The sequence below is a fragment of the Rothia sp. SCPM-O-B-18226 (M350) genome (assembly GCF_058213595.1).
Map to the genome: position 1 here is coordinate 575,487 of NZ_JBYQJS010000001.1, position 424,697 is coordinate 1,000,183.

Here is a 424,697-nt window from a genome sequence, read left to right on the forward strand (position 1 = left end):
AGGGGACACCCCCGGAGTCGGAAGGGCTGGAGAGGTAAGGCTGCTGCATTGCGTGCTCCCGGCGAGATCTTGAAGGGAACTAATCCTGCTGAGTTCGCTTCGTGAGGGTATGGACGGCAGACGAGTTCATACGGTAGGAAATGCAATCTCTGCGTATTTCTAGAGTAAATTTGATGTATAAAAAATACGAGGGTTTCGGCAAATATGATGCAATATGACGCGAAAATTTCGAAATGGCATCCCGTGAAATGCTCAACCTTAATCTGAATGTATAGGCGGGCGATATTAGACAGGCTCACATTCCCGAGAATATTCCTCGCCAACCCGTCCTCGGTGCCCGAACGTGAGACCATGGAAAAGGCGGCCTAGCGCAACGGCGCGGTGCGCATCCAAAATAAGGGCCAACGCGGTGACCGAAGGAGCGTCTTGTGGGAATCATCCTGCCCCTCATCTACCTGGTTGCAGGGCTGACGCTGGCCCTCACCCTGCCCGAGCACCGGGGCAGACAGCTCAAGGAATGGGCCTCGGCCCTGCTGACCCGCTGGATTATTCCCGCCGTCATCATCTACACGGTCGCCACCAGCCGCCCCGAGCTGTTCTTTGTTGCCGCGTCCACCATGGTTATGATGCTCCTCGGTGTGCTCGGTGCCGGGCGGATTACCCGAGATCCCGTGCAGAAGCTCGCCTTCGTGTACCTAAACGCCGGGCTCTTCGGCATCCCCGTGGTCGCGGGCATCTGGGGCGATGAGGCCGTGCGCGTCTACATCGGCGCGTATATCGGCAACTCCATCATGGGCAATATTCTGGGTACCTCGCTGCTACGGGGCGACTCGAGGGCCGAATCGGGTGAAGGTTCCCCACCCCGTACGGCCACCGCCGCGAGCCGCGGCGCAACCATCCGCAGGGTACTGCGAGGGCTGCGCACGAGCCCACCCGTTATCGCCGTGGTAATCGGCCTGCTCTGCCTGCCCGCAGGGCACTTCCTGAGCGTTCACGGGGCCGGGTTCTACCGGGTGCTCACCTGGGTCTTCAGCTTTATCGGGATGATCGTGCTGGGCATGTGGCTCGGCGCCGCCAAGCTGCACCGCGCAGACCTGACCCGGGCCGCCGGATGGGGGGTGCTCCGCACCGCGCTCGTGAGCGTCTACAGCCTCGGCGTGCTGGCGCTCGCCCGTTGGGCGCACGACGCGGCGGGCGTACACTTCGACCAGCTACTGGCCTACCCGCAGGTGCTCTTCATCCTGGGAGTCCTGCCGCCTGCCGCCAATATCGTGATCCTTGAGACCCACTACCGGCACGAGGGCACCGCAGCCCCCGTCATCGCCGCAGGGGCGGTCGTCAGCGTCGGTCTTATCGCGCTGGCGGTGCCGATTCTTCAGCTTGCGTTCTCCGGTTAGCCGGAGCCGAAACGAGCACACAACGAGTGGGTACAGCAAAAGGAGGGCGGGGATCGTACAATCCCCGCCCTCCCGCGGTTCTACGCCGACCTAGAGGTCAGCAGCCGTCAGACAGCTTTCGTCTATCGAACGATGTGGTAGACCTTCGCCTCGTAGGGGCGCAGGGTCGAACCCGCATCGTCCTTGTAGTTGGAGCTCACCAGCTCAACACGAGCACCAGCCTCGCGTGCCTCGTTCAGCACGGCGAAGTCGCGCTCCTGCTCCTCGGCGGTGAAGTTCGAAATCACCAGCAGAGACTCGTTCGCGGGGGAACCATCCGCGCCACCGGTACGGGTGTAGGCGTACACGGCCTCGTCCTCATCGTGCGGAACCTGAACCGAATCCACCGGAGCGAAGGAGGCGTAAACCATCAGATCCTTCAGCTCACCGCGGCGCAGAGCCACCAGCTGCTGGTAGTGGTAGAAGATCGAATCCTCATCCGCCAGAACAGCCTCGGCGTTGATTTCGGGGTAGTTCGGGTTCACGTTAATCCAGGTGGTCACGCCCTCGGGGCTGAAGCCGGCGTTTGCCGAAGCATCCCACTGAACCGGGGTACGAGCGTTATCGCGGCCCTTGATGTAGATCGCCTGCATTGCCTCTTCGTGGCTCAGACGCTTGTGGTCAACGTGCATGTCCTCGTAGAAACGGATCGAGTCACCATCGCGGTAATCCTCAATCGAATCGAACTTCACGTTGGTCATGCCAATTTCTTCACCCTGGTAAATGTACGGGGTGCCCTGCATGAAGTGCAGAGTGGTCGCCAGCTGCTTAGCGGACAGGGTGCGGAACTCATCCGAATCGTTACCGAAACGGGAGACCACACGCGGCTGGTCGTGGTTGTTCCAGTACAGCGAACCCCAGGCGTTACCCTCCAGGGTGGTCTGCCAGTCGTTCAGGATGCGCTTGAGCTCGGTCAGCTTGTACGGCGCGTAGGACCACTTGCCGCCCAGAGAGCCGTTCGGGTCGTTATCCACGCCCATGTGATCGAAGTGGAAGATCATGTTCAGCTCACCGGTGTGGTAGCCAGCCCACAGCTTAGCGTCCTCGGGGCTGGTTGCGCTGGTCTCGCCCACGGTCATCACGTCGTAGCGGCTGAAGGTCTCGCGGGTCAGTTCCTTCATCCACGGGTGCACCATGGTGCCGTTAGAGATGACGAACGGAATCGAGGAGGTGTGCTTCTCGAAGTCGGTGGAGGGGTCATCCGGGAAGCCCTCGGGCTTGGAGATGATGTTGATAGCGTCCAGACGGAAGCCGTCAACGCCCTTGTCCAGCCACCAGCGGACCATGGAGTATAGATTCTCGCGAACCTTCTCGTTCTCCCAGTTCAGGTCGGGCTGTTCCTTGAAGAAGATGTGCAGGTAGAACTGGCCAGTCGCCTCGTCCCACTCCCACGCCGGGCCACCAAACTCGGATGCCCAGTTGTTCGGAGGAATCGGGTTGCCATCCTCGTCGAAGCCCTTCGGATCCTTCCAAATGTAGTAGTCGCGGTAGGGGTTGTCCTTAGACGAGCGGGACTCCTTGAACCAGGGGTGCTCATCGGAGGTGTGGTTCGCGACCAGGTCCATCAGAATCTTGATGCCGTGCTTGTGGGCGGTTTCAAGCATCTCGTCAAAGTCTTCCATGGTGCCGAAGTCACTCATGATGGCGAAGTAGTCAGAGATGTCATAGCCGTTGTCCACGTTCGGCGAGTCGAACACGGGGGAGAGCCAAATGACGTTGATGCCCAGCTTAGCCAGGTAGGGCAGCTTCTCGGTGATGCCCTTCAGGTCGCCAATACCGTCGCCGTTTGCGTCGTTGAAGGAACGGGGGTACACCTGGTACACCACGGCTTCCTTCCACCACTGGCGGCCTTCGTAGGAGGGAACCTGGTATGCCTCGGAATTGCTCATAATTGCCTTTCTGTACCGGCGGGTTACGCCGAAGAGAAAAAAGGAGTCTGTGATTGAAGTATAGGGCGAGGGGGACCGGAACGTCCGCGTCTGGTCCCCCTCGCGCACCATTATTTTGGGGCGTGCCTACTCGGCGTTACCGAAGAGGTAGACCTTAGCCTCGTAGGGGCGCAGCAGGGTGCCCTCGTCGGTGAACTCGCGGTTCTCATCGCGGTAGTTCGAGCTAATCAGCTGCGGAACGTTCGAGATAGCCTTCAGCTCGGTCGGGGAGAGAGCCTGCGAGTTGGTCAGCACCACCGAGTCCAGGTTGCCGCCCGCGTAGTTCAGCTGAACGGTGTCGTCGGTGAAGTTGGCGACGACCAGCAGGGCGCGCTCGCCGGTTGCGGCTGCGTCCTCGTCGGAGTTCACGCGCAGGTAGGCGTAGACCTGGTCGTCCTCTTCATCCAGCAGGCGGTACTCGCCGGTCAGGACAATCGGGTGCTCGTGACGCAGCTTAATCAGGTCGCGGTAGTGGTAGAACACCGAATCCGGGTCTGCCAGCTCGGACTCCGCGTTAATCTCGGTGTAACGCGGGTTCAGCTTCAGCCACGGGGTGCCGGTGGTGAAGCCTGCGTTCTCGCCGGCGTTCCACTGCATGGGGGTGCGGGCGTTATCGCGGCCGGAGGCGCTGATGTAGCGCAGCATGTCCTCGGGGGAGACGCGGCCGGACTCCTCAACGTACTTGCGCCAGGAGTCGTGAATCTCCAGGTCGTTGTAGTCCTTGACGTCGTCGAAGAAGACGTTGGTCATGCCCAGCTCTTCGCCCTGGTAGATGTAGGGGGTGCCCTGCATCAGGTGCAACACGGTGCCGAGCATCTTGGCGCTGACGGTGCGGTACTCGGGGGAGTCGTTACCGAAGCGGGAGACGGTGCGCGGCTGGTCGTGGTTGTTCCAGTACAGGGAGTTCCAACCGCGGCCGTGCAGGCCCTCCTGCCAGTGGGTGAGAACCTTCTTGAGGTCCACCAGGTCGAAGCGGCGGTCGGACCACTTGCCGGTCACGCCACCCTCGGAGGCATCCACATCCATGTGCTCGAACTGGAACACCATTTGCAGCTCGTTGCGGTCGAAACCGGTGTAGAGTGCGGCGTCGTCCACGGTCACGCAGGGGGTTTCGCCCACGGTCATGACCGGGTACTTGCTCAAGACCTCGCGGTTCATTTCCTGCAGGAATTCGTGCACGCGCGGGCCGTTGGCTGCGACAGCCAGGGAGTTGTCGAGGCCGCCTGCGAGGACTGCCGGGTCCTCGGGGAAGGAGAGGTCCTTAGAAATCAGGTTGATGACGTCCATGCGGAAGCCGTCCACGCCCTTGTCCAGCCAGAAGCGCATGATGTCGTAGACCTCTTCGCGGACCTTCGGGTTCTCCCAGTTCAGGTCGGGCTGCTTGACGGAGAAGTAGTGCAGGTAGAACTGGCCGGTTGCCTCATCCCACTCCCACACGGAGGGGCTGAAGCAAGAAATCCAGTTGTTCGGCGGAATAGGCTTGCCGTCCTCGTCGAAGCCCTTGGGGTCGCGCCAGATGTAGTAGTCGCGGTAGGGGTTGTCCTTGGAGGAGCGTGCCTGCTTGAACCACTCGTGCTCGTCGGAGGTGTGGTTGACGACGAGGTCCATCATGAGCTTGATGCCGTGCTCGTGTGCGGTGGCGAGCAGCGTATCGAAGTCTTCCATGGTGCCGAACTCGGCCATGATGGCGCGGTAGTCGGAGATGTCGTAGCCGTTATCGTCGTTCGGGGAAGCGTAGATGGGGGAGAGCCACAGTACTTCGATGCCGAGGTCTGCCAGGTACGGAATCTTCTCGGTGATGCCGGGCAGGTCGCCGATGCCGTCGCCGTTGGAGTCGTTGAAGGAGCGGGGGTAAATCTGATAGACAACGGGTTCCTGCCACCACTGGGTCTGGGTCGTCATTGTTCTTCCTTCCCTTGGGGGTCTCGTAACTGAGTAGTTGGTATTTTCGCCGCCGGGGCGGTTAGGTTTTGGTCGTTTAGCGCAGCTAGTCGAGGGGCGTCAGGACGCTCTGCGGGGCCCAGCTTGCGGGGTCGATCTCCAGGAGCAGGCCGCTGTGATCGGAAATCGCCTCGGGGGAGTTATCCCGGAAGACCACCTCATGGGAGGCCACATCGACGAGGCGGTCGGTGAACACGAAATCGATGCGCTTGGCATCCGAGGAGCCCTCCCAACCGGCAATCTCGCGGTGCACGGTGTTCTCACCCTTGGTGTGCTTCGCGATGGTGCGGGTATCGATCAGGCCGGTAGAGGTCACGAAGGCGTAGCCCTCGTCGGGCAGGTGCGCGGCGGAGTTGAAGTCGCCGCCGAGCAGTACGGGGGCGGTTTCGGCACATTCGGCCAGGGCCTGCGAGAGGCGGGTGAATTCCTGAGCGAAGAGGGGCTCACCGTCGAAGTCCCACCAAGACATGTGGGTGGTGGCGCACCAGAAAGGACCAGAGGGGGTCTCGATGAGGGCGGCCTGCGCGGCGCGGCGCTGCACCTGGAAGTAGGTGTAGTCGGGGGACATGTCGATGGGCCTGATGCCGCGGATCGGCATGCGCGAGAGGACGGCCACGCACTCGTCGTAGCGCTCCCACCCGAGGTGGGTCTCGGTGAGGGTCCACTCGTAGCGGGCGCCGAGCGCCTCCAGCGCGCGCACGAGGAGCAGGGCGTAGTTGTCTTCACGGACCGGAATACCCGCGCCGCCGCGGAAGTGGAGGGGATGTTCCACCACGGGGGTGGAAGTCAGCTGGTTGATCTCCTGCAGGGCGATAACGTCCACCTGCTGATCAACGATGAACTGCGCGAGGGTGCGGATCTTGTCAATCTGATGGATTTCGCACCAGCTGTGGGTGTTGAGGGTGAGGAAACGCATATATATAAGTTCCGATTGGGTTTCGGGTAGGGGTACGGGGTGGGCGCGTCGGATGGCTCTCCCTGTGGAAGCTCTGAGTGGTGGAGGGCAGTCTCCGGCCGCGCAAGTATGTTCATGCTATCGAGTCTGGGCCCCGGCAGACAGGGGAAAAGCTTGATTATTCCCCAGTATTTTTACCCGGTGCCGGGATATGTTTCAGGTTGTGAAAAACTCTTTCAGAACTGTCCTTCGGGTGCATATGGGCCGGAATGAAGTGGCATTATTATTTCTGTCTAAAACACATTCGACACTTAGCGCGCGCAGATCGTGTGGTGTGCATCTCATACACTTTCAAGGGTGTTTATAAAGATGCGTTAGCCCAGGCGGGCAAAGACCGCCCGCCCCTTGCGCCCGCTCACTCGATACCCGAAAGGGCGTATAGCCTCATGATGGAAAAAGTACAGAGGTTCGGCTCTGCCATGCTGGCACCCGTTCTTCTCTTCGCATTCGCTGGCCTCGCGGTCGGTATTGCGATCATCGCGCAGAACGACCAGCTGATTGGCCTGGCCGCCGATAAGAACAACCTCTGGTCCCAGTTCTGGGCCGTATGGGAGTCCGGTGCGTGGACCGTCTTCAACCAGATGGAACTGCTCTTCGTGATCGGTCTGCCCATTGCACTGGCAAAGACCGCTAACGCACGTGCAGTGATGGAAGCTGCAATGGTCTACCTGACCTTCAACTACTTCGTCGGCACCATGCTCAAGGTATGGGGCAAGGGCGGCACCGGTTTCTTCGACCTGGACTACACCACCGACATCTCTGAGAGCGCGGCAGGTACCGGTCTGAAGATGATCGCCGGTATCAAGACCATGGACACCGGTATCTTCGGTGCCATCATCATCTCCGCAATCGTGGTGTGGGCACACAACCGCTGGTTCGATAAGAAGCTGCCCGACTTCCTCGGCATCTTCCAGGGTTCCCAGTACGTCTACGGCGTCTGCTTCTTCCTGATGATGCCCATCGCCTTCCTGTTCTCCTGGCTGTGGCCCTACGCTCAGCACGGCATCTCCTCCCTGCAGGGCTTCTTCATCGCATCCGGCGCACTCGGCGTGTGGGTTTACACCTTCCTCGAGCGCTTCCTGATTCCGACCGGTCTGCACCACTTCATCTACTCCCCGTTCGTCTTCGGTAACGTTGTTACCCCGAACGGTATCGCTAAGGACTGGCCGACCCACCTGACCGAGTTCGCAAAGAGCGACAAGCCCCTGAAGGAACTGTTCCCCGGCGGCGGCTTCGCACTGCACGGTAACTCCAAGGTCTTCGCACCCATCGGTATCGCAGCGGCGTTCTACACCACTGCTCGTCCCGAGAAGCGCAAGGAAGTTCTCGCTCTGATGATCCCCGTCTGCCTCACCGCGATCCTGATCGGTATCACCGAGCCCCTCGAGTTCACCTTCCTGTTCCTGGCACCCCCGCTGTTCCTGGTCCACGCAATCCTGGCAGCATCCATGGCAGCAATCATGTACCAGCTGGGTCTGGTTGGTTACATGGGTGGCGGTCTGCTCGACTTCCTGTTCCAGAACTGGATTCCGCTGTGGGCAAACCACTCCGGCACCTACCTCATGCAGATTGGTGTGGGCCTGTGCTTCACCGTCCTGTACTTCGTGATCTTCCGCTTCATGATTCTGAAGTTCGACTTCAAGACCCCCGGTCGTGAAGAAGACGGCGGCGAGACCAAGCTCTACAGCAAGGCAGAGTACAAGGCTGCTAAGGCTGCTGAGAAGGACGGCGGCGCAGCCGCTGCCGGTGACGCCGAAGGCGCCGACCTGTACGCACCCCGTGCGGCTGGCTTCCTCGAGCTGCTCGGCGGCGCAGACAACATCACCACCGTGAACAACTGCGCAACCCGCCTGCGTGTCTCCGTGGCCGATGAGTCCCTGGTCAGCACCTCGGATGCGGAGTTCAAGAGCGCTGGCGCCCTGGGTGTCGTCCGCAAGGGCAAGGCCTTCCAGGTGATTGTCGGTATGGACGTTCCCCAGGTCCGTGAACGCTTCGAGACCATGGTGAACAGCTCCAAGAGCAACGTCTAGAGCCATCGCATTTGCTCGCCGCGTAGTTCGCGCATCGGGCAGTGAATAATCCGCTTCGCCGGCGGTACCGGATACATCCGGTGCCGCCGGCGAAGCTGTATCTTGGGTATCCTTGGCCCCGGTTGTGGGCCTCTCTCGAAAGGTTCTGCGTGAGCGGGAACAATACGGCAGAACCGGGCTGTGGAATCCGAAGCGTGTAATATTTATATATTGCTCACCATCGGATTCAGGAGCTCTGAGTGGATTTACAAGACGTCGTGAATGCGAATCAGCACCGGTTCAGCGAAACTGAACGGGAAATTTTGGCCTTCATGCTGGAGAACGAGGAATTCGTCGCGGAGTCGACGATTAATTCTTTGGCGCACAAAACCTACACCTCGACCAGTTCGATTATTCGACTGACGAAGAAGCTGAACTTTTCAGGATTCGCTGAGCTGAAGTACTTCATCAAGTCTTCCCTTAGCCGTAGTGAGCCCTTCAACCCCCGCTTCATCGAGAGCGGCCGCGAGGATATTCAGCGCACCTACGACTACCTCGACCACATGGAGTTGAGCGGTCTGCTTAAACGCATCTACGAGGCGCGCACCGTCTACTGCTTTGGCACCGGTTACGCTCAGCGCAACGCGGTGCAGGAGTTCGCCAAGTCCATGCAGGCCTGCGGCAAATTCTGCCACGTTATTCCGGCTCGCAACGAGTTCGAGAGCGCCATGAACACCATGACCCAGGACGATGTGGTGATTATCGTGTCGTTCTCGGGCCAGACCGAGAACATGCGCGAGCACATCAAGATGCTGTCGCTGCGCCGTATTCCCATGGTTGCGGTGACCGCGATTGGCGTGAACTACATGTCCTCGCACGCCGAGTACTCCCTGCACTACCAGGCGACCCCCACCCACATCAGCACCCAGCGCAAGCCCTACCACTCGTTCGTGGCTCTCTGGGTGGTGCTGGACTACGTGGTGCGTCGCTATATTGAGTATTCGGAAACCGCGCGCCGAGAATCCCTCAGCAAGCAGGTTGAGGATGCCCTCGACGGAGGCACCGAAACCACCCCGTAGTTGCGGGCGCTCCTGCCCGGAGCCAATTTATTCCCGCTGCCCTGAATCTACCTCCTGAACAGAACCCGAAAGAGACACCTTCGTGACCGCAATCCTGGCGCTGATTGATAACTCCGAGAAGATGCGTAAGTACCTTTTCTGGTACCTCATGATTATTCCGGCCCTCCTCTTCTTGTGGATTGCCGTGGGTGCGGCAAACTCCCAGATGAGCTTCCAGGACGCCATGAAGATTCCCTTCTTTACGGTTGCTTTCATGAACGGATGCTTGAGCCTGCTGCTGGGCGGTACCCTTAAGCTTGCGGGAATCGAGAATGAGCGCACCGAACGAGCCTATGCTCTGTATTTGATTATCTTGCTGGCCGTCATCGGTAACCTGCCCGGCGCGCTCCTGTCCTTCTTCCTCTTCCGTTCCCTGCGCTTCGGTAACCTGGAGGGTGAACTGGCCCCCAGGTACCGCTGGGTCCTGCTGGCGGCCGTGGCGTTTTATGTCATGGTGGCTTTGGTGCTCACCATGGCTAATCTCTCGATGACGCTGGGCTAGGACGCTATCGTAGATCGAATAACATCTGAGCGCGAGGACCGCTCACGAAGCACCACCGGATTGCACGCCGTGCATCACACTGACATACAAGGATAGTCGAGACGTGAATCATACTCCTGATTCTGTTCACATGCAGAACACCGACGGAACCCCGAGCGATACCGCCGAGGTGCCCGTCGCATCGGCGACCCCCGAAGAACAGGCGCAGCTTGCCGAAACGACCGAACCCGAGATGAGCATCGCCGAGCTTCCCCCGCACCTGAACCCCGCCCACGAGGACTTCGACCCCTCGGCGGGGCTTGAGCGTTGGGCCGAACAGATGGACGTCTACACCGGCCCCGACGCGATGCTTGACTTCAACCAGGTCGACTACGTGCACATCGACCTGTCGGAGGCGAACCCCTCCGGCCTGGCTCAGCTACTTGCCGGACGTAAGACCCGCCTCTCCACCATCCTGCGCGAAAAGTCGCAGCTGGAGGCGGGCATGCGCTCCGCCCGCACCCTGCGCACCAAGATTTACGAGCTTGCCACCGACCACGGTCTGGACTCCGGCTACTTCGTGGCGGGCACCGCATCCTGGCTTTCGCACGACACCCGCGAGGCCGCCGCAGCCTACGAGAAGCGCTTCATCGCGCCGATCCTCATGGCGCCGCTGAGCATCACCCCGCACCCGAAGGATGACGACTTCGAGCTGCGCCTGGCCGGCTCCGCGCGCCTGAACCCCGCCATGGTCCGCCAGATCAAGCAGGAGTACGGCATCGACCTGGGCACCATGGACGTGGCCCAGCTGGCGAACTCCATGTCTCGTCTGGATCCGGAGCCGGTCATCGAGCGCATGCGCGCCTCGGCCGGCCGTATCCCGGGCATGACCATCGAGTCGAAGTACTTCATCTCGACCTTTGCCGACCTGAAGGAAAGCCTGGGCGAGCTGCCCCACACCGCCATCACCCCGCTCGTGCGTGACGTGGCGGCGCTGAAGGTGCCCGGCGTGAAGCCGCGCGAGCTGAACGCCCACAACCTGCAGCAGCCCCTGGACCAGCGCGACCCCGCCGAGGAGATGCTCCTGCTCGACGCGGACGCAAACGCCCAGGATATTATCGACACCGCGGTGAGCGGTTTCTCCTTCACCGTGACCGCGGCCCCCGGCACCGAGCCGCTGCGCACCGCCGTGAATATTGCCTCCGCCCTCATCGGCCGCGGCAAATCCGTGCTGGTTGTGGGCGAGAAGCGTTCGACGCTCGCCGAGTTCTCGGCCCTGCTCAAGCGCACCGGCATCGACAGCCTGCGCTACGACCTGCTGGCCGAACACGATTCGGAGGCGCAGCGAGCCGAATTTATCCGCGCCATCGTACGCAACGAAAGTGCCGAGGAGCCGAACTCCGAGGACCTCAACGAGGAACTGTGCGCCACCCGCCAGACCCTCATCGACCACACCCGCGCTCTGCTCACGAAGGACCCGCACTGGCAGATTTCGGTGTACGCCGCCCTGCAGCGTCTGGCCGAGCTGACCGCATCCGAGGACGGCCCGGCCACCCGCGTACGCTTCGACCGCCCCATGCTGGACTCCCTCCTGGAACGCGATCAGGTACGCGCCGAGCTCGTGCGCCTGGGCGAGATTGACGGATTCGCCGCGGCCTCGCGCACCTCGCCGTGGTACCGCGCCCGCCTGGTCAATGACGAGGAGGCAGCGGAGGCCTATGCCCTGGTCATTACCCTGAAGTCCTCCCTGCTGAATCTGCGCGAGGCCATGAACCGTATGGCCGCCATGCTGGGCCTGCGCCCGGGCCGCACGATTGCCGAGTGGGAGTCGCAGCTGGCGATCCTGATGCGCATTCGCGAGACGCTTAAGCGTTTCCGCGCCGATGTGTACGACCGCCCCGTGACCGATCTGATTGCCGCAACCGCCTCGGGCGCGTGGCGTCGCGAGAACGGCATCGAGATGAGCAGTATGCAGCGCTCCCGCCTGCGTCGCGCGGCGAAGGAGTACATCCTGCCCGGCGTGAACATCGGGGATTTGCACGAACAGCTCAAGATTGTGCAGACCGAACGTGCCGAGTGGATTCGCCATATCGAGGCACCCCGCACCCCGCAGATTCCGCAGAACCTGGATCAGCTGGCCGACGCCCTGAACTCCCTGGTGTCCGAGCTGGCGGGCCTGGGTATCGTGCTTGCCGATACGATCGACGGCACCGACTTTGTGCGCACCGACCTGGACGTTTTGGACGCCCGCCTGGACGCCCTCATGGACGACCGCGTCCTGCTCATGACCCTGCCCGAACGTGACGCGCTCCAGCAGAAGCTTCACGAACGCGGCCTGTCCGAGCTGCTGGATGACCTGTACGCCCGTCAGGTACCGACCGAAGTTGTCGCGGCCGAGCTGGAGCTCGCCTGGTGGCAGTCCGCGCTGGAATACCTGCTGGAACGCCACGAGGGTAAACTGCTGGACGGTGACCGCCTGCGAGACACCGAATCCCGCTTCCGTCGCGCCGACTACGCCCACATGACCAGCGCCCCGGCCCGCCTTCTGGCAAAGGTCGCGCGCGTGTGGACCGACCGCATCGAATCCGAGCACGACCAGGCGGCCTACCTGAAGAGCCAGCTGCGCGGCTACGAGTTCGTGCTGGAGGAGCTGCTGACACACGCGCCCGTCATGGCGCGCACCCTGCTGCCCCTGTGGACCGCCAGCCCCTTCGCCCTGGCCCGCAAGGTGCCGGCCTCGATGCGTTTTGACGCGGCCATCCTGCTGGACTCTGAATCCACCCCGCTGGCGGCCAACCTGCCGGCTATCACCCGCGCCGACCAGGTGATCGCCCTGGGCGACCCGCACTCGGGATACCCCTCGCCGTTCATCGTGTCCGCGCCGACCTTCGGCGCGCCGGACCCCGCCGATGAACAGCTGGACAGCACCTTCGACGTGCTCGCCACGGTACTGCCGAACCGCACCCTGGCCATGCTGCACCGCAGCATGGACCCGGTGATTCTCGACTACCTGAACCGCGAGTTCTACGATTCGCAGCTGCACGCCGCCCCGGTAAGCCGCGCCTCCTCACTGCCGGCTGCAACCTTGACCGTGGAGTACATTGACACTCGCGGCAAGGTGAGCGATAACGCGAACCTTGATTCGCCCGGCGTTGAGGTCGAGCGCGTCACAAACCTGGTGCTGGAGCACGCCTACCGCACCCCCGACCGCTCCCTCGCGGTCGTGACGGCCAGCCCCAAGCATGCTCAGCGCGTGGCCGAATCGGTGCGTCACGCCCTGAACCTGTACCCGCAGCTCGCCCCGTTCTTTGCCGCCGGCGAGGAGTCTTTCCGCGTGGTCGACCTGACACGCGCCGAGACCCTCGAACGCGACACCGTAATCTTCTCGCTGGGTGTGGGACGCGCCCGCCTGGGCCAGGCCTCCTATGACCTGGGTCAGCTCTCCACCGAGCACGGCCGTCAGGGCTTTGTCGTGGCGCTGACTCGCGCCCGCCGGGCCCTGCGCATCGTTTCGTGCATCGACCCGACCGAGCTGGACCCGCAGAAGCTACACCACGGCGCGGTCGACTTCTACCACCTGCTGCGTGAGCACGCGGAGCGCCAGGCCCGCGAAGAGGCCGAGGCGAAGGCACAGCGCGTGCCCGAGACTCTGCCGCGCAATGCCTTCTTGGCTACCGACGAGCAGGAAACCCCCGACCTGGGCGATTGGCTGCTCAACGATCTGGTGGCGCGTTTGCAGGCCCGCGGCGTACGCGTGACGCAGGGTGAGGGTGACATCGCGCTGATTGCGCACGCCCCCGAAAAGCTCGTGGCCGAGCCCGTGCCCGCCCTGGGCGTGGCTCCCGTGGTTTCCTCCGGCCCGAGCGCTCCCGCCGCGATGCCTCTGGTGGCTTGCTCCGACGGCGAGCAGAACTACGCGCGGGCCTCGGTGCGCGAGCGTACGCGCCTGCTACCCGAGCGCCTGAGTCGCACCGGCTGGAACTACATCACGCTGGGCACCCTGGAGGTCTTCTCCGACCCGGACGGCGTGGTGGCGCGCATCCTGCACTACCTGGACATGGACGAGGATGCTGAGGACCGTGGCTAACTATTCGCCCGTGCCCAAACCCCGACGCGGTAACCGCCGGGTGAGCGGGGGCGGAACCGTGGGAGGTGCCGAACCCCGTCTTGCGGGTCTGGACCCGTCGTCGGGGACCCCCGCTGCCGCGGTGCCCGGCGACCGGTCGGCCGCGCCAAAAACTGCCGATTCCGGCGGTGGCTCCGGCAGTAGCTCGCGGAAGAAGCGCACCGTCCACGGCGCCTCGAAGCCCCTCACCCCCGAGGAGAAGGAGCGCCTGGAGTGGATGCGCCAGCAGCGTCCCCCGCACTGGGGTAACAACATCGTCTAGGCTTCGGTGGCATGAGGCCGCGAGCCATCATCCAATACACGCTAGGGCGGCGGGTACCTGTTCGGTACCCGCCGCCCTAACGTGTTATCGAACGCCGAGCCGGTCGGCGCTATCCATCCGTCGCGTTCTGCGGCAGCTGGTTTGAATTCTTATTAGTTTGAGTTCTTATCGGTGCTGTAGAAGCCGGAGCCCTTGAAGGTAATGCCCACGGTGTTGTAGCGCTTGCGCAGGGTCTCCTGACCGCACTGGGGGCAGACGCGCAGGGCATCGTCGCTAAAGGACTGGCGCTGTTCAAATACGTGATTGCAATTCTTACACTGGTAAACGTAAACCGGCATAACTTCCTTCGCCCATTGATATTTCGTTGATTACGGTTAATTGCGTGGTTTGAGTGTACCGCTTTTGAATCGTGAGGGGTATTTTGTTTTCTTCCCAAGACTAAAAGTAACGCGGCGTATTCGTTATGAGAGGTTCTGCGCGGTGCGTTCTGCCGGGCGGTAGGTTCCTTCTTCGGTCAGAATAACCGGCAGGATGCTGTCCCAGCGGTCGTAGGGGACGGTTTCGTAGATTTCCTCGGCGAAGACGATGCCGAGGGTCTTCTCACGCAGTTGTTCCTCGCTCAGCAGGGGGATGATTCGGTCGTAGTAACCGCCTCCCTGGCCGAGGCGATGCCCGGCCGCATCGTAGGCGAGGGCGGGGATGAGACGCACATCGGCCTCGACGAATGCCTGTACGTCGCGTTCTTCGCCCTCGGGTTCGGGGATTCCCATGGGGCTGCGGGGGTGGTCAATGGTGGGATCCCACTCAACCCAGGCGAGGGTTCGACGGGGACGGACGACCGGCACGATGATGCGGTGTCCGGCCTCGTGCAGGCGGGTAAGCGCCTCGGTGATGGGAGGTTCCGAGGGGGTGGGCAGGTACGCGGCAACCGTACCGGGGGAGTGCAGACGCTCTCGCACCTCGCGCAGAATATTCTCGGTGAAGAGGTCCCGCACTCGCTGCTGTCCGGTGGGCCCGCGCTCGCTGCGAGCGATGAGGCGTCGGGGACGAATCTGCGAACGGAGGATGTTCTTATCCAGGGAGATATCCTCGGCGCTGGCGCCCGAATCGGAGGTGCTGGCGGCTACTGCGGTGTTGAAGTGCATGGGGGTCCCATCGTCGTTGCGGGGTGAGCGGTGTCTTGGACATGAGGTACAGACTCGCGGCGTAGGCCCCAAATCTCGCGAATGGTGGAGATTTGTGAAGGGGCACACTTCTCTCAGTATAGGACGATTTAAAGAAAGAGCGGCGTGCCGATCTTTTGATATTTTCGGTATCTGCACGAGCCTGTATGCAGTTAATCACGTTAGGGATTTTTCACGTCATAGTTTCACGATTCGACCTAAGTACTTTACAACTTAGGGTATTCTTGTGGCATGGCTACTGAAATTAAGTCTGTTACTAAGGCGGTTATTCCTGCCGCCGGTTTGGGCACCCGATTCCTGCCCGCCACGAAGGCCACCCCGAAGGAAATGCTCCCCGTCGTTGATCGCCCCGCGATTCAGTACGTGGTGGAGGAAGCTGTTCGTGCCGGCCTGCACGATGTTCTGATGATTACCGGTCGCAATAAGCGCGCTCTTGAGGATCACTTCGACCGTGTTCCCGTTCTGGAGCGTCAGCTCGCCGAGCAGGGTAAGGATGCTCTGCTGGCTTCGGTTCTTGAGACCAACGAGCTTGGCGGCGACCTGCACTACGTACGCCAGGGTGACCCGAAGGGTCTGGGTCACGCCGTGCTGCGCGCAAAGCGCCACGTGGGCGACGAGGCTTTCGCCGTTCTGCTCGGTGACGACCTGATTGATGAGAAGGAAGACCTGCTCTCCCGCATGGTGGAGGTCCAGGAGCGTACCGGCGGTTCCGTCGTTGCTCTGATGGAGGTTCCCCGCGAGGCAATCTCGGCTTATGGCGCTGCCGCTATCGAGACCGTTGAAGGCGAAGATGGCTTTGTTAAGATCACCGGGCTGGTAGAGAAGCCCGCCGCTGACGAGGCCCCCTCGAACTACGCGGTGATTGGCCGTTACGTTCTGAGCCCGAAGGTGTTCGAGGTTCTGGAGAATACCGCTCCGGGCCGCGGTAACGAGATTCAGCTGACCGATGCCCTGCAGACCCTGGCTCAGGGTGAGGGCGAAGGCGAAGGTGTCTACGGCGTGGTCTTCTCCGGCCGCCGTTTCGACACCGGTGACAAGCTGTCTTACCTGAAGGCAAACGTTATTCTTGCTGCTGAGCGCCCCGAGTTCGGCGACGACCTGCGCGCTTGGCTGAAGGACTTTGTCGCAGAGAACTGCTAAGGCCGTTCTTTCGTAACACCACCCCGGTTACGGGGTATCAATCACCTGATACGCTGAGGGAGGCGTTCCTTGTCGGCTTGCCGAGCGGGGGCGCCTTCCTCAATTTATTTGGTCGTTCCGTCTTTTGGGGAGACGGAGTGACTAATATGCGTGCAATATTGCGCATAACGTTGTGTATGCCGTCCGGGGTATATGCGCTCATCCATCCCATTTTTACCTTTTATGGAAAGAAATGGGAATATAAGGGTATGATTAAAGTCTAGGGATTTAGGGACGATAGAGGGCGACCTAACATGACGTTGTTGAACACCTCGGGTGTATTGGTAATTCTGACCGTGATTTTGCTGCTGTGGTTTGTACCCAGGAGCCTGCGTCGCGCGCCCGCCGGCCACACGGTTGAGCCCGAACGACCCCTGATTAGCGCCGAACGCACCGCTGAGGACATTCTTGCCTCCGCCGGCGTGTTGCTGAACGAATCGGAAGCCTACCAGTCTTCTGACCACGCCGTGGCGCCGGGCACCTCCCTGCCCTCTTCTGCTCTTCCGCGTTCCTCTTCCTCCTCGCACGCGGTGGGGGACGGCGCGGCACCGCAGACGGCGTCCATTTCGCAGATTCGCGATTCCTCCCCGATGGCCCCCTACACGGATGAGATTCCCGTGGTGGAAGAGCCCAAGCAGTCCCTGCTCTCCTCCCTCGATACTTCAACTCCCTCTGGTGTGGCCTACCTGGTCGCCGCCGGGGCTGGCGTTGCCGCAGTGCTGTGCCTGCTTCTGGCCCTCTTTGATCTGTTCTCCTGGGCATGGTTCGTGATTTTCGCCGTGCTGGGTGGTCTGGCCTGGGCCGCGGGCCGCTTTGGTCTGGCAGATACCTTGAGTCAGCGTCTCGCTCACCGCGAGGGCGACGATGACGAAGACGAGCGCTCCGAGGTCGACTTCGATGATGAGCAGCTTGACCGTGAAGCCGAAGAGTCTGCTTCGGCTGCTGAGGCTCACCCCGCGCCGGCTCCCGCCCCCAAGGCTCCCGTCGCACAGCCCGTTCGTCGTGAGGGTTCCTCTGAGGCTTCGTCCCCGAAGACTTCGGTGCCTGCAGCTGAGCATCGTGACGCTGAACCCCGCACACCCGAGCCCCGAGTGCATGAGTCCCATGCCGCTGAGAGTGTCGATTCTGCGCAGGATGCGCCGGCCCACCGCCGAGCAGAGGGCCGTCCCGCGGCTTCGCGCCACGCACAGCATCCGCAGCGCCGCCCCCAGCGCCCGAGCCGATTCCAGCCCATCCGCCGCGGTAGCGTGCTCTTCGACCAGGAGAGCGGTAGCGGGGCGACCTCTCAGCCCGCACCTCGAGCTGCTGAACCTCAGTCTTCGGCCGAGCGAGCAGTAGCGGCTCAGCCCACGCAGCCCGTGCAATCCGCTCAGCCCCGCCCCGCGCAGCAGGTTCCGCAGGCGGCGCCTCAGCAGACGGCCTCTCAGCAGGCCCCGCGCGTTGCTCCCCGGGCCGAAGCCACGGAGCAGCCGGCTGTGCACCAGGCTGCCCCCGCTCGCGAGCCCGCGCCGCGTGTGCCGACCGATTTCTCCGCCCCTCGCCCTGCCGGCACTTCGCAGGAGCGCCCAGTGGCTCAGCAGGCTCCGCAGGCGGCGCACCCGAACCAGTCGAATCAGGGTCAGCCGCGTCCGGCCCTGCGCGACGGTTCCCCGGTGCGTCAGGCGCCTCAGCAGGCCCCCGCACCGATTCCGGAGGAGATTCCCCTGCCGGACGTTCTGGACGATTCTGAGTTCGACGCCCTGGATATCGCCTCGTTGAACAACCCCGCAATCCAGCCTGGTTCGTCGCTCGGCGTATCCCGTCGCGCGGGAAGCCGTCATCCCGGTGGTGGTTCCTCATTTGAGGCGGTCAGCAACACCTGGAACCCCGTGCAGCTGCCCAAGCCTCTGAGCGCCCTGCACCGCGAGAACGACGAGAAGAACTCCAAGAAGTAGCTGGGCAGGCACCTGAGGGCTACCGCCGGTTGCGTGCATTGCCTAGAAACTCCCATGAACGAATGTCCCGAAGGATAGAGTCCTTCGGGACATTCTGCGTATTCGGTGGTGTATCACCGTGATTATTTGTCGGGGGAGTAGCAGAGACAAAAAGAAAGGGAGCCCCGTCAATGGGGCTCCCTTTCCAGCATCACACACAGGAAGAAAGTCTTCTAGACCGATCGGGGAGGCCTTCCCACAAGGCCAGCCCCATTCGGCAATAAAAATATAACCTAATTCGAGAGGGTGCACAAACTGAAAATAGCGACGGTCTGTCACTAAACTAAGGTTGCCCTAAATAAAATCCGCGCCATTGCTGGGAAGAGCGGATCATCGAGGGTGCATAAAAATCTTTTAAAAAATTTTCGGGAGGCCGCTCGAAGCTCGTTGGGCCATATCAGAAAGGTATACACCGTCGGAAAACGTTGCTCGCCGAATCGCCCTTGGGTACTCGTCTGAGCTTCGCGAGGCTCATCCCCGATGCGTGTCACGGAATAGGCATATTCGCGCTCGGGGAGGACTGGCGAATCTGTTCGTGAGAGAATAGCCGGGTGAAAGAATGGATTAACTCTCTACCGATTGAGGTTGCCCTACTCTTCATGTGGATTGTGGGAATCGTCCGCACCAGCCTGGTCTACTGGGTGGCGGCCCTGGCCGCGAAGGGGAGCGCGCGCCTCCACCGCATCCGCGAGGCAATGGAACGTCCCCTCTACCGCAAGGCCCGCGCCTTCATTAACCGATGGGGCGTTATCGCCGTGCCCCTGTGCTTTCTGACCGTGGGTTTTCAGACCGCAGTCATCGTCACCACCGGCTTTACCCGCATGCCCCTACGCCGCTGGATTCCCGCAATGCTGGTTGGCACCCTCATGTGGGCCGGCATCTACACCACGATTGGTTTTGCCATTCTCGCCGCCCTGGGCCTGGAACCCTGGATGTTCCCCGTGGCCCTGGCCTTTGTGGTGGCCGGGGCGGTCGTCATCTCCGTGGCGCGCGAGAAGCGCCTAGACCGCGAAGGTGCGGCCGAGGATCTCGACGACACCGATGCTCTGCCTCGGGCCCTCACCCAGCGCGACTAGTTTCGCCGGACGAATGTGTTAGCGTGGAGGGATGAGTTCAACCGACACCTCCACCGCAGGCACCCCCGAGCAGCCTCTCGCAACCCCCGCAGAGCACCGCGAGAATCATGCAGAGCAGACGGCACCCCTTGAGGCGGCCGTCGCCGAAGCGCCCTCCGAGGCTCCCACCCGCGTGTACCTGCACCCCGAGCAGCTGGCCACGATTCAGACTCCGGAGGCTCTACCCGTGCCGGTTCTGCAGCGCTCGGCCCTGCGCGTGAGCTACGTGCCCGGCATTATGCCCGGCAAGTGGTTCAACCGCTGGCACGAACGCTACGGCGACCGCGTGCCCCTGGCCGAGGTGCCCGTGCGCGAGGCGCGCGGACTGGACTCCCTTCACCAGAACCTACAGCTGATCGACCCGGAGTCTGCGGAAGGCTCCGAAACGGCAAGCCCCGCAGACAACGCAGAGCCCGCACCTATCGAGCGAGTGGAGGTTCCCGAGAACCCCTTCGCCCACATGAGCATCCTGCGCCCCTACCGCGAGCCGGCCAGCACCGACGGCGAGAAGTACCACAGCATCCGCCTTTACGAGGAGCTGCCCGTGGTCATCCTGCCGACGGACCACGTTCTCACCGTACTCGACGAAGTGCCCGTGGCCGAACTGGCCGAGGAGTTCCTGCTTCAGCCCGCCTCCGATATTCCCGCCTACGAGGAGGTTTCCCGCTCCTGGCGTGAAAGCTCCGGCCGCATTGTGCCCGAGGGGTTGAATGACCAGGAGACTATCGATTTGGTGGCCGCCGGCGTGGGCCTGTACATCGTGCCCATGTCCATCGCGCGTTTCTACCACCGCAAGGACCTCACCTACCGCCCTGTGCCCGATCTGGACACCTACCCGGTGCACCTGGTCTGGCCGCGCGCGCCCAAGGGGGAGCCGCGCCCCGAGGAGCTCGAGGCTCTCCTGCAGGACTTTATCGGCATCGTGCGCGGACGTACCGCCAGCAGCGATCGCGGCACCGAAACTCGCCAGGCACGCGCCGAACGCGTGGCCGCGGAAAAGGCCAAGGCTAAGGCGAAGGCCCGCGCCGCTAACGCACGCCGCGAGGCACGCGATAAGAAGCGCGCCAACGCCAAGAAAAACGGCAACGCCCGACAGCACGCCCGCCAGACCTCCAAGGCGGCCTCAGCGCGCCGGGGTAAGAAGCGCTAGGCGGTAAAATCGAACCATGGCATTATCAATGGAAACCCGACCCGCGGCCTACGCGGTCATCATCGAGCAGGGTAAGCTGCTCATGACCCACTGGGTGCCCGAAGACCGGAACCTCAGCCCCCTCTGGTCGCTGCCCGGTGGCGGCATGGAACCGGGCGAGCAGGCCGACGAAACGGCGCTGCGCGAGACCCTCGAAGAGACCGGATACAGCGTCGCTATTGAGGACATCCTGGGCGTGCATGCCGGTCACTTCCCCGTGCGCTCGGCTCAGGCTCAAAAAGACCCGGAGGCGCTACCCTTCTGCGCCCTGCGGGTGGTTTTCCGTGCCCACATCGTCACCGGCGAACTGCGCCACGAGGTGAACGGCTCCTCCGACACCGCGCGCTGGGTGCCCATCGCCGAGCTCGATACGATTCGCTACGGCACGCTCATCGACGAGGTGGCCTCCATGATGGGGTACACCAACGCCGCAAGCTGGGCCCGAGAATACCGCGAATTTCTCGCCGATGAGAACGCCAGGAAGCTCACCTCATGACCCGCCGCGCCCTAACCCGCCGCGCCCTGCTGGGCTCCGCGGCGCTCGCCCCGCTACTGGTCGCCTGCGCCACCCACGACGCGATGCCGCAGGTCGACCCCTCCGCCCCCACCTACGGCACCCTGCGCATCGGCTACGGTGCCCTGCGCGAAATGCACGCCGTGGCCCACGTGTATGCTCAGGCCCTGCGAAGGGTCGGCTACACCGTCGAATTGGTTGAAACGGGTCACAGCCGCAGCCTGGCCCTGCGCGCCCTTCTTGCGCCCTCGGGACGCCAGGAAAGCACCGGAACCGAATCGACCACCCCCGAGGTGAGCGAGGCCGAAGCCACCGCCGCCTACGAGGCGCTACCCGTGGACCGCGGGGCCGCCTCCGTCGAAGCCCAGGACGTTGACCCGCTGGATATCGTCATCGACTACAGCGGCGACCTGCTGCTCTACCTGACCGATGATGGCAAGCTCAGCCCCGCCGCCGTACAGAACGAGCGCGTGGCGGCCTCGGTGACCGCCTCCGCGGCCGCCGCCGGCGTGACCCTGCCCCCGGCTCCTACGCAGAGCCCCACCCCGAGCGATACGGCCTCCGGTAGCGGAGCGACCGGAGAGGCCTCCGGCACCGCAAGCCCTTCCGCGGATTCCTCGGCCGACCCGACGGCCAGCGCCTCCGCGACCCGTTCGGCAGATCCCATCAATCTGCGCGCCATGACCACCACCGACATGACCAACGCCATCTCGCGCATTCTACCCGAGGGGCTGAACCTGCTGAACGGCGCCAGCGCCACCAACAAGGATGTGCTGGTCACCACCCGCGCCGTCAGCGCCCGCTACAAGCTCACCTCGCTGGTCGGCCTGCGCGATGTGCAATCCACCCTGGGCTTCTCCATTCCCGATAGCTACTCGGTCGGGACCTACGGCATTGAGTCGTTGCGCAGCCTCTACCGCTTCACGGCCCGCGCCGTCACGCAGCAGAATGACCCCGCCGAGCGCGTGCGTGCCCTCACCGACGACAGCGTGCAGGTGACCCTGCTGCACAGCGTGAACCCGGCCATCGACGACAACCGCCTGGTCGTGCTGGAGGACCCCTCCAGTGCCATGTTGCAACAACAATTGGTGCCGATTATTCGTCGCACCCTGCCAGATAGCGCCCGCAACGCGGTTAACCGCGTATCATCTACATTAGACACGGGTAACCTCTCGTTCCTGCTGCAGCTCACCAGCGGATCCAACCCCATCGCCGATGACGACGCAGCGCAATTCATTTTGGATCACCCTAGAAAGTAAATCATCATGACGAAGTACCGCCAGTCCTCCCGACTGAACAACGTCCACTACGATATTCGCGGACCGATTCTGGATGAGGCGAACCGCATGGAAGCGATGGGCTACCGCATCCTTAAGCTGAACATCGGTAACCCCGCCCCCTTCGGTTTTGAGGCGCCGGACGCGATCATGATGGATATTATTCGTCACCTGCCCGAAACCCAGGGCTACTCCGATTCCCACGGCCTGTACTCCGCACGTACCGCCATTGTGCAGCACTACCAGAACCACGGCATCATGAACCTGGACACCGAGTCTATCTACTTGGGTAACGGTGTGTCTGAGCTGATCCCGATGACCCTGCAGGCACTATGCGAGACCGGCGACGAAATCCTGGTCCCCATGCCCGACTACCCGCTGTGGACCGCATCCACCGCGCTGGTGGGCGGCAAGCCCGTGCACTACCTCTGCGACGAGGAAAACAACTGGTACCCCGACATCGAAGACATTAAGTCGAAGATTACCGAGCGCACCAAGGGCATCGTGGTGATTAACCCGAATAACCCGACCGGTGCCGTCTACCCGCGCTCGATTCTGAAGCAGATTGTGGATGTGGCACGCGAGCACGGTCTGGTCGTGTTCTCCGACGAGATTTACGAAAAGATCACCTACGATGGTGCTGAAGCCATCAACATGGCAACCCTCACCGGCGACGACGTGCTCTGCCTGACCTTCTCCGGCCTGTCTAAGGCCTACCGCGTGTGCGGTTACCGTGCGGGTTGGGTCGCAATCACCGGCCCGAAGAAGGACGCCGCAAGCTACCTTGAGGGCATCCACCTGCTCGCCTCCATGCGCCTGTGCTCCAACGTCCCGGCACAGCACGCAATCCAGACAGCGCTTGGCGGCTACCAGTCCATCAACGAGCTGGTTGCTCCTGGCGGCCGCCTGTACGAGCAGCGCACCCTGGCCCACAAGATGCTCAACGAGATTGACGGCATCAGCTGCACCCCCGCCGACGGTGCGCTGTACCTGTTCCCGAAGATTGATATTGAGCGCTTCGACATTACCGATGACGAGCAGTTCGCTCTCGACCTGCTCAAGAGCCAGAAGATTCTCTTCAGCCACGGCCGCGCCTTCAACTGGAAGGACCCCGATCACTTCCGCCTGGTGTACCTGCCCGATACGCAGACCCTCACCAGCGCCCTGGAGCGTCTGGGTAACTTCATGGCCGACTACAAGCAGAAGCACTAGCGAGGGATATCTCGCCGGCCGCTTAGCGAACCCTACCGGAATATAAACGGCCTGCCCCGCAGCTCATCAGAGCTGCGGGGCAGGCCGTTTTATCGCTAGTCGGAGGAGCCGGGGAGGGGCACGCTAGTTGGCCGCGGGTTCCTGACCGCCCTGCTCACCGCGCACCGCGTTCAGGCGCTCCTGCGCGCCCTTCAGCCATGCCTCGCAGCGGGCGGCCAGGGCCTCGCCGCGTTCCCACAGGGCAATAGAGGTTTCCAGATCGCTGGTGCCGGACTCCAGCTGACGCACGACCTGCTCCAGCTCGGCGCGGGCCTGCTCGTAGCCGAGGGTTTCGACGGGTGCGCCCAGCTCGGCGCTGTTGAAGCTAATGTTCTCGCTCATTGAGGAACCTTTCAGGGGTAAAAACTGGGGGTGAAACTTAGGGGTATCGAGGTTTAGGAGATGTTCGAGGGATTCGTGGAGGTCACAGACGCCTGCGCCGAACCTGCCGCCGCGCGCACCGTGATTTGCTCGCCCTCGTGCAGCACCGAGGCGTCACGCACAATAGCGCCCGCAGAATTCTGAACGATGGAATAGCCGCGGCTGAGGGTCTGGGCGGGGGAGAGGGACCGCACGCGCGCAATCGTGTGTTCCAACGTTCCCGACTCTCGCTCGATGCGGTGCTCGGTGGCCCGCAGGGCGCGTTCGCGCAGGCGATTCACCTCGTCGGCACGCATGAGCAGCGCCGAATCGGGATGGGTGAACACCGGGCGGCTCCGCAGCTGCGCGATGTAGCTCATCTGCATGCCCACATAGCCGAGTACCGCGCGGTCCAGACGGGCTCGGGCCTCGGCGATGCGGGCCGCCTCCTCGGAGATATCGGGCACGATGCGCTTGCCCGCATCCGTGGGCGTGGAGGCGCGCAAATCGGCCACCGCATCGAGGATGGGGGAGTCCGCCTCGTGGCCAATCGCCGAGACCACCGGGGTGACGGCGGCCGCGACGGCTCGGATGAGGGATTCTTCGGAGAAGGGGAGCAGGTCCTCGAAGGAGCCGCCGCCTCGGGCGATGACGATGACGTCCACCTCGGGGTGGGCATCCAGCTCCGCGAGCGCGGCGATGACCTCCTGAGCCGCGCCCTCGCCCTGCACGCGGGTGTTGCGCACCTCGAAGGACACGCCGGGCCAGCGCAGGGAGGCGTTGCGGATAACGTCCTTCTCAGCATCGGAGTCGCGACCGGTAATCAGGCCCACGCGGTTGGGAAGCATGGGCAGCGGCTTCTTGCGGGCGTCGGCGAACAGCCCCTCGGCGGCGAGTTGCTCACGCAGACGCTGTAGCTGCTCGTGCAGGTTGCCGGTGCCGACCGCGTACACTTCCTTGCCGATGAGGGAGAGCTTGCCGTTCTTCCACAGGCTCGGCTTGGCGCGGGTAACGATGCGCGAGCCCACGGTCACGTCGGCGGCGAGGCCGCTACCGGCGCGGCCGAAGAGCGCGAGGGTGAAGGAAAAATCCTCCTGAACGTCCTTGAGCTCCATGAAGACGTTGCCTCCGCGGCCGTTGAGCGAGGCGACCTGCGCCTCAACCCACAGCTCGGGAACCTTGTCCACATAGTTTTTGAGGTTCTGCGCGAGCAAAGCCAGCGGCCAGGGGTTGGTGGCGGTGGTTTCCTGCGATTTCGCGGGAAGCTGCCGCTCGTGCACGGGCGGCACCACGAGCGTCGGCCGTGCTGCGGAGGGGTTGTAGAAGTTCATGTTCCTATTGTCGCCGATACGCCGAATTTCTGCCCGCCGAACGGTGACGGGGCTCCGGGCGAGCGGAATGGGGAGCCGGCGAATCCCTCAGCTGATGGCACATTCTCATCGAGTCGCCTCGTGACCTTAAGGTTGAGGCGGTACGCTAGGCTCATGCGTTCACCAGATCATCACAACGCCACCCGCAACCTGGACGAGGAAGAGACCTCGCTCCTGCAGCCCACGCGCGCGATGCCGGCATCGGGCTATCCGGCCGGCGGCTTACCGAGCCCCGCCGCACAGTCCGCGGCGGCCCCTCCCGCGCACGCACCCGTCGCGGCGGGTTTGCGTACGGTTATCGCCCTCGTGCTGAGCCTGCTCTCGGTGCTGTGCGCCCTGGGCGCCACGGGCGGCGCCTGGGTGAGGGCAAATATCGCCTCCGAGACCGGCTTTTCGGAGATTTCAGCGAACCTGGCCAGCGACCAGCAGCTGGCCACCCGCATCGCTGACGGCGCGGTCGAAGACCTCATGAAGAGCGAAGCTATGACAACCTTCCTCGACGGAACCAAAGCAAGCGGCCTATACTCCATTCTGGTGAAGCCCACCGAAGACGGGATCCGCTCCATGCTCAACCGCGCCGCCGGTGAGCTCTCAAAAACTGATGAATACCGAAGCCTCTGGCGCGATATCGCGGAAGAGACTCGGCGGTACAACCTGAGCCACGACGGGCCCGCCGTCATCGTGCTCACGCCCTTCTACCGGGCCCTGGACGAGAAGGTCGGCTCGATCGGTCCCTTCGACCCGGACCTGACGAAGCTCGGCCCCGAAACCCTGAACATTGACAGGGTCCGGGATGGCGCGGCCCAGGGGAGCGCAACGCAGGATAGCGATTGGGTGGTCCACTCGGCGATTAAACGCGTCGCCGCAATTGGGCAGGCCACCGGAACCCTGATTGTTCTGGCTGCAGTTCTGCTCTTCGTGGCCGTCCTGGTTGCGCCTCGCCGCCGCGTGCTGGTGCCGGTCGCCTCCGCCCTGCTGTACGCCCTGGCTTGCTGGGGCGCCGCCTCCTGGCTGGGCGCCCAGACCCCCGCCTCCCTGGGGATCACCAGCCGTAGCGCCGCCGGAACCGCGTTTATCGACGGGGCGTGGAACGTAACCCGACCCTTGGCAACATCCCACCTGGGAGCTGCGGCGAGCTACGGTCTCGCCGCGGCGGTCATCCTGCTGCTGGTGGGGATTCTCGTGCACCTGGTCCACCTGGGCCGCACCACTGCGAGCGATGCCACAGTCATCACACACTAGAAGTCCGAATAACCTAGGATAGTAACCATGTCCACTGAAACTATTGCCCTGGGCCTGCCGCCCGTTCCTCGCGAACGTCGCAGCCGCGCCGACATCGAAGCCGCCGCGCCCGTGAACGGCGAGAAGAAAGTCCTGCTGGCCACTCCCCGTGGTTACTGCGCCGGCGTCGACCGCGCCGTGATTGCCGTTGAGAAGGCGCTGGAGCACTACGGCGCGCCCGTGTACGTGCGCAAGCAGATTGTGCACAACCGCCACGTGGTGGAGACCCTCGAGAAGCAGGGCGCCATCTTCGTGGATGAGGTGGACGAGGTTCCCGAAGGTTCCGTGACCGTTTTCTCCGCCCACGGCGTGTCCCCCGCGGTGGTTTCTGCTGCCGGCGAGCGCTCGCTGAACACGATTGATGCGACCTGCCCGCTGGTGAACAAGGTGCACCGCGAGGCCGTGCGCTTCGCCAAGCAGGACTACGACATTCTGCTCATCGGCCACACCGGCCACGAAGAGGTCGAGGGTACCGCCGGCGAGGCGCCCGAGCACATCCAGATCGTGAACTCGCCCGATGAGGTGGATCAGGTGACCGTCCGAGACCCCGAGAAGGTCGTGTGGATTTCCCAGACCACCCTGTCTGTGGATGAGACCCTGGAGACCGTGGCGCGTCTGCGTGAGCGTTTCCCCTCCCTGCAGGATCCGCCCTCGGATGACATCTGCTACGCAACCTCCAACCGCCAGGGCGCCATCAAGGAAATCGCTCCGCGCGCAGACCTGGTCATCGTGGTGGGTTCGGCGAACTCCTCGAACTCCGTGCGCCTGAAGGAAGTAGCCCTCGAATACGGCGCTAAGCGTGCCGAGCGTGTGGACTTCGCACACCAGGTGGACGAGTCCTGGTTCGAGGGTGTGGCGACCGTGGGCCTGACCTCCGGCGCGTCGGTGCCCGAGGTGCTGGTTCAGGAGGTGTTGGCTCTGCTCGCCGAGTACGGCTACAGCACCATCGAAGAGGTCGAGACCGCGAAGGAAGATATTCTCTTCTCCCTGCCGAAGGAGCTGCGTTCCGCCCTGAAGAATGACGAGAACGTAGGCCGCCAGCTCGGTGGCCGCGGCGCTAAGCCCACTCGTTAAAGGCTTGCTCAAGAGCTTATAGATCCCCGTATCTTCTCCCGTTTGGGATTGGATACGGGGATTTTTGTATCTGATGCGCGGGTAGGGGTGCTTGCGCAGCTTCGCGTAACCGGTTGCCTCCGCAGCTTCGCGGTCTCGCTACGCGGGGGAGTGCCCCCTCTGCGGCGCTGGGGCGCCTTGAGGACGGAGCCCCCGCTTCGCGTGACCGCCTCCGCCGCTACGTGGTCTCGCTACGCGGGGTTTTTCGTGCATGAGGATGCATGAATAGAGACGCTTGCGTAGCTTCGCGTTCACGCTACGCGGGGGAGTGCCCCCTCTGCGGCGCTGGGGCGCCTTGAGGACGGAGCCTCCGCTCCGCGTAACCGGCACCTCCGCCGCAGGCAGTGCCCCCCTCTGCGGTGCCCCAACAATGATTGACACTGGCGCCTTGAGGACGGAGCCCCCGCTTCGCGCGACCGCCTCCGCTGCCGCCTCGTTGCCCAGGGCCTATTACCCCGGAAATTACCGCGTCATAACAGCCTCTCCGCGTACTCATGACATTTGTCATGTGCAGGTCATGACACTCTGTACCGCAGCGGTGCGAGAACCGGCGGTGTAATAGAAACATGAACACCGCAGCACTTCAGAACAGCAAGCACAACACCGCAGAAACCGTTATTTCTGCCCGCTCCCTCCGCCAGGTTTTCTCCACCCGCGCGGCAGGCACCGTGGTCGCCGTCGACTCGATTGACCTGACCGTCAAGCGCGGCGAAATCATCGCCCTGCTCGGCCCCAACGGCGCAGGTAAGACCACCCTCATCGACATGATTCTTGGTCTGACCCAGCCCAGCGGCGGCGAGTTGAGCGTCTTCGGTCGCAACGCCTCCGAGGCGGCACGCGCCGGTCTGCTCGGTGCGGTGCAACAGACCGGTGGCCTGCTCAAGGACCTGACGATCCGCGCCACGGTCGAGATGATTGCGGCGCTGTACCCCAAGCCCATCGACGTGGATGAGGTACTCGCCGGCGCCGACCTGACCGATATCGCTAAGCGTAAGGTCGGCAAGTGCTCGGGCGGTCAGCAGCAGCGTCTGCGTTACGCCCTGGCGACCATGCACTCGCCGGAACTGCTGATCCTGGACGAGCCGACCGCCGGCATGGACGTGAATGCGCGCCGCACCTTCTGGGAGCGTATGGAAGCCATCGCAGAACGTGGAACGACCATTCTTTTTGCGACGCACTACCTGGAAGAAGCACAGAACTTCGCCCAGCGCATCGTGCTCATGGAATCCGGCTCCATCATCGCTGACGGCTCCTCCGATGAGATTCGTGCCCTGACCGGTCACCGCCACCTCAGCTTCCTCGCACCCGCACCCATCACCGACCTGGATGTGCCGGTCGAGGTCACCGAAGAGTCCGGCGGATACCGCCACCGCATCTCCGTGCTGGAGATTGAGCAGGTACTGCGCACTCTGCTGAACAACTACAGCATCACCGACCTGGAGGTCACCAAGCCCTCCCTTGACGAGTCCTTCACCCTGCTGACCGAGCAGGCCGCCGCCTCCAAGTCCTTTGAAGCCTAATCACCACACCATCTAAACGCTACGCCGCCGCTACACACCTCAAGGAAAACATCATGCTCCGCTACGCACTCTACGACATCCGCGCTTCTATCCTCTCGACCGACCGTTTCTTCTTCGGCGTGGCACTGCCCATCGTCTTCTTCCTGCTCTTCGGCGCGATGCAGGACTACTCCTCCCAGCCGATGGGCGACGGCAACGTAGCAGCGTACGTCATGATTGGCATGGCGCTCTACGGTGCGGTTCAGAACACCGTGGCAATTAGCGGCAGCACCGTCGCCGAGCTCTCCAGCGGCTGGAACCGCCAGCTGGCACTGACCCCGCTGACTACCGGCAAGTACCTGGGCGCGAAGGCTCTGACCGCCCTGGTGATTTCTGCGGTGCCGGTGATTGCGGTGAACATTGTGGGCATGTTCACCGGTGTTGAGATCCCTGTGAACCAGCAGCTTGCAGCCGGCGCGCTGACGGTGCTGTGCGGTCTGGTGTTCGCCTTCTACGGCATCATGATGGGTCTGCTGATTCGTAACGAGAACGCCGTGTCCATTGCGAACGGTCTGCTGGTGATTATGAGCTTCTTCGGTACCGTGTTCTCCCCGCTGAGCACCGACCTGCTGAACTACGCACGCTTCACCCCGCTGTACGGTGCCGCCGAGATCGCTCGCTACCCCTTCACCGCAGGTCAGACCATTATTCTGGGTGGTGAGGACTGGTTCGTGACCGAGCCGCTCTGGTACGCAGTGGTGAGCCTGGTCGTGTGGGCGGCTATCTTCCTGGGTGTTTCTGCTCTGCTGATGCGCCGCGCAACCCGCCGCTAAATGATTCTTCCCGCCGCAGTCTCAAGGGTTCCGTAGTATCAGGGGCTCCCGAGGCTGCGGCGGAAACCGTATCCGCTCACACTGCATCTACTAACACTGCCGCTACTGACACCGCCGCGCCGGTGGCATCTGCACCCGTGGCACCTGGACCCCTGGCACCCGCACGTTAGGCTAGAACCATGACCGAAACCCACACCCATTCCTACGAGAACGAACACCCCCACACGGAGAACGAGGCGGCACCCTCCGCCGCGAAGCGCACCCTGGGCAAGCACCGCTTCCGCTTCCTCCACCGGGAACGCAGCGGCAACGTGAACTGGCTGGCACTGGGCTTTAGCGCCCCGTGGCTGGTGTTTCTGCTCATGCCGCTGGACAGCTTCCTCACCACCCCGGAGCTGGGGCCGGTGCGCTGGGCCGGTGTGGCGCTGGTGGCGCTGTTTGCGGTGGTGAACTGCTCGGCGTACGCGGTGCCGTGGCTGGTGCCGGTCGCCTCCACGGTGCGTCGAAGCGTCATCTGGACGCTACTGATGGCTCTACCTGTGGCTGGCCTGTCGGCGCTGCGGCTGGAATCGGCGTATATGGTGTTCTTGTCGTTCAGCATGTACTTTGTGGCGTTCTGGATTTTTGGCACAATCGCCCCGTACCGCCTGCGCTTGGGTGTAGCGGCGACGATTGCCCTGGCCTGCTGGCTAATTTTTATGGTGGGTACCAGCTTTGACGTCACCGCACACAGCGGTATTTCCCTCTTTATCGGTGCACCGATGGTGGGCATGCTGGGCTTCTCCTACCTGATTGAGCTGGGCGAACGCGCGGATGTAGCACGTGCCTCCCTGGCGCTCTCCGAGGAACGTGAAGAGATCGCCCGCGACGTGCACGACGTGCTGGGCCACTCCCTGACCGTCATCACCCTCAAGGCAGAGCTGGCGCAGCGCCTGCTGGAGATTGACCCCGCCCGCGCCGGTGCCGAGATGGAGGCGATCGCGCAGCTGTCCCGCGCATCCCTGGCGGAGGTCCGCTCGACCGTGACGCGCCTGCGAGTGCCCGACTTCTCGGGTGAGATTGAGGGTGCGGGCCGCGCCCTGCAGACCGCCGGTATTCGCGCCGAACTGCCGGAGGCTCAGAACGCGCTCGCGGTGGCTGGCGTGAACGCGAAGCTGTTCTCCTGGGTTCTGCGTGAGGCGGTCACGAACATGGTGCGCCACTCGGGCGCGAACACGGCGCGGGTGCGTCTGAGCGCAACCGGTCTGGACATCCTCGATAACGGCGTGGGTGTGGGCGATGCGCGCGGTAACGGTCTGACGGGTATGGCGCAGCGTGTGGCGGCGTCTGGCGGTAGCGTGGTGATTGAGGGGGCACCCGAGCAGTGGCTGGCGGAGAACCCTGGCGGTGGGGTGGGTACGCGCATCCGTGTGAGCATGGACGGCGATACCTCACTGCTGTAAATAGGTTCTGCAGATTGTGGAACTTAACGCCGCGCCCTGGACGGGGGAGCTACCCGCCCCTGTATGGTGGTGGTAGACAACCTCACGCGGTTGTTCCGCCCGCCGTTATCACCCCGTCTTCAGCCCTGGGAGGCTCCCATGATTCGTGTTCTGCTCGCTGACGATCAGCAGCTCATCCGTGAGGCTCTTGCCGCTCTGCTGGGTCTGGAGGTTGACCTGGAGATTGTGGGCCAGGTCGGTAGCGGCGACGAGGTGTTGGGCGCGGTCGCCTTGTTGAAGCCGGACGTGGTGCTGCTGGATGTGCAGATGCCCGGTACTTTGCTGGCTGATGGTATTGAGGCGGCTGCGGCGCTACGTGATGCGGGTGCTTTGAGTGAGTCGGGTGAGCCGGTGCGCACGCTGATTGTGACGACGTTTGGCCGCCCGGGCTATGTGCGCCGTGCCCTGGAGGCTGGTGCGAGTGGTTTTGTGGTGAAGGATACGGGTGCTCGCCAGTTGGCGGAGGCGATCCGTCGTGTGCATGCGGGGTTGCGTGTGGTGGATCCGTCGTTGGCGGCGGATTCTTTGGTGACGGGTGCTTCTCCGTTGACGGAGCGTGAGGCGCAGGTTCTTCGGCAGGCGGCCTCGGGCGGTACGGCTCAGCAGATTGCGTCGGCGTTGTTTTTGTCGGCGGGTACGGTGCGCAATTACCTGTCGGCGGCGATGGCGAAGACGGGCGCGTCGACTCGTCAGGACGCGGTGCGTATCGCCACGGAAAACGGCTGGCTCTAGCCCCCTGCTTCTCATCTCTTTCTCATTGACCCCGGCGGGGGAGCGGTGGCGCTTCCTCGCCTCATTTTTCGCCTCCACTTTCTCCTTTTCAGCGCCCCGGGCAGTGCCGCTCTTGTGCCTTCGGCGGTGTCTAGCATGCACTCAGGGCGGCTCCTGCCCGAACACGGTAGAATGATAGTGTCTATGCCCGCAGGCGCCCCGCACCCGTTTCTTCCCGAGACCGACGGTGTTGCGCTTGGAAGCGGGCACCATTTTCGCCCTGTGCCCGCCCGCACCCGCCGCATCACGTACGCGGCGCATCCTGAACGTATGGCGGCACATGATTCGAAGGAAAACTTGTGGCTCTAACTATCGGCATTGTTGGCCTGCCTAACGTGGGCAAGTCCACCCTGTTCAACGCTCTGACCGGCAACACTGTGCTGGCGGCTAACTACCCGTTCGCGACCATTGACCCGAACGTGGGCGTGGTGAACCTGCCGGATGCGCGCCTGAACCGTCTGGCTGAGATTTTTGGTTCGGAGCGTATTCTGCCTGCGACTGTTTCGTTCGTTGATATTGCGGGTATTGTGAAGGGCGCTTCTGAGGGTGAGGGCTTGGGTAACAAGTTCCTCGCGAACATTCGTGAGGCGCACGCTATCGCCCAGGTGGTGCGTGCGTTTGATGACCCGGACGTCATTCACGTGGACGGCAAGGTAGACCCCGCCTCCGATATGGAGACCATTAACACTGAGCTGATTCTGGCTGACCTGCAGACTCTGGAGAACGCTATTCCGCGTCTGGAGAAGGCTGTGAAGATTAAGAAGGGTGACGCCGCTCAGCTGGAGACCTACAAGACCGCGCAGAAGATCCTGGAGGATGGTGACACCATCATTTCTCGTGCGAAGGATGCGAAGCTGGAGCTGGCTCACCTGAAGGAGCTGAACCTGCTGACCGCTAAGCCGTTCATTTACGTGTTCAACGCGGATGAGGGCATTCTGGCGTCTGAGGAGAAGCAGCAGGAGCTGCGTGACATGGTTGCGCCGGCTGAGGCTGTGTTCTTGGATGCGAAGCTGGAGGCTGATTTGGTGGAGCTGTCTGAGGAGGAGGCTCGCGAGATGCTGGAGATGAACGGTCAGGATGAGTCCGGCCTGGACCAGCTGGCTCGTGTGGGCTTCTCGACCCTGGGCCTGCAGACTTACCTGACTGCTGGCCCGAAGGAGGCTCGCGCCTGGACTATTTACAAGGGTGATACTGCGCCGCAGGCTGCTGGCGTGATTCACTCTGATTTTGAGCGCGGCTTCATTAAGGCTGAGGTTGTGTCTTTCAAGGACCTGGATGAGGCTGGCTCCATGGCGGAGGCGAAGGCTCGCGGTAAGGTCCGTATGGAGGGCAAGGACTACATCATGCAGGACGGCGACGTGGTGGAGTTCCGCTTCAACGTCTAAATCTGATGGGTCGATAGGACTTTGAGAGTCCGGTGACGGAGGGATGACGAAATTCATCTCACTGTCACCGGATTTTTTGTACCCTGTAAGTGCAAGCTGAATTTGTAATAATTCTCAAATCAGGAGATATGGGAGGCGGATACGTCTGTAAATAAAGAAACAAATGAAGAGAATAACGAACCCATTGCACCGAAGACCTCCAGGCGCCCATGCTTGTGACAAGTCTTCTGGTCTACGTTGACGAGAATGAACGAAATTCTGATTTTTCAACGTCTAAGAATAAGAAAGGATAAGAAATGCCCGGATGGTGGGAATCTTTTTTAGCTAAATGGTCGTGGGATGACCCGACGCTTCTCTTGGGTTTTGCATCCTTTGTGGTCGCTGTAGCATCCTTTTTGGTCACTACAATCATCTCCATTGTGTTATGGAAGATGGGAGCTAAACAGGCAAAACGTGATAGCGAACAAGCAAAACGTGACAGCGAGTTGCAAGCCAAAATCCTCGAGAATCAAACGTTAATTTCTCAACGCCAGCGACGCGATGCGCTACCGGAGATTATTGAGCGAGCCTCATATCCCACGCATCTGGAGATGTTATGGAAGGAGGTTAGCGGGTATAAGAAAGAGGACCAGGATTTCCTTCTCACTCTTCTTCGCTCCAATCCTGCTCTTCCGCTTCCTGGAACGTCCACGAAGGTGCAAGATAAACTGACTGATGAAGTTGTGAGCCTTTATGTTAACGGGTTCGAGCGCCGTTATGCAGAAAGCGACGGGTGGTCACCCTATCCCGGATTGTTCGAATTCATCACGGAAGCAAAAGGAAAGGGAGCAAAGATTGAGGACTCACGTATCGTCGCACTTGTTACGGGACTGACTGCAGAAAAGCAACCCCAAAATCACCGCTTCTATGAGGAGCTGGTTCGTGCTCTTCCCCAAACAACGGTTCCTCTTCTTGAAGCGGTTGAGAGGATTGATTCTTGTGCTCCCAATGGGCTTAAACTGAATGTTCTGACCGGTGCCCTCCTGGCAGTCAAAGATTTGGAACTGGAATGCCGAGACGGGAGCTTGTCTGAGGAAGAGGTAAGGACGCGAAAATATGGAATTGCTAAAGCTCTCGCTTCTCTGCTATCTCAAGGTGCCCTACGCTCGTTTGATGGGTGGGAACTTGAAGGAACGCAAGACCGTGTGACTGCTGCAGCCGCCTGGCTCATCAGAGCGGTTGGCTGGGTTGCCGATGTTGATGAGCTTCAATCGACATGGATGATTGAGAATCTAGCTTCCGCGATTCAGTCAATACCTGAATCGGAAGGAAGATGGGGCTGGGGAATTGATAACGTCGATGTCCATCAGGGTTTCGAATGGATCAGCAAAAAGTGTCCTGAATTATGGAAAACCTACGGGGAAGAACTGGAAGCGGCTGCCACAAAGATTGGGCCGTGGAAGGAAGACCTCTCTTCGTAAAATATCGCTTGCCCCGAAATGCTGATTTACGCCGTGACATGGTGGAGTTCCGCTTCAACGTCTAAGCGATAAAAACATAACAGCGGAGCCCCGCACTACAGCTCGTAGTGCGGGGCTCCGCTCTATTAACCCTCGCGCGCCACAAAAGGTAGCCGCCCGAGTGTAAGTCTTATTGACCGGGATTAGTGGTCAGCACCAACCATCACGTTGGACGCCTTGATAACTGCGTACGCAGTCTCGCCAACCTTCAGGCCCAGTTCCTTAATGGACTCATTGGTGATGGAAGCGGAGATAACAACCTCGGGAGCGATCTCAATCTTAACGATGCCGTTGGTAGCACCCTCGGTAATCTCAACAACCTTGCCAGCGAACTGGTTACGTGCAGAAAGCTTCATGAAGCCGTGCCTTTCACTACTCAAAACGTACAAATACTCTAAGCACTCTACACGCCGCAGCCACCCAGAAGCACCTTCCAACCAAAATATTACGCACGAACCATGCAAATTTTATTTTCGGCTTCATCCACGCCCCGCACCCACCCCAAAAGACCGGCAAAAACCAGCCTCACACATGCGGTTCGCACCCGCCAAATGGTATAGTCAGCACGAACGCGAGAACCCTCGCACCCTCCACCGTCGCACCCCGCCCTCGCTGACGCGCGCCCACACGCCGCAGCACCACCGCCCAACGCCGCGGTAACTAGGTGCAGGGGAGCGGCGCATCCGCACAGACAGAAGAAGGAACCATGAGCGAAAACCTCAACGAAATCGAAGCACCCGCCTGCCCCGAATGCGGCGAAAACTACACCTACGAAATGGGCGAACTCTGGGCATGCCCCATGTGCGGCCACGAATGGGAACGCACCGCAGCAGGCGAAACCGAAGAAGAAGCAGGCTCCAAGGTTCTCGACTCCGTCGGTAACGAGCTCGTCGACGGCGACTCCGTCACCATCGTCAAGGGCCTGAAGGTCAAGGGCGGCGCAGACATCAAGGCAGGCACCAAGGTGCGCGGCATCCGCCTGCTCGAATCCCCCGTCAACGGCCACGACATTGAGGCGAAGGTCCCCGGCGCGGGCCAGATGTACCTGAAGTCCTCCGTGGTTAAGAAGGCATAAGCCAAGAAGGCGTAATGAAGAAGCTATAAAGCGCCTCGCACAAGACGTAGAAAGGCGGCACCTCCCAAGCTAGCTCACGCTAGGGGAGGTGCCGCCTTTGTTGATATAAAACTCAGGAGTCCGTCTGGTTTGGGGGTTATTTCTTGCCGGTCATGCCCAGGTATAGGGAGATGGTCAGCATCGCTGCGAAGACCGAAAGAATCCAGCGCATCCAGTCGATGCCTGCGGTGGCGGCGACGCCCAGTTGGGTTGCCGCCCAGTTGCCGACAGCCGCGCCGATAGCGCCGCAGACAATGGTCCAAAGAATCGAAATGTTCTGGTGGCCTCGCATGAAGAAGCGCGCAATCACACCGATAATTGCACCGGTAATAACCATAGTGATAAGAGCGTCCATCGTTGTCTCCAAGGGTCGTGCACCTGCCGCTGTGACAGGTGGGCTTTACCTCAAGTGTAGGCAATGCCGGTTACGGGAGGCTTAACAACAGGTATGTTAAGGTGAACGGCACCTCGGTGTTTTACGTGTAAAACACCGAGGTGCCGTTGTTCTACGGCGAAGGTGCTACTTCGACTTACGCCAAATCTTCAGAGCGCTACAAATCAGCGGCAACTGCAGGGGCAGGCGCGTATACGCGATAGCCTTACGCTGAGCGGACTGCTTGCGCGCATCCAGAGCCATCTGAATATTCGCGGGGAACACCGCAACGAACAGCAGTGCGGCCAACAGACCACCGGCACGGCGGGTCTTATCGCTCGACAACAGGGCAGCGGTACCCAGCTCAGCCACACCGGAACCGTGCGTGTACGCATGCGGAGGGCCCGGAAGGTACTTCGGAATAATCGAATCGAAGGGCTCGGGGATAATGAAGTGCAACGCGCCCATCACGGCAAGACCGCGTGCCATGCGAGTCGCCGAACGCTCGGCGCTGTACTCTTTTTTCTTAAAAATACTCATGCCCCCAGTATCCTCCCCGCCGCAGAGGAAGCCGCGAACCCGCGCGGCGAGTCCCGAAAATATCTGTCGCCAGCAGGGGAAGCACAGAAGCCACCGCAACCGGGCGAGGTCCAAATCCGACCGCTCAAGAGGAAAAGACCCGTCAAACAGGGTATGATGTGAAGCATGGCACCGCGTGCGGTACCGACCGACGAGCGGCTCCCCACGAGCCGACGCCGATCAGGACGGACCGGGTGCACCATACCAAAAATCAAAGGAGTAACCCCATGAAGAAGATTCTGTTCATCGCAGCACTCGCAGGCGCCGCATTCTTCATCTACAAGAGGAAGGCAGCCTAAGGTATCTCGCCCCGCAGGGCGTAATAATCCTAAGCATAAGAAGCCCGCCCCTCGAAACATTCGAGGGGCGGGCTTCGTCGTATCCGCAGAATTTACGGACGGAGCGGTGAACCTACTCGCCGCTGGGCGGAACCTCGCCGCTCATCACGACCTTATTCTGCGAAGAGCTCCACGTGAACGTAGCCGTCGTGCGGCCGCTCGCGTTGGCGGGGCTCTCATCGTCCTTCATATAGCGGTAGGTCACGCTAATCGAATTATCGGAGGTACGGGTAATGGAGGGCGAGAACGAGTAGGGCTCGTAGGTTGCCGTACCAATAAACTTGCCGTAGTGGAAGAGCAGGATGTGATGGGCCATCGAGGAGATGCAGCACTCGTCCGGGGAGGAGCCCGGAATCGCGTCAATCCAGGACAGCTCGGCGCAGGGATCAAAACCCTCGTACGTGCGGGAAACGTTCGTCCACTGGTTCCACTTGCTCTTGTTCTTCATATCGCTCAGAGCCTTCGAGACCGTGGACGAAGCCGATACGTTGGAACAGCTGGAGCTCTTCTTATCGCCCGAGGAGTCAGACTTCGCGGGAACGGTCGTAACGCTCGGCTCGGGGTTTACCGTAATCGTTACCACCGACGGAGCCGGGGCGGGCGAAGACGCAGAGGCAGAGGCAGAAGCGGAAGCGGAAGGGCTCGCCGAAGCCGTGGGGAAGATAGCCGAGGCGGCGCTCGAGGAGGAGCTCGGCGAAGCCGAAGCGGATGCGCTCGCCGAGGCGGACGAAGACACAACGGTACCGGAAAGCGCCGAATCGGTGCTTGCCGAGCAGGACGAGACGGCCAGGGCCACGGCCGCGCCCAGGGCGGGCAGGGATAGAGCGGAGCGGGTCAAACGCATGGGGACTCCTCGCGCGATGCGGCGGCGCATCGCAAGCTGATGTATGTGAACAGTGAACTCGTCCAGTATAGAGAAAAAGACGCATTGACGTGGTGCGGGGCGTCAGCACCGTTCATTACCGTAGCCTTTTTCCATTGCCGGTAGACGGCAGAAAACCGGTTAGCAGACCTTATCGTCGGTCAGGTAGTGCACCAGCCAGGCGCGCCTCGCCGTCGCAATACGCGCCGTAATCCGCGGAAAAACCCACAGGCTAATCGCGCCCTGCGCCCACAAAGTCAGCGAAAACAGCAGCGGCCGGAACGCAACATCGCGAGGATCCACGCCGGGGTTGAGAAGGCGCGCGAGCGCATCCGACAGGAAAATCGACGGGAACATCAGCGACATCAGCACCGTACCCAGCACCCAGCCCGGCCCGAAACAGAGCAGAACCCAGCGGGCACTCATCCGCAGGTTCTTGCGATGCGCCCAGCGGAACTGCCAGCCGCGCAGACGGTACGGATACATCACGCCCAGAATCGAGCCCAGGGACACCACAATAGCCGGCACCACAAAGAACGACAGGGACATCATGAGCGTGGGAGTCAGGTTCTCGTCCTGACTGTGCAGAATCAGCGCCAGCAGGGTACCGGAAACACCCGTGATCAGACCGATTGCAATAGCCTTCGTACGCACGAATAGGTGCAGGGCGTGCGGGTCGCTACTGCGCAACGCACGCAGTGCATGCTCCTCATCGTGGCCCATCAGGTTCGTTGAGGTGACGTCCGCAACCATCCAGCCGACCATCACCAGCGCAAAACCAGCCGGGCCCTTAAACTCGCTAAACAGCCACGAACGCCACGCTTCCGGGAGCAGATACCAGCAGATCGCCGCCAGCAGGGCGTTACACAGGAGCGTCTGCGTCTCCACAGGGAAAGGGCGAGTGAACATGCGGCGCAGCTCAGCGCGCACACTCGGACGGTACGTATTCTGCGGATCAACGAGGGCGCGACCCTCCACCCGCTGACGGCGCAGGTCCCGGCGGAGGGCCCTGAAATTCGTCACGGGGTGCGCCAGCGGCGCAAGGCGGGAAGATACGTGCCTCAAAATGCTCACCTGCCCATTGTAGAGGTGCCGCTGAGGCGAAGCGGCACCGCAGAAAATCAGCTATGCGGAAACTCCACCCACTAGAGCCCGCATCCCCTTGCACACCCGCCGCATCCAAGGGACAATGAAGGCATGGCTGAAGTAACTCTACAGAATGAACTCGTAATCCACACCAACGGCGACCTGCCCGCAGTCGGCGCAAAGCTGCCCGAATTCTCGGTTCTCGCGGCTGATCTCTCCGAGATTTCCTCCGCAGATTTCGCAGGTAAGAACCTGGTGCTGAACATCTTCCCCTCCGTCGACACCGGTGTTTGCGCAAACAGCGTCCGCACCTTCAACAAGCAGGCTGCAGGCCTGGAGAACACCGTCGTGCTGTGCGTCTCCAACGACCTGCCCTTCGCAATCGGCCGCTTCTGCGCAGCCGAGGGCATTGAGAACGTCGTGACCTCCTCCGCTTTCCGCTCCTCCTTCGGTGAGGACTTCGGCGTGAAGCTCGTGGACGGCCCCCTGGCTGGTCTGCTGGCACGCTCCGTGGTCGTCGTGAACCCCGACGGTAAGGTTGTCTACACCGAGCTGGTTCCCGAAACCACCAACGAGCCCAACTACGAGGCAGCACTCGCCGCCATCAAGTAGTTTCCGTCTCGTTCGCCTCGCGAATGAGCAATTGATTCTCAACGCCCCGGCGCGCATACCCCTGGTTTGCGCCCGGGGTGCTTTAAAATAGTGATAACCGCCGCGCGATTATTTCTCTCGCGCGGTGCACGACACAACAGATACGAACGCTACACCGCACGAGTACGGTCTCACCCCACACATGCGGCTGGCGACAGCATTACGCTCCGCCCACCCGATATCACGGGTGGGCGGAGCGTTTTAACGATGCATTAGGCAGAGTGCGAAGGGCCGGTATGCCCCCCCGGTACCTAGCGCGTCTGCTCGGAGCCGCCGTCGTGGTCGGCCACGAGCATATGCTCCGGCAGGGTACCGCGACGCTTTTGCACCGCGTAGCGAACCACCAGCAGGCTTAGGTAGACGACCATGGACACCACAAGCATGGACTGCGGGGCGATCAGCAGGCCCGCGGCCGCGGCCACCAGCGCGATGACGGCGGTCAGACGGTCCTTCGATTCGCGGTACGCATCCACGGTCAGGATCGCGAAGAGCGCAGTCATCACAAAACCCAGACCCTTCAGCTCGCTCAGGAAGCTGACGCCCAGCACGTAGCCCAGCAGAGTACCGCAGATGACGGACACCTGCATGCCAGCGTGAATCCACAGGATGCGGGAGCCGCGCAGCGTGTGGCGGTCGGGGCCGCTATTGAGGACGTACGCCTCGTCGGTGAGCGTGTACACGCTGTAGAACTTCGCGAGAGGATGGCGCACACGCTCAATCGGGTAGGAAAGGCCGTACATGAGGTGACGCGAATTCACGAGCAGAGTCATGAGCGCAATCGACACCAGCGAAGCGTGCAGAGACATCATGTCCAGCAGCACAAACTCCACAGAACCGGCGAAGACAATGCCCGGCAGGACGACCGCCAGCCACATCGGGAAGCCGTAGCTGTGAATCACCACGCCCAGGCCGATACCCACGAAGAACAGGCCCGCCATGACCACGCCGGCGGTGCGCATCGCCTCGGCAAAACCGCTCACGCGCGGCTGCTGGGAGTCCGAAGAGTCCTTGGGTGCCTCGACCACGGGAATAACGCCGGTCAGCGGAAGGGCGGAGGCGATCACCTGATCCACCTGCTCCGGGCTTGCCTGGCGGGGTTCCGCCCGCTGCTGGCTCGTCTGTTGCTGCGCGCTACGGTCGGGCGCGGTGCGGTGGACCGACTCGACGATGGGGGCGGAGGCATCCGCCGGGTGACGCTGAGAATCCTGAGATGAAGTCATGACGCCCCCTAGAAAACCCAGTTAGCCAGCACAACACAGGTGACGGTACCCGCCACCATGCTCAGCACCATATTCTTACGCCACAGGTGCACACCCACAGTCACAACCAGGCCCGCCAGGTACGGTGCCGCCGTGGTGAACGAGGAGTAATCAATCTTCGCCACCGCATAGATAGCAAGTAGCGCGACTGCGCCGAGCGGAATCCAATGGCTAAGTGCATCGAGCAGCTCGGAGCCGGCGAGCGCCTTCTTCAAACCGAAAGGTAGAAGACGCAGCATAAAAGTAATACCTGCAGCAACGAACACCGCAGTCAAAATATATCCGGCAGTAACTTCGCCGTTCATGATGATTGTCTCTTTCTGCACCACTCAGAAAACCCCGGAGGCGAAAGACACACGGTCGAACGGTTAAAGTCTTCAAAGCAACCGCCGAGAGCCGGGTCTGCCCGAGGAAACGGGGGAGTAGTGCGATAGGTACGTGAATAGATGAAAGCCGCGAACAACGAGGCGGAGGGACGTTCCTCCCGCATGAGACTAGTTTTCGGCGCGGGTAGTTGCGCGCGGCAGTAGTTCTCGTGCGTGACCTCGGGTGATGCCGCTCCCGGTGCGGTGTTACTCCGGGGCGGCACAGCGTTCTGCGTCGCTGGTTTCCTTAGCGGTATCTTTCATCTGCATGTGGTACCTCAAATCTGTGGGCGGCGGCTCACGAGATGGCGCCGGGAAGGGCGAATCGCGGCCGGTTCCGCGTGAAACAGGAAAGAGAAGGGCGGGCCGAATAGGCGGCTCGCACTTTTTATATTAACGGTTTTCTGAGCCGCCGCGTAACACCCCGGCGGAACCCCCATTATCCTCGGAAGCGGACCCCGTTACTTCGCTTGTCTTCTGCTCCGAGTGGGCAGGCAGGGTGCCGCGGCGCTTCGCCACCGGGAAGCGCGCCAACAGCAACACCACGTACGAACCCAATGCCACCACCAGGAACGACGAAGGCGCAAAAATCAGCGCAATCGCGGCCGAAATCGCAACGAAGAGCGCCGTCACGCGATCCGGGTTAGCGCGGTAGCCGTCCATGGCGAGAACCGTGAAGATAGCCACCATCACGAAATCCACGCCCTTCAGACTGCTGAGGAGGCTCGCGCCGAGTACGTATCCGAGCACCACGCTCAGAATCCACGACACGTAAATCAGCGTGTTAACCCACAGGATGCGGGCGCCGGAACGCTCATTGCGATCAGGACCGGAGTTGAGAGCAAACGCCTCATCGCAGAGAGTGTGGATGGCAAGGGCCTTGGCCCAGAAGCCCTTCACGCTGTGTAACGGGTAGGAAAGACCGTACACCAGGTGGCGAGCATTCACGAGGAACACGGTCAAAGCAATCGAGGCAACCGACGCGCCACCGCTGATCATGCCCACCATGAGGAACTCCACCGAACCGGCAAAAACCACCGCGGATAGCAGCGGCGCCGTCCAGATCGGCAGGCCGTGAGCGTTGAGGATAATGCCCAAACCCAAACCCAGCACAGCGATACCGAGCATCACCACGGAAGAATCCGCAACAGCCAAGCGGAAATCATGCTGCGAGCCTGCGCCCTTAAATCGAGTGCCCTGACGCTGAGCGCCCCGAAGCTTGGGAGTCTGTGCCATAAGTGGGTTCCTCGTATGCGTTACGTTCTACGAAATGCCTCGTCTGCCTGCAGACGGGCAAAGATAACGCCCGCCGCGGCTTTCCAGTGTATAGGAGCAAGCGGTTGACCGACGAGAAAAAGAGTCCGGGAATAAAATAATGAGAAACACGCTTATAGTGAATGACGCTAAACAACGCGGTGCTGAATAACCTAGCGCCCGCGCAGACAACCCGAAAGGAACCTCAATGACCGAGCAGAACAACGCTGAGCAGAGCAACACCGTGCAGACTGCAGAAGAGCAGAAGAAGGTGTACTCGCGCCAGCAGGAACGCCGCGAACTCGACAACTACCGCCAGACCAAGATCGAGCGCATCGACCGCCTGCGCTACCGTGCCCACGGTGCCAACGGCGCAACCCTCGACTTCGGTGTGGGCGAGGGCCTGCTGACTCCCGTCGAGCTGCTGCTCGCCGCGATCGCCGGCTGCTCCTCCGTGGATGTGGACGCCGGCACCTCCCGCCGCTCCACCCCCGAGGTATTCGAGGTGCTCGCCTCGGCGCTGAAGCAGACCGAGGACGGCGCGGTGCGCCTCGACGACGTTGAGGTGGACTTTGATGTGCGTTTCCCCGAGGATGAGCAGGGCGCTAAGGCGCAGAAGATGGTGGACCGCCTGATTCAGCTCAGCGAGCAGAAGGACTGCACCGTCTCCCGCACCGTGGAGCACCCCACGAAGGTTTCGTTCCACAATCTGGCGAACTAGAAAGGCTAGACGGACTAAACGCCCGGAGAGATAGCCTGACTTGAGGCCCTCCCGTGCCACTCGTGATGGAGCGGCTCGGGAGGGTTTTTCTGTGTTTTTGTGGGTTTGGGGTGGAAAAGAGCCCGGAAAGCGGGTAGGATTGACCCTCAGATTAGGAAAACTTACGGTACGTAAGAAATCCTTAAGATTGAAGAATTTCTTGACCCAGGCACAAACCTTCGGCAGCCGCATCGACGGCAGGGACAGACTGGACAGCACACAATCCCCCTAGCAAACGCACGAAGCAATAGCCTCAGAAAGAAGACCTGACATGGCACAGCCTACAGAGACTTCCGGCACTGCATCGGAAGCCACCCCCGCAGAGGGTGAACTGAAGCGAGGCCTCTCCGCCCGACACATGCAGATGATCGCAATCGGCGGCGCAATCGGCACCGGCCTCTTCGTCGCCTCCGGTAAGACCATCTCCACCGCGGGCCCCGGTGGCGCAATCCTCGCCTACGCCCTCATCGGCGTCATGGTGCTCTTCCTTATGCAGTCCCTCGGCGAGATGGCCGCGCACCTGCCCGTGCCCGGCGCCTTCCAGACCTACGCCGCGCGCTACGTGTCCCCGTCCTTCGGCTTCGCCATGGGCTGGAACTACTGGTTCAACTGGGCGATTACCGTGGCCGCCGAGCTCGTCGCGGTCGGTGAGGTGATGAGGTACTGGTTGCCGGACGTGCCCTCCTGGGTGTGGGCGGCAGGATTCCTCGTGCTACTGACCGGCATCAACGCCCTCTCGGCACGCTCCTACGGTGAGAGCGAGTTCTGGCTCGCCACCGTCAAGGTCGTCACCGTGGTCGTCTTCCTCATCGCCGGTATCGCCATGATCTTCGGCATCCTGGGCGGTAGCTCCCCGGGCGTTTCCAACTGGACCGTGGGCGAGGCACCCTTCGTGGGCGGTGCCCCCGCCGTCCTGGCCATCTTCATGGTGGCAGGCTTCTCCTTCCAGGGCACCGAGATGATCGGTGTGGCAGCGGGCGAGTCCAAGAACCCCCGCCGCGACGTGCCCCGCGCGCTCACCAGCGTGTTCTGGCGCATCATGCTCTTCTACATCGGTGCGATGGTCGTCATCGGCTTCCTGATTCCCTACACCGACCCGAACCTGCTAACCGCAGCGGACGGCAACGTGAACATCTCCCCGTTCACCCTCATCTTTGAGCGCGCAGGCATCGCCTTCGCGGCGGCCGTAATGAACGCCGTGATTCTCTCCGCCGTGCTTTCGGCGGGTAACTCTGGCCTGTACGTCTCGGCTCGTATGCTCTTTTCCCTGGCGCAGGAGGGCAAAGCACCGAAGATCTTCACCCGCATCAACTCCGGCGGCGTGCCCATGAACGCACTGCTGGCTACCGCAGCTATCGGCGCGGTCGGCTTCATCGCCGCGCTGCTCTCGCCGGATGGTGCGTACCTGTGGCTCGTGAACGTGTCGGGTCTGGCGGGCTTCATCACCTGGGTGGGCATCGCCGTGGCGCACTACCGCTTCCGCCGCGCCTACCTGAAGCAGGGCCACAGCCTCAAGGAGCTGCCGTACGTGGCGCCGTTCTTCCCCGTGGGCCCGATCATTGCGTTCCTCATGTGCCTGGTCGTGATTGGCGGCCAGAACTACGAGGCCATCATCAGTGGCGACTGGTTTGGCGTTCTGAGCTCTTACATTGGCCTGCCCGTCGTGGTGGCCGTGTGGCTGGGCCACCGCATCGTGACCCGTGACCGCCTGATTCCGCTGGAAGAAATGGACGTGAGCGGCCTCGAGGTTAAGGCTTCGAAGTAACGCGAACGATTGCGTCAGCTGATTGAATGAGCTGATACGTGAAGAGCCGCCGGTTCCCCCTGACCGAGGGGAGCCGGCGGCTCTTTGCTATCCGCAGTTTATTCCGCACGGGAGAGCTAGGCTGTAAGCCCTGCAGCTCTTAGGAGTGGCGGCGCGAGCGCAGAACGCTCAAACCCAGACCCGCACAAATCGCGACAACGCCAATGCCAACAATCACACCAACGCTGGATGCGCCGGTGTTCGCCAGGGTAGCCTTCTTGGGGCTGCTCTCCTGAGCCAGATGATCCTTAGCGGGGCTGTCCTTTGCCGGGCCGTCCTTAGCCGGAGTGTCCATAGCCGAGCGGGCGGCGGTCACCGGAGCCTCCTGAGCTGGCTTACTCTTGGGATGCGCCACGGTTGCGTCCTCCAGCTTGTCAGCGTTGGGGGTCTTATCGGCAACCGGTGCTTCCGGCAGTGCAGGAACCGTCGGTGCGTCAGTGGGGTTTACACCCACGGTTGCTTCCGGCAGGGGCGCCACGGTGGGCGCGTCCGTCGGGTTTACACCAATGGTTGCTTCCGGCAGGGGCGCTACGGTCGGCGCGTCGGTCGGGTTCACGCCGACGGTTGCTTCGGGCAGGGGTGCTACGGTGGGTGCGTCAGTGGGGTTTACACCGATGGTTGCCTCGGGCAGGGGCGCCACGGTCGGTGCGTCAGTGGGGTTCACGCCCACGGTTGCTTCCGGCAGGGGCGCCACGGTCGGTGCGTCGGTCGGGTTCACGCCGATGGTTGCCTCGGGCAGGGGTGCTACGGTGGGTGCGTCGGTCGGGTTCACGCCCACGGTTGCCTCGGGCAGGGGTGCTACGGTGGGTGCATCGGTCGGGTTTACACCGATGGTTGCCTCGGGCAGGGGTGCTACGGTGGGTGCATCGGTCGGGTTTACACCGATGGTTGCCTCGGGCAGGGGTGCTACGGTGGGTGCGTCAGTGGGGTTTACACCGATGGTTGCTTCCGGCAGGGGCGCCACCGTCGGAGCATAAGTCGGAACCGCAGACACCACAGGCTCCTGCGCGAAAAGCTCAAGAGGCTTCTGAGCATCAAACGAGCCGTACTCAGCACCCTGAACGCCAGCTGCCATAGTGCCCGCAATGTACTTGTGAGAGGTATTCAGCGTCGCCGCAACATCCGCCGGGACCTTCACCTCCGTCTCAAAAGCACCGTTGTGAATCTGCGAAGCAGGTACGGTCACCTCAGCCACGAAGCGCATACCCGTCTGAGGAAAACGACCGGGAACCCACACGCTCGTATCAGACACCACCACGCGCACACCGTGCGGGGTCGCCTCACCGGTGTAGCCGGTACCGCGCACCTTCAACACAGTCTCACCCTTGGTGTTCAGGCGCGGCGAATCCACGTGCAGAACCGGCGCGGCGCTATCCTTTACAACGTCCATGCGCAGAACCTGGCCGCCACCGTAACCATCAACGATGATATTAGCGACGAAGCTGTAGTTCTTCGCCGGGTCAATCAGGCTACCGGGAACGTAATGGGTCGCAGTCGCCGTACCGTCCTTGAACGGGCCCGCAACGTGCACCGTCTGAATCGGGTTCAGAAACGGGAAACCCCTATGGTTTGCCTCGTGCAATGCCGGGGCGAAAGCGGTAGTTTTCGCGGGCAGCTTCGTCGCTTTGAACGTAATCTTGTTCAGACGCAGGGCGGTCTTCAGCTGACGGGTATTGGTCTCAACCTTGTAGTTGTAGACCGTAATAACCGGCGGGTTATCCGGATTCGGGGTATTAGCTGCCGCAACAGAAGGCAGAGCGCCCAGGCTCAAGGATGCGGCAAGAAGAACAGAAGCGCCGGCGCTACCGTAGCGGCGGGCACGAGAAGAGTTAGCCATCATGAAGTTCCTTCTACATGGGTGATTGAGTGATCCGCACTCTTCCTGTATCGCGCCAAGTCGAGTGCGTATACGGTACCGCGACATCGCGGTTAATTACACCGTAACACGCATCTAAACGCATGAACCGGACATAAGATAACTCGCCGAAATATTACGTAAAACCAACGCCTGCAGGGCGCACAATAGGGCGGATGGATAAGACAAACACGCACAGTGCCGGGTGGAGGATACGGAAATGCTAGGGTAGAAAGATGCCTACGCAGATGAACCCGCAGAACCGAGTAGAAGCAGCCCAACCCACCGAGCACAGCGCTACTGAGCACAGCGCCATCGACAGCGTGCACCGCGTCGTGAACGTGTGCGCTGTAGCAATCCGCAACCGGGACGGGCTCGTACTCACCGTACGCAAGAAGAGTAGCGGCGGGTTTATGATGCCCGGGGGCAAACCCGAGCTGGGGGAGAGCCCCGTGCAGACCGCCTGCCGCGAGGTGAGCGAAGAAATCGGCCTGACCCCCGACCCCGTCCGGATGCGCTACCTCGGCACCCTGGAGGCCGCCGCGCTCAACGAGTCCGGCTTTACGGTGCGCGCCGAAACCTTCGAGTACGCCCCCACCGACGAGCAGTACGAGCAGCTGGCTACGCTGGTGCCGCAGGCCGAAATTACCGAGCTGCGCTGGGTCGATCCCGCCATGGCCCGCCCTTCAGATATCGCCGCGCAGGCACCGCTGAATACCGAGCAGATTTTCCCGCTGCTGGCGGCCACTCCGGTTCCGCGGGGCTAGCGTATCGGTGGACCCGGCGGCCTAGAGCCCCCGTTTTATCCACAGGGCTACCCTGCACACATGAGGTACACAGGTACGTCCGGTACCCTCAACAACAGACAACCCATAGAAGGCGGGGCGCAACGCCGCGCACCCGCTGCACAACCCAAGGAGAACCATGAAGAAGACTGACTACAACCTCGCCGTCTACTGCGGCGCACGCTCCGGCAACGACCCGCTCTTCACCGAGCGCGCCCGCGAGCTCGGAACCCTCTGCGCCCGGAACAATATTGGCGTGGTGTACGGAGGCGGCCGCACCGGCCTCATGGGCACCGTCGCGGGCGCAACCCTGGACGCCGGCGGCGTGGTTTACGGCGTGGTGACCCACAAGCTGGTCGGTCTGGAGGGCGTCTACCCCGGCCAGACCACCCTCGACATTGTGGACACCATGCACCAGCGCAAGATCGCCATGATTGAGAAGGCCGACGCTTTCGTCGCCATGCCCGGCGGCCCCGGCACCCTGGAAGAGTTCTTCGAGGTGTTCAGCTGGCAGTTCCTCGACATCCACTCCAAGCCGGTTGCGCTGCTGAACGTGAGCGGCTACTGGGATAAGCTCATCGACGCGATGCACTACATGGCCTCCACCGGCCTGCTGAACGAGCGCTACCTGGACGAACTCATTATCGCGACCACTCCCGAGGAGCTGCTGGATGCACTCGCCAAGGACCTAGAGCGCCGCGCCGCCACAAAGACCAACGCAGAAAGCTAAACTGCCATGGCCAATACCCTGCTACTGACCTACTTCGGACCGTTCCCCGGCGTGCCCGTGAACCCCACCGTAGCGCTCGCCGAAGGTGCTCAGTGTCTGCTGACCCGGATGCGCCCGGATTTGAACGTCATCACCCGCGAGCTGCCCGTCAGCTACGACGGATCCAGCGCCGCACTGCGCGCCGCCCTGCAGGAGGTGCAGCCCGATGCGCTCATCAGCCTGGGCGTAGCGGTCGGCCGCGATGTGGTGAGCCTCGAGCAGGTAGCTATCAATCTGGACTCCGCGGGCATTGAGGATAACGACGGCGACCGACGCTGCGACGAGCCGATTGTTCCGGACGGCCGGGAGGCGTACTTCTCCTCCCTGCCGGTGCGCGCCAGCTTTGAGCGTCTGCGTGCGGCGGGGGAGCCAGTCGAGATCTCGTACACCGCCGGAACCTACGTGTGCAACCACGTGTTCTACGAGGGCCAGCGCATCAGCCGCGAGTTGGGGCTGAGCATCCCCGCTGGATTTGTGCACGTGCCCGCAATCTGTGCTGATGGTGAAGAAACCACCGAAGACACCGGCATGACCGCCCACCGCGACGCCGGTGGCGTGGTTCGCGACGAGCAGGGCATCCCGCAGCTGCCCGAATCCACCGTGGTGCGCATTATTGCCGAGGTCGCCTCCGACACCCTGCCAGCCGTGAACTAGCAGCACGGTATATAGCAAAAACCCGTATAACAAAACCGCCGGATAGCCTCCCTAACTGGGAGCCTATCCGGCGGTTTGTGCATCCTATACCCGCGGGCCATAAAACCCTCGGGGCTATGTTTGAGCTACTACTTGGTGCGGTTCTTCAGGTAGTAGTCAATCAGCGAGGCGGTCGAAGAATCCTGACGCTCCAGAACCTCACGGTCACCCTCAATAGCGGGAACCAGGTCCAGGGCCAGCTTCTTGCCCAGCTCAACACCCCACTGGTCGAAGGAATCGATGCCCCAAACAACACCCTGAACGAAGGTGATGTGCTCGTACAGGGCAATCAGGGAGCCCAGAACGCGCGGGGTCAGGCGCGGTGCCATGATGGAGGTGGAGGGGCGGTTACCGCTGAAGATACGTGCGTTGACCACGTGCTCCGCGGTGCCCTCTGCGCGAACCTCTTCCTCGGTCTTGCCGAACGCCAGAGCCTGAGACTGTGCGAAGAAGTTAGCCAGGAACAGCTCGTGAACGTCCTGCTCGCCGTCCTTGGTCGGGTGAACCGGGTTAGCGAATGCCAGGAAGTCCGCGGGAATCAGGCGGGTGCCCTGGTGAATCAGCTGGTAGAAGGCGTGCTGGCCGTTGGTGCCGGGCTCGCCCCAGAACACTTCACCGGTTGCGTAGTTGACGAAGGAGCCGTCTGCGCGAACGGACTTGCCGTTGGACTCCATGGTCAGCTGCTGCAGGTATGCGGGGAAGCGGTGCAGGTACTGGTCGTAGGGCAGAACTGCGTGGGTCTCTGCACCCAGGAAGTTCACGTTCCAGATGTTCAGCAGACCCATCAGAACGGGGACGTTCTTCTCGAAGGGAGCGGTGCGGAAGTGCTCATCCATAGCGTGGAAGCCAGCGAGGAAGTCAGCGAAGACCTTCGGGCCCAGCACGATAGCCAGGGAGGTGCCGATGGCGGAGTCCACGGAGTAGCGGCCGCCAACCCAGTCCCAGAAGCCGAAAGCGTTCTCGGGGTCGATGCCGAAGGCTGCAACCTTGTCGAGTGCGGTGGAGACAGCCACGAAGTGCTTTGCCACGGCTTCGGATGCGTCCTTACCGTCCAGCGCGCCTGCCTCGCGCAGGGAGGAGATGAGCCACTCGCGGGCCACGCGTGCGTTGGTCAGGGTCTCCAGGGTGCCGAAGGTCTTGGATGCGACGATGAACAGGGTGGTCTCGGGGTCCAGGTCGGAGACCTTCTCGGCCACGTCGGTCGGGTCAATATTGGAGATGAAGCGGGCGGTGATGCCTGCATCGGCGTAGGGCTTGAGAGCCTCGTACACCATGACCGGGCCCAGGTCGGAGCCACCGATACCGATGTTCACGACGGTCTCGATGCGCTTGCCAGTCACGCCGGTCCACTCACCGTTGCGCACGCGATTGGCGAAGGCGTAAATCTTCTTCAGCACGGCGTGCACGTCTGCGTCTACGTCCTGGCCGTCGACGGTCAGGGCGGGGGAGTAGCCCTCGGGGCGGCGCAGGGCGGTGTGCAGCACGGCGCGGTCCTCGGTGACGTTAATGTGCTCACCGGAGAACATGGCCTCGCGGGCCTGCTCCAGCTTGACCTCTTCGGCGAGCTTGAGCAGCAGCTCAACGGTCTCGGAGGTAATCAGGTTCTTGGAGAGGTCAACGTGCAGCTCGTCAGCGGTGAAGCTGAACTTCTCGGCACGGGCGGGGTCGGCGGCAAACCACTCGCGCAGGTTGGGAGTGAGAGCCTTGTGGTGAGCGGACAGAGCCGACCAGGCAGAAGTGGTCGTGGGGTCAATAGAAGTAGTCATGCTTCCATTCTCTTATTTTCGGGAGCCGCTGTCACCTCTTTCGAGGGTGATGTGGGACGATACAGCGAAAAAATCGAAAACTGGTACCCGATCAGTTCGATTGTGAGCCCGGTTGATTTTCGATAAGTAATCTGTAGAGGTTGAAAAGAATGGTTTGGCTTGTCTGGGGCACAGAAACACCCCGAGGATGACACTCCCCTCGCCCTGCACCCAGATGCCCTTACGAGACTCTCCGCCCGGTACAACCTTTGGGGCCGAGACTGCTCTCAACTCTCAAACACAACACTCAGGACAATCAAACATGGCTTTTAACCTCTTCAAGGGGATTCGTGTGCCCAAAAACGGCCAGAACCCTCCTTACGAGTCTTTCCTGGAAAGCCGCGGTTTCCGCCCCGAAATCCAGGGTCTGCGTGCTTTTGCAGTGCTCCTCGTCGTGGTTTACCACGTCTGGGTGGGCAAGGTTTCCGGCGGTGTGGACTTCTTTCTCTTCATCTCCACATTCCTGCTTTCCCGCTCCTTCATGCGCAAGAGTAATGAAGGCAAGCCCCTCAATAACTACTGGACCCACGTGTTCACCCGCCGGCTGGAATCCCCAGGGTCGTAACGCCCAGTCGTAGTACCGGGTAGCGTACCGAGACGCGCGTTCCCCTAGAGAAAGCCCCCTCACCCCGCGTTGAACTGCCTCCCGTTTCTTGGACATCAAAAATAAAGTCCAAGAAACAGGAGGCTTTTCATGTCCGTGCATCTGAGATCAAGGCATGACCGTTTGCTTCGGGAGCAGGCAGCGCAAATGTTTGAGAAGGGACGTGGCTATCGTTTGACCGCCAGCAGGCTTGGTGTGTCCGCCGCGACTGTGAGAGAGTGGCAGAAAATGTACCGCGTCATCGGGAGGAGCGGGTTTCTTGCCATGGGAATAAAGCAGGCCAGATACGACTATGAGACCAAGGTTGCCGCAGCGAAGGCTGTGGTTGAAGGTGGGATGAGTAAGCCTGAAGCAATGATGCGCTTCGGTATTGCAAGCACGACACCGTTGAAGCAGTGGTGCAGGCTGTACCGCGAGGGCGGCGCGCAGGCACTCAAGCCCAAGCCCAAGGGCAGGCCGAAGGGGTCGGTGCGGGCGGTGCCACCAACGCGTGAGGAGGAACTCGCCGAGCGCGTGCGCAAGCTCGAGGCACAGGTGGCGTACCTAAAAAAATCGATTGCCCTGAAGGCGCAGAAGCGCTCCCAAACCGGGACAAAGCCCTAGTGGTCGCCGAGCTTTCAGGGCGCGGACATGCGGTGTGCGATCTCCTCAAGGCCGCCGGTCTTGCCAGGTCGAGCTACTACTACGCGCTGGCTCACCCCCAGCAGCCAACCAGAGCGTATCTGCGGCCCAAGGTCGCCCAGATCTTTTCACGAACCCCCAACGGGTGCGGTCACAGGCAGGTCGCCATGTGCCTGCGCGCTGAGGAAGGGGAGCGCATCGCTGATAAGACGGTTTTGAAGATGATGCGTCAGATGGGGCTGCGCTGCGGTATACGCCGTGAGAGGGCCTACCGCAGGTACAACTCCTACAAGGGGGACGTGGGGCAAAGTTTTGAGAACATCATCGGTCGCGACTTCACGGCCGATGGTCCTTGGCAGAAGTTGGGCACCGATGTTACCGAGTTTAAGCTCTCCTTCGGTAAGGCCTATCTCGCTCCGGTTTATGACTTTGCCAGCAAGGAGATTGTTGCCCACTCTATCTCGATGTGCCCTAATCTTGCCCAGCAGCAAGAGATGCTTCAGGTACTCATGGATGCCAAACCTGAAGGGGCCGAACCGATCTTGCACTCGGATATGGGGTGGCAGTATCAGCACGAGACCTATATCAGAACGCTTGCTGATAATGGTTTCATCCAGAGTATGTCACGTAAAGGCAACTGCATCGACAATGGTGCCACCGAGCAAGTCTTCGGACATCTCAAGGACGAGTTCTTCCGCGGGCAGGACTGGTCAACCTTTGAGAGATTCAAAGCTGACCTCGATGCCTATATCACGCACTGGAATACAACAAGGCGCCAGGTAAAGCTTAAGGGCCTGACCCCGGTAGAATACCGGGATCAGGCCCTGCTGGAAGCCGTATAGGGGCTACTATTTAAAGCGTCCAAGTTTCGGGGCGCAGTTCACGTGGTGGAGGGGGCTTTCTGCTGCAGGTCTCCCAGAGCGGGCGGGACGGCGGGGGAGCGCCGCGAGACGGAGTAGCATTGGGACTATGCATGAATCAGCTCAGACCGCATCCGACCAGTCCCTCTACCTCGTCGTCTCCCGGTCAGGTGAAACCCTGACCAACCCGGACGGCACCGTGCACTACGTGCGCGTCCTGCCCCGCACCCTGGCCGAAGAAGGTGCCGTGCTGGGCCGCACCGTACTCCGACCGAACCCCGTTCTAGAGCCCGACCTCATCCCCGGGTTCAACGCGAGGGAAGGCGCGCGCGATGAGCACGCACCCGCAACGGCTGCTCCGGCGGCGGGCACCCCGACGGCAGAGGTGCACGCCCTCTACTGCGAGGACGACGCGCTTCAGGCCGTCGCCGCAGAACTCAACGCCGCCGAACCGAACAGTCAGGAGGGACCCGTGCAGGCCTCCTCCAGCGGCTTCCGCTACTACCCGGTGCACCGCGACCCGCTCGGCCGCGCCCGCTACGCCGCTGCCCTGGCCCGCCGCGACTACCTCATCGAAATGCGGTACTCCGCCTACACCGGTGAAGAAGCCCCCATCGGCCGCAAGGGAATCCGCCGCACCGCATCCGGCGAAATGATCTTTCCCCGCATCGAACCGGCCGTCATGGGCCTGGTCATGAGCCGCGACGGCGAGCGCGTGCTCCTGGCCAATAACCGCCAGTGGCACCCCAACCGTTTCGCACTCATCGCCGGGTTCGTCGACCCGGGTGAAAACCTCGAGGAGGCCATCGCCCGCGAGGTCTACGAAGAGACCGGCCTGCGCGCGGAACGCAGCGAGTACCGCATGAGCGATGTGTGGCCCTTCCCGCGCTCGCTCATGATCTGCTACCGGGTGACCGTGGACGAGAACGAGCCCATCGTTCACCACGACGGTGAAATTCGAGCCGCCCGCTGGTTTACCGCCGAGCAGCTGCGCGAGGCGATCGCCATCTCGGAGGAACGCGGCAATAGCGGGCAGGGCGACCCCGCCAAGCTTGAGCTGCCCGGCACCAACGCCGTGGCCCGTCGTATGCTGGAGGACTGGCTCGCCGAAAAGCCCTAGTGCTACACTGGTAGCTAAGCCCAACGGAGGGGGGTCCCTTTTGCCGTGCCCGCATACAGCGGAGTTTCACACCCGAAGGTACAGTCGGCAGAAGCGAACAAGGCAGGTTTCTCCAGCTGAGGATTGCCTCCTGCACCCCCGCGCCCGGAGCGCATCAGCCGTTGGCAGGACTATCCCCTAGATTTAAGCGAGAAACTTTACGCATGTCTGAAAACACCGCTTCGCGCCCCGACCTTCGTAATGTGGCCATCGTGGCACACGTTGACCACGGTAAGACCACCATCGTCGACGCGATGCTGCAGCAGACCCACGCCTTCTCTGACCACGCAGATGTTGAAGACCGAGTCATGGACTCCGGCGACCTCGAACGCGAAAAGGGCATTACCATTCTGGCGAAGAACACCACTGTGTTCTACAACGGCCCCTCTGCTAACGGCGAGACCATCACCATCAACGTGGTCGACACCCCCGGCCACGCCGACTTCGGTGGCGAGGTGGAACGCGGCCTGTCCATGGTTGACGGCGTTGTGCTGCTTGTGGACGCCTCCGAGGGCCCGCTGCCCCAGACCCGCTTCGTGCTGCGTAAGGCACTGGCCGCCAAGCTTCCCGTGATCCTCGTGGTCAACAAGGTGGACCGCCCCGACTCCCGTATCGACGAGGTCGTGAGCGAGTCCATGGATCTGCTGCTGGGCCTGGCCTCCGACCTGGCCGAGGAGGTCCCCGACCTGGACCTGGACGCCGTGCTGAACGTTCCGGTCGTGTACGCCTCCGGTAAGGCCGGCGCCGCCTCCCTGAACCAGCCCGCCGACGGCCAGCTGCCCGACAACGACGACCTCGAGCCGCTGTTCAAGACCATCATCGAGCACGTGCCCGCCCCCACCTACGACCCCAACGAGGTTCTGCAGGCACACGTGACCAACCTGGACTCCTCCCCGTTCCTGGGCCGTCTGGCACTGGTCCGTATCTTCAACGGCACCCTGAAGAAGGGCCAGACCGTCGCCTGGGCACGCCACGACGGCGAGATCAAGAACGTCCGCATCTCCGAGCTGCTGGCCACCAAGGCGCTGGACCGCGTTCCCGCCGAGTCCGCCGGCCCCGGCGAGATTGTCGCGGTTGCGGGTATCGAGGACATCACCATCGGTGAGACCCTGACCGACGCCGAGAACCCCAAGCCCCTGCCGCTAATCAAGGTGGATGATCCCGCGATCTCCATGACCATCGGTATCAACACCTCCCCGCTGGCCGGCCGCGTCAAGGGCGCAAAGGTCACCGCGCGTCAGGTGAAGGACCGCCTGGACCGCGAGCTCATCGGTAACGTGTCCATCAAGGTTCTGCCCACCCAGCGTCCGGACGCCTGGGAGGTTCAGGGCCGTGGCGAGCTCGCCCTGGCAATCCTTGTGGAGCAGATGCGCCGCGAGGGCTTCGAGCTGACCGTGGGTAAGCCCCAGGTGGTCACCAAGACCATCGACGGCAAGGTGTACGAGCCCATGGAGCACATGATCATCGACGTGCCCGAGGAGTACCTGGGCGCCGTCACCCAGCTGATGGCATCTCGTAAGGGCCGCATGGAGAACATGGCAAACCACGGTACCGGTTGGGTCCGTATGGAGTTCGCCGTTCCCGCCCGTGGCCTGATTGGCTTCCGCACCCAGTTCCTGACCGAGACCCGCGGTGCCGGCATTTCCTCCTCGTACTCGATTGATCCCGAGCCCTGGGCCGGCGAGATTGAGTACCGCACCAACGGTTCGCTGATTGCTGACCGCGCCGGCGTGGTGACCCCCTACGCGATGATTAACCTGCAGGAGCGCGGCACCTTCTTCGTGGAGCCCACCTCCGAGGTGTACGAGGGTATGATCGTGGGTATGAACTCCCGTGCCGACGACATGGAAGTGAACATCACCAAGGAAAAGAAGCTGACCAACATGCGTTCTTCGACCGCGGACAACTTCGAAAACCTGACCCCGCCGAAGAAGCTGACCCTCGAGGAATCCCTCGAATTCGCCCGCGAGGACGAGTGCGTTGAGGTGACCCCCGAGGCCATCCGTATCCGCAAGGTCATCCTTGACTCCAACGAGCGTGTGCGCGAGTTCCGCCGCCGCGCCCGCGCCAACTAATTGCGCTGACGGTACGACCATCGGGCCGTAGCGTTTCGAAGAGCCGCCGCCACCTTCCGGAAGGAAGAGGGCGGCGGCTCGGCGTATTCGGGCAGGGCGGGGAGCGAAACCGGGACCGCTCAATACTGAGGTGAGCCTACCCCCGCCGCCGTGTAAGATAAGACCGTGTGCTGAGACAGCGTGCACCCCCGCAGACGCCCTGCGCGCGGGGTGAGGCGTGAGCCCCAGAGGCACATCCCAGTCCGTGCGTTATGAGAGGGAATTCCCGTGTCCGCATCCGACAACAGCCCGCAGGAAGCCGAGCAGCAGAAGCCGCAGGAAGCCGCGACCCCCAGCTACCCCACGCAGGGTGAGCGTATCGCATCCGGGGCCAAGCGCGACCTGCTGCCCACAAACTACGATTCGGAGCAGGCGCGCATCCTCTTCGTGCACGCGCACCCCGACGACGAGACCTCCTCGACCGGCGCGACGATGGCGTACTACGCGCAGAAGGGCGCCGAGGTGTACCTCATCACCGCAACCCGCGGTGAGCTGGGCGAGGTCATCCCGCCGCAGCTACAGCACCTGGAGGTCGGTAAGCCCGGATGCACCGACAACGGCGAGGCGCTGGGGGAGTACCGCGTGGGCGAGTTGAACGGTGCTCTCGAGGCTCTGGGCGTGCACCGCCACCTCTTCCTCGGTCAGGAGCCGGCCACCGCCGAGGGCGTGCCGGCCCTCTACCGCGACTCCGGCATGGCCTGGGGCCCGAACGGTAAGCCCATCGCCAACCCCGTCTCGAGCGATGCCTCGCTGACCGCCCAGCCCCTCGAACCGCAGGCGCAGGCCCTGGTCGCCGCAATTCACGAGATCCAGCCGGATGTGCTGGTCACCTACGACGCCGACGGCGGCTACGGTCATCCCGACCACGTGCGCGTGCACCAAATCGTGAAGCGTGCCCTGGAGATTCTGGGGGATGACGAGGACCGACCGCTGCTTACCTGGGGCATTGAGGGCGAGTACAACCCCGAGGACACCCGCGTGCAGGCCGCTATCTTTGGCGACGGCACCGCCAAGCGAAAGGCTATGGAGGCGCACCGCACCCAGATTACGGTGCTGGACGATAAGACCTTCGAGTACTCGAATAAGGTGCCGCAGAAGATTTCTGCCGTTGAGACCTACCGCGTGCTCGACGGCGACCCCACCCGTACCGTCACCCCGAAGCCGCAGGAGGCGGGACTCGTCTCCACGGTGCTGACCGGCGTGATTCTGGGCACCGTGGCGGCCGTCGCCGGTTCCATCTACCACGCTTGGGTTGTGTACGCAGGCGATGTTGCCCTGCCCGTGGGCTTGCTTATCGCGTACCTGACGATTTTCTTCGCCTCCCTGTGGAGCGCGCTCGCCCTGCGCCGCGGCATGACGGCGGCTATCGTGGGCGGCGTGGCCTTCGTGACCGTGTACTGGCTGGCCTACGGCCGCCCGGATTCGCCCTTCGTGCTCGTGAACCCGGGGCACTCGGCCATCGGCCTGTACGGTGCGCTGTGGTGGTTCGGCGCGCCGGTGGCGGCGATGCTGGGCATGTTCGCGTACACGCGCAACCGGGTGAAGGATGCGCGCTACTTCTCGGCCCGTTCGGCGCATCAGCGTGCGCGTGCCAAGGCCGAGGGTCGGGACAAATAGCGAAGAAAAAGTATGCGTTATTGCGTGTTTTTCCTCGGTGAGAAAAGGGTTGTGCCCACCCACAAATTAATGTGACGAAGATTTCATTTATATAATTTGGGTATTTTTATAATTCACTGACTAGGTGAAATAATGAACGGCGGCAGGGCAGGCTTGCCTAAAAAATAGGTCCCCGCCCGCCGCCGTTCGCTGTCTAATACACCACGAAAATACGATAAAACACCGAGCGCGCGATAGACTATACAAAGACTTCCCCGCCGAGCACCACACGCTCGGCGGTTTACTCTGCAGACCCTGCCCTGGAGAAGGCGACCCGCAGACCGGCGGGCACAGGGCGCACAGCATCGAGAAAGGCACCGACCCATGACCTACGTTATCGCGCTTCCCTGCGTGGACGTCAAAGACCGCGCCTGCGTTGAAGAATGCCCCGTGGACTGCATCTACGAAGGTGACCGCACCCTGTACATCCACCCCGACGAGTGCGTGGACTGCGGCGCCTGCGAGCCCGTCTGCCCCGTCGAGGCCATCTACTACGAAGACGACGTTCCCGAAGAGTGGAGCGAATACGTGAGCGCCAACGCCGACTTCTTCGACGACCTGGGTTCCCCCGGCGGCGCCGCAAAGCTCGGTCCCACCGGCAAGGACGTGCCTTTCATCGCGGCACTGCCCCCGCAGAGCAACTAACCCCATACCTGAAGCAGTCGCGCCCGCAGAGTAATTGCGCGAGTGACCGGATGCACGAGCCCCCACCCCGGCCGATGCGCACCGCACGCGGTGCGCCCCTGGACAAGCTGTCTATGCGCTGGGATGGGGGCTCTTCCTCTAGTCAGCCCCGAAGCCCGGGCGATAGACTGGAGTGACGAAAAATCCCCAAGCGACCAGGTGACACAATGACTTACGGCCTGAACCTGCCCGAATACCCCTGGGAGGCGCTCGCCCCCTACCGCGCCACCGCCGCGGCTCACCCCGACGGCCCGGTGGACCTGTCCATCGGCACCCCCGTGGACCCCACCCCCGAGCTCATCCGCAACGCGCTCGCCGAGGCATCCGACGCCCACGGCTACCCGACCACCCACGGCACCCCCGCCCTGCGCGAGGCCATCGCCGAATGGTTTGAGCGCCGCCGCGGCGTGAAGGGCCTGGACCCGCAGGCCATCATGCCCACGATCGGCTCGAAGGAGCTCGTAGCCTGGCTGCCCTTCCTGCTGGGCCTGGGCCCCGGCGACGTGGTCGTGTACCCGCGCATCGCCTACCCCACCTACGATATGGGTGCCCGCTTCGCCCGCGCCGAATCCGTGCCCGCCGACAGCCTGGACGAGCTGGACGCCGACACCCGCAGCCGCGTGAAGCTGATTTGGGTGAACTCCCCGGCCAACCCGAACGGCACGGTCCGCACCGTGGAGCAGCTGCGCGAAATCGTCGCGCAGGCCCGCGAAATCGGTGCCGTGGTGGCCTCTGACGAGTGCTACGCGGAGCTCGGCTGGGGCGCCTGGGACGAGGCCCGCGGCGGTAAGCCTGTGCCCTCCATCCTGGATCCGCGAGTGTGCGACGGCGACTTCACCGGCCTGCTGGCCGTCTACTCGCTGTCCAAGCAGTCGAACCTGGCCGGCTACCGCGCCGCCTTCGTGGCCGGCGCCCCCGAACTCATGCCGAACATTATCAACAGCCGCAAGCACGCCGGCATGATCGTGCCCGCGCCCGTGCAGGCCGCCATGATTGCCGCCCTGGGCGATGAGGCGCACGTTGCGGCGCAGAAGGACCGCTACCGTGCCCGCCGCGAGGTGCTGGAGGACGCCATCACCGCCGCCGGCGGACGCATCGAGGGCTCCGAGGCGGGCCTGTACCTGTGGACCACCTTCGGCGAGTCCACCTGGGACTCCATCGGCCGCCTGGCCGAGCTGGGCATCATTGCCGGACCCGGCGTGTTCTACGGCGAGGACGGCGAGGGCTACGTGCGCATCGCCCTGACCGCCTCCGACGAGGCCGTGGCCAAGGCCGCCGAGCGTCTGAAGGCCTCCGCGGCTAAGTAGACTGGCCGGCCCATCCGCGCGGCGTTACCGAGCCTCTCGCCGGGGACCTAACCTGCATAGCAGAGAAGCCCCCGCACCCTCCCGAAAGGGGAGTGCGGGGGCTTTGCTGTACCTCGGCCGTGCCTACTTGCGGTCGCCGGGGAGCACGAACATCTGAACGGTCGGCGGGTTCGGGTTATCCAGAGCGTCCGGAATCAGGTTTCGGGTCACCTTCGCGGAGGTGCGCGACGCCAGCTTGTCCGTAATGCCGGTTGCTACAGCCGTCAGCACGAAGTTCACCGTCACGAAGAGTGCCGCCGCCAGAATCAGGGTCTGCAGTACGTTGCCGTCACCGGAACCGATGCGGCGCGCCGAGGCGAGCAGCTCCGGGTAGGATATGATGTAACCCAGGGCGGTATCCTTCAGAATCACCACGAACTGGCTGAGCATCGAGGGCATCATTGCGGTGAACGCCTGCGGAAGCAGGATCCGAATCAGCGTTTGGGTCGGGGTCAGACCAATCGCAAGACCCGCCTCGCCCTGACCGCGAGGAAGCTGCTTCACGCCCGAACGCAGCAGCTCAGCAATCACCGAACCGTTGTACAGGGTCAGGCCCACCACCACGGCGATGAAGGGCAGCTGAGCAGGCGGAAGACCGCTGTACTTGCCCAAGAACAGCCAGAAGAAGATCATCATGATCAGCACGGGCACGGCGCGGAAGAACTCCACGACCACGGTGCCGAACCAGCGGATAACGCGGTACTGGGAGAGTCGAGCAATACCGAAGACCACACCGAACGCAACCGAGGTAACCACCGAAACCGCTGCCGCCGACAGGGTCGAGGCGAGGCCCGGCAGGTAGTAGGAGCTCCAGGCGCGGGCGGTGAACAGGTCGGTCCACTTCTCCGCCTCCAGCTGGCCCTTCTGGCCCATCACGGTCAGCACGTACACCGCGAAAATTGCGAAGACAACCAGGGCCGCAATGTTGAAGATGCGGGTGCGGCGCTGAGCCACGGGACCCGGCTCGTCAAAGAGAACCGACGAGGTCCCGCGGGTTTCGTTACTGATAAAGGGGTTTTTCATCGTTTCACCGCCAGCTTACGGGATGACCAGGTGGTCAACGCACCAATGGGAACAACAATGATGACGAAGCCCATCGCAAACATGATGAAGATAGCGAGCACCATGTTCGCGTCGAACTCAATCATGGATTTCATCAGCCCGGAGGCCTCAGCCACCGACGCGACCGAGGCGACAGTGCTGTTCTTCGTCAACGCAATCAGAGTATTGCCGAGCGGGGTAATGGCACCGCGTAGAGCCTGAGGGAAAATCACCAGGCGGGCGGTGTCGAAGAAACCCAGACCGATAGCGCGTGCCGCCTCAGCCTGACCCTTAGGCACGGTGTTCACACCCGAACGAATCGCCTCGCAGATAAACGCCGAATGGTAAATCGACAGGGCAATGACCGCGTACACGAAGAAGTTCGTGTCGAAATCGTGCGAGAAGGAGAGCTGGAACTGCGTCCACACACCCAAAATGGCGAAAGTCATCATGATGGTGAGCGGAGTATTACGGACAGTATGCACGTAGGCGGTGCCCACCCATCGCAGGGACGGGACGGGGCTGATGCGCATGAGCGCCAGCACGGTACCGAGAACGAACGAGCCAATGGCCGCCCAGAAGGTCAGCTCAATATTGGTCATGAAGGCGCCGACCACATCGTACTTGGACAGGAGGGTGCCGAGTTGGTCAAAGAATGACATTCGTGAACCTCTCTAGAGGCCTAGGCGCAGGAGGTGCCCAGGTGCGGCGGGTTGGTTTCGGTGTTGTAGTGGTAGCCTGTGCCTTCGGTGTACTTGGTGATGAGCTTCTCCCAGGTACCGTCGGCAACCATCTCGTTGATGGCGTTGTTCACGGCTTCGCACTTGTCGGTGCCCTTGGGCAGACCCACGCCGTAGCGTTCGGTGGTGAAGGGGGCACCAACCACCTTCAGCTTGCCCTTGTTCGCTTTGGTGGCTGCCAGACCGGCGAGGGTTATGTCGTCGGTGGTGACGGCGTCCACCACGCCGCCGTTGAGGGCGACCACGCAGTCGGAGTAGCTATTCTGCTTGACCAGGTTCACGTTCTTGGCGAACTTGTCCTGGACCTTCTTGGCGCTGGTGGAGCCGGTCACGGAGCAGAGGTTCTTGCCGTTGAGGTCGTCGGGGCCGTGAATATCGGTGTTATCGGCACGCACGAGCAGGTCCTGGCCCGCGGTGTAGTAGGGGCCGGCGAAGTCCACGGTCTTCTTACGGCTATCAGAGATGGAGTAGGTCGCAAAGATCATGTCTACCTGACCGGTATTGAGCATGTTTTCGCGGTTAGCGGCGGGGGATTCGACGAACTCAATCTGCTCTTCGGAGTAGCCGAGCTTACCGGCGACGTAGCGCGCCACCTCCACGTCGAAACCGGTGTAGGTGTTGCCGTCCTGGTAACCGAGGCCGGGCTGGTCTACTTTGATGCCGATGCGGATCTTGTGGTCGCTTTCTGCGCTGGAGCATCCTGCGAGAGTACCGGTGAGGGCGAGGGATGCTGCTGCGGCGAGTGCCGCCAGCTTGCGTGAATATTTTTGCATGTCGGTCCCTCTGCTTTAGTGGTTGATGATCTTGGAGAGGAAGTCCTTGGCGCGCTCGCTCTTCGGGTTTGTGAAGAACTCGTCCGGGTGCGCCTCTTCGACGATCTCGCCGTCGGCAAGGAAGACGATGCGGTCTGCTGCCTTGCGGGCGAAGCCCATCTCGTGGGTCACCACGATCATGGTCATGCCTTCCCGTGCGAGGGAGACCATGGTGTCGAGCACTTCGTTGACCATTTCGGGGTCGAGCGCGCTGGTGGGTTCGTCGAAGAGCATGACCTTAGGTCTCATGGCGAGTGCGCGGGCGATGGCGACGCGCTGCTGCTGACCGCCGGAAAGCTCTGCGGGCATCTTGTGCACCTGGGAATCCACGCCGACCTTTGCGAGTAGCTTCATGGCCTCCGCTTCTGCCTCCGACTTGGAGATCTTGCGGATTCGGCGGGGTCCAAGGGTTACGTTATCGAGGATGTTCTTGTGCGCGAAGAGGTTGTAGGACTGGAAGACCATGCCGACTTCCGCGCGGAGCTTGGCGAGGGCTCGGCCTTCTTCGGGTAGTTCTTGTCCGTCAATGGTGATGGATCCGCTGGTGATAGTTTCGAGGCGGTTGATGGTTCGGCAGAGGGTGGATTTGCCGGATCCGGAGGGGCCGAGGAGGACGACGACCTCACCTTTTCCCACGGAAAGATTGATGTTCTTCAGAACGTGGTTGGTGCCGTAGTACTTGTTGACGTTGGCGATTTCGATGAGGTTTTTCTGCGCTTCGGGAGCTGCCTGTGCGGACATGATGAACCCTTTCACGTGAGGTGCGTCTATGATGCGGGTTGTCTGTATGCTGAGTTTTCAGCTTACGCCTCATGCGGTTTCCTGTCTGCAAAATATTCACTTTACTGTGTAAGCAATGTGAATTTTTAAGCATGAATGCATAGTTATAGTATTTTTGACGTAAAAATATGGGTAAAAAACACCCCATCTTCACAAAAGGCTCTGACTAGGGAATATATTCTTCCCTATCTCTACTCACTCACGAGGTGTCAAACGCCTTTGGGGAGGTAGTCACGACTTGGTAAAAATTTCGAAAAAAGCGCAGAAAAGTGCCCGATAGGTGAGACAACACCTATCGGGCATCCTTCAACACCCCAGCAGGAGGGGCTAAAACTGTTTAGGCTTCGTAACCGTTGGGGTTATTCTTCTGCCAGTTCCAGTGGTCGCGAACCATGGTCTTGATATCACGGGTAGCGCTCCAACCCAGGTCAGCCAGGGCGGAGGAGGGGTCGGCGTAAGAGACCGCAACGTCACCGGGGCGACGATCCACAATCTTGTACGGCAGCTCCTTGCCGCATGCCTCCTCGAAGGCGTGCAGAACCTGCAGAACCGAGTAGCCGTTACCGGTACCCAGGTTCCAGGTGTGCAGGCCGCCGTGCTGGGTGATGTAATCCAGTGCCTTCAGGTGGCCGTCGGCCAGGTCGACCACGTGGATGTAGTCGCGCACGCCGGTACCGTCAACGGTCGGGTAGTCGTTGCCGAAGACGTTCAGGTGGTCGCGGCGGCCCACAGCAACCTGGGCGATGAAGGGCACCAGGTTGTTCGGGATACCCGCCGGGTCCTCGCCGATACGGCCGGACTCGTGTGCGCCCACCGGGTTGAAGTAGCGCAGCAGAGCAATGTTCCACTTGGAGTCGGAAGCGGCCAGGTCGACCAGCATGTCCTCGATGTGCTCCTTGGTGCGGCCGTAGCAGGACTGCGCATCCATGTTCATCTTCTCGATCAGAGGCATGGACTCGGGCTCACCGTACACGGTAGCGGAGGAGGAGAACACGATGGAGTGGCAGTCGGCCTCGTCCATGGCGTAGAGCAGGTTCAGGGTGCCGGCCACGTTGGTCTGGTAGTACCACAGCGGCTTCTCGGCGGACTCACCCACAGCCTTCAGACCCGCAAAGTGAATCACGGCGTCGGGGCGAACCTGCTTGAAGAGGGCCTTCATGCCCTCGAGGTCGAGCAAATCAACCTTGTGGAATTCGGGAGCGCGGCCGGCCAGCTCGGTGACGCGCTTGAGGGACTCTTCGGAGGAGTTGGCGAGGTTATCCATGACGACGACGTCGTGGCCTGCCTTGAGCAATTCAAGTACGGTGTGCGAGCCAATGTAGCCGGCACCGCCGGTAACGAGTACCTTCATGATGTCCTTTCGAGCAAAAATTCCGGTGTGAACCGGACGGAGCATGTGCTGTTGAGCTGTATCTAATGGTACAGGGGTCGGGGCAACAGAATGGTTTTATGCACTGTGCGCTTGTGCACTCCGGTGTGAGCACGTGGGAGGCACGTAAAGGGCTACGGACGGTGAAGTTATCGAGGATGGGATGCGAGCCCCACGCACAACGTAGAAAAAGGGTCGGGATGCTTCACACATCCCGACCCCTCAAGCCCGCAGGGGCGGCCGGCATTAGCCCAGGCCGGTCCAGACTAGTTCAGGTGCAGCGCCTCGTTCAGCTCCACGGTGTTCTTCGCACGCGGCAGAACCTCAATCGCGCCGCTGATTGAATTACGGCGGAACAGAAGGTTCGACACGCCGGACAGCTCCGCAGCCTTCACCACGCGCGCCTCCTGACCGGGCAGCAGAACGCTCACACGCGAACCGGCGGTCACGTACAGGCCAGCCTCAACCACGCAGTCATCACCCAGGGCAATACCGATACCGGACTCCGCGCCCAGCAGGGAACGCTCACCAATGGATACGCGCTTCTTGCCGCCGCCGGAGAGGGTGCCCATCGTGGAGGCGCCGCCACCCACATCCGAGCCGTCGCCCACCACAACGCCCTGCGAGATACGGCCCTCAACCATGGAGGTGCCCAGGGTACCAGCGTTGAAGTTCACGAAGCCCTCGTGCATCACGGTCGTTCCGGAGGCCAGGTGCGCACCCAGACGCAGGCGATCGCCGTCGCCAATACGCACGCCGGCGGGAACCACATAATCCACCAGGCGCGGGAACTTATCAATGTGGCTCACGCTCAGGTGACCCAGCTTACGCAGACCAATCGCCAGCTTCTGGAACTCGGCGGCAAGCACCGGGCCGTGGTTGGTCCACGCCACGTTCGCGAGGGTGCCGAACAGGCCGTCCAGGTTCAGCTCGTTGGGGCGAACCAGGGTGTGGGAGAGCAGGTGCAGACGCAGGTACGCGTCGACCGCGTCTTCGGGTGCCTCGTCCAGGTTGATGGAGGCGGTACGCACCTCGGTGCGGGCGTTGCGCGCCGGATGCTCAACGGTCAGGTCCTCCAGCTCGTCCGCGATGGACAGGTCGGGGGTCTGGGTCAGGGAGGGGGCGGGGAACCAGGCATCCAGGACGGTGCCGGCATGCTCGCCGGAAGCAACAACATTAACCAGTGCGACGCCGGAGGCGTAACGGGGAGTGTTTTCAGACATGCACACCATTATATGGGCTGTAGCACACCGAGCATCAGGGCCGTCGGCGTTCGTCTCACGAACAGAAGCGCGGGCCCCGGGATGCGGGGCGTCCCCAGCCTGTATCGTGGAGGGATGACTGTGAATCACCACGCACCCCTGGACCTGAACGTATCCATGCCCGAGCTGACCCGCGCCCTGCTCGACTACGAATCGGTATCCGACCACGAGAAGGACCTGGCCGATGCCGTGTACGCGGCGCTCGCGGCCTACCCGCACCTGCATCTGACCCGCGACGGGGACGCCATTATTGCCCGCACCGAATTCCCGCCGATGCCCGGTGAAGAGGGGGAACGCACCCGCATTATCCTGGCCGGTCACCTGGACACCGTGCCCCTACCCACCGTCGAGGGTTCCCTCGGCACCGTGCCGGCCACCGTTCGCGAGGAAGACGGCGAGTACGTGCTCTACGGACGCGGCGCGACCGATATGAAGGGCGGCGTGGCCGTCCAGCTGAAGCTGGCCGCCGAGCTGACCGCGCGGGACACCGACTACAACCTGACCTACATCTTCTACGACCACGAGGAGGTCGCGAGCGAGCTCTCCGGCCTGGCGCGCCTGATTCGCAACCACGGGGAGCTCATCACCGACGCCAACTTCGGCGTACTGCTCGAACCGACCAACGGCACGATTGAGGGCGGCTGCAACGGCACCATGCGTTTCTTCGTGCGCACCCGCGGCCTGGCCGCCCACTCGGGCCGGGCCTGGCGCGGCGAGAACGCGATCCACGCCCTGGCGCCCGCGCTGGCGGCGCTCGCCTCCTACAAGCCGAAGACCATTGCTGTGGAGGGCCTGGACTATCGTGAGGGCCTGAACGCGGTGCAGATCTCTGGCGGCGTGGCCGGCAACGTGATTCCCGACGCGGCGGCGATGCACGTGAATTATCGTTTCGCCCCCGATAAGACCCTGGACGAGGCTGTTGCCCACGTGCGTGAGGTTTTCGCCGGGTACGAGCTGGACTTCGTGGACCTCTCCCCGGCGGCCCGCCCCGGCCTGGACACCCCGCTGGCCGCCTCCCTGATTGAGGCGGTGGGGCAGGAGCCCCAGCCGAAGTACGGTTGGACGGACGTGGCGCGCCTGAGTGAAATCGGAATCCCGGCCGTGAACTTCGGCCCCGGTGACGCCCTGCTGGCCCATACCGACAACGAGCACGTGCGCTTCAGCCAGCTGACCCGCTGCCACGCGGACCTGCGCGCCTGGCTACTCAGCGACCGCGACGACGAGGACTAGGAGGCGCTTCCCGGCCCGGTTGCGTGCCGAACGGCGGCATGGGCCCCGGGCGCGAACCCCGTGCGCGAACCCCGTGCGCGAACCCGGGCCAAAGCCCTCCGCCTGCCGGCCACCGCGTTGTCGCCCCGGCCGGCCGGCATCTCACAGCGTCATAGAAGGGGAGACAACGCATCTCTCTTCTAAGATGGAGAGTATCCATACACGTTATTCGAGAGGACAGAGTTGAACATTCTTCTGATTCTGCTCGCCCTAATCCTGCTGGTCATCGCTTCGTTCACGGTGATTGCGCTCGGCGGCCACCGCGCCGTGCCCGGCGCAGCGTTCTTCAACGCCGTGGGCCGTGACGGCCTGGGAGTCTTCGACACGGTCGACGACCTGGACGTCATCGCCAAGCCCTTCGTGGCCCCCGCATCGCAGGCCGTGCCCGCCGAGGGCCCCCGGGCCGTGCAGGAAGAGCCGGAACCCCTTCCTCTGGCCGTGCCGCATACCGGTAACGTTGAGCGGACCCTGAGCGCCCACGACTTCGTGGATCACCACGTGGACAAGCCCTCGGGCGCCTCCGCGGTATCCTCCGCCGAGAAGCCGCAGAGCGGGGAGGCCCGATGAGCGCACGCGCCGGGCTCACCGAATCGAGCGAGCCGGCGGAGCATACCGCATCCCGCGTCGAGCAGAACCGGTCCGAGTCCTTCGACGAGGCCCTGACGTGGATGTACACCTCCTCCGCCGAGCGTCTGCGCCGCGTGGGGGAGCGTCTGCGCGCCCTGCCGGCCTGGCTTTCGGTGCTGCTCATCTACGGGATTTCGCGTGTGTGGGGCTTCGCGGTGTTCGCCGTGGTCGGCCAGCAGCAGCTGCGCGGCCCCTGGGGCGAGCACCTGAGCTACCTCTCTTTCATCAGCACCTGGGATGCCGGCTGGTACGAGCAGATTGCGCTCAACGGCTACCCGAGCGAGCTGCCGGTCAACGCGATGGGTGTCGTCCAGCAGAATCAGTGGGCGTTTTACCCCATCTTTCCGCTACTCTCGCAGGGAATCAGCCGCCTGACGGGCATCGCCTACTACCCGGTGGCCGCCACCGTCGCGTTGTTGGCCGGTTTCGCGGCGGCCTGGATCATCTACCTGCTCTTTGACGCCTCGGTGAAGGCGGCCCGCCTCGCGCGTTCCGGATCTGACTCCGCCGATGCTGAGCCCGCCTCCTCGTTGGCCCTGTGGGGCACGGCCCTGGTGTCGTTCCTGCCGGTGGCTCCCGTGCTTCAGGTGCCTTACGCCGAGTCACTGAACCTGGTGTTCCTGGCCGGTGCGCTACTGTGCCTCGTGAAGGGGCGTTACGGCTGGCTGGTGCCGGTTGCGGCCCTGGCCTGCCTTTCCCGCCCGGTGGGCGTTCCGCTGGGTGCAGCGGCGGGCCTGTGGTGGTTCGCCTGCTGGGTTCGGTCGAGTCGCGCTATGGGCATTGGCACGGCGTTTGTGCGCCGTGCGGGGCAGCTGGTGAGCGCCCTGCTGGTGTGCGCGTGCGCGCTGGTGTGGCCCGCGATTGCGTGGTCGGCTACGGGCCGTGTGGATGCGTACACGGCCACCGAGACGGCGTGGCGCGGTACCCATTTGGCACCGATTCAGCCGTGGCTGACACAGGGGTACATCTACTTTGGGTATGCGGCCCCGATCCTGCTGGTTCTGCTGATCCTGGGTTTCGCCGCGCTGTGCCTGAGCCCGGTGGCGCGAAGCGTTTTGGTGGCCCCGCTGAATCTGTGGTGCGTCTGCTACTTCGCCTACCTGATTCTGTTCCTCAACCCGCAGTCGTCGACGTTCCGTCTGCTGCTACCGCTGTTCCCGCTGGTCGTGGTGATTGCGGCGCTGAGCCGTTCGCGAGCTTACCGCTGGGCGTTGCTGGTTGCGGGCGCGTGCGCGCAGTGGGGCTGGGTGGGCTGGCTGTGGCATTGGAAGCAGCTCCCCGGCGGTGGGGATTATCCGCCGTAAACCGAATATTGTGTCAGGAGACCGCCGGGGTGCTGCCGGCGGTCTTTTGCGTTCGGGAGGCGCGCGTGTCTGCGGTAGGAGCCGCAGCGTTTTAACCCGGCGGTGGAGATTATCCGCCGTAAACCGCTGTTGTGGCGTTCTTAGCCGAGGGCGCAATACTTTCGGCGGGGCTTTAGCTCGCGCATCCCGCAGGTCCAGAGCTTAAAGACACGTTCGTATGGGCCCTTTTGGTCGGCGGCACCGGCCCGGAGCTGATAATCTATATTCTGTGTTTGGTATTAGTGGCACCGAGTTGATTATTCTGGCCATCATCACGTTTGTGGTGATTGGCCCCGAACGCATGCCCGAATACGCCCGTCAGATTCGCGAGTTCGTCAAGACCGTGCGCCGCATGGCCTTTGACGCTAAGGACGACTTCAAAGAGGCCCTGGGCGAGACGGGCCTGGAGGACATCAACTGGCGCCAGTACGACCCCCGCCAGTACGACCCCCGCGTGATTGTGCGTCAGGCATTCGCCGAGGATGACGCCGAGCGCGAGCGCGAGGCGAAGGCCCGCGAGGAGGCGCTGCTGAAGGAGCAGGAGAAGGCTGAGAGCCATTCCCTCCCGCGAGGCGCGTACGCCCCCTTTGACGTGGACGCCACCTAAGACTTTGAAACGAAAGAACCCCGCACCGGTCACGGCGCGGGGTTCTTTCTGTATCAGCTTTTGTAGAGGCTCTAGCCCTAGACGAAGAGCGGCAGGCTCTGCCCCGCCCTCGACTCGCCGGAGTGCAGAAGCTTCGAAGCGATGGACTGGATCTCTTCGGCGGTCGCGGAGTCGGGGCGACCCCACACGACGGGCATGCCCTCGTCACCGCCGGTGCGCAGGTTCACGTCCAGGGGGACCGAGCCGAGCAGCGGGACGGGGTAGGAGAGCGCCTCCGAGAGACGCTCAGCGAGCACCTGCCCGCCCCCGGAACCGAACATGTCGAGCACGGTGCCGTCGGGCAGGGTCATGGCGGCCATGTTCTCGACCACGCCCACGACCTTCTGGCCGGTCTGCAGGCTCAGGGTGCCGGCGCGTTCGGCCACATCCACGGCGGCGTGCTGCGGGGTGGAGATGAGCACAAGCTCCGCATTGGGCAGCAACTGAGCCATGGAGATGGCAATATCGCCGGTGCCGGGCGGCAAATCGAGTAGCAGCACATCCAAGGCACCGAAGTGCACGTCCATGATGAACTGCTCCAGCGCGCGGTGCAGCATGGGGCCGCGCCAGGCCACCGGCTCGTTGCCCTTGAGGAACATGCCGATAGAAATCACGCGAATAAAGCCGCCGCCGACCTGCGCATCGCCCCAGCGGCGGGCGGGGGTGGGAACATCCACGGTGGGGGGAAGAATCAGGTCATCCAGGCGTGTGGGGGCATCGGTGATGCCGAGCAGGCCCGGAATCGAGAAGCCGTGCACGTCCGCGTCGATAATGCCCACCGAGAGCCCGCGCGAGGCGAAGGCCGCCGCAAGGTTGGCCGTCATGGAGGACTTGCCCACGCCTCCCTTGCCGGACACCACGCCGAACACGCGGGTCAGCGAACCGGGGGCGGTGAACGGGTTGGTGCGTTCGGGCTTGAGCATCGAACGCAGGGCGGACCGCTGCTGCGGGTTCATCGCGCCCACCTGCAGCTGCACTCGCTCGATGCCCTCGACGGTGGCGGCGGCCTCGCGCACCTGCTGCTCGATGGTGTTCTTCAGCGGGCAGCCCTCGATGGTGAGCAGAACCTTCACCTCGGCCCAGTGGCGGCCGGGAATCGGCTTACCGCGCTCATCCAGCTCGGGATGCACGAGCGCGGTCTCGACCATGCCGAGCTCCGTGATGGGGCGGCGCAGCTCGGGGTCCTCCACGCGGGCAAGGGCCGCGTAGAGCGCGTCCTGCAGCGGGTTATCGGCGCTCACGGGCGCCTCCCTCCGGGGCATCGCCCGAGGTCTTGGCCGGGCTCTCTGCCTTCCGCTCGCCCGGGTCCTCAGCGTGCGCGGAGCCCTCGGTCTCCTCGTCCTCGGTTTCCTCACCCTCGATGCCGTCGGAGGCGTCGATATCGTCGATGGCCTCCTCCAGGTCCTCAATGTCCTCGCTGATGTCCTGCAGCTGCTCGGCGTGGCGCTCCTGCTCCTGCGCAATGTTCTGCAGCTCCTCAAGAATGTCGCGCAGCTCGCTACGGACGAAGTCTCGGGTCGCCACCTCGCGCAGAGCAATACGCAGCGAAGCAATCTCGCGGGTCAGATACTGGGTCTCCTCCAGGTTCTGCTGATCGCGCTTGCGGTCCTCGGAAGCCACCACGCGGTCACGGTCGTCCTGACGGTTCTGCGCGAGCAGCAGCAGGGGAGCGGCGTAGGAGGCCTGCAGGGACAGCATCAGGGTCAGCAGGGTGAAGTTCAGGCTACGCGGGTCGAACTGCATCTCCTCCGGCGCCAGGGAGTTCCAGGCCAGCCACACGCCACAGAAAATGGTCATCCACATCAAGAACTGCGGGGTACCCATGTAGCGCGCAAACGCCTCGGTCATGCGGCCGAAAGCATCCGGGTTGGGGCTCGAGAACAGCCTCGGCTTGCGGGTGCCGGGGGTGCTCAGCTGCGAGTCGCCGCGCTGCGGGCGGGAATCGCCGCGCTCGCGGTTGCGTTCAGCGTACTTCTTCTCCAGGCGGTCCTTGAGAAGACGCGCCTTATCGATGCGGGGGTTCTCTTCGGTACGGTTTGCGTCGCGGCGGTTCGAATCAGGCAAAGCGTCGTCCTACCTTTCGTACGGGAGTTCCATCATCGTAAGTTCGCCAGTCTTCGGGCAGGAGAGCATCGAGCACGTCGTCGATGGTCACCGCGCCTACCAGGCGGTGCGAATCGTTCACAATGGGAACGATGGTCAGGTCGTAGGTTGCCAGCACGCGAGCCAACTCTTCGAGGCTGGCCTGGTCAGAGACCGGCTCGGTGTCGGTGTCGAGGATGTGGCCGATGGGCTCGCTCGGCGGCACGCGCAGCAGCTTCTGCATGTGCACCAGGCCCAGGTACTTGCCGGTCGGCGTTTCCAGGGGCGGACGGGTCACCATGACGGCAGCCGCCATTGCCGGAGGAATTTCCTCGGCGCGGATGTGTGCAAGCGCCTCGGCAACGGTCGCCTCGGGGGAGAGGATAATCGGCACCGGGTTCATGAGCGAACCGGCGGTACCCTCATCGTATTCGAGCAGTCGACGCACGTCGTCCGCCTCGTCGGGCTCCATGAGTTCCAGCAGCTTCTCACGCTGGGCGTCGTCGAGCTCGATGAGAAGGTCGGCCGCGTCGTCCGGTTCCATCTCTTCGAGGACCTGCGCGGCACGCTCGTCGTCCAGGTGCGAAAGAATCTGCACCTGGTCCTCGGCGGGCAGCTCCTGCAGAACGTCCGCGAGGCGTTCGTCCTGCAGCTCGGCGGCGATTTCGACCATGCGCTTATCGCTCATCTCGTGGATGGCGTCCGCCAGGTCGGCGGGCTTGGAGTTTTCGTGGTTGGCCACGAACGCGGTTGCCGCCTGCGGCTCCACGTCGGTGGAGAGCAGAGCCTCGTCCCAGTCGACGATGAGGGTCTCCTTGGAACGGCGGCGCCACGTGCTGGAGCCGGAGCTGACGCGGGAGACGAACAGCTCGGTCACGCCCCAGTCGCCGTTGCGGCGCTGCTCAATCGCGACGTCTTCAATAACGGCGTCGCCGCTGCCGTCAAGCAGGCGTACGCGGCGGTCGAAGAGCTCACCGACGATGAGGGTCTCGGAGTTGCGCTGCTCGAAGCGGCGCAGGTTCACCAGGCCGGTCGAAATAATCTGGGAGGCGTCGATGCTGCGCACGCGGGTCATGGGCATGAATACGCGTTTCTTGCCGAGCACCTCAACGATGATGCCGACGACAATCGGTTCGGTGCCCTTGGCGGGGCGGGCGCCGGCAATGGAGGCACCCAGGCCGCGTTTGAGCACGACAACATCGCGGAGACGGCCGAGGCGGTCACCGAAGGGGTCAAAAACGTCGAGGCCCAGAAGGCGGGCAATGTAAATCTTGCTGGGGGCGCTGAACTTAGAATTGCTCACCCCTCTAGGGTACGCTCCGCCGCCTGGAATCGCACTTTGGGCGTTCTCGTTCTCAGCGGTGCCCGCAGGGAAGCCCCGCGGCCGGGTTCTGACAGGCCGGTACAATTAATGCCATGACTTCTCAGCTGCCGAATCTGCCCAATACCCCACCCTCCTCGTTTATGGCCTCGCGCCTGGCCCAGGCCAACGGCCACCCCCTGCCGAGTGGCGAGCCGGTCGCCTCCTTCGTGCGCCACGACGACGCGCTATCCGCTTTTGACGTGCTGAACGAGCAGCAGTTCCCGGTGACGGCCCTGTACCTGGTCAACGACGGTATCCGTCAGGTGGAGTACCCCGTGCAGACCGGCTACGGCCGCGCACTGCTGGTATCCGCCATCCAGGGTGTCATGATCGGTCTGCTGTACTCGATGTTTGTGGCGGCCGGCGGCACGAACTTTATGACCGCGCTGCTCTCAACGGTGCCGATTTCAGTGGCCATTTTTGTGCTGTGGCGCGTGTTTGACCTGCGCCGCGGCCGCGGGGTTCGCTACCCCATGCGCACCGAGGCGATTCCCTCGCGTACCGTGCTGTACGCTCTGCCGGAGTACGCCCAGGAGGCGCGCCGCGTGCTGGGCGGTCATTCCCGCTTCTCGGCCGCGGTTGCGGCCGCGCGTGCGGCGACCGCCCCGGAGGCTTCGCAGGCGCGTGCCGCTCAGAGCACCGTCTCGATGAACGGTGCGCCGGTTCCGACCGGTGCCCCGAAGGCACCCTCCTACCGTTCGCAGGCCGGTAGCCAACCCGCCCCGAACCAGAACCTGCCCGAGCGTGATACTACCGCGCAGAACGCGGTGGCTCAGAGCGCGGCCCAGAACATGCCCGCGCCCGTCCAGCCCGCGCAGAGCGTTCCGCCCGCCGCTCGGGAGGCAGCAACCGCCGAACAGGTAAACAGCGCGCAGGCTACCGAGCAGAATCCGGATGCGCAGAAGCGCCCGGCTCAGCGCTTCGGCCTGCGCGTGGACGACCCGGAGGAATACGCCAAGCTGATTCAGCCCAAGCCCGAGCGCCCCACCCCGCGCCCGCAGGGCCTACGCGATAAGTCCTCGAAGGACTCCGAATAGGCTCCAGCCGCAACGGCGGAAAACAGACGGAGAAGACGGCGACTGAGAAGAGACGCGAAAGCCCCTCACCGATTCACTCGGTGAGGGGCTTCTTACATTCTATTTAACCAGTTACGGGTGTAGTTTTGGGGGCTTCATCGTCTTCCTTCTCAGGAATAGAAATACCCACGGTGACGTACTTCTTCACCGACCACCCATTCATCGCCACCGAGGCAGCAAAGAACAGCGCAGGCAGCAACTCCTTGCGGACCAGCGAATAGCCCAGGTACCCGAGCGCAATACACCCAGCCAGGCCAGCCACGCCAATACACACGGCACGCAGGGTACGGTACCCCTCAGACCCCTCCTCAAAGCGGGTGCTCTGCAGGTAGAAGAGACCCTCGCGCACAACACGTAGGAACCCAGGGGCCAGGAAAAGCGCAACCGCCAGAGCCGCCGGATCGTAACCTGAGGTCATGAAACTGGTCAGGGGAACCACAAGGCACAGAACCGTGAAAATAGCCGCTGATATAACGCCCACTCGGGTTGAGTACCTATTCATCTGTTCCATGCGCTGCAGGTCAGGAATATCGTCATTAGGCTCGATTTGGTAGATAAGGCAAACGACGATGATTAGCCCGCTAACCATGTACCAGGAGGCGAAGTTCGTCTCTGGTGACCAGAATCCTTGAATCTCACTGTGGAGTACCCCGAAAGCGGTTAGAACCGTCAGAATAATCAAGCCTACCGCGCTGATGAACATAAGAAGGAGAAAGAAGAAGTTGAAAGAACCGCCGTTTGCTTTACCTCCCATGCTTTCGCTGTGAGCCATATCTATAACTGCGAGGAATACGGGACCTGCAACAAAGAACATTGCGCCCCAAGGCCATCCCCCAATAACGACCATCGCTAGAGATACAAGAGCTATGAAGCTAAAGCAGAACCACAGGAAGATTAGCCATAAAATCCTTAAAACCTCAGAAAAAGTACTCATCTTACTACCTCATCTATCTATTTCTTATGAATATTACGCCACACATCCTCAGCAGTATGCATCGTCGATGTTGCTACAGAAGACGCACCAGCAACAAGACCACCCACAGCATAATTAACTGCGAACTTAATAGGTTGCATAGTAGTCACCTGCGACACAGCTAGATTATGCCACCAGCCACGAGAGACAAACATTGTATGTTCGCCGGGAGCCATGAGTCGTGCAACCTGCTTCGACATAAACTCCTTAGCTTCTCGCGCTGGGGCCATCATAGCTACATCATCGGCCACCCCTGAGGTTCCCTTCAAACCTGCCAGAGGCTTGAAATCAACAGGCTTACGAATCAGGTTATTCGCCCACTTCCAATCAGTGCTTCTGGCAACGGGGCCAGTAATCCAATTAGGCTTCGTAACCACGCCAGCAGCCTGCTTAGCACCAGCTATAATACGACCACCAATACCGCCGGTAATGCCACCAACTACTGCGCCAATCGCAGCATCTTTCAGCATCTCCCCCGTGTCCACAGACCCCTTCTGTGCCTTTTGGGTAATCATAGACGTGCCAGCGCTAGAAATTGCCCCTCCAAGAGCACCAAATACCACCATGGTCAAAGGACCGCCTGCAACAGATAGAGCACTTATGCCTATTCCAAGTGCCACCAGCCCGGCGCCTGCAAGATACTCCCAGTTTTCCCCGACCCATTTCTTCGCGCCTTCCCATACATTCTTCGCTGCATGGCCCATTACCGTCCAAAGGTTCTTTGGATCGTGGACAGCCATCTCGTGAAGCTGGCGGACACCATTCCACGCAGATATCGCCCCCTTTGCGACACCTACAGCTGTCCTCTTGACCCATCCGGTAATACCAGAAGACGCTTTCTGCTCGCGATACTTCTCAAAATCCTCCACCGACACCGGCGACAAACCCCACGGATCCACCAACAAAACCGGATTACCACCCACCAGCGAGAACGGGTCAGCACCCCAACCAGCACCCACAGGCGCCGCCAAAGGATCAGGCGCGGTAAAACGGCCCACACGCGAATCCACCACGCGGGCCCCCAACACCTCAAAACCAGTAGAGCCCAGCACCAGGCCCGAAGCCGCAGAAACACCAACCAGCGAATCCGGCAACACAGGCGCACCACCAGTAGCAGAAGCACCCTGAGCAGACGGCACAGCAGGTGCAGCAACACCCAAAGACGCCCAACCATACGGATCCAGCAAACCGGCACCAGAACCAGCACCAGGCACCAGCGAACCCACAGAAGGCATCGACGAGCCGCCCACACCCAGCACACGCGGAACGAACGAGTTCTCATCCCACACCAGCGGGTGCATCACCGAAGCATCAAAACCAGCCACAGAACCAGCAGCGGCACCAGCACCGGTTGAGGGTACGCCAAACTCGGGTACACCGGCAGCAAGCACACGACCGTCGGTAGAGGCACACAACAGGGAGAAGGACACGGCAGAATCGTCGGCAGAGCTCCACGATGCCACCGAGTTCACAAACCCAGCCGCACCATAAGTCAACGACGAGCCAGAACCATCCGAAGAAACCTGCAGAAGACGCGAATCATTACCGTCATAGGAGAACACGCTCGTCGAGACCGGCACCAGGGTGACGCCTTCAAGTTCCACAGACTCCGGGCACTGCGGAAGCCACGCCTGAGCATCCTCAACAGCAGAGGCAAACTCAGCCGACTGGATGCTAGCCTTCGCCTCATCCTGCACACCGTAGACGCATACCGCGCGAACGCGGGCACCCTCATCAGTGACCAGCACCTTCACCCAAGCATTCTCAGGCTGGGCGCTATCAAAGTACTCAACACGCACCACCGGCAGGTGGCATACCTTCCCCAAGGATACTCTATGTGCTTGAAAGCTCTGATAAGCAGAAATATAGAGCAATATGATGCTCTATGGGCTAATCGGCCAGAAAGTTAACTAGGCGTAAGGCTCGGGTCAAGACTGGGCGGCCATTCACTAGCGGCTGGGATTGGGTCCGTATCCGCCCAAGTTTCTTGGCTGACCCTAGATATACAGAAGGCCCCTGGGCTGAGAGATAGTCTCTCGCCCAGGGGCTTTCCTCATGCATAGACAACCGGTACTAACCGGTACATCCGGCGGGGATGGGGTTACGCCTCCTTGGAGAGCTTAGCCATCCACTCCTCAATCTCCTCGACGGTGCGGGGCAGTGCAGCGGAGAGGTTCACGTTGCCGTCCTCGGTGCAGAGCACGTCGTCCTCCAGACGGATACCGATGCCGCGGTACTCCTCGGGAACCGACAGGTCCTCGTCCTTGAAGTACAGGGCCGGCTCGATGGTGAAGACCATGCCCGGCTCCAGCTCAGCCCACATGTACAGCTCAGCCTTAGCCTGCGCGCAGTCGTGCACGTCCAGGCCCAGGTGGTGGCTGGTGCCGTGCGGCATCCAGCGGCGGTGCTGACCGCCCTCAACGGTGAGCGAAACATCAGCGGAAACCGGCAGCAGGCCCCACTCTTCCAGGCGGTGCGCCAGAACGTTCATGGCGGCCTCGTGGATCTCGTAGAACTTGGTGCCCGGCTTAGCCACGGCGAATGCGGCGTCAGCAGCTTCCAGCACGGCGTTGTAGACCTTCGCCTGAACCTCGGTGAACTTGCCATTCACGGGGAAGGTGCGGGTCACGTCAGCAGTGTACAGGGTGTCGTCCTCAACACCGGCGTCCAGCAGTAGCAGCTTGCCCTCGTCCACGGTGCCGTTGTTACGAATCCAGTGCAGGATGGTCGCGTTGTTACCGCAGGCCGCGATGGTGTCGTAGCCCAGGTCGTTACCGTCGGTACGTGCCACGGAGAAGAACGCGGTCTCAACCACGCGCTCGCCGCGGTGATGCTTCACGGCCTTGGGCAGCTCGCGCACAACCTCCTCGAAGCCCTTGACGGTCATGTCAACGGAACGCTGCAGGTTCTCAACCTCGATAGCGTCCTTAATCAGGCGAGCCTCGGAAAGAGCCACGGCCAGCTCGGAGTCCAGCTTGTCGGCCTGCTCCAGCTCCACGCCGGTGTTGTAGCGGGAGGTGTCGACAAGAGCGTCAACAGCCGGGTCAACGTTGCGGACCAGGCGGATGTTCACGCCGCCCAGACCCTGGTTGCCGGCGTTCTTGGTGATAGCCACCTCAAGCTCGGACAGGTCACGGGTACGGATGCCGAAACGCTCCGAGAACTCCTTCAGGGTGGGTCGGGGGCCAACCCAGAACTCGCCGTAGCGTGCATCGGCGTAGAACTCGGTGGTGTCGCGGCCGGCCAGCGGGCGGAAGTACAGGGTCACCTCGTGGTTGGAACCGTTGTCGCCAGTACCCTCCTCGACGGGCTCAAAAATCAGCACGGCGTCCGGCTCGTGGTCAACGCCCAGACCGGTCTGGTGCGCAAACGCCGAGTGCGGACGGAAGCGGTAATCGCAGTCGTTCGAACGGACCTTCAGCGGGCCTGCGGGCAGAACCAGGCGCTCGCCGGGGAAAGCCTTGGAAATCTTGGCGCGGCGCTCAGCTGCGTAGTCTGCTACGGGCTCGCGGGTGTAGCCGCCGTCCTCGGCCTTGGCCCAGTCCTTAGCGATGAATTCGGTAAACGCAGACGCTTTGGGGGTGCTGCGGTGATCAGTCTTCTGAGCTTCGGTGCTCTTCTTATTGTTCTCAGTCATGCCTTAATCATATCGCCTTCGCCACAGATGGGCGCATATTCGGGTCCCCACGACCAAATAGCCGGTGGGCCGCCGCCAATGTTGGTAGGGTGGAAGAAGAGAAAGACACCGTAGACACCATTCAGACACAAATCCCCGAGAAACGGGCCCCGCCGAGTGAGGCGGCGCGGGCACCCGTACGGGGTGAGGAGACGGAGCGGCACATGAGCCAGGCAGAGACGAACCCGACGGCCCCGACGACCCCGGAACGTCGAGAGCACAACGGACGCTACGATCTGCACATCCACTCCGCCATCTCAGACGGCACCCAGAGCCTTGAAGAGCTGGTGCCGCTCATCGCCCAAACCGGGCTGGCCGGGTTCGCCCTGACCGACCACGACACCGCATCCGGCTGGGATAGGGCCTCCCGCCTGGCCGAGGAACACGGCCTGGACTTTCTGCCCGGCGCCGAGTTCTCCTGCCGCTACCACTACACCGAGGACCGCCCCCGCACGAAGACAATTCACCTGCTGGCCTATGGATTCGACCCGGTGCGCTCCGAGCTTGCACACCGCGTGGAGCAGATTCGCCTCAGCCGCGAGGGCCGCGCCCGCGCCATCCTCGAGCGCCTGGCCGCCGACTACCCGCTGACCTGGGACGACGTGCTCGCGCAGGTGGGGGAGGGCAACGCCGCCGTGGGCCGCCCGCACATCGCCGACGCGCTGGTCGCCGCCGGAATCGTGCGGGACCGCACCGAGGCCTTCAACCGCCTGCTCTACACGGGCAGCCCCTACTACGTGCCCCAGCAGGCCCTGGACCCGGTGGAGGCGGTGCGCCTGGTCCGCGAGGCCGGCGGCGTGCCGGTCATCGCGCACCCCATGAGCACGATGCGCGGGCCCGCCCTGAGCCTGGACTACCTGGGCAAGCTGGTGGACGCGGGCCTGGCCGGCGTGGAGGTGTACCACCGCGAGAACTCCGCGGAAGACCGCGCGCGCCTGCTGAAGTTTATTGAGGAGCGCCGCGCGGCGGGCACCGACCTGCTGGTGACCGGTTCGAGCGACTACCACGGCGCGGGCAAGCCGAACCTGCTGGGCGAAAACACGACGGACGCGGCCACGGTGGCGCGCATCCGCGAACAGATCGCGTAGGGCGGCTGACGGGCCGCACCTATTCACGCCTATTCAACGAACCCACGAAGGGGCGGGACGGAACCTCAGAAGATTCCGTCCCGCCCCTTTTCGCATACGGGTTGCGCCCCTGGCGGCGCGGCTAAACCGGCCTGAATTACCGGGCAGGTCGAACGAGCTGAGCCGGCCCGAAAAGCAGAACCGGCCGCGCGGTTACAGGCTCTCGCGGGAGGCCCGGTGCTGCAGCACCTCATCGGCCGTGGAGGCGGCCGCCTCCGCAGCCCGCGCCGCGCGAGCCTTCGCGCGCGCCTGGCGCTGGCGCTGGCGGCGCAGTTCGTTCCGCCCGTCGACGCGCATCTTCCGATCCACCGCATCCATCGACCAGTGACGCACGAACTTGCACGAGGCGCCCTCAACCGGGCGGGTCGTCTCGGTCAGCGTCTCCAGCACAGCCTTGAGCGCGTGGCGGCTCGCCGCCGTCAGCGCGTCTCGGCTCGTGCCGCCGCGCACGCCCACCGTGCGCTTGGGGGTGAACAGCACGCTCGCCCCGCGGGGCACGCCGCGGTACGCCTCGAAAGACACCGTATCCACGTTCAGGCGCTTCGCCATGACCTCAATCGCCGGGGGATTCTGGTCCACGCACACGAACTTGCGGCCCAGCTGAGCCGCCGCCGCGCCCGTCGACCCCGAACCCGCGAAGAAATCCAGCACCCAATCGCCCGGGCGGGAGCTGGCCGCAATCATGCGGCGCAGCAGGCCGGTGGGCTTCTGCGTGGGGTAGCCGGTCTTCTCCTTGCCGGTTGGCGAGACAATCGTGTGCCACCACACGTCCGTGGGGAGCTTGCCTCGCGAGGCCTTCTCCTCGGTCACCAGGCCTGGGGCCATGTACGGTTCGCGGTCTACCTCGGCGGTGTTGAAGTAGTAGCTGCGGTGGTCCTTCGCGTACACGAGGATGTTGTCGTGCTTGGTCGGCCAGCGGCGCGTGGACTTCGCGCCGTAGTCGTACGCCCAAATCAGCTCGTTAATGAAGTTCTCACGCCCAAAAATCATGTCGCACATGATCTTCACGTAGTGCACTTCGCGCCAATCCAGGTGCAGGTACAGGGTGCCGTCCTGCGCGAGCAGGCGGTGCGCCTGCTCAATGCGCGGGGCCAGGAACGCCCAGTAGTCCTCGAAGGAGTCGTTGTAGCTCGCCAGGGTTTGCAGGGTGCTCGAGTAGCTCTTGCCCTTGAACCCGGTGCGGTCGCCCTTCTCGGAGGCCTCCGAGCTCAGCGTGCGGCGCGTCTGCTTTTTGCCCGTGTTGAAGGGCGGGTCAATGTAGATGACCGTGAACGCGCCGTCGGGCAGCTCGCGCAGGTAGTGCAGGTTATCGGCCTGCACAATCAGGGAGGGGCCCTGCGGGTCGAACGTGCCCGAACGCAGGCCGGGCTGCGCGGAGGCGCCACCCGGCTCGGCGGGGGAGGGCACGGCGGGCGCCGAGGATGCTGAGATACCCAACCCTAGCCCTCAGCACCGGGGCGCTCGGCGCCGGAACGCTCGGAGGAACGGCGGCGGGTGCGGCGGCGCGGCTGACGCTCCGCGGACTTGCCCTCCACCGGCTGGCCCTCAACGCGGCGGGTGCGGCGACGCTGGCGGGGCGCGCGCTCGGCGCGGGGTGCCTCGGACTCAGAACCCGAACGCTCGGAGGAACGCTCAGCCGAGCGCTCAGAGCGGCGGCGGCCCTCGGAACGGCTGCCCTTCTCGCCATCGCGGGAACGGCCACCGCGGCGGCCGCCCTTCTCACCGTCGCGGGAACGGCCACCGCGTCCACGGGAATCGCGGCGGGAACCGCGACCGTCACGGCTTTCGCGCTCCTCGCGGGCGTTGGCGAAGAACTCGTCGCCCATGCCCTCGGCCACGCGCTCCTCGCGGGGCAGGCGGCCCTTCGTACCGAGCGGAATGTTCAGGTCATAGAAGAGGTGTTCCGAGGAGGAGTAGGTCTCCACGGGCTCGGGCACGCCCAGCTCGAGGGCGTCGTTGATGACCTTCCAGCGGGGCAGGTCGTCCCAGTCCACCAGGGTGATCGCGGTACCCTCGTTGCCCGCGCGGCCGGTGCGGCCGGTGCGGTGCAGGTAGGTCTTCTCGTCCTCGGGCACGCGGTGGTTAATCACGTGGGTCACGTCGTCGACGTCGATACCGCGGGCGGCCACGTCGGTGGCGACCAGGATGTCGACCTTGCCGGTGCGGAAAGCCTTCAGCGCCTGCTCGCGGGCCACCTGGTTCAGGTCGCCGTGCAGGGGAGCGGCCGCGAAGCCGCGGTTGACGAGCTCCTCGGCCACGCGGGCGGCATCGCGCTTGGTCTTGGTGAAGATGATGGTGCGGCCGCGGCCCGTGGCGCGCAGGATGCGGCCAATCATCTCGTCCTTGTCGAGGTGGTGGGCGCGGTAGACGACCTGGCGAATCGACGCCTTGGTCTTCGAAGCGTCCTCGGGGTCGGCGGCGCTAATGCGCATGGGCTTGGTCATGTACTGGCGCGCCATGGCAATCACGGGGCCGGGCATGGTGGCGGAGAACAGCATGCTCTGACGCTTCTCGGGCAGGTAGCTGAGAATCTTCTCCACCGAGGGCTGGAAACCCAGGTCCAGCATTTCGTCGGCCTCGTCGAGGACCACGATCTTGACCTGCTTGAGGTTCAGGAAGCCCTGCTTGTACAGGTCGATGATGCGGCCGGGGGTGCCCACGGCCACTTCCAGGCCGCGGCGCAGCAGCTCGGCCTGCGGCTCAATCGGCACGCCACCGTAGAGGGTTGCGACGCGGGCGTTGCGCAGCTTCGCGGCGATGGCCAGGTCGTCGCCCACCTGAATGGCGAGCTCGCGGGTGGGAACCAGAATCAGGGCCTGGGGTGCGCCGGGGTATTCCAGGTCGGCCCAACCCTCGTCGTCGCGGCCGACCACGCGCTGGATGGTGGGCAGACCGAAGCCGAGGGTCTTACCGGTACCGGTCTTGGCCTGGCCGATGATGTCCTGGCCGGACAGGGCCACGGGAAGGGTGAGCTCCTGAATGGGGAAGGGGGAGGTGATGCCAACCGCCGCGAGGGCGTCGCTAATGTCCTGGCGAACGCCGAAGTCGGCGAAGGACTTTGCAGTCTGAGTGGTTTCCTGCGTATTCGTTTCAGTCACTGGACCGTATCTTTCTACCCCTGGTCGGGGTGTGTCGTCTCCCCGAAGGGGTAGGGGCCAGTGCCAGCGGGGCTGTGCAATGGCCGGTCGATATCGAAAGCCGGCCGCGGGAAATTCTAGTGCGGGAAATTCTGTCGAGAACGCCGCGTTCGAGCCGGTCCGGCGGGTGGGCCGGTGCGGTGTTGCGGGCTCGCCGCCCGGCGTAGGGGGTGCCGGGGTGCGGTGCCGCGCTGCGGCGTGATACTCGGGGTACAGGGTGGGTACGACCGGTCATTCACTTAACCCCTCAATATTAACCCGGATCGCTCCGGAACGCACCATCGGGAGGCTGTGGTGTACGCCCCTCGCGGCCGTTGCGGAGGCGTGCGGGAGGAACGCGGAAAGGGGCGAGGAATACTGCGAGAGGCCCCGCGGATGCGCAACGCCCCGCCGCTCCGCGGGTGAATCGCGGGAGGGCGGGGCGTGCAGGGTACGATGCGGCGATTAGGCGCCGATGCCGAAGCCCACGTGGCGCTTGGCGTCGCTACCGAGTTCGACGTAGCTGATCTGGCCGCCGGGAATCAGGGTGGTGTTGCCCTTATCGTCCATGATTTCCAGGATCGAGCCGTCCTCGATGGCCTTGGTGACCTTCTCGGTGAGAATTTCCTTAGCCTCGCTGGTCTCGACAACGATTTCGCGGGTGTTGTGGCGAACGCCAATCTTGATTTCCATGGTTCTCCTTGCGGATGCTTTCGGGGCTCGCCGCCGGCCAACCGCGGTCGGGGCGCGCCTCTGCTTCGTTCTGTCTCTACCCTCTACTCTAGCGCGCGAGTGCCCCGCGGTACGGCCCGGCGCGGGCACTTCGCCCCGGGCTGAGAGCGAGCCGGGCTGAGCATATGCCGGGTACAGCGGGCACGGAAAGGGCCCGGCGCGCATGTTCGCCGGGCCCAATACACAAGCTCTATCGCCTAGTCGTCAGCAACCTGAATACCGTACAGAACCTCCAGTGCGTGCACGTACTCGTCCGTGCGGCCCTGGGCCGCCAGCATCTTCGCGCGCACCGTCGGGGTGTGCAACAGGGACTTCACGGTGCGGCGCATCGCAATTTCCAGCTGCTCGGCGGCGGCACCGCATCCGAACTGGTTGCGGGCCTTCTCCAGCTCGGAGTCGAGCACCGCCATCGTGTGCGAGCGCAGGGCCACAATGGCCGAGTCAATCGTGCGGGCGCGCTGGCGCGACAGGAAGGCGGCCAGCTCGGACTCCACGATGCGCAGCGCGGTGGCCACGGCCTCCTCGGTCTCTTCGGGGGCGGCCAGGCGCACCGACTCGAGCGTAATCAGCTCGACGTTCGGCAGGTCGGCCACAGAGGGATCGAAGTCGCGCGAGAGGGCCAGGTCGAGGATCGTGTGGTGACCGGCGGGAATCTGCTCGGGCTGAAGCGGCGCGGAGCCGCCCGAGCAACCGATAATCAGGTCGGCCTCGGCCATGGCCTGCTCCATGCCGCCCTCGGGCACCGCGAAAACATCGCGCTTGGCGGCGAACTCGGGGGCGCGTCCGGAACGGGAGTTCACCCAGATGTCGGTGCAGCCGCGGTCGCGCAGGGCCGCAATCGTGGCGCCCGCGTAGGCGCCAGTGCCGAACACCAGGGCGCGGCGGGTGGGCCAGTCCTTCTCGGTCACCTCGTCGGCCAAATCCAGGGCCACGGAGACGATGGAGCGTCCCTGCGAGCCCAGGAGGGTGTGCTGGCCGACCTGGCGGGCCGTGTGCGCGGCGTGTTCGAAGAGCTGAACCAGCTCGCCGGGCAGGGGGCGCTCATCCCGCTGTGCCTTCTCCTGGGCGGAGGCGAGGGCGCGGCGTACCTGGCCGGCGATCTCGCGCTCACCCACGACGGCGGACTCCAGGCCGGAGGCGACCGTCAGCAGGTGGCGGACGGCGTCCTCGCCCTCGTACAGGTCGAAGCTGCCGGAGACGAGCGCGGAATCCAGCCCGGACCGACCGGAGATGCTGGAGGTAATCATGTCGCGGATGGCGGGCAGGTGCGCGGCAATGGGGAGCTGGACGTACATCTCGAGGCGGTTGCAGGTGGCCAGGACCACCGAACCGGTCACGCCCAGCTGACGGGCGTCGTCGCTAGAGAGGACGTCGGGTATGCCAGAGGCACCGGCGCTCAGGGCAGCGACGGTGGTTAGATCTACTGTGTGGTGCGATGCCACAAATGCATAAGTACTCACTAGTGACTAATCATAACCGCCGGGGGTGACGGGCTGTAAAGCGCGCATAACCTAAGTGACTTCATGAAGTGTCATGTTGGCGGGGTGCGGATGAGGAATAACGGGGAGCAAGTACTTTCTAAAGGGCTCAAAAAATAGGCACGAGAGATAAGGAAAATAAACGCGGGCCGTCGCGGGTCATATGACCCAATGTATAAATAATCACTTCCGGGTGGCTTTCGGTGCACCAAACAGTGCCCTATAAGCCTCCCACTAGGGGTTTTATTCATGAGTGGCCGCGAATAGCCTCGCCCCGCTCCCGCTACATCGCGGACCAGATAAGGTAAGCCTGATACGTAACATAGTGAATCATGGGGGAACCTAAGCGTGACAAAGTGTCATAAAAACCCCTAACAAAACCTGTCACACTAGACACTATGAGCGAAAACCAGCAGCACACACTTCCGGCCGAAAGCTCTGCACCCTCGCAGACCCTGCCCACACACCCCACCGATGCACAGCGCCCCCTGCTTACCGACGAGCAGCTCGCGCACCTGCCCGCGCAGCACCCCCTGCGCGCCGGAACCGCCGCATCCTCGCCCATGCTCCAGGCCCTCACCGGCCGCCCCTCAAGCCACCGCCCCGTCTGGTTCATGCGCCAGGCCGGCCGCTCCCTGCCCGAATACCGCCGGGTACGCGAGGGTATCCCCATGCTGGACGCATGTCTCACCCCCGAGCTGGCCGCGGAAATCACCGTGCAGCCCGTCCGCCGCCACAAGGTCGACGCCGGCATCTTCTTCTCCGACATCGTCATCCCCATGAAGCTCGCGGGCGTCAACGTGGACATCGTGCCCGGTAAGGGCCCGGTCCTCGACCGCCCCGTGCGCACCCTCGAGGATGTGCGCGCCCTGCCCGAGCTGACCGAGAGCGCCCTGGATCCCATCCGTGAGGCCATCGCCGCAACCGTTGAAATGCTCGGCGATACCCCGCTCATCGGCTTCGCCGGCGCACCCTTCACCGTCGCCGCCTACATGGTTGAGGGCGGCCCCTCCCGCGACCACCTGCGCCCGCGCACCATGATGCACGCCGACCCCGCCGCCTGGCACGAACTGGCCTCCTGGGCCGCCCGCACCGCCGGCCAGTTCCTGCGCGCGCAGATTGAGGCGGGTGCCTCCGCCGTGCAGCTCTTCGACTCGTGGGCGGGCTCCCTCGGCGAGGGCGACTACCGCCGCTACGTGCAGCAGCACTCCGCCGAGACCCTGGACTCCGTGCGCGAGTACGGCGTGCCGCGCATCCACTTCGGCACCGGCACTGCCGCGCTGCTGCCCGCGATGCACGAGGCCGGCGCGGACGTCATCGGTGTGGACTACCGCCTGCCGCTCTCCGCCGCAAACACCCTGCTCAACGGCGCGGTGCCCCTGCAAGGCAACATCGACCCGGCCCTGCTCGCCGCGGGCCCCGAAAGCCTCTACGCGCACGTGGACGACGTGCTCGCCGAAGGCTCCGCCGCCCCCTCGCACGTGGTGAACCTCGGCCACGGCGTACCCCCGACCACCGACCCGCAGGTACTGACCGACCTGGTTCGCTACATTCACGAGAAGACGGCGAACTAGGGCGACGAACTCGCGGGGCCGGCGTAGAATCAGCACCGTGGGAACCCACGACCACCGGCCACCAGCTGACAGACAAAGGAGAAAACCATGGGGAATCACGATAACCAGGCGCACCGATACACCGCGCAGGGACAGTCCTCCACCGCACGTCTGGCGGCACGAGCGGCTCACCGCGCCAACGACAAGGCGCCCACCGCCATCGTCATCGGCGGCGGCCCCTCCGGCCTGATCGCGGCCCGCCGCCTCGCCGCGGCCGGCCTGCGCGTGACCCTGCTCGAGCAGCGTCCCCACCTCGGCGGTGCCGTGGGCGCGCACGAAGTCGGCGGCCTACTGCTGGACTCCGGCGCCGAATCCTTCGCAACCCGCAGCCCCATCGTGCGCGAACTCGTCGAGGAGCTCGGCCTGGGCGATCAGATCGTCACCCCCAATTCCTACGGTTCCTGGCTGTACCTGCCGCAGGGAGCCTGCCGCACCCCCAGCACCGGCATTATGGGTATTCCCGGCAACGTGAGCGATAAGTCGCTGATTCCCGTCATCGGTAAGAGCGGCCTGCGCCGCGCCCAGCTGGACCGCCTCCTGCCCGCCTCCGTGGGCGAGAAGGCGAAGACCCTGGGCGAGCTCGTGCGCCTGCGCATGGGCCAGAAGGTGCTCGATAACCTGGTCGCACCCGTGGTCTCGGGCGTGTACTCCACCCACCCCGACAAGCTCGACGTGGACGCCACCATCCCCGGCCTGCGCGCGGCCCTGCGCAAGCACGGCTCCCTCTCGGCAGCCGCGGCCGCCTTCCGTTCGGCGGCCCCCGCCGGCTCGCAGGTTGCGGGCATCGTAGGCGGCATGAACCAGCTCTCCGAGCGTCTCGTGGAGGAACTCTACGAGGCCGGCGTGCGCATCGTGACCAACTTTGACGTCATCGCCGTGGACCGCGACGAATCCACCGGCCAGTGGTTCATCATCCAGCGCCACACCACTGACGGCGAGAACACGCCCCTCTACGCCGACTACCTGGTGCTCGCCACCGACGGCCCGACCGTGGCCCGACTCATCGGCCCGCACGTCTCCACCGCGCTGCCCGCCGTGGAACCCGGCCCCGAGGTCGCTCTCGTGACCCTCGTCGTAGATGCGCCGGCCCTCAACCAGCACCCCCGCGGCACCGGCCTGCTCGTCTCGGAACAGGCCACCGCCGTGCGCGCCAAGGCCCTGACCCACGCGACCGCCAAGTGGCAGTGGGTGGCCGACGAGGCCGGCCCGGACCGCCACGTGGTGCGCCTGTCCTACGGCCGAGGCGGCGAGGACTCCCGCTTCTCCGAGGTCGCCCTGGCCGACGAGCAGCTCATCACCCTGGCCCTGCGTGACGCAACCCGCATGACGGACGTGCCGCTCACCCGCAACAATCTGGTGGATGCGGACGTCGTGCGCTGGCGCGGCGTTCTGCCCGCCTCCACGCCGGGTCACCGCAAGCGCGTGCAGGAGTTCCGCGAGCGCGCCAGCGAGCTGGGCACGCTCAGCACCGTCGGCTCCTGGGCCGCAGGCTCGGGCCTCGTGGCCACGGTGCGCGACACCTACGAGCAGATGGACTGCCTCATCACCCACGCCGCCCAGAACTGGGAGGGCGTAAAGGCCCCCGAACCCAAGCAGGATGCGGCGGGCACCCCCGGCGCCCCCGGCGCCAAGCCCAAGGGCGCGTAGCGTCCCCTCAAAGACTTCCCACGCCTGTGGGATGCCTCCTACCGCTTCGGGCGGGAAGAGCGCAGAATATTCACCAATCAAACGGTGCGCGGCTACGGAAGCCTCGCACCACGAACAGCGGGTTACCGCTGAGGAAAGGAAGAGAAGAACCATGTCTCACCCCCACGCAGCACAGGGCGGCCACGGCCACGGCGGTTACACCCACCCCGGCCAGGGTTACGGTGGCGCTCCCAAGGGCTACGCTGTTCAGCACTCCGCAGCCGACGAGAACCGTCGCGGTCGCGAAGAGGGCGAAACCCTGCACTACGCCCTGTACACCGTGTTCGCACGCTCCGGCGCACGCCCGGCAGAGGCTAACACCGACGAGGCCCGCGCCGAGTTCGAGAAGGTTGCCGAGCAGCTGGCCGCCGAGGGCGTGACCCTGCGCGGCATCTACGACGTTTCCGCAATGCGCGACAACGCCGACATCATGATTTGGACCCACGGCCAGAACCCCGAGAAGCTGCAGGCCGCCGTGCGCAAGATTCGCCGCACCGCGCTGTTCTCCGGCACCACCATCGTCTGGTCCACCATGGGTGTTCACCGCGAGGCCGAGTTCACCCGCAACCACGCGCCCGCCTACGCCCGCGGCAAGGCCCCCGAGGCTTGGGTCTGCGTGTACCCCTTCGTGCGCTCCTACGACTGGTACTACATGAACCCCGAGCGTCGCGCCGAGATGCTCAAGAACCACGGTATGAAGGCCATCGACTTCCCGCAGGTTCTGGCCAACACCGTCGCATCGTTCGGCCTGAACGACTACGAGTGGGTTCTGGCTCTCGAAGCACCTGTGCTGGTTGACCTGGTCGACCTGATGCGTCACTTCCGCAACACTGAAGCACGCCTGCACGTTCGCGAGGACACCCCCTTCTACACCGGTCGCCGCATCGGTGCCGACGAAGTAGCAGAGGTTCTGGCGTGAGCCAACAGCCTCACGGCGCTACCCGCGGATGCGGTTGCTCCCACCCCGGTTCGTCCAGCGCGGTAGAGGCCGCCGCCGAGAACACCTCGGTTGCGTCCTCCGCCGCCGGCGTGGCCGGGGTGGCGGCGCGTCCCGCGCGTTTCGCCCCCGCACACACAAACCCCTCGGGCGAGGGCACCCTGAACGGTTCCCTCCTGCCCGATGACGTCATCCCCAACCGCACCGACCCCGCCAACACGGCCTCCAACGGCCCGGCGCGGTTGACCGAGCAGACCCTGGGGGAGTACCGCAGCGAGCGGACCATCATCCGCGTTCGCGCCGAGGAACCCCGACCTTACGACCTGGTGATTCTCTCCTCCTTCGGTGGCCCCGAGGGTCAGGAGGACGTCATCCCCTTCCTGCGCAATGTGACCGCCGGCCGCGGCATCCCGGACGAGCGCCTCGAAGAGGTCGCCACCCACTACCGCGCCAACGGCGGTGTCTCGCCGATTAACGAGCAGAACCGCGCCCTGCTCGCCGCGCTGCAGCAGGCGCTGGCCGAGCGCGGCCCGCACATCCCGATTACCTGGGCGAACCGCAACTGGAAGCCCTACGTGAAGGACGTGCTCGCCGAGGCCTACGAGAACGGCCACCGCAACGTGCTGGTGCTGGCCACCAGCGCCTACCCGGGTTACTCGAGCTGCCGCCAGTACCGCGAGGACTACGGTATCGCGCTGCAGCAGCTCGGCCTGGAGGGCCGCATGCACGTGGGCAAGATTCGCCAGTTCTTCGACGTGCCCGGCTTCGCCCGCGCCTTCGCTGACGGGCTGAAGGACGGTCTGGCAACGGTGCGTGAGCAGCTTGCCGCACGCGATAGCGGTTCGCTGAACCCGCGCCTGCGCATCATGTTCTGCACCCACTCGGTGCCCACCTCTGCCGCGAACGAGGCTGGCCCGCGCGGGGTGAACTACGAGGGCGGCTCCGCCTACGTGGAGAAGCACCTGCAGGTCGCCCGCGCCGTGCTTTCGCTTGTGCGCGATGAGGCCCCGCAGCTTCTGCAGAACGTCGAGTGGGAGCTGGTGTACCAGTCCCGCTCCGGCCCGCCGTCCATGCCCTGGCTGGAACCGGACGTCAACGACGCGCTGGAGGCGCTGCCCACCCCCGCCAACCCCGGCGAGGACGGCGAGGCCCCCGTGGAGGGCGTCGTGCTGGTGCCCCTCGGCTTCGTCTCCGACCACATGGAGGTGAAGTGGGACCTCGACACCGAGGCTCTGGACACCTGTGAGCGCCTGGGCGTGGTGGCCGTGCGCACCCCGACCCCCGGTACGCATCCGGCGTACGTGGAGTCGCTGCGCCGCCTCATTGAGGAGCGCGTGGAGAACGGCGTTCCCGCCGACCTGCGCCTCGGCCGCGAGAGCGTGTGTGCCCCGAGTGCGAGCGGCCAGTACGGCTGGTTCGACGAGTGCGAACCCGGCTGCTGCAAGCCGGGCCGTGGCGCGGAGAAACCCGTCGTCGCCGAATATTGCACCGGATGCACCGACCGGTCCGAAGAGGACTAGAGCAGGAGAGAAATGAGCCACAGCGAGTACATTCTGGGCACCCGAGGCTCCGCGCTCGCGCTCACCCAGAGCCGTCTGGCGGCCGAATCCGTCACCGAGCTTTACGCCAAGCACCAGCCGGGCGGTGAGCCCGCCGAAAGCGTGAGCTTCGAGCTGCGCACCGTCAAGACCGAGGGCGACGTGCTCACCGGCCCGCTGGCCACCCTGGGCGGCACCGGTGTGTTCGCCGCCGCCCTGCGCCAGCGCCTGCTGGACGGTGCCGACGCCCCCGCCGAGCAGCGCGTGGACATGGCCGTTCATTCCCTGAAGGACCTGCCCTCCGCGCCCTGCCCCGGCCTGGTCGTCGCCGCAACCCTCAAGCGTGAGGACCCGCGCGACGCCCTCGTGGCCCGCGACGGCCTCACCGTCGACACCCTGCCGGAGGGCTCCCGCGTGGGCACCGGCTCGCCGCGCCGAGCCGCCCAGCTGCGGGCCCTGCGACCCGACCTCGAGATCGTGGATATCCGCGGTAACGTGGGCACCCGCATCGGCCGCGTGAAGGGCCTCGAGGAGCACTCCGGCAAGCAGGTCGTCCTTCGCCAGAATGCCGAGACCGACGAGCACGCCGACCGCGGCGTGGGCACCGAACGCCTTGGCGATTGCGACGCCGTGGTGCTGGCCGTCTCCGGCCTCAAGCGCCTGGGCAAGGAACACCTGATTACCGAGTACCTGGACCCCAGCCGCATGCTGCCGGCCCCCGGCCAGGGCGCCCTGGCCCTGGAGGTGCGCGAGAGCGAGTTCGGCAACCCCGATCCGGCCGTGCTCGACGACGCCGAGCTGGCCCGGCCGACCCGCTCCCTGGGCCGCGCGCTGATTGCCGCGAACCACTACGAGACGCGCCTGGCCGTCAGCGCCGAGCGCGCCCTGCTGCGCCGCCTGGAGGCCGGATGCGCCGCCCCCATCGGCGCTTTCGCCGAGATCGTTGAGGGCGACCTGGTGCTCAGCGCGGTGGTGGCCTCCCCGGACGGCACCGACCTGCTGCGTCACACCTCCGCGACCTCCGAGCTGGATGTGCCCGGCGCCGAGCGTCTGGGCGTGCGCGTGGCCGAGGACCTGCTGCAGATGGGTGCCGCCGCCCTGGCCGGTCTGGACGTCAAGTAGCCATGGACGAGGAGCAACGCCCCGCCGAACGGGGTGCCACGGTTCTGCTGACCCGCTCGGCGGCCCAGGGTGCGACCTTCGCGCGCGCCCTCGCCGAGGAGTGGGAGGCTGAGCGGGCCGCTAAACCGTCCGCTCGCGAAAGCACCAGCGAAGAGACCCGCGAAGGTGACAACGGGGAGGGCCCGCGGGACCCCTCGCAGGACCGCCTGCGGAAACCCGCGGCCCCTCGCGTGCTCTTCGCGCCCCTGCAGCAGGCACGCACCGTGCCCGCCACCGAGGAGTTGCGCGGTATTCCCGCGCTCCTGGAATCCGGGGTCTACGCCTGGGTGAGCTTCACGAGCGCACACACCGTGCGCGCCTGCGCCGAGCTCTGGGGTGAGGACTTCGCCCGCGCGGTTCACGCCGGGGGAGCGCGCATCGCCTGCGTGGGTGCGGCAACCGCCCGCGCCGTGCGCGCCCAGCTCGGGCTGGACGCGGACTTTCAGCCGAGCGTTCAGAGCGCCGCCGGCATGCTCGCGGAGCTCGAAGGGCCCGCGGCCGGGGCTGTCTCATCCGAGCCCGCTTCAACCGAACCCGCCACCGTGCTGGTTCTGGAGGGTTCCAACGCCCGCCCGACCCTGCGCGAGGGCCTCAAAAACCTGGGCTGGTCGGTGACCGCGCGCGTGCTCTACGACATGGTGCCGGCCGAGCGGGTGGAGCCCGGCGAGCTGAGCCTCAGTGCCGCCCGCGCCCTCCTGCGGGGCGCAGACGCCCCCAACCCGGACGTAATCGTGGCGACCGCCCCCTCCCGCCTGCACGCCCTACTCGACGGCGCGCCCGCACTAGGACCCGAATCCGTGCCGCCGGTGGTGGCGATTGGGGCGACCACCGCATCCGCCTGCCGCGCCCTCAACCTGCGCCACGTGCAGGCCGATTCACCCTCCCCGAGGGATTTGGCGCGCGCCGCAGTATCCCTCATCTAAGACTTCACATTATTTCGTAAGAATTTTCAGGAGAGATCATGAACCTCACCCGCCGTCCCCGCCGCCTGCGCACCACCGCAGCCATGCGCTCCCTCGTCGCCGAGACCACCCTGCGCCCCTCGCAGTTGATTCAGGTGTTCTTCGTGCGCGACGGCATTGACGAGAAGCAGCCGATTCGCTCCATGCCCGGCCAGTACCAGCACACCCTGGAGAGCATCATCCCCGCCGTGCGCGAGGCCTACGAGGCGGGTATCCGCTGCATTGACCTGTTCGGTATTCCCCGCGACGAGGATAAGGACGAGGTCGGCTCGACCGCCTGGGATCCGCAGGGCATTCTGAACCGCGCGATTGCCGTGTGCCGTGAGGAGTTCGGCGACGACCTGGTGGTCATGGCCGACACCTGCCTGGACGAGTTCACGAGCCACGGTCACTGCGGCGTGCTGGTCGATGACGGCCACGGCACCCTCGTGGTGGATAACGACGAGACCGTGGAGCTGTACTGCAAGATGGCGGTTTCGCAGGCCCGCGCGGGTGCGCACACCGTCTCGCCCTCGGGCATGATGGACGGCCAGATTGCGGCCATGCGCGCAGCCCTGGACGAGGCCGGTTTCGAGGACGTGTCGATTATGGCTTACTCGGCAAAGTACGCTTCGGCGTTCTTCGGCCCGTTCCGCGACGCGGTGGAGTCGACGTTCAAGGGTGACCGTAAGACCTACCAGCAGGACCCGGCCAACCGCCGCGAGTCGCTGCTGGAGGTGCGCGCTGACCTGGAGGAGGGCGCCGACATGGTCATGGTGAAGCCTGCCGGTAGCTACCTGGATATTGTGCGCGAGGTGGCGGAATTTTCGCCGGTGCCCGTGGCCGCTTACCAGGTGTCGGGCGAGTACGCGATGATTGAGGCGGCCGCCGCGAACGGCTGGATTAACCGTAAGGCCGTGGTGCTGGAGTCGCTGCGTTCGATTCACCGCGCCGGTGCGGACGTCATCCTGACCTACTACGGTACTGAGGCGGCCCGCTGGCTCCGCGAGCTGGACGCCTAAATCCCTCCCTCTTTGAACGCGGAGAAGCCACATGCTGTGTGAACAGCATGTGGCTTCTTTAGTGTTATACGGCTATCGGTTTACTTGTACTGCGCCTTCTGGAAGGATGCGCGGCGCGCCGCCTCCTCCGCGTGCTTACCCGCGGGGATGTGACCCAGGGTCGTGCAAATCGCGCGGCCGTCCAGGAAGTACCCGGCCAGCTTCTCGCGGTCGGCGGGGGAATCGAGCCGAGCCCAATCCCCCTGCTCCAGCTTGAACGCGAGCTGCGCAATCAGGCAGTCAATATTCGGGTCCTTCAGCGGGAAGGTGCGCTTGCTGCCGTTGGGGAGCATCACCTCCACCTTCCACTGCGCGGGATCCTTCGCGTCCGTCTTAATCGCGTCCGGGTTATTCGGGAGCACTCGGAACGCCCGGAGCGTCGAGTACTCGCGGGTCTTCGCCGGCAGCAGCACGCGGCCGGTCACGAAGGAATCGGGGTTGAACAGAATATAGCTGCGTACCTGCGCCCACGCCGTCAGGAGCGAGATTACCGCGCCGACTCCCAGGAGCATCGAGGTGTGGCCAACGTAGGGGAGGGCGATATCCTCCATCTCGAGCCCCGAGAGCGAGTACAGGAAGTACAGCAGGGCCTGAGCCGCCAGGAACTGCAGAATCCAGAACCCAACGCGGTCCAGACGAATCGGGCCGATGCCGGGAACCGCACCCTTCACGCGGAACGGCGCGCTCAGCCGACCCAGGGTCGCGGAGTAGATGCGGGGCATGCCCAGCGTGCGCTCATCGGCGCTGAAGCCGCGGGCCGTACGCCAGCTGCGGCGGCCCCAGCGGGCACCCGCGTACACCATGAGGAACGGCAGGATTAGCGCCGGTAGCAGGATGCCGTCGTAGGCGATGTCCCAGTACAGCGTAAAGATGGACACCATCACGACCCACGCCCACGCATACATCAGTACGTGCAACCAGCCGCCCACGATGCTACTGCCGGGGATGCTCTCCAGCTGCTTCTTTGCCCGCTTCGTCACCGAGCCCTTCTGGGCCGAAGAGAGCGGCAAACCGCTCGCGGCCATATCCTCGAGGCGGATTCTCGCGGCCTCAACGGGATCCCCCTTGACCGCCACGAAAAGCTCCCGCGCCTTGGCGGCGGGAATATTCACCGGGTAGGCGATATCCACCAGCAGGCAGGCGAAGGTGTACGCCATGAAGGCAATCAGCCAGACGTCACGCACCGGCTCCAGGGGAATTCCCAAGGCAGACAAATCCATGGGTTTCTCCTCTCTCTATTCGCTCGCGTCTAGGCGGATGCGGCAGCAGCTGCGGCAGCCGGAAGAGCCGAGATGATGCGGTCCATCGCCTCATCATTGTGGGCGGCAGAAACGAACCAGGCCTCGAACGCGCTCGGCGGCAGGTACACGCCGGACTCCAGCATCGAGTGGAAGAACGCGGTGTAACGGTCGGTGGCCGAGGCCTTGACATCCGCGTAGTTGTGCACGCCCTTCTTGGAGGTGCCAAACGCCACCGAGAAGAGGTTGCCGGCGTTCTGGATGGAGTGGTCCACACCGGCGGCGGTGAACGCCTCGGTCAGGGCTCGGCGCAGTTGGGCGCTGCGGGCGTCCAGGGTCTTGTAGACCTCTTCGTCGGCCCGGGTCAGGGTCTCAATGCCGGCGGCCACCGACAGCGGGTTACCCGAGAGGGTGCCGGCCTGGTAGACCGGGCCGACCGGGGCCAGGTACTCCATGATGCGGCGCTTACCGGCCAGGGCCGCGATGGGCATGCCGCCGCCGATGACCTTGCCGAAGGTGAAAATATCGGGAACCCAGCCGCCGTCCTCGGGGGCGGCGTAGCCCCAGTAACCGGCAGAGGAGACGCGGAAACCGGTCAGCACCTCGTCAAAGATGACGAGCGCGCCGTTGGCGTGGGCAATCTCGTGCAGGCCGCGGTTGAAGCCGGGTTCGGGGGCGACCACGCCCATGTTGCAGGGGGCCGCCTCGGTGATGACGGCGGCAATCTGACCCTCGTGGGTTTCGAAGGCCTCGCGCACGGCGTCCAGGTCGTTATAGGGCAGAACAATGGTCTCCGCGGCGGTCGCGGCAGTCACGCCAGCAGAACCCGGCAGCGCCAGGGTTGCCACGCCCGAACCGGCCTCGGAGAGCAGCGCATCCACGTGGCCGTGGTAGCAGCCGGCAAACTTAATAATCTTGTCGCGGCCGGTCACGCCGCGGGCCAGGCGAATCGCGGTCATGGTCGCCTCGGTACCCGTGGACACCATACGCACCTGCTCAATCGCGCCGGGAATCGCGGCGTTAATGCGGTTGATGACCAGCTCGGCCAGCTCCGCCTCGGGGGCGCTCGCCGCACCGAAGGACAGGCCGCGCGCGGCGGCCTGCTGAACGGCCTCCACGACCTGCGGGTGCGCGTGGCCCAGAATCGACGGGCCCCACGAGCAGACCAGGTCAACGTACTCGTTGCCGTCCGCGTCGTACAGGTAGGGGCCCTTAGCCTTCGCGGCGAAGGCGGGGGTGCCGCCCACGGAGTTGAAGGCGCGCACCGGGGAGTTCACGCCGCCGGGAATCACCGCGCGGGAACGCTCGAATAGCTTCTCGCTGGCTTCGTGGTGTAGCGGGTGGGTGGGGGAGAGAGTCATCGTATCGGTGCCTTTCAAACGAGACGGCGAATTCAAGAATTACAGGGGACGAGGCGTGCCGGGCGGCAGAGCCCTCGCGCCGCTAACGTCCCGTACCCTAACCATCATAGGTGCTTCAGGTAAACCGCAGGTGACGAGCGTCTGAACGTACCGAAAGGTGACGACAAAACACTCCGGACGGGCGGGGTAACGGGCTGGGAAACGCAGCTGGGTCGCGGGGGGGGGGGAAACGCGGCGGGTTAGCGCAGGTGGCGGTCGGTATCCAGGCGGTTCAGCACCTGCGTGTCCTGATCGAACAGCCAGTTCTTATCGAATAGCAGACGCACGAAGGCCAGGCCCATACCCAGCGCCATGAAGATGAGCAGGGACTGCACGAAACCGGTTGCCGCCGAGTACATGTCACCGCTGGCAAAATGCGACATGGAACGGTAGAACGGGACACCCGGAACCATCGTCACCACGGCCGGAACCGACAGGGAAATACGGGTGTACTTGCGCTGGTGCAGCGGGGCCACAACCTCGGCCAGGATGCCCACACCAAACACGGCAATCGTCGCGGCCATATGCGCGGGCATGCCCGCCTCCACCATATGAATACGGACGGGGTTCGCTACCGCAGCAATCACGCCACCCCACACGCAGGCCACCGGCGAGGCGGCGAAGAGCATCGCGAAGCCGGCCGCCGCAACACCCGAGGAGATAATCTGCAGGAGCAGATACAGGGTCGGGTCCAGATTCAGAGGAGCCGGGGAAGCCAACGGCAGGTGGAAGAGCGAACCCAAAACCCACACCGCAAAAGACGCGCTCAGCAGCAGCAAACCCACGTAGGTCAGACGCGAAATACCCGCGAGGAAGTCCATACGGGAAATGTCGAGCATGCCCGTCACCATGGGGAAGCCCGGCACCAGGAACAGCACCGAAGAAATGAAACCAATCATGTGGTTCGGGCTAACCAGACCCGCCGCAACCAGCACATTGACAACCGCAATGTACAGGCCGGCCGCCAGGAAGCCGCAGGCCATCCAGGTGGCCAGGTGGCTCACCCCGCGCTTGAGAAGGGTCGAACGCAAAAACTGACCGGCACCGGCGGCGAGGAACACGACCGAGCACTCCACCAGGCCGCCGCGGTTCAGGAACGCGAACCCGGCACAAGCCACCGCGGAGGCCAGCGCCAGCATCCAGCGGGTGTACAGCGGCTTAGCCGAATCGATGCGGTCCAGCTCGGCGTTCGCCTCCGCCGGGGTGATGCGTTCGGGCAGCTCGGAGATGAACTTGCCCAGCTGATCGATCTTGTGGGCGTTAATGCCCATGGTGCGCTGCTCGGCCACTTCGGTGCGGAAGTTACCCTCGGTGTACGAGGAGGTGGAAATCTCGGTGAAGGTCACCTGCGCGTGGTGCTCCTTCAGACCCACAGCCTTCGCCAGGCGCGCCATGGACGCCTTAATGCGGTACGCGCTCGCACCCGACTTCATCAGGATGCGTCCCAGCCGGAGCACCACCTGCGACTGCGCCACCAGGTGCTCGTGGGCGAGGCGGCTCGACCCTAGGTAGATGCTTCGGGTGTTCGTGTCGTAGTACTGTTCTGCGGATTCTGAGGGGTTGCTGGGCTGATGATCCATTAAAAACTCCGTGGCGCGCCGTCGTATGTGTAGTGGCTGGGGTTCGTGTACGTCCCTCACTAGGATAGGCGAGATGCCGCGGCGGCGGTAGCGGCGGGGCGCCCCTTACCGGCGGACGGGCCAGCGGCCGTCGATGACCTCGGATTCCTTGCCCGGCTGCGTGCGCAACCACGCCTGGAAGCTCGCCGCCTGCTCGGCCGCCCACTGAATCTGCTGCTCGTGCAGCTGGCGTGCATCCACGTTGAGGACCTCGGGGAACTGCTCGGTCAGCTTCACCAGCAGACGCTCCGCCGCCAGGGCGTCATCGGCGGAGGTGTGCGCGTTCTCGAGGGAGACGCCGTACTCGGCGGCCAGCACCTCGAGGGTGCGCTTGCCTCGCTTGCGGGGAATCACGTGCTTGTGCAGAACGTAGGGGTCGAGCACCGCGCCGGGCGGCAGCTCGCCGTTCGCGATGCCGTAGCGCAGCATCTCGTGGTGTAGCACCGAGAAGTCGTAGGCGGCGTTGAACGCGATGATGGGCACGCCGTCGAGGTTGAGCGCGCCGATTGCGCCGGCAAGCTCCCACACGACCTCGCGGGCGGGCCGGCCGTGCTCACGCGCGTACTCGGTGGTGATGCCGTGCACGGCGGCGGCACCGGCGGGAATTTCGACGCCGGGGTCGGCAAGCCACTCGCCACGGCGCACCACATTACCCTGAGGGTCCAGCAGGATCAGGGAGGCGGTCACGATGCGGGCGGTGGTGACGTCCACACCGGTGGTCTCAAGGTCAAAGGTGGCGCGCAGGCCGTTCATCCAGGTCATGGTTTAAGACTAACCCAGCGGCGAAGAAGGCGCGCGTCCGGTCGTCACGCGCGCACGCGGTATAGATACGGATGCGGGAGGGCGCGAGCCGCCGTGGGGTCTTAGCCGGGGAGCGGGGAGAGGGGAGTGCCCGAAGTCGGCCCCGAATGACGGGCGGCGGGGCGGACCCGCCGCCCACCCGATAGACTGAAGCCATGACAACTCAACTGCTCACCGGCATCCCCGGCACCGGCAAGACCCATCACCTCACCGAACGCGCCCTGCGCTACCTCTCCGACGGGAACGACCCCGCCCGCCTGCTCATCCTCGCACCCACCCGCACCGCCGCAACCCGCATGCGAGACACCATCGCCGCCGCCAGCGACCGCAGCCTCTCCGTAGCACCCACCCGAGCATGGGCCGCATACGCCTTCGACCTGCTCAAACGAGCCCAAACCCGCGGACTCCTCACCGGCGTCGAAGGCAACCTCAAGCTCCTCTCCGGCCCCGAGCAAGACGTCATCATCGGCGAACTGCTCGCCAACCACGCCGAAGGCATCGCACCCGGCCCCGCCTGGCCCGACTCCCTCCGCGAAGCCCTACCCACCCGCGGATTCCGCCACGAAATCCGCGACTTCTTCGACCGCATGGCCGAATACGACCTCACCGCCGAGGACGTCCAGGCCCTCGCCCGGGACTACAACCGACCCGTCTGGGCCGCCCTCGCCCAGCTCCACACCGAGTACCGCGCCGTGCGAGCCCTCCGCGCCAAAAACGCCTACGACCCGGCCGTGCTCATCAACGACGCCTGCCGGCTGCTACTGCGCAACCCCGAATTCCTCGCCGAAGAGCGCCGCCGCTACGACCTCATCCTCATCGACGACGTGCAGGAGCTCAGCCCCTCCACCTACCGCCTGCTGCGCCTCATCGCCGCCGAAGAGCCGCCCGCAGACGCCGCCGCGCTGGCCGCAGAATACCCGGACGTCTTCGCCGCCGCGCCCGAAGTCATCATGACCTACAGCGACGAAGCCGTCGTCCAGGGCTTCCGCGGCGCACGCCCCGACCTGGTGCGCACGCTACCCGAAAGCTTCCCGCACCTGGCCGAACGCACCCTAACCACCTCCTACCGCCTGCCGGCGCTCATGATGCCGCTCGTGGCGGATATTCGCCGCCGCCTGCCGCGCTACAGCCGCTACGTGCCCACCGCCGAGACAGACGGGCAGAACGGGCAGAAGACCCCCGCAACCTTCGGACGCATCAACACCACCCCCGCCGACGAGGCTCTCACCTGGGGCGCCGCCGACGAACCGCTGCTACACCTGGGGGCCGACGGCAAGATTCTCGACCCCGCGCACTACCGCACCGCACCCGCCGGAGTGTATAAGTATGCGCTCTCCAGCGCCCAGGATGAGGCAAACCTGCTCGCCCAGCTGCTGCTCGAAGACCGCATCTACGGCAACCGCCCCTACCGCGAGAGCGCCATCATCGTGCGCAACGGCGCGGACGTGGCGCGCATCCGCCGGGTGCTCTCGGCCAGCGGTATTCCCTCGCGCACCTCCGCCGCCCTCGTGCCCGTGCGCGACGAACCCGCCGTGCGCCCCTTCCTCGACGCGCTCAGCCTGCTCGTCTACGCCCGCAAACGCGGCGAGAAGGCCCTCAACCCCGCCGTCACCGGCGCGGGCTACGAGGCCCTGAGCCCCGACGAGGCCGAAGAGATCATGCGCAAGAGCCTCGACGACGTTATCGCCGAAGAAAACCGTTCCAACCCCCTCAACGGGGCGAACAGCGCCATCACCCTGCTCACCTCCCGGCTCGGCGGCGCATCCAGCATGGACGTGCGACGACTCCGCCAGCAGCTACGATCCGTCGAACTGCAGACCGGCGGCCACCGCCCCAGCGACGACCTGCTCCTGGGCGCACTGCTACATCCCGAAACCCTGCCCGCCGAGGGCGTAGGGCGCGCCGTGCACCGCATTGCCGCCGTGCTCTCCGCGGGCCGCAAGGCCCTCGCCCGACCCGACTCCACCAGCACCGAGGTGCTCTGGGCCCTCTGGGAAGCCAGCGGCCTCGAAAAAACCTGGGTCGCCCAGTCGCGCGGCGCGGGCCCCGAAGCCGACGCCGCCCACCGAAACCTCGACGCCATGATTGGTCTCTTCGAGGCCGCCAGCCGATTCGACGAGCAGATGCGTGGCGCCGGGGCCGAGCAGTTCCTCGACTTCATCGACGCGCAGGACCTACCCATGGACACCCTGGCCGCCCGCGGCGTACGCCAGGACGCGGTGGAAATCCTCACCCCCGCCCTGGCCGCAGGGCAGTCCTGGCGCACCGTATATGTATGCGGCCTGCAAGAAGGCAGCTGGCCCAACACCACCGTGCGCGGCTCCCTGCTGGGCACCGGCGACCTGGTCGACATCTGCGACGCCAGGATGCGCCGCCCCGCCCCCGCTAACCCGGCCACCCCGGCAGAGGGGGAGTCGGCGCCGCCCGCACGTATTCGCAGCTACCCCGAACGCGTGCGCGACACCCGCCACGACGAGCTGCGCATGTTCGCCGTCGCCGCCACTCGAGCCAGCACCCGCCTGGTGCTGACCGCCGTGCGCAACGAGGACGAGGCTCCCGGCGAGTTCTTCGACTTCGTGGTGCCCACCGACGCCGAGAACGACTCGCCCGAGGTTCCCATCACCCGCGTGCGCCGCCCCGCCACCCTGCGCTCGCTCGTGGCGGAGCTGCGCCGCACCCTCGTGGAGGATGCGCTCACCGCCATGAGCGCCGAGGACGCCGAGCTGAAGAACGCGGCCGGCTCGCCTGGCTCCGAAGCTCACGTGCCCGATGCTTCAGCCCCCGAGGCCCCCGACACCGCAGAGGACGCCCAGAACCCGGAAGCCGCCCTGAACCCGGAGGCCGCGGCCTTCCGCTTCGACGCCGCATCGCGCACCCTGGCCCGCCTGGCCCGCGTGCAGGCGCCCGGTGCATCCCCCGAGCAGTGGTGGGGCCTGCTGCCGCTGTCGAGCACCGAGCCGTTCTTCGCCCGCCCCGCCCAAGAATCGCCAGAAAATGGCGCCGACGAGGGGCGACGCACCATCGTGCTCTCGCCCTCGCGCCTGGAAACCATCCACAACTCCCCGCTGGACTGGCTGGTTTCCGCCGCCCGTGCCGAGGCCCAGACCGACCTCTCCCGCTCCCTGGGCACCCTCGTGCACGCCATCGCCGAGGAGTACCCGACCGGCACCCTCGAACAGCTCCAAACCGCACTGGAGGAGCGCATCGGCTCCCTGGGCGTGCCCGCCCGAAGGGAGGACGAGAGCGACGAAGAGTACCGAGAGCGCGTGCCCTGGGAGGCCTACGCCCTCTACGAGCGGGCCAAGCGCATGATTCTGCGCCTGAGCTACTACTACCGTCAGCACATGGGCGACGCCGGCTGGCAGAACCTCGGTGTTGAAGGATCCTTCGCGGTGCGCGTGCCCGTACCCTTCGACCCGCAGGGAGAAGTTGGCGAGCTGGATGCGCTCCTCACCGGCCGCGTGGACCGCCTCGAAGGTACCGCCCCGGCCGAAGACGGCACCCGCCGGTACGCCATTGTTGACCTGAAAACCGGTAAGTCTAAGCCGACCGGCTCGGAGATGGAGACGCATCCGCAGCTTGCCGCCTACCAGATTGCGGTGGAGGCCGGCGCGGGCGAGCAGCTGGCCGAGCGGTACCGCGCCGAGGCCGCCGCGGCGGAGTCCGGGGAACCCGCTCCGGATGCGCGTCCGCAGGAGCTGACCTACGAGTCTTCCTCGGGGCGTTCCGCCGGTGCCGCACTCATGCAGCTGGGCGTCTCGGACGTGAACGATGACAGCAAGGCCCGCCTGCAGGTTCAGCCCGCGCTGGAGGATGACGACGAATGGGCCGTGGACCTGGTGCAACGAGCCGCCGAGCTCATCGCCGGTGCGCAGGTGCAGACCCGCCACCGCGAGGGCACCCACGGGCACGGGTGCCGCCTGCCCGAGCTCTGCCCGATATGCACCCGCGGCCGCCAGGTGACTCAGCCCTAACGCGGCGCGGCCCTAGTGGATAAGGTCCCGAGCCGGGTGCGTGCGAACCATCCACCCGGCTGCGCGCCCGGCTGTCTACCCGGCTCGCGCTCCGCACCTGCGTCGTGCAACCGCGTCGTGCACCCGTACAATCCGAACCATTCACTCACCCTCAACGACGAAAGATGAGGACCCATGACCAACCCCGCCACCGCCTCCGGGCAGCCGCTCACCCCCGCCCAGTGGTGCGAGCGCAACACCTGGCAATTCGCCGACGGCACGCTCCTGGCCGACCTGCCCGCAGGAGCCACCCCCGCGGGCGGCTACCGTAGCGCCCTCGACATCGCCGCGATGCTCAACGGCCCCGAGGGCAAGAAGCCCACGCCCGAGCAGATCCGCATGATTGAGGCCGGCCCCGCCCCGACCCTCGTCATCGCCGGTGCCGGTTCGGGCAAGACCGCGACCATGGTCGACCGCGTGATCTGGCTGGTCGACAACGGCTTCGTGCGCCCCGAAGAGGTGCTCGGCGTGACCTTCACCCGCAAGGCCGCCACCGAGCTGCGCAACCGCATGCGCGCCGGCCTGAACACCCTGCGCCGCAGCCGCCGACTCGAACCGACCGAGGAGGAACTGCGCAACGGCATCGCGGACCCGACCGTGCTGACCTACCACTCCTACGCGAACAACCTCGTCAAGGAGTACGGCCTGCGCCTGGGCGTGGAGCAGGACGCGCAGATGCTCGGCGATGCGCAGAAGTGGCAGCTGGCCGCGCAGATCGTGCAGTACTGGGAGGGTGAGCTGCCACAGGATCAGGGTGATGTGCCCCTCTCGGCGGCCACCATGATTAACCAGCTGCTGCAGCTTTCCGACGAGTGCGCCGAGCACCTGCGCGAGCCGCGGGAGGTCATCGACTTCTGCACCGAGCAGCTGGCCGCCTACGCCGCGGTGCCCGATTCTCGCCGCCCCGTCAAGAAAGAACGGGACATTCAGAAGGTTCAGCGACTCCTGCGTAACCGCCGGGTGTACGCGCAGATGGCGCAGAGCTACGCCCGCGTGAAGGCGCGCATGCAGGTGCTGGACTTCGGTGACCTTATGCGCCTGGCCGCGCGCATCGCCGAGAGCGACCCGGCGATTCGCGAGGGGGAGCGCGCCCGCTTCAAGGTGGTTCTGCTGGACGAGTTCCAGGACACCTCCCACGCGCAGATGCGCCTGTTCTCCTCGATTTACGGAGCCGATGAGGCGGCCGGTATTCCCGCGCACCCCGTGATGGCGGTGGGTGACCCGAAGCAGTCGATTTACGGCTTCCGCGGCGCCTCCGACGGCCAGATGTTCAGCTTCTACCGTCACTTCCCGACCCCGCACGCGCAGCCGCTCTTCCTGTCCGTGGCGTGGCGTAACGATATCTCGATCCTGAACGCGGCGAACCACGTGGCCGAAAAGCTCAAGGACGTTCCCGAGTGGGTGCGTGCGGTGCGCGGCGATATCAGTGCCAATCAGGTGCCCGACCTGCGCCCGCGCTGCGTGCTGGTCGGGGAGGAAGGCACACCCGCCTTCGAGGAGGCCGCCTCCGGGATGACCGGTCGCGTGGAGATGACCTACTACGACTCCGACCGCGCGGAGGCCGCGGGCATCGCCGAGCGGATTGCCGGGATGCGCGCCGAGGCCGTGCGCGAGTACGAACGGGCCTACGCGGCGCACCGCGGCGGCGACGGTTCGGTGCGTCCGCGCCTGAAGATGCCCGAGGTCGCCGTGCTGGCCCGCTCCCACGGCCAGCTGGACACGATTCGCGAGGAGTGCGAGCGCCTGAACATTCCGGTGCAGCAGGTGGGCCTGGGCGGCCTGCTCTCTCAGCCGGAGGTCGTGGACCTGGTCTCGGCGCTGCGCGTGCTGGCCGACCCGAACCGTTCGGATGCGCTGGCCCGCCTGCTCACGGGTGCCCGCTGGCGCCTGGGCGGCGCCGACCTGCTGGCGCTGGGGGATTGGGCGCAGTCGCTGGTTCGCGAGCGTGAGCGGGCCCTGCGGGAGCAGATGGCCCTGCGCCTGCTCGAGCAGGCCGAAGAGGTCGAGGACGCAGAGGACGGCCCCTCCGAGGGTACCGGCCGGGGTACCCGCGGCCGCCTGACCGCCGAGCATCTGCGCGCTGCACAGGAGCAGCTGGACGAGGTGCTCAAGGGCGCGGTGGACGACTCCTCGGGGTACGTTTCGCTCATCGAGGCGGTCGAGAACCTGCCGCAGGACGGCCCGGACGGCGAACCCCTCTACGGCGAGCACTACCGTGGCCGCCGCTTCTCCGCGGCGGGCCTGGAGCGCCTGCGCGCCTTCGCCGAGCAGATGCGCGTGCTCCGCGCGGGCCTGAGCGACGACCTGGGCAATCTGCTCTACGAGATTGAACGCACCATGCTCCTGGACATTGAGCTGGCGGTCCGCCCGGGCACCGACCCGCTGGTGGCGCGCGTAAACCTGGACGCCTTCCACGAGGTGGCCGCCGCCTACGGAATGTCGGCCCCGCGCATCAACGCCATGATTTACGCGGGCGCCGACGGCGTGAGCGCGGAGGAGGGGGAGCCGGGCGCTCGCCGCTTTATGCTCTCCTCGGGCGGCGTGAGCTACGTGATGGGCTTCCTCGCCTGGCTGGAACGCGCGGACGACGAGGAGAAGGGCCTGGAGCTGGGCTCCATCGACCCCGATCCGAACGCCGTTCAGCTGATGACGATGCACGCCTCCAAGGGTCTGGAATGGGACCGCGTTTTCCTGCCGGGCCTGTGCGGCACCGTTGGCGGCGCGCAGACCCCGAACCTCTGGCAGATCACGGCCAACGTGGCCCTGCCCTGGCCCCTGCGCGGCGATAGCGAGTACCTGCCCTCAATCCTGGAACGCCCCGAAGAAATCGCGGAGTTCGAGGAGGCCAAGAAGCTCGAGGAATACCTGAAGGCTCACAAGGGGGACGCCGGCGAGCACGCGGGCATGGAGGACCGCCGCCTCATGTACGTGGCGATGACCCGCGCCCGCAACCTGCTGGCCGTGAGCGCCTTCCGCTGGAAGAGCACCGCGAAGACCCCGCAGCCGGTCCAGCCCTTCTGGATGGAGCTGCTGTGGACCCTGGCCGAGGCCTACCGGCGGCACGCCGAGGACACGGTGGAGTTCCCCTGGACCGCCCCGCAGCTGGTCGGCATGGGCCTGGTCTTCGTCGTGGCCGACCCCTCGGACGACGGCAAGAAGAAGCCGATCGATAACGTGACCCCCTGGGTTGAGTTCATCGCCGACACGGGGTACCGCCTCAAGGAGCCGGTGACCCTGGCGCAGGGCACGGTGCTGACTCCCGAGGGCCTGCCCGACCCCGACGAGGCGGGCGAGGTCCCTTACGCCTGGGCCCTGGCGGGGGCGATAATTCCCTCCCTGATGCGCGAGGTACAGCTCTCGCCGCTACCGATGCGCGTGCGCACGGTGCGGGAGAACTGCGAGCGCCTGGATCTGCCCGCGCCCGAGTGGCTGGACGAGCTGGCCGCCGAGGAGGCGGAGCGCGCCTCCCAGCCTCCGCGCCCCGGCTATTCCCCCGTGATGGCCGCGGCCCTGCCCGTCGTGGCGGGCGGCTGTTTCAGAGCCAAAACCTACGAGACGATAAACCCGCACCTGGGCGCGGTGCTAACCGCAATGTGGCCCTTCGACCCGCTGGAACGCCCCGTGATTTGGCGCTGGCGCTCCGAGGAGGACCTGAACGAGGGCACCGAGGCGATTCTGCGCCACGGACGTCACGAAGAGTTGAACCGCGAGATTGCCATTAACTCCACGAGCCGCCGCGAGGCGGTGGAACGGGCCGCCCTGGCCGTCGAAAACGCGGTCGCCGAGCTGGAGGCGCAGCTTGCTGCCGGTGCGGATTTCGCCGCCCCCGAGCCCTCCGGGGCCGTTCCCGAGGCCCTGCGCCGCCGCGCCCAGGATTGGGAGCGCGAGGCCGATTTGCTCATGCGGCTGGCCGAGCACACCGAGCCGGTGCTGGCCGAGCAGCTGCCCGGTCACCTCTCGGCCTCCACGTTCATTCGCCTGAGCGAGGATCCGCAGGGCACGGTGCACGAGCTGTTGCGCCCGGTGCCGCAGCGTCCCTCGCGTGCGGCGACCATCGGTACGGAGGTGCACGCCCTCATCGAGGAGCACTTCGGTGTGGTGCCGAGCGCCGATCCGCTTGAGGTCCCGGAGGCCGAGGACACGCTGGGTGTGACCCTGCCCGGCGCGGTCGAGCCGGCGGGAGGGACAGCGTCGGAGGAAGTAGCGGGGGAGGAACACCTCGAGTTCGCCGAGGATATTCCGCAAGACGCCCTCTTCGACGAGCTATCCCTCGCCGAGGAGAGCGAGCAGGATTCCTCCGTGCGCTCGCTCTGGGAGCGCTTCGCGGCGAGCGAGTGGGGTTCTCCCGAATGGAAGGAACGCATCTGGGCCGTGGAGTACCCGGTTGAGACCCACGTGGAGGGCGTGAGCCTGCGCGGCCGCATCGACGCCGTGTTCCGCACCGAGGACGGGGACGGCGAACGCTGGATTCTGGTGGATTGGAAGACCGGCCGCCGCCCGAAGGCCGCGGACATGCAAGCGCGCCGCTTCCAGCTGGGCCTGTACCGCATTGCGTTCTCCCGCATCATGGGGGTTGACCCGGAGCGCATTAGCACGGTGTTCGTCTACCTGGGGGGCAAGCGCGTGGAGGAGGTGTGGGACGAGCAGATTCGCGGTGGCCTGCCTTCGGAGGCGCAGCTGGCCGCGGTGATCCGCAAGGCCCGCGCGGGCGAGGGGTAGGCGCTCGCGCTTCCCGGCCCCTGCCGTCAATAGCCTAAGCGGATGCGCAAAAGCCCGGGCCGACCCCATCGCGGGGTCGGCCCGGGCTTTTCTCACTCTCGAAGTGAATAGCAGAAAACGCCTCTCGGCCCTACTGCATTAGGGCGGGGAGGCGTTCTCAGCCGCTGAAGAACTATAAAGGTACTTCGTGCCCTCGCACGCTCGGATCATCCGCAGACAACTGCCGCCGTGGCGGCCTCACTCACGCCGTCTGCGTGCCGTGGGGTTCGCGTGCGTCTTTACTCTCAAACACAACCTCGAAAGTACCTCTATAGAATTCTGCCATCGGTGATTGGTTGCGCGGTGCATGAATCCGGCTCGGGGCGTGACATGACCGGTCACGGTCCCCGTCCAATCGTTCCCCCTCGATACCGCTGCCACGGTATCGGCACTGGTCAGTGCGCTTTTGGGGGCTGTGCTCGTTCTCTGTGGAACGGCACAGGAAAAGTATTCCAGGACTTGACAAAAAAGTCTAAGCGTAAAATAATTGCCCCAAAATGCATGTTTTTGAGCATGTTTCAAGGTGAAATTGAAGCCTTGTGGAGTCCTATTCTGGGTGTTTGGGTTGTGTGGGATTTTATGAATAAACTCTGCGCGAAGAGGTGTGTTCTGTTTCTGAATCACACCTTCAACTCTCACCCTTAAATGCAATTTTTCGTGCACAAAAATGCAGAACCGGCGCTCAAAATGTGTTGGAAAATACATTGAAAAAATTCGGTGGGAACGCCCTAAATCCTCCGGAAAAGCGTTCCATTAGTACGTTTATGGCCCCCGGGGGTCTGCGCGAAGCAGGCTCCCGGGGGCCATAAATCTTAAAGAATAGGGGGGCTCGGCGGCTCGGCGGCGCTCACTGAGGGGCTCATGCGGCCGCCGTCCAATAACGGGCTGCCCAGTAACGAGCCCAGCTCTGCTAGTCTTGCGGTCCGCTCATGAGCGGGGGAGTGTCCTCCTGACCGAGTAGCTCGCCCGAGGAACGCAAATCGTCCTGAATATCCAGGAGCATCGACACCGCGTGGGTCGCGCCGTCCTTATCGTCGGTCTCGACCGTGTGGGTGAGCCACTGGGCCACCGCGAACTCGGCGTAGAAGTTCGCGCGCTGCGCCAGATAGGCGTCGGGTAGCTGCGGCATCTGCTGACGGTACACCTCTACGGCCTCGTCGGTGAAGTCGATATCCTCGCACGAGTACAGCCACGCGAAGTCCTGCGCGGGGTCGCCCACGTGCACGTCGGACCAGCCGGTCACCTCGACGATGCGCGCCTCGGAGGGGGTCACCTCCAGCACCAGGTTCTCGGCCCCCATATCGCCGTGCACCACGCGTGGGCGGAACTGCCACATGGGGCCGGGGGAGAGGACCGCCTGCCAGTGCGCGAGCAGGTCGGCGGGCACCTTGCCGGTAGCGGCGGCGCGCTCGAGCTCGGCAATCTTGCGGCGGCGAATCTGCTCCGAAGAGTAGGAGGGCAGGTCGGCTTCGTAGATGATGTCCTCGGGCATCACGTGCAGGGTGGCAATATCCTTGGCGATAATCGCGGCCAGGGAGGGGCGCCCCTGAGCAACCTCGCGGCGGCTCAGCTCGGCAAGCTGGTCCACGTCGTAGACGGAGCCGGGAATGTGCGTGTACACGAAAACATTGCCGCCGGCGTACGGCACGATGCCGGCGACCGTGGGCACGGCGAAGGGCAGGCGGGCGCGCAGGCCGGGGCTGAAGGACTGCAGGATGAGGTGCTCGGCCTCCAGACGCATGCTGGCATCGGGACGGCGCGGGGCGCGCACACGCCAGCGGCGACCGGCCGAGTCGGCGATGATGGCCGAGTCGAAGTCGCCGCTATCTTCGCGGACCGCCTCGGCGCCGACGGGGTAGATTCCGGGCACTCCGGCAGAGACGATGGCTGCAAGCTGAAGGGGAGATAAAGTCACGGGTTAAGGTTACCAAACCATGTGAGCACCCCGAGCCTTTCACCGTATGTTTATGCTGACTAGTGAAGAAAGTTTTGGGTGATGCGCGGCCAGCCGGAGGGTGGAATCCCGGGGGAACGCATCACCACGCATTTCGCCGTCCGCGCACGGCCGCCTGCAAGTAGCCGCCGCAGCCGGTTCCCTGCGGTTCCCGCGGGCAGGGGCGCAGCGAAGGGGCAGGTTCTCGGTGAACGGGCGCGCTTGCGGTGAACGGGCATCCGCCCGGGACGGCTGCGATGTTCGGCAGGGAATACAATGGAAGACCGGGCAATAGCGGCGCCGACCTTCCCGGTCCCGCCCTGTACATCCCGTACGCCCAGCCCGCAGAACCAGCACAGATTCAGCAGAATCCAGCAACCGCGCCGAGCCCCGATGGAGAACGATGACCGCACTACCCCCGCAGCCGCAGCACGCACTCTCCGCTGACGATATCCTCGCGGGCCTCGACCCCGACCAGCGCGCGGTCGCCACCGAGCTCGACGGGCCCATGCGCGTGCTCGCCGGTGCCGGCACCGGCAAGACCCGCGCGATTACGCACCGCATCGCCTACGGCATCGCGATCGGCCGCTACCAGGGCCCGCGCGTGCTCGCCCTGACCTTCACCCTGCGCGCGGCCGAAGAGATGCGCACCCGCCTTCAGCAGCTCGGCGCGTTCGGCGTGCAGGCGCGCACCTTCCACTCGGCGGCCCTGCGCCAGCTCACCTACTTCTGGCCGCAGGTCGTGGGCGGCACCTTCCCCTCCATCGTGCAGAACAAGGCGGCGCTCATCACCGAGGCCGCGAACCGTCTGCGCATCAGCACGGACCGTTCCCTGCTGCGCGATTTGGCGTCGCTGATTGAGTGGGCGAAGGTTCAGCTGCTCACCCCCGACACCCTCATGCAGCGCCTGAGCGAGAAGCAGCTGCCTTCGGCGATTACCCCGCAGAACATGCAGCGCATCTTCCAGGCCTACGAAGATCTCAAGGACGAGCGTAACCTCATCGACTTTGAGGACGTGCTGCTGCTGACCATCGCCATGCTCGAGGAGGACGAGAAGCTCGCTGCGACCGTGCGCCAGCAGTACCGCCACTTCGTGGTGGACGAGTACCAGGACGTCTCCCCGCTGCAGCAGCGCCTGCTGGACGTGTGGCTGGGCGGCCGCGACGACATCTGCGTGGTGGGCGACGCCTCCCAGACGATTTACTCCTTCACCGGCGCGACCAGCCGCTACCTGCTGGAGTTCCCGCGACGCTACCGCGGGGCGCACACGGTCAAGCTGACCCGCGACTACCGCTCCCACTCGCAGGTGGTGGAGCTCGCGAACCGCCTGCTGGCCGCCCGCCGCCCGCACCCCGATTCGAGCCCGCACTCTTGGGCACCGCCGCTGGAACTGATGTCTCAGCGCGGCCCCGGCGTGGACGTGGAGTGGTTCGGCTACGCGGATGACGAGCAGGAAGCCGCCGGCATCGCCGAGGATATCCGCGACCTCATCGACAAGGAGGGGGTGGCCCCCGCCGAGATCGCGGTGCTCTTCCGCACGAACGCCCAATCGGCGGCGATTGAGTCGGCACTGTCTGCCGCCCACATCCCGTACCAGCTGCGCGGTGCGGAGCGCTTCTTCGAACGCCCCGAGGTCAAGCAGGCCATGCTCGCCCTGCGCGGTTCGGCGAAGTCCACCGACGGCACCGAAGACGTCACCCGCTACACCCGCGACGTGCTCGGCGGCCTCGGCTACAAGGAGGAGGGCCCCCTCTCGGGAGGCGCCACCCGCCAGAAGTGGGAATCCCTCGCCGCACTCGTGCACATGGTCGACATGATGGCGCAGAACCGTCAGGAGCAGCTGAAAGAGCACCGCGCCAACCCGCGCCCTGGTGTGCCCGAGCCGCTGCCGCTGACCATGCACGAGGTCGTGGCGACCCTGAACCACCGTAGCGAGTTCAACGAGGCCCCGCAGATGAACGGCGTAACCCTCGCCTCCCTGCACGCGGCCAAGGGCCTGGAGTGGGATGCCGTGTTCCTGTGCGGCCTCAACGAGGGCCTGATGCCCATCACCTTCGCGACCACCCCGGATGAGGTGGACGAGGAGCGCCGCCTGCTGTACGTGGGCATCACGCGCGCCCGCAAGTACCTGTGGCTGACCTGGACCATGACCCGCACCGTGGGCGGCAGAGGTCAGCGGAAGCGCTCGCGTTTCCTGGACGACATTGACCCGGCCAAGCGCCGCCGCCCCGCCGCAAGCGGCTACTCGAGCGGCTACGGAGGAGCGGCCCGCGGCGCGCGCGGGAACCACTCGTACGGGAACCGCTCGCAGGGCCGTCACCAGAAGGGAGAGGACTATGGCTCAGCGTTTTAAACGAGAGATTCTGCCGGCCACGGCGGATTGCCCGCAGATTGAGCTGGTCCGCTCGGCCCGCCGCACCCGCACCATCAGCATGCAGCGCGACGGCGTGGACGAGCACGGCAACCCCGCGTACCGCCTGCTCATTCCCGCCGCGAGCACGAGCGAGGAGATAGACGAGCATATCGCCCGCCTGCTGCCGCGTATTCAGCGTCGCGCCGCCCGCCGTGAGCACGCTGCGCAGCTGAATGTCACCGACGAGTACCTGCACGAGCGGGCCAGCCTGCTGGTGCGCGCCTACCTGCCGGAGCTGGAGGGCACCGAGCAGTTCAAACGGCTCTCGATTCGCTGGGTGAGCAACCAGCGTCAGCGCTGGGGTTCGGCGACCTACGCGACCGCGCAGATTCGCATCTCCTCGGAGTTGCAGGGGGTTCCGGAGTACGCGCTGGATTCGGTGGTGCACCACGAGCTGTGCCATCTGCTGCAGCCGAATCATTCGCGCTCCTTCCGCACCCTGGAGGCCCGCTACCCGCAGCTGGAGCGTGCCCGCGCCTTCCTGGACGGGTACGCGATGGGGCGCTCGCGGGCCGAGAGTGAGCGTGGCGAACGCGGCGAGTACGGCGAAAACAGCGCCGACTAAGGCTCTTTCCGAAAACTAATTAGCAAAAACCAAACCGGCAGAACCAGCCGGAAATACTCGAGCGGGGGTGGCTTGTGCTTTCACAAGCCACCCCCGCTCGAGGTTTCAGTATTATTTTGCCGGTCTATCGGGTTAGCTCCGCGGTTACTTCTCTTCGGGAGCCTCGCCGAAGCCGCCGTCCAGCAGCTTCTGCAGCTCGGACTCGAAGTCCACGTCGTCCAGGCTGATTTCGTTCATGCGCGCGTCGTAGGCGGCGAAGTCCTCCAGCTCAGCGGGGGTGGGCAGGGTCTCCGGGGTGTCCCAGAGGCCGTCGCGCGCCTCGATGCCGTGGGAGCTTTCGTACCAGCGCCAGAACTGCTGGGCCTCGCGCACCAGGCGCGGGCGCAGCTGCAGGCCGACCAGGTTCTCGAAGACCTGCTCGCTGGGGCCGCCGTCGATGCGGCGGCGGGCCATGATTTCGGTCAGCTGCGGGGCCTTGGGCAGGTTGCGGGTGGCGTCCTCGGTCACGACGGACACCCAACCCTCGATGAGGGCCAGTAGACCCTCGAGACGCTGAACGGCAAGCTCCTGGTCCTCGGTGCGCTGGGGGCTGAACATGCCGCCCTCGAAGGCCTCCTGAACGGCCTCGGGGTCGTTCATGTCCACCTGGGAGACGGCGTCCTGCATGCGGTTCATGTCCACGCGGATACCGCGGGCGTAGCGCGCCACGAGCTGGACCAGGTCCTCACGCAGCCAGGGGTTGGCCTTGTGCAGGCGAATCAGCGCGGCCTCGCGAACGGCCAGGTAGAGCAGAACCTCCTGCGGCGGCACCTCGATGTCGTCCGCGAGCTGCTGGTAGCCGTTGGGCAGCAGTGCGGAGTGGCCGGGGGCGAGGGGGAAGCCCACATCGGTGGAGGAGTACACCTCACCGGCGAGCTTCGCGAGGGCCTGGGCCATCTGGGCGCCAAAGATCATGGCGCCAACGTTGTTCAGGAATCCGCTGTTGAAGATGGCGGCGATTTCTTCGGGCAGCTCGTCCGCGGGGCCGGGCATGACCATGGCCTGGGTGACCTCGGCGGCCACGGGCTCGACCATCTCGCGCCAGGAGTCGAAGGACTCCTCAACCCATTCGGCCTTGGACCAGGCCTGCACGGGCAGGTTGTGACGCTCGATGGAGGTGACCGCATCCAGCCACAGGTCGGCCAGGTTTGCGGCGTCCTCGACGGCGCGCTTGAGGTTTTCGGGAACCGCCGGGTCCTCGCCCATGGAGGCGAGCATCTGGCGGGTCTGATTCTTGACGTTGGTCCAGTTCACGCCGCTAGGGCTGGATTCGTCGGATGCGCCGGCAAACATGGCCTGCACCTGCGAGAACATGCCCTGCAGCATAGCGGGGTCGAAGCTCATGCCCATGTTCTTGAGGTCCTCGGGATCGATGTTAATGCCGAAGGGGTTCTGCCCGCCCTCACCGAAGAGCGCGCCGAAGGGGTTCTGTGCGTTGGAGGAGGCACCCTTACCGCCCTGGCCGGTTGCCCCTGCGGAGGGGTCGAAGCCCTGCTCCTGCATCTTCTTCAGGAATTCTTCGAGGGGGTCACGCTCGTTGGAGGCGTCGCCGTGGTGGTGATCAGACATCTGAAACCTTTCCTAATCCGAAGGTGGGCACAGCCGGCCCGCTCGCTGTCCAGCCTACCGATTTTTGCTGTGAATTTCCCGTGTCGGCGCCTCGGATGCGCCTTAATCAGCTGAGGGCTCACAAGCGGGTCTTCACCCGGTTTGACCCCGACCTTAGCTCTAGCCGAGGGACCGGCCAGAAAAGGTGTGTTGATGAGGGCATTCATCCGGTAGTCTAGAAAACATGACTAAGCCCACCTCACCGTTCGAATCCGAGAAGTCCTCATCGAAGGCTTCCGCCGAGTCCTCAGCTCATCGCCGTAAGCGCGGATCGCGTAGCCGCGAGCGCCGCTTCAACCTGCGTTCCGTGAGCGCCGTGGCGACCTGCGCGTTGCTGGCCGGTGCGTTTGTCCTGCCCAGCTCGTACGTGAAGGAAGGCCCCGGCCCGCTCTTTGACGTGCTCGGCACCTACCAGGATAAGGACGTCATCGAAGTTTCGGGCGCCCCCAGCTATAAGACCTACGGCAAGCTCAACATGACCACGGTGTCGGTGGCGGGCGGCCCGTACACTGAGCTGTCCGGCGCGGAGGCTTTCTACGGGTGGCTGGCTTTTGACGGCAACCGCAGCCTCGTGGTGCCCACCGACGCCCTGTACCCGCACGTGAGCCACGAGACGGCCACGGCCGAGACCGGCGCGCAGATGGCCGATTCGCAGACGCAGGCGAAGGTCGCGGCCATGCGTCACCTGAAGATGCAGGTGACCGAGAAAGTACTGGTGAACACGACCGTTGAGGGTTCTCCCGCGGCGGGCGTGCTGGAGAGCGGCGACCGCCTCCTGAAGGTGGGGGATAAGCAGATTACCACCCTCAAAGATGTATCGCAGGCGGTAAACGCCTCGAACGGCTCGCCGATTCAGGTGACGGTTGAGCGCGACGGCCAGCAGCGCACGGTGACGCTGAACCCGGTGCGTTCGGCCGAGGGCGACCGCTGGGTCGTGGGCATCAGCCTGAAGCAGAGCTATGACCTGCCGGCGCAGGTGCAGTACAACCTGGACGGCGTGGGCGGCCCGAGCGCGGGCCTGATGCTGGCCCTCGGCACGGTGGATAAGCTGAGTGAGGGCACCCTGCTGGCAGACGAAGACGCCGGCGGCGACCCCTACCGCAGCTACGTGTCGGGCACCGGCACGATTGATGCGAACGGTAATGTTGGCGCGATTGGCGGCATCAAGTACAAGATTTTGGCAACGGGCCGCTACGGTGCGCGCTACTTCCTGGCGCCCAAGGAGAATTGCGATTCGGTCCTGAAGATGCAGGAGCAGGACCCCTCGATGCTCAACTACTATCATGCCGGCCAGGTGCGCGGCACGATGGTGGTGGTCCCGGTTTCGACGCTGGACGAGGCGGTGCAGGTCGTGGGCGCCATTAAATCTGGCGCCCCCGATGATTCGCTGCCGCGCTGCGGATCCTAACGTGCAGCTCTAACGGGCAACCCCTGACGAACGCGGGCGCTTCCCCTCCGGGAAGCTTCGGGCCCCGGCTCACTCGAGCCGGGGCCTTCGTTATGCGCGGTGACCGCCTCGCGACCGGTGAGCGTGTGTGCGAATAGTGGGATAGCGGGCGAACGACCCCTCCTCTGACGTCATGTCAACGTTCGTTCCTCCAACCTCTGCGATACTTAAGGTAAAGAACATTTTGAAATGATGAGCGAGGAATTGTGTCTGAGTCGACCGATAAGACCCCACGCCCACAGAAGAAGGAACGAGCAAAGAAGCGTCGTAGCCCTCTACTGATGACGATTGTGGTTGTCGCGGTTCTGATTGCCGCATTTGTGGGACTATCCCAGGTGTACACGGACTGGCTGTGGTTTGACCAGCTGGGCTATAGCACCGTCTTCACCACCCAGATTCTTTTGAAGGCCGCGGTGTTCGTTGTGGCCGCCCTCGTGGTGGCCCTGCCGCTGTGGGCCTCCATGACCTACGCGGTCCGCCACGCGGATGTTCTGCCCGCCACCCGCGAGCAGAACGCGAAGGATGAGGCCGGCCCGAACCAGAGCGTCCCGACGAGCGCCTCGGATGCGACCGAGCAGATGCTCCGCGACGTGTTCGGCCAGCAGCGTGCCGAGGATAGCATGCGCCGCTACCACGAGAGCGTGGATAAGGCGCGTAAGCTTTTGCTGATTGCGGTTCCGCTGCTACTGGGCCTGTTTATTGCCTCGGCAACGATGTCGCAGTGGAGCACGGTCGCCCTTTTCTTCAACCAGCAGTCTTTCGGCAAGACCGACCCGGAATTCGGCCTGGACTACGGCTTCTTCGTGTTTGTGCTGCCCTTCCTGCGCGTGGTGGTGTCGCTGGTGACCTCCTCCGTGGCGCTCACCGCGGTGGCCGGCCTGTTCATGCACTACTTCTACGGCGGCATTAAGGTGCAGCCGGGCGGCGTGACCACGACTCACGCTTTCCGCCGCCACGCGGCCGTGCTTGCCGTCGTGTTTGTTCTGACCCGCGCGGTGAGCTTCTGGCTGGACCGTTACTCGTCCACCCAGCAGCAGGCCGGACGCTGGGCCGGCGCCATGTACACGGACGTGAACGCATCCATTCCCGTGAGCGCCATCTTGGCGGTTTCGGCGTTGCTGGTGTCGTTCATGTTCATTGCTGCCGCGGTGAAGAATCACTGGCGTCTGCCGCTGATTAGCACCGCAATGCTGGCGGTCGTATCGCTGGTGGCCGGTGGCCTGTACCCGTGGGTTGTGCAGCGTTTCCAGGTGGTTCCGAACGAGCAGGGCGCGCAGTCGCAGTTTATTCAGCGCAATATTGATGCGACCCGCTACGCCTACGGCCTGGACAAGATTGAGACCACCCCGTACGACGCGACCATCGACACTCGCGCCGGTGCCCTGAGCTCCTCGAGCGCAACCATCGCGAACATTCGTCTGCTGGATCCGAACGTGGTTTCCTCCGCGTTCGCGCAGATGCAACAGTTCCGCCCGTACTACCGCTTCGAGTCGCAGCTGGCGGTGGACCGTTACACCGTGGGTAACACCACTCAGGACACCGTGCTGGCGGCCCGCGAGCTGAACCCCACGCAGACCAACGGCGATTCCTGGTTCAACCGCCACGTGGTGTACACCCACGGCTACGGCGTGATTGCCGCGTACGGTAACCAGGTGGATTCGGCGGGTAACCCCAAGTTCCTGCAGTCCGGCATTAAGGCGACCGGTACCCTGAGCGAGGATTACGAGCCGCGCATCTACTTCGGTATGAGCTCGCCGGAGTACTCGATTGTGGGCGGTAGGGGCGACACCCTGGAGCTGGACCGCCCGCTCTCCGCGGAGGAGACGAACGCCTCCGACGCGAAGTACACCTTCTCGGGTAACGGCGGCCCCCGCGTCGATTCGCTGCTGGCCCGTCTGTCCTACGCGATTAAGTTCCAGTCTTCCGACATTCTGCTCTCGGATGCGGTGCGCGACGGCTCACAGATTCTGTACGAACGCAACCCGCTGGACCGCGTGCGCAAGGTGGCCCCGTACCTGACGGTGGATTCCAAGCCGTACCCGGCGATCGTGAATAACCGCGTGCAGTGGATCGTGGACGCCTACACGACGAGCGACCAGTTCCCCTACGCGCAGGGTAGCTCGCAGGATTCTGCCACCGCGGCGGGGGCTCAGCGGTCGAAGTCGGTGAACTACATCCGTAACTCGGTGAAGGCCACCGTGGACGCCTACGACGGCTCGGTGACCCTGTACGCCTGGGATGAGGAAGATCCGGTGCTCAAGGCTTGGCAGAGCGTCTTCCCCGGCACGGTGAAGAGCTATCACGAGATGAACGCTTCGCTCATGAGCCACGTGCGTTACCCGACCGACATGTTCAATATTCAGCGCACCATGCTGAATAAGTACCACGTGACGAACGCTCACAGCTTCTACGCGGGCGATGACGTGTGGTCGATTCCGAACGACCCGACCAACGATCGTAACCAGCCGATTTCGCCGTACTACCTGTCCCTGCAGATGCCCGGGGATTCGCGCGCGCACTTCTCGCTGACGACGACGTTCATTCCTCAGCAGAGCGATTCGAACTCTCGTAACGTGATGTACGGCTTCCTGGCCGCTAACGGCGACGCCGGTACCGGTAAGGATGGCGAGCGTAGCGCCGACTACGGCAAGCTGCGTCTGCTGGAGTTGCCGCGTTCTTCGGTGGTTCCCGGCCCGGGCCAGGCTCAGAATATCTTCAACTCTGATGCCGAGGTCTCGAACCAGCTGAACCTGCTGCGCCGCGGTTCCTCCGAGGTTATTAACGGCAATATGCTGACCCTGCCGGTGGGCGGCGGCATGCTGTACGTTCAGCCGGTGTACGTGCAGTCCAGCGGTGACGCGAAGTACCCGCGCCTGCAGCGCGTGCTGGTGAGCTTCGGCGATAAGGTCGGCTTCGCCCCGACCCTGGAGGAGGCCCTGAACCAGGTGTTCGGCGGCTCTTCGGGCGCTAAGCTGGACGGCTCGGCCACGGCTTCGCCGGCTCCTTCGGCTTCTGGTTCCTCTTCGGGTTCCTCGTCTTCGTCGGGCTCGAACGATTCCGAACTGAAGCAGGCTCTGAACGACGCTTCGAAGGCTATGAGCGATAGCGACGCCGCGATGAAGAAGGGCGACTGGGCCGCCTACGGTGAGGCCCAGAAGCGTCTGGAAGCGGCCGTGAAGAAGGCCCTGGCGGCCGAGGAAGCGCAGAACAAGGGCTCGGCAACTCCGAGCGCCTCTGCCTCCGCGGCGGCCAGCCCCTCGGCTAACGCTTCGCCGAACGCATCCGCAAGTGCTTCTGCAAGTGCTTCGGCTAGTGCCTCTCGCTAGGCCGGAGGCCTTGGCGAGCAGTTCCTCGGGCCGCTGAGCGTGCCCGGAGCCTTCATTGCGCATGAGGTGGGGCCTCTCCTCCACACGGGGGAGAGGCCTCGCCTTATGCGTCTCGTTCGTTCTCTGCAACCGTGACGTCTGCCTGTACCCGCCCATTTGGCTCGGAGCGCTCTGAGCGGCGATGCGGGACTTGCAGAGGGCGTCAGAGAACCCGTAATGTGCAATCCGCCACAAATTATGTTTTTAATTTGCGAAGGTTCCCCGAGGTCTGTATAGTTATATGAGTCGCCGCGGGGTGGAGCAGTTCGGTAGCTCGCCGGGCTCATAACCCGGAGGTCGCAGGTTCAAATCCTGTCCCCGCAACGGATAACTCCCGATAGCTTAGCTATCGGGAGTTTTTTTATGCCCGTTTTTTATGCCCGGAATCGGCTGTGCTGTCGATTCTAGCTATGACCGTACGGTTCTTTACCCCGGCCCTTTGAATGTTCGGGCACTGACCGGTTGGATGCCGGCTTATACGGCCCCGATTTGATTGAGCTCCGATATGGCAGAGCGTGACCTGGCTGAGCGGGGGAGAGGGCGTGTTGCACGCGATGGTTTGCACCCTGTATCGAACCCGGCTCGGCTAACCGGAGGGGTCTGCGCCGTGCGCAATGGTTTGCACCCCATGCCGTACTTGATGCGGCTGTCTCGGTATAGTCTCTTGGCACAATTCATCTTGACGCAATTCATCTTGACGTAAACCGCCTCGGCGCAGTTACCTCGACATAGGCGTCTAGCGGGAGCTCCCCACCTGTCTCTGGGGGCTCTGTCGTCTCTAACTTGTTCCGAAATCTCGTGGTCGCAGATGGGTGTCTTGCTGGCCCTTATCCCCGTGCTCGTTGGTCGGTCCAGAATGTCCCGCTCTTCTCCCTCCAGCTTCTCTTCTCCTCTTTCCAAATTCTCTGAGTTTGTCAGTCGGACCAGTAGTGATCGGATCGACGGTGGGGAAAAATTGGGGCTTCGGGACGGCTCCTCGAAGGAGTTCGAAGGAGTCAAAATGCTTCCTTGTCGAGGCACTCGGAATCGTGCGCATGGGGGGCGGTGAGCTGCTATGAACTCCCCGAAAGGACATTTTTACCTCATGCCAGAACCGGAATATGCGATATGTTCTCTATATTCCCGGTTGAGAAATCAGTCGATTTACCCCGGAATTCCGCGGATTTTGGTGCAAAAATGGCTAAAAACCGCAAAAATTAACTCGGAAAGTGATTGTCCTCACAATAAAACTCTAAAGCCTGGAGTGAATGTTTTTGAATAGAGCTCAAAAAACGCTCAAAAACCGCGAAAAATCAAGGCAAAACCCCTCATTCAACCATCGGTTGAACCCATGTCATTCTCAACTTAAACCTTAGAAAAAGTTTAGGCTTAGGGTTAGTATTTTGCGAGGGGGTAAAAATGCTCCAAAAAACCGTTAGAAAAGGCTTTTTGACCTGGTAGCTTTGAGTACATGGTTACCACGGTCCGCCGCGCAGGTCATCGGACTGACCCCGCACAAACCATCGCATGAGGACATCCCCGCCACGAGCACGGGATGGTGATGGACAAACCAAAGCGGTGCCAAAACCGCAGGCCGACCGCCTATAGGCTTCTCACCTATAGATCACCTATCACTCAACCACTCACGGGCGTTCACGCCCCAGAAACACCAACAACGAGGACACCCCATGGCACTTCGCCCCCGCACCGTTAAGGCAGGCTCTCTCGCGGCTATTGCCGTTCCCACCGTGCTCGGTAGCACCCTGCTGTCTCCCGCATCCGCGTTCGCTCCCGTCGTGCAGGACATCCCCGGCGGCGCACCCCAGGGCTCGCTCTTTACCGCGACCGCCCAGTCTACTCTTTCGCAGGTGGCTGTGCAGGTTCGCCAGCAGGCTGAGGCTCCCGCAACCAACCAGGTCCAGCCCATCCAGCAGACCTACACCGCGCAGGCAACTCAGGCAGCACAGACCGAGCAGGCTACTCCCGCAACCTTCCAGTCTGCGCAGACCACCCCCTCGGCACAGGCGACCCAGACCGCCCCCGTGGTCACCGAGCCCACTCTCTCGCAGGTTGCTAACGCCCAGACCGTTCAAGCGGCACAGTCCACCGTTGCCGGCAGCACCGTTCCCGCAACCCGCACCAACCAGACTTTCCTGTCCTACACCTCCCCGGCGGGCACCACCTCGCGGTACCACGTGTACGCTGAGGGCGTGGACTTCTCCAAGCCCGTTGGCGTGGTCTTCTACTTCGACGGCGACTACTGGCGCAACGACCAGTCCAAGGTCTACGACCCCTCCGGCGAGCTGGCTCAGATGGCTGCCTCCGCCGCTGCACAGAACATGCTGTTCGTGCCCGTCATCTCCCCGGACACCAACCGTTACGATGCTGGCGTGACCTGGTGGGAGGACATGGAGCGCAACGGCGAGTTCTTCCGCTCCTTCGCGTCTTCCTTCATCGCGGCTAACGGCGTGGACTCCTCCAACGTGTGGACCATGGGTTACTCCGGTGGTGCCGAGTTCATCACCTACGAGCTGAACACCAAGCCCCAGACCTGGCGCAATGGTGGCGGCTCCATCATGGTCGCCGGCGGTGGCCTGGATGAGGGCACCCCCTCCGCAGCGCTGAAGTCCCAGCCGATGTTCTGGTACGCAAACTCGAACGACGGCACCGGCGAGACCTACCCGCAGACCTGGAGCGCCCGCGGCGCCGTTGAGGGCGGCTACAACGCCTACCGCAACGCTGGCTACACCAACGCCTCCGCAACCGTTCTGAACGGCTCGGGCCACTTCGACTACAACTTCTCCCAGATCCTGAGCAACTCGCTCACCAAGGGTAAGGCAACCGCCGCCCCCAATGTCGAGCAGAAGGCTGAGCAGAAGACCGAACAGAAGCAGCAGAGCACCCAGCGTGCCCGCACCATGAGCTCCGCAACCTACCAGAGCTACACCTCCCCGGCCGGCACCACCTCGCAGTACCACGTGTACGCGAACAACCTGGACTACTCCAAGCCCGTTGGCGTGGTCTTCTACTTCGACGGTGACTACTGGCAGCGTGACGAGTCCAAGGTCTACACCCCCGACGAGGGCATGCTCGCGGCAATGGGCAAGATCGCGAACGCCCGCAACATGGTGTTTGTGCCGGTCATTTCCCCGGACACCAACGCATCCGGTGACGGCATCACCTGGTGGGAAGATATGGACGCCAATGGTGAGTTCTTCCGTTCCTTCGCGAAGTCCTTCGTGAGCGAGAACAACCTGGACGCATCCCAGGTGTGGACCATGGGTTACTCCGGTGGCGCCGAGTTCATCACCTACGAGCTGACCGATCACAACACCTCCTGGCGTAACGGCGGCGGCTCCATCATGGTTGCAGGCGGCGACTCGGACGGATCGGTGGACGCTGACGCAACCACCAAGGCATCCCCGATGTACTGGTGGGTTGGCGCGAATGACACCTCCGGTAACACCAACCCCGTTACCTGGAGCGCACGAGGCGCCGTCGAGTCCGGTTACAACGCATACTTGGGCGCAGGCTTCTCTGACGCCCGCGTGAAGCTGATTGACGGCTTCAGCCACCACGACTACGACCTGCCGCACATCCTGGCCTCCTCGCTGGACTTCGCGGGCAAGACCCCCGCGCTGGGCTACAGCGACCTGTCCGACTCGAACCCGAACTACAACGAGATCAGCTGGAACTCTGATCACCGCATCATGCTCGGTTTCGCGGACGGCACCTTCCGCCCGAACGCGTCGGTCAACCGTGCGCAGCTGGCAACCTACCTGTACCGCGTGGCTGGTCGCCCCGCCGTGAACGCACCGGCCGTTTCGCCGTTCAGCGACGTTCCGGTTAACCACCCCGCGTACAAGGAGATTTACTGGCTGAGCCAGCAGGGTATCACCGGTAGCGACTTCCGTCCCCTGGAGGCCGTCACCGAGTCCACCATGGCCGAGTTCATGTACCGTGCGGCCGGCTCCCCGGCACAGGCTCAGGGCGGCTACGCATCGCAGGCCCTGGCCTGGACCGCCTCGAATGGCATCGGCACCGGCTCAACCTCCTCGGCAGCCATCACCCGTGACGCTATGGCAGGCTACCTGTACATCTACGCTAACTAAGGCGTACGGCTCCTAAGGCATAAAGAACCGCCCCGCTCCTTTTCAGGAGCGGGGCGGTTCTTGTATGTGACCTACAGGGAGGCGCCTATCGGCGCGCTACCGGATTAGAGGGTCTGGGTGGGGGTGTCGCCACCGATAGCGGGGGTCTGCTTTGCCTTCAGCTCGGCCAGGCGGGTGTCGAGCTCGTTCTGGCGACCCATCTCCTCCAGGGTGTTGAACTGTGCGTCCAGCGAGGAGGATGCCAGCTCCTGCTGACCGATGACGCGTGCCTCTTCGCGGCGGACCTTCTCTTCGAAACGGTAGATTTCGCTGGTCGGGTCCATCACGTCGAAGGCCTTCAGAGCGTCGTTGACCTGGCTCTGAGCGGTGGCGGTCTTCTGACGCGAGGTCAGTTCGTCGCGCTTGTACTTCAGCTCGTCGAGCTTGGTACGCATCTTGTCCAGACCGTCCTTGAGCTGGTTCACGACCTGGGTCTGGGAAGCCAGCTGGGGCTCGAGGGCCTGTGCAGCCTTCTCAGCCTGCATCTGCTTGCCCAGGGCAACCTTGGCGAGGTTGTCGAACTTGTCAGCGTTAGCGGTATCGCCAGCGGTGCGAAGCTCATCTGCCTTGTTGGAGGCGGCCAGAGCCTTGGCGCCCCACTCCTGGGCTTCCTTGAGGTCCTCTGCGTGGTCCTTCTCCAGCAGGCGCAGGTTGCCGATGGTCTGGGCGACGGCGGCCTCTGCCTCACGGATGCTGTTGGTGTAGTCGCGAACCATCTGGTCCAGCATCTTCTGCGGGTCCTCGGCAGCGTCGAGCAGGGCGTTGATGTTTGCCTTCGCCAGCTGTGCGATTCGACCGAAGATAGTCTGCTTAGCCATGATTTCCTACTTTCTGTTCAACGGGCTGCGGGGGAGCGCCACGCTCCTCGTGAGCCGTGCCCGTACAACTTATTATGTGAGAGGTTTCTGGGCGCGGGCTGTGAAAACCATGCACACCCGATGACCTCAATCTGAACTTTGGGTGAATTGGGTGAACTAGAAGCTACCGCCGTCGCCACCGCCGCTACCCCAGTCGCCGCCTCCGCCGCCACTGAAGCCGCCGCCGCTCCAGCCTCCGCCGGAGGAGGAGCCGCCGGAGCTGCTGCCCCAGCTGTGGGTCGAGCCGGAGCCCAGGGTGTTCAGGATGGCACCCAGCAACAGGCCCTTCGCGAGGTCGCTACCCCAGCTATTACCGCCGCCACCGCTGGACCGTTCGGAGAACTGGCCCATCTCGCGGGCGGCGCGGTTCTGCGCGTCGTTGGCCTGCTGAAGGGCCATGTTGGCCTCGTTCAGAGCCTCCAACGGGTTGGAGTTACGCATCCGGTTGGCGTTCATGAGGTGACGTTCGGCTTCGGAGATCGCGGTCAGGGTCGTGGGGCCCACGGCGCCGCGACGATTATCGATGTACCCGCGGGCACCGGTCACCGCGGCGTGCGCGGAGCGGAGGGTGCGATCGAGGGTCTGGCTTGCCGCGCGGGAACGATCGCGGGTGGCGCGCATTTCCGTCATCGACTTGTCCAGCTCGCTCGAGAGCTGACGCAGCTGATTGGCCAGGGCCAGCGGGTCGTTCGGGCGGGCGGTGGAGCTCTGCGTCACCTGTCCGAGGACCGCTTCCATACCGGCAGCCACGGCGGCCAGGTCGGAACGGCCCTGGGACATGGCCAGGCTCTTGGCCTCGGCCACGTCGCGCTGAATACTCAGCAGGTCGGTACTCAAAGCCTCCTGAGCCGCGTTGAGCTCGTTGTTGCGGTTCGTCACCGCATTGGACAGCGCGAGAATTTGTGCCGAGGCTTCCTCGGCAGAGCGCAGGTGTGCAACGGCCTCGGCTCGGTTGGTATCCACCAGCTGCTGTGCTTTCTGAAGCTCATCGGTGCACAGAGCCAGGTTCGATTCCAGCAGAGCAGCGGTCTTCGAGATGGGCTCCAGAGCCGAGGGCAGGTAGCGTTCCTTCATCTGGGCGTATCGGGCGGAGCACTCCGCCACCGTGCTACGCACCTGCGGGAGGTGCTCGTTCAGCGCAGCGATGGCCTGGGGGGCCTGCTGCTCAAGGTCGCGCATCTGGGCCAGCTGAGCGTCCTGCTCCTGCGAGATGCGGGCCACGGCCTGGGAGTTATCGATAATCTCGCTCAACCAGGCGCGCTGCTCCGCCTCAGTATCGGGAATACTGTCGGTCAGCAGCTGCTGGCGCTGGAAGGAACGGCGCATCAGTTCTTCGGCGCGGGCGATTTCCTTCTCGAAGCGGGCGACCTGCTGATCGCCGTACTGGGCGCGCGCAAACTCCAGCTCCTGCTTGGCGCGACTCATCGTGGTGTCGGCCTGCAACAGGGCGCTACCGGCGCGGGTGCGTAGCTCTTCCAGGGGAATCTCCGGGACCTGCGGACGCGGAACCGGGCGGGGAGCGTTATAGGTGTTCTGCTGCGGGGCGTTTTTGCGACGCTTACGGCGACGAGCCGCGTACACGCCACCACCAACGGCAGCCACCGCACCGACTCCCAGCACACCGGTCACCACGCTCGAAGAGCTGCCGCCCTTCTGAGCCTCGATACCCTCGACCGCGGCCAACGCCGCGCCGGAGTAATCGCTGTTCTGCAGCTTCGGCTTGATGTAGTTCTGGTACACCTTCGTCTGCTGATCGCTCGACAGGGTCTTCGTGCTACCGGCCAAGAAATACGCCTGGCGGCTTTCGGTAGCAATCACCAGCACCACATCGGCCGAGCCCCAGTTGTTCTTCGCGGCCAGGGCCTTGGTCCACGCCTGGGAACCCGAGGGGTTCTCAAACTTATCGATGGTCACCACGTGCAGGTCCACGTTGTGCTTCTTCGACAGAGCCGAAATCTTGGAACTCAGCGTGGAGGTATTGCCCAGGGAATTCGTGGTGTCGTAGATGCGGGTACCGGTAATCTGCATGGGGTCAGCGGCCTGTGCGGCCGAGGGGCCGGCGGCGGTAAAGAACGCCGAACCGGCCGGGGCCACGACAGGGGCGAAGGACAGACCTGCTGCCAGCGCTGTGGCACCCACTACGGTGCGTAGGCGCGGGCGCTGACTGCGAGAGTAACGCGCGGGGGCGTGGTTGGTCATACTATTTCCTCCGTTATCGTGACGTATTTATGTGCTCGTTCGTGCAGGTAGCGGTCGTTGCGTACCCTCAACACCGGTCACACTATTAGTGTAACCGCGGCCCCGCGGTCAAGGCCCGATGATACGAAGCCTTCAGCGAATATGACCCGAATATTGGAACTCTGTTTACTGATCGTTTACTTTGACTGTTAGCGGTGAGAATCCCTTGCCTGCTTGCGATTCATAAGAAGGTAATGCGGGACGCCCCGAGCATCCGAGCCGTACACGGTACTCGTCTTTCCGTCGGAGACGCTCACCGTTGATACGAGCGCGCAGCCCCGCATCTTGGCGGTGCTCAGCCTTCTCTCACCATCACGGATGAGTTCCTGAGCCTGCTCCCACGCGTCGCGGAGCGAGGGGAAAGCACCCGCCGCAACGGGGCGGGAAGATTCGCGAGCCTCGATGAGGTCTTCCAACGCCTCAACGGTGTGAAGCACCCCAACGCTCCCGGTATCGTCTGCGCACGGGCCACAAGCGGTGCGTTCGATGAGAGAAAGAGGAAGGTACCCGTCGCACGTGACGAGCCAGGTCAGTTGCCTCTGCACGGTATGTAGACGTACCGTCTGGCGGAGTAGACGTACGTGAGCCCGCAGCAGGGGGAGGGGAATCTGCTCGGGACGAGCCGGGGACGCGGAGCCGGGATTCGCGAGCAAGAGCTCCCCCTCGTAGTGCAGGAAACGGATGATATCGGGGAACCCCGTTAGCGATTGGATGCGCTTCCCGATTGTGATAAGGGAATAGGGACCGGGATGATCCCAATCCTCTACATGGTTGGGAATCATGATTGGCTGTTCCGCGGTCTTTGGGTCGTGCTGAGCCAGCAGGCGAAGGTCGGCGGTCATCTCCTCGATGATTCCCTCACCCTCAAGCGCGAGGATAAGGTTCATCGCCTCGATGGTCTCGCGCACATGAATGTCTAGCACGGCCGCGAGGAACTCGGCGTCCTGCAACTGTTGGCGTGCCGCATCGAGACTCTCCTCGAGAGTGGCTTGCATACCCGTCAGCTCAAACTCGTTCAGATCTTCGACGCGCAAAAATTTGGTGATGCCGTCCCGACCGGTGCGGTAGAACGGATCGGTGAACTTCAATACGGACTGAACTAGCAGCAGGGCCTGCTCGCGCAGAGCAGGAAGAAGATTCGTAGCGTATTGAATCGTGGCATCCCAGAGCTTTCTGCTCTCATCCTTTTCACCCAGCCCACCGCCATTCGACGCCTTATACTGCTGAGCTCGGTTAGCCAGTACGGTCTGGGAGAGATCCACCGCGAGATCGTAATTTTTCCGCTCCGCGAAGGCTGCCAGCTTCTGCGCGCCCTCGCGCAGGTAACGCACCGCGTGGAGACGGTTGTTCACATCGGCGGGCGGGGTATCCTCCAGCAGACGCCAACGGAAGGTGCGCTCGAAGCACCGCTCCGTCTCCGTCACCACTGAGGACGCCAATGCGAGGGAACGGTCTCGGGCGTGGGCGAAGGAATCCGGCTTTCCTTCGAGGTTAGCGAGGGAAGCGTAGTACTTCAGGGCTTCGCTAAGCCGCATGCGGTTCTGCTCAATGGACTGCTCCAGCTCAGCTGAGAGAAGTTCCTTCGATGCGTTCGGCGTCTGCTTTAGGGAGTGCAGGGGAGAAACCTGCGCACGCTCAAGCGTCTGCAGGTTCAGCACAGCGCGTGTGAGGTAGCTTTCGAGGGTTTTGACCTGTTGCTGCCACGAATACTGGTCAAGGGGCATGATTGCTAACGGCTCCCACTAGCAGACGCTGCGAGAGTAACGCGCGGGGGCGTGGTTGGTCATGCTATTTCCTCCGTTATCGTGACGTATTTATGTGCTCGTTCGTGCAGGTAGCGGTCGTTGCGTACCCTCAACACCGGTCACACTATTAGTGTAACCGCGGCCCAGCAACCGACCCAGCTAACAGCCCGGCAGCCTGCCCCGCGGCCAATGCCTGATGATACGAAGCCTTCAGCGAATAAGACCACAATATTGTGCGGTTGTTTGCCACCCGCTTACCGTCTTCCCAGGGTTATACAGGAAAGCCGGCATACAGGTGGGCCGGCGTCTAGCCTTCCGCCAGACCCCGGCCCACCGGCTATTCAGCTAGTTAGCGCCGACGCGCAATCTTTAGATTGCGCATCAGGTGCTCCACTACCTCAGCGGCATCAACATCGTGGATGCTCTGTGCTATGCCGTTCACTACCTTAACCCGCGAAGACGAGGCGAACATCCAGCCTAAGAACTGCACGGTATTCAGCAACCTAGAACTGCAATCTGCCTGCTTCCGCATCTGCGACCACAAAAAGGGCGTAGTCGGCACGTCACGACCCCTATACTCCCTGGAGTTAGAACGGGCGTCCAGAAGCTCAGCGAGCGCCTCAATATTTTCGGTCAGCTCCTTCAGATCCTCATCCGCGGCAGAGGGACCAACGTAATACCGTTCAACCGGGCTCAAAGGCATGTAGCCGCTACAGCTACTCACCCATGCCAGCTTCAAACGCAGATTCTGCAGGCGAAGCACCTGCTGCAGAAGCCGCGAATGGGTGCGCAACACCGACAGCGGCATGGAAGATGACTTCATCTCCTCCGAAAGCAGACCCTCGAAGGAACCTTCCCCGGAAAACGCCTTATACGGATCCGAGACGCCCACCAGAAGCACCGGTCCCTCGTAGTGAACGAACGCCAGAACCTCGGGAACACTCGAAAGGCAACGGATGCGCTCGCCAATGGTCGGAAGATCCTCCCCATCCGGGGCGTACTGTTCGCGGCTGAACATCAACGTCTGGATAGGCCGCTCGGCAAGGTCGGGCGAGTCATGAGCAAGCGCCCGCAAATCGGTCACAACCTCGGTCAGAACGCCGTCCTGCTCAACCTGCAGAAGCTCCTCCAGAAGCTCAATGACAGCGTTCGTCTGCAGGCTCAAGACCGCGGCGCAGAACTCCGCATTCTGAAGCTCAAGACGCACCTTCTCCAGGCGCTCTTCCAGCGTGGACTGCACGCCCTTGAGCTCAAACTCGCTCAGCTGCTCTGGGCGGAGCATACGGTGCACACCGTCCTCGCCAGTGCGGTAGAAAAGTTCGCTAAACTCCAACGTAGACTGCACGCCCTTCAACGCCCGCTCTCGCAACTCGGGCAGAACGTCAAAGGCGACTTCGGTCATCTCATTCCAGACCTTGCCCTCATCGATCTTCGAATCCTTGCGGGCCGTCTTTTTCCAGGTCTCGGCAAGCTGCATAGCGCGGTCATATTCGCTCAGCTCCACAAAAGCCGCCAGCTTCTGGGCGCTCTCACGCAGATAACGCACCGCGTACAGGCGGTCGTTCAAAGAATCCGGGAGGGTATCCTCCAGCAGGCGCCAACGGAAGGTACGCTCAAAGCACCGCTCCGTCATTTCAATGACGGTGGCGCTCAGGGAGAGCGCGTGGTCGCGGGCAAAAGCGAAAGAGCCCGGGGCCTCCGCCAGACGGGGCAGGGACGTATAGAACTCCAAAGCCCCGCCCAGCTTCAGCCGAGACTTCCGGATGGTCTCTTCCAGCTCAGCGGCAAGTACCGCGCGGTCAGCCTGGGCAGTCTCCTTGAAACTGTGCAGCGGAGACACCTGCGCACGCTCGAGCGTCTGCAGGTTCATGACCGCACGCATGAGATAGTTCTCAAGAATATCGACCTGCTCCCAGCGCTGACGCTGGTTCAGCGGAACATGATTCTCCTGCGTGCCCACCAGCAGGTGCTGCGGCACACCGCTAATCGACGGCAACGCAAAGACCTCATCCTCAGATTTACTGACAGAAAGCACCATGGGGTAGCGGCTGCGCTGCGCGTTCTCTAGAGGGGGGATGAGCTTGAAGTTGGTGCTCAAAGAGAAAGGGTCGGAAGGCGCAGGCTTGGGCTGGTCAGCCTCGTCCTTCTGCGTAGTTTCTTCCTGCTGAGCCGTCCCGATTGGGGGAGTGGCCTCCTGCCGAACGGCGGCCTCCGGCCGGGATTCTTCGCGCACACCGGCCTCTCGAGCGCCAGCGGGGTTTTCCACCTGCAGGGGAGCGAGCGGGGAGGGCACCCCCTGCTTCGCTGCGGTGCTCTCAACACGGTTCTGCTGTGCATCGTTAGCCGGGGCGGTACCCTGCGGGTCACCCGAGGGCTGCGGATTCGGCAGGTACTGCTGCGGATAGCTGACGGCACCCCGGACGGGCTGACCCTGCTGGTTCTGCGCCTGCGGAGGCTGAACCTGCGGAGGGTACCCGTGCTGGGGTTGTCCCGAAGCATGGGGAGGCGCCTGCGGTGTGCTCGTCGGGTACGGGCTGTACGGAGGCGACACCCGCTGATTCTGCTGCGCGCCGTTTTTGCCCTGCCGTTTCTGGGCACGGAGGCTAACCAGCAGAACGACAAGGGTGATAGCGAGTACGCCCCCGAGGAGGGTGTACAGGGGTGCAGGGCCCGCCACCGATAGCGAAGGTAGCGTGGCGAGAAGAGCGAACGCGGCGCAGGAAGTACTCATGTCTTTACGATAGCCCAGCATGCCCCGCCGTGCTCGGGAGCGTGTGAATCCGCCGCATACTAAGAGTCGATACCCGAGCCATCCTGCGGAGCGGGTGAGCCCGGGACGCGGAGCTAACGCAGGTACGAGCCCAAACAAAGAAGCGGCCCCCACCCGTATTCGGGGTGGGGACCGCATCCTCATCACTCATCACTTAACACATATGTCCCGGCTCGGCCTCACCCGAGCCGAAGGACACTTTCGGGGATACACCCCCATCCGTTACGGGTCTCTCAACTCCCGTACCGGAAAACTCGTTCGACGGTAAAGTCCTATCCGTCGTCTTGGCCAACGCTATCTAGAGATGGCCGCGCTCTGGTGTCGCTCGTGGAGTTGTTCCTCCTGCTGGCGGCGGTACACCATGCCTGAGCAGCAGGCCACCACACCGGCACCGATGCCGATTGAGCAAACCAATATGGCGCAAAAGATTATGGTTGCAATCACTGGAGTTCCTCCTTCGTTTATCATCTGCCCTCCACGCTACGGGTCTTCTCTGTGCTTCAGCTGTGCGTAGAGGCGGGCACCGCTGTGTAGATTGCCGTTCGCTAGATTCTCATTTGCGGGCACTTCGCGGGTAGCGCGGGGAAAAGCCGACACTCAGAAAATTCCCAGGGAACTCTACGCTGAGCGACAGTGAAAAAGCATCGAACGGCACAAAAGACCCTCTACAGTAGATAGAGATAGTGCGCCCGAACGACGCACGGGTAGACTTCAAGGAGAACAAACCCATGACTCAGAACACCGGATGGTCTCAGGGCGGCAACGACGGCCTCTCCGACGCGACACGGCCCCTGCAGAGCGTAAACGGGCAGCCCAATTACCAGGGTTATCAGCAGGTCGGGTACCAGGCCTCCCAAAACGGCTACTCGCAGGCGTACCCTCAGAACGGCTACGGGTATCGTGCGACCGCTACGGTAGCTTCCCCCGCCCCGGAGAAGAGCAAGCGTTACGGCGGCGGAGTTGTTCTCACCGCGGCCGTGCTCGCAGCCCTCGTGGGTGGCGGCGTGGGCGCCGGCGTCGGGTCCTTCACCGCCTCGGCCGGTTCCTCCTCTTCGAGCTCCTCTCGTGGGTCGGTGAGCTCCAATATCAGCAACTCGTCGACTGTCACCGGCGTCGCCGAGACCGCGAAGAAGGTTCTTCCCTCGACCGTTAGCATCGTGGCATCTGACGGGTCGAGCACTGCCGGCGGCGGCAGCGGCGTCGTTCTGGACAAGGAAGGACACATCCTGACGAATAACCACGTGGTGGTTTTCTCTAACAGGGAAGCCTCCATCGTCGAGGTGCGTCTGAACGACGGTACGGTGCGCACCGCCAAGATTGTGGGGCGCGATGAAGCCTCCGATCTGGCTGTCCTGAAGATTAACTCTTCCGGACTTGACCTGCAGCCCATCACCTGGGGAGATTCTTCGAAGCTGGTCTCGGGCGAGGTCGTGGTGGCCCTCGGCGCGCCCTACAGCCGTACCGACACGGTCACCTCCGGCGTGGTGTCGAACGCGAACCGCGTGCAGCCTGCCGATGAGAAGGGCCAGAACTACATCCCCATGGTTCAGACTGACGCCCCCATCAACCACGGTAACTCCGGCGGCCCGCTCGTCAACCTCAAGGGAGAACTGGTCGGCATTAACGCGCAGGGCCAGGCCAGCCAGGACGGCGGTACCGCCGACGGTATGGCCTTCTCGATTACTTCGAACTACGCCAAGCGTATCTCCTCCGAAATCATCGCTAACGGCAAGGCCACCCACGGTTACCTGGGTGCGAACGTTAAGAACAGCCCCGCCGACACCGGTAGCGGCTCCTCGAAGCTGATTTCCGGCGGTGTGGAGATTAGCTCTGTGACCTCCGGCAGCCCCGCAGCCAAGGCAGATTTGCGTGCCGGCGACATCGTAGTGGAGGCGGACGGCCACCCCATCACGAAGAGCGACGAGCTCAACGGCACGGTGCGTGCGGCGGCGGCCGGCTCGAACATGACGCTCAAGGTTAAGCGCGGCGGGACGACCAAGGACATCACCGTGACCCTGGGCAGCGCCAGCTCGTAGCGCTAACCCGCCTCTTTGGCGCTCGCCTCTGCGACGGGGATGCGAGCCGACAAATACGGGCGGGTAGAAGAGCAAATAGAGACGAAGCTCCCGACCCTCGATGTGAGGGCCGGGAGCTTCGTCGTATTAGCGCTACGGGAACGGCCTTGCGGGAAGGCTAGGCGTTCTTGAGAATCTCTGCCACGCGCTTCTGCAGGGCAGGGATGACCTCCTGCTCGAACCAGGGGTTCTTCGCCTGCCACCTAAAGTTTAGGGGCGAAGGATGCACGAGCGGCAGGAACTTTGGAAGGTAGGACTCCCACGCGCGTACCGTCTCGGTCAGGTTACGTTCGGCCTTCGGACCGCGCTTACCGTTCAGATAGTACTTCTGGGAGTACGCGCCCACCAGCAGAATCAGCTGAACGTCCGGCATGAGACCCAGCAGCTGCGGATGCCACTTCGGCGCGAAATCCTTACGCGGTGGGTTATCGCCGTGCGCGCCCTTACCGGGGTAGTAGAAATCCATCGGCAGCAGCGAAATGAGCTCGGGGTTGTAGAACTGCTCGTCTGTCACGCCCATCCACTCGCGCAGCTTCTCACCGCTCGGGTCGTTCCACGGGATGCGGCTTTCCTGCGCGGCGCGCCCCGGTGCCTGACCAATCACCACGATGTGTGCCCTAGGTGACGCCGAATAGACCGGCTCCCAGCCCTGCTCGGTGTACTCCTTATTCTCAGGATCCCGGCGAATCTGCTCGGCCAGGGGAGGGGTAGAACTCAGAATCTGCTGAACCATGTGCTCGGGCAAATCGTGGTGTGCGGTAGCCATGCTAGATGGCGCCTCCTTCAAATCCGTTCTGGCGCCAGGCCTCAAACACGGCAATCGATGCGGAGTTAGCCAGATTGAGGGAACGACGGCCAGGCTTCATGGGAATCTTAACCCGTTCGGTAATGTGCTCGTCCCGCTGTACCTCGGCGGGCAGACCCACCGACTCGGGGCCGAACATGAGGACGTCTCCGGGACGGTACTCGATATCCGCGTAGGAGGTCGAGGCCGTGGTCGTGAACGCGAAGACGCGCTCCGGCTCGAGGGCTCGCCAGGCGTCCTCGAGGGTCTTGTGGACGGTCACCACGGCCAGGTCGTGGTAATCCAGGCCCGCGCGGCGCAGGTGGGCGTTATCGAAGTTGAAACCCAGCGGCTCCACCAGATGCAATTCGGCACCGGTAATCGCGGCCAGTCGGATGGCGTTACCGGTATTACCCGGAATCTCGGGGGTATAGAAAAGAATCTTGAACACGTTCCTAAGTGTACCGCGTAGCCTTTGAACAGCCCGGCTGAGTAGCGCTCACCGACTTACCCACAGGCAAATGCTGCTAGAAGAGGCCAGAGGCAGCGCGATAAAATAAGCGAGGCGAACAGCCACGCATCCAGCAGGAGGAACACATGAGCGCAGAAACCAACCGCCAGAACGGCCGCGTCTACCTTGACCACGCCGCAACCACCGAGGTGCTTCCCTCCGCCATCGACGCGATGGTCGAACAGATGCGCGCGGGCGGCAACCCCTCCTCACTGCACGCCCTGGGCCGAGACGCCCGAGCCACCGTCGAGTACGCCCGCGAACGCATAGCCCGCGCCATTGGCGCCGACCCCGCCGAGGTTATTTTCACCTCGGGCGGCACCGAGGCGGACAACCTCGCCGTCAAGGGCATCTACTGGAAGCGCCGCGAGGAAGACGCTCGGCGTACCCGAATTCTCGTCTCCTCCATCGAACACCACGCCGTGGAAGACACCTGCGAGTGGCTTGAAAAGGCCGAGGGCGCACGGATTGAATGGATTCCCGTGGACGAACGCGGCCGCGTGAACCCGCAGACGGTCCGCGAGCTCATCGAGAAGAACCCCGAGGACGTCGCGCTCGTGACCGTCATGTGGGCCAATAACGAGGTGGGCACCGTGCAGCCCATCCCCGAGATTGCCGCTATCGCCGCCGAGTACGGGATTCCCATGCACTCGGACGCCGTGCAGGCCTTTGGCGCTGTGCCGATTGACTTCCATGCCAGCGGCACGACCACCCTCGCCATTTCCGGCCATAAGATTGGCGGCCCCATGGGCATCGGTGCGCTGGTCGCCACCCGCGCCGTGCAGATGACCCCCGTGCTCCACGGCGGCGGTCAGGAACGCTCCGTGCGTTCCGGCACTATCGACGCACCCGCCATCGCGGGCTTTGCCGAAGCCGCCGTGCACGCGGTTGAGCACCTGCCCCAGGAATCGGCCCGCATCGCCGCGCTACGCAACGAACTCGTGGCCGCCGTGAGCGCGCTCATTCCGCAGGCGCACCTGAGCGGCGAGGACCCGCTCACCGAGGAGTACCCCGGCCAGAAGCGCCTGCCCGGCAACGCGCACTTCACCTTCGAGAACGCAGAGGGTGACACCCTGCTCTTCCTGCTGGACATGCAGGGCATCAGCAGCTCCACCGGCTCGGCCTGCAACGCCGGGGTAACCCGCCCCTCCCACGTGCTCATCGCCATGGGTATGGACGAGGACACCGCCCGCAGCGCCCAGCGCTTCACCCTCGGCCACTCGAGCACCGGCGCGGATATTGCGCGCCTCATCGCGGCCCTGCCCGCCGCCTACACCCAGGCCGCCAAGGCTGGGCTGTCGTCTCAGCTGCCGGACGCATCCCGCTGGCACTAAGCATCCCCGCATAGAACGCCCCGGAACCGCCTAAAACACCCCGAAGCCCCGAACCTCACCCCTGGACCGGAGGTTCGCTGAGGGTGCACTGCCCGGTACCGGGGCGTCGCCCTGCGTACAATAGGTAGCTACAGCCTCGGGCCCGTGCTTCTGCGCGCCCGCGCATCCGAGGCAGCCGATAGAGCATCGGTGTATGGACGACACCAACACAGGACCGGCCGAACACCCCGCCGCGCAACGCGCGGCAAGGTTCGGCCACGGAAACGAGGAATAGCGTAGTGAAGATTCTGGCAGCTATGAGCGGCGGCGTTGACTCCGCCGTGGCCGCAGCCCGCGCCGTCGATGCGGGTCACGAGGTCGTGGGCGTGCACCTGGCCCTCTCGCGCATGCCCGGAACCCTGCGCACCGGCTCCCGCGGATGCTGCACCCTCGAAGACTCCATGGACGCCCGCCGCGTCTGCTCCCAGCTGGGTATTCCCTTCTTCGTCTGGGACTTCTCGGAACGCTTCAAGGAAGACGTCGTGGACGACTTCATCGCCGAATATGAGGCCGGGCGAACCCCCAACCCCTGCATGCGCTGCAACGAGAAGATCAAGTTCGCGGCCCTGCTCGAACGCGCCGTCGCCCTCGGCTTCGACGCCGTGGTGACCGGCCATTACGCCCGCGTCATCACGAACGAGGACGGTAACCGTGAGCTGCATCGCGCCGCCGACTGGGCCAAGGACCAGTCCTACGTGCTCGGCGTGCTCACCCACGAGCAGCTCAAGCACGCCTGGTTCCCCCTGGCCGATACCCCCTCGAAGGCCCAGGTGCGTGCCGAGGCCGCCGAGCGCGGCTTCTCCGTGGCGAAGAAGCCTGACTCCTACGACATCTGCTTCATCCCCGAAGGCGACACCCGCGCGTGGCTCGGCGAGCACATCCAGATGCGCCCGGGCCTCATCAAGGACACGAGCGGCCAGGTGCTTGGCGAGCACCCCGGCGCTCAGGCCTACACCGTCGGTCAGCGTAAGGGCCTGGCGCTGGGCCGCCCCGCCCCCGACGGCAAGCCTCGCTTCGTGCTGGAGGTGCGCCCCAAAGAGAACGAGGTGATTGTCGGATCCCGCGAGCTTCTGGCCGTGGACGAGATTCGCGGCATCCGCGCCACCTGGGCGGGAGTCCCGGTGGATCAGGCAGCCCGCTTCCTGCAGGAACCGGAGCAGCCAGGCGCTCGCAGCGAAGAGTTTGAGGTGACCGCGCAGGTGCGCGCCCACGCCGACCCGGTGCGCGCCAAGGCGTACCTGACCTGGGCCCCTGACCCCGAAGCTGAAGAAGAGAACGCGCTGCGCCTGGAGACCGTGGTGCGCCTGCTGGACCCGATCTCGGGCGTCGCTCCCGGCCAGACCATGGTGCTCTACCAGGGCACCCGCGTGCTGGGCCAGTCCACGATTGCCCGCGCATACTCCCTGAACCGCGAGGATATTCAGGAAGCCCTGGGCGCATAAGGCACAGCAGTAAATACTCTCGCGGTTTGCCCCAACCACACTGCAGCAGCAACGCACAGAAGACCACAACCAATCTGAGGAGAAACCGATGACCGCCGAACACACGTCCTGCGAATTTGACCCTCACGCCACCTCCATGGGCGATGAGGTTGCGCCCGAGGTCTACGAGGAGCTTTTCGCGATGCGCCGCTCCATCGACAACTTCGATGCGGCTCTCGTGCACATTTTGGCGGAGCGCTTTCAGGCCACGAAGCGCGTGGGTCTGCTCAAGGCTAAGCACAATCTGCCGGCGGGCGACCCCAGCCGCGAGGAAGCTCAGATTGCCCGTCTGCGCGCTATGGCGAAGGAGTCCAGCCTGGACCCCGAGTTCGCCGAGAAGTTCCTGAACTTCATCATTTCTGAGGTGATTCGTCACCACATTCGTATCGCGGCTGAGCAGCAGGACTCCGAGCAGGGCGAGAACCCCGCCTCGGCCGATCATGCAGAGTAGCCCTCGCCGGGGCGGGCGAGGCCCCGCGCCGGAACCGATGCCTCAACATCTGCTGATGCCCGGCGAGTACCGTGCCCCCGAGGGCGACGAGCTGGACGAGCGGGAGCTCGCGGCCCTCGCCGCCGAGCGTCCTCTGGTGCGCGCCAGCGGCACCGGGACCTTCCCCGGAACCTCCCTGGCGGAGGCGATGGCCCGCATCGAGGGAGAACTGGGAGCGCCACATCTGCCCTATCTGCCGCAGCTGCCGGCCGCCGGCTGGAAGGGCACCGCGACCGCGCGCACCCTGGCAATCTGCGAGGGAATCGCCTTTGATGGTGCATCCTTCGGCTGGCGCATGGTGCACAGCACCGGACGCGGCGCACGCGAATCGGCCCTGGCCGAGGACCGGCTGCTCTCGGATATCAATCTTCTGGCTGACCGAGTGGGCTCACGCGCTTCGGGCCCCCGCACCTCAACGCAGACCGGGGGAGAGGGGACGACCCGCCCCGCCTACAAGATCCAGCTCACCGGCCCGCTGAGCCTTGCCGCGCAGGTGTACCTGCCCGGTGGCGAACGGGCGATGAGCGATGCCGGTGCAAGCCGCGATCTGCTGGATTCTTTCCTCGAGGGCATGGAACGCTGGTTTATTCTCCTGCGGGAAGCCCTGCAAGCCCCGACCGCGCCGCTGGCCGTGCAATTTGACGAACCAGAATTTCAACGCCTGCTGGAGGGCTCTATCCCCACCGTGAGCGGCTTCCGCACCCTGCCGGCAATTGAACCCCATGTCTATCGCGAGGCGTATCGGCGACTGACGGAGCGGTGCGCCGACCTGAACCTGCAGGTCATCCTGAATATCGACGGTACCGGGGTGAAGCCGTTGCGCGCGCCGAAGGTGAGCGTCAAACCCGCCCCGAGCCTGGACGCGCTCGAGATGTTCAAAACCATGCAGACCGCAGCCAACCCCGCCCTGCCCTGCGCCCTGATGCTGCACCCCGACCGCTCCCGTCCGCGCGGGGCGGGAACGCTGCACGTGCCGCCCTTGAACGATCCGCGCTCTTGGGAGCCTATCGCCCAGCTTGTGGATGCGGGGGCCCGCATCTGGCTGCCGGTCGTCACCGAGGAAATGGTGCCTCACCAGGCACGACGCCTTTTCAACCTGTGGCGCGAGGTGGGGTTGGAAGCCCGTCAGCTGAGTTCCGTGGGCCTCATGCCCGACGACGCTCGCCTGCCCGCAGGAGGCTACGCCTCGCTGAGCCTCACGGAGGCGACGGCTTCTCTGGCGCGAGTGGCAGAGTGTGCCCGAGCCCTGGGCGAGTGCGGGGTATGATTAGAGGAATGACATTTTAGTGTAAGTAATTTCGGCAATTCTTTAGGGAGGTACTGTGAGCGTAGGCGACGCACACACCATTCTGGTGGTTGATGATGATGACGCCCTGGCGGAGATGATTGGTCTTGTGCTCGCGCAGGAGGGGTTCAACGCCGTTTTTTGCGAGAATGGTGCACGCGCTTTTGAAACCTTTATGCGCTCCACTCCCGACCTGGTTCTTCTGGACCTCATGCTTCCCGGAATGAACGGTATTGAGGTGTGTCAGCAGATTCGCCGTTCCTCGAACGTGCCGATCATCATGCTGACCGCCAAGAGCGATACCGAAGACGTGGTGAAGGGCCTGGAGGCCGGCGCCGACGACTACATTGCCAAGCCGTTTAAGCACGCCGAGCTGTTGGCTCGCATCCGCACCCGTCTGCGCCCGCGTGAGAGCCGCCAGCTGGTCGTGTCGATTGGCGATATCGTCATGGATATGGACGGCCGCACGGTGAAGTACCACGACACCGAGGTCCCGATGACTCCGCTGGAGTTCGATCTTTTGGCGGCCCTGGTGCGCCACCCCGGCCAGGCCCTGAGCCGTCAGGAGCTGCTGGACATGGTCTGGGGATACACCGACGTGAGCGATTCTCTGGTGAACGTGCACGTCCAGCGCTTGCGTGCAAAGTTCGATGAGCTGGGCGCGGATCGCTTTATCCAGACAGTGCGCGGTGTCGGATACAAGATTCCGACCGAATTGGTTGGTTCCTCCGCAAACTAAGCGGGAACACACGACGACTCTCACCACAGTGGCGAAGGGATAACCTGATTGTCTGTTGCGAAGTCGCGCCGTAAGCACGGCGCTTTGGCGGCGGAGGCGGTTGCCTCCGCCTCTTCGCGTACCCGAACCTCTCGGGCGCGGGAGAATCGCAAGTCGCGCCGAAACATTCCGCACCGGATGCGCAGGCTCTGGCGTGAATCCCTTCAGTTCCGTGCGTTGGCAACCGCCGGCGTGCTCATGTTCCTGAGCTTCTTGGCGGTGGGCTGGTCCCTGTCGAGCCAGATCGCAACGAGCCTGTTCGAGAACCAGAAGTCGCAGGCACTTCAGGAGTCGATCAGCGGTTTCCGTAACGTGCAGAGCGTGCTGAAGTCCTCCGAGATGCGAAGCGACAGCGAGATTCGTCGTAACGTGAGCCGTACCCTGACGGTCTTGGACGCCGGCGCATCCGGCAAACGTAGCTGGATCCTTGTGCCGCTGGAGGGGCAAGGCAAGCAGGGTTTTATCCCCGAGCAGAGTAGCGATAAGTCCCTGAACTCGTCGAGCATCCCCACGGATTTCAAGAACACCGTTCGCGATAGGGACGGCGTGTATTGGCAGACCTCCACTATTACAACGTTTGAGAATAACCGCGAACGCACCTACCCCGTGCTTATCGTGGGTACGCACGTTTCTATCGCGCAGAATCCTAGCTACGGTCTGTTCACCGTGTACGACATGACCGATTCGTCCGAGACGATTGCGCACATTAACTTCGTGCTGTTCGGCGGTTTCTGCGCCCTGCTGACCGTGGTGCTGTCCGTGGTGTGGTTCGTGACCCGCTTCGTGGTGCGCCCGATTACGCAGACCGCCATCACGGCGGAGCGTCTGGCCGCCGGTGATTTGGACCAGCGCGTGTCGGTTAAGGGCGAGGACCAGGCCGCGCGTTTGGGTATTTCCTTCAACCGTATGGCCGATTCTCTGCAGGAGAAGATTGTTCAGCTGGAGCGCCTGTCGACCCTGCAGCAGCGCTTCGTCTCGGACGTGTCGCACGAGTTGCGCACCCCGCTGTCCACGGTGCGTCTGGGCACCGAGCTGCTTTACGACTCGCGTGAGAACATGACCCCGATGCAGGTGCGAAGCGTGGAGCTTCTACACGGTCAGGTGGACCGCTTCCAGTCGATGCTGGCCGACCTGCTCGAGATTTCGCGCTTCGACGCCGGTAGTGCAATGCTGACGATTGATACCGAGGACTTCATTCAGGTGCTGTCGAATATTCTGCAGGAGGCTCTGCCGCACCTGGAGCGGACGAACACGAAGTTGAATGTGCACACGAACCACGAGAGCATCATGGTCGATATGGACCGTGTGCGTATTGAGCGTGTGCTGCGCAACCTGCTGTATAACGCGATTGAGCACGGTGAATCCCGACCGATTGATGTGTATGTCGATGCGAACGCCACGAACCTGGGTATCGCCGTGCGCGACCACGGTATCGGCCTGTCCGAGGACGAAGCTGTTCAGGTCTTCAACCGTTTCTGGCGTGCCGATACCTCGCGTAAGCGCACCCTGGGCGGTACCGGCTTGGGCCTGTCGATTGCGGCTGAGGATGTGCGCCTGCACGGAGGCACGCTTGAGGCATGGGGCGAGAAGGGCCGCGGCGCCTGCTTTACGATGAACCTTCCGCTGGTTCACGGCGCTCCGCTCGGGGAGTCCCCGGTTCTGGCGACCGGCGAACCGGAAGCGTCGACTAACCGTCCCGCGATTGCGCAGGATACCCTGCCCTCGATCGATCCGCGGCAGAAGAAGGACATCGCGGAGGGTGAGGAAGGGTAGCTTCCTACCCTTACCCAAACCGTCAAGGGCTTGCCTTTTTCGGGGGAGTGTTCCCATCCCGACGAAGCACGATGTTTTTCTGGCGATCAAAGGGAATCCATGGATGATTCGCACGCGCAATGTGCCCCGTCACATTGCGTGCACAAGGTACCTAGCCAGTACAATCGAGGAACGTATATTTTCACTCCGCTGTTACTTCTACGGGAGCGACGGCCATAACGTCACTGTTCTAGAGGAAGGTCTGACCCCTATGTCCCAGGGCGCTGTTTTCTCTCGGCGCGTTGCGCTCTCTGCGGGCGTCGCCTCGCTGGCGGCGCTCCTCAGCTCCTGTGCCGGTCTTCCCTCGAATGACCACGTGACGCAGCACAGTAGCACTCTGGGAGCGAAGGATTCGAAGACCTCCCCGGCGCGTGCGCCCGGCCCGTTGGCCGGTGCTACCCCCGAGGCCATTATCGAAGGCTTTGTCCGTGCTGGAGTCGACAGCATCGAGAACTACGCTGTGGCCCGCCAGTACCTGAGCTCCTCGTATAACCAGCATTGGAATCCCCTCGGCACGACTCGCGTGTACCGCAACACGATTCAAGCCCAGGCCGACGAGGGAATCTCTTCTTCTAACTCGGCGGAGAGCACCTACCACGTGCGCTTCCAGCAGACCGCTACGGTGAACAGCCAGGGCCTGACGAGCACCTTCCCCGAGGCGCAGACCGAGACCCAGGACTTCAAGCTGGTCAAGGAAGACAACCAGTGGCGTATTAGCTCCTGCCCCGATGGGCTGTGGCTTGACGGCAGCGAATTTGAGCGGGTGTTTAGTCCCTACCGCCTGTATTTTTACGATCGAGCCTTCCGCTACGCCGTGCCCGATATCCGGTGGTTCCCGCACATCGAGAACTACTTTGAACTTTTGGTGCGCATGTTGATGTCCGGCCCTGCATCCTACCTGAAGGGTGTCGCTTTCTCCGCCCTGACCGACTCTATGACCTTGGACGAGGCACGCCTCGTCAATAACCAGGACGCCACGGTGCGCCTGACGGGTGAGCGTCTGGATGATTCTCGCCTGGCGCGTATCCGCGAGCAGATTGTTCACGGGCTCAGCAACTTCTCCGGTCTGGAGAAGACCGAGGTGTACTACAACGGCACCCTCATTCCCGAGCAGACTCCGAACGGGTACATGCCCGTACCGCTGACGCTTTCGGTCCCCGACCGTACCGTGGCCATCACCGCGAACGGGCAGATGGTGGCCCGAGATAACTACATGAGCGCCTCGGGCGAGCAGATGCTCCTGCGCGGTGTCAGCCAGCTGAGCGCCCCGGCGATGAGCTACTCGGGCGATATGTTTGCCTGCTTGGCGAACGATGCAGGCAGCCTGTACACGGTGTACCAGGGGACCGCCCGCCGAGTGTGGCAGGGCTCGAATCTGACCGCCCCGACCTTTGACGCGTACGGTTGGGTGTGGACCGCCGATGCCGAGGGCACGGTGCGCGCCTTCAAGCCGAGCTCCGAGGACGCTCAGGAACGCGAGCGCGGGGTCGATATCGGTATGTCGTGGCCGCGTAACCTGAGCTTTACCAGCATCAACGTGTCGCACGATAGTGCGCGCATTGCGATTGTCGCTTCCACGGAGGGTGCGTCGGCCGTGATTATTTCGGGTGTGGTGCGTGACGACGCCGGTAAGCCGCTCAACCTGACCGAGATGGTGCGTCTTAGCTCCTCGGTGGTGCCCCGTAGCGCGCGGTGGGCTGGCGATCAGAACGTCGTAGTGGTGAACGTGAAGAACGGTGAATCCGAGGTAATCTCGCTGAGCGGTGAGGAGACGAAGCTGGATCGTCTGGACGGCGTGATGAGCGTGTCGACGGCCGATAATACCTCCAACATCATTGCCCACCGCTCCGATGGTTCCTGCTATGTGCTGGAGGAGCGCGGCTGGACCCGCTTGGATACCCTTCTGCACGAGATTAGCTACGCCGGTTAGGGCGCTTGCATGAATTCCCAACAGCGTGGTTTGAATTCTGAGCGGGCCCCAGGCCGGAAGCACGTGCGTGGTTCGGAGCACCCCGTGCGCTGGGTGGAGAGCGCGTGGGGATCACTCGGTGAGTTGCTCCTGCCGCGGTCGTGTTCCTGCTGTTCCGCAGTGTTGCCGTACGGCTCGGGGCCCGCGCTCTGCGATGGGTGCCTGAACCGCTGGGAGCGCGCCTGCGTGAGGGTCGAGCGGGTGCATCCGGTGCAGGACGTTCCGGAAACCGTGGCGGCTTCGCGCTATGACGGGATTGTGCCCCGGGTTGTTCTGGGGATGAAGAACGCGGGGCGGACCGATCTTGTACCGTTGATGGGGGAGGCCCTGGCTCGTTGCGTGTACGAGTTGTTGCGCGCGCACCGAGGGGAGCTCGTTCGGAATCCCGCGTCCGGTGCCGCCAAAAGCGAGGTCCTGCTGATTCCTGCCCCATCCTCACCCGCGAGCGTGCGTCGACGAGGCTACGCCCCGGCCTCGCTCCTGGCCCGTGAGGCGTCCCAACGGTTGAAGGGGCGCCTTCCCGCCGGCATGAGGGTGATGCCCCTGGACATCATGGGGTACACCTCCAGCCCATCCGGGAGTGCCGGGGGAAGTCTCGGTAGCGTTGTGGGGGCCCTGACCGGGCGTCTGGGCGGCGCCTCCGGGGGAGAGGAACAGAAGACCCTGACCGCGGTGGCTCGTTCCGAGCGGATGCACGGGGCCCTGCGCGTTCTGGAGCCGGCCCTGGTTGAGGGGCGGCTGTGCATCGTCTGCGATGATGTGGTGACGACCGGCGCAACGGCCGCGGAGATGGTCCGTGCTCTGCGTGAGGCAGGTTCCGTGGTGCTGGGCGTGTGTGCCGTAGCCTCCGTACCGAAGAAGGCCTCGCTCTAGTACCTAATCCGTGAGATGCGCCTTTTCTGTGAATGGGCCTGCAGATTGTTCTGACTATTGATAAATAGAGAGTAATGTAGGCGAATATTTGTCACATATAGTGATGTATGGCATCCATTCGTATTAGAATATAGGCAAGGGAACGGCATCGAGGTCGAACCCCCGTACCGGGTCCAGCCGGACGCGGTATAAACCCCCAACCTGGAGGGAATGATCGTGGAAGTCAACATCTACGGCCGCAATATCAAGGTCACCGAACGCCTGGAAGAGTACGTGAGCGAGAAGGTTCAGAAGTTCGCCCAGCTCGGTGATAACGTGAAGGACATCGACGTCAAGTTCAGCAAGGACGGTCACCTCGGTGGCGAGTCCATCCGCGTTGAGATTACCGTGGTCGGTACCGGCCCGGTCCTTCGCTCTGAGGCTCAGGGCAACGATAAGTTCGCGGTCTTCGATGAAACCTACGGCAAGCTCCTGGAGCGTCTGCGCCGTGCACGCGACCGCCGCAAGCTGGCTAAGCGCGGTGGCAAGCACCCGGTATCTGTGGCTGACGCTACCGGCTCGATTCCCGTTGTGAGCGAGGCAATCACCGAGATTCTGCTGCCGGATATTCCGGTGGAAGAAGCCGCCTTCGACAACAGCGAGGTCACCCTGGCCGACGAAGCCGCATCTCCCATCGAGATTCGTCACAAGAGCTTCAAGGGCGAGCGCCTGACCGCTGCAGAGGCAGTTGACCGCATGGAGCTGGTGGGCCACGATTTCTACCTGTACATTGACAGCGAGACCGGTGCCCCGGCTGCGGCATACCGCCGTAAGGGCTGGAGCTACGGCATCATCACCCTGACCGACGAATAACGGACGGGCAGGGAGTAACGGTTCATACCCGTTGAGAAATCTTCTGTGAGGTGCTGGTGTAAGCCGCAACCTCTCACCCCGGGAAGGCCCGGGTCCCGAAGGACGCAAGGTAATACGCATTATTGCCGGGTCGTCCGCTACGGGGCCCGGGCTTTCGCGTGCCCCGCGCACGGGGCCGATGCCGCCAGGCTGATGGCTCACGGTCCGAGCGCAGAGCGTAAAAAAGAGCTCGGACGGGCGAATTAGGCGGCTCTGCCATACAATATGTAGGAAGGCCTCACCGCGCGCACTCTCGCGCGCCCTTGGTGAGGGTACCGAGACAATCAAGGAGTAGAAGCTCAGTGGCATCTTTCTTGGAGAAAATCCTCCGAACCGGCGATAAGAGGGTTCTGCGACAGCTCGAGGCGTACACGAAGGCGGTGAACTCGCTCGAGGACAGCTTCGCATCCATGACCGATGAGGAGCTGCGAGCGGAAACCGATAAGTTCCGTGAGCGCGTCAAGGACGGCGAGTCCCTCGACATCCTGCTGCCGGAGGCCTTCGCGGTGGTTCGCGAAGCATCCAAGCGTACCCTGGGCAAGCGTCACTACGACGTCCAGATTATGGGCGGCGCAGCACTGCACCTGGGTAACATTGCCGAAATGAAGACCGGTGAGGGCAAGACCCTCGTCGCGACCCTGCCCGCATACCTGAACGCTCTGAGCGGCAAGGGCGTGCACATCGTGACCGTGAACGACTACCTGGCCGAGTACCAGGCGAACCTCATGGGCCGCGTGTTCCGTTTCCTGGGTATGGAATGCGGCGTGATTCTCTCCTCGATGGAGCCCGACGAGCGCCGCAAGCAGTATGCCGCGGACATCACCTACGGTACGAACAACGAGTTTGGCTTCGACTACCTGCGCGACAACATGGCCTGGACCGTGGAGGAGCAGGTTCAGCGTGGCCACAACTTCGCCATTATCGATGAGGTCGACTCCATTCTGATTGATGAGGCGCGTACCCCTCTGATTATTTCCGGCCCCGCCGCTGGCGAGGCAAACCGCTGGTACGCAGAGTTTGCGCGCATCGCCGCAACGATGCTCAAGCGTGATGAAGACTACGAGGTGGACGAGAAGAAGCGCACCGTCGGTATCCTCGAGCCCGGTATCGATAAGGTGGAAGACCACCTGGGCGTGAAGAATCTCTACGAATCCAAGAACACTCCGCTGATTGGCTTCCTGAACAACGCCATTAAGGCGAAGGAGCTGTTCACCAACAACAAGGACTACGTGGTCATCGACGGCGAGGTTCTGATTGTGGACGAGCACACCGGCCGTATTCTGCCGGGCCGCCGCTACAACGACGGCATCCACCAGGCGATTGAGGCGAAGGAAGGCGTCGAGATCAAGCCTGAGAACCAGACCATGGCGACCGTGACCCTGCAGAACTACTTCCGCATGTACGACAAGCTTTCGGGCATGACGGGTACCGCAGAGACCGAAGCCGCCGAGTTCATGAACACCTACAACCTGGGTGTCGTGCCGATTCCCACCAACAAGGGCGTGCAGCGCGTCGATAACCCCGATAAGGTGTACCGCGACGAGATTGCCAAGTTCAAGGCCGTCGTCAAGGACATTAAGGAACGCCACGAGAAGGGCCAGCCGATTCTGGTCGGTACCGCCAGCGTGGAGAACTCCGAGTACCTGTCCCGCCAGTTGGCGAAGGCCGGCGTGCGTCACGAGGTGCTGAACGCGAAGAACAACGAGCGTGAGGCCGCGATTGTGGCTCAGGCGGGCCGTAAGGGCGCCGTCACCGTGGCAACCAACATGGCCGGTCGCGGTACCGACATCATGCTCGGCGGCAACCCCGAGTTCGAGGCCGTCGAGAAGATGCGTCAGCTGGGCCTGGACCCGAACACCAACTCCGAGGCGTATGAGGCCCGCTGGCCCGAAGTTCTCAAGGAGTGCGAGGAAGCCGCAGAAGCAGAGCACGAGGAGGTCACCGAGCTCGGTGGTCTGTACGTGCTTGGTACCGAGCGCCACGAGTCCCGCCGTATCGACAACCAGCTGCGCGGTCGTTCCGGTCGTCAGGGCGATCCGGGCGAGTCCCGCTTCTACCTGTCGCTGACCGATGAGCTCATGCGTCTGTTCAACACCGGCATGGCGACCCGCCTCATGGCGGCGGCCCCCGAGGACTCCGCACTGGACTCCAAGATTGTCAGCCGTGCCATTGCCACCGCGCAGGCCAACGTTGAGGGCCGTAACGCCGAGCAGCGTAAGAACGTGCTCAAGTATGACGATGTGCTCAACCGCCAGCGCGAGGCCATCTACAAGGATCGTAGCCGTATTCTGCACGGTGACGACCTGAAGGAACAGATTTCCGGTTTCGTGGACGAGGTGCTGACCTCCATCATCGACGCCCGCGTCTCCGAGGGGCATGCCGAGGACTGGGATTTCGAGGAGCTTTGGAATGCCCTCAAGCAGGTGTACCCCATCTCCATTACCGTGGATGACCTAGCTGAGGACGCAGGCGATCGCACCAAGATTACCCGCGACCAGATCGTGAAGGAAGTCCTTGCGGACGCTCACGTCGTGTACGACGAGCGTGAGGAGAGCGTCGGCGAAGAGAGCATGCGTGAGATTGAACGCCGCGTGATGCTCTCGGTCATCGGTCAGCGCTGGCCCGAGCACCTGTACGAGATGGAGTACCTCAAGGAAGGTATCGGTCTGCGTGCAATGGCCCAGCGTGACCCGCTGGTTGAATACCAGCGTGAGGGCTACGACATGTACCAGTCGATGCTCGACGCTGTTCGCGAGGAGACCGTGACCTACCTGTACAACCTGGACCTGTCCAAGCAGCGCACTCAGGCTTCCGCCGTGCGCCTGGCTGAGCCTTCGCGTCCGAAGTTCCTGCAGTACTCGGCCCCCGACGAGGACGGCCACACTCAGGTGCACGTGGAGCGTTCTCAGAAGAAGTAGTCGCGGTATAAACCCCGAAACGTACGGAGAGGGTGCGAATCCATCACTGGGTTCGCACCCTCTCCGCGCGTTTATAGGTTTATAGCAATCTGAGCTAACGGGGCTCGTCCTTCCTCGGGGCAGAGCCCGCTAATTTGCGCCCGGCCGATTCTGCGGCTGCTCGATGGAAGTGATAAGCCAGGTACCGTGCAGTTCCCGAACCTGCAGGGTAACCACCCTGATACCCTGACCGCATCGGAACAGAGCAACCGCCTCGTAGAGCTTGGGATTGACCCGCTGTGCGCGGACCCGAAGGAGCGCCGGAGGCATCGAGAGGGCCTGCCCTGCGGGAACTTGACGAGGATTCTTGGGAAAGCGCGGTAGCAGGCGGTGAAAGCAATCCGCCGAAACCCACTGAGCGAGCTGCTGGCGCGAGCGTCGGGCGGCCATGATTTCGAGATAGGCAATGGCCACGCCCGCGCAACGCCCCTCAATTTGGCGGGAGATGGCGTCCACGGGGCGAAGCGGGCGACCAGCCCGAGGAGGTGCTGTTCGGTGCGAGGAGCTCTGCTCATAGCGGGGGAGAGGAACAATCGATACTGGGGAATCGAAGCCTCGGGCCTGCACAAGGGCGAGGGTTCCGGGTGCCTGCGCAAGCTTTTGCGAAGGCTCCGGAACGGAATCTGGGGTCGGCGTGCTCACCTTCGGGGGAGGGAACGTGCGGAGCGCCGGAGTGCGGCGGGGGAGCGGGGGAAGAAGAGGCGTGAAGCCCATGACGGGTTCCTTTCTGAAATGATGTAGAGGAAGATAACCGGTTAGCGACGGAAAGTTTGTAGCGGCTGCTCGGGAATCTGGAGTACCTGCCCCTCGTACAGCAGATCGGCGTTCCGCCCCAGCGCCTCGCGGTTGGCGCTGTAGATATCGAGGGTGTAATCGTAAATAACGGAGGCATCGGTGCCTTCGCCCAGCTGTTCGGCGGCGATGGACCAGAGAGTATCTCCGGCGCGTACCGTGTAGGCATAGGTACCGCGAGTATCGTGCGAGGGCGCGAAGAATGGGCTGCGATCCTGGAGTGACCCGGTGGATTCGGTAGTGTTTGGGGCGAGGGGAATCTCTGCATTGGTGGTGTTTCCCGCATCGGTCGGTTCCGTCTGGTACGCGACCGATGAACCGTCGGTACTGTACCCGGCTGAGCACGCATCCGGGGCCATCAACGAGGTGGTCGGCGCGGTCAGCGCGGGGGTGTGACTCGCCTCGGCGGCGTGTGCCGGGGCGAAGACCGCCCCAAGCCCGATGGCCGTGCCGCCCAGCGTCAGAACGATGCGACGCATGAAGAGCGGGCGGAAAATGTGCGGCGTTCTCGGCAAACGAGGTTCCAGGGGGTTAGTGACCCTGTGGGCGGTTCGGGCCTCGTGAAGGGCGCAGACGAAGCTGACAATCCACCAGAGGGTGATGAGTACAGCTGATATCCCCGCGCAGAGGAGCACCGCATCGGTGAGCGGGTGGGCTGAAGGGATGCGCGGCAGGTGGACGCAGAGGGCAGCCAGCACAAGCGCAGAGAGTACCGGGGGAGCCGTGAACAGAAAGATGTCTTGGCGGCTGGCCCGCGCCTCGGGACGGAGCGCTTCGGAACGGGGCTCGTCGCTGCGTACACCGTGCGCGTATTGTGATGTTTGGTCCACGATGACCTCCAAAGAGTACGTTTGGTAACCCTGTTTGTATTCTATTTATACCCCATGCTCCTATCTAGATGTAGCAAAATGCATTAAAACACATGAAAATTTTAGTTTTTTTGCTTTATTGAGGGATATTGGGGGTAGTTTTTTGTCACATCGTGTCATTAGAGTCTGTTTTGACCCGAGAGTTCCGAGTATCCGGTAGGGTCAAATCATGAGCATGGAAAAATTCCTCCGAGATATAGAAGCCCGACTGGCCTCCGAGCGAGCCTGGGAGCTCGAACAGGACGCCCGCCAGGTTGCGCGCGTGCAATACTCCACCATCACCCTCGATGATCGCCTCCTGGCCCAAAAAGGTGGCCCCGTCCGGGTCTGCGCGACAGATATGCAGGTCTATGAGGGGAACCTCGATATGGTGGGGGAGGAATGGATTAACCTTGAATCCCACGGCGAGAGCATCCTCATTCCCCTGCGGGGCATGCTCTGGTGGGAGGGCGGTCGAGCGCCCGGCCGTGCAGAAATTCGCCCAGGAAGGTATCGCATGAAGCTGCGGCTCGCCCTGCGAGCGTTGGGCGTGGCGCGCGAACCGGTCCGCCTCTCCCTCGAGGGCGGAACCGTTAGCTACGACGGGGTTATCGAGCGAGTAGGGGCAGATTTTTTGGAGCTCCGTCTTCTCAACGGGGGACAGTATCCTCGCATCTACGAACGGGGATCCTATTCGCGCGGGCCCCGTGAGGTGCGGGCGCCCGGCGCGGGTGTCAGAATTATTCCGCTGGCGCGTATAAGCGCCGTTATTGCACGTATTTCACGGTAGCTTTGCGGCGACTCTGAATGATTCTGAAAGATAAAAATAGTCGTCCGGAGAATAGAACAAGGGCCCGTTCCCTCATGAAAGGGGACGGGCCCTTGCAGACACCTGGCAGAGCGTCTTGGGTAAAACTATGTTGTATTACTCGGCCTTCGCCTTGGCAGTCAGCTTACCGGAAGCAATAGCCTCCAGGGTCTGCTCGTGACGCTCGGTAATGTACTCCTCGAAACGAGAACGTTCGATGCGCCACTGATTGCGGCCGCCAATCTGGATTGCGGGCAACTCGCCGCTACGCACCAGAGCACGCACCTGCGAAAGCGAAACCTGCAGTTCCTCAGCGACATCGCTCAGGGTGAGGAAACGAGGTGCAGACATGAATCTATCCTTTCCATATGTGGAATCTTGGGCCCCAGTGTCACGGATTCGCGACACTACATTGAGAGTTCTCATCGAACATCTACTGAGTACCTTCAGTATATGACACTGGGGTAAAAATTGCTCGCAAAAGCCTTATACTGCCCGAAATATTATCGAATCGTGTCTGAAAATGAGGGTAGGTTTGCGAGCATTTCATAAAATGCGTTCTTGTTGAGTGAATACACTAAATGAAATATCCTGTTAGGGTTAGTCTCTATAGCGCTTATAGGAACATCTAACAACTCACTCGCTCATCGGTTAGTTGAATACAACGGCTCGGCAGCTCGCCGAACTTCCGTACCGAAAGGCACAACCCACATGCGTACACGACAGAACGCGACGAAGCGTTCTACCCTCACCGAACCGCACGCCAAACGCCTCAAAAGGCCCACCATTAAAGACTGGAGATTCATTCTGGGGATTCTCCTGGTCCTCGTCTCTATGACGGGCGTCCAGCTCTACGTGCAGGCGAACAACCACAAAACCGAGTACTACACCGCCAAGACAGAAATCCGCATGGGTGAGAAAATTACCGACGATAAGCTCGCCCGGGTGGAAGCCAATATTGACGTTGCCAGCGATAAGTACTTCACCCGAGCCGATACCGCCCTAATGCAGGGAAAAATTGCAACGCAGCGCATCCCCGCCGGAAACCTCATCAGTAGGGAAGCTATCGGCACCGAAACCCCCTCCGGGCGTCGGCTCGCCACCATCACCATCGATCGAACCGCAGCGGCCACGCTAAAGACGGGGGAACGCGTAGATGTGTGGACCTCCGGGCCCCGTAACCAGGACACCAAACGACAGGAACCCGCCGAGAGCAACCCGTCTGGCGCCCGCGCCATCGTGACCAACGCCGAGATCGCCTCCATCACGGTAGACGAGGGCGTGCTGGGCGCGAACGGTAAGGCCACCGTGCAATTATGGGTGAAGGAAGAAGCCATCGCGGCGCTCGTACAGGAGAGCAATAGCGACTCGAAACTCAGCCTCATTCCCGGAACCTACGGGGAGGGTGAATGAATATCCCGGTCATCCTCTACGGCGATGACGGCACGCTCCTGAGCGGTATCGAAACTCAGCACGGGCGCATCTCGGTTGCCCGTACCGTTCAGGACTTCAGCGAGGCTCTCGGCATGGCCCACACCGGCATCGCCAGGGCACTACTCTGCGCTCGCGTTCCCTCAGAGTTGAGCGCCTCCACCGTTGACTCTCTCGCCCAATCCGAGGTTCTGCTCGCCGTCATCGCGCCCGAGAACCTGCCGCTACCGGCCGAGGCTCACCGCATCCGCACCGAGGCTGCGCTGGAAGAAATCCTTGGCTCCATCGAACGGGCTGTGGATGCGGCCTTGGCTCGGCCTCGCGGTGCGTACGGTGTGCAGCACACGGCATCCGGCACGCTGCCCGGAAACACCCTGACGATGGATCCCTCCGGGTACGGTTACGACGCGGCGGGCCAGAACGCGGTGGGCTACGGCTACGATATCGGGACCGGACACGCCGACTACTCCTTGCCGGGCCTCTCAGCCGGGGCGTACGGTTACGACCCCGCATACGGGGCTCAGTCTCCCGAATTTCCCGCGGATTCCTACGGCCGCAATACCCCCAAGGGGGCCGTGCCTTCCTCATTCGACCCCGTGGCGCAGAACCCCGAGGCGCCAGCAATCCCGGGCGATGAAGAATCCGTGCTGACCCGGGCTGCCGCCATCGTCGATGGGTTCGCACCCGGTAGCGAATACGCCCGCCGATTCGAGGAAGAAAACGGCGACAGCCAGCCCCTGCATCCGGACATCACCCCGACACCCGAAGCCCCGGCCCGTTACCAGCCCGGGCACCGCATCGGCAAGATTCTGACCGTTTGGGGCACCCACGGCGCACCCGGCCGAAGCACCATCGCGTTCAACCTTGCGGCGCTGGCCGCGCAGAAGGGGCAGAGTGTATGCCTGATCGATGCGGATACCTACGCACCCAGCCTCGACGCGCTCATGGCGTTGGAAGACGCAGGATCGGGCTTGGCCATTATCTGCTCGGACGCTGACCGCGCGCAGCTCGACGAGAAGAAGGCCGGAGCAATCATGGAACGGGTTCCGCTCAAGCAGGGATTCTTCGATTTTCTGAGCGGGATTACCTCGTCCTCTCGCTGGCCGGAGGTGCGTGCCCGTGCCTTTAGCGAGGTGCTGGGCTGGCTCAAGCTCCACTACGATATCGTCATCTGCGATGTGGCCGCGCCCATCGAGGTGGACGAGGAACTCACCTTTGACGGACCCGCGCCCCGCCGTAACGCCGCGACCCTCACCGCCCTGGCGGAGTCCGATCGCGTGATTGTCGTGGGGGAGGCTGACGTGGTGGGTCTGCCTCGCCTCATCAACCTGGCCCGCGAGGTGCAGGAGCGGTCGGACCTCATGGCTCCCGGCACGAGTGTGCAGTACTGGCTCAACCGTTCCCGGCGTGAGGCGGCGGGCTTCAACCCAGAGGCAAAGATGCGCGATAACTGGTCCCGCTACCTCTCCGTTCCCCTGGACGGGGTGATTCCATACGAGCGGAAGATCATGGATCGCCTGCGCCGTAACGGGGAGGCCCTCCTGGAGGTTGCGCCTCGACATGCGATGGTGCAGGCATTCGATGCGATGCTGGAGGGAATGTACGCGGTACGGCCCGTAGGCTGAGGCCCCTTCTAATACGGTCTTATTGCTTCTAGCATTGGTAGGTTTTGGTCCCAATAGATATACCCGGTGCCTCGCGACCGGTCGGCCCCGTTCGGGCGCACTGGACGCGATGCATCGGGTATATTTTGGTGGGGTACGTAGCGTGAGAACGATTCGCCCTGAGCAATGTAATATTCGGGGAAATTCTGAGACTTAGGAGCGACTAACATCTCGCTCTTCTATCCGTTTCTTTAAGCGTGGAGCGCCGCAGCGCTGATTTCAGGCAATCTCTCAGACAAGCTCGTTACACTGACCGAAATATTACCGCCCGAAATAGACTCGGGCGGGCAACCGCATAAAATGGTTGAAGATACCTGAACTTACGGGAAGCACACAAACATGTCTTTTGCAGAAGGAATTCTGAGCGCCTGCGACTTCGGCCCTGGCGATATTGAACGCATTCACCTCATCATGGGGGAATGGCAGATTATCTCTGATATTGCCCAGAGCGACCTTGTCCTCTGGTTCCCCACCGACTACGTGGTTGCCGACGGCACCTCCCCGGATGCCGTTTCCGGTCCCCGCGAAACCAGTACCTTCGCAGCATTTGCACATGTGCGCCCCTCCAACGTCCGCACCCTCTTCCACCACGACATCATTGACCACGACATGGAAGACGGCATCCGCGACGAGGCCTACCGTGCCTGGACGACCCAGGAGATCAGCACCTACACCGACCCGGCCAGGGGAGAAGGCCTGGGATACCGCCCGGAGGTAAACATCACCTTCGTGCCGATTGTGCGCAATAACCGCACTATTGCCCTGCTCACCAGCCATCGCGTTGCCACTCTTCACACCTATCCCAGCCTGAGCGAAGAGGTCTACGAGTTCGTCACCGACACCATGCTGACCATGTTGCACAGCGGCCTGTGGCCCGACCCGCTGGCCCAGGGCAGCCGCACGCAGGGTAATCCTCGCGCGATTGACGGCATTATCGTGCTCGACCCGACCGGTCGCGTGGTCGTTGCTTCCCCCAATGCCAACTCGATGTACACCCGCATGGGCATGACCGGTTACCTTGAGAAGCGTAACCTGGCCGACGTGACCCGTGCGATGCTCTCCTCCGGCGAGGAGGCGGACGAAACCCTGCAGCTGGTCCTGGCCGGCCGTAGCGACCTGCGTACCGAGCTGACCATCGCCCGAGCACGCGTGACGATGCGCGCCATCCCCCTGCTCAAGCAGAAGGGTGCGCACATCGAGCGCCTGGGCGCCCTGATTCTCTGCCGCGACGTCACCGAGTTGCGCCGTCGCGAGATGGAGCTCATGACCAAGGATGCAACCATCCGCGAGATTCACCACCGCGTGAAGAACAACCTGCAGACGGTGTCCGCTCTGCTGCGCTTGCAGTCCCGTCGCATGACCTCCGATGAGGCGCGTCAGGGCTTGGAACAGGCGATGCGTCGTGTCGCCACGATTGCCACCGTGCACGAGGCTCTCTCGCAGGGTCTGGCTCAGAACGTCGACTTTGACGAGCTTATCGAGCGTCAGTTCCACCTGGCCGCCGAGCTGGCCTCCCCCGGCCAGCACGTGACGACCAAGCTGCTGGGATCCTTTGGTGCCCTGCCTAGCCAGTTCGCGACCCCCTTGGCGCTGGTGATTAACGAGGTCGTCGCCAATGCCGTGGAGCACGGACTCGACGGAGAAACCGGAACCGTGACGCTCGAGGGTATTCGCGGCACCAATGACGAGGGTGAGGACACCCTGACTGTCATTATTACCGATGACGGTAAGGGCATGGGCGATAAGAAGATTGAAGAATCCGGCCCGAACGCCTACCGCCCGGTCAGCGGTAAGGAAGGCCTGGGCATGCAGATTGTGCGCACCCTGGTGGCGAGCGAGCTCAACGGCTCAATCCGTTGGGAGGCTAACGAACCGACCGGTACCCGCGTGGTTATTACGGCGCTCCTCATCTAAAGCGAAGAGAAAACCCGGCCGCGGGACCTTGATTTTGGGGTTCCGCGGCCGGGTTTATCGTTGCATCGGGTATAGCAAAAGCGTGGTGCAGTGACCGATAAGTCACTGCACCACGCTTTTTAATGCCCTATTGAATACTCCGGAAGTTAGGATGCACGGCGGGCACGAGCTGCGCGACGCTTCATGGCGCGACGCTCGTCTTCACTGGTGCCACCCCACACGCCGGAGTCCTGGCCGGTCTCGATGGCCCACTTCAGGCAGACGTCAATAACCTCGCAAGAGCGGCAGACGGTCTTAGCCTCTTCAATCTGCAACAGGGCGGGTCCGGTGTTTCCAACGGGGAAGAACAGCTCCGGGTCCTTGTCCAAACAAGCTGCACGACTACGCCAATCCACGGTGGACCTCCTTCTCTATGTGCAGTCCCGCCGAAGCGAGATGCTGTTTATTATTCCTGTGCGCGTGCCAAATAGGCCCACCGTTGGGGTGTGCGCCCCAAGTTAGGGTGAAATTTGACTTATCAACTTTCGCACGTCGGGGCTAATGTGACAAGTGCTTTAAGCTAAAAACTTGAAGTATTACACTGAGGCATCTATCACTAAGGGGAGCCTTTGTCTAATTGTCCGGCTGGAGAATCGCATGGTGGCACAACCTGGCGCTGAGTCATCTCACAACCGGGGAGCTGCCCCGCAGGGGAGTGGCGCCTCGGGCATAATATAAAGCGGTACTTCACCCGACGAACCGCACCGATGACGAGGCGGCGAGCCCCTGCACAAATGCAGGCACCCCGCGCGCAAACAAGTGTGCGGGGGAAGTGCCCAGCCGCTAAACTACAAGCGCATCAGGCTGAATACCCCTCGGCCTGCCAACGACACCACCTGTGAGGAGCCCACCGTGACGTCACGCCCGTTCAACGTCCTCTACGCATTCGTTCTGACCGAAACCTTCGCGGCATACATTTTGATTCGCGGTATCCTCTACCCCTTCCTCCTTTCTAATGGCGAGCCCGCCCAGGGCGTGGTCGGCGGCGTACTTCAAGTGCTCATCGCCGCGGGCATGACCTTTTACGCCCTGCGTTTCTACCGCGGACGTTACGGCTCGCGCCTGCCCATGATCCTGATTACTCTCTGCGCCCTGTGGATCACTGCAAGCACCCTCATCATGAACGTGAGCGCCTTCGGCCTGAATATTGGCCAGTCCATGACGATTGCGGGTGTTATTGGTGCGGCGGTAGCCTTCATCTTCGTCCTGATGCCCAGCAGCCGCCGCTACATCGAAGCCGTCACCGAGGAACGCGGTGAGGAAGCCAAGCGTATCGGCCGCCGCCGCTAGGCTATCGCCAGATTATCTCTATGCAATAGGGTGAGCGTCGAGGACCCTCGGTAGCGGAACCTGTATCGCTTCAACAGCGTTGCCATCCACCGCTACCGCGCGCCCGGCCGGTTGCTCGCCTCGCGTAAAACGATCCGCCGGAAGCGCCGTAACGGTGCAGATATCGGTATCCGCCAGGGTTGCGGGCGCGAGCAGAAGCGCACGTGAGCATCCCATAAGCGCCGAAAGCAGCGGGGAGGAGGCCCGCCTCGGCCAGGGTGTGTAGGTTACGAAGACCGCGCGGAAGGCCCCGCGCCGCTCCAGCAGAACGTTCTGCACTCCGGCCGAAAGGTACTGCAAATCATCGACGAGTAGCAGAGTCTGGGCGGGATGCTTCACTTCGCTCAGCAGGGAACGTACCGTTTCCTCCGTGAACGGCTTGGAACTATTGCCTCCCTCGATGCAGAGCGCCTCCAGATGCGGGTTGAGCTGGCGGACGCTCTCGAGTAGCGTGCTCTTACCCGTTGACCGGGCACCCGGGACGGGAATGATGCTTCCCCGCCCGGCGCTCAGCCACACGGGAAGACGGCGGCGGTTGAAACCCACGAGAAGCTGCTCACCCCGGGGGTTGCAGGTCTTTTGAGCTACGCGAATATACTCCTCCGCGGGCATGCGGAAATACTCCGGGAACTGGCGTAGCAGGGTGCCTGTCTGAGCGGATGCGCTCGCAGTTGAGCAGGCATACGCTTCAAAGTCTCGGAGGGGTAGCGTGCACGGTGCCAGCACCGAGGCGGTAAGCGGCTGATCCCCGATAAACCCCTCGTTGATGCTCCCCTCGACACAGTAGTGACCCTGGGACGGGACCGGGTAGTCGCGGCTGGCTGAACGCATCAGGTCGGTATCGAGGAAGCGGCGGCTCAGCAGAGTGGAGTGCGCGACCGTGCCGAAGCGTCCCCTCGGGCTCAGTGCAGAGGTGAACAGCACCGAGTAGCCGCGCCGGTAGCCTTGCGAGAGTACATCGTAGAGTAGATTCTCGGTATCGGGATGGCGGATGAGCGCATCCAGCCATCCGTCCAAGCCGTCCACGATGATGAGTGGGCGGTGTCCCTCACTTTCGGCGTGCAGGCGCTGTTCTCTCAGCTCCTCAAGGCAGAAACGCAGATGCTGGAGTTCTTGCGGCCCCACGAGCACCTCAAGGAACGGAGAATAGGGCTCCAAGTCCCGCTGGAGGGAGCCATCGGAGGTCAGTAGAACCACCGGGACTTTGGCGGATATCGCCTGAGCGAGCAGGCCCAGAAGAAACGGCATGCGTTCCGCGCTCTGCGCCAGAAGCCCCAGCGTTTGTCCGCCGTTCCACCTGTACCGGCCACGAACACCGTAGCGGGCAATCTCCAGTTCTCCCAGCAGATAACCGTTCCCTCGCTCCGTCTCCTCGGCCGGAAGTGACAGGGATAGAGATTCGGGAAGCTCCTCGGGGATGGGGCAGTACTCTTCCTGCTCATCCTTGCGGGGCCCGGTGCTGGGAGCGCCGTGCAGATATGAGGCGCCGTGAGGCCCCGCTACGGCGCGGAAGGTTTCTCTAATAGACCGGGTGAGGCACTCATCCTCTCCGTAGCGTTCCCTCGGCGATTCCTCCGTAACGTTGATGCACCTCCAACCTTCGAGATCGAGCGAGAAGACTTTCAGGGGAATCGCCTGCACCTCGGAGGGAACTCGGTCCGTGAGAGGAGCGCGGAACGAGAGGGAACGTCCATCCGGCAGACGAACGTACCCGGCCCCGGGCTGAGCAGCCGAGATATAGGCGGCCGCTTCGTGCTCCAACAGGTTGTAGGAGTCTTGTGCGCTGGCCACGCGCAGGCAGATACTCGTGGCGATATTGGCGCGGATATCCTGTGAAATCGTGCCCTGGGGACGCTGCGTAGCAAGAATCAGGTGCAGCCCCAGGGAGCGGCCAATCGTTGCGATGCGCATGAGCTCCGTCATCGCATCGGGCATGGAATCAATCAGCATGCGGAACTCATCAACGACGATGAGCAGCTCGGGGTAACGGGGGAGTACACCTTGCGCCCGGCAACCCGCCAAATAGTCGCGGTAAGAATTGACCCCGGCAGCCTGTAGATTGGTTTCCCTTCGACGGACGTCTGCCCTCAAGAACTCTAGGGCGCGCTCAACCGCGGAAACATCGAAATTGCTCAAGATGCTCAGAGTATGGGGCAGCTCGGCGAGGGGGCCCAGGCCCGCGGAACCCTTAAAATCCACCAGAATCAACCCGAGACGCTCGGGCGGGTAGGCCAGGGCGGCGCTCAGCACCAGGGAACGTAGCAGCTGGGATTTGCCGGCACCGGTGGTGCCGCCAAGCAGCCAGTGGGGCCCGTGTTCCGAAAGGCCGAGCGAAAACGAGCCCGCCTGCGAAACCCCCAGGTAGCAGCGGATGTCTTCGGCGTAAAGCCCCTTCTGCCATCGTTCCTTAAGCCCCTCGGCAGATAGGTCAACCCCGCCTTCGCCCCTGCCATTTTTCGCCTCCGATAGGGAGGAGAACCGATGCGCGAATTGGTGCACCTGCGCGTCGCTGATCTTGCCCGTCCTCGGCCCCTCCTCAACTAGATAGAGGTGGTCTAGAGCTTGGATAAATGCCTCGACGCCCAGCCCATCGGCGTGCAGGCATAGGTCATCGAGGAGGAGGGGGTGCACCTGTACTACTCCTTCGCTGGGCTGCTCCGGAGGCTTCGAGTAGTGCCGTGCCGCATAGCGGATGGAATGACGGTGGCTACCCTCGCTGACGCACTCGAGCCACCCCGCGGCGAAGAGAGATTCGCAGACGGTACGACCGGATGACGATCGCGTACCATCCTTCGGATCGGCGATGATGCACAGAGCCACCGATGCGCCCCTCGGCTCTTTGGGAGCCCGCGAGCCATTCCGTGTTGCGGCTTCGACGGCCGCCGCCTCAGCCTGGAGCGTGCGCACGAGCGGAGCGTAAATATCGCACGCGTCCTCCGACATAATCAACAGGGGAGGGGTCTGCGCGGAAAGTTCGTCGTGCAGGGCATCGTGAAGAGCCTGCCTTTCCTCGGGGGCGGTCTCGGAGCGCTGAGAGTACACGCTAACCCGGGGCACCACGGCGAGAGTTTGCAGGAGCGCGTTGATTCGCTCCTGTTCGGCGCTCGCAGGAGGGCCGAGCAGGATTGAGATACTTCCCGGATAACCGGCGACCAGCTGGACGAGATAGGCGCGCAGGTGCCCCTCGTCGAGCGAAAGAAGGTGCCCGAGCGCACCGTCGGGTAAGGGAACGTAGTGGGGTGCCCTCTGGAGCCTGGGTAGTGAGGCGAGCGTAAGATTACGTCCACGCAGGTAGGGCAGCCGAGGGCCGCATCCGAGCACGATGCCGGGGTGAGCGGGGAACGCGAGAAGGGCGGGGGAGGTTGCGGCGAACGCCAGATCCGCGACGGTGGGTAGATTCAAGGCCCGTTGCTCCTCTCGTTCGGCCGCCGTGCGGGTCATTGCGCGGCCCGCACGGTTTTCGGCTCGGCTTCCAAAGAAGTGCAGGAGCATGAGCAGGGAAGAGGCCGCCGACATGAGAAGCAGAAACCACAGCCCGGTCAGCAGCGCAATGGCCAGGCCCACGAGAATCGGCAGGCAAACGCTGAGTAGAATCTGCTTGAGCTTTCGAGGCTGGGCCGGGTTGACCGTGACGGGTTCAAACGGATTGCCGTCGGGGGAGTCCGCTAGGGAACCCTGAAACTTGTCGGCACCGCCCTTGGAAACGGAAGACGCCGCACGGTTGGAAGGAATCGGGCCTGAAACGCCGGGGTCTCGAAGAACGCAAAGGGACGATCCCAGAAGGAAGGGCTCGTCCCAGACAACCGGCCGTGCCCCATCGTCCCGAGTTCTCCGGATTTTACGCGCTGGAGTATTCACCGGGCGCCACAGCACACCCGAGCTATCGGCGTGGAAAGTTCCGTGAACCCCTCGTAGGAAGGGGTCTCGCAGATGCACGTGCCCGGCTTTTCCCCGTCGTCCGCGCGGGGATCTGCCCAGCGTGGTGTCCCCGCGGAGAATCGGGAAGGACTTGCCGGCGTCCGGGCCGCGTAGAACGCAGAGAAGGCTGATGGCCCGCCCGCTGTTGCCCGCACCGGTGGTATTTTCCTCTTCTCCGGAGCGTGCGCTCCGTGTAGGCAGGCTCAGATGCTTCTTACCGCTTGCGATTTGTTCTCGTAGAGCGGCGGCCAAATCGTGCTCCAGGCGTTTTTCTGCCCGGGCCAGCGTAACGTTTGCGGCCCTACCCGGTTCGCCTTCGACCCGCACGACGCGAGGGTAGGGGTGTTCTGCGGAGGTCTTGGCGCGGTCAAGAAAGTAGAGAGTCATGCCTATAGGTAAACCCATAGTGACTTAATGCTCAATATGTGCCATTTAAGATGACATAAATATTCGAATAATGCGTTTTTGCTATCTAAATATCTTAAATTCTGTGGATAACTGCATATTTGCCCGAAAGGCTACCCGGGGTGATTCTCACGATCAACCCCGGTGTGCGGCTTGTGCGCATGCGGTCGGCGGGTGTGCACACCATTCCACGAATGGTCTCTTCTGGGTAGTGAGCCTGCCTGCCCCGCAAGTGAATATTTACGCGTAAATAATTTCCCGCCCTGGTTTGCGCGGCTCCCGAAGCTCTTATCCTGAACGGCAAATAAAAATCTTCAGATGCGCGCTAATCCCGTTCATGTCCATCCGGAACCCAACGACCAATAGCGCAAAAACTCGTTCCCAAAAGTACCGAAAATCATGTCATAAGTATGCGGACCAGTTGATAAGCGGGTATCTTAGAGTATGACTATATCCATCGTGGGAGGGGCAAGGTGTGCCCCGCCCACGCGGATCGTGCCCTACCCGAACCAGCGGGGAAATGCCCGGTCTGGAAGGCGAAAACCAGCCCCGATAGGGGTCGGAGCGCCGTGATAATACAGGAGAAAACATTGACTGCTGACCTCGTAGTTGTCGGATCGGGCCTCTTTGGCCTGACCATCGCAGAACAGGCCGCCACCGAGCTGGGCCTGAAAGTCGCTCTGCTGGACCGTCGCTCCCACATTGGCGGTAACGCATACAGCGAGAAGGAGAAGCAGACCGGCATTGAGGTGCACCGCTACGGCGCTCACCTGTTCCACACCTCCAACGAGCGCGTGTGGGAGTATGTGAACCGCTTCACCGACTTCACGAACTATGTGCACCGCGTGTACACCCGCCACAACGGCATCGTGTACCCCATGCCGATTAACCTCGGTACCATCAACCAGTTCTTCAACGCCGCCTACTCGCCGGCAGAGGCAAAGGCGCTGATTGCTGAGCAGGCTGGCGAGCTGGCTGGTACCGACCCGCAGAACCTCAACGACAAGGGCATCTCCCTGATTGGTCGCCCCCTGTACGAGGCCTTCATCAAGCACTACACCGCAAAGCAGTGGCAGACCCCGCCGGAGGAGCTGCCCGCATCCATCATTTCCCGTCTGCCGGTGCGTTACACCTACGACAACCGCTACTTCAACGATAAGTACGAGGGCCTGCCGGTCGACGGCTACGCCGCTTGGCTGGAGCGCATGGCCGCACACCCGAACATCGAGGTTCACCTGAACACCGATTTCTTCGAGCCCGGCCACGAGTACTCCCGCGAGAACGTACTCGGCCAGATTCCCGTGGTTTACACCGGCCCGGTGGACCGCTACTTCGACTACGCCGAGGGCGATCTGTCTTGGCGCACCATCGACCTGGAAGAAGAAGTTCTGCCGATCGAGGACTTCCAGGGCTGCTCCGTGATGAACTACCCCGATGCTGACGTCCCCTTCACTCGTATCCACGAGTTCCGTCACTTCCACCCGGAGCGTGACTACACCAAGGACGCAACCGTCATTATGCGTGAGTTCTCCCGCTTCGCTAACAAGGGTGACGAGCCCTACTACCCGGTGAACACTGCCGTGGATCGCGAGAAGCTGCTGGCTTACCGCGACCTGGCTAAGGGTGAGGATAACGTGCTGTTCGGTGGCCGCCTGGGTACCTACAAGTACCTGGACATGCACATGGCCATCGCCTCGGCACTGTCGATGTTTGACAACAAGATCCGCCCGCACTTCACCGACGGTGCCAAGATCGAATCCGGTGGTGTGGACGCATAGTTATGGCTACTCAGACTTTGAAGACTCTGCAGCGGGTCATTTTCCCGAGCGCGGTTGAGACCGACGTCGTGCCCCTCTACGTGGATGCGGGCGTTGCAACCGGCGTTCAGCTGCCCACCCGTATCGACGGCGACGCCTCGACCTCCATCGCGGAGGCGATGAACACCTCCGGTCAGTCTGTATCGAACGCTAGCGCGAACCGTGATGCCGCGAACAGCCTGAACAGCCGCCGCTCCATCACCGTGAGCGCGGGCCAGAGCCTGTCGTTCGGTACCTATTTCAACGCCTTCCCCGCTTCGTACTGGCGCCGCTGGACCGACCTGAAGAAGGTCACCCTGAGCGTTCAGACCCGTGGCGAGGGCATGGTCATTGTGTACAAGTCCAATGGCCGTGGCGTGATCCAGCGTGTGGACGCCAAGCTGCTCTCCGGCGAGGAGACCACCACCTTCACGATGCCCCTGGCACCCTTCGGTGACGGTGGCTGGTACTGGTTCGACCTGTCAGGCACCACCGACCTCGAGCTGGTCGAGGCAAATTGGCTGGGCGATATCGAGCCCCGCGCCGACGTGAAGGCCGGCCAGGCAACCGTGCAGATTACCACCATGAACAAGGTGGAGTACTGCATCAACAACATTCGTGCGCTGGGCGAGAGCCCCGAGATTTTCGATGCCGTGCACGAGTTCCTGATTGTCGACCAGGGCACCCAGAAGGTTCAGGACCACGAGGACTTCGAAGAGGTCGTCAAGCCTCTGGCGGGCAAGTTCCGCATCATTAATCAGGGCAACCTGGGCGGTTCCGGTGGCTTCTCGCGCGGCATGTTCGAGGCCGTGAACAACGGCTCCGACTACGTGCTGCTGCTGGATGACGACGTTATCGTTGAGCCCGAGTCGATTCTGCGCATGGTGACCTTCGCAAACTACTGCAAGGAGCCCACCATCGTGGGCGCGCACATGTTTGACATGTTCGACCGCTCGGTCCTGCACGCGTTCGGTGAGGTCGTGGATCCGTGGCGTAACTTCTACGCTAAGCCGCACGAAGACATGGCGATGGGCCACAACCTGGGCCACCACAACCTGCGTAACACCCCGTGGCTGCACCGCCGCGTGGATGTGGACTACAACGGCTGGTGGATGTGCCTCATCCCGACCGCGGTCATCAAGGAGATTGGCCTGTCCCTGCCGCTGTTCCTGAAGTGGGACGACGCCGAGTACGGCCTGCGCGCTAAGGCCGCGGGCTTCGCGACCGTGTCCTTCCCCGGCGCCGGCGTGTGGCACGTGTCCTGGACCGATAAGGACGATTCCGTCGGCTGGCAGGCTTACTACCACGAGCGTAACCGTCTCATCACGGCCCTGTTGCACTCTCCCTTCGACAAGGGTGGCCGCGTGCTGCTGGATTCGCTGTTCCTTGACGTCAAGCACACCCTGTCGATGCAGTACTACACAGAGGCCGGCCGTCTGCTGGCTCTCGAGGACCTGCTGTCGGGCCCCGATCACCTGCACCCCTCGCTCTCGAAGCGTCTGCCGGTGATTCGCGCGATGGCTAAGGAGTACCCGGAGTCTCAGGTGAAGCCGAACGTGGATGACTTCCCGGCTATCCAGTCGAAGAAGCCGCCGTTCCGCGGTCGCCGCTCCTTCGCATCCCCCGGCTACAAGAAGCTTGCTTCGTGGACCGCGAAGACCGTGGGTCGCCAGCTCTTCAAGCCCGTGAGCGAAGAAGCGAAGGCGCATCCGCAGATTCAGCTGAACTACGGTGAAACCAACTGGTGGACCCTGTCGAAGTTCGACTCGGCTCTGGCCACGAACGCTGAGGGTACCGGTCTCTTCTGGTACCGTCGTGACCCCGAGCAGCTGAAGTCGAAGCTGATTCACGCCGCGAAGCTGCACGCTCAGCTGGTGACCGGCTGGGAGAAGCTGCGCGACCTGTACCGTTCGAAGGCCGCAGAGGTTGCCTCCTACGATGCGTGGGCTAAGACCTTTGCTGAGCATACGGATTCTGAGCTGACCCGATGAGCGATTTGAAGTCTGTTCCCCTGAAGGCGCCCGGTCGCGGCCGCGGCATTCTGGATGCGATGAAGAATCGCTACCTGCTTCGACTGCTGGTCGATAAGGAAATCCAGGTCCGCTACCGCGGCTCGGTGCTGGGTATTTTGTGGTCGTACATTAAGCCGGGCGTGCAGTTCCTGGTGTTCTACATTGCCATGGGTCTTTTCCTTGGCCTGGAACGCGGTATGCACAACTATGCGGTGTACCTATTCTCGGGCATGATTGCCATTAACTTCTTCTCGGAGGGGTTCGGCAACGGTGCCCGCGCCATGGTGGTTAACAGCGCTCTGATTCGCAAGATTTACCTGCCGCGTGAGTTGTTCTCGCTGTCGACGGTGTGGGTGGCTCTGGTGCATTTTGTGCCGCAGATTGTGGTCATGCTCCTGGCGTGTTTTGCGGTGGGTTGGCATCCGTCCGCGTTGGCTTTCGGGTCGATTCTGGCGGGCATGCTCATCGTGATGCTGCTGTCCTATGGTCTGGGTCTGATTTTCGGTGTGGCTAACGTGTTCTTCCGAGATTCGGAGAACATTGTGGACATGCTGCTGATGGTGGCTACCTGGTTCTCGCCGGTGCTGTACTCCTGGACCATGGTGCGTGACACCCTGTACCCGTGGGTGTTCAACGTGTTCATGATTAACCCGCTGACCGTTGCGGTGGAGCTGTTCCACTATGGCTTCTGGCATCCGACGCTCCGTCCTGAGGATTTGGCGCTTCCTGCTTCGCAGGTGGTTCCGCATCTCTTCAGCTTCTGGACTCCGATTGCCATTGGTATTTCTCTGCTGACCGTTTTGATTGGTGATTTGCTCTTCCGTAAGTTTGAGGGCAACTTCGCCCAGGAGCTCTGATTCTGTGGATATTAAGAAGCTTGAGTTCCCGCCGGTGAGCCCGGACGCTCCCGTGGTGATTCACGTGGAGAATTTGGTGAAGCGCTTCGTTCTGCGCCACACCCGTTCGATGAAGGAAGCTTTTGTGTGGCTGATTAAGGGCCGCAAGGGTGATCTTTCGGAGAAGTTCAATGCGCTCAACGGCGTGAGCCTGGATATTCGTCAGGGCGAGCGTGTGGCTCTTCTGGGTCTGAACGGCTCAGGTAAGTCCACGCTGCTGAAGATGATTTCTGGCGTGATGCGCGCCGATGAGGGTGAGGTTCTCACTCGCGGCAATATTGCGGGTCTGATTGAGGTGGGCGCTGGTTTCCACCCGGATCTGACTGGTCGCGATAATGTGTACCTCAACGGCGCGATTTTGGGTATGACCAAGGATGAGATTGAGGCTTCCTTCGATTCGATTGTGGATTTCGCTGAGATTCACGACTTTATCGATACCGAGGTGAAGTTCTACTCTTCGGGTATGTACCTGCGTCTGGCGTTCTCGGTTGCGGTTCATACGAACCCGGATATCTTCCTGGTGGATGAGATTCTTGCGGTGGGCGATGAGCCGTTCCAGAAGAAGTGTATTGCGAAGATTCAGGAGCTGTGCTCTGCCGGTAAGACTCTTGCCGTGGTGAGCCATGACCTGGATTTGGTTTCTAAGATTTGTGACCGCGGCGTGGTGCTGGAACACGGTAACCTTCGATTCGACGGCCCGATTAAGGAGGCCGTGAAGGTAATTCGCGGCGGTGACTAAACGCTAAGCGTCATGGTGAAGGGGCGTGTATTCCCGTGAGGGGAGTGCACGCCCCTTTGCCGTGCCCTGTCACTGCGCTCTTTCGTTGCGGGGTTATCGGCTCGTGAGGGACAGTGCGGATGGTCCTGGCCAAATCCGCGATGTGGATAAAGCACCAAATGTTACGCACGTATTCGTGGTAGGAAGATGGGCTGGACGCTAGATGCTGCAAGCTACCTCCCAAGGGCGGAAAAGAATACTTGCGGCGATTGACTAGGGCGTTTGTACTGATCCGGGTATTCCCCGCGTAGAAATGGCGCATATCACGATAGAAAATATCGAAAAACTACACCTGTAAATATTAAGTAGCGAAATATATAGTTTTGATAAATTTGATGCCCTGTGGCTAGGATGATGGAAGTAATAGGTTACAGTCGCAAAGTTGCATGTAACGCCACCACACACCGCAGCATCGGATTATTTCAATGGAGAACACCGTTCCGAATACCAAAATGGAACACCTGGCTCTACTTGAGGAGAACATTCGCAAGGCCATGCGCCGTCGCAACCTGGACCCTCGAGAGGACCGGGATGCCGTACGCGCGCTCATCGGTGAATGTTTGGACGAATATGAGCAGAAGCGCACCCGCGTCTCCCTGCCCGATGTGGGGGAGCGGAGCGTCGTCATCCAGCGGCTCCACGATGAAATCTGCGGTTTCGGGGTCATCCAGCCCTTCCTCGATGATGAGAGCGTTGAGGAGATCTGGATTAACTCGCCCGATGAAATCTTCATCGCGCGCAACGGCGAAAGCGAGCTCACCGGCCTGCATCTGAGCCCCCGGGCCATCAACAGCCTGCTGGAGCGCATGCTCAAGCCCTCGGGCCGTCGCCTGGACCTTTCCTCTCCCTTCGTGGATGCCTCCCTGCCGGATGGCTCCCGCCTGCACGCGGTAATCCCGGATATCACCCGCAGGCACACGAGCATCAACATCCGTAAGTTCGTGGTGCGGGCCCGCCGCCTGCCCGATTTGGTCCGCGTGAACTCCCTGAGCGCCGGCGCGGCGTCCCTGCTGCATGCGGCGGTGGAGAGCGGCATGAATATCCTCGTCTCGGGTGCAACCCAGTCGGGCAAGACCACGATGCTCAATTGCCTATCTGCATCGATTCCGCCGCGGGAACGCGTGGTCACCTGCGAAGAGATTTTTGAGCTATCCGTGCCGCTGCGAGATGTGGTGGGCATGCAATGCCGTCAGCCGAACCTTGAGGGTACCGGTGCCATTGAGCTGCGCCGCCTGGTCAAGGAGGCCCTGCGTATGCGCCCGGACCGCATCCTCATTGGCGAGGTACGCGAGGCAGAATCTCTGGACATGCTGATTGCGCTCAACGCGGGTCTGCCCGGCATGTGCACGATTCACGCGAACTCGGCACGCGACGCCGTGACAAAGATTTGCACCCTGCCGCTGCTGGCGGGCGAGAATATCTCCTCCTCATTCGTGGTGCCCACCGTGGCGTCCTGCTTTGACATCGTGGTGCATTGCGGCCGCGATTCGCGAGGGCAGCGCCGGGTCGAGGAGATTAGCATGCTCGGCGGTCGTGTCGAGGACGGGGTGATTGAGATGTCGCCGCTATTTGTGCGACGTGATGGGCGCATGGTCTGCGTGGCCCTGGAACTGCCGAACGCCGAACGTTGGGTACGTGCGGGACATCGTCCCGAACAGGTGCTGGCCCTCGCGAAAGCGGGGCAGTGATGCCGCTTTTCCTCAGCCTGATTTTGGGGTTGGGCGTCTGCCTGATTTATCTTTCCTGCTTTCCTGATAACGGCAAGCCACCGAAGCCGAGTAATGACCCGGCGCTGGTTGTGGCGTTGCGTAAGGCGGGTATGCATTCGCTGACTCCTCGCACGTTCATGTGGGTGAGCGTCGCCAGCGGTGTGAGCGCGTCGGTTCTGCTGCTGATGCTTACTCAGCTTTTGCCGCTAGGTCTGCTGGGCCTGATTGGTGGTTTTGCGGCGCCTCGTGTGATTGTGAATCATCGCGCCCGTGCCGCGGATGCACGCATCTGGCAGCTGTGGCCGGATGCCGTCGACCACCTGCGTTCGGCGATTCGTGCGGGCCTCTCCCTGCCGGAGGCACTGATTCAGCTCTCCTACCGCGGCCCGGAGGAACTTCGCGGGGCCTTCGCCCATTTTTCGCGTGACTATCGCGCCTCGGGTGAGTTCGTACCCTCGCTGAACCGTCTGAAGGAATACCTCTCTGACCCGGTGGCGGACACCATCATTGAGGCTCTCAAAATTGCTCGCGAGGTGGGAGGCTCTGACCTGGGCAAGCTGCTGGGCACGCTCAGCGATTTTCTGCGCGATAATGCCCGCACCCGCTCGGAGCTTCTGGCCCGCCAATCCTGGACAGTGAATGCGGCCCGGCTCTCGTGCGTGGCCCCCTGGTTCGTGCTCTGCCTGATGGCTACGCAGCCGGCGGCGCGCATGGTGTACAACTCCTTTGCCGGGGCCGTGCTCATGATGGCCGGGGCGACGGTTTCGCTGGCCGCCTATCGTCTGATGCTTCGCATCGGTGAGCTTCCGCGCGAACGGAGGGTCTTCGGATGAACCTTCCCATTGTGTTTGCCCTGTTGCTGGCGGCCGGCCTGGGCCTGATTCTTTCGTCGGTTCTGAATACTCGAAGCGTTTCCTTCGCCGATCGCGTGGCGTCGCAGTTGCGCGGTGAGACTCTGCGTGAGTCGCTGTTGAAGGAGCAGGAGCGCCGTGAGCCGAGCCTGCTGGAGGCGATTTCGGCGTTCTGCGCGCCGCTTCTGCGTTCGCTGTCTTCGTCGCTGAGCGGCTCGTCGCTGAGCGATAGTTCGGTACAGGAGCGTCTGCGTCGTGCTGGTTCTTCGCAGAGTGTGAGCGCGTTTCGTGCTGAGCAGCTGCTGTGGGCTCTTGCCGGTGTGACCGTCATGAGTGCCTTGACCGTCATTGGCGTGGTGCAGGAGCGTTTCTCCATCCTGGTGGCTCTTATGCTGGTGCTGGTGAGCGGTTTGAGCGGCTTTCTGGCGCGTGACTGGTGGCTGGGTGAGGCGGTGACTAAGCGTGAGAAGCAGCTGGTTGCTGAGTTCCCGGCGCTGGCGGAGATGATGGCTCTGTCGGTGACGGCGGGCGAGTCGGCGCTGGCGGCTTTGGAACGTATCTGTTTGACCTCTCGCGGCGAGTTGGCTCGTGAGTTTTCTGAGATTTTGGCGCAGACCCGCACCGGCGTTTCACTACTGAGCGCGCTGCAGGAGTTCGCGGAGCGTACTCGCGTTCCGGCGTTGAGCCGCTTCGTTGAGGGTATTGCTGTTGCGATTGAGCGCGGTACCCCTCTGGCTGATGTGTTGCGTGCGCAGGCTCAGGATGTGCGCGATAACGCTAAGCGTGAGCTGATGGAAACAGCCGGTAAGAAGGAGATTGCGATGCTCGCCCCGGTGGTGTTTTTTATCCTGCCGCTGACCGTAATTTTTGCGGTCTTCCCGGGCCTGTCGCTCATGCGTTTGAACTTTTAGATTTTGCGGCGGGTACACACCGTACCGGCCGCACCGCGGCGGGCGGGGCTGATTGCCCGGCGCGCCGCACCAACCACACACTACACCCTTTGATAGAAGGAGAAAATCATGTTCCGTCGTTTCCGCACCACCCTCACCGTGCTGATTGCCCTGGCTATCGCATCCGTGCTGGCTCTGCGCCTGAAGAACAAGCAGGATGATCCCGAGCGCGGCGACGTGCCCGGCTGGGTCATGATTACCATGATGAGCGCCGTGCTGGTTGCCGCTATCCTGGCGATTGCTCAGCCCGCTCTGACCAAGATGTTCAACGACGCGATTGCTCTGGTTCACCAGTAATGCCTAAGCCCCACATCGCTTCTGAGCTGACTGCCGCTGAGCTATCCTCCGCGGAATATTCTGTGGAGGAGAGCGAGCGCGGTGACGCCAGCACGGAATTCGTCATGGTCGGTGCGCTGTTGGTGTTGCTGACCATGGCGATTCTGCAGGTTTCTTTCGCCCTGTATGCACGAACCATGTTGGTGGATGCTGCGGCGGCTGGGGCACGGTACGGTACGATGCGTGACCGCACTCCGCAGGAGGGCATGGAGCGTACCCGTCAGATGATTGAGGGGGTTCTTCCGTCCTCGTATGCTGAGAATATTTCGTACCGTCAGAGTAGTGATTCTACGGGCGTGCGCACTTTGGAGGTGACGGTGAAGTCGCCGTTGCCGGTGCTGGGTCCGTGGGGTTTTCCGGATTCTATTGAGGTGAAGGGGCATGCGATTTATGCGGAGCAGCGTTCCGGTGATTAGTGGCTTTTCGCTTCGACAGCGGGTGAAGGAACGCCTGAAGAGCCGCTCTGATCGGCCTCTTTCTGAGCAACACGACTCTGAAGAGGGCAGCGCCATTGTAGAGTTCCTGGGTTTGGGCATTACTCTGCTCATCCCGGTGCTCTACGGCATTCTGACGATTTTCAGCTTGCAGTCTTCGGTGATGGCAGCTCATGCGGCGAGCGCCCAGGTGGTGCTGTATGTGCAGGAGCAGCCGCAGGACTCGTCGGTTGGCCCGGATTTGGCTCAGCGTTTGGCGGTGCATGCTGCCGCGGATTACGGGGTTGAGCCTTCCGATGTGAGCGTGTCGTTGAGCTGTGCGTCGGGGGAGTGTGTCTCGGGTACGAAGGCGTACGCCACGGTGACGGTTCAGGCGCGTCTGCCGCTTCTGCCTTCGTTTATGGGTGGCGGCGTGATTCCGGTGAGTTCTCATGCGACGAGTTGGGGGTCTGGTCATGCTGATTCCTAATGGTTCGCTGGCTCGTGTCAACATGAAGATTCGAGCCCGTGCGCAGACCCGGGCGCTCGCCGCTGACCCGATCGCCTCAGGCCGCCTCGCCGCTGACCCGATCACCTCGGGCCCGGAAGAGGGCAGCATTGCCCCGCTGATTGTGGGCATGCTGGCGTTGCTTCTGCTCATCGGTTCGGTGACGGTGGCGATTACGGGTGCCTATCTGCAGACTCAGCATCTGCAGGATATGGCGGACGCTCAGGCGAACTCGATTACCCGCACGATGCGCACTCCGGATGAGGCGAGTGGTTCGGCGGCGTGGGAGTATGCGAGCGCGTACCTGGCTGAGGTTCAGCCGGGGCAGGATTTTCATGCGTTGCGTCTGGAGAACGTGTCCGTGGATTCTGATCACAGTGTGCACGTGTACCTGTCGGCTCGTATTCGTCCGCCGCTACTGTCGATTCTGGTGCCTGATGGTATTGAGGTAACAGCTCACGGTTCGTCGCGTTTGAAGACGAGCCAGGGTCCCTCCACCGATTAGTGCGTCCATCAACGGCGCACGGGCATATCGGCACGGGTATATCGGCTCACTCGCTTATTGGCGTGTTGTGAGCCTCCTAGACTGCGAGGGCGCATCCGCAAGGTAGTGTAACGGCTAGCGGATGCGCCCTCGTTTTATGCCCTTTTTAGGTCTTCGTTGCGCGGGTTCTGCCCTCTGCCTGCCTTATCCTTCTGTGCTGTGGGCTGTTGGGGGCTGTAACGGCGGGACTTTCTGGCCGTTTCGCGATAGTGTTAAAAGCTATGGCATCCTTCGATTTTTCCGCTGAGATTAAAGAGCTTCGCGCTATCTTTGCCTCGATTGCCGCAGTGAGCGACATCGAGGGGATTGAGCGCGCCATTGAGGACCTGTCCGAACAGGCCGCCGCCCCCGACCTCTGGGATGATGTTGAGCATGCCCAGAAGGTGACGAGTGCCCTCTCCTACAAGCAGGCGGAGCTGAATCGTCTGCGCTCGTTGTCCTCTCGCATTGACGATGTTGAGGTGATGGTGGAGCTTGCCGAGGCCGAGGATGCTGAGACCGCCGCCGAACTACTGGCAGATGCGCAGGAGGAATGCGGCCAGATCCGCGCCAAGCTGGAGGAGCTTGAGGTGTTGGTGTTGCTATCGGGTGAGTACGATCAGCGTGAGGCTGTGGTGACGATCCGTTCGGGTGCCGGTGGCGTGGATGCTGCTGATTTCGCGGAGATGCTGCTGCGCATGTACCTGCGTTGGGCGGAGAAGAACGGCTACCCGACGAAGGTGCTGGACACCTCCTACGCTGAGGAGGCGGGCCTGAAGTCGGTGACCTTCGAGGTGAACGCGCCGTACGCTTTTGGCCGTCTGTCGGTGGAGGCGGGTACTCACCGCCTGGTGCGTATTTCGCCGTTCGATAATCAGGGCCGCCGCCAGACCTCCTTTGCGGCGGTTGAGGTGATTCCTCTGATTGAGCAGACGGATGCTATTGAGATTCCCGAGTCTGAGATTAAGGTGGATGTGTTCCGCTCGTCGGGCCCGGGTGGTCAGTCGGTGAATACGACGGATTCGGCGGTGCGTATGACTCACTTGCCGACCGGTATTGTGGTGTCGATGCAGAATGAGAAGTCGCAGTTGCAGAACCGTGCGGCGGCTTTGCGTGTGCTGCAGTCTCGCCTGTTGCTGTTGCGTAAGGAGCAGGAGGATGCGAAGAAGAAGGAGCTTGCCGGTGATATTAAGGCAAGCTGGGGTGACCAGATGCGCTCCTATGTTCTGCATCCGTACCAGATGGTGAAGGATCTGCGTACCGGCTATGAGGAGGGTAATACCTCTAATGTTTTGGATGGCGGTTTGAACGCCTTTATTGATGCTGGTATTCGCTGGCGTGCTTCGGGGCGCGCGGCTGAAGACAGCTAAGACGTGAAGGATTGAGTAATGGCTCAGAAAAAGAAGAAAGACGCAAAGAAAGACCCGAATAACGCGATTATTGCCCAGAATAAGAAGGCTCGCCACAACTACAACATCGTGGATACCTATGAGGCGGGCATCGTTCTGCTGGGCACCGAGGTGAAGTCTCTGCGTGATGGTGGAGCGTCCATTGTGGATGGTTTCTGCCAGGTGACCGATCACGAGTTGTGGCTCGAGGGTATTCATATTGCGGAGTACGGTTACGGTACGTGGACGAACCACGCGGCTCGTCGTCGCCGTAAGTTGCTGCTGCATCGTTCTGAGATTAATAAGCTGGCGCAGAAGCTGAAGGAGACCGGTTACACGGTGGTTCCGTTGAAGCTGTACTTCTCGAACGGCCGCGCGAAGGTTGAGATTGCCCTGGCGACCGGTAAGCGCGAGTATGATAAGCGTCAGGCTTTGCGTGAGCGTCAGGATGACCTGGAGGCGCGCCGCGCGATGCGTTACCGCAACCTCGGCTAGGGACTGGCGCATCGCTCTTCTCTCCCTCGGGAAGGGTGGGTGCCCCTACCTATAATGGTAGGTGGATAGTGCGCCGACCGGATGCTGTCTACAATTCCAAGCTCCGTCGTGCGCCGCCACAAACTATATCTATGTAAGGAGATCGATATGTCTGAGTCCTCGAACGTTCAGCCGTTGCCCGAAGACACCGCTTCCGCACCGGTGCAGGAAGCGGCGGAGCGCACCCCGCATCCTGTTGCGGAACAGAAGCTGAGCTCGGGGCTGGCTATCGCCTCCTTGGTATGCGGCATTTTGGGTATTCTGACCGGTATTTTTATCTACGGTGTTGCTCTCGGCTTGGCCGGTATTGTGCTGGGCATTGTTGCGCTGGTTCAGGTGCGTCGAGGCGCTGCTTCCGGTAAGGGCCTGGCGATTGGCGGTATCGTGACCGGTGTCGTGAGCTTCGTGGTGACCGCGGTGACCATCGCGGTCATCGTGCTGAACGCCATGATGGGTCAGGAATGCATCAACAACGGTCACGAGACGTCCGATGGTGGTTACGTGTGCACCCTGGGCGGTCACGAGCAGACCCTGAGCCCCTCGGAGTACAAGAACCTGAGCCGTTTCTAGGGCAGACGGTGCTGCCTCCTCACGGGGATAGCGCGCGCACTGGCTCCGAAGCATATTTGCTGGATGGAGGGCGTGGCGGCTCTCCTGATGAAAAAAATGCGTGATATGTGGTCAAAGAGCGGCTTGTTTATATAATTGTGGGTAAGGCTTGGCGCTACGTAGCGCGTTGAGCGAGATGAAACTGTTCACTGCAACTGTGAAAGAAAGAATGACAGATGTCTGAGAATAACTACGGAAACCCCCAGGGGAACGCGCAGAACCCCTATGCTGCTCAGCAGCCTGCTTCTTCCCAGCAGAACGACGCGTACGGCCAGTCCTCCTACAATCAGTCCTCGTACGGTCAGGATTCGTCCGCTCAGGGTTCCTACGGCCAGAACTCGTATGGCCAGAACCCCTACAACCAGTCCTCGTACGGTCAGGAGAGCCAGAACCAGTTCGGCCAGTACGGCCAGGACTCCTCGGCTCAGCAGTCTTCCCAGTACGGCCAGGGTTACCCCCAGCAGGGCCAGCCGGGTGAGTACAACAACTACCAGTACCAGCAGAACTCCTACCAGCAGCCCGGCCAGGATCTCTACAACTACGGCCAGCAGGGCAACTACCCCTACCAGGCATCGAAGAAGACCCCGGCTCTGGCTATCACCTCGATGATTCTCGGTATTGTTGGTCTTCTGACCGGCTTCTTTGCAATCGGCCTGCTCTTTGGCATCGCTGCCGTTGTTCTGGGTATCATCTCGCTGAAGCAGACCAAGGCTGCCGGCGCGGGTCAGGGCTTCGCAATTACCGGTATCATTACCGGTGCTCTGGCCTTTATCTTCGGTCTCATTATGGTCTTTGTCTATATCTTTGCCTTCCAGACCATGCAGAAGTGCGCCGAGGTTGGTACTAGCGACGGTCACGGCCACGTGGTCTGCCAGATTGGTGACGATCCGGACGACCTGATGACCGTCCCGGCACGTTAATAAACTTTAGAACGCCACCTGACGAGCGCGTTAGGGGAGGGGCGGAGTCTCAGATTTTCTGAGGCTCCGCCCCTCCCTTCGTATTCGGGGAATCTCTATGCTGGGGACAGACACTCGGCGTGTGCACGTCGTCTGGGGAGGCCTCGAGGGACTTGCGCCCGTTCGGGTGTCTCAGATATACTGAATCTCTACCGTGTTTGAATGGCACCACAGCGTCTAGGTACGCTGAGGAAAACTTTCAGAGGACGGTGGGCTTTTTGATAAAAGCATAGGGGGATGATCGGTTTCGACGATGTGAGTTGAGATGGGTGAAGCGTGCCGAGGATGCAGGGTTATCTCGTTAACGCCCTCTGCAAAAAATTAAGTGCAGAATCTAAGCGCACTGACTTCGCACTCGCTGCCTAAGCGCGAGTTGCCGTCTGTCGGCCTGAGCATGCCTTTGGCTCAGTTACCGGCATCGACTTAAAAGGCCACTGCTGCTAGCCCTTGTTGCGGGGGTTAGCGGGACTTTTACGTGACTAGGTTCGTCGGTATATGTGTTTATGCAAGTACCGGAGCCGAAAAGTAGCGTTCGCATAAACTGCGCACGGAGAAGCCCCGTTGACGCCACATCGGACCGGGGTTCGATTCCCCGCATCTCCACGATCTCCCAACCGCCCGCTATCCCGTATGGGGTGCGGCGGTGATTATCGGTTCCAATCCAGAGGAAGAACCGCGGTAGGTTTCTACCACCCGGCAGGACGCCCCACGGCGTCACCTGCCGGGTATTTTTATGCCCAATTGCGAGTCTATATTGCCGCTCCGTTCTGGGGTGTGCCGGCGTGCCCGTGGGCGCTCAGGTGACCGCATTGTAATGAGAACGCCATCAGAGAAGACGACTCACATGTCGTTGACTTCGAGGGTTGTTCTCTCTCCCCATTCGTTCGAGGGTTGATATTGGGGTAGCTGGTCCTCATTCAGAGACTACCTCCCTGACGAAATCGAGGATAAAAGACACAGCTGACTCGACAAGGATGTGTGCTACTTAGATAGGGCTGTCTATGAGCGAAATGCACGCTTCGAGTACAGCACCGTCGATGTCCCGGATAGTAAGGTTTTCATCTTTGCATTGCTATGAACTTCAGCCCGATATCCGTCACCCACATGGTGATTTGGGTCTTGCCTCCCCGCTAGAAGTATTTGATATCGATAATGTTGTCAATGATGATACACTCAGGTGGTTGGACACCGACTATGGAACAGGTTCTGAGTCATACAGAGCCCAACAGGCTCCAATGTTCCTAGGGGGCCGAAATCGACCGTTTATGAACACATCTATGACTCTGAAAGGGTAGAAGTGGCTAGACAAACAAAATCAGTTGAACCTCAAATCGCTGACCTATGCAACCGTTGGATGCACGATATGGGGTTGGACTACAAACTCGAGCAAGGCTCTCTCAATGAGGAGATTGACAAAGCTCTCGCTGAGTATGAGTCTAAGATGGGTGGAGCGGGCGGGAATCGTCCAGATGCAAAACTGCTACTTACCGATAGCACAGGCAAGCACTGGCCTATCCTGATTGAGTACAAGGGACAGCGTGACAAGCTCGTTAAGCTTGACGGACAAGCTCATGTCGCCAATCGGAAACGCAAGGGCGAACCTGACTACCGAAATATCGCAACATTCGCGGTTAACGGAGCCGTTCACTACGCGAATGCTCTGCTCCACTTCACTGGGTATACGGATATTATCGCCATCGGTGTGACCGGATACCTCGACCCAGATGTTGGCACCTTGCGCCATGAAATCGGTGTCTACTACGTTTCGAAGTCGAACCTGGGTGTTGGTCAAAAGGTCTCAGATTATAGCGATCTGAGCTTCCTTAGCCCCGAGCATTTCGACACCTTCATCAAACGAGTCAAGCAACTGTCTCTCACGCAGCGCGAACTTGAGGCTCTGCGCGAAAAGCGCGAGGGCGAGATTGCCGCCAGCCTCACCAAACTCAACAACGACATCTACCAGAACGAGAAGGGTATCGGGGAGTCGGACCGGGTCTATCTGGTGGCTGCGTCGATTATTGCCACGCTTGGCATTCCCGGCCATGTTGCACCACTGGACAAGAGTGAACTCAAGTCGTCAACTGAGGACGGTAGTCGCGATGGAGACATCATTATTCGGAAGATTCGGGCGTTCTTGAAGCACAAGAATCTGCCTGAAGATAAGCAGCGGTTCGTGGAGAGCACGTTGTCGAATGTGCTGCTGCAAGAGCGGATCAACAAGCCAGAGAACGGAGAGAGTCAGCTCCGGCGTATCTTCTTCAAGATTATCGATGACCTGGGAATTTACTACAAGATTGGCCTGACCACTGATTTCACTGGTCGCTTGTTCAACGAAATGTACTCATGGCTCGGGTTTAGCCAGGACAGCCTCAACGATGTGGTGTTGACACCATCGTATGTGGCGACGCTGTTGGTAAGGCTAGCACGTGTCAACAAGGACTCGCACGTATGGGATTTCGCTACTGGCTCTGCTGGGCTATTGGTTGCTGCGATGAATGAGATGCTTGCGGATGCGAAGAGGTCCAGCAAGTCTCCCGAAGAATTGGCTCAAAAGGAAGCTGGCATCAAGGCGAAGCAGCTGCTGGGCATTGAAATCTTGCCTAGCGTCTATATGCTTGCCGTCCTCAACATGATTCTTATGGGCGATGGGTCCTCGAACATCCTCAACAGAGACTCTCTTAAAGAATTCGACGCTGAGGACGTTCAGTTCCCGGCAGATGCGTTCATTCTCAACCCACCATATTCGGCACCTGGCAACGGCATGGTCTTTGTGGAAAAGGCGTTGTCGATGATGAACCGGGGGTATGCTGCGGTCATTATTCAAGGGTCCGCAGGCTCTGGGAAGGCCGCGGATTACAATCGGAGGATTCTCACCCATTCCACGCTACTGGCTAGTATCAAAATGCCTATCGACTTGTTCCTTGGCAAGGCAAGCGTTCAGACCTATATTTACGTCTTCCGCGTCGGTGAAGCACACCACTCGGATGATGTGGTCCGCTTCATTGACTTCACTGAAGATGGGTATGCGCGGTCAAACCGTAAGAAGGCCAGTGTGAATCTGAGAGACGTCGACCATGCTGCGGAGCGTTACGCAGAACTGGTCGACGTGGTGCGCTATGGGGAAAAGAAGCTCCAGCACATTCGCCCGCAAGACTTTTTTGAAGGCACCATTGACCCGACCAATGGGGCTGATTGGAATCAGAGCGCGCCCATTGACATCACTCCTACGTTGGAAGACTTCAAGAAGACTGTATCCGACTATCTCGCATGGGAAGTTTCAACTCTCTTGAAGAACATGAACCTGGAGGACGATCGCCTGGGAAAATAGATACCTCACTGCGTGCAAAGTTGGAAAGCGCACAGTGGGGGGAATTCAGAATCGGAGACCTTTTCAATATTCACCCAACCCGTGCTTACAAGCTGACAAACGGAGAGCTTTTTTCTCCAGTCGGTCGTATACCAGTGGTGACTAATTCTTCATCGAATAATGGAATAACAGGGTTCTCCACTTTACCTCCGACCGAGGTAGGACCGATGCTGACTTTTAGCGACACCACTACGGGGGATTGCATTTTTGTTCAGCCGCGCCCATTTATTGGATACCCGCATATTCAAGGGATGTACCCGGTGGAACAGCCTGACGAGTGGGATTGTGCTTCGCTTCTCTTTGTAGCTGCCCTCATGCGTAAGGCTGCACGTGGCCGCTTCAGCTACGGGAACAAGTTCACCAGAGATGCTGCTCGTGATATGCAAATTATGCTGCCGTGCAAGGGCGACAAGAGCATTGATTTTCAAGCGATGAGGTATATTGTCGCCGAGCTGGAGGCTCGGCATATCGCCGAGCTGGAGGCTTATCTTTCTTCCGCTGGACTCTCTGATTGCACTCTTGATGAGGTCGATTATGGAGCTTTATCTGCCCTCGCTTCGGCTGACTGGACTTCCTTCAACCTCAAGCAGCTTTTTGGTCCATCCACACGCGGTAAACGACTCAAGTCTGCGGACCGGACGGTGGGGGATTTGCCATTTGTGACAGCAGGCGAGTCTGATACGGGTGTTTCAGCCTTTATCGGCAATGATGTGCAGGTGTTCCCGGCTGGGTCATTCACCATCGACATGTTTGGTTCCGCTAAGTTCCGTAACTATAGCTACGGCGGTGACGACCATGTAGCGGTAGTGCACACAGAAAATCTCACGCGCAATGTCGCAATCTTTGTTACTGGTGCGGCACATAAGGCAGCCCACACAGGGGCATTTGATTATGGGCGGAACTTCTACGCGAAGGACGCCGACGCGCTGGATATTTCTTTGCCAGTAAAGGACGGCAAGCCTGACTGGGAACTCATGGATGCCGTTATTGGTGCAACCCACAAGCTGGTGGTGCAGGGAGTATCTGAATTCGCTGCCCACGAGATTGAGGCGAGTAGGAAAATCACCGGTTTGGGCGTTGAATGATTGCGGTAACATTCCTTTCGGAACAGTCCGGTGAAACCTCGATTGGTGATGCGCTCAATCGAGGAGTAAAGCCATGAAAATCGGACACATCAGAACCTCAAAAGCTCGCCAGAGTCAATCGATTGATGCTCAGTGTGAGGCAGTAATTGCCGCTGCGCTAGCTGTTGCAGCAGTGTCCTGCGCTCTCACTCTTTAACCTGGGAGAGGTCCAATGCGTACGAAGAATATATTTACACTAGGATTTTTTCTCACTATTGTTCCGGTGTTCTGGGTGATTATCTCATTTGCCAGAGACGGGGAGTTCTTTAATCCAGTATCAATTCTAAGTGCAATTTTAGGAGGTCTTTTGGTCACTTTTGCAGCCAGAAGGACGCTTGAGAGTGATTCAAAGTTCCCTAAGGGACCCCCTAAAGGACCTAGTGTGTAAAACATCGCTTAGAAGTTTCTAAGAGGACGAACCGCGGTAGCTTTCTACCACCCGGCAGGACGCCCCACGGCGTCACCTGCCGGGTCTTTTTTATACCCGCTGCGGGGCGAATGTGCGACCGTATCGTAACGAGAACGTCACGTAAGAAGACGTAGAGAGAGCTCATGACGTAGTATCAAAGGGTAGATATTGTTCCGACGCCGCGACGCTTGAGCCTTCGTAGCCGTATGATGAACGATAGAGAGCCAATGGATACCCACGTTGCCGGGGGCTCTCGGAGCGTACCGTCACGCCCCGGAGCTCGGCGACACCCGAACAAGGACACACCATGGATAACCAGAACCCCACCCCCGCTTCCGGCGGCACCCAGGGCGGATTCGCCGCGGCATCGAACAATAGCGCTCCCTACAGCGCTTCGCAGGCTCAGCCTGGAGGACCCGGCGCCGCTCCCTCCTTCCAGCCCGCCTACGGCGCTCCGAACGGTCAGCCCGGCGCACCCGCGGGAGTGGCTATCGCACCCGCCGCGTACCCCGAGCGTGACGATACCTACCGTCGTATCCCGGCCGAGTACACCGTCCCCGAAGAATACCGCCGCCCCTACGGCGACGCCACCAGCGATTTCCGCGGCCCCGGCTACTACTACTCCATCGGTGCCTTCTGCTCCGGTCTGGGAACCCTGGCGCTCGCCATCTACGCCTGGATGGTTGTGGGTCTGCGTGCCCTCGAGATGAGCGAGATGAGTAGCCGCGGCTACCGTTCCAGCTCGCTAGCCTACGACTCGACTTCTGTCGTCGGTCTTTTCCTGACGGGCCTGATTCCTGCCGGTATTGCTATCTGGCTGGCCATCTACTCCGCGCAGGTCAATAGCGGCCACGTCACCAAGTACACCTCGAAGATGAACACCTTCAACATCTTCGCCTATGTCCTTGCAGGCCTGAGCATTCTGGCCTTGGTGGGCGTTCTATTCGTCGCTCTCTAAGAACGCGATATAACACAGGAAGGCGGCGGCACCCCGTATTGGGGTGCCGCCGCCTTCGCCGTATGCGCTACTCCGCCGAGATAAGTCCGGCGGGAGAAGGAGGCCTAACCCTCCGTGTTAAGGATTTGGAGGACCTGTTCCTGAACCGCTGCGGTATTACTGGCCACCAGCGAGACCGTCTCGGACGCACCGGCGTGCTCGGGCAGGTTGCCCTCGAGGGTAGAGGCAACGCCGCCAGCCTCACGGATGATGGGGAGGAGAGCCGCCACCTCGAAGAAGGAAAGGGTCGGATCTACCACGGTATCCACGGCCCCCTCGGCGAGCAGGCACGCCGACCAGAAGGACCCGTAGGCGCGGGAACGGTTTGCGGAGCGTAGCAGGTGTAGCAGGCGCGGGGTGAGGTTCGGGACGGAGGAGCCAGCCTGCTCCCACGAGGCGATATCCGTGTACGCCACGGAGAAAAGATCGAGCTGCGTCACCTCAGAAACCTGAAGGCGGGTCGCCTGCGCGAGCGACTTGCCCGTGTATGCGCCCGAACCGCGAGCGGCCCACCAGCGACGGCCCAGCGACGGGGCGGAGACCACGCCCACCACAGGCTCACCCTGGTCCAGCAGAGCGATGAGCGTGGCCCACACGGGAACGCCGCGGCGGAAGTTATCCAGCTCCGCGAGGGGCGCAATAACCCACTGGCGCGCCGCCTGGCCGTTGTGGCCCGCGTGTTCGCCGGCGATGCCGTCGCGGGTGCGGACCCTCGACAGCTGAGCCCGCAACAACTCCTCAACTTCTAGAGCAACCTCCAGCGCATAATCGGCGGGCGCCTCCGGCACGACCGGTTCGGGCTCGGTACTCTGCTGCGCGGCACGCTGCCAGGGCGCCAGGGGCGCGGACTCAGCGGGCTTCTGCTCCTCTTCGGGGATAGCGGGGCCGTCCTCCGCGGGGGAGTATGCGGGACGGTCACGGAAACGGGCGGAGCTGACCCGGTCCACGCTATCGGCCAAAATGTGCGCGAGACGCAGGTCGTCGGTGTACAGCGGGGTACGGCTCATGGTTGGTTGGCTCTTCTCACGGTAGTAATCGGTGTGTGGCTAGGCGAGGGCGCCCAGTTCCTTCTCGGAGTCCCCCTCCTCGGGGGTCAGCAGCAGGAGCTTGCGTAGCGACTCCAGACGCTCGGGGCCGCTGGGGCCCGCCTTCCCGGCGGCCACGTAGGCTTCGATTCCGCAGTCGGGGGCCTGCGCTGCGTGGGTGCATCCCTTCGGGCAGTCGGCGGCACCGGGGGCCAAGTCGACGAAAGCATCGACCACGGTCTCACGCGGCACATGCGCCAGGCCGAAGGAGCGGATACCCGGGGTATCGATAATCCAGGTACCCGCAGGGACCGGGCGGCCATCGCGCTCCACGGGGCGCAGGGCCAGGGCCGAGGAGGAAGTGTGTCGGCCTCGACCAGTCACCGCGTTCACGTGGCCGGTTGCGCGATCCGAACCGGTCAGCGCGTTCACCAACGTGGACTTACCCACGCCCGAGTGGCCCAGCAGGACCGATACCTCGCCCAGCAGTTCCTGCAACAGCTCCTGCACGGGAGCCGACTCGAGGCCCTGGGCACCGTCCTGGCTGGGGGCCAGGCCGTCCGAGGAGGCCGAGAGAACAATCTTGAGGCCGCTGGCGGCGTAATAGTCCAGCAGATGCTGGGGGTAACGCACATCGGTCTTCGTGATGCACAGAATCGGCTCGATTCCGGCATCAACCGCCGCCACCACGGCGCGGTCGATGAAACCGGTACGCGGTTCGGGATTGGCCGCAGCGACCACAATGACAAGCTGCTGGGCGTTGGCCACGACCACGCGTTCCGAGGGGTCGGTGTCGTCGGCGCTTCTGCGTAGCACGGAGGTGCGTTCACCCAGACGCACGATGCGCGCCAGGGTATCCTTCGCCCCCGAGGTATCTCCCACCACGTCCACGAAGTCGCCGGTCACAATCGGGGTGCGGCGTAGTTCCTTGGCGCGGGCGGCAATCAGGGTACGTTCGTTCTCGGTGCCCTCGTCCACGACCACGGACCAGCGGCCTCGGTCCACGGTAATCACGCGGCCGCGAATGGCCTCCTTGAAGGTGGGGCGGTCCTTGGTGCGGGGGCGGGAGCCCTTCTTGTTGGGGCGAACGTGCACATCCGATTCATCCCACTCGGAGAAGTCACGAACATTCATTCGGGAGGAACCCATTAGCGCACCTCCTCGGTGGTTTGTGCGTTCTGCGGGGCTTCTGGGGCCTCACCGGCCCACTGCGCGAGCATGCCCTCCCACATGGAGGTGAACTCGGGCATCGTCTTCGCGACGGTCCCCACGTTCTGCACGACGGTGTTGCCGCGGCGAAGGCCGACAATGGCCGCGAAGGTAGCCATTCGGTGGTCGTCGTAGGTGCGGGCCACCACGGTCTCGGCGTGGACCTCAGCGGGGATGGGGGCCTCAATCACGAGGCCGTCCTCGGTATCGCGGGCACGGCCGCCCAGACGGTTAATTTCGGCGGCCAGGGCGGCCAGGCGGTCCGTCTCGTGGCCGCGCAGATGCGCAATGCCGTGCAGCTCGACGGGGCCGTGCGCCAGCGCGCACAGGGCGGCCATGGTCGGAGCGAGCTCGCCTCCGGCCGACAGGTCGTAGCTGAGCTGCCCCTCCGGCAGGGAACGCGGGCCGGTCACGGTCAGAGCACCGTCGCGATACTCGACGCGCGCGCCCAGGGTCGGCAGAAGCTCGCGCCACATATCGCCGACCTGCGTGGTACCGGCCGAGGAATCAGCCGCGGGGGCGGGCCAGTGGGGAACGCTCACAGAGGCGCCCGTGGCCACGGCAGCAGCCAGGAACGGGCCGGCATTCGACAAATCGGGTTCCACGGTGACCTCGAAGCCGGGGAAAGAATCGGGGAAAACGACCCAGCGGTACTCGCCACCCTCGGCGGGGTAGTGCTCCTGCACCCGCACGCCACGTTCGCGGAGCGCCTCAACCGTCATCTGAATGTGCGGAATCGAGGGAACCGAGGAGCCCTCGTGCACGAGTACGAGCCCCTTCGGCAGGCGCGGAGCCATGAGCAGAAGCGCAGAGACGAACTGGGAAGAGGAAGAAGCGTCGATGCGCACGACGGGAGCCTCGTCCACCGGCACGGAGGCCAGGCCCGGGGTACGCAGAATGAAGGGTAGAGCATCGGGCGCTTCGGCGCAGTCCACGCGCACGCCCAGCTGGCGCAGACCCTCCAGCACGGGGCCCATGGGACGCTGGCGTGCGTGAGGGTCGCCGTCAAAGGCGAACTCACCGGGTAGCAGGGCCGCCAGGGCGGGTACGAAACGCATCACGGTGCCGGCCAGACCGCAGTCAATACTGACGCGGTGAGCCTCGCGAACCCCGGAAGGCTCGGCTGACGCGGAGAAATCCAACGGGGTAACCCGCAGGTCGGGGCCGAAGGGCGAATCGGTGGGAATGAGCTCAACCCCGGCACCCAGGCGGCGTAGCGCCTCAATCATGAGGGCAGAATCGCGGGAGTGCAGAGGCGCGCGTAGGTACGAGGGAGAATCGGCCAGAGCAGCCAGGAGCAGGTATCGGTTTGTGAGCGACTTCGAACCGGGGATATGCACCGTCGCGTGACGACCGAGGGCCGAAGCGGGGGCCGGGGGAGCGGGCCAATCACCCGCGGACAGCTGCACTGATGCGTCGCTCATAAATCCTCTTCCAAATCGGCATGCTACGGAGGGTAGCCCGCACTCGGCGGAATCCGTAGACGGTCTAGGTCTATTCTACCGGGTGAAGGTTTAGCGCACCCCGCCGGAACCCCCGGATGAGACGGGCCCGCCCGGTGCTCGAGGGGAGCGCCGGGCAGGCCCTATAAGAAAAGCTGAAAAGCAGAGTGGGGAGACTCAGTGCCTAGCGGTGCACCTGCTCGCAGAAGTCTCGCACATCCTGCAGCAGACGGCTCTTGAGCTCCGCGGGAGCTTTCTGCGCGCAGGAGGAACGCATCTTCTCGCGGAGCGCCAGCTCAAAGTTCTTGACATCGGTGCACTCGGGGCAGGCGGTGAGGTGGCGCTGAATCGTGCGCACCTGTTCGCTGCTCAGCTCGCCGTCCAGGAACTCGTAGAGCTTCTTGAGGGTCGTGGAACAGGGTTCGCCGCCGCAGTCTTCAGAAGGGGCAGCAGAGGTATTCGGGGTATCAGACATCGGAGGTTCCTTTCACACGGAAGGTGCAGGGGGAAGCAAGTGGGGCAAACGTTTTTGAGGGGGCTAAACCGATTTGGGGGAGGTTTTCGCCGCGGCCTTGGCTGCCGAGGCGGCGGCCTTCGCCTCAACCTTGGCAACCGTGGAGGGGCGCAGACCGTTCTCCCTCGCGTAGTCGAGTAGCTTTTCTCGCAGGATGCGTCGTCCTCGGTGAAGACGGGACATGACCGTACCTATCGGGATGTCCATAATCTCGGCGATGTCCTTGTAGGCGAAGCCTTCGACATCGGAGTAGTACACCACCATGCGGAAATCCTCGGGGAGGGAGCTCAGTGCCTCACGCACCTCGGTGCCCGGCAGGGAGCTCAGCGCCTCGGCCTCCGCCGAACGAAGACCCACGGCGTCGTGATCGCCGGCAGCGGCCAGCTGCCAGTCCTCGACGGTTTCGCCCTGACTCTGCTGCGGTTCGCGCTGACGCTTGCGGTACAGGTTGATGTACGTATTCGTGAGGATGCGGTATAACCACGCCTTCAGGTTCGTACCCTCGGTGAACTGGTGATAGGACGCGAAGGCCTTCATATAGGTCTCCTGCACCAGATCTTCAGCGTCGGCGGGGTTGCGGCTCATGCGTAGGGCCGCGCTGTAGAGCTGGTCCACGTACTGCATGGCCTGTGCGGTAAAACGTTCACGTAGCTCGCGGGTGTCCTTGGCACTGACACTCTGAGTGTCTGCGGTCTCGGCCATGATTCCTCCTCTCTACGGGAACGCTCCATACGGTCACCGTAGAACATAACGTCTGATTTGGGGCTTTATTCCCCGCACCCGGGTGATGGGGGGGGGTAAAGCAAAACCCCGGGTTCGAATAGAAGATTCGATACGCCGGGGTTTTAAAGTGTATGCAAGATACCTTATGCGTTGGGGCGCTTACCGTGGTTTGCGCCGCCCTTACGACGGTCCTTGCGCTTACGACCGCGCTTGCTCATGAGAGCCTCCTTATAGTGTTCATGGAAACACGCCCCACCTTCGCGGTGCGCGTTCCTCGTTAACTGCCCTGTGAGAGGCGGTCACCGAAAATCGGTGGTCCACGCTATAGGGGCAACGCCGTCTATTTTTTCATAGAAACGGCCTGATTGCATCTTGGAACCGAGATATGAGCGAAAAAACACGAAGTTTCTTCGCCTTCCTCTTCCAAAGGATTAGCCGTGCTCCGGGATGTTCAGCCAGTTGTACCAGCCGCGGTGCAACACGAGCCAGGCCATGAGGCCGTAACCGGACTGGCCGGGGCGACCGTCATTTGCTGCCAGGTCGTTGCGCCACTGCTCGTGGTGCAGCAGCGGGTTGAAGGTGTCCACGTACACGTGGTTGCGACGGGTCACGACATCGGCGTATGCGGCCGACAGATCGGCGATGCGGCGGTTACGCTCGGCATCCAGGGTCGGAGGGGGACCGACGACCAGAACCTTGATGTTGTTCTGCGAGGCCATGTCCACAATGTTAGCCAGGTTCAAGCGGGAGCGTGCGCTGGTCAGACCCAAATCGATGTCGAAGGTCGACGGAGCGATGACGAGGCGGTTGTCGGCGCCCGGAATAAAGCGGCGGCGGGCCTCCTCAAACCAGCGAGCGTTGAGCTGTTCGCTGCCTTCATTGGGTGCGGCCAGGTTGTACGCCGCGATGGATGCGGTGGTCTGCGGGGTGCGTGCCATGACGCGGCCGAACCAGCCGAGGGTACGGGGATCGCCAACACCGGCGAGCAGGTCATCGCCGACTGCCACAATTCGAATATTGCGTTGCTCCACGGAATTCTTTCTTCTGCAGGATGGACCCGCCGTGAGAGGCGGCGGGGCACGTGAGTAATAGTCTTTATATCTAGGATAAGCGCTTACGGGCCGGTTTTCGAACTTAATCCCCTATCCACAAGCATCCGAGACCAAAAACCCGTCGCCCCACCAGGCGTACCTGACGGGGCGACGGGTTGTGAACGGTTAGAACTTCAACCGTTTAGCCTTCGAAGACCTGCTTGAGCAGAGCCTCGTTCTCGGCGGCGTGCAGCTTACCGGTACCGGCTGCCGGGGAAGCAGCGGCCGGGCGGGAAGCCAGACGCACGCGGCGGTCGAGCAGCGGCAGCAGGTTGACCGCCATGAACGGCCACTGGCCCTGGTTGGCCGGCTCGTCCTGAGCCCACACAAGGTCGGTTGCGTTGGAGTACAGGGCAAGCTGTTCCTTGACCTCCTTCTCGGGCAGCGGGTACAGCTGCTCCACCGAGACAATCGCGGTCTTGGTGTCGCCGCGGCGCTCGCGCTCGGCCTCCAGATCGTAGTAGAGACGACCGGACACGAAGACCAGGCGCTCCACCTGAGCCGGGTTAATGCCCGAACGGTCGCCAATCACCGGCTGGAACGAGCCCTCGGTGAAGTCCTCAATCGAGGATGCTGCGGCCTTCAGACGCAGCAACTGCTTGGGGCTGATAACCACCAGCGGCTTGTACGGACGGTGCTGAGCGTGGCGGCGCAGCAGGTGGAAGTGCGAAGCCGGGGTCGAGGGGACCGCAACGGTCATGTTGTTCTCGGCGCACAGCTGCAGGTAACGCTCGATGCGTGCCGAAGAGTGGTCAGGACCCTGGCCCTCGTAGCCGTGAGGCAGCAGCATAACCAGCGAGGAGCGCTGGCCCCACTTCTGCTCGGAGGAGGAGACGAACTCGTCGATGATGGTCTGGGCACCGTTGGCGAAGTCACCGAACTGAGCCTCCCACACGACCATCGAGTCGGGGCGCTCCACCGAGTAGCCGTACTCAAAGCCGAGCACGCCGTACTCCGAGAGGAAGGAGTTGTAGATACGGAACTTACCCTGGTTCTCGGAGAGATGCTGCAGCGGCGACCATTCTTCGTCGGTCAGGTGGTCGTGCAGGACCGCGTGACGCTGAACGAAGGTACCGCGCTGAACATCCTGACCGCTCATGCGAACGTCGGTGCCCTCCAGCAGCAGCGAACCGAAGGCGAGCAGTTCGCCCATACCCCAGTTCACGTTACCGCTACGGCCCATCTCAACGCGCTGGTCCATGAGCTTCTTCAGCTTCTTGTGGACGGTGAAGCCCTCGGGAGCCTTACCGAAGGCATCGGCAATGCGCTGGAGAGTCTCCAGGGAGATTGCGGTCTTGCCGGCGTGAACCACCTCGGTGTTCTGCTGAGCAGCCGGCAGTTCCAGACCGGAAACGTGTGGAGCGGTCGGAGCCGGTGCCGAGGACTGGGTCTCAACGAAGATAGCGTCCAGCTTCGAGTGGTAGGAATCCAGAACCTCGTCTGCCTCCTCCTGGGAGACATCGCCACGGCCCACCAGATCCTGTGCGTACAGGGTGCGGGTCGAAGGCAGAGCGTCGATGTCCTGGTACATCTTCGGCTGGGTCATCGACGGGTCGTCGGCCTCGTTGTGACCGCGGCGGCGGTAGCAAATCAGATCGACGACAACGTCGCGGCCGAAGCGCTCGCGGTACTCGAAGGCCAGGCGTGCGGCGCGGACCACGGCATCCGGGTCATCAGCGTTGACGTGGAAGACCGGAGCCTTAGTCATACGCGCAATGTCGGTGGGGTGGGTTGCGCTACGGCCGTCGTTGGGCAGGGTGGTGAAACCGATCTGGTTGTTCACCACGATGTGCAGGGTGCCGCCGGTGGTGTAAGCCTTCAGGTCTGCCATCTGCAGGGTCTCCATGACGATGCCCTGGCCGGCAAACGCTGCGTCACCGTGAATCAGAATGGGCAGAACCGGGTGGCCCTCAACGCCCTGCTCGCGGTAGACGTCCTGCTTAGCGCGGACAATACCCTCGAGCACGGTGTTAGCGGCTTCGAGGTGCGAGGGGTTAGCGGCCACATACACCTGGGTCTGCTTGCCGGAATCGGAGGTGAAGACGCCCTCGGTGCCGAGGTGGTACTTCACGTCACCCGAACCGCCCTCGTAGGGAGCTGCGGTTCCGGAGAACTCACGGAAGATCTGAGCGTAGGACTTGCCCGCGATGTTGGTCAGCACGTTCAGGCGACCGCGGTGTGCCATACCGATGGCAACGCCCTTCAGATCCTTGTTGGCTGCCTTGTCAAGAACGGCATCCAGCAGCGGAATCAGGGATTCGCCACCCTCGAGGGAGAATCGCTTCTGACCCAGGTACTTGGTCTGCAGGAAGTGCTCGAATGCCTCGGCCTCAACCAGCTTCGAGAGCACGCGCAGCTGCTCTTCGCGGTTGGGCTTGGTCGCACCGTGCTCCAGACGCTCTTGGAACCATGCGCGCACCTCGGGGTCTTCGGAGTACATGTACTCGACCGCGAGGGAACCCGAGTATGCCTCGTGCAGACGCTCCAGGATGGTGCGCAGCGGCAGACGCTCGGCGCCGCCGAAGCCACCGGTCGGGTAGACGCGGTCCAGATCCCACAGGGTCAGGCCGTAGCGCTCCAGCTTCAGGTCCGGATGCGAACGCATCTTGTAGCCGACGGGGTTGGTTGCCGCGGTCAGGTGGCCGTGCACGCGGTACGCGTGAATCAGCTGCTGAATACGGGCGACCTTCGAAATCTCGTGCTCGTCGTCGATGTGGTTGTCGCGGGCCCAGCGCACCGGCTCGAACGGGATGCGCAGGTCGCGGAAGATAGCGTCGTAGAAGTCATCGCCGCCGAGCAGGTAGTGCTCGACCAGCTTCAGGAACTCACCGGAACCGGCGCCCTGAATCACGCGGTGATCATAGGTGCTGGTCAGGGTGATAATCTTCGACAGGCCCTGCTGAGTAATCAGCTTCTCGGACAGACCGCGGAACTCAGCCGGGTACTCGAGAGCACCCACACCAATAATGGCGGCCTGGCCCTTCGACAGGCGGGGCACCGAGTGAACGGTACCGATACCGCCGGGGTTGGTCAGCGACACGGTGGTGCCGCGGAAATCCTCGATGGTCAGCGCGCCGTTACGGCCGCGCTTGACGATGTCGTTGTAAGCGTCCCAGAACTCGCGGAAGCTCAGCTGCTCGGCACCCTTAATGTTCGGAACCACCAGGTTACGCGAACCATCGGGGCGGGGGATATCAATTGCCAGACCGAAGTTCACGTGAGCGTTGTGGACGGCAACGGGCTTGCCCTTCTCATCCACGTTGTAGGTCACGTTCATGGAGGGCATAGCCGCAACGGCGCGGATGACCGCGTAACCAATAATGTGGGTGAAGGAAACCTTGCCGCCGCGGGTGCTGGCCAGGTACTTGTTGATGGCGCTACGGTTCTCAATCAGAAGCTTAGCGGGGACTGCGCGAACAGTCGTAGCGGTGGGGACGGTCAGCGACTCTTCCATGGTCGTGACGACTGCCTTAGCAGGGCCACGCAGGGGGACAATCTTGTCTTCAGCAGGTTCCACGGTATTAGCTTTCGGAGTAGCAGGTGCGGGGGAGGGGGTAGCAGGCGCTTTCGTAGGCTTCGATGCCACGGGAGCGGTGGGGGCTGCAGGAGCCGCCGGAGCGGCGGCGGGAGTTGCGGGAGCAGCCGGTGCGGCTGCGGCGGGGCTCGGAGTACTCGCGGTACCGGCGCCTCCCAGCGCCTTATCGATGGTCTCAAAAATGGGCCACCATGAAGGGTCCACGAGGTTCTTGTCCTTCTGGTAACGCTCGTACTGTTCTTCAACGAACCATTCGTTACCGGCAAATTCCTCAGGCACCAGATGTTCTGGCAGATTTGGCACGTTAAACGCCTCTTCCAATTAGTGTGAATTTATCCGTCGCGTCCGGGACTCACCCCGGCATAGACGACCCGCGTCTTCGAGGGGCGAATCATCACGCTGAGCATGTGCGCATCGCCTGCGGTAGAGGCCGTATGTGCGGGGTGTGCACCGTACAAACCTGCCTAGCGTGCCGTGAACTCCGGAGTTCATCCGCTTGCTTGGCGGCACACTCATGCTCCTATGTATAAGTGTAGAGAGAATCACCGTGAAGTTTCCACCTGAGAACAGCATGTAGACAATGCAATTTTTCACTCAACACGGTTCAAATAAGCTAAGGGCCGCCATAAAGCCCCTCACGAGGCCTTCCGCCCAGAACGGAACCGACCCGGAGCAACAAGGCGGCCCGGAACCTTCGCTAGAATATGGGGTATGGATGACCCTTCGAGTACGAACGTACACACAGACCAGCGCGGAGTACCCGCACTATTCCGCGACCCGACCGCTACTCTACCCGTGCTCGGCGCATCGCTCCGAACCGAGGTGGTGACCGAGTGGATCTGATTCTTCTGCTGATCGGGCTATTGCTCATTCTGGGAACCGGATTCTTTGTGGCCGTCGAGTTCTCTCTCGTGGCCCTCGAAGCCGCCACCGTGCAGCAGGCCAAAGACTCCGGCGACAAGGCCGCAGACGCCGTCCTGCGCTGCCTCAAGACCCTATCCACGCAGCTCTCCAGCTGCCAGATCGGCATCACTATCACCACCCTGCTTACCGGTTACACCCTCGACGCCGCCATCAAGGCGCTCACCACGGGCACCATCGGTAGCCTGGGCCTACCAAGCGGATTAACCGACGTTCTTACCCTCGTCCTCGCGATGCTCATCGCGACCCTGCTGTCCATGGTGATGGGCGAACTGCTGCCCAAGGGGCTCGCCATCGCGGACCCCTACAACGTGGCCCGCCGCCTTGCCCCCTTCCAGCTGAACTTCACCCGCATTATTTCGCCGCTCGTGCGCATCATGAACGGCTCCGCAAACTGGATTCTGGGCCGCTTCGGCATGGAAACCAAAGAAGAACTCTCCGCCGCCCGCACCCCCGACGAGCTCTCCTCGATGGTGCGCCGCTCCGCTAAGGAAGGTACCCTCGACTCAGCCGTAGCCCGCTTCCTGGACCGCACCCTGCGCTTCTCCGAGCTGACCGCCTCCGAGGTCATGACCCCGCGAGGCCAGGTCTCCATGCTCGAAGACACCGCACCCGTCAGCGATATCATCGAGCTGGCACGCTCCACCGGCCACTCCCGATTCCCGCTCTACAAGGGCGACCACGACAACATTGTGGGTGTTTTGCACGTCAAGAAGGCCGTGGGCGTTCCCCCCGAAGTGCGCGGCACCCTCGAGGCCGGCGCGCTCGCCGAAGACGTTCTGCAGGTCCCCGAGACCCTGCACCTGGACGCGCTGCTCACCCAGCTGCGCCAGGGAGCCCTGCAGCTTGCCGTAGTCCTCGACGAGTACGGCGGAACCGCGGGTATCGCAACGCTTGAAGACCTCGTTGAAGAAATCGTCGGCGAAGTCTCCGACGAACACGACCGCGGACGCACCGAGCGCCCCCTGCGCTACGGCAACGGCGACTGGGTCTTCTCCGGCCTGCGCCGCCCCGACGAAATCAACGCCCTTATTCCCGGACTCGAGGTTGAGGAAAGCCCCGAGTACGAGACGGTCGGCGGCTTTATGATGGATCGACTCGGCCGCATCCCCGAAATCGGCGACACCGTCCCGGTCACCGGGGGCACCCTGCGCGTTGACGCCCTCGAAGGCCGGCGCGTTGACCGCATCCGATTCACCCCCGACTCTGAAGAAAACTCGGCTTACGAGGACACCGCACCGAAGAAGGGAGTACGCGCATGAACGACTGGGTAGCCATCGCACTGCTGGTCCTGCTGCTCGCCGGAAACGCCTTCTTCGTCTCCGGTGAGTTCTCCATCATGTCCACCCGACGTGCACAGGTCGAGCCCCTCGCGGAGGAAGGCAACAAACGGGCGCAGACCGTCATCTACGCCCTCGAACACGTCTCGCTCATGCTCGCCACCTGCCAGCTGGGCATCACCATCTGCTCGCTGCTCATCCTGAACGTCTCAGAGCCTGCGCTACACCACCTGCTGGAGATGCCCATGCACCTGGTTGGCCTGCCTACCGCGGTCGTCGACGTGCTGGCCTTCGGCATCACCCTCATCCTGGTGACCTACCTGCACGTCATCTTCGGCGAAATGGTGCCCAAGAACGCAACCGTCACCCTCGCCGCCCGAGGCCTGGCCCTCTGGGTTGTGCCGCCGCTGGTGCGTGTCTCCAAGGTCTTCGCACCCATCGTGGCTCTGCTCAATAACCTCTCCAACAGCCTGCTGCACCTCATGAAGGTCGAAGCTAAGGACGAGGTTGCCTCGACCTTCACCCTGGGCGAGCTGCAGACCATCGTGGCCACCTCGACCGCCGAAGGTACCGTGGAGGATGACGCCGGCGTGATCGAGGGCGCCCTCGAGTTCACCGAGAAGGAAATCTCCGACATCATGGTGACCGGTGACAAGCTCGTCACCCTGCCCTTCGGCAGCACCCCCGCAGAGCTGGAGCACGCCGTGGCCCGCAGCGGTTACTCTCGCTTCGTCATCACCGACAGCGACGGAACCTACATGGGATACCTGCACGTGAAGGACGCGCTCGCCGTCTCCCCGGAGCGATTCAACGAGCCCTTCCCCTGGTATAAGCTGCGCTCTCTGGATACGCTCTCGCCGACCACGGATATCGACGATGCGTTGACCTCGATGCAGCGCACCCGAACCCACATCGCGCAGGTCATGGACAGCCACGGCCGCACCCTGGGTGTGGTCTTCCTGGAGGACGTGCTCGAGGAGCTCGTCGGCGAAATCAACGACACCACGCAGGACGAGGTGCGCGAACGTATTCGCCGTCAGCGTGCCCGTGCTGCGGGTCGGGACGCCGACTAAGGCGACATCCGGCCCCTCGGTTCGGCTACTCGAGGACCCTACCCTCCGGTGACCGTCTGCGGCAGAAACGATGCCCGCGCTTCAGCGACCACTGCCCTGAAGCACGGGGCATTTGCGTACCCGAACCGTCGATAAGGCATGCTTCCAAAGGACATCGAACGCGGGTATTCGCCCGGTCGGGACAACAAATAAAGAGTTGTTTATACGGGTATGCGCGTGGTGTAGTTAAGAAACGGAAGAAACACATCAGCAGACGAACAGAAAGAGAACGATATGTCGCATCACCCCATCACCCGCAAGCACTTCCTCACCGCGCTGGGATCCCTCGCGGCGACCTCCCTCTTTCTGACCGGCTGCGCCACCGAGAACAGCTCCTCCGGTTCGAGCGCCTCCGCTAACTCGAACGGCAAGGTTAAGGTGCTCGCCTCCACCGACGTGTACGCCGATATCGTTAAGCAGGTCGGTGGCGACAACGTTGAGGTCAGCGCGCTGATTTCCTCCACCGGCACCGACCCCCACTCCTACGAAGCCACCAGCGCCGACCGCCTCAAGGCAAAGGACGCATCCCTGATCGTCATCAACGGCGCGGGCTACGATCTGTTCCTTGAAGACCTGGCCGGCAAGGATAACGCCTCCCAGAAGGTCGTGAACGCGGTCAAGGTCAGCGGCAAGCTCACCGATGCAGAGTACGACCACCTGGTCGAGGACCACCGCGGCGGCGAACACCACGAGGACGGCGGCGACCACGCCCACGCCCACGAGTTCAACGAGCACCTCTGGTACGACTTCGAAACCGTCAAGAAGGTTGCCCAGCAGATTGCCGAGAACCTCGCCACCCTGGACTCCGCGCACGCTGAGGCCTACCGCTCGAACGCCGCCAACTTCGTCAAGGAGCTGGACGGCCTCGAAGCCTCCGCAAAGGCCATCTCCGGTGCGGGCAAGAAGTACCTCTCCACCGAGCCCGTACCCGACTACCTGATCTCCTCCACCGGCGCCGAGAACGCAACCCCCAGCGAGTTTGCCGAGGCTGTCGAGGCGGGTAACGACGTTCCCGCCCTCGTGCTGAAGGAAACCAAGGACCTTATCAGCGAGAAGAAGGTGCAGCTGCTGGCCTACAACGAGCAGACCGCCACCTCCCAGACGAACGAGGTGCTGCAGACCGCGAAGGAAGCTTCTGTAAACTACGTATCCTTCACCGAAACCCTGCCCGAGAACACCGACTACCTGGCATGGATGAAGACCAACGTCAGCAACCTCGAAAAGGCGCTCTCCTAAGTGACTGATAACAATAACGGTGCCACCCCCGCGATTTCGATTCGCGGGGGTAGCCTCGCTTTCGGGGCCCGCACCCTCTGGAAAAATCTCACCCTCGATATTGGGGCCGGGGAGTACTTCGCGGTGCTCGGCCCGAACGGCTCCGGCAAATCAACCTTCCTCAAGGTCATCCTCGGACTGACCGGTCTTAACTCCGGCGAAATTTCGGTGCTCGGCAAGCCCGCCCGCCTGGGCAACCCCGGTGTCGGGTACGTGCCCCAGCAGAAGGCAATCGATCCCTCCACCCCGATGCGCGCTCGCGACCTCGTGGGCCTGGGCGTGGACGGGCACCGCTGGGGTATCCGCCTGCACGGCCGCAAGTACCGTGCCAAGGTCGACGAGCTGCTGGAAGCGGTGGGCGCCACCGAGTACGCCAACGTTCCGGTGGGTCTGCTCTCCGGCGGTGAGCAGCAGCGCCTGCGCATTGCCCAGGCCCTCGCGAACGACCCAAAGATTCTGCTGGCCGATGAGGCGCTCCTCTCCCTAGACCTAAACCATCAGTACGCCGTGGCGGAGCTGATTCACCGGTTCAACCGCGAGCACGGAGTCTCGGTAATTTTCGTGACGCACGAGATCAACCCGATTATCGAGCACGTGGATCGCGTGCTCTACCTGGCCAACGGCCGCTTTACGGTTGGTTCGGTCGAAGAGGTTATGACGAGCGAGACCCTCACCTCCCTGTACGGAACTCCGGTGAGTGTGCTCAAGTCCAACGGCCGCTACGTGGTGGTGGGGGAGACCCACGCCAGCGATCACTGCCACATTGAAGGCGGCGACCAGAATATCCACGGTGCCCACCTGCGAGTCGAGGCACAGCCCGGAGGCGCGTCCGGCACCCTGCACCTACCGGGAGGAACCGCTCGATGACCATTCTCTCTTCCCTCCCCGCGTTGGCCGCCGCTGCATCCAGCACGCAGGGTGATTTGCTCTCGCGCATCTTCGTGTTTGACCGTTACGGCGAGCTGTTGCATATGCTGCAGAACTCCATTTTTGCGGGTGCCGTGCTGGGCCTCATCGGTGGCTTCGTCGGCATCTTCGTGATGATGCGCGATCACGCCTTCGCGGTGCACGGCATTTCTGAGATGTCCTTCGCGGGAGCGGCCCTGGCTCTGCTTCTGGGCTACGACGTGGTCACCGGCTCCATGGTTGGCTCGATTGCCTCGGCCCTGCTGATTGCGATGATTGGGTCCAAGGCGAGCGAGTCGAACTCGGTGATTGGCGCGCTCATGCCCTTCGGCCTGGGGCTGGGTATTCTGTTCCTTTCGCTGTATCAGGGTCGTAGTGCGAATAAGTTTGGCCTGCTCACCGGTCAGATCGTGTCCGTGGATGCCGACCAGCTGAACACCATGATTATTGGTGCGGTGGTCATTATTGCCCTGCTGATTATTGTGTGGAGGCCCCTGAGCTTCGCCTCCCTCGACCCGGATGTGGCTCGGGCGAAGGGCGTTCCGATGCGCTTCCTCTCGCTGGTTTTCATGGTTGTGCTGGGTATCGCGGTGGCGCTGTCGGTGCAGGTGGTCGGTTCGCTGCTGGTGCTGGCCCTGCTGATTACCCCGGCGGCGGCGGCGATGCAGGTGACGGCTTCTCCGCTGCGCACGCTGCTGCTTTCAGTGCTTTTCGCTGAGGCCTCCATCGTGGGCGGCATTATGCTGGCGCTGGCCGGCTCACTGCCGATTAGCCCGTACGTGACGAGCATTTCCTTCCTGATTTACCTGGTGTGCCGTGTGATTGGTTCCGTGAAGCGCCGCCACAGCGCCTCGGGCCGTCATCTGGCGGCAAAGAACTAGCTTACGTCCGCAGACGTGAAAGAGCCCCCGCTCGAGTTGAGCGGGGGCTCTTTCACGTCGTGCTACGGGGTTGGGTTCTCAACGCCCTGTGTGTTGTCGTGCTGTGTCGTGCTGATATGTTGTCGTGCTATTGGTGGGATTCGTCGGTATTTGGCCGGAATCCCAACCACCTCTAGGACGGTGTGCCGACCCTAGCGGGCCGATTCGTTCTGCGTTTCTTCTTCTCGCAGGGCCAGGGTGCAATCGGGGCAGTAGCCGGTCACCTCGACCACGTGCTCGAGCTCCGAGAAGCCGTACTTCTTGCCCATGGTCAGTGCCCAATCCTCGAAATCGGGAGCCTCCAGCTCGATGGCGGTGCCGCATCGGCGGCAGAGCAGGTGGTGGTGGTGTTCCTTGGCCCGGCAGTGGCGGTACAGGGTTTCGCCCTCAACGCCCTTGACCGAGTCCAGTTCGCCGGTGTTGGCCAGCGACTGCAGCACGCGGTAAGTGGTCGCGAGGGAGACCTGTTCCTTGCGGTTTGCGAGAGTGAGGTGCAGATCCTGTGCCGAAATAAAATCGCCGAGCTCTTCCATCGTGGCCTTGATGATGCGGCGCTGACGTGTGTTGCGAGCTTCGGCGGGCTTCGTAATTCTCCGAACGGGAATGTGAGTGTCCATTGATGAACCTTTCGGAGCGGATAACCGCCCCCAATAGTCACGGTCGATCTTGTGTAAAGAACTGTACACTAAAGCCACATAGAAAGCCTCTGATTTGCACTTTGTCTCAAAAAGTGAAGTTTTTTGGGATAAGGAGAGAGACACAAGAGTAAACTGAAACACATGAAGCTAACGAAGTACACCCACTCCAGCGTCCGCATCGAGAACGACGGACACGTCCTGGTGATTGACCCCGGTAATTTTTCCCCCGAGGGAGAGCACGCCGAGGCCCTGCAGGGCGCGGAGTACCTGTTCATTACCCACGCCCACCCCGACCACTTTCACGCCCCCTCGGTACTGCCGATTATTGCCCAGCGCATCGCAGAGGGTAACCCTCTGAAGATTTGGACCGTTCCCGATGTCGCCAAGGTCATTCTGGAAGCCTCTCCCGAGGCTGAGGTGACCGTTGTGGAGGCGGACACCGAGTTCGCCATCCCCGGCTTCGATGTGAAGACCTTCGGCGGCCAGCACGCTCTGATTCATCCGCTGATTCCCGTAATCCGCAACGTCGGCTACCTGTTCAACAACAGCCTGTACCACCCGGGTGACTCCCTCGTTGTGCCCCACCGCGTGAAGGCGCAGACCGTTCTGGTACCGATTCACGCGCCCTGGTCGAAGGTTCAGGAAGTCATTGATTTTGTGATTGCAACCGGCGCGCAGCGCGTGGTCCCGATTCACAATGGCATGATTAACGCCAACGGTACCGGCATTATCGAGGGTCTGGTGACGAACTTCGGTGGCAAGTACGGTACCGAGCTGAAGCACCTGAACCCCGGCGAGAGCATTGAGGTTGAGGACTAACCCTCATCCCCGTACTACCCGTTCTGCCGCTCACACGTTCACCGCGTGGGCGGCGGAATAACATCAAAGGAGATAGCATGAGCACGATTTTTACCAAGATTATTGACGGCGAGATTCCCGGCCGATTCGTCTGGAAGGACGATCAGTGCGTGGCGTTCATGGACATCATGCCCCAGTCGGAAGGTCACCTGCTGGTGGTTCCCCGCGCCGAGATTGACCGCTGGCCCGACCTGCCCGAAGACCTGGCCGCGCACCTGTTCTCCGTGGCGCACAAGATTTCCGGCGCCCTGGACGACGCCTTCGATAAGGACCGAGTCGCGCTCATGATTGCCGGCTTCGACGTGCCGCACACCCACATCCACCTGTTCCCCGCGGACGGCATGGCTGAGTACGACCCCGCCAACGCCAAGAAGGATGCCACCGCCGAAGAGCTGGATACGGCCGCCGAGAAGGTACGTGCCGCCCTGCGCGAGCGCGGCCACGGCGAGTTCGTGCCGGAGGCGTAAGCGCCCTTTACAGCACGTAGGACACGAAGGAGCCGCCCTCTACACAACAGTAGAGGGCGGCTCCTTCGTTAATATAGCCCGTTGCTATATCCCGGTGGGAAAGAAGCTTAGTGCTTTTCAGCCTTGGAGATCTGTTCAGCCAGGTCCTCGGGGGAGAGGTTAGCGGAGGAGAACTCGGGGGTTAGCGGCAGGTGCAGCTGCAGGCCGGTACCGGGGCAAATTTCGACCTTTGCCGAACGCAACTTGAAGTCGACCACGTGGCCGCCCTGAACGTGCTCATCATCGATAAAGTGGGCGTGGCAACCGGGCACCGAGATACCCTGCTCGTAGATCGGGGTGCGGAAGCCAACAATCGTGCCGGTCACGTTATCGAACTGGACAATGTCCTCATTCTCGGTGGCCGCAACCATCTTCGGGTAGGGCTTCTCCTGCTTGATGACGGTTCGGGTGCGGACCCACTCGAACTCGCCGTAAATCTTGATGGCGTACATGTAGTTCTTGGAGACGGTGAAGTCATCCAGAATCTGCGAGGCAGACTTACGCAGCAGGTTCTGCGGTAGTTCGCGCTTGATCATGGGCACGAAGTTGGTGACCACGGCGTAGGGGGTCTGCTGGCGCAGATCGGGCAGGGATACGGAGCCGTCGTGACGCACCTGATAGCAGACGCCGTCGAGGACAACCATTTCGCCGTCGAGGCCGTTGAAGGTACCCACGCCAAAGTTGCCGTGGCTCAGGAGCTCACCGATGGTCATTTCGCCATCGTAGATACCGTCCAGCAGCTGGGACATGAGGCCGGTCTGAAAAACTTCGTTACGAAAAACGGTTTCACCGTTTAGGATGGTCGGCTGATATGCCATGGTATTTCTCCTCGTTGACAGTTGATACGCGGCGTCAGACGAATCGGTCGGTCATCGGCGATGCTCGCCCAGGGAGGCGTGAGAGTGCTTCGGGAGGGCGGCGCTGAGAACACGGCGTATGGTGTCGTTTCTCGAGGAATTCGTAGGTGACGCAGGCCGGGCGCGCGCACCTTCTATTTTACTCCTCTTCGCTTTTTTCGTTCAGGAAGGGAGCTCTAACATACATCGTTCGTGCCCGAGTGGACAGAAGTGAGCATAGAAAATGCCGGCGCCCCTCCCGGTTGCACGACGTAAGTAGGAGGAGCGCCAGCACCTTTAGGTTAATCCTTAGAGTCGCTCTAAGCGCAAGTCACAGGCTTAAACCAGAGATAACGATTCAGCACGTGGGGCCTCGCGAATTCCCAAAACCTTAGACCTGAACGGGTGACAGATGCCGCGGCGCACACGAATCGCATCAGGGCCGGTAGGGGGGGCGGGTTAAACGACTGTTCCCCGCGCACCTCACGGGTGTGCGGGGAACAGCTACAGGCTAGCTACTGAAATGGGGTAGCTCTTAGACGCCGTAGTACAGCTGGTACTCGAGCGGGTGCGGAATCAGCGAGAGGGGCTCCAGCTCGTTCTTACGCTTGTAATCAATCCAAGCCTGAATCAGATCCTCGGTGAACACGCCACCCTCGAGCAGGAAGTCGTGGTCAGCCTCGAGAGCTTCCAGAGCGGCCTCCAGGTTAGCGGGAGCCTTCTTGATGTCCTTAGCCTCTTCGGCGGGCAGCTCGTACAGGTCCTTGTCAATCGGGGCGGGCGGCTCGATGCGGTTGCGGATACCGTCCAGACCAGCCATCAGCTGAGCTGCAAACGCGAAGTAGGGGTTAGCCGAGGGGTCGGGCGCACGGAACTCGAGGCGCTTAGCCTTCGGGTTGGTGCCGGTAATCGGAATACGGATACCTGCCGAACGGTTACCCTGCGAGTACACCATGTTCACGGGAGCCTCGTAGCCGGGAACCAGACGCTTGTAGGAGTTCACGGTCGGGTTGGTGAAGGCCAGAACAGCGGAGGAGTGCTCAATCAGACCGCCGATGTACCAGCGAGCGATGTCGGAGAGGTTGGCGTAGCCGCGCTCGTCGTAGAACAGCGGCTCACCGTTCTGCCACAGCGACTGGTGGCAGTGCATACCGGAGCCGTTGTCACCGAAGACGGGCTTGGGCATGAAGGTCACGGACTTGCCCCATGCGTCTGCGGTGCCCTTGATAACGTACTTGAACTTCAGCAGATCGTCAGCGGCCTTGGTCAGGGTGTCGAACTTGTAGTTGATTTCTGCCTGGCCGGCTGCGCCCACCTCGTGGTGGCTACGCTCAACCTCGAGGCCAACCTCGTCCAGCGCCACGCACATTGCGTCACGCAGGTCAGCCTGCTTGTCGACGGGGGAGACGGGGAAGTAGCCGCCCTTGACGGGGGTCTTGTTACCCAGGTTGCCGCCCTCTTCCTTGCGGCCAGTGTTCCAGGGAGCCTCGTCAGAGTCAATCTTGTAGAACACGGAGTTCGGCTCGACCTGGTAGCGGACGTCCTCGAAGACGAAGAACTCAGCCTCGGATGCGAAGAACGCGGTGTCCGCAATGCCGGTGGACTGCAGATATGCCTCGGCGCGCTCAGCAACGCCGCGGGGGTCACGGTGGTAGGGCTCACCGGTACGGGGGTTCACGATGGAGCAGATGATGACCAGGGTCTTCTCAATGCGGAAGGGGTCAATGTATGCGGACTGAACGTCGGGAATCAGCTGCATGTCAGACTCAGCAATACCCTGGAAGCCGCGAATGGAGGAACCATCAAAAAGCTGGCCGTTGACGAAGAAATCGTCATCAATTGCCTTGGCGGGCAGGTTGAAGTGCTGCTGCACGCCGGGCATGTCGGTAAATCGAATGTCGACGAAGATGACGTCTTCGTTCTTAATGAAATCGAGGACTTCCTGGGGGCTGGTAAACATGAGGACTGCTCCTTGTTTGATTGAGTGCGGAGGAGGAATAGTAACCCGCCGCGACACCTCAACCTGTTTGTCTAGTGTCGGTTTCGGGCGAATCACGAATCACCCGGACATATCCAGCATAGTAGGTATTTTTTTCGGGTGCATGACTAACGTGTTTCGTCAATGTTACAAATTTGGGAAACAGGTAACATCTCTGTTGCCCATCTTTTTCTGTGTCTCATCTTTCACACCCGGCGGCAGCGGAACGCTACCGGCAATAACGACCCCGGGTACGACGAAGGCCCCGACCCTCCGCGGGGGGAGAGGTCGGGGCCTAGTATTGCCTAGCGGCCGCGCATCGCGCGACGATCGGGGCGCGCACGCATCGGGTCGACGCCCTTGGGCAGACCGTTCATCGGGTTGCGCATGTGGTTCAGGGTCTTCAGACGACCACCCACCGCCTGCACTTCCTGCTGGGTCAGAGCCTTGGGCAGCTTGTTCATGGTCTTCACGACATCCTTGAGCTCCACCTGGCCCTCATCGTGGCCGGTCTCAATCACGTGCACGGGCACGCCGGGAGCCACACGGTTCAGGTGCTTCTTCTCGGTGTTCACCAGGACATTCACGCGGCTGTGGGGGCCCTCGGTCACCAGTACGATGCCGGGGCGGCCCAGCGCACGGAATACCATATCCTGGTTGCGGTTAGCGGCCACCGGCTGCTCCTCAACCTGCCAGCCGCGACGCACCGAGTTCATGGCTGCACCGCTTCGGCCGGGCTGACCCTCAATCTGCGAGAAGGCGGCAGCCTCCGCGCGACGGCTCAGGATCAGCATAGCCACAACGGCGGCGGCGCCCAGACCCAGAATAAGGAAGGTAATCCAGTTACCCAGGGCAACGCCGATGAGGATAAAGACCAGGAGAGTGCCCAGGGCGGCCAGGCTCAGAATCCAACCGATATTCGGGTCGGATTTCTTGGTCATCTGGTAGACCTGCTTCATCTGGGCAAAGGTGCCCGGAGTGCGTTCCTTCTTCTTTTTCTTCTCTTCGCGCTTATCTGCCACGATTCTTCCTCGGTGGTTCTTCCGCGGTCCCGAGGCGCCTCAAACGCTCACGGAACCATAGTGACGTAACGATGCAGTGTGCCTGCAATTTATCTAGTTTACCCTACCCGCACAATGGCCGGGGTATAAGGGAAAGCTCCCCGAACACCAGCTGAATACCGGTTTGGGGAGCCTCCACGCTTCAGATGGAATCCGAAACGGCTTAGTAGCCCGCAGCCACCAGAGAGGAGGCTTCCTGCAGAGCAGCGCCCTCACTCTCGATGTGAGCCAGGTTCTCGGGGATGGGGTAGCCGTTCTTGCGCATTGCGCGAGCCCACAGGCGACCCGCGCGGTAGGAAGAACGAACCATCGGGCCGGCCATAACGCCGGCGAAGCCAATCTCCTCAGCCATGTTTGCGAAGTCCACGAACTGCTGCGGCTTCACCCAACGCTCGATGGGGTGGAAGAGCGGGCCGGGGCGCAGGTACTGGGTGAGGGTAATGATGTCACAGCCGGCATCGTGCAGGTCGCACAGCGCCTCGTAAATCTCGTCGTCGGTCTCGCCCATGCCCAGAATCAGGTTGGACTTGGTGACCATGCCGCCTTCCTTAGCCTGGGTGATGACATCCAGGGAACGCTCGTAACGGAACGCCGGGCGAATCTGGCGGAAGATACGGGGAACGGTCTCCAGGTTGTGGGCGAACACCTCGGGCTTCGCGTCAATCACCTTCTGGACGTGCTCGGGAACACCCTTGAAGTCGGGGACGAGCATCTCGACGCCGGTGTTCGGGCACATCTTGTGAATCTGGCGGGTGGTCTCTGCGTACAGCCACGCACCGCCGTCTTCCAGATCGTCACGGGCCACGCCGGTCACGGTAGCGTAGCGCAAACCCATGACCTTCACGTTCTTTGCCACCTTGAAAGGCTCAGCGTAGTCCACAGCGACGGGCTTACCGGTCGCAATGTTGCAGAAGTCGCAACGACGGGTGCACTCGGAGCCACCAATCAGGTAGGTTGCCTCACGGTCCTCCCAGCACTCGTAGATGTTCGGGCAGCCGGCCTCTTCACACACGGTGTGCAGACCCTGGCCACGAGCCAGCTCGCGCATCTCGTTGTACTCGGGGCCGACAATGGCCTTGGTCTTAATCCAGTGAGGCTTCTTCTCGATGGGAGTCTCGGCGTTGCGAGCCTCCACACGCAGCAGCTTGCGTCCGTCAGGCTTGGTGCTCAAAGGTCTTCTCCTTGGGTTCGACGTGCCCTCTGCTCAATCGGGCCACGTCCTATTCTACGCCCGGTGCGGCGTAAGTGTAAGCGAGTTTAATATATGACGTATAGGTGACGAACCGGCCGCTTAGGCGCTGACCGGCTCGAAGGATTCGGCCAGGCGGTCCTGGTACTTCACCAGCTCGGCCTCCAGCGGCTCCAGGATTTCGGCGGGGGTAACGGTGCGACCCAGCTGCTCAGAAATCGAGGTGACGCCCGCATCGCTAATGCCGCAGGGGATGAACTGAGCGAAGGGCTCAAGATCGTTGCAGCAGTTGATGGCGAAGCCGTGCATGGTGGTGTTACGCGAAACGCGCATGCCCAGGGCGGCGATCTTCTTATCCTGGGTCTTGCCATCGCCCAGAATCCACACACCGCTGCGGCCCTCGACGCGCTCACCCTTGATACCCAGGCCCGCCAGGACGTTGATGATAATCTCCTCGACAATGCGCACGTAGGCCACCACGTCGATGGGTTCGGGTAGGCGAAGGATGGGGTAGGCGGTCAGCTGGCCCGGACCGTGCCAGGTGAGCTTGCCGCCGCGGTCAATCTTGACGACCGGGGTGGATTTGTCTGCGGGGTACTCGTGGTCTTCGGTGCGCTTTCCGGCCGTGATGACGGGCTCGTGCTCCAGTAGAAGAATGGTGTTCTGGCGGGTGCGGTTGGCCACCTCATCATGGATGCGGTACTGGTCCTCGAGGCACTCGACATAGTTCACATAGTTCGGGGCGAAGCCCACTCGTTCAATAGTCACAGACATACCTCTACCTTAGACCCGCGGATGAGCTGATGAAAATTAGGTCGCCCTGAATCATATGATGAGCGAACACGGGGCGACACAATACCTTGTGTACTGGTAGGTGAGCGGTGCTGAAGACTAGGGCTTAGAGGTTTAATTTTATCTTTTGGTATTTAATGAAATTATTTAGAGTAATTTGATAGTATTAAGCCATGAATAACGATGAAGTATTCCTGCTCGAAACCATCGGAAACCCCGCCGTGGGCACCCTGAACATTGTCGATTGCCCCTTAGAGATGCGCGTCGAACCGGCTCTGCGCCCGGGGCGCTACACCCGGCGCATCTTCAAGATCCCGGGGAAATCGATAACCCCGAGGCCCGCAAACGGTCCAGGACTCGCGCGGCTCTGCGGAATGAGCGGCCCCTCGGGCGAGAACAACACGGTGAGCCTCTACTACGAACCGCTTGATGCGGGAACCCTGGACCGGCTGCTAGCCCTGCGCCCGCTAGAAATCGAAGAGCTCGTGACCCTGGCCCGCTCCCTGCACGAGGCCATCGAGACCCTGCGCGAAGCGGGGGAGCGGTACGGAGTAATCTCCGCCGAGTACGTGGGACTCACGGCCGGAGGCAAGCCCCGACTGCTGCTCCCGGAGAGCTCCTATATTGCTGCGGAACCCGCTCCCCAAAAGAACGCAGAACCCACAAGCTACGCGTGGGTGGGCGAGTACGTGCGCTCCGCCGCAGCCCTGCTATGGCGCGCCGCCTGCGGGCACGACCCCGAACCGGCCGAGGCCCGCGTGCCCCTCAGCCTGCGCCTCGGCCCCGGAACAAAAACCGAAGCCGACCGGGGCGCCGATTGGAGCACCGACCGGGCCCGAAACCTCGGCCGTGCCCTCGAGTACCTGCTGGATGCCCCCGCCGCCCGGCTGGCCCGCATCGGTCTGAACCCCGTGCTTGATCTTGACCTCGACTCCAGGCCCATTAACGTGTACCTCAGCTGCTCCGAACGGGCCCGGATGCTGATTCCCGCCGCTCCGGAACGAGAGGATAGCGCGCGGGACACCCCGCTCGAGAAGACCCGAGAAAAGGTCCGCAAATTCTTAGAAACCCGCGGGATGGTGACACAACGCGGAAAGTCGGGGAGGCACACCCCCGGGAGAGCCCGCCCACCCGCTACCCACCTCGTAAACGCCATCGCGGGCGATAACAAGAGCTCCGCCAAAGGCTTGCGGCTTAACACCCCGATGCGGATCGGGGCCACCGCGCTGACCCTGGCCGCGCTCGCGACCTCTGCCGGCATGCTGACTCTCAACGGGGGAGAGGTAGAAGCCTCGGCTCAGGTGCACGCCGCCTCCGGTGAATCCCCCACGGCACGCGATGCTCCCGACGTATCGGCGGCGGGGGAACGCGAAAACCCAGAGGCGGTGCTGAGGGCCCTTCTCGACCAGCGCAACCGCGAACGCCGCGCCCGAGGCGGCGCCGAGCTCATTCTCGAAAGCATCGAAGACTCCGCCGGAGGCGGGGAAGACCTGCGCATCGTCGCGGTGGTTTCGGCATCGGGCTACCGGCCCAGCGCTGAGGAGAAGCAGGCCCGCAAACTCAGCGAAGAAAATGGGATCACCCGCCAAAAAGTTATTTTCGAACTGCACCGTGGAGAGCAAGGCTGGGAAATCGTCCGCGCCGAACCCGTATAACCGCGGCTTTGCGGGAACACAAAAGCGGCGGTCCCACCCACCGAAGTGGATGGGACCGCCGCTTTTACACGCCCACCGGAAAAACCGGGGGAGCTACGCTCGGTTACCCGTCAGGGTATCGCCACAAGGAAACTTCCTTGAGCCTGTGCAGGTCTTAGAGACCCAGCTCGGACTCGAAGTTTGCCTCCTCCAGGCGGGTCTTGACGGTGCGCAGGAAGCGACCTGCGTCTGCACCGTCGACCACGCGGTGGTCGTAGGTGAGGGACAGGTAGCACATGGAGCGGATAGCGATAACGTCGTTACCGTCTGCATCCTGGATAACCATGGGGCGCTTCACGATCGAACCGGTACCGAGGATTGCAACGTTCGGCTGGTTGATGATCGGGGTGTCGAACAGTGCACCGAAGGAACCAATGTTGGTGATGGTGAAGGTCGAACCCGACAGCTCCTCGGGGGAGATGTCGCCGGTACGTGCGCGGCCACCCAGGTCGGCGATAGCCTTTGCCAGGCCAGCAATGCCCAGGTCGGAAGCGTTCTTGATGACGGGAACCAGCAGACCCTTGGGGGTGTCCACAGCAATAGCGATGTTCTCGGAGCCGTGGTAGGTAATCTGCTTGTAGTCCTCGGTCATGGAAGCGTTCAGAGCGGGGTGCTGCTGCAGAGCCTCAGCGGTTGCCTGGACGAAGAAGGGCAGGAAGGTCAGCTTTGCGCCCTCGCGAGCAACGAAGCCGTCCTTAGCCTTTGCACGCAGCTGGACAACGCGGGTCACGTCAACCTCGGTGACCTGGGTCAGCTGGGTGGAGATGTCCAGAGACTCGCGCATACGCTTTGCGATGACCTGGCGGATGCGTGCGGTCTTCTCGACGGTGCCACGCTTGGGGGAAACCTCGAAGGTGTGCGGTGCCTTTGCGGAACCAGCAGCCGGAGCAGCAGCTGCAGCGGGAGCAGCAGCGGCGGGAGCAGCGGAACCCTTAGCGGCGATAGCAGCCTGAACATCCTGCTTGCGGATGCGGCCACCAACACCGGTGCCCTTCACGGTGGACAGGTCGATGCCGTTGTCCTTAGCGAGCTTACGGACCAGCGGGGTCACGTATGCCTCACCCTCAGCAGCTGCCGGAGCGGCAGGTGCGGCGGGAGCAGCAGGTGCGGCGGGAGCAGCGGGAGCGGCCGGAGCAGCTGCGGGAGCCGGAGCGGCGGGAGCAGCAGCAGCGGAAGCGTCACCGATGATAGCCAGAACCTGGCCAACCTCTGCGTCCTCATCCTCGGGGATGCGGATCTCGAGCAGGGTACCTGCAACGGGGGAGGGAACCTCGGTGTCAACCTTGTCGGTGGAAACCTCAACCAGGGGCTCGTCAACCTCAACCTGCTCGCCAACTTCCTTCAGCCAGCGGGTCACGGTGCCCTCGGTCACGGACTCGCCCAGTGCGGGCAGCAGGACCTCGGTGCCGGAAGCGGAGCCAGCGGCGGGAGCAGCCGGAGCGGGTGCTGCGGGAGCCTCAGCAGCCGGAGCGGGAGCTGCGGGTGCAGCGGCAGCGGCGGGAGCAGCCGGAGCAGCAGCGCCGGAACCGTCGCCAATGATGGCCAGAGCAGCGCCGACCTCGACGTCCTCGTCCTCGGGGACGAGAATCTGCTCGACAACGCCTGCTACGGGGGAGGGAACCTCGGTGTCAACCTTGTCGGTGGAAACCTCAACCAGGGGAGCGTCAACCTCAATGGTGTCGCCGACCTCTACGAGCCAGCGGGTGACGGTACCCTCGGTCACGGACTCGCCCAGTGCGGGCAGTACTACGGTGTGGGACATAATCTTTCCCGTTCTCCTTGGTGAATGCTTGAACTAGAAAAATGTGGGGCGGCAACCCGGACGCGCGCCCCCGGTTCAGAACCGGGGAGCACGCATCCGGGTGCGGGGCGTTGTTCAGCGGGTACGCCCGTCACCGCCTTGACCTGAAAGGTCGTAACTAAGCCGATGCGAAAACATCAGCCAGTAAAAATATGTGCGCCTGGATTATGCGCTGTGCAGCGGGGTGCCGTTCAGGAGCATTGCTGCCTCACCCAGGGACTCGTTCTGAGTCGGGTGTGCGTGGATGAACTTGGCGACGTCCTCGGGGAATGCTTCCCAAGCAACCCACATCTGAGCCTCACCAATCTGCTCACCCATACGCTTACCGATGGCGTGAACACCAACGATGGGGCCGTCCTTCTGACGAACAACCTTGACGATACCGGTGGCGCCCAGAATAGCGGACTTACCGTTACCGGCCAGGTTGTACTCAGCGGTCTCAACGTTGTCAGCGCCGAACTTCTCCTTAGCCTTGGGCTCGGAGTAACCGACGGATGCAATCTCGGGATCGCAGAAGGTGACCTTGGGGATGTTGATGTCTTCAACAACGGTGGGGTTCAGGCCAGCGATCTCCTCGGCAACGAAGATGCCCTGCTGGTAACCGCGGTGAGCCAGCTGAACGCCGGGGACGATGTCGCCCACTGCGTAGATGTTGCCCACGCCGGTGTGCAGGCGCTCGTTGGCCAGGACGAAGCCGCGATCCATGGGGATGCCCTGCTCCTCGTAGCCCATGTTTGCGGTGTTCGGGCCACGACCAACAGCGACCAGAACGATGTCAGCCTCGAAGACCTTGCCGTCTGCCAGGGTGACCTTAGCGCCGTTAGCGTCCTGCTCGACCTTCTCGAAGAAGGTGCCGGTGTTGAACTTGATGCCGCGCTTCTTGAAGGCACGCTCCAGGACCTTGATGATTGCGGGATCCTCGTTCGGGACCAGGTGGGGCAGACCCTCAATGATGGTGACGTCCACGCCCATAGCGTTCCACATGGATGCGAACTCGCAACCAATCACGCCGCCGCCGAGCACGATAGCGCTCTTGGGCAGGTAGTCCATCTCCAGAGCCTCGGTGGAGGTCAGGATGCGGCCCTCAATGGGCAGACCGAAGGTCTTGGAGACCGAACCGGAAGCCAGGATGATGTTCTTACCCTTGTACTCCACACCGTTAACGGTGATGGTGTCCTGAGCGGTGAGCTTGCCCTCGCCGGCAATGATCTCGATGCCCTTCATCTTCAGCAGGCCAGCGAGACCCTTGAACTTACCGGAAACGATGCCGTCCTTGTAGTCGCGCACCTTGCCCATCTCGATGGACTGCAGAACAGCGTTGACACCGACCTTGGATGCCTCGCGTGCGTCCTCGGCCAGCTCAGCTGCGTGCAGGTAGGCCTTGGTGGGGATGCAGCCGGTGTGCAGGCAGGTGCCGCCGACCTTTTCCTTCTCAATCAGACCGACGGTGAAGCCCAGCTGGCGTGCGCGAATAGCTGCAGAGTAACCAGCGGAACCGCCGCCGAGGATGAGGATATCGAATTCTTGAGCCACGATATTGCTCCCTTGCATAGTTGGTGGGGTACGACCCCGTGCAATGAGTTCTTACCTTATTGGTAGGTTCCCCGGCACACACAGCAGGCCCGCATCAAAAAGACACGCGCCCATCCGCGTACGCAGAAAAACACTTAATACAACAATACCCCCGATACCGCCCCTTTAAGTTCACTCAGGGTGGTTTTTAGCCAAATAATCCCGCAAAGAGGCCAAAAAATTCGAGGCGTATAGCATACTGGACACCCCGTCCGGCCGTTCTCGCACGGGGATGCCGAAAGGCCCCGACGGAAGAAGAAAAGCTCCCTCAGCGACGAATCGAGAAAAGGCGGAAATGACCTCAACGCAACGCGCGAGGCGCCCCAGCCTGTTCAGCCAAAGCGCCTCGCGCATCCCTATATAACCGTTCAGCAATCAGCGGAAACACTGCAGAAAGGAAGCCCTCCGCAAGAGTCCCGGCGCCGCCGAACCCTCTACTTGGCGTAGGACTGGATGAAGTTCACCAGGGTTGCGGTACCGAAGCCGGTACCCTCCTTCGGGGTGTAACCGTAGGGTGCCTCCTCGTTGAACGCGGGGCCCGCGATGTCCAGGTGTGCCCACGGAATACCTTCGCCCACGAACTCCTTCAGGAACAGGCCCGCGGTCAGGGCACCGCCGAAACGCGAACCGATGTTCTTAATATCGGCAACCTGCGAGTCCAGGCTCTTGCGCAGGTAAGACTCCAGCGGCATGGGCCAGTAAGCTTCACCGGCGGATGCGCCGGCAGCCTGCACGCGCTCGCGAATCTCCTCGTCACCCAGCAGAGCCGCGGTGCGCAGGCCCAGGGCGGCCATAGCGGCACCGGTCAGGGTGGCGATGTCCAGAATGACGTCCGGCTTAGCCTCGGAAGCCAGCGCGATACCGTCCGCCATAACCAGGCGACCCTCGGCATCGGTGTTCAGCACCTCAACGGTACGACCGTCGCGCATGGTGATGACATCCTCGGGGCGCAGGGCGTGGCCGCCGGGCATGTTCTCGGCCAGGCACAGGTAACCGGTCACGGCCACCGGAACCTCCAGCTCAGCGGAGGCCACCACGGCGTTCAGCACGGCTGCGGCACCGGCCATATCGCACTTCATGGTCATCATCGAAGCGGCGGGCTTCAGCGAGTTACCGCCGGAGTCAAAGGTGATACCCTTACCCACCAGAGCCACGTGAGCCTTCGGGTTCTCGGGGACGTACTTCACCACGGCAAGAACAGGCTTGCGGGGAGAACCCTGGCCAACGCCGGCAATACCGCCGAAGCCCTCCTCGACCAGGCGGTCGTAGTGGAAGAGCTCAATCTCAACGTTTGCGTAATCCTCGGCCAGCTCAGCCGCAAACTCACCGAAGGTCTCGGGGTACAGGTGCGACGGGGGCAGGTTCACCAGACGGCGTGCGTCTTTGGTGGTCTCACCCAGGACCAGGGCCTGCACCAGTGCGGGCTCCGCCTCGTCGGGATCAATCGAGGAAATAATCAGGACGGACTCAATCTCTTCCTTAATCGAATCCTGGGTCTTGCCGCGCATACCCTCCTCGATGAAGTTACCCAGCACGGCGCCGTGCGCGACGGCCTCAATCTCATCCACGGAGGACAGGCCGAAATCGAAGGCAATCTCCTCGGCGGAACCGGCCAGCTGACGGCTTGCCGAACCAGCGGCATAGCGCAGGGCATCCAGACGCTCCTGACCGGTAGCCTGATCGGAACCCAGACCCGCCAGGGCCACGATGCCGGCACCCGAATCCTCAAGGCCCGGCAGGCGCAGCAGCTGATCGGGGGCACCCGAGGCACCCAGCGCCTCCAGCAGCTCGTTGATACCCTCGGCGGAATCCTCAGACAGCGAGTTCGGGGCCAGGTACGGGCCCTCGGAACCCTTCAGAACACCCAGGACCAGAACGTCGGCCTCCAGCGCCTCAAGGTCGGTGCTGTGAATCGACAGGGAAAGAGACATCGTTACTCCTTTGCGTATGTCTTCTTGAAACCATCCCACCCGAAGCTGGCGAACCGTGTGAAACGGTGCCCGTAGAGGCGGGATGCGCCGCGCAAAAGTACGCGGACTACCCGTTTCTACTCTACCGGATGGGGCGGGGGAGCGGCGCGTACGCTCGCAAGCCGTCCGCGGGGGTCCCCAGCATTTCGGCTCATGCAGGGCAGACCGTTCACCCGCCGCGAGAAAACGCCGAGATAGAAGCCAACACAATCTTCTTGGCCTAGAATGAAAGACTACGGAAAGCGTCTGTTGACAGAAAGGCGCGTCGGCCAGCCCCGTGACGAAACACGGTGTGGCGGGCCGAACGGATTCATAGTGAGGAGGCCGTCATGCTCAACCCCGAAGATCTCTACTTAGCTAACACCAAAATCCTCGACGATCCGCGGATGCACGGGCTGACCCTCGTCATCGCCCTCTCCAGCCCGCAGGACGCCGGATCCACCGCCGGACAGCTCGGGCAGGTGCTCCTCAGCGAGCTGAAGAACATTGAAATCGTCGAGTTCGACAGCGACCAGTTGCACAACTACCGCGCCCGCCGCCCCTTCGTGCACTACGAGAAGGACCACTTCGAGAACCCGCAGTACCCGCAGCTCAAGCTCTACGCCGTCGAGGATAGCCTCGATCAGCCCTTCCTGCTGCTCACCGGCGCCGAACCGGACCTGCAGTGGCAGCGTTTTCAGAAGGCTCTGCTCGGCATTGTGCGACGCCTGCAGCCTTCGCTCATCGTGCTGGTTTCGGCCTACCCCATGCCCGTGCCGCACACCCGGCCCTTCCCCGTCACCGCGCACGGTTCCCGCAAGGACCTGATTCGCGGCATCTCGCCGTGGAAGCCTACCGCGGATATGCACGCGACCATCACCAACCTGCTCGAGGTGCTCTTTACCGACAACGGCTACGACACCGTGGGATTCGGCGTGAATATTCCGCAGTACATCTCCGAGGCCGACCTGCCGCAGGGCACCCTCACCGCCCTCGAGCACGTGGGCATGGCCGCGCATCTCTCGCTACCCACCGACGATTTGCGCGAGGCCGCCCGACACGTGCACGGGCAGATTAACGACCAGGTCAAGCAGAACCCCGAAATTGGGCGCATGATCACGACCATGGAAGAGAACTACGACGAGAACTACCGCACCTCGGATATCGCCATTCCGCTTTCGCGACGGGACGCCAACAACATTCCGAGCCGCGACGAGATTGGTGCCCTCTTCGAACGCTTCCTGGACGAGCACTAGGGGAACGCTAGGCAGACGCTAACCGATTCGTCGAGGCGCGGCGCCGGGAGGAGGGGAGACTCACCTGCATCTGCGGCTCTCCAATCGACCGTACAGCGGGGCGTTCGTGACCGAATGTGACGGAACCGCCGCGGTGCAGTACCCGAAAAACCGAACAAAACGAATAAATCTGTGGATTTTCTTCTCTTTACAGAGGAGATATCCACAGATTTTTTCTTTAACGGATGCCAAGGCGGCGCACCTGACATTGTGGAACCATGAACAAGCACCGCAAGACCCAGAAGCCCAGCCCCCAGAACCCTAACACCCGAGATGGCCTCCAGAGCGCAGCCGTCCGGACGGACAGTCTTCCGAACGGCACCCCGAGCCCTGCGCCTCCCTCAATCTCCACCGAGTACGACGTTCTCAGCCACGCCCTCCACCACAACGGCTACTGGCCTGAACGCTCCCTCATCATCCTCACCGCCCACAACTCCGTCCTCGGCCCCAGCCTGCGCGTCAACCTGCCTGAAGAACCGCTCCCCGAAAGCCACCGCGCCGTGTACCTCACCGGCCTCTTCACCATGATTCCCGCCGAATACGACGGGGCACCCCTCAACCGCTTCTACGCCATCATCGTCGATGGCGATAACGCCGTACGCCAACGCCAACTCGACCCAGCCACCCGAACCGCCGCGACCCTGCACGAAGTCGGCGCAGACATCACCGCGCAGAGCCGCATCAGCTCCTGGGCACACATGCTCTTCGACCCGCGCATCGTCGGCGAACGACGCTGCGAAGACATCATCTACGCCGGCGCCGCCACCGTGTGGGCTCTCAACGACCGCATGGAAGCGCTCACCCTTCTCGGACCCATCGAAGACCTTCACGCCAGCCGCTACCAGGCATGGCGAACCAGTCTCGGCGACAGCATCGCGCCCGACGCAACCGGCAACTTCGCCCGGAGCCCCTGGGATACCGACACGACCAACAACCCCTCTGCCCGCGATGACTGGGAATCCGCCACCGAGCTCTGGAGCGCAACCCGCGCTCAACGCGTCCCGGTCACCACCACCGACCGAGCCTACCGCCAGGCCCAGCTCGACCTCTGCTACTGGGAGACCGCCATCAGCGCTGTCGAACCCTACCTGAACACCCCGCCCGAGCTCAGCGAACGCACCATCGGCGACACCCTCCGCGAGCTCATCCCCGCCGAGGTCGCTGGGCACCTGCGTGCATCCCTGCAGCCCAGCACCCTCACCAACGCCTTCGAGGAGCACAGCACCCTCGAAATTCTCAGCCCGGAGACCCTGGCGTACCTCGCCGGGTACGGCCTCGACCGAACCCAGCAGGTACTCGCCATCCAGCGGTACACCACCGATTACATTTACTATGCCCTCGGCGGCGCCGCACCCCTCGGTGAGCCTCGCGAAGAGCCCATCGAACCGCCCCATTACGGCACGCGCATCACCCGAAAGGCCCGGATGCCTCGCAGTTTCACCGCCGCCTTGGCAGGCGAGGGGCCCGCCGTGCGCACCGTCCCCGCCAAGTGCAATCAGTGGCAAGACTGGATTCGCCGAACCCATCGCACCATCCAAGCCGCCGATCTCGAGCGCTGGGCCTTCACCGAGCTCGACGGAATCGACCTCGCCGAAAGCTCCCTGCTTCACGAAGAAACCCTCCACGAGTACAGAGGCGGTCGGGTTTCTCCCTACGCCGCAGAAACGGACGGGGAAGCGCCCGCAACCGATGAAGAAAACCGCGACCAACACATCATCCAACAGCTCAACAACAGCACCTATATGAGCGAACCCCGCCGCCTCGCGGCCCTCAACCACTACCGCGCCGCGCTCGCCGGGTCTGCCGATGTCGAGGCACCCGACTACCGCCGTCTCAACGCCCTCGAGCTTCTCTCCAGCCTTCTCGTTCCGGGCTCCAACACTGCGGAGTACAGCGCCCTACGCACCCTTCAATCCTGGAGCAACTGGCTCAAGGGACACAGCACCTACGCCAACCTGTTGCGCCACGAAGCACAGCTCCACGACCTCCGCCTCAGCCCCAACATCATCGATGCGCGACTCGCCACCGGAACCTGCCCCGCCTGGCTCACCGCTCGGCGTGCAAATACCGACGCGCTTACCGAAGGGACCACCATCAGCACCCTCAAGCCCCGCAAAAACACCCCGACCTACGGCCAGTCAAGTTGAAAGCCCCCGAAAATCTGCAATACTTATGTATTGACCCCGTACAGTCGATGCGCTATAGCGCGCCCTCAAACAGCTCAGTACAACGAGCCGCGGCACCACGTAAACGACCAACGCGAGCGGAATAAAAACCCGTCCCGCAGCGTTAACCGGTTCAGAGTCGCAAACACACCAAAGAGGACGCCAGCACAGACTTGACAGGGTCTTAGGTGTTTTGCAGACAAAGCACCCCAACACAAGCCAGAAAGGGTACTAGTGGCACCTGCACCCAGCAAGAAGACTGCAACCGGCGACGCAACCGAAGAAACCGCCGCCAAGACCACCCGCGCCACCAAGGCAACCAAGACTACTAAGGCTACTAAGGCAGCCAAGACCACCTCCGAGGCAGCCAAGGAAACCACCGCAGAAGATACTGCCACCGCAACCACCGCGGAAAAGCCCAAGCGCACCCGCAAGACCACCGCTAAGGCAACCACCAAGCGCAAAACCGGCGGACGACGCAAGAAGACCGACGACGACTTCGACCTCGAACTCGACGACGATCTCGAAACCACCGACGCCGACGAAGAGCCTGAAGAAGACGAAGCCACCGTCGCCAAGAAGGAAGAAAAGAAGGCCGCCGAGGCTGTAGCAGCCAAGGGCTCCGGCTTTGTTCTCACCGCCAGCGACGACGACGATGCCCCCGCTCAGCGCGTCGTCACCCCCGGCGCAACCGCCGACCCCGTCAAGGACTACCTCAAGCAGATTGGTAAGGTCTCCCTGCTCAACGCACAGCAGGAAGTCGACCTCGCCATGCGCATCGAGGCCGGCCTCTACGCAGAACACAAGCTCGCCGAAAACCCCGACATGGACAAGGACCTCAAGAAGGCCATGCGCTGGGTCGTCCACGACGGCAAGCGAGCCAAGAACCACCTGCTCGAAGCCAACCTGCGACTCGTCGTCTCCCTCGCCAAGCGCTACACCGGCCGCGGCATGCTCTTCCTCGACCTCATCCAGGAAGGTAACCTCGGCCTCATCCGCGCCGTCGAGAAGTTCGACTACTCGAAGGGCTTCAAGTTCTCCACCTACGCAACCTGGTGGATCCGCCAGGCCATCACCCGCGCCATGGCAGACCAGGCCCGCACCATCCGCATCCCCGTGCACATGGTCGAGGTCATCAACAAGCTCGCCCGCGTGCAGCGCCAGATGCTTCAGGACCTCGGTCGCGAACCCACCCCCGAGGAGCTCGGTAAGGAACTCGACATGACCCCCGAAAAGGTCATCGAGGTTCAGAAGTACGGCCGCGAGCCCATCTCCCTGCACACCCCCCTCGGCGAAGACGGCGACTCCGAATTCGGTGACCTCATCGAGGACTCCGAGGCAGTCGTCCCCGCAGACGCGGTGTCCTTCACCCTTCTGCAGGAGCAGCTCCACTCCGTCCTCGACACCCTCTCCGAGCGTGAAGCCGGTGTCGTCGCAATGCGCTTCGGCATGACCGACGGCCAGCCCAAGACCCTCGACGAGATTGGTAAGGTCTACGGCGTGACCCGCGAACGAATCCGCCAGATCGAGTCGAAGACCATGTCTAAGCTCCGTCACCCGTCGCGTTCGCAGGTTCTGCGCGATTACCTGGACTAAAAGTTCATATCTAGCGGTTCTAACGTGCTGGCGGATGCTCGTGCAGCTGGTCTGCTGTCCGGCACGCAGAGGATGCTCGCGTAAGTTCTGCACAGCCGGCTTGCGGACAATGCTCGCGGTACAGTTCCGCACGACCGGCACGCGGACGATGCTCGCGGGGGAGTGCCCCCTCATCGGCGCCCCAATAAGTGAATGGGCCAGCCGCCTTGAGGATGGGGCCTCGCCATTACGCATCGCCGCTATGCCGTCTAGGTTCAGTTTCGCTAGATCTAGCACATACAGAAAAGGCTCTCCGGGATACCGGAGAGCCTTTTCTGCGTATGTAAACAGTTTGTATATGCGGCACGCGGACGATGCTCGCGTAAGTTCTGCACAGCCGGCTTGCGGACGATGCTCGCGGGGGAGTGCCCCCTCTGCGGCGCTGAGCGCCTTGAGGACGGAGCCCCCGCTCCGCATGTCCGCTACGCCGTCGAGGTGCAGCGCTACTACAGGCCCAGCTGGCGCAGATAGCGTTCCGCAACCGCCTCCACCTGATCCAAGCCCCGCACACGACCCAGCGCCTGTGCCCAGGCATCACCCGCAGGTTCCGAACCCACCGGCAGACCGGCCGCCGCCCACAGCATACCGACCATCGCGCCCACCGAATCCGAATCAGAATCCACTGACACCGCGCGGCACAGCCCCTCAAACAGGGTGCCACGCACCGTCGCATCATCAGCATCGGCGGGCAGATTCCTCAGCGCATCCGCCGCGCACCACAGCGCCGTGCCCAGCAGCTCCGGGGCGGTCCACCCCGTACCAAAATGCTCCGCCACAGCCTCCGGAACCGGCACCGTACCGCCCTCCAACAGCTCGACAGCACGGCTCAACGCCGCCGCCGTACGCGAAGCATCACCCGGAATCGCATCATCCCCGGCAACCGAACCGCACCACGACACCACACGACGCGCCGCCTCCAGCAACACACCAAACGAGCCGGACGGGGATGCCAACAAATCGCGGATGAGCAGCGCGTACGCCGCCGCTGACACTAAAGCCTCCGGGTGGCCGTGCGTCAATGCCGCACCGCGCACCGCCAACATGACCACCGTGCGCTCCTGAGCCACCGGCAACAGCCCCAGAGCCGCCGAACGCACCAGCGCGCCGCTACCCAGAGCATCAGGGTTCACCGACTTCGACACCAGCTGCATCTCACCGGTACCCAACGCCCGCAACGTCGCAGCACCCGGACCGCGACGAGCCGTCAACTCGTTCGACCCGTCAATTTCACGATCCAAAGAAAACGGGGCGGTCTCCGGCAGAGCCTCGCCAATACCGCGGAACCACCGCAAATACGCCAGCCACAGGCACGCCAACTCATCCGCCGCCGCGCCCTCGTTATTCCACTCCAGAACCTCCGTCAGGCCGTCTAGGGTGTAGCAGGTCAGCTGCGTATCATCGCTGATTAGCAGCTCGCCGTACGCGGCCTCCCAGGGCTTCGGGTTGCGCTCCGCGATCTGCTCCGCCGACAGCAGCTCAAGGGGATAGCCCAGCGCGTCACCCAGCGCAGACGCATACAACAGGCCGCGCACCCGGCTCGCAAACTCCGCAGAAACCTCGGGTGCGCGCGTGAACTCAGAAAAACTCATAGGGCGATTATCCCACGGGCGGCTTGGGTACAGGCGGCTCCGCACTCACATTTGCGGGAGGCCTGTACCAGGCGGCTCCGCGCTCACGCTCGCGGGGGAGTGCCCCCTCTGCGGCGCTGGGGCGCCTTGAGGACGGAGTCCCCGCTCCGCATGAGCGCCTACGTCGCGTATGGTCGGCTACTCGTTGTCATCAGACATTGAGGAGGGCTTAGATAAAAGCGGCTTTGTGCTCGCGGGAGGCCTGTACCAGGCGGCTTCGCGCTCACGCTCGCGGGGGAGTGCCCCCTCTGCGGCGCTGGGGCGCCTTGAGGACGGAGCCCCCGCTCCGCATGAGCGCATACGCCGCTGTGGGGCCCTAGCAGCGTGGTCCAAACCGTGAATGACGAACCGCGGGGCGCACTTTTCTCAACGGTGCCATACTGAAACCATGAAGATTCTGCACACCTCCGACTGGCACCTCGGCCGCACCTTTCACCGCAGCCCTCTCACCGACAAGCACCGGCAGTTCATCGACGAACTGCTCGACTACGTTCGGGCCGAAGGCGTTGACGCCCTCCTCATTAGCGGGGACGTCTACGACAGCAGCATCCCCAACGCCGAAAGCACCACCCTGCTCGACCGGGCTCTCACCCGCCTCGTCCAGGCCGGCGTGCAGGTTATCCTCAGCTCCGGCAACCATGATTCCTTCCGCCGCCTCAGCTACGGATCAGCACTCTTTGAAGCCTCGGGTGTGCACATCCGAACCACTCTCGAGGACGCCACCCGCCCCGTCGAACTCGTCGAGGGGACCCAGCGCGTGCACGTCTACGCCATTCCCTACCTTGCGCCGCGCCTGCACGCCACCGCACTCGGGGTTGAACCCACTCACCGCGCCGTCCTCGGCGCCGTCACCGATGCCATTCGTGCGGACATCGCCGACCGTCGAGCTCGCGGCGAAGGTGCCGACCGCGTCATCGTCATGAGCCACGCAACCGTCAGCGACACCGCAGGCAACGCCGACACCACGCCCCGCAGCGACTCCGAACGCGACATCAGCGTCGGCGGCATCGACTGGGTACCTGTCTTCCTCTTCGACAGCTTCGACTACGTAGCCCTCGGACACATTCATAAGCGGTACCCCGTCACCGCGACCATTCGCTACAGCGGCTCACCCCTCGGCTTCTCCTTTAGCGAAGAAACCAACCGCAACGGGGCCTACCTCATCGAGCTCACCCCCGGCGAAGAACCCGTCATCACCGGGCATGAATGGGCGACCCGAGTTCCCATGAAAACCCTCCGCGGCACCATGGACGATCTGCTCAACAACCCCGAATACACCCCCTACGAGCGCGGTTACTACTGCCGCATCGAGCTCACCGACGAGACCCTTCCCGTCGGCGCGGTCGACACGCTCCGCAAGCGGTACGAAACCATCTCGCACTTCAGCTACCGCAGCACCCGCGAAGCCGTCGAAAAACCCGCCGCTCCGCCGCTCAGCCAGAAGATTAACCCCGTGGACCTCTTCGACCAATTCCACCGTTACGTTCGCGAGCGTCCCCTCACCGACCCCGAACGCGCCGTCATCGCCGATATCGCCGACCGAGTCACCGCTCAGAAAGACCACGCATGATCCTGCACCGCCTCGAATTTGAAGCCTTCATGGCCTACCCCGACCGGCAGACCATTGACTTCGGCGACCTCAACGCCGCCGGAGTCTTCCTGCTCAACGGTCCCACCGGCGCCGGTAAGACCACCATCCTGGACGCTATCTGCTACGCCCTCTACGGCGGCACCACCGGCGACCGCGACCCCGCGCAGCTCTACTCCACCTACGCGGCACGCAGCAACACCCCGCCCCGCGTCTTCCTCGACCTCACCCTGCAGGGCCGCCGCCTGCGCATTAACCGCACCCCCGTGTACAGCCACCCCATCACCCGCGGCAAGCGCGCCGGACAGATGACCGTCAAAGCCGCCACCGCCACCGTGGAGGAGCTGCTTCCCGGAGGCAACCCGGGGGACGATAAGGCCTGGAAGCCCATCGCCTCCCAGGTCAAAGAGGTCAACGCCGTCATCGCGGAGCATATTCACCTCAACCGCGAACAATTCCTCAAGGTCGTGCTCCTCGCGCAGGGGCAGTTCGCGCAATTCCTCAAGTCCAAGCCGGTAGAGCGTAAAGAACTGCTCAAGAAGATGTTCCCCGTAGATCACATCGAGGCCATGTACGCCGAGCTTCTCGAGGAGGCAAAGCAGGCCCGGCAGGACGTTGCCAACGATGAACAGGCCCTCGACGGCTATCTCAATCGTGCCCGGAGTGGTATGGAAGCTCTTCGCGAAAGCCTCGCCCCGCTCACCCCCGAGGGGGAGGCGGCCGAAGCATCCCCCGCCGATGGTGGGCCGGAGACCGCAGAAGCCACGGATACGATCACCCCCGAAACCGTCGCCGCTGAAACCCTTGACGCGTGGCTCGCCTCCGGCGTCGAGGAGGCGCGCACCGCCTCCGCGCGGGACGGCCGGGAACAGTCCCGCCTCGCCGGCGAAGCTGACCGTCACGCCCAGACCCTCAATGAGCGCCTTCAGCTTCGCAAGGACTGGGGCGAGTACGAGCAGCTCATCGCGCGCTGTGAACGCCTCGTTGAGGAACGGGAACCGCACGAAGCACGCGTGAAGGAGCTTGCGGATGCCCGCGCCGCCGCCCCGCTCACCGCGCGCTACACCCAGCTGCGCGTTGAGGAACAGGACATCGAGGAACAGCGCGCCCGGCAGGCCGAGTACGCCGGCGCCCTGAAGACCGCCCGCGAGAGCCTGCGCCGTGCCCTGCGTGCGGGGGAGGACCCCGCGGAAGACGCCGTGCCCTACCCCGAGGAGGAGCTCTTCGCCACGCGTACGGCTGAAGAGCCCGCGGAAGCCCGCGGCCGGCATCTCGACGCGACCCTCGCCTCCCTGCGCGCCCTGCACAAGCGTGACGATCAGCTGGCCCAGGAGGAGCGCACTGTCCGACAGACCCAAACCCGGAGCGAGCAGCTGGCCCAGAAGGTCGAAAGCGCCGCCCAGAAGCTCGAAACCTTGGGTGCCAGGGCGCGGGAAATTCAGGAGAACCTGAAGGCCTACGAGAAGGCCGAGGAAGAGCACGCTCTTGCCCTCCGCGGGGCCGAGGACGCCGAGAAGGTGCACCGCGAAGCCCAGCAGGCCCAGCAGAATATTGACGCCGCGCGGCGGGCCGTCGCCGAGGCCGAGAAGGAAGCGGAACGAGCCCTCGGCACCCGGCAGAAGGCTCAGGAACGCTGGGAGGAAGCCGCCCGAGCCGCTATCGAGGCGACCGACGCCTTCAGGAGCCTGCAGGCGCAACGATTGGCCCAGGCGTCCTCCCTGCTCGCCCGCGAGCTGACCGAGGGGGAACCCTGCCCTGTGTGCGGTTCCGCGGAGCATCCCAACCCCGCCCGTGCCCGCGAGGGCGAGAGCCTCGTCGAGCAGACCGATCTGGACGCAGCCAAGACCCGTGAAGACCGCGCCCACGAGGCCTCCCGCACTCGCGAGGAGGAGAAGGAAAAGGCCACCCTCGCGTATCACCGGGCTTCTGAGGCGCTGGCCCGCGCCCGTAGCCAGAGCGAAACCCTCTCGGCCCAGGAACGCACGGATCCCGAGCAGAGCGCCCGGGAGCTGGCCCAGGCCCGCGAACGGGTTCAGCAGACGACGACCCGTCTCGCCGAGCGCGACGCCCTGCGCAAGCGCCAGGCTCAGGCGGAGGCCGAACAGAAGGCCGCCGAAGAGACCCGGAGCACCCTGCACGATGCCCTCACCGAGGCCCAGGCCCTCCACCGCGAAAGCCTCGAACGCCGTGACGCCCTGGCTCGAGAGCTGGCGCCTTCCAAAGCTCACATCCCGTTTGCCCAGCGTATTGAGGCACTCGAGAACTACCGAACCCTCGCCCAGCGCGAGGAACAGGGCTCCCTGCTGCTGAACCGCGCGGCGGAGGAGCACTCTAAGCACCTCGTCGAGGTCCAGGGGCTGCTCCAGGAGTCGCCCTTTGCCGATTCCGCCGGGGTCATTGCGGCCGAGCGAACGGAGGCTCAGATTCTGGCCCTCGAGAAGGCCGTGAACGACTACGAGCTGGAGTCCGCCCGCGTGAACGAAAGCCTGGGACGCAAAGCCCTGGTCGAGGTCGCGGCTCGCGTGGCCGCGGGCGAACAGGCCCCGGATGATCAGCAGGAACTCAGGGGACGCATCGAGGAACTGCGCCAGCGGGTGCAGCACCTCGTTCGCCGAGAGGGCGAGAGGGAAGGCATCGTGCGTTCCCTGCAGGCCCTGCGGAGTGAGTTTGTCGCCTTCCGCGAACGGACGGCCGAACGCTACGATCGGGCCGAGATGCTGGGGGCCCTCGCCGCCGCGGCCCGAGGCGACACCCTCGGCGGGTACACGCACCAGGTGGACCTGGTGAGCTACGTGCTCGGCGGTGAATTCGAGCGGATCCTGGACGTCGCGGATAAGCACCTGCAGCGCATGAGCGACGGTCGCTACGGTATGAAGCTCAGCGACCACCGCGCTAAGGGAAGCCGTAGCGGCGGTGGCCTGAACCTGAACATCACGGACACCTGGACGGGAGAACCGCGCGACGCCGCGTCCTTGTCCGGCGGTGAGTCCTTCCTGGCCTCCCTGGCCCTGGCCCTGGGACTGGCCGAGGTAGTGCAGTCGAACAACGGCGGAATCGAGCTGGACACTCTCTTCATCGACGAGGGCTTCGGTACGCTCGACTCCGAAACCCTGGATACGGTGATGAACACCATCGAGTCTCTGCGTGAGAACGGTCGCACCATCGGCCTTATTTCGCACGTTGAAGAGATGAAGAACCGTATTCCGACCCAGATTGTGGTGGAAAAGGGACAGCGTGGCTCCTCGGTGAGGGTAAACTCCTATTAGGCATACCCCCGCCCTCGAACGCTGACGCGTCGAGAACCGGCGGAATAATCACGAGAGAGACCATGACCCCAACACCTCAGCGTAGGAATCAGGATTCAGCGCGCCCCGCGGCTCACCCCGAGGACGCGTCACCCACCCCCGGTGCTCACGTACCGGGGGTTCCTCCGCACACTATGAAGGTGACTCCTCCTCCCGAGCTACACGTGCAGCCTACCTCCGGCACGGGGGTTCCCTCCGCTCCGGGCGGTCCCCTCACCGATGTGGTGCGTAACAACGACCACGTGCTGCAGGAGGTGAGGCCCCTCCCTCTGCCCTCGGATGATGAGGTCAATAAGGACGACTCGGTATCGAACATCGTGCGTCAGCATTGGGCGCTGTTTTGGCGAAACGGCCGTGAGCAGCGCAAGTACCTGCGTGATATCTTGCGCGATGAGGGATTTGCGCGTAGCGTCCTGACCATTCTGTTCCACATTCCCGCGGCATCTTCGGCGTTTGCCCTGTATATTCTGCTGGCGAGCCACCTGGGTAGCGTGCACGACGCCGGTTATGCGGTGGCGGCTTTTGCCGGTGCGTACTCGGTTCAGGTGATGATGGGGCCCATGCTGGTGCGGGCCCTGGGCCTGCAGTTTCTTCTGGGTATCACGTCGGTGTTGAACATCGCGGCGATAGCGAACATGCTGGTCATCGGCTGGCGTCTGACGGTGGATCCGAACAATGTGAGTACCCTTTACCATGCGCTCTCCTGCGTGGCGATGGGCTTTACGACCCCGCCGTGGACTCCGTTCGCTCTTGAATCGTTGTATCGCCGGAATTACCGGTATAGCGACGAGCGGTTGGCGACGGCCGTCTCGTGGGGTACCACCGCGAACCTGTCGATGCACCCGTTAGCGGCCCTGATGATTTGGATTGGCGACGCCTACATTGCGCCTAACCACGAATATTCGGGCTTCTGGATTACTATCGGTCTGGATGTGCTCCTGCTCCTGGTGGTTTTCGTGGCGCCGAAGCTCCTACCGGATGTATCTCGCCTGAAGACGGCGAGCGCGCGGGTGCGCATGACGCGTCCGAGCCTGCAGACTGCGGTGCTGGTGATTGGCCTGGTGCTACTGGGCGGATGCGTGGGCTCCGTGGGCTCGGGTCTGCTGGGCTTCGCGCTGATGCAGGGGTCGATGAACATGTTCATGGCGATGGTGGCCGTCGGAACGGGATCGATGGTTCTGGTGGCTTTCCCCGTGATTTTGGGTGGGCAGTCCATTAACCCGTGGCACGGCTGGCTTTTGAGCGGAATTCTGCTGGTCCTGGCCGCCCTGTACCTGCCGACGAGCGTGGATACGTCAACGATTTTCTATGCATTAGTCCTGTGCGGTGCGACGCTGGGTGTGGCCTTCGCCGGCCATGAGCTGTCGCTGAGCCGCTCGCTGAAGTATATTCCCGACGCACAGGCAAGCTTCTTCACCCGTTCGATGCTGGGCATCGGCATGGCGATGGGATGCATGTGGGGCGGCTACATGGGCGACGCCCCATACTACCGCAACGCGTTCATGGTGCCGGTGATTGTGGCGACCATGTACTTTGCGCTGGGGCACCTGTACGGTTACCTGTGGCGCGAGGAGCACGAGGAGAAGCTGGCTCCCCTGGACGCCTAATCCTTCGCGTTTCCAGATACGGCGGAAGGCCCCGCCACCTGAGTGCAGGTGGCGGGGCCTTCCGCTTTTTAGCGCCGTGCCGCGTAGCGCCGCGCTGTGCGGGTAGCCGCGAGGGCAGCCGTGCCGCGCGGGCAAACGCTTAGTGGCCGCGCTTAATCCATGCCGGAAGCTCGGGCGCCTCCAGGCCGATGCCGGTGCTGTCGCCGTGGCCGGTAAGAACCGCGGTGGACTCGGGCAGGGTCAGCAGACGGGTCGAAATCGACTCGATGATGGTGTCGAAATCGCTGTAGGAGCGTCCGGTTGCGCCGGGGCCGCCATTGAAGAGGGTATCGCCGGAGAAGACGACGCCTTCGCTGTTCTCCCAGCTGAGGGTGGGCGCGTAGAAGCACACGGAGCCGGGGGAGTGGCCGGGGGTTGCCAGGACGGTCAGCTCGGTCTCACCGATGCGCAGTACGTCGCCGTCAGCGAGTTCGTGGTCGAAGTCCCAGGAGGGGTACACCATTTCCCAGAGCACACGGTCTGCGGGGTTCAGGTAGACGGGTGCGCCGAAGCGTTCTGCCGCCTCCTTGGCGCTGCGGATGTGGTCGTCGTGGGCGTGGGTCAGCAGGATCTTCTCCACGGTGCGGCCCGCGACGGTTCGCGAGATCTTGTCCACGTCGTGGGCGGGGTCAATGATAATGACCGAGGAGTCGTTGCCGACAATCCAGACGTTGTTGTCGACGTCCCAGCAGCCGCCGTCCAGCGAGAAGGTGCCGGAGGTGACGACTCGTTCAATACGTTCGCTCATCCTGCGCTCCTAGAGTTCCACGACCGAGCGCAGCACGCGGCCGGTCTTCATGGTTTCGAAGGCCTCGTTGACGTCTTCGAGGGTGATGCGCTCGGAGACGAAGCTGTCCAGATCGAGGCGGCCGAGCAGGTACTGATCTACGAACTCGGGGAAGTCGCGGGAGGGTAGGGTGTCGCCGTACCATGCGCTCTTGATGGAGCCGCCGCGGCCGAAGACCTCGTCCAGCGGGATGTTCCAGGTGGTGCCGGGTGCGGGCACACCGACGAGGACGACGCGGCCGGCCAGGTCGCGTGCCTCGAAGGCCTGCTTGAAGGTGGGGGCAATGCCGACGGCGTCGATGACGAGGTCTGCGCCGAAGCCGCCGGTGAGCTCCTTAATGGCCTCGACGGGGTCGACCTTGGAGGAGTTCACGGTGTGGGTTGCACCGTGCTCGCGGGCGCGGGCCAGCTTCTCTTCGTCGATGTCCACGGCGATGATGGTGGTCGCGCCACCCAGCTGTGCACCGGCGATAGCCGCGGTGCCGACGCCGCCGCAACCGATAACGGCCACGGACTCGCCGCGCTTGAGCTCACCGGTGTTCAGCACGGCACCCAGGCCGGCGGTGACGCCGCAACCGAGCAGACCGATTGCTGCGTACTGTTCGGGGCTGATGTCGGCAGTAATCTTGGTGCACTGACCGGCGGCAACGAGGGTCTTCTCGGCGAAGGAGCCGATGCCCAGCGCGGGGGTGAGCTCGGTGCCGTCCTCGAGGGTCATCTTCTGGGTTGCGTTGTGGGTTGCGAAGCAGTACTGCGGCTGGCCCTTGCGGCATGCGCGGCATTCGCCGCAGACGGCACGCCAGTTGAGGATGACCAGGTCGCCGGGGGCGATGTCGGTGACGTCATCGCCGACGGCCTCGACGATACCTGCGGACTCGTGGCCGAGCAGGTAGGGGAAGTCCTGGCCGACGCCGCCGGTGACGTAGTGGTGGTCGGTCTGGCAGACGCCGCAGGTGAGGACCTTGACGAGGGCCTCGCCCTTGCCGGGGTCGGGTACGTTGATGGTGGTGACGGTGACGGGCGCGTCCTGGGCGAGGGCTACGACAGCCTTAACCTGGTGCATGGTGCTCCTTTGCTGGGCGCGGTTGAGCCTCAACCGCTAGATAAAGGTTTTTTGATACGTTCCCATTCTAAGAGCTAAGGCATACCTGATGCACCCCGGGGCTGAGCGTGAAGCCCCCGGAGGAATATGACGTTTTATGAAGGGCCCGTCGCTTCCCCGGCACCTTCTGCCGCCTCGGTTGCTTCCGCTTCCGCCGCGAAGGCGAGCGCGCCGCGGCGAAACACTCCGGAGGTCAGGGCGTTCACGTGATCGCGGCCGGGCAGGGGAATGAAACGGTTGAGCGGGTTGTCCTCGCGCACCATGTCGTAGAGTTCGGCACCGTCGGCGGCGATGGTGTCCGCATCGCCGAGCACGACCGCGATGGGTGCGTGCGGATGCGCACCGGGGTTGCCCGCCGGCAGCTCGGGGGAACCGGCGCGCAGGGCGGGCACGTCGAAGAACGGGCCGAAGGGAATCCGCACGAACTTCAGCAGCGCCTCGGGCTGAACGGGGGAGTTATCAATAATCGAGGTGAAGGACGCAATCGCCTCTTCGGTGGAGTCCGCCGCGGGGGTTTCTGCGCTCGCGGCGGCGCTGGTACCTTCGTGCGCCTCGAGCATGGCGCGCAGGGTGATGAGGTGGTCGTGCAGGGGCAGGCCGCCCAGGGTGAGGGAGGCGACCGCCTCCGGGTGGGTGAGGGCAAGCTCCCAGCCGACGCGGGCGCCGAAGGAGAAGCCGATAACGTGCGCGCGCGGTTGTAGCTCAACGCCGAGGTCGTTCTCGGTGGCGACGGTGCGCAGTAGCCGAGCGAGCAGGTTGGTGAATAGGTGCATGGGGGTCAGCGGCTGACCCGCCGCATCGACGGGAATCTTGCCGCTGCGCACGCCCGTATTGTCGGGGAGCTTGCAGTCGATGGCGTGCATGGACTCGGGGTCCTTGAGGTATTCGTCCGAGTGGTAGGGCAGGGCAACGATCAGCACGGGGTATCCGGCACGCAGGTATTGGCGGATCCAGCCGGTGCCTCCGTAGAGCTGTTCGCCGCGGGTGGCGAAGCCGTGAATCATGAGGGCCGGGATGCGGCTCTTGAGCTGCTTCGGCTGGTAGAGGGTGTACTCGAGGTCGGGGAGGGCGGCACCGGGTACGACAGCGTTGGGTACGGCAAAGGGCGCGGGAGAGAAATCTGCACTGGTCATAGTTCTATCTTAGTGACCAGCGCAGGGTTTCTGTCCCGCGCCCTTCACGCGCATGGTGGGCGAACGTTCGGCTGCCGCTTAGTTCTTCTTCGCCGCACCGTTCGAACTATCGGTGTTCAGGTCGAAGAGCGCTTCCTGCTGAGGCTCAGCTTTTGCGTTCGCATCCGCCTTTGCGCTCGCATCTGCCTTTGCCGAGGCTGCCTCCGAAGCCTGAGCCTCGGCGGCGTCAGTCTTCGCCTGCTGTTTCTTGCCGTTTTCGAGTCGTTCCTTGCCGTCGGCAATCATCGTGCGAATCATTGCAGTGTTGGTGTCCACCGCCTTCTGCACGCGAGCTACGACGGAGGGGCCCTTCGGTTTGGGGAGCATACCCTGACCTGCCGCCTGCTGCTGCAGCTCGCGTCCGTCAGACATGAGGCGTTCCTGGCGTGCCTTCAGCGCGCGCGAGGCGGATGTGCTGCGCGGCTGCACCTTCAGGTGGCCGTGGTCGTCGTCGCCGGCGATAATCTGGCGCATGAGCATAATTTCCGCGTCCAGGTGCGCGCCGAAGAGCAGCATGTTATTCATAATCCAGATGAACAGCAGCATCACGATCACACCACCAATGAGGCCGTAGGTGGCGTTGTACTTGCTGAAGTTGTTGGCGTAGAGGGTGAAGCCGAAACCGCCCAGGCCCATGCCGAAGAGCGCCAGCGCCGCACCGGGGGAGAGCTTCCACTGTTTGAAGCGGCGCACGTTCGGGGTGGTCGCGTAGAGCAGAGTAATCAGGGCGATTGCCATGAACAGGATGAGGACCCAGCGGCCGTTGAGCCAGATGAGCTTGATGAGCTCCATGTCGACGGTCGCGGGCACGTACTGACCGACCATGTCCAGGACGGTTACACCCAGCAGCATCATGAGCATCATGAGTACCACGAGGATGATAATCACGGTGGTGACGAAGACGTTCAGCGGCTTGAGAATCCAGCCGGGGCGGCCTTCACGCACGTTGTAGACCGTGTTGAGAGCTCGACCGAAGGATCCGGTGTACCCGGAGGCGGACCAGATCGCACTGAGGATACCGGTCAACAGCACCAGTCCTGCGCCATGGTCGCCGGTAATCTGCTTGATGGGGTCTTCCATAATGGCGTACATCTGGGCGGGCGCGTTGTCCTTGAGGAAGGCGAGGATGACGGCGGCGCTTTCCTCACCGTGACCAAATACGCCCAGTAGGGAGACGATCGCCAGCAGGGCGGGGAAGATGGACAGCACGGTGAAGTAGGTGAGTGCTGCCGCCATGTCGGTGCCGCCGTTTGCGCCGAATTTGTAGATGGCACGGCGCAGAATGTAGAGGATGCTGCCCTTGGGGAAGTCGCGCAGCTTCACGCTTGCGTACTTGGGGGCCGCGGGCTTCTTCTTACGGGAGAAGAGTCCGCGTCGAGCTCTGGCGGGTACCTGGGTTGAGGAGGTGTCCGTGGAAGAGCCGGTGTGTGCAGCCAATGGGGCTCCTTGGGTGAGAGTGACGAGGTGTACACATGCGGCGCCCCGCACGTCTCGCGCTGAGAGCGTGCGGGCGCACAGTTGGGGCGGGAAGAACAATGAGCTGCTCTTTCCGCCCCTGCGGTGACATTATAGGGTTTCCGCCGCACCGCACAATTTACCGACGATGCAAATATATGGTGTGTTTGTCCTTTCGGGGCCATATATCTCGATACCTTGGGCACGCAACAGGCCCCTCCACGCGGGGTGGAGGGGCCTGCCGAAAGTACGCGTCGAACGCTCGACGGGTTACGCGCGACTAGTTGTGAATACCCAGAACCTTAGCGGTGTGACCCATCAGCTCGTCAGCCAGCTGCGGGTTGTCGTTGAGCTTCACACCGTAGCCGGGGATGAGTTCCTTCAGGCGGGGCTCCCAACCGGCAATCTTGGAGGGGAAGCACTTGGACAGCAGGTTCAGCATAATCGGAGCCGCGGTGGAGGCACCCGGGGATGCGCCCAGCAGTGCAGCAATCGAACCGTCGGCGGCGGAGACGACCTCGGTACCGAACTGCAGGATGCCGCCCTTCTTCGCGTCCTTCTTCATGATCTGAACGCGCTGACCGGCCTCGATGAGCTCCCATTCGCCGCCGTCAGCCTCGGGGTAGTACTGGTACAGCGACTCGAGGCGGGCTTCCTTGTTCTTGAGTAGCTCGGAGACGAGGTACTTGACCAGGTCCAGGTTGTCCAGGCCCGCGCGGCTCATCGGGTAGATGTTGTTCAGGCGCAGGGACAGGGGCAGGTCCAGCAGCGAACCCTGCTTGAGGAAGTTCGTCTTGAAACCCGCGTAGGGGCCGAACATGAGGGCGCGCTTGCCGTCCACGTAGCGGGTATCCAGGTGAGGCACGGACATCGGGGGAGCACCCACCGATGCCTGGCCGTAGACCTTTGCGTTGTGCTTCTGTGCGGTAGCCTCGTGGGTGTTGCGCAGGAACAGGCCCGAGACGGGGAAGCCGCCGTAGCCCTTACCTTCCTTGATGCCGGACTTCTGCAGCAGGTGCAGGGCACCGCCACCGGCGCCGAGGAACACGAACTTAGCGTTGATGGTCAGCGGCTCTTCCTTGTTGATGCGGTTAATCGCGTCAACGGTCCAGGAGCCGTTGGACTCGCGGTTCAGGTTGGTGACCTGGTAGCCGTAGCGAACCTCAACGCCCCTGGGCTGCAGGTGGTCAATCATCTGCTGGGTGAGGACGCCGAAGTCGACGTCGGTACCTTCGGGAGCCCAGGTGGCGGCGATGGGTTCGTTGCCCTTGCGGCCGTTCACGGTCAGCGGTGCCCACTCGGCAATCTTCTCGCGCTCGGTGGAGAATTCCATGCGCTCGAAGAGCTTCTCCTTGCGGAAGGCGTCGAAACGTGCGGCCAGGTACTTGGAGTGATCCTCGCCGAAGACCAGGGACATGTGCGGAACCGGGTTGATGAAGTCGGTGTTGTCCAGAATCTTTTCTTCAACCAGGGAGGCCCAGAACTGGCGGGAAATCTGGAACTGCTCGTTGATGTTCAACGCCTTGGCGGTGGAGACGGTGCCGTCGGGGCCGGCGGGGGCGTAGTTGAGCTCGCACAGTGCCGAGTGGCCGGTACCGGCGTTGTTCCAGGGGTTGGTGGACTCCTGGGCGGCCTTGTCGAGGCGCTCAAGCAGGATGATGTTCCAGGTCGGCTCGAGTTCCTTGAGGAACACGCCGAGGGTGGCGCTCATGATGCCGCCGCCCACCAGGACGACGTCGGTTCGTTCAGTACGTGCTACCACTGAATTCTCCCTAGGGTGTGGGTGCCCGGCGTCGGGCACAACAAATAATTGTGGGGTATATCATCTAGCCTACTATCTTTTGAAGGGTGAGTTGTAGCTAGAATCCACAAAATATTGGAGAGTGGTACACCTCATAAGTAAGGTTTTCTTAGGGTAGAAAAAACCTTAGCTGTCGTTGCCCGGTAGCCTCCGTCCCTCCGCGGAGGCGCGTGCCGCCGCACGTTCTGCCGGCCTCGCGGGGCATCCGGCTACGATAGGCGCAGCTTGCTGAAGAACTCGATGGCGTTCTGCTCCGTCTGGTAGCCCTGCACGGAGCGGCTCACCGCAACCTTCGAGGTCACGTTCAGCAGGGGAACCGCCGGCATGAACTGGCCGAGCTGGGTAACCACCTGCGCGTACAGCTCACGCTGCGCATCCACAGACTCGGCCGAGTCCGCGGCGCGGATGCTCTCCATAATCTGCAGGAAGCTCGGGGATTCCTCCACGGGAACGGCCGTGGCCGAAGGCGTGGGGGTGGGGGAGGGCGAAGCGGAAGCGGATTCCTCCGGGCTCGCCGGATCCGGCGAGAAGCTTGGCTGCGGACTCGGCGTCGCCTGAATCCGAATATTTGAATCCGCACCGTTTGAAGAGGGTAGCTCGACGGTCTTCGCCGTCACCCCGGTCGTCATGCTCTCGGGTGCCGCGGCGACGATTGAGCGCACCTGCTGCTCGGCAATCATCGGGGCCAACGCCGGACCGAAGAACGCATACGGGTCGCGGTACATGCCATAGAAGCCTGCCAGCGCAATGCCGCGCGTCGAGGACGGCTCGTTCACCTTTGCGTGGTACTCCTCCCAGGTGAGCGGCACCGGCACAATGTTGAGGCCCACCTCGATGAGGGAAGCCACCATCTCGGAATACACCTTCTGCGGGGTATCCATCCAGGGCAGGGAAACATCCGCGGGGTAGTAGCACTCAATCACCTGGTTGTTGTACCCGGCCGTGGCCAGTAGCGAACGGGAAAGGTCCTGATTGCGGTCGGTGTGCTCCTTCGCGTGGTCGGCCCGAATACGGAACGACGGGGAGACAAGAGTCTGCGCGTCAGAGGTGCCCTGCGGGTAGTACTGGTGGAGTGCCCCGCGGTCAACCGCGTGGGAGATGGCGCGGCGCACCGAAATATTCTTGAGCACGGGGTGCGCCGTGTTCAGGTGCAGGTACACGAGCGAGAACGGGTCGCGGCCCGGGGTCTGGTAACCGTCGCGAGCCAGCTGGCCCAGATCGGAGGAATTCACCTGATCGCACGCATCGATCATTCCCTCGACCAGCGCGAAGTAGCGCTTATCGGAGGAGGTCAGGGTCGAAATCTGAATCTCATCAAGCTGCGGGCGTGCACCGTCAAAGTGCTCGTTCGGAAGCAGGCGCACGGTGCCCTTCTCGGAGGACTCGATGCGGAAGGCTCCGGTGCCCACCGGAACACCGGTGAGCTTCTGGTCACTGCCAAAGAGGGCGGGGTCGATAATGCCGAAGGCCTGCTGAGTCAGGATGCATCCGAAAGCCAGCGAGGGGCGCGAGAGGGTCACCACGACCGCGCCGTCCTGCTCCTTGACGGAGGTCACCAGCGGGGTGAAGGAGACGGGCTTCGGCTCAGGCTTCGTTGCCTCCGTCTTCGCGGTCGCCCCCTTCTGAGAATCGGAGGAATTGGGATCCGCAGACGGGGATGCGCTGCTCTGGGCATCCGCGGTTGCGGAGGCGCTCGCCCCCGCGGTCGGGGAGGCCGTCGCGGACGGGGTGGCGGAGGCATCTGCCGAGGCATCCTTCTGCGCGGGCTGCTCCGGCACGCCAAAACCCCACGCGTACAGAGGCTGTGCCGGAACCACCAGTGCGGCGGTAGACTCGCCCGTTGCCAGGGCCTGCCAACGCTGGAAATTCTGCACCACCGCTGCGGCCGTCAGGGCCGTACCGTTGCTGAAATGCACGTTGTCACGCAGAACAAACGTATGGGTCAGGCGGTCGTCTGAAACCTTCCACTCGCGGCAGAGCGAATCGGTCGTATCGGGGGAGCCCGTGTAGTGGTCTGCCGTGAGCAGGGTCTGCAGAACCTGCGCCGTCACCTGATAGGTGCTTGCCACCGGGGAGAGCGCGGGGTCCAGCTGAACGGGTGCGGCACCCTGCGCGAAACGAAAAATACGGCCCGCTGAAGCCGCCGAGGAACCCGATGCGGGGTTGGAGGAGCCGGTCGAAGCGCACGCGGTTAGGGCCGTTCCCGCGCTCAACAGGGCGCCAAAACGCAGAACGTCGCGGCGGCTCAGGCCGCGTGAACCGGCGGTTACCCGGAGCAGCTCAGCGTTTTTGCGGGCCGAAGAGGCACGATGATCATTCAGCACGGGAGGTCCTCTTTTCCATAGCGGATGCTTGTATTCAGAATACCGGTTCGAGTCGCGCTCGGGCACTCGTTCTGCCGCAATCTGCGAGAGCGGGGCCGCGGGAGGCGGAGCACGGATAGAACAAACCCGCCGCCACGGTAGCCGTGACGGCGGGTTCACTGTGAATGTGTGTGCGCGAGGGGGGACTTGAACCCCCACGCCGTAAGGCACAGGAACCTAAATCCTGCGTGTCTGCCAATTTCACCACTCGCGCGCGCGGACCTCACCCCGAAGGGATGCGTCAGAGGTCCAAGACCCAAGTCTACACTAGAGGCTCCTCTAGACGCGAAATCGGCGGTGTATCGTTCCGCCACCGCTTCCCGACCATCGGCCTGAGTGGTGCCCCGGCCCTACTTCGGGTCGATGCCCAGGTCGCGACGCAGCTTTGCCACGTGGCCGGTCGCGCGCACATTGTACTGGGCCACAGAAATAACGCCCTGCTCGTCAATCACGAAGGTCGAACGAATCAAGCCCTCGTACACGCGGCCGTAATTCTTCTTCTCACCCCACGCGCCGTAGGCCTCAGCTACCGTGTGATCGGCATCGGAAAGCAACGGGAACGACAGCGACTCCTTCTCCGCAAAACGGGCAATAGCCGACGGCGAATCGGGGGAGACGCCCAGAACCACGTAGCCCAGAGACTTCAGCGAGGCCAGGTTATCCCGAAAGTCGCAGGCCTCCTTCGTGCATCCGGGGGTCGAAGCCTTCGGGTAGAAGTACAGAATGACCTTGCTACCCGCGTAATCGCTCAGGCTGTGCTCCGCACCCGATGCGTCGGGGAGGGTGAAAGCGGGGGCCGGGGTGCCCGGCTCAAGACGGATGCTCATGATGCTCCTCAAAGTTCATTGCGTGTGGCGGGTGTGCCCGCCCCAATACTTCACCCCAGTCTAAAGCGTCCCTGTCTCGGGATGCACCCCGCTCGGGGAAAACTGCCCCGGAGAGTCTCATGCCCCCGCACCATATAATGTGTTGAGAGTCACCATGTATCGAGTTGCGCAAAAATTTGGAAGTGCGTATAGTATTTTCTTGTTGCAAGGGAAACCTGCAAAAACAGAATAAGCGCCTCTAGCTCAATTGGCAGAGCAATTGACTCTTAATCAATGGGTTCTGGGTTCGAGTCCCAGGGGGCGCACATCAAGAAAGATCCCGCTGATTCTTCGGAATTGGCGGGATTTTTGCGTTCCTCGAATAAATACAGTTTTGTCGTGCGAGGTGCATATTATCCTCTTTGCTCCTGCAGGGGACCTGTCCTCGCAGAGCTCGGACACCCTGATGTCGCGGCAGAGGATATATGCACCTCTGCGTGTATCAGTATTCGGGGTGCGCTGCGGTCCCGCCGGGGTTGCGGTAGATTCGCGGTGGTTTTGTGTGCGCCCCGTGCCTAGCGAACTGGGGCGGGGAGGGCTGTCGCGGTTTAGCCTGCTACCTGGTGGCTGGTGTTTTGCGTGCAGGCACATGAAAGCCCGCCGCAGCTTCCAGTGCTGCAGCGGGCAAACGCAAAACTCAATTACAGGACCGGCCAAATCCGCGTCACAAACTCGCGGAAGTCCTTCACATCCTTACCCTGCTCCAGCAGGCCCGTGCCGTAGCGGGTCACCACCTCCGCATTATCCTCGAAGGCCAGCTCGAACGCGCTACCGTTCACCGATTCAATCACCACGGAGTCCTCACCCACCGAATAGGCGTGCAGGGCGTTCGTGTTATCAATCGTCGTGGCCGTACCCGCGGGAGTCAGTCCCGGCATGTTAATCGGCGCGATTATCACCTCGTCCGGAGAATCCTGGTAGCCGATGATGAAGTGCGTCTGATCCGGTGACTGGTGCACCGCCAAATCGGGGTTGCGGTATACGGCGCGGCCCGTCGCGTACACCAGGTTGTACGCACCGTAGTTAATGATCTGCTCATCAAAGACGGGGTGCATCACGCGCACGAGCTCCTCGGCGGTAAGGAACTCGGGATTCTCGAGAGAGTTGAGGGGGTCGACAACCTCTGCGTACTTACTTGCTTCGGTCAGCTCGTCGGCGACCGGGATAATCGGTTCGGTCATAGCTTCAGTCTACCGGGGTAGGGGAGACAGGTCACGGGTTTACGGCGATATTACGCATCATTAACCGGGTAATATGCGTCTTTTGCGGATGCTGGAGTGAGGTTCATGCAAGATAGTGCACCGGCGTGCTGAGCGTCCACATCATGAAAGATGGGGCCTGACATGGGCTAATGTGCTCACAACTCGGTTGCCGCCCCTCTAGAGACTTGACTCACCTCTCAGAAAAGGGGCACTATAGAGGGGTGAAGACAGCAATGTTCCAGCGAATTCTACGCCTTGTCGATGTCGCCTAGGGCGCGTGGCAGGGTCTATTCACTGCGACTAAGCGCCCCTATCGCTACCACCAACAGCGGGGGGCATTTTTTATAGCTTGGTACCACCGGGCATAGGATGCGTGAGGACCACACAAATCCCACGCAGAACATTGAGTACAACGAAGAACCAAAAGACACGAGGCATTTCCATGACCATGGGATTTTCCACTTCTGATGACGCGGCAAACGCTCCCGCAGAACGCATGACCGGTTCTCAGGCAATCGTCCGCACCCTCGAAGACCTGGGTGTGACTGACGTTTTCGGCCTGCCTGGTGGAGCTATTCTGCCGACCTACGATCCCCTGTACGATTCCAAGAAGGTTCGTCACATCCTGGTCCGTCACGAGCAGGCTGCAGGCCACGCAGCTCAGGGCTACGCTGTCTCCAGCGGCAAGACCGGCGTGTGCATCGCAACCTCTGGCCCCGGCGCCACCAACCTGCTGACCGCAATCGCTGACGCCAACATGGACTCCATCCCCCTGGTCGCCATCACCGGTCAGGTTTCCACCAAGCTGCTCGGTACCGACGCATTCCAGGAAGCTGACATTGTCGGCATGGCAATGCCCATCTCCAAGCACTCCTTCATGATTACCGACGCACAGGACATCCCCCGTGCGCTCGCCGCAGCCTTCCACATCGCCTCCACCGGTCGCCCCGGCCCCGTGCTCGTGGACGTCACCAAGGATGCACAGGTTGGCATGATGGAATACCGCGGCATCCCCGAGGACCTCGAGCTGCGTGGCTACACTCCCGCAACCCGCGGCCACTCCAAGCAGATTCGCGAAGCCGCCAAGCTCATCACCGAGTCCAAGCGCCCCGTCTTCTACGTCGGCGGTGGTGTGGTGCGCGCTGGCGCATCCGACGAGCTGCACAAGCTGGCTAAGCTCATCGGCGCCCCCGTCGTCACCACCCTGAACGCTATCGGTGCGTTCCCCGAGTCCGACCCCCAGAACCTCGGCATGCCCGGCATGCACGGCACCGTTCCCGCAGTGGCTGCCATGCAGAAGTCCGACCTGCTCATCACCCTGGGTGCCCGCTTCGACGACCGCGTGACCGGCCAGGTCGACACCTTCGCCCCCGAGGCCAAGGTCATTCACATCGACGTTGACCCCGCCGAGATTTCTAAGATTCGCTTCGCAGATGTCCCGATTGTTGGCGACCTGAAGTACGTGCTGCCCGAGCTGACCGAGCTGCTCTCCACCGAGTTCGCTCAGGAGCTGCCCAACCTGGGCGAGTGGTGGAACGAGCTGAACGAGATCCGCAAGGATTACCCGCTCGGCTATGAGAAGCCCTCCGACGGCCTGGGTTCGCCCGAGTACGTGCTGGAGCGCATCGGCGCCCTGACCGGCCCCGACGCCTACTACGTCACCGGCGTTGGCCAGCACCAGATGTGGGGTGCACACTACCTCAACCAGGAAAGCCCCCGCCACTTCATCAGCTCCGCAGGCCTCGGCACCATGGGTTACGGCGTTCCCGCCGGCATGGGTACCCAGGTGGCACACCCCAACTCCACCGTGTGGATTATCGACGGTGACGGCTGCTTCCAGATGACCAACCAGGAGCTGGCAACCTGTGCCCAGAACGGCATCCCCGTCAAGGTTGCCGTCATCAACAACTCCTCCCTCGGCATGGTGCGCCAGTGGCAGACTCTCTTCTACGATGAGCGCTACTCCAACACCGACCTGAAGGACGGCCACGGCACCGCACGCATCCCCGACTTCGTGAAGCTCGGTGAGGCCTACGGTTGCGCCACCTTCCGTTGCGAGCGCGACGAAGACGTGGACGCCACCATTAAGGCTGCCCTGGAGATCAACGACCGCCCCGTGGTTATTGACTTCACCGTGAGCCCGCACGCACTGGTCTGGCCTATGGTTCCGGCCGGCGTGTCGAACGACAAGATTTGGATTGCGAAGAACACTTCGCCCGACTTTGACCGCGAGGGAGAGAACAAGTAATGTCTCAGCACACCATGTCCGTTCTGGTAGAGGATAAGCCCGGCGTTCTGACCCGCGTCTCCGGCCTCTTCTCCCGTCGACTGTTCAACATCCTCTCGCTGGCCGTCGGCCCGACCGAGAACCCCGGTGTCTCCCGCATCACCGTCGTGACCGAGGGTGACGCCCACACCATCGAGCAGATTACCAAGCAGCTGAACAAGCTCGTGCACGTGCTCAAGGTCGTCGAGCTGCCCGCCGACTCCTCGACCCAGCGCGGCCACATCCTCATCAAGGTGAAGGCTGACGCCGTTGCACGTCTGCAGATTGTTCAGGCTGCTGACCTGTTCCGTGCCTCCGTCATCGACGTCTCTCCCGAGTCCGTGGTCATCGAGGCCACCGGTTCGGCAGAGAAGATTCACGCTCTGCTGGATGTCCTGGAGCCCTACGGTATTCGCGAGATTGTTCGCGCCGGTACCATTGCCCTCTCCCGTGGCCCCCGCGCCATGAGCGAGCGCATCTAACGCCCACACCGCGAGTGTAGAACAACCCCGCACACGCGGGGAACAGATCGGGTATCGCATCGCTTCAGCCGGGAAACCGGCGGCGATGCGGTACCCGGCTCTATAGGGTTCGCGAACCTTCCGGATGCTTCAGATGCTGAGAAGTACTCTCGAGAACCCGAAACTAAACAGCTTTCAAGTAAAATAGTGAATGTTGAGCCCAGCCTGGGCCGCATATCATAAAGTACTTAGGAGAAGAAAAATGGCAGCAACCATTTTCTACAACGACGACGCAGACCTCTCTGTGATCCAGGGCCGCACCGTAGCAGTTATCGGTTACGGCTCTCAGGGTCACGCACACGCACTGAACCTGCGCGATTCCGGCGTGAAGGTCATTGTTGGCCTGCCCGAGGGCTCCAAGTCCCGCGCCAAGGCTGAGGCAGAGGGCCTCCGCGTTGCAACCGTCGCAGAGGCAGCAGCAGAAGCTGACGTCATCATGATCCTGACCCCGGACCAGGTCCAGGCAAAGGTCTACGCAGAGAGCATCGAGCCGAACCTGAAGCCCGGTGACGCACTGTTCTTCGCACACGGCTTCAACATCCGCTTCGGCTACATCACCGTTCCCGAGGGCGTCGACGTTGCCATGGTTGCCCCCAAGGGTCCCGGCCACATCGTGCGCCGCGAGTTCGAGGCTGGCCGCGGCGTTCCCGCCCTGGTTGCAGTCGAGAAGGACGCATCCGGCGAGGCACTCGCACTGGCCCTGTCCTACGCTAAGGCACTGGGCGCAACCCGTGCAGGCGTCATCAAGACCACCTTCACCGAAGAGACCGAGTCCGACCTGTTCGGTGAGCAGGCAGTTCTCTGCGGCTCCACCTCTCAGCTGGTTCAGTACGGCTTCGAGGTTCTGACCGAGGCTGGCTACCAGCCCGAGATCGCTTACTTCGAGGTTCTGCACGAGATGAAGCTCATCGTCGACCTGATGATTGAGGGCGGCATCGCCAAGCAGCGCTGGTCCATCTCCGACACCGCAGAGTACGGCGACTACGTCTCCGGCCCCCGCGTGATCTCCCCCGAGGTCAAGGAGAACATGAAGGCTGTCCTGGCAGACATCCAGAACGGCAGCTTCGCAAAGCGCTTCATGGACGACCAGGCAGCCGGCGCACCCGAGTTCAAGGAACTGCGCGCCAAGGGCGAGGCACACCCCATCGAGGCTACCGGCCGCAAGCTGCGTAAGCTCTTCGCATGGAACTCCGTTGACGACGACTACACCGAGGGTTCGGTCGCTCGCTAAGCGGTAGCCAAGCTATGGCTTTCTGAGAATCCGGCGTCGCGCCTTTCCTCCCGTGTGGGGGAGGGGAGGGGCGCCGGATTTCTGTCTAACGAGAGTCCCATGCCCCCCAACAGTATATGTGATGTAGTTCATGCTTCATTGGGTTGCGGGTGGAGTGGAAAGCGCGTATAGTATTTTCTTGTTGCAAGGGAAACCTGCAAAAACAGAATAAGCGCCTCTAGCTCAATTGGCAGAGCAATTGACTCTTAATCAATGGGTTCTGGGTTCGAGTCCCAGGGGGCGCACATCAAGAAAGATCCCGCTGATTCTTCGGAATCGGCGGGATCTTTGCGTTCCCCTTGAAATGTAGTCTTCATGGGTTGAGGAATCGGTGTTCGTCCTCGTTCCTACAGGGGACCTGTCCTCGCAGAGCTCGGACACCCTGATGTCACTACGGACGACACCGATTCCTCAGGTGGTTTCTGCGGGTTCGGCAGGGGTGCGTTATCCCGCCGGTTCGTTGGGTTGCGTGGTGGTTCAGTATGTGCGCCCCGTGCCTAGCGAACTGGGGTGGGGGAGGCTGTCGCGGTTTAGTGTGTTGCTTGGTGGTTGGGTGTTTTGCGTGTGGGGCGGGGGAGGCTGTCGCGGTTTAGTGTGTTGCTTGGTGGTTGGGTGTTTTGCGTGTGGGGCGGGGGAGGCTATCGCGGTTTAGCGTGTTGCATGGTGGCTGAATGTTTGGGCTGGCGCGCCGTGTTTTCCGGAAGCGCCCTCAGGGTGTCACACGGACGCTCTCCGCAGCGAAGCAAGGAGGGGCGGAGCGTCCGGGTGACGGGTGCCCCTGCGTAGGCGCGGAGGAAACATACGGCGTGCTAGCCTCCACCCACACGCAATGAGTCAGTGCGTATCAGAGTGTAACCCCAGTGAGAGCCTAGCCTAATACTGCGGTAAACTGAAAGTTATGACTGCAACTCCGTTCTACATCACCACCGCCATCTCCTACCCCAATGGCAACCCGCACATCGGCCACGCCTACGAAACCATCGCCGCCGACGTGCTGGCCCGCTTCAAGCGCCTCGACGGCTTCGACGTACGCTTCATGACCGGCACCGACGAGCACGGCCAGAAGATGCAGACCACCGCAGAGAAGCTCGGCAAAACCGCCAAGGAACTCGCCGACGAGAACTCCGCACGCTTCAAGGCCATGAACGACGCCCTGAACATCAGCTACGACCGCTTCATCCGCACCACCGACCCCGACCACTACGTCGCATCCCAGGCCATCTGGAAGCGCATGGAAGAGAACGGTGACATCTACCTCGGCAAGTACGCCGGCTGGTACTCCGTCCGCGACGAAGCCTACTACGCCGAAGACGAAACCGAGGTCCGCGACGGCCAGCGCTACGCCATCGCAACCGGCACCGAGGTCGAGTGGACCGAAGAAGAGTCCTACTTCTTCCGCCTCTCCAAGTACGGTGACAAGCTCCTCGAGCTCTACGCCAACGAGGGCTACGTCTACCCCGAATCCCGTCGCAACGAGCTGATCTCCTTCGTCAAGGGCGGCCTCAACGACCTGTCCATCTCCCGCACCACCTTCGACTGGGGTGTGCCCGTGCCCGGCAACGACAAGCACGTCATGTACGTGTGGGTGGATGCGCTGACCAATTACCTCACCGGCCTCGGCTACCCCGACACCGAGAACGAGCTGTTCACCAAGTACTGGCCCGCCGACCTGCACCTCATCGGTAAGGACATCACCCGCTTCCACTCCATCTACTGGCCCGCATTCCTGTGGTCCGCCGGAATCGAACTGCCCAAGCGCGTCTTCGGCCACGGCTTCCTGCTCGTTAACGGCGAGAAGATGTCCAAGTCCGTCGGTAACGTCGTCGACCCCGCAAACCTCGTCGACGCATTCGGCCTGGACGCCGTCCGCTTCTTCCTCATGCGCGAGGTTTCTTTCGGTCAGGACGGCTCCTACTCCGAAGAGTCCATCATCAACCGCATCAACTCCGACCTGGCCAACAACCTCGGCAACCTCGCCCAGCGTTCGCTGTCCATGGTCGCCAAGAACTGCGGCGGCGCTGTGCCCGAGCACGGCGAATTCACCGAAGCCGACCGTAAGATCCTCGACGAGGCGGCTGCCCTCTACGAGCCGGTTCGCGCCGACTTCGACGAGCAGGCCTTCCACCGCGCCCTCGAGCGCATCTGGACCGTCCTCGCAGACACCAACGCCTACTTCGCAGAGCAGGAGCCCTGGACCCTGCGCAAGAACGGCGAACTCGACCGCATGAACACCGTACTGTACGTAACCCTCGAGGTCGTACGCCAGGTCGCCCTTCTGCTGCAGCCCGTCATGCCCGACGCAACCGCCAAGCTGCTGACCCTGCTCGGCGTACCCGAAGGCGAGTCCCGCCAGTTCGCAGCCCTCGGCACCGCGCTCGTGCCTGGCACCGAACTGCCCGCACCCGCACCGGTGTTCCCCCGCTACGAAGCACCCAAGGCGTAACGGTTGCTTGAGTAATAGCGGCTGGCGCGTGAGATAGCGCCGTAACGGATAGCGTGAGAAACCCCTCGGCATCCTTACCCCAGTGGGGAGGAGCCGGGGGCTTTTCGTGTACGCGCGTATGGAGAGGTACGGGCGCAGGGTAGAGACGGGACGCTGGTTTGGTCGCCACTCATCCTTAAGGATGAGGTCGGTACCCCGTTCCGGCAGCCTCGCGTTCAGCTCATACCGCGGAAGCACCGGGAAACCCTGCGCCCGTAGGTCAGGACCCGGTGAACACCCACCAAAATCAACCTGGAGGATGAGAAAAACCATGTAGTCAGCGCCATACTGCGTGAAATAATTGAACTATGACTACGACAACTCCTCACGCACAGACGGCACAGCCCGCCGTCTCCGCACGAAACCTTTCCAAAACCTACGGCATGGGTGAAGCCACCGTCCACGCCCTCAACAACGTCTCCGTCGACTTTGAACAGGGCAAGTTCACCGCGATTATGGGCCCCTCCGGCTCGGGTAAGTCCACGCTGATGCAGACCATCGCAACCCTGGACACCCCCGACCCGAACCCGGCAACCTCGATTCGTATTGGTGGTACCGAGCTCTTCGGTCTGAAGGACAACGCCCTCACCGAATTCCGCCGCGAACACATCGGCTTCATCTTCCAGGCGTTCAACCTGGTGCCCACCCTCACCGCGGGCCAGAACATTGACCTGCCTCTGGGCCTCGCCGGTAAGAAGCCGGACCAGCAGTGGCGCGACTACCTGGTCAAGACCCTCGGCCTGGAAACCCGCCTCGACCACCGCCCCGAACAGCTCTCCGGCGGTCAGCAGCAGCGCGTCGCCATCGTGCGCGCCCTGCTCGCACGCCCCGAAGTGGTCTTCGCCGACGAACCGACCGGTAACCTCGACTCCAACTCCGGCGCCGAGGTGCTGCGCCTGTTGCGTGCCGCCGCCACCGACCACGCACAGACCATCCTCATGGTCACCCACGACGCAAGCGCCGCCTCCTACGCAGACCGCGTGGTCTTCATCAAGGACGGCATGGTCGCCGGCGAAATGATCGAACCCACCTACGACGCCGTCCTCGGCGCAATGGCACAGCTGGAAGGTCGATAAGCCGTGGCAACCACACTGAACACGGTGGCGCGCTCCAATCTGCGCGCCTCCAAAGGAAAATACATTCTCACGGGCATAGGCATCGCGATCTCATCCTTCTTCATCGCCGCCATTATGATGCTCACCAACTCGCTGCAGGCGACCGTCAACTCCTCCGTGGGTGACGTGCTCTCCCGCGTCGAGGCGGTTGTCGCCTCCGCCGCTACAACCAGCGACGGTCAAGACAGCACCTCTATCTACCTGACCCGTGACCAGATTCAAAAGGTAGAAAAGAGCGACCTGCTCTCCGGCTACTGGGTGCAGTACACCGTTGCGGGTACGCTCGGCACCGGCGATCAGAAAACCCAGGTGCAGTACGACCAGCTACCCGCCGATTCTAGCCTCTTCCCGTATAAGGTGCAGGGCAAAATCCCCAGTGGCGACCACGAAATCATGGTCTCTACCTACTTCGCGAAGGAGCACAACCTCTCACTGAACGGCAAGGTCACCAGCACCGACGTTGTGGAATCCGTCAGCGCCCCCGGTACTGATAAGACCGCCGAATACACCGTCGTCGGCCTGTTCGACCCCGGTTTTGAAGGCTCCACCACCAATCGGGCTGTCTTCATTGGCGGCACCAGCCTCGGCGAAGCCGCCCTGAAGGCATCCGAGGCAGAAAACAAGAGTTCCGCGGCAGGCCACCGAAGCATGGCTGGCGCGAACCTCATCTACCTCAAGTTCAAGGACGGCGTAACCGACGCCAAGCTTAAGAGCCTGCAGGATACCCTCAGCAGCGGCGACACCAAGAACGACCCGCGCGTCATGACCGGTCAGAAGCTGCTGGAGGACTACCAGAAGACCCTTTCCACGGTCTTCACCTCCATTAGCGTGGTCCTGGGCGCCTTCGCGGCGCTGGCTCTGCTGGTCTCCTCGTTCGTCATCTCCAACACCTTCGCGGTGCTGGTCGGCCAGCGCATCCGTGAGCTGGCTCTGCTGCGCACCCTCGGTGCCCGCGGCGGCTCCCTCGTACGGATGCTACTCATCGAATCGGTTACCGTGGGCGTGGTGTTCTCCCTCATCGGTGCACTGCTGACCTTCCCTGCCGGCATGCTGGTGGGAAGCATGGTTTCGACCATCATGATCTCCTACTCAATCACCCCGATCCTGGTGAGTGTGCTCCTCTGCACCCTCGTGACGGTTCTGGCGTCGCTCTCCCCGGCACGAAGCGCCCTGCGCATCTCGCCCATTAGCGCGATGAGCGAGCACACCAACCTTGAAGTGCGCAAGCCCGGCAAGGTCGGCCCGATCCTGGGTCTTGTCTTCGGTGCCGCAGGTATCGGCCTGGTTATGCTGGCTCAGAACCAGGGTTCCGGTGAAGGTGCCGGCAATAAGGCCATTGCCTTCATGATGGGGGCCGCGCTGCTGCTCGGTATCGCGGTCTTCCTCATCACCCCGCTGGTGCTGCCCCCGCTGGTACGTGCCCTCGGTAAGGTAACCCGCACCCAGACCGGCAAGCTGGCGCTCGCCAACGCGCTGCGTTCGCCCAAGCGCACCGTCTCCACCGGCCGTGCCGTGCTGGTGGGTACCCTGGTCGTGTCGACTGTGCTGACCGGTTACTCGGTGCTGAGCGCCTCGCTGACCAAGGCCCTGGATCAGCAGTACCCGATTTCTGCGCAGGCGAAGTACAGCTCGTATGACCAGTCCGAGGCAGCCTCCACCGTGACCAAGGCGGAGGAAATCGCCTCCAAGGTCAAGGGCATTAAGAACGTTCAGGCATCCGCCGTCGGTTACGCAGCCGGTGTGGTCGACTACACCGTCGAATACGAGGGACAGACCGCCAACCAGAATTCCGACCTGGTGGCGCTAAGCTCCTCCGACCTGAAGGCAATCCTGCCCGACGAAAACTCGAACCTTGCCGACGACACCGTGCTCGTGCCGCAGGGCCTCTGGAAATCCGCAGGGCTGACCGAGTCCAGCCGTCTGAAGGCACACGGCCCGCTCGGCGAAGTGGAACTCAAGCCCGTCAGGTCCGCAACCAAGCAGAACCTGCTGATTGTCAACCCTGCCACCGCCGCCAAGCTGCAGGACGCCAAGAACCCGCAGAAGGTGGCCAACCCTGCCGCTGAGGAAGCTCAGAAGCGCATGGAAGAAGCAATCGCCAGCGGTGACAAAGAAGCTCAGACGAAGGCCGCTCACCTGACTGTCACCAGCCAGGCAACCGGTAACGACACCGTCGTTCTGGTGCGCGCCGCCTCCCCGCTGACCAGTAGCGAGAACGCGACCCTGCAGGCTGACCTGAACCGAGCCAGCCCGGACAGCTCCTTCACCGGTGGTCTGCAGGAACGTCAGACCTACGACCAGATACTGACCGTTATGCTGACCTTCACCCTGGTGATGCTCATGCTCGCAGTGGTCATCTCCATCATTGGTGTGGCGAACACGATGACCCTGTCGGTCAACGAACGCCGCCGCGAGAACGCGATGCTCCGCTCGCTGGGTCTGTCCCGCAAGCAGCTGCGCCGCATGATTTCCATTGAGGCGATTCTGATTACGCTCGCCGCAGTGGTGCTCGGTATGGTTTCCGGTGCGGTGATTGGTAGCCTCTCTGCGCAGATTATTATGTCTTCCATGAGTGCTTCCGCCCCGCTGGTGCTTGACCTGCCGTACGTCTGGTACGTGGTCATCCTCATTGTGGGTGTGCTCGCCGCGATGCTCGCTTCGGCTCTGCCGGCGGCTCGTTCGGCTCGCATGTCCCCGGTTGAGGGCATGCGCGGCTAACCCGCTGTACCTGGCATAGTCACAGTACCCGGCAAACCCGGATACTCGGCGTGAGATAGTAAAGCCCTGGAGGGTGCCTCGAAAAAAGGAGGTGCCCTCCGGGGCTTCACTGTGTCCTCTAGTCTGCCGTGCTCTCTATTCTGCTGTGCTTGTGCTCTCAGATTCTTGGAGCTGACCTGTAGCTTGGCTTTGCGCGTATGATGGGTGTATGAGCACTAGCCACCCCAATCTGCGTCGCGGGTACACGCTACCCCATGAAGCGGAGGTTCTTCAGATCCTCCGTGACGCTGGTGTGCGCCGTGCCCGACTCTTCGGCAGCGCCGCCCGCGGTGAGCTGACCGAAACCAGCGACCTGGATTTTCTGGTTCAGATGCCGGGGGCAGCCCCTTTTGACGAGTTCATGCAGATGGTAGATGCTCAGCACCGCATTGAACAGCTGACCGGCCGTAGCGTTGATATGGTCACCCGGTTGCGCCCTCGCATCTATGCGGAGGCAGAACCGGACATGGTGGAGTTGCCGCTATGAAAAGCTCGCTTGACGACTTCTTTCTGATTCTTGAGTCAGCTCAGCGTATCTACGCTTTTACGCCCGAGCGATATGAAGACCTGATAGACGATTCAAACGGGGTAGTCCAGGACGCGCTCTGCATGCGCTTTCAGATTATTGGCGAAACCCTCAATAGAATTCGTTCAAAATACCCAGAAGATTATGAACGGTATGAACGGGCTGAATGGCAGTACCTCATCGCTATTCGTAACATCATTTCTCATAGCTATGTGAGCGTTGATTTTGCTGTCCTATGGGACGTCGCCCGGAATAAGTTGCCTGAGCTGATGAGCGACTTCGAACGAATCATCGACGAGATACAAGAAACCACTTAACTAAAGAGCCCCGGAGGGTGCCTCGACAAGGAGGCGCCCGCCGGGGCTTCACTGTGCCCTTATATAAGGGAGCGCTAGTGGGCGATACCCGCCTCATACGCCATAATGACCGCCTGCACACGATCACGCGCACCCAACTTCGCCAACACATGCGATACATGCGTCTTCACCGTTGCCTCCGAAAGCACCAGCTCCCGCGTAATCTCCGCATTCGACAAGCCGCGCGCAATCAAACCCAGCACCTCAAACTCACGCGGCGACAACTGCTCAATCAACTCACGATGCGGATAATCCTGCACAGGTTCAAAGCTTGCATGCTCAGCCGGAATAAACGTCGCCTTGGGAAGCTCAGCAGCCGGGGGAGTAACTGGAACAGACCCGGCGGCAGGAGTGGCAGGAGCGGTAGGAACAACAGGAGCGGGGGAGTCCAGCACCGGAATCATCTGTTCCAACAGGCGGCGAGTCGCAGACGGCGCAATCACCGCATCGCCGCGGTGCACCGTACGAATCGCCTCCAGCAGCTGCTCCGGCGGGGTGTCCTTCAACAAGAACCCGCTCGCACCCGCACGCACCGCAGAATACACGTACTCGTCAATGTCGAAGGTCGTGAGCATGATAATGCGCACCCGCTCATCCTCGGACACCTCACGCTCCCCGTCACGCTCCAGAATACGGCGCGCCGCCTCCAGACCGTCGCAGTGTGGCATACGCACATCCATGAGGATGACCTGCGGCGCCTGCCCCTCAGAGACCATGCGGTCAAAAACGTCAATCGCCGCCAGGCCGTCATCAGCTTCCATGACGACCTGCAGGTCCGGCTGGGAATTGACGAGCATGCTCAAGCCGCCGCGCACTAGGCGCTGGTCGTCAACGAGCATCACGCGGATCGGCTGGGTGGTCTGTGGTGCAGAAGTCTGTGATGCAGAAGAGTACATAGTTTCAATCCTAGATTACGAGGTAGTAGAGGGCGCGGGTATTAGAGGTCTCGGTAGGGCAGCGCCGCCTCAACGAGCCAGCCGCCGTCAGGCTGCAGGCCGTAGGTGAGGGTGCCGTGGTAGAGGGCGATGCGCTCGCTCATGCCGCGCAGACCGTTACCGCTACCGGGTACAGGGCGGGCGATGTGCTGAGCCGCGGTAGAGGAAACCGGACCGTTCTGAACCCGCAAGTGCAGGCCGTCCTTACCCCAGTGAATGGCGACGGTGGTTACTGCGCCGGGGGAGTGCTTGAGCGCGTTGGTGAGCGCCTCCTGCACGGTGCGGTACGCCGCTAGCTCGGCACCCTGCGGTAGGGTGCGCGCCATGGTGCCGGTGATTCCGGTGAAGGTGACGGGTAGCCCGGCGCGGCGGCTCTGCTCCACGAGGGCGGGCACATCGTTGAGGGTGGGCACGGGCGCGTAGGCGGTTGCTTCGTCCGTGCGAAGTAGCCCGAGGAGGGAGCGCATCTGGGTGAGGGAGTCTCGTGCCATGTCTGCGATGAGTTCTAGGGTCTGCTCGGCAATATCCGGTTCGCTCTGCTGAGCCTGACCCGGCTGCTCTGCCTGCTGTGCCTGTTGTGTTTGCTGGGCGCGTGCGGTGCGGGCGCTCGCGGCGGCGTAGCGTGCCCCGTCCGCCTGAGAAATAATGCTGGAGAGCGAGTGCGCCACGATATCGTGCATTTCGCGGGCGATGCGGGTGCGTTCGTCCTGCGCGGCGAGGCGGCGTTCCTGTGCCTGCTCGTATTCGAGGCGGCGGGCGCGTTCTTTGAATTCCTCACTGCGGAGTTCGCGCATGCGGCGGGAGTCGCCGAGGAACCAGAAGACGGTGAAGATGGAACCACAGAGCACGCCGAGCATCAGGCAGATGAAGATGCGGGCGGGTATGTCGTCCCAGTGGTAGAGGAACGAGAGCGAGGCCTGCACGGTGACGGCTAGTGCGCCGACCCAGCCGAGGATGAGGGCGCGGAAGCGGGCGCGGCGGGTCCAGTGCCTGCCGGTGTGGTAGGCGGCGAGGCTGACCGGCGGGTAGCAGGTGATGACGAGTGAGTCGGGGAAGGGGGTCACGAGGGTGAGACAGAGCGCCGCGATGACCACGTAGATGCTGCCGTAGGGGAAGCGGTAGCGGAAGTAGAGCGCGGTGGTGCTGCAGAGCGCGGAGATGAGCGGGATCCAGCCGTAGCCGTTGATGAAGGCAACGGAGAGTACGCAGCAGAAGAACTGCATGTGCGCGACGACGATGAAGTTCATCCAGCCGCGTTTGTCTCTGAGGTAGTTTTGCATGCGGCTGGAGGCGCTGATTGCGTCGGCGGGTAGGTCGCTGTTTTCTGAGCTGCCGCGGGTATGCGTTACGGCGTGGCCTGATTCGGCTGTCTCTGTGCTGTGCTGTGGGTTCTGCTGGGGTTCGGTGTGTTTGAGGGGCATGTTTCCAGTGTAGCGAGGGAGCGAGGGGAGTATTGCGGGCATAGGAGGCCCACAAAATGCGCTGACGTGCACATAGTGCGTGTGGGTATATCTTTGCCTGTGTGTGATTCTGTGTGCGCGACACGCTGAAATACAGGATTATTTATGAGCTTCGCCACATTAAATTAGATTTTTCTCTCAATCACCGCTTGAGGGTTTGGGGTTATATGGGGTTTGAATTTAGGTGTATATCACTAAAAACTTTCTTAAGTAACCTATTTGGGTTGAAAAACCTTCAATCTTAACGGAGGGTTTTTGTTATAACCCCTCATCAGGGCTCTATTGAAAACCATTGCGGGGGTTGGATTTGGTGGGTATAGTTTTACCTGTATCGTCACCCGGCGTGTAGAAGGTTGAGCCCATCGGGCGCACCAAGGCCCCTTGTGGGACGCTCCCACGCGGAACGGTACAGCATTATGTTGTTATCATCCGGGGTCGGAATATTGTCCGGCTTCACTCGCTCAATCGCTTTGGTGAATTGTCACCGTGCACGACGATGGGTGATAACTCTTATTCCTCAAATGACATCACTCTCGAAGGACATATATGTCTACTAACATTTCTCGCCGCAAGGTTGTTGCGGGCGCAGCATGGGCTGCTCCGGTTGTCGCGGCTTCTGCCGTTGTTCCGGCTTTTGCTTCCTCCACCGAGTGCGAGTGGGCTTCCTCCGCTGCTTACAGCGTTGAGGGCACCTCCGCAGGTGCTAAGAGCACCACCTCCTTCACCGTTCCCGAGCGAGTCGACAAGATTAAGTTCGAGGTCGTCGGCGGTGCCGGTGGTACCAACTACGACGATATGGCAGCAGGTTCCGGTGCTAAGATCGCCGGTATCATCGAGGTCAAGCCCGGCCAGACCGTTCAGCTCATCGGTGCAGCCGGTGGTATCGGTAACGGCCCCCTGACTGCAGCTGAGGGTGGTGAGGGCTACGGTAACGGCGGTTCCTCCAGCCTGCCCAACCCCGTCCCCTCCAGCATCATGCAGCAGGTCAACACTATTTGGCCCGCTAGCTCCCCCCTGAAGCGTATTACCTACTCCGCTTCCGGTGGTGGCTCCTCCGCTCTGGTCATCGACGGCACCCCCGTTGCTGTTGCAGGTGGCGGCGGTGGCGCTGGCTTCATCAACAACGGTGGCGCTAACAACAACCCCGACTACATGGAAGCTGGCGCAGTGACCGCTTCTTGGCAGTGGCCTTCCGGCGCAAAGCGCAACGGCAACATCATCTTCGGTTCCACCGGTGGTTCCGCTGACGGTGCATCGGGTTCTGCAGGTCTTGAAGGCTTCGGTATCTACGACGCTGACAGCTCTATCCGCGAAACCGTTGAAGCCGGTGAAGGTGGCGCAAACGGTATCGGTGGTAACGGTGGTTCCAAGACCGCTCTGCACACCGGCAAGTCCCCGAACGGCGTTCTGGGCTTCTACTCCACCAACAACCAGGAGATTTACCAGTCCTCCAAGTCCGGTAACCAGGGTGGCTCTGGCTTCAAGGGTAACGGTGGCGACGGTGTAGCATCCTACTCCTACCTGATCGACAACAACGATCGCACCAAGAAGGAAGAGGGTACCCACAACGGTACCGGTTACGCTCTTGAGTACAAGTCCATCGGCTTCAACTTCAACGGCTACGAGTCGGTCATCTCCGCAGGTGGTGGCGCAGGCTACGGTGGCGGTGGCTCCGGCGCTTCCAGCTCCTCCTCCGCAATCGTTCTGACCCAGAAGTGGAACAACAACCCCAGCGGTATCCGCCAGAACGTCTCCTTCGGCCAGCTCGGCGGCGGCGGCGGCGCAGGTGGCTCCTACGTTGCTCCCGGTGTTTCCGGCGGTACTATTACCTCCGCAGGCAACGCTCCGACCGCTCGTAGCACCCGTGGTAACGGCTACGTGAAGGTTACCCTCTGCCAGCGCACCGCATAATTAGCGGTAACGTTTTAGGTACTCGACCCCACTCGGGGTAGAAATACCATCTCTTTTCCCCGGCTGATGATTCAGCCGGGGAAAAGTGTTTTAACCCTCCTGTTAGCCACACTGCGGGTCTTCCCACCCGCCCGGAACGACCCGGACTCCGACGGCCCAGACTCTGAGAACCCGCCCGCGCACCCTACCGCCCGCCCCCGAGCGCGTATTACGGTAGAGGCATGACTGAAGCACGTAGCATCGACCTCGCCGTCATCCCCGGCGACGGCATCGGCCCCGAAATCATTACCGAAGCCCAGCGCATCCTCACCCGCGCCTGCGAGCTCGAAAACATCACCGTCAACCCCACCCAGTACAAGCTCGGCGCCGAGCACTGGCTCGAAACCGGTGAGACCCTGCCCGAGTCCACCATGGAATCCCTCAAGAAGCACGACGCGATTCTCTTCGGTGCCATCGGTGCCGACCCGCGCAGCGGCAAGATTCCCTCCGGCCTCATCGAACGCGAAATGCTCCTGAAGTTGCGCTTCGCCTTCGACCACTACATCAACCTGCGCCCCTCCCGCCTGTACCCCGGCGCGGTATCTCCGCTGGCCAACCCCGGCAACATTGACTTCGTCGTTGTGCGTGAAGGCACCGAAGGCCCCTACATCGGCAACGGCGGCGTGATTCGCCAGGGCACCCCCCACGAAATCGCCACCGAGGTCTCCCTCAACACCGCGCACGGTGTGGAGCGCCTGGTGCGCTACGCCTTCGAGCTGGCCTCCACCCGCCGCAAGAAGGTCACCCTCGTGCACAAGACCAACGTGCTCACCCACGCCGGTCGCCTCTACAACCGCTACTTCGCCGAAATCGCGACTGAATTCCCCGAGGTCGAGACCGACTACCTGCACATTGACGCGACCACCATCTTCATGGTCACCGACCCCTCCCGCTTCGACGTGATCGTGACCGATAACCTTTTCGGCGATATCATCACCGACCTGGCCGGCGCGGTCACCGGCGGTATCGGCTACGCCGCCAGCGGCAACATTAACGCCGTCGGCGAGTTCCCCTCCATGTTCGAGCCCGTACACGGCTCGGCACCGGATATCGCCCGCCAGAACAAGGCCAACCCCACCGCCGCCATCCTCGCCGGCGCGATGCTGCTGCGCCACCTTGGCTACGATGCCGCCGCGGCCCGCATTGAGGACGCTGTTGAGGCGGACATGCGCGAAAACGGCGCCACTGTGCGCGGCACCGATCAGGTTGGCGCGGACGTGCTCGCACGCCTCGGCTAAGGTCAGCTGACTAAAACTCGCTTATGACAGCGTGAGCGCTGAATAAAAACGCCAGGGAAGCCCGGAAGGAACACACCTTCCGGGCTTTACCTGTGCCTGCCCCGCGCTCGTCTGCCCACGCTCGTGGCTACATATATCTGTGCGGGCGGGGGAGAGGCATCCACTGCCGCTAGGTTTAAACCCGCCCGCCGAACCTGACCTGCGAAACCCACCTGTTCACATCCTGAATGGGGTAAAAGGTGCACATGCGGCAAAAGCATCTTTCCGGTACTCTAAAACAGTCGAGCACACCCGCCCGACCTCCTCGGCGGTGGATACCCTCCACCGCGTACCTTGATGCATCCACGCTGCTCGAAAGCACGAACCGTCCCCACGGATGCACCACCTGCCTCGGCACCGCGCCCACCGCACACACCCCGGCGCATCAGCGGCCGCAGGCAGCCCCGGCCGCTCCCACCGTGCGAGAGCGACCGAACTCGAAGAACGCAGAATGATGCATTAGACGAAGAGGAACGCAGAACGATGGCAACCGAATTCAGCCACGAAGCAAACCAGTCACCCGCCTCCGCCGAACGCCGCGAAGAAATCCTCAAGAACCCCGGCTTCGGCGACTACTTTACCGACCACATGGTCACCATCGACTGGGAGGGTGACTACAAGACCGGCGGCACCTGGTACGACGCCCGAGTCCACCCCTACGGCCCGCTCGTTCTGGACCCCGCAGCATCCGTCTTCCACTACGGTCAGGAAATCTTCGAGGGCATTAAGGGCTACCGCCACGCCGACGGCTCCGTGTGGACCTTCCGCCCCGAAAAGAACGCCGCCCGCTTCGCGAACTCCGCGCACCGCCTCTCCCTGCCGCAGCTGCCCGCCGAGACCTTCATTGAGTCCCTGCGCCAGCTGATTAAGGCGGACGAATCGTGGGTCCCCACCGGTGACGGTGAGGCCTTCTACTTCCGCCCCTTCATGATTGCCACCGAGGCGTTCCTCGGTGTTCGCCCCGCACGCCACGTGCAGTACCACGTGATTGGCTCGCCCGCCGGTAACTACTTCGGCACTCCCGAGCCCGTGGACATCTGGCTCTCCACCACCTACGCCCGCGCGGGCGAGGGCGGCACCGGTGCGGCAAAGTGCGGCGGTAACTACGCGGCCTCCATGATTGCCCAGACCGAGGGTGAAAAGCACGGCTGCAAGCAGGTGATCTTCAAGGATCCGCACCGCGGCGACGCCATCGAAGAGCTCGGCGGCATGAACGTGTTCTTCATCTTCGGCAAGGAAAACAAGATCGTCACCCCCGAGCTGACCGGCACCATCCTGGAGGGCGTGACCCGCTCCTCGCTGATTCAGCTGGCCAAGGACCGCGGCATGACCGTGGAGGAGCGCGCCATCACCCTCAACGAGTGGCGCGAGGGCGTGGCAAACGGCGATATCACCGAAATTTTCGCCTGCGGTACCGCAGCAGTGGTTGCCCCCATCGGCAAGCTCAAGGCCGAGGATTTTGAGATTCCGGCACCCACCGAGCACTTCGGTGAGATCTCCAAGAGCCTGCGCGAAGAACTCGTCGGTATTCAGCTGGGCACCGTTGAGGACCGCCACGGCTGGATGACCCGCCTCATCTAATCTTTCACGCGAAATCCCCGCGGGATGCGCTCCCACCCGGAACGCATCCGCGGGGATTCGCTGTGCCCGGCGCATAGCCGCGTGCGGCAACTATCTGCCGGGGCGCACATGCGGGGGAGGGGAACGCTAGGAGGGAGGCACCGGACTCGCCTAGTTGAATTACGTGCCCCGCCCCGCCTCCACGCTCATTCCGCGCCGCCGCCCCGACCCTCGAAGGCTGGTACCCTAGAAAGTATGCGTATTGCACGATTTACCGTAAATAATGAGCTCCACTTCGGGCTGGTCGAAGGCGAAGCGGGCGAAGAGACCCTGCGCGTCATCGCCGGCGACCCCTTCTACTCGGGCGTCGAACCGACCGGCACGACCTACCCCATCGATCAGGTGCGTCTGCTCGCCCCGATCATTCCCCGCTCCAAGGTGATTGGAGCGATCGCAAACTGGGCAGGAACCGAGGCGCCCGCCTCCCCGCAGTTCTTCCTCAAGCCGAACACCACCGTGATCGGCCCCGGCGACCCCGTGAGCCTGCCCGAGTACTCCGAGGCCGTCAGCCCCGAGGGTGAGCTTGCCGTCATCATCGGCCGTATCGCCAAGTCCGTGCCGCTCGAGCGCGTGCACGAGGTCATCTTCGGCTACACCGTAGCCAACGACCTCACCGCCCGCGACCTGCTCGAGGACCGCCAGTGGACCCGCGCCAAGGGCTTCGACGGCGCCACCCCGCTCGGCCCCTGGATTGAAACCGACCTGGACACCGACTCGCTGAACATCACCACCTGGGTCGACGGCGACGTCGTGCAGGAGGGCAACACCTCCGAGATGCACTACTCCGTGGCCGAACAGGTGGCCGCAGCCTCCGAAATCTTCACCCTGCTGCCCGGCGACGTCATCCTGACCGGCACCCCCGCCGGCGTCAGCGTGCTGCGCGACGGCAACGAAGTAGAGGTCGAGGTCGAAGGCATCGGCTCCCTCGTCACCCGCGTGCGCGACTAAGCCGCCCGCGCCCCACACCATCTACCGTCCATCCTGAACACACCGTCAAGGAGACAACATGACCGAGTACCACGGTCCCGAACTCAACACCCCCGCAGACACCCGCGTGCGTTTCTGCCCCTCGCCCACCGGCACCCCGCACGTGGGCATGGTGCGCACCGCCCTCTTCAACTGGGCCTACGCACGCCACACCGGCGGTAAGCTCGTCTTCCGCATCGAGGACACCGACGCCGCACGCGACTCCGAAGAGTCGTTCAACCAGGTGCTCGACTCCCTGCACTGGCTCGGCATCAACTGGGACGAAGGCGTGGGCGTTGGTGGCCCGCACGAGCCCTACCGCCAGTCCGAGCGTAAGACCGCCGGCATCTACAACGAGATCTTCGAAAAGCTCGTTGAAGGCGGCTACGTGTACGAAGACTTCTCCACCCCCGACGAGGTGAAGGAACGCCGCAAGGCCGCCGGCCAGGACCCGCAGCTCGGCTACGACAACTACGACCGCAACCTCACCGAGGAGCAGAAGGAAGCCTACCGCGCCGAGGGCCGCAAGCCCGTGTGGCGTCTGCGCATGCCCGACGAGGACATCACCTTCAACGACCTGGTTCGCGGCGAAATCACCTTTAAGGCCGGCACCGTGCCCGACTACGTGGTCGTCCGCTCCAACGGCGACCCGCTGTACCCCTTCGTGAACCCCGTGGACGACGCACTCATGGGCATCACCCACGTGCTGCGCGGCGAGGACCTGCTCTCCTCCACCCCGCGTCAGATTGCGCTCTACCGCGCACTCATCGACACCGGCGTGACCACCTTCATCCCCGAGTTCGGCCACCTGCCCTACGTCATGGGCCAGGGCAACAAGAAGCTCTCCAAGCGCGACCCCGAGTCGAACCTCTTCCTGTTGCGCGATGCCGGCTTCATCAAGGAAGGCCTGCTGAACTACCTGTCCCTGCTGGGCTGGTCCCTCTCCGCAAACCAGGACGTCTTCAGCATCGACGAGCTCGTCGAGCACTTCGATGTGCACGACGTGGTGGCCAACCCCGCCCGCTTCGACGTGAAGAAGGCGGAGTCCATCAACGGTGACCACATCCGTGCCCTCGACCCCGAGGACTTCCGCAACCGCCTCATCCCGTACCTGCAGGCTGCAGGCGTACTCGGCGAAACCCTCACCGAGCGCCAGGAGCAGGTGCTCACCGAGGCCGCACCCCTCGTCCAGGAGCGTATGCAGCTGCTCGGCGAGGCCCCCGGCCTGCTCGCCTTCCTCTTCAAGAGCGACGAAGAGATCACCGTGGCGGACGACGCCCGCAAGCAGCTCAAGGAATCCGCACCGCAGGTGCTGGCCGCCGCCATCGAGGCCCTGGAGCCCCTCGAGGACTTCACCGCCGCCAACATCGAGGCAGCGTTGCGCTCGGCCATCGTCGACGGCCTGGAAATCAAGCCGCGCCTGGCCTTCGGCCCCGTGCGCATCGCAGTGTCCGGCGAGCGCATCTCCCCGCCGCTGTTCGAGTCCATGGAGATCCTGGGTAAGGACTCCTCCCTCGCACGCCTGCGCAAGCTTGCCGCTGAGCTGGGCTAACCATGAGTCGGTCGAATAACCAATCCATCATCGGCAAGGCGCTGTTCAAGGGCACCCTCATGGCGCTCACCAATGCCTGCATTATCTGGCTGATTCTGTACATCGCCAACATGGACAAGTCCGTCTTGATGGTGGTCGCTGTTGTCGTTGCGGCAGCCTTCGGGTACATGACCGCCTACTTGGAGGCGCGCGCCGCCCTGAACGCTCAAGAAGCTCAGGCACGGCACGCCCGCGGTGGCGACGTCAGCAGCTCCTCGTCTGACGGCGTAGACACTTCGGATTCTTCGGACTCTTCGGATTCCTCGCGTGAAGAGGATGACAAAGACGACTTCGTGGACCCGGGCCCCGACCCCTACGCCGGCGACTTCGACTCCGGCTCAAGTAGCTCCGACTACAGCAGCTCGGACTACAGCAGCTCGGACTCCGGAGGCGGCGATTCGGGCGGCGGCGATTCGGGCGGCGGCGACTAGCGCCTCCTGACACCTGCCTGAGCGGCCGGATACTCGGCGTGCTCGTAATGCTACACATTCCCCCTCTTGACGGGGGGTTTACCGGAATATCTTCCGGGAAACCCTCCGCCGGGAGGGGGAATTTTTGTTGGTCAAAGAAAAATTTTTGTGATGGATAATCCATCTATACTCGCTTGTCAATGCGTTTTTATGCGTAAATTTTGGGGCCTAGGATGCGCAGAGGAGAAAGCTTTGGGTTGCACACTCTGTTCGGTATCCGTATAGTTATATCCGTTGCCGCGACAAACAAAGTTTGAAGCGAAAACATGCGGTTGTAGCTCAGTTGGTAGAGCACCACCTTGCCAAGGTGGATGTCGCGAGTTCAAGTCTCGTCAACCGCTCCGCTGAAAGCCCCGAGGTTCGCCTCGGGGCTTTTTCGTTGTCTCCAAAAGTTTTGTGTCTTAGTGAATAAATCTGCGAGGGGTGGGTGCGGGTGGAAGTGAAATCCCTGGAGAATGGCGAGGCGTTGAAGCGGAGGCGTGGGATGCGGTAATTCTGTGCCGGTCAATCCCGCACTAACCCTCTAGCTTGTCCGAGGTGTTTTCCGAATCGGATACCTTGAGCTGATTTCTAGGTAGTGGCAGGGATTCAAAAAATCTTCAAAAATTTTGGTGGGCAAATCGTGCGGGGGAGGGGCGGAAACTGCGTTCTGAGCCCTCCTTCGACTGCTTTGAGGGGCTAAAATCGGCTCCAGAGTCCTCCCTTTGAGGTTTTTTAAAGAATTTTTTGACCCCAAAAACCCCGGGATTCCGCGGAAGTAGCGGATACCAGAGTGAGAGTGTGAGGCAGGTTACCGTATTTTGGCTTGCATGCCTCCCGAAAGCCCCGTATAGTTATTACTCGTTCCGGTGATGAGCCGAAAGGCGAAAGGCGGAACGGTAACTCAATAGAGTAATGGGATATGGTGTAATTGGCAACACGAAGGTTTCTGGTTCCTTTGTTCTAGGTTCGAGTCCTGGTATCCCAGCTAACCTCCATCTGGAGGTTGCGGCCCCATCGTATAGCGGCCTAGTACTCCGCCCTCTCACGGCGGCAACACCGGTTCAAATCCGGTTGGGGTCACCACTAGGAAAAAGCCTGGTTTCTTCGGAAGCCAGGCTTTTTTGTTTATATCTGTATCTGTCGGATGATTTTATAGATTCTATGGTGCCGCCGTGAGCCTCTCACGGCGCCGCTCCTTACGTCGCGGCACTCCGGGGCATGATGGATTTCCTCGCACGCTCGGCATCATGCCCCGCCACTTCTTACGGCGTGGCATTCGGACGCATAATGAAATTCCCTCGCGCGCTCGGCATTATGCGCCCTCATCACCATACAAATCCGGTTGGGGTCACACTAGGAAAAAGCCTGGTTTCTTCGGAAGCCAGGCTTTTTTGTTTATATCTTTATTCGTTAGAACTCTCTGGCTCTGCGGTGCCGTTCCGATGGGAGAGGGCGGCAAAGTTTTTCAAAAAAGTTGGTTCCTCAATTTGACCTCCCCTCAAACCGTCGGTATAGTCTTATCCGTAAGCGTGATTGGCGCAGTGGTAGCGCGCTTCGTTCACACCGAAGAGGTCACTGGTTCGAACCCAGTATCACGCACCAAAGAACCCCCGTTTCAAGGAACGGGGGTTTTATTGTGTCCACCCCGGCGCACCCTCCACAAAGGCTCCGAAACCCCGCCGACCGCTCGGTCGCCCCGCCGAGGGAACGCCAACCCCGACACGGCCCCACCACGAACGAGGTACCCCCGTGACATCACCCGAACTCGCAACCTCCACCGACTACGGACGAATGTACTCCCGCAAGCGCGGGGGAGAATTGCTCGTGCCCTCCATTACCACCGTCATCGGCCAGCACGCCACCGACCTGAGCGGCTGGCACGGATACATGGCCGCCAAGGCCGCACTCGAAGACCAGCGCGCCTACCGCGCCTCCGGATCCCACGGCCTCAAGTTCGCCATTATCCGCGACGCCGCCAACGCCTCCGAACGATACCGCGACGCAGCCGCCGCCCGAGGCGACCGCGTGCACAACTACGCCGAAAACGTCGCCCTGCGCGCCATGGGACGTGACCACGACGTCGCCGGATGCCGCGAGCTGCTCATCGCTAACGGCGAGCAAGCCTACGCCGACCGCTTCGACGAGTGGTGGGAAGCCTTCAACCCCCGCCCCCTCGCCGCCGAAATCACCATCTGGAACGACACCGTCGGCTACGCTGGCACCCTCGACCTCGTTGCAGAAATTGCGGGCCGCACCTGCATCATCGACTACAAAACCAAGGGCACCGACAAGCGCGGCCGCGTCAAAGCGCTCGACGAGAAGGTCGTCATGCAGCTCGTCGCCGGCCTCAAAGCCGAAGAATCCCTCGTCGACCCCGACGCCGGCACCTGGGAACCCTGGAAGTACGGGGACGCGCCCGTGCTCATGGGCGTGGCCCTCGGTGAGACGCAGGTTCTGCCGCAGCAAGCGAACCCCGCCATCCTCGAACGCAACTGGTACAAGTTCTGCGCCCTGCGCCGCGTCTGGGAATTCGACCGTCAGGTGCAGGAATTCGAGGATCCCGCGCTCATGCCCGTGGTGCCGCCGCCCACCGAGCGACGCTCCGCCGCGTAGCATCGCGAGGCAGGGCCGACCGGAACGAACCCCCGGCCGCTCCGCTCAGCTCCCGCGGCGACGACCGGCCCGGGGGGGGTCCGGCTCGGAGACTCCTCCCGGGGACTCAACCCGGAGACCCCGGCCCGACACCCTCTAGATTTACCCACCCCGATTCGGGGACAATGGGGGAGAGCCGCACCCCGCGGCACCCCACCGAATATCCGTTAGCACATTAGACCGGCCCGGCGCCGGCAGAGGAGAACTATGACCATCCTGAGCATCCGCACCGTGGGCGACCCGGTGCTGCGCAGCGTCTGCGAACCCATCACCGTCTTCGACGACGACCTGGCGCGACTCATCGACGACATGCTGGAAACCATGTACGACGTGGGCGGCGTGGGGCTCGCCGGACCGCAGATCGGCATCTCCAAGCAGATTTTCACCTTCGGCGGCATCGACGACCGCGAAGGCTACATCATTAACCCCGTGCTCGAGGTCGGCGAAGAAGACCAGGAAGGCGGCGAAGGCTGCCTGTCCGTGCCCGGCCAGAAGTCCGCGACCCCGCGCAAAAACTGGGCGCGCGTGACCGGCGTGGACCGCCACGGCGAACCCCTCGTACTGGAGGGCGAAGGCCTGTTCGCCCGCATGCTGCAGCACGAGACCGACCACCTGCACGGCAAGCTCTTCATCGACCGCCTGGTCGGCGAAGACCGTCGACGCGTGATGCGTGCCCTGCGCGCCGCAGACTACAACACTGTCGCCGCGAAGACCGTGACCGAGCGTGCAACCCGCGTGGGCGGCGCCTTCGGCGGCGGCGGTGCGTTTGGCGCCGGTTCTGCTGGTTCCTCCTTCGGTAGCTTCGGAAAGTAGGCTCACATGCTCAACATTATTTATGCCGGCACCCCCGACGTTGCCGTGCCCCCACTCGACTACCTGGCGAACTCCGATAAGGTTCGCGTGGTCGGCGTGCTCACCCGCGAAGACGCCCCCGTGGGCCGCAAGCGCGTGCTCACCCCCTCCCCGGTCGCCCAGCGTGCCGAAGAGCTCGGCCTGCCCATCGTGAAGGCAAACCGCTGGAACGACGAGGCCGCCGCAGCCATCGCAGAGCTGAACGCCGACGCAGCCGCCGTGGTCGCCTACGGTGCGCTGCTGCCCCTGTCCGCACTGGAATCCCTGCGCTACGGCTGGGTCAACCTGCACTTCTCTAAGCTGCCCGCCTGGCGCGGCGCCGCCCCCGTGCAGCGTGCCCTCATGGCCGGCGAGCAGGAGATTTTCTCCACCACCTTCCTGCTCGAGGAGGGCCTGGACACCGGCCCCACCTTCGAACAGGAATCCACCCTCGTGGCCGCCGACGACACCGCCGGCAGCGTGCTGATGCGCCTGGCCACCAGCGGCGGCGCGCTGCTTGAACGCACTTTTGAGCGTCTCGAAGCGGGCGAGCACGGCACCGCGCAGGTCGAGGACGAGTCGGTCAGCTACGCCTCCAAGATGAGCATTGCCGACGGCCGCCTCACCTGGACCGAACCCGCCGAGCAGATTCTGGCACGCTTCCGCGGCGTGACCCCCGAACCCGGTGCATGGTGCGAACTGGGCGAAAACCGCTTCAAGATCGGTGGCCTGGCGGTTGCCGACAAGCGCCTGGTGGCCTCCCTGACCGAGGCAAACGGCGGCCCCCTGGCCCCCGGTGCGGTGCGCCTGCACGCGAAGAAGGTGCTGGTCGGCACCGGTACCGAACCCCTGATGCTGCTGCAGGTTCAGCCTGCCGGTAAGAAAATGATGGATGCGCCCGCCTGGGCTCGCGGCGCTGGCAAGGACATGGCGGAAGGCCTGGTGGTACTCGCATGAGCAACGAAAAGCGCCCCTACAAGGGAGGACACGGCAAGCCCGGTCACTCCGGTAAGCCCGGCAACGGCAAGTTCGGCCCGGACAAGTTCGGCCGCGGCGGCTTCAACCAGGCTGGCGACCAGGGCAGCGGCCAGGGCGGCGCGAAGCGTAAGCGTCGCCGCCGCTCCGGCGCTGGCAACGGCTCCGGCTCTGGTGTGAGCGAGCAGAACCGCCAGCAGTCCCAGAATTCCCAGCGTTCGCAGAATCAGCGCGCTCAGAATCAAAGCTCGCAGGGCCGCCCGCAGAAGTGGGAGGACAACTCCCGCAGCGAATCGCGCACCGGCCGCCGCTTCGACGGCCTGACCAGCGTCGAACGCGCCGCACGCCGCGCTAAGACCGAGCACGACGACACCAAACGCGGTGGTGGCGGCGCCTCCCAGCGCAATAAGAGCGGCCACGAACGCAACCGCCGCTCCATGTCCGCCCGCGAGTTCTCGGCGGCGGCACCCTCCGCACGCTCGCGTACCGCAGACACCGCCCGCGCAACCGTCTTCGACGTACTGCGCTCCGTGGCGGAATCCGACGCCTACGCGAACCTCGTGCTGCCCAAGGCAATTCGTAGCCACCGCCTCGACCACCGCGACGCGGGCTTCGCCACCGAGCTGACCTACGGCACGCTACGCCACCAGGGCACCTACGACGCAATCCTCAGCCGCTGCGTGGACCGCCCCCTCGAGAAGGTCGGCACCACCACCCTGATTGTGCTGCGCATGGGCGTGCACCAGTTGCTGAACATGCGCGTTCCCGCCCACGCGGCGCTGAACCAGAGCGTGTCCCTGGCCCGCGAAAAGATTGGGTCGGGCCCGGCAAGCTTCATCAACGCGGTGCTCCGCCGCGTCTCCGAGCGCACCCCCGAAGAGTGGTACGAGCTCATCATCGAGGAGGCCAAGGACGACACCGAGCGCATGGCGCTGCTCGCCTCGCACCCCGCCTGGATTGTGCGTTCCATGCGCCAGGCACTCGTCGCGCACGGCCGCCCCGCCTCCGAAATTGAGCAGCTGCTCGAAGCGGACAACCTCGCCCCCGTGGTGAACCTGGTTGCGCTGCCCGGCCTGGGTAGCCTCGACGAGGCACGCGAACAGGGCGCCGTCGATGGCGAGCTGGTTGAAGGTTCGGCGCTGTACGCCTCCGGCGACTTGGCACGCCTGGAATCCGTACGTGAAGGCACCGTCCGCGCGCAGGACGCCGGCTCCCAGCTGGTGGCACGCGCGCTTGCCGTAGCACCCCTGGACGGCACCGACACCGCATGGCTCGACCTGTGCGCAGGCCCCGGCGGTAAGGCGGCGCTCCTCGGAGCGCTCGGTATTCAGCGCGGCGCATCCCTGATTGCCAACGAGGCGGCACCGCACCGCGCCCAGCTCGTGGAATCCTCCATGCGCCCCCTGCCCGAGGACAGCTACGCGGTGCTCACCGGCGACGGCCGCGAAATCACCTCGACTCTGCGCAAGAACGCCTCCGCACTGCCCGGTTCCATTGAGCCCGGTCAGCTGTTCGACCGCGTGATGGTGGATGTGCCCTGCTCCGGCCTGGGCGCCCTGCGCCGCCGCCCCGAGGCGCGTTGGCGCAAGTCCCCGCGCGATATTGCCGAGCTGTTGCCCCTGCAGCGTCAGCTCCTGGACGCAGCCATTGAGGCGACCCGCCCCGGCGGCGTGATCGCCTACGTGACCTGCTCCCCGCACGCGGCAGAAACCCAGAACATTGTTGCCGAGGTGCTCGAAAGCGGTGCGGTGAGCCTGCTCGATTCGGCGGCCATCCTGCGCGAGGTGGCCCTGCACACCGAAGGCGCGAACGGCGAGCCCGTGAGCGTGCTGGCGGGGGAGAAGGACCCCGGCCACACCCCCGAAATCAAGGTCAAGAAGGGTGCCCCGGTCGTGAACGCCTCGGCGACCACCGCTCAGCTGTGGCCGCACGTGCACGGGACCGACGCCATGTTCCTGGCCCTGCTGCGCAAGAGCTAGGCTCCGGAAGCCTCGGGCGTAAACCCGGGCGTTTCAATCCCGCAGATCCGGAATTGCAGACCCGAACCCGCGCAAAATTAGACCGTCACTCGCCCCGCCCGGCCCATGCTCCATTCCCCGGAGCGCGGGCCGAGCGCGGGAGAGTGCAACGTAAGGACAACACAATGGGCATTGCCATTAACCCGTCGATTCTCTCGGCGGATTTCGCGAACCTGCAGCGCGAGCTCGAACGCATCTCTACCGCCGACGCCGCGCATATTGACGTGATGGACAACCACTTCGTGCCGAACCTCACCTGGGGCCCGCCGGTGGTCAAGCGTCTGCGCGAGGTATCGCCGGTGCCGTTCGACGTGCACCTGATGATTGAGGACGCCGACCGCTGGGCGCCCCAGTACGCCAGCATGGGCTGCGAGTCTGTGACCTTCCACGCGGAGGCCGCGATTGCCCCCATCAAGCTGGCGCGCACCCTGCGTGCCGAGGGCGCGAAGGCCGGCATGGCGCTGCGCCCCGCGACCGCCGTGGAACCCTACCTGGACATGCTCAGTGAGCTGGACATGCTGCTGATTATGACCGTGGAACCCGGCTTCGGCGGCCAGGCTTTCCTGGAGGTGACCCTGCCGAAGATTGCCCGCGTCGCCAAGGCGATTGAGGGCGCGAACCTGCCGGTGACCGTGCAGGTGGACGGCGGCATCACCGAGGAGACCATTCTGCGTGCGGCCGAGGCGGGTGCGACCTGCTTCGTGGCCGGTAGCTCGGTGTACGGCGTGGACGAGGCGCTGGGCGGTCCGGAGGCGGCCATCGCCTCCCTGCGCGCGGCGGCCGCCTCGGTGCAGCGTTCCAAGACCGGATGCGGTTGCGGCCACTAGCGGCCCTCGCCGACGGCGGAACCCCGGAGCCCGCGCACCCCGCTCGTACCTAGAAGGCATCACCGAAACCACGTACGCCCCGTCATGGGGAGGCGCCCCGTCGCGAACCCCGCGGCGGGGCGTTTGCGCGTTGTAAAGGGGCGGGGGAGAGGTACTTCTGCGCGCTCGCTCGATTATTTTGACACCCTGTCAGCAAAATTATGACAAATATATGAAAAGTAAAAACCTTGAAAATCCGCGGTAGGGCGGGTCGTTACGTCGGGAATGTATGCGAGACTCTGAATATCTTGATGTAACACTCAGATATCTGTAAGGTTAGGTATAGTTTAGTGATATCTAGGGAGAACTATGTCTTTCAACCGTTCCGAGCTGACCGACCCCGAGAACCAGGGCGCATCGGGCGTTAACCGCCGCGCCTTCTTCGGCCTGGCCCTCGCATCCTCCGCTGCCCTCGCCCTCGCGGCCTGCAGTAGCGAGACCACCACGACCACCACCTCCGGCGGCTCCGCATCGGGCGACTCGAACTCCGGCGGCACCCGAACCATCCAGGACGTCGATGACGAAAAGGTTGAGGTTCCCGCCAACCCCAAGAAGGTCATCGTGCTCTCCGAGCCGACCCTCGACGGCCTGCTGGCCCTGGGCGTGACTCCCGCCGGTTCCGTCTCCGGACGCGGCCAGTCCGGCGTGCCCAACTACCTCGCCGACCGCGCCAAGGACGTTCAGATCATCGGCACCGTTGCCCAGGTGAACTACGAACAGATCGGCAACCTCGACCCCGACCTGATTCTGGTCGACTCCACCGGCGTGGACAAGCGCTCTGAGGCCTTCGAAACCCTCAAGAAGATCGCCCCCGTGGTCTACTGCGGCTACGCGGGCGGCGACTGGCGCATCAACTTCCGCAACGTCGCCAACGCTATGAACATGGCCGACAAGGGTGAAGAGGTCATCAAGGCCTACGAGGCAAGCGCAGCGGCACTGAAGGAGCAGCTGGCCCCCAAGTACGGCGACAAGACCTTCTCCATCGTCCGCTGGGCGGGCAACGGCCCCGCCCTAATCCTCAAGGAACTGCCCGCCGGCCAGGTACTCAACGACCTGGGCCTCAAGCGCCCCGAGGCGCAGGACCGCAACGGCCAGGGCCACTCCGAACCGGTCTCTCTGGAGAACCTGGCAACCATCGACGCGGACTACATGTTCCTCGGCACCCTCGGCGGCGCAAGCCAGAAGAACCCGAACGCACAGGGTACCGCAGGTCTGCAGGGCGCCGAAGAAGCACTGAATAAGGCGAAGGAAACCTCCGGCTTCACCAACCTGAAGGCAGTCAAGGACGACCACGTGATTCTCGTGGACGGCTCCAAGTGGACCTCCACCGGCGGCCCGCTGCTGCTCAACGGCATTATCGAGGACGTCAAGAAGGCCCTGCCCCTCTAAGCCCTCACCCCCCCCTCTGGCTTCCCGTAGCGGCCCGGTCGCTACGGGAAGCTTGCACGACTCACCACCTCGCAAGGAACAACCACCATGACCGATCACCGCCCCGCCCGTGCCGCCGCACGGTACGGCGCTGTCGTTGCGCTTGCCGGCGCGCTCGTGGCTCCCGGTGCGGCCCTGACGGCACCGACCGCATTCGCGGATTCCAAACTGCCGATTGGAATCGCCTCGGATCCGGCGGCCAGCCCCTCGGCCACCCCCAGCGCCGAGCAGAGCAAGACCGCGGACCCCACCCAGTCTGCTAGCCCGAACCCCACCTCCGCGTCACCGAAGTCCACCGACTCCAAGCCCGCGAACCCCGCGAAGGCGAATGTCACCATCTCCACCGAAAAGTGGCGCGAAGGCAAGCTTGTGGTGCGCGGTGAAGGCTTCGTGAGTAATGCCCCCGGCCGTGGTGCCGTATTTGCGGTCAAGTTCCTGGACGCCCGCCCCGATGAGGCTCACCAGGCCATTAACCCCCTGACCAAGAAGGGCGGAAACTCGCCCGCGAACTTCATGGCAATCGCTAATGAAGACGGCACCTTCGAGGTTGAGGTTCCCCTGCCCACCACCGAAAACACCGGTCTGAGTGCTGAAGAACTGGCTAAGGCAGGCTGGGCTACCGAAAATTCCGAGCACAACGTGCAGGTCCTCTCGGGCTCCCTGGGCGGAGAAGATAAGCAGGGTAACAATTACGACCGTGGTGTGTCTATTCGACAGAAGATTAAGCTCAGCGACACCGCCCCCGAGTACAAGCCCACCGAGGCACCCGAAGCGATTCACGCGACCGCGCTGACCGACGGCAAGGGTGTGCAGGTGCGCCGCGATGGCTCCACCGTGACCGTGACCGTTCCGGGCGCGGAACCGGGCACCTGGGTGTACGCCGCAACCTACCTGGGGGATTCCCCGCAGGCGCTGTACGCCTCCGGCTGGAAGCGCCTGGACGATAACCGCAGCTTCAGCTACGAAACCAGCGAGACCATGCCATCGGCGACCTACCGCGTGGTCGTGCACAACGGTAACCAGGGCGCCGAGAACGCCGTGCTTGGCTTTGCCGACATGACCGTCGAGCGTGCCGCGGCACCCCGCGAGGACGCATCCGATGACGACCTGGGATCCTACGAGGCAGAGCCGACGCTCGCCACGGTGGTCACCCCCGCCGAGACCGTCGTGAACCGCGTGCAGGCCAAAGCGAAGGAAAAAGCTCCCCAAAGCACCGCCGCGAAGCCCGAGGCTAAGGCGACCGCCAAGGCTACCAGCTCGCCTTCCACCTCGCCGCGTTCGACCGCCAGCGCCTCAGCCAGCCCCACGGCCCTGACCGCTCAGGGTCCGACCGTTGAGGGCACCGAGCTGACCGGCGCGACCAAGTGGTTCGTCAACAACGCGAATAATCTGCTGCTCTCCGCGGCCGGCCTGGTGATTCTGGCCCTGGCGCTGACCAGCCGACGCACGAACAAGTAACCCCCCCCAAGAGCCCGGGACCGCTCCCGATAGGGCTCACCCGACCTCCGCCGCCTTTTTCGAGAATGAGCGCGGCGGAGCCGGGCCAGAACCAACGGGGCGCCCGGCAACGGGACCGCCGGCCGCCCCGGAAGATGTGAAAGGACCACCATGCGTGCACCTTTTTCGGCTGCCTCCTCGAAGGCACCCCTCACCCGTAAAGCCCTGACCGCCTGCGCCGCGGCCTCCCTGGCCCTGGGTCTGGGAATGGGCACCGCCTCCGCCCTGCCCCCGGGCGGCGCGAAGGCTTCCACCCCCGGTACCTCCTCGACCGTCTCCTCCTCCGTGACCGAGCACGGCGTGATTTCCTTTACCCTGAGCGGTTTCCCCGCGAACACCCAGGTGTCGGTGAAGGTTGACGACGGCGATCTGTGCCCCTCCGATGCCGCGCAGGGTGCCTGCGTGGTGCACCAGCAGATGAGCGATGGCAACGGTAACGTCTCCGGATCCTTCGTGCTGCCGGACGTTGGCACCGGCAAGCACACCCTGCGATTCCTGGCTACGGGTGAGAAGCACGATAAGGACGGCAAGTACCTGGGCACCGAGGCCTACACCAACCGTAGCCCCGAGTTCACCGTGACCTCCGAGGGCGGCTCCGATTCGTCGAACTCCTCGAAGTCTTCCTCGCGCCGCACTGGCTCCGAGGACTCCTCGAACTCGCAGGGCGATGAGTCGAACGGCGAGGTCGAGACCGTGTACACCGATGCCGAGGGCAACGTCATCTCCAAGGAGGAGTACGACCGCCTGAACGCGGAGGCCGGTTCGTCCGAGTCTGCTTCCGCATCGGCTGAGCCGAAGGAAACCGTGAAGGCTACCGCGAGCGCTTCGGCCTCCTCGAGCGCCCCCGCACGCGGCAGCGCCTCCGTACCGTCGGCCTCGGCATCCGCATCGGCTTCGAGTGTGAATAACGCCGAGAAGACCGTTCAGACCGTGACCTACGGCGCCGCATTCCCGTGGGTCGGCGTGATTGTTCTGGGTCTGAGCCTGGTCGCCGCCGCAGCCGTATTGGTGATTCGTAAGCGCTAACCTCTCTGAACGTCGGAGGCGGGTGGGGGAGCGTCCCCGCCCGCTCCGGCGTTTTCTCGCGTCGGCACGCACCGTGCCCGCGCCCCCCTGTTTTTGTCCTCATCGAGCATGTCTATAGGAGCAATGTGACCGTTAAGAGTGCATCGCCCAGGCCCGCTCCGCACGAGATGACGACGTCCCCGGCCCGCGTGAAGGATTCCGTGGTGCAGGGCCGAAAGCTGGGCCGCCGCCTGGCCTGGCTGGCCCTGCTGGCGCTCCTGCTGGTGGTCGCTGTGGTTGCCTCGTTGCTATTCGGGTCGAATAATTTGCCGCCGAATCAGGTGGTGGGGGTGTTGACCGGGAATGCCTCGGAGGAGGCCCGGACCATCGTCATGGAGCAACGCGTTCCGCGTACCCTGGTGGGAATTATCGTGGGCGCGGCCCTGGCGATTGCGGGTTCGCTTATGCAATCCCTGACCCGCAACCCGCTGGCCGAGCCCGGCCTGATGGGCGTGAACGCCGGCGCCTCGGTGGCCGTCATCGGCTCCGTGGTGGCGTTTGGCGTGATGGGTATTTGGCAGTACATGATTGCCGCGACGATTGGTGGCGCGCTGGCCGCGATACTGGTGTACACCCTGGGCCGCGGCCGTGACGGGTCGATCGTGAAGCTGGCGTTGGCGGGTGTGGCGATTTCTGCCGCGCTGTCGGCGCTCGCACAGGGCCTGCTGCTGGCCAATCAGGATGCGTACAACGAGTTCCGCCTGTGGGTTTCCGGTTCTCTGGAGGGCCGCGGCATGGATATCGTCTCGACCGTTGGCCCCGTGATTGCGGTGGGCGTGCTGATCGCCTTTGTGGTGGCCCCGGCCATTAACGCCCTGAGTATGGGCGAGGAGGCGGCCACGAGCCTGGGCGTGAGCGTGCGGACCACGCAGAACCTGACCCTGCTGTCGGTGACGGTACTGGCCGGTGCCGCGACGGCCGCGGTGGGCCCCATCAGCTTTGTGGGTTTGGCGGTGCCGTTTGTGGTGCGCGCCCTGCTCGGTAACGATGTGCGCTGGGTGAACTACGGCTCGGCCCTGCTGGGGCCGGTGTGGCTGCTGAGCGCGGATATTCTGGCGCGCGTGCTGGTAGCCCCGCAGGAGACGCAGGCGGGCATCGTGGCGACCCTGGCTGGTGCTCCGGTCTTCCTGTTCCTGATGACCCGTCGCAAGGTGGAGGCGCTCTGATGTCGAATAGTTCTGTTTCGGCGCGCTCCGCGTCGACTGTTTCCTCGGCTACTGTTTCCGCGGCTGCCGGGGCGGGGTATCCCCGCCGCGGTCGCGACCTGGGTGGTCGTCCCGTTCTGACCGTGCGCGGGCCGCTCAGCGCGCAGATTCCGTGGCGCGTGGTCATCCTGAACGTAATCCTGGTGGCGGCTATCGCTTCGCTGGCCTTCTGGGGCATGTTGCAGGGCGATTACAAGCTCGCCCCTGAGAAGGTTATTCCGGCGCTTCTGGGCGAAGGCAAGCCGATTGCGGTAACCTTTGCCCAGCAGCGTGCGGCGCGCATCGTGGCGGCCCTTCTGGTGGGTGCCGCGCTGGGCCTTTCCGGTTCGATCTTCCAGGTGATTTCGGGTAACGCCCTGGGCTCGCCGGATATTATCGGTTTCACGAACGGCGCCGCGACCGGTGCCCTGCTGCAGATTATTGTGTTCAACTCCGGGCCCGTGGAGGTGGCGCTGGGCGCGGTGATTGGCGGCCTGGCGACCTCGATTCTGGTGTGGCTGATGACGCGCAATACGGGTCTGCACGGTTTCCGCCTGGTGCTGGTGGGTATCGGCGTGGGTTCGACCCTGGCGGCCTTCAATGCGCTGCTGGTCGTGCGCGCCTCCCTGACGCAGGCGCAGACGGCGGCCTCGTGGCTGGCCGGCTCGCTGAACGATATGACCTGGGAGCGCACGTACTCGCTGCTGGGCCTGCTGCTGGTCGTGACTCCGTTGCTGCTGATGCTGGTTCGCCCGCTGGGAGCCATTCGTTTTGGCGATCAGGTGGCCTCCGGCCTGGGCGTGAGCGTGAACTCCTACCGCGTCGCAGCCCTCTTCATCGGTGTGCTTTTGGTCTCATTGGCGACCGCGACGACCGGACCCATCGCCTTCGTGGCCCTGGCCGCGCCGCACATCGCGAAGAGCCTGGGACGCATCGGCGGGGTGGGTTTCACCTCCTCGGCGCTCATGGGTGCGCTCATGGTGCTCGGTTCCGACCTCATCGGTCGATTCGCTATTCCGGGCCGCATCATTCAGGTGGGTGTGGTGACCGGCGCTATTGGCGGTCTCTACCTGATTTATCTGATTTATCGTGAAAGGACGAGGAGCTAGTGAGCACGAAGACTAGCGTGACCAGCCGCCTTGAGGGCGAGCAGATGGTGGTGGCCTACGGCGAGCACACGGTGCTCAACGGGGTGGACTTTCAGGTTCCCGAGGGTGAGCTGACCGTTATCCTGGGCCCGAATGCCTGCGGTAAATCGACGACCCTGAAGGCTCTGGCCCGCGTGAATCCGCTGAAGGAAGGCGAGGTGCGCCTGGATGGCACGCCGCTGCCGCAGATGAAGTCCCGGGCCATCGCCAAGATTCTGGCGATGCTTCCGCAGACCCCGGAGGCGCCCAGCGGCGTGACCGTGGCGGATGTGGTGGCGCGCGGACGCTACCCGCACCAATCGCTGCTGCGTTCCTGGTCTGAGGAGGACGAGCGGGCCTGCGTGGAGGCGATGAAGGCCGCGAACGTCCTGGAGCTTGCGGAGCGTCCGATTGAGGCGCTCTCGGGCGGTCAGCGTCAGCGCGTGTGGATCGCCATGACCCTCGCACAGCAGACCCCGCTGATTCTGCTCGATGAGCCGACGACCTATCTGGACATCACCCACCAGATTGAAGTGCTGAACCTGACCAAGAAATTGCACGCCGAGGGTCGAACTGTTGCCGTGGTGTTGCATGACCTGAACCTCGCTTTCAGGTATGCTACTCATGTTGTGTTAATGAAGCAGGGACGGATTATCGCTCAAGGTGATCCTCGTGCAATAATTACACCGGAACTAATTCAGGAAGTTTTTGATCTTCAATCGATCATTATTCCTGATCCGTGTACTGGAACTCCTTTGGTGATTCCGAAGGAACACCAGGACATCCATATCGCCGCCGACGCTATTTCGGCGGCCCGCGAAAGCGAATAGTTTTCGCCCCTAAGCCGCGTGGGAGTTGGCGCCACCCGTATCTATACGGGAGGAAAAGCCGGGCATTGCGCTCTGCAGCTAGCGAGAGGATCTGAGGGACCCAGGATCCCCCGCGCGTAGGGCGCCTACCCGGTGCTCGCCCGTCTTTGACGCATGAACGGACCCGAGCACTGGGTAGGTTCCATCTCTCATGGGAATCCCCTGAGTAAGGCACCGAGACTGCCGCATGAGGCGTACATTGTTGCGTTTGATGCACGGTCTCGGTGCCTTATTTGTTTCTGTGCCCTATGCGATTGCCACCGCGGCTCTTTCGGGGCGTTTTTCTCTTTCAGATGACGTCATATTTTTGTTCGCTATTTCGCTCAGGTTTGGGTTAGGGATACCATAGAGTGAGGTAGGGGAGGCTAACCAATATTGACGTTCCTCCTCACCGCTAAAGGAGTACTACATCACGCTACGTTGCTCACGCGCAATATCACCGATGAGGAGGCATGGACAGGGACCGCACGACCCCGAATCCGAAAGCACCATGGAGAGCGCAACCACCACGCAGACTGACACCGCCCCGGCGGACACCACGCTGACCGCTACCCCGCAGGCCGCCGAGAAGGCCTCCGCACAGCAGGTTCGTCCGACCCCTCCCAAGACCCCGCGCCCCGTACCTGCGCCGCGCGTGGATAGCCCCCTCATTACCGCCCTGATTGCCGAGGCGGTCAGCTGTGAGGAGCTGAACGCCCGCATCGTTGAGGTTGTCTCCGAGGGCACCCCGATTATTGAGCCGGTGCACCGCGAAGACGGCACCGTCAACGAGAACGAGCGCATTGTCACCTTCCTGTACCTCAACGAGCAGGCGGAGCAGGTGCTCATGTTCATCAACCGCCTGACCGATGAGAAGAACCTCGACCGTTCCCTCATGAGCCGCATCGAAGGCACCGGCTGGTGGCAGCTGAGCATGCAGATGGAAACCACATGGCGTGCCTCCTACAACTTCCTGCCCGCGCTGCCGGGCGATCGCCCCGCCTGGCTGGGCGACGACGACCAGGTGCGCCTGCGCGCCGCCCTGGATGCCGGCGAGGGCGACCCGCTGAACCCCGAGACCGTGTGCAACCGCGTCGGTCGATGCATGGGCGTGGTGCAGCTTGAGCACGCGCCGGTGCAGGAGTTCATCCTGACTCAGGAAGAGATTGACGCGCTGCCCGCCCCCGAGTGGATGCAGACCTCTGACGGCCACCAGTACGTACTCGGCCGCGTGGGCGACCCCGCCCCGGACGCGCCGCTGTTCATCCAATTTGATGGTGAGATGTGGTTCAGCCAGGGCATGGAGCGCACCCTCAACCGCGCCCACGAGGCGGGCCGTATTCCGGCGATGCACGTGTTCTTCCTGCACTCTGGCGGCCGTGAGAACCGCTGGAAGGAGCTGAACGGCGACAACCCGATTGCCGACTACCTGGTGGATATTGCGTTCCCGCACCTGGAGGCGGTGCACGGTATTAAGACCGACCCGCAGAACATTGTGATTAACGGCCAGTCGCTGGGTGGTCTGTCCTCCCTGCTAGCGGTTCTGAGCCGCCCGGAGGCGTTTGGCGGCGCGATTGCGCAGTCCTCGTCACTGTGGCAGCCGCAGGTCATGGACCGCCTGGACGAGCTGGAGGCGGCGGGTGAGATTGACCGTCTGCGCCACCTGTACCTTGAGATTGAGGTGGGGGAGCAGGAGTGGATTCTGGTACCGCCTCACCGTGAGTTGAAGGCGCGCCTGGAAAAGCTGGGCCTGGAAAATGCGCGTTGCACGACCTTCAACGGTGGTCACGATTATGCGTGCTGGCGCGGTGCCATTGTGCCGGCCCTGGAACGTATCATTGATGCTCATCAGCGGAATATTGAACGCAGCGAGCAGGACCGCGAGGAAGACCTGCGACAAGCCGCGTAGGGCTGCACCCTCGTAAAGACAGCCCCGTCCCGCATCGTGCTCATCGTAGAGAACACCCTAAAGACCGAAACACAGAAATCGAGAGAAGATGACCGTAGAACGTAGCCCCCTGGCCCCCACGCCGCTCATCCCCGAGTCTTTTGCCGCGAAGTACCGCGAGGCCGGCTACTGGATTGACCAGACTATCCCCGAGTTCCTGCTCGATGCTTGCCGCGCTAAGCCGCACTTCCCGGCGCTGGTGGCGCTCTCGCACGCGCAGCTCGATGAGGACGGCAAGCCCCAGCAGATTCGCCTCTCCTACGGTGAGCTGGAGGCGGCAGGTCGTGCCGCTGCGGCGCGCCTCGTTCAGGCTGGCGTGCAGCCGGGCGACCGTGTGCTGCTGCAGCTGGGTAACACCGCCGAGTACCTGGTGTACCTGCTGGGTATTTTCTGGGCAGCTGCGCTGCCGGTGTTCTGCCTGCCGCAGCACCGCACCACCGAGCTCGTGCACTTTGCGACCCGCACCGATGCGGCGGCGCACGTGTTCTCTTCGCTGACCCCCGGCGCAGATTTCACCGCCCTGCACGAGGATGTTGCCGCCGAGCTGCGCAAGAACTCCCTGGAGCCGCCGATTGCTATTGATGTTGCGGAGCCGCTGACCCCGCTGACCGAGGAAGAGCTCGCCGAAGAGTTCGTGCCCGGCGTCATCCAGAACACCGAGAAGACCCTCGCGAGCGAGCAGGTGGCGTTCCTGCAGCTCTCCGGCGGTACGACCGGCATTTCGAAGCTGATTCCTCGCACCCACGCCGCCTACCTGTACTCGGTGCGCGGCTCGGTCGATATCTGCAAGCTGAACAACAACACGACCATGCTCGTGGTGCTGCCCGCCGCGCACAACTTCACGATGAGCTCGCCCGGCATCCTGGGCGTCATGTGTGCCTCCGGCAAGCTGGTGTTTGCGGCGGATCCGTCCCCGCAGACTGCGTTCCACCTCATTGAGATGGAGGGTGTGACCACCTCCGCGCTGGTGCCGCCGCTGGCTCAGGCGTGGGTCGCCTCCGCGGAGAAGCGCGGCGTGTCCCTGCCGTCCCTGCAGACCCTGCAGGTGGGCGGTTCGAAGCTGGCCCCGGCGGTTGCGGGCAAGATTGAGTCGGTGCTCGGCTGCACCGTTCAGCAGGTGTTCGGCATGGCTGAGGGCCTGGTGAACTACACCCGCTCGACCGACATGATTGAGCTACGCCTGCGAACCCAGGGCTACCCGATTAGCCCCGACGACGAAATCCTGATTGTTGATGATCAGGATCAGCCGGTTAAGCGCGGCGAGAGCGGCCACCTGCTCACCCGCGGCCCGTACACGATTCGCGGCTACTACCTGGAGGAGAACGCGAACCGTTACGGCTTCACCGAGGACGGCTTCTACCGCACCGGCGACATTGTGCGACTGGTTGCCGGCAAGTACCTTGAGGTGACCGGCCGTGCGAAGGACCAGATTAACCGCAACGGCGAGAAGATTGCCGTGGACGAAATTGAAGAGCTGGCGCTGACCCACCCCGACGTTTTTGACGCCGTGGTCCTGGGCATCCCGGACGAAACCGTGGGCGAGCGCGTGGGCCTGGTCATTGTGCCGCAGGAAGGCGCCGACCTGGGCGAAAACCCGCGCCGCACGATGCACGAGTTCTTCACCTCGAAGAAGCTCGCCGACTTCAAGATTCCCGAGCGCGTGCAGGTTCTGCAGGAGCTGCCCACCACGAACGTGGGTAAGATTTCTCGCCGCGAGCTGCGCGCCAAACTGGCCGAAATTTTCGGCTAGGCACTTTTCGGCTAAGCCGGCTACGCCCCGTTACTTTGAGGGATTTTGACCGATCCCGACCGACCCCGAAGAGGAGAAAAATGTCCGCAACCGAGACCCTGCGCCCCATCATGGAGAAGTACATTGTTGAGCCCGATTCCCTGCAGGCAGCGTTCGACGACCCGACCACCGAGCTGTTCTCGCTGGGCCTGGATTCGATGGGTTCCTTCGCCCTGCTCGATGACCTGGCTGCCGAGGGTGCCGTCATCGAGTTCACCGAGCTGGTGGAGAACCCGACCGTGGAGTTCCTCGCCTCCCGCCTGGGCTAAGCCTTACCGCACCCCGGGTGCCTGCCTGCCGGTATTGCAGGCGGGTACCCGGGGTGTTCTTTCGGTGTTCTACTTTCACCGTTTCGGCTGATTTCAGCTGAGAATGGCGGGGGAGTAGCCCCCACACGCACATCATTCCTAATCCAGACCTTGATTCAGACCTGAGAGGCCACCATGGGCGTAGCTGATACTACCGCTTCCACCTCGTACACCGCGCAGGCCGTACCGAACGCGCAGGCCGAAACCTCCTGGCTGCCGCTGACCGCCAACGCGCGCGGCATCTATTTTGCCGCCGCGATTGACCCGACGAACCCCTGCTACAACACCGCGGAGGTTCTGCAATGCCCCGCAGACACCGACCTCGCTCTGCTGCGTGAGGCTTTTGAACAGCTCTACCGCGAGAACGAGGGCTTCCGCGTGCGCACCCGCATTGCCGATGGTGCCGCCTCCCAGCAGATTCTGCCGCTTGAGGTGTTCCTTGCGGGTATTGACCTGCTCGTGGATGGAGGCGAACTGGAGGAGGGCGAGCTGGACGGGGGCGAACTGGAGGAGGGCGAGCTGAACGGCACCGCAGAGGCGGGGGAGGAGAACGCCTCTGACCTGCCTGACTCAGCCCTGCCTGACTCTGATTTGCCCGCGCCGGTGCGCGCCTGGGCACAGCGCCTGCTCGCCCAGCCCCTTACCACCGATGAGGGCGTGACCGTGCGCAGCGCCGTGGCGCGTTACGGCGGGTTCCTCTGGGTGTACCATTCCTTCTCCCACGTGGTCGCCGATGGCTTCGCCGCGTTCAACGGCCTCTCCCGCGTCGCCGCGATATACCGCGCCCTGTCCGCCGGTCAGCCGGTTCCGGCAACCCGCCGCATGAGTCTGCAGCAGCTGCTCGACGCCGACGATGCCGCCTCCACCGCCCGTGACGAAGACGTCGCCTTCTGGGAGGCGAGCGGCGCCCTGGAGCAGGAAGACACCTCCCTGGCGGGTCGTACCGCATCCCCGTCGGCGCAGTCTGTGCGCCTGGCGTTCAGCATTGATGTGCCCACCCAGCAGGCTCTGCTGGATGCGGCAAAGCAGCACGCCGTCTCCTGGCCCGTGCTGGCGACCGCCGCTGTCGGCTCGTACCTGGCGCGTGTGGGCGGCTACCCGCAGGCTTCGTTCGGCGTGCCGCAGATGAACCGCATGTTCGCCCGCACCCTGCCGGAGGCGACCCGCGCCCTGGGTACGGCGAGCGCGCAGACCGGCTGTACCGCGGTGAATGTGTTGCCGGTGCAGGTTGCGGCGACCGGCCCCATCACGGAATCCCTGCACTCGGTGAAGGAGCAGTACGCCCGCAACGCTGAGCATCCGCTGGCTCGTCAGGAAGACCTCGAGCGTACCGCGCGTAATGCCCAGTCCAGGCTGTTTGGTGCGCAGATTAACGTGGTGCCCTTTGACGCGGTGCTGCCGCTGGCGGCGCCCTCGAAGGACGAGTCCGGATCCGCGGTACCGACCGCGCGTATTCACAATATCTCTGCCGGTCCCGTTGCTGACGCGACCTTCACCCTGCGCGGCATGCCCGGCCGCGGCAACAGCATCTCCTGCGAGATTGACATGAACCCGGCGCTCTACACCGCTGAGGAGCTGGAACGTCACGCCGCCCGCCTGCGCGAGTGGCTACCCGCCTACGCTGCGGAGGCACAGCGCGAGGACGCTTCCCTGAATAACCTTGGTTTGGCGACCGAGGCGGAGCTTGCGACCCTGTGCGAGCTGACCGCCCCGGTGCTGACCGAGCACCCGATGGAGTACAAGACCCTGCTGGATCGTTTCCGTGACGCGGTGGCAGCGCATCCGCAGGCGCTCGCCGTGCTGGATTCTGCCCCCGTGCCCGGTGAGGTGCTCACCCCCGAGTCGGATCGCGCCTACGCTTTTGACCGCGCCCTCACCTACGCCGAGCTGGACGAGCGCGCCCGTGCGCTTGCCGCGCAGCTGCTGGACTGGGGCGTTCGCCCTTCCGATGCGGTGGGTCTGCGTGTGCACCGCGGCGCCGAGCAGTACGTGGCGCTGTACGCCCTGCTGTACGCTGGCGCCACCTACGTGCCGGTGCTTCCGGATCTGCCCGCCGAGCGTGTGGGCGTGATGATGGAGGACGCCGAATGTTCCCTGCTGCTGCACGGCCCCGGTCTGCAGCCCCTGAGCGCGGAAGAGCTGAACCCGCAGGAGCCGCAGCGTCACGCGAACCTGCCGCAGCATACTCTGCCCCTACTGAGCGCCGAGGAACCCAACGGGGAACACTCCTCAGCACCCGCCGCTGAGGAGCTTCCGGGCACGAAAACCGGCCTGGACGAGGACGCTTACGTGCTCTTCACCTCCGGCTCCACGGGCAGGCCTAAGGGCGTTGCCATCAGCCACCGCGCGATTGATAACCGCCTGCGCTGGCAGCAGCACCAGATTCCGGTGGGGGAGGGCGACCGCGTTCTACACAAGACCCCCATCTCCTTTGACGTGCACGTGTGGGAGCTGTACTGGCCTCTCGCCGAGGGTGCCGCCGTGGTCATTGCCGCCCCGGAGGGTCACCGCGACCCCGCCTACCTGGCGCGCGTGATTGCCGAGCAGTCCGTCACGGCGGTGCACTTTGTGCCGACCATGCTTTCGGCGCTGACCTCTTCGCCGGCGGCGCGCCGCATCCTGGCTGATGCCGGCTTCGGTCAGGATCGAGAGCAGCCCCTGCGCTACGTGGTCTGCTCGGGTGAGGCGCTGCAGAAGGACCAGGTGCAGGCTGCGGGCGAGGTTCTGGGCGTGTACCCGCTGAACCTGTACGGCCCGACCGAGGCGGCGGTGGACGTGACCTTCTGGGAGACTTCCACCGACCCGCAGCGCGAGAGCGTGCCCATTGGCGAGCCGGTCTGGAACACCGGCACCCTGATTCTTGACCCGACCGGCCACCCCGTGCCGGTGGGTGTGACGGGCGAACTGCACCTGTCGGGTGTGCAGCTGGCGCGCGGCTACAAGAACAACCCGCAGGCGACCGCGGCGGCTTTCGTGGAGCAGGCTCCTGCCGGTGCGCTCGCGCTGCTGAACGGTGAGAGTCAGCGCCTGTACCGTACGGGCGATTTGGCGTGCTGGGAGATTCTTCCCGATGGTCGCGCCGTCATTGGCTACCGTGGCCGCACGGATTATCAGATTAAGGTGCGCGGTCAGCGCCTGGAGCTGGGCGATATTGAGATGGCTCTTGCCGCGGTTGAGGGCGTGAGCGCTTCGGTGGCTCTGCTGTACCGCGGCCTGCGTGAGCCTGCCCTGGCGGCGGTGCTGGAGGTCGGCGACGTGCCCGCTGAGCGTGCCGAGCAGCTGGTGGAGGCGGCGCGTGAGCATTGTGCGCAGGTTCTGCCGGACTACATGGTGCCGACCCTGTGGCATACCCTGCCTGCTCTGCCGGTGAGCCCCTCCGGTAAGGCGGATCGCAAGCTGTTGGCGTCCCTGGACCTGACCCCGCAGACTTCTGATGCTGAGGGCCCGCACGGTCTGCTGGAGCAGCAGCTGTGCTCGATTATTGCCGGTGTGCTGGGTCGTGAGCGTTTTGGCGTGGATGAGGATTTCTTCGCCTCGGGCGGTCATTCGCTGGCGGCTCTTGAGGTGATTGCCGCGGTTGAGGAGCAGCTGGGTCTGAGCGTGAGCATCGGTGCGCTGTTTGCGCATCCGACCGTGCAGGATTTGGCGGCGTCCATTGTGGGTGAGCGTGGCGAGGGTGCGGAGTTCGCGCCGGTTCTGCCGTTGCGTGAGCATCCTGCCGCGCACGACGAGGCCCCCGCGCCGCTGTTTATCCTGCCGCCTGCGGGTGGTTTGGGCTGGTGCTATGCGGGGTACCTTTCGCATCTTCCGGCTCAGCAGGGTGTGTATGCTGTGCAGGCTGAGGCGTTCTCTGACCCGCAGGCTGGGTTTGCGTCGAGCCTGCAGGAGTTGGCTGAGGGCTACCTGAAGCTGATTGAGAAGACCCTGGCGGAGCGTTCGTTGCCGCGTCGTTTTGCGTTGATGGGCTGGTCTGTGGGCGGTACTGCCGCGGTGCAGGTGGCGGCTTTGGCGCAGGCTGCGGGTGCGCAGGTTGAGCGTGTCATCCTGTTGGATGCGTATCCTTCGGAGCAGTGGCAGGGTGTTCCGGCGCCGGATGAGCAGGAGAGCTTCCGTGCGCTGTTGCGTATGGGCGGTTTGCCGGAGCCTGCCGCTGGTGAGCAGCTTGATTTGCCGGGTACCCTGGAGCGTTTGCAGCGGGCTGGTTCGGCGATGGGTTACCTGCCGGAGGAGAAGTTGGGCGTGTGCTTGGGTAGTATGCGTGCTTCGGCGGCGTTGATGCGTGGTGCTGAGCAGGCGTTCTTTGATGGTGATGTGTTGCTGGTGGGTGTGCCGCATGAGGATCAGCCGTATTTGGATGCGGAGGGTTGGTCGGCGCATGCGTCGTCGTTCCGTGCGGTGCTGCTGGAGGGCACGCACCCTGACCTGGTGAATCCGGCGCGTCTGGCGGAGGTGACCGGCCACTTCGCCGGCTAAACTCGCCAACGCCCACAAGTAACTGAATTAGCCCGGAGGTAATAGATGCTACCTCCGGGCTACATCGGTTAAAACATGCATTCGTGTTACTCTCATAAAGAGTATCCTTTGAGTGATTTTAGTCACGTAAAATATTTGTGCAAAAAATTGTCAGTACGCAAATGGTGTAAAATACCAAATTTTACAGCCCTTATTATACATGTACTCTTAAATTTTGTGACACGTGCCTCACTCATTGCTTGAAAAGACTCCTTGGTGAGTGCTAGATTGAAGCCACCTCTTAAATATGATTCCGATTACATGGATAGGGATTGTATCTAAGAGAACGACTCGGTATACACCAAGCCGTAGAATGTATTTCACTCACGCAGAAGGATATCCTTCTCAAAACACTAGGAGTTTACGATGAAGCTCTACAAGGCTCTTGCAACCGCGATGGTTGCAACGGCAGCTACCATGGCAGCGATGCCCGCCGGTAACGCCGCAGTCTTTTACGACTGGCGTAACTATAACGAGGCAGGCGGTATTTACGATACCCACGGCGACCGGTACGTGTCTCACCTGCGTGATATGAATGATCGCGTATCTTCCATCCGAAGCTATGGCGAACATTACGTCGCTTTTCAGGATGAGGACTATCAGGGATTCTCATTCGATATCAATTATCGCGACTTCAACAGCCTCGAAGGTTTCTATGAAGGTCGAAATTGGTGGAACGGAGACTGGAACGATAAGATCACTTCCCTTCGCCGAAATGACTAATTTCCCCGCATAAATGGTTGGGCGGCATAATATGACATAAGTATTATGCCGCCCAATCGCAAAAAATAATCCCCTTGTTGTTCTTGAAAGGAAAAATCATGAACCTCAAGAAATTCTTTCAGCCCGCAATGGCTTTAACGTTTGCATTCACGCTAGCCTGCACATCCTGTTCTACAGGCCCGCAACTAGAACGTGATGAAACGGCCCAAGCAACTCTAGACTATAAAAACAACCGAATCATTACTCCACTCGAAGAATACAATGACATTTTCGATGAAAATTCCCAGTATTACGGTCGAGCCTTGGAAATTCTCAGGCAGCGCTGTTTCGCAAAGCACGGCCAGTCCTATGAAATATATATCCCGGATGTAGAAGATAGGAAATTCGTTTCATCCGGTCGCGAGTTTGGTCGCTGGAACCCCGAATACTCCGCCAAATATGGAAGCTACAAGCGACCCGGGAATGCACCATCATCGGGGGGATATGACACAAAAATCATGGAACAGTGCATGCCTGAAATCTTAGCCACGTTGAAAGAGATTGCGGGCATCAGCCTCGAAGAGCAAAGTGGCCTCACAGAAGCCTATCGTCGAATCCACGGTGAATCCTATGCAGCTGCCATGAATCATCCTGAATGGAAAAAATACCGTGAAGCATGGTGGAAATGCCTATCGGATAAAGGTCTAACGCCACGAAAAGGCGACCAAGAATGGGGTACAAAAGAACTATCAAATATAGCCCGCAGTGACGGTGTTAGTAATTCCCCAGCATCGGAAGAAGAAATTCGACTCAGCGTCATCGAAGCACAATGCAGTAAAGATACAGGAATGGCTCAAGGTCTTGCTAATCTTGTAGCTTCGTATCAAAAACCGCTCATCCGGGATAATGAAACAAAACTAGAAGAACAGCGAAAGCAGCTATCAGAAGTTTATCTCCGATATAAAGAGTGGGTTCTCAAAAACCAATAAATAGAATGTCCCCGATTGATGAATCATCAATCGGGGACATTTATATTTATTAATTACTCTACAGATAGAGCGGGCTAATTGGCGAAGTGGCCGGTCACCTCCGCCAGCTACCCCCTATAACTGATGTAGCCCGGAGGTAATAGTCGTTACCTGCGGGCTACATCGGTTAAAACATGCAGTTGAGTTAAAACACGAATGCCCCCGGTTGATGAATCATCAACCGGGGGCATCGTTTAGCGTCTAACGCAGAACCGGGGTTCTACCGCTAAATGCTTAGTGCTGCTCCAGCTCGGAGTTAGCGTTCACGTTCAGCAGGTCGTACTTAGCGAATGCCTTCGCGGGAACGTCTGCTGCAACCTCGCCGCGCTTTGCCAGCATCTGCAGGGTGCGGACAACAACCGACTCTGCATCGATGTGGAAGAAGCGACGTGCACCCGGGCGGGTGTCTGCGAAGCCGAAGCCGTCAGCACCCAGGGTTGCGAAGTCGTTCGGAACGAACTGGCGGATCTGGTCGGGAACATCCGAAGCGAAGTCGGTGGTCGCGACGATCGGGCCAGCAGCGCCAGCCAGCTTCTGGGTCACGTAAGGAACGCGAGCGGGCTGGTTCGGGTTCAGCAGAGCCTCTTCCTCAGCGGCAACGCCGTCGCGGCGCAGCTCGGTCCACGAGGTGACAGACCAGAGGTCTGCGGAGACGCCCCAGTCCTCAGCCAGCAGCTTCTGAGCCTTCTCAGCCCACGGAACAGCAACGCCGGATGCCAGCAGCTGTGCCTTGGGGCCGGAGGTCAGCGGGGACTCGCTGATCTTGTGGATACCCTTGATGATGCCCTCAACGTCAACGTTTGCCGGCTCAGCAGGCTGGTGAATCGGCTCGTTGTACACGGTCAGGTAGTACATGACGTTGTGGTCTTCGTCCTTGGTACCGTACATCTGCTCGATACCGCGCTCCACGATGTGAGCAATCTCGTAGCCGTAAGCCGGGTCGTAGATCTTGAAGGCCGGGTTGGTGGAGGCCAGAATCGGGGAGTGGCCGTCGTTGTGCTGCAGACCCTCACCGGACAGGGTGGTACGACCAGCGGTTGCACCGATGACGAAGCCGCGGCACATCTGGTCGGCAGCAGCCCAGAAGCCGTCGCCGGTGCGCTGGAAGCCGAACATCGAGTAGAAGATGTAAATCGGGATCATCGGCTCGCCGTGGGTGTCGTAGGACGAACCCAGAGCGATGAATGCAGCGGTTGCGCCTGCCTCGTTAATACCCACGTGAACGATCTGGCCCTCGGGGGACTCGGTGTAGGTGAGCATGAGCTGGTGGTCAACGGGCACGTAGTTCTGGCCGTTGGGGTTGTACAGCTTAGCCGAGGGGAAGAAGGAGTCCATACCGAAGGTACGTGCCTCATCGGGGGTGATGGGGGCGATACGGTGACCGAAGCCCTTCACGCGCATGAGGTCCTTCATCAGGCGGACGAACGCCATGGTGGTAGCAGCAGTCTGCTTGCCGGAGCCCTTCTTGGTCTGTGCGTAGACCTTGGAATCGGGCAGGGTAATCTCGGGCTGGACGTTCGGACGACCGGGGATGTAGCCGCCGAGTTCCTTACGGCGTGCCTGCATGTACTGCAGTGCCGGGTGGTTTGCCTCGGGCAGGTAGTACGGCGGGTTGTACAGATCCTTCTCCAGCTCCTCGTCGGAGATGGGGATGTTCAGGTGGTCACGGAAGCCCTTCAGTGCTTCCATGGTGAACTTCTTGATCTGGTGGGTGGAGTTACGTGCCTCGAAGTAGGGGCCAAGCTCTGCACCCTTAATGGACTGTGCCAGGATGACGGTGGGCTTGCCCTTGGTCTCCATAGCTTCCTTGTAGGCTGCGTAGAGCTTCTTGTCGTCGTGGCCGCCCAGGCGCAGGTTGAAGATCTGCTCGTCGGTCAGGTCTGCAACCAGTTCCTTGGTTTCGGGGTACTTGCCGAAGAAGTGCTCGCGGATGTAGCCACCGTCTTCGCCACGGAAGGTCTGGTAGTCACCGTCGAGGGTCTCGTTCATCAGCTGGATGAGCTTGCCGCTCTTGTCCTTCTTGAGCAGCTCGTCGTAGTCGGAGCCCCACAGGACCTTGATGACGTGCCAGCCTGCGCCGCGGAAGAATGCCTCGAGCTCCTGAACGATCTTGCCATTACCGCGAACGGGGCCGTCCAGACGCTGCAGGTTGCAGTTGACGACGAAGGTCAGGTTGTCCAGGTGCTCGTTTGCAGCCAGCTGCAGTGCACCACGCGACTCGGGCTCGTCCATCTCGCCGTCGCCCAGGAATGCCCAGACGTGCTGCTCGGAGGTGTCCTTGATCTTGTGGTTGTGCAGGTACTTGTTGAAGGATGCCTGGTGGATAGCGTTCAGGGGGCCCAGACCCATGGAAACGGTCGGGAACTGCCAGAACTCGGGCATGCAACGGGGGTGCGGGTACGAAGGAATACCGTTTGCGCCCTTGGTCTTCTCCTGGCGGAAGCCGTCCATCTGCTCTTCGGTCAGGACGCCCTCAACGAATGCGCGGGAGTAGACACCGGGGGAGGAGTGGCCCTGGAAGAAGACCTGGTCGCCGCCACCGGGGTGGTTACGGCCGCGGAAGAAGTGGTTCTGGCCCATTTCGTAGAGGTCAGCGACACCCGCGAAGGTGGAGATGTGACCGCCCACGCCGATGCCCTTCTTCTGGGCACGCTGCACCATGATTGCTGCGTTCCAACGGATCCATGCGCGGTACTGGCGCTCGAGTTCCTCATCGCCGGGGTACTCGGGCTGCTGATCAACGGGAATGGTGTTGATGTAGTCGGTCTTGACTAGAGTCGGGATCTTAACACCCTTCTCGCCAGCTTCCTTGAGCAGTGCGCGGAGGATGTACTCTGCGCGCTCGGTGCCGTGGGTCTTGATCAGGTCTTCGAGGGATTCAGCCCACTCCTGGGTCTCTTCGACGTCGATGTCCTTCAGGCCATCGAGAAGGGTGCTCAGGGAGTGCTCGTTCGGTACGTTAGCCAAACTAATCCAACCTCTCTTCTGTGCGGTTGTTCAGATGGTTCATGACGCGATTCTGCGTCGTTTGAATCATCTCTATGTTTAAGCGCGGCAGACCGTTAGACCTGCTACGCTTCTTTCTCTACTATCTTAGACCTAAAAATGGCCTTCATGGCATCAAAATGATGTTTTTGTGATGTTGGTTTCGCACTCTGGGCATCATTGAGGAAAACGGGGCTCAAAAGAGGGGGTGTTAGGGTCTAAGTGAACCTATATATCAAGGGAAAACGGGTGACATGGAATTGCCGCGAAGTACCGCTTTTTACCGGGATTTTGGTTGGGGTGAAGGTGTTGTGTTCCGTGGGGTTGTGTGGGGTTGGGTAGGCCGCAATGAATCCTGGTTCGCGAGCCGGTCAAAAGCGGTGGGATGTATAACACATGTAGATGGTTTGCGTACCCAGAAGTCGGTCTGTATAGTATTACCTTGTGTTCGGCTGACATTCGTTCAGCAGGAACTATGGGTCTTTAGCTCAGCTGGTAGAGCGCCACGTTTACACCGTGGATGTCATCGGTTCGATCCCGGTAGGACCCACCGCTAACCCCGGTACCGCACGGTACCGGGGTTTTGTTTACCCTCAGCGGTTTACCCACCCGGGCCGTATTCCCCCGCGCGTATCCCGATGCGTGCCCCGGTGCATTTCTCCAAGAGTGAGAAGAACAACCCATCAGGGCTTAAAAGTACACTCTACCTGTATATAGCCTGTCCTCAACGCGTATCCTTATATACATGACTGAAAACAAGAAGGCACAGATTGGTGTTACCGGCCTTGCTGTCATGGGTGCAAACCTCGCCCGCAACCTGGCACGCAACGGCTACACCGTGGCACTGCACAACCGTTCCGCTGAGAAGACCGACGCCCTGCTCGCCGAGCACGGTGCAGAGGGCGACTTCATCCGCACCGAGTCCCTTCAGGAACTCGTCGACTCCCTCGAATCTCCCCGCCGCATCCTAATCATGGTGAAGGCGGGCGCACCCGTCGACTCCGTGATTGAGCAGCTCACCCCCCTGCTGGACGAGGGTGACATCATCATCGACGGCGGCAACTCCCACTTCCCCGACACTATCCGCCGCGAGCGCGCACTGGCCGAGAAGGGCCTGCACTTCGTGGGCGTCGGCGTGTCCGGCGGTGAGGAAGGCGCCCTCTGGGGCCCCTCCATGATGCCCGGCGGCTCCGCCGAGTCCTACAAGCACATCGGCCCCATGCTCGAGAAGATTGCCGCTAAGGCTCCCCAGGACGGCGCACCCTGCTGCGCATGGATCTCCACCGACGGCTCCGGCCACTTCGTGAAGATGGTCCACAACGGCATCGAGTACGCCGACATGCAGGTGATTGGCGAGGCCTACGACCTGCTACGTTCCGTGGCCGGCATTGAACCCGCCGAGCAGGCAGAGATTTTCAAGGCCTGGAACAAGACCGAGCTGAACTCCTACCTGATCGAAATCACCTCCGAGGTGCTCGCACAGGTGGATGCCAAGACCGGCAAGCCTCTGGTCGACGTAATCGTTGACGCCGCCGGCCAGAAGGGTACCGGCCTGTGGACCGCTAAGGCCGGCCTGGACCTCGGTTCCCCCGTCTCCGCCATCGCAGAGTCCGTTTTCGCCCGCGCCCTGTCCTCCGTCGATCGTGAGCAGCGCGAGCAGGCTCAGCGCGAGCTGTCCGCCGGCCTGATTGCCACCACCGGTGTGGGCGCCGGCGACCCCGAGTTCGTTGAGGACGTGCGCCGCGCACTCTTCGCATCCAAGCTCGTGGCCTACGCACAGGGTATGGACCTGCTCACCCGCGCAGGCAAGGAGTACGGCTGGGACCTGAAGCTGGACACCATCGCATCGCTGTGGCGCGCCGGCTGCATCATCCGCGCCGAGCTGCTGGGCGACATCATGGCCGCCTACGCTGACGAGGCCCCCGCGAACATGCTTCTGGCACCCGCCTTCAAGAACCTCATGGAGGAGCTCGTTCCTTCCTGGCGTCGCGTGGTGGCTAAGGCAACCGCACTGGGCATCCCCGTGCCGGTGTTCGCTTCCGCCCTGTCCTACTACGACGGCCTGCGCCGCCACCGCCTGCCCGCCGCCCTGATTCAGGGCCAGCGCGACTTCTTCGGTGCGCACACCTACGGTCGTATCGACGAAGAGGGCGCCTTCCACACCATGTGGAGCGGTGACCGTTCCGAGGTGAACGCAGCGGATATCCACGTTCACTAAGCTCCCGTAGCTGACCGCGAAAGGCCCGCCCCGGCCGGATTTCACATCCGGTCGGGGCGGGCCTTTGCTATGTCTTCTTGATGTCTCGGCTATGCGCCGTTGTTCACGGCGCCGAAGAGCACCGCAGGGAGCCTCTCAACGCGCCGCTACGGGCGCAGAAAGCGGGGAGGAGCTCTAAATCCACATCGCCGGGTCGATGTACGCCACGGCGTCCACCAGGGGCTTCTTCTTCTCGGGGGTGCGCGGGCGGTGCTTCGCGGGAATACCGGTAATAATCGAATCGGCCGGGTGATCGTTGACGACCACGGCGTTCGCACCAATCGCGCTATCGGAGCCGATCTCCACCGGCCCCAGCACCTTCGCGCCGGCGCCAATGGTCACGCGGTCACCAATCGTGGGGTGACGCTTCACCTTTTCGAGGGAACGGCCGCCCAGGGTTACGCCGTGGTAGAGCATCACGTCGTCGCCAATCTCGGCGGTCTCACCAATCACGATACCCATGCCGTGATCGATGAAGAAGCGGCGGCCAATCGTGGCGCCCGGGTGAATCTCCACACCGGTCAGAAAACGGGCGAACTGCGAGAGCGTACGCGCCAGCGACTTCGTCTCTTCCTTCTGCCAGAGCTTATGCGTGAGGCGGTGCGCCCAGATGGCGTGCATGCCCGAATAGTTCAGAGCGATCTCGACAGCGCCACGGGCAGCGGGGTCGTGCTGGCGGACGTTCTCAATATCTTCACGCAGGCGCGCAATAAAACTCATGGGGTTCCCTTTCCCTCAACGGTCGTGCTCTGTGTGTGCGACCTTTCCAAAGGTACCAACAACGGTGCTCATTCACCTATTCCCGAACTCTGTCGTCGTCATAGTGAGCGCTCTCTTTAACATCTCGGTCACAATTACGTGCGGAACGTAATATTCGGGCTCGGGCGGGCCCTAAGCGGGGGAGCATCGCGGGGGAACGCAAACGCTCCGCCCCGGCATGCAACCGGGACGGAGCGTCGAACACCGCGTACTGTTCTAGACGGCGGCCCCACGGGGGCCGAAGACCGGGGTCTACTAGCCGCGGATGTCCTCGTAGAGGGCGGTGGAGATGTAACGCTCACCGAAGTCGGGAACGATAGCCACGATCAGCTTGTCCTTGTTCTCGGACTTCTTGGCCTCTTCCAGAGCTGCCCAGACGGCCGCGCCGGAGGAGATGCCGCCCAGGATACCTTCCTGGGTGGCCAGCTGGCGGGAGGTGCGCATAGCGTCCTCAGCGCTGACGGCGGTCACGGAGTCGTAGATGCCGCGATCGAGGGTCTCGGGAACGAAGTTAGCGCCCAGGCCCTGAATCTTGTGGGGGCCAACGCGACCCTCGGAGAGCAGCGGGGAGTCCTTGGGCTCCACGGCGACAACCTTAATGTTGGGGTTCTGCTCCTTCAGGTACTTACCCGAACCGGAGATGGTGCCGCCGGTACCGATGCCGGCCACGAAAATGTCGACCTTGCCGTCGGTTGCTTCCCAAATCTCGGGGCCGGTGGTCTTGTAGTGAATGGCGGGGTTAGCCTCGTTGGAGAACTGCGAAGCCAGGATAGCGTTCTCGGTGTTGGCAACGATTTCCTTAGCCTTCTCCACGGCGCCGCGCATACCCTCGGTACCGGGGGTCAGCACGATCTGCGCACCGTATGCGCGCAGCAGGACGCGGCGCTCAGCGGACATGGTCTCGGGCATGGTCAGGATGACGCGGTAGCCACGAGCCGCACCGACCATGGCCAGGGCGATACCGGTGTTACCGGAGGTGCCCTCGACGATGGTGCCGCCGGGCTTCAGAGCGCCGGACTCCTCGGCGGCGTCGATGATGGCGCGGCCGATACGGTCCTTGACGGAACCTGCGGGGTTGTAGAACTCGAGCTTGACGGCGACGTTACCGGGCAGGCCCTCGTCCAGACGGTTCAGGCGGACCAGGGGAGTCTCGCCGATAGCCTCGACGATGCTGTTGACAATCTTTGCCATGGAGGTGCTCCTTCTGAGCATGGGGGAGGGGACTACCGGAATAGCTGGGCCTCCCCAGTGAATAATTTGGGTACGTGGACACTCTACTACTCGGCGGCGGCAGGTTTAAACCTGCGGTCACAGTTCGTAACATGACTTTTCGTGACCGGGAAGCCTGCACGAGCGCGCATCAACGGGGTGCCCCGGCGGTGCCTCCACGTCGGATCCCTCGAGGCTTCCGCCGGATGCATCGCCTCAACCTATGCCGTGACCGGAACCTCGGCGGGTACCTTGAGTGGGCAAAAAGAAAAGCACCGCGCCTCACCTTTGTCCTAAAGGCTCTCCCTCACGGAGAATGCGCGGTGCTTTCTTGAAACATTATGTAGCCCAAAAAGACAACCTCTGTATATAAGAGTAGTGGTGAACCCCGTTCACCGCAAGTCTAGGCGGGCCATTTTATTGCTACTGGATGAAAAAATATTTGCGGCTCGCGTTACGTCTCCTGTTACGGAGGGCGCAAACCTCTCACATACACTCCGCGGACGGCCCAAAAAGCGCATCCGCGGAGCGCCCCCGGAACGAACCTTCGAGTGAACGACCGGTCCGAGAGCGAGGACAAACGCGAGGGCAAACCGACTAGTTGATGTCCATGTGGAGGTCCCACTTATTGTTCAGGTAGCGGCCCACGGCCTCACCGAACATCTTCACGTGACGCTTATCAGCCGCCACGGTCTGCTCCTTGCCGTCCTTGAACAGCTTCTCACCCAGATCCACGTTCAGGGTCACGGTCCAGTTGTACGCACCCTGAGCCAGAACCGGCTGTTTGGTTTCAATGGTCAGGGTAGCGGTCGGGTTCACGTACCAGGTCTTCTTCGCATCAATACCGGACTTGGTGGAATCTGCGTACTTCTTCATCGCGGCCAGGGTCTCCTGGTCGGTACTGACCTCGTTCATGTAGTGCATATCGCCGGTGCGCAGCAGGTACTCAAACGCCGCACCAAAGTAAGCCAGCGCCGAGGCAAAACCGGCCACCGAATTTTGGTGCATGGTCTCCGGCACGACCGGGGAGGGAACATTCTGCGGCGGGTGCTCAGCGTTACCCGGCTGGTACTCACCGTGGTCTTCCATCTTCTCCAGCTTTGCTACACCGCGGTAGTCCTTATCGTCGTTGGGTAGCGGCGAGTTCGTTGCGGTCGCCGATGCGCTCGCCGAGGGCGAAGCGGAAGCGCTCGGAGAGGCAGTCTCGGAGGCACTAGCCGAAGCAGTCGTCTCGGAGGTAGCGGAGGGGGAATCAGAGGGGGATGCGGAGGCCTCGGAGGAAGCCTTCGAACCGCAGGCCGCCAGTAGCGCCATGGAGCTGACGCCCAGCACACCCAGCGCCGCGCGGCGGGTCAGAATCTCAGACATAGTGATACCTTTCAAACATTCGGTGATTGCAACCAGTTTAACCGCAAACGCGCCTCAATACAGAGTCCGGACCGGCCCGAAGACGCGGCCGCGTGAGAAGTATCTCGTTCGGCGAGGAACGAACGAAAGCCCGGCCAAACGGCGAACCAGCTCACGAACGCGGGACGCAATCCGGGCTAGGGCTGGCCAGGGCTGGCTCGAGCTAGGAAGCGGAAGGAGAGCCCGCCGCGGAGCTCTCCACGGCGGAACCCGCAGAGGCGCTGGCCGAACCCGCAGGGGTACCGGCAGAAGCCGAAGCCGCACCTCCCTGCAGCGCGGCACCGTACGCAACGCTCAGCTCCCACGTCTTCGAATCGGCGTGGTAGCGTCCGCGGAAGTCGCACTCCTGAACCGTCACCTGAGAAGCAGGGCCCGCGGCGGAAGGAGAAGCCGAAGCCGTGGTAGCCTCACCGGAAACCAGCGCGTCCTCGGAAGGCTCGGTAGCCTCGGCCGATGCGGAGGCGCTCGCAGAAGCAACCACCGGCTGCACCTTGCCCTCGGCCACCGCCTCCGCGCCAAAGTCAAGGGTGTACTGACCCTTGAAGAGCAGGTTGCCGTCACTCATGATGGACGGCTGCGCGCTCGAAAGAGCGTAAGAAGCCGAGGGGTTCACGTACCAGGAGCCCTTCTCAACACCCGCCAGAATCGACGCCGAGAGGGCGTCCACCTCGGATCGGGTCTTCGAAGCCAGGGTGATACCCGTCGAGAACGCCTCAGTGCTACCGGTCTTCACCAGGTAATCCATCGCCGCCGCAAAGTATGCAATGGCCTCGTGAAAACCCGTCACCGTATTCATCGAAAGCGCGTCGGTCACCTGCGGCTTAGGCGCGTTACGCGGCGGATGATCAACGGTGCCCGGCTCATAGTCCAGAGCACCCTCAAAGTGGGTGTACTCCACCGTTCCGGAGTAGTTCTTACCGTCGTCGGTGTAACCGTTCGGGTTAGCGCTCGACTTCGAACCCGAAAGGCTACCACCCTGGTTACCGCTTCCCTGCGACCCCGAATTTGAGGAACCGCAAGCGCTCAGCAGGAGCGCGGCGGCGGCTGACCCCGAAAGGCCCAGACCCGCGTGAATGAGAGAACGGCGGGAGACACCGCGCGAAACCCGAGCGGACACGGGGGAAACGGAAGAATCGGAAGGAAAAGTCATCGGAAATACACCTCACATAGATGGGGTATGGGGCGTGACGTAATGATCCATAATTACAGGCCCCGACTAGAAGTCATGCCCTAACCCGACGGGCAGGTTAGGGCATGGGCGCCATTCGGCAAAGATTTAGAGCTTATCATCGGAACCGCTACCACCGGAGCTACCGGTGTTGCTGTTGCCGGAACCGTCGTTACCGCCGGTCTGCGAGCCCGCGCCGCCACTTGCCGGCGCCGAGGCCTGAACCTCGTACTCGTCCTGGATAGTCAGAGCCCAGTCGTTCTCCTGGCGCACACCCGTGACAACCAGACCGCGCTCAATGCGACGTTCCTTCTCGGAAATCGACACCGGGGCACCATCCAAGACCATGGTCGGGCCCAGATCAATCACCAAGTCGAAGGTCCACTGAACGCTCTTCTTCACCAGGGTCGGAAGGGCCGTGTAGGCCTTCAGAGTCACCTTCGGCGATACGTACCAGTCGCGTGCCTGGGTGCTTGCGTTGCCCTCGTCCATGAACATCGAAAGGGAAGAAATAAACTTCTCATCGACCTTCGATTCGCGCAGGGGAGCGGGGTCACCGGTCAGCACCAGGTAGTTGATGGCCGCGTAGACAAAACCGATTGAATCGTACAGGCCCTGCATCGAGTTCTGCGCCGCGCTCTCGGGACGCTTGGGCACCGGCACGTTCTGCGCCGGAGCAGACTCCGTGGCCGCAACAAATTCGCCCTTGGACTCGAAGTGATCGAAGGTTACCTCACCGCTAAAATCGGTGCGAGCCGACGCGGAGGGAGTCACCACCGGCTCATCGGGGTCGGCCGACGCGGAGGGGTTGGAGCTACCACCGCAGGCGGCCAGCAGAGCACTCAGCGACACGCCCGCAACGCCAACACCGGCATACCGCAGGGCGGCTCGTCGGCTCAGACCGGACGCGGAACGGGGGGACTGCCCGGAGGCATGGGGGAAAAGTGCCACGGAGTACCTTTCGCGTGAAACTCTCGTACGAGAGGAGTGAAGGAGTGAGAGTAAAGCCCGTCGCCGACGGCGCGAGATGCCGGATGGCCGTACCGAATCGTCGTCGAACGAGACAGTCCTAAGTATAACGCGCACGCGCACCCGCGGCCGGGCACATCACCGACGCGCAGGGGGTGATATGCCGCCCATCGTAGGCTCGGGTCCATCCACACTCCGACCCGTGTAACGTCGGTGGGGTGGCCGGGACTTGCGGACCGCTCACTCGTTCGTCCTCTCGGCGGGCTATCGAGCCGCCGGAGCCTCGGCCGCAGCGGGGTTGGCAGCGGCGGCATCGCCCGCGGGATGATCCGCGGCACCACCGGCGGTCGGAGCCGCGGGGTTCTGCTGAGTCGGGTTTTGCTGGGCCGGATTCTGCTGGGCGGGGGCCTCAGCGCTCTGCTGGCCGGCCGGAGCCGCGGGGGTTGCAACATTCTGCGCGGGGGCGTTCTGTGCACCACCGTTCTGGGCGCCGGTGTTAGCCGCGCCGTTCTGAGCGCCACCCTGGCCGGCGGGGGCCGGCGCGTTCTGTGCACCACCGTTCTGGGCACCACCGTTCTGGGCCGTGCCGTTCTGCGCGCCGGTATTCGCACCGCTTCGCGCGGAACCACCCGCGTTGGCGCCAGAACCGGCGTTGGAACCCGAACCGGTGTGAGCCGCCGCGGTGCTGTCATCGGTCACCGTCGGCGTGTAGGTCGAGGAGGGCTGCGGGCGCGAGGTGTGCGTCGGCTTAGGCGTCATCGACGGGTCGTACTGCTGCGCCGAAATCACCGTCCAGCGCTTCGCCTCTTCGTCGTACTCGGCGTAGAGGGCCGTGATATCCTGCGCCTCGGTGTTCTCGAGAGGCTTGGTCGTATTGGTGGCCTTTTCCACCACCAGACCGTGCGCCTGCGTCACCGAGCAGGCCCACGAGTACTTCGTGCCGCGCGTAACCGGCTGCTTTTCGGTCAGACGGTAGGTCCAGCCGCCGTCCACAAGCCAGTTCGTGCCCGGTGCGTAGAAGGCGCGTAGCTTCTCGAGCGAGGCGCGCTGCGGGGCGTTGTCGGGATGCACAACCTGCAGGGCCGGACCCGTGTCACCCGTGGTGCGCGCATAGTTCACAGCCGCCGCGAAGTACGCGAAGGTCGCGCGCAGGCCGCGAGCGTTCTTGTCGTACATGGTCTCATCCTCGATGGGAATCGGCACCGAGCTCGCCTTGGCATCCACCGAAGCCGGGCCCGCGGTCGGCTCGATCGTGTACACCTCGCCGGTGGTCGGGTCGGTGCTACTGATCGCGGAGGCGCCGTGGCCCGGAACGAACTTGGTCCACTTCAGCTCGCCGGAGAGGTTATCGTACGCGCCGGCAATCGTGGCGGAGGCGGTGGCGGAGGCGGTGGCCGTCGAAGTGCTCTTCGACCCGCAGGCGGCAAGCATCGCGCCCAGGGCTACGGTGCCCGTGACGGCGAAGAAGCGGCGGCGGCTGTGAATCATGGTGATCCCCTCGAACATGATGTGAAACGGAAGTATCGGTGGTGTGTTGTGAAGCCCGCACGCGATGCCCCCGTCGATGCTGAGGGAAGCACAGGCGCGAAGCCCGTATAGCCCTAAGCCTATAGAGTTCGTGCCCGGCACACAAATAAACCCCCACGTCCGTGCCCTATGTCACCTGCAACGGGAGGATTTACTTGGAGCCCTGAAGATATCGGGTGGCCTTCGCCGTGGCCTGCGCCGAGGGGGTCGCGTTAGGGGTTGGCTGAGCACTCGAACCGGTCGAGGGAGTGGCGATCGCGCTGGGGGAAGCCTGCGGATCCTCCAGCATCTGCCAACCCTCCTCGCCAAAGTACACGTAGACATCAGCCTGAGACTTGTGACCGTACACCTTGGTGAGAAGCTCGCGCTGAAGCGTCTCGTGATTGAAGAGGAACGCCGACTCATCCACCTTGAGCGTGGCCTTCCAACAGTACACGTCTGCCGTCGAAACGGGAACCGGTTGGGCGCTGTCCAGGTTGATGCACAGGGGAGCGTTGCTCTTCGACACGAGCCAACCGATGTTATAGCGGTAAATATCGCGGTACATGTTGGTCATGTGGTTGAACCGTTCCTGGCCGGGCAGATCCATGAAGGGTTCGGTGTTGCCGGTGAGGAACATGTAGTTCTGCGCGGCGCTCCAGTACTGCAGGAACGAGTGCAGACCCTCGACGCTACGCTCACCCAGCTCCTTGGGCTTGAGGGGACGGGGAACGTTGACGGCGCGGTGGCTGAGCGTTCCGGAGGAGAAGACACCCTCGCGTTCAAAATAGCGGTCGGGGAGAATCACGGGGCCGCGACCGTCCAACGCCGAAGCCGGCAGCGGCTCGGCGCGACGAATACTGCGAGAAACGGCAGCCGAGGTCGGGCTGGTCGAAGCGGTGGGCTCAGGTACCGAGTCGTCCGACGCCTTACCGGTGGACTCCTTAATATCGGAAGAGGATGCGCCGCAGGCAGTTGCGAGTACGCTAAACGCCGCCCCGGAGGAGAGCGCCAGAAGGTGGCGGCGAGAGAGCGATTCGGGCATGCAGACCTTTCGCGGTGAGTGTGGATGGGCAGGTGGAGCCCCCTCGGTTCGGCGGGCCGGTGAGAACCTCGCGGCGAACCGTAGGGGAATCGGGTGAGCGCCGGACGGTTATAAACCGGTGCGCACCGTATGCGCGGGAAGGCGAACGCGGGAGTGAACCGCGACCCGACCCGAAAAGTAAATGCGTCGTGTCAGACGATTTTAGGGACTTTTTTGGGGCCCTCACGCGAGTATATGCCTCTCAGCGTAAAAAGTTATCAAATCTTTATTTTTCTCCCTTCAGTAGGGCGGGAGCGAACGAACCAATGTGTTCGGAACAACCCCTATAAAATTGCCCCCGCTGACCTCCGCAGACCGAGGTATCCCCATCTACCAACAGAATAACCCCTATAAAATTGCCCCCGCTGACCTCCATAACGGTGTGACGGCGTGAGCTGTGGGACAATAACGCTGTGACTACCACCGATTATGCGCAGCTTCAGGCAGCGCGCGAACTCCTCACTCGCATCCCCCTCTCATTGGACGTCGACCCCGAAGAAACCGGCCTTCCTCGGGAGGGGCACGGCGGCGCTCGCGAGGCCGCCTCCGCAACGATAGACACAGCCTCCGCCCGGGCCCTAATAGCCTCCATGGCCCGGCAGCTTGACGACTACATCCTGCCCCGCAGCGCCAGCATGGACAGCCCGCTCACCATCGTGGTCGGCGGCTCCACCGGCGCCGGCAAGTCCACCCTGGTCAACACCCTGTTGGGCGAACCCCTCACCCAATCCGGCGCGATTCGACCCACCACCCGCCACCCCGTGCTGCTCTACCGCGCCGAAGACGAGGCCGCCCTGGCCCCCGACCGTTTTCTGCCGACCCTGCCCCGCACCCGCGTGCAGAAGGGGGAGGGCCTGCCCGGTGCCGACCCGCTGGTTCCGCAGGCGCTCGTGCCCGTACCCACGGCGGCCCTGCCGCGCGGCATCGCGCTCATCGACGCGCCCGATATCGACTCGGTCTCCGAAGAAAACCGCACCCTGGCCAAGGAACTGCTTTCCGCCGCCGATCTGTGGCTCTTCGTCACCACCGCCAACCGCTACGCCGATGCCGTGCCCTGGGAACTGCTCCACGCGGCGGCCGCGCGCTCCATCGCAATCGCCGTGGTGCTCAACCGCGTTCCCGAAGGGGACGAAGAAGCCATCGAGACCGACCTGCGCCGCATGCTCCGCGAGGCCGGAATCGAGGCCGTGCTGATCCACACCGTGACCGAGCAGCCGCGCGACGATCGAGGGCTTATCAACCCCATCAGCCTGGCCCCGCTCACCCTGTGGATTCGCGAGCTCGGGGCCGACGCGCCCGCCCGCGCCGCCATCGCCCGCACGACGCTTGCAGGAACCGTCGAGACGCTCGCCCGGAACCTGCGCATCCTCGCCCTCGAGCAGGAGGGGCAGCAGGCCTCCCACCGCGCCCTGGCCCTGGTCGCCTCCGAAGAGTACGAAAAGGCCCTGGCGGGTATCGACGCGGCGCTCTCGGACGGCTCGCTGCTGCGCGGCGAGGTGCTCTCTCGCTGGCACGACTTCGTGGGCACCGGCGACTTCTTCCGCTCCCTCGACAGCACCATCGGCCGCCTGCGCGACCGCGTGGGCTCGGCGCTGCGGGGCCAACCCGCCGCCGCGCAGAAGGTCGAGGATGCCCTTGAAAGCGGCATCTACGCCGTGGTCGTGGACGCAGCCTCCCGAGCCTCCGAAGGCACCCGCGCCCGCTGGCGTTCGACCCGTGCCGGCCGCTCCCTGCTGCACCGGCTGGACGCGGCCCCTGCCCCGACCGCCGGCGCCACGCCCGAGGAAGAGTTCTCGGCCGCCGTGGCCGCGGAAATCCGCCTCTGGCAGGCCTCGGTGCTCGACATGATTCGCGAGGAGGGCGCCGGCAAGCGCCAGCGCGCCCGATTCCTTTCGCTGAGCGTCAACGCCGTGGCCGTGCTCATGATGGTCGCCGCGTTCAGCCTCACGGGAGGTCTCACCGGCGTGGAGGTCGGCATCGCCGGCGGTAGCGGCGTGGTTGGCGCCAAGCTCCTCGAATCCATCTTCGGCGAGGACGCCGTGCGCCGCATGGCCACCCGGGCCCGCACCGACCTGCTCGAACGCATGGGTGCCCTGCTGCGCGAGCACGGACGCCCCTTCACCGAATTGTTGGCGGAAACCGAACCCGAAGTGCCCGCCGAAACGGTCTGGGACGCGGCCCGCGGCGTGCAATCGCTTGCCGAGGCCATGACCGCTGAGAGCGCCTAGCCACAGGAACCACCTCTTCCCGGCAGCGGGTCTTAGCCCCCAGCCAACACCCACCAGACCTTCCAGAAAGCCCACTATGACCACCCACAACCCCCGAGGTGACCGCCCGAACCCGCCGGCGGAACCCCAGGCTCCCCGGGCCGTCTCAACCTTTGCCCGGGCCGTCGCGAGCCTCAACGACGCGCTGGAATACGGCCGCGACCGCCTCCCCGAATCCGTGGTGCTCGAAGCCTCCGAGGCCCTCGAACGCCTGAGCCGCCGCCGCGAGCTCTCCACCGAACACACCATCATCGGCTTCTTCGGCGCGACCGGCAGCGGCAAATCCACGCTCTTCAACGCCGTGGCGGGGTACCCCATCGCCCGCTCGGCGCCCACGCGCCCCACGACCTCCGCGGTGCAGGCCGCCGTCTGGGGCGCCGAGGACAGCGACGAACTGCTGGACTGGCTGGGCATCGAGAACCGCGTTTACCCCCAGAGCACGGAATTTATCCGGGACGTCGAGGGACAGACGCAGAACGCCGCGAGCGCGCAGCCCGCACCCAACGCGGTGACCGAACCGGCCCCGGGCCTCTTCAACCGCATCCGGCGCATGGTGGGCCGCGGCGAAACCCGCACCCGCACCGGCGGCCTAATTCTGCTGGACATGCCCGACTTCGATTCCGTCACCACCGCCAACCGCGAGCTTGCCGCCCGCATGATGCGCTACGTGGACGTGCTCGTATGGGTTGTCGACCCCCAGAAGTACGCCGATGCGGTGATTCACAGCGAGTTCATGGTGCCGCTGGCCGCCTCCGGCGCGCAGACCCTCTGCGTTCTCAACCAGGCCGATAAGCTTGAGCCCTCCGAGGTGCCCGCCGTGCTGGCCTCCCTGACGCACCTGATGCAGGCCGAAGGTACCGACCGGCACCTGCTGGCTCCGCCCCTGGCCGTCTCGGCCCGAACCGGTGAGGGAATGGACGCGCTCCGCGATCTGCTGGCTCAGGTGGCCGCCGCGAAGAGTGCCTCGCTGCAGAGCACGGACACCCAGCTGCACGCCATCGCCAACGATTTGCGCGCCTACGCCGGGGGAGAGGGGACGGTCCTGGCCGGAACCTACGCGCTGAACGCCGAGCGGGAGCTGACGCAGGCCTGCTACGATGCGAGCCCCGCCGCCCAGGTTTTGGAGGCGGCCACCGAGTCGTACCGCCGTGCGGCCCGCACCCGCACCGGCTGGATTGCCACGCGCTGGGTGGGACGTCTGAAGGCCGACCCCCTGCGCCGCCTTCACCTCGGAACCGGTTCCGAAGGAAAGAACGGCACAAAGAGCGACGCGAAGGGCGGGCGCGAGAAGGGTGCCGGGGTCTCGAACCCCGGGATGCTGGGCGGCTCCGCCCAGGATTCCGCGCCCGAGCTCGTGGCTCCCTCGCTGCCCCCGCTGAGCGCCGCGCAGAAGGCAAACATGGCCAACGCGGTGCGCCGCTACGGCTCGCGCATGGGACAGAACGTGAGTGAACCCTGGAAGCGTTCCCTCGGCGAGGCAGCCCTCTCGCGGGAGTCCGAGCTGCCGACCCTGATTGAGCGTGACATCGCGCGCATCGACTACACGCGCGGCCGCCAGCGTGCCCCGTGGGCGGTCTTCAACGTGTTGCAGTGGCTGGCCCTGTTCAGCGCCCTGGCGGGCGTGGCCTGGCTGACCCTCATCGCGGGGCTGGGTTATCTGCAGATTCAGCTGCCGCCGCCTCCCGCCCCCGAGGGGTTCCCGGTGCCCCTGCCGACCCTGCTCGTCATCCTGGGCGTGCTGCTGGGCATTGCCGCCGCTGGACTGGGGCGGCTACTGACGGCCTGGGGTGCCCAACGCTACGCTCGCCGCCTGCGCGTCCGCCTGAACGCTGGGGTCGAGGAGGCGGTCCGCTCCTGCGTCATCGAGCCCGTGCGGGCGGAGGCTCAGCGCTTGCAGGCCTACCGTTCGGCGCTCGAGATTCGGCCCTAGCGGGATAGTCGGGACCTCTCAGGCCGGCGCCCATGCCAGGGGGGCTGACTCGGAGCCCAGCGCTGGCACCCACCAGCCCAGCCCCGGCGCGCGCCAGCCCGAATACAAATAGTCCCTCCCCGCCGGAAAGGTGGGGAGGGACTATTAGTCTGTGAGGTGCTGTTGCTGCGAGGCGCCGCTGAAACTAGCCGACCTCGTTGGGGTCGGCGGGGGTTTCCGCCTCGCTGTCAACGTGTCCGTGCGAGGCCGAAAGCTCGCGCAGGCCCTCGGTGATGGCGTGCGCGGCCTTGAAGACCAGCTCGGGGTAGTTGCGGTTGGGCTGACGGGTCATGCGGTCGATCGGGCCCGAGATGGACACGGCCGCAATCACCTTGCCGCCGGGTGCGCGCACGGGGGCCGAAACCGAGGCGGTGCCGCGTTCGCGCTCGCCCACGGACTGTGCCCAGCCGATGCGGCGCACGGCCGCGAGCATGGCGGCGCTGAAGTGGGCGTCGCGCAGGCCCTCGACGATGCGGTTCTGGTCTTCCCACGCCAGCAGCACCTGTGCGGCGGAGCCGGCCTGCATGGACAGCTGGGTACCCAGGGGGATGGACTCGTGCATGCCGGAGGGGCGGGGAGCGGTCGCGACGCATACGCGCCAATCGCCCTGACGGCGGTACAGCTGGGTGGACTCGTCGGCGTCGATGCTGAGCTGCTGCAGAATCGGGTTGGCCACGGTGGTGAGCTCGTCAGAGATCGTGGCGGAGGCCAGCTCGGTCAGGCGCGGGCCGAGCATGAAGCGGCCCTGCACGTCGCGGGCCACGAGGCGGTGGTGGGCCAGGGCCACGGCGAGGCGGTGTGCGGTGGGGCGTGCCAGGCCGGTGGCCTTGACGAGATCGCCCAGGGAGACGGGGCCGGCCTCGAGGCAGTCGAGGATGAGCGTGGCCTTGTCGAGCACGCCAACGCCGGAGGAACCGTGGGAGTGTACCTCTACCACATGCTCATCGGCGTTCATATGCTCGGGCGGCTTGACGGGGTCGATGATCGGTGCGTTGTGTTGTGTGGATGCGTTGACGTGACGCATTCCGTGTGCGCTGAAACGTGATGCGGAAGGAGTCATTCCTTCATTCTATCTCAGAATATGAAAGATACCCCGGACTTCATGGACTCTTTGGGATGCAGAGCTGAAGATGGAATCACCCCCTACGGGATAAATTATGAACTTTTCATAATAAGTGTTTGCGTGGGTTTATGGGTGAAAATATGCGAAAAGACGCAGAAAAATGCGAATAATCCCGCAAAATTACCCTGGAGTCATAGAGTAAACCCACATAAAAACACTCGCGAGTTCGGGGTGTTTCTAGGCCGTCTCACAGGCTAAGAACTCATGAAAATTTATGCGACACGCCGTAGGGAAATACCGATTTGAGGGTCCCATCGGGTACATAATCCGCCCCTCAACTCCGCAAACTTGCGGTACGCACCACACCGAACGCATCCACCGTAGGAACGCATCAAGCAGGAGAAAGCATGACTAGCGAACAGAACGCAACCACCGCGGGCACCCGTCCGCGCACCCTGGCAGAAAAAGTCTGGGACGCCCACGTTGTCGTCCCCGGCGAAAACGGCAAGCCCGACCTGCTCTACATCGACCTGCAGCTACTGCACGAAGTGACCTCGCCCCAGGCATTCGAAGGCCTGCGCATCGAGAACCGCCCCCTGCGCCGCCTCGACCTGACCATCGCCACCGAGGATCACAACACCCCCACCGACAACATCTTCGGCACCATCGCCGACCTGACCAGCCGCACCCAGATTGAGACCTTGCGCCGCAACGCCAAGGAATTTGGCGTGCGCATCCACTCCCTGGGCGACAAAGAACAGGGTATCGTGCACGTGGTCGGCCCGCAGCTCGGCCTGACCATGCCCGGCATGACCATCGTCTGCGGTGACTCCCACACCTCCACCCACGGCGCGTTCGGTGCGCTGGCCTTCGGTATCGGCACCTCCGAGGTGGAGCACGTCATGGCCACCCAGACCCTGCCCCTGGCACGCTTCAAGACCATGGCCATCAACGTTGAGGGCACCCTCAAGCCCGGCGTGACCGCTAAGGACATCATCCTCGCCGTCATCGCGCAGATCGGCACCGGCGGTGGCCAGGGCTACGTGCTCGAGTACCGCGGTTCCGCCATCCGCTCCCTCTCCATGGAGGGCCGTATGACCATGTGCAACATGTCCATCGAGGCGGGTGCACGCGCCGGTATGGTCGCCCCCGACGAGACCACCTTCGAGTACATCAAGGGCCGCCCGCACGCCCCCAAGGGTGAAGAGTGGGACAAGGCCGTGGAGTACTGGAAGACCCTGCCCACCGACGAGGGTGCCGTCTTCGACAAGGAAATCTTCATCAACGCCGACGAGCTCGAGCCCTTTGTTACCTGGGGCACCAACCCCGGCCAGGGCGTGCCGCTGAGCCAGTCCGTGCCGTCCCCCGACGACTTTGAGGACGAGAACGACAAGGTTGCCGCAACCCGCGCCCTCGAGTATATGGGTCTGGAGGCAGGTACCCCCATGAAGGAAATCCCCGTGGACGTCGTCTTCCTGGGCTCCTGCACTAACTCCCGCATCGAGGACCTGCGCGCCGCGGCCGACATCGTGCGCGGCCGCACCATCGCCGAGAACGTGCGCATGATGGTCGTGCCCGGCTCCCAGAAGGTGCGCGCACAGGCCGAAGAAGAGGGCCTGGACAAGGTCTTCAAGGACTTCGGCGCCGATTGGCGATTCGCCGGCTGCTCCATGTGCCTGGGCATGAACCCCGACCAGCTGGCCCCCGGCGAGCGCTGCGCCTCCACCTCGAACCGTAACTTTGAAGGACGCCAGGGCAAGGGCGGCCGCACCCACCTGGTCTCCCCGGTGGTCGCCGCCGCAACCGCCGTGCGCGGTACCCTGTCCGCACCGTCCGACGTTCTGGCGTAATACGCCACCGACGCTATAAAGGAGAGCCATTATGGAACCCATTATTAAGCACACCGGTATCGGCGTACCGCTGCGTTCTTCGAATGTTGATACCGACCAGATTATCCCCGCGGTCTACCTCAAGCGCGTGACCAAGACCGGCTTCGACGACGCGCTCTTCGCCAACTGGCGCAAGGACCCCGAGTTCATCCTGAACCAGGAGCCCTACAAGCACGGTAGCGTTCTGGTGGCCGGCCCCGACTTCGGCACCGGTTCCTCGCGTGAGCACGCCGTGTGGGCGCTGCGCGACTACGGTTTCAAGGTCGTTATCTCCGCTCGCTTTGCCGATATTTTCCGCGGTAACTCGGGCAAGCAGGGCCTGGTGACCGCCCAGGTCGCCCAGGATGACATCGAGCTGATTTGGAAGGCCCTGGAGCACGAGCCCGGCACCGAAATCACGGTCGACCTGGAGTCGAAGACCGTGACCGTGGGCGCGCTGGTCGTTCCCTTCGAGATTGACGACTACGTGCGCTGGCGCCTCATGGAGGGCCTGGACGACATCGGCCTGACCCTGCAGAACATTGACGCCATCGAGGCGTACGAGGCGAAGCGCCCCTCCTGGATGCCGCGCACTCAGGAGCTCTAAACGCCTTCACCTCGCTGCCGCGAGAGTACCGAATAGCTAAAAGCTCGGGGCGGTCACCGAAAAGGTGACCGCCCCGAGCTTTTGTCATGCGCGTGGAATACCGCGGAATACCGTTAGGCGGCCGCTCCCGTGATGGGGGAGGCGAGGGATGCGTTCTCCGAGCAGGTGTACAGCTGCACCGAGCCGGGGGAGCGCACGCCCACCTGCGAGTTCGCGTTCTTTGCGGTGGCCAGGCTGAAGTCGCTCACCAGCTCGTGGTTGATGTAGCTGCCGCCCGCGCCGCCGCCGCTGCTCATCGCGGTGACGGAGGTGATGCTGCCTCCCTCGTTGAACTGCACCTGGCGGCCGAAGACGTCGTCAAAGTAGGTGGCGGCCGTCCAGATGTTCAGGGCCGCGCCGCCGCCGCCGTATCCAGCGCCGCCACCCGAGGCGATGCTGGTCAGGCTGAACCTATCCTGATCGTGGGCGATGAGGGCACCAGAGCCGCCTCGACCCTTGTACCCGGAGGTAGCCTCGGAGCCTCCGGTGCCCTTGACGCCGGTGACCACGGAGTCGCCGTCGTAGCTGTAGTAGGGCGGGAACTCAACGTTTTCAAACCAGGGGGTCTTCATGTCCTTGAGCGTCAGCTGGCGATCGGCGCCGAGTACGCCGATGAGTGCCTCTCCGGTCGTGCCGGGTACGCCCGCGCGGCCCGGGGTGCCTCCGGTGACGCTGATGCGCAGGTCCATGTCTTCGTCCCAGGTGGTGACGGGGTGGAGAATCTGGTAGGGGCGCGCCATGAGCATGCCGCCCTGGCCGTCGTTATCCTGGCTCGCGTCGGCCCCGGCGTTACCGCCGCCGATAGCGGTGCCGGCACCATCTGCGGCAATGCGCATGGCCGGGTTGAGCTGGTCATCGGGGGCTTCCGAAAAGACCGCGAAGTGGCTTGCGAGGGTCGCGAACTGCGCGCCGCCTCCGCCAGCGCCGGCCACGGCTACCACGGTGACGGTGCCGTTGCGGACCAGCTCGATAGCGGAGGAGCCGCCGCCGGAGGCTCCGTAGACGATGCCGGAGGTGCTTTCGGGGGTCTGCGCCTTGCCGATTTGCGTGCTGGAGCCGGTGGAATCGCCGCCCGCCGCGTAACCGCCGCCGCCGAGTGCGGGGCGGGTGCCGGATGCGGCACCGACGCCGCCGTTGCCGGCCCAGACGCGCAGGATATCGCCCTCCGAGACCTTCAGGATGCCGCTGAGCTGGGCACCCGCGCCTCCGCCGATGAGGTAGGAGTCAGTCTCTTGGGCAAGGTACGAGGGGGTAAAGGAGGAGGTGGCTCCGCCTGCGCCGCCAATCAGATCGAAACGCACGCGGCCGGTGCCCTGCGGAACGATCCATTCGCTGTAGGCCCCCCTCACGTCGTCGTAGCCGGTGGCAGCGGGCTTGAGGGAGAGGGCGGGGGTACAGGCCTCGACGCTAGCTGCCCACGCCGGGATGGCGGAGCTTGCGAGGATGACGGGGGTGCTCCAGGCGGCTCCCCGAACGAGGTTGCGGCGCGACATCTTCGGCGATGCTGCGGCTCGGGTGCCGGTGGTTCGGGAATCGGTGTGATGCACGGTGATGTGTGATTTGTGATGGTAGTTCATTGGGTTCTTTCGGTGTGTAGCGCGCAGGTGCAGCTGCGCACGTTATTGTAGGGGCGAAACGCGAGTAAGGTTCAAGTTCTGGGTTACGCTCAGGGTTTTCGACGATATATTTAGCCCCAATCCCGTATTTATTTGCGGTGTAATGAATTTTCAGGTATGTTAAATTATTTTTTTACGCGTTTCTCAAGTATTTTTTAGGGCGAGGCCTTGACCGCACCCATGCGCCTCAGAAACGTCAAGCGTCGAACCCGCGAGGTGGTATCCGCGCCGCCAAGCACCACAATCTGTCTGGCGGGGTGGGGGAGCGAGGTTGGCGTAGCGTCGCGTATCAGAGGTGCACTCTCCGCATAGTGGGCCCACTACGGGGGAACGTCCTTCCTTGTTTGGAGCACCTTTACGCAGGGCTTAGAATAATGATGAATATATGCGCCCGTTTCACCTTCGCGCTCGAAGGCACGGCACGTACACAACGCTGGCGCAGTTACACACGGTTTTCCGGTTCGGGTCGCACCGACCGACGCTCCAAAGGATTTTTAATGACTGAGAACATCAGCAAGCTTCGCATCGAAGGTGGCACCCCGCTCGTCGGTGAGGTTCACGTACGCGGCGCCAAGAACCTGGTGCCCAAGGCGATGGTCGCAGCACTACACGGTTCGACCCCCTCGACCCTGCGCAACGTCCCCGACCTGAGCGACGTGGAGATCGTTACCACCCTGGTCGAACTGCACGGTGCGAAGGTTGACTATGATCCCGAGTCCGGTGTTCTCACCCTCAACCCCGCCCAGGACGCGACCACCGCGGCCAAGAACGCGGAGGAGATTCAGCTCTTCGGCGGTAACTCGCGTATTCCGATTCTGATGGTGGGCCCGCTGCTGCATACCCTGGGCACCGCGCGCATCCCCAACCTGGGCGGCTGCAAGATCGGTGACCGCCCCATCGACTACCACATGGCCGCGCTGCGTAAGTTCGGCGCCGTCGTCGAGAAGGACGACGAGACCGGCACCACCCTGATCGTGCCCGAAGAGGGCCTGAAGGGCGCCGAGATCGTGCTGAACTACCCCTCCGTGGGCGCTACCGAGCAGGTTCTGCTCACCGGCGTGCGCGCCAAGGGCAAGACCGTTCTGCGTAACGCCGCGATTGAGCCCGAGATTATTGACCTCATCGCCGTACTGCAGAAGATGGGCGCCATCATCTTCATCAACGAGGACCGCACCATCGTCATCGAGGGCGTGGACGAGCTGACCGGATACGATCACACCTCCCTGCCCGACCGCAACGAGTCCGCTTCCTGGGCCTCCGCGGCCCTGGCCACCGGCGGCGACATCTTCGTGCGCGGCGCGGCTCAGAAGGACATGACCGCGTTCCTGAACCAGTTCCGCAAGATGGGCGGCCTGTACGAGGTGACCAACGAGGGCATCCGCTTCACCCACCCCGCCCGTCGCACCCCCGGCGCAGAGCTCAAGCCCATCGTCTTTGAAACCAACGTGCACCCCGGCTTCATGACTGACTGGCAGCAGCCGCTCGTCGTGGCGCTGACCCAGGCTAAGGGTGCCTCCATCGTGCACGAGACCGTGTACGAGGAGCGCTTCGGCTTTACCAACGCCCTCAAGCAGATGGGCGCCGACATTGTGGTGATGCGCGATTGCGTGGGCGGTGCACCCTGCCGCTTCGAGGGTAAGGGCTACGGCCACTCCGCCATCATCTCCGGCCCCACCCCGCTGACCGGTGCCGACATCGAGGTTCCCGACCTGCGCGGCGGCTTCTCCCACATCATCGCGGCGCTGACCGCCAAGGGTACCTCTCACGTGAGCGGTGTTGAGCTGATTGCCCGCGGCTACGAGAACTTTGAGCAGAAGCTCAAGAACCTGGGCGCAAACTTTGAGGTACTCAAGCGCAAGGCTTCCAAGGCCCCCAAGCCGGACGCCGCCATCGTCGTGGTGGAGCCCGAGGAAGTTGAGGTTCAGGGCTAATGAGCGGGCAGCAGGGAAAGAAGGCACTGCCGGAAATTGAACCCACCGCCTACGGCGATGCGCTCTACAAGGTGCTCGGTAACGCAGCGCGCGGGGTGTATAAGCTCATCGCGCGTGTCGAAATTACCGGCCGCGAGAACCTGCCGAAGAATGGCGGGTACATCATCGTTGCCAACCACACGACCGAGCTCGACCCGGTCACCGTGGCTTTCCCTGCTTTCGTTGAGGGCGCCCTGCCGCGCTTCTTGGCGAAGGACTCGCTCTTCCGCGCTCCCGTGCTCGGCTACATCATGCGCAAGCTCGCGCACATCCCCGTGGTGCGCGGCTCGGTGGATGCCCGCAAGTCACTGATTACCGCTCGCAAGGTCGTGGAGGCCGGCGGCGCCGTCGTGATTTTCCCCGAGGGTACCACCACCCATGACCCGCAGCTGTGGCCCATGCAGGCCCGCACCGGCGCGGCTCGTCTGGCCCTGTCCACCGGCGCGCCCGTCTACCCGGTAGCGCACTGGGGCGACGAACAGATTCTCGGCTACGTGGACGAGCCCGGCGAGGACGGTCGCGTGAAGGAAAAGCGCAAGGTTTCGCTCTTCCCCCGCAAGACCGTGCGAGTAAAGGTCGGACCGGCCCTCGACATCGCCTCCCTCGTGGCCGACCCCAGCCCGGAGGCGAAGCACACCCGCACCGAGCTGGGCGTGGTCACCGACGCGATGCTGGACGCCATCACCGCCGAACTTGAGGAAATCCGCGGAGAGAAGGCCCCCGAGGGACGCTGGAACCCGCGCACCAAGCGCCGCGAAGCCCCCGGCACCCCCTCGGGTCCGGTCGGCGGCGCCCTCGGCGAACCGGACGCGAAGTAGACCTTCGCCCCGGCTGCCCGCGCGATTCCGGCTCGCACCCTCCCCCTACCAGCCACACCAATGCCCGCACCCCGCATCCGTGGGGAAGCGCGAGAGAGACAGGTTCCCATGAGCTTCTTTGGACGAACCCCGGCGCCGAGCCCCGAGTTCACCCTCTCACCCACCGTGGAATCCATTGCGATTCTCGGCGCGGGTAGCTGGGGCACGGCCTTCGCCAAGATCGCGGCGGACGCCGCTCGCGAGCGCGGCGACGACACCCGCGTGACCCTCATCGGTCGCGACGAGCAGGCCATGGCCGAGTGCGAACGCACCCGCGAGAACTCCCGCTACTTCCCGGGCATTAAGCTCCCCGACAACCTGCACTTCACCGCGGACGCGCCCTCGGCGCTGACCGGGGCGGACCTGGTGGTCCTGGCTCTGCCGGCACAGGTTTTGCGCTCGCAGTTGCAGAACTACGCCCGCTTCATCGAACCGGATGCGTTGCTGGTCTCCCTGGCCAAGGGCCTGGAAACCGGCACAGGTCTGCGCATGTCGCAGGTCATTACCGAGGAGCTGGAGGAGGCCCTCGCGATGCGCGGCGCGGATGTGCGCGCGATCGGCCACATTCCGCACCGCGTGTGCGTGCTCTCGGGACCGAACCTGGCCACTGAGATTATGGGGGAGGAGCCCACGGCATCCGTGGTTGCGGCCCGCACCCTGCCCGTGGCCGAGGCCGTGGCCCGGGCCATTGCCTGCGGCTACTTCCGCCCCTACACCAACACGGACGTGGTCGGCACCGAAATTGGCGGTCTGGTGAAGAACGTGATTGCCCTTTGCGTGGGTATTTGCGAGGGTCGCAACTACGGCGATAATTCGAAGGCCTCCATCATGACGCGCGGCCTGGCGGAGATTACCCGCCTGGCGGTGGCGCTGGGTGGCGAGGCCTCGACCATGAGCGGGCTGGCCGGCATGGGCGACCTGATCGCCACCTGCTCCTCACCACTGTCCCGTAACCACACGGCCGGCCGCCTGCTGGCCGAGGGTGTTGCCCCCGACCGCCTGCACGAGCACATGAGTCAGACGGCCGAGTCGATTAAGTCGGCTCCCGTGGTGGCCGAGCTGGCTCGCCGCCACGGCGTGGAAATGCCTATCGTGGAGGCCGTGGTGGCGGTGCTTTCGGGCCGCATCAGCATCGAGGACCTCGCCCCGAAGCTGCTGGGCCGCCGCCTCAAGCATGAGGGGCACTAGGGTTAAAGCTTTCTGATGTGCTGGCACCCCTTGATTCGGGTTGTGTGCCAGGACATACTAGAAGAAGATTGAATGTAAACATCCAAGGACGGATACCGTTGCGGAAAACCGGTGCGTGAGGAACGCATCAGTGACCGCGACGGTATTCGTGCGTTAGGATTATTGATGCATTGCCGTTCCACCTTCCGGACCTAATGGTAGGGGAACATTGACTAGGAGAAATACATGACCGAGAAGAAGACCGTCGCCCTGCTGTGCGGTGGCCGCTCCTCCGAGCACCCCATTTCGCTCATTACCGCCGCCGGCGTTCTGGGCGCTATTGACCGCACCGCCTACGACGTCATCACTATCGGCATTACCCGTGACGGCCGCTGGTACCTGACCGATGAGCAGCAGCTTGCCGAGCTGACTGCCGGCACTCGCGGTACCGCAGAGTTCCCCGCGGGCACCCAGCAGGTGTTCCTGCCGATGGGCGCCGGCGATTCCCGCCTGACCCTGGTGGATGCTGAGGGCAACGTTACCCGCACCGCACCGGTGGACGTTGTGTTCCCGCTGCTGCACGGCCCCTTCGGTGAGGACGGCACCGTGCAGGGTCTGCTGGAGATGGCCGACCTGCACTACGTGGGTTGCGGTGTGACCGCCTCGGCCGTGGGCATGGATAAGCACTTCATGAAGGTTGCTTTCGAGTCCGCCGGCCTGGAGGTCGGCCCCTACGAGGTTGTCACCAACCGCCAGTGGGAACACGAGGACCGCGAGCAGATTCTGGAGCGCGTGCTGAAGCTGGGCTTCCCCCTGTTCGTGAAGCCGACCCGCGCAGGTTCTTCCTTCGGCATCACCAAGGTGGATTCGGTGGAGGAGCTCGTGCCCGCCATCGAGGAGGCTCGCCGCCACGACCCGAAGATCATCATTGAGGCGGGTATTGTGGGCCGCGAGATTGAATGTGCCGTGCTCGACGGCCACCACGGCGAGATGCCCCGCGCATCCTACCCCGGCGAGATCGAGGTTGTGGACCAGGACCACGGCTTCTACGATTTCGAGGCGAAGTACGTCTCTGAGTCTTCCGCTGTGACCGTGTGCCCGGCAAACCTGCCGCAGGATGTGCAGGAGCGCCTGCGCGAGCTGGCTGTGAAGGCGTTCCTGGCGCTGGACGGCGAGGGTCTGTCTCGTGCGGACTTCTTCTACACCGAGGACGGCCGCCTGGTCATCAACGAGGTGAACACCATGCCCGGCTTCACCCCGATTTCGATGTACAAGACCATGTGGGAGAACACCGGCATTTCCTACACCGACCTGATTAGCGAACTGCTGACCCTGGCGATGGAACGCCCCCTGGGCCTGCGCTAGTTTCTGCATCAGCCGGGGCGCCGTATTCTGTCTTACGTACGGTGCCCCGGCTTGTGTGCGCTCTCTCGGAGCCATCGCGCCCCACCGGCCGAGCCGCAGGGGGGATTCTCAAGAATATATGAGAGACATTCTAATTTCTCTGGTGTGAAAAATCACTTGACGGTTATACTTTTAGGATGCCTTTGCGATTTATCGAGTAAAAGTGCATACCGATTAGGGGTAATGCAAATTTTCTCACAAGTGAATGTAGCGCCCGCAAAGGGTAATAAACCCGAATAGGCGGTCGTAAAAATTCATGACAAGCCCGAAGACATACCCAAAAGCGATAAGATAGACGGGAAAGAATCCGCTAATTCGGTAGAATAACTGATGGTATTCCGTCGCTCGCTGATGGGATACCTATTCACTCACGAAATATCAGAAAGTCAAGGACAACCTTTTGGGAAAACGAAACCGTAAGGTGGTCTCTGCGAGTCTGGCGACAGCACTGGTTGCTTCCGGAAGCCCCTTTGTAGCCTCGTTTGCGCAGGATATACAGGATGCCGCCCAGGTACCGGTGCACCCCGAAAACGCTGCAGACCAAACCCTAGACCCCGCCGTTGACGAACATTCGCAGACGGCAGTTCCTACCCTAGCTACGGTGAGTGCATGGCCTGCCACCGAAGCTACTTCCTCCGCGACGGCCGATGCTGAGGCATCCCCTCGCGTTACTTCTGATGCCCAGCCGACCCCGTCCGAGAGTGCTGAGCCGACCAAGGAGGCCGCTCCGGCACCTTCTGAGAGTGCGGACCCCACCCCTGAGCCTTCTAAGAGCGCCGAGCCGACTCCGGAACCTTCGAAGACTGCCGAGCCCACTCCGGAGCCTTCGAAGACTGCCGAGCCCACCCCGGAACCGTCGAAGAGTGCCGAGCCGACCCCGGAACCGTCGAAGACTGCTGAGCCCACCCCGGAGCCTTCGAAGAGTGCCGAGCCGACCCCGGAACCGTCGAAGACTGCCGAGCCCACCCCGGAACCGTCGAAGAGTGCCGAGCCGACCCCGGAACCGTCGAAGAGTGCCGAGCCGACCCCGGAACCGTCGAAGACTGCTGAGCCGACCCCGGAACCCTCCAAGGACGTGACTCCGGAGCCTACTCAGGATCCGACTCCTGAACCGACCCCGGAGCCCTCCAAGGATGTGACTCCGGAGCCTACTCAGGACCCGACCCCCGAACCGACTCCGGAACCCACTCAGGACCCGACTCCGGAACCGACCCAGGACCCCATCCCTGAACCGATTCCGGAACCCTCCAAGGACGTGACCCCCGAGCCTACTCAGGATCCCGTCCCCGAGCCGTCCAAGGAACCCACGAAGGACGCAGACCCGAACCCGGTTAAGGACCCCACTCAGGAACCTAAGCAACAGCCGGTTGTCCCCGTGCCCAATCCGGAGCCCACGAAGAACGTTTCCCAGGATCCGGTGGTTCCCGTTATCCCCGTGATTTCTGACGAACCCAGGGATAACACCCCGAACCAACCGGTGGCTCCTCCGGAGACAGAGCCCGTGGCGCCGGCGCCCTCGGTGGACCGTGAGGTTATTGCGCCGACCAGGCGTCAAGAGGACACCGTCATCTCCATCGAGGTGGTGCGCCCGAGCACTTCGTCGGCATCGAGCGAGTCCGCAAAGCCGACCCCGATTGGTGACACCGATGAGGATCCGTTGCCCTCCGGCTCCACCACGCTGGGACGCATCGCGGCGAACAATGGTTCGCAGGATTCCATCCCCGGTGCAGCCGATTGGGTGGCCGGTTACCTTTCGCGTAATAAGTCCGAGGATGACCGAACTGCAGAGGCCAGCCCCTCGAAGTCGCCCAGCTCGGCGGCAGCATCGAAGTCGCCCAGCTCCTCCGCGTCCGCTACCGCCAGCCGCTCCGCCAAGAGCGTGACCAAGGCCGACGGCGCGAACGCCTCGCAGGAGCAGGCCGTGAAGAATGCCGACGCGGACGACTCGGGCCTGTCCGGCATCGCGCCGCTGATCCTCTTCTCGCTCATCGGCATCGTGCTGATTGCCCTGGCAATCCGCTACTTCAGCCAGGGAAGCTAAGACTCCCGAACGGGTAGAGACCAGGCCGCCATTCTCCCTAGTGAGAAAAGCGGCCGCGAGCTAACGCGTAGCGCAGAATACGCGATAATTAAGGGTGTGAATCCTCAAACATCTAGTGAAACGCGGGACCATCCCACGCGCGAGACGCCTCTCGCGCAGCTGGGAGAGTCCCGCGTTCTGCGCGCCTTCATGCCCATTATCGAGGCGCATAACGAACGAGTGACCGATGCACTCCGCGCATCGGGGCGCACCGAAGCGCTCGAGGTGGGACCCGGAGACGACTGCGCCGTGCTGACCCCCTCGACCGAGCGGACCGTGGTCACCACCGATACCCTCGTGCAAAACCAAGACTTTATGGACCCCTGGCTCGGGGGCTTCGACGGAACCCGTAGTGGCGGGTACGAGGTCGGCCGCAAATCGGCCACGCAAAACCTGGCCGACGTCGCCGCCATGGGCGCGCGGCCCGTGAGCCTCTTCGCATCCCTGAGCCTGCCGGGTGAAACCCCCTACGGCTGGGTCGAGGACTTCGCCCGGGGACTCGTGGACGGCGTGCGCGCCTGCGGAGCTGAAGACTGCACAATTGCCGGGGGCGACATGGGGGCCTCCGGCGAGATTTCGGTAACCGTCACCGCCCTGGGCCGCACCGACCGGCCCGTGCTGCGCTCCGGCGCGCAGGCGGGTGACACGCTCGCGCTGGCCGGGCGTACCGGCTGGGCCGACGCCGGGTTGCGGCTGCTCCTCAACCCGCTATCCCGCCCCGCCATGGTGCTGCTGAAGGGCATCGCGAACGGCGGGCTGTCCCACGATCCGCTCCCCGAAATTCCCCTGTCCGAGGGGCTTTTGGACCTCATCGGAACCCTGAATAGCGCCGAAGCTGCCGAAATGCTCGAGGCCTGCGAACGTGCCATTGATGCGCAGATGCGCCCGGTCAGCCCGGTGCCCCTGGGCGAGGCGGCGCGCGATGCGGGCGCGAACGCCATGCTGGACGTTTCCGATGGGCTCGTCAAGGATTCGGGCCGGATCGCCCGCGCATCCGGCATGCAGATTCACCTGGACGAGGCCGCCGTGGATGCGCTTGCCGCGCCCCTGTTGCCCGTGGCCCGTCTGTTGCTGACCATCGTCGAACACAACGAGGGGGCCGAGAGTCCCGCCTCCCTGGCCAGGGCCTTCGTGCTCGGCGGGGGAGAGGATCACGGCTTGCTGGCGACCTTCCCCGCGGAGGTGCCCGAGGGCTTTACGACCCTGGGCTCGTGCCGCGTGGACCGCGCGGGCCGAGCCCACAGCGCGGATCCCCTGGCCGGTGGGCACTATGGTGCGGGGCATCGCGGGTCGCTCGCGGCCGGTGCCGTGCTCATGAACGGCGCGCCCCTGAGCGAGCTGGGCTGGGAACACTACGGGGCCTAGCGCGAGCCGGGACCCGCGGGTTCTTAGACTCTCGGGTTTCGCGGAAAATACCGTACATTTAATCGAAAATTCTATTAGAATAGAAATACGAAGCAGGGGTGTGGGTGCTAAAGTGACGCCCACCCGCCGACCTGCGAATTACCGCAATTAGCCGTGGCGCGGGCCAGCCCTGGCGCGCGCGTGGGCTCGCGGAACCGCCAGAAACCGGAACCGCAGGAGGGGAGCATGAGGACAGAACGTGAAGACTCGCGGGGCACCCGGCCCGCCGGAACCCGCGGTGATGCCCGTCCCGGGGGCCTTTCTGAGGGGTCGAATAGCGCTTCTGCGCCGACCGGCCCCGAGCGCAATGATTCACTGCGCGAGGCCCGCGAGGTGTACCGCCGCGCCTGCATGCGAGCCTATCGATTCGGTATCGCCTGGTCCGCGAGCGCCCGGGCCGTGGTGGACCACTACCGCGAACCCCTCAACGAGCTCAACGGCTTTCCCGTGCCCGACCACGACACCGGGTCGAACCTGGCCCACACTCTGCGCACGCTCACCGAGGAATTCGACCGGGGCATGGAGGAACTCCTCTTCGAAGACCCCGCTGACCGCGAGGACGTGCCCGGGCTGGCCCACCTGTGGGTGCGCCTGGGCGGAATCTACGAGCGCGCCATCGTGAGCGCCTCGCGGATGGCCCGCGGCAACTCCGGAACGCTGCTCTGCGCTTGGGGTTTGGAAGCCGTGCGCAGCTACTGGGGTCTGCCCGGCAACCTTGCCCAGGAGCTGGGTCCGGAGGCTGAGAAACTGCCCCTGCTGAGCGCCCTCGCCCGAGATGAGGAGCGGGTGCGCGCGGCTCACGCGGCCGCTTCGGGAAGCGGAGACCTCGAGGCGCCCCGCGGTTTTGACTACGCGGTGGCCGAGGCCCGCGCCATGGCCTGCGCCGCCGAGCGCGTGCGCGCGAGCGTGGGGGAGCAGATGGTGCCCTCAACGATGCTTTCCGTCATGGTGGAGCTGGCCAGCCTGGGGCTGTACTACCCCGAGGGGGAGAACGCCCCCGAGAAACTTGCGCACGGCGCTGATGAACCCGAAGCTGGCGAGCCCGGAGCTAGCAGGGCGGATGGTGCCAAGGCGGAGGATGCCGAGGGCGCAGAAACCCCTCTGAACCGCGCCCGCCGCGCCGCCATGCTGAGGGCCCTGGAACGCACCGCCGAGCATCCGCCCGCACCGCACCTGGCCGGAAGTGTGGACGCCGGCGCCCTTGGCTTTTACCTGGCCGTCGTGCACGCCAACCCGAGGTGGGAGGGCGCAACCCTGAGCGAGGAGGAGGTCCGGAGTATGCTGACCCCCGCCTCCGCGGCACCCGCGCAGAGTGCCGGCGCCCCGGGCGCGAAGACTCCCGCAGAGGAGGGGGAGAGTGGCTGGGAGCTCATGGGTACCCTGCGCTGCGAACCCCTCGCGATGGCTCAGCTGCGTCTCGAGCTGGAGGGCATGGGCGATAGCCTGCTCATCACCCCGCTGGATATGGCCGCAGGCCTCTGGGCCGTGCACGTGCACGTTCCCGAGGTGGAGCCGGCCCGCCGACTCGTGACCTCCTACGGGGAATGGTCGGACGAGCGCATCTCCTCGCTCGCGGACGGGCACCACGTGGAGAGCTGCAGATGAGCCCGCGCCGCACCCCAAAGCACAGCCCCGAACAGGAGGCCCTGGACCTGGGCATTTTCGGGGCTGAGCCTGTCGCGCCCGTCGAACCCACCGATCCTGTTGTACCCGCCGAGACGGCTGAACCCGCTGCGCTCGCCGAACCTCACAAGAGGGAACGCGGGGTGCCCCTCCTCAGCGACGAACAGCTGCGCACCACGGCCGAGCTGACCGTCCGCGACCTTGCCGCCTTTGCCCGCGGCGAGGCGAGCCGCGAGGAGCTGAGCGAACGGGCCGCGCGTCGAACCAGCGCACCCTACCGTAAGGCGCTCAGGGCGCTCAAACATTCGCTGGGCCCCGCCGCGCACGCCATGACCGACGATGCGCTCTACGAGCTCGTGGATATCGCGCTGGCCGCCCGGCAGACGGCTCAGCCGGAGACGACTCAACCGGAGGAGCCCACGCCGAAGAAGCCGGCACGGAAGGCACCCGCCCGAAAGAAACCGGCGCAGAAAGAACTAGCTCAGAAAGCCTCCGCGAAGAAGGCCCCGGCTGAACGGAAGGCCCCGGCTGAACGGAAAGCTGCGGTTGAACGGAAGGCCCCGGCTGAACGGAAAGCTGCGGTTGAACGGAAGGCCCCGGCTGAGAAATCGACCTCCGCATCAGTTGCCGCGGAGGCCAAAAGTCGTGCCCTGGCGCGCTACGCCGCCGAGGACAGCCTCGAGAATACGCCCCTCAAAAAGTACCTGCCCGCCCCCAGCGCCAAGGCCATCGCCACGCACCTGGGAATCACCACGGTCGGCCAGATGCTCGAATACTTCCCGCGCAAGTACCTGCCGCGCGGCGAGCTCAGCTCCTTTGCCGAACTCGTTGAGGGGCAGGACGTCACCATCATTGCGCGCGTGGTGCACGTGAGCACCCGAACCATGGCGGCCCGCCGCGGCAAAATCACCGAGGTGACCATCACCGACCGGCTCGCCGACTCCTCCGCGCACGAGGAGAGCGGCTTCGGCGGCATCGGGACCGTGTCCGTGCCCCCCGGCCGCGCCAACGCCTCCGCCCCGGGCACCTCCTCCCGGGGGGCATCCGGGCTGGGTCTGCGCTGGCAGGCAACCGGCCAGCACAACCCGCGCATCGACTCCCTCGCCGCGCCCGCATCCTACACGGGCTACGCCGACTCCTACGGGCAGGACGACTTTACCCAGAACCGTCCCGAGCAGGGCGGCCTCTTTGGCGTGCCCGCACCCGCGTCGCTCATCGGCGCGCAGATGAAGCTTTCCTTCTTCAACGCCTGGACCGCCGCCCGCGAAATTCGCGAGGGCGAAACCATGATGTTCTCCGGTAAAGTCGGCATCTACCGCGGCGAGTACACGCTCACCAACCCGCACTACGCCCTGCTCTCGAAGGACGCCTCCGGCTCCGAGATGAACGAGGCCGCCACCGCCCCCGTGCCCGTCTACCGGGCCCCCGCCAAGCTGCCCACCGACCGCATCGCCGGGTACATGGAGCAGCTGCTGGAGAAGGTTCCGCTCAAGGAGCTCGAGGACCCGGTGCCCTACGCGATTCGTCGCGCCCGCAAGGTGCCCTCCCTCGCCTGGACCTACCGCGCCCTGCACACTCCCGACACCGAGGACACGTGGCGTGCCGCCCAGGCGCAGATGCGTTACCGCGAGGCCTTCGTGCTGCAGAGCGCCCTGGCGCGCCTGCACTCTGCCCGAGCAGCGCACCGCACGCAGGCCCGGCCGCCCATCAAGGACGGCCTGGCCGATCGCCTGCTCGAGGTGCTGCCCTACGAGCTGACCGAGGGGCAGCGGAAGGTGGGGGAGGAAATCTCCGCCGACCTCGCGAGCGAATCGCCCATGAACCGCCTGCTGCAGGGTGATGTGGGCTCCGGCAAAACCGTGGTGGCACTGCGCGCCATGCTGCAGGTGGCCGATGCGGGCGGCCAGTCCGCGATGCTCGCCCCGACCGAGGTGCTCGCCGAGCAGCACCTGCGTTCGGTGCTGGATATCCTGGGGGACATGGCCGCGCCCGAGGACTCTGACGGCTCTGCCGGAGGAATCCCCGAAGGGACTGTGCGCGTGCGCCTGCTGACCGCCTCCATGGGCACCCGCGCCAAGCGCCAGGTGCTGAAGGAGCTCGCCGACGGCACCGCGCAGATTGTGATTGGTACGCACGCCCTGCTCTCCGACGACGTGCGCTTCAATGACCTGGGCCTGGTCGTGGTGGACGAGCAGCACCGCTTCGGCGTGGAGCAGCGCGACGGCCTGCGCGGCCCCGACGGCGCCCTGCCGCACCGGCTGGTCATGACCGCGACGCCCATTCCGCGCACCGTCGCCATGACGGTGTTCGGCGACCTGGACGTGTCCGTGCTGGACACCCTGCCCGCCGGCCGCCAGAAGATTTCGACCCACGTGGTGCCCCTCGCGGAGAAGCCCGCCTGGGCCTCCCGCCTGTGGCGGCGCGCCCGAGAAGAAATCGACGCGGGCCACCAGGTGTATGTTGTCGTACCCAAAATCGGTGATGACGGCGACGGCCTGGAGGAGGGGGCCGCGTTCTTCGGTGCCTCCGTCCCGACCGTTGCGGGAACCCCGGGCCTGGGCGGTCGGGCCAGCAGTGACGGCAAGGTGCAGCTGACCTCCGTGGCCTCCATGCACGCCTACCTGAGCGCCGAGGATTCCCTCGTCGGCGTACGCATCGGCACCCTGCACGGCCGCATGGACCCAGCGGAGAAGACCGCCGTCATGACCGCCTTCGAGCGCGGCGAAATTGACCTGCTCATCAGCACCACCGTCATCGAGGTGGGCGTGAACGTTCCGAACGCCACGCTCATGATCATCATGGACGCGGACCGCTTCGGCATCTCGGGCCTGCACCAGCTGCGCGGCCGCGTGGGCCGCGGCGGCTACGCGGGCACCTGCCTGCTGGTCACCCGCCAGGAGGAGGGCGGTGTCTCCCGCGAGCGTCTGGATGCGGTCGCCTCCACCACGGACGGCTTTGAGCTCTCACGCATCGACCTGGCCCAGCGCCGCGAGGGTGATATTCTGGGTGCTGCGCAGTCCGGCTCGAAGAGCACCCTGCGCTTTCTGCGGGCGCTCGCCGATGCCGACATTATCGAGAGGGCCCGAGAGGACGCCCGCTCGGTGGTTGAGAAGGACCCGACGCTGGCTAAGCACCCGTCGCTGGCCCGCACGATTGACCGTGCCCTGGACGCTGACCGCGAGGCCTTCCTCGGCAGGGGATAGGTGCTCGGGGAATGGGGAGCACACTCTGCCCACTGTTCGCTAAAACCGTGCCCGCCCAAACCGTAACTGCACCACACCGCCGTTACCTAGTTAGTCAACTACTTCAGAGGAGAGACCCTATGAGCCGCATTATTGCCGGTGCCGCCGGAGGCGTGCGCCTGGCCTCGGTGCCGGGGGACAACACACGCCCCACCACGGACCGGGTGAAAGAATCCCTCTTCTCCAAGCTGGAGAGCTACGACCTGCTGCGCGACGCCCGCGTGCTGGATGCCTTTGGTGGCTCCGGCGCGCTGGGATGCGAGGCGCTTTCCCGTGGGGCGGCCTCCGTGACCCTGCTGGACACCTACCCGAAGGCGGTTGCGGTGATTCGTCGCAACGTCGAGGCGGTGCAGAAGGCGATGGGCGGCAAAGCTTCCGGTTCTGTGGCTCGCGTGCAGCAGTCTCAGGCGCTGAGCTACGTGCAGACCGCATCGGGACCGTGGGACCTGGTGTTCGTTGACCCGCCCTACGCCATGCCGAACGAGCAGGTGCGCGAGCTCATGCGGGCGCTGACCCCCAAGCTCGCCCCGGGTGCCGTCGTGGTGGTGGAACGCTCCTCGCGCGATGCGGAACCCGGGTGGGGCGGCGAGCTGCACTGCTTCTCGACCCGCCAGCACGGCGAGACGGTGCTCTACTACGTTGAGCCCGAAGAGCCGGCCGACGGAGACGATCCCGCCGCCGACTCTGCCGACGAAACTGCCCCTCACCACTTCGACACCGCGGAGGTTACCGCATGATTGCCCTGTGCCCCGGATCCTTCGACCCCGTGCACCACGGTCACCTGGAAATCATTGCCCGGGCCGCCGAGCTCTTCGATGAAGTCATCGTGGGCGTGGCCCATAACAGCGCCAAGAAGTACCGCTTCTCCCTCGAGAAGCGCGTGCGGCTCGTGGAGGAATCCCTGCTCGAGCTCGGCATCGAGGGCGTGAGCGTGGAGCCGATTCCGCCGGGCGTGCTGCTGGCCGAGTACGCGGCCGAACGCGGCGCGAAGGTGCTGGTGAAGGGCCTGCGCTCGGCCACGGACTACAGCTACGAGGCTCCCATGGCGAGCATGAATCGTCACCTGGCGCGCGTGGAGACCGTGTTCCTGGCGGGTGAGGACCGCTACGGGGCGGTGTCCTCGACCATTATTCGCGAGGTGGCTTCGCTGGGCGGTGACGTGACCCCCTTCGTGCCGGAGGCGGTGGCCCGCGCCCTGAAGAGCGCCTAGTAGAGAGCCCCGCAAAACCGGCGGGCGCACCCGCCCGACACGCCCGCCGACATGCCCATCGGTACGGCTCCCGCACCGCCGACCGGGCGCTTAACCGCCTCTGCAGCCTCCCGGCCGGCCGGTTAAGCGCCGCGCGGCGCCTCCTTAAGGGGATATTTAAGAGGTGAGCGCCACTTAATCGGATTTAAAAGAGCCTTAATCTTGATTAACCGCGCGAACCACCCCTAAAATGGGACTTTGGTTTATACATTTCGTAAGGAGAAACGCCATTTCACGTACAGACGCATCGCCGCTGGTGGTATCGGTCACTAACCTGATGCACCGTCCCGGCACCATGGAAACCCTCACCGAGGTCGTGCCCGCACCGGCAGACCTGGGTAACGCGCTCATCGGCGTGGAAGAGGGTTCGGATATTGACCTCGATATTCGTATGGAGTCTGTTGTTGATGGTATCCTAGTTACCGGCTCCGTTGTCGTGGATGTACACGGCGAGTGTAGCCTCTGCTTGGATCCGATTGATTACGAGATGTCGGCCAATATTCAAGAGCTTTTCGTCTTTGAGAAGGCCCCGGCTGGCGGCCCCGAAGACGAAGTAGATGAGCAGTACGCCGTTGAGGATGATTCGATCGACCTTGAACCGGCACTGCGGGACGCAGTAATCCTTCAACTGCCGTTCCAGCCTGTTTGTAGGGACACCTGCCAGGGTCTGTGCGCCGATTGCGGTGCGCGCCTGGAGGATGACCCCGGGCATCATCACGAGGTGTTGGATCCGCGCTGGTCGGCCCTGCAGGGCCTGCTCGGCGCAGATACCGAAAACTAAATTGTTGTTACTAGAGATTGTGAGATAGCTGTGGCTGTTCCCAAGCGCAAGATGTCCCGCGCTAACACCCGCGCACGCCGTTCCCAGTGGAAGGCATCCGTGCCCCAGCTGGTTAAGACCGTTGAGAACGGTCGCGTGACCTACAGCCTGCCCCACCAGGCAAAGGTTGTAACCGACGCTGCAGGCAACGCCCTGTTCCTGGAGTACAAGGGCCGTAAGGTTGCAGACGCCTAAGAAGCGGTGAATCCTTATGACTGAATTTCCTAGTGTTGATACTAGGGAGTTGCGTAAACGTCTCGGGGTCGATATCGACGCCGAGACGTTTTTGCTATCCCTAACCCACCGCTCCTACGCTTTCGAGAACCCCGGGGTGGAGCACAACGAACGCCTGGAGTTCCTGGGCGACTCCGTGCTCTCCCTGGCCATCGCCGAGGAGGTGTACCGCCGCTACCCCGAGCTACCCGAGGGTGAGCTCGTGAAGCTGCACCACGTGGTGGTGTCTACGGTGGCGTTGGCGAAGGTGGCACGCGACCTGGACCTGGGCCGGTACATTCGGCTCGGCAAGGGCGAGATTCACACCGGCGGCGCCGATAAGGACTCGATCCTGGCGGACACGATGGAGGCAATCTTCGGCCTGACCTACCTGCAGTGCGGTCGCGAGGCAGCCCGCGAGCTGGTTCTGCGGCTAATCGCGCCGCTGCTCGACGACGAGAAGGTGCTGAACTCTGGACGCGACTGGAAGACCGACCTGCTGAACCTCGCCACCGCCCGCGGCTGGGGGGATGTCAGCTATGAAGTCACCGGTGAGGGTCCCGACCACGCGCGCGTGTACACCGCGGTCGCAATCGTGGCGAACCAGAAGACGGGCACCGGCGTGGGCCCGAGCAAGAAGGAAGCGGAACGCCTGGCCGCCGAGCAGGCCTACCGGGTTCTGGTGTAGGGTGCTCGTCTAAGTACCCTGTCTAGGCTTCTCGTTGAGTTATCTCAGCTGAGCCTGCCCCTGTTGAGCCTGTGCTGATTGGAGGGAATCATGCCCGAACTACCCGAGGTAGAAACCGTTTGCGCGGGCATCGCCGACCATTCGCTGGGCCGCCCCGTGCAGGCGGTGCGAGTGGTCGATGCACGTTCGCTACGTAGACACCTGCCCGGTCCCGCCCACTTCGAGGCGGCGCTCACCGGCAGGACGTTGCGCGGTGCCTACCGTCGCGGCAAGTACCTGTGGCTGACCCTGAGCGAGCCGGACGGTGCGCTCGCCGATGAGGCGCTCGTGGTGCATCTGGGCATGAGCGGTCAGCTGCTCGTGCGCGATGAGCCGGGCGATGATTCCGGTAGCGACTCGGGTAATGATTCGGAGGCTCGCGCGGCCTTTGACGAGCAGCCGCGGCACCTGCGCGTGGCGCTCGAACTGGGGCCCGCGGAAGCCAGGCCCGAAGAAACCTCCGAGGGGGAGGGACGCACCGGGCAGCGCTTGCTCTTCGTGGATCAGCGCATCTTCGGCGGCATGTTCCTCAGCCCGCTCGTGCCGGACGTACCCGCAGCGGTTGCGGGTGAAGTAGCCTCTGATGAAAGCGTCGTGCCCGAGCATTTTCTGGTAGCTGAGCACTTTCTCGTGCCGCAGGCGGTCAAGCACATTGCCCGCGACCCGCTGGATGAGTTCTTCGACCCCGCGGCGGTGCGCCGCAAGTTTTTGCGTACCTCCAGCGGCATTAAGAAGGTGCTGCTGGACCAGTCGGTAATCTCCGGGGTGGGCAATATCTACGCCGACGAGGCGCTGTGGCGTGCGCGGTTGCACTACGCGAAGCCCGCACGCACCCTGAGCGCCGCGCAGACCCGCGAACTGCTGGAGGCGGTCACCCAGGTGCTGCGCGAGTCCCTGGCGGCCGGCGGCACAAGCTTCGACGCCCTGTACGTGAACGTGCTGGGCGAGTCGGGGTACTTCGAGCGCTCGCTGAACGCCTACGGGCGGGCGGGGGAGCCCTGCCACCGTTGCGCGGAGGCGGGCCGCACCTCCCTGATCGTGCGCGAGCCGTTCCAGAACCGCTCATCCTACCGCTGCCCGCACTGCCAGCGGGCGCCGCGTTCTCGCTAACCCTGCACGTCCGATAGTCCTTTCTAAGACGGACGACATGGAAATGACGAGTACATATACACCAAAATATTAATTGGTGTACGCTAAATATAAACGGACGGCTGGCAGAGCATACCGCCCAGATTATCTAATATTTTTGAACTTCAGCGCCGGAAGGATGTGAAAACCATGCGCTCTGTTTTTGATGTCTCACTCGACATTCTAAAGGTCTCCGGACAGGAGAGCCTGCCGACGCTCACCCTGCAGAAGCTGGTCTTCTACACCTACGGGTGGTACGCTCACCTGACCGGTTCACGGCTTTTCGAGCAGTCTTTCTACGCAATGCCCAAGGGGCCCGTGGTAGGTGAGTTGCTGACCGCTCACGCTCGTCGGCTCGATGTTGACCGTGATGTTTTAGAGATGGGTCGGGAACTTTTGGAGGACGAGCCTCAGCCTGAAGATCCCTACTACATCCAGATTATTGAGGCCGTCTGGGGGTACTACGGTAAATTTTCGCGTTGGCAACTGGTCGATATGACCCATGAGGAGCAGGTTTGGCGGGACGCTTGGGATTCCCGACGTGAGGGCTCCCGACGTGCTCCTCTGGAAGCAACGGATATTATTGATTACTTTGCCTTGAAGCGCGATATTCCTGAAGCCCTGCGTGCCCAGCTACCTGATCCCCTCGTTGAACGTCTTACCGAGGGTGAATGGGCACATCTGGAAGCCGTTCCTGTCGTCGCTCACGCCCCCTTCCTTGAGCGTCTCATGGCGCGAGTTAACTAACGACGAGCGTCATGAACTACTCCGTTAGAAAGCTTGACGAGGAACACTACCTGGAATTTTTTGAGACTACCACGAGCTCGGGAGAAGGCACCGAATTAGGCGACTGGTTGCAAACCAAAGCTCGGGAGTACCAGAAACTCCACCGGAGCGTCGTATGGATCATGGGGGACGCAGATGATCCGGAGGACGTGATTGGATACTTTACGCTAAGTGGTTACCAGATTACAGGTGGGTCCCTCAGGAAGCGTCTGCGCTCTGGCATTGAGCCGAGCCAGACCCATCCCGCACACCTTTTAGGAAAATTCGCCCTACGTACTGAGGGTCAAGGTAAAGGCATGGGGGAATTGCTCATGCTGGAGGTCTTCCGTAAATATCGTGATGTGGTTGCTATCTCTGGAAGCCGCTTCCTTTGCTTACACGTGCGGAACGAGGAACTCGAAAAGTACTACGAAGGGCGCTACGGATTCAGCACGGTAAGTGATGGATGCGGGTACCCAAAACTCATGGTGATAAGCACCGAGGCGGTGTTGGATCTACTTCGCAGGGTTGAAGAAAGTGGTAAAGAAAGCTACCCGAGTTAATCAATGTTAGCCGCGGCTGTACCTATCGCCTGCGCCTAGCGGCTGTACCTGTCTCCGTAGAAAGCCCCCAGGCGCTCGTAGCCCTCCTCAATCGACACGGCGGGCTCCCACTGCAGCAGCTCGCGGGTGCGGCGCTGATCAAACCAGTGTGCCGTCGAGAGCTGCTCGGCAAGGAACTCCGTCATGGGCGGCTCATCGCCGGCCGTCACGTTCTTCGGCAGACGCTCCCACACGCGCTCGATTACGCGCCCGGCCAGGGCCGCAACCTTCGCGGGCACCGAGAAGCGCGGGGCGGGAACGCCGACCGCCTCACAGAAACCGCCGAGTAGCTCAGAGATAGTGCGCGGCTGGCCGTTCGTGACCACCAGCGCCCGGCCCGCAAAGGCGTCGAGGCGCTGATAGCCGCGCACCAGCGCATCCGCGGCGTTATCAATGTAGAGCGTGTCAATTAGGCCCGTACCGCCCGAAAGCAGCGGCAGGCGGCCCGCGGCGGAACGCTCCAGAATACGCTCCACCAGCTGGGTATCGCCCGGACCCCACATCAGGTGCGGGCGCAACGCGCCGGTGTGCATGACCCCGCCCGAGGGCAGGGGCGTGCCGTTCGCCTCCAGAACCAGCAGCTCGGCGACCGCCTTGGAACGGGCGTAGTTGCCGCGCGCGTGCTCCGGGGACGCCACGCCGGCGCCGTCACCCACGATGGAAGATCCCGCGTGCGCCACCGAGGGCGAAGAAATGTACAGGAAGGTGCGCACCGAGTGGTTCACGGCAGCCTGCAGCATGACGCGGGTTCCGCCAATATTAATGCGCTCGTAGTCGGCCCATTCGCCGCTGACCGAAACCTTCGCGGCCGCGTGCACCACGCCGTCCACGCCGGTCATGGCCTCGTCGACGACCTTTTCGTTCGTGATGTCGCCGCGCACCTGCTCAAAGCGGGGGCGAATCGAATCGGGTAGCAGGGCCGCGATGCCCGAGTCGCCGCGCTGCAGAACGCGCACATCGTAACCGACGCGCAGCAGCTCCAGCACGCTCTCACGACCCAGCAGGCCCGACGCGCCTGTGAAGAGGATGCGCTCGCCAATACGCGGCGCGAAGTCCGACTCCTCGACGGCGCGCAGGGAACGCGGCGCGGGGTCGCTGTAGCGGGCGGCCAGGGGGCGCGCCTGCTTACGGAAACGAGCCGTGGGGGAGGCCGCCGTGTGCGCGGTCGACAGGCGGGACGCAGTCTCGCGAGAAGAGGACCCGCGCGAAGAATGAGGGGACATCATGCTCCTTAGAAAGTTAAGACCCGGCGGATTTACGCCCCGGCGAGGACCTTTGCCGCCCACTCGCCCAGGGCGGGGCGGTCAATCTTCGAATTGTGGCGAATATCGGTCGGATGCTCGTGCACCACCAGCACGGCGGCCACCTCCACGCCGGTATCCTCGGCGACCTTTCGGCGCACCAGCTGGGAGAGCTCGAAGGGGGCCACGCCCTCCGCGATGGGGAAGCGGCCCACGCCGGGCACGCGGTCGAGCAGGGCGCGCTTGAATGCGGAGGCCGACTGACGCGCCTCCAGTACGGCGGTGTTCGCGGAAGCCTCGATGACCAGCACGGGGGCGGCGGTTCCGGCGGGGCCCACCGCAACCAGGGCGGCGCGGCGCACCTCCGGCAGCGACTCGGCGGACTGCTCGGCGGCCACCGGGGTCAGCACACCCTGGGAGGTCAGCAGCACGTGGGCGAGGCGGCCCTCAACCCACAGGCGGCCCGAAGCGTCCAGGTGACCGACATCACCGGTGTGATGCCAACCCGGGGTGCTAATGGACTGCTCCTCGGTGACCCACAGAGTGTCGTAGCGGTCCTTCACGTGCGGTGCCGAGACCAGAATCTCGCCGGTCACGCCGGGCTCGTGGGTCATTTGCGAATCGACCGAACCGTCCTGCAGCAGCGGTGCAATAGCCACCGCCGCGCCGTACACCGCGAAGCCCACGCACACGCCGTCGCGGGCGAACGGGTCGAGCACCTCACCGGCGGCGTTCGGGGTGCCCTCGGCAATCGCCTGGCGAATCATCTCGAAGGACACATCGGTCACCGGCAGACCCTCGGTCATGCCGTAGGGGGTGTGCAGGGAGGCATTCGGCACCAGGGCGGAGAGCGCCTCCAGCAGGGGCACGGGAATCGGCGCGCCAGCACTCAACACGGTCTGAACCTTAGCCAACGCCGCACGCTGCTCAGCGTTCAGCTCATCGGCGGTCGCCACCACATTCACCAGGGCGGCGGGGGAGGCGAACACGACCGAAGCATCGATGGCCGCCGCAGCCGAGGCCAGGGCAGAGGCCGTCAGGGTCTTCGGGCGGGTCACATCCATGGTCGGGGTCACGCTGGTCGCGCCCAGGGCCGGGCCCAGCAGGGCAAAGGGCGCAAAACCGGCCACCAGGCCGCTACCGGGCGCGAAGCCGTAGGTGTTTGCGATGGCGTCGCGCATACCCGCCAGCTGCCGCTGCGTGTACACCACGCCCTTGGCCGGGCCGGTCGAACCGGAGGTGTACAGCACCGCCGCGTCAGCATCCGGAACGGGGGAGGGGAACTCCACCACGGTCGGGGTGGGGATGGGCTCGCCGAGTCGTCCCTCGGCGGAGGCAGCGAACACGGAACCGGCAACGCCCAGCAGCTTCTCCTGCGCGGCACCCAGCGGCTCCACCGAGATGCGCTTGCCCGGCCAGAGCAGGGTGCGGGCGGCGGTCAACGCGGCGGGAATACCGATCAGGAAGCTCGGGTTGGCGCCCTTCAGCGCGCGGGTCAGGCCCGCCAGGCCCAGGCCGGTGTCGGCCACGACGATGACCGCGCCGAGCTTCAGGCAGGCGTAAATCAGGGTGGTCAGGCGTGCACCGGGCGGCACCATGAGGTTCACGCGGTCGCCCGGGCGCACGCCCAGGGCGTGAAGGCGGGCCGCGGCGGCGTTGACCTGGCGGTTCAGCCCGGCCCAGGTGAGGGTCACGCTCACGGTGGTGCCATCGCCCTTGGGGTCCATGTCCACCACGGCCACGGAGGTGTCGTCGGCGCGCTCGGTGAGGGCCGCGAGCATGGGGCGGAACGCCTCGGGAACAGCGCCCTCAGCAGCGGTACCCTCGCCGGCGGCTCCCGCCGAGGTTTCGGCGTCCAGGCCGTGGCGGCGCGCGCGAGCGGCGCGGTGCTCGGCCTCAGCGTTGCGTGCCGGAACCAGGGAACCGTCCTCGCCGCGGGTTCCAAAGGTCTGCGCGAGCCAGGACATGATCGGCGCGGCGATATCGTAATCCTCGGCCACCAGGTGTGAAGCCTTCTCATAGCGGTGCACCTTCGCCTGCGGCATGCGTTCCATCAGGTCGAAGAGGTAGCGGCGCTGGAACACCGGATCCTTCGTGCCCCACTGGAAGAACGCGGGCACGTCCAGGTCACGAATCTGCTCGGCAATGCGCTGCATGGGCGCGTACGAGGGCACGTCGGTGCCGGTCGGAATATCGCCCACGAAGTTGCGCACGCCCTCGCGCCAGGCCGGGTGGGCGTAGGGGGCGCGGTAGGTGCGGTAAATCGCCTCGTTCAGCGGGCTCGGGTACAGGCGCTTGGGCTGCTTACCCATCGGCTGCGGCAGGGGACCGCCCGCGGGGCCAGCGCCGGGGGTTCCGGGCTCGGGCAGGCGGCCCTCGTTCTGAGCCAGGCCCAGGGTCACATCAATAAACGCGGTGGAATCACGGGTGCCCAGCTCGTGCACGCCCAACGCCAGGCGCAGGGCGGCGGGAATGTTCTCAATGCCGTCGTGGTACACCGCGGTGTTGGTCAGCAGCACGCCCGAGAGAAGGTCGCGGTGCTCCAGGGCCCAGCCAAAGGAAACGAGGCCGCCCCAGTCGTGGGCGAGGGTCACGACCGGCTGATCGGTCTGATCCAGGCCGAGGGCCTTCGTAAAGTCGCCCAGGTCGGCGATGCGGTCCTCCAGGCTGCGGCGCTCGCCCTCCAGGTCCAGGTGGGTGCGCTCCGAGAAGCCCATATCAATCTGGTCGACCGCCACCACGCGCCACGGGGTGCGCTCGTTCACGCCCGCATCCAGCACGGTGCGCCACAGGTACGACCAGGTCGGGTTGCCGTGCACGCACAGAATCGTGCCGATCGGCTCCAGTCCGCGTTCGGCGAGCACCGGTAGGTTGTCCAGGTAGTGCCAGCGGCGCGCGTCCGCCTGCTTTGCCCGCCGCTCAATGGGGGCGGTGGTGGGCACCTCCAGCCGGTGGGAGTAGCGCGGGTCCACGCCCGCCCACTCCTCCGGGTTGTAGGGAGGCTGGGTCTTGGGGAAGTTCAGGTGACGCATACTGGGGGTCCTTCCGGCCGAGGGCTTCGGCGGTTAGCGGAATCGGTGAGGGGATGCCGGGTTGGGGGCGGCGAACGGGCTGAAGGGCCCGCGGGGGTGAGTCGCTACCACTGAATCTCGAGCAGGGCGGTGTTCAGGCCCGAACCCACGCCCATGCACAGAATACGGTCGCCCTCCGTGTAGGTCGGCGCGCACTCGGCCAGGGTCATCGGCAGCGCCGCGGCGGCCACGTTGCCCCACTTCGGGAAGGTCAGGGGGATACGGTCGCGCTCGATGCCGACCGCCTCGATAATGGCGTTCGTGTGGGCGTTCGAAATCTGGTGGGTCACGTAGGAGGTCATGTCGTTCCACTCCCAGCCGTCCTCGTGCGCCTGCTCCCAGGCCTGCGCCACGAGCTCCAGGCCGTGCCTGAGCAGGCCCTCGGCGTCGGTGTTCATACCCTGATCGGCCTCGCCGCCGATGCACAGGTTGCGGTGCTCGGTGCCCGCGCGGGACACCGAACCGATGATGCGGTGGCCCTCCGGGTGGCGGTCAGCGCGACCAATCACGGCCGCCGCCGCACCCGAACCGAGGGTCAGGGTCGCGAACTGGGCCAGCACATCCTCGCGGGTCGAATCGGGGTTGTTCAGGATGCGCACCGCGGTACGGTGCCACGGGGAGGGGTCCTCGCCGGCCACAATCAGGGCGTAGTCGATAGCGCCCGCATCAATCATGGTGGAGGCGACGGTCATCGCGTTCACGAAGCCCAGGCATGCGTTCGTAATATCGAAGTTCAGGGCGTGACGCGGCAGGTCCAGGCGGTCGTGCACACCCACCGAAACGGCGGGCTCGAAGTTATCGCGAGTCACCGAGGCGTTAATCAGCAGGCCAATCTGGGAGCGGTCAATACCCGCCTGTTCGATAGCCTTCTCGGCTGCGGCGACCACGCCGTCCTCGAAGGTCTGGCCCTCGGCCCAGCCGCGGCGGGTGCTAATGCCGGCAAGGCGCTCGAGCAGGCCCTTGGGCATCTTCAGACGCTTGTAGGTACCGGCCAGCTGCTCGTCAAAATAGTCGCTCGTGACAATCTCGGGCGGTAGCTCGTGGGCGATAGAGAGCAGCGCGGCGTTGGAATGACGAATGTCGGAGTTTGTGCCGACCTTATCGGCGGGTGCATTCAACAATGGTGTGGCCCTTGAAAATAGAAGTCAGTGGGATACATAGAAAAACGCGGGGATGCGAACAGCGGCCCCGCAGAATTCGTGATGCTCATTCCAATCTACCGCACCGACCGGGCGAACCCGTATCCGTAGACCCAATATGAACGCGCCCGTTCACCCCGCGCGTAAGATGATGCACAATGAGGAACTTTGAACCCTTTTCACCCCGTGCACGTTCACGCCGCCCGCCCGCCGCACCGCGTACACTAGAGGGATGCCGCCCACACACCCGAAAGGCCCGACCTGCAGGTTCGAGCTGCAGGTTCGAGCCGATGGGCTTCGCCGCGGCGGCGCTCCGATTCCGGCACCTTCTTCTGCAGAAAGGCCCCTTGTGCACCTGATGTCGCTGACCCTGCGCGGGTTCAAGTCTTTCGCCTCGGCCACGACCTTCGAGTTCGCCCCCGGCATTAACGCCGTGGTGGGCCCGAACGGCTCCGGCAAATCCAACGTGCTGGATGCGCTCGCCTGGGTCATGGGCGAGCAGGGCGCCAAGAGCCTGCGCGGCGGCAGCATGAAGGACGTCATCTTTGCCGGCTCGGGCGACGGCGTGCAGCGCGCGCCCCTGGGCCGCGCCAAGGTGACGCTGACCTTCGATAATTCGGACGGCACCCTCAGTATTCCCGCTGATCGGGTGCAGATTTCGCGCACCATGTTCCGTTCGGGCGGCAGCGAGTACGAGATTAACGGTTCCCCGGTGCGCCTGAGCGATATCCAGGACCTGCTGTCGGAGGCCGGCCTGGGTCAGGACATGCACGTGCTCGTGGGCCAGGGCCAGCTGGATGCGGTCCTGCACGCAACATCGCAGCAACGCCGCGACATGATTGAGCAGGCGGCCGGAGTGGTGAAGTACCGCCGCCGCCAGGAGAAGACCAGCCGCAAACTGGAGTCGGTGGCCTCTAACCTGACGCGCCTGAGCGACCTGGCGAGCGAGCTGGACTCGCAGCTTCAGCCGCTGAGCGACCAGGCCGAGTCCGCCGCGACCGCGCGGCAGCTGCAGGGGCGCATCCGCCAGCTGGAGTCGGTGCTTTTGGCCCGTCAGCTGGGTGTTCTGCGCTCCGAACAGGAACAGGCCGCCACCGCCGAGGCGCAGGGCACCCGCCGCGCCGAGGGCCTGAGCGAACAACTGCAGGCGGCCCGCGAGGCGGCCGAGGCACACCGCGAGGGGCAGCTTCGGCTCACCGCAGAGGTGACGGCAGCCCAGGCCGCGGTGTCTTCCCTGCGCGAGTCTGCGGCGCGCACCCGCTCGGTGCAGTCCATCGCGGCCGAGCGCGTGCGCACCTACCGCGTGGAGCTGACGGAGGCGACCGCCGCCGCCCGCGCCGGATACGAGCGCGCCCTGGAGGCGCTGGAGGAGCGCCGCGAGGAGTCCGAGCGCGCCACCGAGCAGTACGCCGGCTTTGAGGAGCGCTACGCGGAGGCCCTCGCCCGGGTGGAGCGTGCCGCCGAGGCCGTGGAGGGTTGCGAACGGAGCACCGGGGAGGCAGCGCACCGCCGGGCCCGCGCGCAGGCCCAGCTGGATGCGGCCCGCGCCGAGGCAGTGGAGGCGACCCGCGCCTACGCGGCGGCCTCCGAGCGTGCCGCGACCCTGCGTGAGGCGCTGGGGCAGAGCCTGGGTGAGGACCCTGCCGGGGATGCCGCGTCGAATGTTGTCGCTCCGGGCGAGGACGAGTTCAATCCCGAAACCGGCGAGCTGCTGGAGCACGCCGAACCGGCCGATTCCGGGGCGCCCGCCGCGGGTGCCCTGCGCGTGCTCAACGCCGTGCAGATTGACCCCGAGTACGCTCGCGCGGCGGCCTGCGCCCTGAGCGCCCTGGCCACGGCCGCACTCACCGAGTCCTCCGCTGCCCCCGGCCGTTCCCACCTGCGCGGGGAGGCCCCCTCGCACGAGCGAGTCCCCGCCGCTTCGCTTCCTGAGCCTCACGCGGAACGCCTGGCTGAGCTGGGCGTGCGCGCGGCCCTCGAGGTTGTCGAGCCCCTGAGCGAGGAGGCCGCCGCGCTGAGCGGCATCGACGGGGAGACCCTGCGGGTTGTGGTCGCCGCCCTGCGTGAGCGCCTGGCCGGGACCCTCTTCGCCCCGAGCCCCGAGGCAGCCGAGGCCGCCCTGCGCCTGCTGACCGCCGAGTACCCCGAAACCCCCGAAGACTCCAACGACTCCGAAAACCTCGAAAGCTCCGAGAGTGACACCTCGACCCCCGAGGGAGAAACCGCCGGCCGGGACGTTTTCTGGCGCGTCTTTGACGCGCGCGGAGTCGAGTACACCCGCTACAGCCTGCTCTACCCGGCCGAGGGCGTGAGCGCCCTGGAGCTGGCCGCGGCCCACCGCGAGGCCGAGCGCGCAGTGGCCCTCACCCGCACCTCCCTGGACGATGCCGAGGCCGCCGTGGCCCGTGCCCGCGCCGCATCGGAATCCGCGGTCGAGGACGAACGCGTGGCCGCCAAGGCCGCCGGCGTGGCCGCCGCCGAGCACGCCCGCGCCCGCGCGGAGGCCGAGTCCCTGAAGGACTCCGCGCTGAACGTTCAGAACGAGCGCGCCCGCCACGTCGAGCGCCTGGCCGCCGCCGAACGTGCCGTGAGCGAGGCGGAGTCCGCCTACCGCGCCGCCCGTACCCGCGAGGACGAGTACCTGGCCGGCACGGGGGAGCAAGCCCCCGCCGCCACGGTGGAGCGCCGTGCCCGCCGACTGCTCGAGGTGCTCTCCACCGAGGTGACCGAGCGCGAGGGGCAGCTGCGCGAGCTGAGCGCCGAGCTGGAGAAGACCCGCGAGAGCGCCCTCGCCGCCGATGAGGAGGTGCGCGACCTGCAGTCGAGCCACGCCGCGGCCCTGACCCTGCTGGCCCGCACCCAGACCGAGGCGGCCCGCGTGCAGGAGCGCCTGCAGGCCCTGGCCGAGCGGGTGCGCCTGCAGACGGGCGTGAGCCTGGAACAGCTGGGGGAGGACTACTCCGAGCAGCTGCCCGTGGACATCTCCGAAAATATCGAAAGCTTCGCGGGGGCGCCCGAAAATACCGCAGAAAAGGAAGCGACCGAAAATACCGAAAGCGCCGCAAAGAATGTAGAAAATGCCGACGGTGCGGAAAACCCCGAGGACGAGCCCTCCGAACGCGAGATCCCCACCGCCGTTGTGCGCGCCCGCCTGGAGGCGACCCGCGCCGAGCTCACCGCCCTGGGCGCCATCAACCCGCTGGCCCTGGAGGAGTACGAGGCCCTCTCTGAGCGCCACGCCTACCTGAACCAGCAGATTGACGACCTGAAGGCGACTCGCCGCGACCTCAACACGGTCATGGACGAGGTGAGCTCCCACATCGCTGAGGTCTTCACCGCCGCGCTGGAGGATATTAACACGCACTACCGCCGCATCTTCGCGACGCTCTTCCCCGGTGGCGAGGGCCACCTGGAGCTCGACGACCCCGCCGACCCGCTGAACGCCGGCGTGGAGATTCACGCTCGCCCGGCCGGCAAGAAGGTCAAGCGACTCTCCCTGCTTTCGGGCGGCGAGCGCTCGCTGGCCTCGCTGGCCCTGCTGATTGCGATTTATATGTCGCGCCCCTCGCCCTTCTACGCCCTTGACGAGGTGGAGGCCGCCCTGGACGACCGCAACCTCTCGCGCCTGCTGCAGGTGCTGGGCGAGCTGGGGGAGCGCTCCCAGCTGATTGTGGTGACGCACCAGAAGCGCACGATGCAGATGGCGCAGACCCTGTACGGGGTGTCGATGCGCGAGGGTGTCTCCGCCGTGCTGTCTCAGGATATGGAAGAGCTGCGCGAATTGCTCTAGGTTTCCTTCGGAATGGACCCGCTTGGGGCCTTATCACGCCCCTCGGCGACATTCGGGCAGGCGCGCCCGGGGTACTATTGAAAACTATGGGTGAACACCCGCCGGCACGCTTTCTTTAAGCATTTCGGATTTTTTCCGCGCATTTCTTAAAACGGCGCGGGAAAACCCGTACACGCCAGCCGGGCTCGCCCCGTTCAGGCCCGATGCGCCGCCCCCGCCCCCGCGGACCCGCGAGATTCGCGCATCCGGCATCAACCATCCAGGGAAGGAATAGTGATGAGCGAAAACCTGGCAGATGCTTTCCTCAACGGTAAGTCGTTGAAGAACGCCCCCGGCCCCTATTTTGGTGAGTACGGCGGGCGGTGGATGCCCGAGTCGCTGATTGCCGCCATGGATGAGCTGGAAACCACCTTTAACGAGGCGAAGAACGATCCCGAGTTCCTGGCCGAGTTCAAGCGCCTTTCTGCTGAGTACTCGAACCGTCCGTCGCTGCTGACCGAGGTTCCGAAGTTCTCGGAGCACGCCGGTGCCCGCGTCTTCCTCAAGCGCGAGGACCTGAACCACACCGGTAGCCACAAGATCAACAACGTGCTGGGCCAGGCTCTGCTGGCCAAGCGCATGGGTAAGACCCGCCTGATTGCTGAGACCGGTGCCGGCCAGCACGGCGTGGCCACCGCGACCGCCGCAGCCCTGTTCGGCATGGAGTGCGTGGTGTACATGGGTGAGGAAGACACCGAGCGCCAGGCCCTGAACGTTGCCCGCATGCAGCTGCTGGGCGCGAAGGTGATTGCGGTGCAGAACGGCTCCCGCACCCTGAAGGACGCCATTAACGAGGCGCTGCGCGATTGGGTTGCGAACGTCGAGAACACCCACTACCTGCTGGGTACCGCCGCCGGTGCGCACCCGTTCCCGGCGATGGTGCGTTTCTTCCACGACGCCATCGGCACGGAGGCGCGCGAGCAGATTCAGCAGCTAACCGGTCGCCTGCCCGACGGCCTGGCCGCCTGCGTGGGCGGCGGTTCGAACGCGATTGGCCTGTTCCACGCGTTCCTGGACGACCCTTCGGTCGAGATTTACGGCTTTGAGGCCGGCGGCGACGGCGTGGAGACCGGCCGTCACGCGGCGACCATCACCCTGGGCCGCCCGGGCATGCTGCACGGCGCGATGACCTACCTGATGCAGGACGAGGACGGCCAGACCATCGAGTCCCACTCGATTTCGGCTGGCCTGGACTACCCGGGTGTGGGCCCGGAGCACTCGTACCTCTCCGATATTGGCCGCGTGACCTACGAGCCGGTGACTGACACCGAGGCCATGGATGCGCTGAGCCTGCTCTGCCGCACCGAGGGCATCATCCCGGCGATTGAGTCTTCGCACGCCCTGGCCGGCGCACTGCGCGTGTGCCAGCGCTGGGCCGCCGAGGACCCGGAGGCCGCCCGCGAGAAGACCATGATTGTGTGCCTGTCGGGCCGCGGCGATAAGGACATGGAGACCGCTCAGAAGTGGTTCGGCCTGGGTAAGGCCATCCCGTCCTCGACCCTGATGACCGGTAACAAGGAGGCCGCCGCCTCCGTTGAAAAGAACGCCCAGACCGAGAGCGAGGCTAAGTAATGAGCTACCAGGACTTCATTCCCCACGCCGCCCCCTACGAGGTGGTGGACGGTACCTTCCCTCCCGCTAACTCCGATTCGCCCCTGGCCACTCGTCTCGCGCAGTGCGAGGCCGAGGGCCGTGCGGCCCTGATTGGCTACCTGCCGGTGGGTTTCCCCACCCTGGAGGAGTCCATTGACGCGGCGATTGCCCTGGGCAACAACGGCGCCGACATCATCGAGCTGGGCGTTCCCTACTCCGACCCGGTGATGGACGGTCCGGTGATTCAGAAGGCGACCGGCCAGGCCCTGGAGAACGGCTTCAAGCTTTCCCAGCTCTTTGAGGCGGTCCGCCGCATTACCGAGGCCACCGACGCGGTGGTCGTGGTGATGACCTATTGGAACCCGGTTCTGGCGTACGGCGTGAAGAATTTTGCGCGTAACCTGGCGGCCGCCGGTGGCGCGGGCATGATTACCCCCGACCTGGTGCCCGATGAGGCGTCGGCATGGTTTGAGGCGTCGAACGAGTACGGTCTGGATCGTATTTTCCTGGCCGCACTGTCCTCCTCGCCGGAGCGTCTGGCAACCGTGGCGAAGGCCTCGAGCGGCTTCGTGTACGCGGTGTCGGTCATGGGTGTGACCGGTGCCCGCGCCTCCGTGTCGGAGGCGGCCCGCACCCTGGTGGCGGATATCAAGGCCGCCGGCGCGAAGCGCGCGTGTGTGGGCCTGGGCGTTTCGACCCGCGCTCACGTGGAGGAGATTGGCGCCTACGCGGACGGTGTGATCGTCGGTACCGCGCTGGTGAAGGCCCTGGCCTCCGGCGGCGTGGATGCGGTAGCCCGCCTGACCCGCGAGCTGGCGGGGCGTGAGGCTTAATGTCGGCCCTGCTTTCGGCGGTGGCCCTGCCGGCGCTGTCGATTCCTTCCCCGAGCGTCTCGTACCTGCAGCTGGGCCCGTTTCGTGTGCATTTCTACGCTCTGTGCATTCTGACCGGTATGGCGGTGTGCCTGTGGCTGGGCGCCCGCCGCTGGAAGGCGATGGGCGGCACAGGCGAACGCGTCTTTGACGTGGCGATGTGGGCCATCCCGGCCGGCATCGTGGGTGCCCGCGCCTACCACGTGCTGATTACCGACCCGGGCAGCTACTTCGGCCCGCATGTCGCCGATCCGTGGGCCTTTCTGAAGATTTGGGAGGGCGGCATCGGCATCATGGGTGCCGTGTCGGTGGGCGCGCTGGGCGCCTGGTACGGTTGCCGCCGCTACGGCATGAACTTCGCGTCCTTCGCGGATGCGGTGGCCCCCGGCATCCTGCTGGCCCAGGCCTTTGGCCGTTGGGGCAACTGGTTCAACCAGGAGCTGTTCGGCAAGCCGACGACCCTGCCGTGGGGTCTGGAGATTAGCACCTCGAGCGGTAATTTCCCCTCGCAGTATCCGGCGGGCACGCTGTTCCACCCGACGTTCCTGTACGAGTCGCTGTGGAACCTGTTGGGCGTGGCGTTGTTGCTGTGGCTGAGCCGTAAGGGCGTGCTGAAGCTGGGTCAGACCCTGTGGCTGTACGTGTTCTACTACGGCGTGGGTCGCCTCTTCATCGAGATGTTCCTGCGCATCGACACTTCGGAGATGCTCTGGGGCGTACGTATTCACGTGTGGACGGCCCTGCTGCTGGTGCTACTGGGTGCCGCGGGCTTTGTGGTGGCCGGTCGTCGCGCGGCGGCGAAGGCCGCCGCGGGTGTTGAGCCCGGCCCCGTGGAGGTTGCTCCGAAGCGTTCTGAGAAGAAGGCCGATGATGCCGAGGACTCTGCGAGCGCCGAAGACTCCGACGATTCCGAGGGGAAGTCGGAGGCCGCCGAAAAGGCCGAAAAGGCCGGGAAGTCGGAGGACACCGCGTCCAGCTGATGCTCTCGGTAACCGATAATTCATGCTGAAAACCGCCGGATGGGGGAGCACCCCGTCCGGCGGTTTTCTGTCTTTCAGTTCCCGTGCCTGACCCCGTTTTGGGCCCCGTGCCGGCGTTCTGCTCTCGTGGAGTTCCCAACTCTGCTTCCACACCGCAGAGGGTTTTCGGCGACTTGTGAAAATAGGGGCCTGAGAAGGCATAATAGAGGAACCACGGTAATACGTGCTCGTGTGGGGGCATAGCCTCTGGGAATCGCCCCCTCCGCGCGGCACGCACCGCGCTCAGAATCATTCGCTCAACTACAGGACACATATCGTGAGCTCTTCTTCCGGCGGTTCTTCACGCCCGATTTCTCCCTCCTCCCGTTCGGGCCTGACCCGTCGTCGTCTCGTGGCCGGTGCGGCCTGGGCTGCCCCCGCCGTCGCGGCTTCGACCCTGGTTCCCGCTTTTGCCGCCTCCCCCGAGGAAGGCGAATGTACCGGCCCCTACGAGGATTCCACCCTGATTACCGCCGGTGACGGCGTGAAGAAGGTTGCCGTTCTGACCGTGCCCGCGGGTGCCCGACGCATGCGTTTCACCGTGATTGGCGGCGCCGGCGGCACGAACTACGCCGTTGCGGACGCCGGTTCGGGCGCCCTGGTAGAGGGATCCATGCCGGTGCGCGGCGGCCAGGTGATTACCCTGACGGCCGGTTCGGGCGGCATCGGTAACGGTGAGCTGACCCCGGCCGAGGGCGGTGACGGCTACGGCGTGGGCGGCTCCTCGAAGGCTTCCTCCCCGGTCCCTGCGGATGTGGTCGCCGCGATTGAGAGCCTGACCGGCCGCACCGGTGGTGTGATGGGACATGGCGGCATGAACGCCGTGCTTTATTCCTCCTCGGGCGGCGGTTCTTCCGCGATTGAGGTGGACGGCGTGCCGATGATTGTCGCCGGCGGTGGCGGCGGCGCGGGAACTCTGGCCACGTACGCGACGGATCTGCCGAGCCCCGCGAAGCCGGGTGCGCTGCAGGCGACGGCTTACTACTCCCTGGATAGCTCCGGTCGCCGCCACCAGTTCAGCACCGGCGGAGGCGCCGGTTCCAGCGACGGTGACGGTTCCCCGGGTTTCGTGGGTTTCACCTCGTACACGGCGCAGTCGGTGCCGCTGCTGAAGGTGAACCCCGGTTCGGGCGCTATGAACGGCATGGGCGGTGGCGGCGGTGAGAAGCTGGATCCGCCGACTTCCGACGGTTCCGTGATCGGCTTCTCGAGCACCTCCACGCAGAAGCTGGTGAGTAGCGCGGCGGCGGGCGAGACCGGCCCGAGCGGCTTCCGCGCGAAGGGCGCGGACGGCGTGGTCAGCTATTCGTACCAGTGGGACCAGACCCCCGCGGGCACCGACGCGTCCCCCTCGAATGCGGGCGCGATGTTTAACGGCTACCAGTCGGTGGTATCCGGAGGCGGCGGTGCCGGGTACGGCGGCGGCGGTTCGGGTGCGGCGCTGAGCGTCTCGGCCCGCGTGGTTTCGCAGAAGTGGAATAACGATCCGGCGCGTTCCCGCTACGCGGTGGGTACGGTGCAGCTGGCCGGCGGTGGTGCAGGCGGTGGAACCTACATGGATACGACCGCGTACGTGAGTGACCTGGGCTGGGCCATGAACGCCCCGAGCGCCTCGGGCGAGCGCGGTGCCGGTTCGGTCGAGGTTGCTTTCTGCTTCTAAGATGCCGCTAGGAACCGTATAGGTGCGGGTTGAACCCTACCTTTAGGGTACTGTGCGCACCAAACTTAATATTTAAATTTTTTCTGAGTGCCTCCCAGACCGCTGGTTTGGGAGGCATTCTCATCTTCTGTGTTGCTTTGTCATAGCGTCATTTCAACCTTTGGCGGTTTAGCGCATTAGTCGGAATGGACCTTATCGAAAACTTATCAACATTGGTTTGCAGATTCCTAAACATCCCCTTCGTCATATTTGGGAAGGGTCCTTCCGATTGGCGGCTCGTCATTTTACGGTGGAAGTGTCAAGAATACACGCACCTGCGCCGCTGGTATACGGTCCGTGTGCGGTCAACGATGACTAAGGAGTTTAGGTTATGTGCAAGGAAACCATGAAGGCTGTTGTTGTTCCCGAGAAGGTTGATGGCTCGGTTGAGGTTCGTGAGGTTCCCGTCCCGGCCGTGGGTCACGGCCAGGCGCTCGTGAAGATTGAGTATTCGGGCGTGTGCCACACCGACCTTCACGTGGCTTCGGGTGACTTCGGTGAGGTGCCCGGCCGCATCCTCGGTCACGAGGGTATCGGCGTGGTCGTTGAGGTTGGCGAGGGCGTCGAGTCCCTGAAGGTGGGCGACCGCGTGTCGGTGGCCTGGTTCTTTGAGGGCTGCGGCCACTGCGAGTACTGCACCTCGGGCCGCGAGACCCTGTGCCGTTCGGTCAAGAACGCCGGCTACACCGTCGACGGCGGCATGAGCGAGTACACCCTGGTGCCCGCCGACTACGCGGTCAAGGTGCCCGAAGGCCTGGACCCGGCGCAGGCCAGCTCGATTACCTGCGCGGGTGTGACCACCTACAAGGCCATTAAGGAATCGCTGGTTCGCCCGGACCAGTGGCTGGTCGCCTACGGTGCTGGCGGTCTGGGTAACCTTGCCGTTCAGTACGCTAAGAAGGTCTTCGGTGCCAAGGTTATCGCCGTTGATATCAACGACGACAAGCTGGCCCTGGCCCGCGAGACCGGTGCCGACTACGTGATCAACGGCCGCGAGGTGCAGGACGTTCCGGCCCGAATTCGTGAGCTGACCGACGGTGGCGCCCACGCCGCCGTGGTGACCGCAGTGTCGAAGGTCGCCTTCAACCAGGCAGTGGAGTCGGTGCGCGCGGGTGGTTCCGTGGTGGCCGTTGGTCTGCCCTCGGAGATGATGGAGCTGTCCATTGTGAAGATTATTCTGGACGGCATCCGCGTGGTGGGCTCGCTCGTGGGTACCCGTCAGGATTTGGCGGAGGCCTTCCAGTTTGGTGCCGACGGCATCGTGGTTCCCGTCGTGAAGCTGCGCCCCGTGGACGAGGCACCGGAGGTCTTCAAGGAGATGGCCGCCGGCACGATTACCGGCCGCATGGTGCTGGATTTCGCAAGCCTCTAGGAGGTGCGAGCCCGGTGCGTGCGGCGTGAGCCGCGGCTGATCGGGCGATGAAGCGTCTAGGGCGCATCCCGTGTAGCGGGGGAGTAGGGGTACTTTCTCGCGGTGCATACGGCACGGGGTGCGCCCTAGTGTGCGTTGCGCTCCGGGGCTTTCCGCAGCCTGTGGCAAGGGTTTCAGCAAGAGAGATTTCTGGATGGAAAAGCTCGGCGTTACCGCTGAGAGTGCGAAACACCTAAACGTAATATATTCATAAAATTATTTTGAAATAATCGAGGATTATCTCAAAAACTTCAGCAAATCACCCGAAAAATATGCACTATTAGACATCCAAGGGATTCAAAATATATTTTTATCAGGTAAACTTTCAATCAACGGTTGAGACGTAATATTTTCCGAAATGATGGGCGGAAAGCCCTCCTTCGACCTATCCTTGAATGAAGGGACACGGCGTGTGAAGGAACCGCCCTCCTAGATATCGGTTCCTTCCCCGGAACGCCGCATCCCGGGTGAATTTCAGCATCTTCGTACCGTGCCGTCATTCGCCATGAGTCCTACTTCCGGTCAGGCTGCCCCTCTAGACACCTCCTGGGACTAGGCCTCACAGCGGTTAGTGTGGGCCCCACGGACGTAGTCAAGGGGGATTGCGTTCGCCACACTAATCCAGGGCCCGCCTCGCGAGATGACTCAACTACCTTCTCGGGTACGACATAAACTTACCTGCCGGCACGGGTAACATGACCGGGTTTCTCTACTCACTCGGTAACCCACCCCGCTCGCGGCAGTGTGTAACCCTTCTGCCCACACTCGGCAGAGGCTTAGCATCCTCGGAGCGGAAACGGCGAGGGGCACCTTCTGTGGCAGAAGGTGCCCCTCGTTCTCTATGTCCGTGATGTTTGCTAGGGCGTAGGCCTAGTAGATGCCGCGCTGAGCGGTCCAGCGGATTGTGCCGCGCTCAAAATCCATGTAGTACACCCCGTTCGCGTAGGACTCGTTGCCGCGAGCCGCACCGTAACGAGCCGTGTTGCGAGTCCAGTGGTTGTAGATCGCGCCGTTACCGTTGGTCTCGTAGGCGCCGTACGCATCCGACCAGAGCAGCATCTTGCCGGAGGCGAAGCGCACCTGCGCGCCCGTGGAGTTAGCGGTCTCGTCGGTCGCCGGGGCGCCCCAGGCATTGCGGTGCTCCAGGAAACGGTAGTAGAACGCGCCGCCGGTACGCAGAAGGTGGGTGCCGGTCTTCGCGCTCCACACGAAGGTGCGACGGCCGGAGAACTCCTGCTTGGCGATGCCGCCGCCCAGGTTCTCCTCATCCGTGGTGGGGGCACCCTGGGCACCGGAATTGCGCCAGGCCCAATAGATGCCGCCGCGCTCGTTGAGCGTATGGGTTCCGGCGCTCTCGGTCCAGTAGGCGCCCTCCCCGTTGGCGAAAGAGACCGCCACGGTCTGGAAGCGTCCCCCCTCATCGGTGGTCAGGCCGCGGTAGCGGGCCACGTTAGAGCGGAACTTGTGATCGAGGCCGCCGTCGGTCACCACCCAGTGGGCCCCGTTCGCGTTCGTCCAGTAGATGGTCTTGCGGTTGCTGAACTTCTGGGCGTACACGCCGTAGCCCAGGCTATACTCGCCGCCGACCGGGTTGCCGTAGAAGCTTCGGTTACGGTTCCAGGCCACGCCAATGCCGGTGCGAATATCAATCGAACCGGTCGGGGTGACGACCACGTTCGGGTTCTGGGTCGGCTGGTTGTCCTTGGCCCAGTTGCGGTGTGCAGCCTTCGGGTTCTTCGCCAGGACCTTCAGGTCCTCGACGCTGCCGGGGAAGAAGTTAGAGTCACCCACGAACGGGCCCGAGTCGGTGAACTGCCAGATGTCGTAACCGTTCCAGCCGGCGGGAATACGACCCACGACCGTGGAGTAGCTGGCCAGGTGCAGCGGCAGGGAGCCGAACTCCTGCGAGCCCACGCACTGGGACCACCAGGAGGTTGCGGTGTACACCATGGGCGCGCGACCGGTCAGCGCGCGGTAGGTGTCCACGAAGTCGCGGATCCAGGCGGTCAGCTGCGCCGCGGTCATGTTGTAGCAGGTGTTGCCGTAGGCGGGGTAGGGGTTGAACTCGATGTCCAGTAGACCCGGGAGGGTCTTGCTGTCGTCGGTCCAGCCGCCGCCGTTCTGCACGAAGTAGCGGGCCTGATCGGCACCGGAGGAAGTGCGGGGGTTGGCGAAGTGGTAGGCGCCGTGCACCATGCCGACGGAGGCCGAGCCGCTGTATTGCTGACCGAAGTAGGGGTTGGTGTAGTACGCGCCCTCGGTGGCCTTCACGTAGGCGAATCGGGAACCGGCCGCCCAGGCGCTTGCCCAGTCCACGTTCTGCTGGTGCGAGGAGACGTCCATGCCGAGGGTGCCACCGCTGGGGGTCCAGGCGGAGCGGCCCGGGGCCAGCGCCTGTGCTGAAGAGCTACCCGCGGCGAGCCCACTCAGGGTTGCCATGGGGGCGGAGGTTGCGCCGGTGCGGGCATTAGCGGTGCCCATGCGTTCGCGCTCGCCGGCACCCATGGCGGGGTTGTCGCGTTCAACCTGTGCGGGGTCCGGGGCGGGTGCGTAGGTGAGGTTCTCGTACGAGGTGTTCGCATCGACGGGCTGTGCGCTGGCGGTAGCCGCGGGGCTTGCGGAAGCCTCGGGGGCCGCGAAGGCCGCCGGAACTGCGGTCAGAGAGGACGCCAGGAGTGAGAGGGCACCGGCCGATGCCATGAGGGAGCGGGCTGCCGCGGGGCGCCCGGCAGTCTGGAATATCTTCATATTTATGCCTGTGTTTGAGTTGACTGTGAATGGTGTGGTTCCGGCGCACGGTAGAACAGCATGACACGGAACGAACGAATCGTTCTGTAGTGGGCGTTCGGGTACGGTCGCCGGTGATGTGAGTGAAATGGCGGCCGCGTTCGGGCGCGACAATCCGTTGAAGGCACAGTGGTCCCTCGTGGATTCGTGGTTGGATTCTGCCACCGGAAGAAGATGCGCCACCGCGGGGTGGCTGGCCGGTGATGGGGTGGCAGGCGCCGACGGGCACAGCTAAAAGGGTACGGTACGCGCGCCGCGAAACGCAATGTTTCCGAGGGGTTTTGGACGGTTATTTTTTCGTCCGTGCGCATTTTTCGGCGTCGTGCGGAGGAGGGGGTACCTCGGGCCGGTGGAGAGGGCATGAAAGAAGGGGTGGGCCGCACACACAAAGACCCACCCCTCGGTTTCCGGGTACTGTTTTTGGCGCGGCCTCGCACCGGTACCCGGAGTTTCATGGTCGATGCAGGAGAGATGAAGTCATCGACCACTCTATGGTGCCAATCGGCACGTTTTGAATCGCGTATCCCTCACCCGAACGCATCCGTCTCAACCGTTGAACGGGATACCCGGTGCGTTCGAGCGGGGTACACACGAAAGCTAAGCGATTCCTCAGAACGGCTACGTTAGCGCAATCCTAGAGGAACTTGGCAATGTCCTCGACCAGAGGCTTGAGGCTCTCGCGGTCGATATACTCTGCCTTACCGGTCTTGTAGCATTCGAGCATCTGCTTGATGCCCTCGTTGGGGTTCGGGTTCGCCATGAGCCATGCGCGGACCGGGCCCTTCAGGGCGGTCTTGTGAGCCAGCGAAATCTTATCGAAGTCGATGCCGCCACGCAGGTGGTAAACGGGACGACCCTCGGTCAGCTCGGGGGTGTAGCTCTTGGCTACGGCCTTGTCCAGCAGCTTCTTCGAGTACTCGCCGGTGAAGGACACGGTGAAGAACGCGGTGCGGTTCTTCTTCGGGGCGATAACCGGCAAAATCTTCTTGCGAAGGGCCGGGGCACCGTTGAGGAATCCACCGTAGTCGCTACCGGCAATCACGAAGGCATCGAATGCCTCTGCCTGCTCGGGGGTGACCTTGGAGGCGGGGACAGTCTCAACTTCAGGGGCCTGCGGGAGTGCACGCAGATCTTCTGCCAGCCAGGTGGCGTACTGCTCGGTGTAGCCGTAGGTGGAGCCGAAGATAATCAGCACGCGAGTAGTCATCTGTGAACCTTCCAGATATATTTCGCATTTCAAATACTAATTATTGCTTCCAATATATGCTAGGCGCGCGAAAATGTGAAATCGCCTAGCCTTGGAAGCCTCATATATTTTCTCATAGGTCCTCACAAGAAGGGACCCTGAGCTCACAAACACGCCCGAAGGTTAATGGGCGTGACCAATTGTTACATTGCTTATCTTCTCTTGGTGGGGAGTGCCTCAAATGCCGTATACCGCGACTTTGCGCGGAAGGGATGCCGGGGGTGTGCGGGAGAAGATTTTGGGGTGCGAGGTGAAACACTAATTCCCCGTCAGAAAGACCGAAATAGGCATACCCAAGAGGCTGTAAAACCCCTATAATTGAGAAAGAATCCTACGCCTTCGGCATGTTCCATTTTGTTGGAAAGCGTGGGAATGAGTGGGAAATCAGTAGTGACCTTCCCCGAAAAACCGGCGTTTCCCCTCATGGGGTGCGCGAAACAACACACAAAGGTTAGGTACATGAGGCGCGCAAAAATCGTTGCAACCATCGGTCCGGCAATCGAATCTCCCGAGAAGATCTCCGAGGCAATCAAGGCTGGCCTGAACGTCGCCCGTCTGAACATGAGCCACGGTGACCACGCCGAGCATCAGGCACGCTACAACACCATCCGCGAAGAGTCCGCAAAGCTCGGTAAGGACGTTGCTATCCTTGCCGACCTGCAGGGCCCCAAGATTCGCCTCGAGCGCTTCGCAAACGGTAAGGAATACCTTGAGCCCGGCGCCGATTTCACCATTACCTCCGAAGACGTTGAGGGTACCGCAGAAATTTGCGGCACCACTTACAAGGGTCTGCCTGGCGACGTAAAGCTCGGCGACAAGCTCCTGCTCGACGACGGCAAGATTCGCCTCGAGGCTATCGAGGTGACCCCCACCCGCGTGCGCACCCGCGTCATCGTGGGCGGCCCCATCTCCAACAACAAGGGCATCAACCTGCCCGGCGCTGCGGTCTCTCTGCCCGCACTGACCGAGAAGGACGCCAACGACCTGCGCTTCGCCCTGAAGATGGGTGCGGACATCATTGCACTCTCCTTCGTCCGTACCGGTGCAGACGTTGAGCCCGTCCACAAGATCATGGAGGAAGAGGGTATCCGCGTACCCGTCATCGCCAAGATCGAGAAGCCCCAGGCAGTGGACAACCTGCAGGACATCATCGATAAGTTCGACGGCATCATGGTTGCTCGTGGTGACCTCGGTGTTGAGCTGCCCTTCTCCGAGGTTCCCCTCGTCCAGAAGAAGGCTATCGACATGGCACGCCGCTGGGCAAAGCCCGTTATCGTGGCAACCCAGGTGCTCGAGTCCATGACCGACAACCCCGTCCCCACCCGTGCAGAGGTTTCTGACTGCGCTAACGCAATCCTCGACGGTGCAGACGCCGTGATGCTCTCCGGTGAGACCTCGGTCGGTAAGTACCCGATCCTGACCCTGCAGGCTATGGCCGAGATCGTCAAGGATACCGAAAAGGGCGGCCTGTACCGTGTGCCCGAACTGGACCGCAAGCCCCGCACCCGCGGCGGCGCAATCACCCGTGCTGCAGTGAACATCGCCGATCAGCTGGATGCAAAGCTCATCGTGACCTTCACCCAGTCCGGTGACTCCGCACGTCGTCTGGCACGTCTGCGTCCCGAAACCCCCGTGGTTGCATTCACCACCAGCTCGAAGGTTCGTTCCTTCCTGTCCATGCTGTGGGGTGTTGAAGCTGAGCAGGTTGAGATGATTACTGATCAGGAAGCTATCTTTACCTTCGTGGACGAGTACCTGCTCAAGAACGGCCTGGCAGAAGCCGGCGACCTGGTCGTCGTGGCTGCCGGTGCTCCCGCGGGTCGCGCCGGTACCACCAACATGGTTCAGGTACACCGCGTTTCCGGTGCAGACGGTGAGCGCGAAACTCTGCGTCCTTACGAGGAGAACGAGGTCAAGCGCTAAGCCGCTGACTATTCTTTCCGATGCGTAGCTGAGGGTAATCCTCAGCCTGTACACTCGGTGCATAGAAACCGCCGCCCGGTCGTGAATTGTCACGGCTGGGCGGCGGTTTTGTTATGGGGATTAGGTAGCTTGCGCGGCAACGCTGGGATGCGCGGGTATAGAAAAAGCGGCGGGAAAGCTTCAAACTTTCCCGCCGCTTTTGCGTTGGTGCCCGAGGTGGGACTCGAACCCACACTCCGAAGAACCTGATTTTGAGTCAGGCGCGTCTGCCAATTCCGCCACTCGGGCGCATCGCACGCGGAGCGCGACACTTCTAAGATTCTAACCCAGGCGGTCTAGAAAATCTAATCATTAGCGGGGTGCGGAGGGAGTGGAAAAGAGCAGCCCCGACCTCATTGCGGGCAGTCCCGAGCGCCGGGTGAACGTCTGGCAACCCGCACGCCGAAGACGGATTCGGATGCGCTCGCCGGCGGCCCTTTGCTGAGCTCGCGGTGAACCCCGCGCGTTATCCACAGGCATAAGCGGGGGAGAAAGCGCGCATCCTGTATCCTTAAGGACTGACTAACCATCCCCGCACGCCCCCGCGGTGGGGCCACCTCAACGTTAAGAAAGTGATCACGGATCGTGTTCAATTCTCTCTCCGACCGCTTGACGGCAACCTTTAAGAACCTGCGCGGCAAGGGCCGCCTCTCCGAGGCAGACATTGATGCAACCGTCCGCGAAATCCGTCGCGCCCTGCTCGACGCCGACGTCGCGGTGCCCGTGGTCCGCGAGTTCGTCGCCCATGTGAAGGAACGCGCCCTCGGCGCGGAAGTTTCCGAGGCGCTCAACCCCTCCCAGCAGATCGTCAAGATCGTGAACGACGAGCTGGTGAGCATCCTGGGCGGCTCTACCCGCCGCATCAATATGGCCAAGAGCGGCCCGACCATCATCATGCTCGCGGGTCTGCAGGGTGCCGGTAAGACCACCCTGGCCGGCAAGCTGGCCTATTGGCTCAAGGGCCAGGGTCACACCCCGATGCTGATTGCCTCCGACCTGCAGCGCCCCAACGCGGTGACCCAGCTGAAGGTCGTCGGCGAGCGCGCGGGCGTGCCCGTCTACGCGCCGCACCCCGGTGTGACCAGCGAGTTTGACGTGCCCACCGGCGACCCCGTGCAGGTGGCGCGTGACGGTGTGGCCGAGGCTCGCGCCAAGCTGCACGACGTGGTGATTGTCGATACCGCGGGTCGTCTGGGTGTTGACGCCGAGCTCATGCAGCAGGCACGCAATATCCGCGACGCCATTGAGCCGAACGAAGTTCTGTTCGTCATCGACGCGATGATCGGTCAGGACGCCGTGAACACCGCCAACGCCTTCAACGAGGGCGTGGACTTCACCGGTGTTGTCCTGTCCAAGCTGGATGGCGACGCCCGCGGTGGTGCGGCCCTGTCGGTGGCTTCGGTGACCGGCAAGCCGATTATGTTCGCCTCCACCGGTGAGAACGTGACCGACTTTGAGCAGTTCCACCCGGACCGTATGGCAAGCCGCATCCTGGATATGGGTGACATCCTGACCCTGATCGAGCAGGCCGAGGCTCAGTGGGATAAGGCCGAAGCCGACCGCATGGCGAAGAAGTTCATCGACCAGGAAGACTTCACCTTCGAGGACTTCCTGGCTCAGATGCAGCAGATTCGTAAGCTCGGCTCCATGAAGAAGCTGCTCATGATGATGCCCGGTGCGGCTCAGATGCGTCAGCAGCTCGAGGCCTTTGACGAGCGCGAGATTGACCGTGTGGAGGCGATTGTTCGCTCCATGACCCCGCACGAGCGCGTGGCTCCGCGCATCATTAACGGTTCCCGCCGTGCCCGTATCGCTAAGGGTGCGGGCGTGACCGTGTCCGAGGTGAACCAGCTGATGGAGCGCTTCGCCCAGGCTCAGAAGATGATGAAGAAGCTCGCTTCGGGCAAGATGCCCGGCATGCCCGGCGGTATGCAGATGCCCGGTATGGCTGCTGCGGCGGGTGGTGCTCGCAAGAACGCGAAGAACAACAAGAAGAAGAAGGCCCGCTCCGGCAACCCGCAGAAGCGTGCGGCCCAGGAGGCGGCAGCAGCTAAGGCGCAGCAGGCACGCGCCGGCGCTGCCTTCGGTCAGCAGGCTCAGAACCAGGAAATGGATCTGTCCAGCATGAACCTGCCGAAGGGCTTTGAGAAGTTCCTGCAGTAGTAGCAGACGCAACCCCGCAAGGGGCGGTACGGGTGCGCATCGACTTTACGGTGCGCACCCGTACCGGTATGGCGCCCGATGAGGGGGCCGAAGGGAGGGACAATGACTCAGAACGAGCAGAACGGGGAGCGCGAGAACCCGCGTACCGGCGAGACTCAGCACGATGAGACCCAGTACGGCGAGATTCAGCCTGACAAAGCCCAGCACGGCGAGGTGCGAGGACTGTCTGGCGGAGGCTCCCTGCCCGAAAGCGTCCCGGCTCGTGATACCGCGGGGGAGGTCGCCTCGGACGAGACGGAGTCGGAACTCGGAGCGGTGCTCGAGCCCTCGTTTGACGGCCACGACGAACAGCTGCCCGGGCTCCCCGGATACGTTCCTCTCTGGGTGCGTCTTGCCCTGGACTACGGTGAGAACTCCGCCGACGTCACCGGCGATCTCGTTTACTCCAGCGAGAGCGACGAACCGGCCGTCGACGACGTGACCGCTACCCTGCTGCGGCTTATCCGCGAGGCACGCAGCATGCGGGGAACCGACCGGGACTCCGCGGCGGACTCCTGGCAGGACCGCAGCCGGGTGGACCGCATCGCCGCCGACCTGGAGAGCGAGGAGTGGACCGTCGACAAGCTCTCGGGCCTGTGGGATAGCGCCCCCGCGCCCTCCGACCCGGACGAATCCGTGAGCCCTGAACGCTCGGGCGAGGGCGGCGAAACCGAACCGCGGGGCGAGGAGCCTAGTGACCGGAACCTTGAGCTGGAGGAAAAGATTCAGCGCCGCCGCATCATGGCGCGCTCCACCACTGATGAGGAGCTGATTGCCGCCCTCATCGAGGCCACGGCCGGCGACTTCGAGCTCATCGCCTACGAGCTGGGTGAGACGCAGGTGCAGCTCCACGTGCTTTGCGCGGTGGACTCCGAGGGGTACCTGAACGTTCTGGAGGTGGCAGACGGCACGCTGAGCCTGGGCGCCCCCATCGAGGATTACGTGGCCCAGCTGGTTGAGAAGCTCCCTGTCACCGGTGCCGCTATGGAGGGCGAGGCGACCGAATGGGAGGCGCTGCCCGGCACCGTGCAGGAGCTGGAGTTCTACGTGGACGGCGACGCCGCCATGCTCGTCGACCTGCCCATCGACATGATTACGGGCCTTCTCCTGGCCTACCTTCCGGCCGGTACTCGGCAGGTGGTGGCCGCCCCGGCGGGGGAGTGGACCCTCATCTCGGCCGACCCGGTGGACCTTATGGCCCTGCTGGGGCTGCTGAGCTGCAACGCCCTGATCGTTGAGGGTAACGTGAACCAGCAGCACCTGGTGGTCTGCGAAGAACCCGCCCTCGAGCCCTACTCCGATGACGAGTGGTACCTGGAGGCTTTCGGCGAGCTTCGCGAGAGCATCGTGGAGGAGTTCCGCTGGCAGCGCGTGCCCAAGCGCCTGAACCGCGCCTTCAGCGTGGAGGAGCTGGCCCGTTACGACGGCCTGCTGGAGGATTTGCTCGCGGGTCTTCCCGGAACGGCTCCGGAGCTTGCCGGCTCGAAAATTTTTGGTTCCGATGAGGAAGAGCTTGCGCAGAGCATCGCCAATGTGATGGCGATGTTCGGTGTTGAGGCTGAGTCTACGACCGGCCGCCGCCTGAACGCGTACCTTCGCGATACGAGCAACACCCTGGCGCTGGAATCGGTCCTGCAGCTTCTGGGCGTGCCCACCGAGCTGGCGCTGGTGCCGACCGCCGGCTTTGACGTGGCCTCGATTAGCACGGCCCGTATCTTCGGCTCCGAGGATGAGGAGCTCGCACAGCCCGCCGGTTCTGCTGAATCAGCTGATGCGGCTGAAGCTACTGATGAGGCGCAGGCATCTGAAGCTGTGGACGTTACCTTCCCGCTGGAAGACTCCGTTGCCGAGGCTACCTTCTCCGAGAACACTATCTCTGGGAGCCCTGTCTCTGAGGACACTGCCGCGGAGGATGATTCCTTCGAGGACGACGAGGAGATTGAGCCCTACCCGGGCGGCTACACCTCGCCTCTGGAGCGTAGCTATCAGCTGGTGGCGACCGGTCGCCGCGTGACCCTCGCCGAGTGGATGGACGCCATCAATAACGGGCACATTCCCTACGAGTACACCCATATGGGTTCGCCGGAGGGATCGGCCCCGGACTCTTTCGTGGAGGCTGAAGAAGGATGCTTGTCCCTCGACAGCGCCCTGCGCGAGGCCGACCCCGTGTCGCACGAGGAGCCGCACGAAGCATCGGTAATCCAGCGGGCTTCCGAGGGTTCCGCCGCGCTCGCGAATGATGCCGCGGCGTGCGATGAGCCTGCGCCGAGCACCCCCCAAGACCCGGCACCTGCGCCCGTGACTGCGCCGCAGGGCCCTTTCGTACAGGGATCTGCTCCGCGTTCGCGCCGCAAGCGCCTGACCCCGGAGCAGATTCGCGCGAAGACCCGCCGCGTGGGGCTTGCCCTGGGTGCGGACGTTACCGCTCAGAGCGCTATCGCCATGACCCTGGCGGCCGTGGCGCGCCGCCGCCGCGCTCAGGGTAGGGCGAGCCGCAAGTTCTCGGTAGCTGCGGCACTCTTTGCCCTGAACGCCACGGTTGAATCCGCGCTGATTCCGGCCGTCGTGCGTTCCTTCGAACGTACCCAGCTGGAGAAGCACGGCCACGAGGGTCGCCCCGCCGCGACCCCCGCGGAGGTCGTGCATCCTGGTGAGAGCGGGCGGGAACACCACCCCGCCAAGCGCACCCTGATTGACGAGCTGCGCGAGGGCAACTACCGTACCGCGGAAGAACCCGGGGAAGAATCGAACCCGAACCCGAGCCTGCGCGAGCGAGTCCGGAACATGGTGCGTCGCGTGCGCGCGCCGAAAGAACGTTAAGGAGAACTACGATGAGGGATACCTACCTGAGCGATGAAGAGCTGAAGGCTTTTATCGCGACCCTGCCCACGCGCCGCCTGGCGGCTGGTGCTCTGATCCGCAACGAGCGTGGCGAGATGCTGCTGGTCAAGCCGAACTATAAGGACGGCTGGATTCTGCCCGGCGGCACCGTGGAGGCTGGCGAGGCCCCCAAGCCCGGATGCGAGCGCGAAATCGTGGAGGAGCTGGGCCTGGACCTGAAGCTGGGCCGCGTGCTGCTGATTTTCCACGGCCTGGCCCTGGGCGTGTGGGGTGACTCCACCTACTACATGTATGACGGCGGCGTGATTGCGGCGGATACGAAGATTACCCTGCAGGACGCCGAGCTGGTGACCTACGAGTGGGTGGCCCCCGAGAACCTGGAGGGCTACGTGCGCCCCTCGATGGTGCACCGCCTGCGCGAGTGCTACCGCGCCTTGGATACGGGGGAGACCCTGGAGATGAGCAACCTCGACTAGCGGGGCTTGCGGGCCCCTCCGTCAGCCTTTTGCGGGCAATGGAGGGGCCCGCGGCGATTAACCGCAATTAAATGTGCACGGCCGCTAGCTTAAAATCTCGGGCTCTGATACCCTAACTGAGTACCCGGCGACGCGCGACCCCTCTCTTCGCGCGCCGTTGTGTCCATAGAGGCGCCGTGAATGGCCCGCCCCACGGGTGCTGAACCGTGTGCCTCGCACCAAATTATGAAACAGGAGTAACCACTAAAGTGGCTGTTAAGATTCGTCTCAAGCGTATGGGTAAGATCCGCGATCCTCGTTACCGCGTTGTGGTCGCTGATTCGCGCGTCAAGCGCGACGGTAAGACCATCGAGGAGATTGGCATTTACCACCCGACCGAGCACCCCTCGCGTATCGAGATCAACTCTGAGCGTGTTCAGTACTGGCTCTCCGTCGGCGCACAGCCGACCGAGCAGGTTCTGGCTCTGCTGAAGCTCTCGGGCGACTGGGCTGCATTCAAGGGCGAGAAGGCAGAGTCCAAGGTTCTGCCCGTCGAGGCTAAGGCTGAGTTCGTTGTTCCCGAGAAGGGTTCCGTGATCCTGCCCGAGGCTATCACCCCCAAGGCTGAGAAGGCTGAAGAGGCTGCTGAGGAAGCAGCTCCCGAGGCTGAGGCTGAGGAAGCAGCTGAGTAATCATGTTGGCTGACGCACTCGAACACCTGGTTCGAGGGATTGTCGATCGTCCGGAGGACGTGAAGGTGCGCCTGCGCACCCAGCGTCACCGCGAGACCCTTGAGGTTCGCGTGCATCCGGATGACCTGGGCCGAGTCATTGGCCGGTCCGGTCGCACCGCCAAGAGCATCCGTCTGGTGATGGACGCTATTTCTGATGGCGAGCCGATGCGTATCGACATTATCGACACCGACAAGAAGCGACGCTAGCTCGTAACGTTTGAAGCGCCCCCGCTTCCGGATTTCCGGAGGCGGGGGCGTTCGCGTACCCGAACTCTGTTCGCGAGCGCTCGCCCCGGTTGCCGCGAGGCGGCAGAGTGCGTCCGCCCGGGGGGCCCGGTAGAATAGTGGGAGCCGTGCAGACGCGCGGCATAGGTTCGACTTGTACCCAGCGGAGGAAAATTATGCAGGTTGTGGTGGCTCGTATCGGTAAGCCTCACGGTATTCGCGGCGAGGTGACGGTTCAGCTCTTTACTGATGCCCCGCAGGAGCGTTTTGCCCGCGGCGAGGTGCTCGGTATCGAGAATTTCAAGCCCGGCTCTGCTGCCGCTTCGGTGGCCCCCGCCGGCGAGCTGACGGTTGCCGGTGCCCGCTGGAACAAGAAGATTCTGGTGGTCCGCTTTGACGAGGTGACCACCCGCAACCAGGCGGAGGAGCTGCGCGGCACCCGCCTGGTCTACGAGGTTCCCGAGGATGAGGGCGAGGAAGAGGGCTTCTACGAGCAGGAGCTCGTGAACCTGCCCGTGTACCTTCTGGCGGACGTTCCCGAGGGTGAGAGCCCCGTGGATAACCCGGCCGTGGGCGAGCCGCTGGGCAAGGTGACCGGGCTGCAGACCATGCCGGTCCAGGACCTGCTGCTCATTAAGCTGGCTCGTTCGCCGCGTCTTGCCTCCGGTGCGGGCGAGGAAATCATGATTCCCTTCGTCGAGGAGATCGTGCCCGAGGTGGTTCCCTCCACCGAGGAGGAGCCCGGCTTCGTGCTGTTGACCCCTCCGGCGGGTCTGATTGACCTGGTTGAGGAGGCCGAACAGGCTACCGAACGGGCGGGGGAGTAGTCCGTGCGCTACGACGTGGTCACGATTTTCCCCGAGTACCTGGAGCCGCTGAAGCTGTCCCTGCTGGGTAAGGCGCGCGAGAAGGGCCTGGTGGACCTGCACCTGCACGACCTGCGCGATTACACCTTTGATCGTCACCGCACGGTGGATGACACCCCGTACGGCGGTGGGGCGGGCATGGTCATGAAGCCCGAGCCGTGGGGCCTGGCACTGGACGAGGTGCTGGCCGCCTCCCCGCTGCAGACTGCCACCGAAGACTCTGCTGAGGGTGCCGACCCCGCCGCGGATACCCGCCCGCTGCTCATCGTTCCGTCCCCGGCGGGTGCCGTCTTCGACCAGGCGATGGCGTACGAGCTGGCGGAGGAGAAGCATATTGTCTTCGCCCCGGCGCGCTACGAGGGCATTGACGAGCGTGTACTGGACTGGGCGCAGGAGGGCTTCCGCGTGATGCCTGTGTCCCTGGGCGACTACGTGCTCTACGGCGGTGAGGTCGCGGTCATGGCGATGATTGAGGCCATTACTCGACTGATTCCCGGCGCGATGGGCAACCCCGCCTCCCTCGAGGAGGAGTCGCACACGGGCGGTCTGCTGGAGTACCCTGTGTACACGAAGCCCGCCGTGTGGCGTGACCGCGAGGTGCCGGAGGTGCTGCTGTCGGGTAATCACGGCGCGATTGCGCGTTGGCGTCGTGACCGCCAAATTGAGCGAACCCTGGAGCGCCGCCCGGACCTGCTGGAGGCGTACCCGGTGGAGCAGTGGGATAAAAAGGACCGCCGCTTCCTGGCCGAGCGCGGGGTGCATTTTGCGAACCCCGCGAAGACGGCTCAGAAGAAGACGAAGCAGCAGAAGGACGCCACCGAGGCTGCCTCCTCGGAGCCCGCATCGTCTGAGGCTTCGGCTCCCGAGGCGGGCGCCGCATCCTAGCCCGGTTGCACGGAGTGCATCCGAGCGGCGGGTTTTTGCGGGCCGTCGGCACCCGGAGTGCTGAGGCGCTTATCGCGGTAAAAGCCCAGGTCAAGGCTTGATTGAGGGAATAATCAACGTATGACGCGAGAAAATCAACCGAGTTGATATACGTTCAACGAAAGATTCCGTGAATCCTCAATCAAAATATGACACTTTAATGCAAAAAGGTTATGATTATCCCGAGAACAGACTTCTCCCGTGCCGGTAGTGCGGGCGAAGCATGTAATCCCCACTCGGTCGAACTGCATGATTCGGCTGAGTTTCACCTCGGGGGTAGATGACGCCATCACGCGGGTGCATCCTCTGCATGGGATGCCCGGTCTGAGAACTTCATTCATCCCAGTGTTAATCAGTGGTGCATGGTATAAGCACCCCGCACTTTATGGGATGGGAGCTTGGTGGTTCGAGCGTTCATCGTGGTTGATGACCCTCCGTCGCGCGGGTAAAAGTACCTATGCTTACGGGTGGGCATCCAATGGTCCGGATTGGATGCCCACCCGTTCCGCTTTTTAAACCCTCCGCTTTACCCCGCCCGCGCGCCCGGTTGCCCAGCACGCGCATCCGGCGGTCCTCAGTGTTTCTCGGGTACGGGGCGCTCGCGAAATTCGATGGGGCGCTTCGACTTGGGCAGTGAGTACATGACGCGCAGGTAGGCATCCTCCACAAGTTCGGCAAGCACCCGCTCGGTCACGCCCTCACCGGCACCCACCGAAATCCAGTGTCGCTTGTTCATATGCCAGGCCGGAATGATGGAGGGGTAGATGCGCCGCAGCACCTCGGATTCCTCGGGGTCGGTCTTGAGGTTCACGATGGGGTAGCCGATACCCTCGGTGTACATGGCGAACATCTTGCCGCCGATACGGTACACCGTGTGTTCGGGCCCGAACGGCTGGTCGGAGGTTGCCAACGGCATGGCGAGCGCGAGGCGGTGCAGAACCGGCTGAAGGGACTCGGCGGTGAGCTCTCCACCTGCTCCGCCTGCTCCGGGGGCTCCGAAGGTTTCGGGCTCCCCGGGGACGGAATCCGTGACCCCCTCCGGGGTGCGAGCGGGGGAGCGGTCGATGCTCTCGGGGTGATGCTGTCGGGTACTCATACTTTCGAGTCTAGTGCCCTTCGCCAAATCTCTCGTAACACCCGGCGAATCCACGCTAAAATAGGTAACTATGGCTGAATTTATTTATCAGATGATCAAGGCCCGCAAGACCGTGGGCGACAAGGTCATCCTTAACGACGTGACGATGTCGTTCTTCCCCGGCGCCAAGATCGGTATGGTTGGCCCGAACGGCGCGGGTAAGTCGACCATCCTCAAGATTATGGCTGGCCTCGACCAGCCCTCCAACGGCGAGGCACGCCTGACCCCCGGCTACACCGTGGGTATCCTGCTGCAGGAGCCGCCGCTGAACGAAGAGAAGACCGTTCTGGGCAACGTTGAGGAGGGCGTGGGCGAGATTAAGGCCAAGCTCGACCGCTTCAACGAAATTTCCGCCCTCATGGCCGAGCCCGACGCCGACTTCGACGCCCTCATGGAGGAAATGGGTCAGTTGCAGGAGGCTATCGACGCCGCCAACGCGTGGGACCTGGACTCCCAGCTGGAGCAGGCTATGGAGGCGTTGCGCTGCCCGCCTGCCGACACGCCCGTCACCCACCTCTCCGGTGGTGAGCGCCGCCGCGTGGCGCTGTGCAAGCTGCTGCTGCAGAAGCCCGACCTGCTGCTGCTCGACGAGCCCACCAACCACCTGGACGCAGAGTCCGTGCTCTGGCTGGAGCAGCATCTGCAGTCCTACGAGGGCGCCGTCATCGCCGTGACCCACGACCGTTACTTCCTCGACCACGTGGCCGAGTGGATTGCAGAGGTCGACCGCGGTAACCTCTACCCCTACGAGGGCAACTACTCCACCTACCTGGAGAAGAAGCGCTCCCGCCTTGAGGTTCAGGGCAAGAAGGACGCCAAGCTCGCCAAGCGCCTGAGCGAGGAACTGGACTGGGTCCGCTCGAACTCGAAGGGCCGCCAGGCCAAGTCGAAGGCTCGTCTGGCCCGCTACGAGGAGATGGCTGCGGAGGCTGAGAAGACCCGCAAGCTCGACTTCGAAGAGATCCAGATTCCCCCGGGACCCCGCCTGGGTAACGTGGTTATCGAGGCTGAGAACCTGCAGAAGGGCTTCGACGGCCGCTCCCTGATTAACGGCCTGTCCTTCTCCCTGCCCCGTAACGGCATCGTCGGTGTGATTGGTCCTAACGGTGTGGGTAAGTCCACCCTGTTCAAGACCATCGTGGGCCTGGAGCCCCTCGACGGCGGCACCCTGAAGGTCGGCGAGACCGTGAAGATCTCGTACGTCGACCAGAACCGTGCCAACATCGACCCGGAGAAGACCCTCTGGGAGGTCGTCTCCGACGGTCTGGACTACATTCAGGTCGGCAACGTTGAGATGCCCTCGCGCGCGTACGTCTCCGCGTTCGGCTTCAAGGGCCCGGACCAGCAGAAGAAGGCCGGCGTGCTCTCCGGTGGTGAGCGTAACCGCCTGAACCTGGCGCTGACCCTCAAGCAGGGCGGTAACCTGCTGCTGCTCGACGAGCCCACTAACGACCTGGACGTTGAGACCCTCGCATCCCTGGAAAACGCGCTGCTGGAATTCCCCGGCTGTGCAGTGGTCGTCTCTCACGACCGTTGGTTCCTGGACCGCGTGGCAACCCACATCCTGGCCTGGGAGGGCACCGACGAGAACCCGGATCAGTGGTACTGGTTCGAGGGTAACTTCGAGTCCTACGAGAAGAACAAGATTGAGCGCCTCGGCCCCGAGGCCGCCAAGCCGCACCGCGTGGTGCACCGCAAGCTGACCCGATAGGGTTTGAACCGGTAGCGAGCCCCGCCTCCGAGCTGTTGAAGCACGGGGAGGCGGGGCTTCGCTGTACCCGCCGCTCTGTGCCCACCGACGTGCCCACCGATGTGCCCGCCGGTGTGCCCACTCGCCGGGATGCGGGCGGGATTCTGACGAGCACACCGTCCGCTGTTCGCCGGTAGAAATAGTTCGAGCCCCGGTAACCGGCGGGTCATGGCGGAATTCACATTCGCGGTTTAATGGACATGTATAACTAACTAACGCATTTGATACGAAGGGTAGAGTGTCATGCTTTCAAAATATAACTGGATGTCCCTGGCCACGGGCGTGCTGCTAATTATCGCGGCTGTCTACATGTTCGCTAACCCCGCTGTGCCGCTGGCCGCGCTGGGCTTCATCTTCTCCTTCGCCGTGCTGCTCGGCGGCGTGTTTGAGCTGGTCCGCTACTTCGGCGCGCTCAAGCCGGCCCGTACCGGGTGGGACCTGGTCAATGGCCTTCTGACCGTTCTGGTGGGCATCATGCTGCTGAGCGCCTCGGCTGGTGCGCAGGCCACCCTCATCCCGACCTTCGTTGGCCTGTGGCTGATTGTTTGGGCACTCATCCGCATCATGTCCGCCCAGAAGCTGAAGTACCTGAGCTACGGCGCCGGCCGTCACCTGCAGTTCTCCGCCATCGGAACCCTGATTCTGGGTCTGCTGGTGGTTCTGTTCCCCGTGCTCTTCGGCGCGGTGGCGGTCTGGGGAATTGCCCTGGTGCTGCTGCTAATCGGCCTCGTGTTCGTGGGTGACTTCTTCGTTTCCCGCCGCGCCAAGCGCACCGTGCACATTTCCCCGGACGGCGTGATTGACGTCGAAGCTCACTAAGAGCTTCCCGGCTGCATCTAGCTAGAACATAAGAAAGACCGTGTGAGACAACCACCTCACACGGTCTTTCTGTATGCTCTGACGTTTTGAGCTGTTGCGGTGCCGATACTCTAGCGGTATTCGGGCAGGCGGAACATCATTTCCTGCGCCACGGTCGCCACCAGCTCACCGGAACGATTGAAAATCGAACCCTGCGCGAGCATCCTGCCACCCTGCGCGCTCGGGGAATCCATCACGTACAGCAACCACTCGTCGGCGCGCGCCGGGCGGTGGAACCACATCGCGTGATCCAGCGAGGCGCTCTTCAGACCCGGCTCCAGCCAGAACTTGCCGTGACGGCGCAGGGCAGGCTCCAGCGGCAGGTAGTCCGAAGCGTAGGCGATTGCGGCGCGGTGCTCCGCATCCGAAGCCTCGGAACCATCAGCGTGCACCAGGCGGTCAAAGGTCTTGAACCACACGCAGGCACGCGGTTCCGTCGAGGAGGAATCCGGCTGAGTGTACAGCGGCGCATCCACGTGGCGCATATCAATCGGGCGCTCCCACGCCACCGCCTGCGCAATCGGATGCGGCAACTCGCCCAGGTAGTCGCTGACCTTCGGCAGGGACTCGGGGTCCGGGACATCAGGCATGGTCACCGCGGTGTGCTCGGGGCCGCGGCTCTCAGCCTGGAAAGACATAATCGCCGAGAACATGGGCGTCTCATCCTGGAACACCTGCACGCGGCGGGTCGAGAAGGAGCGGCTATCGTTCAGGCGCTGCGTGGCGAAGAACAGTTCACGCTCAATATCGCCGGGGCGCAGAAAGTACGCGTGGATGGAGTGCAGGGTCTTCCCCTCAACCGTACGGTCGGCGGCAATGATCGACTGGGCGAGCACCTGGCCGCCAAAGGTACGAGGCTGCTCGCGGGTGAGCGTCACGCCGCTGAGTACCTCATCGCTGCCGAAGGAGGCGGGGGCCGCCTCGACGGGGGAGAGGTCCAGCATCCGCATGAGGTTCTGAATCACAGTGGGCTTAGTCATGCTTTCATTTTCCCACGTTTTCAGAGGGGCCGAAGGTGGCGTAGAGTGGGAAGGCACACTCTGAGATGCGCGCGGCCTGCAACCGCCCGTCTCGGAGCGAAGAGATAGAGAATAACCCAAGGAGCTACGATGAGCACCCCGTCCGAGAAGAATCCCGCACCCGCCGCTGAAGACGGCACCCGCGCCCCCATCGAGCTCAAGTACAACCCCCACGAAGGCGTGGAGGAACCCTATCTGATCCTGCCCGGAGGCGCGCACGGCGCCGCCGTGGTGAAGGACCTGGCCACCTACATCTCCCGCGCTCTGGCCGTAAACCCGGATGCGGCGATCCGCCTGACCGCCCGCGGCCGCGTGCTGGCCGTCTTCGCCTGCTCCCTGGAGCCCGAGGACGCTTCCTCGATCGCGCCCGTCATCATGGGGATGCGCGCCCTGCACCTCGCCGCCGAATCCACCCTGGACATGACGGCCCAGGCCCAGGCCCTGCAGGAACGTCTGGCTCGGCTGCAGAAGCAGGCCGAACAGCAGGGAGCCGAGCAGCAGAGCGTCGAGGGGCAGCAGAACCCCGAGCTCGTGCTCTACATGCCCCCGGTGACCGTCAACGCCGGCTGGACCGGTAAGGCAGCCCCCGTGCGCGGCTGGTCCGAGGTGGGCACCGTGCCGGTCGAGGAGTTTGCCCGAGCCACCGCCGAGGGCCTGGAGGCCGTGGACCGCGCCCTGCCCGAGAACCCGGGGGCTGCGGTTCTGACGACGGTGCGCTCTCGCATCTGGTCCTCGCCCATGGTACTGGAGTACCTGCCCGCCTTTGACGGCGTGCAGGTTCCCACCGGTGCTGCCTTTGCCCTGCGCGTGTACGGTTTCATCCCCGAGGGCTTTACCGGTGAGCTTCCCGTCTTCGCCGCCCGCGTGGGCTCGGACGAGTGGCTGCGCATCGTGGCACCGGCCGGCATGGTGCTGGTGCGCCGTGGCTCCGGTTCCCTGCTCTAGTTCCTCGCTCTAGGGCGCATAATCGTCGTATTCGGGCCCGTAGCGCCCGCTTCTGTCCTTCACCTCCCTCGCGGACCCCGGTCTGCAAGGGGGTGAAATGCGTCCCAAAAGCGATCAGCACGGCTTAATATATGATTGCTGACGAGACAAAACTTTACGGAAAGAGGTAATCTAGAAAGGCTACACCCGCACCGGGGTGTGGCAAACGCACCGATAAACCAGCCACACCGCACGGGAATCTTCCGCCGCGCCGTCACCGGGCGCATCCTCCCGCGCGGATTGAAAGTGAGACCCCTCATGGACCTGATTGCAGTCGATATCGACGGCACTCTTGCCAGCAACCGAGACCAGATGGACAAGTATCTGAGCGGTTTCTTCACCAGCTACCGCCGCTTTTTCAAGGCCATCCGCCACGCCACCGTGAACGTTGAGGTGGCCGATAGCGTACGCGATATGGCTGAACAGACCGGCGCTCAGATCGCCGTGATTACCGGCCGCGACGGCACCTACATGAAGGAACTGAACGAGTTCATCGCCCGCGCCGACATTAACCCCAAGTACGTGATTGCCAAGCCCGGCCGCGACCAGTCCGACACCGCCGCCTGGAAGAGCTCCATCCTGGATTCCCTGGAGGCAGACGGCCACCGCATCATCCACGCCTTTGAAGATAACGAGCACGAGGTGTACCTGCGCCGAGGCATCCCCGTGACCTGGGTGGCCCCGATTCGCGACTACGTGGGCGAGTGGCATTACGAGCCCGTGGGCATCGACCCCGTCGCCTGGGCCGCCGAACAGCGTGAGAAGCAGGCCGCCCGCGAGCGCCAGCAGCGCCGCCTGGCCGACGGCGTGCGCGCCCACGAACGCGCCGAGGGACAGAAGGACCAGCGCCTGGCTGCGTAGACCTCCTCGGTTTATAGGTCTCGGCCATAACCCGGACGCATCGGAGGGCGGCTCCTGACGAGCCCTGCATGAACCCTCCCAATAATTGACCGTAGCGTGAGGCGCCGGAAAGATAGGTTCTTTCCGGCGCCTCATGCTACGCAAAAGAAGATGCGGGGTTAGGAAGCCAGCAACTCGCGTATCCGCGCGGCGAAGGGGGCCGCCATCTTGTACTGGGTTTCGTCCTTCAGGTGCAGGCCGTCGGCCATATCGCCCTCGGCCAGGTACAGGGTCAGCCAGTCCGAGGTGTCCATGAAGAGCACGCCGGTCTGCTGAGCCACGACCTTCGCCGCCTCGTTGGCCGTGTGACGCTTGTGGGCCTTCTGCGGATCGGGCGCGGAGGATTCGCTCATCGACACCACGCCGCCGAGCACAATCTTCGAGGAGGGGTACATGCGTTGCAGCTGCTGGATGACCCGTGTCTGGCGGTCCTGCGTCTGCTCCGTAGCCTTCGCCTCATCCTCGTCGACGTACATGTCGTTGCCGGACGCATCCAGGTAAATCACGCCGGGGGCGCCGCCGGGCAGGGCCCAGACGCTCTCCATCACGCCCTGGTAGTAGGAGGGGCAGACACCGGGGCGGGAGGCCACGAAGCCAACGCCGCCGCACCGGAACATGTGGGAGGTGAAGCCCGCCTCGGAAAGACCCAAGCCAACCCACGAGGTCGGCAGAACCTGCGAATCACCGATGACGAGGGCGTCCTGCGCGCCCAGGGCCGTGGTGCTTCGGGGCACGTTCATCGCGGTGTCCCAGTAGAGTTCGGCCTTCTCGAAAGTCGTGTAGATGATTCCGTTCTCGGAGCGCCAGCCGGTCGGCAGCCCCTCGAGGCCGGCAAAATCGCTGTACTCGCGCTGCTTCCACCAGTGCGCGTAGACGCCGGAGTGCATGGCCACCGCGCCATGGGCTGCGGTATGCACGACCACGCCGCCCTGGTACTGCTGCACCGTGACGTCGGCGGCATCCTGGGAGGTGGTAAAGGGCTTCTGCGCCTCGCCCACCGGGTGCGCACCCTCCGCCCCGAAGGCCTCCTGCGCGACCCGGTCCATCTGCTGCGCCACGGTTTCGGGGGTGGGTTCCGCCGAGGGGCTCTCGGTGGGGCTTGCCACCGGGTCCGTCGAGGCGACGACCGGGGATTCCGGGTTGAGCGCCTGGGCGGTGGCCGCGGATGCGTCGGGGGCGCTGGAGCCCTCGACGGCGTAGAGGCCGAGGGAACCTAATGCGAAGACGCCGAGGACGGCGCCTACCGTGGTGACGCGTTTGAAATGGGGCCGGGTAGAAGACATACCTACAGTGTACGGTAGGTTCAACCCCAAGTGGAGAGCTTTTCCGAGGGGTTTAAGCAAAAACACTGAAAAATATGCACCCGAGTGCCGATAATTTGTGTGCCCAGGTTCAGGCTCCCTCCGGATCCCTCCCTCCGTATCCGAGCCCCTTCGGTCCTCGCCCCGTTTCCCCGCTCGGGTGCCGGGAGCCGACACTCTCTCGGGCATGTCTCGGGCACGGAAACACCCCCTCCGCCCCGGCATCGTGCGGATGCCTGGGGGAGAGGGGGTGTCTCGGGTGCGGCGTGCATCGAGCGACTCGGGGAGCCGCTCACGCGCACCGCCGCGCCAACGGGTCGATGCCTAAAGCAATGCCACTAGATATCGGCGGCCTGAACCTTCAGCGCACGGGCCACGCCGTCGCGCGCCTCCGCAATCTGACGGTACAGTGCGGCGGCATCCTCGGGCAGGGAAGCCAGGTACGCCTCGGTACGCTCCAGCAGCTCAGCGGTCGGTACGCTCGGGTACATGCCACCAATAATCTGCATGGAAATCTCGTGCGAACGCGAACGCCAGATGCCCTCAATCTGCTCGAAGTACGGCTCATCGTACTGAGCAATCAGCTCAGGCTTGCCGGACTTGAAACCGATGATGGCGTAACGCTGAATCATGTTCGACAGCTCGCCGGTCACCATGATCTTGTTCCAGTACTCAGCCTTAGCCTCCGCAGTCGGAATCGATGCGTATGCCTGAGCGGCGTACTGCTGACCGTTTGCGGTGTTGTCGTTCTCCAGCTCCTCGGCAATCTGCTCGGCGGAGAAACGGCCACCGGTTGCCAGGCGGCACACCAGGTTCCAGCGCAGGTCAGCGTCAATGTCCAGGCCTTCAAGGGTCAGTTCGCCCTCGAAGAGGCGCTGCACGTTGTCGTACTGCTCCTCGGTGCGGGTCTGGTTGATGAACGCCTGCAGCAGCTGCAGCTGAGCATCCGAGTCGGGCTCAGCGGCCTTAGCCAGCTCCCAGAGGCGGTCGGCCGCGCGGTGGCGGGTCTCCTCGCGAGCCTCAGGAGCCACGAAGGAGTGCAGGGTAGCGGACAGGTTGTTAATCTGGGTGCGCAGAGCGGTGGAGTTGGTCTCCTTACCGATGTTGTTCAGCACCAGGTCAACGTACTTGCGGGCCGGCATCTGGGCATCGCGCACGGTGTCCCAGAGCGAACCCCATACCACGCCGCGAGCCACGGACGAATCAATGTCGCCCAGGTGCTTGATAGCGGTCTCGATGGAGCGCTCGTCCAGGCGAATCTTGGCGTAGGCCAGGTCCTCATCGTTCAGCAGCAGCAGGTCGGGGCGCTTCTTGCCGACAGCCTCCTCGACCACGGTCAGCTCGCCGTCGATGTCCAGCTCGATGCGGTCGGTGCGGGTCAGCTTGCCGTCCACCAGGTTGTAGAAACCAATCACGGCGCGGTGCGGGCGCAGGGTCTCGAAGCCCTCGGCGTAGGACTGGCGGATGCCCAGCGAAGAAATGTTGCCCGCCTCGTCGTTCTCAACCTCAACGGCCAGGGTGTTCACGCCGGCGGTCTCAAGCCACTTGGCGCTCCAGGCGCGCACGTCGCGGCCGGAGGTGCGCTCCAGCTCAACCAGCAGGTCGTCCAGCACGGTGTTGCCCCAGCTGTGCTTATCGAAGTACACCTTCAGGGCGGCCATGAAGTTCTCCTGACCAACCCAGGCCACCATCTGACGCAGCACCGAAGCGCCCTTTGCGTAGGTGATGCCGTCGAAGTTCACCTGAACGTCGGCGAGGTCGCGAATCTCGGCCACAATCGGGTGGGTCGAGGACAGCTGGTCCTGGCGGTAGGCCCAGGTCTTCTCCGAAGCGGAGAAGGTAGCCCACGCCTCCTTGGCATAGCGGGTGTTCTCCGCGGCGGCCAGGGTAGACATGAACTCCGCGAAGGACTCGTTCAGCCACAGGTCGTTCCACCACTTCATGGTGACCAGGTCGCCGAACCACATGTGAGCCAGCTCGTGCAGAACGGTGATAGCGCGGCGCTCACGCAGAGCCTCCGCAACCTTGGAGCGGAAGACGTAAGTCTCCAGGTAGGTCACGCAGCCAGCGTTCTCCATCGCGCCGGCGTTGAATTCGGGCACGAACAGCTGGTCGTACTTCTCGAAGGGGTAGGGGGTCTTGAACTGCTCCTCGTAGAACTCGAAGCCCTGGCGGGTCAGCTCAAACATGTCCTCGGCATCAACGAAGGGCATGAGGGACTTACGGGCGTACACGCCCAGCGGAATCACGCGACCCTCGGAGTTAGTCAGCTCGCTCGTGATCTTCTCGTAGGGGCCAGCGACAATCGCGGTGATGTACGAGGACATGCGCGGGGTCGGCTTGAAGTACCAGGTGTTGGCGCGGCCGCAACCGCAGTCCTTCGGCTCAACCTTCACCTCGGGCTGGTTCGACACAACCACCCAGTGCGAGGGCACGCGCACCTCAAACTCGAAGGTGGCCTTCAGATCGGGCTGCTCGAAGACGGGGAACACGCGGCGGGAGTCCGGCACCTCAAACTGGGAGTACAGGTAAATCTCGCCGTCGGCGGGGTCCACAAAGCGGTGCAGACCCTCACCGGTGTTGGTGTAGAACATCTCGGCTTCGATCTTCAGAACGTTCTCGGCGGCCAGGTTCGGCAGCTGGATGCGCTCGCCGTCAGCCAGGTCGGTGCTGAGCTCTTCGCCATTGAGGTTAATAGACTTGACCGAGGAGGTGATGGCATCGATAAAGGTCGAGGCACCTTCCTGAGCGTCGAAGCGGATTTCAACGTTCGAGGTGAAGACATCCTGATCGGTGCGCAGGTCGAGGAAGATATGGTAAGAGTGAACGCGCTTGATAATGGATGCGCGCTCAATCGCCTCATCGCGGGTTAGGTTTAGGCCGGGCATTGGATTCCCTCTCCATAGAAGTGACACGGCGGACGGTGGCGCGGCGTGCCGTCCTGACACGCCGACGCGGTGCCCGGGCGTGCGCATCCGCCGCGCCGTTGAACTCGCTCAATGCTGTCGGGGCTTGCCGGGGTTGCGTCTGAGCGCTGCGGGTGGTGTTTTCTCGCGGGCGCTACGCATCGGGACACCGCAAAGTGCCATATCCCACAGTTTACCGTATGCGGGCGGTGCGGGCGGGGCTCCCCATTACCCGAACCCGCGCGAATTCGCTACAGTTAGTAGGTACAGACTAAGAGAAACCCCGAACCGAATCGGGGGAAAACATCCCAACTGAGGATGCGAGGCGTGCCTCGACCCGGCCATTGCCGCCCCGAGCTGCACGCAACACCACACCAGGAGAGCACCATGCGCGTACACATCGCAACCGACCACGCAGGCCTCGAACTGAGCCACTACCTGATCGAGTCCCTCACCGCCGAGGGCTACGAGATGATTGACCACGGCCCCGCCGACTACGACCCGCTGGACGACTACCCCTCGTTCTGCATCAACGCCGCCCTGGGCGTGAAGCGCGACCGTGAGGCCGGCCTGGACTCCCTCGGCATCGTGCTGGGCGGCAGCGGTAACGGCGAACAGATGGCCGCCAACAAGGTGGAGGGTATCCGCGCGGCCCTGGCCTGGAACCACGACACCGCGGCCCTGGCCCGTGAGCACAACAACGCGCAGGTGGTAGCCGTGGGCGGCCGTCAGCACAGCAAGGAAGAGGCCCTGGAGATTATCAAGATCTTCCTGAGCACCCCCTGGACCAACGAGGAGCGTCACGCACGCCGTATCGGTCAGTTGGCCGAGTACGAGCAGACCGGCGCGATTGCCGGTAAGCAGATTGACGCCGCCTAAAGTTTTGAACGCCTTTGGTGCATAGCGCAGGCTATGCGCCAAAGGCGTTTTCACGCCCCGTTTTTCACGACCCCCGATTTCTATCGGGCCCACCCGCACTATTCCGCAAATACCGTGAGGAGCTACCGTGCCCGAAGGACATTCCATCCACCGCATCGCCCGCCAAATCAGTGACGTGTTCACCGGCGAGCGCGTGCGCGTCAGCTCCCCGCAGGGACGCTTCACCGATGGGGCGGCCCTGCTGGACGGGCACGTCATCGCCGGCGCCTACGCGCACGGCAAGCACCTGTTCGTCACCTTCGATAACGAGCTGACCCTGAACGTGCACCTGGGCATCTACGGCAATTGGACCTTCGGGGGTGACGAGACGTTTACGGGCGCCTCGAGCATCGGCGCGCCCCGCAAGATTGGTGAGAAGGAATACGCGGCGGGGGAGGGGGAACCCTACGCCGGTCCTCCTGAGCCGAAGAGCACGGTGCGTTGCCGTATTGTTTCGGAGCACGGCTGGGCAGACCTGGTGGGCCCGACTATCTGCCGCACCCTCACGCCGGAGGAGGTGCGCACCGTCCGCTCCAAGCTGGGCCCGGACCCGCTCAACTCCGACGCGGACCCCGAACGCTTCTACCGTGCGGCCCGCAAGAGCGGACGCCCCATCGGTGTGGTCCTCATGGACCAGGCTGCAATCTCCGGTGTGGGCAATATTTTCCGCGCCGAATCACTGTACCGCCAGGAAATTGACCCGCTGCGCCCCGGCAAGAGCCTGAGCGACGACGAGCTCAAGCGCCTCTGGGAAGACAACAAGCACCTGCTCGTCATTGGTGTGCGCGTGGGTCGCATCATCACCACCGAGCCCGAGGACCGCCCCGGTATTCCCGAAACTGAGGCCTGGCCCGAGCACGCGAACTACGTGTACAAGCACCAGGGCGAGGCGTGCCCGCGATGCGGCACCACCATCCGCATGGAAGAAATCGCCGGACGCAAGCTCTACTGGTGTCCCGGCTGCCAGGTCTAAAAACAGGTCTAAAACCCACCCATATATTTGACAGCCCAGATGGAACCTCGCTACTATAGTCAAGTTCCATTCCGGGGATGTAGCTTAATGGTAAAGCCTCAGTCTTCCAAACTGATTACGCGGGTTCGATTCCCGTCATCCCCTCCATGAAAAAGGCTCCGACGCAAGCGTCGGGGCCTTTTTACATTCCGGGGATTCCGGGAATCGCTTACGGGCGAAAATACATTCCCTCGCGCGCTCGGAATTTTCGCCCTCCAGCCCGTCATCCCCTCACCGCGCATCCACACAAAACACCCCGTAAAACCACGGGGAGGCAGGGGAGTACGTGCTCAGTGGAAATAAACCGTGCACGAGCCGCTGTGTTGGGCATTTAGCGGGAAAACAGGTAAACTAGGGCATTGACTGTGTTAAACGCTCCGGTGTTTAACGCGGTTAGTTTCACGGGGCGTGGCGTAGCTTGGCTAACGCGCCTGCTTTGGGAGCAGGAGATCGCAGGTTCGAATCCTGTCGCCCCGACGTGAAACGGTTGCCGCGACGCTACAGGGTCGTGGCGCTCTTTCCACTAAGCAACAGCGGCACGCCCGAGACCCGTGCCGTACCGAACGATATGAGGAGATCACGGACGTGAAGACCGCCGTCGAGAAGCTCAACCCGACCCTCGCAAAGATTGAGGTCGAGGTTCCCTTCGTAGAATTCAAGCCCTACCTGGACCGCACCTACAAGAACCTGGCTGGCCAGATTAGCGTTCCCGGCTTCCGCAAGGGCAAGCTGCCCAAGCAGCTCATCGAGCAGCGCGCGGGCTTCGACTACATCGTTGAGGCATCCCTGAACGACGCCCTGAACGACTACTACGCACAGGCACTGGGCGAGAACGACCTCTCCCCCCTGGCACAGCCCGAGCTGGACGTTCAGTCCCAGCCCACCACCGAGGACCGCGAAGCTGACATCAAGCTGACCATCACCGTGACCGTCCGCCCCGAGATCGAGCTGCCCAACTACGAGGGCATCGAGGTTGAGGTGGACGAGGTCGAGGTGACCCCCGAGGACGAGGTTCAGGCACTGGACGCTCTGCGCGAGCGCTTCGGCACCCTGAAGACCGTCGAGCGCCCCGCCGCCGACAAGGACTTCGTGACCATCGACATCGCCGCAGAGATCGACGGCGAGCAGGTGGACGCAGCTAACGACCTGTCCTACCAGATTGGTTCCGGCACCATGCTCGAGGGCATCGACGAGGCCCTGACCGGCCTGTCCGCTGGCGAGGATGCAACTTTCGAGACCAAGCTCTCCGGCGGCGAGCACGCCGGCGAGGAAGCCGTCATCAAGGTCAAGCTGACCGCCGTCAAGGAGCGCGAGCTGCCCGAGGCTGACGACGAGTTCGCACAGCTGGCTTCCGAGTTCGACACCATCGAAGAGCTGAAGGAAGACATCAAGAAGCAGGTTGCCGAGGCCAAGGTTGCCGAGCAGGGCACCCAGGCACGCGACAAGGTCCTGACCAAGCTCGTTGAGCTGGTCGAGGTCCCCGTCCCCGAGAAGGTCATCGAGGATCAGCTGGAGCAGCACTTCAACGCTCCCAACGCTGAGCCCGGCCACGACACCGAGGAGCACCGCGCCGAGGTTCGCGAGAACACCGAGACCGCCTTCAAGAACGAGATGGTTCTGGACGCCCTCGCCGACGCTCTGGAAGTGACCGTCGACCAGGCCGAGATGATTAACTACATCATCACCATGAGCTCTCAGTACGGTATGGATCCGAACCAGTTCGCACAGATGCTGGACGGTTCCGGCCAGGCTGGCGCACTGGTCGGCGAGGTTCGCCGTTCCAAGGCTCTGGCTGAGGTCCTGAAGACCGCAGTGGTCAAGGACTCCAAGGGCAACACCGTTGACCTGTCCAAGTTCCTGGGCCAGGGTGAAGAGGCAACTGCCTAATCCCTCCCACGAATAGCTTGCGCGTGGCGCTTGCGGGGTAGCCTCCGCGGGCCCGTTGGCGCGCATATCGCATCGCCTCGGCGGGTGCTCACCGGTTTCGGTGGGTGCCCGCCGAGGCGTTTCTGCGCCTGCCCCGCAATCGTGTGCTTCCCGCGAGCGGCCTCGGGGCGGGCCGGTTACCGTCCCGGCAGGTGTGAGCTTCACCCCCTGGCGAACGGGCGACGCGCGGGGAGCGGGGGAGAGGCAACTATCGGTAAGGTAGTAGCAACGAAACTTTTCGCGTGCGCTTCGGCGCGCACTGTGCGCAAAGATGCCGCGAAGTCCCTAAGAGAAGAAGAGGAAGAATGTCCAGCTACATGCCTCTGCCCATCGGCGCCTCCCAGGCGGCCGGCGTGGCGCCCTCGCCGTCGATGGCAACCCCCATCGTTGGCGCCCAGGAAGATTACGTGTACAACAGCCTCCTGAAGGAGCGCATCATCTGGCTCGGCTCCGAGGTGCGCGACTCGAACGCTAACCTCATCTGCTCGCAGATGTTGCTGCTCTCGGCGGAGGACCCCGAGGCGGACATCTACCTGTACATCAACTCGCCCGGCGGCTCCGTGACCGCCGGTATGGCAATCTACGACACCATGCAGCTCATCCCGAACGACGTGGTGACCGTGGTGACCGGTATGGCGGCCTCCATGGGTCAGTTCCTGCTCACCGCGGGCACCATCGGCAAGCGCTACGCAACCCCGAACGCCCGCATCCTGATGCACCAGCCCCTCGGCGGCATCGGCGGTACCGCATCCGACATTCGCACCCAGGCCGAGCTGATTCTGGACATGAAGAAGCGCCTGGCAGAGATTACCGCGGAGCGCACCGGTAAGAGCCTGGAAACCATCCTGAAGGACAACGACCGCGATAACTGGTTCAACGCGGAAGAGGGCCTGGAATACGGCTTCTTCGATCACATTGCCACCACCGCCGGTAAGCTGCCCGAGTCGAAGAACGCATAAGGGAGATGCACATGAACTACCTGCCGAACGATATCACCACCTCGGCGCCGGCTATGCCGAGCAACCGCTACGTGCTCCCCAGCTTCGAGGAGCGCACCCCCTACGGCTACAAGCGTCAGGACCCGTACGCAAAGCTGTTCGAGGACCGCATCATCTTCCTGGGCACCCAGGTGGACGACGCCTCCGCAGACGACATCATGGCTCAGCTGCTCGTGCTGGAGGCGCAGGACCCCGAGCGTGACATCACCCTGTACATCAACTCGCCCGGCGGTTCCTTCACCGCGATGACCGCCATCTACGACACGATGCAGTTCATCCGCCCCGAGATTCAGACCGTGTGCCTGGGCCAGGCGGCTTCGGCTGCGGCCGTGCTACTGGCCGCCGGCACCCCCGGCAAGCGTCTGGCACTGCCGAACGCTCGCGTGCTGATTCACCAGCCGGCCCTAAGCGGCCAGCAGGGTGGTCAGGCCTCCGACATCGAGATTCACGCGAACGAGGTTATGCGTATGCGCGAGTGGACCGCCCAGACCCTGGCACTGCACTCGGGCAAGACCTACGAGGAAGTTGACCGCTCCATCGAGCGTGACAACATTCTGACCGCCGCCGGTGCGCTGGAGTACGGCCTGGTCGACAAGGTCCTGGAGTCTCGTAAGCTGCGCAAGCCCGCGACCAACACCGCTATTTCCCACACCTAAGCCGCCACCGGGCTCGATGGCTCGCCGAACGAGTATCGGGCGCGATGAACGGTAACCGCTGTGAGAGAGGGGGCGGAACGGTTCCCGAAACCCTAGCGCCGTGCAGGCGTGGGGTTCGGGCGCCGTTCCGTCCCTTAGCTTTATGCGACGCATTGTGACGGATGCCGCAACGTAACACGGGGATGCTTTTAAGCCGTTGAGCGGCTCCTCTACCCCCGCCGAAACCCCCGCGCAACGGGGTCGGTCAAGGAACGCCCCTAAACGTCATATTTGACCCGGTTCGTCATATGGGTACCGACTATCTTCTTCGGGGGTCGTAATTCTGAGTTCCGGGGTGAACTCCGGTAGCCTAGAGAGGTAGAGATCATCTCTCACCGTGAAGAGCGCCCGGCCCCTCCGTGCGCCGTTCCGAGAGACGACCACACGAATGAAAGGGGATTCTCGTGGCAACAGACATTACTTTGCCCCCCGAGCCGCCCAACGCCAGCATGCGGTGCTCCTTCTGCAAGAAGACGCGCGCACAAGTATTCAAGATTGTGCTCGGGCCGAATGTCTCCATCTGCGATGAATGTGTGGAGCTCTGCGAAGAGATCCTGGCCGACGAGCGTCTGAAGGCAAACGCTCCGGTGGCCCCCGCATCCCCCAAGCAACTAGCCACCCCGCGCGAGATCTATAGCCACCTCAACGATTACGTCATCGGTCAGGACGCCGCGAAGCGCACCTTGGCGGTGGCGGTGTACAACCACTACAAGCGTATTCACGACCTGGACAACCCGGTGCTGACCTCCCGCACGCTCTCGGCGACGGCGGGGGAGCAGGTGGAGCTGGGTAAGTCCAATATTCTGATGCTCGGACCGACCGGCTGCGGTAAGACCTACCTGGCGGCAACCCTGGCGAAGAAGCTGGACGTGCCCTTCGCCCTGGTCGACGCAACTACCCTCACCGAGGCGGGTTACGTGGGTGACGACGTGGAGAATATTCTGCTGCGCCTCATCAACGCCGCCGACGGTGACGTGGCGAAGGCTCAGCGCGGCATCATTTACATTGACGAGATTGACAAGATTGCCCGCAAGGGTGGCGAGAACCTCTCCATCACCCGTGACGTGTCCGGTGAGGGCGTGCAGCAGGCGCTGCTGAAGATTATTGAGGGCACCGTGGCGACCGTACCGCCGGAGGGCGGACGCAAGCACCCGGCGCACGCAAACATTGAGATTGATACCTCGAACATTCTGTTTATCGTGGCTGGTGCCTTCGACAATATTGACGACCGCATCGCGGCCCGCGTGGGTGCCGGCGGCATCGGTTTCGGTGCCGACCTGGGCGGTACGGTGAGGGACCCTCTCGAGCAGATTATGCCCGAGGACCTGGCCCACTACGGCATCATCCCCGAGCTGATTGGCCGCCTGCCGGTCATCTCGACCCTGAGCGAGCTCAACGAAGAAGAGCTGGCCCGTGTGCTGACCGAGCCGAAGAACGCACTGCTCAAGCAGTACCGTCACCTCTTCGCCCTGGACGGCGTGGAACTGATTATTGACGATGCGGCAATCGCAGCTATTGCTCGCCTTGCCGCCGAGCGCGGTACCGGTGCCCGCGGCCTGCGCTCCATGATGGAGCAGATCCTGCAACCGGTCATGTTCGAGATTCCGGACCGCACCGACGTAACGTCCATCGTGATTGGTGAGGACACCGTGCTCAACGGCGCGGAGCCCCGCTACGTACTGCAGGCCCCCGACCCGGGAACCGAGACCACTCGCACCGCGAAGGGGGACGCGAAGACCGCTTCCCTGAAGGCCGCGAAGGCCGGGCGCAAGGTGGCCTAATCGAATACTTCCGGCCGAAGAGGCCAGGGAATAAAGAAGCCGTCGCCCCGGTTATACGGGGTGACGGCTCACTAGCAGGTGCCGCGCTCAGAAACCGCGGGCCTGGCTGGTGCAGATATCAAAGGTGAATACAGGGTGCCGGGCCGCACGGGCGGTACGCGCGTCCGTACAAGAGAGGAACACCCATGGCTGAGAACGCCCCCGCACAGGTTGATTTCTGGTTCGATCCGATTTGCCCCTGGTGCTGGATTACCTCCCGCTGGATTGGCGAGGTGCAGAAGGTCCGCAATATTGAGGTGACCTGGCGTCCCTTCTCCCTGTCCATGCACAACCAGGGCCGCGACCTGCCCGCCGACTACCAGGCAGCGATGGACCGGTCCTGGGCGCCGACCCGCCTCATTACCGCCGTGCGTGAGCTGCACGGCAACGAGGTCATCAAGCCCCTCTACGACGCTCTGGGTGAGCAGATTCACCACAACAAGAACAAGGCTGATTCCTACCGCGACGCAATCGTCAAGGCGCTGGAAGAGGTCAACCTGCCCGCAGAGCTGGCGGATGTCGCCTTCACCGATCAGTACGACGAGCAGATGCGCGCTTCTCTGGACCTCGCCCTGAAGACCGTGGGTGGCACCGACATCGGTGTTCCGCTGATTTCCATCAACGGTACCGCCTTCTTTGGCCCGGTGATCTCCCCAAGCCCCGCCGGTGAAGAGGCGGGTAAGCTCTTCGACGGCGCCCTGGCGCTTGCATCCTACCCCGGATTCTTTGAGCTGAAGCGCCCCCGTAACGTGGGCCCGATTTTCCATGGCGAAAAGGGTGAAGCCTAAACACAGCGGGAACTGAGGCACGAAACTCCGAGGCTCGAAACGCCGGGGACTGAAGCCCCAAGACTCGAAAACCCCGAGCTCGGCAGAGCTCCTCGGCGATAGAGCCTCAACAGAGCATAAAAGTACCGCCCGGTCACACTGACCGGGCGGTACTTTCTGTCTAACGGTGCCGAATTGCCGGATGCGGGTCAGGCTTGGCGGCTTCGGTTTTCAGAAGCCGTCTTTCGTGCTTTCTGCGCCTTGCGCTGAGCCCTGCGCTCCAGAACCTTCGGGTGCGTCGCGCGCTGCACGATTTTCGTGTCGCGCATGTGGAAGGTGCGGGTCGCGGTGTACTGGACCGCCTCGTCCGAGGTGAACGCCAACATTGCGAACACCGCAACGCCCAGCTGGAAGAAAATCGTGGACAGCAGCAGGGAGTGGTGCCCCCACAGCACGCCGCCGGTAATCGCCGCGAAGTTCAATGCCGTCAACAGCAGAGCCAATCGACGAGCCTTCGACGAGCCGCGCAGCGTGCTCCACAGCAGGAAGAGGTGGACCGCAGAATAGACGGCTACGAAGCCCACCAACACCGCGCTGGTGATGGTCAGCAGCACGTCGCTATCCACCTGATCGAATAGGCTCAGCAAATCAAGATCGTCGCCGGATCCTTCCTCGAGGAGCTTGGCTCGCAGGGCCGGTCGGCTGAGCGCCAGAATGACGCTGTTGACAATATCGGCGAGGGTCACGGCGATGAGCATACCCGAACCGACCAGCAGACTCAGCGGCATGCGGTAGGCCAGGTCGTGGGCGCTGGAGAGGTGAATTTCTTCCTGCTCCTGTGGCTCCAGTCCCTCATTGTTCAGCACGATGACCGGGAGCGCGCCGTCCGTGCGGATCGCGTCGCCGCCGCCGTTGCGGGCGTGATAGCCGGAGGAGAAATCGTGCAGAATCTCAACGTGAGTTTCCGGGTGAGCGTACTGAATGGACTCCACAATGTAGTCGCGTTCAAAGTCGGTTTCACCGTCAATGCGGTGTGTGACCTGCAGGGTGAAGAAGCTGAAACCCACACCGGAGTCGTAGGTGCCCGCCGCTAACCAATCCACCTGGTGACCGCCAGGCAGAAGCCAGCCGTCCGGGGTTTTCCAGAAGCGCACGTGGTGGCGTTTCTCGGGGTTGCCGTCCACTTCCTTCTGGTAGGCGAAAGCCTGCGTCTTACCAAAAATTTTCAGCGGGGAGACGGGCGCCTCCGCGTAGGAACGGCGGGTGATGGTGGAGATAATAATCTTCCAGGAGGAGACGAGGGTGACGTCGTCAGCGCGGGTCCAGCCGGCGTCCTGCATGACCTGGTGAATCTGCTCCTCGGTACCAATCAGACCGATATTGACCGGGTCACCGAGCCGACCGTCCGGGGTGCGGGTGCGCCCAATAAAGTAGTCGGGCACGTATATGCGGGTCATGATCGCATGAAAACGCGGTAGCGTCAGGTACGCGGTGACTGCCCAGAAAATGAAGGCAATGGGGAAACCCCAGAAAGAATGGCCAACCGTATTCGCCAGAATCATGAAGGTCAGCACGACGGAGGCCACACCGGCAAAGATGAAGAAGAGAGTGTCCCAGAAATCGACCCACAAGCTGCGCGGGACGAGGTTTTGCGCCGTGCCGCGCGCGTCAATATCGCCGCGGTAGACGGGCGGCGACGTAACCGGCGGCGCAACTTCGCTACGTGTGGGACGTAGGATGCGTTTCGGGTGGGACATGCGCGCCCTTTCTGTGCGCTGAACTGGTGCCAGAAAACTATACCAAAAGCTCGTTGCGCGGGAGCCCCGGTTGCGGAAGGCCCACGGAGGAGAATGGCCCGAGGTCTTTTCCGGAGGGGGGGGCTAGTTGAGGGGGAAGCCGTCCTGCACAATTGCCCGGTCTGCGGCAATGGTTGTCTCGTGGTGCAGCATGTCTCGACCCTCACGCATGAGGCGCACCCACTTGCGGGTTAGCTCTTCCAGCTCGGCGGCGCTCAAGGAGCCGGAGGCGATACTGGCCTCATCAGCGGCGGCGGAGTAGGTGATGTGTTCGTGCCAGAGCTCATAGACCTCGTTGGTGTAAGAATCGTGGAGCGTCTGAGCGTGTTCGCGTGCCTGGCGGATGTATTCGCCGAGGACGGAGAGGTAGTGCTGGAGCTGGTCCTGGCTCGGGGTGTCGGTTGAGGGGGCGTCAGCCGTTACCGGGGTGGGAGAGCTCTGCCTCGCGGGTGAGGGGGCGGAGTAGTTCGCCTGCCTCGCAGGGGTGTGTTCTGATGCTGAATGGGGAATCATGAGCGGTCGTACGCGCCAGCCATGGCGCGCGGGTAGGGTCGGGATGCGACATCGCACCCCGGCGGTGGGTAGTGGTGTGGCTGGTCGGCTTATTGGCTCGTACCGGTGGCGTGCGCTCGCTGAAGTGAAGTGAATTGAGGGGAACCCTCGCAAACCATCATACAAAAAAGTGACCGTCAATCTAATAAGGTTGATTAGCGGTTGGGGGACCCAAAAAATATGCACACAAACGCAATAATCTGCAATGAGAGGGTTTCAACCCCACATAATAGGGAGGGGAGAAGGGCTATCTGGGAGATAAATCCCCAGGTCCAGGGGATTCGGCGGGGGATTCGGGGGTGTTATAGCTGAGGCGCACGGAGCCGGAAGGCCTGCATTGCGAGTGGTCGTTGAGAACGAGATTTTATACATGAAAAAATAACAAATTTCCTTTCGGCTGAAAGAAAAGAATAGAGCAATAGGGGCTCCGCTGGCATCGGCGCCCACCGGAGTTGCACGGAGTGTAGATAAGCGAGGCGGGGAGGTACCGAAATTACGGTACCTCCCCGCCTCGCGTTATTCACCATCGGTGCTTAGAAGGATCCGCGTCTCCGCGCAGGCTGAGCATTGAGCAACAAGCGACGACGAATCGCGGATGCAACGCCTACTCGGCGGCTTCCTCCACCACGAGCACCACATCGCGAACCTCCAGCTCGCCCTCAGCTGCCACCAGGGAGAGCTCGCGTGCGTTACCGGCGGCCTTCAGGTCGCCCAGGCCGGCCTCGATGCGGTCCAGCTGCGCCTGCGGAGCCGCGATGGTAGCGGACTCAACCTCGGTGCGCTGCTTGACCTTCGCGTCGCTCTTTGCCTTGCGCAGGCCGCCCAGGGCCTCAGCAACATCTGGCAGGATCTGCTTGAGCGAGTCAATCTGAGCCGGGTTGGCATCAGCCAGGACCCACTGGGCCGAAATGCCGGCGGTCGGGTTCTGAGCGGAGTACTCAGCCAGCAGGGTGCCCTCCAGGATGGGCAGCGCCTGCGGCCACTCGGCGCGGTGCACGCTACCCGCACGCCACCAGGACCAAATCTCTTCGGTCACGAAGGGCAGGAAGGGCGCGAACAGGCGCAGCAGAGCGTCCAGGGTGGTGGCCAGAGCGGCCAGAACCGAAGCCTGCTCCTGCTCGCCGCGAGCACCGTAGGCACGGTCCTTAATCAGCTCGACGAAGTCGTCGGTGAAGGACCAGAAGAAGCTCTCGCAAATCTGCAGGGCACGAGCGTACTCGTACTTCTCAAATGCTGCGGTTGCCTCTTCAACCAGGTACGCCAGGCGAGCCAGCAGGGAGCGATCCAGGGCGTTGATGAGCACGCGACCCTGAGCCTGCGAGGTGATGACGGACTTCTCGGTTGCACCCAGGTTCAGCACGAACTTGGAGGCGTTGAGCAGCTTGATGGCCAGGCGGCGGCCAATCTTCATCTGACCCTCGTCGTAGGCGGTGTCGGCACCCAGGCGAGCGGAAGCCGCCCAGTAGCGCACAGCATCCGAACCGTACTTCTCCAGAACCTCGTTCGGAACCACGACGTTGCCCTTGGACTTGGACATCTTCTTGCGGTCCGGGTCGAGAATCCAACCGGAAAGCGCGGTGTTGTACCACGGTACGGAGGAGGCCAGAGTCTCGGAACGCACGGCGGTGGAGAACAGCCAGGTGCGGATGATGTCGTGACCCTGCGGGCGCAGATCCATGGGGAAGGTCTTTGCGTGCAGGTCCGGGTTCACGCCCCAACCGGTTGCAATCTGCGGGGTCAGGGAGGAAGTGGCCCAGGTGTCCAGAACATCCGGGTCGGCCACGAAGCCGCCGGCCATGCCGCGCTGATCCTCGGTGTAACCGGGAGCGGTCTGCGAGGCGGGGTCTACCGGGAGCATATCCTCGGTGGGCAGAATCGGGTTCTCGTAGTCGGGCTCGCCCTCGGCGTCCAGCGGGTACCAGACGGGGAAGGGAACACCGAAGAAGCGCTGGCGAGAAATCAGCCAGTCGCCGTTCAGACCCTCAACCCAGTTCTCGTAGCGGCTACGCATGAAGGAGGGGTGCCAGTTGATCTCGCGGCCGCGCTCGATGAGCTTCTCGCGGCGGTCGGCGTCGCGGCCACCGTTGCGGATGTACCACTGGCGCGATGCGACGATCTCGAGGGGCTTGTCGCCCTTTTCGTAGAACTTCACCGGGTGGGTAATCGGCTTGGGATCGCCGTCCATTTCGCCGGCCTCAACCAGCATCTCCACGACGGTCTTCTGCGCGGTGAAGACGGTGGTACCTGCCATGCGCTCGTAGCGCTCGCGGCCCTCGGCGGAGGTAATCCACTCGGGAACCTCGCGGGAGAAGCGGCCGTCGCGGCCGATGAGCGCGCGGGTATCCAGCTGCAGCTCGCGCCACCAGGTGACGTCGGTGGTGTCACCGAAGGTACAAATCATGGCGATACCGGCGCCCTTGTCGGGCTGTGCCAGCGGGTGAGCCTTGATTTCGACCTCAACGCCGAACAGCGGGGAGGTGACGGTGGTGCCGAAGAGCGACTGGTAGCGCTCGTCGTCGGGGTGCGCCACGAGGGCCACGCAGGAGGGCAGTAGCTCGGGGCGGGTGGTCTCAATCCAGACCTTCTCGCCGTTGGGGCGGTGGAAGCTGATGCGGTGGTACGCGCCGGGGCGTTCCTTATCTTCTAGCTCGGCCTGGGCGACCGCGGTACGGAAGGTGACGTCCCACATGGTGGGGGCCTCTGCCATGTAGGCGTTGCCTGCTTCCAGGTCCTTCAGGAAGGCGAGCTGGGAAACCTTGCGGGAGTGTGCGTCGATGGTGCGGTAGGTGCGCGACCAGTCCACGGACAGACCCAGGGTGGTGAAGAGGTTCTCGAAGACCTTCTCATCCTCAACCGCGAGTTCTTCGCAGAGCTCGATAAAGTTGTTGCGGGAGATGCGCGGCCACTTTGCCTGGCTGCGGTCAGGCTTGGGGGTGCCGTCTGCCTTCCAGGTGATCAGGTCACGGAAGGAATCGTTGTCGGGCACGGAGGGGTCGCAGAGAACGCCGTAGTAGTTCTGAACGCGGCGTTCGGTGGGCAGACCGTTGTCGTCCCAGCCGAGGGGGTAGAACACGTTCTTGCCGGTCATGCGCTGGTAGCGTGCAATGACGTCGGTCTGGGTGTAGGAGAACATGTGACCCACGTGCAGGGAGCCGGATGCGGTCGGCGGCGGGGTGTCGATGGAGTAGACCTGCTCGCGAGTGGTGTTCTCGTCGAATGCGTAGGTCTTCTCATCGGCCCAGCGCTTCGAAAGCTTCTCTTCGAGGCCTTCGAGGGCGGGGCGGTCGGGAACGTTAATCTGTACGGGCGAGTCTGAGCCCAAAATGTTTTCAGCCATAAGGGCTATTTTCTCATATTCACGGCGTTCTCTCAGCTTTCAGCGCCGGCCGTGCGCCGAGGACGTGGTGAGTCACGGCCTCGATGGCCGTTCGCGGGGTGCTTCGAGGGGTTGTCAGGGGCGTTCGTAGCGGGTGATGGCTTCTTCGAGGCGGCGCAGAAGCCGGTCGTATCGCGGGGCGAAACGTGCGCGACGCAGGGTAGCGGCGGGTCCGCGGGAGTGAAGGAGAGCATCCCAGGAAGCGGGGTCCAGGTAGGTCTGCCCCAGGAGTAGATGTACCTCGATGGGGTAGGGGGTCCCTGTGGAAGCTCGGTACGTGGCGGCTCGCTGCTGTAATTCTCGGCGGCGGGTTCGGAGGTCGGTGATGCGGTGGCGTTGAGATTTCACGGTGGTGCGGTGGATAGGGGACGGGGGGGGGAGAGAGAGAGCTCGGATGCGCTGCTCGGAAATGCTACAGGAATAGGTCATTAATACCCGAAGATAAATGTGTTCCGCGGATCATTTCAACACGTGACCCGACCCTATGCAGGCATCATCCGGGGGCGTAGACTGAAATAGTACCAATCCTGAGGAGGCATTGATGAGTACGTTTAGTTTCTTTGGTTTGGGTGCTTTCGAGACCGCCGTTCTACTGATTCAGGTGGTACTGGTGGCGGCATGCATCGGGCACCTTAGCTTGCGAAGCGGCTATGGGGAGGCGCGCATGCGCTTCGTTCTTCCCATTATCGCTTTCGTGCCGGGTGCCGCGATTCTCTATCTCATGTCTGCACGCGAGGGTACGGTTCCCCCGGACACCGTGAAGACCGGTAGTAGCTCGCCCGTGTACTTTGAGCACCGCCTCGGCTACCGCGATGGTGGCCGTAGCCGCTGGGGTCTTCCCCGTCGCCGCAAGTAATCGGGGGGGCGACGAGGTTCTTTTGAGCTGTGAAAACCTTGAGCTGTGAAAACCTTGAGCCGTGAAAACCGAAAAAACCAAAAATGTATGCCCGGTGTGTTTAGTTGTAGAGCACGACCGGGCATCGTTTTATTAGGATAAAGATATGACTAAGAACACTTACATTCCTCCATCTCCCTTTCGCTCCTGGGCCGGAGACGGCAAAGTGGCCGTGGTGACCGGCGCGTCCAGCGGAATTGGTCGAGCTACCGTGCATCAGCTGGTTGCCACCGGGTGGACGGTGTACGCTCTGGCTCGCCGCACCGACCGTCTTTACACCCTGCAGCAGGAGACCGGGGCGCATCCGGTCACCTGCGACGTAACCAACGAGACCGCCGTTGCTTTTGCCGCCGAGCAGATCCTGGGTGAGCAGGGAACCGTTGACGCCCTGGTCAATATTGCCGGGGGAGCCATCGGCCTGGATCCCGTCTCGGAGGGTAAGCCCGAAGATTACCTGCAGATGTACCGCATGAACGTGCTGGGAATCCTGAATACGGTCCGCGCCTTCAGCGGGGCACTGCGCCAGAATGGTCACGGCACGATTCTGAATCTGACCTCCACCGCTGCCGAGCATGGGTACGAGGGCGGCGCCGGGTATAACGCCGCAAAGTTTGGCGCTCGCGGCCTGACCGAGGCGCTCCGCCTGGAGGAGGCGGAACATAACGTGCGCGTCATCGAGATTTGCCCCGGCATGGTGCACACCGAAGAGTTCTCCCTGAACCGCCTGGGTTCGCAGGAGGCCGCCGACCGCGTGTATGAGGGCGTACCGAATCCGCTTACCGCCGAGGACGTAGCGCAGACCGTAACCTTTGCGCTCAACGTTCCGCACCACGTTAACCTGGACCGCATTACCCTGCGCCCGGTGGCTCAGGCCAGCCAGTTCAAGGTGATTCGCGCCGAGGGGTAGCGTGCCATCGGCCCTCTCTGCAACCCCTCATTGAGAAGTTCTGCGGATAATACGCGCATAACCCCGTTTGGGGGATGGGTGAAAGCTCACTCCCCGAAGCGGGGTTTTCTCAGGTAGTTATAAGGTTTTTCCTCACGGAATAACGCATAGGTTTGTCAAACGTCAGTAAAAGGGAAGTTTAAGAATCGTCATATCCTGATACGGACTGATACGGAGAACTTGAGTAAGCAAATTGGTATGTATACAACCTCTTTATAGGGGAGTGTTTTATAACGATTTGATAACACTTGAATAGAGGATGCGATAGGGTGCCGGTAAGAACAGGGGCGAATGTTAGCCTTTTAGCATCACACCCATATTGAACACCCGATGGCCTTCGAAGAGGGGGGCGCATATTCCCGGGGTTCACCACCGATGATTCAGAGATCGAGGAACAATGTCGAAGACTACCCGTCGCGTCTACAAGATTGCAGCAGCGGCAGCCTTTACCGCAGGCTCCGTTGCCGCTATTCCGGCAACCTTTGCGGCTGAGGCTCCCGCAGACCAGAACGGTACGACTGTTGCCGTCACGCAGCACCCCAACGGTGAGGTAAACGTAGAGGTTACTGCCCCGGCCCCGGCTTCTACCGAAGCACCGAAGACTGAGGCTCCGGCGCCGGCTGCTACCGAGGCTCCGAAGACCGAGGCACCGAAGGCTGAAGCACCGGCCCCGGCCGCTACCGAAGCACCCAAGGCTGAGACCCCTGCCCCGGCCGCTACCGAAGCACCGAAGACTGAAGCACCCAAGGCTGAGACCCCTGCCCCTGCTGCTACCGAGGCACCCAAGGCTGAGGCCCCGGCCCCCGCTGCTACCGAGGCACCCAAGGCTGAGGCCCCGGCCCCTGCTGCTACCGAGGCACCGAAGACCGAGGAAACCCCGAAGGCTGAGGCCCCGGCCCCGGCCGCTACCGAGGCCCCCAAGGCTGAGGCCCCGGCCCCCGCTGCTACCGAGGCACCGAAGACCGAGGAAACCCCGAAGGCAGATCCCAAGACCGAGCAGGCCAATCCCGCCATCGAGATTGAGGAAACCGACTTCCCCGCAGACGCCACCATCAATACCATTACGGTTCGTGCATCCGGTTTCCAGGGGGCCAAGGTGGGTGCCTCTGTTAACGTGAGCATCTACGCTCTGGACGCTAACCAGCAGATTACCGGTGAACCGATTGCAACCATCACCGTTGACGCTGGACAGATCAGGGATGGCGCATTCAACGCTTCCCTCAGCGTTCCCGCAGCCCAGCTTCCCGCCGGCGCATCCTACGCTCTGGTTGCTGTCAGCAACCCCCAGGCTCAGCCCGCCGAGAAGCTGGTGGCTCTTTCCTCCTTCAAGGTAACCGAGACTACCACTCCGCGTGCTCAGACCCCCAAGGCTGATGAGACCCCCGCCCCGGAAACCCCCAAGGCAGACGAGACTCCGGCTCCCGAGACCCCCAAGGCTGATGAGACTCCCGCCCCCGAGACTCCGGCTCCGGAGACCCCTAAGGCTGATGAGACCCCCGCCCCCGAGACTCCGGCTCCCGAAACCCCCAAGGCAGAGACTCCCAAGGCTGACGAGACTCCGGCTCCCGAAACCCCGGCAGTCCCTGAACCTCAGAACGCAACCCTCACCACCGAGAGCGCAAGCCTGGACCCGAACGACGAGTACAACGTGGTGACTGTCAACGGCGCGGGATTCACCCACGAATCTGCTTCCCGCGGCGTGCAGGTGGCCATCTACCGCCTGGATGCCGACGGCAACATCACCGGTGAGGCTCTGGCCGTTCAGGATGTGCCCGCATCCGAGATTATGGAGGGCACCTTCACCACTAAACTTTCCGTGCGTGCCGATCGTCTGCTGCCCGGCTACGTGTACGCGCTCGTGGCTACCAGCGACCCGAACGGCCTGGTACATCAGGTGGCTGTCACCACCGCCTCCGTGAGCGATGCGGACCACCCGGCCCCCACGATGCCCGTGGCAAGCAACGACGATAACACCACCGTTCGCGATAACGGCGACGGCACCACCAGCGTCTTCACCGCGGAAATGAGCGAGGACGGTTCCGTGACCGTGACCGAGACTCGCGTTCCCTCCTCGCAGGCTCCCAAGGCCAAGGTTGGTAACACCCCGGTGACCGCTTCTTCCCAGAGTGGCCACACCGTGAGCGCTCGCGATACCGCCGGCCGCACCACTTCGGATAGCTCTTCGAAGCCGCAGCTGGCTCACACCGGCGCTGAAGGTGTCGCAGGTATTGCCGGTGTCGGCGCCGCAGCGCTGATCGCCGGTGCTGCGCTGATGCTTCTGCGTCGCCGCAGCCTCTAGGGTTGATCCTTTCGCGTAACGCCGTATGAAACGTCCTCGCGGTTTCCTCGGGATTAAAATAATCTCGGGAGACCGCGAGGACGTTTCTGTGTGTTCAGAATAGTGAGGGCGCACGATGCGGCGCTCCACGGAACGTTGCAGCCGCAATGGACGGACAGACCGGTGTCGATTTGTTCATGACAGGGTTCCCGCGCTCGCGGGGGTGGGGGTTTATCGGTTCCGAGCGTCCCGGAAGTGAAAGCCTCGAATTTCGAGGGGCCCGGATAACCCTGTCGAAGAATTTGCCGTTAGGTTGCAGAATACCTCCCGAATCGGGAAGAGGGGAATGAGAAACGATGAGCGTGCAGGCAGTGCAGTCCGACCGCTTTGGGCCCGTGGAGAATCTGAAGCTCGTGAGCGTACCGGGGGAGAGCCCCGAAGCGGGGCAGGTAAAGATTGCGGTGCGTGCGGTCGGCCTGAACCCCGTGGACTATAAGATTTTTGAGGGCTCTCCACAGCTCAAGATGCTCTCGCGCGCCATGAAAATCAGGAACCCCCGCCGCTGGTTTGAATCAAAGAAATCGCAGTTCCCCCGCGGAGTGGGGCGTGATTTCTCCGGCACGGTGCTCGAGGTGGGGCCCGGCGTATCGGGCTATCGCGTGGGCGACGATGTCTTCGGAACCATCGTCAGTGCCCCCGGCCTGGGCACCAAACGGGGATCTCTGGCCACGGAAATTTGTGTGAACATCGGCGACATTGCGCCTAAGCCCGCCTCCATTGATTTTGAGCACGCGGCCGCAATGGGTGTCGCGGCCCTGACCGTGGGAGGCGCCTTCCGCCATATTGGCGTGGGTGAGGGCGATACGGTGGTCATCTCCGCGGCTTCGGGCGGAATTGGGTCCGTCGCCGTGCAGTATGCCGTGGCTCGCGGTGCACGCGTCATTGGCATTGCAGGGGCCGCGAATGCCGAGTTTATCAGGTCGTTGGGGGCCGTGCCGGTTGCTTATGGCGAGGGCGTGGGGGAACGAGTGCTCAAGGCGGCCGAGGGTCGCGTGACAAAGTTCCTGGACTGCTACGGTGGCGACTACGTGACCCTAGCCTTTTCGCTGGGGCTGAAGGGCAAGGACATTGGAACCCTCGTTCCCTCGCCCAAGGTCATGATTAGGGGAGCACAGTTTACGGGCCCCCGCCATTCGGAACACGGGGACTTCGAGACCCTAGCCGAGCTGGTCGCCGATGGGAAGGTGTCAATTCGCTTGGATCGCGTGTACGGGTTCACGATTGAGGATGTCCGTGCGGCCTACCGCGATTTGCAGGCCGGTCACACGCGTGGCAAGAGAGTCATTCGCATCGCCGGTGAATAGGGGATTGGCGCTACTGAATGATGCGAGACCTCAAAAACCTTACACCCGAAAGAAAATAACTATATGTGCATAAATGTGCACATATAGCACTGTAGAGTCTACCTATTTACGTTCGCTTTAAACCCTCACCTTGAAGGGAGAGTTGAGGTATTTTACCTAGTCGATATGTTTTGCGGATGATTAGTGGGGGAGATTTGGGCAAAAAACCCGTTTTGTGGTTCATTGCATAAAAAAATAGTTGGCTCGTAAAGCGTATTGGGCCTCAAGAGGCTTTTTCTATTGATAGTGTGGAACTACCGATAAATAGAGCGATTCCCCTCGCGCGGACTTCCACCTCAGATGGAGATTGAGAGTTTTACCTCTCGGAACCCATCGCCCATGCCGAGGAGACCCCTATCGCAAGGTTACCAACCTCGCGAAGGAACCAACCGTACATCTTCCCGCCGGGAATTGAGGCGTCGTTGTCGCGTAAAGGGTATCGTTCACACTCACAGAAAAGGTGTGTTTCATGCCCGATCCCGCTCACTCAAAGACCCGAGCAACGGCCGCCATTGCGGCCTCCGTTCTGACCGCCGGCACCGGTGCGGCCCAGGCCGCGATTCCAGTGCACAATGCGGGCGGCCTTTCCTCCTCTAACGTTCAGCAGAACCGTGCCCAACATTCTGACCGCGATGTGCGCCCCTCGGTGCAGATCGAACAGGGTGCTGCCATCAACCCCGCGCGTTCCCAGAGCATCACCGTTAGCGGTAGTGGTTTTCTGGGCGAGGACGTTGAGAAGCATGGCATCGCCGTGTACGTCAGTGAGTACCGCAAGTACCCCCTGGCTGCCCTGAGCCGTGCCCGTGCTGTGACCATGACCCTCGTCCCCGTCTCCGATGTGCACGAGGGTAGCTTTAGCACCCAGCTCACCCTGCCTGCGGGAATCCTCGACCCCAACCAGCAGTACGTGGTGGCAACCGCCGTCGTCAACCCCGATCTCGGCTATTCCGTCGAAGACACCTCCTACAATTCATGGACGCCCCTGGAGGTGCAGCCTGCGGATACTCAGGATGAGCCGCTCAATGCCCAGATCCTGTCTGGTCAGTTGGAAATTCCGCAGGAGCAGAACCTGATCGTCTACAAGGCCACCGGCCTGGGCGATGCGCAGGCCTTCGAGATCATGACCTCGATTTACGCCGTTGATGAGCAGGGCAATCGCCACGTACTGGCTGCCTCCCCGGCACGAGCCGATGTTGTCAACGGCACGCTTCTGGACGGCATCGAGGTACCTGGTGCGCGCCTAGCCGTTCTGCAAGATGTGCATCCCGATCTGCGCTACGTGCTGAACGTTGAAATTGCCCCTTCGGCTTCCCGGGGCCTAGCAGCTCAGAGTGTCGAGATTCCCTTCACCAATGGCTGGAGCGTTGCTGAGACTGCAGTCGCGGAGCCTGCCGACGAAGAGGTTGAAGCGGTTGAAGCGCAGGCGGAAGAGACCCCGGCGGCCCCTCGCCCCGCGACCTCCGAGCCGGAAGCTTCTGAGGCTTCCATTGTTCCCGCTGAGGAACAGGACCCCGTGCTCCCGGAAACCGACCCTCGGCGCCACTACGACCTGCCGCGTAACACTCAGTTCGACCGGGTGCGCGACGCCTCGGCAGATCGCGCGGAGGAGCAGGAGTCAGCCGAATCGACGAATCATTCATCCGTGGCCGTGGGTGCTCGCCTGCGCGTGGAAGAGACCGCAGTCCCCGAGAATGACTCGGAAAAGACGCTCACTTTCACCGGTGAAGGTCTCGAAGGTTCCGGTCCCGTGGCCCTGCAGGTGTACGCGCTGGATTCTAACGGCCGAACCGCCGGTGAGGCCATTGCCTCCGGGGACGCTCGTGTGGAGGATGGTTCCTTCTCCGCGCAGCTTCAGGTGCCGGGCAACGCCCTGAAGCCGGGTACGACCTACCGTGTAAGCGCAGTCTACGAGGATTCCCGAGGAACCGTGCAGATCGTGACCGGCGGCTTCACAGTGGAGCGTGACGGCGTGGATGCTTCGCGTCCTTCCGACTCGCTGCCTGCCGAGCAGACCGAAGCGCCGGCAACTGAGGAGCCGAGCTACGGTGACTCTGTTGCTGAAAAGCCGACGGAGGAGAAGCCCTCGGTTACTCCCTCCGATAGCGCCCCGGCACCGGCCGAAGAGTCGAAGGAGTCCGCTCCTGTGGCTGTCGCATCCGAGGCTCCTGTGTCGGCCGAGTCGGCTTCGCACGAATCTGCTCCGGTTACCGAGGATGCTACCGGCGGGGCTACCGACCGTGCCGGACAGAAGCCTCAGAAGGCTACGGCTTCGGTCTCCAAGGGTGAGCGTGAGCAGCTGGCTGCAACGGGCGCCTCCGGGATGCTGACGATTAGCGCGGTAGGGTCGCTCTCTCTGGCTGCGGGAGCCTTCCTGACCCGCCGTGGTCGCCGTGATGTGCAACTCACTTCCCGCTCCTAAAATGCTGATAAATACCCTCTCACAAGCCATAACGTGAGATAAGACGAGGGGATGCTTCTTTGTAACAAAAGAGGCGTCCCCTCGTCTTTAACTTTTTCTAAGGTTATACCTATAATTTAGAGTGCATTGACCGGCGGTACTGCCACTCTCTATGCTCCGCCCTCGCGGAGCAAAACGCGTTCTAAAACGCACATGGTCACCGATAAGAGAGGCCGCCTCCCCGCTCTCACTTCCGAACTTCTGAGCGTGGGGGATTGCACAACCTATCGCTCACTTACTCACTCACGAAAAAGGTGACCATGTTTACCACGCAGCGAACTGCTCGCGGCGCGGCCCTCGTAGCATCTGCAGCCCTCGGGCTGGGAGGCGCGCTGGCCCCTGCAACCTTGGCCCCCGCTTCCTTCGTATCGTCCGCCCATGCACAGCCGCATGGTGCGACTCCCTCTGCGAAGACTCCTGAACCCCACGCTACGAACGTTGATGTTTTCATCATGGATTTGCTAGGCCAGAGTGAGGATTACATCCTGATTGGTCTGGGCGGGGTGAAGTCTCTCGACCACGTGCAGGTGCGCCTGGTGGCAGTTACTGTGGAGGGTCTGGAAGTTGCCTCGATGGTGGTCCCCGCCTCGCAGCTGACCGTGTCAAAGAATGATGACGGCTATCTCGATGTGAGTATTCACCAGCGCCTGAATATTGAACAGGCCTACATGGTGGAGGTTACCGACCTTCAGACCGGCAACTCCTCTTTCGTTGAGCTGAGCCCCGAATACGGCGAGAGCGTTGAGGGTCTTCTCGCCTCACGTCAGAATCTTTTCTTCCCCGATACCCCGGGTGTACAGCGTGCACCCATCGATGCGGTGAGCCCCGTGCCCCATCCTGTGCCGAATCCCGAGCCTTCGAAGGATGAGCGAGAGGAGCGTCCGCAGCCCACGGCCGCTCCGGCCCCGGCTCCGGTTACCTCGGAGAGCGCCTCGCCGACCCCCTCCGCTACTGCATCTGAGAAACCCGGTGATGTGGGGGAGCCCCGTAGTTCCGAATCTACCACCGACGTTTCTGATACGCCCAAGCCCGAGGGGGACCGTATCCTGGTGCATAACCGCTCCTCGAATCAGGTCCCCGCGGAAACCCGCGAAGCCATTCTTGAGATTTCCACCGCGGAGCTGCGAGGCTCAAGCGATCTTCAGACGATTCGCACGCGCGTCAAGAACGTGGGGGAGAGCTCCCTGGGCTATGACGTCATGGTCTTCGAGATGCCTGCCGACGGGGGAGCCGTCGGCGCACCCCTGGCCACGACCCACGTGAGCCCCGAGCAGGTCAGGGACGGCGCGTTCTCGGCTGATTTGAAGGTCCCCGGAACCTCACTCGTTGGCGGTAAGCGGTACCGGGTGGTGGCGGTGGGGGGCGAGTCTCCCGATGAGCTGAGGCTCGTGGCAACCTCTGCCTTCAGCGTGAGCATTATTCAGCGCGCCAGCTCGGCGGATTCAACTGCAGACGCCAACAATCAGCCTAAGCGCACTGTGGTTCATTCTTCGAGTGAGCAGCTGCCGGCAGATATCTCCTCACCGAGTGATGCTTCACCCTCTGCGGTTGAATCTTCGTCGGCTCGAGGAATCGCTGGGGAAACCGTTCCCCATATTCCTTCGACAGATGTCGCTCTGAATCATGTCGCTCATGCCCATGCCTCGGCTGCGCGGGCAACCCCGCAGGCTCATGCGGTCACGAGTAACTCCGTTACCGCATCGAACGTCACCCCGGTCATGTCGGGATACGCAGCCTTTATTGGCGGACGCACCATCGTGAATCTGATGGGGTATCAGACCTCAGCGGGAAGTACTGAGAGCGTTGCCCCTGCCACACGGGAAGGTTCTCGCCTGAGCTCCGACGGGTTCTACACGCGAAGCACGAAAGCTCGCGGTGGTTCTGATTCTCAGAAACTGGAGGCAAGCGCTTCGGAAGATGTACCCCTGCCGGAGGGTACCGTGCCGCTGGGAATTGCGCTGGCCGGTTCGGTTGTCTTCGTGGGTAGCGCCGTGGTGGTGAACCGGTATCGTCGTCGGGCGGAGGCCTCTGCTGAAGCGGTGGCAATTGAGATGATGGACGCGAACGCATAGGCGCGGGGGAGCAGAGAATTTACCTCGAAGGGCGCCCTGTGGTGGTGATGCGTAGCATTACCGACCGCGGGGCGTCTTTGCATTATGTGAGATGTGTATCGCATTATGCAATGGATTTTTGTCAAATCTTGTACGGCATGTAAATGATTTTGATTGTTTATAGGAGGTGGATTTGCGGGACCCCGGCGCGAACGTTTATGCGTTATAACACCGTGAATGGCCTGTTTTCAGGGCTTGGGTTGGACACTATATGTCGTGCACCTGGGCTTTTACGGCGATTGAAATAATTGTTTGCGGGATGTTCGACCTTCCCTCTAAACATTCGCATTTTTCGATAACGATGTTTTATGGGGTGGCCATACAGTGTTTTACTCTGAGGTGCATATACTGCCTAACAATAAGCACACAAATGTAATGAATTTAAAATCTTAATACTCGTGTTAGGCTGGGATGTAACCGATGTACCGGCACGCATAATTATTGCATTAGAGGGGCTTGTGGTGAGCTACTCCTTATCAGCGCGTTGTGCGTCCGCTTCGATTGAAATGGCACTATTATGATCACTCAACGACCTCGAACTTTCCGCGCCCTGACGCTTTCCGTTTTAGCGACTACGGGTGTGTTTGTGTTACCCAATGCTTCCGCGGTGGAGGGAACCGGTTTTTCTGTCGATCAGCAGTGTATTATTACTATTCTCAATTCGGAGAATCCTCAGAATTGTCCCTCGCAAGATTTCGACCTTGAACTCGATACGCTTGAGGTTCTAATTCATTCTGTGGAACAGAACCGGGTGACCCTCAATCTGCACCCTCTCTACGAAGAGAAGTACATCAATGATTCGAGCCGCTATCTCGTGGCCGTTCAGTACTACACCCTCTCCGGTAAAGCATCCGGAGAGGTAGTCACTTATACTCCCCAGCAGCTGAGCGCAGTGAAAGCCCAGGATGGCTCTACCCTTCTGACGCTCACGCTACCGAGTACGCCGAAGGAAGGCTACTACACCATCTCCGTCCTCGACATAGACAGCTTCGATGAGGGATACGGGGAGTTCAAAATTACTGCCGACTCGCTTATTCCCCATACCGTTCCTGCCGGTGACGGGGACGTCGACAGTGACTCGTCGGGAATCCGTCTTGACGACGCAACGCAAAAGATTCTGGCTAAAGCGCGTGAAGAGGCCCGTTATCCGCAGCCCTCGATTTCGCCTACCCCGAAAGCGGCGGGCGATCTGGAGCACGGCACTCAGATTGTGAGTGAGGTACCCGGAGGCCTGACCTCCTCCCGAGACACCGCGAACCTGAACGCTCCAACGCTGAACGTTCGCTACGCCGAGCTGCGTTCTGACGCAGAGACGAAGCCCGTGACCGTTGTCGGAAAGAACCTGCCCGCCCGAGAGAACGGGTACGACCTGATGGTCCTTGAGACCGATATGCAGGGTAATCCCCGAGGCGATGCCGTCTCGTACACCCACGTGGACGCTGCACACATCGCCGGAGGAGAACTCGAGGTGGCTGTTGGCGTTCCGGGGTCGCTTCTCAAGACCGATTCGGTCTATACCGCGTACCTGGTGTACGTCGATGAGCAGAACAACGACACCGCCGTGGCCTCAGTTCGGTTTAAGGTGAGTGCCGGGAAATCGCAGGATACCGCGGATTCCTCCGCCACTCGCCGCGATGAAACGGGCGCTACTTCAACGTCCACTACCGCGAATAGCGATAACTCCGCGAACGCCTCCTCTCATGCTTCTTCTAACGCAACCGACGGTAGCTCGAACGCTTCCCGTTCTAGCGGGGCCGATTCCACCGCAACCCGTGAGAGTCAGGCGCGTGCCGAGCGCCGTCAGCAGGGGCTTCAGGCTCTGGCGCAAGCGCGCACTATGGCGCCCCAGACCAATGCATCCGCCGGGCAGTCACCCCTGACCTCGGCATATACCGCGGGGTCCGATACCGCAACGCTGAATGGGGAGGGTGGCGCCTCCGTAAAGAGCGGATTGGCATCTGCCGCGCAGCCCGTGACCCCTACCGACGGCGCCAAGGGACTAACCCCCACCCGTCAGACGGAGGGTAATTCCCGTTCCGCTGAGGTTAACGCCCCTATCTCTCAGATGCACTCCGGGTCGACCGCGGGGCAGCAGGAAGGCGTGAAAGCGGCGTCCTCTTCGGAACACGTTATGGAGGAAGCCTCCGACTATAGGGTGACCTTCTGGACCGTAGGATTGGTGGGATTGGGCCTGGTGGCGGGCGCCGTATGGATGGCCATTCGGAGGAATGCCTTCTCCCTGTCTCGGGTGTTCCACCGGTAAACACCTACGGGACTTGTTGACTCCCCGAGCGTAAAGACAGCGTTTAGGGGAGTCAAAATACCCTTGAGTGAATAAACCTCGGAGTTCATGGTAGGGTTGAGGAAGCCGATATATAGACGTGGACTCCTCCTTACCCTGACCCCACACCTCAGTGGTCGTATGGCGTGGATGCCACCGGACAGATACTCTGTCCAGGGCTCGGTCGATTACCCGGTGTGGGATTGGAAGAATAATCGGGGATGGGAGCACCTCGTTAAACACCACGAAAAGACACATTGCATGAGCACATTATCTATAAAACGCCGTGTAGTTGCCGTTGCGACCCTTGCTGCGGGACTGCAGAGTGGGGTGCTTGCCCCATCCATGGCCGCCGATACTGTTGCCGACCCTACGCCCTCTTTACACGATGTCGCTGGAGTAGGCGACTCGGACGACCCCATAACGCAACGTCGCGAGGGGGAATCGAACGTCGACTTCGATGGCCCTAACGAGGGTGATATTAACCTGACCATTCACCGTGAGAACGGTGCTGCCCTGCTCGTTTGGTCGGGTTTTCCTCAGGGAATCTCTGCCGAGAGCGTGCTGGTAGAAGTTACTTCGTGCACCTCGACGGAGGAATGCACCCACCGTTCTGTCTCCCCGACCGAAGGAGGTTCCCCCGGGGAAGTAGCGCTTCTGCTTGATTTGCCCGCTGGGGGAACGTTCTACGTCATCACCCTGACGGATGCGGCCTACGGCATCACACGCGTAGATTTTCTGACGCGAGATCGCGACACCCTGGTGGAGGTTCCCTCCGATCCTCGGTATTCTACTCAGCCGGGAGTTACCCCGCCACACGGTGAGGATGCGTCCTCGAAGGGCCCCTCAGCAACCGACTCCACACCGGTAGAGAAGAAAGACACCCCGGAGTCTCCCTCGCCGCAGCCCAGCCCCACGCATATTCCTTCTACCGTAGCCCCCACTCCTCAGCCGGTGGTGACCCAGTCCCCGAACGTCACAAAGGAACCGGAGCATATTCAGCTGATTAGCTCCGAAAAGATCGAGGCTCAGGCAAGTAGGCAGAATCACCGAGACAGCCCTCGCCTGACAATCCAGAACTCCCAGGTTAACTCGAGCGATTCGGTAAAGCCCGTTACGGTGCGCGGCAAGAACTTTGCAACGAATGACAACGGGTATGACCTGATGCTCATGGAGCTCGACGGTGATGGGCATACGGTGGGTGACGCCCTAGCTATTGTGAGGGTGAACCCTTCGGACCTCTCCTCCGGAAGTTTTGAGGCGGTGCTGGGTGTACCCGGCGCCTCCCTGCAGACCGGCCGCACCTACTTGGTAGTGGCAATAGACGCCACCAGCGGTGGAGACGTCCAGGTCAGCACGGTGCGCTTCACCGTTTCTCGAGGGAGTAGCGCTACCGGAAATTCCCAGGGTGAAAGCGGCGACACCTCCACTGACGATTCCTCGGATTCTTCATCCTCAGCAGTGGCTAGCACCTCTTCTGCGGCCCCCTCAACGGCCTCAAGCAGTGAGGAACAGAATGCCGTGAAAGTGGCTGACGGGAATAAGACGAAGACCCGAGGCGTACGTTCTGCAACCGCCTTGGCCGGGGACCGGAAGGACCCCACCATCTCTGTCGAAGAGGGGACGGAGGCCGTTGCCCGCCCCGCTGCCTCTTCTTCATCTGCGCTAGGCTACCGCACACGCGATGCACAGGACGATCAGGCTACCGCTCGTACGAGTGCGCCCGCAGAAACCGAGCCCGCTACCCAATCGCGACGGTCTTCGACGCTGGATGGTTCCTCCTCGCAGGTGCGTTCCGAGCAGAAGGGCCGTGACGGGGTGAAGGCATCAGAAGCCGATTTGGCCCATGGCATGATGGCCTCCTCATCTGCACTGGCCGTACTATTGGCCATCGGTGGTGGAATGGTTCTGGGCTCTTTGGGTATGACCTGGGCCCATTCCTCGCGCCGCAAATAAGGCTTTCAGGAGCTGAGGGTGACGGGGCGTAAATTCCGGTTGCCGCCGGTGACTCGCCGGGCGTGGGCGCTCAGCAGTGCTGTCACCTCAACTGCTTTCGGGCCTCGAGTTTGCCTCGCCAGCCCCCGCTGTCTCACTCGATTTGAGTGGGGCAGCGGGGGCTTTTGCGGCTCATAGATTTGTGTGGGCCGGGTATTTTGCCCCGGGAATTTTTTACAATGGGAGCATGACTGTTTTGAATGTTCTCGCGACCTCTCACGGTACCGACTCCGCTGCCGGCCGTGAAGCCATCGCCCTGATTCGCGAACAGGTGCGTTCCCTGCTGGACCAGCGTACTGACGGCGTGGAATACCGCGTGCACGAGGCTTACGTTGATGTCGAATCGCCCAGCGTGGATGATGCTGCGGCGGCTCTGCCCAAGGACGAGCCCTGCGTTATTGTCCCGATTCTGCTCTCCACCGGGTTCCATACCCAGGTGGATTTGCGCCGGGCAGCCCGCGCGAGCGGTATCGAACGTATCGTAATCGCCGAGTCTCTTGGTCCCGATTCCCGTCTGGCTCGCCTGGCTCGGACCCGCCTTGAAGAGGTTGGCTGGACCCCCGAGAACGGTTCTGTCGTGGTGCAGGGCGCCGCCGGCTCCTCCCGCGCCGATGGCCGCGCCGATATGGAGCGTGCCGCCGAGTTGCTCTCCGAGGCCTTGGGAACCCAGGTTCAGCACGGCTTCATTGCCTCCATTGACCCGAAGTTCCACGAGGTGGTGGCCGAGTATAAGCCGGAGTTCGCCGCAACCTACCTGCTGGCGGAGGGTTTCTTTGCCGGTAAGATGCGCCGTGACGCCGCTTCGACGGGCCTGCCGGCGAAGGTTGCCGCGCCGCTGGTGAACGCACAGGACCCTGCATCCGCCAGGGTGGTGGCCGAGTGCTTTGTCAATCGCATGGATGAGGCGCTTGCCGCCTAAGAACTATTTGGGCTCGTTCCGCGCGAAAGGCCTCCGCTTCCTCAAAGGAAGCGGAGGCCTTTCGTCAATTTGAATTGTCTATGAGCCGTCCGAATTAGTTGGCCAGCAGGTAGACATCGCCGTCACGGACCTCAACGGGGTACACGTTGAGGGAGTAGGAGGAGTCCGAGAGGCACTCACCGTTGGTCAGATCGTAGACCTCCTTGTAGAGGGGGGAGGTAATGGTCGAGTGGCCGTTCTTCTCGCCGATAATGCCGCGGGCCAGAACGAGTGCCTGGCTGTGCGGGTCGAGGTGATCGCTGGCGTAGATGCCGTGCTTGGTCTTGTAGATGGCGTACTGATGGTTGTCGACCAGAGCGACTTCGCCCCAGTTCTCTTCAAGATCGGATTCGGCGCAGATGCGGACCCAGTTATCGGCCATGGGGTTTTCCTTTCGAAACGGTGTGTGTCGCGCGGGGGCGAGCTCAATTACGGTTTGGGCGTAATTGCGATTCACGTGTTCTTTGTTTGGAGTTTACCCTATGAAACCCACATTGGGAAATGGGGCACGCGAGAAAGCTAAAGGTTATTTTCACCCTAAAATACAACCCTAAATTTTATAGATTAGCCTTACCTAAATCTGCTGCTGCCGGGGGTATGTATTCCCTCATCTGGGCTGTTATTCCGCGGAAGTTTTTCAGAATTTTTTCTCACAAAATGCTGATTTTGGCTATCCGTACCCTGCGCTACCATGTACGATGAAAGTCGTAGCTCGGAATCACTTTTGAGCACCTGAAGAAAACAACATAATCCCACATAAAAATGTTTCGTAATTTTCAGGAGTTGCAGAAGATAAGAGGTTTCGCGGGGCCTTGCGCTCCGTTGGTACGACCCCCCTTATCTTGGCAAATCCGGGATTTCCGTGTTGCGGCATGTGCGCCGCAAATAAGTTACGGGACGAATCCCAGGGACATAATCGCCGCCCGCGGCGAGGATGCAGAGCTATCGCATCGCAAACTAGGAAAGGAAAATCTATGTCGAACACCCCCCGCAACATTCTCGTTGTCGGTGCAGGACCCGCCGCATGGCGTTTTGTTCGCGCATACCACGAGGGCGCAGAGGCAGCCGGTCGTGCCGCAGACACCATCACCGTGCTGAACGATGAGCCCTACACCCCTTACGACCGCGTTGCCATTGAGCAGCTCTTCAAGGACCCCGAGAAGGATCTAACCCTCGGCGATCCGGAGCTGTGGAACGCTGAGAACATCAACCTGGTCAACAACTGCCATGCCGAGAAGCTGGACCGTAACCGCCGCGTCGTCACCGACACCGAGGGCAACGAGTACCCCTACGACGTTCTGATTTTTGCAACCGGTTCCCGCGCGGTTCGCATCCCCATTCTCAACTCGGACGCAGCACACGTCTTCCGCACCGTCGATGACGTGAAGAACATGGTTTCCGAGGTCAACCGCCTGCAGTCCACCCTGGGCCGCGCACCCCGCGGCATCGTTGTCGGTGGTGGTCTGCTCGGTCTCGAGGCTGCTGAGGGCCTGAAGGAACTCGGCGCGGAGCCCACCATTCTGGACGTGGCTCCCTGGCTGCTCTCCGTCGAGGTGGACCAGGGCGGCGGTTACGCCGTGAACGCCCAGATCAAGGCAACCGGCATTGATATTGAGACCGGCGTGTTCATCTCCGGCATCAACAAGGATGCCGACGGTAACGTCGTCTCCGTCTCCATCGCAGACTCTCCCTCCGAGGACGCAAACATCCGCACCCTGCCCGCCGACATGGTGGTCTTCGGTGCCGGTATTCGCCCCAATGACGAGCTGGCTAGTGCCGCCGACATGCACATGGGTGAGCGCGGCGGTATCGTCGTCAACGACGCCTGCCACACCTCCGACGAGCACATCTGGGCTATCGGTGAGGTTGCTTGCGTGCTGGGCCGCACCTGGGGTCTGGTTGCACCGGCTAACGCTATGGCCGACGCAGTGGCAGCCAACCTGCTCAACGACAACGAAGAGGCAAAGGTCGAGGAATTCGACATCGCCACCAAGCTGAAGTTCTCCGGCGTTCAGGTGGCCGGCTTCGGTGACCGCCGCGGTACCACCGAGGGCTGCCTCGAGGTTCTGTTCGCTGACCCCGCTCGCGGCATGTACCAGAAGATCGTGACCAGCGGCGACGCCAAGACCCTGCTGGGTGGCGTGTTCGTCGGTGACACCGCTCCCTTCGACTCCCTGAAGCCCCTGCTGGGTCGCGAGCTGCCCGCCGAGCCGAACGTCTACCTGACCGCAGCTGGCGGCGGCGACGGCATCCCCGACACCGAACTGCCCGACGACGCAATCCTGTGTTCCTGCAACAACATCAGCTTCGGCACCGTGCGTGAGGCCATCGTTGACGGTAACCACGACGTGGCATCCCTGAAGGCCTGCACCACCGCCGGTACCCAGTGTGGTTCCTGCGTGCCCATGCTGCAGAAGACCCTCGAGCAGCAGATGAAGAAGATGGGCCTGACCGTCTCCAAGGCCCTGTGTGAGCACTTCGACTTCTCCCGTGCGGAGCTGGCCGAGGCCGTGCGTCTGACCAACCTGGACGACTTCGACTCCGTGATTGCTCGCTTCGGTCACGGCGGCGACGGCTGTGCCATCTGTAAGCCGACCGTTGCATCGATCCTCTCCTCCTTCCGCAACTCCTACGTGCTGGACTCCGGCCGCGGTGGTCTGCAGGAGACCAACGACCGCGCACTGGCAAACATGCAGAAGGACGGCACCTACTCCGTCGTCCCGCGTATTCCCGCCGGCGAGATTCCCGCCAAGAAGCTGGCCGTCATCGCCGAGGTTGCCGAGGAGTTCGGCCTGTACACCAAGATCACCGGTGCACAGCGTATCGGTATGTACGGTGCCCGCCTCGAGCAGCTGCCCTACATCTGGGAACGTCTGGTCGACGCTGGCTTCGAATCCGGTCAGGCCTACGGTAAGTCCCTGCGTAACGTGAAGTCCTGCCTGGGCTCGAGCTGGTGCCGCTTCGGCGTTCAGGACTCCGTCGGTATGGCAGTCCAGCTGGAGAACCGCTACCGCGGCCTGCGCTCCCCGCACAAGTTCAAGTTCGGTGTCTCCGGTTGTAACCGCGAGTGTGCCGAGGCTCAGGGCAAGGACGTCGGTCTGATTGCAACCAGCAACGGCTGGAACCTGTACCTGGGCGGTAACGGTGGCGCAACCCCCGCCCACGGCCGCCTCTTCGTCAAGGACGCTTCCAGCGAGGACGTCGTGCGCTACATCGACCGCTACCTGATGTACTACATCCGTACCGCGGACAAGCTGCAGCGTACCGCTCGCTGGCTTGAGGACCTGGACGAGGAGCACGGCGACGGTCTGGCACACCTGCAGTCCGTCCTCATCGAGGACTCCCTGGGCGTGTGCGAGGACCTCGAGCGCGACATGCAGCGTCACGTGGATTCCTACGAGGACGAGTGGGCCGCAACCCTGAAGGACGAGCGTCGTCTGCGCCGCTTCCGCGCCTTCATCAATGAGCCCAACGGCAGCGACGAGGCATCGCACCTGTTCGTGCTGGAGCGCGAGCAGATTCGCCCCGCAACCCCCGAGGAGATTGCGGCTGTCAAGGCTGGCGAGTCCAACACCGTTCTGGTGACCGGTACCAAGATTCCCGTGGGTAAGCCCGGTGACCTCAACCCGGTTCCGGCAGCCTAGTATGGGCCCGAAGATTCCGCCGTTCCCGCCCCGCGAGTTCGCCACGATTGACGAGGTGCTCGCGGGCGGGGCGCCCGGTCACAGCCTGGATGACAGCGTGACCGAGCGCGGTATCGCCCTGCCCGGTGAGCGCGCCGAGCACCCCGGCAAGGTCTACATTGTCGGTGGCGGCCCCGGCGCCGTCGACCTGCTGACCCTGCGCGCTGTGCGTGCTCTGGGTGAGGCGGACGTGGTCCTGCTGGATCACCTCGCCCCGCAGGAGTACGGCGAGTACGCCCCCAACGCCCTCATCGTCGATGTGGGCAAGGTGCCCGGTAAGCACGCTGTTCCGCAGTCCCGCATCCAGCAGCTCATGATTGACTACGCGCTTTCGGGTAAGACCGTGGTGCGTCTGAAGGGTGGCGACCCGTACGTGTACGGTCGCGGCGCCGAAGAGCTGGATGCGTGCATCGCGGCGGGCCTGGAGGCCGAGGTGATCCCCGGTATCACCAGCGCTATCGCCGTTCCCGGACGTGCCGGTATCCCGGTGACCCTGCGCCGCGTGTCCTCGATCTTCACCGTGGTATCCGGCCATTCGGGTCTTTCCGAGGATGACCTGGCTGCGGTCGAGGCAACTCTGCGTGCCTCCGGCACCGTGGTGTTGCTGATGGGCGTGCGCACCCTGCCCGATACGGTGGCGTCTCTGCTCTCTCGTGGGATTGAGGGCGAGATGCCGTTGGCGACCATCGAAAACGGGTTCTCCGAGAACGAGCGGGTTACCGTGACGACCCTGGAGAATGCGAAGGCCGATTGCGCCCGAGTGAAGCCGCCCGCCATCACCGTGATTGGCGAGGTCGTGTACTACGCCCGCGATAATCAGAACCGTTTCGTGAGCGAGGTTCACGAGCGTCTGCGCGAGCGTTCCACCTCGTAACGTTCCGCTGTGTTCATGCTCCGTTTGTACTCCCGGTGCGATGCCCGCCGCGGGGGAGGAGTGTGAGGCATCAAGGCATAGCCCCGCGTCCCTGGTTTTCCTAGTTGCCAGGGATGCGGGGCTATCGTCATGTTCGGAACGCGCGCGTGGGCCGGCTGCCGGACTGGGGGGCTTAACACGGGCTTCCGTTCGCTCGGCATAATTGGCCGTGCAATTGGTTGCGTCACAATCGTCACCAGCGCAGACGGAAGGCACAGGCTAAAGGTCCAGACGAAGGGCGGGGCGGGTATCAGTTGAATTGATACCCGCCCCGCCCTCATAGCGTGGAAGCAAATCGGCCAGCTCGGTCTAGACTCCGGTACCGGAATATGAGCCACCGGAGGAACTCGAAGAGGAACCACCGGAACCAGCGAAAATCTTCTTGAAGCGTTCGCTGTATTCAGACCTGAAGAATTCCGCGCTGGTCACGTTCCACTTACCCTGGTCAAAGACCAGAATCACGGGAACCTGAATCGTGCTTGCCTCCTGAACCTGGCTCGAGCCGTTCTGATAGGTCGTAAACTCGCTCGCCCAGTCTTCGCAGGGGAAGGACACCGCGCTCAGCTCAGTCGAGGCGTAAGCGCGCGTCCTGTACTCCGAGAGAATACTCATCTTATTCTCGTAGCCCTTGACCCAACCGCCCCTGGAATACAGGGTGTGGACGTTGAAAAGCTCGGCGCTGAGCTTGGTATCGTCCTTGTTCATGAGGTTGATAGCGTACTCAATCGTGCCGGTACGCATGAGGTAGACGTAAGAACTCTGATAGGCGCACAGGGTCTTGTAGGCGCCCTCGAGGGTGTTGGTGCGCCGCGCCGTCTGATCGATGACCGGGGTGGGGACGTTCTTCGCGGGGGAGGTATCGGTGGCCTCGACGTACTTGTTCGACAGCTCCTTGTACTCGTACTTCAGGGGACCGAGGTACTTGTCACTATCCTTGAGGTATTCATCCTCGGGGATGATTCGGGTGCTGCCCGAGGCGCTGGAAGAAGCCGAAGCGGACGCGCTGTCGGAAGAGCTGGGGGAGTCGCTGGGAGAACCGCTGGGCGAGTCAGTGGGGGAAGCCGACCCGTCGGCAAGCGGACGGACATCCTTGGCGCATCCGGCCAGAGCAAGAGCGGCAAGGCCAATACCGCCCAGAAGGATATTGCGTCGACTGGGTGCTTGATTGAGGAAAGACATCGTGGCCTCCTGATGTAGGCCCGCAGGGTGCGGCGTTTGTGTGTACGCCGGTATTGCGGGGGTCCTGTCGTATGGTGCGTGGTACGGATATACCCGGATGCTCGGCCCCAAAACCTCGGTGCGAGGAACGCGGGGGAGCATCCGGGTTCGACTATAAGTGACCCGTTTGAAAGGTTCGTCAAAAAACCCTGAACGTTATCTTTAAGTGCACGCTAACCCGAACTCGGGGAGGAACAGATGCTGAACCTACCCGATGAGAATCACCCGGAATCAAGCGGCCCTAGACACCGGCGGGTCCGTGAGAATCGCCGGAGCTGCCGGAAGAATCCGAACCGGTTCCTAGACGCTCGTTCATGTAGGGGACGCTAATACTCCACCACTTACCCTCGGCGAAGAGCATGACGTGTGGCGTGGAATTCTGGGTGATGGCCGGGACCTTCCGCTCGGTGCCGTCGGGCTGGTGAACGGCGGTGGCTGAGTACTCGGCATCAACATAAATCACCACGTACCCGTCGCCGTCCTTCACCGCGCCCACCGGCTCCGTCTTCTGCATCGAAATGCTACAGGTGAACTCCATGTACCAGCCCTTCTGCTCGTAGAGTTCCTTGACCGCGTTAATCTCAGCGATAGCACTTCGATCTTCTGGATGGATCAGCTCCACCGCCTGAGACGCGTAGTGTCCATCCTTAAGCGTGGTGATGAGGGCGCTATAGTACGCACGCAACGTCTCGTAGGCACCCTCGAAAGTCGGTTCGTCACGGTGGGGGACAGTCTTGAGGGGCTTGGGCACGTTCTGCGCCGGGGCGGATGAAGTGGCCGGCTGATACTCGCCGGTGTACTGGCCGGTCAACTTCAAAGGGCCCGGATATTTTTCCCAACCTTTGACGAGCGCATCCTCAGATTCCGGGACGCGCGGGGCGTCAGCGTTCGCGTCGTTCGTCCCGTTTGTCGCGTCGTTTGTCGCGGCGCTCGAAGGGGGCGTCGAGGTGCTCGCTGCGGGTGAGGCTGAGGCGCTCGCGGAGGGGGAGGCAGTGGGTAGCTTCCGCTTGGCTTCTTCGCTGAGCGGATGGACCCTGGCGGCACATCCTGCCGTGAGGACTGCCAGACCGCCCAGCAGGAGGGTGCGGCGGGCTAGGGGAGCTGAAGGGCTAACGGTGTTGGAATGGGCGCTCGAAGAGGGTGAGAACATCGGTGAACTCCTTGAATCTAGCCCGAGATGGGCTCGGGGCACCCGGAGCGGGTGCATGGTCGTATTCGTGATAGTCGTGGTTCGCGCGGGACAAACCCGGCTGCGTAACCGGAAGGCCGGAAGGTGCCTTGGGCGTGCTCTGCCGTTGGGACGGAGCGCACGCATGAATCAACGATGAAACCGCGGGATGTGCGCCGTTACGGTTTGCACTAATCCAGCTCGTGCAGGTCTGGAACCGTCAGCTTTGATGGGTTCCTCATGACAGAAGCCCTAGAATCATAATTGATGCATATATGGGTTATTTTATATTAATTGAGTTCAAAATGCATGAAATTAAGCCTTAGTAATCCCTGGGAGAATTTTGAATCCAGGTGGCGGTAGCCGATTCCAAGGTGCCGAGATTGCATCACGATGACAGGAGTAGGGGAGGTGGCAGGTGGGTGCGAAGCACATTGGAGAACATGATTTATATCACATTTAAGACCTGGAACCTCTGGGGGAGTGACTAAATTTCTGGCAATGAGACAGGGTGAGTGGGACGCGCAACTCTCCCTCGGGAGGGTCTGGAATCTATCGAATGGGCGAAGAAAACGGGCTAATTAGCCAAGGAAAATCGCTCCGCAATCCCCGAATATGCACTCTATTCACTCGCTATACATCACCCCGCGGGTCGCAAGAATTAGTTCCCACACCGGGGGTGGAGGGGCGAAAAAATTCGCGGGATGAATATCTAGTGGACGAGTCTTCTTCTCAACCCAATATCTTGTGGTCACCCGAAAGGTGCTTTCAAAAATTCGATGCCAAAATTCAAAACCAACTTAAAGCCACAATGCGTCGATGCAAAAACATGCATTGGGTGACACACCCGAGTACGCGGCTCGCGGGGGTCCATTAAGGACCCTCGGGGCTCGGAAACTCGCGGAAGAGTGACCCGTCTATTCCCCGGACCCTGTGGGGACAGTAGGGGAGTGAAGGCGTTCAAACCCACACCCCGCGGGGTTGCATACAGACACAAAAGCCACATAAACTATTAGTGTTTGCAACGACCCGGCCATCACCGGCGAGCAATTCGGAAGAACGGACCGCACCTGCGGACACCCGCCAATCGCTGCGGCGAGGGTGTCTTAGCGGAAGAGATGTAGTCCCAGTAGAACCGGACGGTTAAGCCCGATATAGCTGTAATAAGCGACTGATACCCGCCCAACGCGCCGCTCTTCCGGTGGCTAGGTATCGCGGACACGCGACGCCACGTAGCCCCGGGAGGGTTCGGTGCGTTGAGCTGGTTAACTCAGTAAGCAAGGTGGTACCGCGCCGCATCCTGAACCCCCGGCACAGCCCGGATAGGTCAGCGATGCCCAGGCGTCCTTGCACCCGTCATGTCAACCCTCACTCGCTGAGAGGTGACGAGTGCACGCACCCGCGTACCGCGCCCGTCACCCGCATCTCAGCGTTGAGAACAACAGATAAGGGCGCACCCAATGTCTAACGTATACCCCAAGGCGAGTGCCTTCGAGGCCGCAGGAAGCGGCGTCACCGCATCGCCCAAGTTCCCCGCGCTGGAAGAAGCAGTCCTCGACTACTGGAAGAAGGACGGCACCTTCGCCGCATCCGTCGAGAACCGCCCCGCAGGCGAAAACGGTGAAAACGAATTCGTCTTCTACGACGGTCCTCCCTTCGCTAACGGCCTGCCCCACTACGGCCACCTGCTCACCGGCTACGCCAAGGACCTCGTCGCACGCTACCAGACCCAGCGCGGCCACAAGGTAGAACGCCGCTTCGGCTGGGACACCCACGGCCTGCCCGCAGAACTCGAGGCAATGAAGCAGCTAGGCATGACCGACAAGCGCGAAATCCTCGAAATGGGCATCGACAACTTCAACGACGCTGCCCGTGCATCCGTGCTCAAGTACACCAACGAGTGGGAAAAGTATGTCACCCGCCAGGCACGCTGGGTCGACTTCGAAAACGACTACAAGACCCTGAATGTCGAGTACATGGAGTCCGTCATCTGGGCGTTCAAGCGCCTCTATGACAAGGGCCTGACTTACCAGGGCTTCCGCGTGCTGCCCTACTGCTGGAAGGACGAGACTCCCCTCTCCAACCACGAGCTGCGCATGGATGACGACGTGTACAAGGACCGCCAGGACCAGACCGTCACCGTCGCATTCCGCCTCACCGCAGACACCGCCCTCGGTGCTGACGAGAAGGTCGCCGCTGAACTCGACGGCGTCGAAGCACTCGCATGGACCACCACCCCCTGGACCCTGCCCACCAACCAGGCACTCGCCGTCGGACCCGAGATCGAATACTCCGTCGTGCCCGGCGCAGGCAAGTTCGCGGGTCGCTCCTTCCTGCTCGCCTCCGACCTGCTCGGCTCCTACGCCAAGGACCTCGGCTACGAAGGTGACAACCCCGCCGAGGAGGCTGCCGCAGCCGTCACCGCACGCTACACCGGCTCCCAGCTCGAGCACGTGCGTTACACCCCGCTCTGGGACTACTTCGCGGACACTGAAAAGTGGGGCACCGAAACCTCCTGGCAGATCCTGGTTGCCGACTACGTCACCACCGGTGACGGTACCGGTATCGTCCACCAGGCACCCGCCTACGGTGAAGACGACCAGAAGGTTTGTGAAGGCTACGGCATCCCCGTGATTCTCTCCCTCGACGAAGGCGCAAAGTTCCTGAACCTCTTCGCCGAGCCCACTGCCTCCGGCTCCACCGCCCTGGCAGAAATCGCAGGCGTGCAGGCATTCGACGCGAACCGCACCATCATCAACGCCCTCAAGGCAGATGACGTGCTGATCCGCGAGAAGTCCTACGTGCACTCCTACCCGCACTGCTGGCGTTGCCGCACCCCGCTCATCTACCGTGCAATCACCTCCTGGTACGTGAAGGTCACCGACTTCAAGGACCGCATGTACGAGCTGAACAAGCAGATCAACTGGATCCCGGAGAACGTGAAGTACGGCCAGTTCGGCAAGTGGGTCGAGAACGCACGCGACTGGTCCATCTCCCGTAACCGCTTCTGGGGTTCCCCGATTCCCGTGTGGGTTTCGGACGACCCGAACTACCCGCGCATCGATGTGTACGGCTCCCTCGAAGAGCTCAAGGCAGACTTCGGCCGCCTGCCCCTGAACAAGGACGGCGAACCCGACCTGCACCGCCCGTACATCGACGAGCTGACCCGCCCGAACCCGGACGACCCGACCGGCAAGTCCACCATGCGCCGCGTGGAAGACGTGCTCGACGTCTGGTTCGACTCCGGCTCCATGCCCTACGCACAGGTGCACTACCCCTTCGAGAACCAGGAATGGTTCGAGAACCACTACCCGGCAGACTTCATCGTCGAGTACATCGGTCAGACCCGCGGCTGGTTCTACGTGCTGCACGTGCTCGCGACCGCGCTCTTCGACCGCCCCGCGTTCAAGAATGTCATCAGCCACGGTATTGTGCTCGGCTCGGACGGTCAGAAGATGTCCAAGTCCCTGCGCAACTACCCGGACGTCTCCGAGGTCCTCGACCGCGACGGCTCCGATGCGATGCGCTGGTTCCTGATGTCCTCGCCGATTCTGCGCGGCGGCAACCTGATCGTGACCGAGCAGGGCATCCGCGAGGGTGTTCGCCAGGTCATGTTGCCGCTGTGGAACGTCTACCACTTCTTCGCTCTGTACGCTAACGCCGCCAACAACGGCGAAGGCTACAGCGCAAAGCTCAAGTACGACTCGCAGCACGTGATGGACCGCTTTATCCTCGGTAAGACCCGCGAACTCATCGAGCAGGTCACCGCAGCGATGGACTCCTACGACATCTGGAACGCCTGCGAATACCTGCGCCAGTACGCCGACGCACTGACCAACTGGTACGTGCGCCGCTCCCGCGAGCGCTTCTTCAACGAAGACACCGACGCATTCGACACCCTCTACACCGCACTGGTGACCGTGTCGAAGGTCGCCGCATCCCTGCTGCCGCTCAGCAGCGAGGAGATTTACCGCGGCCTCACCGGTGAACGCTCCGTGCACCTGGCTGACTGGCCCGAGGCATCCGCCTTCGCTGACGAGTCCGACCTGCTGGCTCTCATGCAGACCGTGCGTGAGGTCTGCTCCGCCGGTTCGGCACTGCGCAAGGAAAAGAAGATCCGCGTGCGCCAGCCGCTGCAGAAGATGACCGTGGCAATCGCACCCGAGCAGTTCGCGGCACTGGGTACCGCCTTCGGCGAGAAGGGCGCGGAGTACTTTGCGAACATCGTCGAGGACGAGCTGAACCTGCGCCAGGTGGAGCTGGTCAGCGCCGACACCGTCGACCCCGCCGACTACGGCATCTCCCAGCAGCTGAAGGTGAACGCTCGCGCCGCAGGCCCGCGCCTGGGCAAGCAGGTGCAGGTTGCCATCAAGGCATCTAAGTCCGGTGACTGGACCGTGACCGAGGACGGTACCGTCCTGGTCGGCGTGGCAGCTCTGGACGGTGGCCTGGCTCTGGAAGAGGGCGAATACGAGCTGGCAACCGTGGTTGCCGCCGACGCCGAGGGTGCTGAGCACACTGCGGCTGCGGTTCTGCCCGGCGGCTTCCTGGTCCTCAACATTGAGCTGACCGACGAGCTGGTTGCCGAAGGTATTGCCCGCGACACCATCCGCGCTATTCAGCAGGCACGTAAGGACGCCGACCTGAACGTTGCGGACCGCATCAACCTGAGCATCGCGGCACCGGAGGAAACTCTGGCAGCTCTGCGCGCCAACGAAGCACTGGTGACCGGCGAAACCCTCGCCGTGTCCCTGCAGCTGAGCGAAGCAGACGAGCTGAGCATTAGCGTCGCCAAGGCATAAAACGCCTGAACCGTACGGCCGTCCCGCCCCCTTGATTGGGCGGGGCGGCCCGTCGTCTATCCCGCCGCACGGTTATCCTGCCGCACGGTGGGCCCCTGCCGGCACCGACCGGCTATCCCAGTGAGGAGAACAATGAGCGAGAAGAATTACCCCGCAATTCCCGACCCCGAGGGCGTGGAACGGGTCTACGGTGAACTGCTGGCACGAGCACCCGAAAACAAGATGGCACCGCGCCTGGACGCCGTGGCGCGCGCCGTCGAAATCCTCGGCGACGTGCACCGTGCCGCACCGGTCATCCACATCACCGGCACGAACGGCAAGACCAGCACCGCCCGCATGATTGAGGCGCTACTGCTCGGCCACGACCTGCGCGTGGGCCGCTTTACCAGCCCGCACCTCGAAAGCGTCACCGAACGTATCTGCATCAACGGTGCGCCCGTACCGGATGCCACCTTTGTGCGCATTTGGGAGGAAATCGCCCCCTACCTGCAGATTGTGGACGCGGAGATGACCTCCCGCGGCGAGCCCGCCCTGACCTTCTTCGAGTCCATTACCGTGCTCGCCTTCGCGATTTTCGCGGACGAGCCGGTGGACGTGGTGGTGCTCGAGGTCGGCATCGGTGGCACCTGGGACTCCACGAACGTTGCCGACGGCGTGGTTTCCGTGGTCACCCCGATCGGCCTGGACCACACCGACATGCTCGGCGATACCCTCGCCGAAATTGCGACCGAGAAGTCCGGCATCATCAAGCCCGGTGGCTTCCTGATTTCTGCCGTGCAGGATCCGGAAGCGGCGGACGTGCTGCTCGCCTCCGCCCGCGAGAAGGAGGCATCCTTCGCCTTCGAGGGAGTGGAGTTCGGCGTCGTCTCCCGCGAGCTTGCAGTCGGCGGTCAGCTGCTGACCCTGCGCGGCCTGGCCGGCGAGTACCCGGACGTACCGCTGTCCCTGCACGGCGCGCATCAGGCGCAGAACGCCGTGGTGGCTCTTGCCGCCGTGGAGGCGTTCTTCGGCGGTCAGCGTCAGCTGCCCGAGGACGTCGTGCGTGCCGCGTTTGAGACGGTGCGCTCGCCGGGTCGCCTGGAGGTTGTGCGTACCGAGCCGCTGACCATCCTGGACGCGGGCCACAACCCGCACGGTGTGCGTGCTTCCGCGACCGCGCTGACCGAGGCGTTCAAGCTTTCGCACCTGCACGCGGTGGTTGGCATCCTGGGTGAGAAGGATGCGCTGGGCATGTTTGAGACCATGCGCGAAGAGTATGTTGACGCTTCGGACGGTACGTTCCGCCTGTATCTGGCGGCGTCGGATTCGCCGCGTGCGATTGCCCCGGAGCGCCTGCACGAGCTCGCCCTGGACGCTGGTCTGGACGAAGACTCGATTGAGGTGTTCGAGCACCTGGACGAGGCGATTGCCACCGCCATGGAGAACGCCCTCTTCGAGCAGGAGTCGGCGGGCGTGCTGATTACCGGTTCGATTACGGTCATCGGTGAGGCGCGTACCCTGCTGGCTGCGCATGAGCAGGCGAAGACCCCCGGCGCTGAGGCTGAGGAGCTGCCGGATGAGCTGCCCGCCGAGGCGGGCCTGTACGCCGGTTCTGCGGGTGCCGCCTCCGCGGCGACCCTGGCGGCTGCTGCTGCGGCGGCTTCTGAGGCTGAGCCGGACGAGCTGCTGAACGACATCATGGCCGAGCTGGGCGGCGAGCCCGGGCAGGGTTCTTCGCTGGAGGACTCGCTGGGCCTGCCGCTGGGCGACTCGTACACCGAGGATTTCTTCGGCGACGAGGACTCCGAGGAGGACTAGCCCGGCTAACCGCCGGACGGCCCAAATCCCCGAAGACCCCGGGAAAGAAGCGAGAGAGAACAAACGGTTACGTCTGACCCCGAACGGGCCAAAAAAGCGCGGTATCGCGAAATAATTGGTCGGATGACGTACTGATTACCGCCGGAAGAGGCTAGGATAGTTGAGATGCCGAATCCGGGGTGCCTCCGTGCACCACCGGATATCGCCCGTTCCCGAAGCCTCGGCTCGGGCCCGCCCAGCGGGACGAAACCACCCGACCCGAGCTCGCCTCCGGTCCTTCCGGGACCGCGAGCAGAACGGGGCGCGGCACATTCCGGACAAACCACGGTGACACACCACGGTCAACCAACTACCACAAGGAGTCGCATGAGTACCGCCGCATCGAGTACCCCCGAACCGCCCCAGGCCGAGAACGAACACACCGGTCGGCTGGAGGGAGCGGAGGGAACGACGACCTCCATGGATCGCCGACTGGGGTGCTGGCTGATTTGTGCCGGCCTCATCGCCCTGGCCTCCGCCGCAATCCTGGTGTACGAGCGCCTACAGATTTACGTTGACGCCGGCCACACCACGGTCTGCGACATCAACGGCCTGCTGAGCTGCGGCACGGTCATGCGCACCCCGCAGGCCGAGGCCTTCGGCTTCCCGAACCCCTTTATCGGCCTGGTTGGCTTCTCCATCGTGGTGACGATTGGCGCGGCAATTCTGGCCGGGGCACAGTTCAAGCGGTGGTTCTGGATTTGCCTGAACATCGGCCTGGGTGCCGCGGCGGCCTTCATCATGTGGCTGTGGTTTGAGACGACCTTCCATATCAACGCTCTCTGCCTGTTCTGCATGATCGTGTGGGTCATGACCATCACCCTCTTCGTGAAGACCACGGTGCGCAACATCTCGGCTGGCGTCATTCCCGCCTCGCCGTCGGTTCGCGAAAGCGCCCGCGCCTGGTCGTGGTTCGCGATCGGCCTGTGGCTGATTCTGATTTTTGGCATCATCGTGATTCGTTTCTTCGACGTCATCATGGGCATGATGCAGTAACCTTTCGGTTTCGGAACCGAAACGAACGCCCCGGTAGCCCGGCTGCCGGGGCTTTTCTGTACCCCGTTTCTGCATCCTGTTACCGCGCCCGTGGCACCGAATAGGGCGGAGCGGATGCGCGCCCGCCTCACCCTCTGCGAGGGGAGGGGCCCCGCACGTGCGGTTCCTCGTGCGTATAATGGACGGGTACATTCCTTTGCCCACTGAGGAGAACCGTGAAGACTGCCGGAATGGCCACGATGGGTGGCGCCGCCGTAATTTTCCTGATTGCCCTTCTGCTGCTGACCGCCGGTCACTTTTCGTTACTGTGGGTTATCCTGCTGGTCCTCTCGCCCTTCGTCTTTATCCTGGGGGTTCCCTTTGCGACCGGTTCGGGCCCGGAGTATCTTCCGACCGACCCGAAGCTGGCGCAGCAGGCACGCGAGGCTCGCGACGCCGAGCTGGGCCTGGACTAACCTCTCTCTTTGGCGATTCCCGCAGGGTCACCGGGGGAGTTCCGCCCTATGCGCACCCCGCTTCGCGCGGGTGTCTCCAAAATTTTTGAACGAAGCCGGATGATGCACGCGCGCCGTCCGGCTTTCTTGCGCCTCGCCGGGTTTTCCGCCCGCCTCTTAAGCCCGCATCCCGGGTAGCCTCGAGGGGGCCGCGTACGGGTATAATGAAAGACGGTGTCTTGTGCGCCCCGCACGCGCAGAAGATCCCCACCACCGCATCGAGGGAGAGTACCCGTAAGCGCCGGCCGTAAGCCGCGGAGCATGACTGTCGCACCGCGCGGACCGGACCGCATCGGCGAAGAATCCCGAAGACCGGCAGGACGCCCAGGGAGGGCGTGGCCGTGCTCGATCGCGGGGTGGCTGTGACCGTTGCGGTGCGCGTTGCGTTCCGCCCGCTCGCCCCCACGAATGACGGCGCTGAAAGAGATAGCGCCCGGGCCGCGCCCCACGTATGCGCGCTCGCAGGGAGAGGCTTGAGCCACGGTGACGGCAACTAGGCTTTGCGCTGTATGCGCGCTGTCAAAAATCCTCGCGATGCGGAGCGGGGTATGACGAAAGAAGATTAATGTCTGACGAGAAGAACGTCGAACTTGGGGTTTTTGAGGCGCTGAACGCCCTCGCGGAGGAGAAGAACGCCTCCGCAGAAACCCGCGAAACTCTGCGTAAGAATGTTCGCCAGAGCTCCGAATCTCAGGCCGCTCCCGCCGAGCGTCGCCGCCCGGGACGTCCGAAGAAGGAGAAGGCTCCCGAGCTTCCCCTGGACGAAGCCATCGCCACGGGCCTGACCAATCTGCGTAACGCCAAGGCTAAGCACGCCCCCGCGCCGAAGGCCGCCGCTCCCGCGGTGTCCGAGGCCGAGGTTGCTTCGACCCTGAACAGCCTGTTCGCGGCAGCCGAAAAGCAGCCCGCCGAGGCTGAATCGGCGGAGGCTCCCGTCGCACAGGAGCGCGTGGCGAAGGTTGAAGAGGTCGCCAAGGTTGAGAAGGTGGCCAAGGTCGAGACCGTCGAGAAGACCGCAAAGGTCGAAGAGGTCGCCAAGGTCGAGAAGGCGACCACGGCGGAGAAGGCCGAAGAAGCCGCAGAAGAGACCGCCGAAGCCGAATTTGTTGAGGGCGAAGCCGCCGCGGAAGCCGAGGTTGAGGCCGAGGCAGAGGAGGCCGCCGAGAAGCAGACTGAGAACGCCGAGGCCGGCTCCGCAGATGTGGAGCCCGCCGCAACCGAGGGCGTGGCCGAGGTGCTCGAAGCCGAGGTTGCCGCCGTCGAAGAAGCCGCCGAGGAGAAGGCACCCGAGGAACCCGCCGAACCCGCCGAACCCGTTAAGACCCTGAGCGACCTGCAGCGCGAGAAGCTGCAGGAGCTGCGCTCGCGCACCCCCATGGGCGCGATGCCGCTGTTCGTGGCCCCCGAGCCCGAGGAACTGAGCGAGCTCGCCGTGGCCGCCAAGCTCGAGCGTGAGGCCCGCCGCGCCGCCGCCGAAGAGCAGAAGCGCAAGGACCGCATGGAGCGCCGCCGCGAGGAGGCCGCCGCGGAGGCAGAGGTCACCAGCCACCGTCGCCGTCGCCGCCGCCGCGGTACCGAGGACATCGAGATTGAGGGCGGTGTCGAGGATGACGTTGAGACCGTCACCAAGGTGCGTGCACCGCGCCTGGCCGACTCCCACGCATCCAACACCGTGACCGGTGTGCGCGGCTCCACCCGTCTGGAGGCCAAGCGCGTGCGTCGCCGCGAGTCCCGTTCCCTGGGCCGCCGCCGCCACATCGTGACCGAGGCCGAGTTCCTGGCTCGCCGCGAGTCCGTGGACCGTCAGATGCTGGTTCGCCAGAAGGATGGCCGCATCCAGATTGGTGTGCTCGAGGACGGCGTACTGGCCGAGCACTTCGTGTCGAAGACCCAGCAGGACTCCCTGATTGGCAACGTGTACCTGGGTAAGGTGCAGAACGTGCTGCCCTCCATGGAGGCCGCCTTCGTCGATATTGGACGCGGCCGTAACGCCGTGCTCTACGCGGGCGAGGTCAACTGGGATGTCACCGGCCTGGACGGTGTGCCCCGCAAGATTGAGAACGCCCTGAAGCCGGGTGATTCGGTGCTGGTGCAGGTCACCAAGGACCCGATTGGTCACAAGGGCGCTCGCCTGACCAGCCAGGTCTCCCTGCCGGGCCGCTTCCTGGTGTACGTGCCGGGCGGTTCCATGACCGGTATTTCTCGCAAGCTGCCCGACACCGAGCGTGCGCGCCTGAAGAAGATTCTGAAGGACAAGCTGCCCGAGGGTGCCGGCGTGATTGTGCGCACCGCGGCCGAGGGTGCCTCCGAGGAGGAGCTGACCCACGACATTAACCGCCTGCGCGCGCAGTGGGAAGAGATCCAGGAGAAGGCCAACTCCCGCAAGGTGCTGGCCCCCGAGATGCTCTACCAGGAGCCCGACCTGATGATTAAGACCGTGCGTGACGTCTTCAACGAGGACTTCACCGCGATGATTGTTCAGGGTCAGGACGCCTGGGACTCCATCGAAGCCTACGTGACCTACGTGGCACCCGACCTGGTTTCGCGCCTGCAGAAGTGGGATGGTGAGGACGACCTCTTCGACCACTACCGCATCAACGAGCAGCTGGCTAAGGCGTTGGATCGCAAGGTCTACCTGCCCTCGGGCGGCTCGCTCGTGATTGACCGCACCGAGGCCATGACCGTGGTGGACGTGAACACCGGTAAGTTCACCGGTAGCGGTGGCAACCTCGAAGAGACCGTCACCAAGAACAACCTGGAGGCGGCCGAGGAGATTGTGCGTCAGCTGCGTCTGCGCGATATCGGCGGCATCATCGTGATTGACTTCATCGACATGGTGCTCGAGTCGAACCGCGACCTGGTGTTGCGCCGACTGATTGAGTGCCTGGGTCGCGACCGCACCAAGCACCAGGTGACCGAGGTGACCTCGCTGGGTCTGGTCCAGATGACCCGCAAGCGTCTAGGCACCGGCCTGCTCGAGGTCTTCTCGGAGCCCTGCGAGCACTGCGCCGGCCGCGGTCTGATCGTTCACGATCAGCCGCTGAGCGGCCGCAGCGGTGGCGCCTCCGACTTCATTCACCGCCACGACCGTAACGAGCGCAAGCGTGCCCGTTCGGCCTCCCGCGAGGATTCGCGCGACCAGCAGAAGCAGGACGCCCTGGAGTCGAAGAAGGCCGAGCGCCGTAACGCGATGGCTGCCGTGGCCGCCGCTTCCGTCCAGAACGAGGGCGGCTCGGAGGAGACCACCTCGACCCGCAAGAAGCGTAAGCGCCGCAAGCGTTCGCGCCGCGCCGAGACCGCTGAGCTCTCGCTGGAGCAGGAGATTCAGGGTATCGCCGAGGCGAGCGAGCAGGCCCACGCCGAGGTCGCCGAACGCGAGCAGAAGGTTGCCGAGGTAACCGACGGCCAGTGGGTCGGCGAGCAGGGCGGCTTCTCCCTGGAGCAGCTGGCCAGCGCCTTCGACCGCGTGGAGGAGGAAGCGGTCGCCAAGGAGAAGGACGAGGAACAGCCTCAGCGCGAGGAGAAGAAGTCCCGCTCGGGCCGCTCCCGTAAGAATCGCTCCGAGAAGCGTCGTGAGCTGGACGATACCGCAATCGCAGCGGTGGAGGGTTCGGATGCCGGCGTGCTGGATCACCACGTTGATCCCGAGCTGGATCCGCGATTCAGCCGCTCCTCGGATCGTTTTGAGGCGATTCGCGCGGGTGAGGCGAAGGCCCGTGCCTCGCAGAAGGCCGGCCGCATCGCTCGCCCCGAGGGTGAATCTTCCCGCCCGGATCGCGAGGAGCGTTCCTCCAAGCGTCGTGCCGAGCGTGCGGAGCGCGCCGAGCGTTCTGAGCCGAAGAAGGCCGAGTCGAAGCGCGTTGAGCGTGAGGACCTGCGCATCGAGGACGTCCGCGAGACTCCCCGCGCATCGCGTCGCCGCGCACGCCGCGCCGCCGAGTCGGCCGAGCAGAACGGTCAGCGCGAGCAGGGCACCCGCCCGGTCGTGACCGGCGTGATTGGTGCCCCCTCGGCTGAGCCCGCCGAGCCGCAGCAGGAGAAGGCGGAGCAGAAGCCGGCCCAGCCCGCAACGGTTGTGTCGTCCGTTCCGGCCCCGCGTAAGCGCCGCACCCGCCGCGCCGCTTCGAGCGCTGGCGTGGGTTCGAAGGTCGTGACCGTCGATACCGCCGAGAGCGCTCACGGTTCCGTGGTGGCTTCCGCATCCGTGGCGGATGTGGCCCCGGCCATCGAGGAGGCTTCGGCTCCGACGATGCTCGGCATCGGTGTTGCCGCCGCCGACATTAAGCGCCTGGGCAAGGACGACTAGCCCCGCGGCTCACGCGTAGCCCCAACTGACGAAGGCCCCGACGGGTGGAGGAATCCACGCCGCCGGGGCCTTCGCCGTTTCAGCTTTGTTATTTCGCGCCCGCCGTTCGCCCGCCGTTCGCCCGCCGGGGGAGCGCGTGAAGGGAGCCTACCGAGAATGTGCCGGGGGAGTGCGCCGGGAGGCGGGGTTGAGGAGCATCACGCCGCATCCACACATTTCGGTGAGGTGACTCTATTGCGCGGCCCGTCCCTCATGCCGTATTCTTAAGGACTGGTGTTTATCTCAGTGAAGCCCTATCGACGCAGGGCCAGCGGGAGACACCGCTCCCACCCGCATCGTCTTCGGCTCGGTCGAGTACTCGGCCGAGGTTGGAACGTGCGGGAGAGAGACACCACCGGTGAGCCTCGCGTGTTGGCTCCGGCGGGCAATCCCGTCGGAACGCACGGGCCGTTCCTCCTTTTCGCAGTTATTCGACCGGCGGGGGAGGGCGCACAGCAATGAAAGCGCAGGCTGCTCATTCGAGTGAGATTCAAGAAGCAAGTTGTCGAGAAAAGTGAGTCCCATAGTGGCATACGCGATTGTACGCGCTGGCGGCCGCCAGGAGAAGGTTTCCGTCGGCGACCTCGTTACCCTTGACCGTGTTGCAGGCGAGCCCGGCAGCACCATCGAGCTGCCCGTGCTGCTGCTCGTCGACGGTGACAAGGTCACCGCTGACGCAAAGTCCCTGGCTTCCGCCAAGGTTGTTGCTGAGAAGGTCGAGGACCTGCGCGGTCCGAAGATCGTTATTCAGAAGTACAAGAACAAGACCGGTTACAAGAAGCGTCAGGGCTTCCGCGCTGAGCTGACCACCGTCAAGATTACCGCTATCAACGCGTAATCGAAGCGAACCGGAATTCAACCCTAAGGTAGGAATACAGAATGGCACACAAGAAGGGCGCAAGCTCCACCCGTAACGGTCGTGACTCGAACCCCCAGTACCTCGGTGTTAAGCGCTACGGCGGCCAGTCCGTCAACGCAGGCGAGATCATCGTTCGTCAGCGCGGCACCCACTTCCACCCCGGCCTGAACGTTGGCCGCGGTGGCGACGACACCCTGTTCGCTCTGGCAGCAGGCACCGTCGAGTTCGGTACCCGCAAGGGCCGCAAGGTCGTTAACATCCTGGCTGCAGCTGAGTAATACTCACCGCTAGGGCAGAGGGGGTAGGCGCGAGTCTACCCCCTCTCGCTATAACTCCCATTCCGCGAGCAGCCCGCACGCTGTGCGGTCCTCGCGAGGAGGCGCGCCCCAACCCGGCTGCGCCTGCCGATGCATCCGCCCACCGGGCGTTGAGGCGTCGGCGAAGAGAAGACTTTCCAAGATAGGAGAACCCGTGGCGGAATTCGTGGACCGCGTGGTCTTGCATGTTTCCGGCGGTCGCGGAGGCAACGGTTGCGTCTCCGTGCGACGCGAAAAGTTTAAGCCGCTGGGCGGCCCGAACGGCGGTAACGGTGGTAATGGTGGCGCGGTGATTCTGCGCGTCGACAACCAGACTACGACCCTGCTGGAGTACCACCACAGCCCGCACCAGCACGCCCCGAACGGTGATATCGGCCGCGGCGATATGCACCACGGCTTTAATGGCGAGGACCTGATTCTGACCGTGCCGCAGGGCACCGTGGTGAAGGACCGCGAGGGCAACGTCCTGGCCGACCTGTTGCACGTTGGCGACGAGTACATCGCCGCGCGCGGCGGTATGGGCGGCCTGGGTAACGCCGCGTTGGCCTCGACAAAGCGTAAGGCCCCCGGCTTCGCGCTGCTGGGCACCCCCGGTGAAGAGACCGACATTGTTCTGGAGCTCAAGTCCATCGCGGATGTGGCCCTGGTGGGTTACCCCTCAGCCGGTAAGTCCTCGCTGATTGCCGCTATCTCCGCGGCACGCCCGAAGATTGCGGATTACCCGTTCACGACCCTGATCCCGAACCTGGGCGTGGTGCAGGCCGGCGATATGCGCTACACTGTGGCCGATGTGCCGGGCCTGATTGAGGGCGCATCGGAGGGACGTGGCCTGGGCCACCGCTTCCTGCGTCACGTGGAGCGCTCCTCGGCGCTCGTGCACGTGATTGACTGCGCGACCCTGGAACCCGGCCGCGACCCGATCAGCGACTTCGAGGTGATTCGCGGCGAGCTGCAGAACTACGAGGTCGATCCGACCGCGGGCGTGACCGTGCCGCTGCACGAGCGTCCGCAGATCGTGGTGCTGAACAAGATTGACGTGCCCGAGGCCCGCGAGCTAGCCGAGTTCGTGCGCCCCGAGTTCGAGGAGATGGGTTTCAAGGTCTTCGAGATTTCGACCGCCTCGCACGAGGGTCTGAAGCCCCTCATCTTCGCGATGGCCAAGCTCGTTGAGGAGGACCGCGCCGCCCGCGCCGCCGCCGAGAAGGAGGCCGAGCGCGTGACCGTCGAAACCCCCGTGATTCGTCCGAAGGGCTTCCGCAACAAGAAGAAGCAGGAGTTCACTATTCGTCGCGAGGAACGCAACCTGGAGCCGCTGTTCCGCGTGATTGGCGAGAAGCCCGAGCGCTGGATTCAGCAGACCGACTTCAACAACGATGAAGCGGTCGGCTACCTGGCGGACCGCCTGGCCCGCCTGGGCGTTGAGGACGAGCTGTTCAAGGCTGGCGCCCGCGCCGGCGACGCCGTGGTGATTGGTGAGAGCGACAACTCGGTGATTTTCGACTGGGAGCCGACCATGATCGGTGGCGCCGAGCTACTCTCCTTCCCGCGCGGTACCGACGTCCGCCTGGAGGAGATTATCCGCCCGACCCGCGCCCAGAAGCGCGTGGAGTACAAGGAGCGCATGGATGCGAAGGCTGCGGCTCGTGCCGAGCTGGAATCCGAGCGCGTGGCCGGTGTCTGGACCGAGTCCGTGGAGTACCGCAAGAAGCTCAAGGAGGGCAAGGTCGACGAGAATATCGACATGCCCGGCACCGAGGACTAGGTAGAGTCCACATCGTGGCGGCGGGGGTGAGCCGGGTCGCGGGTATTCCACCCGCGGCTTAGCTCACCCCCGTCATTTCGTTGTTTTTAGCGCCGAGACGGTAGCATAGATGGGTGTACGCACGTGCATCCGGCGTCCCGCGTGGGCCCGTCGAGTGGCGCGCGTGCATCCGTGTATTTGCCCGTATCCTCACCGGTGGGCGCGTTGTTTTCCGGTGCGGTCTCTGTCCCCAGCAAGGACGGCTTCTGTGAGTGATCAGCCTATTCAGCTTGATTTCGGTGCCCCGAGCTCCGAGTCGATTCCCCCTCGTATCCCTGGACGGGTGCGTTTGGGCGTGATGGGTGGAACGTTTGACCCGATTCATCACGGGCACCTGGTGGCGGCCAGCGAGGTCGCCGCGGTGTTCGACCTGGACGAGGTCGTGTTCGTTCCGACCGGTCAGCCCTGGCAGAAGGTGGGGGAGCGGCACGTGAGCGATGCCGAGCACCGCTACCTGATGACGGTGATCGCGACCGCGTCGAACCCGCGTTTTACGGTGAGCCGTATTGATATTGACCGTGGCGGCGCCACGTACACCTTTGATACGCTTAACGAGCTGCGCAGCCTGCGCCCCGATGCTGACCTGTTCTTCATTACCGGGGCGGATGCAATCAGCCAGATTATGACCTGGCGCAATGCCCATAAGCTGTGGGACCTCGCGACGTTCGTGGGCGTGACCCGCCCCGATCACACGCTGGATCCTCCCCTTGCGGAGGGGCGTCATATTACGACGCTGAAGATCCCCGCGATGGCGATTTCTTCGACCGATATTCGCCGCCGCGCGGCTGAGGGCGCCCCCATCTGGTACCTGGTACCCGATGGCGTGGTGCAGTACATTGCGAAGTACGGGCTGTATAAGAAGGACGCTTTGACGGCCTACCGTGACGGCCTGCCTCGAGTCAAGGATGAGGCGGAGCCGTCACCCGAATCGACGAATAATGAGGGAACACATGAGTGAAGCTGCGGGTTCGAAGCCCTATAGCGAGGACGAAGCGTACCTCTACGAGACGTACGTGACCGAAGACGGCATTGAGGTGCCGCCGCCGACTAAGGTGATGGGTCCGCGCCGTCTCGCCCGTTACCGTGAGGAAGTCGCCGAGTACCTGCGCGCACACCGCCGCGGGGAGAACCCGAAGCCCGTTGAGAATATGGGTTCCGTGGTGAACACCGGCGCGATTGATCCGCAGGTTCTGGCGGTTCAGCGTCGTTTCGCGGCGCTGGCGGCCCAGGGCAAGATTGAGACCGAGGCGAACGACGAGGAGAAGCTGCACGAGCCGGCCCCTCTGACCAGTAGCCTGCGCGTTCTGCGTCCCGACGAGATCGCGAAGAACCGTGTGGATGCCACCAGCCCCTCGGCGGTGGATAGCCCGCTGACCTCTTCCATTCCGGTGATTACCGTGGTCAAGGAGGAGGAGCCCGAGCCGAAGATGCACGAGTACCTCGTGCGCGACGAGCCGAAGGTTGACGAGAGCGTCGTCGGCTACGCCTCCGCGCTGGCTGAGGACGAGGAGCCCTCCGAGCCCAAGGACGCCCAGGAACCCAAGGATGCTCAGAAGCCCGAGGCTGCCGAGGCGCAGAAGGAGGACGCATCCTCCAACCTGCCCACCCGCGTGAGCGCCGTGAACGCGCAGGGCCTGGACCTGAGCGTTCTGGACGGCTCGGTTTCTGGCGACACCGTGGATTCGGTGGACGGCGACCCGACCGTGGCCCTGAGCCCGGACGAGGTGGAGGAACTGCTGCAGCGCATGGTGGACCGCCAGGATCCCGAGGATTCCGTGGCGATGGCCGAGCTCGCCGCAGAGGAGTCTGCCGAGTCGAAGAGCGCACCGGTGGCATCGGTGGAGCGCGCGGACAGTGGATCTCAGAACAGCGGCGCTCAGAAGAAGGACTCCGATAAGTCCTTCGCCGAGAAGGTCACCGAGAACCAGTCGGAGCACGAGGTGCTGAAGCCGGCCCAGAAGACCTCCCTGGCCTGGCTGTGGATGGTTCTGTTGCTGGCCCTGGTTATTGTCGGCTTGATTATGATTTTTGGCCCGAAGTAGGCCGTGAGAACGCACCCCGCGGGGTGCTGCCGGTGGGAATGACCGGCAAGAAAGGAAGATATGACTGCTGCACAGTCCTCGGTTGAGGCTCTGCGCATTGCCGCCCGCGCGGCGGAGGAGAAGCAGGGAACGAACCTGTTCGCTGTGGATGCCTCCGACGCCATGGGCCTGATTGACGGTTTCCTGGTGGTCTCCGCTCACAACGAGCGCCTGGTGAACGCCGTGGCTGACGAGGTGGAGGACGCCCTGCGCGAGCAGGCCGGCCTGAAGCCGGTGCGCCGCGAGGGTCGCTCCTCGGGTCGTTGGATTCTGCTGGACTTCGGCGATATCGTGGTTCACGTTCAGCACGAGGAGGACCGCGAGTTCTACGCCCTGGATCGCCTGTGGGCTCAGGCCCCGCGCATCGAGCTGGGTGTTGAGAATGAGGCTCCCTTCGATATCGAGGCTGAGTCCGAGGAAGAGGCCGCGCGCATCATCCCGGCGCAGGACGAGGCTTAGGCTTTCGGGCTGTCGCTCGGCGCGCGACGTTTTCGCGGTGCGCGTTCTGTAGCGTTTGCGTGAGGGGCGGGTTCGGTGCCCTGCATGTGGTGCACATGCGGGGCGCGCGTGCCCGCCTCTTCGCCGTATTCGCGGTGCTTTGCGGGCCTCGGGCGGGGCGGCTTGGAGCCCCTAAAGTTTTTGGAAAATTTTTTGAATTTGAGCTGTTCTTGATTTGCATCGCCCTCTGAGGAGTGTGTAATATATTTATGTTGCTTCCTTGAGGAACGTAACAGAATATGGGGATATGGCGCAGCTGGTAGCGCACCTGCATGGCATGCAGGGGGTCAGGGGTTCGAGTCCCCTTATCTCCACGGAAACCTCGGTTGAGGTGCCAATCGCCCGGTTCGTAAGAGTCGGGCGATTTTGCTATCTCTAGACTTTTTGCATCGTGGTTTCGTTCTGGAGGCGACGGACTCTCAGTTGTTTGCGTCGCCTGCCGGCTTATGCCGGTCTTCCCGCGCTGGTCATCTCACACCAGCCACATCTCAAGGAGAGGTTCATGGGAGAGTACGCACACGCTCACCACGACGGTCATCATCACAACCATTCGCACGTTCCGAGTCCGGAGGATGCCGCTTCGATGCGTCCGCGTCTTCTGGTTGCCTTTAGCCTGGCGGTCATTATTGTGTTGGCGCAGGCGGTTGGCTCGCTGGTGACGGGTAGCTTGGCCCTGCTGACGGATACGGCGCACGCTATTACGGATGCCTCCGGTCTGCTGGTGGCGCTCACCGCGGCTTCGCTCATGACGCGTCCGGCAACCTCGCGCCACACGTGGGGTTTCCGCCGTATTGAGGTGCTGGCGGCCCTGGGCCAGTCGGTGCTGCTACTGGCCGTGGGTATCTACACGGCGGTAGAGGGCGTGCATCGCCTGTTTGCCCCGCCGGAGGTGCCCGGCGCCGAGCTGCTGGTCTTCGGCGTGGTCGGCCTGGTGGCGAACGTTATCGGCATTGCGGTGCTGGCTTCGGGCCGAAACGCGAACTTCAATATGCGTGCCGCGTTCCTGGAGGTGCTCAACGACGCCCTGGGCTCGCTGGGCGTGATTGTGGCGGCGGTGGTGATTTGGCTGACCGGCTTCTACCGGGCGGATGCGCTGGCGGGCTTGTTCATTGCGGTGCTGATTGTGCCGCGCGCGCTGCGCCTGATGAGGCAGACCACGGCGGTGCTCATGGAGTTCACCCCGGACGGCCTGGACCTGGATGCTATGCGCGAGCACATGCTGCGCGTCGACGGTGTGGTGGAGGTGCACGATGTGCACGCCTCGATGGTGGCGACGGGTTTGCCGGTCGTGACCGCGCACGTGGTGGTTGCGGATTCTTGCTTCCGCGACGGGTCTGCGGTGGCGATTCTGGATCGTATTCGCTCCTGCGTGGCGAGCCATTTTGAGGTGTCGGTGGAGCACTCGACCTTCCAGCTGGAGACCGCCAAGCTGGGCGGCCAGGAGCCGCAGTCGGTCCGCCACCCCTAGCCGGCTTTACGTCCCCGGCACCCAGAACCCGGTCGTGCGCGCGGGCGCCGCGCGTTAGCCTACGCTGTCCACTCCGTCATCATTCTCGGCAGTAGTTGGTAGCTTTTGGCGGCAAAAGATACACTCGTAGATGGGGTATGCCCGGGTTCTCCGGCGCATCCGGGAACGTACCCCGAACACCGAATCAGCATCACGGAGGAGACCATGCATTCACCCATCGCCACGTACCTCACCGAGTCCCTGACGACGGTCGTCTCCGATACCTCCGGGGAGCTGGCGAACTACATTCCCGAGCTGGCCGCCGTGGACCCGGATAAGCTGGCCGCGTCCATCGTGATGGTGGACGGCGAGCAGTACGCCGCCGGTGACAGCGACGTGGAGTTCACGATCCAGTCGATTTCCAAGCCCTTCGTATACGCGCTGGCCCTGGCCGACCGCGGCTTTGATGACGTGCTGGCGAAGGTCGGCGTTGAGCCTTCGGGCGAGCCCTTCAACGAGCTGTCCCTGGAGGACGGTTCGGGCAAGCCGCTGAACCCCATGATTAACGCCGGCGCTATTACCACCCATTCGCTGGTGGGCCCTCCGGGGGCCACGCAGGGTGAGCGCATGGAGCGCGTCATTTCGGGTCTGTCGGCCTTTGCGGGCCGCCGCCTGTCGGTGAATGAGCGCGTGTACGAATCCGAGCTAGAGCACGCGCACCGCAACTACGCGATTGCGCACATGCTGCGCGGCCACGGCATCCTGACGGGCGACCCGGAGGTGTCGGTGCAGGGGTACACGCGCCAGTGCTCGCTCATGGTCACCGTCAAGGACCTGGCGCTGATGGCCGCCACCCTCGCGAACTACGGCGTGCACCCGGTGACGGGGGAGCAGGTTGTGCCGAAGGGCGTGGTGCGTCAGGTGCTGAGCGTCATGTTCACGTGCGGCATGTACAATTCCGCGGGTGACTGGGCAACCCAGGTGGGCGTTCCGGCGAAGAGCGGCGTGGGCGGCGGCATCATTGGCGCGGTTCCGGGTCAGCTGGGTGTGGCGACGTTCTCCCCGCGCCTGGATAAGCACGGTAATAGCGTGCGCGGTGTGGAGCTCTTCGAGAAGTTCTCCGAAGACATGGGCATGCACGTGATGAACGTGCCGACGGTGGCGCGCTCGGCCTTGCGCGCGGACTACCAGATTGGTTCCGGTCCCGAGGCCATGCGCCTGATTCAGCTGCAGGGCCGTATTCGTTTCGCGGGTGTGGAGCGCGTGATTCGCGAGATTGTGGACGCCCCGATGGAGGGCTCGAAGGTCGCCCTGGACGTGACGCGTGTGTACGCGGTGGATGAGGTGGCGCAGAATATGCTCCTGGAGCTGATGCGCCGCCTGACCGCAGACGGCTACCGGGTGTACCTGATTGATAACGACGACACGATTACCGATACGGATGCGCTGCGCCGCATGAACGTGACAATCCTGTCGGGCCCCGAGGGCTCCTCTCCCTCGCAGCTGGTGGGGGAGGACTCCGTGGTTGAGCTGTCGGGTAGCGCCGCGGCTTCTGAACCAGTGGAGGGTGCGTCGGTTAAGCCTTCGGGTGAGCTGGAGGGCGAGTCCGGGGCCTAGTCGGTGCTCCGGCGTGGCCGTACCGTGCGGCTGGATATACTGGTGGTATGAAGAAGCTTTATCAGAATCCCGTTGTTCGGCAGGCTCACCGTTTTCGCGAGGCTCTCCTGTACCCGGCGTATTTCGTGTTTTCGTTGCTGTCGCTGAGGTGGGTGCGTCGCCGTCACCCGCGCGCGGCGGGTGTGCTGTCTGCGGCGCTGTGGATTGAGCTGGTGATGCGTGGAATTAAGCAGCTGGTGCGTCTTATGGTGCCGGTTCTTCGGGACGCCGAGGCGCGCCGCGCGCGTGCGGAGCGCGGCCGCACCTACCAGCCGCGCTAGCTGTCGCGTGGCCTGTGTGCTGTGCCGCGGTCACCTGAGTTGTGTTGTGAAGCCCCCTTGCGCTTGA

The 424,697-nt window shown here is 63.0% G+C and carries 308 protein-coding genes, 13 tRNA genes, 1 other RNA gene and 1 pseudogene; 218 read left to right on the forward strand and 105 right to left on the reverse strand.

Annotation, left to right across the window (positions count from 1 at the left end; genetic code table 11):
* Positions 1 to 428: 428 nt before the first annotated feature.
* Positions 429 to 1,397, forward strand: a complete 969-nt coding sequence (locus AC3E6W_RS02510; RefSeq protein WP_314746436.1) for an AEC family transporter — start codon at positions 429 to 431, stop codon at positions 1,395 to 1,397.
* A gap of 122 nt (positions 1,398 to 1,519) precedes the next feature.
* Here AC3E6W_RS02510 and AC3E6W_RS02515 read toward each other — a convergent pair whose 3' ends face one another.
* From AC3E6W_RS02515 to AC3E6W_RS02525, 3 genes are all read right to left on the reverse strand, one after another.
* Positions 1,520 to 3,325, reverse strand: a complete 1,806-nt coding sequence (locus AC3E6W_RS02515) for a glycoside hydrolase family 13 protein (protein WP_070846832.1) — start codon at positions 3,323 to 3,325, stop codon at positions 1,520 to 1,522.
* 126 nt (positions 3,326 to 3,451) lie between these two features.
* Positions 3,452 to 5,266, reverse strand: coding sequence for an alpha-glucosidase (locus AC3E6W_RS02520; RefSeq protein WP_294604078.1), 1,815 nt, complete (start codon positions 5,264 to 5,266; stop codon positions 3,452 to 3,454).
* A gap of 85 nt (positions 5,267 to 5,351) precedes the next feature.
* Positions 5,352 to 6,221 (reverse strand): endonuclease/exonuclease/phosphatase family protein, encoded by an 870-nt coding sequence (locus AC3E6W_RS02525; protein ID WP_490652234.1) that lies wholly within the window; start codon positions 6,219 to 6,221, stop codon positions 5,352 to 5,354.
* A gap of 428 nt (positions 6,222 to 6,649) precedes the next feature.
* Between AC3E6W_RS02525 and AC3E6W_RS02530 the strand changes: the two genes are divergently transcribed.
* From AC3E6W_RS02530 to AC3E6W_RS02550, 5 genes are all read left to right on the forward strand, one after another.
* Complete coding sequence (locus AC3E6W_RS02530) at positions 6,650 to 8,290, forward strand: alpha-glucoside-specific PTS transporter subunit IIBC (protein ID WP_305793923.1); 1,641 nt, start codon at positions 6,650 to 6,652, stop codon at positions 8,288 to 8,290.
* Positions 8,291 to 8,529: 239 nt separating this feature from the next.
* Positions 8,530 to 9,348: a MurR/RpiR family transcriptional regulator gene (locus AC3E6W_RS02535; RefSeq protein ID WP_049331998.1), complete on the forward strand. Its 819-nt coding sequence runs from the start codon at positions 8,530 to 8,532 to the stop codon at positions 9,346 to 9,348.
* 82 nt (positions 9,349 to 9,430) lie between these two features.
* Positions 9,431 to 9,889: a hypothetical protein gene (locus AC3E6W_RS02540; RefSeq protein WP_049332001.1), complete on the forward strand. Its 459-nt coding sequence runs from the start codon at positions 9,431 to 9,433 to the stop codon at positions 9,887 to 9,889.
* 232 nt (positions 9,890 to 10,121) lie between these two features.
* Entirely contained in the window at positions 10,122 to 13,955 is a 3,834-nt protein-coding gene (locus tag AC3E6W_RS02545) for a DEAD/DEAH box helicase (RefSeq protein ID WP_490652399.1), read from the forward strand.
* Complete coding sequence (locus tag AC3E6W_RS02550; protein ID WP_490652235.1) at positions 13,948 to 14,256, forward strand: hypothetical protein; 309 nt, start codon at positions 13,948 to 13,950, stop codon at positions 14,254 to 14,256. The genes AC3E6W_RS02545 and AC3E6W_RS02550 overlap by 8 nt, the downstream gene beginning before the upstream one ends.
* Positions 14,257 to 14,408: 152 nt before the next feature.
* Here AC3E6W_RS02550 and AC3E6W_RS02555 read toward each other — a convergent pair whose 3' ends face one another.
* Together AC3E6W_RS02555 and AC3E6W_RS02560 are read right to left on the reverse strand one after the other, a co-directional pair.
* Positions 14,409 to 14,594: an FmdB family zinc ribbon protein gene (locus AC3E6W_RS02555; protein WP_049332007.1), complete on the reverse strand. Its 186-nt coding sequence runs from the start codon at positions 14,592 to 14,594 to the stop codon at positions 14,409 to 14,411.
* Between the two features lie 123 nt (positions 14,595 to 14,717).
* Positions 14,718 to 15,401, reverse strand: a complete 684-nt coding sequence (locus AC3E6W_RS02560) for a 5-formyltetrahydrofolate cyclo-ligase (RefSeq protein ID WP_490652236.1) — start codon at positions 15,399 to 15,401, stop codon at positions 14,718 to 14,720.
* Between the two features lie 270 nt (positions 15,402 to 15,671).
* Here AC3E6W_RS02560 and galU point away from each other — a divergent pair, with 270 nt between their 5' ends.
* The 7 genes from galU to AC3E6W_RS02595 all read left to right on the forward strand — a co-directional run bounded on the left by galU (position 15,672) and on the right by AC3E6W_RS02595 (position 23,899).
* The gene (galU, locus tag AC3E6W_RS02565) at positions 15,672 to 16,580 is read left to right on the forward strand and encodes a UTP--glucose-1-phosphate uridylyltransferase GalU (RefSeq protein ID WP_049332009.1); all 909 of its coding nucleotides are present in this window, start codon (positions 15,672 to 15,674) and stop codon (positions 16,578 to 16,580) included.
* Between the two features lie 293 nt (positions 16,581 to 16,873).
* Positions 16,874 to 18,553: a hypothetical protein gene (locus AC3E6W_RS02570; protein WP_490652237.1), complete on the forward strand. Its 1,680-nt coding sequence runs from the start codon at positions 16,874 to 16,876 to the stop codon at positions 18,551 to 18,553.
* A 590-nt stretch (positions 18,554 to 19,143) separates the two neighbouring features.
* Complete coding sequence (locus AC3E6W_RS02575; RefSeq protein ID WP_070680298.1) at positions 19,144 to 19,668, forward strand: DedA family protein; 525 nt, start codon at positions 19,144 to 19,146, stop codon at positions 19,666 to 19,668.
* Positions 19,669 to 19,699: 31 nt separating this feature from the next.
* Positions 19,700 to 20,857, forward strand: a complete 1,158-nt coding sequence (locus AC3E6W_RS02580) for a LysR substrate-binding domain-containing protein (protein ID WP_490652238.1) — start codon at positions 19,700 to 19,702, stop codon at positions 20,855 to 20,857.
* A gap of 28 nt (positions 20,858 to 20,885) precedes the next feature.
* Positions 20,886 to 21,392: an NUDIX domain-containing protein gene (locus tag AC3E6W_RS02585; RefSeq protein ID WP_049332014.1), complete on the forward strand. Its 507-nt coding sequence runs from the start codon at positions 20,886 to 20,888 to the stop codon at positions 21,390 to 21,392.
* Positions 21,389 to 22,669, forward strand: coding sequence for a glycine betaine ABC transporter substrate-binding protein (locus tag AC3E6W_RS02590; protein WP_371584502.1), 1,281 nt, complete (start codon positions 21,389 to 21,391; stop codon positions 22,667 to 22,669). The genes AC3E6W_RS02585 and AC3E6W_RS02590 overlap by 4 nt, the downstream gene beginning before the upstream one ends.
* A gap of 6 nt (positions 22,670 to 22,675) precedes the next feature.
* Positions 22,676 to 23,899 (forward strand): pyridoxal phosphate-dependent aminotransferase, encoded by a 1,224-nt coding sequence (locus AC3E6W_RS02595; protein ID WP_049346185.1) that lies wholly within the window; start codon positions 22,676 to 22,678, stop codon positions 23,897 to 23,899.
* A 123-nt stretch (positions 23,900 to 24,022) separates the two neighbouring features.
* On the opposite strand, the gene AC3E6W_RS02600 is transcribed toward AC3E6W_RS02595, so the two are convergent.
* Both AC3E6W_RS02600 and xseA read right to left on the reverse strand, forming a co-directional pair.
* Complete coding sequence (locus tag AC3E6W_RS02600; RefSeq protein ID WP_049343355.1) at positions 24,023 to 24,280, reverse strand: exodeoxyribonuclease VII small subunit; 258 nt, start codon at positions 24,278 to 24,280, stop codon at positions 24,023 to 24,025.
* A 53-nt stretch (positions 24,281 to 24,333) separates the two neighbouring features.
* Positions 24,334 to 25,629 (reverse strand): exodeoxyribonuclease VII large subunit, encoded by a 1,296-nt coding sequence (gene xseA / locus AC3E6W_RS02605; protein ID WP_313968324.1) that lies wholly within the window; start codon positions 25,627 to 25,629, stop codon positions 24,334 to 24,336.
* 153 nt (positions 25,630 to 25,782) lie between these two features.
* Between xseA and AC3E6W_RS02610 the strand changes: the two genes are divergently transcribed.
* From AC3E6W_RS02610 to AC3E6W_RS02645, 8 genes are all read left to right on the forward strand, one after another.
* Positions 25,783 to 26,910: a hypothetical protein gene (locus tag AC3E6W_RS02610; RefSeq protein ID WP_053090271.1), complete on the forward strand. Its 1,128-nt coding sequence runs from the start codon at positions 25,783 to 25,785 to the stop codon at positions 26,908 to 26,910.
* 27 nt (positions 26,911 to 26,937) lie between these two features.
* Positions 26,938 to 28,023 (forward strand): 4-hydroxy-3-methylbut-2-enyl diphosphate reductase, encoded by a 1,086-nt coding sequence (locus tag AC3E6W_RS02615; protein ID WP_049343353.1) that lies wholly within the window; start codon positions 26,938 to 26,940, stop codon positions 28,021 to 28,023.
* A gap of 605 nt (positions 28,024 to 28,628) precedes the next feature.
* Complete coding sequence (locus AC3E6W_RS02620) at positions 28,629 to 29,582, forward strand: ABC transporter ATP-binding protein (RefSeq protein ID WP_490652239.1); 954 nt, start codon at positions 28,629 to 28,631, stop codon at positions 29,580 to 29,582.
* Between the two features lie 53 nt (positions 29,583 to 29,635).
* Positions 29,636 to 30,394 (forward strand): ABC transporter permease, encoded by a 759-nt coding sequence (locus tag AC3E6W_RS02625; protein WP_049343351.1) that lies wholly within the window; start codon positions 29,636 to 29,638, stop codon positions 30,392 to 30,394.
* A 179-nt stretch (positions 30,395 to 30,573) separates the two neighbouring features.
* Positions 30,574 to 31,836 carry a sensor histidine kinase gene (locus tag AC3E6W_RS02630; RefSeq protein ID WP_490652241.1) on the forward strand — a complete coding sequence of 421 codons (1,263 nt, stop codon included), beginning with the start codon at positions 30,574 to 30,576 and terminating at the stop codon, positions 31,834 to 31,836.
* Positions 31,837 to 31,974: 138 nt separating this feature from the next.
* Positions 31,975 to 32,607, forward strand: a complete 633-nt coding sequence (locus AC3E6W_RS02635; RefSeq protein ID WP_490652242.1) for a response regulator transcription factor — start codon at positions 31,975 to 31,977, stop codon at positions 32,605 to 32,607.
* 338 nt (positions 32,608 to 32,945) lie between these two features.
* On the forward strand, positions 32,946 to 34,031 hold the full coding sequence (ychF, locus tag AC3E6W_RS02640) for a redox-regulated ATPase YchF (protein ID WP_049343348.1): 1,086 nt from the start codon (positions 32,946 to 32,948) through the stop codon (positions 34,029 to 34,031).
* A gap of 296 nt (positions 34,032 to 34,327) precedes the next feature.
* The gene (locus AC3E6W_RS02645) at positions 34,328 to 35,491 is read left to right on the forward strand and encodes a hypothetical protein (protein WP_304275859.1); all 1,164 of its coding nucleotides are present in this window, start codon (positions 34,328 to 34,330) and stop codon (positions 35,489 to 35,491) included.
* 182 nt (positions 35,492 to 35,673) lie between these two features.
* On the opposite strand, the gene AC3E6W_RS02650 is transcribed toward AC3E6W_RS02645, so the two are convergent.
* The gene (locus AC3E6W_RS02650; protein WP_005505155.1) at positions 35,674 to 35,886 is read right to left on the reverse strand and encodes a TOBE domain-containing protein; all 213 of its coding nucleotides are present in this window, start codon (positions 35,884 to 35,886) and stop codon (positions 35,674 to 35,676) included.
* A gap of 350 nt (positions 35,887 to 36,236) precedes the next feature.
* Here AC3E6W_RS02650 and AC3E6W_RS02655 point away from each other — a divergent pair, with 350 nt between their 5' ends.
* The gene (locus tag AC3E6W_RS02655) at positions 36,237 to 36,605 is read left to right on the forward strand and encodes a zinc ribbon domain-containing protein YjdM (protein WP_485064663.1); all 369 of its coding nucleotides are present in this window, start codon (positions 36,237 to 36,239) and stop codon (positions 36,603 to 36,605) included.
* 136 nt (positions 36,606 to 36,741) lie between these two features.
* Here AC3E6W_RS02655 and AC3E6W_RS02660 read toward each other — a convergent pair whose 3' ends face one another.
* The 4 genes from AC3E6W_RS02660 to AC3E6W_RS02675 all read right to left on the reverse strand — a co-directional run bounded on the left by AC3E6W_RS02660 (position 36,742) and on the right by AC3E6W_RS02675 (position 39,819).
* On the reverse strand, positions 36,742 to 36,999 hold the full coding sequence (locus AC3E6W_RS02660; RefSeq protein ID WP_070649756.1) for a GlsB/YeaQ/YmgE family stress response membrane protein: 258 nt from the start codon (positions 36,997 to 36,999) through the stop codon (positions 36,742 to 36,744).
* A gap of 165 nt (positions 37,000 to 37,164) precedes the next feature.
* Positions 37,165 to 37,557, reverse strand: coding sequence for a DoxX family protein (locus AC3E6W_RS02665; RefSeq protein ID WP_490652244.1), 393 nt, complete (start codon positions 37,555 to 37,557; stop codon positions 37,165 to 37,167).
* Between the two features lie 450 nt (positions 37,558 to 38,007).
* Complete coding sequence (locus AC3E6W_RS02670) at positions 38,008 to 38,778, reverse strand: LppP/LprE family lipoprotein (RefSeq protein ID WP_083298890.1); 771 nt, start codon at positions 38,776 to 38,778, stop codon at positions 38,008 to 38,010.
* 159 nt (positions 38,779 to 38,937) lie between these two features.
* Positions 38,938 to 39,819 (reverse strand): hypothetical protein, encoded by an 882-nt coding sequence (locus AC3E6W_RS02675; protein ID WP_490652245.1) that lies wholly within the window; start codon positions 39,817 to 39,819, stop codon positions 38,938 to 38,940.
* A gap of 174 nt (positions 39,820 to 39,993) precedes the next feature.
* Here AC3E6W_RS02675 and tpx point away from each other — a divergent pair, with 174 nt between their 5' ends.
* Entirely contained in the window at positions 39,994 to 40,494 is a 501-nt protein-coding gene (tpx, locus tag AC3E6W_RS02680) for a thiol peroxidase (RefSeq protein ID WP_070690939.1), read from the forward strand.
* A 290-nt stretch (positions 40,495 to 40,784) separates the two neighbouring features.
* On the opposite strand, the gene AC3E6W_RS02685 is transcribed toward tpx, so the two are convergent.
* The 3 genes from AC3E6W_RS02685 to AC3E6W_RS02695 all read right to left on the reverse strand — a co-directional run bounded on the left by AC3E6W_RS02685 (position 40,785) and on the right by AC3E6W_RS02695 (position 43,393).
* Positions 40,785 to 41,753, reverse strand: a complete 969-nt coding sequence (locus AC3E6W_RS02685) for an AzlC family ABC transporter permease (RefSeq protein WP_490652246.1) — start codon at positions 41,751 to 41,753, stop codon at positions 40,785 to 40,787.
* Between the two features lie 8 nt (positions 41,754 to 41,761).
* A complete protein-coding gene (locus tag AC3E6W_RS02690; protein WP_049343862.1) occupies positions 41,762 to 42,097 on the reverse strand; it encodes a branched-chain amino acid transporter permease in 336 nt (111 codons plus the stop codon).
* Positions 42,098 to 42,550: 453 nt separating this feature from the next.
* Positions 42,551 to 43,393 carry an AzlC family ABC transporter permease gene (locus tag AC3E6W_RS02695; protein ID WP_490652247.1) on the reverse strand — a complete coding sequence of 281 codons (843 nt, stop codon included), beginning with the start codon at positions 43,391 to 43,393 and terminating at the stop codon, positions 42,551 to 42,553.
* Between the two features lie 226 nt (positions 43,394 to 43,619).
* Here AC3E6W_RS02695 and AC3E6W_RS02700 point away from each other — a divergent pair, with 226 nt between their 5' ends.
* Together AC3E6W_RS02700 and AC3E6W_RS02705 are read left to right on the forward strand one after the other, a co-directional pair.
* Positions 43,620 to 44,132 (forward strand): OsmC family protein, encoded by a 513-nt coding sequence (locus AC3E6W_RS02700; RefSeq protein ID WP_490652248.1) that lies wholly within the window; start codon positions 43,620 to 43,622, stop codon positions 44,130 to 44,132.
* A gap of 310 nt (positions 44,133 to 44,442) precedes the next feature.
* On the forward strand, positions 44,443 to 45,936 hold the full coding sequence (locus AC3E6W_RS02705; RefSeq protein WP_490652249.1) for an amino acid permease: 1,494 nt from the start codon (positions 44,443 to 44,445) through the stop codon (positions 45,934 to 45,936).
* 139 nt (positions 45,937 to 46,075) lie between these two features.
* Here AC3E6W_RS02705 and AC3E6W_RS02710 read toward each other — a convergent pair whose 3' ends face one another.
* On the reverse strand, positions 46,076 to 47,812 hold the full coding sequence (locus AC3E6W_RS02710; protein ID WP_490652250.1) for a hypothetical protein: 1,737 nt from the start codon (positions 47,810 to 47,812) through the stop codon (positions 46,076 to 46,078).
* Positions 47,813 to 48,066: 254 nt separating this feature from the next.
* Here AC3E6W_RS02710 and AC3E6W_RS02715 point away from each other — a divergent pair, with 254 nt between their 5' ends.
* From AC3E6W_RS02715 to AC3E6W_RS02725, 3 genes are all read left to right on the forward strand, one after another.
* Positions 48,067 to 48,597 (forward strand): NUDIX hydrolase, encoded by a 531-nt coding sequence (locus AC3E6W_RS02715; RefSeq protein ID WP_490652251.1) that lies wholly within the window; start codon positions 48,067 to 48,069, stop codon positions 48,595 to 48,597.
* Positions 48,598 to 48,754: 157 nt separating this feature from the next.
* Positions 48,755 to 49,345: an LOG family protein gene (locus tag AC3E6W_RS02720; protein ID WP_049332063.1), complete on the forward strand. Its 591-nt coding sequence runs from the start codon at positions 48,755 to 48,757 to the stop codon at positions 49,343 to 49,345.
* 6 nt (positions 49,346 to 49,351) lie between these two features.
* Positions 49,352 to 50,038, forward strand: a complete 687-nt coding sequence (locus tag AC3E6W_RS02725; protein ID WP_490652252.1) for a pyroglutamyl-peptidase I — start codon at positions 49,352 to 49,354, stop codon at positions 50,036 to 50,038.
* A 128-nt stretch (positions 50,039 to 50,166) separates the two neighbouring features.
* Here AC3E6W_RS02725 and pgi read toward each other — a convergent pair whose 3' ends face one another.
* Positions 50,167 to 51,843, reverse strand: a complete 1,677-nt coding sequence (gene pgi / locus AC3E6W_RS02730) for a glucose-6-phosphate isomerase (RefSeq protein WP_490652253.1) — start codon at positions 51,841 to 51,843, stop codon at positions 50,167 to 50,169.
* Positions 51,844 to 52,144: 301 nt separating this feature from the next.
* Between pgi and AC3E6W_RS02735 the strand changes: the two are divergent.
* From AC3E6W_RS02735 to dapC, 8 genes and pseudogenes are all read left to right on the forward strand, one after another.
* A pseudogene (locus tag AC3E6W_RS02735) lies at positions 52,145 to 52,429 on the forward strand (acyltransferase family protein); the annotation flags it as partial.
* 321 nt (positions 52,430 to 52,750) lie between these two features.
* Positions 52,751 to 53,089: a transposase gene (locus AC3E6W_RS02740; protein WP_490652254.1), complete on the forward strand. Its 339-nt coding sequence runs from the start codon at positions 52,751 to 52,753 to the stop codon at positions 53,087 to 53,089.
* Complete coding sequence (locus AC3E6W_RS02745; protein WP_490652255.1) at positions 53,089 to 53,949, forward strand: IS3 family transposase; 861 nt, start codon at positions 53,089 to 53,091, stop codon at positions 53,947 to 53,949. Before AC3E6W_RS02740 ends, AC3E6W_RS02745 begins: the two co-directional genes overlap by 1 nt.
* Positions 53,950 to 54,076: 127 nt before the next feature.
* Positions 54,077 to 55,087 carry an NAD(+) diphosphatase gene (locus tag AC3E6W_RS02750; protein WP_490652256.1) on the forward strand — a complete coding sequence of 337 codons (1,011 nt, stop codon included), beginning with the start codon at positions 54,077 to 54,079 and terminating at the stop codon, positions 55,085 to 55,087.
* 203 nt (positions 55,088 to 55,290) lie between these two features.
* The gene (gene typA, locus AC3E6W_RS02755; RefSeq protein ID WP_049343880.1) at positions 55,291 to 57,201 is read left to right on the forward strand and encodes a translational GTPase TypA; all 1,911 of its coding nucleotides are present in this window, start codon (positions 55,291 to 55,293) and stop codon (positions 57,199 to 57,201) included.
* A 267-nt stretch (positions 57,202 to 57,468) separates the two neighbouring features.
* Positions 57,469 to 58,857, forward strand: coding sequence for a PIG-L family deacetylase (locus AC3E6W_RS02760; RefSeq protein WP_490652257.1), 1,389 nt, complete (start codon positions 57,469 to 57,471; stop codon positions 58,855 to 58,857).
* Positions 58,858 to 59,220: 363 nt separating this feature from the next.
* Positions 59,221 to 59,541: a ferredoxin gene (gene fdxA / locus AC3E6W_RS02765; protein ID WP_049332074.1), complete on the forward strand. Its 321-nt coding sequence runs from the start codon at positions 59,221 to 59,223 to the stop codon at positions 59,539 to 59,541.
* A 206-nt stretch (positions 59,542 to 59,747) separates the two neighbouring features.
* On the forward strand, positions 59,748 to 60,887 hold the full coding sequence (gene dapC, locus AC3E6W_RS02770; protein WP_490652258.1) for a succinyldiaminopimelate transaminase: 1,140 nt from the start codon (positions 59,748 to 59,750) through the stop codon (positions 60,885 to 60,887).
* 123 nt (positions 60,888 to 61,010) lie between these two features.
* Here the strand turns inward: dapC and AC3E6W_RS02775 are convergent, their stop codons facing one another.
* From AC3E6W_RS02775 to dapD, 6 genes are all read right to left on the reverse strand, one after another.
* Entirely contained in the window at positions 61,011 to 61,949 is a 939-nt protein-coding gene (locus tag AC3E6W_RS02775) for an amino acid ABC transporter permease (protein ID WP_294646573.1), read from the reverse strand.
* On the reverse strand, positions 61,946 to 62,629 hold the full coding sequence (locus AC3E6W_RS02780) for an amino acid ABC transporter permease (protein WP_049332080.1): 684 nt from the start codon (positions 62,627 to 62,629) through the stop codon (positions 61,946 to 61,948). The genes AC3E6W_RS02775 and AC3E6W_RS02780 overlap by 4 nt, the downstream gene beginning before the upstream one ends.
* A gap of 20 nt (positions 62,630 to 62,649) precedes the next feature.
* A complete protein-coding gene (locus AC3E6W_RS02785) occupies positions 62,650 to 63,480 on the reverse strand; it encodes a glutamate ABC transporter substrate-binding protein (RefSeq protein WP_070680394.1) in 831 nt (276 codons plus the stop codon).
* Positions 63,481 to 63,495: 15 nt separating this feature from the next.
* A complete protein-coding gene (locus AC3E6W_RS02790) occupies positions 63,496 to 64,260 on the reverse strand; it encodes an amino acid ABC transporter ATP-binding protein (protein WP_070680396.1) in 765 nt (254 codons plus the stop codon).
* Between the two features lie 376 nt (positions 64,261 to 64,636).
* A complete protein-coding gene (gene galE / locus AC3E6W_RS02795) occupies positions 64,637 to 65,650 on the reverse strand; it encodes a UDP-glucose 4-epimerase GalE (RefSeq protein WP_049346648.1) in 1,014 nt (337 codons plus the stop codon).
* Between the two features lie 284 nt (positions 65,651 to 65,934).
* Complete coding sequence (dapD, locus tag AC3E6W_RS02800; RefSeq protein WP_490652259.1) at positions 65,935 to 66,900, reverse strand: 2,3,4,5-tetrahydropyridine-2,6-dicarboxylate N-succinyltransferase; 966 nt, start codon at positions 66,898 to 66,900, stop codon at positions 65,935 to 65,937.
* Positions 66,901 to 67,005: 105 nt separating this feature from the next.
* On the opposite strand from dapD, the gene dapE reads away from it, so the two are divergent.
* From dapE to AC3E6W_RS02820, 4 genes are all read left to right on the forward strand, one after another.
* Complete coding sequence (gene dapE / locus AC3E6W_RS02805) at positions 67,006 to 68,160, forward strand: succinyl-diaminopimelate desuccinylase (protein WP_294646561.1); 1,155 nt, start codon at positions 67,006 to 67,008, stop codon at positions 68,158 to 68,160.
* Positions 68,161 to 68,382: 222 nt separating this feature from the next.
* Positions 68,383 to 68,766, forward strand: a complete 384-nt coding sequence (locus AC3E6W_RS02810; RefSeq protein ID WP_490652260.1) for a taurine ABC transporter substrate-binding protein — start codon at positions 68,383 to 68,385, stop codon at positions 68,764 to 68,766.
* Positions 68,763 to 70,130 carry a hypothetical protein gene (locus AC3E6W_RS02815; RefSeq protein WP_490652261.1) on the forward strand — a complete coding sequence of 456 codons (1,368 nt, stop codon included), beginning with the start codon at positions 68,763 to 68,765 and terminating at the stop codon, positions 70,128 to 70,130. The genes AC3E6W_RS02810 and AC3E6W_RS02815 overlap by 4 nt, the downstream gene beginning before the upstream one ends.
* 268 nt (positions 70,131 to 70,398) lie before the next feature.
* Entirely contained in the window at positions 70,399 to 70,776 is a 378-nt protein-coding gene (locus AC3E6W_RS02820; RefSeq protein WP_049332091.1) for a twin-arginine translocase TatA/TatE family subunit, read from the forward strand.
* Between the two features lie 77 nt (positions 70,777 to 70,853).
* Here the strand turns inward: AC3E6W_RS02820 and AC3E6W_RS02825 are convergent, their stop codons facing one another.
* Genes AC3E6W_RS02825 through AC3E6W_RS02835 form a run of 3 tightly spaced genes read right to left on the reverse strand, consistent with a single transcriptional unit; the run spans position 70,854 to position 74,200 of the window.
* Complete coding sequence (locus AC3E6W_RS02825) at positions 70,854 to 72,056, reverse strand: P-loop NTPase (RefSeq protein WP_490652262.1); 1,203 nt, start codon at positions 72,054 to 72,056, stop codon at positions 70,854 to 70,856.
* Positions 72,043 to 72,879: a DUF1003 domain-containing protein gene (locus AC3E6W_RS02830; RefSeq protein WP_490652263.1), complete on the reverse strand. Its 837-nt coding sequence runs from the start codon at positions 72,877 to 72,879 to the stop codon at positions 72,043 to 72,045. The genes AC3E6W_RS02825 and AC3E6W_RS02830 overlap by 14 nt, the downstream gene beginning before the upstream one ends.
* Positions 72,872 to 74,200, reverse strand: coding sequence for a magnesium transporter MgtE N-terminal domain-containing protein (locus AC3E6W_RS02835; protein ID WP_049343908.1), 1,329 nt, complete (start codon positions 74,198 to 74,200; stop codon positions 72,872 to 72,874). Before AC3E6W_RS02835 ends, AC3E6W_RS02830 begins: the two co-directional genes overlap by 8 nt.
* Before the next feature lie 113 nt (positions 74,201 to 74,313).
* Between AC3E6W_RS02835 and AC3E6W_RS02840 the strand changes: the two genes are divergently transcribed.
* A complete protein-coding gene (locus AC3E6W_RS02840) occupies positions 74,314 to 75,297 on the forward strand; it encodes a hypothetical protein (protein WP_490652264.1) in 984 nt (327 codons plus the stop codon).
* Positions 75,298 to 75,400: 103 nt separating this feature from the next.
* Here the strand turns inward: AC3E6W_RS02840 and AC3E6W_RS02845 are convergent, their stop codons facing one another.
* The 3 genes from AC3E6W_RS02845 to AC3E6W_RS02855 all read right to left on the reverse strand — a co-directional run bounded on the left by AC3E6W_RS02845 (position 75,401) and on the right by AC3E6W_RS02855 (position 79,946).
* The gene (locus tag AC3E6W_RS02845; protein ID WP_490652265.1) at positions 75,401 to 76,270 is read right to left on the reverse strand and encodes a hypothetical protein; all 870 of its coding nucleotides are present in this window, start codon (positions 76,268 to 76,270) and stop codon (positions 75,401 to 75,403) included.
* 17 nt (positions 76,271 to 76,287) lie between these two features.
* Positions 76,288 to 78,183 (reverse strand): hypothetical protein, encoded by a 1,896-nt coding sequence (locus tag AC3E6W_RS02850; RefSeq protein WP_490652266.1) that lies wholly within the window; start codon positions 78,181 to 78,183, stop codon positions 76,288 to 76,290.
* Positions 78,184 to 78,410: 227 nt separating this feature from the next.
* Positions 78,411 to 79,946, reverse strand: coding sequence for an aminopeptidase P family protein (locus AC3E6W_RS02855; RefSeq protein ID WP_070682480.1), 1,536 nt, complete (start codon positions 79,944 to 79,946; stop codon positions 78,411 to 78,413).
* Between the two features lie 203 nt (positions 79,947 to 80,149).
* On the opposite strand from AC3E6W_RS02855, the gene AC3E6W_RS02860 reads away from it, so the two are divergent.
* Positions 80,150 to 81,073, forward strand: coding sequence for a PHP domain-containing protein (locus AC3E6W_RS02860; protein ID WP_490652267.1), 924 nt, complete (start codon positions 80,150 to 80,152; stop codon positions 81,071 to 81,073).
* Between the two features lie 192 nt (positions 81,074 to 81,265).
* Here AC3E6W_RS02860 and AC3E6W_RS02865 read toward each other — a convergent pair whose 3' ends face one another.
* The 4 genes from AC3E6W_RS02865 to AC3E6W_RS02880 form a co-directional block, all read right to left on the reverse strand.
* A complete protein-coding gene (locus AC3E6W_RS02865) occupies positions 81,266 to 82,549 on the reverse strand; it encodes a DNA-methyltransferase (RefSeq protein WP_490652268.1) in 1,284 nt (427 codons plus the stop codon).
* A 2-nt stretch (positions 82,550 to 82,551) separates the two neighbouring features.
* Complete coding sequence (locus tag AC3E6W_RS02870; RefSeq protein ID WP_490652269.1) at positions 82,552 to 84,210, reverse strand: DEAD/DEAH box helicase; 1,659 nt, start codon at positions 84,208 to 84,210, stop codon at positions 82,552 to 82,554.
* Between the two features lie 483 nt (positions 84,211 to 84,693).
* A complete protein-coding gene (locus tag AC3E6W_RS02875; protein WP_049332104.1) occupies positions 84,694 to 84,921 on the reverse strand; it encodes a DUF3107 domain-containing protein in 228 nt (75 codons plus the stop codon).
* A gap of 236 nt (positions 84,922 to 85,157) precedes the next feature.
* Complete coding sequence (locus AC3E6W_RS02880; RefSeq protein WP_049343916.1) at positions 85,158 to 86,420, reverse strand: glutamyl-tRNA reductase; 1,263 nt, start codon at positions 86,418 to 86,420, stop codon at positions 85,158 to 85,160.
* 416 nt (positions 86,421 to 86,836) lie between these two features.
* Between AC3E6W_RS02880 and hemE the strand changes: the two genes are divergently transcribed.
* From hemE to hemB, 7 genes are all read left to right on the forward strand, one after another.
* Positions 86,837 to 88,012, forward strand: a complete 1,176-nt coding sequence (gene hemE / locus AC3E6W_RS02885) for a uroporphyrinogen decarboxylase (protein ID WP_490652270.1) — start codon at positions 86,837 to 86,839, stop codon at positions 88,010 to 88,012.
* Between the two features lie 87 nt (positions 88,013 to 88,099).
* Positions 88,100 to 89,698, forward strand: a complete 1,599-nt coding sequence (gene hemG, locus AC3E6W_RS02890; RefSeq protein WP_490652271.1) for a protoporphyrinogen oxidase — start codon at positions 88,100 to 88,102, stop codon at positions 89,696 to 89,698.
* 151 nt (positions 89,699 to 89,849) lie between these two features.
* A complete protein-coding gene (gene hemQ / locus AC3E6W_RS02895; protein WP_049343920.1) occupies positions 89,850 to 90,656 on the forward strand; it encodes a hydrogen peroxide-dependent heme synthase in 807 nt (268 codons plus the stop codon).
* Positions 90,657 to 90,865: 209 nt separating this feature from the next.
* Positions 90,866 to 92,194, forward strand: a complete 1,329-nt coding sequence (locus AC3E6W_RS02900; RefSeq protein ID WP_490652400.1) for a ferrochelatase — start codon at positions 90,866 to 90,868, stop codon at positions 92,192 to 92,194.
* Positions 92,195 to 92,206: 12 nt separating this feature from the next.
* A complete protein-coding gene (locus AC3E6W_RS02905; protein ID WP_049343921.1) occupies positions 92,207 to 93,334 on the forward strand; it encodes a hydroxymethylbilane synthase in 1,128 nt (375 codons plus the stop codon).
* 2 nt (positions 93,335 to 93,336) lie between these two features.
* Complete coding sequence (locus AC3E6W_RS02910; protein ID WP_490652272.1) at positions 93,337 to 94,296, forward strand: uroporphyrinogen-III synthase; 960 nt, start codon at positions 93,337 to 93,339, stop codon at positions 94,294 to 94,296.
* A 38-nt stretch (positions 94,297 to 94,334) separates the two neighbouring features.
* Entirely contained in the window at positions 94,335 to 95,336 is a 1,002-nt protein-coding gene (gene hemB / locus AC3E6W_RS02915; RefSeq protein ID WP_490652273.1) for a porphobilinogen synthase, read from the forward strand.
* Between the two features lie 80 nt (positions 95,337 to 95,416).
* On the opposite strand, the gene AC3E6W_RS02920 is transcribed toward hemB, so the two are convergent.
* The 4 genes from AC3E6W_RS02920 to AC3E6W_RS02935 form a co-directional block, all read right to left on the reverse strand.
* Positions 95,417 to 96,595 carry a sugar dehydrogenase gene (locus AC3E6W_RS02920; RefSeq protein ID WP_490652274.1) on the reverse strand — a complete coding sequence of 393 codons (1,179 nt, stop codon included), beginning with the start codon at positions 96,593 to 96,595 and terminating at the stop codon, positions 95,417 to 95,419.
* A gap of 29 nt (positions 96,596 to 96,624) precedes the next feature.
* Entirely contained in the window at positions 96,625 to 97,974 is a 1,350-nt protein-coding gene (gene hemL / locus AC3E6W_RS02925; RefSeq protein WP_490652275.1) for a glutamate-1-semialdehyde 2,1-aminomutase, read from the reverse strand.
* 239 nt (positions 97,975 to 98,213) lie between these two features.
* Positions 98,214 to 99,593: a threonine/serine exporter family protein gene (locus tag AC3E6W_RS02930; RefSeq protein WP_314416896.1), complete on the reverse strand. Its 1,380-nt coding sequence runs from the start codon at positions 99,591 to 99,593 to the stop codon at positions 98,214 to 98,216.
* A 105-nt stretch (positions 99,594 to 99,698) separates the two neighbouring features.
* Positions 99,699 to 100,394, reverse strand: a complete 696-nt coding sequence (locus AC3E6W_RS02935; protein ID WP_313967636.1) for a 3'-5' exonuclease — start codon at positions 100,392 to 100,394, stop codon at positions 99,699 to 99,701.
* A gap of 194 nt (positions 100,395 to 100,588) precedes the next feature.
* Between AC3E6W_RS02935 and AC3E6W_RS02940 the strand changes: the two genes are divergently transcribed.
* Positions 100,589 to 104,407 (forward strand): PD-(D/E)XK nuclease family protein, encoded by a 3,819-nt coding sequence (locus tag AC3E6W_RS02940; protein ID WP_490652276.1) that lies wholly within the window; start codon positions 100,589 to 100,591, stop codon positions 104,405 to 104,407.
* 174 nt (positions 104,408 to 104,581) lie between these two features.
* Positions 104,582 to 109,165 (forward strand): ATP-dependent helicase, encoded by a 4,584-nt coding sequence (locus AC3E6W_RS02945; RefSeq protein ID WP_490652277.1) that lies wholly within the window; start codon positions 104,582 to 104,584, stop codon positions 109,163 to 109,165.
* Between the two features lie 949 nt (positions 109,166 to 110,114).
* On the opposite strand, the gene AC3E6W_RS02950 is transcribed toward AC3E6W_RS02945, so the two are convergent.
* Positions 110,115 to 111,119 carry a phosphotransferase gene (locus AC3E6W_RS02950; protein WP_049346680.1) on the reverse strand — a complete coding sequence of 335 codons (1,005 nt, stop codon included), beginning with the start codon at positions 111,117 to 111,119 and terminating at the stop codon, positions 110,115 to 110,117.
* A gap of 421 nt (positions 111,120 to 111,540) precedes the next feature.
* Between AC3E6W_RS02950 and AC3E6W_RS02955 the strand changes: the two genes are divergently transcribed.
* Together AC3E6W_RS02955 and AC3E6W_RS02960 are read left to right on the forward strand one after the other, a co-directional pair.
* Positions 111,541 to 113,490, forward strand: a complete 1,950-nt coding sequence (locus tag AC3E6W_RS02955; RefSeq protein ID WP_049343938.1) for an ATP-dependent helicase — start codon at positions 111,541 to 111,543, stop codon at positions 113,488 to 113,490.
* Positions 113,474 to 114,115 carry a M48 metallopeptidase family protein gene (locus AC3E6W_RS02960; protein ID WP_490652278.1) on the forward strand — a complete coding sequence of 214 codons (642 nt, stop codon included), beginning with the start codon at positions 113,474 to 113,476 and terminating at the stop codon, positions 114,113 to 114,115. Before AC3E6W_RS02955 ends, AC3E6W_RS02960 begins: the two co-directional genes overlap by 17 nt.
* Positions 114,116 to 114,259: 144 nt before the next feature.
* Here AC3E6W_RS02960 and AC3E6W_RS02965 read toward each other — a convergent pair whose 3' ends face one another.
* Positions 114,260 to 115,723, reverse strand: a complete 1,464-nt coding sequence (locus AC3E6W_RS02965) for a zinc-dependent metalloprotease (protein WP_490652279.1) — start codon at positions 115,721 to 115,723, stop codon at positions 114,260 to 114,262.
* Between the two features lie 223 nt (positions 115,724 to 115,946).
* Here AC3E6W_RS02965 and AC3E6W_RS02970 point away from each other — a divergent pair, with 223 nt between their 5' ends.
* The 4 genes from AC3E6W_RS02970 to AC3E6W_RS02985 all read left to right on the forward strand — a co-directional run bounded on the left by AC3E6W_RS02970 (position 115,947) and on the right by AC3E6W_RS02985 (position 124,665).
* On the forward strand, positions 115,947 to 117,170 hold the full coding sequence (locus tag AC3E6W_RS02970; RefSeq protein ID WP_485063989.1) for a YlbL family protein: 1,224 nt from the start codon (positions 115,947 to 115,949) through the stop codon (positions 117,168 to 117,170).
* Positions 117,171 to 117,415: 245 nt separating this feature from the next.
* Positions 117,416 to 120,535 carry a UPF0182 family membrane protein gene (locus AC3E6W_RS02975; protein ID WP_490652280.1) on the forward strand — a complete coding sequence of 1,040 codons (3,120 nt, stop codon included), beginning with the start codon at positions 117,416 to 117,418 and terminating at the stop codon, positions 120,533 to 120,535.
* Between the two features lie 289 nt (positions 120,536 to 120,824).
* Positions 120,825 to 120,898 (forward strand) — tRNA-Met (locus tag AC3E6W_RS02980).
* A 1,343-nt stretch (positions 120,899 to 122,241) separates the two neighbouring features.
* Positions 122,242 to 124,665 (forward strand): S-layer homology domain-containing protein, encoded by a 2,424-nt coding sequence (locus tag AC3E6W_RS02985; protein WP_490652281.1) that lies wholly within the window; start codon positions 122,242 to 122,244, stop codon positions 124,663 to 124,665.
* Between the two features lie 104 nt (positions 124,666 to 124,769).
* Here the strand turns inward: AC3E6W_RS02985 and AC3E6W_RS02990 are convergent, their stop codons facing one another.
* The 4 genes from AC3E6W_RS02990 to AC3E6W_RS03005 form a co-directional block, all read right to left on the reverse strand.
* Positions 124,770 to 125,522 (reverse strand): PspA/IM30 family protein, encoded by a 753-nt coding sequence (locus AC3E6W_RS02990; RefSeq protein WP_049332152.1) that lies wholly within the window; start codon positions 125,520 to 125,522, stop codon positions 124,770 to 124,772.
* A 156-nt stretch (positions 125,523 to 125,678) separates the two neighbouring features.
* The gene (locus AC3E6W_RS02995; protein WP_314746282.1) at positions 125,679 to 127,760 is read right to left on the reverse strand and encodes a TPM domain-containing protein; all 2,082 of its coding nucleotides are present in this window, start codon (positions 127,758 to 127,760) and stop codon (positions 125,679 to 125,681) included.
* A gap of 188 nt (positions 127,761 to 127,948) precedes the next feature.
* Positions 127,949 to 129,523 carry a non-ribosomal peptide synthetase subunit gene (locus tag AC3E6W_RS03000; protein ID WP_490652282.1) on the reverse strand — a complete coding sequence of 525 codons (1,575 nt, stop codon included), beginning with the start codon at positions 129,521 to 129,523 and terminating at the stop codon, positions 127,949 to 127,951.
* A gap of 370 nt (positions 129,524 to 129,893) precedes the next feature.
* Positions 129,894 to 132,275, reverse strand: a complete 2,382-nt coding sequence (locus AC3E6W_RS03005) for a non-ribosomal peptide synthetase subunit (RefSeq protein ID WP_490652283.1) — start codon at positions 132,273 to 132,275, stop codon at positions 129,894 to 129,896.
* A gap of 767 nt (positions 132,276 to 133,042) precedes the next feature.
* Here AC3E6W_RS03005 and AC3E6W_RS03010 point away from each other — a divergent pair.
* Positions 133,043 to 134,350, forward strand: coding sequence for a S1C family serine protease (locus tag AC3E6W_RS03010; protein ID WP_490652284.1), 1,308 nt, complete (start codon positions 133,043 to 133,045; stop codon positions 134,348 to 134,350).
* Between the two features lie 157 nt (positions 134,351 to 134,507).
* On the opposite strand, the gene AC3E6W_RS03015 is transcribed toward AC3E6W_RS03010, so the two are convergent.
* Entirely contained in the window at positions 134,508 to 135,155 is a 648-nt protein-coding gene (locus tag AC3E6W_RS03015; protein ID WP_490652285.1) for a uracil-DNA glycosylase family protein, read from the reverse strand.
* A gap of 1 nt (position 135,156) precedes the next feature.
* A complete protein-coding gene (locus AC3E6W_RS03020; RefSeq protein WP_049333350.1) occupies positions 135,157 to 135,624 on the reverse strand; it encodes a tRNA (cytidine(34)-2'-O)-methyltransferase in 468 nt (155 codons plus the stop codon).
* A gap of 146 nt (positions 135,625 to 135,770) precedes the next feature.
* Between AC3E6W_RS03020 and AC3E6W_RS03025 the strand changes: the two genes are divergently transcribed.
* The 10 genes from AC3E6W_RS03025 (at position 135,771) to secA (ending at position 149,554) form a co-directional block, all read left to right on the forward strand.
* Positions 135,771 to 137,018 carry a cysteine desulfurase family protein gene (locus AC3E6W_RS03025; protein ID WP_306539150.1) on the forward strand — a complete coding sequence of 416 codons (1,248 nt, stop codon included), beginning with the start codon at positions 135,771 to 135,773 and terminating at the stop codon, positions 137,016 to 137,018.
* A 278-nt stretch (positions 137,019 to 137,296) separates the two neighbouring features.
* The gene (gene mnmA, locus AC3E6W_RS03030; RefSeq protein WP_490652286.1) at positions 137,297 to 138,499 is read left to right on the forward strand and encodes a tRNA 2-thiouridine(34) synthase MnmA; all 1,203 of its coding nucleotides are present in this window, start codon (positions 137,297 to 137,299) and stop codon (positions 138,497 to 138,499) included.
* A gap of 88 nt (positions 138,500 to 138,587) precedes the next feature.
* Positions 138,588 to 138,989, forward strand: a complete 402-nt coding sequence (locus AC3E6W_RS03035) for a chorismate mutase (protein WP_049343966.1) — start codon at positions 138,588 to 138,590, stop codon at positions 138,987 to 138,989.
* 37 nt (positions 138,990 to 139,026) lie between these two features.
* A complete protein-coding gene (locus tag AC3E6W_RS03040; RefSeq protein WP_490652287.1) occupies positions 139,027 to 140,295 on the forward strand; it encodes a uroporphyrinogen decarboxylase/cobalamine-independent methonine synthase family protein in 1,269 nt (422 codons plus the stop codon).
* 55 nt (positions 140,296 to 140,350) lie between these two features.
* On the forward strand, positions 140,351 to 141,052 hold the full coding sequence (mtrA, locus tag AC3E6W_RS03045; RefSeq protein ID WP_080974956.1) for an MtrAB system response regulator MtrA: 702 nt from the start codon (positions 140,351 to 140,353) through the stop codon (positions 141,050 to 141,052).
* Positions 141,053 to 141,100: 48 nt separating this feature from the next.
* The gene (gene mtrB / locus AC3E6W_RS03050; RefSeq protein ID WP_490652288.1) at positions 141,101 to 142,864 is read left to right on the forward strand and encodes an MtrAB system histidine kinase MtrB; all 1,764 of its coding nucleotides are present in this window, start codon (positions 141,101 to 141,103) and stop codon (positions 142,862 to 142,864) included.
* A 250-nt stretch (positions 142,865 to 143,114) separates the two neighbouring features.
* Positions 143,115 to 144,833: an LpqB family beta-propeller domain-containing protein gene (locus AC3E6W_RS03055; RefSeq protein WP_070682435.1), complete on the forward strand. Its 1,719-nt coding sequence runs from the start codon at positions 143,115 to 143,117 to the stop codon at positions 144,831 to 144,833.
* A 567-nt stretch (positions 144,834 to 145,400) separates the two neighbouring features.
* Entirely contained in the window at positions 145,401 to 145,745 is a 345-nt protein-coding gene (locus AC3E6W_RS03060) for a ComF family protein (protein WP_490652289.1), read from the forward strand.
* A gap of 216 nt (positions 145,746 to 145,961) precedes the next feature.
* A complete protein-coding gene (gene hpf / locus AC3E6W_RS03065) occupies positions 145,962 to 146,597 on the forward strand; it encodes a ribosome hibernation-promoting factor, HPF/YfiA family (protein WP_070484057.1) in 636 nt (211 codons plus the stop codon).
* Between the two features lie 341 nt (positions 146,598 to 146,938).
* On the forward strand, positions 146,939 to 149,554 hold the full coding sequence (gene secA / locus AC3E6W_RS03070) for a preprotein translocase subunit SecA (RefSeq protein WP_294617507.1): 2,616 nt from the start codon (positions 146,939 to 146,941) through the stop codon (positions 149,552 to 149,554).
* 129 nt (positions 149,555 to 149,683) lie between these two features.
* On the opposite strand, the gene AC3E6W_RS03075 is transcribed toward secA, so the two are convergent.
* Together AC3E6W_RS03075 and AC3E6W_RS03080 are read right to left on the reverse strand one after the other, a co-directional pair.
* Positions 149,684 to 150,007: an Rv3235 family protein gene (locus AC3E6W_RS03075; RefSeq protein ID WP_366935520.1), complete on the reverse strand. Its 324-nt coding sequence runs from the start codon at positions 150,005 to 150,007 to the stop codon at positions 149,684 to 149,686.
* 341 nt (positions 150,008 to 150,348) lie between these two features.
* Positions 150,349 to 151,215 carry a LysM peptidoglycan-binding domain-containing protein gene (locus tag AC3E6W_RS03080; RefSeq protein ID WP_490652290.1) on the reverse strand — a complete coding sequence of 289 codons (867 nt, stop codon included), beginning with the start codon at positions 151,213 to 151,215 and terminating at the stop codon, positions 150,349 to 150,351.
* A gap of 208 nt (positions 151,216 to 151,423) precedes the next feature.
* On the opposite strand from AC3E6W_RS03080, the gene AC3E6W_RS03085 reads away from it, so the two are divergent.
* A complete protein-coding gene (locus tag AC3E6W_RS03085) occupies positions 151,424 to 152,023 on the forward strand; it encodes a histidine kinase (RefSeq protein ID WP_490652291.1) in 600 nt (199 codons plus the stop codon).
* A gap of 135 nt (positions 152,024 to 152,158) precedes the next feature.
* On the opposite strand, the gene AC3E6W_RS03090 is transcribed toward AC3E6W_RS03085, so the two are convergent.
* Positions 152,159 to 152,392, reverse strand: a complete 234-nt coding sequence (locus tag AC3E6W_RS03090; RefSeq protein ID WP_049333339.1) for a helix-turn-helix domain-containing protein — start codon at positions 152,390 to 152,392, stop codon at positions 152,159 to 152,161.
* A gap of 360 nt (positions 152,393 to 152,752) precedes the next feature.
* Here AC3E6W_RS03090 and AC3E6W_RS03095 point away from each other — a divergent pair, with 360 nt between their 5' ends.
* The 3 genes from AC3E6W_RS03095 to AC3E6W_RS03105 all read left to right on the forward strand — a co-directional run bounded on the left by AC3E6W_RS03095 (position 152,753) and on the right by AC3E6W_RS03105 (position 157,050).
* Positions 152,753 to 153,454, forward strand: coding sequence for an SAF domain-containing protein (locus tag AC3E6W_RS03095; protein ID WP_490652292.1), 702 nt, complete (start codon positions 152,753 to 152,755; stop codon positions 153,452 to 153,454).
* On the forward strand, positions 153,451 to 155,097 hold the full coding sequence (locus tag AC3E6W_RS03100; protein WP_490652293.1) for a CpaE/TadZ family protein: 1,647 nt from the start codon (positions 153,451 to 153,453) through the stop codon (positions 155,095 to 155,097). The genes AC3E6W_RS03095 and AC3E6W_RS03100 overlap by 4 nt, the downstream gene beginning before the upstream one ends.
* Positions 155,098 to 155,475: 378 nt before the next feature.
* On the forward strand, positions 155,476 to 157,050 hold the full coding sequence (locus tag AC3E6W_RS03105) for a sensor histidine kinase (protein ID WP_070483824.1): 1,575 nt from the start codon (positions 155,476 to 155,478) through the stop codon (positions 157,048 to 157,050).
* 146 nt (positions 157,051 to 157,196) lie between these two features.
* On the opposite strand, the gene AC3E6W_RS03110 is transcribed toward AC3E6W_RS03105, so the two are convergent.
* A complete protein-coding gene (locus AC3E6W_RS03110) occupies positions 157,197 to 157,445 on the reverse strand; it encodes a WhiB family transcriptional regulator (RefSeq protein ID WP_004005030.1) in 249 nt (82 codons plus the stop codon).
* A 496-nt stretch (positions 157,446 to 157,941) separates the two neighbouring features.
* Between AC3E6W_RS03110 and AC3E6W_RS03115 the strand changes: the two genes are divergently transcribed.
* A complete protein-coding gene (locus AC3E6W_RS03115; RefSeq protein ID WP_490652294.1) occupies positions 157,942 to 158,379 on the forward strand; it encodes an alpha-N-acetylglucosamine transferase in 438 nt (145 codons plus the stop codon).
* An 18-nt stretch (positions 158,380 to 158,397) separates the two neighbouring features.
* Here AC3E6W_RS03115 and AC3E6W_RS03120 read toward each other — a convergent pair whose 3' ends face one another.
* Positions 158,398 to 162,723 carry an FtsK/SpoIIIE domain-containing protein gene (locus tag AC3E6W_RS03120; RefSeq protein WP_490652295.1) on the reverse strand — a complete coding sequence of 1,442 codons (4,326 nt, stop codon included), beginning with the start codon at positions 162,721 to 162,723 and terminating at the stop codon, positions 158,398 to 158,400.
* 608 nt (positions 162,724 to 163,331) lie between these two features.
* Here AC3E6W_RS03120 and glf point away from each other — a divergent pair.
* The 19 genes from glf (at position 163,332) to AC3E6W_RS03215 (ending at position 182,861) form a co-directional block, all read left to right on the forward strand.
* Positions 163,332 to 164,519: a UDP-galactopyranose mutase gene (glf, locus tag AC3E6W_RS03125; protein WP_049333325.1), complete on the forward strand. Its 1,188-nt coding sequence runs from the start codon at positions 163,332 to 163,334 to the stop codon at positions 164,517 to 164,519.
* Between the two features lie 2 nt (positions 164,520 to 164,521).
* The gene (locus tag AC3E6W_RS03130; protein WP_049343999.1) at positions 164,522 to 166,528 is read left to right on the forward strand and encodes a glycosyltransferase; all 2,007 of its coding nucleotides are present in this window, start codon (positions 164,522 to 164,524) and stop codon (positions 166,526 to 166,528) included.
* Positions 166,525 to 167,406, forward strand: coding sequence for an ABC transporter permease (locus AC3E6W_RS03135; RefSeq protein ID WP_049333323.1), 882 nt, complete (start codon positions 166,525 to 166,527; stop codon positions 167,404 to 167,406). Before AC3E6W_RS03130 ends, AC3E6W_RS03135 begins: the two co-directional genes overlap by 4 nt.
* Positions 167,407 to 167,410: 4 nt before the next feature.
* Positions 167,411 to 168,184 (forward strand): ABC transporter ATP-binding protein, encoded by a 774-nt coding sequence (locus AC3E6W_RS03140; protein WP_005505398.1) that lies wholly within the window; start codon positions 167,411 to 167,413, stop codon positions 168,182 to 168,184.
* Between the two features lie 464 nt (positions 168,185 to 168,648).
* Positions 168,649 to 169,911, forward strand: coding sequence for a TadA family conjugal transfer-associated ATPase (locus AC3E6W_RS03145; RefSeq protein ID WP_490652296.1), 1,263 nt, complete (start codon positions 168,649 to 168,651; stop codon positions 169,909 to 169,911).
* Positions 169,911 to 170,765, forward strand: coding sequence for a type II secretion system F family protein (locus tag AC3E6W_RS03150; protein WP_049358254.1), 855 nt, complete (start codon positions 169,911 to 169,913; stop codon positions 170,763 to 170,765). The genes AC3E6W_RS03145 and AC3E6W_RS03150 overlap by 1 nt, the downstream gene beginning before the upstream one ends.
* Entirely contained in the window at positions 170,762 to 171,694 is a 933-nt protein-coding gene (locus AC3E6W_RS03155; RefSeq protein ID WP_490652297.1) for a type II secretion system F family protein, read from the forward strand. Before AC3E6W_RS03150 ends, AC3E6W_RS03155 begins: the two co-directional genes overlap by 4 nt.
* A gap of 108 nt (positions 171,695 to 171,802) precedes the next feature.
* Entirely contained in the window at positions 171,803 to 172,030 is a 228-nt protein-coding gene (locus AC3E6W_RS03160) for a hypothetical protein (protein WP_005505403.1), read from the forward strand.
* A complete protein-coding gene (locus AC3E6W_RS03165; RefSeq protein ID WP_490652298.1) occupies positions 172,030 to 172,485 on the forward strand; it encodes a TadE family protein in 456 nt (151 codons plus the stop codon). The genes AC3E6W_RS03160 and AC3E6W_RS03165 overlap by 1 nt, the downstream gene beginning before the upstream one ends.
* Before the next feature lie 112 nt (positions 172,486 to 172,597).
* Entirely contained in the window at positions 172,598 to 172,972 is a 375-nt protein-coding gene (locus AC3E6W_RS03170; RefSeq protein WP_294630727.1) for a pilus assembly protein TadE, read from the forward strand.
* Positions 172,935 to 173,495 carry a pilus assembly protein TadG-related protein gene (locus AC3E6W_RS03175; RefSeq protein WP_490652299.1) on the forward strand — a complete coding sequence of 187 codons (561 nt, stop codon included), beginning with the start codon at positions 172,935 to 172,937 and terminating at the stop codon, positions 173,493 to 173,495. Before AC3E6W_RS03170 ends, AC3E6W_RS03175 begins: the two co-directional genes overlap by 38 nt.
* A gap of 260 nt (positions 173,496 to 173,755) precedes the next feature.
* The gene (gene prfB / locus AC3E6W_RS03180) at positions 173,756 to 174,883 is read left to right on the forward strand and encodes a peptide chain release factor 2 (RefSeq protein WP_490652300.1); all 1,128 of its coding nucleotides are present in this window, start codon (positions 173,756 to 173,758) and stop codon (positions 174,881 to 174,883) included.
* A gap of 18 nt (positions 174,884 to 174,901) precedes the next feature.
* Complete coding sequence (smpB, locus tag AC3E6W_RS03185) at positions 174,902 to 175,396, forward strand: SsrA-binding protein SmpB (RefSeq protein ID WP_490652301.1); 495 nt, start codon at positions 174,902 to 174,904, stop codon at positions 175,394 to 175,396.
* Positions 175,397 to 175,543: 147 nt separating this feature from the next.
* Entirely contained in the window at positions 175,544 to 176,005 is a 462-nt protein-coding gene (locus tag AC3E6W_RS03190) for a DUF4190 domain-containing protein (protein ID WP_070682404.1), read from the forward strand.
* Positions 176,006 to 176,220: 215 nt separating this feature from the next.
* Positions 176,221 to 176,964 (forward strand): DUF4190 domain-containing protein, encoded by a 744-nt coding sequence (locus tag AC3E6W_RS03195; protein ID WP_070649185.1) that lies wholly within the window; start codon positions 176,221 to 176,223, stop codon positions 176,962 to 176,964.
* Between the two features lie 272 nt (positions 176,965 to 177,236).
* Positions 177,237 to 177,609, forward strand: a transfer-messenger RNA (tmRNA) gene (gene ssrA, locus AC3E6W_RS03200).
* Between the two features lie 757 nt (positions 177,610 to 178,366).
* Complete coding sequence (locus tag AC3E6W_RS03205) at positions 178,367 to 180,331, forward strand: N-6 DNA methylase (RefSeq protein ID WP_490652302.1); 1,965 nt, start codon at positions 178,367 to 178,369, stop codon at positions 180,329 to 180,331.
* Positions 180,271 to 181,455 carry a restriction endonuclease subunit S gene (locus tag AC3E6W_RS03210; RefSeq protein WP_490652303.1) on the forward strand — a complete coding sequence of 395 codons (1,185 nt, stop codon included), beginning with the start codon at positions 180,271 to 180,273 and terminating at the stop codon, positions 181,453 to 181,455. Before AC3E6W_RS03205 ends, AC3E6W_RS03210 begins: the two co-directional genes overlap by 61 nt.
* Before the next feature lie 755 nt (positions 181,456 to 182,210).
* Positions 182,211 to 182,861 (forward strand): hypothetical protein, encoded by a 651-nt coding sequence (locus tag AC3E6W_RS03215; RefSeq protein WP_490652304.1) that lies wholly within the window; start codon positions 182,211 to 182,213, stop codon positions 182,859 to 182,861.
* Positions 182,862 to 182,965: 104 nt separating this feature from the next.
* Here the strand turns inward: AC3E6W_RS03215 and AC3E6W_RS03220 are convergent, their stop codons facing one another.
* The 8 genes from AC3E6W_RS03220 to AC3E6W_RS03255 form a co-directional block, all read right to left on the reverse strand.
* The gene (locus AC3E6W_RS03220) at positions 182,966 to 183,907 is read right to left on the reverse strand and encodes an inositol monophosphatase family protein (protein WP_490652305.1); all 942 of its coding nucleotides are present in this window, start codon (positions 183,905 to 183,907) and stop codon (positions 182,966 to 182,968) included.
* 39 nt (positions 183,908 to 183,946) lie between these two features.
* Positions 183,947 to 185,074, reverse strand: a complete 1,128-nt coding sequence (gene rsgA / locus AC3E6W_RS03225; protein ID WP_049344028.1) for a ribosome small subunit-dependent GTPase A — start codon at positions 185,072 to 185,074, stop codon at positions 183,947 to 183,949.
* Entirely contained in the window at positions 185,074 to 186,558 is a 1,485-nt protein-coding gene (gene aroA, locus AC3E6W_RS03230; RefSeq protein ID WP_070682393.1) for a 3-phosphoshikimate 1-carboxyvinyltransferase, read from the reverse strand. The genes rsgA and aroA overlap by 1 nt, the downstream gene beginning before the upstream one ends.
* 202 nt (positions 186,559 to 186,760) lie before the next feature.
* Positions 186,761 to 187,051, reverse strand: a complete 291-nt coding sequence (gene rsrA / locus AC3E6W_RS03235) for a mycothiol system anti-sigma-R factor (RefSeq protein ID WP_049344032.1) — start codon at positions 187,049 to 187,051, stop codon at positions 186,761 to 186,763.
* 63 nt (positions 187,052 to 187,114) lie between these two features.
* Positions 187,115 to 187,792 (reverse strand): sigma-70 family RNA polymerase sigma factor, encoded by a 678-nt coding sequence (locus tag AC3E6W_RS03240; protein WP_049333287.1) that lies wholly within the window; start codon positions 187,790 to 187,792, stop codon positions 187,115 to 187,117.
* A 164-nt stretch (positions 187,793 to 187,956) separates the two neighbouring features.
* The gene (locus AC3E6W_RS03245) at positions 187,957 to 188,031 is read right to left on the reverse strand and encodes a 50S ribosomal protein bL37 (protein WP_095343185.1); all 75 of its coding nucleotides are present in this window, start codon (positions 188,029 to 188,031) and stop codon (positions 187,957 to 187,959) included.
* Between the two features lie 213 nt (positions 188,032 to 188,244).
* Positions 188,245 to 188,844 (reverse strand): GDSL-type esterase/lipase family protein, encoded by a 600-nt coding sequence (locus AC3E6W_RS03250; RefSeq protein ID WP_049333285.1) that lies wholly within the window; start codon positions 188,842 to 188,844, stop codon positions 188,245 to 188,247.
* Positions 188,845 to 189,046: 202 nt separating this feature from the next.
* Entirely contained in the window at positions 189,047 to 192,742 is a 3,696-nt protein-coding gene (locus AC3E6W_RS03255; RefSeq protein ID WP_490652306.1) for a multifunctional oxoglutarate decarboxylase/oxoglutarate dehydrogenase thiamine pyrophosphate-binding subunit/dihydrolipoyllysine-residue succinyltransferase subunit, read from the reverse strand.
* A gap of 530 nt (positions 192,743 to 193,272) precedes the next feature.
* Between AC3E6W_RS03255 and AC3E6W_RS03260 the strand changes: the two genes are divergently transcribed.
* From AC3E6W_RS03260 to AC3E6W_RS03280, 5 genes are all read left to right on the forward strand, one after another.
* Positions 193,273 to 194,622: a hemolysin family protein gene (locus AC3E6W_RS03260; RefSeq protein ID WP_490652307.1), complete on the forward strand. Its 1,350-nt coding sequence runs from the start codon at positions 193,273 to 193,275 to the stop codon at positions 194,620 to 194,622.
* Positions 194,619 to 195,713: a hemolysin family protein gene (locus AC3E6W_RS03265; RefSeq protein ID WP_049333281.1), complete on the forward strand. Its 1,095-nt coding sequence runs from the start codon at positions 194,619 to 194,621 to the stop codon at positions 195,711 to 195,713. Before AC3E6W_RS03260 ends, AC3E6W_RS03265 begins: the two co-directional genes overlap by 4 nt.
* Before the next feature lie 273 nt (positions 195,714 to 195,986).
* The gene (locus AC3E6W_RS03270) at positions 195,987 to 196,988 is read left to right on the forward strand and encodes a metal ABC transporter solute-binding protein, Zn/Mn family (RefSeq protein ID WP_490652308.1); all 1,002 of its coding nucleotides are present in this window, start codon (positions 195,987 to 195,989) and stop codon (positions 196,986 to 196,988) included.
* Entirely contained in the window at positions 196,989 to 197,894 is a 906-nt protein-coding gene (locus AC3E6W_RS03275) for a metal ABC transporter ATP-binding protein (RefSeq protein ID WP_049333278.1), read from the forward strand.
* Positions 197,891 to 198,814, forward strand: coding sequence for a metal ABC transporter permease (locus AC3E6W_RS03280; RefSeq protein WP_490646560.1), 924 nt, complete (start codon positions 197,891 to 197,893; stop codon positions 198,812 to 198,814). The genes AC3E6W_RS03275 and AC3E6W_RS03280 overlap by 4 nt, the downstream gene beginning before the upstream one ends.
* 191 nt (positions 198,815 to 199,005) lie before the next feature.
* Here AC3E6W_RS03280 and AC3E6W_RS03285 read toward each other — a convergent pair whose 3' ends face one another.
* A complete protein-coding gene (locus tag AC3E6W_RS03285; RefSeq protein ID WP_049342794.1) occupies positions 199,006 to 199,470 on the reverse strand; it encodes a Fur family transcriptional regulator in 465 nt (154 codons plus the stop codon).
* 162 nt (positions 199,471 to 199,632) lie between these two features.
* Here AC3E6W_RS03285 and AC3E6W_RS03290 point away from each other — a divergent pair, with 162 nt between their 5' ends.
* Both AC3E6W_RS03290 and AC3E6W_RS03295 read left to right on the forward strand, forming a co-directional pair.
* A complete protein-coding gene (locus AC3E6W_RS03290) occupies positions 199,633 to 200,310 on the forward strand; it encodes an MBL fold metallo-hydrolase (protein WP_049342795.1) in 678 nt (225 codons plus the stop codon).
* A gap of 77 nt (positions 200,311 to 200,387) precedes the next feature.
* Positions 200,388 to 200,816 carry an HIT family protein gene (locus tag AC3E6W_RS03295; protein ID WP_049342796.1) on the forward strand — a complete coding sequence of 143 codons (429 nt, stop codon included), beginning with the start codon at positions 200,388 to 200,390 and terminating at the stop codon, positions 200,814 to 200,816.
* A gap of 107 nt (positions 200,817 to 200,923) precedes the next feature.
* Here AC3E6W_RS03295 and budA read toward each other — a convergent pair whose 3' ends face one another.
* The 5 genes from budA to lipB form a co-directional block, all read right to left on the reverse strand.
* On the reverse strand, positions 200,924 to 201,673 hold the full coding sequence (budA, locus tag AC3E6W_RS03300; RefSeq protein WP_049333268.1) for an acetolactate decarboxylase: 750 nt from the start codon (positions 201,671 to 201,673) through the stop codon (positions 200,924 to 200,926).
* Between the two features lie 553 nt (positions 201,674 to 202,226).
* On the reverse strand, positions 202,227 to 203,651 hold the full coding sequence (gene glnA, locus AC3E6W_RS03305; protein WP_490652309.1) for a type I glutamate--ammonia ligase: 1,425 nt from the start codon (positions 203,649 to 203,651) through the stop codon (positions 202,227 to 202,229).
* 323 nt (positions 203,652 to 203,974) lie between these two features.
* A complete protein-coding gene (locus AC3E6W_RS03310) occupies positions 203,975 to 204,691 on the reverse strand; it encodes a DUF4191 domain-containing protein (protein WP_049333265.1) in 717 nt (238 codons plus the stop codon).
* Positions 204,692 to 204,893: 202 nt separating this feature from the next.
* Positions 204,894 to 205,901 carry a lipoyl synthase gene (gene lipA / locus AC3E6W_RS03315; protein ID WP_049333262.1) on the reverse strand — a complete coding sequence of 336 codons (1,008 nt, stop codon included), beginning with the start codon at positions 205,899 to 205,901 and terminating at the stop codon, positions 204,894 to 204,896.
* Positions 205,902 to 206,021: 120 nt separating this feature from the next.
* Positions 206,022 to 206,693: a lipoyl(octanoyl) transferase LipB gene (gene lipB, locus AC3E6W_RS03320; RefSeq protein WP_049342798.1), complete on the reverse strand. Its 672-nt coding sequence runs from the start codon at positions 206,691 to 206,693 to the stop codon at positions 206,022 to 206,024.
* A 392-nt stretch (positions 206,694 to 207,085) separates the two neighbouring features.
* Here lipB and AC3E6W_RS03325 point away from each other — a divergent pair, with 392 nt between their 5' ends.
* Positions 207,086 to 208,366, forward strand: coding sequence for a peptidase (locus AC3E6W_RS03325; RefSeq protein ID WP_490652310.1), 1,281 nt, complete (start codon positions 207,086 to 207,088; stop codon positions 208,364 to 208,366).
* Between the two features lie 154 nt (positions 208,367 to 208,520).
* On the opposite strand, the gene sucB is transcribed toward AC3E6W_RS03325, so the two are convergent.
* The 3 genes from sucB to AC3E6W_RS03340 all read right to left on the reverse strand — a co-directional run bounded on the left by sucB (position 208,521) and on the right by AC3E6W_RS03340 (position 213,709).
* The gene (gene sucB, locus AC3E6W_RS03330) at positions 208,521 to 210,167 is read right to left on the reverse strand and encodes a 2-oxoglutarate dehydrogenase, E2 component, dihydrolipoamide succinyltransferase (RefSeq protein WP_490652311.1); all 1,647 of its coding nucleotides are present in this window, start codon (positions 210,165 to 210,167) and stop codon (positions 208,521 to 208,523) included.
* 204 nt (positions 210,168 to 210,371) lie between these two features.
* Entirely contained in the window at positions 210,372 to 211,757 is a 1,386-nt protein-coding gene (lpdA, locus tag AC3E6W_RS03335) for a dihydrolipoyl dehydrogenase (RefSeq protein ID WP_049346592.1), read from the reverse strand.
* 455 nt (positions 211,758 to 212,212) lie between these two features.
* Complete coding sequence (locus tag AC3E6W_RS03340) at positions 212,213 to 213,709, reverse strand: leucyl aminopeptidase (RefSeq protein ID WP_070649215.1); 1,497 nt, start codon at positions 213,707 to 213,709, stop codon at positions 212,213 to 212,215.
* A 368-nt stretch (positions 213,710 to 214,077) separates the two neighbouring features.
* On the opposite strand from AC3E6W_RS03340, the gene AC3E6W_RS03345 reads away from it, so the two are divergent.
* From AC3E6W_RS03345 to AC3E6W_RS03355, 3 genes are all read left to right on the forward strand, one after another.
* A complete protein-coding gene (locus AC3E6W_RS03345) occupies positions 214,078 to 214,983 on the forward strand; it encodes a proteasome assembly chaperone family protein (RefSeq protein ID WP_070649217.1) in 906 nt (301 codons plus the stop codon).
* Between the two features lie 257 nt (positions 214,984 to 215,240).
* Positions 215,241 to 217,169: a metal-dependent hydrolase gene (locus tag AC3E6W_RS03350; protein ID WP_490652312.1), complete on the forward strand. Its 1,929-nt coding sequence runs from the start codon at positions 215,241 to 215,243 to the stop codon at positions 217,167 to 217,169.
* A gap of 252 nt (positions 217,170 to 217,421) precedes the next feature.
* Positions 217,422 to 218,783, forward strand: a complete 1,362-nt coding sequence (locus tag AC3E6W_RS03355) for an RNA polymerase sigma factor (RefSeq protein WP_294647710.1) — start codon at positions 217,422 to 217,424, stop codon at positions 218,781 to 218,783.
* 485 nt (positions 218,784 to 219,268) lie between these two features.
* Here the strand turns inward: AC3E6W_RS03355 and AC3E6W_RS03360 are convergent, their stop codons facing one another.
* Positions 219,269 to 220,411: an ADP-ribosylglycohydrolase family protein gene (locus AC3E6W_RS03360; RefSeq protein ID WP_490652313.1), complete on the reverse strand. Its 1,143-nt coding sequence runs from the start codon at positions 220,409 to 220,411 to the stop codon at positions 219,269 to 219,271.
* Positions 220,412 to 220,838: 427 nt separating this feature from the next.
* Here AC3E6W_RS03360 and AC3E6W_RS03365 point away from each other — a divergent pair, with 427 nt between their 5' ends.
* The 3 genes from AC3E6W_RS03365 (at position 220,839) to AC3E6W_RS03375 (ending at position 226,950) form a co-directional block, all read left to right on the forward strand.
* Complete coding sequence (locus tag AC3E6W_RS03365) at positions 220,839 to 222,020, forward strand: exonuclease SbcCD subunit D (RefSeq protein ID WP_490652314.1); 1,182 nt, start codon at positions 220,839 to 220,841, stop codon at positions 222,018 to 222,020.
* Positions 222,017 to 225,304 carry an AAA family ATPase gene (locus AC3E6W_RS03370; protein ID WP_490652315.1) on the forward strand — a complete coding sequence of 1,096 codons (3,288 nt, stop codon included), beginning with the start codon at positions 222,017 to 222,019 and terminating at the stop codon, positions 225,302 to 225,304. The genes AC3E6W_RS03365 and AC3E6W_RS03370 overlap by 4 nt, the downstream gene beginning before the upstream one ends.
* Before the next feature lie 173 nt (positions 225,305 to 225,477).
* On the forward strand, positions 225,478 to 226,950 hold the full coding sequence (locus tag AC3E6W_RS03375; RefSeq protein ID WP_490652316.1) for an MFS transporter: 1,473 nt from the start codon (positions 225,478 to 225,480) through the stop codon (positions 226,948 to 226,950).
* A 139-nt stretch (positions 226,951 to 227,089) separates the two neighbouring features.
* Here AC3E6W_RS03375 and AC3E6W_RS03380 read toward each other — a convergent pair whose 3' ends face one another.
* The 8 genes from AC3E6W_RS03380 to bcp all read right to left on the reverse strand — a co-directional run bounded on the left by AC3E6W_RS03380 (position 227,090) and on the right by bcp (position 236,495).
* Positions 227,090 to 227,737, reverse strand: coding sequence for an MBL fold metallo-hydrolase (locus tag AC3E6W_RS03380; protein ID WP_294618464.1), 648 nt, complete (start codon positions 227,735 to 227,737; stop codon positions 227,090 to 227,092).
* A gap of 9 nt (positions 227,738 to 227,746) precedes the next feature.
* The gene (locus AC3E6W_RS03385; protein ID WP_070649228.1) at positions 227,747 to 228,838 is read right to left on the reverse strand and encodes an S-(hydroxymethyl)mycothiol dehydrogenase; all 1,092 of its coding nucleotides are present in this window, start codon (positions 228,836 to 228,838) and stop codon (positions 227,747 to 227,749) included.
* Between the two features lie 134 nt (positions 228,839 to 228,972).
* Positions 228,973 to 230,010: an alpha/beta hydrolase gene (locus AC3E6W_RS03390; RefSeq protein WP_490652317.1), complete on the reverse strand. Its 1,038-nt coding sequence runs from the start codon at positions 230,008 to 230,010 to the stop codon at positions 228,973 to 228,975.
* 78 nt (positions 230,011 to 230,088) lie between these two features.
* Positions 230,089 to 231,486, reverse strand: coding sequence for a YihY/virulence factor BrkB family protein (locus AC3E6W_RS03395; protein WP_490652318.1), 1,398 nt, complete (start codon positions 231,484 to 231,486; stop codon positions 230,089 to 230,091).
* A gap of 298 nt (positions 231,487 to 231,784) precedes the next feature.
* Positions 231,785 to 233,266 (reverse strand): malate:quinone oxidoreductase, encoded by a 1,482-nt coding sequence (locus tag AC3E6W_RS03400; protein ID WP_490652319.1) that lies wholly within the window; start codon positions 233,264 to 233,266, stop codon positions 231,785 to 231,787.
* A 248-nt stretch (positions 233,267 to 233,514) separates the two neighbouring features.
* Complete coding sequence (locus tag AC3E6W_RS03405) at positions 233,515 to 235,629, reverse strand: ABC transporter substrate-binding protein (protein WP_490652320.1); 2,115 nt, start codon at positions 235,627 to 235,629, stop codon at positions 233,515 to 233,517.
* 171 nt (positions 235,630 to 235,800) lie between these two features.
* Positions 235,801 to 235,882: transfer RNA gene (locus tag AC3E6W_RS03410), tRNA-Leu, on the reverse strand.
* A gap of 136 nt (positions 235,883 to 236,018) precedes the next feature.
* The gene (bcp, locus tag AC3E6W_RS03415) at positions 236,019 to 236,495 is read right to left on the reverse strand and encodes a thioredoxin-dependent thiol peroxidase (protein ID WP_070682331.1); all 477 of its coding nucleotides are present in this window, start codon (positions 236,493 to 236,495) and stop codon (positions 236,019 to 236,021) included.
* A 232-nt stretch (positions 236,496 to 236,727) separates the two neighbouring features.
* Between bcp and AC3E6W_RS03420 the strand changes: the two genes are divergently transcribed.
* A tRNA-Lys gene (locus AC3E6W_RS03420) sits at positions 236,728 to 236,800 on the forward strand.
* Positions 236,801 to 237,175: 375 nt separating this feature from the next.
* Here AC3E6W_RS03420 and AC3E6W_RS03425 read toward each other — a convergent pair.
* Complete coding sequence (locus AC3E6W_RS03425; RefSeq protein WP_049333230.1) at positions 237,176 to 237,715, reverse strand: hypothetical protein; 540 nt, start codon at positions 237,713 to 237,715, stop codon at positions 237,176 to 237,178.
* A 463-nt stretch (positions 237,716 to 238,178) separates the two neighbouring features.
* On the opposite strand from AC3E6W_RS03425, the gene AC3E6W_RS03430 reads away from it, so the two are divergent.
* From AC3E6W_RS03430 to AC3E6W_RS03470, 9 genes are all read left to right on the forward strand, one after another.
* On the forward strand, positions 238,179 to 239,984 hold the full coding sequence (locus tag AC3E6W_RS03430) for an acetolactate synthase large subunit (RefSeq protein ID WP_070649235.1): 1,806 nt from the start codon (positions 238,179 to 238,181) through the stop codon (positions 239,982 to 239,984).
* Positions 239,984 to 240,484 carry an acetolactate synthase small subunit gene (gene ilvN, locus AC3E6W_RS03435; protein WP_049333225.1) on the forward strand — a complete coding sequence of 167 codons (501 nt, stop codon included), beginning with the start codon at positions 239,984 to 239,986 and terminating at the stop codon, positions 240,482 to 240,484. Before AC3E6W_RS03430 ends, ilvN begins: the two co-directional genes overlap by 1 nt.
* 241 nt (positions 240,485 to 240,725) lie before the next feature.
* A complete protein-coding gene (ilvC, locus tag AC3E6W_RS03440) occupies positions 240,726 to 241,754 on the forward strand; it encodes a ketol-acid reductoisomerase (RefSeq protein ID WP_049343341.1) in 1,029 nt (342 codons plus the stop codon).
* A 211-nt stretch (positions 241,755 to 241,965) separates the two neighbouring features.
* Positions 241,966 to 242,038 (forward strand) — tRNA-Lys (locus AC3E6W_RS03445).
* 653 nt (positions 242,039 to 242,691) lie between these two features.
* Positions 242,692 to 244,236, forward strand: a complete 1,545-nt coding sequence (gene metG / locus AC3E6W_RS03450) for a methionine--tRNA ligase (RefSeq protein ID WP_490652321.1) — start codon at positions 242,692 to 242,694, stop codon at positions 244,234 to 244,236.
* A gap of 347 nt (positions 244,237 to 244,583) precedes the next feature.
* The gene (locus AC3E6W_RS03455) at positions 244,584 to 245,351 is read left to right on the forward strand and encodes an ABC transporter ATP-binding protein (RefSeq protein ID WP_049362084.1); all 768 of its coding nucleotides are present in this window, start codon (positions 244,584 to 244,586) and stop codon (positions 245,349 to 245,351) included.
* 3 nt (positions 245,352 to 245,354) lie between these two features.
* Positions 245,355 to 248,108 carry an ABC transporter permease gene (locus tag AC3E6W_RS03460; RefSeq protein ID WP_490652322.1) on the forward strand — a complete coding sequence of 918 codons (2,754 nt, stop codon included), beginning with the start codon at positions 245,355 to 245,357 and terminating at the stop codon, positions 248,106 to 248,108.
* Positions 248,109 to 248,316: 208 nt separating this feature from the next.
* Positions 248,317 to 248,634, forward strand: a complete 318-nt coding sequence (locus AC3E6W_RS03465) for a nucleotidyltransferase family protein (RefSeq protein WP_049345616.1) — start codon at positions 248,317 to 248,319, stop codon at positions 248,632 to 248,634.
* Positions 248,631 to 248,990 (forward strand): HepT-like ribonuclease domain-containing protein, encoded by a 360-nt coding sequence (locus tag AC3E6W_RS03470; RefSeq protein WP_304274968.1) that lies wholly within the window; start codon positions 248,631 to 248,633, stop codon positions 248,988 to 248,990. Before AC3E6W_RS03465 ends, AC3E6W_RS03470 begins: the two co-directional genes overlap by 4 nt.
* A 74-nt stretch (positions 248,991 to 249,064) precedes the next feature.
* Here the strand turns inward: AC3E6W_RS03470 and AC3E6W_RS03475 are convergent, their stop codons facing one another.
* Together AC3E6W_RS03475 and AC3E6W_RS03480 are read right to left on the reverse strand one after the other, a co-directional pair.
* Positions 249,065 to 249,925 carry a response regulator gene (locus AC3E6W_RS03475; RefSeq protein WP_490652323.1) on the reverse strand — a complete coding sequence of 287 codons (861 nt, stop codon included), beginning with the start codon at positions 249,923 to 249,925 and terminating at the stop codon, positions 249,065 to 249,067.
* 41 nt (positions 249,926 to 249,966) lie between these two features.
* A complete protein-coding gene (locus AC3E6W_RS03480) occupies positions 249,967 to 251,385 on the reverse strand; it encodes a histidine kinase (protein WP_490652324.1) in 1,419 nt (472 codons plus the stop codon).
* A 585-nt stretch (positions 251,386 to 251,970) separates the two neighbouring features.
* Here AC3E6W_RS03480 and AC3E6W_RS03485 point away from each other — a divergent pair.
* From AC3E6W_RS03485 to AC3E6W_RS03615, 27 genes are all read left to right on the forward strand, one after another.
* Positions 251,971 to 253,335 (forward strand): hypothetical protein, encoded by a 1,365-nt coding sequence (locus AC3E6W_RS03485; RefSeq protein WP_490652325.1) that lies wholly within the window; start codon positions 251,971 to 251,973, stop codon positions 253,333 to 253,335.
* A gap of 221 nt (positions 253,336 to 253,556) precedes the next feature.
* Positions 253,557 to 254,612 (forward strand): 3-isopropylmalate dehydrogenase, encoded by a 1,056-nt coding sequence (locus AC3E6W_RS03490; protein WP_490652326.1) that lies wholly within the window; start codon positions 253,557 to 253,559, stop codon positions 254,610 to 254,612.
* Positions 254,613 to 255,134: 522 nt separating this feature from the next.
* Positions 255,135 to 256,232 carry a branched-chain amino acid aminotransferase gene (locus AC3E6W_RS03495; RefSeq protein ID WP_485031856.1) on the forward strand — a complete coding sequence of 366 codons (1,098 nt, stop codon included), beginning with the start codon at positions 255,135 to 255,137 and terminating at the stop codon, positions 256,230 to 256,232.
* 234 nt (positions 256,233 to 256,466) lie between these two features.
* On the forward strand, positions 256,467 to 257,219 hold the full coding sequence (locus AC3E6W_RS03500; protein ID WP_070682310.1) for a fumarylacetoacetate hydrolase family protein: 753 nt from the start codon (positions 256,467 to 256,469) through the stop codon (positions 257,217 to 257,219).
* A gap of 58 nt (positions 257,220 to 257,277) precedes the next feature.
* Positions 257,278 to 258,789 carry a glutamate--tRNA ligase gene (gene gltX, locus AC3E6W_RS03505; RefSeq protein WP_490652327.1) on the forward strand — a complete coding sequence of 504 codons (1,512 nt, stop codon included), beginning with the start codon at positions 257,278 to 257,280 and terminating at the stop codon, positions 258,787 to 258,789.
* A 2-nt stretch (positions 258,790 to 258,791) separates the two neighbouring features.
* Positions 258,792 to 259,259, forward strand: coding sequence for a hypothetical protein (locus AC3E6W_RS03510; protein ID WP_490652328.1), 468 nt, complete (start codon positions 258,792 to 258,794; stop codon positions 259,257 to 259,259).
* A gap of 307 nt (positions 259,260 to 259,566) precedes the next feature.
* Positions 259,567 to 259,639: transfer RNA gene (locus tag AC3E6W_RS03515), tRNA-Gly, on the forward strand.
* 554 nt (positions 259,640 to 260,193) lie between these two features.
* Positions 260,194 to 260,265: transfer RNA gene (locus AC3E6W_RS03520), tRNA-Gln, on the forward strand.
* Between the two features lie 22 nt (positions 260,266 to 260,287).
* Positions 260,288 to 260,363, forward strand: a tRNA-Glu gene (locus AC3E6W_RS03525).
* 444 nt (positions 260,364 to 260,807) lie between these two features.
* Positions 260,808 to 260,882, forward strand: a tRNA-Val gene (locus tag AC3E6W_RS03530).
* A gap of 147 nt (positions 260,883 to 261,029) precedes the next feature.
* Positions 261,030 to 261,893: a hypothetical protein gene (locus AC3E6W_RS03535; RefSeq protein ID WP_049333199.1), complete on the forward strand. Its 864-nt coding sequence runs from the start codon at positions 261,030 to 261,032 to the stop codon at positions 261,891 to 261,893.
* A 246-nt stretch (positions 261,894 to 262,139) separates the two neighbouring features.
* Positions 262,140 to 262,745 carry a peptide deformylase gene (def, locus tag AC3E6W_RS03540; RefSeq protein WP_049362956.1) on the forward strand — a complete coding sequence of 202 codons (606 nt, stop codon included), beginning with the start codon at positions 262,140 to 262,142 and terminating at the stop codon, positions 262,743 to 262,745.
* Positions 262,746 to 262,751: 6 nt separating this feature from the next.
* Positions 262,752 to 263,720 carry a methionyl-tRNA formyltransferase gene (gene fmt / locus AC3E6W_RS03545; RefSeq protein WP_490652329.1) on the forward strand — a complete coding sequence of 323 codons (969 nt, stop codon included), beginning with the start codon at positions 262,752 to 262,754 and terminating at the stop codon, positions 263,718 to 263,720.
* Positions 263,717 to 265,717 carry an RsmB/NOP family class I SAM-dependent RNA methyltransferase gene (locus AC3E6W_RS03550; RefSeq protein ID WP_490652330.1) on the forward strand — a complete coding sequence of 667 codons (2,001 nt, stop codon included), beginning with the start codon at positions 263,717 to 263,719 and terminating at the stop codon, positions 265,715 to 265,717. Before fmt ends, AC3E6W_RS03550 begins: the two co-directional genes overlap by 4 nt.
* A gap of 164 nt (positions 265,718 to 265,881) precedes the next feature.
* The gene (rpe, locus tag AC3E6W_RS03555) at positions 265,882 to 266,583 is read left to right on the forward strand and encodes a ribulose-phosphate 3-epimerase (RefSeq protein WP_490652331.1); all 702 of its coding nucleotides are present in this window, start codon (positions 265,882 to 265,884) and stop codon (positions 266,581 to 266,583) included.
* Between the two features lie 348 nt (positions 266,584 to 266,931).
* Positions 266,932 to 268,011, forward strand: a complete 1,080-nt coding sequence (locus AC3E6W_RS03560; RefSeq protein ID WP_490652332.1) for an ABC transporter substrate-binding protein — start codon at positions 266,932 to 266,934, stop codon at positions 268,009 to 268,011.
* Between the two features lie 87 nt (positions 268,012 to 268,098).
* Complete coding sequence (locus tag AC3E6W_RS03565; protein WP_490652333.1) at positions 268,099 to 269,508, forward strand: hypothetical protein; 1,410 nt, start codon at positions 268,099 to 268,101, stop codon at positions 269,506 to 269,508.
* Between the two features lie 150 nt (positions 269,509 to 269,658).
* The gene (locus AC3E6W_RS03570) at positions 269,659 to 270,573 is read left to right on the forward strand and encodes a plasmid partitioning protein (protein WP_490652334.1); all 915 of its coding nucleotides are present in this window, start codon (positions 269,659 to 269,661) and stop codon (positions 270,571 to 270,573) included.
* A gap of 125 nt (positions 270,574 to 270,698) precedes the next feature.
* Positions 270,699 to 271,778 carry a FecCD family ABC transporter permease gene (locus AC3E6W_RS03575; protein WP_490652335.1) on the forward strand — a complete coding sequence of 360 codons (1,080 nt, stop codon included), beginning with the start codon at positions 270,699 to 270,701 and terminating at the stop codon, positions 271,776 to 271,778.
* Positions 271,778 to 272,905 carry a FecCD family ABC transporter permease gene (locus AC3E6W_RS03580; RefSeq protein WP_306539633.1) on the forward strand — a complete coding sequence of 376 codons (1,128 nt, stop codon included), beginning with the start codon at positions 271,778 to 271,780 and terminating at the stop codon, positions 272,903 to 272,905. Before AC3E6W_RS03575 ends, AC3E6W_RS03580 begins: the two co-directional genes overlap by 1 nt.
* Before the next feature lie 44 nt (positions 272,906 to 272,949).
* Positions 272,950 to 273,753, forward strand: coding sequence for an ABC transporter ATP-binding protein (locus AC3E6W_RS03585; protein ID WP_049333362.1), 804 nt, complete (start codon positions 272,950 to 272,952; stop codon positions 273,751 to 273,753).
* 529 nt (positions 273,754 to 274,282) lie between these two features.
* On the forward strand, positions 274,283 to 275,680 hold the full coding sequence (locus AC3E6W_RS03590; RefSeq protein ID WP_490652336.1) for an enterochelin esterase domain-containing protein: 1,398 nt from the start codon (positions 274,283 to 274,285) through the stop codon (positions 275,678 to 275,680).
* A gap of 88 nt (positions 275,681 to 275,768) precedes the next feature.
* A complete protein-coding gene (locus AC3E6W_RS03595; RefSeq protein ID WP_490652337.1) occupies positions 275,769 to 277,469 on the forward strand; it encodes a (2,3-dihydroxybenzoyl)adenylate synthase in 1,701 nt (566 codons plus the stop codon).
* Positions 277,470 to 277,549: 80 nt separating this feature from the next.
* On the forward strand, positions 277,550 to 277,777 hold the full coding sequence (locus AC3E6W_RS03600) for a phosphopantetheine-binding protein (RefSeq protein ID WP_490652338.1): 228 nt from the start codon (positions 277,550 to 277,552) through the stop codon (positions 277,775 to 277,777).
* 174 nt (positions 277,778 to 277,951) lie between these two features.
* Positions 277,952 to 282,289, forward strand: a complete 4,338-nt coding sequence (locus AC3E6W_RS03605) for an amino acid adenylation domain-containing protein (protein ID WP_490652339.1) — start codon at positions 277,952 to 277,954, stop codon at positions 282,287 to 282,289.
* 405 nt (positions 282,290 to 282,694) lie between these two features.
* Positions 282,695 to 283,051: a beta/gamma crystallin family protein gene (locus AC3E6W_RS03610; protein ID WP_049362976.1), complete on the forward strand. Its 357-nt coding sequence runs from the start codon at positions 282,695 to 282,697 to the stop codon at positions 283,049 to 283,051.
* 98 nt (positions 283,052 to 283,149) lie between these two features.
* Complete coding sequence (locus tag AC3E6W_RS03615) at positions 283,150 to 284,019, forward strand: hypothetical protein (protein ID WP_279740236.1); 870 nt, start codon at positions 283,150 to 283,152, stop codon at positions 284,017 to 284,019.
* 273 nt (positions 284,020 to 284,292) lie between these two features.
* On the opposite strand, the gene aceE is transcribed toward AC3E6W_RS03615, so the two are convergent.
* Positions 284,293 to 287,025: a pyruvate dehydrogenase (acetyl-transferring), homodimeric type gene (aceE, locus tag AC3E6W_RS03620; RefSeq protein ID WP_490652340.1), complete on the reverse strand. Its 2,733-nt coding sequence runs from the start codon at positions 287,023 to 287,025 to the stop codon at positions 284,293 to 284,295.
* 495 nt (positions 287,026 to 287,520) lie between these two features.
* Here aceE and AC3E6W_RS03625 point away from each other — a divergent pair.
* A tRNA-Val gene (locus AC3E6W_RS03625) sits at positions 287,521 to 287,593 on the forward strand.
* Positions 287,594 to 287,788: 195 nt separating this feature from the next.
* Positions 287,789 to 289,261, forward strand: coding sequence for an NADP-dependent phosphogluconate dehydrogenase (gene gnd / locus AC3E6W_RS03630; protein ID WP_049333176.1), 1,473 nt, complete (start codon positions 287,789 to 287,791; stop codon positions 289,259 to 289,261).
* Between the two features lie 174 nt (positions 289,262 to 289,435).
* On the opposite strand, the gene epsC is transcribed toward gnd, so the two are convergent.
* The 7 genes from epsC to AC3E6W_RS03665 form a co-directional block, all read right to left on the reverse strand.
* Positions 289,436 to 290,020, reverse strand: coding sequence for a serine O-acetyltransferase EpsC (epsC, locus tag AC3E6W_RS03635; RefSeq protein WP_314870299.1), 585 nt, complete (start codon positions 290,018 to 290,020; stop codon positions 289,436 to 289,438).
* A 294-nt stretch (positions 290,021 to 290,314) separates the two neighbouring features.
* Positions 290,315 to 291,250, reverse strand: coding sequence for a cysteine synthase A (gene cysK / locus AC3E6W_RS03640; RefSeq protein ID WP_049343414.1), 936 nt, complete (start codon positions 291,248 to 291,250; stop codon positions 290,315 to 290,317).
* 615 nt (positions 291,251 to 291,865) lie between these two features.
* Entirely contained in the window at positions 291,866 to 292,636 is a 771-nt protein-coding gene (locus tag AC3E6W_RS03645) for a DUF6318 family protein (RefSeq protein WP_070483929.1), read from the reverse strand.
* 202 nt (positions 292,637 to 292,838) lie between these two features.
* Complete coding sequence (locus AC3E6W_RS03650; RefSeq protein WP_313967570.1) at positions 292,839 to 293,825, reverse strand: DUF6318 family protein; 987 nt, start codon at positions 293,823 to 293,825, stop codon at positions 292,839 to 292,841.
* 126 nt (positions 293,826 to 293,951) lie between these two features.
* Positions 293,952 to 294,794, reverse strand: a complete 843-nt coding sequence (locus tag AC3E6W_RS03655) for a DUF6318 family protein (protein WP_049333164.1) — start codon at positions 294,792 to 294,794, stop codon at positions 293,952 to 293,954.
* Positions 294,795 to 295,076: 282 nt separating this feature from the next.
* A complete protein-coding gene (locus tag AC3E6W_RS03660; RefSeq protein ID WP_490652341.1) occupies positions 295,077 to 296,300 on the reverse strand; it encodes a DUF6318 family protein in 1,224 nt (407 codons plus the stop codon).
* A 190-nt stretch (positions 296,301 to 296,490) separates the two neighbouring features.
* Entirely contained in the window at positions 296,491 to 297,363 is an 873-nt protein-coding gene (locus tag AC3E6W_RS03665) for a DUF6318 family protein (protein WP_490652342.1), read from the reverse strand.
* 452 nt (positions 297,364 to 297,815) lie between these two features.
* Between AC3E6W_RS03665 and AC3E6W_RS03670 the strand changes: the two genes are divergently transcribed.
* Positions 297,816 to 299,630, forward strand: a complete 1,815-nt coding sequence (locus AC3E6W_RS03670) for a GTPase (protein ID WP_490652343.1) — start codon at positions 297,816 to 297,818, stop codon at positions 299,628 to 299,630.
* Between the two features lie 76 nt (positions 299,631 to 299,706).
* On the forward strand, positions 299,707 to 301,599 hold the full coding sequence (locus tag AC3E6W_RS03675) for a GTPase (protein ID WP_490652344.1): 1,893 nt from the start codon (positions 299,707 to 299,709) through the stop codon (positions 301,597 to 301,599).
* Positions 301,600 to 301,783: 184 nt separating this feature from the next.
* Here AC3E6W_RS03675 and AC3E6W_RS03680 read toward each other — a convergent pair whose 3' ends face one another.
* Positions 301,784 to 302,593 carry an IclR family transcriptional regulator gene (locus AC3E6W_RS03680; protein WP_490652401.1) on the reverse strand — a complete coding sequence of 270 codons (810 nt, stop codon included), beginning with the start codon at positions 302,591 to 302,593 and terminating at the stop codon, positions 301,784 to 301,786.
* Between the two features lie 515 nt (positions 302,594 to 303,108).
* On the opposite strand from AC3E6W_RS03680, the gene leuC reads away from it, so the two are divergent.
* Positions 303,109 to 304,551: a 3-isopropylmalate dehydratase large subunit gene (leuC, locus tag AC3E6W_RS03685; protein ID WP_049333156.1), complete on the forward strand. Its 1,443-nt coding sequence runs from the start codon at positions 303,109 to 303,111 to the stop codon at positions 304,549 to 304,551.
* Between the two features lie 31 nt (positions 304,552 to 304,582).
* A complete protein-coding gene (gene leuD, locus AC3E6W_RS03690) occupies positions 304,583 to 305,176 on the forward strand; it encodes a 3-isopropylmalate dehydratase small subunit (protein WP_049333154.1) in 594 nt (197 codons plus the stop codon).
* Positions 305,177 to 305,289: 113 nt separating this feature from the next.
* Here leuD and AC3E6W_RS03695 read toward each other — a convergent pair whose 3' ends face one another.
* Positions 305,290 to 306,792, reverse strand: coding sequence for a transcriptional initiation protein Tat (locus AC3E6W_RS03695; RefSeq protein WP_490652345.1), 1,503 nt, complete (start codon positions 306,790 to 306,792; stop codon positions 305,290 to 305,292).
* A 536-nt stretch (positions 306,793 to 307,328) separates the two neighbouring features.
* Here AC3E6W_RS03695 and murA point away from each other — a divergent pair.
* From murA to AC3E6W_RS03775, 16 genes are all read left to right on the forward strand, one after another.
* The gene (murA, locus tag AC3E6W_RS03700; RefSeq protein ID WP_049333152.1) at positions 307,329 to 308,762 is read left to right on the forward strand and encodes a UDP-N-acetylglucosamine 1-carboxyvinyltransferase; all 1,434 of its coding nucleotides are present in this window, start codon (positions 307,329 to 307,331) and stop codon (positions 308,760 to 308,762) included.
* A complete protein-coding gene (locus AC3E6W_RS03705; protein ID WP_070682257.1) occupies positions 308,762 to 309,619 on the forward strand; it encodes a lysophospholipid acyltransferase family protein in 858 nt (285 codons plus the stop codon). The genes murA and AC3E6W_RS03705 overlap by 1 nt, the downstream gene beginning before the upstream one ends.
* Positions 309,620 to 309,727: 108 nt before the next feature.
* Positions 309,728 to 310,846: an NAD(P)H-dependent glycerol-3-phosphate dehydrogenase gene (locus AC3E6W_RS03710; RefSeq protein WP_070682253.1), complete on the forward strand. Its 1,119-nt coding sequence runs from the start codon at positions 309,728 to 309,730 to the stop codon at positions 310,844 to 310,846.
* Between the two features lie 225 nt (positions 310,847 to 311,071).
* On the forward strand, positions 311,072 to 312,190 hold the full coding sequence (locus AC3E6W_RS03715) for a D-alanine--D-alanine ligase family protein (protein WP_490652346.1): 1,119 nt from the start codon (positions 311,072 to 311,074) through the stop codon (positions 312,188 to 312,190).
* Positions 312,191 to 312,629: 439 nt separating this feature from the next.
* Entirely contained in the window at positions 312,630 to 314,270 is a 1,641-nt protein-coding gene (locus tag AC3E6W_RS03720; protein ID WP_490652347.1) for a hypothetical protein, read from the forward strand.
* Positions 314,271 to 314,534: 264 nt separating this feature from the next.
* A complete protein-coding gene (locus tag AC3E6W_RS03725) occupies positions 314,535 to 315,674 on the forward strand; it encodes a thiamine-phosphate kinase (protein ID WP_490652348.1) in 1,140 nt (379 codons plus the stop codon).
* A 225-nt stretch (positions 315,675 to 315,899) separates the two neighbouring features.
* Positions 315,900 to 317,318 carry a DAK2 domain-containing protein gene (locus AC3E6W_RS03730; RefSeq protein WP_490652349.1) on the forward strand — a complete coding sequence of 473 codons (1,419 nt, stop codon included), beginning with the start codon at positions 315,900 to 315,902 and terminating at the stop codon, positions 317,316 to 317,318.
* Positions 317,315 to 320,539: an ATP-dependent DNA helicase RecG gene (locus AC3E6W_RS03735; RefSeq protein ID WP_490652350.1), complete on the forward strand. Its 3,225-nt coding sequence runs from the start codon at positions 317,315 to 317,317 to the stop codon at positions 320,537 to 320,539. Before AC3E6W_RS03730 ends, AC3E6W_RS03735 begins: the two co-directional genes overlap by 4 nt.
* Positions 320,540 to 320,658: 119 nt before the next feature.
* Positions 320,659 to 321,315, forward strand: a complete 657-nt coding sequence (rsmD, locus tag AC3E6W_RS03740) for a 16S rRNA (guanine(966)-N(2))-methyltransferase RsmD (protein WP_490652351.1) — start codon at positions 320,659 to 320,661, stop codon at positions 321,313 to 321,315.
* The gene (coaD, locus tag AC3E6W_RS03745; RefSeq protein WP_490647905.1) at positions 321,312 to 321,788 is read left to right on the forward strand and encodes a pantetheine-phosphate adenylyltransferase; all 477 of its coding nucleotides are present in this window, start codon (positions 321,312 to 321,314) and stop codon (positions 321,786 to 321,788) included. The genes rsmD and coaD overlap by 4 nt, the downstream gene beginning before the upstream one ends.
* 229 nt (positions 321,789 to 322,017) lie before the next feature.
* Positions 322,018 to 322,608, forward strand: coding sequence for a YceD family protein (locus AC3E6W_RS03750; RefSeq protein ID WP_490652352.1), 591 nt, complete (start codon positions 322,018 to 322,020; stop codon positions 322,606 to 322,608).
* Between the two features lie 30 nt (positions 322,609 to 322,638).
* A complete protein-coding gene (rpmF, locus tag AC3E6W_RS03755; RefSeq protein ID WP_005505656.1) occupies positions 322,639 to 322,842 on the forward strand; it encodes a 50S ribosomal protein L32 in 204 nt (67 codons plus the stop codon).
* Between the two features lie 16 nt (positions 322,843 to 322,858).
* Positions 322,859 to 323,548, forward strand: a complete 690-nt coding sequence (gene rnc / locus AC3E6W_RS03760; protein WP_070483950.1) for a ribonuclease III — start codon at positions 322,859 to 322,861, stop codon at positions 323,546 to 323,548.
* Positions 323,549 to 323,638: 90 nt separating this feature from the next.
* Complete coding sequence (gene mutM, locus AC3E6W_RS03765; RefSeq protein ID WP_490652353.1) at positions 323,639 to 324,697, forward strand: bifunctional DNA-formamidopyrimidine glycosylase/DNA-(apurinic or apyrimidinic site) lyase; 1,059 nt, start codon at positions 323,639 to 323,641, stop codon at positions 324,695 to 324,697.
* A 168-nt stretch (positions 324,698 to 324,865) separates the two neighbouring features.
* Positions 324,866 to 325,462: a Panacea domain-containing protein gene (locus AC3E6W_RS03770; RefSeq protein WP_313967553.1), complete on the forward strand. Its 597-nt coding sequence runs from the start codon at positions 324,866 to 324,868 to the stop codon at positions 325,460 to 325,462.
* An 11-nt stretch (positions 325,463 to 325,473) separates the two neighbouring features.
* The gene (locus tag AC3E6W_RS03775; protein ID WP_490652354.1) at positions 325,474 to 326,043 is read left to right on the forward strand and encodes a hypothetical protein; all 570 of its coding nucleotides are present in this window, start codon (positions 325,474 to 325,476) and stop codon (positions 326,041 to 326,043) included.
* A gap of 35 nt (positions 326,044 to 326,078) precedes the next feature.
* Here the strand turns inward: AC3E6W_RS03775 and AC3E6W_RS03780 are convergent, their stop codons facing one another.
* From AC3E6W_RS03780 to AC3E6W_RS03790, 3 genes are all read right to left on the reverse strand, one after another.
* The gene (locus AC3E6W_RS03780; RefSeq protein ID WP_490652402.1) at positions 326,079 to 327,305 is read right to left on the reverse strand and encodes an NAD-dependent epimerase/dehydratase family protein; all 1,227 of its coding nucleotides are present in this window, start codon (positions 327,303 to 327,305) and stop codon (positions 326,079 to 326,081) included.
* 32 nt (positions 327,306 to 327,337) lie between these two features.
* Complete coding sequence (locus tag AC3E6W_RS03785; protein WP_490652355.1) at positions 327,338 to 330,355, reverse strand: alpha/beta fold hydrolase; 3,018 nt, start codon at positions 330,353 to 330,355, stop codon at positions 327,338 to 327,340.
* Between the two features lie 104 nt (positions 330,356 to 330,459).
* The gene (locus AC3E6W_RS03790) at positions 330,460 to 331,515 is read right to left on the reverse strand and encodes a 3-oxoacyl-ACP synthase III (protein ID WP_490652356.1); all 1,056 of its coding nucleotides are present in this window, start codon (positions 331,513 to 331,515) and stop codon (positions 330,460 to 330,462) included.
* Between the two features lie 376 nt (positions 331,516 to 331,891).
* On the opposite strand from AC3E6W_RS03790, the gene AC3E6W_RS03795 reads away from it, so the two are divergent.
* The 6 genes from AC3E6W_RS03795 (at position 331,892) to adhP (ending at position 341,917) form a co-directional block, all read left to right on the forward strand.
* On the forward strand, positions 331,892 to 335,323 hold the full coding sequence (locus tag AC3E6W_RS03795) for a chromosome segregation SMC family protein (protein ID WP_490652403.1): 3,432 nt from the start codon (positions 331,892 to 331,894) through the stop codon (positions 335,321 to 335,323).
* A gap of 276 nt (positions 335,324 to 335,599) precedes the next feature.
* A complete protein-coding gene (gene trpB, locus AC3E6W_RS03800; RefSeq protein ID WP_490652357.1) occupies positions 335,600 to 336,934 on the forward strand; it encodes a tryptophan synthase subunit beta in 1,335 nt (444 codons plus the stop codon).
* Complete coding sequence (trpA, locus tag AC3E6W_RS03805) at positions 336,934 to 337,788, forward strand: tryptophan synthase subunit alpha (RefSeq protein ID WP_490652358.1); 855 nt, start codon at positions 336,934 to 336,936, stop codon at positions 337,786 to 337,788. Before trpB ends, trpA begins: the two co-directional genes overlap by 1 nt.
* A complete protein-coding gene (gene lgt / locus AC3E6W_RS03810) occupies positions 337,788 to 338,807 on the forward strand; it encodes a prolipoprotein diacylglyceryl transferase (RefSeq protein ID WP_490652359.1) in 1,020 nt (339 codons plus the stop codon). The genes trpA and lgt overlap by 1 nt, the downstream gene beginning before the upstream one ends.
* A gap of 316 nt (positions 338,808 to 339,123) precedes the next feature.
* On the forward strand, positions 339,124 to 340,506 hold the full coding sequence (locus tag AC3E6W_RS03815; protein ID WP_490652360.1) for a phosphoenolpyruvate synthase: 1,383 nt from the start codon (positions 339,124 to 339,126) through the stop codon (positions 340,504 to 340,506).
* A 370-nt stretch (positions 340,507 to 340,876) separates the two neighbouring features.
* Positions 340,877 to 341,917 (forward strand): alcohol dehydrogenase AdhP, encoded by a 1,041-nt coding sequence (adhP, locus tag AC3E6W_RS03820; protein ID WP_490652361.1) that lies wholly within the window; start codon positions 340,877 to 340,879, stop codon positions 341,915 to 341,917.
* Positions 341,918 to 342,826: 909 nt separating this feature from the next.
* On the opposite strand, the gene AC3E6W_RS03825 is transcribed toward adhP, so the two are convergent.
* Both AC3E6W_RS03825 and AC3E6W_RS03830 read right to left on the reverse strand, forming a co-directional pair.
* On the reverse strand, positions 342,827 to 344,704 hold the full coding sequence (locus AC3E6W_RS03825; protein WP_490652362.1) for a GH25 family lysozyme: 1,878 nt from the start codon (positions 344,702 to 344,704) through the stop codon (positions 342,827 to 342,829).
* A gap of 673 nt (positions 344,705 to 345,377) precedes the next feature.
* A complete protein-coding gene (locus AC3E6W_RS03830; RefSeq protein ID WP_049331378.1) occupies positions 345,378 to 345,950 on the reverse strand; it encodes a flavodoxin domain-containing protein in 573 nt (190 codons plus the stop codon).
* A gap of 498 nt (positions 345,951 to 346,448) precedes the next feature.
* Here AC3E6W_RS03830 and pyk point away from each other — a divergent pair, with 498 nt between their 5' ends.
* Positions 346,449 to 347,912, forward strand: a complete 1,464-nt coding sequence (gene pyk / locus AC3E6W_RS03835) for a pyruvate kinase (protein ID WP_070682205.1) — start codon at positions 346,449 to 346,451, stop codon at positions 347,910 to 347,912.
* Positions 347,913 to 348,117: 205 nt separating this feature from the next.
* Here the strand turns inward: pyk and AC3E6W_RS03840 are convergent.
* A tRNA-Leu gene (locus AC3E6W_RS03840) sits at positions 348,118 to 348,200 on the reverse strand.
* 336 nt (positions 348,201 to 348,536) lie between these two features.
* Between AC3E6W_RS03840 and ffh the strand changes: the two genes are divergently transcribed.
* From ffh to trmD, 7 genes are all read left to right on the forward strand, one after another.
* Entirely contained in the window at positions 348,537 to 350,114 is a 1,578-nt protein-coding gene (ffh, locus tag AC3E6W_RS03845) for a signal recognition particle protein (protein WP_049331374.1), read from the forward strand.
* A gap of 102 nt (positions 350,115 to 350,216) precedes the next feature.
* Entirely contained in the window at positions 350,217 to 352,973 is a 2,757-nt protein-coding gene (locus AC3E6W_RS03850; protein ID WP_490652363.1) for a hypothetical protein, read from the forward strand.
* A gap of 11 nt (positions 352,974 to 352,984) precedes the next feature.
* Positions 352,985 to 353,470, forward strand: a complete 486-nt coding sequence (locus AC3E6W_RS03855) for an NUDIX domain-containing protein (protein ID WP_049331372.1) — start codon at positions 352,985 to 352,987, stop codon at positions 353,468 to 353,470.
* Between the two features lie 248 nt (positions 353,471 to 353,718).
* Positions 353,719 to 354,141 carry a 30S ribosomal protein S16 gene (rpsP, locus tag AC3E6W_RS03860; protein ID WP_049343812.1) on the forward strand — a complete coding sequence of 141 codons (423 nt, stop codon included), beginning with the start codon at positions 353,719 to 353,721 and terminating at the stop codon, positions 354,139 to 354,141.
* Positions 354,142 to 354,143: 2 nt separating this feature from the next.
* Positions 354,144 to 354,389: an RNA-binding protein gene (locus AC3E6W_RS03865; protein ID WP_005505691.1), complete on the forward strand. Its 246-nt coding sequence runs from the start codon at positions 354,144 to 354,146 to the stop codon at positions 354,387 to 354,389.
* A gap of 194 nt (positions 354,390 to 354,583) precedes the next feature.
* Positions 354,584 to 355,234 (forward strand): ribosome maturation factor RimM, encoded by a 651-nt coding sequence (rimM, locus tag AC3E6W_RS03870; RefSeq protein WP_490652364.1) that lies wholly within the window; start codon positions 354,584 to 354,586, stop codon positions 355,232 to 355,234.
* 3 nt (positions 355,235 to 355,237) lie between these two features.
* The gene (trmD, locus tag AC3E6W_RS03875; protein ID WP_490652365.1) at positions 355,238 to 356,158 is read left to right on the forward strand and encodes a tRNA (guanosine(37)-N1)-methyltransferase TrmD; all 921 of its coding nucleotides are present in this window, start codon (positions 355,238 to 355,240) and stop codon (positions 356,156 to 356,158) included.
* Positions 356,159 to 356,771: 613 nt separating this feature from the next.
* On the opposite strand, the gene AC3E6W_RS03880 is transcribed toward trmD, so the two are convergent.
* Positions 356,772 to 357,293 carry an MmcQ/YjbR family DNA-binding protein gene (locus AC3E6W_RS03880; protein ID WP_490652366.1) on the reverse strand — a complete coding sequence of 174 codons (522 nt, stop codon included), beginning with the start codon at positions 357,291 to 357,293 and terminating at the stop codon, positions 356,772 to 356,774.
* A 70-nt stretch (positions 357,294 to 357,363) separates the two neighbouring features.
* Between AC3E6W_RS03880 and ettA the strand changes: the two genes are divergently transcribed.
* Positions 357,364 to 359,043, forward strand: a complete 1,680-nt coding sequence (gene ettA, locus AC3E6W_RS03885; RefSeq protein WP_049343810.1) for an energy-dependent translational throttle protein EttA — start codon at positions 357,364 to 357,366, stop codon at positions 359,041 to 359,043.
* Positions 359,044 to 359,325: 282 nt separating this feature from the next.
* Positions 359,326 to 359,901 carry an HdeD family acid-resistance protein gene (locus AC3E6W_RS03890; RefSeq protein WP_294499074.1) on the forward strand — a complete coding sequence of 192 codons (576 nt, stop codon included), beginning with the start codon at positions 359,326 to 359,328 and terminating at the stop codon, positions 359,899 to 359,901.
* Positions 359,902 to 360,011: 110 nt separating this feature from the next.
* Here the strand turns inward: AC3E6W_RS03890 and AC3E6W_RS03895 are convergent, their stop codons facing one another.
* Entirely contained in the window at positions 360,012 to 360,920 is a 909-nt protein-coding gene (locus tag AC3E6W_RS03895) for an acyl-CoA thioesterase (RefSeq protein WP_490652367.1), read from the reverse strand.
* A gap of 129 nt (positions 360,921 to 361,049) precedes the next feature.
* Here AC3E6W_RS03895 and AC3E6W_RS03900 point away from each other — a divergent pair, with 129 nt between their 5' ends.
* Complete coding sequence (locus AC3E6W_RS03900; protein ID WP_490652368.1) at positions 361,050 to 361,904, forward strand: DUF8185 domain-containing protein; 855 nt, start codon at positions 361,050 to 361,052, stop codon at positions 361,902 to 361,904.
* A 297-nt stretch (positions 361,905 to 362,201) separates the two neighbouring features.
* Positions 362,202 to 362,804, forward strand: coding sequence for a phosphatase domain-containing protein (locus tag AC3E6W_RS03905; RefSeq protein WP_490652369.1), 603 nt, complete (start codon positions 362,202 to 362,204; stop codon positions 362,802 to 362,804).
* A 158-nt stretch (positions 362,805 to 362,962) separates the two neighbouring features.
* Here the strand turns inward: AC3E6W_RS03905 and AC3E6W_RS03910 are convergent, their stop codons facing one another.
* Both AC3E6W_RS03910 and pepN read right to left on the reverse strand, forming a co-directional pair.
* On the reverse strand, positions 362,963 to 364,126 hold the full coding sequence (locus AC3E6W_RS03910; RefSeq protein WP_490652370.1) for an SGNH/GDSL hydrolase family protein: 1,164 nt from the start codon (positions 364,124 to 364,126) through the stop codon (positions 362,963 to 362,965).
* A 356-nt stretch (positions 364,127 to 364,482) separates the two neighbouring features.
* Positions 364,483 to 367,032, reverse strand: coding sequence for an aminopeptidase N (pepN, locus tag AC3E6W_RS03915; protein ID WP_490652371.1), 2,550 nt, complete (start codon positions 367,030 to 367,032; stop codon positions 364,483 to 364,485).
* 405 nt (positions 367,033 to 367,437) lie between these two features.
* Here pepN and AC3E6W_RS03920 point away from each other — a divergent pair, with 405 nt between their 5' ends.
* The 9 genes from AC3E6W_RS03920 (at position 367,438) to AC3E6W_RS03960 (ending at position 375,207) form a co-directional block, all read left to right on the forward strand.
* Positions 367,438 to 367,929, forward strand: coding sequence for a ribose-5-phosphate isomerase (locus tag AC3E6W_RS03920; RefSeq protein ID WP_294618072.1), 492 nt, complete (start codon positions 367,438 to 367,440; stop codon positions 367,927 to 367,929).
* A gap of 127 nt (positions 367,930 to 368,056) precedes the next feature.
* Positions 368,057 to 368,941: an Fpg/Nei family DNA glycosylase gene (locus tag AC3E6W_RS03925; RefSeq protein ID WP_490652372.1), complete on the forward strand. Its 885-nt coding sequence runs from the start codon at positions 368,057 to 368,059 to the stop codon at positions 368,939 to 368,941.
* A gap of 73 nt (positions 368,942 to 369,014) precedes the next feature.
* Positions 369,015 to 369,088: transfer RNA gene (locus AC3E6W_RS03930), tRNA-Gly, on the forward strand.
* A 294-nt stretch (positions 369,089 to 369,382) separates the two neighbouring features.
* Positions 369,383 to 369,457 (forward strand) — tRNA-Pro (locus AC3E6W_RS03935).
* A 108-nt stretch (positions 369,458 to 369,565) separates the two neighbouring features.
* Complete coding sequence (gene tig / locus AC3E6W_RS03940) at positions 369,566 to 370,867, forward strand: trigger factor (RefSeq protein ID WP_490652373.1); 1,302 nt, start codon at positions 369,566 to 369,568, stop codon at positions 370,865 to 370,867.
* Between the two features lie 344 nt (positions 370,868 to 371,211).
* Positions 371,212 to 371,865: an ATP-dependent Clp protease proteolytic subunit gene (locus AC3E6W_RS03945; RefSeq protein ID WP_049331339.1), complete on the forward strand. Its 654-nt coding sequence runs from the start codon at positions 371,212 to 371,214 to the stop codon at positions 371,863 to 371,865.
* 5 nt (positions 371,866 to 371,870) lie between these two features.
* A complete protein-coding gene (locus AC3E6W_RS03950; protein ID WP_083298903.1) occupies positions 371,871 to 372,560 on the forward strand; it encodes an ATP-dependent Clp protease proteolytic subunit in 690 nt (229 codons plus the stop codon).
* A gap of 488 nt (positions 372,561 to 373,048) precedes the next feature.
* Positions 373,049 to 374,380, forward strand: coding sequence for an ATP-dependent Clp protease ATP-binding subunit ClpX (gene clpX / locus AC3E6W_RS03955; protein WP_490652404.1), 1,332 nt, complete (start codon positions 373,049 to 373,051; stop codon positions 374,378 to 374,380).
* 185 nt (positions 374,381 to 374,565) lie between these two features.
* Entirely contained in the window at positions 374,566 to 375,207 is a 642-nt protein-coding gene (locus tag AC3E6W_RS03960; protein ID WP_371555643.1) for a DsbA family oxidoreductase, read from the forward strand.
* Positions 375,208 to 375,395: 188 nt separating this feature from the next.
* On the opposite strand, the gene AC3E6W_RS03965 is transcribed toward AC3E6W_RS03960, so the two are convergent.
* The 3 genes from AC3E6W_RS03965 to valS form a co-directional block, all read right to left on the reverse strand.
* Positions 375,396 to 376,943, reverse strand: coding sequence for an LssY C-terminal domain-containing protein (locus AC3E6W_RS03965; RefSeq protein WP_490652374.1), 1,548 nt, complete (start codon positions 376,941 to 376,943; stop codon positions 375,396 to 375,398).
* Positions 376,944 to 377,066: 123 nt separating this feature from the next.
* The gene (locus AC3E6W_RS03970) at positions 377,067 to 377,495 is read right to left on the reverse strand and encodes a hypothetical protein (protein ID WP_298605067.1); all 429 of its coding nucleotides are present in this window, start codon (positions 377,493 to 377,495) and stop codon (positions 377,067 to 377,069) included.
* A 643-nt stretch (positions 377,496 to 378,138) separates the two neighbouring features.
* Complete coding sequence (valS, locus tag AC3E6W_RS03975) at positions 378,139 to 380,871, reverse strand: valine--tRNA ligase (protein ID WP_490652375.1); 2,733 nt, start codon at positions 380,869 to 380,871, stop codon at positions 378,139 to 378,141.
* 580 nt (positions 380,872 to 381,451) lie between these two features.
* Between valS and AC3E6W_RS03980 the strand changes: the two genes are divergently transcribed.
* The 9 genes from AC3E6W_RS03980 to AC3E6W_RS04020 all read left to right on the forward strand — a co-directional run bounded on the left by AC3E6W_RS03980 (position 381,452) and on the right by AC3E6W_RS04020 (position 396,196).
* Complete coding sequence (locus AC3E6W_RS03980) at positions 381,452 to 381,766, forward strand: hypothetical protein (RefSeq protein ID WP_049331327.1); 315 nt, start codon at positions 381,452 to 381,454, stop codon at positions 381,764 to 381,766.
* A gap of 145 nt (positions 381,767 to 381,911) precedes the next feature.
* Positions 381,912 to 382,712 (forward strand): SDR family oxidoreductase, encoded by an 801-nt coding sequence (locus tag AC3E6W_RS03985; RefSeq protein ID WP_049331325.1) that lies wholly within the window; start codon positions 381,912 to 381,914, stop codon positions 382,710 to 382,712.
* Positions 382,713 to 383,148: 436 nt separating this feature from the next.
* Entirely contained in the window at positions 383,149 to 385,050 is a 1,902-nt protein-coding gene (locus tag AC3E6W_RS03990) for an LAVTG motif-containing sortase-dependent surface protein (RefSeq protein ID WP_490652376.1), read from the forward strand.
* 335 nt (positions 385,051 to 385,385) lie between these two features.
* The gene (locus AC3E6W_RS03995) at positions 385,386 to 386,393 is read left to right on the forward strand and encodes an NADP-dependent oxidoreductase (RefSeq protein WP_490652377.1); all 1,008 of its coding nucleotides are present in this window, start codon (positions 385,386 to 385,388) and stop codon (positions 386,391 to 386,393) included.
* Positions 386,394 to 386,901: 508 nt separating this feature from the next.
* On the forward strand, positions 386,902 to 388,851 hold the full coding sequence (locus AC3E6W_RS04000; RefSeq protein ID WP_490652378.1) for an LPXTG cell wall anchor domain-containing protein: 1,950 nt from the start codon (positions 386,902 to 386,904) through the stop codon (positions 388,849 to 388,851).
* Between the two features lie 299 nt (positions 388,852 to 389,150).
* Positions 389,151 to 390,962 (forward strand): propanediol dehydratase, encoded by a 1,812-nt coding sequence (locus AC3E6W_RS04005; RefSeq protein WP_490652379.1) that lies wholly within the window; start codon positions 389,151 to 389,153, stop codon positions 390,960 to 390,962.
* 775 nt (positions 390,963 to 391,737) lie between these two features.
* On the forward strand, positions 391,738 to 393,264 hold the full coding sequence (locus AC3E6W_RS04010) for a hypothetical protein (RefSeq protein WP_490652380.1): 1,527 nt from the start codon (positions 391,738 to 391,740) through the stop codon (positions 393,262 to 393,264).
* Between the two features lie 363 nt (positions 393,265 to 393,627).
* A complete protein-coding gene (locus AC3E6W_RS04015; protein ID WP_490652381.1) occupies positions 393,628 to 395,238 on the forward strand; it encodes an enoyl-CoA hydratase in 1,611 nt (536 codons plus the stop codon).
* Positions 395,239 to 395,464: 226 nt separating this feature from the next.
* Positions 395,465 to 396,196, forward strand: coding sequence for a sirohydrochlorin chelatase (locus AC3E6W_RS04020; protein ID WP_490652382.1), 732 nt, complete (start codon positions 395,465 to 395,467; stop codon positions 396,194 to 396,196).
* Between the two features lie 94 nt (positions 396,197 to 396,290).
* Here AC3E6W_RS04020 and nirD read toward each other — a convergent pair whose 3' ends face one another.
* Positions 396,291 to 396,617 (reverse strand): nitrite reductase small subunit NirD, encoded by a 327-nt coding sequence (gene nirD / locus AC3E6W_RS04025; RefSeq protein WP_049331302.1) that lies wholly within the window; start codon positions 396,615 to 396,617, stop codon positions 396,291 to 396,293.
* A gap of 592 nt (positions 396,618 to 397,209) precedes the next feature.
* Here nirD and nirB point away from each other — a divergent pair.
* Both nirB and cobA read left to right on the forward strand, forming a co-directional pair.
* Positions 397,210 to 399,879: a nitrite reductase large subunit NirB gene (gene nirB, locus AC3E6W_RS04030; RefSeq protein ID WP_490652383.1), complete on the forward strand. Its 2,670-nt coding sequence runs from the start codon at positions 397,210 to 397,212 to the stop codon at positions 399,877 to 399,879.
* Position 399,880: 1 nt separating this feature from the next.
* Positions 399,881 to 400,792: a uroporphyrinogen-III C-methyltransferase gene (gene cobA / locus AC3E6W_RS04035; RefSeq protein WP_490652384.1), complete on the forward strand. Its 912-nt coding sequence runs from the start codon at positions 399,881 to 399,883 to the stop codon at positions 400,790 to 400,792.
* A gap of 348 nt (positions 400,793 to 401,140) precedes the next feature.
* Here the strand turns inward: cobA and AC3E6W_RS04040 are convergent, their stop codons facing one another.
* Both AC3E6W_RS04040 and AC3E6W_RS04045 read right to left on the reverse strand, forming a co-directional pair.
* A complete protein-coding gene (locus tag AC3E6W_RS04040) occupies positions 401,141 to 402,010 on the reverse strand; it encodes a DUF6318 family protein (RefSeq protein WP_490652385.1) in 870 nt (289 codons plus the stop codon).
* 280 nt (positions 402,011 to 402,290) lie between these two features.
* Positions 402,291 to 403,199: a DUF6318 family protein gene (locus AC3E6W_RS04045; protein ID WP_490652386.1), complete on the reverse strand. Its 909-nt coding sequence runs from the start codon at positions 403,197 to 403,199 to the stop codon at positions 402,291 to 402,293.
* A gap of 1,478 nt (positions 403,200 to 404,677) precedes the next feature.
* Here AC3E6W_RS04045 and ileS point away from each other — a divergent pair.
* From ileS to AC3E6W_RS04120, 15 genes are all read left to right on the forward strand, one after another.
* Entirely contained in the window at positions 404,678 to 408,019 is a 3,342-nt protein-coding gene (gene ileS, locus AC3E6W_RS04050; protein WP_490652387.1) for an isoleucine--tRNA ligase, read from the forward strand.
* Between the two features lie 132 nt (positions 408,020 to 408,151).
* A complete protein-coding gene (locus AC3E6W_RS04055; RefSeq protein ID WP_490652388.1) occupies positions 408,152 to 409,816 on the forward strand; it encodes a bifunctional folylpolyglutamate synthase/dihydrofolate synthase in 1,665 nt (554 codons plus the stop codon).
* Positions 409,817 to 410,182: 366 nt separating this feature from the next.
* On the forward strand, positions 410,183 to 410,851 hold the full coding sequence (locus AC3E6W_RS04060; RefSeq protein ID WP_490652389.1) for a vitamin K epoxide reductase family protein: 669 nt from the start codon (positions 410,183 to 410,185) through the stop codon (positions 410,849 to 410,851).
* A 215-nt stretch (positions 410,852 to 411,066) separates the two neighbouring features.
* On the forward strand, positions 411,067 to 411,306 hold the full coding sequence (locus AC3E6W_RS04065) for a hypothetical protein (RefSeq protein ID WP_049332532.1): 240 nt from the start codon (positions 411,067 to 411,069) through the stop codon (positions 411,304 to 411,306).
* Positions 411,307 to 411,910: 604 nt separating this feature from the next.
* The gene (locus AC3E6W_RS04070; RefSeq protein ID WP_490652390.1) at positions 411,911 to 415,651 is read left to right on the forward strand and encodes an Rne/Rng family ribonuclease; all 3,741 of its coding nucleotides are present in this window, start codon (positions 411,911 to 411,913) and stop codon (positions 415,649 to 415,651) included.
* Between the two features lie 565 nt (positions 415,652 to 416,216).
* Positions 416,217 to 416,528 carry a 50S ribosomal protein L21 gene (gene rplU / locus AC3E6W_RS04075; protein WP_005505764.1) on the forward strand — a complete coding sequence of 104 codons (312 nt, stop codon included), beginning with the start codon at positions 416,217 to 416,219 and terminating at the stop codon, positions 416,526 to 416,528.
* Between the two features lie 41 nt (positions 416,529 to 416,569).
* Complete coding sequence (gene rpmA / locus AC3E6W_RS04080) at positions 416,570 to 416,827, forward strand: 50S ribosomal protein L27 (RefSeq protein WP_049332527.1); 258 nt, start codon at positions 416,570 to 416,572, stop codon at positions 416,825 to 416,827.
* A 193-nt stretch (positions 416,828 to 417,020) separates the two neighbouring features.
* Positions 417,021 to 418,628 carry a GTPase ObgE gene (gene obgE, locus AC3E6W_RS04085; RefSeq protein ID WP_490652391.1) on the forward strand — a complete coding sequence of 536 codons (1,608 nt, stop codon included), beginning with the start codon at positions 417,021 to 417,023 and terminating at the stop codon, positions 418,626 to 418,628.
* 247 nt (positions 418,629 to 418,875) lie between these two features.
* The gene (gene nadD / locus AC3E6W_RS04090; RefSeq protein WP_049344167.1) at positions 418,876 to 419,625 is read left to right on the forward strand and encodes a nicotinate-nucleotide adenylyltransferase; all 750 of its coding nucleotides are present in this window, start codon (positions 418,876 to 418,878) and stop codon (positions 419,623 to 419,625) included.
* The gene (locus AC3E6W_RS04095; RefSeq protein ID WP_490652392.1) at positions 419,618 to 420,709 is read left to right on the forward strand and encodes a sulfite reductase subunit alpha; all 1,092 of its coding nucleotides are present in this window, start codon (positions 419,618 to 419,620) and stop codon (positions 420,707 to 420,709) included. The genes nadD and AC3E6W_RS04095 overlap by 8 nt, the downstream gene beginning before the upstream one ends.
* A 60-nt stretch (positions 420,710 to 420,769) precedes the next feature.
* Positions 420,770 to 421,207, forward strand: a complete 438-nt coding sequence (gene rsfS / locus AC3E6W_RS04100) for a ribosome silencing factor (RefSeq protein WP_070484021.1) — start codon at positions 420,770 to 420,772, stop codon at positions 421,205 to 421,207.
* A gap of 280 nt (positions 421,208 to 421,487) precedes the next feature.
* Positions 421,488 to 421,560, forward strand: a tRNA-Ala gene (locus AC3E6W_RS04105).
* Positions 421,561 to 421,748: 188 nt separating this feature from the next.
* Positions 421,749 to 422,714 carry a cation diffusion facilitator family transporter gene (locus AC3E6W_RS04110; protein WP_490652393.1) on the forward strand — a complete coding sequence of 322 codons (966 nt, stop codon included), beginning with the start codon at positions 421,749 to 421,751 and terminating at the stop codon, positions 422,712 to 422,714.
* Positions 422,715 to 422,918: 204 nt separating this feature from the next.
* The gene (locus AC3E6W_RS04115; RefSeq protein ID WP_490652394.1) at positions 422,919 to 424,310 is read left to right on the forward strand and encodes a glutaminase; all 1,392 of its coding nucleotides are present in this window, start codon (positions 422,919 to 422,921) and stop codon (positions 424,308 to 424,310) included.
* Positions 424,311 to 424,357: 47 nt separating this feature from the next.
* The gene (locus tag AC3E6W_RS04120; protein ID WP_049344159.1) at positions 424,358 to 424,630 is read left to right on the forward strand and encodes a hypothetical protein; all 273 of its coding nucleotides are present in this window, start codon (positions 424,358 to 424,360) and stop codon (positions 424,628 to 424,630) included.
* Positions 424,631 to 424,697: the final 67 nt, after the last annotated feature.

Coding starts and splice junctions, on each gene's coding strand:
- AC3E6W_RS02670 (WP_083298890.1), bottom strand. CDS start 38,778: ATGCGTTTGACCCGCTCCGCTCTATCCCTGCCCGCCCTGGGCGCGGCC.
- ileS (WP_490652387.1), top strand. CDS start 404,678: ATGTCTAACGTATACCCCAAGGCGAGTGCCTTCGAGGCCGCAGGAAGC.
- AC3E6W_RS04040 (WP_490652385.1), bottom strand. CDS start 402,010: ATGTCTTTCCTCAATCAAGCACCCAGTCGACGCAATATCCTTCTGGGC.
- lgt (WP_490652359.1), top strand. CDS start 337,788: ATGTCGGCCCTGCTTTCGGCGGTGGCCCTGCCGGCGCTGTCGATTCCT.
- AC3E6W_RS03585 (WP_049333362.1), top strand. CDS start 272,950: ATGGTGGTGGCCTACGGCGAGCACACGGTGCTCAACGGGGTGGACTTT.
- hemE (WP_490652270.1), top strand. CDS start 86,837: ATGAGCGAAAACCAGCAGCACACACTTCCGGCCGAAAGCTCTGCACCC.
- AC3E6W_RS02965 (WP_490652279.1), bottom strand. CDS start 115,723: ATGTCTGATCACCACCACGGCGACGCCTCCAACGAGCGTGACCCCCTC.
- AC3E6W_RS03480 (WP_490652324.1), bottom strand. CDS start 251,385: ATGCCCCTCAAACACACCGAACCCCAGCAGAACCCACAGCACAGCACA.
- AC3E6W_RS03390 (WP_490652317.1), bottom strand. CDS start 230,010: ATGACCAGTGCAGATTTCTCTCCCGCGCCCTTTGCCGTACCCAACGCT.
- AC3E6W_RS03500 (WP_070682310.1), top strand. CDS start 256,467: ATGCGTATTGCACGATTTACCGTAAATAATGAGCTCCACTTCGGGCTG.
- AC3E6W_RS03600 (WP_490652338.1), top strand. CDS start 277,550: ATGTCCGCAACCGAGACCCTGCGCCCCATCATGGAGAAGTACATTGTT.
- AC3E6W_RS03715 (WP_490652346.1), top strand. CDS start 311,072: ATGACCGAGAAGAAGACCGTCGCCCTGCTGTGCGGTGGCCGCTCCTCC.
- AC3E6W_RS03995 (WP_490652377.1), top strand. CDS start 385,386: ATGAGCGTGCAGGCAGTGCAGTCCGACCGCTTTGGGCCCGTGGAGAAT.
- AC3E6W_RS03060 (WP_490652289.1), top strand. CDS start 145,401: ATGAGGGTGATGCCCCTGGACATCATGGGGTACACCTCCAGCCCATCC.
- AC3E6W_RS03985 (WP_049331325.1), top strand. CDS start 381,912: ATGACTAAGAACACTTACATTCCTCCATCTCCCTTTCGCTCCTGGGCC.
- hemL (WP_490652275.1), bottom strand. CDS start 97,974: ATGACTCTCTCCCCCACCCACCCGCTACACCACGAAGCCAGCGAGAAG.
- AC3E6W_RS02665 (WP_490652244.1), bottom strand. CDS start 37,557: ATGAGTATTTTTAAGAAAAAAGAGTACAGCGCCGAGCGTTCGGCGACT.
- rpmA (WP_049332527.1), top strand. CDS start 416,570: ATGGCACACAAGAAGGGCGCAAGCTCCACCCGTAACGGTCGTGACTCG.
- rsfS (WP_070484021.1), top strand. CDS start 420,770: ATGACTGCTGCACAGTCCTCGGTTGAGGCTCTGCGCATTGCCGCCCGC.
- lpdA (WP_049346592.1), bottom strand. CDS start 211,757: ATGCAAGGGAGCAATATCGTGGCTCAAGAATTCGATATCCTCATCCTC.
- metG (WP_490652321.1), top strand. CDS start 242,692: ATGACTGCAACTCCGTTCTACATCACCACCGCCATCTCCTACCCCAAT.
- valS (WP_490652375.1), bottom strand. CDS start 380,871: ATGGCTGAAAACATTTTGGGCTCAGACTCGCCCGTACAGATTAACGTT.
- AC3E6W_RS02530 (WP_305793923.1), top strand. CDS start 6,650: ATGGAAAAAGTACAGAGGTTCGGCTCTGCCATGCTGGCACCCGTTCTT.
- AC3E6W_RS02690 (WP_049343862.1), bottom strand. CDS start 42,097: ATGAACGGCGAAGTTACTGCCGGATATATTTTGACTGCGGTGTTCGTT.
- AC3E6W_RS03990 (WP_490652376.1), top strand. CDS start 383,149: ATGTCGAAGACTACCCGTCGCGTCTACAAGATTGCAGCAGCGGCAGCC.
- AC3E6W_RS02715 (WP_490652251.1), top strand. CDS start 48,067: ATGCCTACGCAGATGAACCCGCAGAACCGAGTAGAAGCAGCCCAACCC.
- AC3E6W_RS04115 (WP_490652394.1), top strand. CDS start 422,919: ATGCATTCACCCATCGCCACGTACCTCACCGAGTCCCTGACGACGGTC.
- AC3E6W_RS03105 (WP_070483824.1), top strand. CDS start 155,476: ATGTCTTTTGCAGAAGGAATTCTGAGCGCCTGCGACTTCGGCCCTGGC.
- AC3E6W_RS02960 (WP_490652278.1), top strand. CDS start 113,474: ATGGCTCAGCGTTTTAAACGAGAGATTCTGCCGGCCACGGCGGATTGC.
- AC3E6W_RS03660 (WP_490652341.1), bottom strand. CDS start 296,300: ATGATTCACAGCCGCCGCCGCTTCTTCGCCGTCACGGGCACCGTAGCC.
- AC3E6W_RS03615 (WP_279740236.1), top strand. CDS start 283,150: ATGAACCTCAAGAAATTCTTTCAGCCCGCAATGGCTTTAACGTTTGCA.
- AC3E6W_RS03865 (WP_005505691.1), top strand. CDS start 354,144: ATGTTGGCTGACGCACTCGAACACCTGGTTCGAGGGATTGTCGATCGT.
- AC3E6W_RS02985 (WP_490652281.1), top strand. CDS start 122,242: ATGGCACTTCGCCCCCGCACCGTTAAGGCAGGCTCTCTCGCGGCTATT.
- AC3E6W_RS02560 (WP_490652236.1), bottom strand. CDS start 15,401: ATGCACTTCAACACCGCAGTAGCCGCCAGCACCTCCGATTCGGGCGCC.
- AC3E6W_RS02935 (WP_313967636.1), bottom strand. CDS start 100,394: ATGACCTGGATGAACGGCCTGCGCGCCACCTTTGACCTTGAGACCACC.
- hemQ (WP_049343920.1), top strand. CDS start 89,850: ATGTCTCACCCCCACGCAGCACAGGGCGGCCACGGCCACGGCGGTTAC.
- AC3E6W_RS03130 (WP_049343999.1), top strand. CDS start 164,522: ATGGCTACTCAGACTTTGAAGACTCTGCAGCGGGTCATTTTCCCGAGC.
- AC3E6W_RS03055 (WP_070682435.1), top strand. CDS start 143,115: ATGTCCCAGGGCGCTGTTTTCTCTCGGCGCGTTGCGCTCTCTGCGGGC.
- AC3E6W_RS02780 (WP_049332080.1), bottom strand. CDS start 62,629: ATGTCATTCTTTGACCAACTCGGCACCCTCCTGTCCAAGTACGATGTG.
- AC3E6W_RS03560 (WP_490652332.1), top strand. CDS start 266,932: ATGTCTTTCAACCGTTCCGAGCTGACCGACCCCGAGAACCAGGGCGCA.
- hemB (WP_490652273.1), top strand. CDS start 94,335: ATGAACCTCACCCGCCGTCCCCGCCGCCTGCGCACCACCGCAGCCATG.
- AC3E6W_RS03325 (WP_490652310.1), top strand. CDS start 207,086: ATGAGCGGCCCCTCGGGCGAGAACAACACGGTGAGCCTCTACTACGAA.
- AC3E6W_RS02645 (WP_304275859.1), top strand. CDS start 34,328: ATGCCCGGATGGTGGGAATCTTTTTTAGCTAAATGGTCGTGGGATGAC.
- AC3E6W_RS03825 (WP_490652362.1), bottom strand. CDS start 344,704: ATGAAGATATTCCAGACTGCCGGGCGCCCCGCGGCAGCCCGCTCCCTC.
- AC3E6W_RS02555 (WP_049332007.1), bottom strand. CDS start 14,594: ATGCCGGTTTACGTTTACCAGTGTAAGAATTGCAATCACGTATTTGAA.
- AC3E6W_RS04070 (WP_490652390.1), top strand. CDS start 411,911: ATGTCTGACGAGAAGAACGTCGAACTTGGGGTTTTTGAGGCGCTGAAC.
- trpB (WP_490652357.1), top strand. CDS start 335,600: ATGAGCGAAAACCTGGCAGATGCTTTCCTCAACGGTAAGTCGTTGAAG.
- AC3E6W_RS02695 (WP_490652247.1), bottom strand. CDS start 43,393: ATGGCACAGACTCCCAAGCTTCGGGGCGCTCAGCGTCAGGGCACTCGA.
- galE (WP_049346648.1), bottom strand. CDS start 65,650: ATGAAGGTACTCGTTACCGGCGGTGCCGGCTACATTGGCTCGCACACC.
- AC3E6W_RS03910 (WP_490652370.1), bottom strand. CDS start 364,126: ATGTCTTCTACCCGGCCCCATTTCAAACGCGTCACCACGGTAGGCGCC.
- AC3E6W_RS02610 (WP_053090271.1), top strand. CDS start 25,783: ATGCGTTCACCAGATCATCACAACGCCACCCGCAACCTGGACGAGGAA.
- dapC (WP_490652258.1), top strand. CDS start 59,748: ATGACTTACGGCCTGAACCTGCCCGAATACCCCTGGGAGGCGCTCGCC.
- pyk (WP_070682205.1), top strand. CDS start 346,449: ATGAGGCGCGCAAAAATCGTTGCAACCATCGGTCCGGCAATCGAATCT.
- bcp (WP_070682331.1), bottom strand. CDS start 236,495: ATGAGCATCCGTCTTGAGCCGGGCACCCCGGCCCCCGCTTTCACCCTC.
- AC3E6W_RS03215 (WP_490652304.1), top strand. CDS start 182,211: ATGGATAACCAGAACCCCACCCCCGCTTCCGGCGGCACCCAGGGCGGA.
- AC3E6W_RS02525 (WP_490652234.1), bottom strand. CDS start 6,221: ATGCGTTTCCTCACCCTCAACACCCACAGCTGGTGCGAAATCCATCAG.
- AC3E6W_RS02875 (WP_049332104.1), bottom strand. CDS start 84,921: ATGGAAATCAAGATTGGCGTTCGCCACAACACCCGCGAAATCGTTGTC.
- AC3E6W_RS03220 (WP_490652305.1), bottom strand. CDS start 183,907: ATGAGCCGTACCCCGCTGTACACCGACGACCTGCGTCTCGCGCACATT.
- mutM (WP_490652353.1), top strand. CDS start 323,639: ATGCCCGAACTACCCGAGGTAGAAACCGTTTGCGCGGGCATCGCCGAC.
- AC3E6W_RS03780 (WP_490652402.1), bottom strand. CDS start 327,305: ATGTCCCCTCATTCTTCGCGCGGGTCCTCTTCTCGCGAGACTGCGTCC.
- AC3E6W_RS03680 (WP_490652401.1), bottom strand. CDS start 302,593: ATGAACGCCGATGAGCATGTGGTAGAGGTACACTCCCACGGTTCCTCC.
- leuC (WP_049333156.1), top strand. CDS start 303,109: ATGACTAGCGAACAGAACGCAACCACCGCGGGCACCCGTCCGCGCACC.
- AC3E6W_RS02995 (WP_314746282.1), bottom strand. CDS start 127,760: ATGACCAACCACGCCCCCGCGCGTTACTCTCGCAGTCAGCGCCCGCGC.
- AC3E6W_RS02945 (WP_490652277.1), top strand. CDS start 104,582: ATGACCAACCCCGCCACCGCCTCCGGGCAGCCGCTCACCCCCGCCCAG.
- AC3E6W_RS03290 (WP_049342795.1), top strand. CDS start 199,633: ATGAAGCTAACGAAGTACACCCACTCCAGCGTCCGCATCGAGAACGAC.
- gnd (WP_049333176.1), top strand. CDS start 287,789: ATGACTGAAAACAAGAAGGCACAGATTGGTGTTACCGGCCTTGCTGTC.
- murA (WP_049333152.1), top strand. CDS start 307,329: ATGACTGAGAACATCAGCAAGCTTCGCATCGAAGGTGGCACCCCGCTC.
- nirB (WP_490652383.1), top strand. CDS start 397,210: ATGTCGAACACCCCCCGCAACATTCTCGTTGTCGGTGCAGGACCCGCC.
- lipB (WP_049342798.1), bottom strand. CDS start 206,693: ATGTCTGTGACTATTGAACGAGTGGGCTTCGCCCCGAACTATGTGAAC.
- AC3E6W_RS02580 (WP_490652238.1), top strand. CDS start 19,700: ATGAGTTCAACCGACACCTCCACCGCAGGCACCCCCGAGCAGCCTCTC.
- AC3E6W_RS03590 (WP_490652336.1), top strand. CDS start 274,283: ATGGAGAGCGCAACCACCACGCAGACTGACACCGCCCCGGCGGACACC.
- AC3E6W_RS02515 (WP_070846832.1), bottom strand. CDS start 3,325: ATGAGCAATTCCGAGGCATACCAGGTTCCCTCCTACGAAGGCCGCCAG.
- AC3E6W_RS02840 (WP_490652264.1), top strand. CDS start 74,314: ATGACTTCTCAGCTGCCGAATCTGCCCAATACCCCACCCTCCTCGTTT.
- AC3E6W_RS03485 (WP_490652325.1), top strand. CDS start 251,971: ATGTCTACTAACATTTCTCGCCGCAAGGTTGTTGCGGGCGCAGCATGG.
- AC3E6W_RS03165 (WP_490652298.1), top strand. CDS start 172,030: ATGCCTAAGCCCCACATCGCTTCTGAGCTGACTGCCGCTGAGCTATCC.
- AC3E6W_RS03175 (WP_490652299.1), top strand. CDS start 172,935: ATGCGACGAGTTGGGGGTCTGGTCATGCTGATTCCTAATGGTTCGCTG.
- AC3E6W_RS04045 (WP_490652386.1), bottom strand. CDS start 403,199: ATGTTCTCACCCTCTTCGAGCGCCCATTCCAACACCGTTAGCCCTTCA.
- AC3E6W_RS02905 (WP_049343921.1), top strand. CDS start 92,207: ATGAGCCACAGCGAGTACATTCTGGGCACCCGAGGCTCCGCGCTCGCG.
- dapD (WP_490652259.1), bottom strand. CDS start 66,900: ATGGTGTGCATGTCTGAAAACACTCCCCGTTACGCCTCCGGCGTCGCA.
- AC3E6W_RS02660 (WP_070649756.1), bottom strand. CDS start 36,999: ATGGACGCTCTTATCACTATGGTTATTACCGGTGCAATTATCGGTGTG.
- tpx (WP_070690939.1), top strand. CDS start 39,994: ATGGCTGAAGTAACTCTACAGAATGAACTCGTAATCCACACCAACGGC.
- AC3E6W_RS02970 (WP_485063989.1), top strand. CDS start 115,947: ATGACTAAGCCCACCTCACCGTTCGAATCCGAGAAGTCCTCATCGAAG.
- AC3E6W_RS03195 (WP_070649185.1), top strand. CDS start 176,221: ATGTCTGAGAATAACTACGGAAACCCCCAGGGGAACGCGCAGAACCCC.
- AC3E6W_RS03190 (WP_070682404.1), top strand. CDS start 175,544: ATGTCTGAGTCCTCGAACGTTCAGCCGTTGCCCGAAGACACCGCTTCC.
- AC3E6W_RS03155 (WP_490652297.1), top strand. CDS start 170,762: ATGAACCTTCCCATTGTGTTTGCCCTGTTGCTGGCGGCCGGCCTGGGC.
- AC3E6W_RS02520 (WP_294604078.1), bottom strand. CDS start 5,266: ATGACGACCCAGACCCAGTGGTGGCAGGAACCCGTTGTCTATCAGATT.
- AC3E6W_RS03735 (WP_490652350.1), top strand. CDS start 317,315: ATGAGCCCGCGCCGCACCCCAAAGCACAGCCCCGAACAGGAGGCCCTG.
- coaD (WP_490647905.1), top strand. CDS start 321,312: ATGATTGCCCTGTGCCCCGGATCCTTCGACCCCGTGCACCACGGTCAC.
- def (WP_049362956.1), top strand. CDS start 262,140: ATGACCATCCTGAGCATCCGCACCGTGGGCGACCCGGTGCTGCGCAGC.
- AC3E6W_RS02700 (WP_490652248.1), top strand. CDS start 43,620: ATGACCGAGCAGAACAACGCTGAGCAGAGCAACACCGTGCAGACTGCA.
- AC3E6W_RS03210 (WP_490652303.1), top strand. CDS start 180,271: ATGGGAAGTTTCAACTCTCTTGAAGAACATGAACCTGGAGGACGATCG.
- AC3E6W_RS03205 (WP_490652302.1), top strand. CDS start 178,367: ATGGGGTTGGACTACAAACTCGAGCAAGGCTCTCTCAATGAGGAGATT.
- sucB (WP_490652311.1), bottom strand. CDS start 210,167: ATGTCCCACACCGTAGTACTGCCCGCACTGGGCGAGTCCGTGACCGAG.
- AC3E6W_RS03795 (WP_490652403.1), top strand. CDS start 331,892: ATGTCGCTGACCCTGCGCGGGTTCAAGTCTTTCGCCTCGGCCACGACC.
- AC3E6W_RS03895 (WP_490652367.1), bottom strand. CDS start 360,920: ATGACTAAGCCCACTGTGATTCAGAACCTCATGCGGATGCTGGACCTC.
- AC3E6W_RS03495 (WP_485031856.1), top strand. CDS start 255,135: ATGGCAACCGAATTCAGCCACGAAGCAAACCAGTCACCCGCCTCCGCC.
- fdxA (WP_049332074.1), top strand. CDS start 59,221: ATGACCTACGTTATCGCGCTTCCCTGCGTGGACGTCAAAGACCGCGCC.
- AC3E6W_RS04020 (WP_490652382.1), top strand. CDS start 395,465: ATGACTGTTTTGAATGTTCTCGCGACCTCTCACGGTACCGACTCCGCT.
- AC3E6W_RS03090 (WP_049333339.1), bottom strand. CDS start 152,392: ATGTCTGCACCTCGTTTCCTCACCCTGAGCGATGTCGCTGAGGAACTG.
- AC3E6W_RS02685 (WP_490652246.1), bottom strand. CDS start 41,753: ATGACTTCATCTCAGGATTCTCAGCGTCACCCGGCGGATGCCTCCGCC.
- AC3E6W_RS03855 (WP_049331372.1), top strand. CDS start 352,985: ATGAGGGATACCTACCTGAGCGATGAAGAGCTGAAGGCTTTTATCGCG.
- AC3E6W_RS02940 (WP_490652276.1), top strand. CDS start 100,589: ATGACAACTCAACTGCTCACCGGCATCCCCGGCACCGGCAAGACCCAT.
- AC3E6W_RS02595 (WP_049346185.1), top strand. CDS start 22,676: ATGACGAAGTACCGCCAGTCCTCCCGACTGAACAACGTCCACTACGAT.
- AC3E6W_RS02930 (WP_314416896.1), bottom strand. CDS start 99,593: ATGGATCATCAGCCCAGCAACCCCTCAGAATCCGCAGAACAGTACTAC.
- ilvN (WP_049333225.1), top strand. CDS start 239,984: ATGTCTCAGCACACCATGTCCGTTCTGGTAGAGGATAAGCCCGGCGTT.
- AC3E6W_RS03785 (WP_490652355.1), bottom strand. CDS start 330,355: ATGCGTCACCTGAACTTCCCCAAGACCCAGCCTCCCTACAACCCGGAG.
- AC3E6W_RS02845 (WP_490652265.1), bottom strand. CDS start 76,270: ATGAGTACTTTTTCTGAGGTTTTAAGGATTTTATGGCTAATCTTCCTG.
- AC3E6W_RS02600 (WP_049343355.1), bottom strand. CDS start 24,280: ATGAGCGAGAACATTAGCTTCAACAGCGCCGAGCTGGGCGCACCCGTC.
- fmt (WP_490652329.1), top strand. CDS start 262,752: ATGCTCAACATTATTTATGCCGGCACCCCCGACGTTGCCGTGCCCCCA.
- AC3E6W_RS03000 (WP_490652282.1), bottom strand. CDS start 129,523: ATGCCCCTTGACCAGTATTCGTGGCAGCAACAGGTCAAAACCCTCGAA.
- AC3E6W_RS03595 (WP_490652337.1), top strand. CDS start 275,769: ATGACCGTAGAACGTAGCCCCCTGGCCCCCACGCCGCTCATCCCCGAG.
- cobA (WP_490652384.1), top strand. CDS start 399,881: ATGGGCCCGAAGATTCCGCCGTTCCCGCCCCGCGAGTTCGCCACGATT.
- AC3E6W_RS02570 (WP_490652237.1), top strand. CDS start 16,874: ATGACGTTGTTGAACACCTCGGGTGTATTGGTAATTCTGACCGTGATT.
- AC3E6W_RS02775 (WP_294646573.1), bottom strand. CDS start 61,949: ATGAAAAACCCCTTTATCAGTAACGAAACCCGCGGGACCTCGTCGGTT.
- AC3E6W_RS03850 (WP_490652363.1), top strand. CDS start 350,217: ATGACTCAGAACGAGCAGAACGGGGAGCGCGAGAACCCGCGTACCGGC.
- AC3E6W_RS03650 (WP_313967570.1), bottom strand. CDS start 293,825: ATGACTTTTCCTTCCGATTCTTCCGTTTCCCCCGTGTCCGCTCGGGTT.
- AC3E6W_RS03025 (WP_306539150.1), top strand. CDS start 135,771: ATGAGCGCAGAAACCAACCGCCAGAACGGCCGCGTCTACCTTGACCAC.
- budA (WP_049333268.1), bottom strand. CDS start 201,673: ATGGCATATCAGCCGACCATCCTAAACGGTGAAACCGTTTTTCGTAAC.
- AC3E6W_RS02585 (WP_049332014.1), top strand. CDS start 20,886: ATGGAAACCCGACCCGCGGCCTACGCGGTCATCATCGAGCAGGGTAAG.
- AC3E6W_RS03010 (WP_490652284.1), top strand. CDS start 133,043: ATGACTCAGAACACCGGATGGTCTCAGGGCGGCAACGACGGCCTCTCC.
- rsrA (WP_049344032.1), bottom strand. CDS start 187,051: ATGTCTGATACCCCGAATACCTCTGCTGCCCCTTCTGAAGACTGCGGC.
- AC3E6W_RS03960 (WP_371555643.1), top strand. CDS start 374,566: ATGGCTGAGAACGCCCCCGCACAGGTTGATTTCTGGTTCGATCCGATT.
- AC3E6W_RS03730 (WP_490652349.1), top strand. CDS start 315,900: ATGAGGACAGAACGTGAAGACTCGCGGGGCACCCGGCCCGCCGGAACC.
- AC3E6W_RS03550 (WP_490652330.1), top strand. CDS start 263,717: ATGAGCAACGAAAAGCGCCCCTACAAGGGAGGACACGGCAAGCCCGGT.
- adhP (WP_490652361.1), top strand. CDS start 340,877: ATGTGCAAGGAAACCATGAAGGCTGTTGTTGTTCCCGAGAAGGTTGAT.
- AC3E6W_RS03610 (WP_049362976.1), top strand. CDS start 282,695: ATGAAGCTCTACAAGGCTCTTGCAACCGCGATGGTTGCAACGGCAGCT.
- AC3E6W_RS02990 (WP_049332152.1), bottom strand. CDS start 125,522: ATGGCTAAGCAGACTATCTTCGGTCGAATCGCACAGCTGGCGAAGGCA.
- AC3E6W_RS03980 (WP_049331327.1), top strand. CDS start 381,452: ATGAGTACGTTTAGTTTCTTTGGTTTGGGTGCTTTCGAGACCGCCGTT.
- typA (WP_049343880.1), top strand. CDS start 55,291: ATGTCTGAAAACACCGCTTCGCGCCCCGACCTTCGTAATGTGGCCATC.
- AC3E6W_RS03900 (WP_490652368.1), top strand. CDS start 361,050: ATGAGCACCCCGTCCGAGAAGAATCCCGCACCCGCCGCTGAAGACGGC.
- pgi (WP_490652253.1), bottom strand. CDS start 51,843: ATGACTACTTCTATTGACCCCACGACCACTTCTGCCTGGTCGGCTCTG.
- AC3E6W_RS03295 (WP_049342796.1), top strand. CDS start 200,388: ATGAGCACGATTTTTACCAAGATTATTGACGGCGAGATTCCCGGCCGA.
- AC3E6W_RS04095 (WP_490652392.1), top strand. CDS start 419,618: ATGAGTGAAGCTGCGGGTTCGAAGCCCTATAGCGAGGACGAAGCGTAC.
- AC3E6W_RS03945 (WP_049331339.1), top strand. CDS start 371,212: ATGTCCAGCTACATGCCTCTGCCCATCGGCGCCTCCCAGGCGGCCGGC.
- AC3E6W_RS02615 (WP_049343353.1), top strand. CDS start 26,938: ATGTCCACTGAAACTATTGCCCTGGGCCTGCCGCCCGTTCCTCGCGAA.
- dapE (WP_294646561.1), top strand. CDS start 67,006: ATGACTGTGAATCACCACGCACCCCTGGACCTGAACGTATCCATGCCC.
- AC3E6W_RS02625 (WP_049343351.1), top strand. CDS start 29,636: ATGCTCCGCTACGCACTCTACGACATCCGCGCTTCTATCCTCTCGACC.
- xseA (WP_313968324.1), bottom strand. CDS start 25,629: ATGAACTTCTACAACCCCTCCGCAGCACGGCCGACGCTCGTGGTGCCG.
- AC3E6W_RS02725 (WP_490652252.1), top strand. CDS start 49,352: ATGGCCAATACCCTGCTACTGACCTACTTCGGACCGTTCCCCGGCGTG.
- AC3E6W_RS03425 (WP_049333230.1), bottom strand. CDS start 237,715: ATGACCGAACCGATTATCCCGGTCGCCGACGAGCTGACCGAAGCAAGT.
- AC3E6W_RS04120 (WP_049344159.1), top strand. CDS start 424,358: ATGAAGAAGCTTTATCAGAATCCCGTTGTTCGGCAGGCTCACCGTTTT.
- AC3E6W_RS03905 (WP_490652369.1), top strand. CDS start 362,202: ATGGACCTGATTGCAGTCGATATCGACGGCACTCTTGCCAGCAACCGA.
- nirD (WP_049331302.1), bottom strand. CDS start 396,617: ATGGCCGATAACTGGGTCCGCATCTGCGCCGAATCCGATCTTGAAGAG.
- AC3E6W_RS02910 (WP_490652272.1), top strand. CDS start 93,337: ATGGACGAGGAGCAACGCCCCGCCGAACGGGGTGCCACGGTTCTGCTG.
- AC3E6W_RS02750 (WP_490652256.1), top strand. CDS start 54,077: ATGCATGAATCAGCTCAGACCGCATCCGACCAGTCCCTCTACCTCGTC.
- AC3E6W_RS03695 (WP_490652345.1), bottom strand. CDS start 306,792: ATGAACTACCATCACAAATCACACATCACCGTGCATCACACCGATTCC.
- AC3E6W_RS04015 (WP_490652381.1), top strand. CDS start 393,628: ATGGCCGCCGATACTGTTGCCGACCCTACGCCCTCTTTACACGATGTC.
- AC3E6W_RS04060 (WP_490652389.1), top strand. CDS start 410,183: ATGAGTACCGCCGCATCGAGTACCCCCGAACCGCCCCAGGCCGAGAAC.
- AC3E6W_RS03470 (WP_304274968.1), top strand. CDS start 248,631: ATGAAAAGCTCGCTTGACGACTTCTTTCTGATTCTTGAGTCAGCTCAG.
- AC3E6W_RS02920 (WP_490652274.1), bottom strand. CDS start 96,595: ATGGATTTGTCTGCCTTGGGAATTCCCCTGGAGCCGGTGCGTGACGTC.
- AC3E6W_RS03490 (WP_490652326.1), top strand. CDS start 253,557: ATGACTGAAGCACGTAGCATCGACCTCGCCGTCATCCCCGGCGACGGC.
- pepN (WP_490652371.1), bottom strand. CDS start 367,032: ATGCCCGGCCTAAACCTAACCCGCGATGAGGCGATTGAGCGCGCATCC.
- AC3E6W_RS03095 (WP_490652292.1), top strand. CDS start 152,753: ATGCGTACACGACAGAACGCGACGAAGCGTTCTACCCTCACCGAACCG.
- AC3E6W_RS03240 (WP_049333287.1), bottom strand. CDS start 187,792: ATGGCCGAGACCGCAGACACTCAGAGTGTCAGTGCCAAGGACACCCGC.
- AC3E6W_RS03120 (WP_490652295.1), bottom strand. CDS start 162,723: ATGACTCTCTACTTTCTTGACCGCGCCAAGACCTCCGCAGAACACCCC.
- AC3E6W_RS02855 (WP_070682480.1), bottom strand. CDS start 79,946: ATGACTGAGAACAATAAGAAGAGCACCGAAGCTCAGAAGACTGATCAC.
- gltX (WP_490652327.1), top strand. CDS start 257,278: ATGACCGAGTACCACGGTCCCGAACTCAACACCCCCGCAGACACCCGC.
- AC3E6W_RS02620 (WP_490652239.1), top strand. CDS start 28,629: ATGAACACCGCAGCACTTCAGAACAGCAAGCACAACACCGCAGAAACC.
- AC3E6W_RS02955 (WP_049343938.1), top strand. CDS start 111,541: ATGACCGCACTACCCCCGCAGCCGCAGCACGCACTCTCCGCTGACGAT.
- AC3E6W_RS03705 (WP_070682257.1), top strand. CDS start 308,762: ATGAGCGGGCAGCAGGGAAAGAAGGCACTGCCGGAAATTGAACCCACC.
- AC3E6W_RS03160 (WP_005505403.1), top strand. CDS start 171,803: ATGTTCCGTCGTTTCCGCACCACCCTCACCGTGCTGATTGCCCTGGCT.
- AC3E6W_RS03270 (WP_490652308.1), top strand. CDS start 195,987: ATGTCGCATCACCCCATCACCCGCAAGCACTTCCTCACCGCGCTGGGA.
- rsmD (WP_490652351.1), top strand. CDS start 320,659: ATGAGCCGCATTATTGCCGGTGCCGCCGGAGGCGTGCGCCTGGCCTCG.
- AC3E6W_RS03015 (WP_490652285.1), bottom strand. CDS start 135,155: ATGGCTACCGCACACCACGATTTGCCCGAGCACATGGTTCAGCAGATT.
- AC3E6W_RS02545 (WP_490652399.1), top strand. CDS start 10,122: ATGAGCATCGCCGAGCTTCCCCCGCACCTGAACCCCGCCCACGAGGAC.
- AC3E6W_RS03565 (WP_490652333.1), top strand. CDS start 268,099: ATGACCGATCACCGCCCCGCCCGTGCCGCCGCACGGTACGGCGCTGTC.
- AC3E6W_RS03510 (WP_490652328.1), top strand. CDS start 258,792: ATGAGTCGGTCGAATAACCAATCCATCATCGGCAAGGCGCTGTTCAAG.
- AC3E6W_RS02655 (WP_485064663.1), top strand. CDS start 36,237: ATGAGCGAAAACCTCAACGAAATCGAAGCACCCGCCTGCCCCGAATGC.
- AC3E6W_RS03605 (WP_490652339.1), top strand. CDS start 277,952: ATGGGCGTAGCTGATACTACCGCTTCCACCTCGTACACCGCGCAGGCC.
- AC3E6W_RS03265 (WP_049333281.1), top strand. CDS start 194,619: ATGAACGACTGGGTAGCCATCGCACTGCTGGTCCTGCTGCTCGCCGGA.
- AC3E6W_RS03135 (WP_049333323.1), top strand. CDS start 166,525: ATGAGCGATTTGAAGTCTGTTCCCCTGAAGGCGCCCGGTCGCGGCCGC.
- AC3E6W_RS03920 (WP_294618072.1), top strand. CDS start 367,438: ATGCGCGTACACATCGCAACCGACCACGCAGGCCTCGAACTGAGCCAC.
- rnc (WP_070483950.1), top strand. CDS start 322,859: ATGACTGAATTTCCTAGTGTTGATACTAGGGAGTTGCGTAAACGTCTC.
- AC3E6W_RS03570 (WP_490652334.1), top strand. CDS start 269,659: ATGCGTGCACCTTTTTCGGCTGCCTCCTCGAAGGCACCCCTCACCCGT.
- AC3E6W_RS03345 (WP_070649217.1), top strand. CDS start 214,078: ATGCTCAACCCCGAAGATCTCTACTTAGCTAACACCAAAATCCTCGAC.
- AC3E6W_RS03965 (WP_490652374.1), bottom strand. CDS start 376,943: ATGTCCCACCCGAAACGCATCCTACGTCCCACACGTAGCGAAGTTGCG.
- AC3E6W_RS02860 (WP_490652267.1), top strand. CDS start 80,150: ATGAGCCAGGCAGAGACGAACCCGACGGCCCCGACGACCCCGGAACGT.
- AC3E6W_RS03830 (WP_049331378.1), bottom strand. CDS start 345,950: ATGACTACTCGCGTGCTGATTATCTTCGGCTCCACCTACGGCTACACC.
- AC3E6W_RS02740 (WP_490652254.1), top strand. CDS start 52,751: ATGGGAATAAAGCAGGCCAGATACGACTATGAGACCAAGGTTGCCGCA.
- AC3E6W_RS03280 (WP_490646560.1), top strand. CDS start 197,891: ATGACCATTCTCTCTTCCCTCCCCGCGTTGGCCGCCGCTGCATCCAGC.
- AC3E6W_RS03890 (WP_294499074.1), top strand. CDS start 359,326: ATGCTTTCAAAATATAACTGGATGTCCCTGGCCACGGGCGTGCTGCTA.
- AC3E6W_RS03365 (WP_490652314.1), top strand. CDS start 220,839: ATGAAGATTCTGCACACCTCCGACTGGCACCTCGGCCGCACCTTTCAC.
- AC3E6W_RS03775 (WP_490652354.1), top strand. CDS start 325,474: ATGAACTACTCCGTTAGAAAGCTTGACGAGGAACACTACCTGGAATTT.
- AC3E6W_RS02785 (WP_070680394.1), bottom strand. CDS start 63,480: ATGCAAAAATATTCACGCAAGCTGGCGGCACTCGCCGCAGCAGCATCC.
- AC3E6W_RS03380 (WP_294618464.1), bottom strand. CDS start 227,737: ATGAGCGAACGTATTGAACGAGTCGTCACCTCCGGCACCTTCTCGCTG.
- hemG (WP_490652271.1), top strand. CDS start 88,100: ATGGGGAATCACGATAACCAGGCGCACCGATACACCGCGCAGGGACAG.
- AC3E6W_RS03430 (WP_070649235.1), top strand. CDS start 238,179: ATGACCATGGGATTTTCCACTTCTGATGACGCGGCAAACGCTCCCGCA.
- AC3E6W_RS02630 (WP_490652241.1), top strand. CDS start 30,574: ATGACCGAAACCCACACCCATTCCTACGAGAACGAACACCCCCACACG.
- AC3E6W_RS03710 (WP_070682253.1), top strand. CDS start 309,728: ATGAGCTTCTTTGGACGAACCCCGGCGCCGAGCCCCGAGTTCACCCTC.
- clpX (WP_490652404.1), top strand. CDS start 373,049: ATGCGGTGCTCCTTCTGCAAGAAGACGCGCGCACAAGTATTCAAGATT.
- cysK (WP_049343414.1), bottom strand. CDS start 291,250: ATGGCAAAGATTGTCAACAGCATCGTCGAGGCTATCGGCGAGACTCCC.
- rimM (WP_490652364.1), top strand. CDS start 354,584: ATGCAGGTTGTGGTGGCTCGTATCGGTAAGCCTCACGGTATTCGCGGC.
- AC3E6W_RS03950 (WP_083298903.1), top strand. CDS start 371,871: ATGCACATGAACTACCTGCCGAACGATATCACCACCTCGGCGCCGGCT.
- AC3E6W_RS02650 (WP_005505155.1), bottom strand. CDS start 35,886: ATGAAGCTTTCTGCACGTAACCAGTTCGCTGGCAAGGTTGTTGAGATT.
- AC3E6W_RS03385 (WP_070649228.1), bottom strand. CDS start 228,838: ATGCACCAGGTTAAGGCTGTCGTAGCCCTCGCCCAGGACGCGCCCGTC.
- aroA (WP_070682393.1), bottom strand. CDS start 186,558: ATGAGCGACGCATCAGTGCAGCTGTCCGCGGGTGATTGGCCCGCTCCC.
- AC3E6W_RS03665 (WP_490652342.1), bottom strand. CDS start 297,363: ATGCCCGAATCGCTCTCTCGCCGCCACCTTCTGGCGCTCTCCTCCGGG.
- AC3E6W_RS02720 (WP_049332063.1), top strand. CDS start 48,755: ATGAAGAAGACTGACTACAACCTCGCCGTCTACTGCGGCGCACGCTCC.
- AC3E6W_RS02815 (WP_490652261.1), top strand. CDS start 68,763: ATGAGCGCACGCGCCGGGCTCACCGAATCGAGCGAGCCGGCGGAGCAT.
- AC3E6W_RS03370 (WP_490652315.1), top strand. CDS start 222,017: ATGATCCTGCACCGCCTCGAATTTGAAGCCTTCATGGCCTACCCCGAC.
- AC3E6W_RS03005 (WP_490652283.1), bottom strand. CDS start 132,275: ATGAGTACTTCCTGCGCCGCGTTCGCTCTTCTCGCCACGCTACCTTCG.
- epsC (WP_314870299.1), bottom strand. CDS start 290,020: ATGAGTTTTATTGCGCGCCTGCGTGAAGATATTGAGAACGTCCGCCAG.
- AC3E6W_RS03770 (WP_313967553.1), top strand. CDS start 324,866: ATGCGCTCTGTTTTTGATGTCTCACTCGACATTCTAAAGGTCTCCGGA.
- AC3E6W_RS02635 (WP_490652242.1), top strand. CDS start 31,975: ATGATTCGTGTTCTGCTCGCTGACGATCAGCAGCTCATCCGTGAGGCT.
- AC3E6W_RS03035 (WP_049343966.1), top strand. CDS start 138,588: ATGACCGCCGAACACACGTCCTGCGAATTTGACCCTCACGCCACCTCC.
- AC3E6W_RS03645 (WP_070483929.1), bottom strand. CDS start 292,636: ATGTCTGAGATTCTGACCCGCCGCGCGGCGCTGGGTGTGCTGGGCGTC.
- trpA (WP_490652358.1), top strand. CDS start 336,934: ATGAGCTACCAGGACTTCATTCCCCACGCCGCCCCCTACGAGGTGGTG.
- AC3E6W_RS03150 (WP_049358254.1), top strand. CDS start 169,911: ATGCCGCTTTTCCTCAGCCTGATTTTGGGGTTGGGCGTCTGCCTGATT.
- AC3E6W_RS03675 (WP_490652344.1), top strand. CDS start 299,707: ATGACCACCCACAACCCCCGAGGTGACCGCCCGAACCCGCCGGCGGAA.
- AC3E6W_RS03340 (WP_070649215.1), bottom strand. CDS start 213,709: ATGTCTCTTTCCCTGTCGATTCACAGCACCGACCTTGAGGCGCTGGAG.
- AC3E6W_RS03085 (WP_490652291.1), top strand. CDS start 151,424: ATGAGCATGGAAAAATTCCTCCGAGATATAGAAGCCCGACTGGCCTCC.
- AC3E6W_RS03145 (WP_490652296.1), top strand. CDS start 168,649: ATGGAGAACACCGTTCCGAATACCAAAATGGAACACCTGGCTCTACTT.
- leuD (WP_049333154.1), top strand. CDS start 304,583: ATGGAACCCATTATTAAGCACACCGGTATCGGCGTACCGCTGCGTTCT.
- AC3E6W_RS03285 (WP_049342794.1), bottom strand. CDS start 199,470: ATGGACACTCACATTCCCGTTCGGAGAATTACGAAGCCCGCCGAAGCT.
- AC3E6W_RS03465 (WP_049345616.1), top strand. CDS start 248,317: ATGAGCACTAGCCACCCCAATCTGCGTCGCGGGTACACGCTACCCCAT.
- glnA (WP_490652309.1), bottom strand. CDS start 203,651: ATGTTTACCAGCCCCCAGGAAGTCCTCGATTTCATTAAGAACGAAGAC.
- AC3E6W_RS02705 (WP_490652249.1), top strand. CDS start 44,443: ATGGCACAGCCTACAGAGACTTCCGGCACTGCATCGGAAGCCACCCCC.
- AC3E6W_RS03455 (WP_049362084.1), top strand. CDS start 244,584: ATGACTACGACAACTCCTCACGCACAGACGGCACAGCCCGCCGTCTCC.
- AC3E6W_RS03750 (WP_490652352.1), top strand. CDS start 322,018: ATGGGACTTTGGTTTATACATTTCGTAAGGAGAAACGCCATTTCACGT.
- rpe (WP_490652331.1), top strand. CDS start 265,882: ATGGGCATTGCCATTAACCCGTCGATTCTCTCGGCGGATTTCGCGAAC.
- ettA (WP_049343810.1), top strand. CDS start 357,364: ATGGCTGAATTTATTTATCAGATGATCAAGGCCCGCAAGACCGTGGGC.
- AC3E6W_RS03040 (WP_490652287.1), top strand. CDS start 139,027: ATGCCTCAACATCTGCTGATGCCCGGCGAGTACCGTGCCCCCGAGGGC.
- AC3E6W_RS03350 (WP_490652312.1), top strand. CDS start 215,241: ATGAACAAGCACCGCAAGACCCAGAAGCCCAGCCCCCAGAACCCTAAC.
- ilvC (WP_049343341.1), top strand. CDS start 240,726: ATGGCAGCAACCATTTTCTACAACGACGACGCAGACCTCTCTGTGATC.
- AC3E6W_RS02590 (WP_371584502.1), top strand. CDS start 21,389: ATGACCCGCCGCGCCCTAACCCGCCGCGCCCTGCTGGGCTCCGCGGCG.
- AC3E6W_RS04005 (WP_490652379.1), top strand. CDS start 389,151: ATGTTTACCACGCAGCGAACTGCTCGCGGCGCGGCCCTCGTAGCATCT.
- rsgA (WP_049344028.1), bottom strand. CDS start 185,074: ATGGGTTCCTCCCGAATGAATGTTCGTGACTTCTCCGAGTGGGATGAA.
- AC3E6W_RS03360 (WP_490652313.1), bottom strand. CDS start 220,411: ATGAGTTTTTCTGAGTTCACGCGCGCACCCGAGGTTTCTGCGGAGTTT.
- AC3E6W_RS03375 (WP_490652316.1), top strand. CDS start 225,478: ATGAAGGTGACTCCTCCTCCCGAGCTACACGTGCAGCCTACCTCCGGC.
- galU (WP_049332009.1), top strand. CDS start 15,672: ATGGCTACTGAAATTAAGTCTGTTACTAAGGCGGTTATTCCTGCCGCC.
- AC3E6W_RS03100 (WP_490652293.1), top strand. CDS start 153,451: ATGAATATCCCGGTCATCCTCTACGGCGATGACGGCACGCTCCTGAGC.
- AC3E6W_RS02790 (WP_070680396.1), bottom strand. CDS start 64,260: ATGTCCGCACAGGCAGCTCCCGAAGCGCAGAAAAACCTCATCGAAATC.
- AC3E6W_RS04000 (WP_490652378.1), top strand. CDS start 386,902: ATGCCCGATCCCGCTCACTCAAAGACCCGAGCAACGGCCGCCATTGCG.
- smpB (WP_490652301.1), top strand. CDS start 174,902: ATGGCTCAGAAAAAGAAGAAAGACGCAAAGAAAGACCCGAATAACGCG.
- AC3E6W_RS03580 (WP_306539633.1), top strand. CDS start 271,778: ATGTCGAATAGTTCTGTTTCGGCGCGCTCCGCGTCGACTGTTTCCTCG.
- AC3E6W_RS03880 (WP_490652366.1), bottom strand. CDS start 357,293: ATGAGTACCCGACAGCATCACCCCGAGAGCATCGACCGCTCCCCCGCT.
- AC3E6W_RS04110 (WP_490652393.1), top strand. CDS start 421,749: ATGGGAGAGTACGCACACGCTCACCACGACGGTCATCATCACAACCAT.
- AC3E6W_RS04055 (WP_490652388.1), top strand. CDS start 408,152: ATGAGCGAGAAGAATTACCCCGCAATTCCCGACCCCGAGGGCGTGGAA.
- AC3E6W_RS03970 (WP_298605067.1), bottom strand. CDS start 377,495: ATGATTCCCCATTCAGCATCAGAACACACCCCTGCGAGGCAGGCGAAC.
- prfB (WP_490652300.1), top strand. CDS start 173,756: ATGGCATCCTTCGATTTTTCCGCTGAGATTAAAGAGCTTCGCGCTATC.
- AC3E6W_RS03475 (WP_490652323.1), bottom strand. CDS start 249,925: ATGTACTCTTCTGCATCACAGACTTCTGCACCACAGACCACCCAGCCG.
- AC3E6W_RS02710 (WP_490652250.1), bottom strand. CDS start 47,812: ATGGCTAACTCTTCTCGTGCCCGCCGCTACGGTAGCGCCGGCGCTTCT.